This window comes from Haloferax sp. SDI50 (assembly GCF_059802635.1).
The window spans coordinates 2,094,346-2,534,016 of sequence record NZ_JBPULL010000001.1 but is presented as its reverse complement, the minus strand read 5'-3'; the positions used below and the strand labels follow the sequence as shown (position 1 = coordinate 2,534,016).

Below are 439,671 nucleotides of genomic sequence, written 5' to 3'. Positions count from 1 at the left end.
AACGTCAAGCTCACGTTCAAGATTACGGACGTGGGCAGCGACGCCGCCTACACCGAGTTCATCCAGCAGGAGCTCACCCGAGACTACCTCCGTAGTCTCGTCCGCCGCGGCGCGTCCAAAATCGAAGCCAACGTCACGGCCATCACCAAGGACGACTACCGCGTCCAGCTCCAGCCCGTCGCCTTCACGACGAAGAAGGCCGACCGGAGCCAGGAACACGAGATTCGTCGCATCATGACGAAGCTCACCCGCGAGGCCATCACGGGCCACACCTACGACGCGCTCACCGAGAGCGTCGTCGAGGGTCGCCTCTCGTCGGCCATCTACGGCGATGCGAAGGTCATCTACCCCCTGCGCCGCGTCGAGGTCAAGAAGTTCTCCCTCGAAGCCCGTCCCGAAGAGGTCGAGGCCGAAGAGGAAGCCGCCGTCAGCGTCGACGAAGGCGACGTCGCAGTCGACGTCGACGACGACGAGACCGAAGCGTAAGCCCGTCTCGCCGACGGCTCGACTTCGAATTTCGACTTTTTACGCGGCCCACCTGCGCGATGAGCGACGCCGCTGTCGGGTGTTGAATCCGGGGCAGACGGCGGGCGGTGAGTTCCGGGCTACTCCTCGACGACGATAGTGCCGACCATCCCCTGTTGCTCGTGGGGAACACAGAGATACTCGTACTCGCCGGGCACGTCGAAGGTGTACGAGTACGTCTCGCTACTGGCGATGAGGCCGCCGAGCGAGTTGGAGTAGGCGTCGCGGGCGGCCTGCTCGGTCTCGTAGCCGCCGCTGGCGAAGAACGCGGCTCCCTCGGGGAGGGTGCCCTCGTAGGCGGTGACGGTGTGGCCGCGGGAGCTCGTGTTGCGCCAGACGACCTCGTCGCCGGCCTCGACGGTCAGCGTCGGCGGGTCGAACGCGACCGCGGTCATCCCGATGTCGAAGTCGTCGCCCGACGCCGTCAGGGTCGCACAGCCCGCGAGGCCGGCGGTCGCCGCCGCACCGGCCGCCGCGAGGAACTGACGCCGCGTCCGACCGTCGTCCGAAGACCCGTGGTCTCGCATGGTCGCCTCTCGGGACGCGACCGATAAATGTCGCATGGTTCGCCCGCCGAACCGCCGAACGGGGCGGAACACGCCGTGACTGCCGGTTCGAGCGGCAGCGACGCGAAGCCGGCCGCCGACGGACGGAACGTAAGAGGGAAAGGGCAGGTACGCAATCGCATCGGTATGAGACCCCGATTCGTCGGTCGGTTGGGCCCCGCCGACGTGGTCACCGCCGGGAACGCGGCGCTGGGATTCGTCGCGGCGGTGTTAACCGCGGTCGACGTGCACCTCGCCGCCAAGGTTATCCTGCTCGCCGCGATGGCCGACGGCCTCGACGGCGTGGTCGCCCGGCGCTACGGGGGAACCGACGCAGGGCCGTACCTCGATTCCCTCGCGGACGTGGCCTCCTTCGGCGTCGCGCCCGCCCTGCTCGTCGTCGCCGTCGTCCGCGAGATGTGGGGCTTCGACCGGGTTCGGGTCGTCGCCGGCGTCGCCGTCGCCGCGCTGTTCGTCGCGGCCGCGGTCGTCAGACTGGCGCTCTACACCGCCTACGACAGCGGGTCCGACGAGACGGTCGGGGTGCCGACGACGCTCGCCGCGACGATTCTGTCTGCGGGCGTCCTCGTCGGCTTCGTCGAGCCGATGTTGCTCGTCGGCCTCTCGGCAGTTATGGCCGCGCTGATGCTCTCGGACGTGACCTACCCCGACCTCCACGCCCAGGACGCGCTCGTCATGGGTGTGGTTCAGGGCCTCGCAATCGTCTGCTCGGGGACGCTCGGTGAGGGCTTCTCGTTCGGCTTGCTGTTCTTGGCGCTCGGCTACCTGTTTCTCGGGCCGCGCTTCTACTGGGCGTGACCGGGGCGGCGGAACGGAACGCGCCCGCTTACATCCCCATGTCCGCCGCGTCGTCTGGGACCGGCAGGTCGTGCGGCGAGACGCCGAGGAGTTCCGCGACGTGGTCCAGCGCCATGTCGAAGCCGTAGTAGCGTTCGAGTTCGTCGCCGTCGGCGGTCGGTCGGACCTTCAACATCGCGTAGCCGTCGATGTTCTGGGCTACGGCGGCGGTCCGCCCGTCGCGGTCGAATTCGAGGACGCGCTCGGCGTCGGTGACGTAGTACCGCGCGGTGACGCCGTTCGCCTCTGCGGTTGCGTCGGTCATGCGAGGCGCTAGGGAGCACGGGCTGTCTAAACTATCGGTTCCGGCGGACTGGCGTGGGAGAGTGTGGCTGGACGTGACGGGCCGGCAGACCGGCGGGCCGGCGGAACGAAAGTGACGTGTGTCTCTCCCACGAGACGGGAGCTATGTGGTTTCAGAGCGGCCGCCGGCGCGACCTGTGTGCCGTCCTCTACGACGCGGGCGAACTCCGCGGGCAGAAGCTGAAGACCCGGTTGGAACGCTACTACGACCTCCGAATCGACCCCCAGTCGTTCTACGGGACGCTCGACGCGCTCGTGGAGGCGGGCCACCTCCAACGGCGGACCGAGGGCATCTACGACGTGTACGGCCTCACCGACACGGGCGCAGAGCGGGTCGAGTCGTACCACGCGTGGCTCGCGGAGCGAGTCGCAAACGGGGCGCGGGGCGCGGAGGACGCGGAGGGTACGAACGAATCGGTCGTCGACTGACGTTACTTCTGGAGCCAGTCACCGATGGTGTTGCGGAGAATCTCGCTCGTCCCCTCGTAAATCTCGTTGAGCTTCGCGTCGCGGTAGTAGCGCTCGGCGGCGAACTCCTTGGTGTAGCCGTAGCCGCCGTGAATCTGGATGCCCTCGTTGGCCACCTCGCGGCTGATTTCGCTGGCGTAGAGCTTCGCCTGTGCGGCCTCCTTGATGAACGTCTCGTCGCGCATCTTTAGGTCCGCGGCCTTGTGCATGAGGAGCGTCGCGGCCTGCACCTTCGTGTCCATGTCCGCGAGTTTGTGCTTGATGGCCTGGAAGTCCCCGATGGGCTGGTCGAACTGCTCGCGCTCGCCGGCGTACGTCACGGCGTCGTGGAGGGCGGCGCGGGCGATGCCGATAGAGCGCGCCGCGATGGTGATGCGGCCGCCGTTGAGCGTCTTCAGCGCCTGCACGAAGCCGTCGCCCTCGTCGCCGAGGAGTCGGTCTTCGGGGATTCGCATGTCGTCGAAGCGGAGTTCGGCGGTCGGACAGCCCTTGTCTCCGAGTTTGTGCTCCGTGCCCTCGACGACGAAGCCGTCGTCAACCTCGGGCCGGACGACGAACGACGAGATGCCCTTGTTACCCGCGTCGGGGTCGGTCTTGGCGAAGACGACGACGGTGTCCGCGACCGAGCCGTTCGAAATCCAGAGCTTGCCGCCGTCGACGACGTACTCGTCGCCGTCTTTGACCGCCGTGGTCTCCATGGCCGGCACGTCGCTGCCCGCGCCGGGTTCGGAGAGCGCGAACGCGCCGATGTCGGTGCCCTCGTTGAGCGGGGTCAGATACGTCTGCTTTTGCTCTTCGTTCCCGAATTCGTAGAGCATGTTGCCGGCGAGGCTCGTGTGGGCGGCGACGATGGTCCCGAGGCCGCCGGAGCCGCGGGAAATCTCTTCGAGGCCGATGGCGTAGGAGTGGTAGTCGAGGCCGGCACCGCCGTACTCCTCGGGGAAGGGCATGCCCATCAAGCCGAGTTGGCCCATCTCGGCCACGAGGTCGGCGGGGAACTCGTCGGTCTCGTCGATTTCCGCCGCGCGAGGTTTGACTTCCTCGTCGACGAACTCCGAGACCATCTCCTTGATTTGCTTCTGCTCCGCAGTGAGCGCGAAGTCCATATCTGAATCTTTCATCGACTATGCTTATGGTTTTCTCCTGCGTCGTCCCGGCCGTCCGCGGATGCGGCCCCCCACGAGACTTTTTATCCCCCCTTCCGTAATACGGGTACGCTTCGAATGTCTCGACACGCCGATGCCCGGCCACCGGCAACTGATGACGACCTCGATTGGTGTCACGATGCAGTTCAGGGGGTCTCTCGGACCTTCGCCCTCACGGTCGACGTCCTCGACGAACCGATGGCGTCGCACATCTGTATCGGATATCTCCTCTGTCGAATCGCCGACACCGTGGAGGATTCGTCTTCAATCGCGCCCGACGAGCAGGCACACCTCCTTCGACTCTACGACCGCGCGCTCGACCCCGACGACGACACCACCGTCGACGAGTTCGTGACCGCAGTACAGCCGCACCTCCCCGCGGAGGGCGAACAGTCCGACGACTGGATGGTCGTCGCCAACACCGCTCGGGTCTTCCGGACGTTCGAGGCGCTGCCGGAGGACGTGCGGGAGGCGGTCAGGCCGCCGGTCCGCGAACTCGTCTCGGGCATGGCGATGTTCGTCGAACGCTACTCGCAGACCGGCGGGCTCCGCATCCAGTCCCGCGAGGAGTTAGAGGAGTACTGCTACTACGCCGCCGGAACCGTCGGCAACCTCATCACGAACCTCGTGACCCGCGGCAACGTCGACAGCGAGCGCCGGTCGCGGCTCTACGACACCGCCGAGGAGTTCGGCCTGCTCCTCCAGCTCGTGAACATCGCGAAGGACGTGCACGACGACTACACCTCCGAGAACAACGTCTACCTCCCCGCCGACTGGCTCGACGACGCGGGCGTCCCGCAGGAGGAGGTCGTCGACCCCGAGCACAACGACCGCACGGCCTCGGTGGTCGCGCGGACCGCCGACCACGCGAAATCGTTCCTCGACGACGCGCAGACCTACTTAGAGACGGTGCCGCTCCGCGAGGGCAACACGCTCGCCGCGTGGGCGATTCCGTTCCTCCTCGCGGTCGGGACGCTCCGCGAACTCGTCGCCAACCCCGAACACGCGGTGACGGGCGAGGGGGTCAAAATCTCCCGACAGGAGGTGTTCGCCGTCGTCTCCGAGATGAACGGCGCGAGCTCCGAGTCGCTCGCCGAGATGCGCGAAATCATCTCGCGCCAGCCGTTCCACCGAGCAACGACGAACCTCGACTGAAGACGACGCCGCGCCGTCGGTCGGGCCTCGGTTCCGTTTTCGCGTCTCTTCTCCGTCCGTTCGCTTCGAGCGCCGCCGAACGCGGCGGTGAGTTCCTCTCCCGTGAACGCCACGCTTCGCACCCGCCGCGACCCCGTCGGAACCGAATTCGAGGGCCATGCGGTCCCGTGACGAACGCGGTTTGGGAGGATTTTTAGTAACCCAAGCATAACGGGCGTCTATGAGTACCGAAGAAGCACACGACGACCACGGCCATCACCTGCCGGCGGTTCAGGACTGGCCGCGCGGCTTCGGCGAGGCGAGCTGGTGGCCGTTCGTCACCGCCGTCGGAGGCGCGGGCATCTACGCCGGTGCCGGGCTGTACGTCATGGGACAGGACGGAATCGTCGGCCAGACGGCGGGCCCCGCCGTGTTCATCGGCAGCATCTTCCTCTTCCTGGCCGGACTCTACGGCTGGTTGTACCACGCGTTCGTGAGCCACTTCTGGTCGCGCGACGCGAGCCAGAAGAGCGCGTCGAAGCTCCGCTGGGGGATGATTGCCTTCCTCGGCTCCGAACTCGGGACGTTCGGCGCGCTGTTCGCGTACTACTTCTTCATCCGCGCGGGGACGTGGCCACCGCAGGAACTCCCGCATCTCACGGGGTCGTTAGTGCTAGCGAACACCGCCATCCTCATCGTGTCCAGTCTCACGCTCCACTGGGCGCACGTCGCCATCCGCGAGGAGAACCACCGTAACTTCGTCCTCGGGCTCGCGGTCACGCTCCTGCTCGGCGTGATATTCATCGGCGGGCAGGTGTACGAGTACTACGAGTTCATCGTCCACTCGAACTTCTCGATTACCGACGGCATCTTCGGGTCGGCGTTCTACGGCCTCACCGGCCTGCACGGCCTCCACGTCAGCCTCGGCGCGGTGCTTCTCGGTATCGTCTTCGTCCGCGCGCTCCGCGGGCAGTACTCCGCCGAGCGCCACGTCTCCGTCAGCACGGCCTCGATGTACTGGCACTTCGTGGACGTCGTCTGGATCTTCCTCGTCGTCGTCCTCTACGTCGGCGCGGAAGTCGGCGCGTAACGTCACCGTCCGTCGCCGCGACGCCGCGGCACCGATTCTTTCGAACCGCTCTTTTCCCGAGAGCCGCGCACGTCGACCGACGGCCGGACCGACCCGTCAGCGGCCGCTCACCCGAACTGCTCGTTGAAGCGGTAGATGTCTTCGTCCACGCCGGCGACGACGAGGTCGTCGTCGGCTTCGACCCGGAACTTCGGGCCGACCTCGGTGACGAGTGCACCGTTTCGCTCGACGGCGATGACGGTGCAGTTCGTTCGGGCGCGAACGTCGGCCCCGGCGAGGGTCCGCCCCACGAGGCCGGGGGCGTTCGTCCGGACGATTTCTATCTGCGACTGCGGCGCGATGACCTCCTCGTCGAGCACCGTCGAGGCGAGCATCCGGCCGGCGACCGTCGACAGCGCGAGCACGTAGTCCGCGCCGGCGCGGTAGAGTTTGGCGATGCTCTCGGTCTCGTTGGCGCGGGCGATGACCTCCGTCTCCTCGGAGACGCGCTCGGAGACGAGCGTGGCGAAGACGGCCGTGGTGTCGTTGTCGAGCGCGAGGAGGACGCCGCGGGCCTCGGAGACGTTCGCCTCGGAGAGCGTCTGCGGGTCGGTGATGTCGCCGACGAGGTCGACGCCGGGCTTGTCCTGCTTGTCGACGACGAGGTGCGGGACGCCGGCGCTCGCCAACTTCTCGGCCGCGGTGGAACCGACCTCGCCGTATCCGGCGACGATGACGGTTCCGCGGCGGAAGCGCCGCGCCGACGACAGCGTCAGCGCGCGGAGTTCTTCGAGTTGCTTCTCGCGGCCGACGACGAGCAGGATTGTGTGTTCGTCGATGACGGCGTGGGGGGCCGGCGGGGAGACGAACTCCCCGGTGAACCACGCGCCGATGACGTTGACGCCGGTGACGTCCCCGATGCCGCTCTCGGCGATGGTCCGACCCTCGGCGGGGCTGCCGCGCTGGACGAGCAGCTCCGCGACCTCGAAGTCCTCGCCGATTTCGATGGCGTCGCCGAGTTCCGAGGAGATGGACGTGGTCGCCTTGCCCGCGAGGCTCTCGCCGAGGAGCCGGCGCGGCGAAACGACCCGGTCGGCCCCGGCGTAGCGGTGGTAGTCAGCGACATCGGGGTCCTCGATGAGGCTAACGACGCGGGCGTCAGGCGCGGCCTGCTTCGCGGCGAGGATGATGCTCGCGTTCGTCTCGTCGTCGTCGTCGGCGACGATGGCGAGCGCCTCGGCCGCGTTCGCCGCGTCCAGCGACTCGACGTCCTCGGGGTCGCCGTGGACGACGTCGTAGCCCGCGCCGTGTAGCTCCTCGGCGCGGTCCCGGTCGGCTTCGAGAATCACGTAGGGCACGTCCATCGAATCGAGTTCGTCCACGAGGGCGTCGCCGCGAGGGGTGAACGTGCAGATAACGACGTGGTCCGAGCGCGTCGACGCCGTCGGCGGCGCGGTCCGCAGGGCGTCTTCGACGAGCGGGACGAGAAATAGCGGGAGCGTGAGGAAAACGGTCGTGACGCCCGTGAGTTGCATCAGAATCGACAGCGCGAGTAACGGCGGATGGTCGACCCAAAATCGGGTCTGTTCGCCGTAGCCCGTCGTCGTGAACGTCTCGACGACGACGTGGACCGCCTGCAAGAAGGTGATGTCCTCGCCGGCGAAAAAGCCCGCCGCCCACTGGTAGGCGATGGAGAACATGAGCATCAACAGCCCGGCACCCGCGAGATAGCGGCCGAGTCGCCGCTTCGCCTTCGACAACCCGGGGCCGTCGCCCGAAATAGACATACACCCGCTATGGCCGCCGGTGGCTAAAAGCGTCCTGACGCGGGAGGCGTTCCGTGAGCCGCCGTCGAGACGCCGCGCTCGCGGGGTCGGCTCTCCTCGCCGTCGCGGCCGGGCTCTCGACCTATCCGCTCCTCCTCGCGGCGGTCGAGTTTCGGAGTCGCGGCCGAGGGGAGAGCCGCCCGTGATTCTGCCCCGCAGACCTGTTACGCGAGGAATACTTAACAGCCGCCCGTCCCCCTGTACGGGTATGTGTAGCACACCGTCCGACCGCCGAGGCGACAGTCGGCGGCCGTGACGCTTTCGGGAGATAGCGCGGCGACGCCGCGGACGACACGTCGGACGAGACGGCGCGTGCTCGAAACCGGCGGCGCGGCGGCTGCAGCCACGCTGGTGGTCGGGGGACTGCTCGCGGTCGAGTGGCTCTGGCTCGTCTCGCGGGCCGCCCCCTCGCCCGAGACCGCCGCGGCGACGTGGGCCGCCGGGACCCTGCTCGTCGTCGTCGGGCTCTGCGCGTACGCCTACGCGAACGCGGACGAGAACGTCGCGCCCGGAAACGCCGGAACGGCCGAACCCGCGGCGGGGTCGGCCCGCGCCTACGACGACCTCGGGGTCCCGACCACCGTCACGCTCGTCCGCGGGTTTCTCGTCGCGGGCGTCGCGGGCATCGTCGGTGTGGCGCTCCACGGGTCGCTGAGTCCTCCGTGGGCGTGGGCCGCCGCCGCCGGCTACGGGGTCGCCGCCGCGCTCGACGCGCTCGACGGGGCGCTCGCCCGCCGACTCGACCGCGTCAGCCGCCTCGGCGCGCGACTCGACACCGCGGTCGACGCCTTCGGCCTCCTCGTCGCCCCGCTCGCGGGCGTCCTCCTCGGCGAACTCGCGTGGTGGTATCTCTCGGTCGGCGCGGCGCGGTACGTGTTTCTCGTCGGCCGCCGCCTCCGCGAGCGAGCGGGCCGGCCGACGTTCGACCTCCCGCCGCGGGCCTCGCGGCGCGTCCTCGCCGGCGTCCAGATGGCCGTCGTCCCGCTGGCGCTCGCGCCCGGCGTCTTCGACTCGTGGATGCCGCTCGTGACCGGCGTCGCGGCCGCGGCGCTCCTGTGCGGCTTCGCTCGGGACTGGGGCTACGTCTCGGGGCGACTCGGGAGCGAGAGCAACGGAGACGCGCCAGTCGCGGAGTAATCAGTCGAGTTCGGCCAACACGTCGAGGTTGTGAGCGACGTACGTGAGTTCGTCGCCCGCGAGGGCGTCGTGTCGGGCGTCGAGCCACCCGTCGAGCGTCGCGCGGTCGACCGCGGCCGACTCGCCGACGGATTCCTCGACGAAGCCGAGGATGCGGTCGAGGAAGATTCGCGCCTCGTCGTCGTGCGGCGGGTGGACGACCCAATCCGAGCCGCCGGCCGCGACGACCGGCGCGCCGAGTTCCCGCAGGGTCGACAGGAGGTCGGAGCCGGTGTTCGGTCCCGCGCGGTCGCCGCCGCGCATCGTCTCGTGGTACGCACCGAGCACCGCGTCGTCGTCGGGGTGGCTCGGGCGGAACGCGGTTCGACCGTCGAACGTGATGGGCGCGTAAAAGAGGCCGTCGTCGGTGAGCCGCGAGAGGAGCGCGTCAACCGCCCGTCGGAGCGGGAGCACGTCGAAGACCGCGTGGGCGACCACGAGGTCGATTGCCTTCGGGAGGACCGTCATCGCCTCGAAGAGGTCGCTCGTCACGTAGGTCAGCGAGACGCTGCGGCCGTGGCGTTCGATGCGGAAGCCGTCGGGCGTCGGCTCGGCGGTCCAGCCGGCGGCGCGCGCCCACTCAGCGAACGCCGCGGCCGCGTGGTCGGCCATCCCGCGCGTTCGGTCGACCATGACGTACTTTATCTCGTCGTGCGCGTCGAAGACGCCCCACGAGAGGAGCCGCCGACACATCGCGCCCGTCCCCGCCCCCACCGAGACGACGCGGAGCGGCTGTCCCGACCGCGACTCGGCGCGCGCCTCCAGCCGGTCGATGAGGCTCGCGAGCGTCGGTCGGTGGAGCGCGCGGTCGTCCACGGGCTCCTTCGCGCGGAGGTAGTGGACGAACCGGTCGTCGTGGCTGGTCACGACCGACCCGTCTCGGCGGACTCGTATAACCGTTCTCCCGGCTCGGTCCCGACCGCGGCGAGCGAATCGGTCACAGCAGACACGCTGAAGTGTGAACTGAGCTAAACATTCGCTCGATTCGCCCGGAAAGTATTTGATTCGGTTCCGGTGATGTAACCCCAAATGGATAGCGAGATTATTGACGCGGTGACCGGGTGGGACTCCGCGCCCGCCGAACGAGGCTACGGTGGCCTCCGGTCGCTCGCGGACGACGGCTTCACAGGAGCCGTCGTCGCTGGCATGACGTGGGGATTCATGCTCAACGGCCGTCTCCTCGGCGTTTTCGACGGGGCGGTTGCAGATTTCGAGGGTGAATCGTTCGAGGCGCACCGCGCACCGGACCCAGCGCTGCCGCTTCTGTACGCGATGCAGGAGACCGGCGGCGACGTCCGCGCGCAGTACTACACGGAGGAGACGCCGCTGCAAGACGCAAACGGAACGCTCTCGTCGGGCGGCTTCACCGGCTACGTCGAACTGTCCGAGAACGTGCTCTCGGGCGACTACTTCGTCGTCTACCACGGGGGGAAGTCGATGAGCGCCGCCTTCGTCGGCAACAGCAAGCGGCTCATCACCGGCGACGAGGCGTTCGAGCGCGCGAGCGACGAGGTTGGCATCTACAAGGTTTACGACGTGGATATCGACCTCGTCGACATTCCCGAGGCCGACTCCGACGAGGGAGCCGACGATGCGACGGGAGCCGCCGCGGGCGGCGTCGCTCCGGCGGACGACGAGACCGACGCGACAGACCCGTCCGAGGAGCCGGAGCCCGAACCGGTGGTTCCTGACGAGTCGGGGGCGGCAACCGCTGCCGACGAGACCGCACCCGAGCCCGCCGACGGTGACGGCGATGACGATGGAGACAGCGACGACGGCGAACCCGTCGACAGCGAGCCGGCGATGGCCGACGCTCCGGCCGACGAAGAACCGGACCCCGCGGCGGCCGCGGCTGACGCGACCGCGGACGACGCCGAGCCGGCAGCGTCGACGAGCCCCGACGACGAGTGGACCGAGACGGGGTCCGGACCGTCTGTGACTCCGGGCGGGTCGCGGTCTCCGGAGTCAACCGAGGCGGCCGCGTCGCCCACGAGCCGGCCCGTGCCGGAGGAGTCGCGGCCGCCGACAGGCGAGGGACCGGTCGTCACCGACGCCCCACAGAAGAACGGCGAGGCGGCGTCTCCGGACCCGGACCCGGACCCGGACCCGAATCCGGAGGGCGGCGCGACCGGCGACGACGTGTTCTCCGCCGAGGCGCAGTGGCGAAACGCCCGGTCGATTCCGTCGCTCGACCCCCGCGACGCCGAGGGAGAGTCCGTCGACGGCCGCCCCGGGACGCCTCGAAGCCACCAGCGGAACACGACGCAGGCGACGCATCGCCGGCAGTCACAGGGCGAATCGCGGGCGTCGCCGCAAGACCAGAGCCAGCGGCCGAACCAGCGGCAGGCCCAGCCGGCCGACGGGACGCCGGACGAGCCCGCCGCCGACCCGGCGGAAGCCGAGTCGCTGAAAGAGCAGGTCGAGGCGCTGGAGTCGGAGCGCGACCGGCTCGAATCCGAGCGCGACTCACTCCGCGAGGAGCGCGACGAACACCGCTCTCGCGCCGAGGAGCTGGCAGACCGCGTCGCGGAACTCGAATCCGAGGTCGAACGGCTTCGGGGACAGCTCGACGAGGCGGGGATTCGGTCGACCGACCGCTCGATGTCGGCCGACGAGGCGCTCCGCGGGACGAACCTGTTCGTTCGCTACGCCCGCAAGGGCGAGGCGACGCTGGAGAAAGCCCACGACGGGCAGGCCTCCCGCGAGGAGGTCGTCGAGAACCTCCGGCTCGAACACCACACCACGTTCGACACGGAGGGGCTCGGCATCGACGGCCAGCCCTACGAGGAGTTCCTCCACGAGACGCCCGAGTACGGCTTCGCCAAGTGGGTCGTCACCGACCTGCTCTACGAAATCGGCGAGACGGGCAACCGGTCGAGCCTCGCGGGCGTCTTCGACTCGATTCCGAAGGCCGACCGAATCGAACTGTACGGGAGCGTCTCGATACCGCTCGGCGACGGCGAAGCCGAGTCCCGGCAGTTCGACATCATCGTCCGCGATCAGATGGGTGAGCCGCTGTTCGTGGCGAACCTGAACGACTCGCGGGACCCGGCGACCCGGCCGATGGTCACCCAACTCATCAAGGACTCGAAGAGCGTCGCCAACGCGAAAGAGACGCTCGGCTCGGCGTTCGTGGTCACGAAGAGCTTCTTCGAGCCGGGGGCGCTGGAGGCCGCCACCGAGGAGACCGGCGGGGGTCTCCTGAGCCGGTCGAAACGCAAGAGCTTCGTGAAGCTCTCGCGGAAACAGGGCTACCACCTCTGTCTGGTCGAAGCGCGGGGTGGCGAGTTCCACCTGAACGTGCCCGACCTCTGAGTCGGCCCAGATTCGACCGTCGCCGCGGTCGCTGTCGCTGTGTTAGTTTGTGCCCGCGGTCGCTGTCGCTGTGTTAGTTTGTGCCCGCGGTCGCTGTCGCTGTGTTAGTTTGTGCCCGCGGTCGCCGCGGCTGTCGGCGGTACTAAGCGATAGTGAAACGACCGCGGGGCTCGGAGAGCGTCCGCGGCGAGTGTCCGTGGTGTCGGGTCGGTACCGTTCGGTTCCGACCGCGTCGAAGCGTCGCTAACGCGGTCGGTCCGATGTCGTGCCCGGAGAGACTCGTCGGACGAAACAGGATAGAACGACCGCGTGCGCCTGAAGTGTGGTTAGTTCTCGATTTCGGCCGCTTCCTCGATTTTCATCGATTCGAGCTTGCCGACGATTTCGTCGAGCTTGTCGTCGAGTTCGTCGACGAACTCCTGGGTGCGCTCGGTGGTGATTGCGCCCTGGCTGGAGGGCTCGATGAGGTTCTCTTCTTCGAGAACGCGGAGGGAGTAGCGAACCTTGTGGTGCGGGTAGCCCGTCTCGTTGGACATCTTCACGATGCCGATCGGCTCACTTTCGATGACCATCTTCAGGACCTGGAGATGGCGCTCCAACATATCGACTTCCTTCTCAAGTCGGTCTATCATGCCATTTGTTAACTCTTCTTGGGAGGCTTTAAGCCTTGCCCTCCGAGCCGGCGAAAAATGAGATAACGCGACCTTAACGAGGACACTAATTAACCGTTGTGTTATCCGTCGCCACGCCAATGCGTGTTCATGGCGTATTCCTCGGAAACGGTTCGGGAATTAGACACGAACGTGCATTGCTAGTCGGCCGCGACCGTAATCTGTTTAGTCCGGCGCGGGGAACGGCCGACGTATGACTGTTACCATCGTCGGTTCGCAACTCGGCGACGAGGGCAAAGGCGCGCTCGTCGACCTGTGGGGCGGCGACGCTGATATCGTCGTCCGCTATCAGGGCGGCGACAACGCCGGCCACACCGTCGTCGAAGACGGCGAGGAGTACAAGCTTTCGCTCGTCCCGAGCGGGGCCGTCCGCGACAAAATCGGCGTGCTCGGAAACGGCTGCGTCATCAACCCGCGGACGCTGTTCTCCGAAATCGACGACCTCCGCGAGCGCGGCCTCGACCCCGACGTGCGCCTCGCCAAGCGCGCGCACGTCATCATGCCGTACCACCGCCGCCTCGACAACATCGAAGAGGAGGCGAAGGCCGACTCGGACCTCACCGTCGGCACGACCGGCCGCGGCATCGGTCCCACCTACGAGGACAAGGCGGGCCGCCGCGGCATCCGCGTCGGCGACCTGCTCGACCCCGACGTGCTCCGCCAGCGACTGGAGTACGTCGTGCCCCAGAAGCAGGCGCTCATCGAGGACGTGTACGGCCTCGAAGCCGGCGAGGAGTGCGACGTGGAAGCGCTCGTCGAGGAGTACACCGAAATCGGCCGCCGCCTCCGCGAGGACGACATGGCCGTCAACTGCGGCGACTTCCTCGCCGAGCGCCGCGAGGCCGGCGACAACGTGATGTTCGAGGGCGCGCAGGGCACGCTCATCGACATCGACCACGGGAGCTACCCGTACGTGACCTCCTCGAACCCGACCGCGGGCGGCGCGGCCACCGGCACCGGCGTCGGTCCGACCGTCGTCGGACAGGGCGAGGTCGTCGGCATCGTCAAATCCTACCTCTCCCGCGTCGGCGAGGGCCCGATGCCGACCGAACTGAACGGCAACGACCGCGACGAGGAGCTCGCGGACTTCATCCGCGAGAAGGGCGGCGAGTTCGGCACCGTCACCGGCCGCCCGCGCCGTATCGGCTGGCTCGACATGCCGATGCTCCGCCACGCCGCCCGCGTCAGCGGCTTCACCGGCATCGCCGTCAACCACCTCGACGTGCTCGCCGGCCTCGACGAGGTCAAGGTCGGCCACGCCTACGAACTGGAGGGCGACGAACGCCTGACGATGCCCGCGACGACCGAGCGCTGGGGCGAGTGCGAACCCGTCCTCAAGGAGTTCGACACGTGGCCGGAAGTCGACTGGGCGGCCGTCGCCGAGGAGGGCTACGACGCCATCCCCGACGCCGCACAGGACTACCTCGAATACCTCTCGGACGAACTCGACGTGTCGATTTACGCCGTCGGCGTCGGCCCCGGTCGCGAGCAGACGGTCCACCTCGAAAACCCGTTCGACGACTGAGCGCCGCGCAGTCGTCCACCCGGTGACGGCGCGCTTCCGCCCGCCGACCACCGCCGTGACGGCGGCGAACCCGTACGCTTTTACTTCGCGCAATCCACCGTCACGACGATGAAAGAATCCCTGATGGACATCCTCTGTGACCCCCTCGACAAGAGCGAACTCGAGTTGGAAGTCGACGAGCGCGACGGCGACGAAATCATCGAGGGGCGGCTCATCGGTACGGTCACCGGCGAGGTGTACCCCATCGAGGACGGCATCCCGAACCTCCTGCCGCCGGACATGCGCGACGACTGAGGAGACACCTCATCGGACCTGAACGTTTTTCTATTCTCGTCTCGACGGTGAAGCCGTGTCGAACGCGCCGCTCACCGTCACGCTGAACGACGAGCGCCCGCACGATCTCTCGGTAGCGCCGTCGTTCTCGACGAACGGGCCGTTCTCGGTCGAACTCGCGAACGAGGGGCAGGCGGTGCACGTCCACCTGCACATCGACGACGAACTCTCGCGCGCGGCGAGCCTGTCCGAAGGAAACCACTTCGTCGACGGCGACCAGACCAAGACCGTCGAGGTGTTCGTCACCCAGCCGTCCGAGCCGGTGTCGGGGAAGCTCAAAATCGTCTCGGGCCACGGCTCGGAGACGAGATACGTCGACGTGACCGTCGAACCCGGCTCCGGCGGCAAACCGCCGGTCGACGTGGACGAGACGCTATCGAAGCCGAAACAGCCCGAACCCGAGCCGAGCGTGACCGAGAGCATCGCCGACGTGTTCCCGAGCGTCGACCCGCGGGCCGCCCCGCTTTTCGGCCTCGCGCTCGTCGCGCTCGTTCTTGCGGTGGCGCTCGCCTCGCTGTTCGAGAGCTTCGCCATCACCCTCGGGGCCGGCGTCGTCGTCGGCGGCGTTCTCGCGGCGCTGGTGCTGACGATGCGGTGACGGCATCGAAAAACGAAACGCGGAGCGCCCGCGGCGCGGCCTACTCGTCGTCGGGCGCGTCGGTCGGGACGCCGCCGAGGTTGCCCTCGTCGTCGAACAGCTTCGCGCGCAGGAACCGCGCCCGGTAGCGGTTCGCACCCTCGTACACGTCGGCCTCGCGGATGTCGTCGATGCGGCCGTCCGCGACGGCGTCGATGATGTCCTCGACCTGTTGTTTCTCCGAGGGCGTGAGTTCGAACTCGTAGGTCCGGGTCTCCTCGCCCTCCAGCCGCGTCCACTTTCGGGACGCCGCGATGACGACGGAACACGGCTCGCGGCACGGGAACGCGCCGTCGCCGCCGTCCACGTCGAGGTCGGTGTCGTCGTCGTACTGCCACTCGCGGCGCTTGACGCACTGGCTGTCGGCACAGCAGGCCTCCGCGACCCAGTCGACGTGTTCGTGACCGTCGCCGCGGTTCCACGTCTTCACGACGCTGTACATCCCGGTCTGACGGCCGATGGCGTCCTCCCAGTGGGTCACGTCGAGTTCGCCCCGGCGCTCGCGGTACCAGTTGGGAACCGACGCGGGGTAGAACGTCTCGACGGTCTCCACGAGGTCGCGGCCGTCGAGGGCGGGGAACAGCCAGCCGCCGGCGAGGTTGCTGCCGGACTTCAGCGGGCGGTACCGCCCCTTCTCGTCGTAGGTCGCCAACTGGCGGGCCGCGAGCGGTTCGTGGTAGGCGTCGAGGTCGTCGCGGTCGGCGGCGGCCTCGTCGGCGTGGCGGAGTTCGTAGGACCGCTCGCCGTGGTCGTCGACCGTGACCGTGACGAGCAGTTGGCCCCACTCGCGGCTGACGCCGTCCCGGAGATCGTCGTACCGTTCGGGGACCGAAGCGACGTCAGCGTCGGCGTCGCTGGCGCTGTCGCTTCCGTTTCCGTCGCCGTCGCCGCCCGTATCGACCGGCGCACCCTCGACCCAGCGGAGGAACGCCCGTCGTTGCGGGCTGGACGCGCCGACGACCTCGGACCAGAAGTACCAGTTCGTCGCGTAGTCGTCGCAGTCGTCGAGAGCCTCGCGGAGTCCGTCTTCGGTGAGCCCCGAGAGCGTCGCGTCGGGCGTTTCGAGGCGGAACCCGCCGTCGCCGTCGGGGGCGACGGTGAGGCCGTCGAGCGAGACGCCGCCGCCGGTCGTCGCGGCGTCGACGAGGGCGTCGCGGTGGTGCTCCATCAGTTCGCCTCCTGCGGCGTCTTCCGGGTGCGTTCGCGCACGACTTCGAGGCTGTTACCGATGTCGGCACCCGCGTCGGCCGCGCGTTCGAGTACCACGTCGGCCATGAGCCCCTCGGTGCCGACCGCGCCGGCGTACCAGATTCGGTGGCCCTCGACCTCGGCGGGCACGTCGTAGCCCGTTCGGTAGTCGTCGGTCAGGCCCATGTCCTCCGGGATGTCCTCTTGGGTGTGGAAGCCGTCGGCGATAAACAGCGGGACGACGACCACGTCCTCGGAGTCGAAGTAGTCGGTCACGTCGTCGACCTCGGGTTCCTCGTCCATGTAGAGCGCCTGGACCTCGTCGAAGCGGCCCATCTCGCGGATGCGGTCGGCGTGGTACTCGATTGCCTTCGCGGAGTTCTCGTTGCGCTCGGTCCCGTGGCCGACGACGGCGAGGCCGAAGCCCTCACCGACGTTCGGGTCGCCGGTGACCGTCTCGGCCCGGCGGACCAACACGTCGGTCATCGCCGCGTGCGTCCCGACCGGCCCGCAGTAGTGAATCGTCTTCTCGGGCACGTCGTTCGCGGTGAGGGTGACGTGCGACGCCGACAGGCCGTCGGAGTCCCAGTCGGCCACGTCCCACCCGTCGAGGCGGAGTTCCCGCGGGATGACCTGCTCCGTGAAGTAGCCCTCGCTGATGAAAAGCGGGACGACGTACACCTCGTCGGCCTCGACGGTCCGGAGCACCTCGCGGATAGACGGCTCTTCCTTCCAGAAGCCGGTCCGTACCTCGTCGAACGCGCCCACCTCGCGGACCGTGTCCGCGTGGTCGTAGGTGGGGGCGCTCGAATCCGGGTTCAGGTGCGACCCGTGCGCCACGATGACCAGAGCTTGCATGTCCGGGGGTTACGAGGGGAGTGTCTTATGAACTTCGCATCGGAGAAAGGAATCTTCGGGTTCGGCCAACTCGCGTTCACTACTCGTTCAGGCGGCGCGACGCGGTGGGGCGGGGAGTCGCCTCCGAGACGGCCGCGACAGCGCCCGGCGAGCGGCGCTTTTTTGCGCGCGCCCGACCACGGCTGAGGCATGTCCCTCGCCGCCGACGCGCGCGACGCAGTCCGCGAACGACCGTACCTCCTCACCGCGCTCCGCGCGGGCGTCGTCAACTACGCCGCCGCCGCGGCCGAACTCGACCTCGGCGACGACGAGGCGGTCGCGGCCGCGCTCCGCCGGTTCGCTGACGACCTCCCGTCGCTGGAAGCCGACCCCCGAGACGCGTCCGTGACGATGCGGAGCGGCGTCGGCCTCGTCGGCGAGGACGTCGAGGAGACCGACGACGACCCCGTGCTCTCGGTCGCCGGCGTCGACCTCGTAAGCGGCGGCCCGCTCACGGCTATCATCGCTGAGGGCGAGGTCGACTCGACCGTCCTCGCCGCCGTCCTCTCCCGACTCGACGCCGAGTCCGTCGTCGTCGACGCCGCGGGCGTCGCGGGCGACGCGCTCGCCGTGGTCGTACCGCGCCGACAGGGGGCCGCCGCCCTCCGCGTCGTCGAAGCGGCCGTCAGCGATTTATACGTCTGAGTCTCGGCTATCAACCGTGATAGCCGGCGGCCGGCGCTTATTACCTCGGAGTCGGTGAGTTCCTCAATGGTTTCGCCCAGCCCTCGCGACGACGCCGGCAACATCTCGCTTTCATCCACGGAACTCCTCGCCGAACTCGACCTCGACGGCGACGAGTTGGGCTGGCGGCAGTCGTTCGTCGGCTTCGACGACGAGGACGCCGCGCGTCTCGCAGACCTCCGAGATGTCGTCGAGGCCCGCGACGAGGCGCTCGTCGACGGCTTCGTCGAGCCGATTCTCGCGAACGAGCGGACGACGGACGTCATCGACCGTTCGAAGACCGACCTCGACGGCCTGCGGGCCGTCGTCTCGGGCTACTACCGCTCGTTCACCGACGGGAACTACGACCGGAACCACTACGCGGCGCGCACCCGAATCGGCCTGCTCCACGACAAACTCGACATGCCGCTGCACTACTTCGGCGGGATGTTCGCCAACGTCACCGGCATCTTCGCGGACGAACTCCGCGGGCGCGCCGTCGCCGACGCCACCGAGTCGCTGTCGGGCGACGACGCCGACCGCGTCGAACACACCATCGACGAGGCGTTCGCGGACATGATGGCCGTCGTCCGCGGGCTCAACCTCGACCGGCAGGTCGTCAACGCAACCTACCTCTACTCGTACTCGCTGGACGTTCGCGAGGAGGTCCGCCGGGCCAGAGAGAGCCGCGGGGACCTGGAGTCGGTCGCGTCCCAGCTTCACGAGGAGACCGCCGACACGAGCGAGAGCATCGCGGAAATCGAGGGACTGGCGGCCCGACAGGCCGACATGACCGAGGAAATCGCCGCCGAGCTATCGAACCTCAGCGCAACCGTCGAGGAGGTCGCGGCCACCGCCGACGACGTGTCTTCCCGAAGCGACGAGGCCACCACGCGGGCCGAGGAGGGCCGCGCCGAGGCCGGCGAGGCGATCGACGCGATGCGGCAGGTCGGTGACGACCGCGACGAGATAACCGTCAACGTCGAGGCGCTCGTGGCCGCCATCGACGAGATTCAGGACATCGTCGAGGTCATCGACGAGGTGGCCGACCGGACGAACCTGCTCGCGCTCAACGCCTCCATCGAGGCCGCTCGCGCCGGCGAGGCCGGCTCCGGCTTCGCCGTCGTCGCGGACGAGGTGAAATCGCTCGCCAACGAGTCGAAGTCGCAGGCCGAGCGCATCGGCCAGATGATAGAGGACGTGACCGACCACATCGAGGACACCGCCGAGGCGCTGTCGTCGGCCGACGAGAACATCGACCACGGCATCGAGCGGGTCGAATCGACCGTCGAGAGCCTCGACGAGATAACCGACTCGGTCGCCGACGTGACCGACGGCATCGACGAGGTGGCGCGGGCGACCGACGAGCAGGCGACGCTCACCTCCGACATCGCCACCTTCGTCGACGACGCGGCGACGCAGGTCGACGAGGTGACCGAGGAGATAGACCGCATCTCCGAGAGCGTCTCCGAGCAGGCCGAACAGGCCGCCGACCTCGACACGGCCGTCGAGGACCTGGACCGCGAGGCCGACCTCGAATCGTTCCGCCGGCGCGCGGAGACGACGACCGACGGCGGCGTCGCCACCAGAGGCGGTCACTACGCGCTCGCGTCGGCGGCGAACGCCGACCGCGCGGTCGGAGGAGAGACGGAACCTGCAAGTCCGACGGGCGACCGAGTCGGCGGCGCGGAGTCCACCCCGACCGGCGACGATGCAACCGCCGACCCAACCGACCGGATTCCGGCGTTCGTCAAGCGACTGCTCTCGGAGGAGACGCTGGCGAAGATTCGCCGCGGCGAGGCCGACCGCCCGGAGTGGACGAAGTAACTGCTGCGATGAGGTGACGACGGCGCGGCGGCCGGCCCGTGAGGACGGCGGCACACCGACCCCGAACCGGCCGCGCTTCCGACGGGTTGAAAGCGGTCCCGGAAGTAGCCGAGTGTGATGACCCTGTCCGTGACCAACACCCTGACGGGAGAGCGCGAGGAGTTCGAGTCGCACGGCGACGAAGTGTTGCTCTACGTCTGCGGACTGACGGTCTCGGACCACGCGCACCTCGGCCACGCCCGCCTGTGGATGCACGCCGACCTGATGCACCGCTGGCTGGACTACGAAGGTTACGACGTGCGCCACGTCGAGAACTTCACCGACGTGAACGAGAAGATAGCCGCCCGCATCGGCGAGGACGACCTCGGCGGCGACGAGGCGGGCGTCGCCGAGCACTTCGTCGGCGACGTAATTCGCGACATGCGCGGGCTGAACCTGAAGCGTGCCGAGGTCTACCCGCGCGTCTCCGAGCACATCCCCGAGATTATCGACCTCGTGCAGACGCTCGTCGACCGCGGCCACGCCTACGAGTCCAACGGTTCGGTGTACTTCGACGTGTCCACGTTCGACGACTACGGGAAGCTCTCGAACCAGAAGCTCGAGGAACTGGAGTCGCGGGCGACGAAAGACGAGCGCTCCGAGAAGCGCAACCCGACCGACTTCGCGCTCTGGAAGGCCGGCGCGGTCGACCCCAAGACGGCCGCCGAACACCGCGACCCCGACCTCGACCCGCTCCACGAGCCGTGCGGTCAGACGTGGGAGTCGCCGTGGGGCGAGGGCCGCCCCGGCTGGCACATCGAGTGCTCCGCGATGTCGATGACGCACCTCGGAGACACCCTCGACATCCACGTCGGCGGCCGCGACCTCGTGTTCCCGCACCACGAAAACGAAATCGCCCAGTCTGAGGCGGCGACCGGTCAGCAGTTCGCCCGCTACTGGCTCCACGTCGGCCTGCTCCAGACGGAGGGCGACAAGATGAGTTCGAGCCTCGGCAACTTCTTCACCGTCGGCGACGCCCTCGACGAGTTCGGCGCGGACGTGATTCGGACGTTCTACCTCTCGACGGCCTACGGCTCCGAACAGACGTACTCCGAGGAGACCATCGCCGAGGCCGAAGAACGCTGGGAGCGCCTCGAACGCGCCTACGAGGCCGCCGTCGACGCGGTCGACAGCCCCGACGCCCGGACGAAAGTCGAGGCGACCGACCTCCGCGACACCGTGACCGAAACCCGCGAGAACTTCCGCGAGGCGATGAACGACGACTTCAACGTCCGCGAGGCGATGGCTGAACTGCTCGGCCTCGCCGGCGCGGTCAACCGCCACGTCGCCGACGCCGACGAGTACGACTACCGCGCGCTCCGCCGGGCCGTCGAGGCGTTCGAGGACCTCGGCGGCGAGGTGTTCGGCCTCTCGTTCGGTGACGCGGGCGAGGGCGGCGACGTGTCGGTCGCGGAGGACCTCGTCCAGCTCGTCTTGGACGTCCGCGAGGCCGAGCGCGAGGCGGGCAACTACGAGCGCGCCGACGACCTGCGCGACGACCTGACGGCGCTCGGCGTCGAGGTCGAAGACGGCCCCGACGGCGCGACGTTCCGGTTCGAGTAATCCTCCCGGTTCCCCGGCTCACATCGTAAACAGGTGCGAGTCGTCGGGAACGTCGAACAGCCCCATTCTGACGCCCGCATCCAGCCAGCCGTAGCCGTACGAAAAGGACGCCAGCGCGTTCACCCAGTCGTCGTCGGCTTTGAAGTGCCGGCCGTCGTCGAGGTAGGACTCGGCCATCTCCAGACAGTCGGCGGCGGCGTCGCCGAGGTGCGTCTCGTCGGGGACGGCCTGCACCGCCTCGTCGAGCGCGTCGGCGAGCATTCCCTCGTAGCGGTTCGTCTTCTCCTGTAAGTCGGCGGCCATGCGGAGTCGTGCGTCCGCGACGGATACCGGTCTTTCGCTCCGCGCGCCGCGAGAACTGTGGCATGCGTTGTCGTGTCGGTGGTGTAGCGCGCCTCGCAATACAGCGAAACCTTAAGACGCCGGTGTAGCGAACTATCGGCTATGACAGAGGACGCCGATTCGTTCGTGGAACACAGGAAACTCATCATCGCCGGCTCGGGTATCTCCGGCCTCTCGTCGGCCATCTACGCGGCCCGCTCCAACAACGAGCCGCTGGTGCTGGAGGGTGACGAGCCGGGCGGACAGCTCACGCTCACGACCGAGGTCGACAACTACCCCGGCTTCCCCGAGGGCATCTCCGGCCCGGAGCTCATCAACAACATGAAAGAGCAGGCCGAGCGCTTCGGCACGGAGATTCGCCACGGCATCATCGAGGACGTGGACGCCTCCGAGCGACCCTTCACGGTCACGCTCAAGAACGGCGACGTCTACACCGCCGACGCCCTCATCGCGGCGTCGGGCGCGTCGGCCCGCACCCTCGGCATCCCCGGCGAGGAGAACCTGATGGGCTACGGCCTCTCGACGTGTGCGACCTGCGACGGCGCGTTCTTCCGCGACGAGAAAATCATGGTCATCGGCGGGGGCGACGCCGCCGTCGAGGAGGCCAACTTCCTCACCAAGTTCGCCTCGACGGTCTACCTCGTCCACCGCCGCGAGGAGTTCCGCGCCGAGGACTACTGGGTCGACCGCCTGATGGAGAAGGTCGACGAGGGCGAAATCGAACTCATGCTCAACACCGAGGCGACGGAGCTGCACGGCTCGCCCGAGGAGGGCGTCGACCACGTGACGCTCGTCCGCAACCCCGGGGGTCACCCGAGCGACAAGCTCGACGACCCCGAGACCGAGGAGTTCGACTTCGACGTGGGCGCGGTGTTCTACGCCATCGGCCACACGCCGAACGCCGACTACCTCGACGGCACGGGCGTCCAGCGCGACAACGACGGCTACATCGTCGCCAAGGGCGGCTCCGGCGGCGGCCAGACGGCGACCGACGTACCCGGCATCTTCGCCGCAGGCGACGTGGTCGACTACCACTACCAGCAGGCCGCGACGGCCGGCGGCATGGGCGTGAAGGCCGCCCTCGACGCCGACGACTACCTCGAAGAGCTCGAACGCGAGGAGAAGCGGGCGGCCGCGGGCGCGGCCGAATAGGCGGTCTCGCGCGCTCGCGCTCGGCGTTCGTTTTTCGGGTTTCTCTCGATTTTCGTTCGGTGCTCCCTACGTCAGCGACCGCAACAGCCACGCGAGAACGAAGCTAATCGCCACGAAAATCAGGTAGACGCCGGGCGAAAAGCGCGCGTCCACGACGCCGACCGCGTCCGCGACCGCGACGGCGAAGATGACGAGACCGACGCCGACGAGCCCGTTCCCGAGGATGTTCGGAACTCCCCGTTTGGTTTCCATAGCCGCGGTTGGAGTCGACGAAAAATAAGCGTACGGAGCGTTCCCAGCGGGTGAAACGGGACGCGGTTGTGGTCCGACGGACGCGGCCCGCCCGCAGTCGTCAGTCGGCCGCGCCCGGACTCGCGTCGGCACCCGCGCCGCGCTCGTCGGGCGTCAGGTAACACTGCGGGTCGGGCCCGAACAGTTCGCCGGTCGCAGCGAGCGACCGAAGCCGAGAGGAGCCGCGACACACGTCCTGATACTGGCAGGTCGCGCACTTGCCGGTGAGGTGTTCTTCCCGCTCGCGGAGTTTGGCGAGAAGCGGGTTCGACTCGTCGTCCCAGATGTCACCGAACGGGCGGTCCCGGACGTTGCCGAGGCTGTATCCCTGCCAGAACTGCGTGAGGTGCACGTCGCCGCGGTAGTCCACGTCGGCGACGCGCTCGCCGGTCGGGTCGCCGCCGTTGACGCGGAGATACCGGTGAATCCGCTCGGCGTGGTCGCGTCCGAGTTCGTCGCGGGCGTACTCGACCACGTAGGCGGAGTCGGCGTAGTTGCCGACCAGGAGCGTCTCTATCTCCTCGCCCTCGGCGTGGTACTCGCGGGTCATGTCGAACAGCCGGCGGACGGCGCGGCGCTGGGCCTCGTCGTCGAGGTCGGCGTCGGCGATGTCGCCGCCGCGGCCGCCGTAGTCGAGGTGGTAGAAACAGAAGCGGTCGACGCCCACGTCGTACAGCAGGTCCACCACGTCCTCCATGTCGGCGGCGTTGTGCTCGGTGATGGTGTACCGGAGGCCGGTCTTGAGCCCCACCGAGAGGCAGTTTTCGATGCCGCGGACGGCGGCGTCGAACGCGCCGTCTTTCCCGCGGAAGCGGTCGTTTCGCTCCTCTAACCCGTCGACGGAGACGCCGGCGTAGGAGAGGCCGGCGTCGCGGAGCGCCCGGGCTTTCTCCTCGGTGATGAGCGTCCCGTTGGTCGAAAGCACCGCCCGGATGCCGGCGTCGGTGGCGTAGTCCACGAGTTCGACGAGGTCCTCGCGGACGAGCGGTTCGCCGCCCGAGAACAGAAGCACGGGCACGTCGTAGGCCGCGAGGTCGTCGATGAGGCCCTTCGCCTCGGCGGTCGAGAGTTCGCCCTGCGCGGGGTCGAGGTCGGCCCCGGCGTAGCAGTGTTCGCAGTAGAGGTTACAGCGCCGCGTCGTGTTCCAGACCACGACCGGACGCTGCTGTTTCTCCTCGCGTATCTGCTCGATGTCGGCGTCGGGGTCGTCGTAGCGGAGACCGTCGCCCTCGGCTCCCTGCCCGCAGAGGAGCTTGCTGATGGAAATCACTCGGCGGACACCCCGTTTTCGGCACCGCGGGCGTCCCCCGCATCGTCGCCGGTTCCCGCCCCGCCGTTCGACTCCTCGCCTTTCGCAGCGAGGTCGTTCCCCCCGAGTCGGAGGAACTCGTCGGCCGGCGCGAGCCAGAGGTCCGCGTCGCCGCCGCCGAACAGCGTCCGCGCCTGCTCGGTCGCGAGGTCCTCGGAGGGCGCGCTCACGCCCCCGACGTGGCGCATCGGCTCGGTCGGCACGTCGCGGTAGAACACTTCCCACTGGCGGCTGCCGTCGATTCGCGGTCGTCGCCTCGGGTCGTCGTCGTCCATGCCGTCGCCTTCGGGCGGGACGGTCACGCTCGTTTCGCCCGTTTTCAGCGCGTGGGAATCGAAGCTTTCGACTTGTTCGGCCGCTCACTAGAGCCAGCTAATGACGCAACGGTTCTCCCGGCGGTCGTTTCTCCACGCAACGGCGGCTTCGACTGGTATCGCGCTGCTTGCGGGCTGTTCGAGTTCGTCCGGCGACGGCTCCGGCGGCGCGGGCAACGGGGACGGAGCCGGCGGCGACACGTCCGGCGGGGACGACGCGGCCGACCACGAGATGCGGGACTTCGGCGGCTGGTTCGACCGGACGCAAAACTACGACGGCGTCCACGACCTGACGGGACAGGACAGCGTGACGGTCGCGGTCGGCGCGGCAGGCAACGGCGGCGGCTACGCGTTCGCCCCCGCCGCGGTGCAGGTCTCGCCGGGAACGACGGTCGTCTGGGAGTGGACCGGAAACGGCGGGACGCACAACGTCGTCAACCGCGAAGACGGCCTGTTCGAGTCGGAACTCACCGTCTCCGAGGGCCACACCTTCGAGTACACGTTCGAGGAGTCCGGCGAGTACAAGTACGTCTGCGTCCCCCACGAGACGCTCGGCATGGTCGGCGTCGTCGTCGTCGAGTAAGCGTAAGCGGTCGCAGCGTCGGCACTATCCTCGGCTCGTTCCGGACGAGTGACCCCCTCAGTCCGCGGGCAGGTCGTCCGGTGGCGTCGTCACGCGGACTTCGCGGCGTCGTTCAGCGGCGCGGTACAGAGGACGCAGCCGGTCTCCCGGAGCGTCCGCATCATCGGCTCGTTGACCCGGTAGCGCTCGCCGCACTCGGGACAGGTCACGTCGAACTCGCGCATCGTTGCTCACCGGCTAGCGGTACGCCGCGGGGCCCCGAGGTGGCGCACCCTGCATTCGCGGGGGACTGATACCCCGGCGACACGTCTCATCTCGTCACTCCTGGAGAATGGCACCCATGAGCTTCTTCTGCGCCATGGCGAGGTGCTCGGAGAACGTCGAGGTCGTGATGCCGAGTTCGGCCGCGACCTCGCCTTTGTTCGCGCGCCGCGGGTGGTCGAAGTAGCCCATCTCGTGGGACATCTCCAGCACCTCGCGCTGGCGGTCGGTGAGCTGGCCCCGCTCGACCAACACGAGGTCCCGCGACTCGTCGGTCGACGACTGGAGCAGCCGGCGCACGTCCACCGCCCCCGACGACTCTCGGAGGGCGGCGACCACGTCGCGGAGCGTCTCCACGTCTGGCGCGTGGAACGTCAGAAACAGCGCGCCATCGCGCGTCTGTACGTCCACGACCGGGCAGTCGAACGCCTCGACGCGCTCGCAGGGACAGCCGATGCCCCCCTCGCGGTCGAACCGGTAGACGCTCCCGTCGCCGTACTCGAACAGCCGTTCCATCTCCTCGGGAACCTCGTCGTCGTCGTCGAAGACGAACTCCTCGACGACCGACCCGCGCTCGTTGGGAGCCATGCTCCGCGAGAGCGCGTAGCCCGAGGTGTCGCCCTCGGAGACTGTCGCGACGGGACAGCCGTCCGGCCCCGTCACCTTCAACTCCGCTCTGATGCCCGCTGCGCTCGTCATAAGAGTACGAAGTCGCCCCAGCCCCTGATATAAACACCCCCGATACACCGGGCCTTTATATCGTGGTTCGTGTCACCGCCGCCACCGTCGACAGGTGGGCTGCGGCCGGTCGGTGGGGAGGTATAAAGCGCCCCGCATATTCGGGGTGCTCTTCGACGGACGACGCGGCCGAACGTACGAGTGAGCATGCAGACCGGCCTCAGACGCACGCCGACCGGACCGAAGCCCGCCGAGTTGGAGGCGGAACAGGTGCTGGAAGCGCTCTCGGACCGCGCGTGCCGGCAGATTCTCACGACCCTGCAAGGCGCGACCGAGCCGATGACCGCACAGGACCTCTCGGAGGCGTGCGACGTGCCGCTGTCGACGACCTACCGGAAGGTCGAACAGCTCTCGGAGGCGGCGTTGCTCGACGAGACGCTCCAACTGCGGGCGAACGGGACGCACACCCACCAGTACCGGTCGAACGTCGAGTCGGTCACGGTCTCGCTGAACGACGACCGGGGACTCGAAGTCGCCCTCGGCGGGGACCGCTGATGGGCTCGGGGCCGGTACATCCGCCGGATTCGGGGAACGAAGACCACACTCGCCCGCGGCTCGCGTCTCGGCTGACCACCCATCCCGACGGGCGCGAGGAGTGCACGATTTACCCGTCCGATGCGACGCCCGAGGCCCAACTGACGCGGTGGATTTCGGCGTTCGAGGGGAGCTTCGTCGACCTCGATGCGATGGAGTAGGCGTCGGGGTGAGAGAGACCGGAGGGTTACAGTCGGTCGGGGTCGACGCCGTCGTCGCCCCTGGTCCACGGGCGCGGGCTGTCGAGCGCCATGAGATACTCTTCTAAGAGGGTCGGAAACGCCCGCCCGCGGAGGTTCCGCAGGCCGAAGTCGGCGGCCCAACTGATGATGCCGGTGTCTTCGGTGACGACGCCGGCGTTCAGTTCGCGCGCGAGGATGAGGAGGTCGAAGTCCTCCCGAGAGTCGAGCACGCCCTGTCTGAGCGCGCCGCGGTAGTCCTCGCGGAGGTCGGAGATGACCTTGTCAACGTCGGAGAGCTTCGACCCCCCGTTGGAGCGCTGTTTCGACTCCTCGGCCTTACGGACGGCCTTCTCGGAGACGCGGAGGCCGCGGTTGACCCGGTCGGACATCTCATCGATAAAGCGGTAGACCACCTCGGCGGGGATGTACACCTCGTATCGGTCGGGGTGTTTCTTGATGACCCACGTATCGAGTTTGCCGAGCACGTCCTCCGAGACGCCGCGCTCGCGGAGGATGTGTTCCAACTCCGCGGCGATAGACGGCGGCATGTAACACGAGATGTTCAGGTCCAGTCGCGCGGCGGCGATGGTGTCGAGGAGCCGTTCGATGCCCTCCTCGAACGTCTCGTCGTCGTCTCGAATCTCCTCGGAGAGAAACAGCGAGGTGTCGAGCACGAAGCGTTGTTTCAGCGGGTACTCGGCCATCGTTCGGTAGTTGGTACCGCGGCACTATGACCCTTCCCCGCGGTCGAGGGTGAGCGGTACCGGTGAGAGAAACCGGACGAAGACGGCTCAGAACAGCGGTTCGATGCGGTCGTCGCCGGTCGAGATGAGGTCGTCGAGCGACGCCGCGCTGGACTCGCGTTTGGCGAGCATATCGCGTTGGGTCTCGATGGCGACCGCCTGTAACTCCTTGACCCGTGGCACGTCGTAGACGCCCGACAGGAGCACGACCGCGGCGACGAAGTTCGAGTCGATGGGATAGTCGCCGCCGCGAATCTCCATCGTCCCGGTCTCGTCTTCGAGCCACGTCCGCGCGCGCTCGATGCCGCGGCGCGACAGCACGTCCGACGGGCCGGCGACGACGACGAGGCCGCGCTCCGCGCCGGAAATCTCGCAGGGCAGCGTGAGCCGCCCGAGCGCGGCGCGGCGCACGAGGCTGGTGATTCGGTTCGTCGAATCGCCGCCGTCGTCGGCCTCGGCCTTCCCGCCGGAGAGCCGAGACAGGAGGCCCCGCTTCGGGCGGTCGAGTTCGACGGCGGCGTAACCGATTGTCGAGACGCCGCCGCCGCCGAGCGTGTTGATTATCTCGGAGGCGTCCACGACGGACTCCGCCACCGCGCCGGAGCCGTCGCCCTCGCCGGCGCTGAACAGCACGCCGAGCCGACGGGCGAGTTCGGCGTTGAGACTGCCGTAGCCGGCTTCGAGCGACTCGCCGGTCTTCCGCCAGGCGTCGTTGTCGAACACGATGAGGTTGTCGACCTCGCGGACGAACGTCTGGAAGGAGCGCGCGGCGTTGAGCGTGTAGATGCCGCCTTCGTCCCGCGCGGGGAGGATGCCGAGCCCGTAGACGGGTTCGGTGTAGATGTGCTTCAGTTCCCGCGCGATGACGGGCGCGCCGCCCGAGCCGGTGCCGCCGCCGAGTCCGGCGACGACGAGAAAGGCGTCAATCTCGTGGACCGGGAGGTCGTCAATCATCGAGAGCACCTCTCCGACGTCTTCCGCGATGACCTCCGCGCCGAGTTCGTTGTCCGCGCCGACGCCGTGGCCCTTCACGCGCGTCAGGCCGACGAGCACCTGCCGCGACTCGGGGACGGTTCGGAGTCCCCGAAGGTCCGCGCGGGCCGAGTTGACCGCGATTGCGTCGACGACGAACCCCGTCTTCGCCCGTCGCTCGTAGTCGACGAGGGCGTCGACGACTTTGCCGCCTGCCTGTCCGATACCGATGAGTGCGAGTTTCATGTCCGTCTTCCTCTCAGAAATCCGACCGACTAGACGTGCGCTCAGATATTGAATATGCTGTGCGTAGGGCCGCGCAACGACAGTTTAACTGGAAAATAAGTCCGACACTCTGTCGTCGCTGACAGCGTCGGCGTCGGTCGATTCGGCGTCGGTCGCGCCGGACTCGTCGGCGGTCGCTCCCGTCTCGCGGTCGGCGTCGCCGGTCGCGCCGTCGTCGCGCGCTGCGAACGCGTCGCAGGCGAGGTCGCCGACGGCCGACAGGAGGTCGCCCGGTTCGACGACGCGGCCGCGCTCCCGCAGGCGCTCGTAGACCGCGAAGCCGTCGTCGCCGGCGTAGTTCCGCTCCGAGAACGGTCGCTGTTCGACGAGGACGAGCCGGTCGGCCTCGGCCGCCGCTTCGAGGTTGGCGAGATTGCCGTCTCCGACCTCCACGTCGGCGACGACGGTCACGTCGGCGGCGGCGACTCGGGATTCGACCGCGGCCCGCGCCGCGTCGTCGACCGGCGAGTACGGCGGCACGGTCACGAGGTCCGCGCCGACCCGGCGGGCCGCCTCGGCGTCGGTATCGCCCTCGTTGAGCGCGCCGGCGGAGAGGGCGTAGCCGGCCGCCGACAGCAGGTGGAGCGCCCGCGCGCCGGTGCCGCCCCCGCCGACGACGTGGACCCGGCCGTTGGCGTCGTCCGACGACGGCGGGAGGGCGGTCACGTAGACGGAACCGGTGACGGGGTGCCGCGAGACGACCGCCTCAGCGTCGAACGCCTCGCGTAAGTTCCCCTCGGTGAGCACCGTCTCGGGGTCGCCCGCCGCAAGGATGCGCCCGCCCGACAGGAGCACCAGCGCGTCGCAGTAGTGGGCCGCGAGGTTGAGGTCGTGGATGGCCGCGACCGCGGTCGTGCCGTCCGCGACGAGGTCGGAGACGAGTTCGAGCGTGCGGACCTGGTGGTTGATGTCGAGGCTGGCGGTCGGTTCGTCGAGGAGCAAGAGGGGCGTCTCCTGCGCCAGCGCGCGGGCGATGAGGACGCGCTGGCGCTCGCCGCCGCTGACTTCCGTGACGGGGCGGTCGGCGAGCGACTCGACGGCGGTCCGGCGCATGGCGGACTCGACGGCGGCGTCGTCGCGCTCGCGCCAGCCCTCGAAGCGCCCGCGGTGGGGCGTGCGGCCCATTCTGACGACCTCGCGGACGGGGAAGTCGAAGGTGACGCTCGTGGTCTGCGGGACCGTCGCCACGAGCCTGCTCGCCGCCTTCGACGACAGGGCGTGGACATCTTCCCCGACGACGCGAACCGACCCCTCGTCGGGCGCGAGCGCGCCGTTGAGCGTCCGGAGCAGGGTCGTCTTCCCCGCGCCGTTGGGGCCGATGAGTCCGACGAAGGTTCCTTCGCCCACGTCGACTGAGACGGAGTCGAGAATCCGGGTGTTTCCGAGGGAAAGCGACACGCCGTCGAGTCGAATCGCCGGCTCGGTGTCGCTGAAGGGGTCGGAGCCGTCGGAGTCGGGACCGGCGAAGTCGGAGTCAGCGGAGTCCGCGTCGCCGACGCGGTTGGGGTCGCTCACGGTGAGTGCACCTCCCGCGTGCGGAGCAGGTAGAGGAAGAAGGGCGCGCCCACGGCGGCGGTGACGACGCCGACCGGAATCTCCGCGCCGCCCGAGCGGGCGACGGTGTCGGTGGCGACGAGGAACGACGCGCCGGCCAGCGCCGACGCCGGGAGCAACACCCGGTGGTCGGGACCGACGAGGAGCCGGAGCATGTGGGGGACGACGAGGCCGACGAAGCCGATGACGCCGGAGACCGAGACGGCCGCGGCGGTGACGACGCTCGCGGTGGCGAGAAGCAGCTGTTTCGTCCGCTCGACTTCGATGCCGAGGGCGTGGGCGTCCTCCTCCCCGAGCAGCAGGACGTTCAGGTCGCGGGCGTGGACGACGAGGAGGAAAAACGGAAGCGGCAGGACGAGGGAGAGCATCCAGACCTCGCTCCACGTCGCGCCCGCGAGGTGGCCCATGAGCCAGAAGACGACCTGTCGGAGGCTCTCGCCGCTCTGGAGGAGGAGAAACGAGATGACCGCGCCGAGAAACGTCTGGATGGCGACGCCCGCGAGAAGCAGGGTCGCAACCGGGGTTCGGCCGTCCTCGCTGGCGAGCAGGTAGACGACGAAAGCGGTGACGACGGCGCTGACGAAGGCCGCGCCCTCCAGCCCGAACGGAATCGAAAGCGACAGCACGATAGTCGCCACCGCGCCGACGGCGGCCCCGGAGGAGACGCCGACGATTGAGGGGTCGGCCATCGGATTGCGGAAAAAGCCCTGCATCACGGTTCCCGCCGCCGCGAGCGCGAAGCCGACGAGCGCCGCGAGGAAGATACGAGGCAGGCGGACTGAGAGCACGATGATGCGAGCGGGGCGGGGAACGGCAAACTCGAACGGCGAGACGAACTCCAGCGTCGGCGTCGGAACCGACCCGACGACGGGGAAGGCCGTCGCGCCGCCGAGCGAGACGCCGACGGGGACGGAAACCGCGTCCGCGAGGATGGCGGCGACGGTCCGAGGCGGGATGGTCACGGCCCCGATGCCGGCGCTCACGACGACGACGAAAAACAGGAGCCCGGCGAGGCCGAGCGACCACGAGGTCGCCCGCGTTCGAACGCTCATTGGGCACAACCGCGCTTTCAGTAGGTAAATATTTATTGAACAGCCGCTGAGGCCACTACCGTGAACCGACAACTCGTCGTCGCCCTGCTCGCGTTCGCGACCGTTCTCGCCGGAATTCCGGCACCGGCCGCGGCCGCGGTAGGTCAGGCGGCACCGCAGCAGACCGCGGCCTGTACGTTCCCGGTGACCGTCACCGACGCGACGGGGACCGAAGTCACTATCACCGACGACCCGGAGCGGGTCGTCACCACCAACCCGAGCGCCGCCCAGACCATGTGGGAACTCGGCGCGCGCGACGAGGTCGTCGGCGTCTCGCAGTACGCCATGTACCTCGACGGCGCGGCCGACAAGGGGAACGTCTCCGGCTCCGGCGGCCTCAACGTCGAGGCCGTCATCGGTCTCGAACCGGACCTCGTGTTGGTCCCGAACTCCTCGTACAACGCCGAACCCGACCGCATCGAACAGCTTCGCTCGGCGGACATCTCGGTCGTCGTCTTCGAGTCCGGTGAGTCGCTCGCCGCCGTCGCCAACAAGACCGAACGTGTCGGCCGCATGACGGGCAACTGCGAGGCCGGCGTCGAGCGCGCCGCGGAGATGCGCGACTCGATAGCGAACATGGAGCAGGCCCTCGACGGCGCGGAGCGCCCGGTCGGCCTCAACTCCTTTTTCGGCTACTCCTCCGGGTCGGGCACGTTCATCTCCGACATCATGACGACCGCGGGGCTGCGCAACGGCGCGGCGGAGGCGAACCTCACCGGCTTCGCCCAGATTAACGAGGAGTTCGTCGTCGAGATGAACCCCGAGTACATCGTCGTCCCCGACCACGCGCCCGTCCCGAGCAGCCCGGCGTACAACAGCACGACGGCGGTACAGGAAGGTAACGTCATCGTCATCGAGGCGCACAAGCTCCAACAGCCCGCCCCGCGAGCCATCGAGGCGAGCGAGGCGATTCTCGAAGCGGTCCACCCCGACGCCTACGAGCGCTACCGGCAACTCGAAAACGAGTCGGTGACGGAGTCGACCGAGTCCGCGACCGAGACGACCACGACCGCGGACGCGACTGCGACCGACGCCACCGAGGCAACCACGACAACCGAGTCGTCGGAGTCCACGACAGAAAGCGACGCGCCCGGGTTCGGCGTCGTCGCCGGCCTCGCCGCCATCGGCGCGGCGGTCCTGCTCGCGCGCCGCCGATAACCATACAGACACCCACGCCGGCTCCGTTTCTCCGCCGCACGCGCTCGGCTCCGTGAGACCACAACCGTATTACCGTCGGGTGGCAGACACACGAGTATGGTCGAGAACGTCATCTACCCCGCCTACCTCGACGCCTCTCTCTCGCGCAGCGAGGGTCGGCGGGTCGCCCAGTCCGCGGCGGTCGAAGCGCCGACCGTCGACGAGATTGCGAAGGCCGTCCAGCAGGTCGGCTACGACGCCGTCATCGAACGGGACAAACGGTACTCCCGCGAGTTCGAAACCCGCGGGCGCGTCCTCGTGAACAACGCCGACGACGCCACGAAAAACGACATCGTGCAGGCGGTCGCCGCCTACGTCGGAATCCTCCGCGACTGATGCGACGAATCGGCACGGTCTCCCGGACGGCGCAGGGCCTCGCCATCGTCCGCCTCGACGACGACGACACGCCGGACATCGGCACGATGGTCCTCGACGAGTCGCTGTCGACGGTGGGTCGCATCGTGGACGTGTTCGGCCCGGTCGACCGCCCTTACGTCGCGGTCACGGCCGACAGCGGCTCACCCGCCCGCCTCGTCGGCAGCAAGCTCTACGCTCGCTGACGACGCCAGAGCGCAACCCCCATACTCCTCGGGTGGGAACGGCCCTCTATGTCACGCCGCGCCTATCGGGGGGTCGCCCTCGCCGCCCTCATCTTCCTCGTCGTGCAGGTGGGTGCGCTCGCCCTCGTGCCGACGTTCTTCGAACAGGGGTACCAGACGGTCGAAGACCCCTCGGACCCGACGAACAGCCTGCTCTACATCGGCGCGATTATCGCCATGACCGCGTTCATGCTCGCGGCGTTCAAGTACGACCTCGACCAGCTCATCCGACTCGTCATCGTCTTCACGAGCGGCCTGCTCGCGTGGTACGTCTTCGCCGCGCTCATTCCCAGCGCGCTCGTCGCGGTCGGCCTCTCGGCGGCCGTCGCGCTCGCGCTGCTCGTCTACCCCGAGTGGTACGTCATCGACGCCGCGGGGGTGCTCATGGGCGCGGGCGCGGCCGCCCTGTTCGGCATCAGCTTCGGCCTGTTGCCCGCCATCGTGCTCCTCTCGGTCCTCGCCGTCTACGACGCCATCAGCGTCTACAAGACCAAGCACATGCTCGACCTCGCGGAGGGCGTGATGGACCTCCGCATCCCGGTCGTGCTCGTCATCCCGACGACGCTGTCGTACTCGATTCTCGACGACGAGTTCGCCCGCGACGCCAACGAAGTCGGCGACGGCGAGAACGCGACCGACGGGGGCGAACCGGCGGAGACGGCCGATGCCAATACGGAAACTGAGACGGCCAATGACGACGCCGAGGACTCCGAGTCCGGCGAGCGAGACGCCTTCTTCATCGGCCTCGGCGACGCGGTCATGCCGACCGTGATGGTCGCCTCGGGCGCGTTCTTCTCCGAAGCGCCGTCCCTCGGATTTGGTACGCTCCCGGCGCTCAACCTCCCGGCGCTCCTCGCCATGGTCGGGACGTTCGCCGGGTTCGCCGGGCTGATGTGGGCCGTGATGAAGGGGCGGGCGCACGCCGGCCTGCCGCTTCTCAACGGCGGCGCGATAGGCGGCTACCTCGTCGGCTCGGTCGTCGCCGGCGTCCCGCTCGTCTCCGCGCTCGGACTCGCACCGTACCTCTGAAACGCGGGTCCGTCGAAGTTCTCGTCCGGTGATTGTTTGTTGCGGCTGTGCTGGATAGAGCGCGAATCGGTCACGGGAACTTACCGGGCTTCGGCCGTCCGAATCGGTAGATAGAGAGCTACCCGTCGATCGTGAGTGTATAGCTCCACTCAAACGCTTCCCATGTCGTGTCCGCTCTAACTTTCGGCACAAATGATTCGGTAAAGTGGTGTTCCCCTGCGGGAAGACAGCCCACATCTTCGGGTCGATTGCTCACCCACTTGTCCATCGTGGCCTCCAATATTTCTCGCTCCGGGTAATGCAGTACAGTGTATTCGGTCTGAATGCACTCCCCCGCATCGAGTGACTGCCATCTAAGCACGTCAGGAAGAACGAAGTGAACAAGATTCGTCTGCCAGCACCCCTCGACCGGGCGGTCCGGGATAATCTGTTCGTCTGTTCCGAAGGCGTGTTTCTGTACCCGACGGTCACTCGGAATGAGAACAAGCCATCCTTGGCCTTCACTCCAAATACTGGAGTACGGCTGGATTGCGCCGAAGCCAACCGTTTGCTCTTCGGAGGAACGATTCTCAAATGAACCCCGAATCTGAGCAGGTGCATCGGATGAGAAATCGCGTAGCTTCTCCATACTGAGCTGGAAGGGTTTCTTGCTGGGTTGAGGTCCTTCAGTAACCGTGATACGGGGGTAGCGCCCAGAAGCCATAGAAAACAACGACGCCCCAATCAAGTAACATTATTGAACCGATTTGGGCGAAATCAGTACGCTAAGACGGTGGTTGATACGGACCCCAACTGGAGAGGTTTAGAACGTTGTCTGTGGGTAGATGCCTCTTTGTCGTGCTGAACTCTCTCTACGTCTCGCACGCCATCTCTCCCACCCCTCAATCCCAACAGCGGCGTACCGGCCGAGTCTCCCCCGACTTCACCTCACTCTTCGTCCGCGCCCTCGCGGACGCGAACCGCCATCCCCGCCTGGAAGTCAAGCATCGCATCCGCGGAGAGTTCCGCGCGACCGACGCCCAGCAGGTCGCCGTCGGGGCCGACGACGCACACCTCGTCGCCCGAGCGAACCGCCGGGTCGGCGGCGGTGACGAACTTGGCGAAGGCGTTCTTGCCGTCGCTGACGAACGGAACCGACTCGTCGCCGACGCGGACGACGTAGGCGTCGCCGTCGAGAGCGTCGTAGAGGCGGCGTCCCCCGGCGACGCCGAGGGTGAACCGGCCGTCCGTGCCGTAGGAGGTGACGCGGTCGCCCTCGACGTACACCTGTCGCGGACGGCCGCTCCGCGAGCGGGAGAGTTCGATGTCCGCGTCGGCCGGGAACAGCGCGTCGCCCGCACCGGCCCCGAACTGGTAGTCGGCGACGACCCGGAGGTCGTCCAAATCGGTCGCGTGGCCTTCGGTCATACCCCGCCGTTCGCCCCGCCGGCTAAAGTGGGTCGCGGTCCCGGCCGGCCGCGTGCGCCGAGCTACCACGCCCGTTCGAGACAAAAAGCCCTAAGTACGGGACTGACCGCCCTCAGAGTATGTCTGTGGACGTTCGACTCGCCGCCGTGGGGACCGCGCTGCTGCTCGCGAGCAGTGTGCTTCTCACGCAGACGGCGCTCGACTGGCGGCTCCCGACGGTGCTCGCCGCCATCGCGGCGCTCGGCGCGGTCGCCACCGTGGCCCGATTGGCGACGCCGACGGCCTGAGTTCCCACCCGCGGGCCCGGATACGACCCCGACCACGCCGGCGTCTCGACCCTCCCGTTTTACGTATTGTCGCATCGACAGGTCGAACTATGGCTGCGATTAGCTCCCTCCAGACCGCCCTCCGAGGCATCCGGTCGAACCCGGTGTTGTTCCTCGGCAGTCTCGCCTTGGGCCTCATCACGCTCCCGCAACTCGCCACGCAGTTGGCGCAGATACCGTTCGTTCCGACCATCCTCATGGCGGCGACGTTCTTCGTCACGCCGTTCGTCGCCGCCGGTCTCTACGGCATGGCCGACGAGGCGGTCGGCCGCGGGGGCGGTGGCTCGACCTCGCTGTCGACGCTCACGGCCGTCGGCCGCGAGAAGTACGTCTCGGTGCTCCTGGCGAACTTCGTCCAACTCGGCATCGTCCTCGCCTTCGGCATCGTGTTCGTCATCATCGTGGTCGCCGTGGCCGTCTCGCTCGGTCTCGGCGGCCTCGCAGCCAGCGGTGGCGATGTCTCCAATCTCGCCCTCGGCGGCGGCTTCCTGGTCGGCATCGCCGTCCTGGGCCTCCTCGGACTGGTGTACCTCGTCGTCAGCTTCCTCATCCAGTTCTACCCGGTCGCGGTCGTCGTCGGCGACAAGGGCCCCATCGAATCGTTCGGCGAGAGCTATCGACTCGTCCGGCACAACGTCGTCCCCACGCTCGGCTACTCCGTCATCCGGTTCGTGGTCGGTCTCGTCGTCAGCATCCCCGCCACGGGCGTCATCCTCTTTGTGTCGTTCCAGAGCGTCCAGCAGGTCCAGGAGGCGGCGAACCCGGCGGCGGCGCAGGCCGGGGTCGGCTTCGCGCCGATGGAAATCGCCGCTATCGCCGTCCTCTCGATAGCGACGCAGACGATTCTCGCGGCGTTCCAGTACACCTACGCGGTCGCCTTCTTCGAGGCTCACGACGCGGGGACCGACGGACCGACCGGGACGGCCGGTCCCGACATCGACGGGGACGCGGCGATTCCGCAGTTCGAGTAGTCGGCGGAGATTACAGCAGGAACGTCTCTTTTCGCTCCGACAGGTCGATGAACGTGTCCGCCGCCGCGACGAGTTCCTCGGCGGTGGACTCCTTGAACGCCATCACCTCGACGCGGACGCCCTCGTGGCGGAGGTGCGTACAGAGTCGTTCGAAGTCGCCGTCGCCCGAACAGAGGACGACCGTGTCCACGTGGTCGGCGAGGCTGACCGCGTCGAGCGCGATGCCGAGGTCCCAGTCGGCCTTCTTCGAGCCGTCACCGAACGTCTTGATATCCTTGATTTTCGTCTCGAAACCGATGTCGACGAGTGCATCGAAAAAGCTCACCTCGTCGGGCGAATCCGCCCGGATGACGTAGGCGATGGCGCGGGTGAGCGCGCGGCCCGCCGTCCCCTTCTGGAGGAGCGACGAGTAGTCGATGTTCCGCGAGTAGAGGCTCTGTGCCGTGTGGTAGAGGTTCTGCGCGTCTGCGAGGATGGCGACGCGTTGGTCGGGGTGAATCTCAGTCATTCGTACGACGCTTGGGCGGCGCGGGCTAATAACCGTCCGGGGAGACGGGGGTGCGGCGGACGGGCGTCCACCGTCGCGGCCGGAAACCGGACGGAGAGCGCCGCGAATCGTGCCTCAGCCCGCCCGTCGGGTCCGGCAGGTCCTGCAGACGGCGCAAGTTATATTACGTTTCCAGCACCTGCATCCGGTGTGAACGACGCGACGCGGCCCTCGCAGGTCACCACACCTTCGACAGCGTCGCGTGCCGCTTTCTTTTCGAAAAAACGTGCGTACTGAATCGCTCGTTGCGGGAGTAGCGACCCCGTCTCGGGCGGCCTTCGGCTGACGCACGTTCCGGTCACACGACCGTATCAACGCTCTCGCGACCGTCACCACATCCACCAACGACACATGACATCATTCGACTTCCGCGGCGTCTATCCCGCGATGACCACGCCGTTCCACGAGGACGGCAGTATCGACTTCGAACAGTTCCAGGCCGACGTGCGACGCCTCGAAGAAGCCGGCGTCGACGGCGTCGTGCCCGTCGGCTCGACCGGCGAGTCCGCGACGCTCACTCACGACGAACACGTCGAGGTCGTCGAAGCCGCCGTCGAGGCCGTCGAGGAGGTGCCCGTCATCGCCGGCTCCGGGTCGAACTCGACCCGCGAGGCGCTGGAACTCTCCCGGCGCTCCGCCGACGCCGGGGCCGACGCGCTGCTTCTCATCTCGCCGTACTACAACAAGCCCGAGCAGGCCGGGCTCGTCGACCACTACCGGACCATCGCCGACGAAATCGACCTGCCGCAAATCGTCTACAACGTCCCCGGCCGCACCGGGAGCAACATCCTGCCCGAGACGGCCGCGACGCTCGCAGAGCACCCGAACATCACCGGCTACAAGGCTGCAAGCGGCGACCTCGGCCAGATTTCGGAGGTCGTCGAGCGGACCCGCGACGAGCAGTTCGCGGTGCTGTCGGGCGACGACGCGCTCACGCTCCCGACGCTCTCTGTTGGCGGCGTCGGGGCCATCTCGGTCACGGCGAACGTCGAACCGGCGCGCGTCGGCGCGATGGTCCACTCGGCGCTCCAAGGCGACTACGAGCGCGCCCGCGACATCCACCACGACCTCGCGCCGCTGAACCGCCACCTGTTCTCCGAGACGAACCCCATCCCGGTCAAGGAGGCCATGGAGATTCGGGGCTACGGCCCGGCGCGCCTGCGCCCGCCGCTCACCCGACTCACCGAGGAGAACGCGGAGGAACTGCGCCGCCTGCTGTCGGACCTCGAAGCGGAACAGGCGATTCCGGACGGGGGTGCGGGCGAGTGACGGTCTCCGTCGGCGTCACCGGTGCGACCGGGCGCATGGGCGGGGAAGTCCTCGCCGCGGCCGCCGACCGCGACGACCTCTCGGTCGCTTTCGCGGTCAGTCGCTCGCCCGGCGACGAGGTCGAAGGCGTCGCCGTCGAGGACGCGGCCGACTTCGCGGACCTGCTCGCCTCGCACGACCCCGACGCCGTGGTCGACTTCACCGGCCCGGCGTCCTGCATCGAGTACGCGTCGGCCTGCGCGGCGGCGGGCGTCGCCTTCGTCACGGGCACGACCGGCCTGAGCGAGGGCGGCTTCGACGCGCTCCGCGAGGCCGCATCGGAGACCCCGGTGCTGTACGCCTCGAACTTCTCGCGCGGCATCGCGGCGCTCCGCCGGGCCGTCCGCGAGGCGGTTCCGGCGCTCGACGGCTACGACATCGAACTCACGGAGACGCACCACAACGCCAAGCGCGACGCCCCGAGCGGGACGGCGCTGACCATCCTCGAAGATGTCGACGATGTACGCGGCGAGTCCGAGCGCGTCCACGGCCGCGAGGGCGAAGCACCCCGGTCCGAAGGCGAGGTGGGCGTCCACGCTCGTCGGGCGGGGGATATTGCCGGTGAGCACGAAGTATTACTGGCTGGAAATCACGAGTCTCTTTCACTCACGCACCGCGCGGGGTCGCGGGGAGTGTTCGCCGCTGGCGCACTCGACGCCGCGGCGTGGCTCTCCGGTCGCGACGCCGGGTGGTACGACTTCACCGAGGTACTCGAATGAATCTGGAATCCGACGTACGAGACTTGTGGCAGCGATATGATGACGGCGACGTAGACGCCGAATCGGCGACCGTCGACGAACTCGACACGCTCGACGCGTTCCTCGACGCCCTCGAAGCGGGTGAGGTGCGCGCCGCCGAGAAGACCGGCTCCGACGTGACCTCGTGGGAGGCCAACGAGTGGGTCAAGCGGGGTATCCTGCTCAACTTCGGCCTGCGCGAGACGCTCGCCCGCGAGTACGGCGACGTTCGCTACCACGACGTGCTCCCCCTGCGCGACACCGAAGACCTCAGCGAGCGCGGCACGCGCAACACCCCGGACGGCACTGCCATCCGGCGCGGCGCGTACCTCGGCTCCGACTGCATCATGATGAGCCCCTCGTTCGTGAACGTCGGCGCGCACGTCGGCGACGGCACGCTCGTGGACTCCTGTGACACCGTCGGCTCCTGCGCGCAGATCGGCGCGAACGTCAAGCTCGGCGCGAACACGCTCATCGGCGGCGTGCTCGAACCCGTCGAGGACGCCCCGGTCGTCGTCGAAGACGGCGCGGCGCTCGGCGCGGGCTGTCGCGTCACCTCCGGCTTCGTCGTCGGTGAGAACTCCATCGTCGGTGAGAACACGCTTCTGACGCCCCGCATCCCCGTCTACGACCTCGTCGACGAGGAGATTTACTACGGCCACCTGCCCGCGAACCGCCGCGCCTTCACGCGCTTCGTGGAGTCGTCGCTCGGCGACCACGACCTCTTTGCCGGCGGCGCGTACAAGCCCGCGGTCGTCGCCCTCGACATCGAGGACGACACCCTCGACGCGACCCGTCGGGAGGAGGCGCTGCGCGAATGAGCGGCGGCGGGCCGGCCGTCCGGCGGCTTTCGGACTGGGACCGCGAGCACCTGCTGTCGCTCGCCGACGAGTTCGGCTCGCCGCTGTACGTGACCGACCTCCGTCGCGTCCGCGAGAACTGTCACCGACTCCGCGAGGCGTTCCCCGAGGCGCACGTCAGCTACGCCGTCAAGGCCCACGCCGGCCGGGCAGTGCTCGAAACCGTCCGCGAGGCCGGCGTCGACGCCGAGTGCGCCTCCGCGGGCGAGGTCGAGCGCGCCCTCGACGCGGGCTTCCCCGGCGAGCGCGTCCGCTACACGGCGGTCAACCCGCCGGACGCCGACCTCGACCACGTCGTCTCGCGCTGGGAGTCGAACCCCGAGATGACCGTCACGGTCGGCGCGGCGGACACTATCGACCGCCTGCGCGAGCGCGGCTTCGACGGCCGCCTCTGCCTCCGGGCGAACCCCGGCGTCGGCGCGGGCCACCACGAGAAGGTCACGACCGGCGGCCACGCGAAGTTCGGCATCCCCATCGACCGCGTCCCCGACCTCGCCGCCGACGTGCGCGAGGAGTTCGACCTCGTCGGCGTCCACGCCCACGCGGGAAGTGGTATCTCCGGCGACGACCTCTCGGCGCACCGCGAGTTGGTCCGCCGGATGGGCGACCTCGCCCGCGAGGTCGGCGGCCTCGAATTCGTGGACGTGGGCGGCGGCTTCGGCGTCCCCTACCGCGAGGACGAACCGCCGCTCGACCTCGCCGCCGTCGCCGACGCGACCCGCGAGGCGCTCGGGGTGGTTGACGCGCAACTCGCAATCGAACCCGGGCGCTACGTCGTCGCCGACGCCGGCGTGCTCCTCTCGCGGGTCAACACCGTGAAGGACGCCCCCGAGGCGACCGTCGTCGGCATCGACGCCGGTATGACGACCCTGCTCCGACCGGCGATGTACGACGCGTACCACGCGATTTCGAATCTCTCTCGGCCCGACGCCGACCCGGTTTCGGCCATCGTCGCGGGCCCCGTCTGCGAGACGAGCGACGTGTTCGCGGACGGCCGCGACCTCCCCGACCCCGAGCGCGGCGACTGTCTCGCGCTCGGCAACGCGGGGGCGTACGGCTACGAGATGGCGAGCACCTACAACTCTCGACCGCGCCCCCCGGAAGTCGTCCTCGACGCCGACGGTCCCCGAGTGGCCCGCCGGCGCGAGACCCTCGACGACGTCACCGCCCTCGAACGAACCGCATCCGAGCACATCCCCAACTGACCAAGCACCCACACAGAACCATGAGCGTACTCAACACCGTTCCCTTCGAAAAGTTCCACGGCACTGGAAACGACTTTTTCGTCGTTGACGCAGACGACCCGGTCCCGGACCGCCCCGCCTTCGCGCGCACCCACTGCGACCGCGAGGCCGGAATCACCCTGAGCGAAAGCGAGCGACGCGGCGCTGACGGCGTCCTGTTTCTCGCGCTCGAATCGCGCTACGACCCGCCGCGGGTCGTCATGACGCTCGTCCAGCCCGACGGCTCCGTCGCCGCCATGTGCGGCAACGGCGCTCGCGTCGCGGCCGCGTGGGCCGCCGAGCGAACCGGCACGAACGAAGTTATGATTGACACGCCCGCCGGCACCCGCCGCGCGAGCCTCGACGGCACCGACGTGACCGTCGAGATGGGCACGCCCTCGTTTGCGCCCCGCGACGTGCCGCTCGCGGCCGACGACGAACTCGTCGAGGCCGAAGTCGAGGGCCTGACCGTCACGGCCGTCAACACGGGCGTCCCCCACGCGGTCGCCTTCGTCGACGACGTGGACGACGTGGACCTCGAATCCGTCGCGCCGCCGGTCCGCCACGCGTCGGTGTTCCCGGAGGGCGCGAACGTCACGCTCGCCTCTCCCGACGGCGAGGGCGGCTTCCGCCAGCGCACCTTCGAACGCGGCGTCGAGGGCGAAACGCGCTCCTGCGGCACCGGCGCGGTCGCGGTCGTCGCGGCCGCGAAGCGCCTCGGGCGCGTCTCTGGCGACGACCCCGTGACCGTCACCCCGCCGGGCGGCGCGCTCTCCGTGACCGTCCCCGACGAGGGCGCGGCGCTCCTCGGCGGCCCGGCCGTCTACGAGGGCGACGGCGAAGCCGACATCGTCTTCCGCGAGCGATGAGCGGCGACGCCGACGGGTTCGACCCCGTGGCGTTCCTCGAACGGGCCGTCCCCGTCGCGTCGAACGACGACGTAGGCGAGATGCGCGACCTGCTGGTCGCGACGCTCGAAGCCGAGGGCGTCTCCCCCACCGTGGACGACGCCGGCAACACCGTCGCCACGAAGGGAGCGGCGGAGCCGACGACGCACCTCGTCCTCAACACGCACATCGACACCGTCTCGCCGCACGTCCCGTACGAACGCGACGAGGGCGTCATCCGCGGCCGCGGCTCCTGCGACGCGAAGGGGCCGCTCGCGGGCCTGCTGGCGGCCTTTTTCGCCGTCGACCCCGGACCCGACAGCCGAGTCACGCTGGCCGTCACGCCCGACGAAGAACTCCTCTCGATGGGCGCGGCCGCCCTCGACCTCGACGGCGATATGTACATCGTCGGTGAGCCGACCGGCCTCGACGTGTGTACGGCCGCGAAAGGCCGGTTCGAGGGAACGGTGTCGCTGTCGGGCGTCGCCGCGCACGCCGCGGAACCCCAATCGGGCGTCAACGCCGTGGACGCGCTCGCGCCGGTGCTCGACGCCCTCCGGTCGTTCGACGACGACCGCGAGGTCCACCCCGAACTCGGCCCGGCGACGCTGACGCCGACGATGGTCGACGGCGGGGCGAACTCGAATCAGGTGCCCGCCGACTGCCGACTCGTGGTCGACCGCCGGAGCGTCCCCCCGGAGACGGCCGACGGCTTCCGCGAGGAACTCCGGTCGACGCTCCGGGCCGCGGTGTCGGACGGCGTGTCCGACGACGTGAGCATCGACTTCGCGCTCACGGAGCGCCCGACGCCGTTCCTCGAAGCGTTCGCGACCGACCCCGACCACGAACTCGTGACGACGCTCGCCGCGGCCTCCCGAGACGCCGGCGGCCGGGCGGACGTTCGGCCCTTTACGGCCGCGACCGAGGCCTCCTACTTCTCTCCCGCGCCCGTCGTCGTCTTCGGACCCGGCCACCTCGCCGACGACGAGGGCGCGGTCGCGCACGCCGACAGGGAGTACGTCCGGACCGACGACGTGCGGACCGCGGCCGCCGCACTCCGCGCCGCGGTCGCCGCGCTCGCCGCCTAAGTGTCGATTAATCACAACGTACTTGTTATCCGGACGATACGTTTCGAACGATGCGCCCTCCATATCTCATCGTCACCCTCGTCGTCGTGGTCGCGCTGTCGCTGTCGGGCGTCGTCGCCGCGGACAGCGGCACCGCTATCGACCACGCGGGCGACGAACTCACGCTCGATGCGGTCGACGGCGAGCATGTCCACGGGACGACCCCGTTCGCGCCCGGGACGCTCATCGGCGTCCGCGTGAAATCCGTCGGTGATACCCATCCGTTTCTCGTCTCGAAGGCCGTCCGCGTCGGAGAAAACGGCAGCTTCGATGTAACGTTCGACCTCTCGGAGATGGCCCAACTCCGCGGCGGGCCGGTGCAGGTCTCGGTTCGCCGGGACCAACAGCCGATCTACGAGGAGAACGCCACGCTCGTGACGTACGATATGCCCGAAGATTCGACGCTCACGCCCGATATCGACGACGCCGCAACGGCCGAAACGACGTCCGCGTCGACCGCGACGACGGCCGATTCGTCGTCCGGAATCGACGTCCCCGGCTTCGGTGCCGGAGTTGGCGTCGCCGCGCTCCTCGTCGCGTCGTTCGTCGCCGCCCGCGGCCTCTAAGCGCACGGTCCCGCGTTCGCCAGTTCACTCGTTCGCTCGCTCGCCCGCGCCGACCGCCCCACCGTCCTGCCGCCCCGTCGCTCCGGAACGCAACGCCCTTTTCCCACCCGCACCTGAGTCGGCGTATGTACGAGGCGGTCTACGCACACCCCGACGGCGAGAGCACGGTCAGTCGCGTCGCCGTCGCCGCCGGGCGGTACGACTACGACGGGGTCGTCGTCCGCGCGCTCGACGCCCGCCCCGACTACGACCGCCTCCGCGACGCGCTCGACGTGGACCTCGTCGACGCCGTCGAAATCGACGCGTCCAACCCGGAACAAGCCAGCGGCGCGGTCGGCAACTACCGCCCGCAGCGCGAACTGCTCATCGTCCGCGGGGGGACGAACGCGCTCAACCGATTCGCCGTCGAACAGCCCCGAGTCGACGTGCTCTCGCGGCCGATGGCGGGCGAGGGCAACTTCAACCACGTCCTCGCCAAGGCCGCCCGCGACAACGGCGTCCGCGTCGAGTTCGACTTCGGGCCGGTGCTCCGAAGCGACGGGGGAACCCGCGTGCAGGCCATCTCGGCGCTCCGAAAACTCCGCGAACTCGTCGAGTACTACGACGCCCCCTACGTCGTCTCCGCGACCCCGTCGTCGCATCTCCAACTGCGGAGCCCCCGCGAGTTGGCGGGACTGGGCGAGGTCATCGGCTTCGACCGCGAGCAGGTGCTCGACGGCCTCCGCGAGTGGGGTCGCCTCGCGGCGCGCAACCGCGAGCGCACGTCCGAGTCGTTCATAGCCCCCGGCGTCAAACGGGGACGGTATGAAGAAGACGATTGAGGAACACGCCGCCCGCTTTTCCCACATCGCCGCGGAGTACGACGACGCCCAAGACAGCGACGAGTACCGCGCGTGCGTCTCGCTCGTCGTCCACTACGCCGACCCCTCCCCCGAGGACGTGGTGCTCGACCTCGGCACCGGCACGGGCGCTATCGCCCTCGCGCTCGCCCCCGACGCGAAGCGCGTCGTCGGCCGCGACATCAGCGAGGGGATGCTCGAACAGGCCCGAACCAAGGCCGCCGAAGTCGGCATCGAGAACGTCGAGTTCGACGAGGGCCGGTTCCGAGACCCGAACGCGGGCGACGACGAGCGAATCGACATCGTGGTGACGAACTTCGCCATGCACCACCTCTCGGACGAGGAAAAGCGCGAGGCCATCGACGTTATCGCCGACCTCGAACCGCGGCGGTTCGTCCTCGGCGACGTGATGTTCTTCGGCACGCCCGACCCCGACGAGCCGTTCTACTCACCGGAGGTGGACGACCCCGCGACCGTCGGCTTCCTCGCCGACGCGCTCACGGACGCCGGATTCGTCCTCACGGCCGTCGAATCGGTCCACGAGCAGGTGGGCGTCCTCGTCGCCGAGCGAGCGCCGACCGCCGACGAGTGAACTGACCCGATGAAACACCTTCCCAAACACCTCCGGCCGCGGCGGCGGTATCTCGCCGTCGAAGTCGAGACGTGGCCCGACGCCGACCTCGCCCGCGGGCCGTTCCAGCGCGAACTCTGGTACGCCGCCCAGAACCTCTACGGCGACGCCGGGAGCGCCGACGCCGACCTGACCGTCCTCGGGTTCGACTACGCCGACGGCGTCGCCGAGACCATCGTCCGCGCCCGGCGCGGCCACGTCGAAGACGCCCGGGCCGCCCTCGCCTGCATCGACGCCGTCGGCGGCGACCCCGTCGGGGTGAGAGTGCGAGGCGTCTCGGGGACAGTGCGTGCCTGTTCGGAAAGGTATTTACACGGCCGGGCCGGAATTTCCGAGGAGAGAACCGTCGTGTTCGAGAACGACTCCCGAACCGCCGTCGTCCGCGACTCCCTCTTCGACGTTCGCGGTTCGGACGGGTTCACGGGCGCGACGCAACTCGATTTCGAGTGATATTCCATGCAGGGACAAGCGCAACAACAGGCGTACGACCGCGGGATTACGATCTTCTCGCCGGATGGTCGACTCTATCAGGTCGAATACGCTCGTGAGGCCGTCAAGCGCGGCACCGCGAGTATCGGCGTGCGAACGCCCGAGGGCGTCGTCCTCGCGGCGGACAAGCGCTCTCGCTCGCCGCTGATGGAACCGACGAGCGTCGAGAAGATTCACAAGGCGGACGACCACATCGGCATCGCGAGCGCCGGCCACGTCGCCGACGCCCGCCAGCTCATCGACTTCGCCCGCCGCCAGTCGCAGGTCAACCGCCTCCGCTACGGCGAACCCATCGGCATCGAGACGCTGACCAAGGAAGTCACCGACCACATCCAGCAGTACACGCAGGTCGGCGGCGCGCGCCCCTTCGGCGTCGCGCTCCTCATCGGCGGCGTCGAAAACGGCACGCCCCGCCTCTACGAGACCGACCCCTCGGGGACCCCCTACGAGTGGAAGGCCGTCTCCATCGGGGCCGACCGCGGCGACCACCAGGAGCACCTCGAAGAGAACTTCCGCGACGACCTGGCCCTCGACGAGGGTATCGAACTCGCGCTGGAGGCCATCGCCTCGACCAGCGACGAGGGCACCGCGCCCGACGGCGTCGACGTGGCGACCGTCTCCGCCGAGTCCGAGCGCTTCGTCGAGCTATCCAACGACGAAATCGAGAGCTACCTCGAAGCCAACGACCTGTTGGCGACCGAGGACGACGACGAACAGTCCGACGAGTAAGCCGCGTCCCGCGGTTCTCGTTTCTCGTTCCCGGTTCCCGCGCGGTCTTCTTCGACTCCCGCCCGGTGAGCGACCGCGCCGGCGTCTCGGACGCGACGGGGGGCGGTGGCGTCGCTCACGGCCGGAACACGAGGCGGGAACGGAAAACGAAAACCGAAACAGAACCGGAAACGCGGTCGTCTAGCGGGCCACGGAGAGCGACCCCGGGCGGCTCAGTACTCCTCGTAGGCGAGGTTCATGAGCCACTGCGAGAAGGCGTTGCTGTTGGCGTTGATTTCTTCCTCTCCGATGAGCGGCGAGAGCATGTCGCCCGCCATCAGCATCGAGAAGTCGAGGTCGCGCGCGGCGGGTTCGAGGTAGTAGGTGGTGTGGCCGTTGTAGACGGTCTCGGTCCGCTTGATGAGACCGAGCGACTCCAGCACCTCGGCGATGCGGCTCCCCTTCCGGGAGGAGATGTCGAGTTCTTTCCAGAAGTCGCTCTGGTGGATGCCGCCCGACTCGCGGATGAGGTCCAGTCCCGCGCGCTCGTCGGAAGAAAGGTCTTGCTCGGCTTCGCTCGCGCTCATACCATCTACACGTCGTGCGAGCGGTTTAATCCTGACGTTCGACCGGTTCGAAGGCGGTCTGACACGGCGGGCCGTCGGCGAATTCGTATGCGAACTCCGCCCCGCCGAGCGTGATGACCGACGACGAGCGCGTGCCGAACCGACCCTCCGGGTCGTGGACGCAGACGCCGAAGTCGTGGTCGCCCAGCGCCGCCTTCGCTCGCTCGCGCCACGCTTCCACCGACTCGCTCGGTTCGGGTTGGAGCGCCTCCTCCAGTCGCCGGGCGTTGTCGGCTTGCGCCTCGCCCACCTCGGGCCGTCGCTCGGGGACGAACCACGACTCGGGCGTGCCGACGTTGACGACGACGCGGACGCCGGGGTCGACGTTCCGAACCGACAGACTGCCGTCCCACTCGAAGAACAGCGCGGCGTTCTCGTCGGCGACGACGAGGTTGAAGCCGTCGTAGGTGTCGTCCTCGACCGCGTGCTCGACGAACCGGGCCGCGTCCTCGGCGGTCTCGTGACGGAGCGCGTCGCGGACGAGGTGGCCCCGGGAGCGCTCGCCGCCGCCGTCGACATCGACCCAGCGGTTGGTGATGCCGACGAAGACGCCCGCGTCGTTGTAGCCGACCCACGTCCCGCCGGCCTCGGCGTCCCGCGGGGCGACGATTGCGGGGCCGTCGCCGTTGTCCCACCGCCGGGGCGGTTCGGCGGGCCTGCCGAGGAGTTCGTCGCGGTTGGCGGCGACGACGACCGGCGCGTCCTCGAACACCTGCCACGCGAGGATGAGTGTGCACACGAGGTGGGGGTAGGCACTCGGCGCAGAAAAACGTCGGTTTCACCCCGACGCCCGGCGCGTCGGGTCTCAGTCTTCGCGCTCGGCGTCGGCTCCGAACCGACTCGGGTCCCGGGAGGCGAGCGCGACGTTCACGGCCGCGACGTTCTCCGGCACGTCGTGGACGCGGACGATGTCGGCCCCGCGGTCGGCGGCGATGGCCGTGCCCGCGACGGTCGCCGCGAGGTTGTCGCCGGGCTTCTCGCCGACGAGCGAGAACATCGACTTGTGGGAGTGGCCGACGAGAATCGGACAGCCGAGCGCGGCGAACTCGTCGGCGCGCCCGAGGAGTTCGAAGTTCTCGGCCTTCGACTTCCCGAAGCCGAGGCCGGGGTCGACGATGAGGTTCCGCCGGGGGATGCCCGCCTTCTCGGCGAGTAACACCAGTTCGGTCAGTTCGTCGATGACGTCCTCGACCACGTCGTCGTAGTCGACCTCGCGGGTCGGGTCGACCGGGGCGTCGATGCTGTGCATCACGATGACCGGCGCGTCCCGCTCGGCCGCGAGGAAGCGCATCTCGGGGTCTTCGAGGCCGGTCACGTCATTGAGGATGTCCGCGCCGGCGTCGAGGGCGGCCGCGCCGACCGCGGCCTTGCGGGTGTCCACGGACACGAGCACGTCGAGGTCGGCAATGGCCTCGATGACGGGCGCGACGCGGCGGATTTCCTCGTCGACGGGGACCTCGTCCGCGCCGGGGCGGGTGCTCTCGCCGCCTACGTCGATGATGTCCACGCCAGCGTCGACCATCGCCCGCGCCTGCTCGACGGCGTCGTCGATGTCGTAGAACTCCCCGCCGTCGTGGAAACTGTTCGGCGTCACGTTCAGGATGCCCATGACAGCCGTGCCGTCGTCCCACGGGTAGTCGTCGGCGTCGTGGCCGGCGTCGCTCGCGTCGCCCGCGCCGCCCTCGTCGTCTTCGCCGGCGTCAGCCGCCTCGATGTCGAGCGCCGCACGAATTTCCCCAGCGACACCTGCGAGCGCGTACGGCCGGTCTTCGAGGGCCGCCGTCAGGCGCTCGAACTGGTCGAGCGTCCCGGTCAGGACCACGTCGACGAGTTCGCCGCCGAACTCGTGGCCCGAGACGGCGCAGTCGCCGCCGACGGACAGCAGTTCCTCGCGGAGCACCCGCGCCTGCCGGCGCTGGACGCGCGTGTGGACCGTTCTGTTGACCGCCCGCTTCGCGCGTTCGCTCCGTTCGGCGGCGGTAGCGACGTTCGCGCGTTCGAGGGTCTGTCGAGCGTCGTCGAGTGTGCGGTGAGTCTTCGGGACGACCGACCGCGTCCACGTGGTCCGCGCCTCGGCGACGACGTACAGCGAGCCGACGACGAGCACGCAGTCGTCTGGGTCGGCTCGGGCGCGCGCCCGGTCGAGCGCCGCGGCGACCGCGCCGCCGGTCTCGACCGCAGGTCCGTCGAGTCGCTCGAAGACGGACGACAGTATCTCGGGGGCTTCGCCCCGCGAGATGTCCGCCTTGCAGGTGACGACCGACGCCACCTCCGGAAGCGCCCCGACCATCTCGCCGTGGTCCTTGTCGTGCATCGCGCCGTAGACGAGGTGGAGGTCCTCGTAGTCGAACTCGTCGAGGACGGTGGCGACCTGCGCGCAGGCGTCGGGGTTGTGCGCGCCGTCGAGGACGACCGTCGGCTCCGTGCCCATGACCTCGAACCGACCCGGCCAGTGGGCGTTTCGGAGGCCGCGGTGAATCGCCTCCGCGTCGATATCCGGGCGGACCTGCCGGGCGAGCGAGACGGCGATGCCGGCGTTTCGCGCCTGATACGCGCCCAAAAGCGGGATGCGAACGTCGAGCGCCTCGGCGTCGGTCTCGACGGTGACGGCGGCCTCCTGGTGGTTGACGCGGCCGCCGTAGGTGACGCGAACGTCGGCGTCCGAGTCGGCGTCGGCGTCGGCGTCCCCGACGGTCAACACGTCACCGACCTCGTCGCGGATGACCGACAGCGCCTCGCCGGTCGTCCCGGTCACGAGCGGCGCGTCGGCGGGCGCGACGGCGGCTTTCGTCTTCGCGATTTCCGCGACCGTGTCGCCGAGGACCGCGGTGTGTTCGAGCGAGACGTTGGTGACGGCGCTGGCGACCGGGTCGACCGCGCTCGTCGCGTCGAGTTCGCCGCCCATCCCGACTTCGAGCACCGCCACGTCCACGTCCGCGCGGTCGAAGTACCACAGCGCGAGCGCGGTCACGGTCTCGAAGAAGGTCAGCGGCTCGCCGTCGGCGGCCCGCTCGACGAGGTACGGCTTGGCTTCGGCCACGAACGCCGACAGCGCGGACTTCGGAATCTTCCGGCCGTCGACGCGGACGCGCTCCCGCACGTCGTCGAAGTGCGGCGAGGTGTAGAGGCCGACGTGCGCGCCCGACTCGCGCAGCATCGCGTCGACCATCCGGGCGGTGCTTCCTTTGCCGTTCGACCCCGCGACCTGCACGAACGACACGTCTTCGTGGGGGTCGCCGAGGTGAGAGAGCAACCGCCGAATCGACTCGGTCCCCGGCTTGACCTGAAACCGCCGGAGGTCGAAAAGGAAGTTCACCGCCTCGTGGTACTCCATACGCGTGAGAAACCGGACGGTGGGCTTAGGCCTAACGCTCCACGTCACTCCTGCGACACGACGCCGGACGGGGTCGCCCACGGTGGCCGCCGCCGACGAACCGACAACCGCTCGATAGCGCCGCGCTCAGTCGATGTGGACGACGAGCACCGGACGCTTCGCGTTCTCGATGACGCGCTCGGTGACGCTCCCGAGCGACGTGAGCTTGTCGCGACCGGTCCGCCCGTGGGTCCCCATCACGACCACGTCGGCGTCGTGTTCGTCGGCGTAGTCGAGGATGACTCGATGGGGAACGCCGTCTCGAATCGCCGTCGTCGTCGACGCCTTCCCCTCGCACTTCTCGGCGCACGCCTCGACCGCCTGTACCGCGTCGTCGCGGAGCGACTGGATGACGGCGTCCTGCTGGTCGCCGCCGGCGGCGAGGTACACCCGCTGGTCGACGACCGACAGCACATGAATCGTCGACTCCGCACCGGCGAGTTCGAGCGCGTGCTCGATTGCCTGCATCGTCCCCTCGCTCCCATCGGTCGGCACTAGGATGTGTTCGTACATACCTCTGTGTTCGCCTCGCCGACACTTGAAGGGACACCGTCGGTGTTAGGACGTGGGAACGGGTCGTGAGTCGTATCAGAGAGACGCGCGGCCGCGAATTTCAGGCACTAGTCGTGGCGGAAGCACCGGAGCGCTCCCACCGGTCGTGCTTCGAGCTTTAGGCTCTCTTTCGCTTCGCTCAGTCGTGTCTAAAATCGCGTGAGACTCACTTCGTTCGTCTCACTGACTTCCGTCACTCCTTCACGCTGTTCAGTCGTGACGGAAGCACCGCTGGCCGGTGAAGACCATCGCAATCCCGCGCTCGTCGCACGCCTCGATGACGTCCTCGTCGTTCACCGAGCCGCCGGGCTGGATGACCGCCTCGATGCCCGCGTCGGCCGCCTTCTCCACGCCGTCCGGGAACGGGAAGAACGCGTCGGAGGCCATGACGGCTCCCTGCGCGTCCTTGTCCTCGGCGTGTTCCTCGGCCTTCATCGCGGCGAGTTCGACCGCGTCCACGCGAGAGACCTGCCCCATGCCGACGCCGACCGTCTCGGTTCCCTTGGCGAAGAGAATCCCGTTGGACTTCACGTGCTTCAGGACCTTCCACGCGAACAGCATCGTCTCCAACTGCTCGTCGGTCGGCTCCGTCTCGGTGACGACTTCGAGGTCGTCGAGCGTCGGCGTCCAGAGGTCGCGCTCCTGGACGAGTCGCCCGCCGACGAGCGCTTTTTCCGTGTAGGTCTCGGTCCGGTCGCCGAGGTCGCCAACATCGAGGACGCGGAGGTTCTTCTTCTCGGTCAGCACAGAGAGCGCGTCGTCGGTGTAGCCGGGCGCGACGACGACTTCCTTGAACGAGTCGATGATGAGCTCGGCCGTCTCGGCGTCGCACTCGCGGTTGAGCGCGACGATGCCGCCGAAGGCGCTCATCGGGTCCGTGGCGAGGGCGTCGGCGTAGGCCTCCGCGAGGGTGTCGGCGGTGGCGCAGCCGGCGGGGTTCGTGTGCTTGATGACCGCCGCGGCGGGCTCGTCGAACTCCTTGATGAGGTTGAGCGCGCCGTCGGCGTCGTTGTAGTTGTTGTACGACAGCCCCTTCGCGCCCTCGTTGAGCTGGGGCGCGCCGACGACCGACGCCTCGTCGCACGTCTCGTCCACGTAGACCGCGGCGTCCTGATGGGGGTTCTCGCCGTAGCGGAGTTCGTCGTAGCGGTCCTCGGAGGTGACGCGGCGCTCGGGGAGGCCGGCGTCCACGTCGCCCTCGACGGTGACCGAATCGTCTTCGACCGTCACGCGGTCCTCGGCGAACCAGCGGACTGCGCGGGGGTAGGCCTTGAACTCGGCGTCGTAGAGGACGCGCGATTTGAGGTCGTCCGCGTCGTCGTCGGTGTAGACCGGAACGGCCTCCTGTGTCACGATGGGACCGGCGTCGACCTCCTCGTTGACGACGTGGACCGTACAGCCGGTCGTCTTGACGCCGGCGTCGAGGACCTGTTCGTGGGCGTCCATGCCGGGGAACGCGGGGAGCAGCGACGGGTGGACGTTGAGCGTCGTCGGCGCGGCGTCGAGGAACGTCGAGGTGAGCACGCGCATGTAGCCGTCGAGACAGACGAGGTCGAAGTCGTAGTCCGCGAGGGCATCGAGGATGCGCTCTTCGTGGGACTCGCGGGACTCGTCGTCGCCGCGTTCGACGACTTCGCTGGGGATACCGTGTTCGTCCGCCCAGTCGACGACGGGCGCGTCGGCGCGGTTCGAGACGACGACGCCGAGTTCCGCCCCGCCGGGGGCGCGGTCGGAGATGTTGCGCAGGTTTCGTCCACGGTTGCTCGCGAGACCGGCGATGGTGACCATGTGAGGATGGCGACTCGCGGCCCTCAAAGTGGTTGCGGTCCTCGACGCCGGAGTGTACTTGATTATGTATATGTCTTACCCACCGAGGCCGCAGATGGGGGCTGAGTGCGCACACTCATGCGTACTCGTCGCTTCCGCGGCGGCGGCGAACCCCCGGCGTTTAACCTCCCCCATCGTGACGACTCAGACATGACCGACGCCGACCGGCACGACCCGCTGTACGCGGTGTCCCCGCTCGACGGGCGATACGCCTCCCGAACCGCACCCCTCGCGCCGCACGTGAGCGAGGCCGCGCTCATGCGCGCCCGCGTGGAAGTCGAAGTGGAATACCTCCTCGCGCTCGCCGGCCTCGACGCGACGCCGCTTTCGTTCTCCGAGGCCGAGCGCGCCGACCTCCGCGCGCTCTACGAGGCGTTCGACGCCGACGACGCCGACCTCGTGAAGCGGCTCGAAGTCGAGGGCGCGGAAGGCTTCTCGGCGACGAACCACGACGTGAAGGCCGTCGAGTACTTCATCCGCACCGAGACCGACGAGACGGTCCACCCGTGGATTCACTTCGGGCTCACCTCCGAGGACGTGAACAACCTCGCCCAGCGCCTCATGGTGAAAGGCGCGGTCGAGGAGGTCATCGTGCCCGAACTCCGCGACACCCGCGACGAACTCGTCTCGCTCGCGCGGGAGTTCCGCGACGTGCCCATGCTCGCGCGGACCCACGGCCAACCCGCGACGCCGACGACGTTCGGCAAGGAGATGGCCGTCTACGCCGCCCGCCTCGGCCGGACGCTCGCCCGCGTCGAGGCCGCGACCGACGACCTCGCCGGCAAGCTCGCGGGCGCGTCGGGCGTCTACGCGGCCCACGTCGCCGCCTACCCCGACGTGGACTGGCGGGCGTTCTCCCGCGAGTTCGTCGGGTCGCTCGGCCTCGACCACACCGCGCTCGCCACGCAGGTCAACCCCTGCGACGACCTCGCGGCGCTGTTCGACGCCGTCCGCGGCGTCAACAACGTCCTCGTCGACCTCGACCGCGACGCGTGGCTGTACGTCTCCGACCGCTACCTCGGACAGGAGGCCGTCGCAGGCGAAACCGGCTCGTCGACGATGCCGCACAAGGTCAACCCCATCGACTTCGAGAACTCCGAGGGCAACCTCTCGAAGGCCAACGCCGACCTGACGTTCCTCGCGGACTACGTGACGACCTCGCGCCTCCAGCGCGACCTCTCGGACTCCACGGTCAAGCGCAACGTCGGCGCGGCGTTCGCCCACTGCCTCATCGGCTACAAGAAGACCCAGACCGGCCTCGGAAAGGTCGTCCCGAACGAGCAGGTCATGCGCGACGAACTCGACGACACGCCGGCCATCATCGGCGAGGCCGTCCAGACGATTCTCCGCCGCGAGGGCGACACGCAGGCCTACGAGCGGGTGAAGGAGCTCACCCGCGGCCGCGAGGTGACCCTCGACGACTTCCACGACCTGTTTGCGGACCTCGACGTGGACGAAGAAACCCGCGAGGAACTGCTCGCGCTCACGCCCGCGACGTACGTCGGGCTCGCGGACGAACTCGTCGACGATATCGACAACTGAACTGAGGGTCGAGTCGTCGGGTCGGCAGGCGGCGGCCCGACGAAGCGACGCGCTCTTTTTCCGCGGTCGGTCGAACGCGCCGCTGAGTCGAGCGAGCGTCAGGAGAAAACCGAAACCGCCTCAGAGGCCGACGGGCACGGGACATCGGCCTCGGCGCGGTTCGGGCACGGGTTCGGCGGCGAGCGCCGGCACGGGTGGGCTGGACAGGCTGGTCCGCGCAGTGCGGTTCGTCATGGGCTGGTACGACGACGCAGGGCGCTCACCGTGGCTGAATTATTTACTCACCATAGAATAAGTCTTTTGGTGGGGTGGTGCGTTGGTGGAGGTATGAAAGCAATCGCCGTCAAGCGCGGGGAAGATAAGCCGGTCGTCATCGAGAAGCCGCGACCGGAACCCGACGCCGGGGAGGCGCTGGTCCGAACGCTTCGGGTCGGCGTGGACGGGACGGACCACGAGGTCATCGCCGGCGGCCACGGCGGATTCCCCGAGGGCGAAGACCACCTCGTGCTCGGCCACGAGGCGGTCGGCGTCGTCGTCGACCCGAACGACACCGAACTGGAGGAAGGCGACATCGTCGTGCCGACGGTCCGCCGCCCGCCGGCGTCGGGGACGAACGAGTACTTCGAGAAGAACCAACCCGACATGGCCCCCGACGGGATGTACGCCGAGCGCGGCATCGTCGGCGCGCACGGCTTCATGTCCGAGTACTTCACGAGTCCGTCGGACTACCTCGTCCGCATCCCGCGCTCGCAGGCCGAACTCGGCTTCCTCATCGAGCCCATCTCGATCACCGAGAAGGCGCGGGAGCACGCCTACGCGAGCCGGTCGGCGTTCGACTGGAACCCCTCGTCGGCGCTCGTCCTCGGCAACGGGAGCCTCGGACTCCTGACGCTCGCCATGTTGAGAGCCGACGACAAGGGCTACGAGGACCTCTACTGCCTCGGTCGGCGCGACCGACCGGACCCGACTATCGACATCATCGAGAAGCTCGGCGCGACCTACGTCGACTCCCGCGAGACGCCGGTCGAGGAGATTCCGGACGCGCACGAAGACATGGACTTCATCTACGAGGCGACCGGCTTCCCCAAACACGCCATCCAGTCGGTGCAGGCGCTCGCGCCCAACGGCGTGGCCGCGCTCCTCGGCGTCCCGAGCGACTGGGAGTTCGAGGTCGACGCCGGCGCGTTCCACCGCGAGATGGTGCTCCACAACAAGGCGCTCGTCGGCAGCGTCAACTCCCACGTCAAGCACTTCGAGGCCGCGACCGTGACGTTCACCAAGCTTCCCCGGTGGTTCCTCCGCGAGTTGGTCACGGGCGTCCATCCGCTTTCGGAGTTCGAAGCAGCATTCGAAGACGACGACACCACTATAAAAACCGCCATCGAATTCAGTACTGTATGAAGAACGTCGACGACCTCATCGCCAGCGCGGCTGAGCTCGCGGACCGCGGCCTCTCGAAAGGCGAGATTGCCGACGAGCTGAACGTCTCCCGCGAGACCGCCAGCTGGCTGGTCGAACGAAGCGGCGCGGCGACCGAACCCGAACCCCGTGCGGAGCCCGAAGGCCCCGACGACATCCACGTCGACTGGAACGCCATCGGGAGCGGCGGCAAGCGCCTCACCTACGTCGGGCGCGCGCTCGCCGACCTCCTCATGGAGACGAACGGCGAGGCCGACGTGACCGTCGGCATCGAGAAAGCGGGCGTCCCGCTTGCGACCTCCGTCTCGCGCGAACTCGAAACGACGCTCGGCGCGTACTCGCCCGCGAAACACCAGTGGGACGAAGGCGACCTCGAAGACCTCGGCGGCGGCTTCTCCCGGAACTTCTCGCCCGTCGAGGGCCGCGACTGCTTCATCGTCGACGACACGGTGACGAGCGGTACGACGCTCCGCGAGACCATCGACGCCATCCGCTCGGAGGGCGGCGAACCCCTCGCGTGCGTGGTCATCGTCGACAAACAGGGCGTCGAGGAAATCGACGGCGTCCCCGTCCACTCGCTTATCAACGTCGTCCGCGTCGGCGAGCAGTAAGCGTCGGCTCGGTCGTCGCGGGCCGTCGGTGTCGTGTCGTGTCGTTGTCGACCCACCCGCGACGCAACTCCTTTGTCCGCCCGGCCGTTATCTGGGTGCATGACGTTCCAACCGGAGAGTTTGGACCCCGAAGAAGTGCAGACCCGCGTCGACGAGGCCGTCGCTGACAACCGCGTCGTCCTGTTCATGAAAGGCAACCGCCTGATGCCGCAGTGCGGCTACTCCGCGAAGGCGGTCGATCTCATCTCCCAGTACGTCGACGAGTTCGAAACCGTCGACGTGCTGCCCGCGCTCCCGCACTACCGCGAGGCGCTCAAGGAGAAAAGCGACTGGGAGACCATCCCCCAGACGTTCGTCGACGGCGAGTTCGTCGGCGGCAGCGACATCCTCGAAGAACTCGACGAGCGCGGCGACCTCGAAGCGACGCTGACCGGCGCGAACTGACCCCGGGAGCGCCCCCGACAGACCGCCGGACAGCGGCCCGACGCCGACTTTGTTGCTCTCGCCTACCGAGAAGGGGAGGCCATATAAGCCTCGAACTCGTACACGAACACAGGTATCGCCATCCGGGTGCGCTCGCACCGTGGCTCTCGTCGATACCGAAGCCAACAATGTCAGGCCGCGTATATCGACTCCATTCGACGTTGGAACTGCCACTCGAAGACGTGATGGACTACTTCGAAAACGACCCAGAACTGCCGCCTGAGGTCGAGAACGTAGACATCACCCGCCGAAACAACACTCTCATCATCAAAGCCGTCTCCGCCGACGACAACCTCAGCAAGTACACGCCGACGGCCCAGTTGAAGGCGAGCGTGACGGAAAATCGCGTCTACGAAGAAGAGCCGCCCCGAGCGGGCGCGCCCAACTGGGGAGACGAAGAAGAAGAGGAGATTCCCTCCGAACTCGTCGAGTTCGCCTGCTTCAAAGGCGACCTCGAAACCGTGCTCCAGAACACGGCGCTTCAGTACCCGATGTTCCTCGTCCTCCGCGAGATTGCGATGCTCTCGGAGAAGGGGACGCTAACCGCCATCACCGAGGAAAGCGACGAACTGCAAGCGACGCGCATCGTCGAAGGCGAGGTGCGTGCCGCCTCCGTCGAAGTCGTCGAGAACCCCCAGCAGAACGGTTCCTCGGACAGCGGAATCAACTGGCGCGACAACAAGTTCATCTCCTAAACGCGTCGTATCTCCTCATCCCGTCACCGCCGAACCGCGTGAGCTAGCGGCCCAAATCGTGCTCGGCGGTATCACGCGTCACACTACGCCTCGGGCAAAAAGCATTTACACCGCCTAATTAGATGTAATTACACATCATGTCGGAAGCCGAATCCTTCCCGGACTACCTCGACGTCGACTACACCGACGGCGAAGGTGAGACGCCGGAGGACTACCCGAGTATCGAGGACAAAATCGAGAAGGCCATCGAGGTCACGAAGCAGGGTCTCGAACAGTACGAGAACCCCGCGGTGATGTGGACCGGCGGGAAGGACTCGACGCTCACGCTCTACTTCATCAAGGAGGTCGCAGAGCGCTACGACCTCGAAGTGCCGCCGGCGGTGTTCATCGACCACTACCAGCACTTCGACGAAATCATGGACTTCGTCGAGCACTGGGCCGAGGAGTGGGACCTCGACGTCATCTGGGCGCGCAACGAGGACGTCGGCGCGTACGTCGACGAAAACGGCCTCGAACCCGGCGACGACATCCCGGTTTCCGAACTCTCGGAGCACAACCAGCACCACATCCGTAACATCCTCGAGTACGAGGAGGACACGTTCCCCTTCCTGCTCGACACCTACGTCGGCAACCACCTGCTGAAGACCGTCGCGCTCAACGACACCCTCGAAGAACACGACATCGACGGCGTTATCTCCGGCGTCCGCTGGGACGAACAGGAAGCCCGCGCCGACGAGACGTTCTTCAGCCCCCGTCACAACCCCGACATCTACCCCCCGCACGACCGCATTCAACCCATCCTCCAGTTCGAAGAGAGCGCCGTCTGGGACGCCTTCTGGTACTTCGCGGTCCCCGACACCGTCGAGAACTACCCCGAGGACGGCTACGTCCCGACGAGCGACACCGACCTCCCCGAGGGCGTCACGCAGGAGGACGTGCCCGTCTCGCCGAAGTACTTCGCCGGCTTCCGGAGTCTCGGCAGCGAGGTCTCGACCGACAAGTCCGCCGAGGAACCGGCGTGGCTGCAGGACATGGAGAACACGACCGAGCGCGCGGGCCGCGCCCAGGACAAAGAGGACCTGATGGAGCGCCTGCGCGACCTCGGCTACATGTGACGACGGCCGACACCTGACGCGAACGCCGCGTCGCGGCCACTTTTTCGCGGCCCCGCTTCGAGAGCGACTGCGACCGTCCCACAGCGGAAACAGCGATAGTCTCCGCGGCCGAGTCTTGTTGTATGGTTCACACGTTCTCCGACTACCTCGACCTCGACTACGACGACGGCCGCGAGGCGACCGCCGCCGACTACCCGACGCTCGAAGACAAACTCGAAAAGGCAGCGACAGTGACCGCGACCGCCCTCGAACAGTACGAGCGCCCGGCCGTCATGTGGACCGGCGGCAAGGACTCAACGCTCGTCCTCTACGTCGTCCGCGAGGTCGCCGCCGACATGGGCGTTCCCGTGCCGCCGGTCGTCTTCATCGACCACTTCGAACATTTCGACGAGACCGAGGTGTTCGTCCGCGAGAGGGCCGACCGCTGGGGCCTCGACTTGGTCGTCGCCCGCAACCGGGACTTCGCGCGCCTCGGCGCGTCGCCCGGCGACGAGATTCCCGTCTCGGACCTCGACGACGACACCCGCCGCGAACTCGCCCGCCTCGGCTACGAGGGCGAAACCGTCGTCCTCGACGCCGACTCCTTCGAGGGCAACCACCTGTTGAAGACCGTCGCGCTCAACGACACGCTCGAAGCCCGCGACTTCGACGGCGTCTTCTCGGGCGTCCGCTGGGACGAACAGGAGTCCCGCGCCGACGAGACGTTCTTCAGCCCCCGCCACGACTCCGAGAAGTACCCGCCGCACGACCGCGTTCACCCCATTCTCCAGTTCGAGGAGGCCGACGTGTGGGCGGCGTTCTGGGAGTACATCGTCCCCGACTCGGTCGAGGGTTATCCCGCGGGCCACGTCCCCGAAACGTCCGACGACCTCCCCGACGGCGTCGAACCCGGTGACCTCCCCGTCTCGCCGAAGTACTTCGAAGGCTACCGCTCGCTCGGCACCGAATCCGGCTCCGCGAAGTCCGACGACCGACCCGCGTGGGTTCAGGACCTCGGCGCGAGCGCGGAACGCGAGGGACGCGCACAGGACAAAGAGGACCTGATGGGTCGACTCCGGGATTTGGGGTATATGTGAACAGGGTCTGACGATAGCCGTCGCCAATATTGTAGAAAATCTAATATGATTGCGAGCGGGACGTGCACGCGTGTCCCGCTCACTTCCCGATTTCTGGCCCACCATCGTCGGTCTCGTCGGCGTCATACTGGTCGCCGCGGCTGTCTTCGCGCCGTGGGGGTCAATCCTCTGGACGTACGAGTACAGGGCCGAACAGGTCACGCCGAGCGACGAACATCTCGCCGAGGTCGTCGGTGTGGCCGACTCGACTGCCGCGTGTGTCGACACCTGTGACCTCGCCGAGACCGTTAGCGCTGACGGCCCACGGGTCGTCTCAGACGCGACGTACAGGGCCAGCTACGCGTTCGATTCGGAGCATCGTCTGGTAGTGTTGCGGGACCGAGACGGTCCGTTCTACCGGCCGAATGTCACGCGATACGAGAACGACACGCTCCGGGTCGACCTCGCGCCGGTCTCGAACGCCACCGCGCTCGAACTCGCGTCGACACCCGCGTGGCGCTTCCCGAGCGCGGTGGAGCGAGTCGCCGAATCGGGGTCGGTCCGGTCGGGCCACGACCTCGCGGGGATGGCGCGTTGGGAGGAGACGAACGCCATCGTCGCATACGACGGCGGGTACGCCCGATACGCTGGCCACACGGGTCGCGGAGGGATGGACGGCACAACAGTCTTTCCTCGCGTCTGGCTCGCCGCGGCCGGCGCGCTCTGTTGTTACTACGCCGGACGCTTGGTATCGTAGGCGCTCGCATCTCTCCGGTTGCGCCGCCGACGCTCCCGTCATCTTGATGCTCACACCGTAGCGCCTATCTTCCCCAACGCGCTATCGCTTCCAATGACAGCCGAGTGGGTCAGTCTCTTTTCGGGCGGAAAGGACTCCTCGTGGGCGCTCTACCGCGCGCTCGAGGAGGGTCTGAACGTCACCCGCCTCCTGACCGTCCACCCCAGCGACGACTCGTACATGTACCACGTCCCGGCGACTGACCTCGCCGCGCTCGCCGCCGAGAGCACCGGTATCGAACTCGTCGAGGTCCATCCCGGCGACCTCGAAGCGACCGCCGCCGCCGACTCCGGCGCGCAGGGCGACGCCGAGCTCGAACCCCTCGAAGCGGCGCTGTCGGACCTCCAAGCCGAGATGGACCTCGCGGGCGTCACCGCCGGAGCCATCGAAAGCGAGTTCCAGACCGACCGGATTCAGGCGATGTGCGACCGCCTCGACATCGACCTGTTCGCGCCGCTGTGGCAGGAAAACCCCCGCGAGTTGGGTAACGCGATGCTGGCGGCGGGCTTCGAAATCACCATCATCCAGGTCGCGGCTCACGGCCTCGACGAGTCGTGGCTCGGCCGGACGCTCGACGCCGACGCGCTCGACGAACTGGAGGCGCTCAACGAGCGGTACGGCGTCCACATCCTCGGCGAAGGCGGCGAGTTCGAGACGCTCGTCACCGACGGGCCGCACATGGACCGCCCCATCGAACTGGAGTACGAGACGGAGTGGGAGGGGAGCCACGGTCGCCTCCGCATCACCGACGCGTTCCTCGGGGAAGAATCAGGATAAGAACTCGCGGCCGGGTTGCGGGTTCGGCCCGCGGGACCGCGTTACTGCCCGTTCGTCAACCGCGAGTGCGCCCCGATGAGGGCGTTCGAGAGGTCGAGGCTCTCGATGTGCGTCTCCTCGTCGACGATGGAGTTCTTGAGCTCCGCGTTTCGGATGACCGCGCCGGGGAACACCACGGACTCTTCGAGGACGGAGTCTTCGACCACCGCGTCGGCCATGACGTGGACGTTGGTGCCGACCTCGGTGTTCGTGAGCGTCGCCGACTCGTGGATGAAGTTCTCCCCGTCGAGATACCACGCCACGGCGTCGAGGTAGCTCTGGGGCGTTCCGATGTCGAACCACGCCTCGTCGAACGTGTAGGCGAACAGGTCGCCCGTCTGTTGGAGCCACTGCATGAACCAGCCGGGCTCGTCGGGGTTGTTGTCGCCGGAGAGATACTCGTCGAACTTGGGCAGGTCGTCCGCCGGGATGGCGTAGCAAGCGATGGAGACGAGCGTGCTCTTGGGGTCCTCGGGCTTCTCCTGGAAGTTGATGACGCGGTCGCCGTCGAGTTCGACGAGGCCGTAGGCCTTCGCGCGCTCCTTGTCGCCCACGTCGTAGGCGGCGAGACACGGCGCGTTCTTCTCGTAGAAGAAGTCCACGAAGTCGCCCACGTCGAAGCTGATGAGGTTGTCGCCCGCGATGACGACGAGGTCCTCGTCGACCTCCTCGCGGTCGATGAGTTGGGCGAGCGCGCCGACGACGCCGAACTTCTCGTCTTCTTCGCTCGTGTCTTCGACCGACAGCGTCGGCTTGTCGAACGGCGACTCGTCGATGTACTCCTCGAACGCGCCGGCGAAGCGCTCGTTCGTGCTCACGAACACCTCCGAGACCCGGTCGTCGGCCTCCAGGTCTTCGAAGATGGTGTCGATGACCGTCTGGTCACCGACGGGTAAGAACATCTTGGGTCGGTGTTTGGTAATCGGCCACAGACGCGTCGCGTACCCACCGGCAAGGACGACTGCCTTCATACACGCCAAATCCCGCCACGTTGACAAGGCCTTTTTGCATCCTCTCTATATTGCTGACATTTCTCGCCCGGCGGCGGCGCAAGGGATTTTCCCTTCGGCTCCCAACCCGGCGATATGACAGCCCGGGAATCCGACACGACGGCCCGCCAGCGCATCGCCGACGCCCTCCGCGACGACCCCGCGACGGCCTCCGAACTCTCGGAGAGCGTCGGCGTCTCGGTGTCGTCGGTGTACGGCCACCTCCAGCACGTCGCCCGAACGGTCCACGGAGCGGACGGCGAGCAGTTCCTCGTCGCGCCGCCGGAGTGCAAACACTGCGGCTTCACCGCCTTCGACGACCCCGTGAACTACCCCTCGCGGTGTCCGGAGTGCCGAAGCGAGGGCATCGAAGAAGCCGTGTTCAAAATCGAGTAGCGAGCGCGGTTAAAACGACGCGATAGTTCGGTTGTGGTAGTCGAGAAACGCGGCATCGAGGTCGTGGTCCCCGCGGACAGAGAGCGAAGCCCCGTCTAACTCGCGCTCGTAGGCGTGAGAGATAGTGTGCGTCTCTGGGTCGACCGCAATCATGCCGTAGTCGAAGTCCGCGTGGTGGTCGGGGCAGAGAACGAGTAGGTTCGCCTCGGCGTCCGGGCCGTCGTGAGGCCGACCGAGCGGTCTGAGGTGATGCGCCTCGGCGTACCCGTCGTGAACCCCCCGGCGACGACGCTCCCCACAGACTTGGCACGTGTGGGAATACCGCGCTTTCAACTCGGTCGCGAGCGCCGTGTTTCGAATGATTCGGCTCCGCGTCGTCTCGGTGCGTTCCGCGGGCGCGAGGTCCGCGGCGGCTTCCTCGTCGTCGACTCGCTCTCGCGTTTCGTGACGGCGGCGGAGCACGAATCGATAGACGTCCCTGCCGTCGCCTTCGAACGGTCCGCACGCGTAATCGACGACTTCGACTTGGCCCTGATACTCCCAGTCGGCCTCTCCCGACTCGCGGTGGAAGAAGAATATCGGTAACGGGTGGCGTTTCGCCCGCGCCAGAAACTTGTTTCCGCCGGTGAGCGTCTGGTCACCGGTCCGTCCTTCTCCGATGTACGTGAACTCGCCGCCGGTCACGTCGTCACCGTACGGCCCGGTGTCGCTCGAAAAGAGACGGAGATACCGTTGGTCGTCGTCGTCGTAACAGATTTCGATGCCTCGTCCCGTCATGCCGCGGTCGAACCGGGAGCTGAGTTCTGACCCGCTCAACCGTTCGCCGGGGTCGAGCGAGAGCGCTGCGAGTTCCACAGCAGTTCCGACGACCGACCGACGAAAAAACGTTCTCCTGGATGGGTGGTGTCCTCGGGTGGGACCGACTCGTTCGCGGCTTACAGTTCGTCCAACAGCGTCTGGGCCGCCGCCGCCGAGGAACCGGGGCCGCGCGCGGTGATGAGGTCGCCGTCCACGGTGACGCTGGTGTCGCTGTCGAGTTCGGCGTCCCAGACGCCGCCGGCGGCCTTCACCTCGTCTTCGACCCAGTACGGAAGCTTCCGGCCGTCGGGCATCAGGTCGTCGTCGTCGACGATGCCCTCTTCCCACTCGTTGGGGAAGCCGGTGACCTCGCGCCCCTCGACGAGGAACGAGCCGTCGGCCTCGCGGGTGAACCCGAGGATGCCGACCGCGTGGCAGACGACGAGCGCCTTCGAGTCGTCGCCGGCGACCGCCTGCAAGAGCGCCTGTCGGGCGTGTCGGTCCTGATTGATGTCCCACGCGGTCCCGTGACCGCCGGGGAACACTACGGCGTCGTACGCGTCGGCGTCGACCTGTGCAATCGGCTTCGGGTTCTGGAGTCGCTCGTCGTTTTCGTGGACCTCGACGACGCGCTCTGCGAGTTCCTCGCCGACCTCCTCGGGGTCGACAGAGCGCTCGTCGACGACCGGGACGCCGCCCGTCGGCGTCGCAACGGTTACGTCCACGCCGGCGTCGGTCAGAGTCGTGAGCGGCTCGATGCATTCCTCTCCCCAGTAGCCGTCTTCGCTGACGATGAAAAGCGCCGATGTCATCGCTCCCGAGTACGGCCCGGGCACAAAAAGGCCCCGCGGAGGCGGAAATCCGCGGGCGAAGGTGGCGCGGCTCTGACTCTGACACCGCGGCCGCGTCGGTGTCGGGTCAGTCGTCGCCGTGCTCGTCGACGATGACGACCTCGCCGTCTTCGACGGTGACGTTGATGAGCGTCTTGACGTGGTGGTCCGAGTCGTCGAGTTCGTTCGGGCCGGCCTTCTTGATGATGGCGACGGTGTCGACGACGTCCGCGCCGATGTGGTCGAGCGCGTCGAGGACGGCCTTCATCGTACCGCCGGTCGACAGCACGTCGTCGAGGACGAGCACGCGGTCGCCCTCGTTGACATCGTTGATGAACATGTCGCCCTCGGAGTAGCCCGTCTGCTGGTGGAGCGAGACCTCGCCGTCGAGACCGTACTCGCGCTTGCGGATGACGACGAGCGGGATGTCCGTCATCAGCGAGACGGCCGTCGAGATGTGGATGCCCATCGCCGCCGGCGTGACGATTTTGTCGACGTTTTCGAGGTTCGCCTTGCGGATGATTTTGATGACGATTTCGCGGAGGAGCCCCGGTTCCAGCATCGGAACACCGTCGCTGATCGGGTGGACGAAATACTCGTAATCTCCTTTTTCGATGATCGGCGCGTCGAGAAGGGACTGCCGCAACTGGTCCATGGCGCTCGTTCCGCCGGTCGGGCATAAAATGTGGCGGTTCGAAGGCTCTCGGACACGCCGACCCACGCCGTGCGGTATCGCGTCTCGCGGTCGAACGCAGTCGAGCGCAACCGCTCACGGCCGTGTTCGCGACTCGGGGCGCGGAGCTCCGAGGGCGGTTACATCCCGCCGAGAAGCTGTGACGCGGTCTTCACCAGCGGCTCGACGCTCTCGTCGGGTTCGACGAAAAGCAACATTCCGCGGCCGCCGCAGTAGACCTGTAACACGCCGTAGCCGTCGCGTTCCTCGAAGCGGTACTCGACGCTGTTTTGCACCGGGCTCAGCCCGGAAAACAGCCCGCGTTCCATGAACTCGCGCCGAGTCTCCTCGGCGAGCGAACTCAGGTGCGCCACGAGCTCGTCGCGACTCCGAAAGTCCTCACGGACGGTCTCGCCGACGTGGAACAGGTCGAACGCCGTCGCACCGTAGACGGCGACCAGCGAGACTGCCCCCTTCGCAGTCCCCCGGAGCGCCTCCATCGCGACCTCGCTATCGGGTCCCGGTCCGTTGACGGATGCCATCCGTGACGGGTCGATTATCATTCGTTTCCCCCCTTGCCCTGACGCCGCGCGTCTCCCTGCCCGGAGCGCGCGCCTGGACGTATCATGAATCTCAGATAGTCAGTTGTTGCTATAAATGTGGAGGTGGAATTTCGCTCGTTGAAAAACAGCGCGCTACGTGGGGTATGAAGGCTGTTTTCGGCCACTTACGTCGAGCGTGTTTCGACTCGACACCGGATATCGTGAGGAACCATGATTGATTCGACTCCGCGTCGTCAGTTGTTCTCTGACTCGACTTGATCGCCCGATACCGGGGGTGTCGAGCGGGGTTCGGTCCGGAACCCCTCGTCCGAAAGGGAGACGACCGTCTCGTCGAAGTCGCACTCGTAGCGGCGGCAGTGGGTTCCGTCGTCGCGAACCTCGGTCGTCGAGGTGATGAGGCCGCACTCGCACAGCCGGTCGAGCCGTCGGTACACGGTCGGAAGCGAGAGGTCGAGCGTCTCACCGAGCTCCTTCGCGGTGCGAGAGTCGCGGCGGAGCGTCACGAGCAGCGCCCGGGACTCGGTGTCTCCAAGTATATCGAGAAGTTCGTCGCTCGACACACATCCGTCCATCCTGATGAAAGCCTCCGAATGAGCGTACAAAGTAGTTGCGCCCCTGCGACCGTGACCGCCTTCGGTGCGAACAGGCGGGGTGAGAGAGGGCCGAACCGGGGACTCCGCGACTATGACAAACGACACTGCTTACGTAACACCTCGCGTGCGGACGAAGACGGTTGACAACGGGACCGCTCCCTCGCGAACGACGCGGTGGGGTCGCGCGCGGTCGTCGGTGAGAGGACCGCCGCGACGCGTGAGTACAGCGCCGGCCGAGTCGCGCGCGGACGAATCCCGCCGGCGCGACAAATATTCTCGAACGGACGAATGTACTCTGAGACGTAGTATGGTCGGCTGAGGATATAAATTTCGCCCTCCAGAGAAAATCATGAAAATCAAAAAACGTAGAAGAAATCGACCGACCGTCAGATTTCGACGCCGAACAGCCAACGGGTTTGACAACACCTAAGTCGGCGGTCCCCGCAATTTGCCCCGTGCAACCCACACCGGAAGTCGTCCTCGCGGTCGTCTTCTTGCCGTTTCTCGCCGCGGCGTTCACCCCGGTAGTCTACCGGCTCCTGGGCGAGCGCACGGCGTACTTCGCGGCCGCCGTCGCGTTGGTCACGCTCGGCCTCGTGACGGACCTGTATCTCGCGGGGGCGCACGGAACCGTGTCGCTCGACTGGATTCCCTCGCTCGGAATCTCGCTGGCGTTTCACGTCGACGGGTTGGCGCTTCTCATCGCCTTCCTCGCCAGCGGCGTCGGCGTGCTCATCCTCACGTACTCCGGAGGATACATGCACGGCGAACCGGGCCAGGCGAAATACTACGCGACTCTGTTGGCGTTCATGGGCTCGATGCTCGGCGTCGCCCTCGCGGGCGACCTCGTCGCCCTGTTCGTCTTCTGGGAGCTGACGAGCCTCTCGTCGTTCATCCTCATCGGCCACTACACCGGCGAGAAGGCCTCCCAGTACGCCGCCCGGAAGTCGATGCTCATCACCGTCTCCGGCGGCCTGTTCATGCTGGTCGGCTTCCTGCTTCTCGTCTGGGCGTCCGGCCAGACGGGAGCCATCGAGGCAACGACGTACAGCATCCCGGTTTTGGTCGAACACGCGGGCGCGATTCGCGAGGTCCTGACGGCCTCCGGCCTGCTCGTCCCCGTGCTCGTCCTCGTCGGCCTCGGCGCGGCGACGAAGTCCGCACAGGTCCCGTTCCACGTCTGGCTTCCCAACGCGATGGAGGCACCGACGCCGGTCTCGGCGTTCCTCCACTCCGCGACGATGGTCAAAGCCGGCGTCTACCTCGTCGGCCGATTCCGCCCGCTTTTCCTCCCCGAGGACGCGGCGGTGCTCGGTGAATGGACGCTCATCTTCGCCGTGCTCGGCCTGTTGACGATGACCGTCGCGGCCATGCTCGCGGTGAGCGCGACCGACATCAAGGAACTGCTCGCGTACTCGACGGCCTCGCACCTCGGCCTCATCATCGCCGCCTTCGGCTTCGCCAACAGCTACGGCGCGGAGGCCGGCGCGTTCCACATCCTGAACCACGCGAGCTTCAAGGCCGCGCTGTTCATGGTCGCGGGCATCATCGCCCACGAGGCCGGAACCCGGAACATCGACCGCCTCGGCGGGCTCCGAAAACATCTGCCCGTGACGGCCGTCATCGCGGTCGTCGCGTCGCTGTCGATGGCCGGCTTCCCGCCGTTCAACGGCTTCTACTCGAAGGAACTGCTGTTCGAGTCGACGTACTACGCCGCCGAACACATGGGCGGCGTCGCGTGGATTTTCCCCGTCGTCGCGGTGTTCGGGAGCGTCTTCACGTTCCTCTACTCCATCAAGTTCGCCTCGCTGTTCTTCGGCGACGAACCCGACGGCCTGGGTCACGTCCACCGCCCGCCCGCGGCGATGCTCGTCCCGCCGGCGATTCTCGGCGCGCTCGTCCTCGCCATCTCGGCCCAGCCGAACCTCTTTATCGAGGGGCTCATCGGCGACGTGTACGGCAGCGTCGTGCCCGGCGAGGCCCACTCCTTTTCGGTCCACTTCCCGACCGAACTCACCCCGTACGTGATTATGAGTCTCATCACCATCGCCGTCGGTGCGGCCGCCTTCCCGTTCTACGACCGCATCCACGACGCCATCAACGCGGCCCTGCGCGGCCCCGTTCGAGCGAACTGGTGGTACGATAACTTCGTCGAGGGGCTGACGACGACGAGCGTCGCCGTCACGCCGAAGATTCAGACCGGCCTCCTGCGCACCTACGCGACGTGGGGCCTCTTCGGCTTCGTCGTGCTCGCGCTCGGCGGCTACGCGGCCGCCGGCGTCTCGATGCCCGGCTTCAGCGAGCTCAGCGTCTCGATTCCCATCGTGCTCGTGTTGCTCGTCGCGCTCGTCGCCGCCTTCGCGGTCGACGTCGCGCCGTCGCACGTCGCCGGCGTCCTGACGCTGTCTATCGTCGGCTTCATGGTCGCCATCTTCTACATCCTCGCGGACGCGCCCGACCTCGCGTTGACCCAACTGGTCGTCGAGACGCTCGTGTTGGTCATCTTCCTGCTCGTCTTGGACCGCCTGCCGGCGTTCTACGGCGACGCGCCGGACCGGCTCGTCTCCGTCCGCGACGGCCTGCTGTCGCTGGCCGTCGGCGGCACGGTGTTCCTCACCGTGCTGCTGTCGACGGACGCCTCGCCCGACCCGCTCCTCCGGGAGTTCATCGTGGCACGGGCGGGCGTTCCGGCGGAACACGGGCCCTTTTTCGCGGACTACGGCGGCGGGTCGAACATCGTCAACGTCATCCTCGTCGACTTCCGTGGAATCGACACCATGGGCGAGATTTCGGTCGTCGTGATGGCGTCGATCGCCATCCTGACGCTGATTCGCATGCGAACGCGGGGTGAGACCCAATGAACGGCTCGTCCGGTCGGACGACCGTCATCTCGCGGACCGTCGCGCGCATCGTCGTCCCCATCATTCTGGTGACGGCCATCGCGCTGCTGTTCCGCGGGCACAACCTCCCCGGCGGCGGCTTCATCGGGGCCGTCCTCGCGGCCGCCGCCTTCGCGCTCGTCTACATCATCTTCGGGCTGGAGTTCATCCAGCGCGAGGTGCTCGCCATCAAACCCGACGGCTCGGAGCAACACCGACTCGTCGAGACCTACCGCTGGATGGCCTCCCTCGGCCTCGCAATCGCCGTGGGGTCCAGCCTCGCCCCGCTCGCGTTCGGCGCGCCGTTCCTGACGCAGGGCGTGCTCTTCTTGGAGCACCTGCCCCTCTACGGCGAGCTCGAGGTCGCGAGCGCGTTCGCCTTCGACCTCGGCGTCTTCTTCGCCGTCGTCGGCGGCCTGCTCACCATCGTCGCGGAGGTCGGTAACGAATGACCCAGTTCTTCCTCGCCGCCACGCTCGGCGTCCTGTTCAGCATCGGCACGTACCTCGTGCTCCGACGCGACGTGGTTCGCGTCGTCTGGGGTATCAGCATCATCAGCCAATCGGCCAACGTCTACCTCGTCACCATGGGCGGATTCGACGGCCTCGCGCCCATCCTCTCGGGCCACGGCGCGAGCGGGCCCGCGCCCTCGGACCCCATCGTGCAGGCGCTCGTCCTCACCGCCATCGTCATCGGCTTCGGGACGACCGCGCTCGCGCTCGTGTTGACCTACCGGGTGTACGAGGAACACGGAACAATCGATATGTACGAACTCGGAGGGAGCAGATGAGCACGCTCGTCATCGCACCGCTCCTCGTGGCGCTCGTGACGGCGATTCTGACGCTGCTCACGCGCCCGAGCGACATACTCCAACGGACGGTCAGCCTGCTCGGCGGCGTCGCCTATCTCGTCGCCGTCGCCGCCCTGTTCGACGCCGTGGTCCTGCCGCTCGGCGGCGAGTCGACCACGCTCGTCTATCTGGTGTCGAACTGGGCCGCGCCGTTCGGTATCACGCTCGTCGCCGACGCCCTGTCGGCGTTCCTGTTGGCGCTCACCGGCTTCGTGTCGCTCCTGACGCTCGGCTACTCCGTCGCGTCGGTCGGCTCGTTCGGCCAGCGCCTCAGCTACCACACGCTGTTCCACTTCATGGTGGTCGGCGTCACCGGCTCGTTCCTCACCGGCGACATCTTCAACCTGTTCGTCTGGTTCGAGGTGATGCTCATGTCGAGCTACATCCTCGTGCTGTTTTACTCCGGTCGCGAGCACACCCGCGCGGCGCTCAACTACGTCGTGCTCAACCTCATCGGGAGCGCGGTGATGCTCGTCGCCATCGGCGGTCTATACAGCACGACCGGGACGCTCAACATGGCCGATATCGCCCGGCGACTGGCCGAACCCGCCGCCTACGACATCGAACTCCTGCCGACGCTCGGCCTGTCGGCGGTGCTGTTTTCGGTGTTCGCTCTGAAGGCCGGCCTCGCGCCCTTCCAGTTTTGGGTTCCCGCGGCCTACCGCGCCGCGCCGTCGCCGGTGACCGCGATGCTCGCCGGCGTCGTGAAGAAGGTCGGCGTCTACGCCATCGTTCGGCTCTACTTCACCATCTTCGCCGCGGCGTCTATCGACATCGGCTTCCTCGGCATCACCGGGGAGTCGTTCCTCGGCTTCTTCGGCCCGGTCATGTTCGTCATGGCCGCGGTCAGCATCGTCCTCGGCGGCATCGGCGCGGTCGGCCGCGACGACGTGGACGGCATCCTCGCGTACTCCTCCATCAGTCAGGTGGGCTTTATCGTCCTCCCGCTGGCGGTGGCCGCCACCGCGCCGTCCGAGGCGGTTCGCGTGCTCGGCGTGACCGCCGCGCTGGTCTACGCGTTCAACCACGGTCTCGCCAAGAGCCTGCTGTTCCTCGCGAGCGGCACGCTCAAAGACGTCGTCGGCAGCGACCGCCTGTCCGACCTCGGCGGCCTCGCCGACAGGGCGCCGGTGCTCGCGGCGGGCTTCCTGCTCGGCGCGCTGACGCTCATCGGCGTCCCGCCGCTGTCGGGCTTCTTCGGGAAGTATCTCGTCTTCCAGGCGGCCGCGGAGTCGTTCGCCGCGGGCGGGGCCGGCGCGGGACTCGCGCTCGCCGTCGCGCTCGCCGGCGCAATTCTGACTATCGCCTACTACACCCGCGCGTGGAACGCGGTGTTCTGGGGTCGCCCGAGCGACCTCGTCGACGCCGCGCTCCCCGAGCGCTGGTCGGTCGGCTCCGGCGACGTGGCGATGACCGACGGCGGTGACGACGGCCTCAAACGGCTCGAACTCACCACGCAGGTGACCGTCGTCGTCGCGCTCGCCGTCGCCGCCATCGGCTTCGGTATCGGCTTCGAGGCGCTGTTCGGCGCGGCCGACGCCGCGGCCCGCGCCGCCGTCGACACGAACGGCTACGTCGACGCCGTGCTGCACGGTCCGGGTGTCGGCTTCGAATCCGGCGGGGGTGGCCACTGATGAGCCGCCGCTGGCCGGTTTCGGGGCTCGTCATGGCCGTCCTCTGGCTGTTCGTCCGCGGCGTCGAACTGACGCCGCAGCGCCTGCTGGAGGAGTTCATCATCGGCCTCGGCGTCGGGATGGGCATCGCCTTCTTCTTCCGGCGGTTCTACGGGGACGAAGCACCCATCACGCGGAGCCTCCGCGTCGCGCCCTACGCGGCGCTGTACCTCGCGACGTTCCTCTGGGAACTCCTCACGGCCAATGTCGACGTGGCGGTGCGGACGCTGTCGCCGTCGATGCCCATCGACCCCGCCGTGGTCGAGGTGCCGCTCCGCGTGCGGACGCCACTCGCCATCACGACTATCGCGAACAGTATCACCCTCACTCCGGGGACGCTGACCATGGACTACGACGACGAAACCAACTCGCTGTACGTGCACAGCATCGACGGGAGCGACCCCGACGGCATCCTCGAACCCATCCGCCGCTGGGAGGACTACGCGCTCGTCATCTTCGACGAAGAACTGAAACCGGGCGACCCCGCGCCGCAAGTCGAGGGGGGCCCCGCGGACGGCGGCGACGCGCCCGCCGCCGCGACGGGAGGTGAGCAACATGGCTGAGCCCGCGTACCTCGCGTGGATGGACTCCGTGCTCTTCGCCGGCCTCGCGCTCGCCGCGGGGCTGACGCTCCTCGTGAGCTACCGCGTCATCCGCGGGCCGACGGTGCCCGACCGCGTCGTCGCGCTCGACACCATCGGAACGAACGTCGTCGCCATCGCGGCGCTGTACGCCATCTGGAGCCAACAGGGGTACTTCGTCGGCGTCAGTCTCGTGCTCGCCATCATCGGCTTCATCAGCACGATTACCGTGGCTCGGTACGTCACGGAGGGGGACATCATCGAATGACCGCCGCAGAGACCGCAGCTGCCGCGACGACGGTCGGTCCCGTCCGCGCGGCGCTCGTCATCCTCCTGACGCTCGTGGGGAGTTTCTTCCTCGTCGTCGGGACCATCGGTCTGCTCCGGTTCCCCAACGTCTACAACCGGATGCACGCCACCTCGAAGGCGACCACGCTGGGGGCGGCGTCCATCGCGCTCGCCGCGACGGTGTACTACCTGCCCCACGGCGACGGACTGATGGCGCTCGTCACGGTGTTGTTCCTGTTCCTCACCGCGCCGACGGGTGCGCACATGATTTCGCAGGCCGCCCAGCGCATGGGCGTCCCGTTCCTCGACGGGGTCACGTGGCCCAAGCAGGTCGCGTCGGCCGACGCCGACGGCGCGGACGGCACCGACGCCGACGCCGCAGGCGGCGACGACTGACGACCCACCGAGGGCCTATTTTTCCAACTCGGTCGCCAGTTCGGCAGCGACGCGAGCGCCCAGTCCGTCTTTCGACCCGACGTACTCGCTCGTCTCGTCGGCGCGGACGACGAGCGCGCGGGTCTCGGATTCGCCCATCACGGAGGCGTCGTTGGCGACGACGAACGCGAGGCCGACGCGGTCCATGATACGGCGGGCCTCGCCGACCATCGCCTCGTCGTCACCGGTCGTCTCGGCCTTGAAGCCGACGATGGGGAGGTCCGGGTGCGACTCGCGGACGGCGTCGATGAGCTTCGGCGCGGGTTTGAGGTCAAGCGTGCGCGCCTCGCCGGAGCGAATCTTCTGGTCGGCCGCCTCGACGGTGAAATCCGAGATGGCGGCCGCGGAGACGAGCGCGTCGGCATCGGCGTCGACCGCGGCCTCGACGGCGTCCAGCATCTCGGCAGCCGACTCGACGGCGAGCACGTCGGCGTAGTGCGCGTCGTAGCCGTCGTGGACGAGCGTCACGTCCGCGCCGCGAACCGCGAGCGCGCGGGCGACGGCGCGGCCCGTGCGACCGGAGGCGCGGTTCGAGAGAGTGCGGATGGGGTCGATAGACTCGGTCGTCGCGCCGGCGGTGACGACGACCGACTTCCCGGCGAGCGTCTGGTCGGTCGTCGCTTTGGCCACGCCGGTGACGATGGCCTCCTCGGTGGCGAGTTTCGCCTTCCCCTCCTCGATGCGCGGGTCGACGAACTCGACGCCCCACAACCGCACCCGCTCGATGGCGTCGAGGACGCCGGGGTGGTCGTACATGGGTTCGTGCATCGCGGGCGCGACGACGACCGGAACGCCCGCGCCGAGGGCGGTGGTCGCGGTGGTCGTCACCGGAGAGTCGTCGATGGCGGCCGCTATCTTACCGACCGTGTTGGCCGTCGCGGGCGCGACGAGGAACACGTCGGCCCAGCCGTCGCGGCCGCAGAGGTCGACGTGTTCGACGCGGCCGGTGATTTCGGTTACCACGTCGTTGTCGGTGGCGAACTCGACCGCCCACGGGTGGATGATTCCCGTCGCGGCGTCGGTCATCACCGCGCGGACCGACGCGCCCCGGCGGCGGAGTTCGTGCGCCAACTCGACGACTTTCACGGCCGCGATACTCCCCGTCACCCCGAGCGCGACGTTCACACCTTCGAGCATTCACTCGTCTCTGCGCCCGCTACCCGCTAAAAGGATTCGCGTCCGCGGGCGGCCGCGGGACCGACGGGCGGTCCGCCCGCGGCGCGGTCGGGTCGGTTACTCGTCGAGCCGCCCGAGTTCGTCGTCGACGAGGCTCGGGTGGGTGCGCTGGGGCTCGTCGTGCGGCTCGGCAAAGAACTCGCGCATGACCTCGCGGGACTCGCGCTCGCGACGGGCGCGCTCGTCGGCGTCTATCTCCTCGCAGGCCGGCGGCACCTCGCGGCCGCGGTCGGTGAAGTAGCCGGTCGGCGCGACCCAGTCGTTGTAGAACGCCGTCCCCGAGTCGTGGACGAGCGTGATGGCCGCCTCCGCGGCGTCGCCGGCGGCGACGACCGCCTGATGGTAAATCTCGGTCAGCCGACCCGCGGCGTAGATGCCGGGCACGTCGGTCCGGCCGAGGTCGTCCACGCCGACGTAGGTTTTCGACCCGGCGGCCCGGAGGTCGACGCCCGTGTCTTCGAGATACGAGGCGTCGGACCACGAGGCCGCGACGACTCGGGACGCCTCGATGGTCTCTTCGCCGTCGTCGGTCTCGACGGTCGCCCGGAACAGCGGGTCCTCGTCGTCACCGAGTACGTCGAGGTCGGTCACGCGGCCGGTTAGTCGGCCCGCGCCGTTACGGTCGGCCTGCTCGGAGAGGAGGTCGGTAAACAGCCGGCTGTTGACGCCCGCCGGGAAGCCGGGGACGTTTTCGAGGTGGGCGTTCCGGCGAACGATTGGCTCGCCGTCGTTGACGACGAGGGTGTCGAGGTCGGCGCGCGCGAGGAACGTCGCGGCGGTGAGGCCGGCGACGCCGCCGCCGACGACGAGTGCGTCTCGTGGAATCGTCTGGCTCATGTCGTGCGATAGCTCAGCGGCGAGTAAAACCGTACGGATGTCGCTGAACGCTGCCGAGTTCCGCCCGGAGGCGGTTCGGGCTACCGACCCAGCGACGCGCTTGAGTCGTTGAGCCAGCGGTTCTCGATTGCCTCGACGCTGACGAGGCCCGCCGAGCCGGGTGCGTGCCCCGCTCCGTTCTTCGGTGACATTCGAAGCCGGAGCCGCCAGCGCCCGTCAGACAGCGCCTCGCCGTCGAGAAAGCGCACGGTTCGCTCCGGCGTCCGCCGGACGAGAGCCACGGCGAGCGGCAGCGTCGGAATCCGGCCGGTCCGCTCCGCGAGCGCGTAGTCACCGAAGGTGAGCTCCCACGTCCGGGAGCTGTCGTCGCCGTCGGTCCGTGCGTCGGTTCGGGCGTCGGCACCGGCAGTTCCAGCCGCCTCGGCGTCGGGTATCGGCCGCACCGAGTAGCCCTCGACGAAGCCGACGGCTTCGAGATGTTGAAGCGCCGCGTCCACGGGGTTCGGCGTCGGGGTCGGACAGAACAGCCCGGCCGCCGTCTCGACGACCGCCCGCTGTTCGGCGGCCGAGAGGCGAACATCCAGTTCGCTCATCAGGCTCCAGACCAGCGTGAGACAGAAGTCGTCGCGGTCGTCGACGACCTCGGCCAGCGTGAGGTACGTCTCCATCGCGGCGGTTTCGGCCTCCCGATAGCCGAGTTCCGACAGCGCCTCGAACAGCGCGCCCGCGGTGTCGTGGCAGAACGCGCTGTATCGGGCGTACTCGTCCGCCGACGCCTCGGCGGCCCGCGGCGGTCCCTCGGCCACCTCGTACACGAGCGGGTCGTCGTACGGGCTGTTCGGGTCGTAGCGCCGGAGCGCCGCCCGGTAGTCCCGAGTCAGTTCCGCGGCGTCGCCGGCGGCGCGCCGGTCCGGAAACCGCTGTCCTGCGGCGGCTCCAGGCGGCGAACCCGTGCGGCCGCACACAACTGCGTAGTCGCCGTCGGAACACGCCAGAGACCGAATCTCGGCTCTGATGTCCCGAAGCGTCCCCCCCACCATCTCGGCTGTATGTCGAGACACCGACCGATTATAGGTTGCGATTGCGAGGGCGTCCGCGCCGCGCGAGCGAGCGACACGGCCCACAAGGCTTTGGTCCCGCCGACTCCATTCGACGCTCGTGGACGAGATAGCCGTCAGCACCGTCGTCTACCTGCCGCCCGAGGAGATATACGAGTTCCTCGTTGATTTCCCGCGGTACGCCGACTACTCGAAGCACCTGCGGGACGTTCGGCAGTCGGGCGACGGGTCGCCGGGCACGCGGTACGCCCTGTACTTTTCGTGGTGGAAGCTCACCTACACCGCCGAGTCGAAGGTGACCGATGTCACCCCACCGACACGAATTGACTGGACCATCACCAAAGACGTACACGCCGTCGGCCGCTGGCGAGTCGAGGAACTCGACGACCTGCCGGCCGAGGCCCCGTCGGACGCCGACGCCGCCTGCCGCGTCTTCTTCGAGGTCGAGTACGACCCCGACAGCGTCTCCGCCGGCGATATCGACCTGCCGCGGTTCGTCTCGCTGGGGTGGGTCATCGACAAGCTCCGGCCGGTGCTCCAGAAGGAGGCGGAGCGAATCGTCGAGCGTATCGTCGCTGACATCGAGGGGCGACCGCGGCGCGTGGAACTGACGGTACACTCGAAACCGGGGTCGTGAGCGGCGGTGTACGGGCGATTCGTGAAGGGAAATGCACATACGCGCCCGCGGACCAACACAGGGGTATGACAGGGGCTGGTCTCTGGTGCGCGTGATAATCATCGGTGCCGGACAGGTCGGGTCGTCCATCGCGGCCGACCTCGACGAGACCCACGAGGTCGTCGTCATCGACTGCGACCCCGAGCGCGTCGACGAACTGAACTACTCGCTGGACGTGCTGGCGCTCCACGGCGACGGAACCTCAGTGGACACGCTCGAAGAGGCCGACGTGGAGCGCGCCGACATGGTCATCGCCTCGACCGACGACGACGAGACGAACATCGTCGCCTGCGCGACCGCCAAGGCCATCTCGGACGCCTTCACCATCGCCCGCGTCAAGAACACGGAGTACCTCCGGACGTGGCAGCGCTCCGAGAAGGCGTTCGGCATCGACTTCATGGTCTGTACGAACCTGCTCGCCGCGGAGTCCATCGTTCGCGTCGTCGGCCTCCCCGCGGCGCGCGATGTCGACCCCTTCGCGGGCGGGCAGGTCCAGATGGCGGAGTTCGAAGTCAACGAGGAGAGCCCCGTCGCCAACCAGACCGTAAGCGAGGCCGACCGCTTCGACTCGCTGACGTTCGCGGCCATCCTCCGCGACGGCGAGGTGACGATTCCCCGCGGCGACTCCGTCATCGGCCCCGGCGACCGCGTCGTCGTCATCGGCAGCCCCAAGAGCGTCCAGGGGTTCGCAAGCTCCGTCTCGCCGGACGAACCGCCGGGCACCGCAGAGGAGGTCGTCATCGTCGGCGGCAGCGAAATCGGCTACCACGTCGCCCGCCTGCTCGAAGAGCGCGGCTTCAAGCCCAGACTCATCGAGCACGACGCGGAGCGCGCCCGCGAACTCGCGGAGATGCTCCCCGGAACCATCGTCATGGAGAGCGACGCGACCGACGTGGACTTCCTCGAACGCGAGTACATCGGCGACGCCGACCTGCTCGTCTCGGCGCTCGACTCCGACGAGAAAAATCTGCTCGTGTCGCTTCTCGCCGCCCGCCTCGGCGTCGAGCGCACCGTCGCCGTCATCGACACGACGCCGTACGTGGACCTGTTCGAGGCCGTCGGCGTCGACGTGGGCGTCAGCCCCCGCGAGGTCGTCGCAGAGGAGATAACCCGCTTTACCCGCGAGGGCGGCGCGGAGAACGTCGCGCTCATCGAGTCTGACAAGGCCGAAGTGCTCGAAATCGAGGTGGACGCCGAGAGCGTCCTCGCGGGCAAACCGATTCGGGAGTCGGTGGCGACGCTCCCCGAAGGCGTCGTCATCGGCGCGATAACCCGCCGCCGCGAGTTCATCACCCCCCGCGGCGACACCGTCATCGAACCCGGCGACCACGTCGTCGTCTTCGTCGATAGCTGCGTCATCGACGACGTGACACCCAATCTGTAACCCGGCCCGTCGCCGCCACCCCCGTCGCCGCCGACCCACGGGTGCGCCGAATCCCCACCGCGTCACGGTGTCGCGCCCCCGACTGCGAACCCGAACACGGAAGAACCCGGCGCTCGGTACGTTAGTCCACGGATGAAATTGCGGGTCGATTACAGAGCCAGCCTGCGTCTCGTGGGGACCGTCCTGAAGTATCTCGCGGTCCCTCTTTGTTTCCCGCTCGTGGTCGCGCTGTACTACGGCGAGTCGGTGCTCCCGTTCGTCGTCACGATGGCCGTGACGGTCCTCGTCGGCACGGGGCTCGAACGGCTCGCCGACGACCCCGACATCGGGGCCCGCGAAGGTTTCCTGATGGTCGCGGTGACGTGGTTAGCGGTGACGATAGTCGGCGCGATACCGTTTCTCATCGAGGCGCACGGCATCCCCTTCGTCGCGTCGCCCATCCACCCCGAATCGACCCTCGGTAACCCGGTGAACGCGCTGTTCGAGACGATGAGCGGCTTCACCACGACCGGGGCGACGGTGCTCGGCGACATCTCCTTTGACTCCCACACCCGCGGCATCATGATGTGGCGACAGCTCACCCAGTGGCTCGGCGGGATGGGTATCGTCGTCCTCGCGGTCGCCATCCTCCCCGAACTCTCCGTCGGTGGCGCACAGCTGATGGACGCGGAAGCGCCCGGCCCCGGCATCGAGAAGCTCACCCCGCGCATCGCCGAGACGGCCCGCGCGCTCTGGGGCGCGTACCTCGGCCTCACCGTCCTCGAAATCGTCCTCCTCTACGGACTCAACGTCACCGGCCACGCCCCGAACATGGACGTGTACAACGCCATCGCCCACGGGTTGACGACGATGCCGACCGGCGGGTTCTCGCCGGAGGCCCGCAGCATCGAGGCGTTTTCGGCGGCCGCACAGTGGGTCGTGATTCCCTTCATGGTCGCCGCCGGCACCAACTTCGCGCTCTTCTGGCACGTCCTCACGGGCGACCCGAAGCGACTGTTCCGCGACACCGAGTTCAAGTCCTACCTCGGCGTCATCGGCGTCGTCTCGGCCATCCTCGCGGGAATCCTGTTCCTCGGTGACGGGCTGATGTCCGTCGCGCCCGCGGGCGAGACCTACGACCAACTCTACCTCGAAGGCATCCGAACGGCCATCATCGGCAACGTCGAGCCCGCGGTCCGGCAGTCGGTGTTTCAGGTCGTCTCCATCGTCACGACGACGGGCTACGCCAGCATCGACTTCAACGCGTGGAGCGCGCCGGCGCAGTACGTCCTGCTGTTCGCGATGTTCATCGGCGGCTCCGGGGGGTCGACCGGCGGCGCGGTAAAAATCGTCCGCTGGTACGTCATCGTGAAGTCGCTCCGCCGGGAGCTGTTCACGACGGCTCACCCCGAGGCGGTTCGCCCCGTCAGGCTCGCCGGCCGCGCGGTCGACGAGCGGGCCATCCGCGGCATCTACGCCTTCACGCTCCTGTATCTCGTGCTGTTTTTCGTCTCGACCGGCCTGCTCCACCTCGACGCCGCGCGCATCGGCTTCGACGTGAGCATCCTCGAAACCATGAGCGCCGTCGCCGCGACCCTCGGGAACGTCGGGCCGGGCTTCGGCGTCGTCGGCCCGATGGGGAGCTATCTCGACTTCTCCAACGGCTCGAAGCTGTATATGGTGCTTCTCATGTGGGTCGGCAGGCTGGAGATTCTGCCCGTGTTGGTCATCTTCACGCCGGAGTACTGGCGTCGATAGCGTCGGAAAACAGAGGTCAGTACCCGTTTTTCATCAGGGGTTCAGCCCGTAGATGACCGAGCGAGCGAACACCAACACCGGGATGATTTCGAGGCGGCCGACCCACATGTTAAACAGGAACATCGTCTCCGCCCACGGGTTCATCGAGGGGCCGGTGATGCCCGTCGAGATGCCGACGTTGCCCTGTGCGGACGCGACTTCGAACAGCGCGTCGGCGTAGGTGAACTCCGGTCCGGCGAGGTTCACGAGGAGGACGCTCGACCCGACGAGGAGCAACAGCCAGAGCATCGAGACGATGGCCGCCTCGGAGAACTCACGGTCCATCTCGTTCCGCGAGAGGCGGCGGCCGTTCATCTCGATGTTGACGACCGCGCTCTCGGGGAGGAAGACGCGGGAGAACTGCCAGCGGATGCCGCGGGAGATGGTGTAGCCGCGGATGATTTTGATGCCGCCGACGGTCGACCCGGCAGCCCCGCCGAGGGTCATCGCCCCCGACAGGAGAATCTTCCCGCCGTCTGACCACGCGCCGAGCGGCGCGGCCTGAAAGCCGGTGCAGGTGAGCGCGCTCACCCAGTGGAACGCGGCGTCGCGGACGGCGTCCGCCTGCGCCCCGCCGACGACGCCCGAAAGCCCGAAGTAATCCGCAGTTTCGACGAACGCCGACCCCGCGGTCGCCGGGAGGCTGACGAGGTTCTGGACGGCGAGCGCGACCGCGCCGACGGCGAAGAGAACGAGAAGCCAGCGCGTCTGGAGGTCGCCCCAGAGGCGGTCGATATCGCGGTTCTTCAGGACGGCGTAGTGGACGGGGAAGGCGATTGCGCCAAGCGCCATGATGGGGAGCAACACCGTCTCGATGAGCGGCGAGTCGTACGTGCCGATGGAGCCGTCGGTGACGGCGAACCCGCCGGTCGAGAGCCCGGTCATCGCGTGGTTGAGCGCCTGCCACGCGACCTCCCACAGCGGGAGCGTCGCCCCGTAGTCGCTGGCGCGGATGGCGACGAAGAGGACGACCACCGACAGGAGCGTGTAGCCGACGAAAATCTTCCAGACCGTCCGAACGGTCGAGACGACGCTCGGGTGAATCTTCTCCTCTCTGGCCTCGCCGCGGTACAGCGCGTAGCTCCCGCTGCCGGGCCGCGAGAGGATGGAGACGGTGAGGACGATGACGCCCACGCCGCCGACCCACTGGATGAGCGAGCGCCACCACTGAATCGTCCGGGGAAGCGACGGCTCGTGGATGCCCATCGTCAGCCCGCTCCCGGTCCAGCCGCTCATGCTCTCGAACAGGGCGTGCAACGGGTCGCGGAAGTAGACGAGACTCGACTGGGCGTAGTCGACGCCGGCGGGCACGAGCGCCGTGAAGACGCTCTGCGGAGCGAACTGCGCCGTGAGGAAGAAGGGAAGCGACCCGAAGGCGGCCGTGGCGAACCAGCCCGCGGCGGCGATTATCATCCCGTGTTTCATCCGGGGCGCGGGGGCGTCCGCGAACGCCTTTCGCGCGCCCAGCCCGACGAACGCCGTCGCGCCCCCGGCGGCGAGGAACGCGAGCGCGGCGTACCACTCGCGGAAGCCGACCGCGACGAGGACCGAGGCGGTCATCAGGGCCGACTCCATGGCGAGGAGCGAGCCCACGTCGCGGCCGATGACCGCGAGGTCGGCGGGCCACCCCGAGACGGTTCGTCCGCGGCGGGGCATCAGTGGTCCTCGTAGTGGCCGAACACGTCAGTCACCTCGGGCGTCGCGCCCTTCGCGGAGTAGACCGTCAGGAGGTCACCGGACCCGATAGTGGTGTTCCCGCGGGGCGTCACGGGGTCGTCGTCGCCCTCGCGCTCGACGGCGACGATGAGGGTGTCGCCGTCGAGGAGGTTCTCCTGGGCCGCCTCCTGAATCGTCATCCCGGTTATCGGCGCGTCCTCGTCGACGCGGATTTCGAACACCTCGGCGTGCTCACCGATGCGCATGTAGTCGACGATAGAGGGGCGTTTGACCGCCCGATAGAGATACTCCGCGATGAGCCGCTGAGGGTTCTCCATCGTGTTGACGCCGATTTGGCGGTAGAGGCTCATGTGCTCGGGATTGTGGACGACCGAGACGATGTCGGGGATGTCGAGTTCCTTCGCCAACAGACAGACCATGATGTTGGTCGCGTCCTTGTCGGTCGTCGTGATGATGGCGTCGGCGCGGTCCGCGCCGGCCTCGTCGAGCGTCTGTTTGACCGTGGCGTCGTCGTTGAGGACGAGACAGTCGAACGTCGCGGCGGCCGCCTCGGCCTTCGCCTCGTCGCGCTCGACGACGACGACCTCGTTGCCGCCCTCGGTGGCGATTTCGATGAGCGGCGTGCCGATGTTGCCCGCGCCGACGACGATGATGTACATGACGTTCCGGCGTGGGCGTGGGGCGGTGGAAAAACTATCGGCATGGCGTTCCGTCGCTCGAATCCTCGAACGCGAGAGAACCGCGTGAGAACCGAACGAGAGCCGCGCGGCCGACTCGGCCGACTCAGTTCTCGACCGCGGACGCGGCGCGGACGATGGTCTCCTCGCCGAACTTGGGGCCGATGAGTTGGAGGCCGACCGGGAGGCCGTCGGTCTCGCCCGCCGGAACCGAGATGGCGGGGAGGTTCGCGAGGTTCACCGGCACGGTGTTCGCGTCTGCGAGGTACATCTGGAGCGGGTCGTCGAGGCTCTCGCCGAGTTCGAACGGCGGGACGGGCATCGTCGGCGAGGCGACCACGTCGACGTCCTCGAACGCCTCGTCGAAGTCCTGTTTGACCCACGCGCGGGCGTCCTGCGCCTTCGCGTAGTACTTGTCGTGGTAGCCCGCGGAGAGGGCGTACGTGCCGAGGAGGATGCGGCGTTTGACCTCGGAGCCGAAGCCCTCCTCGCGGGCGCGGGCGAACGCCTCGTTCCAGTTGCCGTCGTAGCCGCCGGACTTGCCGTAGCGGACGCCGTCGAAGCGAGCGAGGTTCGACGACGCCTCGGACATGGCGATGACGTAGTAGGCGGCGACGGCCTTCTCGACGGAGGGCATGCTGACCTCGCGGTACTCAGCGCCCTGGGCTTCGAGTTCGTCGAGCGCGGCCCAGAACGCCTCCTCGACGCCCTCGTCCGCGCCCTCGACGAACTCGGTCGGGACGCCGATGGTGAGGCCTTCGACGTCGCCGTCGGCGGCCGCGGCGTAGTTCGAGTCGGCACCGGCGTCGCGGGTCGTGCCGTCTCGGTCGTCGGGGCCGGCGATGACGTCGAGGAGCGCGGCGGCGTCCTCGACGGTCGGCGCGATGGGGCCGATCTGTTCGAGGGAGTTCGCGTAGGCGACGAGGCCGTAGCGCGAGACGAGGCCGTAGGTGGGCTTGATGCCGACGACGCCGCAGAACGCGGCGGGACAGCGGATGGAGCCGCCCGTGTCGGTGCCGAGCGCGAGGTCGGCCTCGCCGGCGGCGACGGCCGCCGCGGAGCCACCGGAGGAGCCGCCGGGGACGCGGGACTCGTCGACGGGGTTCTTGGTCGGGCCGAACGCCGAGGTCTCGGTCGTCGTGCCCATGCCGAACTCGTCCATGTTGGCCTTGCCGACGATGGTCGCGCCGGCGTCCTTCAGGAGTTCGACCACGGTCGCGTCGTACGGTGGGACGTAGTCTTCGAGCATCGCGGAGCCGCAGGTCGTCCGCAGCCCCTCCGTGGAGATGTTGTCCTTGACGGCGACGGTCTTGCCCGAAAGCGGGCCGTCGTCGGAGCCGTCGAGCGTCTCTTTCGTGATGAAGGCGTTCAGCGACATCTACGACACCCGCGGGCCCTTGAAGAAGCCGTCTTCGGTCTCTGCGGCGTTCGACAGCGCCTCCTCTTGGGTGAGGCCGTCGCGGACCTCGTCGGGGCGCATCACGTTCACCAGTTCGTCCTCGCGGTCGACTTCGGGGACCTCGTCGAGGGCGTCGAAGTAGCCGAGGATGTCCGCGAACTGCGCCGCGAACTCCTCGACCTCGTCCTCGTCGAGGTCGACCCGCGCCAACTCGGCGACGTGTCGAACCTCGTCGGCGTCGACGGGCGTATCGCTCATGTATCGGAGGAATGGGAGACCGGGAGTAAGAGTTTCGGTGTGGGTCGTTTCGTCCGGTCCCCGGGCGAGCCCGCCCGGCCGAGACCGCCGGCGAGACGGCCGGCTCCGACCGTGCGAACACGGCTCATTCCGTCCTCTCGTCGCCGTCAGATATAAGTAACGAGGGTCAATACGAATAGACGGAGAACGACCGTTCCCAGTTGCTTCTCTCGCACACAATGACAGAAAGTGTCCGACGTTTCACGACCGGTAACGCGCGCGTGCGCAATGAGAATACGAAAGATACCGAGCAGACCGACACCGAGCGGGAGCAGACGCCCACGTGTCCCGAATGCGGCTCGGAGAGTCTCGTCTCCGACACCGAACACGGTGAGACGGTCTGCGACGACTGTGGCCTCGTCGTAGAGGAAGACGAAATCGACCACGGCCCCGAGTGGCGCGCGTTCAACTCCTCGGAGAAAGACGAGAAATCCCGCGTCGGCGCGCCCACGACGAACATGATGCACGACAAGGGGCTGTCGACCAACATCGGTTGGCAGAACAAAGACGCCTACGGGCGCTCGCTGTCGTCCCGCCAGCGCGAGAAGATGCAACGGCTCCGCACGTGGAACGAGCGCTTCCGTACCCGCGACTCCAAGGAGCGCAACCTCAAGCAGGCGCTCGGTGAAATCGACCGCATGGCCTCGGCGCTCGGCCTTCCGGATAACGTCCGCGAGACCGCCTCGGTCATCTATCGCCGCGCGCTCGACGACGACCTGCTGCCCGGTCGTTCCATCGAGGGCGTCGCCACCTCGGCGCTGTACGCCGCCGCACGGATGGCCGGCACCCCGCGCTCGCTCGACGAGATTACGAGCGTCTCGCGCGTCGAGAAGGACGAAATCGCCCGCACCTACCGCTACGTCGTCCGCGAACTCTCGCTCGAAATCAAGCCCGCCGACCCCGAGCAGTACGTCCCGCGGTTCGCCAGCGACCTCGGCCTCTCCGACGAGTCCGAGCGGCGCGCCCGACAGCTCTTGAAGAACGCCAAAGAACAGGGTGTCCACTCGGGCAAGTCGCCGGTCGGCCTCGCCGCCGCCGCCGTCTACGCCGCCGCCCTCCTCACCAACGAGAAGGTGACGCAAAACGAGGTCTCCGAGGTCGCCAACATCTCCGAGGTCACCATCCGCAACCGCTACCACGAACTCCTCGAAGCCGAAGAGCAGGTCCAACTGCCCTAACTCGGCCGGTCTGTTCGTCCGTTTCGTCCCGCTCGGTTCCGCGGTTCCGTTCCGTCTTGCCTCGCTCCGTCCCGCCTCGTTTCGCAACAGCCATGCCGCTCGCTCCGGAGCCACAGCCATGGAGACGACGCGACATTTCACCTCGACCGTGTATATCGTCAACGACGGCGCGGTGGCGCTCCACCGCCACGAGCGCCTCGGCATCCGCATCCCGCCGGGCGGGCACGTCGACCGCGACGAACTCCCACACGAGGCCGGCCTGCGCGAGGTCCGCGAGGAGACGGGGCTCGATCCGGAACTCGTCGACGACACGGCATCCGTCCCCGCACCCGCCGGCCGGGCGCTCCCCCAGCCTCGCCAGCAGATGCTCTACGACATCAACGTCCACGGCGACGGCTCGGTCGGCCACCAGCACATCGACCACGTCTTCTACGCCCGCGTGGACTCCCGCGACATCGACCCCGCGCCGGGCGAGGCCGACCCCGAGGTCTGGGCGTGGTACGACGAGTCCGACCTCCGCGAGAGCGACCTCGACCCCGACACGGTGCAGTTCGCGCTGGAGGCCATCGAGGTCGTCGGCGGCGACGAACGGGAAAACTAGCGAAACCCAACCGGAACCGACCTACTCGATGAGCGATTCGACGTACTGCTGAACGTGGTTCTCCATCCGCCGCTTGAACCCCGCCTGTCGGGCGAGTCTGTCGAGTTCGCGCGAGGCGTAGGTGCCGTACTGGACCGCCTTCTTGTCCGCCTCGGCGACTGATTCGGGGAGCACGCCGCTTGCAGCCTCCCTGAGCGCGACCTTCCGCCGGTCGCCGTCCACGAGTAACGCACCGGGGAGCGGGAGCGCAGCCGAGACAACCCGGTCGTGGAGGAGCGGCGCGACGGGTTCGACCCCGGCGGCGCGGAGGACGAGCAGGTCGCGTTCGAGCTGGTCGGGGAGCGTGAGAATCATCTCGCGGGCGGCCCCGCGGACGGTTTCGGCCTCGACGCGCGGGTCGTCGGGGGCCTTCTGGACTTTGGCGTAGCCGCCGAACAGTTCGTCCGCGCCCTGCCCGACCGCGAGGCGGTCGTAACCGTCCGCGGCGACCCGCTCCGCGAGCAGGTACAGGGGCAGGACGATTTGCACGTCCATCGGGTTCGTTCGGCCGAGCGCGGCGACGATTTCCGGGACGGCGCGTTCGAGCGCCGCGTGAGTGAGTTCGACCACGGTGAGGTCGCGGTCCATCGCGGCGGCGGCCTCGCGGGCGGCGGCCACGTCGTGAGAGCCCTCGAAACCGGCGACGTAACAGGGGGCGTCGGGGACGCCGGCCGCGACGACCGACGAATCGACGCCGCCGGAGAAGGCCACGGCGAGGCCGTCGTCGTCCACCGACCGGACCGATTCGAAGACCGCGTCGCGGACGCGGTCGAGCGCGGCGTCGCGGTCGGTGGCGGCCGACGGGTCGGGAAGCGACCAGACGCGTTCGTCGTCGCCGGCGGCTTCGCCGGTCGTCCCGCGGGCGTGGCCCGCGGGGACGGCGACCGGGTCGTCGAGGTCGCGGTGGTCGAACGACCACCTCGCGGGGTCGGCGCGCTCGGAGAAGAGCGGTTGGCGACCGAGCACGTCGCGGACGAGTCGGCCGTCGAGTTCGCCCGCGAAGCCCGCAGTTCCGGGAAGCGGGTCGCGCTCGGTAAGGGCGCGCCGGACGAGGTCGGGGGACGCGCCGCGCATCAGAACAGGTCCGTCAGGGCGTGTTTCAGGCGCCGGGTCGCGCCGCCCGCGGCCTGCCGGAACGAGATGCGCCACGGGGTCTTGTTGCCGACGACGCTGGTTCGGCCCTCGGCGACGGCCGAGAGGATGGCGTCGGCGCTTCGGGTGTCGGTGCCGACCTCGGTGACGGCCTGTCCGACCATCTCCGCGATGTGGGCGTCGCTCCCGGCGGTCATCGGGAGGTTCCGCCGCTTGGCGAACCGCTCGGCGCGCTGGTTGGCGATGCCGGTGAGGAGCCGCGAGTTGTAGATTTCGATGGCGTCGGCGCTGGCGAGCTGCGCGCTGGAGATGTGCGGAGCGACGCCGTGACGCGACTTCTGGAAGGGGTGCGGGACAACGGCGATGCCGCCGGCGTCGCGGATGCGGTCGAGCGTCTCGTCGTACGACAGCCCCGCGGGAATCAGCTCCTCGACGCCCAAAGCGAGGACGTGGCCCGCGGCGCAGGTGACTTCCATCCCCGGGATGCCGACCAGCCCGTAGTCGGCCGCGAGCTCCGCGGCTTCGAGGCTGGCGTCTATCTCGTCGTGGTCGGTCACGGCGAGGGCGTCCAAGCCGACCGCGACCGCCTGTTCGAGGAGGTACTCGATTGGGTCCCGCCCGTCGTAGGACAGAGACGAATGCGAGTGCAACTCGACCGATAACACACCGTCTCCTAACGATGGAGGCTAAAAAAGCGCCCCGGTCCCGGTGTGATTGGCGTGTCGACCTCACGCACGGCTCTCGGTGGGGTATCGGAGCGCTTCGCCCGCAGATGACGCCGACGCGAGAGACCGTCCGCGTCCGCAGACACTCCGCGCGTGCCGACATACCGCCGAAACTGGACGAAATGTAAGAATATAGAGATAATATCGCGGGCGACGAACGTATCGACCGGTGGCGAACCCACAGCGCGTGGTTCCACCGGAGTGAGCAAGATGACCGTACGAGATATCGCACGACCGAGAGACGAGCTGGTGACAGCGAGGGAAGACACGCCGATTCGAGAGCTGGCGACGCTGATGGAGGACCGAAAGGTCGGTTCGGTCGTCGTCGCAGACGGCGACGACATCCGGGGTATCGTGACGGACCGCGACATCGCGCTCAAGTGCGTCGCCGCCGGCGGCGACACGAGCGGGATGACGGCGCGAGACGTGATGACCGAGCGACCGTTCACCGTCGACGCCGACGTGGGCGTCTTCGACCTGTTCCGGCAGATGCGGGAACACGGCGTCCGGCGCGCGCCGATAACCGACGGCGGCAGGCTGACGGGCATCGTCACGATGGACGACCTGCTCGTGTTGCTCCAAGACGAGATGCACGAGCTGACGGAGATAATCCGCGCCGAGTCGCCGCCGTACACGCCCGCGTAAGTCGGATGCGGGGGGCGACGGCGACTTCGACCATATTTTGCGCACGTTCGTGCACATAGAAAGGGTTTACAATGTGCGTTCTGACCATACCAGTGAATGACGCTTTCCGACGCGGACCGCGACCTCGTCGTCGCCGAACTCGGTCGAGACCCGACGCCGGCCGAGGAGATACTCTTCGAAAACCTCTGGAGCGAACACTGCGCCTACCGGTCGTCTCGCCCGCTGCTTTCGGCGTTCGACTCGGAGGGCGACCAGGTCGTCATCGGTCCCGGTGACGACGCGGCGGTCGTCGCTCTGGACGACGACACCTACATCACGCTCGGTATCGAGAGCCACAACCACCCCTCCTACGTCGACCCCTACGACGGCGCGGCCACGGGCGTCGGCGGCATCGTCCGCGACACCCTCTCGATGGGCGCGTACCCCATCGCGCTCGCCGACTGCCTCTACTTCGGCGACTTCGACCGCGAGCACTCGCGGTACCTCCTCGACGGCGTCGTCGAGGGCATCGCCGACTACGGCAACGCCATCGGCGTCCCGACCGTGACCGGCTCGACCTCGTTCCACGAGAACTACGAGGGCAACCCGCTCGTCAACGTCGCCTGCGTCGGCCTGCTGTCGGCCGACCGCCTCGTCACGGCCGAAGCCCAGGAGGCCGGCAACAAGCTCGTCCTCGTCGGCAGTTCGACCGGCCGAGACGGCCTCGGCGGCGCGTCCTTCGCCAGCGAGGACCTCGCGGAGGACGCAGAAACCGAAGACCGGCCCGCGGTGCAGGTCGGTGACCCCTACACGGAGAAACTGCTCATCGAGTGCAACGAGGCGCTCATCGACGAGGACCTCGTCGAGTCCGCCCGCGACCTCGGGGCCGCCGGTCTCGGCGGCGCGTCCTCCGAACTCGTCGCCAAGGGCGGCTTCGGCGCGGAAATCGACCTCGAGAAGGTCCACCAGCGCGAGCCGAACATGAACGCCTTCGAGATTCTCCTCTCGGAGTCCCAAGAGCGCATGTGCTACGAGGTGACCCCCGAGAACGTCGAGCGCGTGCAGGAACTCGCCGCGCGCTTCGACCTCGGCAGCGCCGTCATCGGCGAGGTCGCCGAGGGCAACTACGTCTGCACCTTCGACGGCGAACCGGTCGTCGACGTGCCGCCGGAGTTCCTCGCGGAGGGCGCGCCGATGAACGACCTCGACTCGGTCGAACCCGAAGCCGCGGCGCGCGACCTCCCCGCCTTCGACCTCGAAGACGCGTTCGAAGCGGTCGTCTCCGACCCCAACACGGCGTCGAAGCGCTGGGTCTACCGCCAGTACGACCACGAGGTCGGCCTGCGGACGGCCCGCTGCCCCGGCGACGACGCGGCGCTCCTCGACGTGCCCGAAGCCGACACGAAACTCGCGTTCACCGGCGGCGCGGACCCCAACTGGACGAGCGCCGCCCCCTACGACGGGGCGCGCGCCGTCGCCTTCGAGAACGCGACCAACCTCGCCGCGAAGGGCGCGTCGCCCCTCGCGACCGTCGACTGTCTCAACGGCGGCAACCCCGAGAAACCCGACGTGTACGGCGGCTTCAAGGGCATCGTCGACGGCCTCGCCGACATGTGCCGGGCGCTTTCGGTCCCGGTCGTCGGCGGCAACGTCTCCCTGTACAACGACTCCGTCTCCGGCCCGATTCCGCCGACGCCGACGCTGGCGATGGTCGGCAAGGCGGACGGCTCCTCGCCCGGCCTCTCGCTTTCGGGCGAGGGCGACCTGTTCCTCGTCGGCCACTCCGGCGGCGCGCTCGGCGGTTCGGCGGTGCTCGAACACGCCGGCGGCTCCGACGCCTTCCCGACGCTCCCCGAGGACGCCGACGCCGCGACGGCGGTCGAGACGATTCGGACCGTCGCCGCGGACGAGGCGACCGTCGCGGTCCACGACGTGAGCCACGGCGGCCTCGCGGTCGCGCTGGCCGAGATGGTCACCGACGAGGTCGGCGCTGACGTGTCCGTCTCCGACTACGTCTCGCTGTTCGAGGAGACCCCCGGTCGGGTCGTCGTCGAGACGACCGACGAGGCCGCGCTGCGCGACCTCGCGGGCGACGTGCCCGTCGTCGAACTCGGGACCACGACCGACGACGCGACGCTCTCGCTTACGGTCGACGGCGACGAGGTCGCCTACGGCGCGGGCGACATCGCAGCCCTGCGCGACGTGCTCGCCCGCGAACTCGACTGAGCCGAAACCCGGACTGAACGAAAAGCGCGGTCCCGCGTCGCGCGACGCTCGTTACGGTTCGAGGACGACTTTTCCGCTGCTCTTTCTGTCCTCGATGTACTCGTGGGCCGCCGCGGCGTCTTCGAGGTCGAACGTCTCGCCGACGACCACGTCGAGTTCGCCCGCGGCGAGCAGTTCGGATAGCTCCGGCACCGCGCCGAGAATCGATTCGGGGCGCTGCTCCATGGCGCTGCCGAGGTGGAAGCCGATGACGGACTTGTTCTCGAACAGCAGGCGCGTCGGGTCCGCCGCGGCAGAGTCGCCGGAGGCCGCGCCGTAGGTGACGAGTCGGCCGAAGTCGGAGAGGGCGTCCAGACTGCGCTCGAACGTCTCGCCGCCGACGCCGTCGAGGACGAGGTCGACGCCCGCGCCGTCGGTCTCGTCGGCGACGACCTCGCGGAAGTCCGCCTCGGTGTACTGGATGCCGTGGTCGAGTCCGAGGTCGGCCGCGAGGTCGAGTTTCTCTTCGGTGCTGGCCGTGCCGAACGTCTCGACGCCGGCGTGGGCGGCGAGTTGGACCGCCGCGGTACCGACGCCGCCGGCGGCCGCCTGAATCAGCACGCGCTCGTCGTCGTCGAGGCCGCCCCACTCGTGGAGGCAGTTGTAGGCGGTGAGGAACTGGACGGGGAAGCCGGCGGCCTCAGCGAACGACATCGACTCGGGCACGTCGAACAGCGTCGGGGCCGGCGTGGTGACGGACTCGGCGTATGCCCCGCCGCCGGTCATGGCGACGACGCGTTCACCGACCTCGCGGTCGACGCCCTCGCCCACCGCGTCGATGGTGCCGGCGGCCTCCATCCCCGGCGTGTACGGCGGTTCCGGGCCGTCTCGGTAGGTTCCGCGCCGCTGCATGATGTCTGCGAAGTTGATGCCGGCGGCTTCGACGTCGATGCGGACCTCGCCCGGAGCCGGTTCGGGCGTTTCGGTCTCGCGCAGTTCGAGGCTGTCGGTGCTCCCGTACTCGGTGACGACGATAGATTTCACACCGGCCGTAGCCGCGGGGGCTTGAAAAGGGGAGAGAACGCGGAAGTTCGTGCGGGTTGCCGGTTCCAAGCGGTCTCGAACGGTTCCGGGGACGCTTACGCGAGCGCCAGCGGGATGCCGAACGTAACGACGAGGCCGACGACGAAGACGAGGACGCCGGTCGTGACCTGACTCATCGAGAACTCCTGCATCGGGGAGGTGACGCGGCCTTCTTGTTCGCCTTCGTGGTGGTCGTCGTGTCCGTGGTCGTGGTCGTCGCTCATACGCGGGGCGACGGGTTCGCGGTACAAAAACGCACCTAACCGTCGTCCGCGAGCCCCGCCACTGCATCGCTTGCGACCGGTCTCGCGGACGGGCTGGCGGGCGGGCGTCGCGCCGGACGGGTCAGGACCGGTACAGGTACAGCACGACCAGAAACACGAGCGCGAGCGGGAGGAACGGAATCGCGGCGTCGAGTGGGACAAACAGCGCCACTATCGCGGCCATCACCACGAACTCGACGACCACGAGCAGGCTGAGGAGTTCGGCTGAATCCGGCATCGTTCGAATCGGAACCCGTGTCGGGCTTTTCGCGGACGGGTCATCAAGCTGACTCCACACCGGGACCAGACGAGGCCCGAGGGGGTCTCGCGGTCATCGGACGACTCGGAGACGTGGTCGGCGTTCGGCCACCACCTGCCGTAGTCGAAACGGTGAAACGGCTCTTTCGCAAACAATCCGGTAGCGAATGCTCACGAAGCGCATCATCCCCTGTATCGACGTCGACCTCGACGAGGACGGGAACCCCGCGGTCTACACCGGCGTCAACTTCGAGGACCTGAAGTACACCGGCGACCCGGTCGAGATGGCCAAACGGTACAACGAGGCGGGCGCGGACGAGTTCGTCTTCCTCGACATCACCGCCTCCGCCGAGGGGCGGGCGACGATGCTCGACACCGTCTCGAAGGTCGCGGACGAGGTGTTTATCCCGCTGACGGTCGGCGGCGGTATCCGCACCCGCGACGACATCAAAGAGACGCTCCGCGCCGGCGCGGACAAGGTCTCTATCAACACCGCGGCGCTCCAGAACCCTGACCTCATCGAGGAGGGCGCGCGCTCCTTCGGCAGCCAGTGTATCGTCATCTCGGTGGACGCCCGCCGGCGCTTCGACGAGGAGGGCGAGCACTACGCCGAGGTCGACGGCGAGTCCTGCTGGTTCGAGTGCACCGTCAAGGGCGGCCGCGAGGGAACCGGCGTCGACGTGGTCGAGTGGGCCAACGAGGCCGAGTCCCGCGGCGCGGGCGAACTGTTCATCAACTCCATCGACGCCGACGGCACGAAAGACGGCTACGACATCCCGCTGACGAAGGCCGTCTGCGACAGCGTCTCGACGCCCGTCATCGCCTCCTCCGGCTGCGGCGCCCCCGAGGATATGTACGAGGTGTTCACCGAGGCCGGCGCGGACGCGGGTCTCGCCGCCTCCATCTTCCACTTCGACGAGTACACGATTCGAGACGTCAAGGAGTACCTCGACGAGCGCGACGTGCCGGTTCGCCTGTAAGCCCCGCCTCCACAACCGTTCTGCGCCGCCTCTCTTCGTCTCTCTTTTCGCGCCCCGTTACCGACTCTACACACCGATTCCGTTCACCGGTCGTGCGCCGCTCGCGCAGTCGAAACCAATCTTAACCCGGCGGCGCGTCGTATCTCGGCCGAGATGACAGACGACGCGTGGCTCGACGCCCTCCGCACGCACCGCGAACAGAAGGACCGCTATCTCGCTGGGGACCGCAACTCACCGATTCCGCCGGACCAGCGGGAGTTTTTCGACGGTCTCGACTACTTCGACCCCGACCCCGACCTCCGGTTCGAACTCGAACTCCGGGAATACGACGACCCCGAGCGCATCACCATCGGCACCTCGACCGACGGCGAGCGCGAGTACCTCGCGTGGGGGCGCTTCGAGTTCGAGGTCGACGGTGAGTCGTACGCGCTCGACGCCTACCGCGCCGACGCCGACGAGGACCGCCTGTGGGTTCCGTTCCGCGACGAGACGAACGCCGAGGAGACGTACGGAGCGGGTCGCTACCTCGACCTCGAAGCCGCGGACCGGGCCGACGACGGTCGCTGGGTGGTCGACTTCAACTACGCGTACAACCCGTTTTGCGCCTACTCGCCGCGCTACGAGTGCCCGCTGGTTCCGATGGAAAACTGGCTCGAAGTCCGCATCGAGGCCGGCGAGAAGGACTACGAAGGGCCGGGTAGCGACGAGTAACCGAAGCCGAGAACTGAGAGACGCGCCGCTCGCGGCCGGAAGAAACGAGAGAGAACCCGCAGATTACGCGTCGATACCGGCGCGGTAGGCGTCGGTGAAGTCGTCGGCGGTGCGCTGGACGCCGCGGGCGGCCTCCGCGAGCGCGTCGAGGGGGTCGACGCCGGACTCCGTCTTGATAGAGAGGACGGGGTCCGTCTGTCCGCCGGACTGCTCGGGGTTCACGTCGTAGGTCGCGGCCGTGACGGTGTCGGTCTGGAGGAGTTCGCCCTTCAGGACGTTCATGAAGGTGTGGTCCTCGCCGCCGATTTCGATGCGGAGCTCCTCGTCGGTCTTGTCGATGACCCGCAGTTCCATGGCTCTCCGTTCCCTCCAGCGGCGTTTTAACGTTTCGTCTCGGGGACCGCGACCAGTTCGTCGAAGTCCGGGTCCGCGTCGAGGAGTTCGTATCTGTCCTCGCCGTCCGGGGACGCGACGACGCCCTCGGCGACGAGGTGGTCGAGGTGGGCGAACGCCTCGCCGGGGCCGTGGAGGATGTGGATGTCCGAGAGGTCGCCGAACAGGCGCGCGCTCACGGTCCACGCGTCGGCCGGGCCGTGGTCGTCGAGGACGGAGACGACGCGCTCGGTGCGCTCGCGGTGGTGCTCCGCGATGACGCGCGCCCGGCCGGCGGGGTCGGAGATGGGGTCGCGGTGGCCGGGCCACGCCCGCTCGAAGTCGAGGGCCGCGAGGCGCGCGAGGCTGTCGAGATAGGTTTCGAGGGGGCGGTTGACCCGCAGGTCAGCGCCGCCGACGTTCGGGGTGTACTTCGGGAGAATCGCGTCGCCGACGAACGCCTCGCGACCCGCGCCGGGCTCGCCGTCGAAGGCGAAGGCGCTCAGGCCGGCGGCGTGGCCGGGGAGGTGGACGACTTCGAGTTCGCCGTCGCCGGCGGCGATGCGGTCGCCGTCCTCGACGGGCGTCACGTCGACGCGGTCGCCCCGGAGGCCGTCGTGGCCGTCGAGGAACGCGGTCACCTCGGCGAGCGGTTCGTCGGGGATACGCCACTCGTCGAAGCGCCGCTCGCGAATCTCGCGCTCGGCCGCGACCGCGTCGGGGTCGCCCGCGACGATGCCCGCGTCGTCGGCGTGGACGTAGACCGGCGCGCCGCTCTCGGCCTGGAGTTCGCCCGCCAGTCCGGCGTGGTCGGCGTGCCAGTGGGTGAGGACGATGGCGTCGAGGTCCGCAACCCCGTACCCGGCCGCGTCGAGTCCCTCGCGGAGGTCGCGGCGGACCGAGTCGGTCGCCACGCCGGCGTCGACCAGCGTCGGTCGGTCGCCGGGGAGGAGATAGGCGTTGTTGAGGCCCTCGAAGACGGTGTTGCCGAGCCGTATCCGTTCCATGCGGCCACCTGACCGCCGAGGTGCATGATTATTCCGAATGGTCGCGGGGGCGCGGCGTCCCGCGGTTTGTCGCGCGCTCGCCGGCACACGGTCGGTTACCGGCTCGATTCGCCGGGCGAACGCCCGGTACATTCAAAGGCCGGCGTCGCATCGAATCGCACGTCGAATGCCGGTGGACTTCTACGAACTCCTCGGGGTCGAACGCGACGCCGAGACGGCGGAGATAAAGCAGGCCTTTCGTCAGCGCGCTCGGGAGTACCACCCCGACGTCAACGACGACGAGCGAGCCACGGCGCAGTTCACCGTCGTCCGGAAGGCCTACGAAGTCCTCACCGACGACGCCGAGCGCGCCGACTACGACCGGATGGGCCACGGGACGTACGTCGAAAAGCGCCTCGACGGTCTGACGAAGTTCAGATACCCCGGCAAGGCCGACGAGCAGGCCGGGTCCGGCGGCTCTGGAAGCGCTGACGCCGGCGGGCGGTCAGGTTCGTCGCGGTCCTCGACCGGCCGGTCGTCCTCGTCCTCCTCGTCTTCTTCCGGTCGGTCGTCCTCCTCGTCGTCCGGGCGCGCATCGTCTTCGACCGCGAGTTCGTCGCGGTCGGGTCGGTCGCGCCGCTCGGGGTCGGCTTCCTCGTCGCGCGCCTCCGGGTCGTCGTCGCGGACTACGGGCGCATCGCAGTCGTCGGCCGCGAGCGGGGCGTCGCGCGGCCGCACCCGAAACACGCAGTCCAGTCGAACGGGGACGACCGGCCGGTTCGAACGCGAACGCGACGGCTCCGAGTCGGCGTCCGCGTCAGCGTCCGAGGAGACGAACCCGCTTTGGTACGGCTGGGGCGTCTCGCTCGGCGCGCTGCTGGCGTATCTCGGCGGCTTGGCGTGGCACCTCTCGGGCGACGGCGCGGGGTTCGTGACCGCGCTCGCGTCGCTCGACACCGCCGCGCCCGCCGCGGCGCTTCTCGCTTCGTCGCCGCTGTCGGTGCCGACCCTCGCCGCTTTGCGGACCGCGGCGGCGACGCCGACGGTGGTCGTCCTCCCGGTCGCGGCGGCGCTCCTCGCGGTTTCGGTCGCCGGAGTCATCGCCCGGTTCGGCCACGCGTGGACGACGTGGGTCTACGCGCTCGCGGCGGCCGTCCCGCTGGCACTCGTGGTAGCCGGCGCGGTCGGCGTCGGCCGCCCCGTCGCGGTCGACCTCCTCGGCTTCGTCGTCTGCCCGCTTCTCGGGGCCGGCGGGTTCGTCGTCGACGCCGGGTGGTATCTCTTCGCCTCGCGATAGCTGGCGCGGTGCGGGGCGTCCCGGCAGGCGGTCCCCTCGGAAGTCGCGGCGTGCGGGCCGCCCTCGCCCACGATTTTTGTCGCCCGCGCCCGACGGGCCGGTATGGCCATCCCGACCGACTCGGTCCGGCGGTTCCGACTCCGCGGCGTGAACGCGTACCTCGTCTCCGACGGCTCGGAGACGGTGCTCGTCGACGCCGGGACGCCGTGGGACCGCGACCGACTCCTCCGCGGCCTCGCCCGCTCCGACCTCGACCCCGGCGCTATCGACCGGGTGCTCGTGACGCATTTCGACCTCGACCACGTCGGGACGCTCGCCTCGCTCAGCCTCCGCGACGACGTGCCGATTCACCTCGCCGAGCCGGACGCCTCGCACCTGACCGGCGCGTCGAAGCCGTCGCCTCGCTCGCTGAAAGGCGTCGCACAGCGCGCGCTCGCGGCGTTCGTCGAGCGACCGACGAACCCCGTGGAGGTCGTCCGCGACGGCGACGAACTCGGCGGCTTCGTCGCGTACCGGACGCCGGGACACACCCCCGGCCACACCGCGTTCGTCCACGAGGACCACGGCGTCGCGTTCGTCGGCGACATGGTCCGCGAGTCGAACGGGAGCCTCGGGCTGCTGCCGGGCATCCTCGCGACCGACGCCGCGGAGAACAGACGGAGCGTCCGCGAGTTCGCGGCGCGCTGCCCGCCGGTCGACGTGGTCGCCATGGGACACGGCGAGCCGGTCACTGAGTACGGATACGGCGCGCTCAAGCGACTCGCGGACAAACTCTAATCGGAGCGCGGTCGCTTTCGGAGCGCGATTCTCCGTGACGAGACGCCGAGCTATCGCTCGTGTCTGAGTTAAGAGCGGGGACCGCGGCCGAGCGCAGGTCCCCGGACTGACCAAGCCACTGTGAGGAGCACCAGTCTCACAGCTGCCTGACGCGCCCGGCGGAAGTGAATCGAACCACGCGCGTCAACACCACGTTGGACACTAGTTGTAAAAAGTCCTTTGTTATCGCCAATTAGAACCACGGCCTCCAGAACGACTGGATAAATATGCTCTTATGTGATTCATTTAGCCGCATTAACTGGACACCTAGTAACCTTCATGGTTGTTACTGGACGAACGGACGCCAGAATGGTGAAGAATCTATCGAATCCGCGGACGAGAGTCGAACGCGGCCGAAAATACGCTATCTGACCAGATACGGGTCCGCTCCGGGCATGAAGCGGCCGAGGTCGGATTCGCGGCGGAAGTCGGTCGACTGAAGCTCCAGCAGACCGGCGACGAGTTCGTCGTGGTCGCCGTCGTCCCACTCGGCGGGGTCCTTGATGGGCAACACGAGGAAGCCGCTCCCGCGGAGTTCCTCGCCGTGGAGTTCTTCCATGTCGATGTCCGTCTTCCAGCCGACCGACGTGTAGTTGTTCAGGACGTGCTTCGTCGCCACCGCGCCGACCGGCAGGAGGACGTGCGCGGCGATGGCGCGGAGCTCCGCGTCGAAAAAGCGCTCCATGTCGGTGTAGTCGGCCGCCGACGGCGTGCCGTCCGGCACGCACATATGCAGATACGAGAAGAACGTGCTGTTCACGGTCGGTTCGTCGCCGGCCTCGGCCAGCAACTCGCCGTCTTCGAGCGCCGGAAACAGCTTCTCGCCTGCGCCCCCCGCGAAGGGGACGCCGGTCTCGACGCCCCCGTGGACGCCGGGGTGGTCGCCGATGACGTGGAAGTCGGCGTTGGCGTCGCCGTAGCCGGGGACGTACCGGTCACACGACGGTCGCATGTCGAACGGGTTTCTCGTGCGGTCGGTTACGTTTCTCACGGTACTCTCTGTGGGAGCGGTCGGTAAAGAAGACGTGGTTCGGCCCGATATCGTACACGAACGAGCGTGAGAAACGCATCGAGAGAAAACGTCGTCCGCGCTGTCGACCGTCGACCGACGGGCTCCGGCTCAGAGTTCGACGCCCGAGGGGATGAGGCTCTGGCTCCGCAGGAGCGTCCCGTCGCCGTCGTAGACGAGGAACGTCGATTTCTCGAAGGTCTCGAAGTGGTCCCCCTCGATGGCCACGTCGACGCGGTAGCGCCCCTCGTCGTCGCCCGCGGCGCGGCCGTACTCGCGGGCCGCGCGGATGAAGTCGAGCACGTCGTCGGCGCGGGCGTTGAGTTCGAGGACGTAGTCGCCGGTCAGTCGGTCCGTCACGCTCACGACGCCGCGGGCGTCGTCGGCGTCGACGGAGTCTTGCAGCCGAAAGGAGACGTCCAGTTCCTCCGCGGCGAGCACGTCGCCGCTGGTCGAGAGGAACCGCGACCGAAGCTCCTCGGCCGGGCCGTAGAAGTCGATAGATACCGTCGGTTGGCGGGGGTCGCCGTCGTCCTCGTACCAATCGACATCGCGGACATCGAGTTCGAAGTAGTCACGCCGCATTCCGTACCGTTGGTTGTACTGCGCCGCCTATTAACGTGACGCCGCCCGAAGCGTGGTTCCGGCGTCGAAACCGGCCGATTACGCCGGTTCGACGCGCGCTCGGCACAACGGTTATCGGCCGCCGCCGCGACCGAACCGCATGGAACCCGTCAACCTCGACGAGAGCTTCGCGTCGTTCGACGAGACGTGGGCCCCGCGAATCGCCGCGGAGCTGAACGACCACGCGGTGAAAGTCGCGAAGCTCGACGGCGAGTTCGTCTGGCACGCCCACGACGAGACCGACGAACTGTTTCTCGTCCGCGACGGACGGCTCCGAATCGAGTTCCGCGACCGCGACGACGCGGACCTCGGCCCGGGCGACCTCCTCGTGGTCCCCCGCGGCGTCGAACACCGCCCCGTGGCGCTCGAACCGACCGAAGTGCTGCTCGTCGAGCCGACCGAGACGCTCAACACCGGCGACGCCGCGGAGAGCGACCTGACGCACGGCGACCCCGAGCGGCTCTCCTGAGAACTCGACCGGGCGGGTCCGCTCCCGTCCTGCCACCCCACTGGCGCGCCCCGGACTGTCGGTAGTTTTTACCTGTCAGACCGTGCGATTGTCCTATGGTCTGGGTCCGCTCCGAACACGCGGGTGCGCTGGCCGTCGTCTCGACGTGGCTCTGTGCGCTCCTCCCGTGGAACGTCACGTACACGCCGAACCTCTCGGGCGTGAGCCTGCTTTTCGTCCGGTTCCCCTTCGCGGAGGTGCAGTTCTCGTGGGGCCTGTCCAACCGTGTCGCGATGAGAAGCCCGCTGTCCGCGCTCTCGCTCCAATCGGGGCAGACCGTCGCCGTCGCGTATCAGGCGTGGGTCGTCGGCGCGGCCGTCCTCGCGCTCGCGGTCCTGTTTTCCCTCGTTTACTATCTGCGCGACGAGCGGGTCGAAGCCGGCCCGGTCGACCCCGTTCGGGTGCTCGGCGGCCTCCTCGGCGTCGTCGGCGTCGTCCTCGCCGCCGCGACGTACCTCCTCGTGACGCGCGGGCTTCCGGGGATTCCGCTCCCGCTCGGCGTCGTCATCTCGCTCGTCCTCGCCGGCGTCCTCCTGACCGTCGACCGGACCTGACGGCGCGTCGCGACCGGTCGTGGTCGTCGAATAACAGTCTCCCGCGCGGACCTTTTAAGTCTCGACCCACCATATCCTCGACCAACTGACCGGGTGACGATGCCACGAGATACGACGAGCGAGACGAGGGGGATGCGCGACCCGTCGGTGGAACGAGGGGTGTGGAGACTCCTCGCCAGCGGGGAGTTCGACGCCGCGGCCGCCGAAGCAGAGCGGCTCTTGCGCCGAACCGCCGAGATGCTTCGGGGGTCGGACCTCGACGTGCACCCGCTTTCGCCCGACGACACGCCGCTCGGAACGTACGAGGTCCCCGAGGGCCACGAGGAGGTCGAGCGCTACTGGGTGAACGCCCCCTTCGCCTACGTCGTCGTCACCTACGACACGGACGCGACCGCCCACCAGTACCACACCGTCGAACCCGACCTCGACGAGTTCGAGGCCTCGCTGCTCGAACGCGTCCGCACCGACATCCGCGACCCGCTTTTGTACCGCCGCGAGGCGGACCCGCGGACGGAGTCGGCGCTCGTCGAAGAGCTTCAGTCGATTCTCGAACAGTACGGGCTGGAACTCGATATGAACACCTTCTACACGCTGTTGTACTACCTCCGGCGGGACTTCCACGGCTACGGTCCCCTCGACCCGCTGATGAAGGACCCGCACATCGAGGACATCTCGTGTGACGGCTACGACCTGCCGCTTTTCGTCTACCACGACGAGTACACCGACATCGCCACGAACGTCTCGTTCGCCGCCGAGGAACTCGACAACTTCGTCATCCGCCTCGCCCAGCGCTCCGGCCAGCACATCAGCGTCGGTGACCCCGTCCTCGGGACGACGCTCCCGAACGGCGCGCGCGCCGAGTTAGCCCTCGGGGAGGAAGTCACGCCGCGCGGGTCGGCGTTTACCATCCGCCTCTACGCCGAAGAGCCGTTCACCCCAATCGACCTCGTGCGCTACGGCACGTTCTCCATCGAGCAGATGGCCTACCTGTGGCTCTGTATCGAACACAACAAGAGCCTCATCTTCGCGGGCGGGACGGCCTCGGGGAAGACCACCTCGATGAACGCGGTGTCGATGTTCGTCCCGCCGCGGTCGAAGGTGCTGTCCATCGAGGACACCCGCGAACTCGCGCTCTACCACGACAACTGGCTGTCGTCCGTCACCCGCGAACGACTCCACGAGGGGACCGACATCTCGATGTACGACCTGCTTCGCTCGGCGCTCCGGCACCGCCCCGAGTACATCATCGTCGGCGAGGTTCGCGGCGACGAGGCCGTGACGCTGTTCCAGGCGATGAACACGGGGCACACGACGTTCTCGACGATGCACGCAGACAGCATCGAGACCGTCATCAACCGCCTCGAAAACGAGCCAATCAACGTCCCGCGCGCGATGGTGCAGTCGCTCGACCTGCTGTGCGTCCAGACGCTCACCCGTCACGGCGGCGAGCGCGTCCGCCGCTCGCAGACCATCGGTGAAATCGGCGACATCGACCAGCGGACCGGCGAGCTCGACTACTCGTCGGCGTTCGCGTGGGAGCCCGAGACGGACACGTTCAGTCAAAACGACAGCTCGCTGCTCACCGAAATCCAGCGCGAAAACGGCTGGTCGCGGACCGAACTCCGGCGCGAACTCCGGCGGCGCGAGGGGTTCCTTCGGTACCTCCTCGACAAGGGCGTCACCGACTACCGGCGCTTTACCGCGCTCATCAACGAGTACTACGCGGATTCCGCAGACGTGATGCGGCGCGTCGAGGCCGACGAGGACATCGTCGACGCCGGCTCGGAGGCCTGAGATGGTCGCACAGTACCTGTATCTGCTCCCGCTCGTGCTCGCCATCCTCCTCGTCTTGCCCGTCGTCCTGTCGCCGGTAAGTCGCTCCGCGAACCTCCTCGTCTCGCGGGTCGCGCTCTCCGTCTTCGGCTTCTACGTCGCCAACGAGAACCCCCGGCGCAGAGAACAGCGAACGCAGCTGCGGGCGGCGCACGTGAGCGTCACCCACCGCGTGTACGCCTCGCGGACGCTCCTCATGGCGACCGTCTTCGGCGTCGCCGGGAGCGTCTTCGGGGTCTACCTCGCCGCCGTGACGCTCGACACCCTCGCCGTCCAGTCCGAGACGATTCGGGAGGTTCTCCCCGGCGCGCTCGGCTTCCTCGGCGGGCTCACGAGCATTCAGGCGCTCCCGCTCCGCGACCTGTTTCTCGCACTGCTGCTTTCGAGCGCGACGCTCGGGGCACTCCTCGCGCTCGGCGTCTACTGGGGTCGGTGGTACGTCCTCACCGAACGGGCGCGGACCCGCTCGTCGGAAATCGAGGCGACGCTCCCGCGGACGGTCGCGTTCGTCTTCGCGCTGTCGCGGTCGGGGATGCCGTTCCCACAGGTGTTGGAGACGCTAGCGCGAAACGAGGCCATCTACGGCGAGGCGGCGCGCGAGGTCTCCATCGTCGTCCGCGACATGGACGCCTTCGGCACCGACGTGCTCTCGTCGCTCCAGACGATGGCCACGCGGACGCCGAGTCCGAGCCTCGAGGAGTTCGCCGAGAACCTCGCCAGCGTCCTCGGGAGCGGTCGCAACCTCTCGTCGTTCCTCCAAGAGCAGTACGAGCGGTTTCAGGAGGAAGCCGAAGCCCAACAACAGCAGTACCTCGACTTGCTTTCGACGTTCGCGGAGGTGTACGTCACCGTCCTCGTCGCCGGCCCGCTGTTTTTCATCACCGTTCTCGTCGTCATCGGTCTCGTCCTCGCGGACACGCTGACGCTCATCCGGGTCGTCGGCTACGTCGGCATCCCGCTGGCGAGCTTCGGCTTCGTCGTCTACATCGACAGTATCACCGAGTCGCTTCGGGGCGCGGCGGTTGCCGACGACGGCGCTGACACCGCGGCCGAGTCGGCCCGGCGCATCGACGCGACCGGCGGCGTCGGCTCAGCCCCCGCGACCGACGGCGGCGAGACCGACGCCCGAGGCGACCCGTGGCGCGCGAACCGCGAGCGGCTCGCCGCCTACGACCGGCTCCGCGCGCTCCGCAACTGGTTCGAACGCCCCCTCGACACCCTCGGGCGCAAGCCGCTCGTCGCGTTCGCGCTCACCGTCCCGCTGGGGCTCGTCTGGGTCGCGCTGCGGGCCACGATTCCCGCGGACCCCACGATACTCGGCGTCGTCGACGCGGTGGACGAACACGTCGTCGAGGCCGCAATCGGTTCGCTCGTCGTCGTCTCGATGTTCCACGAGCTTCGAAAGCGCCGAATCCGCGCCATCGAGCGCAGCATGCCCGACTTCCTCGACCGCCTCGCGAGCGTCAACGAAGCCGGGCTGACGGTCGTCCAGAGCCTCCGCCGGGTGTCGGCGTCCGACCTCGGGCCGCTCGGCGACGAGGTCGAGCGCGCCGTCCGCGACATCGACTGGGGGGCCGACGCACAGACCGCGCTCCGGCGGATGGACCGCCGGACGGCCAGCCCGATGGTGTCGCGGTCGGTGACGCTCATCACCAACGCGATGAGCGCGAGCGGCGACCTCGCGCCCGTGCTCCGCATCGCGGCCAACGAGGCCCAAGACAGCCGCCGTCTCGCCCGCGAGCGGAACCAGGAGATGCTCACGTACCTCCTCGTCATCTACATCTCGTTTCTCGTCTTCCTCGGTATCATCGCCGCGCTGACGGTGTCGTTCATCCCGGCGGTCGAGCAGGCCAGCGCCGGAGGCGTCGGCTCCGGCGAGGTCGCCGGCGTCTCCTCGGGCGCGTTCTCCGGCCTGCGCGACGTGGACACCGAGTCGTACACGCTGTTGTTCTTCCACGTCACGGCCATCCAGGGGCTCTGCTCGGGGGTCATCGCCGGACAGCTCGGCGAGGGACAGATTGCCGACGGCGTCAAACACGCCGCCGTCCTGCTCGTCATCACCTACGTGACGTTCCTGTTCATCTGAGCGCGCGCGGCTCGGCCGACGACGCCGGCCCCCGCCCGCCGACCGCGACCCGTGCGGTCTTTGTCCCGCGGCCTCGACCGACCGGCATGGACGGAGACGAACCCCGAGACGGGGTCCGAGAGACGTACGACCGCATCGCGTCGCACTTCGCGTCCACCCGCGAGTATCCGTGGCCCGAAGTCGAGTCGTTCGTCGCCGACGCGACCGAGTCGGGACCGGCCGCCCGCGCGCTCGACCTCGGCTGCGGTAACGGCCGGCACGTCGAACTGCTCTCCGAGCACGCCGACGGGGTCGTCGGCCTCGACGTGAGCCGCGGCCTGCTCGACGAGGCGGTCGCGCGAGCGGCCGACCGCGGCTTCGACGCCGGACTCGTGCAGGGCGACGCCTCGCGGCTCCCCTTCGCCGCCGACGCCTTCGACCTCGCGGTGTACGTGGCGACGATTCACCACCTCGCGCCGCGGGCGGCGCGCGTGGCGAGCCTGAACGAACTCGCGCGCGTGCTCGACGCCGACGGCCGCGCGGTCGTCAGCGCGTGGAGCACCGCCCACGACACGTTCGACCGCGAGGACGGCTTCGACACGACGGTCGACTGGACGCTCCCCGGCGGCGAGACTGTCCCCCGATTTTACCACATCTACGCGCCCGACGAGTTCGACGCCGACCTCGACGCGAGCGACCTCACGGTGGTCGAGTCGACGGTCTCCAGCGGGAACTGCTACGCCGTCGTCGCCGGCTGCTGAGCGTTGGTTGGGACTGCGGGCGTCACGGACGAAATCGTGTTGGTTGCTACCGTGTTTCGGGTGGATACTGGCCGCGCACAGGTGATGTGGGCTTAAGAGCGCCGCGACGAATTCCCGTGTATGACCGAGACCGACGAACCACGGGAGTACGAGGTTGTCGTCGTGGGCGGCGGCCCCGCGGGCCTCCAGACCGCGCTCTACACGACGCGGCTGGGCCACGACACCGCGCTCGTCGACCGCGGCGGCGGCCGCGCGGCCATGATGCTCGACACGCACAACGTCATCGGCATCACCGAGGACACCTCGGGCAACGAGTTCCTCGAAACCGCGCGCGGGCAACTCGAAGACTACGGGACTGACATCCACCGCGACTTCGTGACCGACGCGGAACGGTTGGACGACGGCCGGTTCCGCCTCGTCGGCAACGACGGCGAGTTCGTCGCCGACCGCGTCGTGCTCGGCGTCGGCTTCAACGACGAGCGCCCCGAGCCGCCGCTGCCCCGCACCGGCAAGGGTCTGCATTACTGCCTCCACTGCGACGCCTACATGTTCGTCGACGAGTCGGTGTACGTGATGGGCCACTCGGACTCCGCGGCCTACGTCGCCATGATTATGCTCAACTTCACCGACGAGGTGGACCTGCTGCTCCGCGGCGACGAGCCGACGTGGTCCGACGAGACGGACGAACTCGTCCGCGCGCACCCCGTCGACATCGTCGAGGAGGAGCTTTCGGGCATGACGAAGCGCGACGACGGCTGGCTGGAGAGCTTCGAGTTCGAAGACGGCACCGTTCGCGAGTACAAGGGCGGCTTCGCCATGTACGGCTCGAACTACAACACGACGCTGTTCGAGGCGCTCGACGTGGACCTCGACGACGACGGAACGGTCCCCGTGGACGACCACGGTCGGACCAGCGTCGACGGCGTGTTCGCGGTCGGTGACATCACCCCCGGCCACAACCAGATTCCGGTGGCGATGGGCAAGGGCGCGAAGGCAGGCATCGCCATCCACATGGAACTCCGCGAGTTCCCCAAGAGCCTCGACGAGATTCGCGCCGAGGGCGCGGTGAGCGTCGACGACGTGCCCGGTATCTCGCCCGGCCTGCTCGACAAGGCCAAGCAGTTCAACGAGTCGCACGCGGACGACTGAGGCCGTAATTCAGCGAAATTCGGTGAAAACCGAAGTCTACGAACACCCTTCTAAAGTTCTCGCGGCCAGTACGGTCTCCCACGATGAAACGTACTGGACTTGCGACTGTCCTGCTCGCGCTCATGGTCGTACTGGCCGGCTGTGCGGGCGGGGCCGGCACGATGACCGAAACGCAGACCGACGGAAGCGCCGACGCGACGACGACCACGTCGTCCGACGGCGGCGACGACGCGGCCCGGACGGGAACCGTGAACTTCTACGTGAGCGACGAGCAGAACGCCATCGCGGACTTCGAACACCTCAACGTCACCATCGAGCGCGTGACGCTCATCCGCGCGAGCGGTGACGCCGACTCGGAGACCGAAGCCGACACCGACGACGCGGAGGCCGACAATGAGACCGGGGCCGAAACTGAAACCGAGACCGACACCGCGAACGACACCGACGCGGAGGCGAACGCGAGCGTCGAGGTGGAAATCGAAGCTAACGCGACGGCGAACACGACGAACGGGTCGGCCTCAACCAACGGGTCGGTTGACGCCGACGCCGACTCCGAGGCCGACATCGAAACCGAAGAAGCGGACGACGCGAACGACACCGACGCGGCCGAAGGCGAGTCGAGCGTCACCTACGAGGTCGATAACGTGACCGTCGACCTGACCGAACTGCAGGGCGAGAACGCGAGTCTCGTGGGCGAATACGACGTGCCGGAAGGCAACTACACGAAGGTCTTCGTGCACGTGAGCGACGTGAACGGGACGCTGAAGACCGGCGAACAGGTCAACGTGAAGCTCCCCAGTAACAAGCTCCAGCTCAACACGGACTTCGAAGTCGGCAACGGCGAGTCCGTGGACTTCGTTTTCGACATCACGGCGTTCAACGCGGGCAACAGCGGGAAGTACATCCTCAAGCCCGTCGTGAGCGAGTCGGGGACGGACGTGCCGATTACGAAGGTCGGCGCGGGAGCGGAAGCCGACACCGAAGCTGAGGCTGCGGTCGACGCGGGCGAAAACGAAACCGACGAGGCCGGTGAGAACGCCGAATCCGACACCGAAGGCGACCTCTCCGTGAGCTTCGACGGGAACGTCTCCGCCGGCGAGAACGCGACGGTCGTCGTCACGCGGAACGGGACGCCCGTGGAGAACGCGACGGTGACGATAAACGGCGAGGCCGCCGGCGAAACCGACGCTGACGGCGAGCTAGGCGTCGCCATCCCCGACGAGCGAGACGTGACGGTGGTCGCCGTCGACGGCGAGTCCGAGGCCGAGGCGGAGTTCGAGTTCGAAGTAGTCGGGAGCGCCCCCGACGACCCCGACGAGGGCGGCGAATCGACCACCCTCGCCGCCTGACCGAAAAGGTAACATCCTTATTGGGGCGTCGAGAATGAAGGGATAGATACCGCACACGAGCACCGGTGTCTTGGACGAGTGAAACGAGTCCAAGGCTCGGTGCGCGAGTGAGGGACGAACGAGTGCACCGGTGTTGAGACGGACGGAGTCCGTCGATGCACGGTGCGAATGCAATGAGCACCGGTGGTCTAATGGTAAGACATTGGCCTTCCAAGCCAATTATCTGGGTTCGATTCCCAGCCGGTGCATCTTCTCCGAATCGCTACTCGCCGCGGAGAGCACTCAGCGGCTCTCACACCGTCGGAATCGGCATCTACCATTAACTATCATTCCGCCGATATCCGTGTGAGGTGTATTACAGATGAGCCTACTCGACGGCCGCGTCGCGGTCGTTACCGGCGGTAGTTCGGGTATCGGACGGGGAATCGCGCTGGCCTACGCCGAGGCGGGCGCGGACGTGGTGGTCTGCGACATCCGCGAAGAGCCGAAAGAAGGCGGCGCGCCCACCCACGAACAAATCGAGTCGGACACCGACTCGTCGGCGACGTACGTCGAACTCGACGTGACCGACCCGGCCGCGTTCGAGGCGGCGATGGACGCCGCCGAGGCGTTCGGCGGGGTGGACGTGATGGTGAACAACGCCGGCATCTGGCGGCCAGAGGAGTTCCTCGAAGTCACGGAAGACGAGTTCCAAGGGATGCTGGACATCAACCTGAAGGGCGTGTACTTCGGGGCGCAGGCGGCCGCGAAACGGATGGTCGAATCCGGCGGCGGGAGCATCATCAACGTCTCCAGCGTCAACGGCATCTTCGGCAACGGCAACTACCCGTCGTACAGCGCGTCGAAGGGGGGCGTCCGGACGCTCTCGTACTCGCTCGCCCACGGTCTCGGCGGCGACGGCGTCCGAGTGAACGCGATTCACCCCGGCGCTATCAGGACGAAAATCGGCCCCGAGGGGGCCGAAGAGACGGGCGAGGAGCAGACCGCACAGTTGACCGCCATGATTCCGCTCGGCCGGCAGGGCGAACCGGACGACGTGGCCGGCGTGGCGGTGTTCCTCGCCAGCGACCTCTCGAAGTACGTCACCGGCGAGTCCATCGTCGTCGACGGCGGCTGGACCAGTTGGCGGTGACGCGGGAGTGACGCGGTGTCGGTTCGGTTGCCGACGCGGTCGGCTCCGCCCGCCCGCGCCGTGTCGTCTGAACGCCCACGAGTGCCGAAATACGGAGACTACGGCGACTTCGAGACGCCGAGACGGACCGTCTCTCTTATCTTCCCTCCGAACGTAACCGAACGTAATGCTGGATTCCATTCCGCTGTTCCCCGGACTGCCGGGCGGCCCAGAACTGCTCATCGTCCTGCTCATCGTCGTCCTCCTGTTCGGTGCGAACAAACTCCCCCAACTGGCCCGGTCGTCTGGGCAGGCGATGGGCGAGTTCCGTCGCGGCCGCGAAGAAATCGAAGAGGAACTGAAGAAGGGCGCGGAGGAGGGCGACGACGAGGACGAGAAAGAAGACGAGGCCGAGACGGACGAAGCCGACGCGACCGAGACGGAAGCCGAGAACAGATAGTACGCGTCTCCCCGGGGAACCGGACCCCTTGTGCGGTCTTTTACGGTCGCGAGTGTCTACTGTTTGCAGTCGCTCACGAGGTCGGTAACGACGCCAGACCGCGGCTTCGAGGGCCGACGGCGAGCCTGCGACCGAGAGACCGGCCGGTCGGCAAGTAACTACATGAGGTATGAATGGGTGGACAGCGAGGTTGCCCGGCGTTCCGACGTGGGGAATCCCGGTTGCCTCCTCCACCCCGCGATCCCTCGAGCGACGCACGTCCGATGGTCCGCTGCTCGCTTCCGCGCCTGGCGGGGTACCACCGATGAACCGCGCGAACCCTTCCCTGCGGAAGGGGTACGCGGAACCGCTGTCCCCGAAGGACGAGGTTTCTACGTTGGCTTCCGGGGCCCGCGCCGGTCTGACCGGACGCGCCCGTGTTCGGTCCCCGCTAAAGACCTATTTCGCGGGTGAAGAGCAGGGCCTAACTGCCCGACCTAGTCCACTCCCTCATTATCCACCGACTGTTAAGGGCCTTTCGACTCGGGTGCGGGAAAATCGGGGGACACCGTCGGGGTGGTTCGACGCGGCGGCCCCGCGAGTCGCCGGTCCCGGTCGGTCGCTCCCGACTCACAACACGTCGCTGGCGTACCACGCGCCGCCGACGAACGTGACGAACGCGGCGGCCACGACCGACCAGCGGTGGTACGAGAGCCACGAGTACTGCTGGTCGAAGCTGAACAGGAGCGTCTGGTCGATGGAAAACGACCACAGCGCGGCGATGCCGAGCATCGAAAGCGAGAGGACGAAGGCGAGGCCGGCGGCGGTCGCCGGGTCGGTCCGCTCCTGTCCGCCCGAGAGGAAGACGACGGTTTCGAGGAGCGCGAGCAGTCCGACGAACGAGATGCCGACCGGGCCCGCGGCGTAGTAGGCGGCCACCTGTCCGTCCCCGCCCTCGACGGTGACGGCGGGAATCGCGACGGCGATTGCGAGGAGCAGCGCGCCGACGATTCCGACGGTCGGCGCGAGGCGTTCGGCGTCCATGGCCGGTCGTTCGGGCGACCGACTGATAAACGGTTTGAGACGTGCCGGCGAGGGATTGCCCGGTTTTAAATCGCGCTGCGACGACGTGCGCGTATGGACCGCGTAGCGATTATCGGTGCATCGATGACCCAGTTCGGGCAGCGAGACGCGTGGATTCGCGAACTGCTCGCGGAGGCGGGGCAGGCCGCGCTCGCGGACGCCGACGTCTCGCCCGACGAAATCGAGCACCTCTACGTCTCGAACATGGCGAGCGGCGAGTTCGAGGGCCAGACGGGCGTCCCGAACGCCCTCGCCCACGACCTCGCGGCGATGCCCGCCTACACCGCCCGAATCGACCAGACCTCCTCGTCCGGCGGCGCGGGCGTCTACGCCGCGTGGCAGTCGGTCGCCTCCGGCGCGTCCGACATGACGATGCTCGTCGGCGGCGAGAAGATGACCCACCGCTCGACCGCCGAATCGACGGACGTCATCGCCTCGCTGACGCACCCGGTGGAGTACAAACACGGCGTCACGCTCCCCTCCTTCGCGGGGCTGACCGCCCGGCTCTACCTCGACACCTACGACGCCCCGCGGGAGTCCCTCGGAAAGGTCGCCGTCAAGAACCACAAAAACGGCCTCGATAACCCGCACGCGCAGTTCCGTAAGGAAGTCGACCTCGACACCGTCCTCGACTCGCCGGTCGTCGCCGACCCGCTTCGCCTCTACGACTTCTGTCCCATCACCGACGGCTCGGCGGCGCTCGTCTTCTGCCCCGAGTCGGTCGCCCGCGAGTACACCGACGACTACGCCGTCATCTCCGGTATCGGCGGCGCGACGGACACCCACGTCGTCCACGAGCGCGCCGACCCGACCACGATGGGCGGCGTCGTCAACTCCTCGGAAATCGCCTACGAGATGGCCGACCTCGAACCCGACGACATCGAGGTGGCGGAACTCCACGACATGTTCACCATCCTCGAATTCCTCCAGTCGGAGGACCTCGGCTTCTTCGAGAAGGGCGAGGGCTGGAAGGCCGTCGAGGAGGGCGTCACCGACCGCGACGGCGACCTCCCGATCAACACGTCCGGCGGCCTGAAGTCGAAGGGCCACCCCCTCGGGGCCTCGGGCGTCGCGCAGGTGTACGAGATTTACAAACAGCTCATCGGTGACGCAGGCGAGCGGCAGGTCGACGCCGACGTGGGCCTCGCGTGCAACGTCGGCGGCTTCGGCAACTGCGTGACCACGACCATCATGGAGTCCCGATAATGTCCGACGACGAACCCGCGATGGAGGCGTACCGCTACCCCGACGGGAGCATCACCTACCCCGGCCACCCGGTCGGTCCGGGCGGCGAAGAGCCGGTCGGCACGGTCGACCTCAGCGACTACACGGCGACGGTGCTGACGTGGACCACCTCCACCGCGACGCCGCCGGGCGTCCGCCAGCCAAACACGCTCGCCATCGTCGAGTTCGACGTGGACGGCGAGCCCGTCCGCGCCATCGGGCAAGTCACCGGCGAGGACGACGTCGACATCGGCGACGAGGTCCGCCCGGTCTACTGCGAGGAACTCCGCGAACCCGGCGCGGGCATCCGCGAGCCAGCGAGTCAGGAGTGGGACGGCTACCGCTTCGAGCCGGTCTGAGCGGGCGCGTCGAGAGTCTTTTTCACTCGCGTCTGGACCGCTGGTGCCTGGAGTCGCCGCTTAGCGGTCGCTCGACTCGTCGCCCGCGCCGGCGTCGGTTCCGTCGGTTTCGTCGCCCCCGTCGTCGCCGTTCACTTCGCGCTTAATCGACTCCAGTTCGGCGTCGACATCGACAGTCGGCTCGTCGCTCCCGCTCCCGTCGTCACCGCCGTCCGGGCCGGCTTCCTCGGTCACGTCGATGCGGACCGGCCCCGTACCGACCGGTTCGGCGTCGCGTGAGGCTCGGGTCCCGTCACCGGAGCGCCGGGCGTCGTCGCGCCGTTGCCACTCGGATTCGAACGTGCGTTCGTCCTCGCGCCAGCGACGCTCGCGGGCGGTTCGCTCGCGTTCGGCCTCGCTGAGTCGCGCGTCGAGTTCGTCGGCCAGCGAGCGGGCGCGGTCCATCACGTCGCGCGCCTCGGGGTTCGACGGAAGGTCGGCCTCCGAGAGCGCGTTTCTGAGTTCGTCGAGGGCGCGGTCGACGCCGGAGACGGCGCTCTTCGGGACGTTTCGCATCCGTGCCTCCGTCTCGTCTCTGGCGTCGTCCATCGCGCGGCCGGGGTCGGAAAGCCGCATGAGGCGGCGGAGCAGTTCGAGGGAGGCGATGGTCGCTTCGAGGACGGCGATGACCGTCGGGATGGTGTACGACTCGGTGAACCGCAGTACCTCACCGAACGTCGGCGGGCGCGGGGGGCGAAATCGGTCGTCGCCGGTGACGCGTCGGTCGCGGCCACGGCCGCGGTTGCGGTCGCGCTCCTCGCGGAGTTCCGCGCCGAGTTCGTCGAGCGTGTCCCCGAGTTCGTCGAGTACGTCGAGGATGTCGTCGTCGCGTCGTCGGTCGCTCATGGCCCACGGTTGGGTCGCCGCGGGGATAAGCGTTCGAGGGGGCGAACGCGGGGTGCGTTTCGAGGGTACCGCCGTCGCTACCGCCGCGGGACGGCGCGCTGGTACTGCGGCGGCCACTCCGCGTCGGCGTCGAGGTCGTCCGCGGCGTGGAGCGCGAAGTACGGGTCGTAGAGATGCTCGCGGCCGACGATGGCGAGGTCGGCCCGCCCGTTTCTGACGACCTCGTCGGCGTGGCGCGCGGTTCGGATGCCGCCGACCGCGCCGACCATCGCGTCGGTCTCCTCGCGGATGACCTCCGCGAAGGGAATCTGATAGCCGGGGCCCGTGTTCGGAATCCGCTGGTCGGGGTGGATGCCGCCGGCGCTCACGTCGACGAGGTCGACCCCGAGGTCGTCGAGGTCGGCCGCGAGGCGAATCGACTGCTCGATGTCCCACGACTCGCGGTCGTCCAGCCAGTCGGTCGCGGAGATGCGGACGAACACGGGCTTGTCGTTGGGCCAGACCCCGCGGATCGCGTCCGTGACCTCGCGGAGGAGTCGCGTCCGGTTTTCGAAGGAACCGCCGTACTCGTCGTCGCGGTGGTTCGTCACCGGCGAGAGGAACTCGTGGAGGAGGTAGCCGTGGGCCGCGTGGACCTCGGCGATTTCGAAGCCGGCGTCGAGGGCGCGCTCGGCCGCCGCGCGGAAGTCGTCGACGACGCCTTCGATACCGTCGGCCGAGAGCTTTCGGGTCGGCGGTGCCTCGCCCTCGTAGGGCCACGGCGCGTCGCTCGGGGCGACGGTCGTCCACCCGCCGTCGTCGGGTGCGACCGGCTCGCTCCCCTCCCACGGCCGGGTCTTACTCGCCTTCCGGCCCGCGTGGGCGAGTTGGATGGCCGGCGTGCTCCCCATCGACGAGACGAACGAGGTTATCCGGCTGAGCTTCTCGACGTGGTCGTCCGACCAGATGCCGAGGTCGTTCGGCGTGATGCGCCCCTCGGGGGAGACGGCCGTCGCCTCGGACATCACGATGCCCGCGCCGCCGACGGCGCGACTGCCGAGGTGGACGAGATGCCAGTCGTCGGCGAACCCGTCGGTCGAGGAGTACTGACACATCGGCGAGACCATGATTCGGTTTCGAACCTCCGTCTCGCGGAGCGAAAGCGGCGTAAAGAGCGAGTCCGTCATCGCCCCCGATTGGGCGCGGTCGGAAAAACCCCCCTCGGTTCCGGTGATGCAGTCCGGTTTCGGCTACTCGACCGAGCCGACGAACGCGCGCTGTTCGGCCAAGAGGTCGCGGTCGAGCGTCCACACGAGATCGCGCTCGCCGCGGTTCAGCGCGGCTGCGACCACGCCGTCGGGCCTGACGACGAGCGAGCGACCCGCGTACTCCGAACCCGCGGTTCCCGAAATCGACCCGCTCCCCGTCCGGTTCGCGCCGACGAGCCAGCGAACCCCGTCGAGGGCCCGGGCGCGACAGAGCAGTCGCCAGTTCGTCGAGTGGGCGGCGGGCCACGCGCCGACGACGAACAAGGCGTCGACTCGCTCGTCGGTCAGCGCGGCGCTGTCACCGACGAAGTTCAGGTCGTAGCAGGTGAGGATGCCGGCCCGTCCGGCGGGCGTGTCCGCGACGACGAGTTCGTCGCCCGGCGTGAGGATATCGGTCTCGCCGCCCCAGAGGTGTCGCTTGCGGTAGACGGTCGCCGAGCCGTCGGGTCGGACGTAGGCGGCCGCGTTGTGGAGCGTCTCGCCGTCGCGTTCGAGGTAGCCCGCCAGTACGTCGAAGCCGTTTTCCGCGGCGACGGAGGCGAGGAAGTCGGTCGCGCGCTCCCGAGGTATCGCGCCGCTGAAGGCGCGGCTGTCCGCGACGAAGCCCGTGAGCGCGTACTCGGAGAACAGCGCGATATCGACCGACTCGGGGAGGTCGGCGGCGCGGGCGCGCACGTCTGCCTCGTTTCGCGCCGGGTCGAGGTCGAACGCGGCGCGCTGCGGGACGGCGATAGTGGGACCGGTCACGCTCGGAGGAACGGACGGGTCGGGAAAAAGTGACCCGGATGGAATCGGCGGTCGGTCCCGGTCCGAGACGCGGAGCGAAGGGAAACGCTCTTTTTACAGTCGAACGGACTTCCGGCATATGAGTGACGGGGACGACGACACGACAGAACTCTCGCCCGAGAGCTTCGACGAGCGCCTGACCGAGGCCGAGGAGGCTCTCGACGCGGCCGAGACCGAAGCCGACCTCGACGAGGTCGAGGCCACGCTCGACGACATCGAGGCCGACGTGGAGGCCGCGGACCTGCCCGAACCGGACGACGAAGACGACGAAGACCCCGCCGAGGAGCTCGAATCGCGCCTGTCCGACCTGCGCGACGACCTCGAATCCCAGCGCGGTCCCTACGCCGACGACGCCGTCGAGACGCTCGAAGAAGCGAAGTCCACGATTACGGACACCCGGTGGACCGAGCAGGGCGAAGGCGAAATCGTCGCCGCGGTCGAGACGTTCGCCGACGAGTTCAACGGCGTGCTCGACGCGGGCGTCTCGGTCGACGGCGACGACGAGGACGCGCTGACCGCCGCCGTCGATGACGCCGTCTCGGCCGTCGAGGCGGCCGCCCTCGACGCCGACGAGGACGCGGAAACCATCGCGGACCTCATCGAAGTCGCGGACGGCCTCGCGGACGGCCTCGACGATGCCCAAGAGTGGGACGACCTCGAAACCCGCGAGAAGCTCCAAGTGCAGGGCTTCTACGACGTGCTCGGCCACTACAAGGACTACCCGCCGGAGCTGTCGGCGCTGAAGGAACACGAAAAGCGCGGCAACGTCGAGATGATTGCGCTCGCGTTCGAGAGCTTCCAGTCCGACTTCATGCAGGAGTACTGCATCGAGGCGTTCACGCGGATGAACGACGACCGCGCCTACGAGACCATCGAGGGGCAGGCCAAGCGCCGCGACAAGGGCGTCATCAAGGCCATCGGGAAGATGGCCGCCGAGGAGGGCGTCGAGATGCTCGTCGACTACGTCGACACCGACAGCGACCCCGCGCTCCAGAAGGTCGTGTTCAAGGCGCTCGGCGAAATCGGCTCCGAGGAGGCGACCCAGCCCATCGCGAACAAGCTCGTCACCGAAAACGACAACGTCCGCTCGGCCGCCGCGCGCGCGCTCGGTCTCATCGGCGACACCCGCGCCGTCGAGCCGCTGTCGGACGTCGTCGCCGACGACGACGAGGACGCCGTCCGCGCCAGCGCCGCGTGGGCGCTCCGACAGATTGGCACGAACGACGCGCTCGAAGTGGCCGCCGGCTACGCCGACGACCGCTCGTTCCTCGTCCAGCGCGAAGCCGAACTCGCCGCCGAGTTCCTCGGCGACGACGTCGAAGCCGAAGCGACCGTCTGAGACCGCACGACCGACGCGGCAGCCCGGTGGCTCTGCGGTCCCCTTTCGTTTTCTTTCTCTCGCAGTCGCTCGCGCTGAGTCCCCGGTCGCGAACGTTTTTGTAGGGAAACGCGACCACCGCGGGGTGTGTCCCGTCGCGCCCTCGTCGCCGCGCTCACCGCCTCGCTCGCCGTCCTGCTCGCGGTCGCGGCCGTCGTCCCCGCGCCGATAGCGGCCGCGCCGGGCGCGCCGGGCGCGACGAACGCGACCGACTCGGCCACCGCCGCCGACCCGTCGGCGTCCGGCGGCCCTCGCATCGTCTCCGCGCTGCCCGACCCGACGACGCCCGACGATCGCGGCGAGTTCGTCGCCGTCGCCGCGCCCGCGGGAACCGAACTCTCGCTGTCCGACGGCGAAGACACCGTCTCGTTCGCCGCGCCCGGCGGCACGGTCGCCGTCGCCGCCGACCCGGCCGCGGCGGCGAACCTGACCGACCACCCCGTCGTCGCGCCCGGCCTCGGCCTCGCCAACGGCGGCGAGACGGTCACGCTCCGGGTCGTCGGTGGCGACGGCGACGCGGCCGGCAACGGCGTCGTCGCGGACCGCCTCAGCTACGACCGGAGCCGCGAGGGCGCGCTCCTCGAACGGCGGGACGGCGCGTGGTCGTGGTGGCCGCGGACGCTCCCCCGGCGGAACGTCACGACCCACGGCCCCGCGAACGCGACGCTGTTCGTGCTCCCCGACTCGCCGGGGCGTCCGATAGCGACGCTCCGGGCGGCCGACGAGCGGATTCTGCTCGCCGGCTACGTCGTCGCCTCCGCCCGCGTCGCCGACGAACTCGTCGCCGCTCGCGAGCGCGGCGTGCAGGTCGAGGTACTGGTCGAGGACAGCCCGGTCGGCGGCTTCCCGCGGCGGTCGGCGCGGGTCCTCGACCGCCTCGTCGACGCCGGCGTGTCGGTTCGCGTCGTCGGCGACCCGCACTCGTTTCACCACCCGAAGTACGCCGTCGTCGACGACGCGGCGCTCGTGATGACCGAAAACTGGAAACCCGCCGGAACGGGCGGGAAAAAGAGCCGCGGCTGGGGCGTCGTCGCGCGCTCGCCGGCCGTCGCGGCCGACCTCGCGGCCACGTTCGAAACCGATGCGACGCTCCCGGAGACGGCCCCGTGGGAGACGTACCGCGTCGGCCGGTCGTTCGTCCGCACCGAATCGGCGAACGGCTCGTATCCGTCGCGCATCGCGCCCGAGACGCTTCGAGTCGACCGCGTCGCCGTCCTCCGCGCGCCCGACAACGCCGAGTCGGCGGTCGTCTCCCGACTCGATGCCGCCGAGAGCCGAATCGACGTGCTACAACCGACCGTCGAGGCCGACGGCCCGTTCGTCCGCGCGCTCAAGCGCGCCGCCGACCGCGGCGTCAGCGTCCGACTCCTCCTCGGGAGCGCGTGGTACGACGAGGAAGAGAACCGCGCGCTCGCCGAGCGCCTGAACGAGTGGGCCGACCGAACCGGCAGCCCGCTCTCGGTCCGCCTCGCGCGCCCCGGCGGGCGGTACGGCGCGATTCACGCGAAGGGCGTCGTCGCCGACGACACCGCGCTCGTCGGCAGTCTCAACTGGAACCGACACTCGGCCCGCGAGAACCGCGAAGTCGTCCTCGCGCTGTCGGACCCGGCCGCCGCGGCGTACTTCCGCGAGGCGTTCGCGGCCGACTGGCGAGCCAGCGGGCGCGGAGCGGAGCCGAAGCCTGGACTCGTCGCCGCGGCGGCCCTCGCGGTCGTCGTCGGACTCGCGGCGCTCAGGCGACTGGAGTTCGAAAACTGAGCGGTCGCAGTCTGAGAGTCGAACGCCGGCTTACGCCGTCGTCGACAGCTCTTCGTCGATGTCGGCTTCGGCCATCTTCTCGACGAGGCTGTCGATGACCTCCTCGCGCATGCCGCTGACGAACTTGATGGAGCCGACGACGAGGTGGCCGCCGCCGGAGACGCCGCCGCCGACGACCTCTTCGTTCAGTTCAGCGACCATCCGCGGGATGTCGAGGCGGACGCCGTCGGAGCGGAGGACGGCGAAGTCGGGACCGTAGCCGATGGTGATGACCGGCTCGCCCGTCTCCTGGACCTTGCGGTCGTGGAGCTTGCCCGTGGTCTTACCCGGCGCGGGGTAGGTAAAGCGGTGGGCCCACTTGTCGAGGTCGATGCGGTAGAGGTTGGCCCCGCTGTCGAGACGCTCGTGTTCGAGGTGCGGCTCCGCGGCTTCGAGCTGGCGGTCCACGTCGCGCTCGGCGCGCGTCGAGAGGAACTCGACGAGCTCGCGGTGGCGAGCTTCGTCGTCGCAGCCGACGTTGAGCACGTCGTTGACGATGGACGCGCCGTCGTTGTAGCGAAGCCAGTGGGCGGCGTAGTCGAGCGCTTCGCCCACGTCGAGGAGCTGTTCGCGGTCGTAGCCCTCGTCCTCGGCGAGTGCGATGTACTCGTCCATAACCTCCGCCTTCGAGCGGTCGGACAGCCCGGCGACGGCGGGGACGTGGCGCAGTTCGTCGGTCACGTCGGGGTGAATCATCCGCGCGAGTTCGACGCACATCATGCCGGTCGTGATGCGGTAGTCCTCGTCGTGGAGATACGGATTGACGTGCGCGTCGAGAAGCGGGTCGACCGCCTCGGGGTCGGGGTGGTGGTGGTCGACGACCGCGATGGGCACGTCGTAGTGCGCGAGGTTCTCGTAGGCGGGCACGTCCTCCTCGGTCGACCCGTTGTCGAGCATGAGCAGGAAGGGGAGCCGCTGGCCGTGGCGGGCGCGGCCTTCGAGCGCGAAGTTCAGGTCGCGGGTCACGTCCTCCATCTCGTAGAACGGGGCCTTGCTCGGCAGGCGCTTGAACAGGTGACGGGGCGCGTCGGGGTCGTCGTGGACCTCCGTGATGAGCCGTTCGAGGGCCAGTTGGACCGGGACGGACGCGCACATGCCGTCGCCGTCGGCGTGGTGGCGGACGCGAATCGGGCGGCCTTCGAGGACCGTCCGACGGAGCAGGCGCGCCACGTCTTCGAGGTCGTCGCGGAGCTTCTCGAACGCCGACCACTCCACGAGCGGTTCGACCGGTTCGGGCTCGGCGCGCTCGTCGAGCGCGGCGTCGATGCGCTGGCGGGCGTCGGCCGCCGCCTCGTCGTCGAGGACGGTGAGGCCGTCGACTTCGAGCTGACGGGTTCCCTCGTGGTCCTCGACGGTGCCGGCCATGCGGACCACGTCGTCGAGGTCGACTTCGGGGAACGCGCGGACGCCCGCCTCTTCGAAGGCGGCGGCGGCGACGATGCCGGAGTCGTCGGCGATGCGGAAGACGGTCGGGCCGCCGGTCTGTTTAATCTGCGTGACGACGCCCTCGACCGTGACCGACTCACCGACCGAGAGACTGGAGATAGGCGTGATGGTCGGCTCGTGGTCGACGGTCAGGGTGCGGTAGTCGTCGGGCGTGTCCTCGGCGAACGCGATGTCGCCGTTGTCGCGGACGGATTCGAGGCGGACGACCAGTCGGTCGCCGACCTCGTAGTCGGCCGAGAGGTTGGACTCGTGGATGAGTCCGGAGACGGAGTCGGAGACGTCGACGAAGATGCCGTACTCCACGACGCCGTTGACGACGGCGTGGTAGTACGCGTCGGTCTCGACGTCGTCAGCGGTACAGTTCGGTGCGAGATCATAGACGATAGGTCGCGCGTCCGAATTCGGACCCGAGTCGTCGCCGGAATCCCCGGCGTGCTCGTCGCTCATAGTCCCGCTAGGTTAGGGGGTAGTGTTAAGCTTTACAAAAGCATCTCGCGTGCGCGGCCGGTTCGCACGGCTCGGTTCGGCCCGACACTCGCATTCGCGGGCGGTCAGTAACCGAGTTCGTCCAGCGCATCTTCGACCGACGGGACGTAGTCGGCCCCGAAGACGCGGACGTGTTCGAGGAGGGGAAACAGCGCGTAGACGGGCGACCGCGACTCGAAGAAGCCGTCGGCGATGGGTCGGCGCTCGTCGTAGGCGTCGAAGAAGGCGTCGCCCGCGGCGTCGAACCAGTCGATGTAGGCCAGTTCGACCTCGGGGTGGCCGTAGTAACACGCCGGGTCGAGGAAGGCGACGACGCGGTCGTCGCGGACGCGGAGGTTCGCGCCCCACACGTCGCCGTGGACGAGTCGCGGGGCCGCCGGTTCGACGAGGAGGGCGTCGAGGTCGGCGGCGACCGACTCGATTCGCTCGGCCGTCGCGGCCGGCAAGCCGGCGTCGAGCGCCGCCTCGGTCCACGGCAGGAGGCGCTGGTTGCGGAAGAACGCGACCCACGAGTCGGTCCACGGGTTCGGCTGTCGGTACGGTCCGGAGAGGGTGTCGTAGGGGAAGCCGAACGCCGGCGCGGTCGTCTCGTGGAGCGCGGCGAGGTGGGTGGCGAGGTCGCGCTCGGCGGCGGCGGTCAACTCGGACGTGCCTTCGACGTAGTCGAGGACGAGCAGGTCGGGGTCGGCGTGGTGGACCGCGGGGACCGGAAGGCCGGCCGCGGCGAGCGAGTCGAGCATCGCGGCCTCCACGTCGAGCGGCGTGTCGCCCACCTTCGCGACGACGGGGTCGCGCCCGTCGAAATCGAGTCGGTAGACGCGGCCGACGTGTCCGCTGTCGAGTTCGGTTATCGCGGTCGGCGGCGCGTCCGCCGAGAGCGCGTCCGTCACGCGGGCGACGAGGTCGGAATCGAGCGTCACACCCGAGTTCGGGCGAGCGCCGACCTCAGTATGACGGTTCCGTTTCGTCGCGGTCCGTCGCGGTCCGTCGCGTTTCGTTGCGGCGACCGACTCGGCGTTCCGGAACCCTTAGATGGAGCGCCCGCGGACGGTTCGGTATGCGACTCTTCCGGTCGCGGGAGGTCGTCGGCATCGCCGCCGACGCCCTCGACTTCGCGCTCGAAGCCTCTGCGGAGACGCATCCGAACGAGTACATGGGACTCCTCCGCGGCGAGGAGGCCCGCCGCGTCGGCGTCGACCGCGACGGCTACGTCGTGACGGACGTGCTCATCATCCCGGGGACGGTCTCGGACCCGTACAGCGCGACCGTCAGGAACGACCTCGTGCCGAACGACTTCCGCGCCGTCGGGTCGATTCACTCGCACCCGAACGGCGTCCTCCGCCCGAGCGACGCTGACCTCGACACGTTCGGGAACGGCCGGGTCCACATCATCATCGGCTCGCCGTACGGCCCCGACGACTGGGAGGCGTTCGACCAGTCCGGCGAGGTCCGCGACCTCGACGTGCTCGACGCGGACCTCCCCGACCCCGAATCGTTCTTCGACTTCACGCAGGACGACATCGACGCGGAGTTGGACCGATGAGACGGGTCATCGCGCAGGGCACCTTCGACATCCTCCACCCCGGCCACGTCCACTACCTCTCGGACGCCGCGTCGCTCGGCGACGAACTCCACGTCATCATCGCCCGCGGCGAGAACGTGACGCACAAGCCGAAACCGATACTCGACGGCCGCCAGCGCCGCGACATGGTCGCCGCGCTCGACGTGGTCGACGAGGCGCATCTCGGCCACGCCGAAGACATATTCGTCCCCATCGAGGAGATCGACCCCGACGTCATCGTCCTCGGCTACGACCAACACCACGACGAGGACGGAATCAAAGCCGCCCTCAACGCCCGCGGCATCGACTGCGAGGTCACGCGCGCGACGCCCCGGGAGTCCCGCCACGACGACGAACTGCTCTCGACGGGTCGCATCATCGACCGCATCGTCGAACGGCGCTGTTGAGTCACCGTTCGTCCGGCCGATAGCCGACTGCACTGCGGCCCGCGACGAGTTTTCCGACGACCGACCGCGACGAACGCGAGCGTCGTCACTCGGGAGCAGCGTCGAAACAGAAGGGAGGAAGCGTTACTGCGTGGAGTTCGTCGCGGTAGAGTTCGAGGTGCCGGACGACTCGCTGTTGGCCGACTGCTGTTCGTCGAGCCAGTTCTGGTACTCGTCCTGCGAGACGACATCGACGGTGAAGTACATCTGGGAGTGCGCGACGCCGCAGTACTCAGTACAGTAGCCCTGGTAGGTGCCTTCCTCGTAGGCGACGGTCTTGATGGTATTCGTCGAACCCGGCATCGCGTCCTGCTTGAGGCCGAGTTCGGGGACGTGGAATCCATGTATCACGTCCGTTGAGGTGACCTGGAAGTAGACCGGGCGGTCCTTGGGGATGACAATCTCGTTTCCGGACGAGAAGTTACCCTCCTCGGGGTAGTACATGTTCCAGCCCCACTGGTAGGCCTCCGCCGTGACGACGACCGGGTCGTCGTCCATGGCGATGTCGTTGCCCTGGTGCGTGACGTTCTCGTTGGCCAGCACGCCGTAGGAGGCGACGCCGACGAAAAGCAGGATAATCGCTGTCGCGATGGTCCACGTGATTTCGAGCCGGCGGTTCTCCTTGGTCGGCAGTGCGCGCTCGCTGTTGCGGAACTTGATGACGGTGTAGAGGAGGATGACCTCCACCAGCACGGTGATCGGGATAGCGACGTACAGCAGCTCCCCGTTCAGCTGGTTGATGAGTTCCGACGTGGCAGACGCCTGCGCGGCGGCGGGGGTGGCAACGAGCGCCATCGCGGCCGTCGCGAGCAGGGACGCGAGCGCGAAACGCGTCTTTCTCATGCTGAGCGAGACTTAGGAACAACCGCATAAATGCGTACCGACTCTCGGCCCGCCGTTTATCAACCCCTCCCCCTCATATCACGGGGAGCGGCGCCCGAACGCGAAGCGGGAAAGCGCGGGTCCTAAATACGGGACGGCCCAACACGTCCGTAGGTGAATTTCGTGGCCACGAATCGCGATTCGAACACGTTCCACGGCCTGCTCGCGGCGACCGCGATGGGCGTCTATCTCCTGCTCATCGTCGGCGCGACGACCGCGCTCACGGACGCGACCGCCGCGTGCAGCGCGTGGCCCGCGTGCGGCGACGGCTTTTCGCTCCCCGCGACGCTCGACGGCTGGGTCGCCCTCGGCCACCGCGTCGCGGCCGTCCTCGTCGGCCTCCTCACGGTCGCCACGCTCGTCTCGGCGTGGCGGACCGACACGTCTCGCCGGGTGCGAGCGACCGTCACTGCGTCGGCCGTGCTCTATCCCGCGCAGGCCGGCCTCGGCGCGGTCGTCGCCACCGTCGGCGTCGGCCCCGCGCTCTCGACGCTCCACTTGGTCCTCGGGATGGTCATCTTCGGCGGCCTCGTCGCCGCCCTCGCGTGGACGCTCGAAGCGGCCACCGGCGACCCCGACGACGCGCCGGTCGGCACCCCGTCGATGAGCCCTCCGGCCGACGACGGCGAGCGACCGTCCGTCCCGACCGACCCGGTCGCCCGCGCGAAGGCGACGGTCAACGCGTACTTCCGGCTCATGAAGCCGCGGCTGATGTGGCTCCTCTGTCTCGTCGCGTCGGCGGCGATGGCGCTCGCCGGCACCGTCTCGTCCGGCCTCACGCCCGAAGTCATCGCAGCGACCCTCGGCGGCGGCGTCCTCTCTATCGGCGCGTCCGGCACGTTCAACCACGTCCTCGAACGCGACGTGGACCGCCGGATGCAGCGGACCAGCGACCGACCGCTCGCGGTCGACCTCGTGCCCGTCCGCAACGCGGTCGCGTTCGGCCTGCTCCTGACGGTCGCGTCGGTGGCGCTGTTCGCGTCCGTCAACTGGCTCGCGGCCGTCCTCGGCGTCGTCGCCATCGCCTTTTATAGCGTCGTCTACACGCTCATCCTGAAGCCCAACACGGTCCAGAACACCGTCATCGGCGGCGCGGCCGGCGCGCTCCCGGCGCTCATCGGCTGGGTCGCCGTCACCGGCGACGTCGGCCTCGGCGGCGTCGTCCTCGCCGTGGTCATCTTCCTGTGGACGCCCGCGCACTTCTACAACCTCGCGCTGGCCTACAAGGACGACTACGCCCGCGGCGGCTTCCCGATGATGCCCGTCGTCCGCGGCGAGACCGAGACGCGAAAGCACATCCTCTGGTGGCTCGGCGCGACGCTCGTCGCCGCCGCCGGCCTCGCGGTCATGGACGCCCTCGGGGTCGTCTACCTCGTGACGAGCATCCTCTTCGGCGGCGCGTTCCTCTACTTCGTCGTTCGCCTGCACTACGAGCGCGACGACACCGCCGCCTTCCGGGCGTTCCACGCCTCGAACGCCTACCTCGGGATGTTGCTGCTCGCTATCGTCGTCGACACGCTCGCCGTCTGAGAACCGCCTTCGACACCATCCAAACACATGGCAACCGCATCCGCACTTCCCCGCCCCTCGCGTGCCAGTCTGCTCCGCGCCGCCTTCGCCGTCAACACGACGCTGATTCTGGCGTTCGTCTACCTGCTTTTCACCGAGGCGAGCGTCGGCGCGCCGCGTTACGCCGTCTACGGCGTCGCGTGGGTCATCGTCGGCCTCTGGGTCCTGTTCGACACCGACGTGGCACCCGCCTCGACCGCGACGAAGCGCAAGGCGGCCGCCGTCGCTGTCGGCTACTTCGCGCTCCTCGCGGTCGCCGGCGGCCTCGTCACCTCGCCCGTGCCCGGCGGCACGAGCGGCGTCCGCGTCGCCTTCCTCCCGCCGGGATGGGGCCCGGCGCTCGTCTACGGTGGCGACCTGTTCAACCTCGTGCTCATGCCGGCGCGCGTGGTCGGCTACGCGGCGCTCGCGTTCCTCGTCTACGACACGGTCGTCGAGGCGGCGGGCGCGGCCGTCTCCGGCGTCGTCGGCCTGTTCTCCTGCGTCTCGTGTTCGTGGCCCGTCCTCGCGTCGGTCGCCACGAGCGTCTTCGGCGGCGGGACGGCCGTCGCGGCGACCGTGACGACGCTCTCGTACGACCTCTCGACGCTGGTCTTCCTCGTCACCGTGGTCCTGCTCCGGTGGCGACCCGGATTCGGGAAGTAATCGCGGTTTGCGCCCGCGGGCGCGCTCGCTGCCCGCCCAACTCGCTTTTACCCGCGCGCCGTGAACGTCCGCGTATGACCCAGGTCGAAATCGAATACTGCGTCCCCTGCGGCTTCCTCGACCGCGCCGAACAGCTCCAGCACGCGCTGCTCGAACAGTTCGGTGACCGACTCGACCGCGTGGCGCTCGTCACGGGCGACCACGGCGTTCTCACCGTCACCGTCGACGGCGAGCGCGTCTGGGACAAATCGGAAGACGAGTTCGACCCGGACCTCGTGCTCCGGCGGGTCCGCCCGCACGTCGGCTGACCGGGCCGAGCCGTGAAATCACTCGAACACGCCGCCGTCGGCGCGGTCGCCGGGGCGGCCGCCGCAGTCGCGTTGGACCCGCCGGGGAGCCTGCCGCTTCTCGTCGCCGGCGCGGTGTCCGCGAGCGTCTTCGTCGACCTCGACCACTTCGTCATCGCTCGCGTCCAGCGCGGCGACTGGGCGAACCTGCGGCTCGCGGTGACGAACCCGCGGGTCGGCCTCCTCGACCAAGAGCGAGTGTTCGAGGAGTTCGACACCGAGTTCGACCGCAAACGCCTCCTGAGCCACCACCTCGTCGGCGGCGTCGCGGTCGGCTCGCTCGCGCTCTCGGGACTCGGGTCGCTCGCGGCGTTCCTCGCGGTCGTGCTCTACGTCCACGTCGTCTGCGACTTCCTGCGAGACCTCGAAATCGCGTGAAAAAAGCCGGAATCGTCCGGGTCGGCGGTTGCGCGCGTTTCTGACGGCCGCTTAGTGGCCCCAGCGTCGGCCGTCCTCGTCGTAGCGGGCGTTCATGATGCGCTCCCACTGGTCGGTCGAGATGTCCACGTCGGCCGCGCCGACGTTCTCGTCGAGCTGGTCGGTCGTCCGCGCGCCGACGATGGGGACGACCGTCGCCTCGGGGTAGTCCATCAGCCAGCGGAGCGCGACCTGCGCGGGGCTGGCGTCGACCTCGTCGGCGACGGCGCGAATCTCGTCGAGCACCTTCCAGCCGCGCTCGGAGACGTAGAACCGGTCGAAGCGCTCGTCGAACGAGCCGCGCGCGCCGTCGGGCGCGACGTACTCGGTCGGGTCGTCGGGGTCGGCGCGCTCGTATTTGCCCGTGAGGAAGCCGCCCGCGAGCGGCGAGTACGGACAGACCGCGATGTCCTGGTCGCCGCACACGTCGAGGTAGTCTTTCACGTCCTCGTAGTAGCCGGCGTGAAACAGCGGCTGCGTCACGTCGAAGCGGGCGTAGTCGTGCACGTCGGACATCCACAGCGCCTTCGTGAGCTGCCACGACGCCATCGTGGACGCGCCGAGGTAGTTGACCTTCCCCTCCTCGACGAGTCCGTTGAGCGCCCGAAGCGTCTCCTCGATGGGCGTCTCCTCGTCCCAGCGGTGGATGTAGTAGAGGTCGAGATAGTCGGTGTCGAGGCGGTCGAGCGTGCCCTCGATTTGGTTGCGGATGTGGGTCCGCGAGAGGCCGCGGCCGTTGGGGTTGTCCTCGTCGAACGGGAAGTACACCTTCGAGGCGAGCACGTAGTCCTCGCGGTCGCGCTCGGCCAGCCAGTTGCCGATGTACTCCTCGGAGGTTCCGTTCGGATTCCCGTAGACGTTGGCAGTGTCGATGAAGTTCCCGCCGCGCTCCTCGAACGCGTCGAGGAGTTCGTGGGCCTCCTCCTCGTCGGTCTCGAGGACGCCGCTACTCTTCCGACCGAATCGCCATGTACCGAAGCACAGTTCCGAGACGCGGGTGCCGGTCGACCCGAGTCGTCGATAGTCGAGGCTCATGGGAGACCCCACAACGGCCGGCGACTAAAGCGTGTGAGTAGCGGCGAGGCATTCACCGTTTTCCGTCGGCGTCGGGCGATTCGGCGGGGGCCACGTCCGCCGCGAGCAGGTCGCGCGCGACCGGCCCGCCGCTGAGCGCGAGCGCGAGGAGGAGAACTCCGACCCCGACGGTGACGTATCTCTGCGACGGATTCGCGGCGAGGGCCGTAACGTGGAGGGCCACACCGACCAACGCGAGTACGACGGCGAATCGCCGGAGGACTGCGTCGTCCATGGCCGACCCACGCCCGTCCCCCGGGAATCCCTTGCGACTCGCCCGCACGCTTTTGCGGCTTCCGCGCGACTGATACGCCATGTTCAGAGTCGCAGGTATCGGCCTCGGAAGCCTCGGGCTGCTGGAGTGCCGCCTCCTCAACGAACTGGAGGGGGTGCGCGTCGTCGCCGGCGTCGACCCCGCCGACGAGGTGCGCGCGCGGTTCGCAGACGAGTTCGACGTGCCGACCTACGAGACGACCGCGGAACTGCTGGACGCCGAGTTCCTCGACGCGGTGACCATCGCCTCGCCGCACGCCGAGCACTTCGACCAGGCGCTCGCGGCGCTCGACGCCGACCTCCACGTCCACCTCGAAAAGCCGATGGTGACCGACCTCGGCGGCGCGCGGGCGCTCATCGACCGCGCCGAGGACCGCGGCCTCACCCTCGCGGTCGGCTACCAGCGCCACTTCGACCCGCGGTTCCACGAACTCCGGCGCGTCGTCGACAGCGGCCGCATCGGCGACCCGCACATGGTGGTCTGCCACCTCGAACAGGAGTGGATTCGCTGGACGAAAGACGAGTGGCGCGGCGACCCGTCGCTGTCGGGCGGCGGCCAACTGTACGACTCGGGGTCGCACCTTCTCGACGCGATGCTCTGGGTGACGCGGTCGAAACCGATGACCGTCGCCGCGGCGGTCGACCACCGCGGCCACGATGTGGACGTGAACTCGGCGCTCGCGGTCGTCCTCGACCGCGACGGCGACCGCCTCACCGCGAGCGTGGGCGTCTCCGGCGACGGACAGAGCGTCCCCGAGCCGGGCGAGTCGCTCCGCGTCATCGGAACCGAAGGGATGGTCGCCTTCGACGGCGAGACCATCGAGGTGACGGAGAGCGGAACGACCTACACCGCGACGCCGCCGACGCCCGACTTCGAGGAGTTGACCCGGAAGAAGCTCCGGAACTTCGTGGACGCCGCGCGCGACGAAGCCGACCTCGCCATCCCGGCCGAGGACGCCCTGCGGGTGACCGCGCTGACCGAGGCGGCCTACGAGTCAGCGACGACGGGCAGGCGGGTCAACGTCGACGGCGACGCCTGAGCAGAGTGTGATTTGCGTTCTCAACTCGGGGCGTCACACGCCGGTCAGCCGGTTCAGCGCGCCCGACGACCCGGTCACGACCCCTCGGTCGCTGGTGCAGACGTACAGTTCGCCGTCGGGGTCGCGGCCGAACGCGAGGACGTTCGTCCCGCCGTCGTCGCGGTCCGCCACGGGTAGCTCCGCGATGTCCCACGGGCGCGACTCGCTCGGGCGGGCGGCGAACAGTCTGCCCTCGGACTGCCAGTCAGCGAAGACGTACGCGCCCGAGAGGTCCGGAATCGCCTCGCCGCGGTAGACGTGGCCGCCGATGACGGCCACCCCGGACGGCCCGTCGCCGCTGTGGGGGTACTCCAGCACCGGGTCGATGAGCGGCGCGCCGTCGGGCGTCTCGGTCGGGCAGTCGCCCGCGCGGAAGCAGTGTGTGCCCTCGCGGACGTTCCAGCCGTAGTTGCCGCCCGCTTCGAGCAGGTTCACCTCCTCCCACGCGCCCTGTCCCACGTCGGCGACGTAGCAGTCCTCGCCGTCGAACGAGAGCCGCCACGGGTTTCTGAAGCCCCACGCGTACTGCTCGTCGCGGCCGTCGGAGCCGACGAGCGGGTTGTCCTCGGGGATGCCGTAGGGCCGGTCGTCGTCGCCGGAGACGCCGCCGGTCGAGTCCACGTCGATGCGGAGGACGCTCCCGAGGAGGTTCTCGGTCACATCCTGTCCGTTGCCGCCCGACACGGCGTCGTACCAGTCGTCGACGTGGCCGCGGCCCTCGTCGTTCGCGCCGCCGCCGTCCCCCGTGGCGACGTAGAGGTAGCCGTCCGGGCCGAACGCGACGGCCCCGGCGTTGTGGTTCGACTGGGGTTGCGGAAGTTCGAGGAGCGTCCGCTCGGAATCTGCCGAGACGGTCGTCGCCTCGGGGTCGACCGTCAGTTCGCTCAGGACGAACGTGTGGCTGTAATTCGAGGGGATTCCCGGCCGCCGCGGGGCGCTGTACCGGAGGTAGAGCCGCCCGTTGTCGGCGAACTCGGGGTGGAAGGCGACGCCGAGGAAGCCGCGCTCGTCGTAGCCGTTGAGGTCGACGACACGGTCGGTAATGTCGAGATAGGGGTCGTTTCGCAGTCCCGAGTCGTCGTGCAACCAGATTCGACCGGGCTGGTCCACGACGAACCGTCGGCTCCCGCCGAACGCCTCGGGGATGGCTACATCGACCGGCGAGGCGAACCCGGTCGCCACCGTCTCGTAGGCGACTTCGAGGCCCTCGAGCGAGCCGTCGCCCTCGGCGTCCGCGGTCGCGGTCGAGCCGTCGCCCTTGCCGGTCGTCGCGTCGCTGTCCGTCGTCGCTCCGGTGTCGTCGGTCGGGGCGCTCGCACAGCCCGCGAAGCCGCCCAAGAGAGCCGCGCCGGTCGCGGCGAGGAACTCGCGTCGGGACCCGTTCATGTCAACGTAGAGCGGCGCGACCGGAGTAAGGTTTGCTCCGGTCGGGTCGGCTGGGCCTCCCCGCTCCCCCGCCGCCCCCACAACTCGAATCAAGCGGCGATTCCGAATCCCTTACCACCCGATAGTGACGACGGGTACGACATGGACGCGGTACTCGCCGCCGACGGCCTCAGGAAGTCCTACGGCGACGTGGAGGCGCTTTCGGGCGTCTCCCTGTCGGTTGCCGAGGGGGAGGTCTTCGGCCTCATCGGTCCGAACGGCGCGGGGAAGACGACGCTGGTTCGCGCCCTCACGGGCACGACCGCGGTTGACTCGGGGTCGGCGGCCATCCTCGGGCGCGACCCGACCGAGGTGGACCGCCAGCGCCTCGGCGTCCTCCCGCAGGAGTTCCGGCCCGCGGGTCGGCTCTCCGCCCGCGAACTCGTGGCCTACTACGCGGGACTCTACGACGACGCCCGCGACCCCGACGCGGTGCTCGACGAGGTCGGCCTCGCCGACGCCGCCGACACCTGGTACGAGAACCTCTCGGGCGGCCAACAGCGCCGCGCCTGCATCGCCCTGACGCTCGTCAACGACCCCGACGTGCTGTTTTTGGACGAGCCGACCACCGGCATCGACCCCGCCGGCCGCCGGTCGCTGTGGGGGCTCGTCGAGGACCTCGCGGCCGGCGGGACGACGGTGTTTCTCACCAGCCACTCCATGGAGGAGATAGAGCGCCTCGCCGACCGCGTGGGGCTGCTCAACGCGGGCGAACTCGTCACGGTCGGCCGGCCGGACGACCTCGTGTCCGAGTACGGCGGCGAAAGTCGCCTCGTCGTCCGAACCGACGGCGACGCCGATGCCGACGCGGCCCTCGGGTCGGTGTCGCTCCCGGCCGCGCTCGACGCGACAGTGTCGGGAGACGGCATCACCGTCCACGGCGTCGGCCCGCGCGACATCGGCGACGTGGTCGCCGCCTTCGACGACGCGGGCGTCGTCTACGAGTCGCTCGTCTGGAAACAGCCCGGTCTCGAAGAGGTCTACCTCTCTCTGACCGGCGAGCAGTTCGAGGCGGCCCGACCCGCCGCGGCCGCCGCGGTCGGAGGTGACAGATGAGCCTCGCCACCCGCGTCCGCTCGGAGTTCGTCGCCTCGTGGCACTCGTTCCTCCGGCGGCGGACGGCGGTCTTCTTCACGTTCTTCTTCCCCGCCATCATCGTCGTCATCTTTGGGGCGCTCGTGCAGACTCAGCCGACCGGCGGCGGCCTGTTCGCCGAGCCGAAGGAGTACTACATCGCCGGCTACCTCGCGGTCGTCGTGCTGTTCACCCCGCTGTCACGGGTCGGGAGCACCATCGCCCGTCACCGCGAGGGAAGTCGCTTCGAGAAACTGGCGACGACGCCGCTGTCGCGCGCCGAGTGGCTCCTCGCGCACTCGCTCGTCAACGTCGTCGTCATCGGCCTCGCGGCGCTGTTGCTCCTCGCGCTGTCGGCGCTCGTGACGGGCGCGTCGATTCCGCTGACGCCCGCGACGCTCGCAATCGTCCCCTTCGTCGCGCTCGGCGTGACGCTGTTTTGCGGCCTCGGGGCCGTCATCGGGAGCGTCGCGGACTCGCAGGACGGCGTCATCGCCGCGAGCAACGCCATCGCGCTGCCCCTGCTGTTCCTCTCGGAGACGTTCGTGACGCCCGACCTGCTGCCGGCGTGGTTCGTGCCGGCGCTGAACCTCTCGCCGCTCACGTACTTCGCCCGCGGCGTCCGGGCGCTCACTTACAGCGGCGGCGACTGGCTCGCCAACCTCGCGGTGCTCGCGGCCCTCGCGGTCGCCTTCTTCGCGGCGGGGACGCTGGCGATTCCGCGGACCGACTGAGGCGACTCGCGCCGCCTGCTTGCGGTGCGGGGGGATTCGGCAGCCCCCGACGCGCCCGCAAACTCAAGCCTTAACCCGCGGCCGGCCCCACGTGGTGGCATGGTCGAAACTGAGACGTACACCATCGAGGGACCGGACGGAGACACCGAGGCGCTCGAACTCCCCGCGGGCCTCGTCGACATCTTCTCGGAGCAGGGCGAAGACCCGACCGACGTCGTCGCCGACGTGGTCGTGCAGGCGTTCGCACAGCAGGCCCACGTCGTCGCGCACCACAGCGAGGACGGCGCGCCGGCCGACATCGCTGAAATCAACGAAAAGATGGAAGAGCTGTTCGAAGAGCGCTTCGGCGTCCCGCTGTCGGACGCGCTCGGCCACTCGCACTAAGTCGAAGTCGCGGGTCGCGGCTACGCGGTTTTCTCTGTCGTTCCGAGTCGAAGGAGAGAGCTGCGCGTCTGAGCCGTCGTGGCGGGTCCGCCGGGGTCAGATGAACGCCAGCGGGACCATGACGGCGAAGCCGGCGACGAGCCCGGCGAGCAGTTCGACCCGGCCGCCGCGCGGGAGGCGCTTTCCGAGTTCGAGCGCCTCGGGGATGAACTCCGTGAGGACGAGAAAGACCATCGCGCCGGCCGCGAAGCCGAAGCCGAACGGGAGGAACTCCCGGGCGATGCGGACGAAGTAGAACGCGATGACCGCGCCGATGGGCTGGGGTAGACTGGAGAAGATAGCCCACCAGACGAGCTTCCAGTTCGAGACGTTCATCGACCGCAGCGGGATGGAGATGGCCAGCCCCTCGGGAACGTTGTGAATCGAGATGGCGATCGTCATGAACACCGCGAGCAGCGGGACGACGAAGCCGAACAGCTGGAAGCCGCCGTCGAGGCCGAGGTCGGCAAACGAGACGCCGACGGCGACGCCCTCGGGAAAGCTGTGGACGGTGAGGATGCCGAGAATCAACAGCAGTTTGCGGAAGTCGGCCTCCTCGTACTGCTTGGGGTTGACCTCCGCGCCCTCGATGACGCGGTGGGCGACGAGGACGAGCGCGACGCCCGCGAGCATCCCGATACCGAGTTGCAGCGGCGTCCCGTTAGCGAGCCCCTCGAAGACGAGTCCGAACAGCGACGCCGACACCATGATGCCCGAGGCGATGCCCCACAGCGCCACGTTCCAGCGGTCGCTCACGTCCGAGACGAAGAAGAACGGAATCGCGCCGACCCCGGTCGCGATGGCCGTGACGAGCCCCGCGAGAAAGACGAACGTGAGAGCGGCAAACTGGTCCATACCGAACGTAGCCACTCGGCGCCGATAAGTATTATCATATCTTAGATATTTTTGGCTTGCCTAAACAATTGAATATCGAGTAGAAGGCCTCAAGTAGTTTAGACGGGCCAAAAAGTCCGGTTCGGGGTTAGAATAGATTTTCTGATATATGTCGGTGCAGGCGGCGGTTCGACGGCGGTAGTCCGCGAAGAAAGGTGTCGCGTCCGCGGTGTGCGCCTACCGGACCAAGCGCGCTCAGTCGTCGGCCGCCGACGCGCCTTCGGGCGAGTCGCCGTCGCCACCCATCGGGGAGACGGGCGTGGCCGCGACGGAGCGGGCCGACCCCATCCAGCGCTCGACGTTGGCCGAGACGTAGTCGCGCGCGCCGAAGGCGACCGCGCCGCCGACGCCGATGGCGAGGGCCGCGGCGATGCCCCAGGCGAACGCTTGGGCGATGGTGAACAGGATGGCTACGTCGATGCCCATCGTGCTCAGGCCGATGACGACGGCGGTGAAGTAGAGGAACATCCGGGTACCGACCGCGAAGACGCTCGTGTACGGCGTCTCGGTCGCCGCGCGGGTCCGCGTGATGGCGTCACCGATGAAGTCGGCGACGACGAACCCGAGGACGATGACGAGCAGGCCGGCCACGAACGACGGCGCGTACGACGCCGCGGTCGAGACCCATTCGGAAAACAGGTCCACCGCGAGCACGTCGGCGGCTGCGAGGACGGCGATGGCGTAGACGAACCACTTGCCGAGCGTCCCGAACGCGCCCGAGACGGCCGTTTGGGTTCCGCCGAGAATCTTCCCGACGGGCGTCGCCAACACGGCCTTGTCGACTTCGACGCGGTCGGCGACCCGAGTGATGAGTCGGGCCGCGATGCTGCCGATGAACCAGCCGACGATGAGAATCAACAGCGCGCCCACGAGCCGCGGGACGAACGCGAGCACGGCGTTGGTCAACTCTGCGACGGACTCGGTCAGCGTGACTTGTAACGGGTACATTGTTGCGGGTGGAACGTCGCGCTCCCCGAAGTTAGTTAAGAATACAAGAACCGTGAATGAAATTATCTCGTAATCGGAACCCTCCGATTTCTCCGATACTCGGCAAAGACGGACGAAGCGCCGAGTCACAGGGTCGGTGCGTCACGGTTCGGTTCGTTCGGTTCGACCGTCCCGCTCGCGGGACGGTCTCTGGTTCGAGCGCGTCGGCCGTGATTTAATCTCGGCTTGATTCGTCGCCGCGGCCGCGAGAATCGGTGCGTTCGTCGGCGAGATGGCCGAGCTGTGTTGCGATCTCTTCCATGGCGACGACGAGTCTGGCGGCGTACCAGATGACGACGACGATGACGACGAGAAACACCCACGCGAGGACTTGCTGGGCGATGAGAAGCGCGTAGGCGAGCGTCAGCGCGAGGAACACCGCGACGGCGACTTTCGCACCCGCGGTCCGGTGGAGTGGCGTGTCGTCCGGTGGTGGGGACATGGCCCGTTGTTTTCAGGTGACGGAGTTATGTGTTTGGCCGCCACGGGTCGGCGGCGACATCCCCGACTGACGAGCGTAATCGGCCCAATTCTGTGGTATAAACCACGAACCATCCCGATTAATTGCGCTACTGTAGCGTGCCACCAAAGGCCGAGAGACCGCCCACACCGCCGAGTTTATCAGTAAATGACGGGAACCATTAACCAATGGGAGAGCTATCCGAATTGTTCGCGCCGAACCGAATCGCGGTGGTCGGTGCGACCGAGCGCGAAGGAGCAATCGGGCGGGCAATCATGGACAACCTCATCGACGAGTTCGACGGTGAGGTCGTTCCGGTCAACCCCAAGTACGACGAACTGTTCGGCCTCCAGTGCTACGGCGACGTCGGCGAGACGGACGCCGACCTCGCGGTCATCGTCGTCCCTCCGAAGGTCGTCCTGCCGGCGATGAAGTCCGCCGGGGAGGCGGGCATCCAGAACGTGGTCGTCATCACCGCCGGATTCGGCGAGACTGGCAGCGAGGGTGCCGCCCGCGAGCAGGAACTCCGCGACATCGCGGAGGAGTACGACCTCAACGTCGTCGGCCCGAACAGTCTGGGCATCATGAACACGGACGTGGGCATGAACGCGACGTTCGGCCCCGACATGGCCCTCGACGGTAACATGTCCTTTATGAGCCAGTCGGGCGCGTTCATCACGGCCGTCATCGACTGGGCCAACGACGAGGACATCGGCTTCAAGGACATCGTTTCGCTGGGCAACAAGGCCGTCCTCGACGAGGCCGACTTCATCGAGGCGTGGAACGACGACCCCGACACCGAGGTCATCATCGGCTACCTCGAAGGCATCTCGGCGGGCCGCGAGTTCATCGACTCCGCCCGCGACGTGACGAAAGACACGCCCATCGTCCTCGTCAAGTCCGGCAAGACCGACGCCGGCGCGCAGGCCGCCTCCTCGCACACCGGCACCATCGCCGGCTCGGACGCCGCCTACGAGGCCGGCCTCGAACAGGCGGGCGTCATCCGCGCGGACTCCGTCCAGCACCTGTTCGACACCGCCCGCGTGCTGGGCGACCAGCCGCTCCCCGAGAACAAGGACGTGGCCGTCATCACGAACGCCGGCGGCCCCGGCGTCATGACGACCGACGCCATCGGTGAGTCGGAGCTGCAGATGGCCGACTTCACCGACGAGACGCTCGAAGCCTTTTCCGAGTCGCTGCCCGCCGAGGGGAACATCTACAATCCGGTCGACATCGTCGGCGACGCCGACAACGCCCGGTTCAAGGAGGCCCTCGACGTGGCGCTCGCCGACGACAACGTCGGCATGGCGCTCGTCTTGACCTGTCCGACGGCCGTCCTCGACTACAACCAGCTCGCCGCCGACACCGTCGAACTCCAACAGGAGTACGACAAACCCATCGCCGCCTGCTTCATGGGCGGCGAGCGCGTCGACGCCGCCTCCGACGTGATGAAAGACGCCGGCATCCCGAACTACTTCGACCCCTCGCGCGCCGTCGACGGCCTCGAAGCCCTCTCGGAGTACGCCGACATCCGCCAGCGCGAGTACGACGCGCCCACCGAGTTCGACGTGGACCGCGAGCGCGCCCGGGAAATCCTCGAAACCGTCGAGGACCGCGACGAGACCCGTCTCGGCGTCGAAGCGATGGAGCTGCTCGACGCCTACGGCATCGAGACGCCGGCCGGCGACATCGTCGACGACCCCGCCGACGCGCTCGAAGTCGCGGAGGACATCGACGGCAACGTCGTGATGAAAATCGTCAGCCCGGACATCCTCCACAAGTCCGACATCGGCGGCGTCAAGGTCGGCGTCGAAAACGAGGACGTCTACGACGCCTACGAGGACCTCATCACCCGCGCGAAGAACTACCAGCCCGACGCCAACATCCTCGGCGTGCAGGTCCAAGAGATGGTGAACCTCGACGACGGCGTCGAGACCATCGTCGGCATGAACCGCGACCCGCAGTTCGGCCCGCTCATGATGTTCGGACTCGGCGGCATCTTCGTGGAAATCCTCGAAGACACGACGTTCCGCGTCGCGCCCGTCTCCGAGACGGAAGCGGAAGACATGACGAAGGAAATCGACGCCGCGCCGATGCTCCGCGGTGCCCGCGGGAACGACCCGGTCGACATCGGCGGCATCACGGAGACCATCCAGCGGCTCTCCCAACTGGTCACCGACTTCCCGGCCATCCTCGAACTCGACATCAACCCGCTCGTCGCGCTGCCGGACGGCGTGAAGGCCGTCGACGTTCGACTCACCGTCGACCCGGACGAACTTTAAACACTTCACCACCCTATCACTCAACAATGAACACGGTACTCGTCACCTCGACCGGAGAAAGCACCGGGAAGACCGCAATCACGCTCGCACTCGGCGTCCTCGCCAAGGAGCGCGGACTGGACGTGGGCTACATGAAGCCCAAGGGCACCCGCCTCCAGTCCAGCACCGGCAAGACCCTCGACGAGGACCCGATGCTCGCCCGCGAACTGCTCGACATCGACGCGGAGATGCACCAGCTCGAACCCGTCGTCTACTCCCCGACGTTCATCCAGGGCGCGGTCCGCGGCAAGGAAAATGCCGAGGAGCTTTCGGAGGTCATCTCCCACCACTTCGAGGACATCTCGGCCGGCAAGGACCTGATGCTCGTCGAGGGCGGCGGCTCCTACCGCACCGGCGGCATCGTGGACCTCACCGACGGCGACGTGGCGAACCTCCTCGACGCCGAAGTCGTCCTCGTCGCCGACTACCAGCACCCGAGCGACCTCGACGACGTGGTCGCGGCGGTCGAAGACATCGGCCCCGACCGCCTCGCGGGCGTCGTCTTCAACCGCGTGAGCGATTCCGCCTACGACGAACTCGAAACCGAGGTCGCGCCGTTCCTCGAAGCCCGCGGTGTCCCCGTCCTCGGCGTCGTCCCGACCGAAAAGGACCTCGCGGGCGTCACCGTCGAGGAACTCGCCAACGAACTCGGCGCGGACCTCGCGACCGACGCGCCGACCGACGCCTTCGTCGAGCGCTTCCTCGTCGGCGCGATGGGCGGCGACGCAGCGCTCCGCTACTTCCGCCGCACGAAGAACGCCGCGGTCATCACCGGCGGCGACCGCGCGAACATCCAGCGCGCCGCGCTCGAAGCCCCCGGCGTCAAATGTATCATCCTCACCGGCGGTCACCGACCCGTCGGAGCCGTCATCGGCAAGGCCGAAGAGAAAGGCGTCCCGGTGCTGCTCGTCAACGGCGACACGCTCTCCGTGACCGACCGCGCCGAGGACATCGTCAGCACGGGCCGCACCCGCGACGAGCGAACGGTCAACCGGATGCGCGACCTGCTGTACGAACACGCCGACATCGACGCCATCATCGGGAACATTGCACCATCCGGTGACGGCGCGGCCGACGGCGACGACGAGTAACGACCGACGACACGGCCGACGATTCCGCGGTGGCGTCACCGGCCGCGTCCCGGCGTCACCGAATCCGCTTTTTTAGCCCTGTTGGAATCCTTACCTACTGATCGTTTACTGAGGCCGTGCGGAATACAGCGCGCAAGTCGGCCATCAGTGAGGCTATCAAATCGCCAATCTCAGCACGCAACTGGAGTGAACGGTAGTCTCACGAGAGGTAGAGTCTGAAAAAGATTCTAACAGATTCTTGCGATCATTCGTCCCCGTCCGGACTGTTATCTATCTTGAGCTGTTCAACTGTTGATTCCGTTTTCGCAACTCGCTCCTCTAGCGCTGCCATTCGAGATTGGTAGTTTTCATAGGCAGATTTGAGTGGGAATCCGACGAATATCGTGCCGACGAGTCCGATAAAGAATCCGACCGGACCAAGCAGGAGGAAGCCGACAGCACCTACGAGAAATGAACCACCAACCGTCAGTAGAGCGGCCCAGTCTATTTGACTCATATTTAATATAGCCTCATTGATAGAAAATGAACGTCACGAAATCCCTCTCTGGGGTCGGGAAACGAACACATCTTTCCAACAATTTTCACAAGTAGTATCTCGGAATTAATTTCGATTACGTGCTGAACTCACTCTCCGAGTGTTGCACGCCGATTCTGCCAAGTTCCGAGTATGTCAACGGAGCCGTTTTTTGAATTCAGACCCCGTTCTGTCCACCCTCGCGGCTATCGAGGTAGTCGTTGACGAGCGACGGCGCGCCGACGCCGACGCCGAGGAGCGCGAAAAATGAGAGCGCGAACTGTCCGGTAGCCGCTTCGACGAGGTAGGCAACCGGGAGGGCGGCGAGGACGAACCCGGTGACGACGAGCGTCTGTCGGGAGACCATACGCCCGCTACGGTGGTCAGGAAGTTAATAGTTCCAGGTCACGTTACCAGTGCCCGGTCAGCAGCGCCAGCCGCGGTCGGTGTCGTTCAGGAGTTCCGCGCCGTCGTCGGTGACGACGACGAGGTCCTCGATTCGGACGCCGAACTCGTCGGGGAGGTAGACCCCCGGTTCGACGCTGAAGACGTGGCCGACTTCGAGTTTGCGGTCGCTTCCGGCGACGATGTAGGGTTCCTCGTGCACGTCGAGGCCGACGCCGTGGCCGGTCCGGTGGATGAAGCGGTCGCCGTAGCCCGCCTCCTCGATGACCTCGCGGGCCGCGCGGTCGACGTCGCCGGCGGCGACTCCCGGTTCGACGGTCTCGACGGCGGCCGTCCGGGCGGCCTGCACGACGCCGTGGACCTCCGCGAACGCCGCGGGCGGCTCACCGGCGAAGACGACGGTTCGCGTCTGGTCGCTCGGATAGTGGTCGACGACGGTCCCGAAGTCGAGGACAACCGGGTCGCCCGACTCGATGACGCGCTCGCCGTGGCTGTGGTGGGGCATCGCCCCGTTCGGGCCGGAGCCGACGAGCGGGCCGAAGGGAATCCCCTCGCCGCCCTCGTCCGCGAGGAGGCGCTCGATTTCCGCGGCGAGTTCGGTTTCGGTCATGCCGACGGCGTCCTCGCCCATGTCGCGGACGCGCTCGACCGCGCGGTCGACGGTCGCCCCGGCGCGGCGGAGCGCGTCGAGTTCGGCGTCGTCCTTCCGCGCGCGCAGCGGCGCGACGACCTCACTGGCGAGGCCGAAGTCGGCGTCGGGGAGCGCCGCCCGGAGGTCCTGCGAGAAGCGCGCCCACATCGTGTCGTCGACGAGGACGCGGCCGCCGGCGAGGCCGAGGTCCGAGACGATGTCCGCGAGGGCGTCCCGCGGGTCGTCGTCGTCGCTCCACGTTCGCACGTCAGCGACCCACGACTCGGCGCGGACCTGCGTCTCGTAGAGGTCGGGGACGAGAAACGCCGGCGCGCCCTCGCGGGGGACGAACAGAAGCAGGTGGCGCTCTGCGGGTTCCTCGTCGAAGCCCGAGAGGTACAGCAGGTTTCGGCTGGGGAACAGCACGGTCGCGTCGGCGTCCACGTCGGCCAGTCGCTCCTGACAGGCGCGGGTCCGTCGTTCGAAGGGCGTCATGCGAGTCGATACGAGCGCCGGGGGAAAAGCGTGGGCGGTCCGCGAGCGCGGCGGGAAGCCAGCCGCGGGCGTCCTACGCCCCGAGGTCGAGCGGGTCGTAGAGCTGGCCGGTGATGGATTCGAAGGCGTCGGAGGCGGTCACGAGGCCGACCACGGAGTCGCTTTCGGGGTCGCGGACCATGGCGAGCTCCTGATTTTCCTCCTGAAAGCGGTCGATGAGGTCGCTGACCGAGAGGTCCGAGGGGACCGAAAGCGGGGGCGCGGCGATGTCGTCGAGGCGGCGGTCGCCCGACTGGAGGCGGTCGATGTTCGAGAGCACCGTCGGCGCGTAGACGACGCCCCGTACGTCGTCCAGCGAGTCCCCGACGAGCGGGAACCGCGAGTGCTGGGGGTTCGACCGGACGCGTTCGAGGCTCTCGTCGGTGGTCGCGTCGGCCGAGAGCGCGACGACGTGGTCGGCGGGGACCATCACGTCGCGGACGGGCAACTCACCGATTCGGAGCGCGTTGAGCACTTCCTCGCGGCGGTCTTCGGGGAGCGAACCCTGTGAGAGCACGTCCCCCATCTGGCTGCGGACCTCGCCGCGCGTGAGCCGGGTGCCCTCACCCGCGGAGCCGTCGCCGTCCTCGTCGTCAAGTTCGGCTTCCTGCCACGAGCGGGTTATCTCGACGCCGACGAGCGACAGCAGGCGTTTCGCCAGCCAGTCGGCGACGACGATGACCGGGTACATCAGCTTCGTCCAGCCGTACAGGACGGGCGCGGTGTACTTCGCCACCGTGCGGGAGCGCTCGACGCCGAGGTACGTCGGCACCTGCTCGCCGAGGACGACGTGCGAGAGGTTGATGACGACGAGCGACAGCCCGACCGAAAGCGACGTGTGGGAGCCCGCCGCCCCGCCGCCGCCGAGGACCGCGTCGAACGTGGCCGCAACCGCGGGTTCAGCGACGACGCCGAGGCCGACGCTGGCGATGGTAATCCCGACCTGACAGCCCGAGAGATACACTTCGAGTCGCTCCGTCATCTCCCACGCGAGTTCGAGCCCGCGGGAGCCCTCGAAAGCGGACTCGTCGAACTGCGGGACGCGCGTCATCGCGAACTCGGAGACGACGAAGAAGGCGTTCGCGAGCAACAACACCAGACCGCCGCCGAGGCGAAGCGCGGTTTCGACACCTACCATGTGACGCGAGCGTTCGAACCGGACTCCCCTGAGGGTGTCGGCTCGGCCCCGCGGTGTGAACGCCTCGCGGACGACGCCGATGGGTGGCGCTTCCGGGCGGTAGACGCGACCGGCGTGCGAGAGATACCTTAGCGCTCGAACAGCTTTATCTCGCGGGGCGTCGCATTGTCGGCCATGAGTTGGAAAGCAATCGACGCCCTCGACGACGCTCGTGACGCCACGACGTCGCTCCTCCTCCCGTTCGACGCGGGTCGATGGGCGCGTCTCGCATTCATCGCCCTCTTCATCGGTGGTCTCGGCGGGAGCGGTGGTGCCGGAAGCAACACCGGCACGACCACCCCCACCGGAGGCGGCTCGACCGACATCCCGACCGATTCGCTGCCCGGGTTCGTGACGCCCGAAAACGTCTTGGCCGCGGTCATCGCGCTCGCGGCGGTCGGTATCGCCCTCTGGCTCGTGTGGATGTTCGTCGGCTCCGTGATGCAGTTCGTCCTCGTGGACGCCGTCGTCACGAAAGACGTGCGCATCCGCAAGCCGTTCCGCGAGCGCTTCTGGCTCGGCGTCAGGCTGTTCGGCTTCCAGGCCGGGCTGTTCGTCGCCGTCCTCGCGGTCATCCTGCTCCCGGTCGCGGCGGTGCTTCTCGGTTCCGTCGCGGTCACGCCCGCGGTGGGCCTCCTCGCCATTCCGCTCGTCTTCCTCGCCATCGCGCTACTGTTCGTCGCCGCCATCGTCGTGCAGTTGACGACCGACTTCGTCGTGCCGACGATGATAGCCGAAGACCGGGCGCTCCTGTCGTCGTGGGGACGGGTCGTGCCGGTGTTCCGCGCCGAACTCTCCGAGTTCGGCCTGTACGTCATCGTCCGGTTCATCCTCGGCATCCTCGCGAGCATCGCTGTCGGTATCGCGGCGCTCCTCGCCGTGCTCGTCGTCGCCATCCCCTTCGCCATCGTCGGCGGCGCGGCGTTCCTCGCGCTCAACGCCGCGAACGTCGCGCTGTTCTCGACGGTCGGCCTGGTCGTCTTCGGCGCGCTCGGCGTGCTGTTCGTCCTCGCGGCCATCGCGGTCGGTGCGGTCGTCCAGATGCCCGTCGTGACGTACTTCCGGTACTACTCGCTGTTCTTGCTCGGCAGCGCCGACGACTCGCTCGACCTCGTCTCGCAGTTCCGGTCCGACGACGACTCGTCGGCCCCGGAAGGCCCGACGCCCGCCTGAACACCGGCGACTCGCTCGCCACGACTCGCGCTCCAATCTCGGGGGGCGCGCCGTCGTCACACCCCGAAATCCCCGTCGCACTTCGTTTTTCGCGCCGTCGCCGACGCGACCGACTCGGGTGGTAAGCGGTGATTAATTAATACGTTGACAATCCTACGCTTCGGTATGTCCTTCGAATGGGTCTCGTACTTCACGTGCGAGGAGTGCGGGCTGGAGCGCCCGTCGCCGGAGGTTCCCTACGACCGACTCGGGTACGCGGTCTGTCCGGGGTGCGGTGCGGAGACGCGCCCGGCGGCCGCGGCGATGGCCGACGCCTCGACGCCGGTGGATGGGTAGACACTTCGGGCTTCGCCGCCACTCACCGGTATGAGCTGGACGGAAGTCCGTCGGGACGACCGCATCGTGGAGTGGGAGCGGAGCGACGGTCACGCGACCATTCGGCTCCGACGCGGGCCGAATACGTGGCACGTCAGAGTCGACCGGCTCTACCAGTCCGCCGAGGGCCGCGGCTACGAAGGCAAGCGGTTCGAGTCGGAAGCCGAGGCGCGCGAGACCGTCGACGCGTGGAAAACCGAGTACGACGTGGACGACTGACGCCGGACTACTGGAGTCGGCGGGTCGTCTCGACAAGCGGGTGTCGGGCGTAGTCGACGATGTCGATGTCCGAGATGGAACTGAGGCCCTCCTTTTCCGCGGTCCGCTGCATCCCGAGTTCGACGGGGTCGTCGACGACGATGACGTAGGCGTCCATCTCCTCGATGCCGATGCGGTCGGCCGCGAGGACGCGGTGGTGGCCGTCCGCGAGGAGCAGTGTTCCGTTGTTGTCGATGACGACGAGCGGTTCGGCGAGGCCGCGTTCGAGTTCGTACCGGCGACCGTCGAGTTCGTCGGCGTAGACGCGGGCCTGCGTGGGGATGAGGGCCGAAAGCGAGACCGTACGGCGCTCTTGGTGGACCGTGATGCCGTGAATCTGTTCGAGCGTTCGCATGAGTTTGCCCACCTTCTCGGGCGTCGCGCGCTCGATTTGGCTCCGGATGACATCGGTGTTCGAGATGATGCCGACGAGGTTACCCGCGTCGTCGACGACCGGGAGTTTCTGGATGCCCGACCGGAGGATGACGCGGGCGGCGTCGTTCACGTCCATCTCGGGATGAGCGACGACGAGGTCCGTCGCCATCACCGTCTCGATGGGCGCGTCGTCCGCCGACAGGAGGATATCGCGGGCCGTGACGAAGCCCTCGGCCTTGCGTCCGTCGCAGACGGGGAACCCGTTGTGCCCGTCGCTCTCCGCGATGCGCTGGGCGACGTCCGCGACCGTGTCGGTCGGAGAGACGGTCTGGACCTCGCGCGTCATGTACTCCTTGACGGTCGCCTTAGTAGTCATCTCCCACCTGATAGGGCCACCGTCGGCAAAAACGTGTGGGCGCTCACTCATCTAACGGGTACTCGAAGGCAACGTCGGTGTCCAGACTCGGCGTCGGCGTCGCGTGTTCGAGCGTCTCGAACACCCGTCCGGCGACGATGTCGGTGACGATCGTCGCGAGCGACTCCCGAGAGTCGTCGCCCACGTCGTCGAGGATGCCGAGCGGAATCTGTGCGCCCGCCATGTCGGCGTGGCCGCCGGCGCTCCCGATGGAGCCGAGCGCCTCTCGGAACGCCTCACCGAGGTCGACCCGCGCTCCGCGGGCGCGACCGGAGACGTAGACCGTCCCGTCCATCAGGCCGTAGACGACCGTCACCTCGACGCCTTCCATCCCGAGGAGGTGGTCGGCGGCCTGCGCGAGCGCGTCCCGCTCGCGGATGTCGCCGACGTTCGTCGTGAGGACGTTCCCCCGAACGTCGCGGTTCGAGACGGCGCGCGCGAGCGTCTCCATCGTCTCGGAGGTCAGACTCGGCGTCTCGACCCGTTCGAGCAGGTCCACGTCGACGTGCGGGATGAGGAAGGCGGCGGCCTCGAAGTCGGCGGTCGACACCTCCCGCGTGAAGTCGTTGGTGTCGACCTGAATCCCGAACAACAGCGCGGTCGCCACCGTCGTATCGGGGACGATACCGAGCCGTTCGAGATACTCCGCCAGCAGCGTGCTCGTCGCGCCGACGCCGCGTCTGAGGTCGACGTACGCCGCCTCGACCGGCGCGCGCGGCGGGTGGTGGTCGATGACGACGTCGATGGTCGTCTCCGGCGGCAGGCGGTCGTTGACGCCCGGCCGGGAGTGGTCGACGAGCGCGAAGCCGGCGTACTCGTCGTCCGCGGGCACCTCGTCGAGGACGCGGAGGTCCAGTTCGAGGAGGTTCACGAGCGCGCGGTTCTCCTGGTGAGAAATATCGCCGAAGTAACACACGTCGGCGTCGACGCCCGCCCGCTCGGCGATGGCTTGGAGCGCCAGCGCCGCGGCGATGGCGTCGGGGTCGGGGTTGTCGTGCATCACGACCGCGAGCCTGCCGTCGACGTTCCGGAGGACCCGCATCAGCCGGTTCAGCCGCTCCGTGTGCGAGGTGCCGACGGCGTCGAGGATGCGCTCTGTGACCACTCGGCGCGGGTCGATGACCTCGTCGGCGAGGGCGTAGATGTCGGCGCGAACCGACGGGGCGGCGTCGTCGCCGAGGTAGACGACGAGCGGCGCGTCCGGATAGTGGTCGCGGGCCGCGCGCGCCGCATCAAGATTCCCCTGCGGCGACTGTCCACCGACGACGACGAGGTCCACCTCGTCGGGGTAGGTCGACGGGTCCGCGGGGTCGCCCTCTCGCGCGGCGATGCCGTCCGAGCGGAGGTCCTCGGCGCGGCTCTGTCGGTTGGTGACGACCGTCACCGTCCCGCCGCGGCCGGCGAGTTGCCCGACGAGGCCCCCACCGAGCGACCCGCAGCCGAGAACCAGGCGACGTACCATACACGGACGGTCGAACTCCGGCCGCAAAACCCTACCGTCCTCCCATCCGGCGATGATATTATGTCATGGTGTGTCATGGCATATGTACGATGGAACTCGAGACGCAACTGCTCCCCGAATCGCGAGCCGAGTCGTTCGTCCGAACCTGTCGAACCGTCGTCGGCGACGACCTCAGGAGCGTGACGTACTTCACGCACGACCGCTGCGAGCAGATATACCTCCGGAACGACCTCGAAGCCGACGCCGACCTCACCGGATTCGTCGAACACGAGACCGACGGGTTTCAGGCCCGAACCGCCTATCGCGGCTCCGAACTCGGTAACTACCGCTACACCGTTCGCGCGTTCGACCACGGCTACCTGACGCGGGTGACCGCGGACGACAAGGGCGTGTTCGTCACGACCGACGGCCTGACGCTCAGGCGCTCCGAGGAGTTGGCGTCGGCGCTCGGCGAGTTACTGCGGGAATAAAAGAGACCGAACGGAGTTGAACCGAATCGCCGGAACGCTCAGAAGAGCGCGGCGGCGACGGTCTGAGCCGTCTCGATGACGGGCTGGAATCCGGGCAGGAGCAGGACCGTCCCCACCGCGGCGAAGATGATCGCCACGTAGAGACCGACCGGCTGACTGCCGATTTCGAGGGGCTTCGACGGCTCCTCGATCCACATCGCCTTCACGACGCGGCTGTAGTAGAACAACGACAGTGCGCTGTTGACCGCGCCGACCGCGGCGAGCCACCAGAAGCCGGAGCCGATGGCCGACTCGAACAGGGCGTACTTCGAGAAGAAGCCGCCGAACGGCGGAAGCCCCGCGAGCGAGAACATGAAGACGGTCATCGCCGAGGCGGCGATGGGCGCCTTCGACGCGATGCCGTTGTAGTCCTCGAACGTGCGGCCGAGGCCCCACTTTTCGACCATGGCGATGAACAGGAACGCGCCCGTGTTCATGAAGCCGTAGACGAACAGGTGGGCCATGCTTGCGCCGAGGACGTCACCGTTCGCGGCACCGCCGCCGGTGGTGATGGCCGCGAGACCGATGAGCGCGTACCCCGCGTGACCGATAGAGGAGTATGCGAGCATCCGCTTGACGTTGTTCTGCGTCGCCGCCGCGAAGTTACCGAGCGTCATGGTGACGACGGCGAGCACCGCGAAGAGCAGCGACCAGTCGACGCTCCCGCCGCCGATTGCGGTGACGGTCTCAAGGGGGAACGCGACGGTGAACACGCGGAAGGCGACGGCGAAGCCGGCCGCCTTCGACGCCGACGAGAGGAACGCGCTCACGGGCGCTGGCGCGCCCTCGTAGGCCTCCGGCGCCCAGAAGTGGAACGGGACGGAGGCGGTCTTGAACGCGAAGCCGCCGGCAATCATCAGCACGCCGAGGCCGAGGACGCCGACCAGTTCGGTGCCCTCAGCGAGCGTCGCGGCGATTTCTGGGAGCACCAGCGAGCCGGTGACGGCGAACACGAGGCTGATACCGAACGCGAACACCGCCGACGACAGCGCGCCGATGAGGAAGTACTTCAGTCCGGCCTCGATGCTGCCGCGGTCCTTCTTGAGGAACGCGACGAGCGCGTACGAGGGCAGGGACGCCAGTTCGAGGCTGACGAAGACCGTCGCCAGCGAGTTCGACATCCCCATGAGGGTCATGCCGGTCGCGGCGAACAGCACGAGGGCGTAGAACTCGCCTTGGTACTGCTGGTCCGCGAGGTAGTCGTACGAGGCGACCGAGACCATCGCGGCGACGCTGGTGAAGATGAGCGTGAAGAACAGGCTCATCCCGTCGACGACGAGCGCGTCGCCGTACAGCGAAATCGCGCCGCCGGTTGACTCCATGCCGGTTCCGCCGATGAGGAACCAGCCGGCGATGCCGCCGGCGGCGAGCGCGCCGAGCGTCGCCGTGCCGGCCAGGAGGCCGTTGTTCGTGGAGTCGGGGTCGATGGTGTCGATGAGCAGCAGCGCGAGCCCCGTCAACGCGAGCACGATGGCGGGAGCCGTTGCGAACCACTGGGGAGCGGACTGGAGGGGCGTCATCTAGAACGCACCTCCCAGTTCGAGAATCGGAGTAACTGCGTCCTGAATCATCGTGAAGAAGATGTCCGGCGAGACGCCGAGCACGATGGTGAGAAGCAGCAGCACCGCGAGCGGTGCGACGTCGTGGAACGGTGCCTCCGTGACGTCGTAGTCGCCGTCGAACCGGAAGGGTCCGAACAGCGTCCGCTGCATCGCGAACAGCAGGTAGCCGGCGACGATGACGATGCCGAACATCGCAGCGCCGGTGAACAGCGGCATCGCCTCCATCACCGTGGACTCGAACGCGCCCTTGAAGATGAAGAACTCGGCCGCGAAGCCGGCCATGAGCGGCAGGCCCATGTACCCGAACGCGCCGGCGACGAAGATACCCGCCGTGACCGGCATCCGGTCCGCGATGCCGGACATGTCCGACACCATGCGCGTGTGGGTCGTGTTGTAGATGACACCGACGGCCATGAACATCAGTCCGGAGATGAGGCCGTGGGCGACCATCTGGAAGGTCGCACCGCCGACGCCGTAGGTGGTGTAGGCGATGAGACCGAGGATGACGTACCCCATCGACGAGACGGAGGAGTACGCGACGATGCGCTTGAGGTCCTGCTGGGCCAGCGCGAGCAGTGCGCCGTAGATGACGCTCGCGACGGCGAGCAGGGCGATGGGCAGCGCGAAGGCGCGCGCCGTCTCCGGCAGCATCGTGAAGTTGAACCGGAGCAGGGCGTACGTACCCATCTTCAGGAGGACCCCCGCCAGCATGACCGACACCGGCGTGGGGGCCTCGACGTGTGCGTCCGGCAGCCACGTGTGAAGCGGGGCGACCGGGACCTTCACCGCGAACCCGAAGAACATCGCGACGAACGCGACAGACGCGAGTGCGCCGGCCGACAGTCCCGCGAAGCTCCCGAGCTGTCCGGCCTGCAACGCCTGCGCGATTTCTGGCAGGCGGAACGACGATATCGAGTCGCCGAGACCGAACACCAGCGAGATGAAGCCGATGAACATCACGAGCGACGCGATGTTCGTGTAGACGAAGAACTTGATAGCCGCGTACTTCCGGCGTGGGCCGCCCCAGACGCCGATGAGGAAGTACATCGGCAGGAGCACGGCCTCCCAGAAGATGAACCAGACGAAGAAGTCGAGCGCCGTGAAGACGCCGAGCAGGTTTGCCTCCATCAGGAGCATCAGGCCGAAGAACTGGGATTGACGCTCCGAGATGGGCGTCCACGCGCTGACGATAGCGAGCGTGGTGAGGATGGTTGTGAGGACGACAAGCGGCATGCTGATGCCGTCGACGCCGACCATCCAGTGAATGTCGTACTGGCCGAGTTGCAGCCAGGCGATGTCTGTCTCGAACGCGATGTTCCCGCCCAGGAGGGCGTTCCCGCTCGCGTCGTACTGTTGCCACATGTAGAGGCTCCCGACGACGGGAGCCAGACTCAGCGCGAAGGCCGCCTTGCCGGCGTACCGGTCCGGCAGGACGAAGGTGACCAGCGCGGCGAGGAACGTGACTGCGATGAGCGCTTCGATTATCATGCGAACCAACCTCCGAGCAGACCGAGACCGAGAAGCAGCGCGGTCAGACCGAGCGTGAGGAGCGCCGCGTAGTTGCTCACCACACCGGTCTGGACGCGCTTAACGCGACCGCCAGCGAACAGGCTCACGCTGGAGATACCGTTGACGACGCCGTCGACGATGCCCTGGTCGAACTTATCGAGGGCGCGCGAGATGGGCTGGACGACGCCGGTCGCAATCCAGACCTGGTACTCGTCCTGGTAGTAGTTGTTGTACAGTACGGTCTTGATGCTCCCGAGCTTGTCCGTGTGTTCGACGGGCTCGGGGACGTTGTACAGGCGGTAGGCGAGCCCGGCACCCGCGAGGGCGAGGGCCAGCGAGACCAGCCCCGGCGCGATAGAGCCGATGCCGGCCGGGTGGAGCCCCGCACCGACGCCGCTTTCGAGCACTTCGAGGTAGTGGTGCGCGGTCAGCGACGAAATGCCGCCGTCGAGCCAGTCGTGGAGGAACGTGAGGTGAATCCCCGTGAGGTCCTCCACCGGAGCCATGTTGACGAGGCCGGTGACGGCCGCGAGCACGCCGAGGACGGCGAGCGGGAACTTGACGTTCCAGCCGAAGCCGTGCGGGTCGCGCGCGGTGTCGCTACGCGGTTCGCCGTGGAAGGTGAGGAACACCATCCGGAAGGTGTAGAACCCGGTGAAGAACACGGCGATGAGCCCCATCGCGTACGCGATGAGGAAGACGGTTCCGAGACCGCCGTCGGTCCCGAGACCGTGGTTGAGCGCCTCGTACAGAATCTCGTCTTTCGACCAGAAGCCGGCGAACGGAACGATGCCGGCGAGCGCGAGCGAGCCCGAGAGGAACGCGTAGTACGTCACGGGCATCTTGTCTTTGAGACCGCCCATGTCCCACATGTTCTCGTTGTGGTGCATCGCGATGATGACCGCACCGGCACCGAGGAACAGAAGCGCCTTGAAGAAGGCGTGGGTGAGCAGGTGGAACGTCGAGGCGACGTAGCCGCCGACGCCGAGCCCGAGCATCATGTAGCCGTACTGGCTGATGGTCGAGTACGCGAGCACCTGCTTGATTTCTTTCTTGACGACGCCCATCGTCGCGGCGAAGAGGGCCGTGAAGCCGCCCACGAGCGCGATGATACCGAGCGTCGTCGGGGTCAGCGCGTAGAAGCCGTACATCCGGGCGACGAGGTAGACACCCGCGGCGACCATCGTCGCCGCGTGAATGAGCGCGGAGACGGGAGTCGGGCCTTCCATCGCGTCCGGAAGCCACGTGTGCAGGGGGAACTGCGCGGACTTGCCGACGACGCCCCCGAGAACGAGGAGGCCGACGACGGTGAACCACGCCTGTTCGCCCATGCCGAGGAACGTGTTGACCGCGTGCTCGCCGTGGAGCGCCTCCTCGGCGAGGACGGGGAACGCCTCGGGACCGGCGAACGCCGCCGAGCCGAACGTCGCGAACACCGCGACGACGCCGATGAGGAAGAAGTAGTCACCGAATCGGGTGACGAGGAACGCCTTCTTCGCGGCGCTCGGCGGGCCCTCCTGGCGGAACCAGAAGCCGATGAGCAGGTAGGAACACAGCCCCACCAGCTCGAAGAACATGAACGCCATGAGGAGGTTGCTGGACACGACGAACGCCAGCATCGACGCGGTGAACAGGCCGAGCCCGGCGTAGTAGCGCGGGAGGCCCGTCTCGCCCTCGTCGTTCATGTAGCCGAGGCTGAAGATGTGGACGAGGACGGCGACGAGCGTCACGATGACGAGCATCATCGACGAAAGCGGGTCGATGAGTAGGCCGAAGTCGAGCGTCACCGCGTCGCCGGCGCCGGTCGCCCACGTGTAGATGTGTTGGTTGTAGGTCTGTCCGCCGCTGACGGCGAAGAACGTCGCGATGGACAGGACGAACGAGCCCGCCGTCGCGCCGATACCCGCCAGCGCGCCTCCCTTCGGCATGTACCGTCCCGCCCCGAGCGCGATCAGGAACGAGAGGAACGGGAGGAGGACGATGGCCGGAGCGAAGTCTAAGATACCTGCCATAGATTACCACCTCATCGTGGTCGCGTTGGTCACGTCCACGCCGTCGAAGTTGCGGTACAGTACGAGGATGATGCCGATACCGACCGCCACCTCGGCGGCGGCGAGCGCCATCGTGAACAGCCCGAACGTCTGGCCCGTCACGTTACCCCAGTAGTAGGAGAACGCGACGAGGTTGATGTTCGCGGCGTTCAGCATCAGTTCGACCGACATCAGGAACAACAGCGCGTTCCGACGGGTCAAGAGGCCGAAGATACCGATGCAGAACACGGCGGCCGACAGAACGAGGTAGTACTGCGCGGGCACCATCAGTTGTCACCCTCCTCGTCGTCGAACAGCGTCTGCTTGAGCTCCCGACCGCCGTCGGTCAGGATGGTCCGCATCTGCCCCGTGGTGTCCTCGCGGCGAGCGAGGAGCACCGCGCCGGCGAGCGCGGCGACGAGCACGAGGTCGATGATTTCGAACGCGACCAGCATGCTCTCGCCGTCGACGCTTCCGAACCCGAGGTTGAACATCGAATAGCCGATGCTCGCAGTGATGTTTGCTCCCTCCGGGAACCCCTGTGGGTTCGGGAACGACGCGCCGAGGAACACGACCGCCATCACGACGAACAGCGCGACGGCAGCGAGTCCGGGCACGAGGTGCGAACCGAGTTTCAGCTGCGGTTTGGTTGTCATGTACTACTCACCTCCGGATTGATACGCGTCAGCATCACGGCGAACGTGATGAGAATCAGGACCCCGCCGACGTAGACGAGGACCTGCATGGCGGCGAGGAACTCCGCCTGCAACATCACGTAATGCACCGCGACGCTCAAGAGCGCGCCCCCGAGCAGGAGTGCGGAATGCCAGATGTCCCGCACGAGGACGACGCCCAGGCTGCAACCCACGGTGACGAGGGCGAACAGCGCGAACGCGATGGTTTCATAAACCATTGTGTGTGTCTCCTTGAGATATCCCTTTGAACATTTCGAGAACGTCCTCAGCGTCCGGTAGCGGACGCGGGCTGACGGGACTCGAACGATTCACTCGCGGTCATGTTACTGGTAGTCGACCTCTCCTTCGCCCTCGCCGACCCACGCGTTGCGGTCGGGGTTGCGGGAGTTGAGCGGGTCGATATCCTTGTACCACGGGACGTTCTTGAGCTGTTCTTTGTTGTAGACGAAGTCGTTTTTCGTGTCCGCCGTGAACTCGAAGTTCTGCGTGAGCAGGATGGCGTCGACGGGACAGACCTCCTCGCACAGCCGGCAGTAGATACACTGGCCGATGTGGAGGTTGTACTGCTCGCCGTTGCGCTGGTCGTCCTGAACGATCTGAATCGTGTCGTTCGGACAGACGTTCTCACACTGGCGACACCAGATACACCGCTCTTGGCTGAACTTGTGGACGCCGCGGAAACGCGGGCTCACTTCGGGCGCGGTCTCGGGGTACTCGACCGTGAACGTCTGCCCGTCGAGCGCGTGCTTCAGCGTCACTGCCATGCCTTTCAGGATTCCGATCATGCAATCACCCCCACGATGATGGCCGTGAGAACCAGGTTGGCGAAGGAGAGCACGAGCATCCCCTTCCAACCGATTTCGAGGAACTGATCGACGCGAAGGCGCGGCACTGCGGAGCGCGCCCACTGGGTGAACAGGAAGAACGCCCAGATTTTGATTGTGAACCAGACGAACCCGGGTAGGACCGGGCCCGCCGGACCGCCGAGGAACAGGGTCGCCGCGATAGCGCCGCCGAGGAAGATGTGGATGAACTCACCGAGGTAGATGAGCACGAAGTAGACCGAGGAGTACTCGGTCTGGTATCCGGCGACAATCTCGGTCGGCGCTTCGGGGATGTCGAACGGGTTGCGGCCGACCTCCGCGAGGTTCGCGATGACGAACAGCGCGAACGCGAAGGGGTTCACGAACGCGAACCAGGTCGGAATCGTCACGCCGGCGACCGAAAGCAGCGGTTCGGCCTGCACGGCGACGATTTCGCTCATGCGGAGCGACCCGGCGAAGATAACGACCGAGGCCGCCGTGACGACCAGCGGAATCTCGTAGGCGATGTTCGCCGCCACGGCGCGGAGCGCGCCGATGAGCGAGAACTTGTTGTTCGATGCGTAGCCGGTCATGACGATGCCGAGCGAGGCGATAGACGCCGCGGCGAAGGCAAAGGCGAGACCGGTTTCGGGGTCCGCGAGCTGGATGCCGTTGCCCATCGGGATGACGGCGAATCCGAGCAGCGCGGAGAAGGGAATGACCATCGGCGCGAGGTCCCAGGCGGGACGGTCGACGCCCTCGGGGACGACGAGTTCCTTCGACAGCAGACGGACCGCGTCCGTGACGATGGTCAGGAGACCGAACGGACCGATTCGGTTGACCGCGATGCGGTCGGCGAAGGCGGCCGTGATTTTCCGCTTCGCCCACGGCCCGGCGAACGCCGTCATGATGAGCATGATGTTGGCCACGAGGAACGCGCCGACGAGGCCGCCGACGACATCCCCGAGGATGCCTTCGAGACCGAGGAGGCCGCTGACCGTGTCCGGAAGGACCGCTTGCAGATGCATCACCTGTCCACCTCTCCGAGCACGATGTCGAGGCTGCCGAGCGAGGCAATCATGTCCGGAATGTACTCACCCTCGGACATCTCGGGGAGCGTCTGGAGGTTCGAGAAACACGGGCTCCGAATCTTGAAGCGAGCCGGCTTGTCCGTGCCGTCCGCGCGGATGTAGATGCCGAGTTCGCCCTTCGCGCCCTCGACGGCGCGGTAGATTTCCGTGTCCTCGTCGGGCTTGAGGGTGCGCGGAACGTTCGCCTGGATGTTCCGCTCGTCTTCGGGCCAGTCTTCGAGCAGGTCGACGCACTGCTGGATAATCTTGGCCGACTCCTCGACTTCGCGCATACGCACGAGCAGGCGCGAGAAGTTGTCGCAGCCGTCCTCGACGACGACGTCCCAGTCGAGTTCGTCGTAGTAGCCGTAGGAGTCGTCGCGGCGGAGGTCGTAGTCGATACCGGAGCCGCGGGCGACCGGCCCGGTCGCGCCGTAGCTCTTTGCGACTTCCGGCGGCAGGACGCCCGTGCCGACCGTCCGGGCCTGCAGGATTTCGTTCGAGGTAATCATGTCGTGGTACTCCTCGAGCGCCTGCGGGAGACCGTCCATGAAGTCGCGAATCTTCTCGAAGAACTCCTCGCGGGGTTCGGGGAGGTCCCAGACGACCCCGCCGAGCCGGAAGTAGTTGAACATCATGCGCTGGCCCGTGAGGTCCTCCAGAATGTTCTGGACGATCTCGCGGTCCCGCATGGCGTACATGAAGATGGCCGTGAAGTCGCCGTAGACGTCCAGCGCGAACGTGCCGAGCGCGATCATGTGCGACGCGATGCGGCACAGTTCCGCACCCATCGTGCGGATAATCTGGGCGTACTCGGGCACCTCGATGTCCGCGAGGTCCTCGGCTGCGCGGGCGTAAGCCCACTCGTTCAGGAGACCCGACGAGATGTAGTCCCAGCGGTCGGGGTACGGCATAATCTGGTGCCGGTAGGTCCCCTGTTGACACATCTGCTCCTCGCAGCGGTGGAGGTAGCCGATGTCGGATTCGAGGTCAACCACCTGCTCGCCGTCGACGACCGTCTCGACGTGCAGCACGCCGTGGGTCGCCGGGTGGTGGGGACCGATGTTGATGTACATCGTGTTGCTGTCCCCGGCGCGGTGGTCCTCTTCGAGCGGGTTCGCGTGCTCGCGGAGCGTCGCAATCTGCGGGCGGTCCTGGTCGTAGTCAAGCCCGAGCGGGTGACCCTGCCACGTCTCCGGCAGGAGGATGCGACGCAGGTCCGGATGGTCCTCGTACTGGATGCCGACGAGGTCGTACGCCTCTCGTTCGTGCCAGTCGGCCGTCCGGAACACCGGCTCGGCGGACTGACTGACCGGGTTGTCCTTCGACGTGGGCACGACGACCGAGACCTCGTCGGTCCGGTCGTCGAACTTCGTCAGGTGGTAGATGGACTCGTAGCGGTCCTCGTACTCCTGTGCGGTCACACACGAGAGGTGGTCGAAGCCCGCCTCGTCGCGGAGCTTGAACAGCGCGTCTTGGACCTCGTCGGGACGGATGACGAGGCCGGGCGCGTTCAGGTGCTCTTCGCGGCCGACGACGAGGTCGCCGAGCAGCTCTGCGAGTTCGTCGCCGCGGCTGACGCCCGATTCGAGTTCCGCGGGGTCGTCGGACTGCTGTTCTTCGAGGCTCATGGCGAATCAGCCCAGTTGTACCGCATAACGAGGTCCTCTTCGTCGATTTCAGCGGCGAGCTTGTCGACGATTTCGTCGCGTTCGAGGTCGCCGAACTGCTCCAGCTCGTACGGCTTGACCGTCACCGGGCTGGACTCGCCGTTGGCGATGCGCTCTTGGAGCTTCGCGATACCGTAGATGAGCGCCTCCGGGCGCGGCGGGCAGCCGGGGATGTGGATGTCCACCGGGATGACCTCTTCTGCGCCCTTGATGACGTTGTAGCCCTCCTGGAACGGGCCGCCGGAAATCGTACACGACCCCATGCCGACGACGAACTTCGGTTCGGGCATCTGGTCGTAGACGCGCTTCATGCGCGGGGCGAACTTCGAGACGATGGTCCCCGGCACGATAATCACGTCGGCCTGCCGCGGCGACGCACGCGGGACCCCGGCCGCAAAGCGGTCGAGGTCGTGTTTCACCGAGTAGGTGTGCATCATCTCGATGCTGCAGCACGCGATACCGAACTGCAGCATGAACATCGAGGACCCGCGGACCCAGTTCATGAACTTGTCGAACTTCGTGAGGATGAACGGTGACGAGCCGAACGCCTCCCGAAGCTTCGAGTTGAACCGGTCGTCCGCCCCCGCCATGCGGGCGTCGCGAGTCTCGGTCTGTACCTGTGTGTCGTCCGTGACGAATGGCTTCTGTTCGCTACTCATGCATCTTGCCTCTCTGTCTTACGACGACTGGCCTGCGGGCTTTTGACCCACTTGACAGCGCCGTTGCGCCACGCCCAAACGAGGCCGACGACGAGGACACCGATGAAAACGAGCATCGGCGTCAGAATCGTCGCCAGCGACGCGCCCTGTTCGAGGGCCGAGCGGTAGATGACCGTCCAGGGGAAAATTAGGACGGTCTCGATGTCGAATACGAGGAACAGCAGCGCGACCATGTAGTACTGAATGTTAAACTGGACGCGCGCCGTGCCTGTCGGCACCTCACCACTCTCGTACGTGGCACTCTTTCCTTGTTCCGGTACGCTTGGGCGAAGCAGCGCCGACACCGCCATCATCGCGAGCGGTATGCCGACACCAACCAGCCCCATCGCACCGATTGCAATCCAATCACTCATGCCGTGTCTCCCTGACGTGCGGCGGTTAGAAGCGCTCCCCTATAAACATTGATTTGTGTGTTTCGGGCGCGAGAGAGCTTCTATTTGGAAAATACGCGAGAGACGCCCGGAACCCCGCACGGGCGGGGTTTCGCCGCCGGAATCGACCCCCACAGACGCGGAAACGACCGGGCGGCGACCGACCGCGAAACGCGCCCCGCTACCGCGACTCGCGGAAGCCGGCGACGCCGAGGTCGTGGAGCGCGGCCGAGGTCTCGGCCACGTCGGACACGAGGTCCTCGTGGTAGTCGACGAGTCTGTCTTCGAGCTCGGGGTAGCCGCGGGAGAGCGCCTGTACGGCCGACAGCGCCGCGTTGAACGACTTGCCGGCGTCGACCGCGACGATGGGCGCGCCCGTCGGCATCCCGATGACCGAGTCGACCGACTTCTCCTGGACGGGGACGCCGACGACCGGAATCGGGTACGCGATGGAGGCGGTCATGTTCGGGAGGTCCGCGGACTTGCCGCCCGCGCCGGCGATGATGACCTCGACGCCGCGGTCGCGCGCGGTGTCGCCGTAGGCGTACATCAGGTCCGGCGTCCGGTGCGCGGAGACGACGTACGTCTCGTAGGTGAACCGCTCTGCGGGCGGCGCGTCGAAGTCCGTCTGTTCACCGAACCCGAGCGTGTCCAACGCCTCGTGCGCGCCGGACATCACGTCGAGGTCGGAGTCCGACCCCATGATGATGCCCACGTCGGGCGTCGTCTCGGGGTCGCGGTCGGCGTCGGCCTGTGCGTGTAGGTCGTCGATGAGGTCCCGTTCTGTCGTCATGGTGAATCAGTCGAACTGCAGTCCGTCGCGAAGCTCGCGTGCGCGTTCGAGAAGCGTTTCGAGGTCGGCGTCGTCGTCGCCGGCGGCGGTGAGGTGGCCCATCTTGCGGAGGGGCCGAACCTCGTCTTTGCCGTACCAGTGCAGCGAGACGCCCGGTTCAGCGAGGGCGTCGTCGAGGCCGCCGAGTCGCGCCGGCTGGCTCTCGTCGACCGTGCCGAGGACGTTCGCCATCACGGTGGGCGACCGGCGGGTCGTCGCGCCGAGGGGCCACCCGAGGACCGCGCGGACGTGCTGTTCGAACTGCGAGGTGAGCGCGCCCTCGATGGTCCAGTGGCCGGAGTTGTGCGGGCGCGGCGCGACCTCGTTGACGAGCACGTTGCCCGCGGCGGTCTCGAACAGTTCGATGCCGAAGACGCCGCGGCCGGGTAGGTGCGACAGCACCTCGCGGGCGACGCGGTCGGCCTCCTCGCGCACCTCGCCCGTCGTCCGCGCCGGGACGACGGTCTCGCGGAGAATCTCCTCCTCGTGGACGTTTTCGCCCACGGGGAACGTTCGAATCTCGTCTTCGCCGCGGACGCCGATGACCGACAGTTCGCGCTCGAAGTCGACGAACGCCTCGGCCATCGCCGGGCCGCCGACCTCCTCGATGGCTGCCTCGGCCTCGTCGGGGTCGGTGACGGGGACGTTCCCGCGGCCGTCGTAGCCGCCGGTCCGGGCTTTCAGCATGACCGAGCCGAACTCGTCGAGCGCGTCGCGGAGGTCGGCCGCGTCGTCGACGCGGTGGAACGGCGGAATCGGGATGCCCGCCTCGTCGAAGGTGTCCTTCTGGACCAGTTTGTCCTCGATGGTCCGAAGCGCGTCGGGCGACGGGTGGACCGCGATTCCCTCCTCGGCGGCCAGTTCGTCGAGCAGGTCGGGGTCAGCGAGTTCGATTTCGAACGTCAGCGCGTCGGCCCGCGCGGCGAGTTCCGCCATCGCCTCGGGGTCGTCGAAGCCGCCGACGATTTGGTCGGCGACGGCCGACGCCGGGCAGTCGGGTGTCGGGTCGAGCACGACGATGTCGACGCCGAGCGGTGCGGCGGCCTCCCCGAGCATACGCCCGAGCTGGCCCCCACCGACGACGCCGAGCGTGGGTCCGGGTACGGTGACGGTCACAGTCGCGGATTCAGTACGTCGGTGCATAAACGTTGCCACATTCTGCGCCTAGATATGCACATGCGTGGATATAATAGGGCAAAAGCCGACGCCGAACGCGCCGGGCGCTCGCGGCGCTCACCCTGTCGAACGCGAGGAAAAATCGAGGTGGTCGAACGTCCCGACCGAGCGTCAGCCCCGCGTCTCGTTCGCGGCGTCGAGGGCGTCCTCGTCGATGAACACGACCACGTCCTCGCTCCAGAGCTTGAAGGCGTGTTGGCGCGCGACGTAGCCGTCGAGTTCGGATTCGAGTTCGGCGCGGTCCCACTCGTAGGCGATGACGACCGGCGGCGCGTCGGCGGTCACCTCGGAGACGTTCGCGTCGGGCGCGCTACTGGTGCGCTCGACGCCCGCGCTCTCGAAGTACCACGGGAGCGGGAGGCGACTGTGCCACGACGGCCCGTCGAGGGGGGCAGACTCGTTTTCGACGTAGAAGTGCGTCTCGTCGCTGTCCGGCGGATGCGTGCCGTACAGGAGCACGTCCGTCCCGGAGTTGGCGGCCGACACGCGCTCCACGTCGTCGAGGGTGGCCCGTAAGTCGTTCGCGGGTTGCGCCCACTGGAGCACCTCGCTGTCCTCGTCGGTCGAGGCGTTCCAGTAGTCGACGTTCGCGGCCGCGACGCCGCCGACGGAGGCGACCAGCACGAGCGCCGCGAGGCCGACGCCGACCGTGTCTTTGGCGTCGAGGGCCTGCACGCCGGAGCGGAAGACGAACGCCGCGCCGACCGCGGCGGGAATCGCCAGCGGGACGACCGCGTGGACGACGACCCAGGGCGCTTGGATGTCGGTCGCCAGCGGGTAGCCGAAGATACACACGACGCCCCAGTAGGTAGCGAAGGCGACGAGCCACCGGATTCGACCCGCGACGACGCCGTAGCGGTCGACGACGATGCCGACGAGCGAGAAGACGATGAGCACCGGCGCGCCGTAGACGAACGTTTCGAGGAAGTCCTTCAGATACGGGAGGTACTCGTGGGACTGGTGGCCACCGCCGAGCCAACTGCCGACCATCTCGGAGACCGCGCCGACGCTTCCGGCTTCGAGAACCGGGAGCATCGAGGCGGAGCCGCCGAGCGCGTTCCAGAGGTCGGGCCGCGGCGCGTAGAAGAAGACGAAGACGGCGAGGAACGCGAGCAGGCCGCCGAGGACGCCCGCGACGTAGCGAACCGCGCCGTAACCGAGACTTCCCGCCCCGCGTGCGCGAAGTCGCTCGCGGATACTCGCGGGCAGTTCGGAAAAGAGGATGTCGCGGGCGGACTCGCCGGCCGACGTGCGGGCGAGCAGCCGGTGGTCGAAGACGAGGAACGCCGCCCCGAGGAAACACGCGAGGTAGACGACGTAGTTCTCTTTCGTCGCCGCCCCCGTTGCGAAGGAGGCCCCGGCGGGGATGAGGTAGGCGAGGCGGCCGGTGTCGTACGCGCGGACGACGAAGCCGAGCGCGGCGAGCGAGAAGGCGGCCACGAGCACGTCGTTGCGCATGAACCGCGAGTAGTAGACCAAAAGCGGGTTCGCCGCGAGGAAGAGCGCGAGCGCGACCATCTCGTCGCGGCGGAGGTGCTCGCGGAACAGCCAGACCGAAAGCGGGAGCAGGCCGCCGACGAGCGCCACGGGGAGCCGCGCCGTGAAGTCGGTTGCCGGGAGGACCGCAAAGAGGTAGTCGTTGACGACGGGGAGGAACGGACCGTGGATGATGGGCCGGTAGGAGAACTCGCCGGTCTCGTGATACCGCAGAATCCAGTAGCCGACGCGGCCTTCGTCCCAGTGGAAGATGCGGCCGCCGAGGTCGGCGAGGCGGGCGAGGAGGGCGAGGGCCGTCACGCCGAGAATCGCCAGGAGGGCACGGGACCGAGCGACCGCCTCGGTCCCACTGTCAGTACTCATGCCCACCCATCGCGACGCCGACAATACAACTTTTGTGCTTGCCCGTCGCCGGGGCCAAATCCGGTCGGTGTCGGTAGTTCTTTTATCCGAGACGGGAAGGGTCGGCCATGGTCTCTCTCGGACTCGTCGTGGCCCGATTCAACTCGTCGGTCACGGAGCAGATGGAGGAAGCGGCCCGCGACGCGGCCGCCGAGCGCGACGCGGAGGTCGTCGAAACGATTCAGGTCCCCGGCGCGTACGACTCGCCGCTCGCGGCCGACCGACTCGCCCGCCGCGACGATATCGACGCCGTCGTCGTCATCGGCGCAATCGTCACCGGCGACACCGACCACGACCGCGTCATCGCCGACGCGACCGCGAAGTCGCTGACGGAGGTCTCGTTGGACCGCGACAAACCCGTCTCGTTCGGCGTCTCCGGTCCCGGTATGAGCGGCGCTGAAGCGCGCGAGCGCGTCAGCAAAGGTGCGGAAGCGGTTTACGCCGCGACCGATATGGTGGAGGCGTTGGCATGAACTTCGATTTCAGCGACCGAGTCGGCCGCGTCGAACCGAGCGCGACGCTCGCCATCTCGAACCTCGCGAGCGAACTGGAAGCGCAGGGCGAAGACGTGGTCGACCTCTCGGTCGGCGCGCCGGACTTCCCGACCCCGGACAACATCACGCAGGCGGCGAAAGACGCGCTTGACGCGGGACACACGAGTTACACCTCGTCGAACGGGATTCCGGAACTCAAGGACGCAATCGCGGCGAAGCTCCGCGGGAACGGCGTCGACGCCGAGGCCGACGAGGTCATCGTCACGCCCGGCGGCAAGCAGGCGCTGTTCGAGACGTTCCAGACGCTCGTCGACGACGGCGACGAGGTCGTTCTCCTCGACCCCGCGTGGGTCTCCTACGAGGCGATGGTCAAGCTCGCCGGCGGCACGCTCAGCCGCGTCGACCTCGCCCAGCACGACTTCAAGCTCGAACCCGCGCTCGACGAACTCGGCGAGACCGTCTCCGACGAGACGAAGCTCCTCGTCGTCAACTCCCCGTCGAACCCGACCGGCGGCGTGTTCTCCGACGCGGCGCTCGAAGGCGTCCGCGACCTCGCGGTCGAACACGACTTCGCCGTCATCTCCGACGAGATTTACGAGCGCATCGTCTACGACGGCTTCGAGCACACCTCGCTCGGCTCCCTCGACGGGATGGAAGACCGCACCATCACCATCAACGGCTTCTCGAAGGCGTTCTCGATGACCGGCTGGCGGCTCGGCTACCTCCACGCCCCGTCGGACCTCATCGCGCAGGCCGGCAAGCTCCACTCGCATTCGGTCTCCTGCGCCGTGAACTTCGTCCAGCACGCCGGCGTCGAGGCGCTCTCGGAGCGCACCGACGACGACGTCGAGGAGATGCGCCAGGCGTTCGAGAACCGCCGCGACATGCTCGTGGACCTCCTCGCCGAACACGACGTCGACGTGGCCGTCCCGAAGGGCGCGTTCTACATGATGCTCCCCGTCGACGACGACGACCAGGCGTGGTGCGAGGGCGCGATTCAGGACGCGAAGGTCGCGACCGTCCCCGGAAGCGCTTTCAACGCCCCCGGCTACGCCCGTATCTCCTACGCCGCGAGCGAAGAGCGACTCCGCGAGGCCGTCGAGCGCCTCGCCGAGCACGACTACATCTGAGCCGGCCGCGGCGACCGTCTCTTTTCGGAGCGGCGGACGGAGTTCCCCGCCGAGCTGTGACTGTTATCTGAACTGTGTGCTAGCGATGAACGTAATTTTTGTTGTCTGATACTCGATTAGATTTATGTTCGAGAGCGCCCATGTAGCAACCATACATACCGTATTCCGGGTGGGATTTCCGCGGATAAACCGCGTATGTATATGAGAGACAACACATGAAACTCAAACAACTATTCGCAGACGACGACGCGGTGTCGCCGGTCATCGGTGTGATCCTGATGGTCGCGATTACCGTCATCCTCGCGGCCGTCATCGGGACGTTCGTGTTGGGACTGGGCGAACAGACCGCGACCGCTCCGCAGGCGAGCTTTAGTTTCGACTACAACCAGAGTAGCGCAGATTACCTCAACATCACCCACGAGAGCGGTGGAGCAATCGACTCGGACCAGTTGAACATCACGACGGGTGTCAGCATCTACGGGACGGCCGAAGCGGATGCCACTAATGCAGCGGAGAGTCGAACTTGGACCGCACTAAACGGTGATACGCAGACCGACGTGACGGCGGGGACCTCGGTCACCATCATACCCGACGGTGACTCGCTCTCCGACCAGACCGTCCGCATCGTCTGGACCGACGAAGCGGGGTCGAGTTCCGCGACCCTCCAGCGGTGGTCCGGCCCTAACGCGTAACTGACCACGAAACGCCTCCACGATAATCGGTCACCACGCGGCCGACGACCTCGATTTTTTATCGGCGCGCTCGCCTGAGAGTCCCGACTGTCGGACCGCCGCCACCGGCAGCACTAGCCACCTGCCACATCGGTTTCTCGTCGCCCGACCGCCCGCCGGGCCGACCGCTGGTCGAGGGCGTCCCGCCGGCGAAGATACTTATGTGAGTCCGCCGCCACCTCTGTGACAGATGCGCGTGCGCGACCTCCCGCTGTCGGCGGCCCTCGTCTCCCACTACGAGTCGAACGGTATCGAGGAGCTGTATCCGCCGCAGGCCGCCGCCGTCGAGGCCGGCGTCGCGGCGGGCGGCCGCGTCGTCGCCGCCATTCCGACCGCCAGCGGAAAGACGTTTATCGCGGAACTCGCCATGCTCACCGCCGACGGGCCGGCGCTGTACATCGTCCCGCTTCGCGCGCTCGCCCGCGAGAAGTACGAGACGTTCGACCAACTCCCCGGCGTGAGCGTCGGTATCTCCACCGGCGATTTCGACGCGGCCGAGGAGGAACTCGGCGACCACGACATCGTCGTCGCCACGAGCGAGAAAGTCGACTCCGCGATTCGAAACGGCGCGCCGTGGGTCGACCGCCTCGCGTGCGTCGTCGTCGACGAGGTCCACCTGCTCGACGCGCCGGGGCGCGGGCCGACGCTCGAAGTGACGCTTTCGACACTCCAACGTCGCGTCCCGGACCTCCAACTCGTCGCCCTCTCAGCGACCGTGGACAACCCCGAAGCCATCGCCGACTGGCTCGACGCGGAACTCGTCGAGAGCACGTGGCGGCCCGTCTCGCTCCGCACCGGCGTCTACGCCGACGAGACCGTCGAATTCGACGACGGCACCGACCTCGACGTGGTCGTCCCCCCGACCGGCCCGAACGACGACGAGGCGACCGAGGCGACCGTCGCGCTCGTCGAAGACGCGGTCGAGACCGGCGGACAGTGTCTCGCGTTCGTCCGGTCGCGCCGCGAGGCCGAAGCGCTGGCCGACCGCCTCGCCGACGAGGAGCTGTCGCCCGCGCCCGCCCTCGGCGACGAGCTCGACGAACTCGGGGGCACCGCGACCGGCCGCCAGCTTTCGGCGTGCGCCCGCACCGGCGTCGGTTTCCACCACGCCGGGCTGCGGAGCGCCCACCGCGTCGCCGTCGAGAACGCGTTTCGGGACCGCCGGCTCGCAGTCATCTGCGCGACGCCGACGCTCGCCGCCGGGGTGAACGTCCCCGCTCGCCGGGTCGTCATCCGCGACCAGAAGCGCTACACCGGCGACGCGATGGAGTGGATACCCGTCCTCGACGTGCACCAGATGTGCGGCCGCGCCGGTCGTCCGCACCTCGACCCGTTCGGCGAGGCGGTTCTCGTCGGCGACGCGGACACGAAAGCCGAACTGGTCGACCGCTACGTCACCGCCGACGCCGAGGCCGTGGACTCGCAGTTCGCTGACCCCGAGGCGCTCCGGACCCACGTCCTCTCGGTCGTCGCCTCCGGCTTCGCCGACAGTCTCGACGGCGTCGCTGACGTGTTTTCGGCGACGTACTACGCCCACCAGAACCCGAACGTGGACCTCGCGGACCTCGTCGCCGAGGTGGTCTCGGACCTCGAAGCGATGGAACTCCTCGACGCGACGGGTGAGACGCTGTCGGCGACGGCGCTGGGCGCACAGACCTCAAAACAGTACGTATCACCGACGACCGGGGCGCGCATCGTCTCTGGCATCCGAACCATCGAGACGATGGCCGACGACCGCGTCACCGCCCGGACCGCCCTCGAAGTCGTCTGCGACACGCCCGACATGCACGACACCTACCTCGGCAACCAAGAGCGGGCGCTCATGTACCAGTACGCCCGGAGCCACGCCGCGGAGTTCACCACCGCGATGCACGACGCCGACCCCTTCGAGGAGTGGCTGACGGCGGTGAAGACCGCCCGCATCCTCCACGAGTGGACCGAGGGGTCCGACATCGAGGAACTCGTCGAGCGCTACCGAATCGGACCGGGCGACGTGGAGTCCCGCGTCGAGCGCGCCGAGTGGTTGCTGGGCGCGGCCGACGCCCTCTGTACCGCCCTCGACGCGGACGTACCCGAGTTCCGCGAGGTCCGGGCGCTGCTGTCGCCCTGAATCGGAGGCCAGGACGCGTGACGCTCCCGTGATGACATCGCTTCGCGCCGAGCCGTTTTCTTTCGCGTCGCGGGGGGAAAGGCGCTTCGGGATGCCGTTTTAAGCTTCGCGGGGGCGTAGGCGAGGCTATGGGTATCACGTACGAAGACTTCCTCGATCTCGACTACGAACCGACCGACGAGGACCTCGTCTGCACCTTCCGTATCGACCCCGCGACGGGAATGTCGACGGAGGCGGCGGCGAGCCGCGTTGCCTCGGAGTCCTCCAACGGGACGTGGGCGGCCCTCCAGACCGGCGCGGACTTCACCGACATGGGCGCGACGACGTTCGACATCGACGGCGACCTGATTCGGGTCGCCTACCCCGCCGGGCTGTTCGAACCCGGCAATATGCCGCAGGTGCTGTCGTGCATCGCCGGCAACATCATGGGGATGAAGGCGGTCGACACGATTCGCCTCCTCGACTGCGAATGGCCCGAGTCCGTCGTCTCGGCGTACCCCGGCCCGCTGTACGGGTCGTCGGTCCGCGAGGAGATATTCGGCGTCACCGACCGCCCCATCACGGCGACGGTCCCCAAGCCGAAAGTCGGCCTCTCGACGGCGGCGCACGCGCAGGTCGGCTACGACGCGTGGGTCGGCGGCGTCGACCTCCTGAAGGACGACGAGAACCTGACCGACCAGGCGTTCAACCCCTTTTCGGACCGCCTGACCGAGTCGCTGTCGCTCCGCGACGACGCCGAAGACGAGACGGGCGAGAAGAAATCCTACCTCATCAACGTCACCGCCGACACTCGGACGATGCTCGACCGGGTGGACGAGGTGGCCGCGCAGGGCGGCGAGTACGTCATGGTAGACATCATCACCGCGGGCTGGGCGGGCCTCCAGACCGTCCGCGAGCGCACCGAGAAACACGGTCTCGCCATCCACGCCCACCGCGCCATGCACGCCGCCTTCGACCGGCTTCCGGCCCACGGCGTCTCGATGCGGGTGCTCGCGCAGATAAGTCGTCTCTGCGGCGTCGACCAGCTCCACACCGGCACCGCCGGCCTCGGAAAGCTCGCCAACGAGGACACCGTCGGCATCAACGAGTGGCTCGCGGGCGACCTCCACGGCGCGACCGACGTGCTGCCGGTCGCCTCGGGCGGCCTCCACCCCGGTCTGCTCCCCGACCTGCTCGATGCCACGGGGACGAACGTCTGTGTCCAGCTCGGCGGCGGAATCCACGGTCACCCCGACGGAACCCGCGCGGGCGCGGTCGCGCTCCGGTCGGCCATCGACGCCTACGTCGAGGGGCGCGCTATCACCGAGGCCGCCGAAGAGACGCCCGAACTCGCCGTCGCCCTCGATAAGTGGGGGACGGAGACGCCGCGGTAGGCGGAGAGGAACGGCGCGGTCTCCTCGCGTTCGCAATTGTTGCTGTTTTGTGACAATGATTCGAAACGTGTTGAGTGATTACTGCAATACCGAGTGAGTGGCTCGACCCGCTATTTGGTGGGAATCACGAGGAAATCCGGGGTCCGAGTATCGGTAATAATAACCGGCGAGTGAGATTTATACCGTTGTTTTTGCAGAGCTATATTCAGAGTAAACCGGGCGATTTCTCGGTCAAACGGCGCATACTGAGGAACTCCGGGGGCCGGCGATATCAATCAAACCATGAAGATACGAACGAAACTTATCGCGCTCTGTCTCGCCATCTCGCTGATACCCGTGTCAGTCGTCGGCGTCGCAGGCGTCCAGGGGATGAGTAGCATTGGAAATTACGCACAAGACCAAAGCGAGGCGACGCTCGAATCGCAGATTACCGGCGACCTGAATCAGACCGTCGCCGCCCGGCAAGAGGAGATACAGAACCTCCTCGACGCCCGCCGAATCGACGCCCTCGCGCTGGCGGACTCGGCACCCGTGCAGAACTACGAGGCCGCCCGCGACGGGGAGATGGAGCTCGTCCAAGAACAGAGCCAAGCGCAGTTGGGCTACATGGCGCTCCAGATGCGCGCCACCGTCGAGACCACGAAACAGAGCGTCCTTGCGAACCAGTACGGCGGGCAGGACTGGGCGGACCTCTCGCCGGCGCAACAACAGCAGGTGAAAGACCGTGTCGAGGCTCGAATCGCCGGAACCGCCGGAGACGGCGTCCAACAGAGTGGGACGCTCTCCGACGCGTTCCGACCGGGTTACGTCGGGTCGACCGGCTACGCGTTCATCCTCGACAGGAACCTCGACTTCGTCGTCCACCACGGCCTCGAAGACGGGGTCAACACGGTCGACGACGCCGGGATAGCGGCGTTCAATCAGGTGCCCGCCGAAATCGAGTCGAACGCCGATATCCGCAACGGCGAGGACTGGGGCATCGTCGAGTACGAGTGGGAAGACACCACCCAAGAGGGCAACCCCGTCGAAGAGAAGTTCGTCGCGTACACCTACCACGAGGACTTCGAATGGGTGCTCGCGCCGAGCGTCTACTACTACGAACTCCAGACGGCCGCCGTCACCGACGCGCGCGACCAGATTAACGACTCGTTCCGAAGCTACCTCGAAACCCGCGCCGTGACCATCGACGGCGAGGAACACCCCGCCTACGACGAGATTCTGTTCACCGACGAGAACGGGCAGGGCATCGTCCAAGCGACGCGCACGGACGACGGCATCGCCACCGAGTCGGTGTCCGGCACCTCGTTCGCGGACGAGGCGTGGTTCGAGACCGCGACAGAGCTTCAGAAGGGCGAAATCCAGGTGAGCGAGGTGACGACCGTCGACGGCGACGCCGCGGTGTACGTCACCGCGCCGGTGTACCGCGGGGGAGAATTCGCCGGAACCATCACGCTCCTGTTCAACTTCGAACTCCTCAACACGCTCATCGACGACATTCAGGTCGGTGAGACCGGCCACCTGACTATCGTGAGCGAGCGCGGGACGCTGTTGACCGACTCCCAGGAATCGCTCGGCTCCGCCGAGTCCGAAATCGCGGGGAACGTGACCGCGATTGTCGGCCAGACCGGTCTGACCACCCACGAGACGACCGGCGACGGCGGCGAGTCGGCTCGCTACTTCGTCGGCTACGCGCCGCTCCACTTCGGTAACGGGCAGTACGAACTCGTCGCCACCGTCCCCGAGTCCGACGTGACGGGCCCGGTCGAACAGCTCGGGCAGGCGATGAACGACCGGGCGGACACCGCTCGAAACATCATGCTCCTGTTAATCGTCGGCATCATCGTGGTCGTCGTCGGCGTCGGCTACGTCGCCGCGCGGTACTTCTCGGAGCCGATAGAGGCGCTCCGGGACCGCGCCAAGTCGCTCGCCCGCGGGCGGTTCGACGACGACGAGGACATCGACGCCAACGACGACGAACTCGGCGAACTCGTCGAGGCGTTCGACGACATGCAGGAGAACCTCCAACGGCAGGTCTCCGAGCTTCGGGCCGCCGGGACGGAACTCGGAGACGGCAATCTCGACCAGGACCTCCGAACCGACCTCCCCGGCGAGTTCGGAGCCATCATGTCCGACCTCGACACCGGGATTCAGAAGCTCCAAGACGGCTTCGTCGAGGTGCAGTCGGTCGCCGACGAGTTCGCTGCGGTGAGCAACGAGACGGTGTCGAGCGCGAAGGAAATCGAGTCCGCGAGCCAGGAGACCGCGCGGTCGGTCGAGGAAATCGCCCACGGCGCGGAACAGCAGACCGAGCGGCTCCAGACGGTCGCCGACGAGATGAACGACCTCTCAGCGACCATCGAGGAGGTCGCCGCCTCCGCCGACGGCGTCGTCCAGTCCGCCAACGAGGCCGTGTCGCTCGCCGACGAGGGGCGCGACCACGCCGCGGAGGCGACAGCCGAGATATCGACCATCGAGACCGAGGCCGACGAGGCGGTCGAGCGGGTCGAAGCCCTCGGCGAGCAGGTGGGCGAAATCAACGAAATCGTCCAGCTCATCAACGACATCGCGGAGCAGACGGACCTGCTCGCGCTCAACGCCTCTATCGAGGCCGCCCGCGCCGGCGAGGCCGGCGAGGGCTTCGCCGTCGTCGCCAACGAAATCAAGGCGCTCGCCAAGGAGGCGAGCGAGGCCACGGACGAGGTGGAGTCCCGAATCGGCGAGGTGCGCGAGAGCGCCGACGACACGGTCGACGACATGCAGTCCATGCAGGACAGCGTCGAGAGCGGGTCCGAGACCATCGGCGACGCCATCGAGATGTTCGACCACATCTCCGGGGCGATTCGCGAGGCCGAACACGGCGTCGAGGAGATATCGCAGGCGACCGAGAACCAGGCCGTCTCGACCGAGGAGGTCGTCTCGATGGTCGACGACGTGTCGAGCGTGAGCGAGGAGACCACCTCGGAGACGGCGACGGTCTCGGCGGCGACCGAAGAACAGACGGCCGCGATAAACGAGGTCACGCGGAACATCCAACAGGTGTCGGAGTCCGCCCAGTCGCTCAAGGACCTCGTCGGCCGGTTCGACGTCGGCGACGCCGGCGGAAGCGACCGCGGCGGCGACGCCGCATCGGGCGAGACGAGTCCCGCCGCGTCGTCGCAGTCGATGAGTCAGGCGGTCACCGACGGCTCGGGAACCGGTCCCGCCTCGCCCTCGGACGACTGAGCCGGCGGCGACGCGCGACACCGCGCGACGCCGGCCGTTCCGCCGCCGACTACCGGTCTACTTCTCCCATTATCGTGTCGAGACTTCCGAGCGCCGCGATCAGGTCCGGGATGTACTCGCCTTCGGCCATCTCGGGGAGCGACTGGAGATTCGAAAACGAGGGGCCGCGAATCTTGAACCGCGCCGGGGTGTCGGTGCCGTCGGCGCGGATGTAGATACCCAACTCACCTTTCGCGGCCTCGACCGCGCGGTAGACCTCGGTGTCGTCGTCCGGTTTGAGGGTGCGCGGGACGTTCGACTGGATGGTCCGCTCGTCGTCGGGCCAGTCTTCGAGCAGGTCGACACATTGGGCGACGATGTTGGCCGACTCCTCGACCTCGCGGAGGCGGACGAGCAGGCGCGCGAAGTTGTCGCAGTCGTCCTCGACGGCGACCGACCAGTCGAGTTCGTCGTAGTAGCCGTAGGGGTCGTCGCGGCGGAGGTCGTAGTCGATGCCGGAGCCGCGGGCGACCGGCCCCGTCACGCCGTAGTCCTTGGCCACCTCCGGCGGGAGGATTCCGGTCTCGACCGTGCGGGCCTGCAAAATCTCGTTCGCCGTCAGGAGGTCGTGGTACTCCCGCAGTTTCTCGGGGAGGCCGTCGACGAACGTCCGAATCTTCTCGAAGAACTCCTCGCGGGGTTCGGGGAGGTCCCAGCCGACCCCGCCGAGCCGGAAGTAGTTGAACATCAGCCGCTGGCCCGTGAGATCTTCGAGGATGTTCTGGACGAGTTCGCGGTCCCGCATGGCGTACATGAACGTCGCGGTGAAGTCACCGATGACGTCGAGGGCGTACGCGCCGACCGCGAGCATGTGCGAGAGGATGCGGCTCAGTTCGGCCGCCAGCGTCCGGAGCACCTGCGCGTACTCGGGCACGTCGATGTCGGCCAGCGCCTCGGCGGTTCGGGCGTAGGCCCACTCGTTCAGGAGGCCGCCGCCGCCCCAGTCCCAGCGGTCGGGGTACGGCATAATCTGGTGCCGGTAGGTCCCCTGTTGACACATCTGCTCCTCGCAGCGGTGGATGTAGCCGATATCCGGCTCCACGTCCGCGACCTGCTCGCCGTCGAGCGCGACCTGGAGGTGCATCACGCCGTGGGTCGCCGGGTGGTGCGGCCCGATGTTGAGGAGCATCGTGTTCGTGTCGGCGCGGCCGTCTTCCGCCAACGGGTTCGCGTTCTCGTCGTACCGGACGACCTGCGGGCGCGTCCGGTCGTAGTCACGCCCGAGCGGGTGACCCTGCCACGTCTCCGGCAGGAGGATGCGGCGCAGGTCCGGGTGGTCGTCGTACTCGATGCCGACGAGGTCGTACGCCTCCCGCTCGTGCCACTCGGCCGTCCGAAACACCGGCGCGGCGGACTCGCTCACCGGGTCCGAGCGCGGCGTCGGGACGACGACGCTCGCCTCTCGGGTCGGGTCGTCGTACGATTTCAGGTGATAGACGGACTCGTAGCGGTCCTCGTACTCCTGTGCGGTCACACACGAGAGGTGGTCGAGGCCGAGGTCCTCGCGGAGGGTCGAAAGCGACGACTGCACCGCGTCGGGGCGAATCTGGACCGCGGGCGCGTGGACGTGCTCCTCGGTGGCGAGGACGGCGTCGCCCAACGCCCGCCGGAGCGCGTCGGCGTCGAGGGGACCGGCGTCGTCATCGGCGAGCGCGGCAGGGTCGTCGTCGGAGTCGGGGGTCTGTCGCGGGCGTTCGAGTGACATGGCGGCTGACACCCGTTCGTTCGTCCGAACACCGGTTCGGCGTTCTGCCTCACGAGTGCGGCCAGTTTTTATGTCGCGGTCGAATCAACCCGCGGGCATGAAATCGGTCAGGCTTCGCTTCACGCCCGACGACGGGCAGATGCATCCGATGCACGAGTTCGTCGTCGACCACGAGGCGTTCGAGCGGACCGAACTCCACCACTGGAACCCGACGGTGACCGACAGAAACACCATCGTCTTCGAGGTCGTCGGCTCCGACATCGAGGCCTACGAGGCGGCGCTCGCGGAGACAGAGCGCATCCGGTCGTACGAGGTCTCACAGCTCCCCGGCGACTCGTTTTTCATCGTGGTGAACGAGCGGCTCGACGCCGCGGGCGCGAGACAGACGGCGGCCGTCACGCGGGGGGACCTCATCGTCGTTCCGCCGGTCGTCTTCGACGGCGACGGCACGGTGTCGGTGACGCTCGTCGGCACCGACGACGCTCTCCAGTCGGCGGTCGAGGAGCTGCCGGAGGGCCGCGGCCTCGAAGTCGTGCGAGTGCGGGAGTACACGGGACCGGGGAGCGTCTCCGCCGGGTCGCTGTCGCCCCGCCAGCGCGAGGCCGTCGAGACCGCCGTCGACTGCGGCTACTACCGCGAGCCGCGGACCGGGGCGGTCGCCGACGTGGCCGCGCGGCTCGACTGCTCGACGAGCACCGCGGCGGAACACCTGCGAAAGGCGGAGATGAAAGTCATGGGCGACCTCGTCGGCGGGCCGTGACCGCCTCCGATTGGCGGCGTCGAATCGACCTGACTACGGTTCGACCCACGGCTCCGAGGTACCTTCCCCGAACAGTTCCCGCATCAGGATGACGACGCTCTCGGGCGGGAACTGCCCGCGCTCGGTGACGATGGCGTCCACGTAGCGCGGCGGCGTCACGTCGAACGCGGGGTTCTGTACGGTCGGGTTGCCGAGGTCCGCGAGCGTCTCGTCGTCGATGACCTCCGCGGTGTCGCGCATCTCGATATCGACGGTGTGGCCGGTCATCGTCCCGGGATGGAGCTTGAGCGTCTGCGCGGCGACCATGATGGGCGTCCCCCGGTCGCGGGCGTTGACCGCGAGGCCGCTCGTCCCGATTTTGTTGATGACGCTCCCGTCGGCCGCGACGGCGTCCGCGCCGACGAGCACGTGGTCCACGTCGTTGAGATAGCGCCGCGCCGCCGAGTCGACGATGAGCGTGACGGGCACGCCCAGTTCGTCGAGTCGCTTCGCGGTGATGTACCCCTGATTTCGGGGTCGAGTCTCCTTGACGACGGCCTCGATGTGTTTTCCCTGCTCGACCGCGGCCTCGACGCACGCCAGCGCGTCCGTCGAGTGGCAGTGGGTCATGACGGTGTCGCCGTCGCGGAGGCGGTTCGCGCCGACCTCCCCGAGGTCGGCCTGCGCGCGTTCGAGGCGGGCGCAGAACTCGTCTGCCGACTCGACGACGTTCTGGCGGAGTCCCTCGACGGTCGTACTCGACATGCCGCGGAGGACGTACCGGAGGGCGTTGGGGAGGCTCACGGCGGTCGGCCGCGTCTCGTAGAGCGCTCTCGCGGCCGCGCGGAGTTCGCTTCTGAACGCCTCGGCGTCGGCGGCGTCGCTCTCCGTGGCCTGCGTCCGGAGCGCTCGCGCGGCCGCGTCGGCGATGGTCGCCGCGCCGCGAATCTCCATCGTGTCGATTTCCGTCGCGGTGCGCCGGACCTCGGGGTGTACGCGGTCGTCCATGCGAGAACTACGGGCGTCGAATGGAAAAAGGTCGCCGCGGCGAGGGGTTTCACACCCGCTCGACCAGCGCCTCGTCGGGGTGTCGCACCCGGACGGTCTCGACGCGCTCGGTGAGCGCCTTCGCGTCGGCGAGTTTGTCCTCGGACTCGGCGTGGACCGTAAACAGCGTCTCGCCGCTGGCGGCCATCTCGCCGACGCGGCGGTGGAGTTCGAGGCCCGCCCCGGGGTCTCGCGGCGCGCCGGCCCGGCGGGCGACCTCGTTGACGAGGCGGTTGTTGACGTGCGTGACCACGCCGTCGCGGTCGGCGCGAACCGACACGGTGTGCCGGCCGGGTGAGAGGTCCGCCGCCTCAACGTCGGGGTCGCCGTTCTGCGCGGCGAGTATCTCGCGGAAGGTTTCTTCGGCCTGACCCGAGTCCAGAATCTCGGCGGCGTCGGCGTCGACGCCGGTGGATTCGAACAGCAGGTCGGCGAGGCGAATCGCCTTTATCCGCAGGTCGTTCGGGCCGCCGCCGGCGAGCGTGGCGAGGACCTCGCGGGCTTCGAGCACGGGGCCGACGCCGCGGCCGACCGGCGAGCCCCCGTTCGTGATGGCGCACTCGACGGCCATCCCGAGGTGGTCGCCGACGCGGTTGAAGTCCTCAGCGAGTTCGCGCGCCTCCGCGAGGCTCTCGACTTTCGCGCCCTCGCCGTAAGGGATATCGACGACGACGTTGGTCGAGCCGGCGCTCTTCTTTTTCGAGAGAACGGAGGCGATGAGCTGTCCTTTGGGGTCGATAGAAAGCGGCGTCTCGGCGCGGATGATGCGGTCGTCGACCGGCGAGAGATTCACCGCGCCGCCCCAGACGAGACAGCCGCCGGTCTTCCCGACGATATCGCGTATCTCCGCGACGGAGAACGCCACGTCGCAGAGGACTTCCATCGTGTCGGCGGTGCCCGCCGCGGAGGTGACGGCCCGCGAGGAGGTCTTCGGAATCTTCAGCCCCGCCGCGGCGACGATGGGGACGAGAATCGGCGTGACGCGGTTGCCCGCGACGCCCCCGATGGAGTGCTTGTCGACGATGACCGGCTCCTCCCACGCGATGGTCTCGCCCACGTCCGCCATCGACTCCGTGAGGTGCATCGTCTCCTCCATGGACAGCCCGTTGGTGTAGGTCGCGGAGACGTACGCCCCGAGTTCCACGTCGGCGAGGCGCTCCTCGTAGATGTCGCGGACGAGTTGGGACAGTTCGTCGGCTTCGAGTTCGATGTCGTCGAGCTTCTTGCGGATGTAGTACACCGAGTCGGGCTGCGGCGCGACCGACACCTCCACGTCGCCCTCGATGTGGCCGAGGCGGCGCGTCACGCCGAGGGTCCCCTCGGAGACGAGTTCGTCCGTCAGCTCAACGATGCCGATGGTCGTCCGCCCGTCCCGGCGCAGTTGGACGCGTTCGAGCGCGTGGACCCCGAGTTCGGCCGCGTCGCTCTCGTTCAGGAGGACCGTCGGCGACCGAGTTCCGATGTCGATGTGCTCGGCGACGAGTTGCATACCCGACGGTCGGGCGAGAGAGTCAATAAATCGACCCCGAGTCTCGGGGACCGAGAACGCTTACGCGAGGTGGGCTTCGACGAGGTTCTTCAGGTCGTCGTAACCGCGGACGCCGACGAGCTGTTCGACCGCTTCGCCGTCGGCAAACAACACCATCGTCGGGACGCCCCGAACCTGGTACTGGGCGGCGAGCTCCTGGTTCGCGTCCACGTCGACCTTGGCGACCGCGGCGTCGGTGTTCTCCGCGAGCTTCTTCACGGTGGGTTCGAGCATCTTGCACGGACCACACCAATCCGCGTAGAAGTCCACGAGCACCACGTCGTACGAGGCGACGGCGTCGTCCAGCCCGTCCGCGCCATCGACGTGGATGGGCTCTGCCGGGCCATCCGAGGCTTCCTTCGCCGCACTTCCACCGTCACCGCGGGTCTGGGATTCGAGCTGTTCGCGTTTCTGCTTCCGAATATCGGTCAGTTCGTCGTCGGACATACCTACCGATACCGGCCGCGACGTAATAACAGTTTTGCACGATTTAGACAATAATATCCGCAGAGAGTGGTTCGAGGTGACAGACAGCACACCCCGGAGACGCCGCTGTGGCTTGCGACCGAGAGACGAGACAGAAACGGCGGCGACGCGACCGCGAGTTACGGGTTGGTTCGGAGGCGGCTCGGGAAGTTCGAAGGCTGTCTTTCGGTCCGGCTCAGTCGACGTACAGCGAGTAGGTGATGACCGCGAAGCCGATGAGCGTCAGCACCGAGTCGATGAGCAGTCCGGTGGCGAGGTCGACGTTGAGAATCACGTCGAGCGCGCCGCCGAGCATCGCGCCGAGCGTGACGACGCCGAAGCCGAGCGCGAGCGCGCGGAGCGACGCCGCTCCGGTGTTCCGGTACGCCTTGTAGCTGAAGTAGGTGATGAGCCCGCCGAGGACGAGGATGCCGGTCTTGACGACGATAATCATCGTCGCAATCGTCGGCGATGTGGTGAGATGCCCCATCAGGTCTCCCTCCGTACCCGCGACCAGATATCGGCGAGGCGTTCGTCGGGCGTCTGCTCGGGGCGGCCGACCGCGACGTCGAAGTCGCGCTCGTCGTTGAGGGCGATTCGCACCTCGTCGAAGGCGACCTCGTAGGTCGTCGCGTGGTGACCGTCCGCGCGAATCTGGGTCCCCTCGGAGAGGAGCGCCGCGTCCGTGAGCAGGTCCAGCTTCCTGTACGTCGTCGAAAGCGGGATGTCACACGTATCTGAGATTTCGCTTGCCGTCATGGGTTCTTCGAGTCCTCTGATGATGGCTCGGGCGTCCGCGTCGTCGAGCGCGTCGAGCACCGCCGTCAGTTCGGCCGACTCCATCGCGGACCGGTCGCGCGCCATTATCCAGAACTCCGGCGAGAGCCTTATTAACCCTCCGGGTCGGCCTCGTCGCCGTCCGCGGTCTCGGCGTCTGTATCGTACGCGCCCTCCATTCTGAGGGTCCCCGCGCGAGCCAACACCGCGGGGGTTCGACAGACCCCCGGCGCGCCCGTCGCCTGCGGCACCGCGCAGTTGTTGCAGTTCTCGCAGACGACCCGCGTGTCGGCCGACACGTCGCGGCCGAGCAGTCGCGCCGGGAGTTCCGGTTCGGCGTAGAACGGCCGGGCCATCCCGACGGCGTCGCAGGCGTCACCGAGCAGTCGGTCGATATCGCCGCGCTCGCGGATGCCGCCCTCGCAGAGCACGGGCACCGAGACGGCGTCGCGGACGCGGCGGCACAGGTCGGCGTTCCACGCCGGGTCGAAGTCGTACCACGCGGCCTCGATTCGGTTGCCGAGTTCGACGAGTCGCGCCCGGAGCGGGCCGCCGAAGGCCGCGGCGTAGCCGTCGCGGTAGCGGTCGTCGCGCCACGCGCGGGCCGGGAACGACCCCCGGACGATGCTCGCGTCCCAGAACACCGACCCCGAGACGGGGACGAGCGCGTCGTAGCCCGCGTCGTCGAGGCGGCGACAGATTCCGACCGCGTCGTCCTCGGTCAGGCGTCTGCGGATGCCGGGCGGCGCGGCCGTCTCGGCCGGCACTTTCGTCATGAGCGGCACGTCGCCCGCCCGCGAGCGCACCTCGTCGGAGACGACCTCCAGAAACCGGACGCCGTCCCCGAACTCGTCGTCCCGGCGGTTGTAGAACGGCGAGAGGAACTGGTGGACGATGCCCATGTTCGCGCCGGCGACGTGGACCACGTCGTAGCCGGCGTCGACGGCCATCGCCGCGGAGCGACCGAAGTCGGCCGCGAGGTCGTACACCTCGTCGGTCGTCATGACGTGCGCGTCGTAGTCGAGGAAGCCAAGGGCGTCGAGCAGTCTGAGGGGTCGCGGCGGTCGGGAGACGGCGAGCTGCCGTAAATCCGGGTGGTCGCGTCGGTACGCGGCGTGCCACGTTTCCATGCTCCGCAGGCCGCCGTACTCCAACTGGACCGCGACGGCCGACCCGTGGTCGTGGATTCGCTCCGTCACCGCCGACAGCGACGCCGTGAACTCGGGGTCCGCGATTCGCGTCATCCCCGGCGCGGCACAGCCGCCCGTCTCGCGGACGATGGTCGCCCCCTGACAGACGAGGCCCGCGCCGGCCCGCGCCGCGGGTTCGAGTTCGGCCGCGAGGCGTTCGGGCGCGTCGGGACCGGTGCCCGCGCACTCGAGCACCGGCGCGCGGTAGAGCCGGTTTCGGAGCGTGACCCCGCCGATGTCGAGCGGGTCGTCGAGCCGAGGAGTCGCCATGAGTGGAAGTGGCGCGCGAGCGACGTAAATCGAATCGACGCGGCGGTCGGCCGCCGGTCAACCTTCTTCCCTGTCGCCGCCGATGACCGTCTCATGGACCCCGAACCGTTCAGGTACGACTCGGAGGTGCCGCCGGGCGAGGTGCGACACCTCAGATACGAAATCAGCGAGACGTACCTCGGCGACCCCGTCGAGATACCCGTCACCGTCATCAACGGCGAGCAGGGCGGCCCCTCGGTCTTCATGACCGCGGCGCTCCACGGCGACGAACTCAACGGCGTGAAGGTGATGCAGGAGGTCGCGAGCCGGTACAACCCCGCCGACATCCACGGCACCATCGTCTGCATCCACGTGGCGAACGTCCCGGGCTACCTCGCCCAACAGCGCTACATCCCCATCTACGACCTCGACCTGAATCGGTCGTTCCCCGGCCGCGACGGCGCGAACACGGCCGAGCGCATGGCGAACCAAATCTACCGCCGGTTCGTCGAGCCCTGCGACCTCGGCATCGACTTCCACACCTCGACGCGCAACCGGACGACCATGTACCACGTCCGCGCCGACATGAGCCGCCCCGAGGTCGCCCGCCTCGCGCGGTCGTTCGGCGCGAACCTCATCCTCTCGGGCGAGGCCGAGGCGAGTTCGCTCCGCACCGTCGCCACCAACGACGGGATTCCGACCATCACCGTCGAGATGGGCCGCGCCCACCGCTTCCAGCCGGCGATGGTCGACCGCGCGCTCGACGGCGTCGAGAGCGTCCTCGCAGAGTACGGCGTCCTCCCGGACGAGGCGGTTAGCTGGCCGGGCTGGACGCGCGTCATCGACTCCGCGACGGACAAGACGTGGCTCCGCGCCGACGTTGGCGGCCTCGTCGAGATGCAGTACGGCGACGTGCCGCTGGTCCACGAGGGCGACACCATCTGCACCATCTCGGACCACTTCAAGACGAGAGAAAAGCGCGTCTCGGCCCCCTTCACCGGCCTCGTCGCCGGCGTCCTCCAGAACCCGGTCGCCGCGCCCGGCCACCCGCTCTGTCACCTCGTCAGCGTCGACGACGCGACGCTCCGCGAGATAGAGCGCGAAATCGAGGCCGGCGAGTTTACCGAACGCCCGTGGAGTTAGGCGGGGCGAGACGAATCAGACGCGCTCGTGTCGCCTCATCCCCGCCCGGTCAGTCGTCCGCGCCGACCTGCTCGTGCGTGTGGTGGAAAAATCGGACGTGCGGCCGGCCGTCGCGTTCGACCGGCTCGAAGCAGACGCGTCGGTAGCGCTCGTTGTCGAGGAGGTTGACGAGCAGGCCGCGGTCGTGGAGCGAGACCGAGTCGTAGGGCGTCGCACAGACCGGACACAGTTCCGGGTCGGTCGCGTCGCTCATGCTCACTCGCCCGTGCCCGAACCGACCGCGTCAGCGACCCGCGAAATCGTCTCGAACTCGTCGTCCGCGTAGGCGACGAACCGAACGTCGCGGAGCGAAGTCGGCTCGAACGCCCGAATCTCCTCGCAGATGAGTCGCGCGCCGTCGACGAGGTCGAACCCGGCGACGCCGCAGCCGAGCGCCGGAATCACGAGCGACTCGCAGCCGCGGTCGTCCGCGGCCCGAAGGGCGTTTTTGTGGCATCGCGGATGCTCGCGGCGGTCGCTTGCGCGTCGCCGTAGTGGGGCATCGCCGCGGCGTGAATCACGACCTCGGCGTCGAGGTCGAAGGCGTCGGTGACGGCGACCGAGCCGAGGTCTATCGGCCCCTTCGCCATCGCGGCCTCGTTCAGTTCGGGACCGCCGCCGCGACGGAGCGCGCCCGCGACACCCGACCCCATTCGGAGACTCGTTCCCGCGGCGTTCACCAGCGCGTCGGCCGACTGGGCGGCGATATCGCCTTGGACGACGGTGAACTCCATGGTCAGGCGAGTCGGTCCATGTCCTCGTCGTCGAGGGCGATGTGCGAGGCCGCCACGTTGTCGCGGAGGTGCGAGACGCTGGACGTGCCGGGGATGGGGAGCATCACGTCCGACCGGTGCAGGAGCCACGCGAGGGCGATTTGCTGGGGCGTCGCGTCGTGTTTCTCCGCGACCGCGGCGACGGCGTCTGCTCGGTCACCGAGGTCGCCCGCGCCCAGCGGGTACCACGGGATGAAGCCGACGCCGTACTGCTCGCAGGCGTCGAGGCTGGCCTCGAACTCGCGGTCACCGACGTTGAACCGGTTCTGGACCGTGGCGATGTCGACGATGTCGCGCGCCTCGTCGAGCTGTTCGACCGAGACGTTCGAGAGGCCGACGTGTCGAATCAGCCCCTCGTCTTTCATCTCCGCGAGCGCGTGGACCGAGTCCTCGAAGGGGACGTGCGGGTCCGGGCGGTGGAGCTGATAGAGGTCGATGGTGTCCACGCGGAGGCGGTCGAGGCTCCCGAGGACGGCGTTCCGGAGGTAGTCGGGGTCGCCGTTGGGCTTCCAGTCGCCGTCGGTGTTGCGGAGCAGGCCGCCCTTCGTGGCGACCACGAGGTCGTCCGGGTAGGGCGCGAGCGCCTCGCCGATGAGGCGCTCGGAGACGGCGGGACCGTAGGAGTCCGCCGTGTCGATGAGGTCGACGCCGTGAGTGAGCGACTCGTGGAGGACCTTCTTCGCGTTCTCCACGTCGTCGGGCTCGCCGATGATGTCGTCGCCGGTGATACGCATCGCGCCGAAGCCGAGTCGGTGCACCGTGAGGTCGCCGCCGATATCGAACGTGCCGCTGGCGTTGTCGAGTCCCATGGGTACTGATTGGTCGCCAGACAGGTGGTCGTTTCGGCGGAGCGGCCGGGAACCCGCCGCGGAGCAGGGGGTGTTGAGCCGCCGAAACCCACACCCGTCGGCGGGCCGAACGGTCGCTATGGACCTCCTGTCGATGCGCTGGCGGCACACGCTGTTCGCCCACTGGCCGGTCGACCCCGAACTCGTGGAGCCGCGGCTCCCCGACCGGCTCTCGGTGGCCACTCACGACGGGCGGGCGTGGCTCGGTGTCGTCTCGTTCGACATGACGGACATCCGCCCGCGCGGGTCGCCCATCGGACTGGGGTTCCCCGAGGTGAACCTCCGGACCTACGTCGAACCCGCCGACGGCGGCCCCCGCGGCGTCTACTTCTTCACGCTCGACGCCGCGGACCGCCTCGGCGTGACGATGGCCCGACTGGGCTACCGGCTCCCGTACCACTACGCGAACATCTCGGTCGAAGAACGAGACGGCGCGGTCGACTACGAGAGCTACCGGCCGGCGACCGCCGAGACGCCGGCGGCGCGGTTCGAGGCGACCTACCGACCGACCGGCGAGGTCCGAACCCTCGACCCCGGCTCGCTCGACGCGTTCCTCGTCGAGAACTACCGCTTTTACACGGACGACTGGCCCGTCGTCATCGGCGATATCGACCACGACCCGTGGCCGATACAGGACGTGGAGGCGGAGATTCGCGCGAACACGATGTTCGAGGCCTGCGGCTTCGACCACCCCGGCGGCGACCCGATACTCCACTACGCGGCCGACCTCGACGTGACGGCGAAATCGCCCGCGGTACTCCGGTGACGCCGGTGGCTTCGGTGACGCCGCCTACTGGCCGTCGTCGGTCTCCACTGTCTCGACCGCCGGGTCGTGTCGCTCGTACCAGTCGAGAATCTGTTCCAGTCGGTGAGTCGCCCGCTCGGGCGTCGAAATCGAATGCTGTTCCTCCGGGTAGACGACGAGTTTGGCGTCGACGCCCTGCGCCTTCGCGGAGACGTAGAGCTGTTCGGACTGGCTCGGCGGACAGCGCCAGTCCTGCCCGCCCGCCATCACCAAAAGCGGCGTGTCGATGTTGCCGGCGTCGGTGATGGCCGACGAGGCGTCGAACGCCTCCGGGTTCTCCCACGGCAGGCCGAACTCGTATCTCGTCCACAGGTGGCTGTCGTCGGTACCGTACGACGACCGCAGGTCGTAGATGCCGTGTTCGGGAGCGGCCGCCGTCAGGAGGTCGGTCTGGGTCACGAGGTACCCCTGCGCGACGCCGCCGTAGGAGATGCCGTAGCCGAAGACGCGCTCCGGGTCGGTCCAGCCGCGGTCGACGAGGTCCTCGATGCCCGCGACGATGTCGTCCACCTCGACCGACCCCCACTTCCCTCGGAGCTGTTCCGCGAAGTCGCGGCCGTAAGAGGTGCTCCCGCGGTAGTTCACGCGCACGACGAGATAGCCGCGGGAGGTGAACACCGGGTGGTCGAACCGGAACGCCGGTTCGTCGTAGGCGATGGGGCCGCCGTGGATGGCGACGACCGTCGGATGCGGGTCGGGGTCGTCGAAGTCGAAGTCGGCGGGCGCGTAGACAACGCCCTCGACCTCCCAGCCGTCGCTCTCGAAGACGACGCGTCGGACCTGCGGCATCTCGTACTCGTCGGTGACGGTCTCGTTGAGCGCCGACAGCCGGGTGAACGACTCGGCGTGGGCCGCGTCGACCGCGTCGATGTCGGCCAGCGAGACGGCGTAGGCGTCCCAGCCGTCGGCCGGGTCGGAGACGAGCAGGCCGGCCGTATCGCCGGCGATGTGCAGTCCCTGTATCGCTCTGTACTCGCCCTGTGCGTCGAACACGCGTTCCGGGTCGTCGGCGTCGGGGTCGAGCCGAACGATGCGCGACTTCCCCTCGTCGGCGACGAGCGCGTAGAGTTCGTCGTCGCTCGCCCACGACAGCGAGGCCCCCAACGCGAGCGTCCGGTCGAGCGACGCGGAGACGGACCGGACCTCGCCGGAATCGAGGTCGGCGACGCGGATTTCGCGCGGGACGTACCAGTTCTCGTAGTCGCCCGCCTGAAACGCGATTCGGGAGCCATCGGGGCTCCAGCGCGGCGTCCCGGTCGTGTGGCCGCCACTCGTCAGCTTCCGGTCGTTCGCGCCGTCGGCGTCGATGACGAACAGGTCCTGTTCGAGCGTGTCGTCCGGGCGGTCGGCGTCGCAGGAGACGTAGGCGATTCGGTCGTCCGGCCCCCACGCGGGCTGGAGACCGCCGGCGTCGGCGAATGCGCCCGCGGCCGTCGCGTCGTCGAGGCGCTCCGTCTCGCCCGTGTCGAGGTCCACGACGAACAGGTAGGTCGTCACCGTGTCGGTCCAGCCGACGCCGTTGATTTTGTGTTGGAGCCGCTCGGTCACGACCGGCCCGCCGTCCTTCCGCTCGTCGAGATACGCGCGCTCGTCGTCGGTCGGGTCGCGCGCGGAGACGACGAGGCGGTCGCCGTCCGGCGACCAGTCGAACTCCGAGACGCCCTCGTCGAGGTCGGTGAGTTGGGTCGCATCACCGCCGAGTTCGAGGTCGAAACACCACACCTGCGGCTTGGGGCCGTCCTCGCCGCCTGCTGACAGTTCGTCGTCGGTATCGTCGGTGTCGTCGGTATCGTCGGTGTCGGTGTCGTCGGTCTCCTCGGCATCGGCGTCGGCATCATCAGCATCGTCGGCCTCTTCTTCGGTTTCGTCGTCCGCGCGGCCGACTCGCCGCGACAGGTCCTCATCGCGGGCGGCGACGAACGCGAGTCGGCTTCCGTCGGGCGACCACGTCGGAGACGACGCGCCGGGGAGACGAGTGAGCCGGTGCGGCTCTCGGGAGCCGTCGGCGGGGACCACGAACAGGGAGGCGACGCGTTCGTCCTCGTCGGGGTCGCACTCGGTCGCGGTGAAGGCGACCGTCGACCCGTCCGGCGAGACGGCGACCTCGCCGGTGACCGAGAGGTCGCTGAACGCTTCGGGAGGGAGTTCACCTGACATGGCTCGAAACGTTCGACCGAGTGACAAATAGATTTGTATCGGCGAACCCGCCGACCGCGTGCGGTCGACCCACCGCCCCCGTCCGAGCGAAGGTGAAACCTTCAAGCATCGCTGAACTAACCCGACGGACATGGCACTCATCGACACCGTGATGGCAACGCTCCACCTCGTCGTGGGCGGTCTCTGGACGGGGAGCGTCCTCTTTTTCGCGCTCGCCGTGTTGCCGACCGCCCGCGCCGGGAACATCCGCGCCGCCGCGTTCGAATCGGTCGTCTCGCGGCTGACGATGTGGTCCCGCGGGGCCTCGCTCGTGATGTTCGCCACCGGCGGCCACCTCGCCGGCACGCGCTACACCGCCGAGAGCCTGCTGGGCACCGGCCGCGGCCACCTCGTCCTCGGGATGCTCGCGCTCTGGTTCGTCCTGACCGGCCTCGTCGAAGTCGGCCGCGCCCGTGCGAAAGACGGCCTCGCGGAGAAGAAGGTCCGCACGCCCGCCGAGAAGGCCGCACCGTTCTATCTCGGTGCCGCGCTCGTCGCCGTCTTGCTCCTCGTCGACGCCGGCCTGCTCCTCAACTGACGCCGGCCCCGACTCCCGAGGACTCCGTAGAGTATCTATATCTACGTTCGAAAATATATATTCTGTACGACATGTTTATCATCTCGCTCCGGATGCATCCACGTGTATGCACGGGGACGAGACGCGCGCCACCGAGTCGCCGCTTCGAATCGAGTTGTGTCCCGACACCGGGCGGATTCGCGTCCACCGGGAGACCGCGCTGGGGACGTTCACGCGGACCATCGACCGATGAGTCCGGACGCCCCGCCGATAATCGGGGAGACGCCGGTTGGGTGCCCCGACGAGCGCGGTCCCGGTCCCGTGCTCGCACGCCTCGGCCGGCCGGTCTCGGAGACGCCGACCCGGCTCGCGGTCGTTGCCGACCCGCACGTCACGCCGACGGGCTCCGGTACGTGGAAGGCCTACCACCGGAGCGAGACGCGGCTTCGGACCGCCGTCTCGACCATCTCCGACCTCGACGTCGATGCGACGGTCCTCCTCGGCGACCTGACCCGCGACGGCCGCCCCGAGGAGTACGACGTGGTCGACGAACTCCTCCGCGACCTGCCGGGGCCGCGGGTCGCGGTGCCCGGCAACCACGACGTGCCGAAGCGCTGGGACGACTACGACGCCCCGACGCCGGCCGAGTTCGCGGCGCGCTACGCCGACGGCTCCCTCCCGTTCGTCCGCCGGGTCGGCGGCGTCGACATCGTCGGCCTCGACTCCGCCAGCGGCGGCCCGGACCTCGCTCTCACCGACACCCACGAGGGGGCCGTTCCCGACGCCCAACTCCGCTGGCTCGACACCGTCCTCGCTGACGCGGCGACCCCGGTCGTCGTCCTCCACCACAACGTCTTCCACCCTCGCCGCCACACCGGCCAGTTCCCCGACGCCGACTTCTACCAACTCCGCAACGCCGACGAACTCGCCGCGGTGCTCGCGAATCACGACGTGCCGCTCGTGCTCTCCGGACACATCCACTGGCCCGCGACGGCCGTGCGAGCCGGCGTCCGCGAACTCATCGCCCCGGCGACCTGCTCGTTCCCGCAGTCGTTCGTCGTGGTCGACATCGACCGCCGCGGGACGACCGTCCGACACGTCCCGCTCGCGGGGCCGAAAGGCATGGCCGAGGCGTACACCCTCGCCGCCAGCGGGGCCGCCCACGGGCAGGGCATCGCCGCGCACGCCGACCGCGGGCAGCTGTCGGCGCTCCCCCTCGTCGACGAGCGGAGGCCGCCGCGACGGATTGTCGGCTCGGACGTTCCGGGGGCGGTTCGATGGCGGTGAGCCTCGACCGCCTCGACGACGCCCGCGAGGCACTTCGCGCCGAGCGCCGCCGCTGCGTGGACGAACGCGAGGCGTTCCGGGCGTTCCGCCGCGAGGTCGCCGCGTCGCAGGCGACGGCGTCGGCTCCGAATCAGACCCCCGCGGCCGCGACGCTCGTCGGCCAGCGGGGCGGGCGGGGCGGAACCGACGCCGCGCTCTCCGGCCTGCGTCGGAGCTACGAGCGGACCGTGATGTCCGTCCCGCACTACGACGAGGAGTACGGCGACGACTTCGGGGAGAGCTTCGCCGCCGAGTTCGGCCCGGACGTTGCGACCGCGTTCCGGTCCGCGAGCGTTCTCTCGGCCCCGCTCCGGCGCACGATTGCAGCGGCCGCCGCCTCGTCGCTGGACGAGCGCGGGAAGTTCATCGACGTCGTCGACGAGGAGGCCGAGTCCGTGGCGTCGATGCGCGACGATATCGCATCCCTCCTCGGGCGGCTCGACGACCTCGACCGGACGCCGCTGTCCGACCGCGGCTTCGACGCGCTGTTGGCGCTTTACGAGGAGCTATCGGCGCTCCGCGAGCGACTCGAAGCACTCGTCGCGGCGCGACAGGAGACGATTTCACACCACCGACGGGCGCTCTCCGGGCTGGTGCCGGACGTGACGGAGTTCTTCTACGCCGACCTGTCGGTCCGGTACCCGGTGCTCGCGACGCTCGCGGCGGTCGGCTCGACGCTCGCCACCGCGACCCGACGGGTCGAACGCCACCTCGCCGCCACCCCGTAAGCCGATTCGGGCGCGGCCACAGTTATTTATCCGTTCAAGGAGACGCCGGAGTGTACGATGTTCACGCGCTCGGAGGGATTCCCGTGAATCGCCTCCACCCCCGTATCCGTCTTCTCTGGGTCGCTCGAGCGGTCGTGTTCGCGCTCGTCGCCGGCGGCGTAGCGACCGCGGCGACGCTGTTCGCGCCCGTCCCGATACCGACGTTCGTCCCCGTCGCGGTCGGCGGCGTCTTCCTCGTCGTCGGCGTCGCCGTCGCCCTGCTCCGGTATCGGGCGTGGGGCTACGAGGTCCGCGACGACTCGCTGTACCTCCAGCGCGGCGTCCTCACCAAGGTCAACACCGTGGTCCCGTTCGTCCGGGTCCAGCACGTCGACTCGGCCCGCGGCCCGCTCGAACGGCTCGTCGGCCTCGCATCGACCGTCGTCTACACCGCCGGCTCCCGCGGGGCCGACGTGGCGATTCCGGGGCTCACTCCGGAGGGCGCAGAGGACCTTCAGGACCGACTGAAGCGCCTCGCAATCGCGTCCGAGGGCGACGACGCGGTATGACCCGGCTGTCGCCGCTCTCGGTGCCCTATCGGGCGGTCCAGCGCAGCGCCAGCATCGCCTTTGCGCTCGCGTTCCTCGCGTTCACCGGCGGGACCACGTTCGGCGGGTTCCTCGGCGGTCTCGGCGCGGTCGCGCTCGTCGGCGTCGTCGTGGTCGCCATCGCCGGCTACGAACTCGCCTACTTCCGCCGGTTCGAGTACGAACTCACGCCGGACACGCTGGACATCCGGTCGGGCGTGTTCTCCCGGCGCAACCGCGAGATTCCCTACCGGCGCATCCAGAACGTCGACATCTCCCGCAACGTCGCCCAGCGGCTGGTCGGTATCGCCGCCGTGGACCTCGAAACCGCGGGCGGCGGCGAGACCGAAGGCAGTCTCCGATTCGTCAGCTACGAGGAGGCCCGCCGCATCCAGTCGGAGGTCGCCCGCCTGAAACGCGGCGGTAAAGACGGCGACGCGTCCGAACCCGAACAGGAACTGCTGTTCGAACTGACGCCCCGCGAGTTGGCCATCGTCGGCGCGCTGTCGTTCGACCTCCGACTGCCCGGTCTCGTCTTCGTGTTCGGGTCGACCGTCTTCCCCATCGTCGCGTCGTACGTGGACGTGCCGGTCCCCGCCGGGAGCGCCGCGGCCGCGAGCGTCGGCATCCTCGCGGTGGGCCTCCTCGTCGCGCTCGTCTCGTGGGCCGCCGGCTTCGCCTCCGCGGTGGTGAACTACTACGGCTTCCGACTGACCCGCGTCGGCGACGAACTCCAGTACGAACGCGGCCTCCTCCAGCGCTACAACGGGTCGATTCCGCTCGACAAACTCCAGACGCTCACCGTCGAGGACAACCCCCTGAAGCGCCGGTTCGGCTACGCGACGCTCCTCGTCGAGACCGCGGGCTACGCCCCCAGCTCCGACGGGACAAACGGGTCCGGCGGCGGCGGTCGCGGCTCCGAAGCGGCCATCCCGCTTGCGACCCGCGACCGCGTGCTTGGCCTCGTCGCCGACCTCGAAGGCGTCGAGCTGCCGACGTTCGAGGGGCCGCCGACGCGCATCCGCCGGCGCTACGCCGTCCGCTACTCGCTCGTCCTCGGGGGTGCGACGCTCGCGCTCTACGGCGCGGACCGGCTCCTCCCGCAGGAGATCCCGTGGTTCGTCCCGCTGGCGCTCGTCCCGGTGGCCGTCGTCGCCGGCGCGCTCCAGTGGCGGCACCGCGGCTACGCGCTCACCGAGGACCACATCGTCACCCGAAACGGATTCTGGAAGCGCGAGACGCGCTTCGTCCCCTACTACCGGGTGCAGACGGTCATCGAGCGCCGGACGATTTTCCAGCGTCGCTGGCGGGTCTCGACGGTCACGGCCGACACCGCGGGGAGCATCTCTCTCGTCGGTGGCGACGCGACCGCCGTCGACATCGAAGTCATCGACGCGGCGGAGCTTCGAGAGACGCTGAACGACCGCCTCCGCGAGGCGCTTTCGGCGCGCCGCGAGGCCCGACAGCAGTCCCGACACGCCGCACTCGGCATCCGCGCCGCGGAGCCGGACCGCGACGCCGACGCATCGGATTCGGTGGCAGTCACCGACGCCGAGGCCGACGTGAGCCAGACCCCCGAGTTCGTCGAGGAAGCCGAACCCGCGGCCGCCGGGGGCGACGCCGACGCTGAAGATGCTGCGGACACTGGAGACACCGACGACGCTGACACCGACGACAACGCAGACACCGAGGACGACGCCGACGAGCCGGCGAGAGCGGACGACCCCTTCATCTGGGGCGAGTCGGTCGAGTCTGAGGGCGAGGACGACGAAGACGCGGACGACCCCGATGAATCGAGCGACGAGCGGGATGCTATATAGAGTCGGGACGAAACGTAATCCAATGACGCGAACAGTGCTGGAGTCGCTCTTGACCGGGAACGCGCGACACGTCGAGAGCCTCGGCGTCGACCACTTCGAGGGCGTCCGCGAGGCGCAGTCGCCGGCGGTCGTCTCGGTGAGCTGTTCGGACTCCCGCGTCCCCGCCGACGCGGTCTGGAGCGCCGACGAGGCCGGCGAGCTGTTCACGTCGGTCAACGTCGGCAACCAAGTGTGGACCGAAGTCGACGGGCGACTCGTCGTCAACGACGCCGTCGGCTACGCGGTGTCGGCGCTCAAGTCGACCGACGTGGTCGTCCTCGGCCACACGGGCTGTGGCGCGGTGACGGCCGCCTACGCGACGGCCACCGGCGAGAGTGTCGGAGACCTGCCCGCGTCGGTCGAAGCCGCCGTCTCGCGGCTCGTCCCGCTCGTCGAGGAGGCCCGCGAACTCGGCGTGTTCGACGCGGACACGCCGGGCGGCGAGGCGGTCAACCGACTCGTCGAGTACGCGGTCGTCCGACAGGTGGAGTATCTCACCGAGAGCGCCGAGGTTCCCGAATCGACCGACTGCTGGGGCTTCGTCTACGACTTCCAGCGCGTCTACGGCGACGACGACGGCGCGGCCTACCTCGTCGCGGCCAACGGCGAGTCGGACCCCGAGGCGCTCGCGGACGTGGTTCCCGATGGATTCGAAGAGCGTGTACGGTCGATTCGGTGAAAGGTGATTGGCGGGCAGTTCGAGGAGATTTGATCCGTTGGAACCCGTGATTTCTGGTATCTCCGGCCTACGAACAAGAAGACCTCAGAAACGGGAAACAATATGCCCCAAACTGAAATTAAGAAACCAGCTCTAAGTAGATCGATGGGTGCTCAGGAGCCGAAATCGTATCCGGCATGGTTATTTTCTCACAGGAGGGTGATTAACGCAAATGGAAGGAAGCGGACTCAGCCCAAGCGGAGATAGTCAGCCGTATAACCTGAAGGGGTATGATAAGATTAGTTTATTTATTGCTGCATTTTTATATTTTGGTTCAGAACTAAACATAATATCATTCCAAACGGCCGTTATTTCGTTCCTTTTTGTTATTATATTATATCTCGTCCTGGATAGCTAAATACATGTTATATATTCTACCATTTAAGTTAGGACGACCCTCCGCTCTCCCTCAGTCGTCCCGAGCGTCGTCGATGACGTTCGAGAACTCGCGGGCCGTCTCGGTGATGACCTCGAAGTCGCCGTTTTCGATTGCCTCGTCGTCCATGAGCGCGCCGCCCGCGCCGACGACGACCGCGCCGGCGTCGATGTAGTCCGCGGCGTTGTCGAGGCCGACGCCGCCGGTCGGCATCATCGGAATCTGCGGGAGCGGCCCCTTCATGCTCTTGAGGTGACCGGGGCCGAGCGAAGACGCGGGGAACACCTTCACGAGGTCCGCGCCCGCGGAGTACGCGTCGGTCGCCTCGGTCGGTGTCATGATGCCCGGCGCGACGAGCGTCCCGTAGCGGTTGCAGGTCTCGACGACGCCCTCGTCGAAGTTCGGCCCGACGACGAACTCCGCGCCGGCCTGGATGGCCGCGTTGGCGGTCGGCGCGTCGAGAACGGTCCCTGCCCCGACGATCGCCTCGCGGTCCGAGAAGGACGCCGACACCTCGCGGATGAGGTCCATCGCGTCGGGGTTGTCGGCCGTGATTTCGTAGGCGGTGACGCCGCCCTCGTGGAGCGCGTCGGCCACGTCGATGATGGTGTCCGCGTCCGCGCCGCGCATCACCGCGACGACGCCGCTGTCGGCGAGTCGTTGCATGTCCTCGTGTACGTCGAGTGCGACCATCGTTGTCTCGACGTTTACTACATATCGTATTAAATTGGGGGCCTCGCGGCATCGCTTCGGTCGCACGACGGGGGCTGCGGCGGCAGTCGCATCCTCGTGAGTGAGCCCGAAAGAGCATAATTTTTTGACAGTTCTGTACGAACTACGACCGTGTCACCGACATCGACGACGCCCACGGACGGCGGCTCGAACGTCGTTCCGCCGGATAAATCGCTGTTCGCCGAAATCGCACCGTTCCGTCTGGCGGTCGGCGTCGTCTTTTGTGCCTTCGCCGTCGGCGCGGTCGCCTTCGGCTGGCTCCCGCCGATGAGCGCCGACGTGGTCGGCATCGCGCTCCTCTGTGTGGTCTTCCTCGCCGGCGGCTTCGTCCCGTTCAACGGAACCCTCGCGTTCTACGTCGCGCAGGCCGCGGCGTTCCTCGTCTGGGGCGCGCTCCGGTTGGCGGTCGACGGCTTCGACGTGATTCCGCTCCTGTTGGGCGCGGCCGGGGCCGTCGGCCTCGCGGTCTACGGCCGGCGGGCGCTCCGCGACGGGCTCAGGGCGCTGGTCTGAGTCGGCCTCGCTTCGCTCTCGTCTCACTCCCTGACGGTCAACACGGGCACGACCGAGAGCCTGACGACCCGTTCGGTCGTGCTCCCGAGAATCGCGTGTTCGAGCCCGGTTCGTCCGTGGGTCGCCATCACCACGAGGTCCGCGTCGGTCTCGGCGGTTGCGTCCAGAATCTCCCGGTACGGCACGCCGATTCGGATTTCGGTCGCACAGTCGACGCCCGCGTCTCCGGCGAGCGATGCGATTTCCTCGACGGCCATCTCGGCCGCGTCGCGGAGGCTCGCGCGCACTCGTTCGACCGGCACGTCGGCGGCGGTCCACAGCCCGAGGTCGTCGACCTCGATGACCGAGAGGGCGCGAATCGATCCGCCGGACGTACCCGCGAGGTCGATGGCACGGCGGGCCGCCGCGCGGGAGCGGGCGCTGCCGTCGGTGGGGACGAGAACGGTATCGTACATATCAGTTCATTGGCGTCCCGACGATATCGTCTTTTGTGCCGGCGTCGGAACGGGCGGGCGACGCCGTCGCTCGGCGGGGAGAAAACGGAGCACGGAGGTCAGCGGAGCCGCGGTGCGGTCGGCGTCGAGCCCCTCAGACGCGGGTGCGGGGTTTGGGGGCGACCCGGCGGACGCTCGCGGCGGCCGCGACGAGCAGGCCGCCGAAGAGGACGGACACGAGGAGTTCCGGAGCGACGGTCAGGCCGTCGATGCCGCCGAACGTCGTAAACAGCGCGTAGCCGGCGACCGCCGTGAGGGCGATGCCGATGACGACCGCGAGGCCGATGCCAGCTTTCATCAAGTCGAGGTTGCTCATGGTCGCTTGAGCCTACGCGAGACGACCGAATATAAACGGAGACTGCTTCCCAGCGTCCGGGAAACTGACCGGGAGTCTCCCACGCTATCGCGGGGGATTTATGTTGGCACGCGGGTCGTCGCGCGACGGGACCGCGGCGACGAACCGGAAAATCAGAGGGTCGAAACCGTGCGTCGAAAACGTGTGCCCGAGTCGTCGGCTACGCCGCCGACTCAGACCCCTCGCCGTAGAGCCCGTACAGCACGAACAGCAGGGCGAGGAACAGGAACTCGATGACCGCCACGGCGATGAGCGGGAGTTCGACGTTGAAGAACCCCGCGACCGTGCGCAGCTCGATAGCGATGGGGACGCTAATCGCGATGAGGACGAGCGCCCGCGCCTTCGTGAGCTTCACGCGACCACCCCCCAGAGGGTGTTAAAGGCGCTCGTGACCGTCGTCAACACGAGGTCGACGCCGGCCGAGACGGTCGCCGGGACGGGGAGGCCGCCGCCGAACAGCCCGCCGCCGTTCTGGATGATGCCGGCCAGCGGGAGCGTGTATGCGAGCACGACGAGCACCGCCGCGATACCGGTCCACATCGTCAGGTTGTCGAGGATGCGCGGGCTTCCCTCGGGCCCCGAAAGCGGCTCGGGTAGGTAGGAGTCGACCGGGCGGTCGGACTCCTCGCCGAGCGAGGTCAGGAGGATGTTGAACAGGAACAGCACCACCGACAGGAACAGGAGCGTCCCGCCGAGGGCAATCTGCACCCGAAGCTCGAAGATACTCCCGATGGGCGTCAGGAACTCGAAGTTCTGGTACTGCGGTTCGGCGGTGCGCCGCGGGATGCCGGCGAGGCCGGCGCGGTGCATCGCGTTCGACATGAACACCATGCCAACGAACCACATGATGACCTGCAAGAGGCCGATGGGGCGGCTGTAAAGCTTCCTCCCCGTGACCTGCGGAACGAGCCAGTACGACCCGGCCATCATCGTCAGCGCGACGGCCGTGCCGACGGTGAGGTGGAAGTGCCCCGGCACCCACAGCGTGTTGTGGATGAGGTAGTTGATGTTCATCCCGGCGTTAATCATGCCGGAGAAGCCGCCGGCGGCGAACATCGCGCCCGCGAGGGCCATGCCGGTGAAGGCGGGGTCGCGCCACGGGAGCGCGCCGAGCCAGCGGAGGTAGCCCTCACCGCCGCGTTGGCGCGCGCCGTGTTCGACGCTGGCGACGACGGTGAACGCAGTCAGCAGCGACGGGAGGAGCAGGAACATCGTGTTCGTCATGGCGATGAATTTGAAGCCCTCCGCGATACCGGGGTCGAGGTACTGGTGGTGAATCCCGACCGGCGTCGAAAGCAGGAGGAACAACACGAACACCACGCGTGCGAGCGGGTCGCTGAACAGTCGCCCGCCCGCGAGCTTGGGGAGCACGGTGTACCAAAGCAGGTACGCCGGCATCAGCCAGAAGTAGACGATGGGGTGGCCGAAGTACCAAAAGAGCGTCCGCGTCAGAAGCGGGTTGACGCTCTCGATGAGGCCGAGCGACCACGGGATGAGGAAGAACACCACCGAGACGGCGACGCCGAGGGTGGAGATGTACCACATAATCATGGTCGTGAGGACCATGAACGTCTGCAACGGGATGCGCTCGTCGGAGTGCTCCTGCCGCCACGCCCGGTAGGAGAGGAACCAGTCCGCGCCGGCGAGCCACGTCCCGACGATGAACATCGCGAGTCCGATGTAGAATATCGGATGGGCTTGGAGCGGCGCGTAGAACGTGAACAGCACGTCCGCGCTCATGCCGAGGTTCGGGACGAGGCCGCCGAGGATGGCGACGGTGGCCAGAACCGTGCCCGTCGTCATCAGGCCGACCCACGCCCACGAGAACAGCGCGCTCTCGGCGGGCCGGTCGAGGCTTCTGGCGACCGCCCAGTGGAACACCCCACAGAGGAAGAAGATGGTGAAGACGATGGCGAGCAGCACGCCGTGGCCCGTCAACACCGTGTAGTAGTCCGCCGAGTCGATGACGCGGAGGACGTTCGTGCGGTGAAGCGCCTGAATGAGACCGAAGAAGGCCCCGATGCCGAGCGAGACGAACGCGATGAGGAAACTCGCCTTGATGATTGCCGCCTCGTCGGGGAACTTATCGACGAACTCGCTGCCGCCGCCGGACGCGGTCGCCATCAGTTCTCAGCCTCCCCTTGCGTCTGCTGCTGTTCGTACCAACTGTCGAATTCTCCTTGTTCCATAACCACAATCTTCCCTTCCATCACGTGGTGGCCGGAGCCACAGTACTCGTTGCACAACATCCCGTACTCGCCGGCCTCTTCGAACTGGACGGTGAACTCCGAGACCTGCCCGGGAATCGCCATCGTGTTCGCGTTCGTGCCGACGACCTCGAAGCCGTGGATGACGTCGGCGGCGGTCACGTGGAAGGTGACCGTGCTGCCGGCGGGAACGCGAAGCGGCTCGGTCGTCCCGGGTTCGAAGACGAACTGGCGGGCGACCACGTACACGTCGTAGCTGTTCTCACCGGTCCGCTCGATGCCGGGGTCACCGAACTTCGGGTGCTGGTCGAGCGTCGCCGGGTCGACCGTGCCGCCTTTGTCGTCTATCATCTCGATACCCGCGCCGGCGGCCCCGTAGGTAATCGTCCCGATGAACCCGACGATGAGGACGAGCGCCAGCGCCAACCAGAGCTTCTCGTAGGCGTGAATCTCCATCTACCCCACCACCGTGAGACCACGTCCGAGGAACTCGACGAAGTACATGAACACCCACATGCCGATGAGAATCGCCATGTAGATGAGCACGAGCACGAGCGTCCCGACCGGGTCGAAATCGTCGTGTTCGAGTTCGCGAACGATACCGTCGTCGGCCGTCCCGACGATAGAATCCACCGGGGGGTCAGTCTGCCCGGAATCACCTTGGGAATCCGCGTTTGCTGGCACGCCGCCATCGGTGGACGCGCGCGCGGCAGAGGACGCGGCTCCCTCTGCTGTCGAATCAACGGCCATACCCGGTCATGAGGAATAACGGGACTTTAACGCAACACCCCATTCCAACGCGGTGGGAATAGGCGAAATCAGAAACACCGTGGTCGCGAATGGACCGATATGGAACTCACGCCACGGCGCGCCGGAACCGTCGCACTGCTCGCGCTCCTGCCAGCGGTCATCTTCGGCGTGACGCAAAACCCCCTCGCAGGGGTCGTCACGGCCGTCAACGTGCTTCTCATCTCGACAACCATCTACCTCCTCATGAGTCCGACCGAGGGCGGACACGGCCACGACGGCGACGCCGACCCCGAGACCGACGCCGAACACGCCGCCTGAGATGGACGGCGGCATCTCGCTCGGACTGCCGGCCGCGACCCCCGAGGCGGCGGCGTTTCTCCTCGTCGGCCTCTTCGGCGGGGCGCACTGCCTCGGGATGTGCGGCCCGCTCGTCAGCGTTTACGCCGACCGCCTCGCTGACCGCGAGGGTGTCGATAGTCGGTCGCTCACGCTCCGGCAGGTCCGCCAACACGCCCTGTTCAACGTCGGCCGGGCGCTGAGCTACGCCGCCATCGGAGCCGTCTTCGCCCTCGTCGGCGGCCTGTTTTTCGACGCGTTCGACTCGGTGGTCGCCGTCGGCAGCGGCGTCCGCGGGGCGACCGGGCTACTCGTCGGGGCCGCTATCATCCTCACCGGCGTCGGCTACCTCGTCGGCCAGTCGGCCGCCATCGACCGGTTCACTCCGACCGCGGTGACGCGCCTGTTCGGCCGCGTCAGCGGGTGGGCGACCGCCCGCGTCGATAGGCTCGTCGGCGGGCCGCGAATCCTCGGGCTCGGGGCGATTCACGGCCTGCTCCCGTGTCCCATCATCTACCCGGCGTACCTGTACGCCTTCTCGACGGGCGACCCGCTCCGGGCCGCCGCCTTACTCGGCCTGCTCGGCCTCGGGACGATTCCGACGCTGTTCCTCTACGGGACGCTCCTCGGTCGCGTCTCGGCGCGCCGGCGGGCGACGCTCCACCGGGCGCTCGGGGCGGCGTTCCTCGTCCTCGGATACATTCCGCTGTCACACGGCCTGATGCTTCTGGGCGTGTCGGTCCCGCACCTTCACGTACCCTTCTACCAACCGTTGTGACGATGTCGACTTCGACGCGGTCCCGCGGGTCGGCCGGCGGCAAGAGCGACGCCGGCGGCGACAGCGAAGGCTGTGACCTCTGCGGCCTGCCGACGCCGACGCCGCCCGTCACCGGCGACGAGGTGGACGGCGAGTTCTGCTGTCGCGGCTGTCTCGAAATCACCCGCGCGCTCGGTGACGCCGCGAGCGCCGACCCCGAGACGGTCGAACGCGAACTCGCGGGCGAGACAGACGAAGTGCCCGACGACGCCGAGCGGACATACATGGCCGTCGAGGGGATGCACTGCGCCACCTGCGAAGCGTTCGTCTCCGGGACTGCGCGGACCTGCGAGGGCGTCTACGCCGCCGAGGCGAGCTACGCCAACGACATGGTTCGCGTCACCTACGACCCGGAGGCCGCCGATTTAGATGGGTTGTCCGGGACGCTCGCGCGCTACGGCTACGGCACGCGCGACCCCGAGGAGCGCGAGGCGGCCGAGCGTTCGGACAATCAGGTCGCCCGGTTCGTCATCGGCGGCGGCGTCTTCGGCATGATGGTGATGCTGTGGTACGTCCTGTTTCTGTACCCGACCTACGTCGGCTTTCAGCCGGTGGTCGAACTCGGCGTCTTCGACGGTATCTACATCCTCGGCAACATCTGGGTGATGACCTCCATCGTCCTGTTCTACACCGGCTTTCCCATCCTCCGGGGGGCGCTCGTCAGCCTCCGCGCCGGCCAGCCGAACATGGACCTGCTCGTCTCGCTGGCGGCGACGAGCGCCTACGTCTACTCGACGGCCGCCGTCCTCGTCGGCGAGACCCACGTCTACTTCGACGTGACCGTCGCCATCATCCTCGTCGTCACGCTCGGCAACTACTACGAGGACCGCATCAAGCGGAAGGCCGCCGGGATGCTCTCGGACCTCGCGGCCTCCCGCGTCTCGGAGGCCCGCCGGAGGGTCGAAGGCGACGCCGACGGCTCCGGCGACACCGCCGTCGAGACGGTCGCGCTCGACGCGCTCGAATCGGGCGACCTCGTGGAGGTCCGACCGGGCGAGCGCGTCCCGGTCGATGGGACGGTCCGCGAGGGGACCGCCGCGGTCGACGAGGCGCTCGTCACCGGCGAGTCGATGCCGCGGACGAAGCGCCCCGGCGACGACGTGCTCGGCGGCACCGTCGTCACCGACCGCCCGCTCGTCGTCGCGGTCGGCGAGGACGCGACGAGCACGCTCGACCGGCTGGTCGAACTGCTCTGGGACATCCAGAGCGCCCGCTCGGGCGTCCAGCGCCTCGCCGACAAACTGGCGACCATCTTCGTGCCGACGGTACTCGTCCTCGCCGTCGTCGCCTTCGGCTGGACCCTCTTCGGCGGCGGCACGCCGACCGACGCGCTCCTCGTCGGCCTCACGGTCCTCATCGTCTCGTGCCCGTGCGCCCTCGGCCTCGCCACGCCGTTGGCGGTCGCCTCGGGCATCAAGGAGGCCTCGGGCCGGGGCATCGTCGTCGCCTCCGAGGCCGTCTTCGAGGCCGTCCCCGACGTGGACGTGGTCGTCTTCGACAAGACCGGGACGCTCACCGACGGCGACATGGCGGTCCTCCGGGTCGTCGGTGACGACGAGAACGCCGCGGTCGCCGCGGCCGCCGCACTCGAACGGTTCTCGGCGCACCCGATAGCGACTGCGGTCGTGGAGGCGGCCGAAGACCGAATCGAGGCGGCGGGGGCGGATGCGTCGATTCCCGACGTTGCGGCCGACGACGTGACCGTCCACGACCGCGGCGTCTCGGGGGCAGTCGACGGCGAGCGCGGGCGCGTCGTCGTCGGTCATCCCTCGCTCCTCCGCGACGAGGGCGTGACGCTCGCGCCGGCCCACGAGGACGCCGTCGAGGCCGCCCGCGACGAGGGCGCGGTGCCGGTTGTCGTCGGCTGGGGCGGGCGTTCTCGGGCGGTGCTCGTCGTCGGCGACGAACCGCGCGAGGCGTGGGACGACGTGGTTGCGGCTGTCGCTGACAACGGCCGCCGCGAGGTCGTGGTCCTCACGGGCGACTCCGAGCGCGCCGCGCGCCGGTTCCGCGACCACCCGGACGTGACAGACGTGTTCGCGGGCGTGCCGCCGGAGGCGAAAGCCGAGACGGTCGAACGCCTCCGCGCCCGGGGGACCGTGGCGATGGTCGGTGACGGGAGCAACGACGCGCCCGCGCTCGCCGCCGCCGACATCGGCATCGCGCTCGGCACGGGGACGGACATCGCGGGCGACGCCGCCGACGCGGTGCTCGTCGGCCGCGACATCGACGCGATACCCGAAGTGTTCTCGCTTTCGACCGGGGTGAACCGCCGCATCCGCGGCAACCTCGCGTGGGCGTTCGGCTACAACGCGGTCGCCATCCCGCTTGCCGCCCTCGGCGTGCTCAACCCGCTTTTCGCCGCCGTCGCCATGGGCACGTCGAGCCTGCTCGTCGTCGCCAACTCGGCGCGGTCGCTCGACTGAGTCACCTTCCCGAGACGATCACCGAAAGCGGACCAGTCAAGTCGCTCCGTCTCGTCGGGAACGATAATGACAGACGACCCCTTCTCGCTCGCCGTTCCGGAGGGGTGGACCGTCGAGACCGACGTGGACACCGACGAGGCGAGCGCTAAGACCGTCTACGAGTCGCCCGACTCGGACCGGCGCGTCACCATCACCGAGTTCGCGCGCGGGCTGACGCTCTACTGGTGGGTCGACATCTTCGCCTTCGCTGACGGCGAGTGGCACCGCCGCGAGGTCGGCCTCGGTGACTCCTACCGCGACGTGGACGCCGTGAGCGACGCCGCACAGGACGCCCTCGACCGGCTCGCGTCGTCGGGCGAGCGAATCGAATCGGTAGCCGACGACTGATTTATCACGGTCGCTACGCGACCGGCATACATGTACCTCGTCGCCTACGACGGCTCTCGGCTGGCGAACGCCGCGCTCGACAGGGCCGCGCAGTTCGCGTCGGCCACCGGCCACGACGTGCTCGCGGTTGCCGTCGTCCCCGACGATTCGGCGTACGCCGTCGAGGCGGGGTGGGTCCCGTCGCGGGAGGTGTTCGACCGGCAGACGGTCGTCGGAGAACTCCACGAGACCGCGGTCGACATCGCACCGTCGGCGTCGTTTCAGGCGGTCACGGTCGGTCGGGACCCCGCGCCCGGGAACATCGTCGCGGAGCTCAGGACGGTCGCGTCCGAGACGGACGCGAGCGTCATCTTCGTCGGGAGCGAGAACGCGGGTCGCGTCGTCGTCCCGCTCGTCAGCGTCGGCGGGAACGTCGCGAGCGACGACGACCACGACGTGCACATCGTCCGCCACGCACCCCCGGAGATTCACCGGCGGTTCCCCAAATCGCATTTCTACCTCCCCTGAGCGTCGACCCGACGCCCGCGGCTCGACGCCCGTGGCCCGACACTCGGGCCTCGACGCCTGTGGCCCGACGCCCGGGACCCCGACGCCGTCGCACCACCGTTTCATGTGTCGCGGCCGCGAACGTCACGTATGCGAGATATCAGATTCGTCTACACCGTCGGCACCGACCCCGAAACGGTCGCTGAACGCCTGTCGAACGCCTCGTCGGGCGTGCTGTCGCTGGCCGACTGCGGCCGCTCGTATGCGATTCCCGCGCACGTCTCCTACGACGCCGACGGCGGTCGACTCCTGTTCCGACTGACCGACGACGGCGAAAGCGAGAAGTTCGCGTTCATCGAGGAGACGGAGGAGGCGACGTTCGTCTGCTACGAGGACGCCGGCAAAGACTCGTGGAGCATCATGGCCCGCGGGTCGATTCGCGTCCTCCCGGACGACGAGCGCCCCGACGCGGCGACGATAAACGACCTGTTCGGCGGCGTCCGCGTGTTCGACGAGGAAGTCGACGACCTCGAATTCCACCTCGTCGAACTCGAACTCGACGAGTTGACGGGCCGCGAAACGGCCAGGTGAGCCGTGCGGGCGTCGGGATTCCGGGCTCGGAGGCGGTCGGCCGTCGGGTCAGTAGAACCCGACGACCGGCTCATCGGCCGCGAGCGAGGTCGCAACCACGCGGTCGACGCGGGGATGCTCACCGAGCCAACCGGCGATTTCCGCGGCCGTCTCGGCCAGTCGCTCGTCGTCAACCATGTTGAGTACCGGGACGACCCGCGCCGTCTCGGGCACGCCTTTCATCCCGCCGCGGTCGTTCGACAGCACGGCGGCCACGTCCCACTCGGATATCGCGTCGCTGACCGCCGTCCCCGACACGTCGGAGACGAGTTCCGGCCGGTGGACGCGCTCGTCGGAGAGCGGCTCCCCGACGACCCGGACGCTGGCGACCGGGCAGACGAGGTCCGCGGTGTCCGGGAGTTGCGGTTCGTTCTCGCCGGGCGCTTTCAGCCAGCGCGAGCGCGCGCCGTCGGCCTTGACCAGCACCACGTCGTCGGTGGCGCGCGCGATTCGGTCGACCGTCGCCGGGTCGTAGCCGCGGTAGCGGTCGGAGCGCTCGCGCTCCGGCACGACGCCGAGCGGGCGGGGCTGCGTCTCCGCGACGGCGGTCTCCGGGTCGTCGGTGACGACCACCTCGGCCACCTCGTCGTCGAAGATTGGGATGCGAACGGTGCTCGTGACCACGCCGTCGAGGTCGCGGGCGAGTCGGTAGAGAAGCGACTTCTTGCCGCCCGCGCCGACGGCGCAGACGAGGTCGTCCGGGCCGATACCGAGGGCGTCGGCGAGCGTCGGAGGCGAGGCACTCGGCGCGGGCGACGCCGACGGATCAGTCATCGGCCGCCACCTCCGGTTCGACCGTCACGCGGACGGCGCTGTGTTTGTACTCCGGTATCTTCGCGGTCGGGTCGAGCGCGTCGCCGGTCAGCCGGTTCACGAGCGGGTCGGCGTAGTGGAACGTGGCGAAGACGGTCCCGCGGCGGACGGCGGGCGTCACCTCGGCCGCGACCGTGACCGCCCCGCGGTCGTTTTCGACGCGGACGGTCGCACCGTCGTCGATGCCGCGGGCGGCGGCGTCGTCGGGATGAATCTGCAAGCTATCCTCGCCGCGCATCCGCATCAGCACGCCCGACCGCCGGGTGAGCGCGCCGCTGTTGAACTGTTGGAGGACGCGCCCCGTCACGAGGACGAGTTCGCCGTCGGCGACGGGGTCCGCCGGGTCGACGTGGTCGACCACCCGGAACGGGGCGGTCTTCGACCCCGACTCGAACGCGTCGGCGTGGAGGATTGCGGTCCCCTCGGTCGCGCCCTCGGGGAACGGCCAGCGCTGGCTCCCAGTTCCGATGCCGTCGTACGACATCCCGGCGTAGATGGGCGCGACCCGCCGGAGTTCGTCGAAGACGCCCTCGGGGGTCGCCGGCGCGTCGAGGCCGGCCACGCGGGCGGCGAACTCCCGGAGGATATCGAGGTCGGCGCGGGCGTCCCCCGGCGGCGCGACGTTCCGGTGCATCCGGATGACCTGCCGGTCGGTGTTCGTCACCGTCCCCGACTTCTCGGCCCAGACGCTCCCGGGGAGCACCACGTCCGCGAATTCGACCGTCTCGGTCGGGAACACGTCGTGGACGACGCAGAAGTCGAGCGCCTCGAACGCCTCGCGGACGCGGTTCGCGTTCGGCTCTGTCACGGCGGGGTTCTCGCCGAAGACGTAGGCCGCCCGCACCTCGTCGCCGAAGCGGTGGGTCGCTTCGACCTCCGTGAGCCCCGGCAGGCCGGGGGGTTCGAACCCCCACACGTCGGCAACGGCGGCACGGGCGTCGTCGTCGGTGACGGGTCGATACCCCGGCAGGACGTTCGGGAGCGCACCCACGTCGCCCGCGCCCTGCACGTTGTTCTGCCCGCGGAGGGGGTTGACGCCGGTGCCCGCCTTCCCGACGTTGCCGGTCAAAAGCGGGAGGTTGATGAGCGCCTGCACGTTGTCGGTTCCGCAGTGGTGTTGGCTCATCCCCATCCCGGTGAAGACGGCCGCGCGGCCGGCCTCGCCGTAGGCGCTCGCGGCGGCTCTGAGGTCGTCGGGGGCGACGCCGGCGCGCTCGGCCTCCGCGTCGATGTCGAGGCCCGAGAGGGACTCGCGGAGCGCCTCGAACCCCGTGGTGCGCTCGGCGACGAACGCCTCGTCGACCAGTCCCTCCTCGACGATGACGGCGGCCATCGCGTTGAGAAGCGGGATGTCGAACCCCGGCTTCACCGGGAGGTGGATGTCCGCCGCCTTCGTCGTCTGGTTCGCCCGGGGGTCGACGTGAATCATCGTCGTCCCCGACTTGAGCGCCGGCAACAGGTACGACCGGAAGATGACCGGGTGCTGTTCGGCGGGGTTCGCGCCGGTCACGAGGAACACGTCGGCCTCACCGAGGTCCGAAAGCGAGTTCGTCATCGCCCCCGCACCGAAGCGGTCGCCCATCGCCGCCACCGTCGAGGCGTGACAGAGCCGCGCGCAGTTGTCGACGTTGTTCGTCCCGAGCGCCCGCGCCGTCTTCTGGAGCAGGTAGTTCTCTTCGTTCGTGCAGTTCGACGACGAGAAGAAGAAAAGCGAGTCCGGGCCGTGGTCCGCGACGACGCGGGAGAACTCGCGTTCGACGCGGTCGAACGCCTCGTCCCACGTCGCCTCGACGAGCCGGCCGTTCACTCGCACCAGCGGGGTGGTCAGGCGCTCGTCGTGGTCGACCACGTCCCACGCCGCGGCCCCCTTGGGACAGAGTTCGCCCCGCGTGTTGACCGGGCCGTTCCACCCGACGGCGCTCCCGCGGTCGGCGTCGTAACGGATGCCGCAGCCGACGCCGCAGTACGGACAGACGCTCTCGCTCGATGCCGCCACCCGATCAGGCACGCTGACACACCACACACATGGTCGAACGTGCGGTCCGGACGGTATTCATCGTACCGCCGACTGCGGCGGGGTGAAAATCGCCGGTGGACATACGTCCGCTCGTGTCGTTCGGTCGAACTGTGCACGAGCAGGCAACCGCGCATCGGGAAGCCGAGGAAGCGAGCGGACGCGAGGACGTGCCGTGGCACGCACTCGAAGGCGAGGCGGCGCTGGAGCGACTCGGGGCGAGCCGAGACGGCCTCAACGACGACGACGCGGCCCGCCGACTCGACGAGGAGGGGCCGAACGAACTTGCGGACGAGGAGGGCGTCTCGCCGCTTTCGCTCCTCGTCTCGCAGTTCACCGGGCCGCTCATCCTCCTGCTTTTCGTCGCCGCCGGTCTCTCGCTGGCCGTCGGCCTCCTGCCCGGCCGCGACCCGGGCTACACCGACGCGGCGCTCATTCTGCTCATCCTGCTCGGAAACGGCCTGTTCGGCTTCGTGCAGGACTACCGCGCCGAACAGGCGCTCGCGGCGCTCCGGGAGATGGCGACGCCGGACGCGACGGTCCGTCGTGGGGGGTCGATTCGGGCGGTCCCCGCGACCGAGGTCGTGCCGGGCGACGTGGTCGTCCTCGAAGCGGGCGACGCCGTCCCCGCGGACGCCCGCATCCTCACCGCCGTCGACTGCCGCGCCGACGAGTCGACGCTGACCGGCGAGAGCGTCCCGGTGGACAAGGCGGCCGACCCGGTCGAATCCGACGCGGCGCTGGCCGACCGGAGCAGCGTCCTCCACGCCGGAACCACCGTGGTCAGGGGTCGCGCCGAGGCCGTCGTCGTCGCCACCGCGATGGACACCGAACTCGGGGGCATCGCAGACCAACTCGGGCAGGCCCGCCAGCGCGAGACGCCGTTCGAAATCGAGGTCGACCGCCTCGGCCGCCGCATCGGCGTCGGCATCGTCGCGCTCATCCTGCTCATCGCGGCGGTCCAGCTGTTCCTCACCGCGACCGACCCGGTGGTCGTCCTCCTCGTCGCCGTCACGCTCGCCGTCGCGGCCGTCCCCGAGGGGCTTCCGGCGGTCGTCACCCTCACCCTCGCGCTCGGGTCGCGGACGCTCATGGAGCGCAACGCGCTCGTCCGCAACCTCGCGGTCGTCGAGAGCCTCGGCGCGGTCGACTACATCGTCACCGACAAGACGGGGACGCTGACCGAAAACCGCATGACCGTCACCCGCGCGTGGCTCCCCGACGACCGGACGGTCGAACTGGACGGCGGGGCGGCGTCGGCCGTCACTCCGCCCGCGTCCGAAAACGGCGGCGTGTCGGCCGCGGCCGAGCACGGCGACGCGTCGGTCTCGGAGCCCAACCCCGACCCGGACCCGGCGCTCGCGGCGCTGCTGTCCTGCGGTGCCCGCTGCAACGACACCAAGGAACTCGACGGCGGCGACCACCGCGGCGACCCCACCGAAGTCGCGCTCGTGACCGCCGCCACCGACGCGGGCCTCGACGGCTCGCGCGACCCCGACGACCGACTTCGCGAGGTTCCCTTCACTTCCGAGCGAAAGCGCATGTCGGTCGTCGTAGACGACTTCGACGCCCCCGGCGACGGCCCCGTCGCGCTCGTGAAGGGCGCGCCCGAGGAAATCGTCGCGCGGTGCGACCGCGTCCTCGTCGACGGGGAAATCGAGCCGTTCACCGACGAGCGCCGCGGACGCGTCGAGACGACCGTGGCCACCTTCGCTGACGACGCGCTCCGCGTGCTCGGGTTCGCCTACGCGCCCGCGGTCGACCCCGATGCCGACGACGAGACGCTCGAATCGGGGCTCGTCTTTCTCGGACTCCAGGGCATGACCGACCCGGCGCGCGAGGGCGTCGCCGAGGCGGTCACCGACTGCCGCGACGCCGGCGTGCAGGTGACGATGGCGACCGGCGACACCCCGCGGACCGCCCGCGCCATCGCCCGCGAGGTCGGCATCGACGCCGACTCGGTCGTCACGGGCACCGAGGTGGCCGCCATGGACGACGCGGAACTCGGTCGGGTCGTCGAGGAGACGAACGTGTTCGCCCGCGTCGCGCCCGAGCACAAGGTCCGCATCCTCCGGGCGCTTCAGGACGCGGGCTACACGGTCGCGATGACCGGCGACGGCGTCAACGACGCGCCGGCGCTCGGCAACGCCGACGTGGGCATCGCCATGGGCGACCGCGGGACGCAGGTCGCACAGGGCGCGTCGGACGTGGTGCTCCGCGACGACAACTTCGTCACAATCCGCGACGCCATCGCGGAGGGGCGCGGCATCTTCGACAACATCCGCAAGTTCGTCAACTACCTGCTGTCGGCCAACGCCGGCGAGGTGTTCGTCGTCTTCCTCGGGACGCTCCTCGGCGCGGCGCTGTTCCCCGAGGTGTTCGCGTCCGAGTCGGCGCTCGTCATCACGCCCGTCGCGCTCCTGTGGCTCAACCTCGTCACCGACGGCTTCCCCGCGCTCGCGCTCGGCGCGGACCCCAAGTCGGACGACGTGATGCACAGGCCGCCGCGCCCCCGCGACGAGGGCGTCCTCGACCGCCGGACCGTCGCCTCGATTCTCGGCATCGGCGTCGCGCTCACCGCGACCGGACTGGGCGTGTTCTTCTACGCGCTCTTTCGGTCCGGCGACCTCGTCGTCGCCCAGACGGTGCTGTTTACGTTCCTCGTCACCGCCGAGCTGGTTCGCACGCAGTCGGTTCGGCTCCGCTACCGGCTGTCGCCGCTGTCGAACCCGTGGCTCCTCGGCGCGGTCGGGCTGTCGCTCGCGCTCCACCTCGTCCTCCTCTACACGCCGGTCGCGGACCTGTTCGGCGTCGTCCCGCTCGGCCTCACGGAGTGGGGTTGGGTCGCGAGCGCGTTCGTCCCGTTCCTCGTCGCGAACGTCTGTCTGGTGTGGCTCAACGACCGGCTGTTCGCTCCGTGAACGACCCGAGCGCGCCCATGAGCCGGTCGCGGTAGAGGTAGCCGAGGACCGACGCCGCGAGCAACGCGCCGACGAAAATCGCGGTGAGTTCGGCGTTGCCGTCGGCGGCGGCCGCGCCCGCGAGATTCACGAGCAGGAAGCCGGGGAGCCGGCCCACCGCCGCGACGACGACGACCCTGCGAACCGGGATGTCAGTAAGGCCGGCGGCGAAGCAGAGAGCGTCGTCGGGGAGGCCGGGGACGAGAAACACGAGAAAGAGGACGGCGAGGCCGTGGGTCTCCATCGCGTCGTCGAACGTCGAAAGCGCGTCGGCGGTGACGACGCGCTCGACGTACGGCCGGCCGAGCGCCCGCGCGAGCGAGACGGCGAGCGCCGTGCCGAGGACGATGCCGACCATGCTGTAAACCGTCCCCCAGAGCGCGCCGAACAGGTAGCCGCTGGCGAAGCCGAGCGCCTGTCCGGGGATGGGCGCGACGAGCACCTGCGCGATTTGCACGCCGACGAACGCGAGCGGGGCGAGCGTCCCGAATCCGAGGAGCCACGCCCGCAGCGCCGTCGGATTGGCGAGAAACGGAAAGCGGTCGACGAGCGCCGTGCCGACGAGGGCGAGGAGGGCGACGACGACGACGGCGAGCGCGAGCGTCCGCCATCGGTCGCGCCGCGATTCGAAGAGGTCGGGGACGGATACCACGGATACCCACTCGCACGCCGCGGTGAAAAGCCCGGCGCGACCCCTCCCGGCGACTCCGCGAGCGCCCCAACGACCGCGGGAGTGCTTTTGTCCCGAGGCGTTGTAGTAATAATCGTGATGGATACGATTCTCGTCGCCGTCGACGGCTCCCCGCTGTCGAAGCGCGCGTTCGAACAGGCACTCTCGCACGCCGACTCGACGGTCGTCGCGCTGCACGTCATCGACCCGACGGACCCGGGTTACAGCGCGCCGTCGAACGCGGACATCAGCACGGAACCGCTCCACGGCTCCGAGGAGTGGTACGAGCGGGCGCAGGAACTCGCGGACGGAATCTTCGAGGAACTCGCGGCGGTTGCCGACGGGAGCGAGGTGGAACTCAGGACCGAGACGCTCCGCGGCGACCCCGCGCGGACCATCGTCGACTTCGCTCGTCGGGAAGGCGTCGACGCCGTCTACCTCGGCGGCCACGGCCGCACCGGCGAGACGGACCTGCTTTTCGGCAGCGTCGCCGAGTTGGTCGCCGGCCGCGCCCCGATGAGCGTGATGGTCGTCCGCTGACGGGCGCACTCGCGCTTGGCTTCGCGGTCGTCTCGCAGCCGTCCGTCGGCCCGAGCGACGCGTCTCACGTCACGTCACTCGTCGTCGTCAGCCGGCGGCACGCACAGGACGGGCACGTCCGAGAGCCTGACGACTCGCTCCGCGACGCTCCCGAGCAGGTAGCGCTCCAGTCCACTCGTCCCGTGGGTTCCCATCACCACGAGGTCGATGTCGCGCTCGTCGCCGTAGTCGATGATGGTCTCGTGGGGCAGGCCGACCCGAATCTCCGTCTCGACGGGCACGTCGCGGTCGGCCGCGCGGTCGGCAACGACACCGACCGCCGTCTCCCCGCGCGTCTGGTCATCGTCGTCGTCGACGGGCGCGTCCGCGTGGCCGGTCCGAACGTCGACGACGTAGAGAACGTGCAGGGCGGCCCCGTAGGTCGCCGCGAGGTCGACCGCGTACTCGGCCGCGCGGACCGCGTGGTCGCTGCCGTCGGTGGGGACGAGAATGTGGTCGAACATACCCGCACAGACGCGCGCCGAGCGAATAAAACCGAACCCGTCCGGACCCGGGGTGGCCGAGCCTTCCGCGTCGCACCCCGGACCGACCACACCCGTCGGTCGCGCTCGCTCGCGTTCCCGATTCCCGGCCACCGGGAAGGATGAGTCCGCCTTATCCCCGAATCGCGCGTACCCTTCACCGGGTGGTGAGGAGCATGCAGACTGACGGTGAACGGAGGGTGGAACTGTGGATTCGTCCGATTCGGGACGGACTCGGGGAGGAACACCAAGCGCTCGTCGTCCGACTCGAACGGCTCGCGGACGAGGGGGTCGTCGACGACGTGTGCGTCCGAACGTGGGGACGAGAGGTCGATGTGGAGTCCGACGCCGCGCCGACGAAGCGCGACGCGGTCGTCCGCGAGCGACTCGCCGAGTGTCGCCACTGGGCGCGAAGGGAAGGGGTCGCGCTCCCGACGCTCGACGAGCGGGCGACGGTCGGGTCGGGACGGATGGGTCCCGAACACGACGCGGTCGTCCTCCCGCCGACGCTGGGAATCGTCTTCCGGAGCGACGAAATCGAGGTCGTCTACCCGCACGAGCGAGACGAGGGGCTCCGAACGCTCTCCGACTGGGTCGAGACCGCGGGGTCGTCCCTCGGGGTCGACCGCGACGAGGTGTAACCGGGGACCGGCCGTCGGTTCCCCGTCGGACTCGCCGGACGATAGCCCCCGAGCGAGTCGAGCGAGAGCAGCGAAGCGTCACGCTTACTCGGGACCGTGTAGTGGTCGAGGTATGAACGTCCCCTGCGTCCGCGTGCCCCGCGAGTCGGGCGAGGCGGCGCGCCGACGCCTCGCCGACGCCGGGTTGCTCGACCACGACCACGAGATTACCGTCGACGAGGGGACGCTCTACATCCCCGTCGTCGACGCCGACGCCGTCCCCGACGACTTGGCGGTCGTCGACTTCGAACCCCCGACCCGCGAAACGCAGACCACGCCCGCCGACCTGCTCGGCTTCGAACCCTCCTACGAGCGTCTCGGCGACATCGTCATCCTCGACGAGGACGACCCCGACCGCGCCCGCGAGATTGCCGACGCCATCGTCGCCTCGGACCTCAAAGCCGAGACGGTCGTCAACCGCGCCTCGAAGGTCAAAGGCGAACTCCGCGTCCGCGACTGGGACGTGCTCGTCGGCGACTCGACCGAGACGGTCCACCGCGAGTACGGCCACGAGTTCCGCCTCGACATCGACACCGTCTACTTCTCGCCCCGACTGGCCACCGAGCGCCACCGCGTCGTCGAGGCGATTCAGGAGGGCGAACACGTCTTCGATATGTTCGCCGGCGTCGGCCCGTTCGCCGTCCCGGCCGCCGCCGCGGGCGCGGAGGTCGTCGCCTGCGACCTCAACGAGGCGGCTGTCGCGTTCCTCCGGGAGAACGCCGCGCGGAACGACGTGGCCGACCGACTCACCGCGATTCACGGCGACGTGCGCGAGGTCGCCGCCGACTACGAGGGTTGGGCCGACCGGCTCATCATGAACCTCCCGCACAGCGCCGACGAGTTCCTCGACACCGCCGTCCGCCTCGCGGGCGACGACTGCGTGATTCACCTCTACGACATCCAACACGAGGACGACCCGTTCGGGCCGGGACTCGCCGCCGTGCGCACCGCCGCCGAACCGGCCTACGAAGTCGAAGTCGTGAACGAGCACGTCGTCCGGTCGTACGCCCCCCACGAGTACAACGTCTGTCTCGACGTTCGCCTGACGAAGCGGGCGTGAGAGGGCTGGTGCCGACCGACAGACGCCGGGGTGATTCGCAAGTCTTAATTACGTAACCGGGGTACGAAAGAATGCGTTCGAAAGCCCACCGCGCCGGTGTAGCTCAGCTGGCAGAGCGATTCCTTCGTAAGGAATAGGCCGAGGGTTCAAATCCCTCCACCGGCTTTTTCTGTCGAACGAAGTGAGACGAGGAGCCCTGCGTGGAGGGATTTGAAGCAGGGAGCAAATCGAAGATTTGCGACCGAGGTTCACAATCCCTCCGCCGGCTTACTTTTTCAGCAAACTAACTCGTCGAGCATCCCGTGTGCGCGACCGCTCGCGAGCGAACGAATGTGAGCAACTGAGGGAGTTGGACGAGCCGAAGACGAGGTTACGCAAACCGGAGCGACGCCTGCTAGAACGTCAGCCGTTCGAGCAGCCGCTGTGCGAACGTCGGCTGTCGGGAGTCGTGCGGGTAGACGGTGATTGTCGTACACCGCGGGGGCGTGCCGGCCGGTCGGTCGGTGAACAGGGCGCTCCGAACGCCCCGTTCGGGACCGCGGCGAACCACTACGTCCGGGTCCTGCGACCAGCCGCCGTCGGCCCGCAGCGGCTCCGAGTGAACCGACACGGAGAGCAGTTCCGAGAGCTCGGCCTGGTACTCCCCGACCGTCCGTTTGTGCTGGTCGGTCATCTTCGGAGTGGCGGGCTGTCGGAGCAGCACGCCGCCCCCGTTGGCGGCGGCGACGGCTTCTGCGACCCCGACCGCTCGCGGCGGGTACGGCCCGCCGTCGCCGGCGAGGACGACCCGTTCCGGACTGTCGTAACCGAGGTTATCGACCAAGAGCACGTCGCAGGGCGCGTGGCGAACGACCCAGTCGATGGGGTCGCCGAACAGCCGCGAGCGGAGTCGGAGCGGCTCGTGTTCGGCCACGACGGCGTCGACCCCGCGGCCGCCCGCGAAGTTGACGACCGCGTGTTTCGTGTCGTGGCTCACGATTTCGTCGGCTTCGATGTCGACGCCCAGCTCCGCCGAGAGCGCCTCGATTCGCGCCTCGTACGAGATGTCGGTCGACGACTGCGCCGCGGCGTTTTCGGTGAGCGGGACTTGGTCGGGGACCTCCTCGAAGCGGACGACGACGACGCGGCCGTCGTCGGGGCGAACGAGGTCCGCGGCGACGGCGACGAGCGACCGTTCGCGTTCGTCGTCGAGGTCCTTCGTGAGCGCGACGAGGACCTCACGGGGGGTATCGTGCATCGCCGACGCCGTTCGGGTGAGCGCGCTCTGTCCGACTTGCCGGCGAACGGCGTCCGTGGCGACGCCTTCGCGGCTCACCCGCGACCGGGCGTACAGCACGTACCAGACGACGCTGCCGAGCGTGATGGCGACGGCCCCGAGCAGGGCGGTCGAGCCCATCTGCGTCAACAGGAGCGCCGCGGTGACGACGCCGAACACCTGCACCCACGGGTACAGCGGCGAGGTGAACTCGGGCTCGTACTCCGCGTTCCCCTCGCGGAAGGCGACGACGGCCACGTTGATGAGGCCGAACACCAGAATCTGGAAGGCGCTCGCGAGCTTTGCGATATCGAGAATCGGGACGAACGCGATGAGCACCAACAGCACCGCGCCGGTGAGGGTAATCGAGGCGACGGGCGTTCCGAACCGCTCGCTCACGGCCGAGAACGACGGCGGCGCGAGCTTGTCCCGGCTCATGGCGAAGGGATACCGCGACGAGGAGAGCACGCCCGCGTTGGCCGTCGAGACGAGCGCGAGGATGGCCGCGAGGATGACCACGACCACGCCGAACTGGCCGAGCGTCGACTCGGCGGCGACCGCCATCGGCGTGAGCGACCCGGCGACGCTTCCGGGGTCCGTCACGCCGACGAGCACCGCCACGATAGCGACGTACAGCACCGTGGTGAACGCGAGCGACCCGAGGATACCGAGCGGGATGTTCCGGCCGGGGTTCTCGACTTCCTCGGCGATGCTCGCGACCTTCGTCACACCGGCGTAGGAGACGAACACGAGGCCGGTCGCGGCGAGGAGCCCGCCGATACCGGCGTCGAAGAAGCCGGCGTAGTTGGCCTGCTCGACGCTGGGAGCGCTCCCGGCGGCGAACCAGCCGAGCGCGGCCAGCATGACGACGACGATGGCGACCTGCAAACGGCCCGTCTGCTTCGCGCCGACGACGTTGACGAGTATCAACACGGCTGCGAGTCCCAACGCGACGGGCTGGAGCGGGAGGTCGAACAGGAGAAGCAGATACGGGACGCCGCCGACGAGCGCGAGCGCACCCTTGAACGACAGGGAGAACCACGTACCGACGCCGGCGATGGTTCCGAGCAACGGGCCCATCCCCCGCTCGATGTAGATGTACGTCCCGCCGGCTTTGGGCATGGCGGTCGCCATCTCGGACTTCGACAGGGCGGCGGGCACGACGAGCAGGCCCGCGAGGGCGTACGCGACGATTACCGCCGGTCCCGCGACTTCGAGCGCCAGCGCGGGCAGGATGAAGATACCGCTGCCGATCATCGCACCGATGCTGATGGCGAAGACGGACGGCAGTCCGAGGTCGCGCTCTAACTCCTTCATACGGCTCCCGCGAGCGTGCCCGACAGGACGGAGGTCGCACAGACCGGCTGGTGGCCGGCCTCGGCGAACAGCTCGAAGCGGTCCGGCGTGTTGACCAACACGACGACGTGCTCGACATCGAAGCGGGCGCGAACGAGCTGTGCGATGAGCAGGTTCCGGCTGTCCGACGCCGTGGCCACGACGACCGTCGACGCGGACGCGACATCGGCTTCCGACAGCGTTCGGACGTCCGCCGGGTCGCCGCGAACCCCGTCGGTGTCCGAACGGTCGTGAAACTCGTCGACCACGCGGACGGCGCGGCCGTCCGCTCGCAAGTGCCGGGCGACGGCGGAGCCGAGGTGCGCGCCACCCAAGACGTAGTACGTACGCTGTTCACAGTCCGTGAGTCGCTCGTCTGCGACGGAGTGATTCGGCGTCATGTGTGCTGAATGTGGTGGGCCGGAGTTGGCTCCGACCGTGCGTACATCCTCGTTGGTGACGGAAGTGCTTAAACTAGCGCATTATTTTGACGAGTCGTCAAAAGAAGTCCCTAAAATACATAATCCGTCATTATATTCTGGAGTCGTCGGTCAACTCGTCGGGGGTCGGCTGTCGAACACGGACACGACGTATGGAACAGACTCATAGTCGCACCGCGTCCAGAGTAGCCCACGCATGAAAGACGGCGAGTTAGACTCGATAGACAGGCGCATCCTCTACTATCTCCAGCAGGACGCCCGAGGAACGTCGTCCAGCGACATCGCGGAACAACTCGGTCTCTCGTCGAGCACCGTCAGAACGCGACTCAACAGACTCGAAGACACCGGCATCGTTCGCGGCTACCACGTCGACATCGACTACGACCTCGCGGGCTACCCGCTCTACACGAAGATAATCTGTACCGCGCCCGTCCCGGAGCGCTCCGCGTTGGCGAACCGGGCGCGCGATGTCCACGGCGTGACCGCGGTTCGAGAGATAATGACCGGCGAGCGGAACGTGTACGTCAACGCCATCGGGACGGACCACGACGACCTCAATCGCATCAGCGAGGAACTGGACGGGCTCGGCCTCGACATCGTCGACGAACAACTCATCCGCGACGAGTTCGTCTGCCCGTATCACGGGTTCCTCGACGAGGACGGCGCTGACCAGTAGGCGACCAGTATCTCGCCGTTGGCGACGACGCGGCGGCGACCGGCCCCGGAGGACTCAGAACCCGATGTGCGACGTCGAACTCGGGATGTCGTCGTCCTCGTCGTCTTCGTCCTCGCGCGCCGCGCCCGCGGAGAGATAGGTGTACTCGTCGTCGGTCAGGAAGACGTCGCCGTCGGTGACCGCGATGTCCACGTCCGGCAGGCTGGTGCCCGCCGCCTCGCCGTTTTCGCACGCGCCGGAACAGGTGTCGAACATCGACCCGTGTTTCGGGCAGATAATCTCGCCGTCGCGCACCGCCGCGCCGGTCCCCCGGTCGAACCGCTGATTCTCGTGGGTGCAGGTGTTCGGCCACGCTTCGATACCCGGCTCGTCGTCGCACCGAACGAGAATGAGTTCCGTCGGCCGCGAATACGCGTCCTCCGCGGTGAACAGATACGACCCGTTTTCGGGGACCTCGTCTACGGCCGCGACTCGGGTTCCATCGACCATCGGCCACAGCTATCGACCGAGCGGAAAAGTAGCTATCGACGACGCCGCGACTGGCCCCACATCGGGGGACGAACGCCGCATCGATGCCGCCGGTTACGCCGAGACAAAGCGGTCCCACACCGCCCGACAGTCGTGACAGAGGAATCCCGTGAACTCGTCTACCGCGTGTTTCCGGACCGTCGTGTCTCGTCCGCACCGTTCACACCACATACTCACTCGTTCGGGAGACTGTCGTATTGTTATGAAGCTCATAGTCGCTAACTCGACGCTCGCGCGATTCGGAGCGAGAGCCCGAACCGGCGAGCGACCGGCTCAGTCGTTCTCGTCGAGGTTCACGCCGCAGACGCCCGCCTCCTCGCCCATCTTCTCCACGCCGGGGGCGAACCGGCCCAACTCCCACGCGGGGTCGTGGCCGGTCTCGGCGCGGTGTTCTTCGATTCGGAGGCGCGCGTCAGCGAGCTTCGAAAAGCGCTCTTCGAGCCCGCACGTCGGGCAAGCGACCGTCGCACGAGGGGTCGACATCACTCGAAGGGAACACGGCAGTCGAGATAGTTCCGTCGGGTCAGTCCGCGGAGGACGGCGAAAAAAGCGGTCGCTTGCGCACGGCGGTCAGCCCATGACGAGGCTCATCCACCGGTTACGACGCACGAACTCCATGTTTTCGAGGTAGGCGTCGACACCGAGGATGCGGCCCGCGCCGAACGCGCCGAGACCGAACAACAGCACCGCGTAGACGATGTGGTCGTCGACGACCCAGCCGTGAGCCAGCGGCAGGCCGGCGAGGATGCCGCCTTCGAGCGCCGCCGCCCAGTAGAAAAGCATCATGACCGCGCCCCAGAAGGCGCTGAAGCGAACGAACGCGCCGAGGATGAGCGCCAGTCCGGCCAGCGTCAACCCCCACATGTTCAGCATGTCGATGAGCGGGCTCCCCGCCATCGAACTCCACAGTCCCATGAGGGGGTTCCCCTCGGGAATCGCGTTGGCGAGGTAGCCCGCCGCGGTCCAGTTGTTCGAGGGGTCCGAATCCAAGTAGGTTACGAGCTTCGTGATGCCGCCTTGGAACAGCGTCCACCCCATCACCACTCTGAGCAGAAACAGCGAGTAGCCGACCCAGCGCTCCGAGTAGTCGAACCGCACCGCTCGTCCGAACAGTTCCGTCTCTAGTGTACGACTATCGGTTGACATACGGAGGAAATATTTTCCGGCGAACTACAATAGTGTGTTGGGTAATCTCACACAATGGGTATCCGTCGTTCCGCCGAGGGTCACGCCGCTTATCACCGACGGCGACAGAACACGGACATGCTCACCTTCATCGGCCTCGGTCTGTACGACGAGCGCTCGGTCACCGTCGAAGGGCGGGAGGCGCTCGCTGACGCCGACCGCGCGTTCGCGGAGTTCTACACGAGCCACCTCGTCGGCGCGACCGTCGAGGAACTCGAAGCCTCCCACGATATCGATATCGAGGTCCGCGACCGCGCCGGCGTCGAACAGGACCCCGGACCGATACTCGACGCCGCGGAAGACGAACACGTCGCGTTCCTCACCGCCGGCGATACGATGATTTCGACCACGCACGTCGACCTGCGGCTCCGCGCCGAAGACCGCGGTATCGAGACGCGCCTCATCCACGGCGTGACTGCCCAGTCCGCGGCCAGCGGCCTGACGGGACTCCAGAACTACCGCTTCGGGAAGGCCGTCACGCTCCCGTTCCCGTACGTCCACGGCGGCGACCCCGTGCCGAAGAGCGTCGTCGACTCGCTCGAAGCGAACCGTGACCTCGGCTTGCACACGCTCGTCTACCTCGACATCAAGGTCGACTGGGAGGGCCGCCGCGGCGTCGAAGTCGACGGCGACCAGTACATGACCGCCGACTACGCGGCGGAACTGTTCGCTGAACACTGGGACGCCGACGCCCTCGGTGTGGCCGTCTGCCGGGCCGGAAGTCCGGACCCCGTCGTCGCCGCGGACCGCCTCTCGGCGCTCGCGGAACGCGACTTCGGCGCCCCGCTCCACATGCTCGTCATCCCCGGCGAGGTCCACCACGTCGAAGCCGACGCGCTGTCGGCGCTCGGCGGTGCGCCCGAAGAACTGTTCGACGACGAAAACTGAACGTCACTCCGACGGCGTAATCAGTCGAGTCCTAACTCGTTTCTGAGGTCGTACTCGTCGCCGGTCACCATGTAGAGCACGTCCTCGATGACCGTGAGGAGTTCCGGAACCTCGTGGACGACGAGGTAGGTGACTCCCACGAGCGCGACGACCGCGAGCCCCTGGCTGATGATGCGGTCGGAGATAAAAAACGACACCATGTACGGGTCCGACGAGCCGAAGAGGAACAGAATCTCGTCGACGAACAGGTGGAAGTACTGCTTGCCGACCGAGATGGCGATGAACGTCGTCCGAAGCAGGTTCAGCGCGTAGATGATGGGGACGGCGATGGCGAGCCCGCGGAGTTTCCGGCCCATCGGCGCGTCGACGGCGGCGATGAGGCCGGCGAAGATGGCGATGCTCCCGAGGCCGGTGCAGGCGAGGACGACCGAGATTTCGAGTCGGTGCGAGCCCTGCATCCACAGGAACGTGTTCAGGTACCCCTGATCACCGACAATCATCTGCGGCGTGTAGCCGAGCGATTCGATGAGGAAGCGCGTCTGCGCCGCGACGGTCTCCATGAGGACGCCGCGGGGCGCGGGGACGGTCACCCCGAAGAGCGTAAACGCGGGAATCGTCTCGAACGGGAGGTAGACGACGCCCATGGCGGCGACGGCGCGCGAGAGGACGAACAGCGTGTCGCGGCCGTTGTAGAGGAGCCAGCCGGCGTAGAGCGACGCCGGGACGGCCGCGATGGTCAACAGCCCCTCGATGTAGCTCTTGTGGACGAGCGTGAAATGCGGAATGAGCTGAAGCCAGAAGAGCGCGAACAACACCCACGCTGCGGACATCACCCGCCGCCCGAGTTCGCGGTCTCGCCCGTTTGCGACCGCGCCGGCGACGAAGGTTCCGATGGCCACCCACGCGAGGATGTCGGAGAGGAGACCGGGCATACGTATTGGATGCGGTGGACCGATTAAATCCCTTGTCGTTCCGGACGCCGACTGCCGGTGCGAGCCGGCGGTCCGAATCCGCAGTGCCGCCGCTGTCTCGACAGTCGAGAGCGATGCGAAAACGAGACGCCGGCCTCAGCACCGAATCGGGTTACTCCGGCGACTCGAAGTCGGCCGGGATGACCTCGATTTCGTGGCCGTCGGGGTCCTTCGTGAACGCGAACATGTCGTCGCAGGACTCGGGGTCGCGGTAGTCTTCGGCCTCGCGCTCCATGAGCGTCTCCCAGTAGTCGTGGAGGTCGTCGGCGCTGACGGCGAGGTGGCCCCACGCGTCGCCCATCTCGTAGCTCCGGCCGTCGTAGTTGTAGGTGAGCTCGACGGCCATCGCCTCCTCGGCCGCGCCCTCGGGCTTCATGAAGTAGTTCGCGAAGGTGTCGGACTCCCAGCGACCGGTGTGTTCGTAGCCGAACTTGCGGGTCCAGAAGCCGAGCGCCTCGTCGGCGTCCTCGACGCGAATCATCGTGTGGTCGAGGCTCCACTTCGCGCCGTGGTCGCGCTTGACGATTTCGACCTCGTGGCCGTCGGGGTCCTTGACGAACGCGTAGCGACCGCCGCAGGACTCGGGGTCGCGGTAGTCCTCGACGCCCTCGTCCATCAGCTGCTGGTAGGAGGATTCGAGTTCGTCCTCGGGGACGCGGACTGCGATGTGACCCCAGGCGTCGCCCATCTCGTAGGTGTTGTCGCCGTGGTTGTAGGTGAGTTCGAGAACCGCGCCCTCCTCGTGGAGGTCCTCGGGGCCGAGGTAGACGTTGGTGAACGTGTCGGCCTCCCAGCGACCCTTCTCCTCGTAGCCGAGATGGGTCGTGTACCAGTCGAGCGACTCCTCGAGGTCTTCGACGCGAATCATCACGTGGTCGAGGGTTCCGGACATACCCGAGTGATGTGTCGCGCCGGCGAAAAACGTACCGAACGCGGAAGCCACCGTCGATGGTTGCCACACGCCGTCTACGGGAGTTTTCGGCCCGTTACGAGATACATAAGTACCACCCGAAGTTACGATTCGGCAGTGTTCCCGGTCCCCAACCCCGTTCGCCTCCTCATCCTCGGCATCGGGCTCGCGCTCGCCCGTCTCGGTCTCCTCGACCGCGAGCGCGCCGTCCGCATCGCCGAGCTCTCGTGGCCCCGCGTCGTCACCGGCCTCGCCCGGATGTCGAAGAACGCCGTCGACGTGGCGATGGTGGGTATCGCCTCGGGGACCGTCGCCATCACCGGCGTCGGGTTCGCCGGGCCGTACTGGGGGCTCGCCTTCGCACTCGGCGGCGGTATCGCCGGCGGAACCATCGCGCTCGTCTCCCAGCGGTTCGGCGCGGACGCGATGGACGAACTGGGGCTCGCAGTGCGGTCGAGCGCGCTCTTGACCGTCGTCGCCACGCTCCCGGTCACGGCCGTCTTCTGGCTGTTCCCTACCGAACTCATCTCCGTGCTGAGCAGCGACCAAGGGGCCATCGAACTCGGCGCGGCGTACCTCCGAATCGTCGGCCTCGGCGTCCCCTTCGCCGGCCTGAACCTCATCGGGAGCCGCGTTCTCGTCGGCAGCGACGACGCCTACACCGCGATGACGCTCCGTGCGAGCGGTGCGGTCATCAACATCGTCCTCAACGCGGTGCTCATCTTCGGCCTCGACCTCGGCGTGGAGGGGGCGGCGCTCGGAACCGTCCTCTCGAACGTCGTCGTCACCGGCGCGTTCGCGGTCGGTCTGTCGCGGGGGTCGCTCCCCGGCGTCGGCGCGTTCCCCGTCGTCATCGACCCGTTCGGCCCCTTCCTCGACACCGAGACGATACGCGACCTCGTCAAAATCGGCGTCCCCGTCATGGGTCGGAGCCTCGTCTGGACGGTCGCGGAGTTCCCGATGCTCGCCATCCTCGACAGCTTCGGACCCGACGTGGTCGCGGCGTTCGTCATCGCCCGCCGCATCTGGGGGCTCATGAACACCCCCGGCTGGGGCTTCGGGCTGGCGTCGTCGAGCCTCGTCGGGCAGGCGCTCGGCAAGGACGACGAAGGGACCGCCGAGGCCTACGGCAACGAGGTCATCCGGTTCGCCGTCGCCACGTACCTCGTCTCGGCGGCGCTCGTGGCGATATTCGCCCGCCCCATCGTCCTCGGGTTCGTCGATAACCCGGCGGACCCGGCGGTCCCCATCGCCATCGACCTCGTCTACGTCGCCTGTATCGCCGTCATCTTACAGGGCGTCTCCGGCGGCTCCGCGGGCCCGCTCGACGCCAGCGGCGACACCCGCTGGACGTTCGGCAGCCAGTTCGTCGGGATGTTCCTCGGGTCGATTCCGCTCACCTACATCGGCTCTATCACTTCGCTCGGGCTCACCGGGCTCTACTTGGCGTTCCTCGCCGAGACGACGATTCCGGCGGTGCTGAACTACTACCGGTTCAAAACCGGGACGTGGAAGGTAGTGAGTCGGGGCTACCGGCCGAAGACGGCCGCAGACGACTAAGCGAGGGGGCAGCGGACGCGTCGTTCGACTTTGTGTGTTGCGCTCAGCGCGAGGAGCCGTCGGCGTCGCGCTCGCACGCACGCGACCAGTACAAGAACCCCGCCACGGCCCACAAGAGAACGGTCCCGACCGGCCACGCGGTTCGACCGGGTTGGACCGAAAAGCCGCGGGCGACCTCCAACTGGGTCACGCCGGCGAGGGCGAGCCCGGCCGCGGTGAGCCGAACGTCCTCGCGGCCGAACAGGGCGCCCGAGAGCGCGCTTCCGAGCGCGACGAGGTAACAGGCGACGCCGACCGGCCAGACGAGGATGTAGTCCGGAAGCCCCATCGTAAAGCGCAGAAAGAAGTCGGTGATGGTCGTCACGCTCCCCGTCGCGGGGCCGACGAGGCCCCACGGGAACAGGAGCGTGTCGCTCCCGGCGGTGAACGTCTGGACGGACCACGGGACGAGACCGAGGACGAAGACGAGGAGTAGCCGGAGGCGGCGGCGCGCGGGCGACCGCGACGCCGACCGGGCCGCCGAGTCGGTCGTCACCGCTGGGCGATGATGCGGAGCACGTCCTCGTCGGCGAGGACGTGGTCGCGGCCGACCTGCTGGTCGTCGTGTTTCGCGCTCGGGCCGGAGACGCGGGCGAACCGGAACCGCTCGTCGAGTTTGGCACCGAGTTCGTGGATGGCGTCGTCGATGGTGTCGCCCTCGCGGAGGACGAGCGGTTCGTCGTAGTCGATGCCGCGGCCGGGTTTGTCCATGTAGATGCGGATGAGCCCGAGGGCGTCCCAGATTTCCTCTTTGAGCGCGTCGAGGCCCTTTTCGGCCTCGGCGCTGATGAACGTCACCTCGTCGGGGTCGAGCCCGACTTCGCGGAGGTTCTCCTCGACCGTCGGAAGGTAGTCCTTGTCGATGAGGTCGGCCTTGTTGACGGCGACGATAGACGGTAGGTACACCCGGTTTTTCATGATGCCGTCGACGAGTTCGTCGATGGTCGTCTCGCCGCGGAGCGTCACCTCGGCGTTGACGAAGCCGTGCTCGCGGAGGATGCCCTTGATGGTCTCCTCTTCGAGGTCGACGCTGTCGCTTTTGGTGACGTTGATGCCGCCTTTCCCCTTCTTGTTGATAGAGAGGTTCGGCGGTGACGTGTCGAGCCGAATCTTGTTGTTGTAAAGCTCCTGTTGCAGTCGCTCGTAGCGCTCGATTTCGAACACCGAGAGCATGAACACGACGAGGTCGGCGGTGCGGACGACAGAGAGGACCTCCTTGCCGCCGCCGCGACCGCCCGCGGCCCCTTCGATGAGGCCCGGCACGTCGAGTATCTGGATGTTCGCGCCCTTGTACTTCAGCATCCCCGGATTCACGTTGAGCGTCGTGAACTCGTACTCGCCGGTCTCGCTGTCGGCGTTGGTGAGCGCGTTGATGAGCGTCGATTTGCCGACGCTGGGGAAGCCGACGAGCGCGACCGTCGCATCGCCGGTCTTCTCGACGGCGTACCCTTGGCCGCCGCCGGCCGAACTCTGGTTTTCGAGTTTCTCTTTCAGTTCCGCGAGTTTCGCCTTCAGCCGACCGATGTGCGCCTCGGTCGACTTGTTGTACGGCGTGTTAGATATCTCCTCGCGGATATCTTCGATCTCCTCCTCCAGTCCCATCGTCAACAGTTCCGCCGCGTCCGTCGAAAAACCCTTTCCTTCCGCGCGGCGGATTCCGCCGGGGCGACGCGTCGGATATCGTGGTGGTCGCGCGTACGCGGGAAAACAAGTATCGGCACGGTTATACACGACCCCTTCGACCGCCCGATGAACACCGATGCCCGACCCCCGGACGCTTCGCGACAGCACGCAAATCGTGCTCCCCTGCGACCTCTTGGAGAGCGTGCGCGACGACCTCGAAGCGGAGTTCGTCGTCTCCGTCCACCGAGCGGACGGAGAGACGTGCCGGATTATCGGAAGCCCGGTCGAGATTCGCGCAGTCAGCGACTTCCTCGCCCGGCAGGGTATCTCTCTCCGCTAGTCTCGGTTCCGAAGGGCTTGTTACCACACAGTCCAACGGACGCGTATGGACGAAGCGCCGGGACTCTCCGACCAGTACCGCACGGCCAGTCCGTGGCCCGTGTTCATCGCGCTCGGGATACCCATCTCCGAGTTGGGTCTGTTGTTTGGCCTGTTTCCACTCGCCGTCGGCGGGCTGCTCCTGTTCGGCGGGAGCGTCGTCGGCATCCTCAAGGAGTCCGGCTACGTCACCTCGACGATTCGCGCAGTCACCGCGCTTGCGGTCATCTTCCTCGCGTTCGGCGCGGGGCTCGCGTTCACCGACATCGCCCTCGTGACCCGGGGCTACGCGGTCATCGCGGCCGCGATTCTGCTGGCGGTCGGCGGCGTCGTCTTCGAACTGTTCGTCCGCGAACAGCGACAGACGTTCTGACCACCGCGGGCGACCCACGGGGGACCCCGCGGCCGTCCCCACCCTCCTCAATCGGACGAGAAACCAACAATCTATTTGAACGGCGTCCCCGACTGTCTCGATATGGCAACCAAGACGTTCGACAAGGACACCATCCTCGACCTCACGGTCAACATGGTTCCGCTGGCCATCATCCTGTTTTTCGTGGTGGCGTTCACCTTCGTCAATCCGTTTGGGTTCGAATCGCTCACCTCGGGGCTCCAGTACACGCTCCTCATCGCGCCGTTCGTGCTCCTCGCGGCGCTCACCTACCTCTCGGGGAAGGCCATCGCCGGCTCCGAGAAGGAAGGCACCGTCTACGCGCCGGGTCGGGCGACGGTCCCCGGTGCGAAGCCGCTTCACGAAGAAGAGAGCGAGGGAGCGGCCGAACTCGAAGAATCGCCGGCTGACGACGCCGTCGAAGCCGCGGACGAGACGGCTTAAAGCACCTCGAATCGCAGGGCGGTCCCGAATCTTTCATTACCCTGCACTACTCAGGCACTTCCATGGAGGTTAACGGACAGTTAGCACTGACGGTGCTCATGGGGGTCTTCCTCATCGCCGTCGCCGCGTGGCTCGCGCGGGTCGAAGACTGGCGGTCGTACACCCCGCTCGCGGGCGGAGGCACGGTCGGTGGTACCGCAGAGCAGTACGTCTCGGAGGAGAAACCATCCGGGGTCATCCGTTGGTTGACGACGGTCGACCACAAGGACATCGGGATGCTCTACGGCGCGTACGCGCTCGTCGCGTTCGCCGTGGGGGGTCTCATGGTCGTCCTGATGCGGATTGAACTGGCGGACCCGTCGATGACGCTCATCTCGAACACGTTCTACAACTCGTTGCTCACAAGCCACGGGATTACGATGCTGTTCCTGTTCGGGACGCCCATCATCGCCGCGTTCTCGAACTACTTTATCCCGCTTCTCATCGGCGCGGACGACATGGCGTTCCCGCGTATCAACGCCATCGCCTTCTGGCTCCTGCCGCCGGCGGCGCTGCTCATCTGGGCCGGGTTCTTCCCCATCCCGGACGTCATCCCGGCGCAGACCGCCTGGACGATGTACACGCCGCTTTCGGCCGGTGTCGGCTCCGGCAACCAGATGAACGCCGGCGTCGATCTGATGCTTCTCGGCCTGCACCTCTCGGGTGTCTCGGCCACGATGGGTGCGATTAACTTCATCGCGACCATCTTCACGGAGCGCGACGAGAAGGTCTCGTGGGCGAATCTCGACATCTTCTCGTGGACGATTCTGACCCAGTCGGGTCTCATCCTCTTCGCGTTCCCGCTTCTCGGCAGCGCCATCGCGATGCTGCTTCTCGACCGGAACTTCGACACGATGTTCTTCTCGGTCGACGGCGGCGCGATTCTCTGGCAGCACCTGTTTTGGTTCTTCGGCCACCCCGAAGTGTACATCCTCGTGTTGCCCCCGATGGGCATCGTGAGCCTCGTCCTCCCGCGCTTCGCGGGGCGTCGCCTCTTCGGGTTCAAGTTCGTCGTCTACTCCACGCTCGCCATCGGCGTCCTCTCGTTCGGCGTCTGGGCGCACCACATGTTCGCGACGGGTATCGACCCCCGGCTTCGCGCCTCGTTCATGGCCGTCTCGCTGGCCATCGCGATACCGAGCGCCGTGAAGACGTTCAACTGGATTACGACGATGTGGAACGGGAAGATTCGCCTCACGACGCCGATGCTGTTCTGTATCGGCTTCGTCTCGAACTTCATCATCGGCGGCGTGACGGGCGTCTTCCTCGCGTCGATTCCGGTTGACCTCGTGCTCCACGACACCTACTACGTCGTCGGGCACTTCCACTACATCGTCATGGGAGCCATCGCCTTCGCCGGCTTCGCCGGGCTCTACTACTGGTTCCCCATCTACACCGGCCGGATGTACCAGGTCACGCTCGGTAAGTGGCACTTCTGGCTCTCGATGGTCGGGACGAACCTGACGTTCTTCGCGATGATTCTGCTCGGCTACGGCGGTATGCCGCGTCGCTACGCGACCTACCTGCCGCAGTTCGCGACGCTCCATCAGGTCGCGACGGTCGGCGCGCTCATCCTGCTCGTCGGCCAGATGATATTCGTCTGGAACTTCGTCCAGTCGTGGCTCGAAGGACGCAAGGTCGAAGACGGCGACCCGTGGGACCTCGCCGACGACGACCTCACCACCGCCGAGTGGACCTGGTTCGAGCGCAAACTGGAGACTGCCGTCACCGACGGCGGCGAAGACGAGACCGAACTCGCCACCGACGGCGGGCAGACGGTCGACGACGCGGACGCGGACGCGAACTCCGCTGACGACGCGTAATCGACGCCGCTCACCGGCGGCTCGGGTTATTTTTCGGACGCTGTTTTCGAGAGCGAGAGCGAACGCGCGCGACGACGACTGTCCGTGCTCGAAGACGGATTGTCGCTCGATGCAGTCCGTATTCGAGCGCTCGCCAGCGCCGCCGCTCGCGGGCGACGGGAGTCACGACTGGAGAGAAGCGGCCGCTCTCGGCGGCGGCGACGCGGAAAAGCGGCGGGGGCTCAGACGACGAGGAGGATGCCCGTCGCGAACATCAGTATCGCGATGGCCCCGAGCACGAGTCCGAGGATATCGGTATCCGACATACTCCGACCTTAGCGCGTGCGGCAAAAGGTGCATCGGTACGCCGGGGCCGCCGACCCGACGAGCCGAACGGAAACCCTAACAGCGTCCGCTCCCGAACGTCGGCCGTGAGTTCGAACGTCGGCGGTCACCGCTTCGTCCTCGGACTGTACGCCGCGCTCGTCGCCGTCGCCGGAGTCGCGGGCTACCTCACCGGAACGTTCGTCTCGGGCCTCAGCGCGCCTCGGTTTCTCTTCTTGGTGCCGTTTCCACCGACGCCAGCCGGCTTCGCGGCCTACGGCGCGCTGACCATCGCGCTCGTCCTCGGCGTCCCGCTCGCGCTCGTCGTCTACGTCTCGGCCGGCCTCGACGACGCGGCCTAATTCACCATTATCGTTTAGCACAAATACTAAGCCCGACGACCGGGACGTGATAGTATGTACCACGTGGTAATCGGTGTCGATGACGACGCGGAACACGCGCTCGCGTGCGTCGAAGAGGTCGCGAAACTCCCCGGCGAACCCGACGAGAAGGAGGTGACGCTCGTCCACAGCTTCACCGACAACCCGAGCGGGGCGTCGGCGACGCAGATTCACTCGGTCCGCGAGGCCGGCGAGTTCCTCGAAGACCGCGGTATCGAGTACGACGTCAACGAGTCGTCGGGCGACCCCGCGGAGGTCATCATCGAGTTCGCCGACGAGGAGGACGCGGACCTCATCGTCACCGCCGGGCGGAAGCGCTCGCCCGCGGGCAAGGCGCTGTTCGGGAGCGTCACGCAGACGGTGATTCTGAACTCCGACCGACCCGTCATGGTGACGGGGTCGACGAAGCGGAAAAGCTAGTACACCCGGTCGAGGACGGCCGCGACCTCGTCCGGGGTCTGGCGGCCGGACGCTCGTTCTCGCAGTTCGCCGTCACGAACGCACAGGAGCGTCGGCGCAGAGTCGACGTCGAACCGCCGACAGAACTCGTCGGCCGCCTCGCCGTCGATCCCCGCGGCCGCGACCCCGTCTGGGACGCGGTCGAGGATGGCGTCGAGGTCCGCTTTCATCGCGTCGCAGGGCTCACAGAAGCGTCGCCACACGAGGACGACGGCGTCCGGGTGCGCCGCGAGGTACGATTCGAAGGAGTCGTCGTCGAGTTCGTCGAGGGCGTCCGGCACCGGCGACGACGGGGTTATCTCGACGAGCAGGCCCGCCATGACCAGAAGGAGGTCCTGGTCGACCGGCACGTCGAGGAACGACTTGGCCGCGAGATAGGCCACCACGTCGGCTCTGGTGACGCCGAACTCGTCGAGTCGCGCCTCGACGTTCTCGGGGGCGACGCCGAAGAGCTCAGAGACGGTCTGGTGGAACTCCTCGGTCGAGACCGCCCCGTAGATGTCGTGATAGACGGCGAGCGTCTTCTCGAACTCCGCCGTGGTCGAGAGCGTTCCGTCGGGCGCTTCGTCGACCGCGCCGGCGGCGATGAGCGTTTCGAGCGCGGTCTCGGGGTCGGCGTCGATATCGGTCGCAGCCATCGTCAGACCCCCAGATACCGCTCGCGAGTCTCGTCGTCCTCGCGGAGTTCCTCGGCGGTCCCGTCGAAGACGATTCCCCCTTGGTCGATGACGTACGCGCGGTCCGCGAGCTTGATGGCCGCCGCGGCGTTCTGCTCGACGAGCAGGATGGTCGTGCCCGCGTCGCTGATGCGCTCGACCGCGTCCTCAACGTCCTCGATAATCTTCGGCGCGAGCCCCTCGTAGGGCTCGTCGAGGAGCAGCAGGTCCGTGTTCTGCTTCAGGGCGCGCGCGATGGCGAGCATCTGCTGTTCGCCGCCCGAAAGCGTCCCGGCGCGCTGGTCTCGCCGCTCGTCGAGTCGGGGGAACTGCTCGTAGACCTCCTCGGTCGACATCCCCTTGTGGCCGAACGACAGCGACCGGCCGAAGGTGTTCGACTTGTTGTTGACGACCTCCGCGAGGTGGAGGTTCTCGGCGACGGAGAGGTTCGGGAAGATGCGCCGCTCCTCGGGCACCAGCGAGATGCCCCGGACCGACACGTCTTCGGCGGGGACGCCCGTGATGTCGTCGTCTTTGAACCGGATACTGCCCTTCCGTACGTCGGGCGGCGTCGCGCCGGCGATACACCGGAGCGTGGTGGTCTTGCCCGCGCCGTTGCGGCCGAGGAGCGCGCATATCTCGCCCTCCTCGACGCTCATCGAGAGGTCGCGGATGATGTGGCTCTCGCCGTAGTAGGCGTCGATGGCGTCGATTTTGAGGAGGCTCATAGCTCGACACCTCCGAGGTAGGCCTCTTGGACGGCTTCGTTGCCCCGAATCTCGTCGGGGGTCCCCTCGGCGATGATGCCGCCGCGGCTGAGGACGACGATGCGGTCTGAGATGCTGAAGACGATTTCCATGTCGTGTTCGACGAGGACGAACGTGAGGCCGTGGTCGCGTTTGACCTGCTCGATGAGTTCGACCGTCGACTTCGTCTCCTCGGGAGACATGCCGGCGGTCGGTTCGTCCATGAGGAGCAGGTCGGGCTCGCTCGCGAGTGCGATACCGATTTCGAGGCGACGCTTGTCGCCGTAGGGAAGGTCGGTCGCGATAGTGTCCGCGCGGTCCAACAGCCCGACCGAGTCGAGCGTGTCGCGGGCGACGCCGTGTACGTCCGTGAGGCTGTCGCGATGTTTCAGGAACTCGAAGCCGAACGCGCCGCGCTCGGCCGCCAGCGCCGCGATTTCGGCGTTCTCCCTGACGGTGAGGTCGGGGAAGATGGAAGCGGTCTGGAACGACTTCGAGACGCCGCGTTGGACCACCTGGTGCGGTTCGAGGCCGACGATTGACTCGCCTTTGAAGCGGATGTCGCCGCTGGTGGGGTCGAGCCGTCGCGTGATGAGGTTGATGAGCGTCGACTTCCCCGCACCGTTGGGTCCGATGATGGAGACGCGCTCGTCCTCCTCGACGGTGAGGTTCACGTCGTCGGTCGCGACGAGGCCGCCGAACTCCTTGACGAGGTTCTGGGTTTCGAGGAGCGTCATCGGCCGTCACCCCCGTTTCCGGAGCGCGAGCGGACGCGGTTCGCCGCCTTCGAACCGAGGTCGACCGCGAGCTCGCGGAGGCGGGTCAGGATGCCCCACAGGCCGTCGGGGACGACCCAGACGACCACGACGAAGACGAGGCCCAAGAGGAGGTGCCAGTAGAACCCGAAGTCCCTAATGAGCACGATATCCGTGAAGGGAATCGTCAGCGCCTGGATGGTGCTGACGATGTTCTCGATGTAGAGGTAGAGGCCCACACCGAGGACCGGCCCGAACATCGAGCCCGCGCCGCCGAGGACGGTCATGACGACGATGTCGCCCGACTCCGTCCAGAACAGCGACTGGAGGGGGACGTACGCCCCGTGGATGGTAAAGAGGCTCCCGGCGATGCCGGCGAACGCGCCCGAGATGATGAACGCCATGAGCTTGTAGCGCCAGACGTTGAGGCCGACGAACTCGGCGCGCTGTTCGTTCTCTCGGATGGCGCGGAACACCATCCCGTACGGGGAGTTGAGGATGCGGTAGGCGACCGCGACCGCGCCGACGAAGAACGCGCCGACGAAGGCGTAGAGCCACGTCCCGAGGAGCATCCCGCCGACGGACGGGATGTCGGCTTCGAGGTGGATGACGCCGAGGAAACTGCCGACCTCGACGCCGGTCAGGCCGTTTTCGCCGTTGGTCAGAAACGCCAGCGGCGACGCGGCCATGTAGTAGAACATCTGGGCGAACGCCAGCGTCAGGATGGAGAAGTAGATGCCGCCGCGGCGAAGCGACAGGAAGCCGAGCACCCACGCGAGCAACACGGCGAACAGCGTCCCCGAGACGACCATCACGATGGGGTCGCCGCTGACGTTCTTAGCGACGATTCCGGCGGCGTACGCCGCGCCGCCCCAGAAGGCCGCGTGGCCGAACGAGAGCAGCCCGGTGTAGCCGAGAAGCAGGTCGAAGCCGATGGCGAAGATGCCCCAGATGAGGATGAGCGTCGCGAGGCTCTGGTAGCCCTGCAGGAACCCCGAGACGACGGGGGCGCGGGCGAAGAGGTACGGGAACACCGCGACGAGGACAGCCGTGATGCCGACGACCGTCCCCTCGCGGCCGCGGAGCTTCTCCCAACGACCGAACAGACTGCCGCCGACGAGCGCGTCTTTGGCGCTCGGGTTAGCGTCCTTCTCGCTCATGGGGCCACCTCCTCGTCGCCGAGTAGACCCTGCGGTCGCGTCAGGAGGACGAGGGCCGCGATGGCGTACAGGCCGACCTGCGACCACGCGGGCGCGAAGGAGACGAGGGCGGCGGTCGTGAGACCGAAGACGATGCCGCCGACGACCGCGCCGGCGATGCTGCCGACCCCGCCGATGACGACCGTCAGGAACGCCGGGACGAGAATGTTCGTCCCGATAGTTGGATTGACGACGTTCAGCGGGCCGCCGACGACGCCCGCCACCCCGGCGAGCGCCGCGCCGATGCCGAAGACGACGATGTACGGGCGGGTGATTTTGATGCCGAGGAGCCGGACCATCTCGGCGTCGCGGGTCCCGGCGCGGACGACGAGACCGAAGTCGGTGTACTCGACGAGCAGGTACACGAGCGCCACGAGGACGGCCGTGATGCCGATGACCCAGAGCCGCCACTGCGGGAAGTTGCCGACGATGGGCAGGGCAACCGGACCGGAGACGGGAAGCCCGGCGAACGAGCCGAACGAGAGGATTCGCTCGGGCTGTTCGAACGGCAGGCTGTTGCTACCGAACAGAACGCGGAACAGCTCCTGAACGACGATTGCGAGCCCGAACGTGACGAGAATCTGGTCGGTGTCGGGACGGTCGTAGAACGCCCGTGCGAGGTACCGCTCCATCAACAGGCCGACACCGAAGACGAAAAGCGGGACGAAGATCAGGGCGGCGAAGAAGCCGATATCGAGCCCGAAGCTCGAAAAGCCCCACTCCGCTAGCTTCCCGTTCGAAAGCGGCACGTTCAGCGCGACGAACAGCCCCGCGTAGGTGCCGACGAGGTACAGCGCGCCGTGCGCGAAGTTGACGAACTTGAGCGTCCCGAGGATGATGGAGAGACCGACCGCCAAGAGGACGTAGATGGCCCCCTGCTGAAGTCCGTTAAGCAGGATGACGAGCACGTCCGACAGAAGACTCATCGACCACCACCCCTCCGGATATTCGAGGCGTGAACTACCATGGGTATGCTAATCTTACTCATTTACGTGTGCGTGGTTGTCTGATATTAATTTTCATTAAGATAACGGTGGGGAGAGTGGCTACTCGTAGGACCCGAGTTCACACTCGGCCGCCGGCCCGGCGTCGCACGCGTAGCCGAGGTCGTCGCGGCTGGTGATGTTGACGATGTTGAAGTACGTCCCCTCGCTCTGTTCGGAGCCGGGAAGCCCTTGGACGACCGGCACGTCGCGCTGTGCCTGGTGGTCGCAGCCGCGCATCGTCTCCGCGCCCATGCCGATGTTGTCGTACTCGTAGTCTTCGAGCTGCCTGATGACCTCCGGCGGGTAGAAGGTGCCCGCGCGCTCGACGGCGGCGGCGTACTGGAGCGTCTGTGCGTACGCCAACTGCGCGGGGCCCGAGGGCGTCCGGTCGTACTCGTCTCGGAACGCTTGCGTGAACTCCTGCGACGGCGTGTTATCTATCTGCGAGTCCCACGCAACGGTGCCGTAGATGCCCTCTATCGCGCCGCCGGCCGCCTCCGCCATCGGGCGGTTGTACAGCGGAACGATGATTTCCATGTCCTCGTCGATGCCGGCGTCGATGGCCTGCTGCATGGAGTTCGCGCCGTCGAGTCCGTAGTGGTTCAAGATGAGCACGTCCGCGCCCGAGCTCTGGGCCTCCGAGAGGTACGTCGAGTAGTCGGAGGTGCCGAGCGGGGTCGCGACCGACTCCACCTGCTCCCAGCCGGCGACGTCGGTCATGAACTGCTCCATCGACGCCTGCTGGGTCTGGCCCCAGCTGTAATCGGCGTAGAGCTGATAGAACTGCAAACCCTCGCCGTAGGCGTCGCGAACGACCGGCGCGAGCGCCTGTCCCGTCATGTAGGCGTTGAACATCTCCCGGAAGGAGTAGCGGACGCAGTCCTTTCCGGTGGTGTCGTTCGAGTGCGTCAGACAGCACATGAACATGACTTTCTCGTTTTGACACAGTCCTTGGACCGCGATGGCGACCGCCGAGGACGAGCCGCCCGAAATCATAATCGCGTCGTCGCGCTGAATCATCCCCGAGGCGGACTGTCGCGCCTGGTCCGCGTCCGTGGCCGTGTCCCCGTCCACGTGGTCGATGGTGTAGCCGAGCACGCCGTCGCCGGAGAGGTCGTCGAACTGCGAGTCGACCCAACCGCCGCCCTCGTTGAGGTGCTTCACCGCGAGCTGATAGGCTCGAAGCTCGTCTTCACCCTCCGAGGCGTACGGTCCCGACTGCGGGACGTTGAATCCGAACGTGGCCGTGTCGCCCTCGATGGGGAAGTTGCCCAGCGCCGGGTAGTCGTCGCCACCATCGCCGCCGCCGTCACCGCCGTCACCGCCGTCGCCACCGCCGCCACCATCACCACCGCCGCCGTCGCCACCGCCGGTACACCCCGCCAGCCCTGCCAAGCCAGCGGTTCCGACAGCACCAGTCGCCTTTAACACGTCTCGCCTATTGAGCGGCTTGCTATCCCGTGCCATAGACACATCGGCGGATACATCGTTAATAATAGTTATGTATTGATTCCCTAATATTTGTATAATCAATCATTATAGATTGGCGGGCTCCGCAACATGATATAAGGTGTCCGTCGTCCCGACCGGCGGTCGGCTCCCGCAGTGACCACTCCGCGTCGCGGGACGTGTCACTGGCGCAAAATACGGGCCGGTGTCGGACTCGCCCCGCACAGTCGTTCGCCCCGTCAGGCGTCGAGAGCGACGAGTCCGCCGTGCAGTCCGTCTCGTCTCGAGGCACGCCGCACCAATCTCACCGCGGCGGCCCCGGCGTGAGCGGCGCGAACGGCCGGCCGACAACTATCAGAATACTAGATATATATCCCCGGATAGCACCGTTTCAATGCCATTTCCGCGCGTTCGTTGACCAGTTAATCTCGCACCGTCGTGAATGTTCGATTTATAACTAACCCCGGAACGCGCGAACACCGATGCAGCCACGCCCGTGGCACCACTATGACAGACGACACGAACGACGGATTCAGACCGACTCGGCGCTCCGTGCTCCGACTCGGCGCGATGTCGGCGCTCGGCATCGGTATCGGCATCCCCGCGGCTTCCGGTTCGGTGGCGGCGACCATGTGTCCCAAGACACCCGGCTACTGGGCGAACAACCCGGATTACAGCAGCCCCACCGACAACTGGGCGGTCCTCGGCCCGAACGGTGACACGAACTACGCCCTCCGCGGCGTCACGATGACCCACGACGAGTGGCGCGAGTTCCTCGTCGCGCCCACGAAGGGCGACAAGGCGAACATCATGGCGAAACACTACCTCGCAATCGTCCTCAACCTCCGGAACAGACCGGGCGACGACCCGGGCTGCACGAGCGACGGCGCGACCATCCAGTACGGCGACTACGCGGGCTACACCATCGAAGAGGTCAAAAACAGGGCCGGGAACTGGCTCGGTAACTCCGCGTGGTCGAACGGCGGCAAGCAAAAGAGCTGGTACGTCTCCGTCGGCGGTGACATGGTCGACGGCGAACCGCTCAAAGACACTCTCGACGCGTTCAACAACAACCCCGGGTCGCTCGGCCTCGACTGCCCCTGCAACGACCGCTGAACCGTCCCCTCCTCGAAACGAGACGCCGCGGCCGCGGTTAGGAGCTTGCTACCAGCCGAAACGCGAGCTTAACGCGGTCGTTCCTATCCTTCTCCCACCATCCGCCCTTCGTCTTCCCACTCGCGTTCGCGCAGTTCGTACTTCTGAATCTTCCCGGTCGCGGTCTTCGGCAGTTCGGCGACGAACTCGACTTCCTTCGGCACTTTGTACGTCGCGATGCGTTCCCGACAGAACGCGATGAGCGCCTCGGCGGTGACGCCCGGCGCATCGGGGTCGCCGCTCGTCGGCACGACGAACGCCTTCGGTGACTCGCCCCACTCGTCGGACGGGACGGGGATGACCGCCACGTCCGCGACCGCGTCGTGGTCGAACAGCGTGTCCTCCAGTTCGATGCTGGAGATGTTCTCGCCGCCGGAGATGATGATGTCCTTCTTGCGGTCCTGAATGCTGATGAAGCCGTTCTCGTCGACGACCGCGAGGTCGCCCATGTGGTAGTAGCCCTCCAGCCGCGCCGAGAAGGCCTCCTCGGTCTCCTCGGGTTTGTTCCAGTACTTCTCCATCACCTGGTTGCCCGCGACGACGATTTCGCCGACGGACTGGTCGTCTCTCGGCACGTCGTTTCCGTCCTCGTCGACGACGCGAACGTCGGTGCCGAGGTAGCCGATGCCCTGTTTCTTTTTCACGCCGAAGCGGTCGTCGCCGTCCGTCAGGTAGCGACCGGCCTCCGAGGTCGTGATGAGCGGGCCGGTCTCGGTGGCTCCGTAGACGTGCATGAGCCGCCAGCCGAACTCGTCTTCGACGGTCCGAATCGTCGCCTCCGGCGGGGCCGCGCCCGCGGTCGCCGCCCGGACGGGGCTCGCGCCGGTCGTCTCGACGCCCCCCTCCTCGCGGTAGTGTTTCATCAGGATGTTCAGCACCGTCGGCGCGGCGCAGAGATACGACACGTCCTCGTCGCGGATGGCGTCCAACACGGCCTCAGCCTCCACCCCGCGGGTGCAGACGTGCTTCGCGCCGTGGCCGGTAATCGCGTAGATGTGACCCCAGCCGTTGACGTGGAACATCGGGAGCGTCCAGAGATACACGTCGTCGTCCGCGATGTCCTGATGCATCGAGATGAGGTAGGCGTGAATCGTCTCGGCGCGATGAGTGCGGCAGACGCCTTTCGGGTCGCCGGTCGTCCCCGACGTGTAGTTGATGGTGATGATGTCGTCTTCGTCCATCTCTGGGCGCTCGTAGTCGGTCGACTCCGCGACCAGTTCGTCGAAGTCGAGCCACTCCCCGTCGGTCGATTCGGCGGCCTTCTCGGGGTCGTTCGTGACGAAAATCTCAGCGGGAATCTCGTCGCGGACCTCGTCTATCTTCTCGGCGAAGGCGTAGTCGGCGTAGACGGCCGTCACGTCCGCGTCGTTCAGCATGTACTCGAAGTCCGCGGGGACGAGCCGGTAGTTCAGCGGCATGTGGACCGCACCCAACTGCATCGACCCGTAGGCGGCTTCGAGGTGGTAGTGCGTGTTGGGGTCGAGCACCGCGACACGGTCGCCCTTCCCGACGCCGCGGGACTGGAGCGCCGCCGAGAAGCCGTCGGCGCGCTCCCCGAGTTCGTCGTAGGTAAAGCGCTCGCCGGTCGTCGCCACGACCGCCTCCTCGTCCCCGTAGTACCGCCGCGCGCGGTCGAGGAACTCCGTCACCAGGAGTGGTTTCTTCATACGCGGTATCCTTCACTAACGTTCAAAATAAATGTGCGGGCTGCTACCGCGGTACGCATCATTGAGAACAATTCACACACCGAGGGACAATAGCCCACGACTCGGGCCGCGAGAGACTATATTACTACACAAACTATGCAGGAAAATACCTTATTCGTGGAGTTCGTAGCGCGCGTATGGCGCTTTCAGACTACACCGGACGCTCGCCGACGGGCCGGGACGAGACCATCGTCCGCGTCGTCCCCCATCGGCTGTGGCGGCCGGGCGACGAGCGAATCGAACCGTGTACGTACAGCGGCGAGCAGATTCGGCTCTCCGAGAAGCATCTCCTCGCCGTGGTCGAACGCGACGGCGTCCGCGAGCGACGCTACTTCCGCGACGAGCCGTCGCTGTCGGCGTGGATGGAAGAAAGTCCGCGATAGGGTAGGGCCGACGGCGGCGGAACCGGCGGTTACTCGCTTTCGACCTGCCGCTGAATCGACTCGACGACTTCGGGGTTCCGAAGCGTCGTCGTGTCACCGAGTTCCTCGCCGTTCGCAATCTCTTCGAGGAGCCGACGCATAATCTTGCCAGACCGCGTCTTCGGCAGTTCCGGCGTGAACACGACCATCTCGGGGCGAGCGATGGGGCCGATGGCGTCCTCGACGCCCTCGATGATGCGCCCCCGCATCTCGTCGTCCTCGTCCTGACCCTCCTCGGTGATGACGTAGGCGTAGACGGCCTCACCTTTCACCTCGTGGTTGCCGCCGACGACCGCGGCCTCCGCGACGCCCTCGACGCCGACGATGGCCGACTCGATTTCCATCGTCCCGAGGCGGTGGCCCGAGACGTTGATGACGTCGTCCACCCGTCCGAGGATGGTGATGTAGTCGTCGCCGTCGATTTTCGCGCCGTCCTCGGGGAAGTAGACCCAGTCGTCGGGGTCGTCGCTGTCGGTGTCGGAGTACTCCTGCCAGTACTCCTGAACGAAGCGCTCGTCGTTGTTGTAGAGCGTCCGGAGCATCCCCGGCCACGGCTTGTTCACCGTGAGATAGCCCGCGCGCCCGGCGTCGACCTGCTTCCCGCTCGTGTCGACGATTTGGGCGTCGATGCCCGGCAGCGGGGGCCCGGCGGACCCGGGTTTCATCTTCTTGATTCCCGGCAGGGTCGTTATCATCATCCCGCCGGTCTCTGTCTGCCACCACGTGTCCACGACCGGACACTCCTCGTTGCCGATGTGCTTGTAGTACCACTTCCACGCGCGCGGATTGATGGGCTCGCCCACGGTGCCGAGCAGACGGAGGCTCGACAGGTCGTGCTGTTCGGGGAACCGGCTTCCCCACTTCATGAACGCGCGAATCGCCGTCGGGGCCGTGTAGAAGATGTCGACCGCGTACTTCTCGATGATGTCCCACAGGCGGTCGCGGTTGGGGAAGTCGGGCGTCCCCTCGTACATCACCGTGGTCGTCCCGAGCGCGAGCGGCCCGTAGACGATGTAGGAGTGACCCGTAATCCAGCCGATGTCGGCCGAACACCAGTAGGTGTCTTCCTTCTCGATGTCGAGCACGGCGTGCGAGGTCCACGCGGCGTACGCGAGGTAGCCGCCGGTGGTGTGTTTGACCCCCTTCGGCTGTCCCGTCGTGCCCGAGGTGTACATGAGGAACAGCATGTCCTCGGCGTCGCGCTCGACGGGGTCGACGCGCTCGCCGGCGTGCTCGTCGAGGAGGTCGTCCCAGTCGTGCTGGTTGCCCTTCAGGTCGTGGCCGAAGCCGTCGTCACCCAGTCGGTCGACGACGACCGTGGCATCGACGCCGTGGTCGACGCCGTCGAGACCCTCGTTGGCCTTGTCGAGGTGGTCGAGCGGGTCGCCGCGGCGGTAGTAGCCGTCGCAGGTGACGAGGAAGCGGGAGTCCGCGGAGTTCATCCGGGTCGCCAGCGCGTCGGCGGAGAAGCCGCCGAAGACGACCGAGTGCGGCGCGCCGATGCGGGCGCAGGCCAGCATGGCGATTGGCAGTTCCGGTATCATCGGCATGTAGAGCGTGACCACGTCGTCCTCCTCGACGCCGAGGTCGCGCAGCGCCGCCGCGAACTCGTTCACCTCGCGATACAGGTCCTGATAGGTGTACGTTCGCGTCTCGCCGTGTTCGCCCTCCCACTTGATGGCGACGCGGTTCTTGTCCCCGTTTTCGACGTGGCGGTCCACGCAGTTGTACGAGACGTTGAGTTTGCCGCCGGTGAACCACTCGTAGAACGGCGGGTTCGAGTCGTCCAGCACCTCGTCGTACTCCTCGTCCCAGTCGAGCATCTCGGCGGCCCCCTCCCAACACTCGGGCCAGTTCTCCTCGAACTCGTCGTAGACGGCCGGGTCGGAGACGTTCGCTTGCGCGACGAACTCCTCGGAGGGTTCGAACTCCTCTTGCTCGACCAGCCGTGCCTCCAGTTCGGTGTCACCGTCTGCCATAGTACGTGCTAACTACACCAATCCTCCATGATAAATCTATGTAGTCCAGTCGTCCGCGTGGGGAACTTCGGCACGGGCGGTCGCCGGGCTGTCGGTCGGTTACGCGCGTCGCCGGCGCACGTTCCGGTCAGCGAACGTTCATGTCATCCCCGACGTTTCGGGGATCGGTGGCCGCGTCGACGACCCTCACATCACGCCGATGGACTCGCGGTACGTTCCGTACTCCTCGGCGAACACGTCCATGATTTCGCCCATCGTGACGTACTCCTTGACGGCGTCGACGAGCACCGGCATGACGTTGCCGCCGTCGCGGACCGTCTCGCGGAGCTCTGAGAGCGCGGCATCGACCGCCGCGTCGTCGCGGTCGTCCTTGACGGATTCGAGGCGCGCGAGCTGTCGGTCCTGTACCTCGTCTTCGACGTGGAGCAGGTCGGGACGGGTGTCCCCCTCGGTGTCGTACTTGTTGACGCCGACGACGATTTCCTCGCCGTCTTCGACCCGCGACTGGTACTCGTAGGACGCCTCGCTAATCTCGCGGTGGTAGTAGCCCTCGTCGATGCCGGCGAGGACGCCGTCACGGACGGAGCCGTCGCCCATCTCTCGAATCTCCTCGATGTAGGCCATCGCCTCGGCCTCGATTTCGTCGGTCAGCGACTCCACGAAGAAGCTCCCGCCGAGGGGGTCGATGACGTCGGCCGCGCCGGACTCCTCGGCGATTATCTGCTGGGTGCGGAGCGCGACGGTGACGGCCTCCTCCGAGGGGAGCGCCAGCGCCTCGTCGAAGCTGTTCGTGTGGAGCGACTGCGTGCCGCCGAGGACGCCCGCGAGCGCCTGTATCGTCACGCGCACGACGTTGTTGAGCGGCTGTTGGGCCGTCAGCGACTGCCCCGCGGTCTGGGTGTGGAACTTCAACTGCGTCGAGCGTTCGTCCTCGGCGTCGTACCACTCCGACATCACGTCGTGGTAGATGCGGCGGGCGGCGCGGAACTTCGCCACCTCCTCGAAGATGGAGTTGTGGGAGTTGAAGAAAAACGACAGTTGGGGGGCGAACTCGTCCACGTCGAGGCCGCGGTCGACCGCGTCTTCGACGTAGGCGAAGCCGTCGGCGAGAGTGAAGGCGAGTTCCTGTACCGCCGTCGACCCGGCCTCGCGGATGTGGTAACCCGACACCGAGATGGGCCGGATGCGCGGGGTCTCCTCGGCGGCGAACTCGACGGTGTCGGTGACGAGTTTGAGCGACGGTTCCGGCGGAATCACCCACTCTTTCTGCGCGATGAACTCCTTGAGCATGTCGTTCTGGAAGGTCCCGCCGATTTGGTCGCGGGGGACGCCGCGGTTGTCCGCGAGCGCGACGTACATGGCGAAGACGACCGGCGCGGAGGGGTTGATGGTGAAGGAGGTCGTCACCTCGCCGATGTCGATGCCGTCGAACAGCACCTCCATGTCGCGGAGGGTGTCGACCGCGACGCCCTCCTTGCCGACCTCGCCGTCCGAAAGCGGGTCGTCGGAGTCCTTGCCCATGAGCGAGGGCATGTCGAACGCCGTCGAGAGCCCGGTCTGGCCGTTCTCGATGAGGTAGTGGAAGCGCTCGTTGGTCTCCGTGGCCGTGCCGAAGCCGGCGAACTGCCGCATCGTCCACGTCCGCCCCCGGTACATCGTGGGGTACACCCCGCGCGTGTACGGGGACTCGCCGGGGAAGCCGAGGTCCGACTCGTAGTCGAGGTCGGCCACGTCGGCGGGCGTGTAAAGGTCGTCTACCTCGTGGTTCGAGACGGTGGCGAATCGGTCTTTGCGCTCGCCGCCCTTCTCAACGAAGGGGTCGCGGGTCTCCGATTCCCACTCGTCGCGCGCCTCGCGGATAGACGCTAAATCGTCCTCGTCGTACATGTCCACCAATCCGTATGGATGATGATTAAGGATTCGGGTCGAAGTCGGCCCCGAAGGCGGTTCGCTCTCGGCCCCGGGGCTTCGACGCACAGACCATCGCACATATCACCCCCGGACCGCTTAGCACCGGCTATGCACGGCTGCGCGACAGATGCGGGATTCCCCGACGCGGCGGCTCAGCCCGCCGCAGTCCCCGAGCCCGTCGGAGTCGGGCGCTGACCGATGGCGCTTCTCACGCCCGAGACGACCCGCTGGGTCGCCGCCGCGACGGCGCTCGTCTTCGTCCTCGCGAGCGTCTCCTTCGTCGTCCCCGCCACCGGGTCCGTCTCGCCGGTCGCCTTCGACGACACGGTCAAGACCGGCGGCACGTCGGTCGACGTTCGCACGGCCGAGGTCGAGGGGTTCGAAGTCCCGCTCGCGCAGGTCCACTTCTCGCGGTACCGCTACGTCATCGGCTACTACGACGTGCGAACCGCCGCCGCCGACGTGTCCACGCCCGAGAGCGCCCGCCAGTTCGGTGACCCGCTCGCGGTGTTCGTCACCGACTACGCGACCGTCTCGCCCGACCTCGACGCCGACGGCTCCCTCCGAACCGAACACAACCGCAACCCCGGCTGGACGAAGGCGTCCGAGGCGTCGTTCGTCGTGGACTCCGGCGCGCGAGTCCCCTCCGGCCCGATTGCGGTCCCGTTTTCCGACGCCGACGCGGCGCGCTCGTTCGCGGACGCCCATGGCGGCGAGGTGGTCGGGTGGGCGACGCTCCGCGACCGCGCCGGCGACCCGCTTTCGTCCCGCCTCGACGCCTTCGAGTCGTCGGTCGCGGCCCACCACGAGTGGGCGAACCAGACCACCGCTGCGAGTGATGCGCTGTTCGACAGACCCGTTTCGACCGTCGTCGGCGAGGACGCGCCGACCGTCGAGGCGGCGGTCGAATCGGCCCCCGCGAACACGACCGTCTACGTCCCCGCGGGCACTTACTCGGTCGACGCGGTCGACCTGAACCGCTCGGTGACGCTCCGCGGTGCCGGACGCGACACGCGACTCGTCGGCGACGGCAACGGCAGCGTCGTCCACCTCCGCGCCGACCGGAGCGCGGTCGGAAACCTCTCACTCGCCGGCGTCGGCGGGGTGGGGACGCGACGAGTCCGCGCCAGCAACGAGTCCGTGGACTGGGACACCCGCGTCGAACTCGCCTACGGCCGCGGCGACGCCGGCGTCGTCCTCGACGGCGCGAACGAGTCGGCGGTCCGCGGCGTCGAAATCGACACGCCCGCGAGCGGTATCATCGCCCGCGAGAGCGCCGACAGCGTCGTCGACGGCGTGACCGTCCGCGGGGCCGACGAGCCGTCCGACGGTTTCATGGGCGTCGTCCTCATCGGCGAGCGGGCGGTCGTGCAGGACTCGACGTTCCTCGACGGCCGCGACGGCGTCTACACCCACCGCGCCGACGGCAGCGTCGTCCGCGACAACCGCATGGAAGACGGCCGCTACGGCGTCCACCAGATGTACACCTCCGAGGCGCTCGTCGCCGACAACGTCGTCCGCGGGGACCGCATCGGCGTCGTCCTCATGACCCGGCCCGTCGGCAACCTCGTCGTCGGAAACGACGTGCGCGAGTCGGACTTCGGGTTCATGCCCGCCGGGAGCGACACCTACGTCGCGGACAACGTCTTCGCCGGCAACGACTACGGCATGGACGTGAGCGGCGACCGGCAGGTGTACGTCCGAAACGTCGTCGCCGGAAACGGGGTCGGTATCCGCGGGAGTTCGACGTTCCCGACGAACGTCGTCGTCCGAAACGACATCGTCGACAACGACGTGCGCGTCGAGTCGTCGCTCGGCCCGATGCGGACGTGGACCGCCGGCGGCGAGGGCAACTACTGGGGCGACCTCCCGCTCGAAGACGCCGACGCCGACGGGGTCTACGACCGGCCGTACCAGCCCTCCGGGGCGGTCGACGCCGAACTCGGCCGCGAACCCGGCGCGCTCGCGCTCTCGGAGTCCCCCGCGATGCGCGCGCTCCGCCGCGCCCGCGACGCGGTGTCCGGCCTCCGCGGGTCCGGCGTGGTCGACGCCGCGCCCCGGACAGAGCCAGTTCGACCGGAGACGCTCGCCGCCCTGAACGCGACGGAGGAGACCGATGACTGACCGCGACCAGACACCCCCGACGACTGACGACCCAACCACGATGCCGAGTCCCGACCCCGCGACGACCGCCGAGACTGCCGAGACAGGCTCCGACGAATCGACGGGCGAAGCCGCCGTCTCGGCCTCGAACGGGCCGGCTATCGCCGCGACCGACCTCAGTCACGCCTTCGGAGACGTGGGCGTCCTCGACGGCGTCTCGCTGTCGGTCGCGCCCGGCGAAATCGTCGCGCTCGTCGGCCCCAATGGTTCGGGGAAGTCCACGCTCCTGCGGTTTCTCGCGCGAGTCCGCGCGCCCGACGAGGGGACCGTCACGGTGGACCCGACAGAGAGCGGCGGCGGCCGCGCCCGCGTGGGCTACCTCCCGCAACAGCCCGGCTTCCGCGCCGGCTTCTCCGCGGCCGACACGCTCGACTTCTACGCGCAGTTCGTGGACGAGGACGTGGACGTGGCCGGCGTGCTGGAGCGCGTCGGCCTCGTGGACGCCGCGGACCGCCGGGTGGGCGCGCTCTCCGGCGGCATGACGCGCCTCCTCGGTCTCGGGCGGGCGCTCGTCGGGGACCCGGCCGTGGTCGTCCTCGACGAGCCGGCCAGCGGCCTCGACCCCGGCATGGTCGAGCGACTGTTCGACATCGTCTCCGACCTCGCCGACGCGGGCGTCGCGGTCGTCCTCTCGTCGCACAACCTCGGCCCCGTCGAGCGGACCGCCGACCGGGTGGTCGTCCTCGACGGCGGCCGGTTCGTCGCCGACGGCGACCCGCGGGCGGTGGTCGAATCCGTCGGCGCGGCCGACCTCCAGACCGCCTTCGGCGACCTCGTGGCGACCGAGGAGGTGACGGGGAGATGAGCGACGCCGGCTCCGACGCCCTCACCGACCTGTTCGCCATCGCGGCCCGGGAGCTTCGAACGGTCGTCAGGACTCCGGCGGTCGTCGCGCTCTCGGTCGTCTTCGGGCTGACGGTCGTCGCGGTCGCGGCCGCCGGCTCCGGCGCGCGCGGCGGCTACGTCCCGCTGGTGCTGGATTTGGTCCCGTTCGTGGAGGCGCTCGTCCCGCTGCTCGCCGTCGCGCTCTGTTACCGGGCGGTGCTCTCGGACCGCGAGTCGGGCGAACTCGACGTGCTCCGCACGTTCGACGTGTCTCGCCCGGCCTACGTCGGCGGCGTCTACCTCGGCCGCGGGCTCGCGCTCGTGTTCGTCGTCTTCGGGTCGTTGCTCGCCGCGGGCGCGACCGTCCCGGTGCTCTCGCCGCCGGACCCGACGTTTCTCGCGCTGAACGAGGCCGCCGACTCGCCGGTCGCGTTCCTCCGGTTTGCCGTCCTCGCGGTGCTGTTCGCGCTCGCGGTCGCGGCCGTCGCGCTCGCCGTCTCGGCCGCCGCGCGGACCGCTCGACAGGCGATTGCGCTCGCCGTCGGTCTGGTCGTCGCCTTCGTCGTCGGTGTCGACGCCGCCGCCGTCGCCGGGCTTGCCTCGGGGACCCTCGGCATCGACGCGGTGCCACTCGCGCTCGCGGTGAGCCCGAACGGCGCGTTTCGGTCGCTCGTCCTCGGTGTCGCCGTCGAGACCGGCGGCGGCGGGTCGCCGGCCGCGGCGCTCGCGGGGCTCGTCGGCTGGGTCGTCGTCGCGCTCGCGGTCGCGGTGCTGACGGCGTGGCGACCGGTAGAATAGTGTTGTCGGCGCGAGCGCCGCGGCCGGCGCAGGCAGCGCGCGCGAAGCGGTTATCCGAAGTTCTCGACCTTCGCGCCGTCGGCGTCGCCGCCGGCGGCCTCGACGGCGTCGGTCGCGCGCGAGACGAAGTCTGCGAAGCCGTAGACGAACAGCTGTTCGCCCTCGTCGCCGGTGAGCGCGTCGGCGACGGCGTCTGCGAGGTCGGACTCGTCGCCGGTGACGACGACGCTCGCACCGTCGTCGCGGAGCGCGGAGAGCCGTTCCTCGTGGGCGGGCGCGTCGTCGAGATAGACCACGGCGGCCTCGTTACCGTCGGCGACCGCGGCCTCGGCGATGCCGACCGCGGGGCCGACGCCGGGGCCGCCCGCGAGGACGACCACGCGCGACTCGCCGTCGTAGTAGCTCTGCCCGAACGGCCCGGAAATCTCGACGTCGTCGCCGGCGGCGAGCGAGTCGAGGTGCTGGCTGAACGGCCCTGCCTCCTCGGGGTCGATGCCGACGGTCACCTCGAAGGTGTCGCCGACGCCGGGCGACGAGAGCGTGTAGAACCGCGCGTACGACTCGCCGTCGACCTCGGCGGAGAGCTTGACGAACTGACCCGGCGCGGCCTCGAAGCCGTCGGGCGTCTCGAACTCGATGGCGACCGTTCCGGGACCGACATCGCGGGCTACGGCGACGGTGACGATTGCGTCCATGCGACCGAGTTGGTCGCAGGCTCACAAGGGCCTTGTCTTCCCGGACGTGCGCGCCGGAGTCAGCCCCGAACCGTGCTGACCGTGCACATAGTGTGAACCGGAGATAATTGCCACGAGATGGTGAAACACACCTCAATTAGACATTTGGTCGATTCTATCCCCACAATTCGTATATTAGTCCGTAGGTCAGCCTATTTTAGGCACCCACAGAACTTACACGTCAAATTTTCATTTATTATCAGTACCGTCGTTTAACACCAATTTTCAGAAGGCTTTTGACCCGGCTATGGGTAGATTTCACCCAGCATGCCTGCGGACTTCAACTGGGCCATCGGCGGCGAGGCTGGCGATGGCATCGACTCCACGGGGAAGATTTTCGCTCAGGCACTCTCCCGGGCCGGACGCCACGTGTTCACGTCTAAGGATTTCGCTTCGCGAATCCGGGGCGGATACACCGCGTACAAGGTTCGGACTGCCATCGACCCCGTGCAGAGCGTCGTCGACCGACTCGACGTGCTCATCGCGCTCACACAACGAACAATCGACGAGAACCTCGACGAACTGCACGAGGGCTCCGTCATCATCTACGACGGCGACCGCTCCACCATGGCGGACGTCGAAATCCCCGAGGGAATGGTCGGGCTGGACATCCCCCTCAAGGCGCTCGCCGAGGAGGCGGGCGGCGCAATCATGCGCAACGTCGTCGCGCTCGGCGCGGCGTGCGCCGTCGCGGACTTCCCCATCGAGAACCTCGACAGCGCGCTCCAGAAGCGCTTCGGCGGGAAGGGCGAGGCCATCGTCGAGAACAACAAGAAGGCGGCCCGCGCGGGCCTCGAATACGTCCACGACGAGTACGACCACGAGTTCGACTACGACCTCGAGACGACCGACGAGGACTACGTGCTCATCAACGGCGACCAGGCCATCGGCATGGGCGCCATCGCCGCCGGCTGTCGCTTCTACGCCGGCTACCCCATCACGCCCGCGACCGACGTGATGGAGTACCTCACCGGCCGCATCGAACGCTACGGCGGCCACGTCGTGCAGGCGGAAGACGAACTCGCGGCCATCAACCTCGCGCTCGGTGCGGCGCGCGCCGGCGCGCGGTCGATGACCGCCACGTCCGGTCCGGGCATCGACCTGATGACCGAGACGTTCGGGCTCGTCGCCACCTCCGAGACGCCGCTCGTCATCGTCGACGTGATGCGCTCGGGCCCCTCGACGGGGATGCCGACCAAGCAGGAACAGGGCGACCTCAACATGATGCTGTACGGCGGCCACGGCGAGATTCCGCGCTTCGTCGTCGCGCCGACGAGCATCGACGAGTGCTTCTGGAAGACCGTCGAGGCGTTCAACTTCGCCGAGAAGTACCAGGTTCCGGTGTACGTCGCGGCCGACCTCGCGATGGCGGTCACGGAACAGACGTTCTCCCCCGAGACGTTCGACATGGACGAAGTCGAAATCGACCGCGGCAAGGTCGTCGACGACGACTCCATCGACGAGTGGCTCGACGAGGAAGGTCGCTTCCAGCCGCACGCGCTCACCGACGACGGCGTCAGCCCGCGCGCGTTCCCCGGTACGGAACAGGGCGCGCACATGTCGACGGGCCTCGAACACGACGAACTCGGTCGGCGGACCGAAGACCGGTCGATGCGCGTCGAGCAGGTCGACAAGCGCGACCGGAAGGTCGAGACCGCAAAGGAGACCGAGGACTTCTCGCCGCGCGAGTTCGGTGACGCCGACTCCGACACGCTCATCCTCTCGTGGGGCTCCAACGAGGGCGCGCTCGTCGAGGCGCTCGACTTCCTCGAAGAAGACGGCATCGACGTGCGCTTCCTGTCGGTCCCGTACATGTTCCCGCGGCCGGACCTTACCGAGGAAATCGAGGCGGCCGACGAGGTCATCGTCGTCGAGTGTAACGCGACGGGGCAGTTCGCCAACGTCGTCGAGCACGACACATTGACCCGTGTCAAGCGCATTAACAAATACGACGGCGTCCGCTTCAAGGCGGACGAACTCGCAGACGAAATCAAAGCCACCCTCGACGCAGAGGAGGTCTCAGCATGAGCTCAAACGTCCGCTTCACCGACTTCAAGTCAGACAAACAACCGACCTGGTGTCCCGGCTGTGGGGACTTCGGGACGATGAACGGCATCATGAAAGCGCTGGCCAACTCCGGCACCGACCCCGACAACACGTTCATGGTCGCCGGTATCGGCTGTTCCGGAAAAATCGGGACGTACATGCACTCGTACGCCATCCACGGCGTCCACGGGCGCTCGCTCCCGGTCGCCGCCGGCGTCAAGCTGGCGAACCCCGACCTGACCGTCGTCGCAGCCGGCGGCGACGGTGACGGCTACTCCATCGGCGCGGGCCACTTCATCCACGCCGTCCGCCGCAACGTGGACATGGCCTACACCGTCATGGACAACCGCATCTACGGCCTCACCAAGGGACAGGCCTCGCCGACCTCGCGCGAGGACTTCGAGACTTCGACGACCCCCGAAGGGCCCCAGCAGCCCCCGGTCAACCCGCTCGCGCTGTCGCTGGCCGCCGGCGGCACGTTCATCGCGCAGTCGTTCGCGACGGACCACAAGCGCCACGCGGAAATCGTCCAGGAGGCCATCGAACACGACGGCTTCGGCTTCGTGAACGTGTTCAGTCCCTGTGTCACGTTCAACGACGTGGACACCTACGACTACTTCCGCGACAACCTCGTTGACCTCGCGGACACCGACCACGACCCGACCGACTACGACGCGGCCAAGGAGAAGATTCTCGACTCGTCGAAGGAGTACGAGGGCATCATCTACAAGGACGAAAGCTCCGTCTCCTACGAGGAGAAGTTCGGCGTCGACCAGAACATGTCGGACATTCCGTCGGGCGCGCCCGACGACGCGATGGACCTCGTCCGCGAGTTCTACTAACGACGACCGCCGAACTCGCGGTTGACGCCGCGCCGACCGCTCACCGAACTTCGACCGTTCTTTCGATCGTCCCCGACTGCTCGATAGGCCCGCGAGCGCCGCGAACGCTTCACGCCAAAAAGAATCGACTGACCGAGTCGGTCCGAGCGGGACCAAGGAGGTCCGGGCGACCGAGCCGACCGACCCGCCACCGAGTCTCCCGACGACCCGCTCTTACGCCACCGTCTCGATGTTGAGCCGGTAGCGCGTCCCGCAGTCGAGACACCGCGCGTCGTCGGACTCGATGAGCTCCGTCACCAGCACCTCACCGAACTCGCAGTTCGGACACTCGTAGACGAGCGAGTCACCCGCGATACGGTGTGCGAACGCGTTCGTGTTCTCTTCTGTCAACGGCTCTGATGCGGACGACATTCCTGACCACCAGTCAGATATGCTACCACATGACATATAAACTATCCGCCGCCAAGCGTCGGGCGGCGTCGAGCGGCATCGAGTGGCGAGCGTCTGAGACCCCGTGTGACACACCCTCAGGCCGTGAAAGCCGGAAATTCGCCCGCCCTTCCGGAACGTCTTTTCAACTCGCGGCCCTTGAATCGGTCATGACGGGGAACCTCGCTTCAGCAGACGACGCACCGCGAGCGAACGGGATGCCGATGCTCGGGCTCGGAACGTGGCAGAACACGAACGCCGACGAGTGTCGCAACGCGGTGCAGACGGCGCTGGAGATGGGCTACCGCCACATCGACACCGCCCAAGCGTACGGAAACGAGGCGGAGGTCGGCGCGGGCATCGCCGCCGCCGACGTCGACCGCGACGACGTGTTCCTCGCGACGAAGGTGTGGGCCGACGAACTGTCCCACGACGACGTCATCGAGAGCACCGAAGCGAGCCTCGAAAAGCTCGGCGTCGACTACGTCGACCTCCTGTACGTCCACTGGCCGTCCCGTGAGTACGACGCCGAGGAGACGCTTGCGGCCTTCGACGAACTCGTCGAGCGAGGGCTGACCGAGCGCGTCGGCATCTCCAACTTCGAGCCCGAACAGGTCCGCGAGGCCGTCGAACTGTCCGAGTCCGGCGTCTTCGCCAACCAAATCGAGATGCATCCGCTCTTCCAGCAGGAGGAACTCCGCGAGGTCTGCGCCGAGGAGGACATCGAAATCGTCGCGTACTCGCCGCTCGCCCGCGGGGAGGTCTTCGACGTCGACGTGCTGTCCGACATCGCGGAGAAACACGACGCGAGCGAGGCGCAGGTGTCTCTGGCGTGGCTCCGCGAGAAGGGCGTCACCGCGATTCCGAAAGCGACGGGCGAGGCCCACATCCGCGACAACTGGGAGTCGCTCGCGCTCGAACTCGACGACGAGGACGTGGCCGCCATCGACGCCATCGACATCGAAGACCGCCGCGTCGACCCCGACTTCGCGCCCTGGTAAGCGACTGAACCCGCCTTATCCCGGTTCGACTCTCGATTCGTCGCCCGGAGCCGCAACGGATTTGTCGAACGAGTCCCGACAGAATCCCATGGAGTTCGACCTCCCCAAGACAGTCGCGTTGCTCGTCGCGCTCGTCGTCGTCGGAACCGCGGCCCTCGTCGGAATGGACGCGATGGCAACGAGTACGGTCCTGATGATGGTGACGCCGTCGATGCTCGTCTTCGGGGCTCTCTGTCTCGCCATCGGCGTCAAACACGGCGAATACCGGGCGTCGAACTAACGACGGGGACGAAACGAAAACACGGGACAGAAATCCTCAGCTCTCGTTTTCTCTGGGCGTGTCGACGACGTCCTCCAGCGTCTCGTCCGAGACGCTCGCGGAGACGCGGACGCCCACGACGCTCACGACGACGCCGGCGACGATGAACATCGCCAGCCGCTGGACCGGCGTGAGCGCGAGTCGCCCGAGCAGTTCGAGGTTCGCTAGCTCGCCCTGTCGTTCGAGGAGGAAGCCGGCGAACCCGCGGACGACGAGCCCGATGGCGACGACGCCGAACGGGAGGTTCATGTACGACGTGGAGACGCGCTCGCTCCCGATGAGTTCGTCCAAGAGGCGGCCCGCACTCGCGGTCAGCGCGGCGAGCGCCAGCCACGGCGCGCTGTGGTAGACGAACAGGAGCGACGGGACGAGCACCTCCTCGCCCCCGCCGACGCCGGGGGACCGAACGGCGAGCGCGCCGAGGAACAGCCCGACGATGGCCAGCCCGGCCGCGACCGCGTAGGTGACGACCGACACCTGCCCGGAGTAGAGGGCGTCGCGGATTTGGTCCGGGGCGTCCGAGAGGAACTCGTCGATGGCCAGTCCCTTGTAGAGCAGCACCGCGCCCATCAGGGCGGCGAGCCCGGCCATGGCGACCTCGGGGCTGAACTGGACGAGCAGCAACGGGACGAGAAGCAGGCCGACGCCGAGCGGGACGAGTACCGTCGAGCGAAGCTCCTCGTCGCCAAGGAACTGCTTGAGCAGGTAGTACGTCGACTCGATGTCGTGGGCCTGCCGGACGACCACGCGGTCGACCGCGTCGACCCGGAACCTGCTTTCGACGACCGGGACGAGCCGCTCGTCTTCCGCGCTGTCGATGACGACGACGGCGGACTCGACGTCGAACTGCTCGGCGAGGTCGTCGAGCTGTCGCGCGACGGCGCGGTCGGCTCCGACGGCGCTGTCGCTCGTCCCCGAGATGACCGCGATTTCGGCGTCCTCGCGCTCGTCTCTGAGTTCGCGCGTCGTCCGAAGCGCCGCGAGAAGGCAGTTGACGCTCGAATCCTCCGGGTCCGCGAGGCCCACGTCGGTGACGAGCGACCGGACCGCTTCCCAGCCGACGACGGGCGTCGAGAGCCCGGTCTTGCGGCCGATGTCGTTCGCCCGGTCGACACAGAGGACGAGCGTTGTCACGTGGAAGACGAACGGGGGCGCGGGCTAAAAAGCCTCCCAGTCGTCAGAACCGAAACGAGAAGCCGTCGTCGGGGTCGACCGACGAGGCGAGTCCCGCGCCGAAGGCGTACGCCGCCCCTTCGACGCCACCGCGGAGCCGGTCGGTGAGGCCGACCTCGGGGGTGAACTCCCGCACCGACACCTCGTCGCGGCCGAGGCGTTCAGCGAGTCGGTCTTCCACGTCGTCGCGGGTCCCCAGCGAGTCGACCAGTCCGAGTTCGTGGGCCTCCTCACCGAGGTAGACGCGGGCTTCGGTGTCGCGGACGACCTGCGGGTCCATGTCGCGGCCCTCGGCCACGCGCTCGACGAAGTCGTCGTAGTAGTCGTCGATGAGCCCCTGGAGGTACTCGCGTTCGTCCTCGGTCGGCTCCTTGAGCGCCATTCCGGCGTCCTTGTACTTCCCCGCGGCGAACCGCTCGTAGGAGAGGCCGATTTTGTCGGCCAACTCCGAGGCGTTGACCGACGAGCCGATGACGCCGATTGAGCCGACGACGCTCACGTCGTGGGACCACAGTTCGTCGCAGCCGCTGGCGATCCAGTAGCCGCCCGAGGCACAAGTGTCCGTGGCGTAGGCGACCGTCGGCCCGTCGAAGTCCGCGACGGCCCGGCGGATGTCGTCGCTCGGCAGCACCTCGCCGCCGGGCGTGTTCAGTTTGACCAGCAGCGCGTCGACGCTGTCGTCGTCGGCCGCGGCGTCGACCTGCTCGACGATGTCGTCGGCGGGCGTCCCGCCGCCGCGACCCGGAACCGGACCGCCGCCGCCGTCGCGGGAGATGGGACCTTCGACGGCGACTTCGGCCACGTCGTAGTCGGGGAACGCCGAGGCGGCGAGCCTGCCGCCGACGCGGAGCGCGACGACGACCGTCCCGATGAACAGGAGGACGCCCGCGAGGTCCGCGAGCGTGTCGGGGACGCGGTAGAACAGAATCCAGCCGACTGCCACCCCGACGACGGCGAGAACGACCACGATAGCCAGCCGGTAGACGCGCGTGAAGCTGTCGGTCACGGTGAATCACTCATGGCTGTCGCTGGGGCTTCGAACGGCATAAAAATGATACGTCGCAAGCGCGACGAAGAGAGAGAAAGTGACCGGGGTTTAGAGCAGACCGGACTTCTGGAGCTTCATCAGGTCCTCGGTCTCGAGGGTCTCGCCTTCCTTGAACTTCTGGTAGATCTCCTCGGCCTCGGCCTTGGCGGCCTCGCGCTCCTCGGCGCGGGAGTCCTTGCGCTGGCGCTCTTCTTTCTTGTCCAGCTCGCGGAGGCGCTTCTGGACGCGGACGAAGTCCTCGTGGTGACGGTCGGCCGCTTCCTGGGCTTCGACGAAGAGCTCGTGCATCTCGTCGGCCTTGTCGCGGATGTCGTCGGCCTCGCGGTAGGCCTCGATCATCTGGTTGTGGTGTTCCTGGGCGTCGTCGGCCAGCTCGGTCACCTTCTGGTGGTGCTGGGACGCCTCGGAGCGGACCTCTTCTGCCTCTTCGATGAGTGCTTCGAGGTCACCGCTCTCTTCGACCTTGTCCTTTTTTTGGCGAAGCTCTTCGCGCTTGTTCTCGATTTTCTCGATGAGCTCGCGCTCGTCTTCGGTCGAGAGGACTTCGGTCTGCTGGCGGAACTCGAGTTGCTCGATCTCCTCTTTGAGCTCGTCGATGTCCTTGCCGTCGTCGAGCTCGAGGTCGCTTTTCATCTCGTCGACCTCGTCGAAGAGCTCGTTGGCCTTCGCGTTGAGCTCGTTGCGGCTCTGCTTGTGTTCCTGCACCTGCGAGTTCATCTCGTCGCGCTTCTCGCGGTGCTTCTGGGCTTCGTCGACCTTCTCGCGAGTCTTCGCGTTGAGGTCGTCGCGCTTGGATGCGCGCTCGGAAGCCATCTGGTTTAGTTCATTGCGGCGGTCACGGAGTTGACCGGCGAGTTTGATGAGTTCGCCTTTCGAGCCGCTCTCGAGCTTTTCGTCTGGGAGATCGATGTTTCGTGCCTCGTCGAGTTCCTGCACGTCGAACTCGCTAAGTACTTCCTGCTTCGTTACCATGCGTAATCAATCCTCGATACCATCACCACTCCGTGCGTGGCGGCTGCTCGTGGGAGTGCGACCGACCGTGGATAAGAATTCCCGATCATTCTGCGTGCGATGCCGCCGGAACGCCGGAGGCGCTCAGGTACATACACATACAAGCGACCAGTTAATAAATACTTCGGTGGGTATTCGGGTGAAAACAGTTACCACACCGCTCGTATCGACCGTATTCTCCATGTTAGTCATTGCCACAGTCGTATATAAATGGGATGTGAATCGTGGGGGCTAAACCGAGTCGGGTCGGATGCCACGTCATGAGAGAGGTCATTCGCGCACGCGGCCACGAACACGTACGCGCCGAACACGCGAGCACCTTCGAGGTGACGACGGACGACTGGCTCACCCCCTCGGGCGACTGCATCATCGGCGTCGAGGCCGACCGCACGCCCGCCGACTTCGACCCGGCGTTCGTCGAGGCCTGCCAGTCCCGCGACGCGGCTATCGACGTGCACGTCCGCGTGGACGCGGGCGACGAAACCCACGAGCAGGCCGTCCGCGCTCGCGGACACCCGGACCTCACGTTCGAGGGCGACCGCAGCATCGTCTTCCGCACGAGCGACTACGTGGACGACCGAACCGGCGCGGTCGACGCGGCCCACGCCGCGGCGGGCTTCGACCGCGACCTCGTCTCGGCGCTCGCCGACGGCGCGGAACTGACCGTCACCATCGAAGTCGAGTAACTCGGCGCAGTCGGCCGAGGAGTCGACCGACGGGATGCGTTTTTCACCGCGCGGTCGTAACCACCGAATATGCCCGACGAACCCGCAGAGAACATCAGCGGCGGCGCGAGCGGCGGCGGCCGAGAGACGGCGTTCGACCCCGCCGACCCCGAGACCGCGACGCGCGCCGAGGTCGTCGTCGACCGGCTCGGCGAGCGCTACTGGCGGAAAGCCTACGGCGGGCAGGGCGGCTTCGAGTGTCTCGTCCGAACCATCCTGAGCCAGAACACGAGCGACAAGGCGAGCCAGCCCGCCCACGACGAACTCATGGCGCAGTACGGCGGCGGCGACCTCGCCGAGTCGCTGGCGGCGGCCGACCGCGAGGGCATCGTCGAGGCCATCCGCTCCGGCGGCCTCTACAACCAGAAGTCGAAGCTCATCCAGGGCGTCGCGGAGGAGGTGCTGGCCGACTTCGGGAGCGAGGCCGACTTCGACCGCTACGTCCGCGAGGAAGCGCCCGCGACGGTCCGCGACCGCCTCTTGGAGATGAAAGGCGTCGGCCCGAAGACCGCCGACTGCGTCCTCCTCTTTGCGGGCGGGCGCGGCGGCGTCTTCCCGGTTGACACCCACGTCCACCGCATCGCCCGTAGGATGGGGCTCGCGCCCGCCGACGCCGACCACGAAGGCGTTCGGGCGGCGCTCGAACGCGACATTCCCGACGAGAAGTGCGGCTTCGGCCACACCGCGATGATTCAGTTCGGTCGCGAGTTCTGCACGGCCCGAAAACCCGCGTGTCTCGACGGCCCCGACGCGTGCCCGATGGCCGACGTGTGCGACATGGTCGGCGTCGACGCGGCGGCGCAGTCCGTCACCGACCCCGCGGCCGCGGACGACTGACTAACAGGATTTCGCGTCGAGTCCACCCACCGGCGAGCCGTCGTCCTCGTAGCTCGATTCGATGCCCGAGTCAGCGAACATCGGGAGGTTCATCGAGTAGTCGTAGACGACGCTGAACCGCGAGAAGGGGTCAGAGAGGAACGCCGCGGCGGGACCGACGCCGTCGAAGGCAACCCCCGCCCGGAGTTGGACGATGGAGTCGTTGCCGACGGAGCCGCCGGCTTCCATCCCGAAGCCGCCCTCGCCGCCGAGGTTCTCGAACATCGAGAGGAAGACCACGAGGTCGATGCCCGCACCCTCGCCGCCGATGTCGAACTGGTGGCCCTCGCCGGGAAAACACGGCGAGGTCGGGCCGGTCGCAGCAGTCGCGGCGGTGACCGGGGCGGTCGCCACAGTGAGAATCACGGCGAGCGTCAGGGATGCGCGAGTCGCGGCGTGCATACCGTCGCCTCCGGCGCGCTGCTAATTAAGGATACGCCGCGATTCTCAGGCGTGATACCGTCTCTCGAAGCGAAACGAGGCGATGGACGCGCGGGTCGCGGCGCGGCGCGGCTCGGTCCCGACGCGGTTCGGTCCCGGTGACTACTCCTCGCCGTCGAGCTGTCGGATGAGTTCGTCGAGGACGGCGTCCGCGCTGGCGAGGTTGGTCGCAAGCGGCGTCTGGTGAACGTCGCAGATGCGGAGCAGGGCGGTGATGTCCGGCTCGTGGGGCTGGGCGGTCAGCGGGTCGCGGAGGAAGATGACGCCGTCGCAGGTCTCGCTGGCAATCTCCGCGCCGATTTGCATGTCGCCGCCGAGCGGCCCGGACTGCTTGCGCTCGATGTCGAGCCCCGTGGCGTCGATGAGTCGCTGACCGGTCGTCCCCGTCGCCATGAGGTCGAAGCGTTCGAGGTCGTCCTGCCGCTCCTCAGCGAACGAGATGAGGTCCGGCTTCTTCTCGTCGTGCGCAATAAGTGCGAGACGCATGGCAACCACTCGTTCGAGAGTCCTGATTAATGTTCGCCAATCGAAGTTCGTTCGCGGGGGTGACTACGCGCTCAACCGACCGACGAGTTCGCGTCCGTCGCCACCCACGTAGACGAGTTCGACAGTCTCGCCGCTCGCAACGTCGAACGAAATCGAATCGCCCGTTCGACGGGTCCGTCTTCGCCCGACGGCGACGCCCACGACTGTTCGGTGTCGCCGGCGACCACAAGCATCTCGCCCGCCGAAAACGAGTCACCGCCAGCGTGTGCTATCGTCGCCGCGCCGTCGCTGACGCCGAATTGAAACGACACGGACGGAGTGGGACCCACCTGTTCGGCCGTGTTGAGTACGAGATACCCAACACCGCCGTGAGTACCACTGCGCCGACGATGACGAGGACAATTCCGACGAGAACGACAGCGATGATACCCGGGACGCGATTCCCGTCCGGTTTTCGATTGAGAATACTCGTCGAGTACCTATCTGTCCGCTGGTAATTATACTAGCTGGACAGGATAACCGCCGAACGGGAAGCGCAGGCCGTTACTTGAAGCGGAACGTTTCGAGGTTCTTCGGCGCGAACGTCCGCATGTTGTAGTCGTGGTAGAGCGCCGACGAGAGGTCCTGGACGGAGCGCTCGTCGCCGTGGACGCACAGCACCTTCTCCGGGCGCGGGTTCATCGTCTTGACGAAGTTTTCGAGGCCCTGCCGGTCGGCGTGACCGGAGAAACCGTCGACCGTCTCCACGTCCATCTTGAGCTTCAGCGTGTCCGACCGGCCCATGCCGTCGCGGCCGTTGACCGGAATCTCGTCCCAACCGTTCTGGATGCGGCGGCCGAGCGTCCCCTGCGCCTGGTAGCCGACGAAGACCAGTCGGGACTTCGGGTCGGGGCCGACGTGGCGGAGCCACGACATGATGGGGCCGCCGGTGACCATCCCGGAGGTCGAGAGGATGATGGCCTGGTCGCCGTCGGCGACGTCCTGTCGCTCCTCTTCGCCGCCGTCGATGTGGTTGAACTCCTCGGCGAGGAACGGGTTTTCGTCCTCGTGGAAGATGCGGTCGCGGAGGTCGTCGCGGAGGTACTCGGGGTAGGTCGTGTGGATGGCCGTCGCCTCCCAAATCATCCCGTCGAGGTGGACGGGCATCTCCGGAATCTTGCCCGAGCGCATCGCCTCTTCGAGGACGAGCATAATCTCCTGTGAGCGACCGACGGCGAACGCCGGGATGACGACCTTGCCGCCGCGGTCGTACGTCTCGTTGATGACCTCGATGAGGCGCTCTTCGGAGTCCTGCTGGTCGGTCTGGTAGTCGTTGCGGCCGCCGTAGGTCGATTCGAGGACGAGCGTCTCCACGCGCGGGAAGTCGTTGACCGCGCCGTTGAACAGGCGAGTGTCCTCGTAGTGGATGTCGCCGGAGAACGCGACGTTGTAGAGGCCGTCACCGATGTGGAAGTGCGAGACGGCGGAGCCGAGGATGTGGCCCGCGTTGTGGAACGTGAGCTTCACGTCGGGCGCGATATCGGTCACGTCGCCGTACTCCAGCGGGATGGTGTGCTTGATGGCCTCGCGGACCATCTCGGACTCGTACGGCGGGGTGCGTCCCTCCTTCGAGGCGACGTCGAGGTAGTCGAGCGTGAGCAGGCCCATGAGGTCGCGGGTCGGCTCGGTCGTGTAGATGGGGCCGTCGTAGCCGTACTTGAACAGAAGCGGGATGAGCGCCGAGTGGTCGAGGTGAGCGTGGGTGAGGACGACCGCGTCGAGCGAGTTCGCGCCCGACCCGAGCGCCTCGGGGACCTGCAGATACGGCACGTCGTCGGAGCCGGGTTTGTCGCCGCAGTCGACGAGGATTCGGGTCTCGGGCGTCGAGACGATGAAGGACGCGCGGCCGACTTCGCGGCAGCAGCCGAGGGTCGTGATGCGGACCCACTCGTCGTCCGAGAGCTGCTCGCGGTGAATCTGCCGGCCGGTCCGTTCGAGGATGCGGCGGCGGTCCTCGCGTTCCTGCTTCAGGAAGTTGCGGACGTTCGAAACCGTCGAGGACTCGATGGGCGGGGTGCGGACGACTTCGGGCGTCCAGCCGACTTTCTGCGTGATTTCGCGGAGCGTCGAGCCGTGGCGACCAATGACCATGCCCGGTTTCTCGGCCTCGATGACGACTTCGCCGGTGTCGATGTGGAAGTCAAGGTCGGTGACGCCCGCTTCCTCGGGGATGACGCTCAGAATTTTGGGTTCGGCCTCGCGGGGGTCGGACAGCACGTCCGGGTCCGGGCGAACCGTGATTCGCTTTCGGAGCTTACTCGCGAGTTTCCGGATGAGGTCGCCGTTCTGAGCGAACTTCTTCGGGTCGCGCGTGTAGACGACGAGTTCGGGACCCTCGTACTTGACGTCGGAAACCGAGATGTCGCGGGGGAGTTCGTTCGTAATCTCTGCCTTCAGATTCTCGAGTTGTTTATCTACGGAGCTCATAGTTACGAGCGACCCGTCCGGTCCTGCGCCGGCAGGTCTCGGGAACCCCTACCTCAGGAGCGTCGACGCGAGCCGGTCCACGTGTACGAGTGCCAGTCTCGGCCGACTGCGGAGAGAGCATAGTGAACTGAATACGGTTGTATCTCGACTGCGGGAAGAGGCAGGGAAAACCCGCTTACCCGACAGTACCATGTCGCCAGTATAAAACCCTTCGCAAAGCCGAAGCGTCTCGGGGCCGACCGACGACCATGGAACTCACACCGGCGGCCGTCTCGGCGGAACACGACTGGGTTCGAGCGCGCGCGGACGTGGTCGTCCCGCTCATCAACGAGACGCGACGGCGACTCGGCGAGCAGTTCGACACGCGCGTCGGCGCGGTCGACGAGGCGGCCTACCGCGAGGCGGTCGATACGGTGTTCGCCGACGGCGAGGTCGGCGTCAACGTCGCGGCCTACGTCCGCATCCTCAAGCGGCTGGACGTACAGGACGACTATCCGGGGTTCGTCGTGGACGAGGTGCTCGGCCGCGAACTCGCGGCGACCATCGCCGGCGGTGAGCCGCTCCGACTCCTCGCGCAGGCGACGTTCCACTTCGCGGACGTGGCCGTCCACACCGACGGTCCCGCCGGCCGCGACGACCTCGACGCCGCGCTCGCCGCGGGCTTTCAGACGCGCCTGCCGGGGTGGTCGTGGCGCGAGGGTGACTCACCGTTCGACAGTCGGCGCTGACGGTCGAAGATATCACGGAAAAACGAGGGACGGGGCGCTTACCACTCGATTCTGACGGGCTCCGACGAGGTCTCGGACTCGCGTTCGCCCGCAGTGTCGAGTTCGCGGAGGCGCTCGCGGAACGCGCCCACGCACTCCTCGCACGCGGTCACGTAGGTGAGCACGCCGTCTTCGTACTCCGCCATGACCGCCCGCGGGGTCCGCCGGGTCAGCCGCTCCGGGCCCATCCGTCCGACGCCGCGCACTCCGGGGTCGCCCAACCCCGTCAGTCGGTCGCCGCGCGTCGCCGCCCACCGCGCGTACGACGCGAGTCGGTCGCGGACGCGTCGCTCGCGCGGATTCAGGCTCCCTGAAAGGTCCACGAACCGGTCCCACGTCTCGACGGTGTACTCCTCGATAAGGCCGCGGTCGACGGCGTCGTCCAGTCGCTCGATGACCGGTGTGAACTCCGCGCGCCGCCCGCTCGGAACCCACAGTTCGATTCGGACCGTCCCCTCCCGAGGAGTCGGCCGTTCGCCGCGTACAATTGTGTCCATTGTTAGCACGCCAACCACCACGTACTGGTAGGGTAGCCGGCGATATGTATCTATGCGTCCGCCGGAACCGCCGAACGTCGTCCGCGAGAGATGGTCCGCGCGGCGGGGCGGCGCGCCGGCACCTTCGGGGCGTTTAAGGGTTCGCTGCGGCTACCGATGGGCAATGAGCGACGAGCAGGAACTCGGAATCACCGAGTCGAAGCAGTACAACACCGGCGAGTGGTACGCCGAGGTCGTCCAGAAGGCGGGCCTCGCGAACTACGGCCCGGAGGGCATGAGCGGCTTCATCGTGACTCGCCCGCGCGGCTACGCGCTGTGGGAGTCCATCCAGAACTACCTCGACGGCGAGTTCAAGAAGACGGGCGTCCAGAACGCGTACTTCCCGCTGTTTATCCCCGAGAGCTACCTCGAACGCGAGAAGGACATCGTCGAGGGATTCGACCCCGAGGTGGCGTGGGTCACCCACGGCGGCCACGAAGAACTCGAAGAGCGCCTCGCCGTCCGCCCGACCTCCGAGTCCATCATCGCACCCTACATGGCCCAGTGGGTCCGTAGCCACCGCGACCTCCCGCTCCGCGTGAACCAGTGGGCCTCCGTCGTGCGCTGGGAAGCGACCGAGACGAAGCCGTTCTTCCGCACCAAGGAGTTCCTCTGGCAGGAAGGTCACACGGCCCACGAGACCCGCGACGGCGCGTGGGACGAGACGATGACCCGCCTCTCGCAGTACCAGTCGCTCTACGAGGACGTACTCGCCATCCCCGTGCTCCGCGGCGCGAAGCCGGAACACGACAAGTTCCCCGGCGCGGACACGACGACGACCGTCGAGGCGCTCATGCCCGACGGCAAGTCCGTGCAGGCCGGCACCTCCCACTACCTCGGCACCTCCTTCGCAGAGGCGTTCGACCTCACCTACACGACCGAAGACGAGGACGAAGAGCCCGCCCACACGACCTCGTGGGGGCTGTCGTGGCGCTCGCTCGGCGCGCTCATCATGACGCACTCGGACGACCAGGGGCTCGTCCTGCCCCCGACTATCGCGCCCGAACAGGTCGTCATCGTCCCCATCTGGCAGGCCGACACGCAGGAGAAGGTCCTCGAGTACGCCGAGGACATCGCCGACGAGCTCGAAGCCGCCGGCGTCCGCGTCGAACTCGACGCCCGCGACGAGCGCAACCCCGGCTTCAAGTTCAACGAGTGGGAGCTCAAGGGCGTCCCCGTCCGCTTCGAAATCGGCCCGAACGAGGTCGACGACGACGTCGTCACGGCCGTCCACCGCCCCGACGGCGAGTCGGTCGAACTCGACCGCGAGAACATCGCCGAGGCCGTCCAAGCGCAGTTCGACGAGGTGTACGCGAAGCTCTACGCCGCCGCGGAGGAGAACCTCGAAGAAAACGTCCGCGAGGCGTCCGAGCGCAACGAGATTCTCGGCACCATCGGCCAGCACGGCGGCTACGTGAAAGCGCCGTGGTGCGGCGACGAGGCCTGCGAGGACGAGATTAAGGAGCAAATCGCCGCCGAAATCGTCATGGTGCCCCTGAACGACGAGGACGCGGAGATTCACGACGGCGAGGACTGCGCGGTCTGCGGCGACGACGCCGAGGAGACGGCGTACTTCGCGAAGTCCTACTGAACCGGCCGCCCAGTTTTACACGATTGTTCATATTTTTCGTCGTCCGTCGAATCATCATTAGTCTCCATACTATGTATGGATACATCCTTATATGACATTGTAACACCCTTATGGTTTCAGGAAAAGTTGCTTATGCGGGTAGCCGTACTATTGGCGTATGACCAAGCCACACATAGACGCACCCTTCGCTCAGGACGGGTTAGCCGACCCGACCGACGAGCGGTCGAACTGCGGCGTTGGGGCCGTCGTAGACCTCGAAAACGGCGCCTCGCACCGAGTCGTCGCAGACAGCCTCGAACTCCTGGAGAACCTCGAGCACCGCGGCACCACGGGCGCTGAGGAAAACACCGGGGACGGGGCGGGTATCCTGCTGCAACGACCCGACGAGTTCTTCGAAGCCGTCCTCGAATCCGAGCTTCCGGACCTCTACGCGGCCGGTTCGGTGTTCATGCCGACCGACGACGAGGTTCGCGAGCGCGTTTCGGCGGTTGTCGAGGACTCGCTGGCCGACCACGGGCTCTCCGTGTTCGACTGGCGCGACGTGCCGACCGACAACGCAGAACTCGGCGCGACCGCGCTCGAATCGGAGCCCGACGTCTGGCAACTGTTCGTCGAGCCGGCAGACGGGATGACCGCGGACGAGTTCGACCGGGCGCTGTACCTCGCCCGTCGAGCCGCAGAGAAGGCGGTCGACGACCTCGCTATCGAGGGCGCGGGACGGTTCTACGTCTGCTCGCTCGACCGCAAGACCATCGTCTACAAGGGACTGCTCACGGCCGAACAGCTCCCGAACTACTATCCCGACCTCAGCGACGAGCGGATGGTGACCGAACTCGCGCTCGTGCACGCGCGATTCTCCACCAACACGCTCGGCGCGTGGCATCTCGCCCACCCGTACCGCCAGGTCATCCACAACGGCGAGATAAACACCATCCGCGGCAACGTCAACTGGATGCGCGCCCGCGAGACGGACCTCCAGCACGAGGCCTTCGGCGACGACATCGAGACGCTCATGCCCATCACGAAGGCCGACCAGTCCGACACCGCGAGCGTGGACAACGTGGTCGAACTGCTCCTCAAGAGCGGCCGCGAACTCCCGCACGTCCTGCGGATGCTCATCCCCGAGGCGTACCGCAACGACGACGCGATGGGCCAGGCGCGCCGCGACTGGTACGACTTCCACGCCTCACTGGTCGAGCCGTGGGACGGCCCCGCGCTCGTCGCGGCGACCGACGGCGACCGCATCGCCGCCGTCCTCGACCGCAACGGCCTCCGTCCGTGTCGCTACGAGGTGACGACCGACGGCCGCCTCATCGTCGCCAGCGAGGTCGGCGCGCTCGACACCGACCCCGCGGAACTCGAATCCCGCGGTCGCCTCCAGCCCGGCGAGATTTTCATGGCCGACCCCGACGAGGGGCGCGTCATCCCCGACGCCGAAGTGTTCGACTCCCTCACCGACGAGAAGTACGGCGAGTGGGTCGACCAACAGCAGCGCCATCTCGACGACATCGCCGGCGACACCGACTCAACCTCGCGCGGACAGGTCGAGTCGCTCCGCGCGACGCAGGCGGCGTTCGGCTACACGCACGACCAGCTCAACCACATGATAGAGCCGATGGCCCGCGACGGCAAAGACCCCGTCGGCTCGATGGGCGACGACACGCCGCTTTCGGTGCTGTCGGACCTCAACCGCCCGCTGTTTACCTACTTCAAGCAGCTGTTCGCGCAGGTGTCGAACCCGCCTATCGACTACATCCGCGAGAAGCTCGTGACGAGCCTGGAGTCGCGGCTCGGCTGCCAGCGTAACCTCCTCGACGAGTCACCCGAGCACGCGCGTCAGCTCGTCCTCGACTCGCCGGTCCTCACGGACGCCGAGACGGCGGCCATCAAGGACCTCGACGACGACATGCGGAGCGAAGTCGTCGACATCACCTACGAGAAAGGCGGCGACATCCGCGAGGCCATCGAGGCCGTCCGCGACGAGGCCAAGGCGGTCATCGAAGACGGCGCGGACATCGTCGTCCTCTCCGACCGCGCGGTCGGCCCCGACCGCGTCGCCATCCCGAGCCTGCTCGCGACGGGCGCGGTCCACCACAGCCTCGTCCGCAACGGCCTCCGGAACCACGCCGGCCTCGTCGTCGAGTCCGGCGACCCCCGCGAGGTCCACCACCTCGCCACGCTCGTCGGCTACGGCGCGGGCGCGGTGAACCCCTACCTCGCCTACCAGACCATCGAGGATGTCGTCGCCGGCCCCGACGGGGCCGACGAGGGCGAGGCCATCGACGCGTACGTCCACGCGCTCGAAGACGGCCTGCTCAAGACGATGGCAAAGATGGGCATCTCGACGGTCGAGAGCTACCGCGGCGCGCAGATTTTCGAAGCCGTCGGCCTCGAATCCGACTTCGTCGCCGAGTACTTCGAGGGCACCGAAATCCGCACCGAGGGTATCGGCCTCGACGTTATCGAAGAGGACCTGCTGACCCGTCACGCCGCCGCGTTCGGCGCGGACCCGAAGCTCGAACGACAGGGCGAGTACGAGAACCGCTCGGCCGGCATCCACCACGGCTGGAACCCCCAGACCGTCGGCACGCTCCAGCAGTCCGTCCGCGCCGGCGACTACGAGAAGTACAAGGAGTTCGCGGAGCTGGTCAACGACCAGTCGAAGCAGCTGAAGGCGCTCCGCGGCCTCCTCGAATTCGACTCCGACCGCGAGCCGGTGGACATCGACGAGGTCGAACCCGTCGAGGACATCGTCAAGCGCTTTTCGACGGCCGCGATGTCGCTCGGCAGCCTCTCGCCGGAGGCCCACGAGAACAACTCCATCGCGATGAACCGCATCGGCGGCAAGTCCAACTCCGGCGAGGGCGGCGAACCGCCGGAGCGCTTCGGCACCGAAAAGGAGTGCAACGTCAAGCAGGTCGCCTCCGGCCGCTTCGGCGTCACCTCGCATTACCTCTCGTCGGCCGACGAGATTCAGATCAAGATGGCGCAGGGCTCGAAGCCCGGCGAGGGCGGCCACCTCCCCGGCAAGAAGGTAAACGAGATGATTGCGCACGTCCGCTACGCGACGCCGGGCGTCGGCCTCATCTCGCCGCCGCCGCTGCACGACATCTACTCCATCGAGGACCTCAAGCAGCTCATCTTCGACCTGAAGTCGGCCAACCCCGACGCCGACATCAACGTCAAGCTCGTCTCCGAGGCCGGCATCGGCACCATCGCCGCCGGCGTCTCGAAGGCGAAAGCCGACGTGGTCCACATCTCCGGCTACGACGGCGGCACCGGCGCGTCGCCCAAGACTTCCATCAAGAACGCGGGACTCCCGTGGGAGCTCGGCCTCGCCGAGGCCAACCAGATGCTCCGCGCGACGGGGCTTCGCTCCCGCATCCGCGTCTCCGTCGACGGCGGCATGAAGACCGGCCGCGACGTGGCCATCGCCGCCCTCCTCGGCGGCGAGGAGTACGTCTTCGGGACCGCATCGCTCGTCACCTCGGGCTGCGTGATGGCCCGCCAGTGCCACGAGAACACCTGCCCGGTCGGCGTCGCCACGCAGGACGAGAACCTGCGCCGCCGCTTCCCCGGCGAGCCCGACCACGTCATCAACTACATGACGTTCATCGCACAGGAGCTCCGCGAAATCATGGCCGACCTCGGCTTCACCTCGCTCGACGAGATGATCGGTCGTCCCTCGCTGCTCCGGCAGGTCGAGACGGACCACGAGAAGGCGAAGCACCTCGACCTCTCGTCGGTGCTGGCTGAGCCCGAGACGGGCGCGCGCCGCAAGACCGAAGACCAGGTCCACGCGGACATCGAGACCCACATCGACCACAAACTCATCGACGAGGCCGCAGACGCCATCGAGAACCGCGAGCCGGTCGTCATCCGCCGCGACCTCTCGAACGTCGACCGCGCGGTCGGCGCGATGCTCTCGAACCGCATCTCGAACGCCCACGGCGGCGAGGGACTCCCGGACGACACCATCCGCTGTGAGTTCGACGGCATCGCCGGTCAGACGTTCGGCGGCTTCCTCGCCCGCGGCGTCACGATGCGGCTCACCGGGGCCGCCAACGACTACGTCGGCAAGGGCCTCTCCGGCGGCCGCGTCATCGTCGACACGCCCGCCGAAGCCAACTACGAGGCCGCCGAAAACATCCTCATCGGCAACGTCGCCCTCTACGGCGCGACGCAGGGCGAGTGCTACGTCAACGGCCTCGCGGGCGAGCGCTTCGGCGTCCGCAACTCCGGCGTGAAGGCGGTCGTCGAGGGCGTCGGCGACCACGGCTGTGAGTACATGACCGGCGGCGTCGTCGCCGTCCTCGGGGAGACGGGGCGCAACTTCGCCGCGGGGATGTCCGGCGGCGTAGCCTACGTCTACGACCCCGACGACGAGTTCGCCGCGAAGGCGAACACCGAGATGGTGACGCTCGAAGACCACCTCGACGACAAGGACGAGGCGATGCTCACCCGACTCGTCGAGAACCACCGCACGTACACCGACTCCGACCGCGCGGCCGAGCTGCTCGACGACTGGCAGTCGGTCCTCGGCGACTTCGTGAAGGTGATGCCCGACGCCTACGCCGAGGTCATCGCCGAAGACGGCCGCGAGGACGTCCGCAACGAACTCCCCGCCAAGGCTGGCGCAATCGTCGACGCCGGAGCCGACAGAGTCGGCGCGGCGACGACGAGCGACGACTGAGACGGAGACGGAGACGGACCCGCCCGTCTCGAACCGCCGCTAACGGCGAGCGGTTCCCGGCACCCGCAACCGATTCTCTCACGTTTTTCACCACGCGCGCCTTCGACCGGGACATGGACAACGCACTCGTCATCGGCGGTACGCGATTCATCGGCCGCCACCTCGTCTCGGAACTCCTCGACAGCGGCTACGCCGTGACCATCTTCAACCGCGGGAACCACGACAACCCCTTCGAGGACGACCCGCGCGTCCAGCACGTCCAAGGCGACCGAACCGACGACGAGGCGCTCCGGACCGCGAAACTGACCGTCGAACCCGACGCGGTGTTCGACTGCGTGGCGTACAAGCCCGCGGAGGTCGCCTCGGCGGTCGACATCTTCGCCGACGTGGACGCCTACGTCTACATCTCCAGCGGCGCGGCCTACGGAAGCGAGGTCATTCCGAAGCGCGAGGGCGAGACGCCGCTGTGCGACTGTACCGACGAGCAGGCGACAGACGACTCGGGTGCGAGCTACGGCCCGCGGAAAGCCGAGGGCGACCGGGTCGTCTTCGAGGCGGCCTCGCGGGGCATCAACGCGATGTCCGTCCGGCCCTGCATCGTCTACGGCCCCGAAGACTACACCGAGCGCCTCGACTACTGGATCGACCGCGTGCTGAACTACGACCGCGTCGTCGTCCCCGGCGACGGGACGAACGTCTGGCACCGCGCCTACGTCGAGGACGTGGCGAGCGCGATGCGCGTCGTCGCCGAGGAGGGCGAAGCGGGCGAGGCCTACAACGTCGGTGACAGACGGCTCGTGACGCTCGAAGAGATGGTCGAAGTCATCGCTGACGCCGCCGGCACCGGCGTCGAGGTCGTCCACGCGGGCGAGCGTGAACTCGCCGCGGCCGGCCTCTCGATGGACGACTTCATCCTCTACCGCGACTACCCGCACGTCCTCTCGACGGACAAACTCGCCCGTCTCGGCTGGGAGTCCACCCCCGTCGAGGAGGCGATGCGCCGGTCGGTCGCCGACCACCGCGACAGCGACCGCGACGGCGCGGAACACGACCCCGGCCGCGACGCCGAAGCGCGCGTGCTCTCGATTCTCGACACGCTCTGAGGCGGGGTAGTTCGCTCGAAAAAACGCGGCGGCGGTTCCGACGAGCTCAGCCGCTGAACTGGCCGTCGTGGTCCATCTCGGGGACCTCCTCTTCGAGCCACTCCCGGAACCACTTGACGCGCTTGAGCCGCTGGTGAGCGAAGCTCTGGGCGGTGTCGGTTTCGAGCCGGTCGGAGGCGTCGCGGCCGCGCTCGAAGACGCGTTCGACCATCTCGGCGGCGTCCATGTGGGTCCGAGCCTCGTAGCCCATCCGCAGGAGCATCAGCGCGGTGCCGTTCGCGCCGATTTTGTCGAGGATGTCGGCCTCGATGAGACAGCGCGTTTCGAGCGACACGTCGGTCAGCGGCCCCTGATACGAGTGGTCGGAGACGACCTGACACACCTGGTCGACGAAGGAGTCGGGGTAGTCGCCGTGGCTGCTGAGGAACTCGCGGGCGACGCGAGCGCCCTCCTCGGCGTGGACCTCCTGGTCGGCTTCGAGCTTCGAGATGTCGTGAAACAGGGCGGCCACGCGAACGACGTTCACGTCCGCGCCCTCGCGGTCGGCGATGCGCGTCGCGAGGTCGACGACGTTGAGGATGTGGTTGAACCGGTACTCCGCGGAGTGCCACGGGTACCAGCGCATCCGCCCGCCGTCGTCTTCGTTTTCGACGCTCGCAGAGAGATAGTCCGAGACGAAACGCTTCATATCCTCGAACTCGGCGTCGGAGACCGCCGACTCTTTGATTTCAACGCCCACGGCAGAACCTCCGTCGGTGTTGGCACGTGCGTATTCTCATTACACGGAATGAGGGTCGTTCCACTCTTAGGCGTTACGACCACCCTGAGTCGCGGGAACCGGGCTCTCGGGCGAACAGACCGGGTCTCGTGGCCGCCAATGTGAATCGCTGGCACATCGATGAGAGTTAACTCGCCCGCCCGCGTCGACCCCGACGTGACCGAAGCACGATACCTCGACGACGCGACGACACACGAGTTCGAGGCGACCGTCGAGACGGTCCGCGGAACCGACCGCGTCGTCCTCGACCGGACGTACTTCTACCCGACCGGCGGCGGCCAACCGCACGACACGGGGACGCTCTCGGCCGGCGGGGAGACGTGGGACGTGACGGACGTCCGGAAACGCGACCGAATCGAACACGTCGTCGCGAGCGACGCGCCCGAAGCGGGGACGACCCTCACGGGGGCCGTCGACGCGGCGCGGCGGCGCGCCCACAGCCGCTACCACACGGCCCAGCATCTCCTCTCTGCGGTCCTCCTCGACGAGTTCGACGCCGAGACGACCGGCAACCAACTGTACGCCGACCACGCACATCTCGACTGCGCATACGACCGCTTCGACGGCGACGACCTCCGGACCATCGAGACGCGCCTGAACGACCTCGTCGCGTCCGACCTCCCCGTCCGGTGGTACAGCCTCGACCGCGAGGAGGCCGAAGCGACGCTCGACCCCGACCGCACCAGACTACACCTGCTTCCGGACTCGATTCGCGAGGTCCGAATCGTCGAAATCGGCGACGCGGACGACCCCTTCGACCGGACCGCCTGCGCGGGGACGCACGTCTCGAAGACGGGCGATATCGGCACGGTCTCCGTCGCCGGCCGGACGACCCAAGGCTCGGCTCACGAGCGCGTGAACTTCGTCCTCGAATAGCCGATTCGACCCCGCTCAACCCGACTGACCGCTCGCGACTACGCCGACTGGGTCGCCTCGGTCCGCGCCCGCGGCTCGCACACCCAACCTTCCTTGACCGGAACCAGCTCGTAGCCCGACTCCCGGAGCAGGGCCTTCGCTGCCGCCTCGTCGTGGCTCCCGCGGGCGTCGTGCAGTTCGAAATACACCGTCGGCCGGTGCTCCCGAAGGACCGTTTCCGCCCCCCGGAGCACGTTCAGGCCGAACCCTTCGACGTCAACTTTCAGGTGGTCCGGCGGCGGGACCGTCCCGGAATCGACGAGCGAGTCGAGCCGCCGCATCGATACCGACGCCGTGTCGACGACCTGCGCCCCCCACGCGCTCGCGTGGTCTCGCGAGAACGACCCCAACTCGTCGTAACTCGACAGGTGGAACGCTCGGGATTCGTCGGTTTCGCCGAGGCCGCAGTCGAGGAGGTCCACCCGGTCGTCGAAGTCGTTGACCTCGACGTTCGCCCGCAACTGGTCGATGACCTCGGGGTGCGGCTCGACGGCGACGACCTGCGCGGAGGGTTCGCTGGCCGCGACCGCGAGCGTGTAGGTCCCCGTGTTCGCGCCCACGTCGACGACCACGTCGCCGCCGTCGAGGTCGAGCAACAGCGCTTGCAGGAGCACGTCGTTACCGTGACGGTTGTACAGTTCGTAGCTCCGGAAACTCGTCCGCCCGACGTGTTTCTTCGTGGCGACGAGCCGTCGTTCGTAGTTCGTCCGGACGAGCGCGTAGTGGAGGGTGTACGCGAGGTGCCGAGCGACCGACACCGGATGTAGCAGAGACACGTTAGTGTATTGTCATTGTGCGGCGATAAAAATCGCTCGGCGGCGAAGCGCCACGCTCTTCGCGGTAGTCGTCGGAGAAGTGTCGAGTAGTCCCGGGCGGATTCGAACCGCCGTCAGCGGCTGTCTTCTCGGCACGCATTGAACCGTACCAATCCAAAGGCCGCTATGATTGGCCACTACACCACGGGACTTCGGTGATGTCGTCCACTCGTCGGTTGTCCGCTGGTAAATGAAAACGCTTCGGTTCCGGTCGGTGGTCGGCGGCGACTAATCGGCGACTTCCGTCTCCGTCTCGGGTTCCGCGCCGCACACGTCGAGATACTCGCAGGCGTCCGTCTCTGGGTCGAAACAGTCGGGACACTCGGAGTTGCGGTCGATGATGGTGTCGAGTCGCTCCGCAATCATCCCGTCGATGACGGGTTCGAGTTCGCGCGCCTCCGCGCGGAACTCCTCGACGTCGAGGACGTTCGACAGGAAGCGCTCGATGATGCAGTAGGTCTGGAGCGCGTCGCGGGCGCGGACGATGCCCTCGTCGGTGAGGGTGACGCCCTTGTACTTCTCGTGTTCGGCGAGGCCGCGGGATTCGAGCTTGCCGATCATCTCGTTCGCACTCGCGGGACTCACCTCCATCATGTCCGCGAGCGCGCCGGTGGCCGCCGGGCCGTTCTCCATCTCCTGCAGCAGGTAAATCGCCTTGACGTATTGGTCTGCCGTGTTCATCGTTTCACTCGCGGTCTTCCATGATTCGCGTCACTTCTTCTACCCCCTCGGCCTCCTCGTCGCGAATCGCCGACAGGGTGGCGACGAGTTCCTCGCGGTCGATAGAGAACTGTGCCTCGCTCGCCTCGATGGCCTCGATGACGTCGTCGTAGAACTTGTATGCGGTCTCCTCGTTGCAGAGTTGGTCGTAGAGGACGCCGTCGAAGTCTTCGGGCTTCGTCTGGCCGTACTGGGCCTCGACCAGCGCCTCTATCTCCTCGAAGGGGACGCTGTCGACTTCCAGCCGGTCGATGACGGCTTCGAGGCGCTCGCGGTGGTCCGCGGACTCCTCGGCGGCGTGCGAAAGCAGGGCTCGAATCTCCTCGTCGAGCGCGTCTTCGTCGAGTTCCTCGTGGTGGTGGTAGGCGCGCGCCTCCACGACCTCTTCGAGGACGATACCGATCTGGAGGAGTCGGGCGAGCTGGTGGTCCGAGCTGACCTGATAGCCGACGCTCATGGACTCGTCCCCCTCAACGTTCGAAGACACGGTCCCGCGACGTACATACACACCTCTCCGGGAGTAACCGACTTAAGCGGTTCCCTCGCGGGTCGACGGGACCGGAGAAAAAACGCTCGGCGAAGTCGCGCCGCGGAGGCCGGACTACCGCAGGCGCGCCGCGATGAGCTCTTCGAGGTCGTCGCGGAACTCGTCGACTTCGATCTCTTCGAGGACGGGCACGAAGAAGCCCTCCACGAGCATGTTACGGGCCTGTTCTTCGGGGACGGACCGAGAGACCATGTAGAAGAGATCCTCGGCGTCGACCTGCCCGACGGAGGCGGCGTGGGACGCCTCGGTGTCGTGGTTGTTGATGATGAGCTTCGGCGACGCGTCGGCCTCGGACTGGTCCGAGAGCATCAGCGTGTTCTCGCGCTGGTAGGAGTTCGTACTCCACGCGTCGCGGCCGACGTCCTGGACGCCCTCGTACACCGAGCGCGCCTCGTCGTCGAGGACGCCGCGGGTCACGAGGTCGGCCGTCGTGTTTTCGGCTTTGTGCCAGACGCGGGCGTTGACGTCGAGGTGCTGGTCGTCGTGACCGAAAAAGGCGCCGACGATTTTCGTCTCCGACGCCTCGCCGTTGAGTTCGGTCTCGACGTCGCTGCGGGTGAGCCGCGAGCCGAGGTTCCCCTCGATCCAGTTGACCGTGGAGTAGGTGTCGGCGTCGGCGCGCTTGAGCGAGTACGTGTACGTCTCCTCGTCGAGGTTCTGCAGGGAGCCGTACTGGACGTACGAGTTCTCGCCCGCGTCGATTTCGACGAGGTTCGAGAAGTACCGCGCGTCGTCGACGCTGTCGCCGGACTCGATGGCCTCCAAGATGGTGACCGACGAGGACTTCTCGGTGACGACGAGTGTGTGGCTGAACAGCGACCGAGAGTTCATCTCGGCGCGAATCTTCACGTCCTCGGCGTCGACGCCCTCGGGGACGTAGATGAACGTGCCCGTCGTGAACAGCGCCGCCGAGAGGGCGGTGAGGTAGTTCGTGTCGGGAGCGACGACCGAGCCGAAGCGCTCCTCGATGAGGTCGCCGTACTCGTCGAGCGCCTCCGTGAAGGGGAGGACGACGACGCCCTCGGGCGACTCGCGGGTCGTCTCGTCGGCCTGGTTCAGCGGGTCGACGAGCGACTCGAAGTCGAGCGCTTCGAGGTTGGTCCAGCGGCGACCGGGCGTCTGGATGACGTCCGGCAGTTCGAGCGCGTCGAGGGCTTCGAGGGCGTCGAGGCGGGCCTCGAGGAGCCACTCCGGCTCGTCCCGTGCGTCCGAAATCTCTCGTACCGTCTCTGCGGACAGGTTCGCGGGAAGTTGCGCACTCATTGGTTATCCGAGGCTACCCTCCATCTCGAGTTCGACGAGTCGGTTGAGTTCGACCGCGTACTCGATGGGCAGTTCCTCCGTGATGGGTTCGATGAACCCGGAGACGATCATCTGCTTCGCGTCGTCGTCGTCGAGACCGCGCGACTGGAGGTAGAAGATGTCCTCGTCGCCGATCTTGCCGACGGTCGCCTCGTGAGCGACGTCCACCGTGGACTCGTTAATCTCCATGTACGGCATCGTGTCCGAGGTGGACTCGTTGTCGAACATGAGCGCGTCACACTCGACCGCAGTCGAGGAGTTCTTCGCGCCGTTGGCGATGTGGACGAGACCGCGGTAGTTCGTGCGGCCGCCGTCCTTCGAGATGGACTTCGACTCGATGGTCGACTTCGTCTCGGGGGCGTTGTGGTACACCTTCGCGCCGGTGTCGATGTTCTGGCCCTCGCCCGCGAAGGCGATGGTGATGTGGTTGTCGGAGGCGCCGCGGCCCTTCAGAATCGAGGCCGGGTAGAGCATGGTGGCCTTCGAGCCCATCGAGCCCGAAATCCACTCCATGCGGCCGCCCTTCTCGACGATGGCGCGCTTGGTGTTGAGGTTGTAGGTGTTCTTCGACCAGTTCTGGACGGTCGAGTACTGGACGTGGGCGTCCTCGCCGACGAACACTTCGACGCCGCCGGAGTGGAGGTTGAACGCGGAGTACTTCGGGGCCGAACAGCCCTCGATGTAGTGGACTTCGGAGCCCTTCTCCGCGACGATGAGCGTGTGCTCGAACTGGCCCATGCCCTCGGAGTTCATGCGGAAGTACGCCTGCACCGGCATCTCGACCGTCACGTCCTCGGGGACGTAGACGAACGAGCCGCCGGACCAGATTGCGCCGTGGAGCGCGGCGAACTTGTTGTCGCTCGGGGGGACGCACTTCGTCATGAAGTACTCCTTGACGATGTCTTCGTGCTCCTGGACCGCCTGGTCCATGTTCATGAAGACGACGCCTTTCTCCTCCCAGCGCTCCTGCATGTTCTGGTAGACGACTTCGGACTCGTACTGGGCGCCGACGCCCGAGAGGGCGTTCTTCTCGGCTTCCGGGATGCCCAGTTTGTCGAAGGTGTCCTTGATGTCGTCCGGCAGGTCGCGCCAGTCGTCGACGCCGCCGCGGACTTCCACGTCGGGTCGGATGTACGGGACGATTTCGTCCACGTTGACCTCGGAGAGGTCCGGCTGGCCGGGCCAGTCGGTCGGCATCGGCATCTTTTGGAACTGCTTGAGCGCGCGAAGGCGGCGCTCGAGCATCCATTCGGGCTCGTCTTTGTCCTCCGAGATGACGCGGATGGTCTCTTCGGTGAGACCCTTCTCGGCCACGAACGCGGCCTTCTGCTCCTTCTTGAACTCGAAGCGAGCTTCCGTGTCTGTCTCTTTGAGGTGGTCTTGGTCGGAACTCATGATGTTGGGGAATTACGCGGCTTCGTACACTTCCTCACGGACCCAGTCGTAGCCTTTGTCTTCGAGTTCGGACGCGAGCGACGCGTCGCCGCTCTTGACGACCTTACCGTCCAGCATGATGTGGACGTGGTCCGGCTCGACATATTCGAGGATACGCTGGTAGTGAGTGATCTGGAGGACACCAGTGCCCTGCTCGTCGCGCAGCGCGTTGATACCCTTCGAGACGTCCTGCAGGCGGTCGATGTCGAGACCGGAGTCGATCTCGTCGAGCACCGCAATCGACGGTTCGAGAATCGCGGCCTGAAGGACCTCGTTTTGTTTCTTCTCGCCGCCGGAGAAGCCGGCGTTGAGATAGCGTTGCATGAACTTCTCGTCCATGTCGAGAAGCTCCATCTTCTCTTTGAGGAGCTGCTGGAACTCTGCGACACCGACTTCGCCGTCGTCGACGTTCCCCTCCATCGGGGAGGTGTCGTAGCCGGCTTCCTCTTCTGCTTCCTCGTCGTCCTCGCCGAAGAGGAGTTCCTCGCGCTCGTCGATCTTCGCGTTGAGCGCGGTGCGGAGGAAGTTCGTCATGGTGACGCCCTCGATTTCCGCGGGGTACTGGAAGCCGAGGAAGATACCGAGCGCGGCGCGCTCGTTCGGCTCCAGTTCCAGAAGGTTCCACGTGCGGGCGTCGTCCGGAATTTCGAGGTCGCCGAAGTCGTCGTCCTCCAGGTGGAGGAGGATTTCGCCGTCGGTTACCTCGTAGGCGGGGTGGCCGGCGATGATTTTAGAAGTCGTAGACTTGCCGGACCCGTTGGGACCCATCAGCGCGTGGATCTCGCCGGATTTGACTTCCAGGTCGACACCTCGCAGAATCTGCTCACCGTCTTCCTCCGCGACTCGTGCGTGGAGGTTCTTGATCTCGAGAGTTGCCATCGTTGGTTCGTTGCCTCGTACTCGAATGGTGGGGAGTGTCGCCCATAATGCTTGCGCATTCACCCCCACCACCTTTTGGAGAAAGAAAATTTGTTTTCAAATCCGCAAAAAATCACGCCGATTCGCGACGCACGTCCGGGTTTCGAACAGCCGAACGACGTTACGACCCCGTCGTCTGTGTAACCGAATATAGTTTCGTTAGTCGGAGAGACGACCGCTCACATGAAACTCCCGAGGCCGGTCTGTTCCTGGCCGCTTTTCACCTCGTCCCACGACATCCCGAGCGCCTCGATGACGCGGGAGATGGGCCCCTCGAGCGTCTTGGTGAGCATCGTGTCCCAGTCGACTTCGAACGCCTCCGGAATCTGGTCGGCGTACTCGAAGCAGATGACGTCGGGGTCGCGCTTGAACTCGCGGTAGCGGTCGTCGACCTGCGGGTCGAACTCGCCGGTCTCCATCTCGCGGAACCACGACGGGTGGACCTTCTTGAGATAGACCCGCTTCGGCTTCGACCCGCGGCCGAAGTTCGTCCCGAGGAAGGCGTTGGCGTACTGCGCCCCGCGGACGTGCGCGGTCGGCGTCTCGTACGCCGAGAGGCGCTTGCCGATGCCGCCGGGGATGCCGACCTGTTCGAGCGGGAGGTTCCCCGCCTCGAAGTCCGTGATGATGCCGTGGAGGTAGTCCTTGATGACCTCGGTGTCCTCACCGTGGACGATCATGTCGATGACGTTCTTCTGGACTTCTTTGGTTATCTGTGCGATATCCGACCGTTTGTACTCGAAGCCCGTGATGTCGATGTCGTCGACGTCTTTGCCCTCCTTCCAGACGATGTGGCCCGCGTAGCGCTTCTTTTTCCCCGCCTGGAAGAACCGCCGGTAGAGCTTCTCGAACTCGATTTGGAAGCGGTGTTCGTCGGCGCCCAACTCGTCGCGCGCGAAGTCGTCGTAGGCGGCGTTGATGTGCTCTTCGATGTCGAACGACTGCTCGATGGCTTCTTCTTTCGACACGTCGGGGCCGAGTTCGAGCATGACGCTGTCGGTGTTGTGAAGGACGATACCTCCAACACCGTCGACGAAGTTTTCGTTTTCTTCGACGCTCAGGTCGTACACGTAGCCGTCGTGGTCGACTTCGGTCAGCACGGGGTCTCGGCCTTCCCGGTAGGAGCGACACGTCCGAATAGTGTACGAGTCTTTGCTGTCCCGATACTTGAGCGAGTGTTTTTCCCCCCGTTGCGTGAGCAACATCGAGAGACCGGCAGCAAGTTCTCGGCTCGTCGTCTCGAAGTCGAAGTTCCGCTGTGCGTACGCTTCGGTGTATCGTGGGAATTCGCGAGACCCGTCGCCTTCGACGAGCAACGTCAGGAACAAGTCTTGCTTCTCCTCAGGAAGGTGGAAGACGAATGAGGGGATCCGTTTACCACGCGACGTCTGCCCTGCGAACTCGCGGAAGAACACAGCAGCGAGTTCGTTCATCATCTGCAGTTTCAGCGTCTCGTCATTGTACGTGACCGACGCACCGCCGGTGTCCGTTTGATACTCGGCGGTTCGCTCCGCTCGTCGGTCGCTCGTAGTGATACCGGCGGTCGTGTTCTCGAACAGTCGAGAGTAATCTCGTTGGAGTTGGGCTAGCCACTCACGGTCGGATTCAGCGATACTCGCCCCGAATTTCGACGCCGCCGTCTCGCCAGTGGATGCGCTTCCTTCAGGGACGTACGCACCGAGGAGCCGAACGAGTGCTGCACCATCTTCGCTGTCGATATCGACGAATCGTTTGACTTTGACGGTCGAGTCGACGTCTCGGTGGTGCTCGTGGCCGAACCAGACATACTCGTCGTCCGCGTGGATTTGTTTCCGCTTCGTTATCGAATTATCGCTCCCGACGCTCCGTCCGTCCTCGTACTCGCGTTCGTACCCACGAAGGACCTCGTAGACGTCGACCCGCTCGACGGGCTCGACGTCGGGCACCCCGGAGACGCGATACGGCTCCGCCACGTCGTCCGGAGAGACAGTTGTGAGGCCGTCGTCACCGGGGACGACGTACGAGTGGTCTCTCGTCGTCGTCGACTCACCGAACTTGTGTTGGAGGTTCACCACCGGTTTGTCCGTTTTATGGCGAATCGCCTGCGCAATCGGTTGCCACTCCGCCTCTCCATCTTCGTTCACAGAGAGGGCGTCCCACCCGTCGAGCGCTCGGCGGGTCTTCCCGGGAGTGGCACTTGCGACGACGTCCCCGTCGGCAGCGATGAGTACCTCAGATTCAGTCGTTCCGCGGGCAAACAAGTCCTCGATAGGAAGGATTCGAACAGTCCCACCGGGGTCTCTGACGACGACCGGGCGATCTCCCGTCACGCTGTCGCCGTAGGCCACGTCGTAGCCGATTTGGTTCGCCGCCTGCTCCGTGAACTCGATGACTTTCCGACCGGTCGCCGTCACCGCCGCGCCCATCTCCTTGTCGTAGAGACGGAAGCGGTCCCAGCCCAGGACGCCGTACAGCGAGTTCATGATGACCTTCACCGCGGCCTGCTGGCGGTCGAACTGCTCGTACTGCGACGACCCGGGGTCGTGGGAGTTCCGCAGCGACTTCTTTTCCTCCCGCTCGGTGAGGAGTTCGTCGACCATCTCCCGAATCATGCCGTCGGGTTCCTGCTGGAAGTGCGTCCCGTTGGGTGCGCGGAACATCTCGCCGTCGTAGCTCTCGGGGTCGACCTTCGTCTCCGGCGACGCGTTGATGGTCACCATGCACATCGGATACAGCGACTTCAGGTCGAGCACCGTGACGTTCTCCTTGACGCCCGTGATGGGGTCGAAGACGGCTCCGCCCTCGTAGTCCTCCGACTCCTGTTTCCCCTTCGAGGGGAGCGCGAACTCGCCGTGGACCTTGTGGAGCACGTAGATGTCGACGGTGTCGCCGGGCGTCGGCGCGTCTTCGAGCTTACAGCCGACGAACGTCCGCACCTCGTCCCAGAAGGCGATGATGTCCTGCTTTCGGTCGATTTCGACGCACAGCTCCACGTCGCGGAGGTTGTATTCGAGCAGGCGTTCGGGGTCTTCCTCCCAGAGGTCACCGATGTCGCCCGAGTAGCGCTCCTTGCCCGCGTCGAGTTCGAGTTCGCCCACCGCGTCGAGGCGGTAGGATTCGAGTTCGGTGAACTGGGTTCGCTTGTAGGCGTACAGCAGGTCGAAGACGACGCGACCCTTGATGTCCGGGCCGCCCCAGCCGCCGCGCCACACCTCGCCGAGCCGCGAGATGCGGTTATAGTCGAGGTTCAGGTCGGTCCGCTTGTCGACTTCCTCCAAGCGGTCGAGGAAGTACGGCGCGTCGAAGTCCTCGAAGTTCCACCCGGTGAGGATGTCGGGGTCGGTCTCCTCGATGTACGAAAGGAAGGCGTCGAGCATCGCGGCCTCCTCGTCGAACGTCCTGACCTCCACGTCTCCGTCCTCCCCGAGGAAGTCGTAGTTCGGCAACGCGTCGGGGCGCTTGCCAAGGCCCTCGTCGGCCACGGCGTGCCAGACGACGTACTCGTCGCGGTAGGAGTCGTGGCTGGTCAGACAGATAATCGGCTCTTCGCCCTCCTCGGGGAAGCCGTTCCGGTCGTTGACCTCGATGTCGAAGGTGTTCACCCGGAGGTTCGCGTCGACCTCCGCGGGCGCGACTTCCTGGTGGGGAATCTGAATCGTCCCGTCGTCGAGGCGACGCTCGGGGACGCTGACGCCGCCTTTGATGTCCTTGTCGATGAGCAGGCGGTTCGGAAAGAGGATGTCCGCCTCGTAGTGGTCGAACTCGTCGCGAATCTGACCGACGTCGCGGGGGGTGCGGCCGAAAATCTTCGTCAGCTCCTCGCCGCGGATACTCTCGTAGCCGTCCTCGCTGCCGGTGATTACGTCCTTGTCGAGGGCGTCGTCGTCGAGGCTGTCGGTGGGGGCGTAGAAGTACGGCCGAAATCCGAGTACGCGGACGTGTTCGGTCTCGTCGTTTTCCGTCCGACCGAAGATGTGAATCACCGGGTACTCGTCGCGGCCCGCGCCTTCGATGGTGTAATCGACCTGCGTGACGGCCAGTTCGACCGTCCCGTCCGGGTCGGGAAACCGCACCTCGTCCGTGTCGACGACGTCGGAGACGTGCTGGCCGGCGTCGCCGGCGACGATGGCGGCCTCCTCGTCAGGCCGCGCGTCGCCCGCGCCGTCGGCGTCGTTTCCCCCGAAGTCGGTCAGACCCGTCTGCGTCATGGCAATCGCTTCGGCGGCGCGGCTAAAAACCCCGGCGTTTCCGCGAACCGCACCCGGAACCACGGAAAGACATTTATCTATGTATGACATTCCTTGGCACACGATATGACCGACCACGCAACTCCGGAGCGGTGGGATGGCACGATCGACGGCGACGGACCGACTGGTCCGACGGGAGCCGAGACGGTCGAATCCTACGATATCGACGGTGGCGTGGTGTTCTACGACGCGGAGAACCCACTCGCGTGGGTCGAGGCCTCGAGTTCGATGCGCCTCGACGACTGCGCCTGACTCGGCCGAAACGGACACTTTTTCTCGGCACGGCGTCTCGACGCGAGCGTGACGGACGACGAGCGACGCGAGGGGCCGGCCGCCGACGCGACAGCCGAGGACGACGACGCGACGCCTCCGTCGGAGGACGTGGCCTCGAAAATCGACCCCGAAAAACGGTGGGGCGACCCCGAGGCCCGCTGGGACCCGGAAACCCGCTGGGGGAACCCCGAGACGGACCTCCCGACGATTCCCCGCGTCCGCATCCCCGGCGAAGACGCCGACGACGGCGAGGACCCGGATGGCGACGGCGACGACGCGCCGGAGTTCTCCCCCGACGTGAACCCCGAGGTCGCCCGGTTGTTCTGGGCGAGCGTCGTGCTCGCCAACGTCGGCCTCGCGGGGCTCACGGTCGGCCCGATGCTCGTCTACTTCCGCGGCGACACGCTCCTCGGTGGCGGCCTGTTTCTGTTCGGCGCGGTCGTGCTCGTCCGCGTCTACTCTATCTACCGGAAGTTCAAGCGAGGGGAGTGGCGGGACGACGAGGACGGTGCGGACGACGGTGATTCGAGCGACCCCGAGGGAGACGCCCCCGAGCGCAACCGCTAACAGTCGCCGCGCCCTTCGCCGGGACATATGCGAACCGTCCGCGGACCCGACGGCCGGACGTATCTCCTCATCAAGCAGTCGAGCGACGCCAGTCGCGTCCGCGACCCGGAGACCGGCGAGGAGCGGCACCTGCCGAACGACGACCTCGAAGCCGTGAGCGGCGAGTCCCCGCTCGAAACCGCCGCGCGCGCCGTCCCCGAACCGGTCCGGAAAATCCTCGTCGCGGTCCCGACCGAGCGCGGCCTCGGCCTGCTCGTCGACCTCGTCGACCGCGGGCCGCTCCCCGTGGTCGACCTCCTCGGAGCCTACGACCTCTGCGAGAGCGACCTCCACGGTCTCCTGACCGAGTTCCGGGCCGCCGGCCTCGTCGCCGAAACCACGGTCTACGGGGAGCGCGGCTACGAGGCGACCGAGACCGCGAAAGAAGGGGTCGAACTGCTGCGGGCGAGCGAATAAGCGCCGAAGAGAGGACGACCGCCCTCAGTCGTCCGCGAGCGCGCCTTCGACTATCGGCGCGTCGGTCCGCTCGACCGTCGAGCGGTTCGTCGTCGGGTTCTTCTCCACGCGGACGAGGTCGTCGGCCGCGCCGACCAGGTCTTCGTCGTGGCTGACGATGAGAATCTGCTTGACGCCGCGGTTCTGCATGTCCTCGACGAGGTCGACCAGCCGCGAGACGTGGCCGTCGTCGAGGAACACCGTCGGCTCGTCGAGGATGAGCGGCGGGAGCGGGGCCGCGCCGTCGATTCCCTCGGCGAGGAGCCGGTAGATGGCACACCGGAGGCTGAGGTTGAACAGCGCGCGCTCGCCGCCCGAGAGCTGTTCGGGTTCGAGCGCGGTGCCGTCCTTCTGGAACACCGTCAGCCCGTACTCGCCGTCGAGTCGGATGCGCGAGTAGGCGTCGTTGGCGTAGACGAGGTCGAACGTCTCGTTGAGCATCCGTTCGAGCACCTCGACGTTGCGCTGGCGAAGCTCCGCCCGGAGGTCGCCGTAGGTCGATTCGAGCGTCGAGACCTCCTCGTGGACCGATTTGAGGGCGTCCACGCGCTCGGTGAGGTGGTCGCGCCGCTCCCGGAGGTCGTCCAACTGTTCGAGTTCGGCCTCGACGCCGCCGACGCGGCTCTGGAGTTCGTCGCGCTTGTCGCGTAGCTCGGGCAACACCTCGTCTTCGACCCGTTCGAGGTACGCCGCGGCGTTTTTCTTGCGCTGTTTCGCCCCCTCGACGGCCTCCTCGTCGACCGTCTCGCGGAGTTCGTCGCGGCGCTCGCGGCGCTCGCGGAGGTGTTCGCGGCGTTCGCGGTTCACCTCGGCGAGCGTCTCTCGCTTCTCGCGGAGTCGGTCCCGCGCGTCGATTTTCTCGGCTCGCGCGTCGACCAGCGATTCGACGCGGTCGAGTCGGTCGCGCCGGTCACCGAGGGTGTCGAGGTCCGATTCGAGCGATGCGACCGTCTCTGCGACCTCCTCGGCCCGCTCGGCCTGCGTCGTCGCGGCCTCGCGTTTCTCCTCGGCCTCCGATTCGAGTTCCGCGGCGGCCTCGCGCTTTTCTTCGGCGGCCTCGCGGCGGCTCGCGACCGTCTCCTCGCGGTCGGCGATGCGTTCTTCCACGAGGTCGAGTCTGTCGAGCCGGGAACTCGCGCGAGTCTCGACCTCGACGAGTGCCTCGGCCGCTTCGACGGCCGCCGAGCGCGACTCGACCGCCGATTCGAGCGATTCGAGGTCGGCTTCCAGCGACTCGACCGCGGCCTCGCGCTCGCTGATAGCGTCGACGTGGGGCGACCCCGCGACCGGCTGGCCGCACTCGGGACACTTGCCCGCGTCGCGGAGGCGCTCGGCCTCGGCCAGGCGCTCGCGCGCGTTCTTCAGGTCGGTCTCCGTCTCCGCGAGCGACTCGCGGGCCTCGGAGCGCGCCTCCCGTCGTTCTTCGAGCAGGTCGGCGGCCTCGCCGAGTTCGACGGGCGCGTCTTCGAACCGCGCTTCGGCGTCGTCGAGCGCCGACCGAAGCTCCGCGCGCGTCTCGCGGAAGGATTCGAGTTCCCGCTCGGCCTCGGCGGCGGTTTCCGCGTCGGCGGCGGCGGCCTCGCGTTTCTCCCCGGCGCGCGATTCGAGGTCGTCTGCGCGCTCGCGGAGGCGCTCGGCCTGCGTCTCGAACGCCTGTGCCCGCGTCCGCGCCTCGGAGAGGTCGTCCCGCAGCTCGGATTCGCGCTCCGACAGCGCCTCCCGCGCGTCGGCTATCGCCTCGTCGTTCGCGTCGTCGAGGTCGGTCCGACCGAGGGCGTCGTCGATGTCCGATTCGAGTTCGTCGGCGGCGGCGTCGAGTTCCCGGACGCGCTCCGAGAGGTCGTCGCGCTTCGTCTCGTCGGCGGAGATTTTCGCGGTCAGGTCCTCGATGGCCGACTCGATTTCGTCGAGTCGCTCCCGCTTTTCGGCGTGTTCGTCGAGCGTCGCCTCGGCGGCGTCGAGCGCCGACTTCGCCTTGTCGCGCTGGCTCTCGTAGTTCGAAATCTCCTCGTCGAGGGAGTCGAGTTCGGATTCGAGCGCGTTGAGCGTCGCGTGGAGGTCCGCGTCCTCCTTGGCCTCGATTTGCGACTCGACGTCTTCGAGGACGCTCCGCTTTTTCGTCAGCACGTCTTCGACCCCGAGCCGGGCGTTGCCGGCGCGCTCGCGGTACGTCTCGAGCTTTCCGAGTTGCAGGAGGTCGTCTATCATGTCCTGGCGCTGGCTCGGCGTCGCGTTGATGAGCTTGTTGACCTCGCCCTGCTGGACGTACGCGCAGTTCACGAACGCCTCGGCGTCCATCCGCAGGAGCGACGCGACGTGCCGGCGAACGTCGCGCGCGCCTTCGACGGTTCCCTCGGGGCCGTCGAGGACGCACTTGGCGGTGGTCGCGCGGTCGCCGGAGACGCGAATCCGGCGGTCGATACGGTACTCGCCGCCGTCGTGGACGAATTCGAGCGCGATTTCGGCGTCGTCCGCGCCCGTCGTCACCACGTCTTCGAGCGTCCCCGCAAGCGCCTTCGAGCCGTAGAGCGCGAAGAAACACGCTTCGAGGAGCGACGACTTGCCGCTGCCGTTGACGCCGTGGATGACCGTGACGCCGTCCCGAAGGTCGAGTTCGGCGTCCTCGTAGGGTTTGAAGTTCCGGATGGCGATTCGGGTGAATCTCACGCGAAATCACCCAGCGAACTGTCGCGGCTCGCCGCGGGGTCCGCGGCGGTCTCCGAGTCGGTGTCGGTCGCCGTCTCGGTGTCGGTGTCGGTCGCCGCTTCGGCGGCCGTCTCGGCTGTGTCTTCGACGGCCGCCACCGCTTCGGCGTCCGCCGCGTCCTCGACGCTCTCCGATTCCTCGGCTTCGGCGTCGCTCTCGCGCCCGGCGGCGACGAAGGCGTCCGGGTCGTCTGAGAGCAGCGATTCGACGCGCTCGCGGACCTCGTCGCGGACGTTCGAGTCGGCGACCTTGCTCGCGCGGACCGTCTCGTCCACGTCGAGAGCGGCGCTCGACAGGCCCATCTCGCGGACCCGCTCGCGCACCGCGTCGTCGGGGTCGGAGAAGGTCACGTCGGTCGCCAGTTCGCCGTCGTCGTCGATGTCGCGCTTGTCGTTGACTCGGGCGACGAGTGCGCCCTCCTCGACGGCGAACGACTCGACCGCCGCGGGCGTGACGGTTTCGCCCTCGCCCCGCAGTTCGACGATGACGACCGCGTCTTCGAGGTCGAACTCGCGGACGCGCTGGCGGACGCGTTCGATACCCTCGTCGCCGGCGAGGTCGACCTCGACGAACGCGAACGGGCGCGTTTCGAGGGTTCGCCGGCGGATGTCGACTGCCTCGGGCGTGAACTCGACGAGGTTGTACCCGCGGGGGTCTCGCTCGCTCGCGCTCGCGCGTTCGGTCGAGCCGCAGTAGGTCACCCACGTCCCGCCGAGTTCGGCGGTGTCGGGGACGTGGTTGTCGCCGAGGAGGACCGCGTCGAAGTCGACGTTCGACTCGGCGAGGACGGTTTCGGTCTCCCAGTCGGCGTGCGCGAAGGGCGTGAACAGCCCGTGGGCGACGAGCACCGCACGCTCGGCATCGGCGGGGTCGAACTGGTAGTCGAGTTCGTCGCGGCGGGAGCGCGGCACGTGGTCGAGGCCGTAGAACGCCACGTCGCCGACGACGTGGGGGTCGCGCCCGAGTCTCGTCGCCAGTCCGAGGCGCTCGAAGAGGTCGAGCCACTGCCCGCCGCGGGTCGACTCGTGGTTGCCGACGATGGCGAGGAAGGGAATCCCGGCGTCGTCGAGGCGGCGGAGCGCGGCGAGCGTCCCGAGGAGGTCGGGGAGTTCGGGACGGCGGTCGTGGTAGAGGTCGCCCGCGTGGACGACGGCGTCCACATCTCCGTCGAGCGCGTCCGCGACGACCCGCTCGAAGGCGTCGAGGAAGTCCTGTCGGCGCTCCGGCGAGTGGTACTGCTGATACCCGATGTGGGTGTCGCCGGTGTGTATCACCCGTGTCATCTATCACTCGGTTCGCCACCGCCGCTGAAAACGGTTGTGCGACCGGAGCGGAAGTGGTCGGCGTCCCGCGGTCGCCGCTCGGCGGCGCGAGAAGCCCGGTCCGACTCGTCGGCGGCGTCCGCGAGCGCGACGTGGAGTCGGTTGAGGTCCGCGAGAAGCGACCGCCCGCGGCGCGCGCAGTCGTGGTGTCCCCGTCGGGCGGCCTCACCGACCGCTCGGCGGAGCGTCAGTTCACCGCCGTCGGAGAGAAAGCGGGCGGCAGCAGAAAGCGATTGGAAGGCGTCACGCGCCTCGGCGACGACTGCGGCGGGCGGGCGCGACTCGGGTCGGTCGCCGGTATCGGCGTCAGCGTCGGCGAGCGCGGAGAGAGCGCGGCCGACATCGTCGGGAGCGGGCGAAGACATACGACGACGTGGCCGCGCGTTCGGGTTTAAATGTTGAGCGTGTAGAGGCGCTTGCGCGCGTCGGAGAACGAAAACCGGGAGTCGACCGCGCCCTCGTCTTCCAGTCGGGAGAGCGCGTAGCGGACGGTTCGTGGGGGCAGAAGCGACTCCTCGGCGATTTGGCTCTGGGTGAGCGTGTCCTCGTAGTCGAGAATCTTCGCGACCAACTTGGCGCTCGGGGGCATGTCCCGAACCGACGCCCAGCGGTCGTCTGCGTCGGGTTCGGACTCGCGTTCGACTGCTTCCGTAGTGCTCATCGTACGATACACCAAGCAATGCTATTAGATAATATTTGCTATCCAGATTTATTACTGGTAAGAATTTGTGTGACACGCGTCAGACTCGTCATCCGGGCGGCAGACGCCCCCTAGGCGGCGAATCCCTCACACACCCGAAGCCTCTTATGAACCTGCACCCTATGCCGGATGATGACCGATACTGTGGACGACGTCGATCTCCCCTACGATAAGGACTCGGCGTCGCAGCAGGAGAAGATCACCGCCCTTCAAGAGCGGCTCGAAGTTCTCGAAACGCAGAACGAGGAGATGCGCGACAAGCTCCTCGACACGAACGCCGAGAACAACAAGTATCAACAGAAGCTCGAGCGCCTTACCCACGAGAACAAGAAGCTCAAGCAGTCGCCGCTCTTCGTTGCGACGGTTCAGGAAATCACCGACGAGGGGGTCATCATCAAGCAGCACGGTAACAACCAAGAGGCCCTCACCGAAGTGACCGACGAGATGCGCGAAGAGCTCGAACCCGACGCGCGCGTCGCCGTGAACAACTCCCTCTCCATCGTCAAGCGACTCGACAAGGAGACGGACGTCCGGGCGCGCGTGATGCAGGTCGAACACAGCCCCGACGTGACCTACGAGGACATCGGCGGCCTCGAAGAGCAGATGCAGGAGGTCCGCGAGACGGTCGAGATGCCGCTCGACCGCCCCGAGATGTTCGCTGAGGTCGGCATCGACCCGCCGTCGGGCGTGCTCCTCTACGGCCCGCCAGGCACCGGGAAGACGATGCTCGCGAAGGCCGTCGCCAACCAGACGAACGCCTCGTTCATCAAGATGGCCGGCTCCGAGCTGGTGCACAAGTTCATCGGCGAGGGCGCGAAGCTCGTCCGCGACCTGTTCGAAGTCGCCCGCGAGAACGAGCCCGCCGTCATCTTCATCGACGAGATAGACGCCATCGCCTCGAAGCGCACGGACTCGAAGACCTCCGGCGACGCCGAGGTCCAGCGCACGATGATGCAGCTCCTCGCCGAGATGGACGGCTTCGACGAGCGCGGCAACATCCGCATCATCGCGGCGACCAACCGCTTCGACATGCTCGACCCCGCGATTCTCCGCCCCGGTCGGTTCGACCGCCTCATCGAGGTGCCCAAGCCGAACGAGGACGGCCGCGAGATAATCTTCCAGATTCACACCCGGAAGATGAACGTCTCCGACGACGTGGACTTCGTCGAACTCGCCGAGATGGCCGACAACGCCTCCGGTGCCGACATCAAGGCCGTCTGTACGGAAGCCGGGATGTTCGCCATCCGCGACGACCGCACGGAGATATTCATGCAGGACTTCGTCGACGCCTGGGAGAAGATACAGCAGGAAGCCTCGGACGAGACCGAAGTCTCCCGCGCGTTCGCGTAACCGACGCGCGAGCCACGTTTCGTTCCGCCCGAGTTCGGATTTCGACTCCGTTCGGATTCACTTTTCGCGCGACGCCGACCGGCGAGTGACTACGCCGCGAACGCGACGTACGGCAGGACGAACAGCGCGAGGAACATCGCCGTGAGGATGAGCCCGTAGCCGCCGAGCGTCGCGGCCGCGGTCAGCCACGATTCGCGCCGGCCGGGGAGTTCGAACGCGGACATGGTCGCCCAGTCGCGGTCGTAGATGATAAATCGTCGGTGTTTCGGCTCCGACGACCGCCGCGGCGACCACCGGAACCCGAACGACTGAAACCGACCGGGTCGCACCCACAGGTATGGGCACGCCACTCGAAAGCCGCGAGGCGCAGGCCGAGGAGGTCCTCGACCGACTGTACGAGGAGTACCCCGACACCACCATCTCGCTTTCTTACTCGAATCGCCTCGAACTGCTCATCGCCGTCATGCTTTCGGCGCAGTGTACCGACGAGCGCGTCAACAAGGTCACCGCGGAACTGTTCGAGAAGTACGACGACGCCGCGGACTACGCCGCCGCCGACCAAGAGGAGCTGGCCGACGACATCAGCTCCATCACCTACTACAACAACAAGGCGAAGTACATCCGCTCCGCCTGCGCGGACATCATCGAGAAACACGACGGCGAAGTCCCCGACACCATGTCCGCGCTGACCGACCTCGCCGGCGTCGGCCGGAAGACCGCGAACGTCGTCCTCCAGCACGGCCACGACATCGTGGAGGGCATCGTCGTCGACACCCACGTCCAGCGGCTCTCGCGCCGCCTCGGGCTGACCGAAGAGGAGTACCCCGAGCGAATCGAGGAGGACCTGATGCCGGTCGTCCCCGAGCGAGACTGGCAGCAGTTCACGCATCTGTTCATCAGCCACGGGCGGGCCGTCTGCGACGCGCGCAACCCCGACTGCGAGGCGTGCGTGCTCGAAGACGTCTGTCCGTCGTCGAAGCTCGACCACGACGTCGACCTCGCCAGCGGCGAGGCGTGGTAATCAGCCGAACACGTAGCCGCTCAGGTAGCGATAGATGCCGAGCAGCCACGCGAGGATCCAGAAGACGACGTAGCCGAAGACGCCGACGCGGAGACGGCCGCGCCACGCGCCCATGTTCTCGTGGAGGTCGTCGAGCGACACGTCTTGGTCCGGGTCGCGGTAGAGGTCGGCCCCCCACTTGGCCTGGAAGATGCGGACGATGCCCGTGAGCGCGAAGACGAGCATCGCGTAGGCTTGCAGGCCGAGAATCGCGTGCAGGGCGCTGAGGCCGTTGAGTTGCTGAAAGAGCCGCGGGAGCATCCACGTGACGACCGGGACCGTGTTCAACACGAGGCCGGGGAAGATGATTTTGAGGTGGTAGACGAGCACGTCCCACGACACCGTCTCGGCGTCTATCATTATCCACGCGCCGTAAATGTAGAAGGGAAAGCTGGCCGTGACGGTAATCGCGGCGAGCGTGGCGAAAGTCGTCTCGTCTGCCATCGCACGGCGTTAGGACCCGGTCGGCCTAAAGGGACCGATGCGCGGCGTCCCGTTCGAGCGCTAGACCACGCGGCGGCCCCCGAACGCCGGCCGCGACGCCCCAGATTCGAGTCTCGAACCACGCTTTCGAGCGCCGGACCAACCGGACGCCGTGCTTCGGCGCGTCGCGCGGTGAGTCGCTCGCGGGGGACTCGGGGTCGGAACACGTTTACCGGCGTGGACCTTACTCCGGGCCGATGTCAGACTCGTCTTCCGCCCCGGCCGACGACGGCTCGTCACCGGACGCGGACGCCGACGCCGCGATGTCCGACGCGGAGCTCGCGGCCCTCCGCGAGGAGGTCGAAGCCAAGTACGACTTCGAGAACTTCGGCCCGGCCGACATGGCGAAGATGACCCCCGAGGAGTGGGACGCCGCGTTCGACCCCGACTCGTGGATCGTCGGCGAGGAGCTGCTCGACCGCGTCGAACAGGAACTCCGCTACCGCGTCGCGATTCGCGAGGTGTTCGCCGTCCTCGAACGCGTGACCGAAGACGGCGAGCCGCGGATTCTCGCGTACTCCGACGAGGGCTACGCCGTCGTCTACCCCGACGGGAGCGTCGAGGGCGAAGGCACCGTCCTCCGCGACGTGAAACCGACCGTCGCGCTCTGTTCGATGGAGGACTTCGAGGTGAACGACGCGCCCGAGACCGTCAGGCTCCCCGAACCCGACGAGGTCGCACAGGGGACCGGCGACTTCGGCAACCGGATGCTCCAAATCGTCGCGTTCGGCCAGTTGCTCGGCGGATTCGCGCTCATCGGGGCGTGGGTCGTCCTCCCCGACCTCGATTCGATTATCGCGCCGCTGGCCGGCCTGGGCTTTCTCGTCATCGGCTTTTTCCTCTTCGTCGTCGTGGCCAACGCCCGGCTCTCGGACCGCTTCCGCGCCGAGGAGTACCGGGATAGGCTCCGCGTCATGGGTCTCGAAGGCGGGTCACGTCCCGAGTTCGTGCCCGCGTTCGACGGGGACGAAACCGCCGCGCCGTTGATCGAGCCTCCCGAGCGAGACGCCCACAGTTCTGAGGGTTGACCCCGACCCGAACCCACCTCGTAAACCACCTCCGTGACGGCATAGTCGGTGGGTTTAAGCGCGTCCCATCCTGACGAACGACCGTATGAAAAGGCGGGAGTTTCTCCGAACGGCTGGCGGTGCGACAGCCGCCGCGACCGCTGCCGCCGGGACCGCTGCTGCGCAGGAAGGCGGCGGTGGAGCGCAGGTTCAGCCCGACTTCGGTGGCTACCTCGACGGCATCGACGGAGGGTACGAAGACCTCCGCGGCCAAAGCGAGGTCACTATCGAGGTCGGCGCGTCCGGAAACGGCGGGAACCTGGCGTTCGCACCGGCTGGCATCTGGATCGACCCCGGCACGACCGTGACGTGGGAGTGGACCGGCGAAGGCGGCGGACACAACGTCGTCGCGAGCGAGGGTGCGTCGCTCGACTCCGGCGCGTCCGTCTCCGAGGCCGGGAGCACCTACGAGTTCACGTTCGAGAACGGTGGCATCACGAAGTACCACTGTGTGCCGCACAAGGCGCTCGGCATGCTCGGGGCAGTCGCCGTCGGCGACGACGTGGCGACTATCAGCACCGGCGGTGGCGGCGAGAAGGAACTGCACGAACTCGGCGTCCCGATTCAGGCCCACTGGGTCGGGTCGGCGACGATTCTCGGCATCCTCGTCACCATCATCTACACGTTCTTCATCTTGAAGTACGGCGAGTCCCCAAATACGGGTAACACCGGAGGTGGCGAATAATGTCTTCGACCGGCAGCACATACGGTGACATTCACCGATACGAACCGGCGCGAGAGAGCACCGCCGCGGCCATCGCAATCGTCCTTCTGACGGTCATCGAGGTCGTGTTCGTGTTCCTCTTCACGTACGGCTTCGTCTCGGGCTGGGGACTGACCGACACGGGGAACATGTTCCTCGGCGGCATCCTCGCCGTCATCTTCGTGGACCTCGCGTTCATCCTCGCGCTGTACCGCAAGGAGTTCCTCCCCGACGTGATGATCGTCAAAAAGCGGCGTCGTAAGTGGGAAGACCTCTACGTCCGCGAAGAGGACGTCGACGGTGTTACCGTCAGCAGCGATGACGCGTGGGAACAGGTCAAGCGCGCGGTGTACCCCTACTACAAGCGATAAACAATGAGTCTCGAACGCAAAGACGACTACGACCACAAGGCCTGGATGAAAAAGAAGGACCTCACTCCGGTCGAGGCCACCTTCCTCACCACGCTCATCTGGCTGGATAAGCGACTCCGCATCGTCGATTATCTAGAGCTTCTGGAGACGCTCTACTACCGAGTCAACCTCCAGATGCCGAAGAGCCACACCGAGCAGTACAACCTCGACAACAAGTTCTGGTACTGGTACCCCCTGTACACACTGGGCTTGTTCTCGACGCTCGCGTACGTCGTCGCGGCGATAAGCGGGGCCCTTCTCGGGTTCTACTACTCCCCCGCGACGACCGGCGACCCGACCACGGCCTACAACAGTATCGAGTTCATCATGCGCGACCTGCAGTTCGGCTTCATGCTCCGCTCCGTCCATCGCTGGGCGGCGCAGGTCATGGTCGCCGCCGTGTTCCTGCACATGCTCCGTGTCTACTTCACGGGGTCGTACAAGGAACCCCGCGAGCTGAACTGGCTCCTCGGCATCGTCCTCATCAGTCTGACGATGGTGTTCGGGTACACCGGATACCTCCTGCCGTGGGACCAGCTCGCGTTCTGGGCCGGGCAGATCGGCGTCGAGATGGCGCTGTCGGTCCCGCTCGCCGGCGAGTGGGTCGCACAGCTCCTGTTCGGTGGCTTCTCGCTGGGCCAGTCGACGCTACAGCGTATGTACATCATTCACGTGTTCCTGCTCCCGTTCGTCGTGACGACGCTCATCGCGATCCACATCGGTATCGTGTGGGTGCAGGGCATCGCGGAGCCGCACTGAGGTGACAACTATGAGCGACAACGAACCCGAAAACGAGGAGATTCGATCCGACGGCGCGGGCATTGTGGCCCCGGACGACGAGACGCCGACATGGAGTGAGCGCAAGGCTCGCAAGACCGGCCTCTCTCGGCTCACCTACGAGTACTTCGAACGCGCACGTCGCGAAGACCAGGACCTCCGCACGGAGTCCGACTACGTCGAACGCGACGTGCTCGCGTTCCCCACGTGGCCTCACGAGACCGTCCGCAACCTCTCTATCGCGTCGTTCTTCGTCGGGATGATTCTGTTCCTCTCGGCGACGATGCCGCCGCACATCGGTGGCCCCGCGAACCCGTCGAGCACGCCGGCGGTCATCCTGCCCGACTGGTATCTCTACTGGTCGTTCGGACTGCTCAAACTCGGTCCGCTCAACCCCGAAATCGCCATTCTGGGCGATCAGATGCTGATGGCCGACCGCACGTACGGCGTGCTGGCCAACGGCGTCGTCGTCGGCTTCATCGCCATCGTGCCCTTCCTCAACAAGGGCTCGGCCCGGCGACCCGTCGAACAGCCGTTCTGGTCCGCAGTCGGCGTCTTCGGCGTGGTGTTCGCATTCACCATCTCGCTACTGGCCATCAAGAACCTCATGCCCATGAACGTCGACCTGCTGTTCGACCTGACGTTCCTGCTGCCGTTCGTCTTCGGGACCATCACCTACGCGGTGTTGAAGACGATGCGTGAGGGGTATATGTACAACCTCAACCGCCGCTACTACCGGCTTCGCCCGCCGAAATAGAGCGGAACCACTACCAACCGTCCCTTCTTAGCGTCACTGATGACAGATAGCGACGCAACCGGTCGAACCGGCGACAGCGACGGGACGCAGCGCGGACGCCGCGGCCGGCGCGACATCGTCGTTCCCATGCGGCTCTACAAGACGATTACCGTCTTTTCGACGCTCATCGCCGTCGTGGGCGTGGTCCTCGGCTTCGTCTTCCTCGACGCTGCGACGCTACAAGTGAGCGCCCTCCGCGCGGTCGTCGCCGGCGCGCTCGGCGCGCTCGGCATCGGCGTCGCAGACGGGCTACTCAGCACGGCGCTCGCGGTCGTCGGGCTGAGCATCATCGCGTTCGGCGCGGTCGTCTACACGCTCGGCACTCGCTTTCGCGCCCAAGGAATGGGAAAGTCTCAAGAGGACTCCGGCGAAGACTCGAACAATGGCTGACGAATTCATCAAGGGTCTGGGTATCCTGACCGGCTCCGGACTCGCGTGGCTGGTGCTGGCGTCGTGGTACCGGACGACCAGCTTCGAGAGCACCCAACAGCTCATCGCACCGCTGGAGTCCGGTGCGACCGAGGGACTGTTCAACATCATCGGCGTCACCCTGATGGACGTGTTCCTCTGGTTCGCACTCCTCGGCGCGCTCACCTTCTGGGTCCTCATCCCGGCGGGTCACCAGATCATGGACGCGCTCCAAGAGCGCCGCAACGCGCAGTAAGCCGACACGACGCCGTCTCTGCTCCTCTCATTTCGATTCGCGTCGCTGAAAAGTCCCTCAGAATAGCGGTCGCGTTCGGCGCGGTCTCCCGCGTCGGATTGGAAAAACTCTAATGAGTCTCGCCCCGACGGTCCTGTATGCACCCATTACAGTTCCTCGTCCCGCTCGACCAGTTGGCGGCGGTCGAACCGGTCGTCCCGCACGTGGCGCTCGTGCTCGTGCTTGCGAACTTCGCGACGCGTTTCCTCGGCCATCGGTCGCACGTCCGGCAGGCCGAGGAGGGTGGTGAGGAGGCCATCTCCCGGTATCTCCCGCACACGATCACTTCGGGCGCGCTCGTGGTGACCTCGTTCCTCTTCTTGGTCGTCGAGCCGCACGGCGGCATGGTGCTGTCCGTGCTGGTCGTCGGGATGTTCGTCACCGACTTCTTCGAGTTCGAAGCGCGCAAGGTCGAAGCCCGCACCGACAAACCGCTCGAACGCCCGAACGGCTCGCTCGTCGCCGCGGGGCTCGTGCTCCTGTACGCCGGGTTCCAGAGTCTCTTCTTCCTCGTCTCGGACTACTGGAGCCTCATCGTCTAAGCTCGCGACGCTCGCTTTTCCGCGTCGCGCTTCGCACCGCGCACGAGGAACACGTATTTTCGCCACGTCGAGCGCCGCGGCTCGACGGCTCAGTCGCGTCGAACGCGGCGCTCACTCGACCAGCATCGGGACGCTTCCGTCGCGGTCGACGACCACAGACTCCGACGGAGGGACTTCCCGGATGACCTCGTCGTCGGCGACGAGCGAGACGGGCGCGTCGTCGCGTTCGACCGACAGTCTGACCGGGGGTTGGAGAACCCACGAGTTCGTCTGGGTCGCGTACGGCGAGACGGGAACGACCGCGAGCCCGGCGGCCGGGCCGACGACCGCGCCGCCAGCGGCGCGCGCGTAGCCGGAGCTTCCGAGCGGTGTGGCGACGACGACGCCGTCGGCGCGGAACTCGTCGACCGAGGTCCAGCGCGTCGCCGCGCGCGACTCGTCGGGCGGGTCGGACGAAAACGGGACCGCCGCCTCCGCGTGGGCGACGCCGTACTCGGAGATGTGCGCCGGCTCGCTCGTGACGAGCATCGCGTCGAGGAGCGCGCGGCCCACCGCGTCGCCGCCGATGCGGAGCGAGAGCGTCGGATGATCGACGACCCGGCCGTCGCCCGCGGCGAACGCGGACAGCCGCGCTCCGAGGTCGCGCCGCGGCGTGGCCCACGGCGCACCGCAGTCGACGGGGACGACCGGACACGCCCACTCGGAGCCGAGCGCGACCGTCGAGAGCGCCGACTCGCCGACCGCGACGACGGCGTCCGCGTCGGCCGGCTCCGATTCGACCGACGCACCGGCTGCTCTGACGGCGGTGGCGACCGAGTCGTCACCGACGATACCGAATTTCATCGTCGTCCACCCGCGGCGAGCCCCCGTAGCATCGTCCCGTGCTACGCCGCGGCGAATAAAAGCCCTCGTGGTTCGGTCCGGTGGTGGACGGCGCGGGCCGGGCGCGGACCGGGCGGTCGGGCGGGCCGGACGGGTGCTGTGCGTCGCCGACGCCTCAGAACGGCCAGTCGCCGGTGACTTTCATGCCTTCCGCTTGGTCTTCGGCTTCGAGCGCGGCCGCGATGTCGGCGGGGTCTGCGTGGGGTATTTCGCGGTCGGCGTCGGCGAGTTCGACGGTCAGTTCGGTCAGGAGAATCGCCTGCTCGCGGAGCGTCCGCGACTCCAGTTTCTCGATGGTGTCGGCGTGGGTGTGGCCCCAGCCGCGGCCGCGGCCCTCCTTTTCGCTGCCGACCATGTACGCCGGGACGCCGTGGGCGACGAACGGCCAGTGGTCGCTGTGGGGGAGCTGTTCGGGCAGCGTCGAAACGTCGTGGTCGAACCGCTCGGCGACGGTCTCGGCGGCGGCTTCGAGTTCGTCGAAGCCGTGGGTGGTGAGCTTGAGCGTCCGCCCGGCGACGACGCCGTCGTTGTTGACGATTGCTTTCACGTCGCTTCGGGCGTCGCCGAGGCGTTCGGCCTCGTACGCGGAGCCGACGAGGCCGACTTCCTCCGCGCCGAAGCAGACGAATCGGACGCGCGTGTCGAGTTCGTCCTCGCGGGCGGCGAGCGCGCGGGCGACTTCGACCACCATCGCGGTGCCCGCGCCGTTGTCCATCGCGCCCTCGGCGATGTCGTGGGCGTCGAGGTGGCTCGTAACGAGCACCTCCTCGTCGGTGTCGGGGCCGAGTTCGGCGTGGACGTTCCCGCTTTCGGCCGCGGGCGCTTCGCAGGTCACGTCGACGGTCACTTCGTCGCCGTCGAACCGGCGGCGGAGGCGCGCGCCGACCTCTTTGCTCACGCCGACCGCGGGGATGTCACCGATGGGCGCGTCGGCGGTGCCGACGCTCCCCGTGGGCGGGAGTTGACCGGGAACGTGGTTAGCGAAGACGAACGCGGCCGCGCCGGCCTCGACGGCGTAGTAGTACTTCTCGCGGCGGTGGATGAAGCGGTCGTAGTGGTCGGGGACCGTCGTGGAGACGACGACGACCTTCCCCGAGAGGTCGCGGTCGAAGTCCTCGGGCAGGCCGTAGCCGAGGTCGACCAGTTCGCCGCTCGCGGTGCCGGCTGGACTGCGCGGGAGCGCGATACAGTCTTGGGTGGTGTCGGCGGCGTAGACGGCGCTGTTGCCGCGCTCCCAGCCCTGAATCTCGAAGGGGTCGATTCGGGCGTTCCGCGCGCCGACGCGTTCGAGGGCGTCTCGCGTCGCCTCCATCGCCTCGCGCTCGCCGGGCGAGCCGGTCATCCGGTTGCCGATGTCGACGAGTCGCTCTAAGTGGTTCCAGCCGACCTCGCTGGTGAACGTGTCGCCTATCCAGTCACTCATAGTGGACCGTCTCGCGGGACCGTGGTAACCGTTGCGATGGGTCGAAAACGCGGCGGTGATGAGACGGAGAAATCGGCCGACACCGGCGGGACGCTCGCTTCGTCGTGTCGCGGCCGCGAGCGCGGGTGAGCGAGCGCCGAACCGCGACTCCGCCCGCGGACGAGCGGCAGGTTCAAGGACCATCTATCACGTACGTTCATCCATGACCGACGTGCGAATCGCCGGGGTCGGGCTGACGAAGTTCGGCAGTCACCCCGAGCGAACCGGCCGCGACCTGTTCGCGGAGGCCGCCCTCGCCGCCCGCGAGGACGCCGGCGTCTCCCGCGACGACTACGAGGAACTCTTCTACGGCAACTTCATGGGCGAACTCGCCGAGAAACAGGGCCATCAGGGGCCGATCATGGCCGAGGCCGCCGGCCTCGACTGCCCCGCGACCCGCTACGAACAGGCTTGTGCCTCCGCGGGCGTCGCCTTCCGACAGGCCGTCGCGACGATTCGGAGCGGCGCGGCCGACGTGGTCCTCGCCGGCGGCATGGAGCGCATGAACAACCTCGGCACCGCCGAGGTGACCCAGTCGCTCGCCATCGCCGCGGACGAACTGTTCGAGGTCCGCGCGGGCGTCACGTTCCCCGGCGCGTACGCGCTCATGGCCCGCGCGTACTTCGACGCCTTCGGCGGCGACAGCGAGGACCTCGCGCACATCGCGGTGAAGAACCACGCCAACGCGATGCAGAACGACTACGCGCAGTTCCACCGCGAAATCACGGTCGACGACGCGCTCGAAAGCCCCGTCGTCGCAGACCCGCTTTCCCTCTACGACGCCTGTCCCATCACCGACGGCGCGAGCGCGGTCGTCCTCGTCAGCGACGACTACGCCGAGCGCCACGGCCTCGACGCGCCCGTCTCCGTCACCGGGTCGGGACAGGGCGGCGATAAGGCGGCGCTCCAAGACAGACCCCACCTCGCGCGGACGCCCGCCGCGACGAAGGCCGCCGACGCCGCCTACGCGGACGCCGGCATCGGCCCCGACGACGTGGACGTGGCCGAGGTCCACGACTGCTTTACCATCGCCGAGGTGCTCGCGCTCGAATCCCTCGGCCTCTACGACCACGGCGAGGGTGTCGGCGCGGCCGCCCGCGGCGAGACGACTCGCGACGGCGACCTCCCGGTGAACCTCTCGGGCGGCCTCAAGGCGAAGGGCCACCCCGTCGGCGCGACGGGGACCGCCCAAGTCGTCGAGATGACGAAGCTCCTCCGCGGCGACCACGGCAACAGCGACGCGGTTCCCGACGCCCGCGTCGGCGTCACCCACAACGCGGGCGGGACCGTTGCCAGCGCGGTCGTCCACGTCTTGGAGGTGGACCGATGACCGACACCGGCTACGACGAGTGGCTGGCCGCAATCGCGGACGGCGAGGGCTACTACCTCGCGTGCCCCGACGGCCACGGCTCGCTCCCGCCGCGGCGCTCCTGTCCGCACTGCGGCGCGGCCGAGTTGACCGAGGAACCGCTCCCGGCGACGGGCGAGATACGCACCTTCACCGAGGTGCACGTCCCCGCGCCGAACTTCGCAGACGAAGCGCCCTACGTGACGGCCGTCGCGTCGTTCGGCCCCGTCAAGCTCACGGGCGTCGTCCGCGACCTCCCCGCCGACGAGGTGGACCTCGGCACGACCGTCTCGGTCGGCGTGGGCGAGAACGCGACGACCGACGAGCGGTTGGTCGTGTTCCGGCCCGCGAGCGAGTAGGCGCATCGCTGCGCGGCCACTTACTCGTCGCGCGCCTCCGCGGCCTCCAGCGGCGAGCGCCAGCCGAAGACGTACGACCCGAGGATCCACGCCCAGAATCCGGCCGCGAGGAGCGCGATGGCACCGTACAGGAACAGCGAGAACAACGAGAGGGGGTCGAGCATCGGTTCGGTGATTGAATTGCCGTGGCGACGCTCAGTCGAGGGCGTCGCGGACGGTGTCGACGAAGGCGTTCGGGAACTCGACGTGCGGGAGCAACATCGCGTCGTCGAAGACGACGAGCGTGCAGTCCGCGGCGTCCGCGAGGTCGCGGCCCCGCTTCAGCGGCGTGATGTCGCTCTCGCGGCCCCAGACGAGCGTCGTCGGCACGTCGAGCGCCGCCAGCGCCTCGCCGAGGTCGATGTCGGTGTTGAGGTAGCCGGAGATGAACGACGCCGGCGCGAAGCGCGCGCCCTCCTGATGAGCCGTGCGCCACTCGTACTCCTGCCACTCCTCGCCGGCCTTCTCGGGGTCGTAGTAGCCGTGGTCGGCGTTGAAGTAGCGAATCGACGGCCGGGAGGCGACGACGTTGAACAGCGCCTCGCCGACGACCGGCGCGCGGACGAGTTCGCGGAGCCACTCCTTCGGGTCGGGGCCGCCGCGCGACGTGGGACAGACGAGGACGAACCGCGAGACCGACACGTCGTCTCGCTCCGCGGCGGCGACGGTGTACGCGGCCGTGAGCGACGAGGCGAGGACCGCGGGGTCGTCGTACTCGGCGAGGAAGTCGCCGACGAAGTCCTCGTAGAGCGCGGGCGAGTAGTACAGCGCCGGGCGGTCCGACAGGCCGAACCCGGGGAGGTCGGGCGCGACGACGTGGTAGTCCTCGGCGAGCGTCGAAAACACCTCGCGGAACTCGCCGGACGACCCCGCGGCGTTGATACCGTGGAGGAGGACGAGCGTCGGGTCGTCTTCGTTTCCAGCTTCGACATACGATACGTCCATGCCGCGCCAGCGGTACGTTTCGTGAGTCCCGGACAGCGGCGGTTCGAGGGGCCCAACGCGTTTCGAGAGGGCCGCGTTGGCCGCGGCGGTGAGGCCGACGCCGGCGGCGGCCAGTCCGATGGCTCGTCGGAGTTTCATGTCACGTAGATGGCGCGCGGTGACCTTAATTCGCCCGCCCGTGGCGGGATGGTGGGCGGGGCAAACGTCGTCTTGGCCTCGGCCGGCGTCAGTCGGCTCGGTCGTCCAGACACTCCCGGAGCGGTTCGAGCACGTCTTCAGCGACCGCGTAGGGGTCGGTCTCCTTTTCGACGACGGCCTGAGCGAACTCCTCGACTCCGCCGCGTCGGTCGAGTTCGGCTTCGAGGAGCCGGTTCACGTCGCTCCGGAGGAGCTGTCGAATCTCCTCGCCCGCGCGTTTGCGGGCCTTCTCGTCCAGTTCGCCGGAGGCGTCGAGGTAGTCGCGGTGGTCGTCCAGCGTCTCGACCAACTCGTCGATACCCTCGCCGGTCGTGGCGACCGTTTCGAGGACTTGCGGCGTCCAGACGAGGGGTTCGTCGGCGTTGGAAGGGTCATCCTCGGCGTCGCTTTCGGCGTCGCTCGCGTCCGCGTGCCCGCCGTGACCGCCGCCGTGGCCGTCGTCGAACGCCGCGGCCCCGTGGTGGCCCGTATCGAGGTTCGCCCGCGGGTCGTCGCGGAGGTGAATCATCTCCTGTAACTCGGCGACGGTACGCGACGCACCCTCCATGTCGGCCTTGTTGACGACGAACACGTCGCCGATTTCGAGGATGCCCGCCTTGAGCATCTGCACGTCGTCGCCGCTGCCGGGTTGGACGAGGACGACGACCGTGTCGGCGGTCTTCACCACGTCCACCTCGTTTTGTCCCGCGCCGACCGTCTCGATGATGATTCGGTCTTTCCCGAAGGCGTCGAGCGCCTTCACGGCGTCCGCGGTGGCGGTCGAGAGGCCGCCGAGTTGGCCGCGGGCGCTCATCGACCGGAAGAATACGTCCATGTCACCGACGTTCGAGGCCATGCGGATGCGGTCGCCGAGGACGGCCCCGCCGGTGTACGGCGAGGAGGGGTCGACGGCGATGACGCCGACCGTCTCGCCCTGGTCGCGGTAGTACTTCGCCAGTTTGTCCACGAGCGTCGATTTGCCGGCACCCGGACTGCCCGTGATACCGACGACGGACGCGTCGCCCGTGTGCGCGTGGAGTTCCGAGACGATGTCGCGGTAGCCCGGCGACTGCGACTCGATTTTCGTGATGGCGCGCGCGAGCGCCCGGTGCTCGCCGTCGAGGAGTCGCTCGACGAGGTCGGATTCGACCGCCCGACTCATCGTCACGGTCGCTCGGGCGCGTGTTCCTTCACGAAGTCGATGGTCTCCTGCATCGGCGTGCCGGGGCCGAAGATGGCGTCGACGCCCTCTTCGAGGAGGCCGGGTCGGTCTTCTTCGGGGATGATGCCGCCGACGATGACGAGCGTGTCGTCGAGCGCGCCGTACTCTTCGAGGCCCGCCATCACCTTCGGGACGAGCGTGTTGTGCGCGCCGGAGAGGATGGAGATACCCAGCACGTCGACGTCCTCTTGGACCGTCGCCTGGATGATTTCGTCCGGGGCGCGATGCAACCCCGAGTAGATGACTTCGAATCCCGCGTCGCGGAAGGCGCGAGAGATGACGTGTGCGCCGCGGTCGTGGCCGTCCAGTCCCACCTTGGCGATGAGACACCGGATCGTTCGCTGTTCGGAGTCCGCGCTCATAGACGGGGATTCGATGTCCCGCGCTTTGACTCTAACGGAAAATAAGGATATACTGTTCGCCGGCGTTTCGTCAGTTCTGCTCGCGGACGACGACCGTTCCCGCGAGTCGGTCGCCGACGCGTTGTCGCTTGTCACTAATCGCCATCACGATGAACCCGACGACGTAGTAGAAGAACCCATCAATGATTCGAAGGATATTCCGCATGAACGACGACCCGATGTCACAGGTCGACCCGTCTTCTTTCACGACTTTGATACCGAGCAGTCGCTTCCCGACGGTCTGACCGTCCCACAGTCCTTCGAGCAGGAAAAAGTACCCGACAAAGGTAAGCAGACTCCCAAATATACCGATTCCCAGTCCGGCGGCTGCTCCGCCTGCGTCGCCAGTCGCACCTCCGAGAACACCAAACACCGTGAATACGATGTACGCGAGGAAGATGCCGACAAAAGTGTCTATGAGCTGTGCGCCGATTCGGGCACCGAGAATGTCGGTGTCATCACGAGTCGGCTCGTGGTTGTAACCTTCCATCTTCGAACGAAAAGTGATTGTTTGGCGTCATAAGCGTTCGTCTCTAACTATTGGTTTTGATATTCCATCGGAGAATACGTCAGAAGTGAGAAGATAAACGGAGAAAAGAGGTCGTTAGACGTACTCGTCGAGGAAGTCTGCTATCTGAGAGTACGCCTCGATGTCGTACGTTCGCATACCTCGAATTGCCCCGGCGACGAGAAATCGGTTTGGGTGTCAGAAGTCCGAAAGTCGCGTGTCCTCGCGGTCGGTCCAGCCGCGCATCTTCGCGTACGCCTCGGGGTTCGTCGGCACGCCCTCGGTGTTGAGCAGGCGCTCGGGGTACAGTTCGAAGGCGATGCCGATGAGCTGGTACTCCAGTTCTTCGAGGTACGGTCGCGTGTCGGGGTACGGCCCCTCGGTGCCGACCGCCCACGGCTCGACCCAGAAGTACACCGGTTCGCGGAGCCGCGGCGGGTCGGTCGAATCGAACAGCGCCTCTACCCAGCGGTCGTACTTCCCCGGCCCGTCGTCGCGGAAGGCGGCCGACGAGAGGTCTCCGAAGTGGTAGTAGTTCCCGTAGCCCCAGCGCGCGAGTTTGCCGTCGTTGGTGTCGACGTTCCGCAGATTGCTGTTGAGGTCGGTGCCGGACGCGCCGAACTTCCCGCACTTACCGAGATATCGGGGGACGACCTCGTCGCCGTCGAGGGTGTGCATCATGTAGACGAGCCCTTCGTAGCGGCCCTCGCGGCGGTCGTAGTCGGTGACGACGCGGCCGCCGGCCTCGCGGAGCCGCCGCTCCATGCGTTCGCCGCGGCGGAGCGTCCGCCGGCCGGAGCGACCGTACGCGATGGTGTCGACGGTCCCGTCGGCGGTCGTCTCGAACAGTGAAATCGGGTCCGCGGCGTCGACGAAGCGGTCGACGAAGCGGTCCCAGAGCGCGCGTTTCGTCTCGGTCACGCGACGACCGAACTCAGATCATGCCTTCGGCCTTGAGACCGGCGATGATGTCGTCGACGAGGCTTTCGGCGTCCTCGTACGGGAAGTCCTGATGCTTGCCGAGCTTGGCGGCCAGCTCCATCGCCGTGACGGTCACGTCGTCCGTCTTGAACTTCGTGCCCGGACCGTTCGGGAGCGCGGGGACGAGCGACATCTGATTTTCCACGGGGAAATCCGCGTTTTCGAACGCGTCCATGAACTGCTCGCGGAGCTGAGATTCGGTATCGGACATACGGTGTACCTTCGGAGAGAACTGGAAAAGCGTTCCGGAAAAACAATGACTATATTTAGAGTTCTTCCGAGACGGCGCGGCGGACCATCGAGTGCCGGCACGGTCGCCCGGGACTGATGGACTTATCTACACCGGCAATTCATGCACTCGCATGGAGTTCGACTTCGACCGCCTGAAGCAGCTTACCGAGACCAGCGGCGTCCCCGGCTACGAAGACCGCATCCGCGCGCTCGTCCGCGAGGACCTCGAAGCGACGACCGATTCCGTCCGCATCGACGGGATGGGCAACGTCGTCGGCACCATCGAGGGCGAGAGCGACTACGAGGTCGCCGTTGCCGCCCACATGGACGAAATCGGCTTCATGGTCCGCCACGTCAACGACGAGGGCTTCCTGCAACTCGACGCCCTCGGCGGCTGGGACCCTCGCGTCCTGAAGGCCCAGCGCGTGACCGTCCACGCGGAAGACGAAGACCTCACGGGCGTCATCGGCTCGGTTCCCCCGCACACGCTGACTGAAGAACAGAAGCAGAAGGAGCCGAAGGTCGAGGACGTGTACGTCGACCTCGGCCTGCCCGCCGAGACCGTCGAGGAGACCGTTTCCGTCGGCGACCTCGTGACGATGGAACAGACGACCGTCCGCATGGGGAACCACGTGACGGGGAAGGCCATCGACGACCGCGTCTGCCTGTTCGCCATGCTGGAGGCCGCCAAACGCATCGAGAACCCCGAGGTGACGATTCACTTCGCCGCGACGGTCCAAGAGGAAGTCGGCCTCCGCGGCGCGCAGGCGCTCGGCGTCGACCTCGACCCCGACCTCGCGCTCGGCCTCGACACCACCGTCGCCAACGACGTGCCCGGCTTCGACCCCGCCGACCACGTCACGAAACTCGGTGCGGGCGCGGGCATCAAGCTCAAGGATTCGAGCGCCATCGCCAACCCGAAGGTCCACCGCCGCCTCCGGCGCGTGGCCGAGGACAACGACATCGCCTACCAGATGGAACTGCTCCCCGCGGGCGGCACCGACACCGGCGGTTTCCAGAACAGCTACGGCGCGAAGCCGGTCGGCGCGATTTCGATGCCGACGCGCTACCTCCACACCGTCACCGAGAGCGTCCACGAGGACGACGTGGTCGCCTACATCGACCTCCTGACGGCCTTCCTGGAGAGCGAGACGGGCGAGTTCGACTACACGCTGTAAGCGACCCTCGGAAGACGAGCCCGAAAGCGACCCTCGTCGGCGCGGCCGACATCGCGGGGTCACCCCCTATATCGAGGCGCGACACCCCCCGACCGGCGGACGAGAACCAAAGTATTCACTACAAGCCCACACCAAGCGGCGGACATGACCGACGGCAACGTGGATATGTCTCGGCGGGCGTTCCTCGGGGCGGCCGCTGGCGGCGCGGCGGTCGCCGCCACTTCCGGCACGGCCGCGGCGCAGACGGAAGAACCGGACTTCGGCGGCCACCTCGACGGCATCGACGGAGGGTACGAAGACCTCCGCGGCCAAAGCGAGGTCACCATCGAAGTGGGCGCAGAAGGTAACGGCGGCGCACTCGCGTTCTCCCCCGCGGGCGTCTGGATAGACACCGGCACGACCGTGACGTGGGAGTGGACCGGCGAGGGCGGCGGCCACAACGTCGTCGCGAGCGAGGGCGCGTCGCTCGACTCCGGCGCGGCCGTCTCCGAGGCCGGAAGCACCTACGAGTACACCTTCGAAGAGGGCGACGCGGGCATCACGAAGTACCACTGCGTGCCCCACAAGGCGCTCGGGATGCTCGGCGCGGTCGCCGTCGGCGGCGACGTGCCGACCGTCAGCACCGGCGGTGGCGGCGGCCCGAGCCGCCCGCAGGTCCCCGACAGCGCGAAGTCCCTCGGCGTTGCGACGACGTTCGCGATGATTGCGACGCTCGGCCTCGCGTACTTCTTCATGAAGTACGGCGGCGACTACGACGTCCAGGACTGACGCGGTCGTCACTCCTCTCGACTTTTGCCAGTCGCGAGCGGCCGCGCTCGCCCGAATTCGGTCGGCGTCACGACAGCCGCCACCGCGACAGCCGCCACCGCGACAGCCGCCACCGCGACAGCCGCCGCGGCGGTCGACTCAGAAGAAGCCGTAGTCGTCGCGCTCGGTCTCGTAGACCGATTCGTACTGCTCGATGACCCGTCGGAAGTCGTAGCGCGCGAAGTCGTCGTCGACCGTCTCGTGGTCGTACCGGCGGGCGGCGACGATTTCGTCCGCCAGCTCTTGGGGACTCGTGACGAGCGACCCGCGCTCGCGCCCCTCGACGAGTTCGTGGGCCGACGACCGCGCCTGATACTCGACGATAGACACACAGCCGCAGGCGAGCGCCCACAGCAGGTTCGTCGCGAAGGGCTCGACCGTCGCGGTCTGCGCGAAGACGTGCGCGCCCTTCATGATTGGCACCGCCTCGTTCGCGGAGAGTTCGCCGAGGAACTCCACGCGGTCGTCGATGCGGAGGTCGCGGGCGGTCTGTTCGGCCGTCGAGCGCTCGGGGCCGTCGCCGATGACGACCGCGGACCAGTCCTTGTCGCGGAGTTCCGCGAGCGCGAGGAGGAAGCTCTCGACGTTCGCGTGCTCGTCGAGGTCGCGGGCGTACACCACGTCCGCGCGCTCATCGGCGTCGGCGCTCCGGACGAGGTCCATGTTGATGGGCTCGGGGACGAGATGGGTCGAATCGACCGCCGCGCCGAGTTCGCGAACCTGCGTGCGGACCATCTCCGAGGGGACCAAGACGGCGTTCGGGGACTTCGCCGCCCGCCGGTAGGCCCGCGAGCCGCCGCGGTCGTCGCGGGTCCACCAGTCGGCGACGACCGGCGTCCGGAGGAACCGCGCCGCGGTCCTGACCGCCGTGACGTGCGACGGCGGGTAGCTCGCGACCTGAATCACGTCGGGTGAGACCTCGCGGAGGGCGAAGGGGACGCGAGAGGCGAAGCCGCCGACGGCGGGCGTGTCAGTCACGCGGTGATAGGTCACCCCGTCCTGTTTGAACTCGACAACCTCGCCGTCCCACCACTTCGCACAGAGCACCGTCACCTCGTGGTCGCGCTCGGCGAGGAGTTCGGCCGTTCGTCGGAGCCGTCTGGTCGCTCCCGTCTCCTCGTGGTGCGTCGTGTACATCGAGACGAGCGCGACTCGCATATTCGCCGCCACTACGCCGCGCAATAAAAATCCACAGTTTTCGAGGACGCGACGCGACCGGGAACCGGAGCGCCGCGGGGGAACGGTTCGCCGGGGCGACGCGCCTCAGACCCCGACGACGGGCGCGAGGAGCGCGCCCGCGGACTCGACGGCGGTGACCGTGTACTCCCAACTGTACACGTGGTTGAGAAGCAGGTACGTCACGACGCCGAGCGCGAGGGACACGAGCCACGCGCTCGCCGCGATTCGGCCGACCTTCCGGTGGGGCGTCTCGGTCCGCAGTTCGCGCTCGGAGTGGGTTATCCCGAGAATGAGCGCGTAGAGGACGACCGGCACCGAGACGATAGAGAGGATGATGTGAATCGCCAGCATCGCAAGATACGGATAGTACGCGAACGCGGGGCCGACGAACTCCTTGGTGCCGCCGCCGCCGATTTTCGCGAGATACATCACGAGGAAGACGAGGATGAGGCCGAACGACGTGACCATCGCGGCCGCGTGCTTCCGGACCTCGTCGCGGCGAATCCAGCGCCAGCCCGCCGCGATGACGAGGACGTTCACCGTGTTCACGACGGCGATGGCGTCCGAGAGGAGATTCACCTGTGGGAGCGACAGGTCGGGAAAGACCCTCCCGGGGACGACGCCGAGGAACGTCCCGATGACGAGGGCGTACCCGACGACCGAGAGGACGGCCGTCGCGGCCGCGGGGTGTTCTTTCAGGGGGTTGTCTGCGCTCGCAGTTGCCATGGACGGGGCTTGGGAAGACGGCGTATTCCGTCTTCGGGTTCCGGACGGCGTTTGAGAGTGGTACTACCGATACTCGACGCAATCCAGCGACTGTGCGAAGTCGACTTGCTTCGGTCGGAACCCCGTGTCACGGTAGAATCGGCGTGCATCCGCGTTTTGCCATTCACAGAGTCCCGAGCGCACCACGTCGTGTGATGCGAACGTGCGGTCCCACGAGCGAGGCCGGAAGCCGCGTCTCGTGGCTTTGTCCCTCCCGGTTTTTGCGGCGAGTGGTCGCCCCGCGACCCGAGGCGTAAAAAGATGGGTTTAGATGACGCCCGTGATGGTCGCGGCCTCGATGGCCGCCTCCTCGCTCACGCCGTTGCCGAGAATCGTGTAGCGGTCGCGAATCTCGTGGGCGGTCGTGAGCGCCTCGATAATCGTCTCGTCGTCGATGCCGAGTTCGTCCGCGGTCGTCGGCGCGCCCATCGTCGACAGGGCGTCGCGGATGTCGGTCCACTCGCCGCGCGCGCCGCTGTGGAAGTACTCGGTCATGATGGAGCCGACGCCGACCTGGTGGCCGTGGAGGGCGCTCCCGGGCGCGATGCGGTCGAGTTGGTGCGAAAAGAGGTGTTCCGCGCCCGACGCGGGCCGCGAGGAGCCGGCGATGGACATGGCGACGCCCGAGGAGACGAGCGCCTTCGTCACTATCCAGGCGGACTCTTCGAGCCCCGGTTTGATGGAGTCGGCGCTGCCGACGAGCATCTCGGCGGTCATCTGCGAGAGCGCGCCCGCGTACTCGGAGTACTCGACGTTCTTCAGGCGGTGAGCCAGCTCCCAATCTTTGACCGCGGTGTAGTTCGAGATGATGTCGGCGCAGCCGGCGGTCGTGAGCTCCCACGGGGCCTCCGCGAGCAGTTCCGTGTCGGCGACGACCGCGAGCGGCGGGTCGGCGGCGACCGAGTGGCGGGTGTCGCCCTCGGGAATCGACGACCGACCCGAGACGATGCCGTCGTGGCTCGCCGCCGTCGGGACCGAGATGAAGCCGCAGTCGAGGCGGTCGGAGGCCATCTTCGCCACGTCGATTGGCTTGCCGCCGCCGAGGGCGATGAGGTAGCCCGCGTCGGCCTCGCGGGCCGCGTCGACGACGCGCTCGACCGACTCGAAGCTCGCGCGGTCGAGAGAGATAGACGTGATGCCGTCGAACTGGTCGCGGACCCGGTCGCCGGCGATGCGGTCGGGCGACGGACTGGTGACGAGAAACGGGTCGCCAGAGAGGTACAGCTCGTCGACCGCGGCCGAGAGGTCGTCGAGCACGCCGTGGCCCTGAAGCACGTTCCGGGGCAGCTTAATCCACGTCGATTTATCGAACATACGCGGGAATCGACCACCACGGTTCATAGTGTTTCTCGTCTCGCCGGCCGGAACGCCGTCGGTTCCGTCACCTCGACCGCGGGGCAGTCGTCCGGTTTCGGGTGACCGTTGGGACAATATCTCAACGTAGCAGACCGTAGTTTGATTTATCACGTTCCGGCTCGCAGAAAAGGTGCCCACAGACGGGTGGGTAGATAACTCATGGCACGTAGACGGCAGTTTCTCGCGACGACAGCAGCAGCGCTCTCCGGACTCACGGCCCTCGAAAGCGGCTCCGCGGCCGGCGCGTCGGTCCCCTACGTCTCGACGCGCGACCACTTCGTCGACGACGGCTCGCTCGCGTCCGGTCACACCGCCCGCGGCTACGACACCTCCGGCGACGTGCCCGGCGTCGACGCCGAGTGCGCCGCAGACCTGACCGTGTTCGTCCACGGCTGGGACAAAGACGGCGACGACCCCGAAGCGGCCGCCCTCGACAAGATAGCGACGGCCGACGCCGAACTCGACGCCGCCGGCTACGGCGGCACGGTCGTCGGCTACACGTGGGACAACGACAAGGGCGGTGGCCTGGACTACGGCTGGGGCGAATCGCAGGACATCGCCCAAGCGAACGGCCGCAAGCTCGCACAGTTCGCCGTCGACCTCAAGGCGACCTGTCCGGACGCGACCCTCCGGTTCGCCAGCCATTCGCTCGGCGCACAGGTGGTCTTCAGCGCCCTCCGCACCCTCGACGGCCGAAGCGACTGGACCGACCCGAGCCACGAAGTGGCGACCGTCCACCCGTTCGGGGCCGCGACCGACAACGAGGTCCCCGGCGAGGAAGAGGGACGGGCCACCTACGAGGCCATCCGCGACCGGACCGGTCACGTTCACAACTACTACAACCAGGCCGACGACGTGCTCCAGTGGGTGTACAACACCATCGAGTTCGACCAGGCCCTCGGCGAGACGGGCCTCGAAGACGGCGACACGCCCCCCGCGAACTACACCGACCACGACGTGGAGGGACAGGTCGGCGACGACCACAGCAACTACCTGAACACGATTGCCGACGACATCGTCGACGATATGTAGCGACTCAGAAACTCATTTTTTCGTGCATCAGAGCACGAGCGACCGCACCGCGTCCCAGATGAAGTCGAGCGACTGCACCGCGTCCCAGATGAAGACGACGCCGAAGCCGCCGAGGACGACGGCGCTGACGGCGGCGACGGCCGGCGCGAAGGAGTCGACGCGCTGTTCGGCCGCGACGAGCGCCGCGGGGAAGCCGGTCACCCAGACCGCGATGCCGCCGAAGAAGCCGAGGATGAGCGCCGGGCTTCCCGTCTCCACGATGAGGAGGTTCGCCAGCGACGCCCCGAGATACGGCGTGTGGGCGAGCACGTCGACGGTGCCGGTCTCCAAGAGGCCGACGCCGATGGTGAGCCAGAACAGAATCTGGTAGGGGTTCGTCAGCGCGAGCACGAACGCCTTCGTGAAGCCCGCGCTGTCCTCGTCGGGGTCGGCGGCCTCGCGGAACGTGGTGTCCATCTCCTGTACCGCGCCGTAGGCGAAGTAGAGCATGAGGACGCCGCCGGCACCGACCATGACGGCCTGCACCGTCGGGAACTGCTTGACGAACGCGACGAGGCCGAGCGCCGCGAGGAGGAAAAACAGCGCGTCGGCGCTCATCGCGCCGAGGCCGGCGCGGGCGCCCGCGGTCCAGCCGCGGACGACGCTCTCCTCGGCGATGACGGCGTTCATCGGGCCGGGCGGCGCGGCGAGCGCCAGCCCGAACACCAGCCCGGCTCCGAGGGACGGAAGGAGGGTAGACATGGCTCTCTCTTGGGCGCGATACCGTGAAAAATGGCGCGGAAGCGACGGTGCGGAGGTCGTGACCGGCGAGCGGAGCGCGAGCGCGCGCCCGGTCAGAACAGCGCGAGGACGGCGTCGCTGACGGTGCCGACGAGCGTCTCCCAGACGGAGAAGTCGGTGGCCATAGCGAGTAGGGTGTCGACGGCGAAGAAGCCGAACAGGGCGGCCGCGCCGAGGTACGCCTTGCGCGTGTCGACCCGGCCCGAGAAGCGGTGGAAGAAGTACGCGTTGGCGATGCTCACGGGGATGATAGCGAGCATCTCGCCCGCCCAGATGGCCGAGGTCGCGCCGTACTGCACGGCCAGTCCGATGGTCACGATTTGGGTCTTGTCACCGAACTCGCCGGCGGCCATCATGGCGAAGATGGGGAGGAAACCGCCGAATCCCTGCGTCGACAGCTCGCGGCCGAACACCGTCGGCGCGTCGTCGAAGCCGGACACCCCGCCGTCGGTGGTCGCGACCTCGCTCCCCGCGGACGCGTCGGGCGCGGAGCGGTAGAGCAACACCGCGAACGTGGCGAACAGGACGGCGGTGATGGCGTCGAGCGCGGCCGGCGGGAGCGCGGTCTTGAGCGCCTGTCCGAGCATGATTTCGAGCGCCGTCCAGATGGCGAACGCCGAGCCCGCGGCCGCGACGACGACCTTCGGGTCGAAGCGGGTCGACAGCCCCGCGATGATGAACTGGACCTTCTCGCCCGGCAGCACCGCAAGCTGGGTGACGAGCGCGACGACGAGAATCTCCCACCAGCCGGTCACGCGGGCGACACCTCCTCGTTACTCGGCTCGTCGGGCGGTCGGACGCGAATCGTTCGGGCCACCGACTCCGGGAGGCTCTGCTCGCGGCCGCCGTCGCCGACGAGGACCGTCACCATCCCGAAGGGGGCGATATCGGTCACTTCGATGGTCGTGCCGGGCGTGACGCCCGCCTCGGAGAGATACTCCAACTCCGCGGGGTCGCGGTCGCTGACGCGGGCGACGACGAGGTGGTCGCCCACCTCGCAGTCGGAGAGCGCCGACAGCCCCGAGGAGTCCGGGGGCGTGAGGTCGGCGCTCGGGATGGGGTCGCCGTGGGGGTCGACCTCGGGCTCACCGAGGGCGGCCGCGACCCGCTTTTCGAACTCCTCGCTGATGTGGTGTTCGAGCGCGTCGGCCTCGTCGTGGACCTCGCTCCACGAGTAGTCGAGGTGTTCGGTGAGGTACGCCTCCAAGAGGCGGTGGTGTCGGAGCACTTCGAGCGCGACCGTCTCGCCCTCCGTGGTCAGCTCGACGCCCTTGTACTTCTCGCGGTCGACCAGCCCGCGCTCTTCGAGCTTGCCGACCATGCTCGTCACGGTCGGCGGCGTCTTCCCGAGATACTCCGCGATGTCGGAGGTCGAAACCGGCGGTCCCTGCTCCATCTGGAGCGTGTAGATAGCCTTCAGATAGTCCTCCATCACGTCGCTCAACATACCACGGATTAGATGCGTCTAAAGTAAAAGTCTGATGGAGGTAACGAGGGAGTTCGAGCGGGGAACCAGTCGGCCGACGCGTGGCTCAGACGCCCTGTTCTATCAGGTCCGCAGAACCGGGGCTCAGACGCCCTGTCCCATCAGGTGGCTGCGGAGGATGTCGGCGTTCTTCGTCCCGGATTCGGTGTTGACGACGACGACCGTGTCGTCCTCGTCGAACTCGTCCGCGAGTTCCCACGCGCCGGCGAGCGCGACGCCGCCCGCGGGACCGACCTCGATGCCGGCGGTCTGGGCCGCGGTGACGGCGGATTCGAGCGCGTCGTCGTCGCTGACGGCGACGGCCGCACCGCCGGACTCGCGGACGGCGCGGAGCGCGAGCGACCCGCCCGCGGGGTCGGGAATCTCCAGTTCACCGACGATGGTGTCCGGCTGGTTCCACGCCTCGTGGGCGTCGCTGTCGGCCTCCCACGCGGTGGCGACCGGCGAGCAGCCGACGGACTGCGCGGCGACGAGTTTGGGGACCGACTCGACCAGTCCGAGTTCGACGAGGTCGGAAAAGCCCTTGTAGACGCCGTAGGCGAGTTCGCCGGTCGAGACGGGGACGACGACCCAGTCGGGGACCGACCAGTCGAGGCGCTCTGCGACCTCGTAGGCGATGGTTTTCGCGCCGTCGTGGCGGTAGGGGTTGTCGAACTCCTGGAGCGTGTGCCAGTCGCTTTTGAGCTGTTCGTGGAGCGCCGAGAGCGCGTCGGGGTAGCGCCCGCCGACGACCTTCATCTGGCCGCCGTGGACGTTCACCATGGCCTTGTTCGGGAACGGCGTCCGCGAGGGGACGAAGCCGTAGGAGCGGGCGTCGATGAGGCCCGCGTAGGAGGCCGCCGACTGCGCGCCGTTGCCGGGCGAGGCGTGCGCGACGACCTCGGCGTCGGCCTCGCGCGCGGCGGTGACGGCGAGCGAGAAGCCGCGGTCGAGGAACGTCCCGGTGGGGTTGCGACCCTCGTCTTTGATGAAGAGCGAACCGACCTCGGCCTCCTCGGCGAGTGCGTCGGCCGCGACGAGGGGCGTCGCGCCCTCGTTGGCCGTCACCGGCTCCGCGAACGGGAGCAGTTCGCGGTAGCGCCACATCGTGTCGAAGGGGCGCTCGGCGAGCGTCTCGGCGTCCCACTCGACCGCGTCGAGGTCGTAGGTGGGGTCGAGCGGCGCGTCGGCGTCGCTCGCGCCGGTCGCGTCCGCGTCGTACTCGTCGCCGGTCTCGGTGCACACCAGCCCGGAGAAGCTGTCGGACGTCTGCATGGCCGGGGCTTACGGGGGGAGGGACTAAGCCCTTCCCGTCGGTCGATGGCCGCCACCCGTAGCGGCTTTGTGTCACCCGTCCGAGAGTCAAGGTATGGACGATAGCCACATCGCGGTCGTCGGCGCGGGCCTCGCGGGCCTCGTCGCCGCGCGACACCTCGCCGCCGACGGGGCCGACGTGACCGTCGTGGAGCGGCGCGACGGCGTCGGCGGGCGGGTCCGCACCCGGACGAAAGACGGCTTCACGCTCGACCGCGGGTTTCAGGTCCTCTTCACCGACTACCCCGCGGTCCGGCGGGAACTCGACCTCGACGCGCTGGACCTCCGGCGGTTCACGCCCGGCGCGACCATCTGCCGACCGAGCAGGCGCGCGGTGCTCTCCGACCCCCTCCGCGACATCGGGAGCCTGTTCGAGTCCGTCCGCAACCCCGAGGTGACGACGAGCGACAAACTCCGGACGCTGGCGCTCAGACAGGACGTGAGCACCCGCGGCGAGGCGGACATCTTCGCCTCGGCGGACCGGAGCATCCGGTCGTACCTCCGCGACTGGGGCTTCTCCGAGGACTACATCGAGCACTTCGTCGCGCCGTTCTACGGCGGCATCACGCTCGACCGCTCGCTCTCGTCGTCGAAGCGGGTGTTCGAGTACACCTTCAAGATGCTCTCGACGGGGAGCACGGCGGTCCCCGCGGCGGGGATGGGGGCGGTTCCCGAACAGCTTGCGGACGCCGCCCGCGACGAGGGCGCGACGTTCCGCCTCGGCGAGCGCGTGGAATCGGTCCAGTCCGACGGCGACGGCGCGGTCGTCACCACCGGCGACGAGTCGCTCGAAGTCGACGCGGTCGTCGTCGCCACCGACCCCAAGGAGGCGCGCCGACTGACCGGCGTCGGGTCGATTCCGACCGAGGCCCACGGCTGTGTCACCCAGTACTACACGCTCCCGAGCGGGAGCGGCCTCGACGCGGGCAAGCGCATCATGCTCAACGCGCCGAGTCCCGACCCCAACACGGTCGTCCCGCTTTCGACCGTCGCGCCGGAGTACGCCCCGCCGGGCAGAGAACTCCTGAACGCGACGTTCCTCGGCGCGGCCGCGCAGGACGAATCTGAGGAAGCGCTGTTCGAAAAGACCCGCCGGACGCTCGAAGCGTGGTACCCCGAGCGCTACTTCGACGACCTCGAACTGCTCCACACCGACTACATCTCCTTCGCGCAGTTCGCCCAGCCGCCGGGCGTCCACGAGTCCCTGCCCGACGCCCGCGACGCCCCCGGCCGGGCGTACCTCGCCGGCGACTACACCGCGTGGTCGTCGATTCAGGGCGCGATGTGGAGCGGGAAAGAGGCCGCCGACGCCGTCCGCGACGACCTGTCGTAATCGCGCGCCTCACGTCGTTTTTCGACCCGTCCGCCTCGGACTCTCAGAGCAACCGTCGAAGCTTCCCCAGCGGCGGGAACGTGAGCGTCTCGCCCGCCTCCGCGTCGCGGACGAGCGGCCGGAAGACGCTCGCGTCGGTGACGAGCGGCGAGTCGAAGTCGGCCCCTCGCATCCCGTTTACTTCGACGCCCGCGGCGAGACGGGTGAAGGCCGGCAACATCAGCACGTCGCCGCCGCGGTAGGCGTCGGGGCCGTAGAGGACGCAGGGCCGCCGCCGGCCCTCGACGGCGAGCGTCGGGTGGTCGTGGCCGACGACGTAGCGCTCGGCGTCGCCGTCGGGGGCGCGGTGGCCGTGGCAGACGAGCGTCCCGTCGGCGAGGCGGTACTCGTCGTGTACGTCGCCCGACCAGACTTCCGCGAGCATCGTGTCGTGGTTACCGGCGACGAACACCGGGTCGGCACCGGCGTCGTCGCAGGTCTCAGCGAGGGTTTCGAGGGCCGCGACGTGGCGCTCCGAGACGCGGTCGAACCGGTGGAGCACGTCGCCGGCGAAGACGACTTCGCGGGGGTCGAACTCGGCGCAGTAGGCTCGCAGGCGCGCCGCGAGGTCGGTCCCCTCGCCGAGCGGGAAATCGACCGCCGAGGCGTCGGCTCGGCCGACGTGGAGGTCCGCGAGGACGAGCGCGTCGGCGTCGGGGAGGAAGACGGCGCGCTCGCGGACGGAGACGCTGGTCACGGCCGAGTGGAGGGTCGGCGGAGACAAATTATCACCGGATGGAACGGGGCGCGCCGAAGTCCCGAGCGGGCGTCGGAACCGGGGGCGGTGCCGCCGTCGGAGCAGGGGCCTTTTTAGTCGGTGCGTCCCACCTTCGGCACATGAGCGGCGCACTGGAGGACAAGCGCACCGCGACCCGGTTTCGCATCCTCGCCGAGATAGCCGACCGACAGCCGGCGGTGAGCCAGGGCGAAATCGCCGAGGCGGTCGGGGTGACGAGTCAGGCGGTCTCCGAGTACATCCGCGACCTCGTCGAAGACGGGCTCGTCGAAAAGCAGGGCCGGTCGCGCTACCGCGTGACGAAAGAGGGGGTCGACTGGCTGTTTCAGGAGGCTCGCGCCCTCCAGCGATTCGCCGAACACGTCACCGACGACGTGCTGGAGAGCGTCAACGAGGACGCCGCAATCGTCACCGACGACGTGGCGGCCGGCGATACGGTGACGCTGTCGCTCCGCGAGGGGCTGCTCCACGCCACGCCCGGCGACGACGGCCCGGCTATCGGCGTCGCCACCACCGACGCCGAGGCGGGCGGCGCGGCCAGCGTCACCGGCTTCGAGGGCGTCATCGAGATGGAACCCGGTTCGGTCCGCGTGCTGCAAGTGCCGCCGGCGCGACTGGCCGAGTCCGACACGGTCGATTCAGACGCGCTCGCGGCGGCGTGCGACGACGCCGATATCGTCGTCGCCGCGGGCGTCGAGGCCGTCGTCGCCTGCCGCCACGCGTCGGTCGACGTGCGGACGTGGTTCGCGCCGGGCGAGGTCGCCGCCGACGCCGCGGCCCGCGGCCTCGACGCCGCGGTCGTCGCCAGCACCGACACCGCCGGGCGCGTGACCGACGCGCTCCGCGACGCGGGCGTGCTGTTCGAAGTGACGGAGCCGTAGCTCCGCGCCGGTCTCAGTTTTTAAGTCGAACTCGCCGCTCAGCCCTCGGCGTGTTCTCGCGCCATCGTGTACGCCTCCCGTAGCTCGCGGAACCGCTCTCGGTCGCCGCCGTGGTCGGGATGCACGTCTTTCACCCGTGCGCGGTAGGCGTCCTGAACGGCCTCAGAGGAGGCGGTCGCGGGGAGGTCGAGGCGGTCGAACGCGGCCGACACCGGGTCGTCGAGGTCGGCCAGTTCGGGCTCGGCGTCCGGCACGTCGAAGGGGAGCCGTCGCCCGAGCTGGCCGCCGGGCATCTCGTGTTCGCAGAGGACGGCGTAGACGCCGGCGCGTTCGAGGCGGAAGAACGCCTGCGCGTCGAAGGTGATGGCGACGCCGCGGTCGGGGAGGAAAAACGCCACCGTCTCGCCGCGGACCGGGCGGTCCTCGACGAACCGCTCGTCGATGGAGCTGAGGTAGTCGCGGATTTCGACGCGGCGGCGACCCGTTCCGTCGACGCGGGGGCCGCGAGAGACCTGCTGCTCCGGGAACACACGGCCGCCGACGACGAACACGCCGGCGACGACGACGGAGGCGACCGCGCCCGCCGCGAGGCCGACGACGAGCCACGGCGGGAGCAGAAAGACCCACTCCGGAAGCACGCTAGCACCCAAGTGACGAGCGGTTATGAACCCCTCGCTGCCCGTAGGGATTTGCCGCCGGGGGCACAAGCGACGGTATGCGACCGATTCGATTCGAGGAGGCCGACAGCGCCGAGCGCACCCAAATCGGCGAGGGACTGACCCGGCCGGCCGTCGCCGCCGGACGACTGGAAACGGGCCGCGACGAGGGGAAGTACTTCCTCCGCCACGACGACGGCTGTGGCGTCTGCGGGACGCCGGTCGAAGCCGGGTCGCCGTTCTACCTCGACCCCGATGCCGGCGAGGTGCTCTGCGAGGAACACGGGCGGGAGCGCAGAGAGTCCTAAAACCGGGCGTCTCCGCGCCGTCGCCGCAATTTCATACTCGGCTTCGAGTGAGTTTTCATTCATACTTGTTTCGTTCGCAAACTTCTTTATCGGGGTGCGGGACCATACGAACATCACATGGCTGTAGTCTGGCTGGACGACGTACGGGCCGACGACCTCGACCTGGTCGGCGGGAAAGGCGCGTCGCTGGGTGAACTCACGGGTGCGGGGCTTCCCGTGCCGCCGGGATTCGTCGTGACGGCGAGCACGTACCGCGCGTTCATCGAGGACGCGGGCATCGACGACGAGCTGTTCGCCGCGGTCGAGGTCGACCACGAGGACTCGGCGGCGCTCCAGGCGGCCCACGAGGCGGCGCACGACCTTATCATGGAGACGCCGATGCCGGACGACGTGCGGGAAGAGATTCTCGACGCCTACCGGAGCGTCGGCGAGGGCGACTCCTTCGTCGCCGTTCGGTCGTCCGCGACGGCCGAGGACCTGCCGGACGCCTCCTTCGCGGGCCAACAGGAGACGTTCCTGAACGTCACCGAAGAGGACCTCCTCGACCGCGTCAAGGAGTGTTGGGCCTCGCTGTTCTCCGAGCGCGCCATCTACTACCGCAACCGGAAGGGATTCCCCCACGACAAGGTCGATATCGCGGTAGTCGTCCAGCAGATGGTCGACGCCGAGAAGTCCGGCGTGATGTTCACCCGCCACCCCTCGACCGGCAAGAAAGAGATTATCATCGAGGCCGCGTGGGGTCTGGGCGAAGCCGTCGTCTCCGGCACCGTCTCGCCCGACAACTACGTCGTCAGCCGCGAGACCGGCGAGGTCGAAACGGCGACCATCGCGGACAAGAAGACGATGTGCGTCCGCGACGAGGAAAGCGGCGAGACCGTCATGCGCGACGTGCCGAACGGCCGCCGCCACGAGCGCGTCCTGACCGACGACGAGGTGTCCCGCCTGCTCGAACTCGGCGAGCTGGTCGAAGACCACTACGAGAAGCCGCAGGACGTGGAGTGGGCCGTCTACGACGGCGAGGTGTACATGCTCCAGTCGCGCCCGATTACGACCATCGCGGAGGGCGACGACGGCGAGGAAACCGAAAGCGAAAGCGACAGCGGCGGGAGTTCGCGGGCGACCGCGACCGGCGACGACGTGCTCATCCGCGGCCTCGGCGCGAGCCCCGGCATCGCCTCCGGCCGCGCCCGCATCGTCACCAAACTCGACCACCTCGACCAAGTGGCCGAAGGCGACATCATCGTCACCGAGATGACCATGCCGGACATGGTGCCCGCGATGAAGCGTGCCGCCGGCATCGTCACCGACGAGGGCGGGATGACCTCCCACGCGGCTATCGTCTCCCGCGAACTCGGCGTGCCCGCGGTGGTCGGCACCGGCGACGGGACGAAGACCCTCGAAGACGGCGAGGTCGTCACCATCGACGGCGACAAGGGAACCGTCCGCGAGGGCGAAGAGCCGGAGGAGAAACAGCGCCAGCCCGTCGAGGAAGCCCGCCCCAAGACGCCCGTCAAGCCGATGACCGCGACCGAAGTCAAGGTCAACGTCTCCATCCCCGAAGCGGCCGAGCGCGCCGCCGCGACGGGCGCTGACGGCGTCGGCCTGCTCCGCATCGAGCACATGGTGCTCACGCTCGGCAAGACCCCCGAGCGGTTCATCGAGCAGAACGGCGAGCGCGCCTACGTGGACGAAATCGTCTCGGGCGTCCGCGAGGCCGCGGAGGAGTTCTACCCGCGGCCGGTGCGCGTCCGCACCCTCGACGCGCCGACAGACGAGTTCCGACAGCTGGAGGGCGGCGAGAACGAGCCGCGCGAGCACAACCCGATGCTCGGCTACCGCGGTATCCGCCGCGGCCTCGACAACCCGATCGTCTTCCGCCTCGAACTGCAGGCGTTCCGCCGCCTGTTCGATATGGGCTACGACAACCTCGAAGTCATGTTCCCGCTCGTCAACGACGCGGAGGACGTGCTGCGGGCGAAAGAGCACATGCGCGAGGCCGGCATCGACCCCGAAAAGCGCGAGTGGGGCGTCATGATAGAGACGCCCGCGGCGGCGCTCTGCATCGAAGAACTCGCTGACGCCGGCATCGACTTCGCCTCCTTCGGCACGAACGACCTGACGCAGTACACCCTCGCGGTGGACCGCAACAACGAGCACGTCGCCGACATCTACGACGAACTGCACCCGGCGGTGCTCAAACTCATCGGCGACACCATCGAGACGTGCCGCGAGGTCGGCGTGAAGACGAGCATCTGCGGGCAGGCCGGCTCGAAGCCCAAGATGGTCCAGTTCCTCGTCGACAAGGGCGTCAGCTCCATCTCGGCCAACATCGACGCCGTCCGCGACGTGCAACACGAGGTCAAGCGCGTCGAACAGCGACTCCTCCTCGACTCGGTCCGCTGACCCCGGCGAGCGTCGAGGGCCGACCACCCGCGTTCCGCTTTTTCTCGACCCCGTAGCGGTGGCCGTCGGGTGGACGACGCGGCGCACCGGAGCGGAACCGATATACTGGGCGTGGGTATAGTGGGATGCATGCAGCGCGCGGCACCGCAGGAGTTCGACCGCGTCCTCTCTTCGATGTGCACCCGACCGCACCCGGCCGCCCGGAAGGCCGCAGAGCGGTTCTTTGCCACCAACCCCGGCGACCCGGCGACCTATCAGGCCGTCGCCGCCCTCGAAGAAGACGCACTCTCGTACCTCGGCGAGATTACCGGCCTCTCGGCCCCCCACGGCTACGTGACGAGCGGCGGGACCGAGGCCAACATCCAGGCCATCCGGGCCGCGCGAAACCACGCCCGCGACGACGACCCGAACGTCGTCGCCCCCGAGAGCATCCACTTCAGCTTCCAGAAGGCCGCCGACGTGCTCGACGTGGAGCTCCGCATCGTCCCCGTGGACGACGACTACCGCGCGAACGTCGCGGCCGTCCGCGAGGCCGTCGACGACCACACCGTCCTCGTCGCCGGCGTCGCAGGCACGACCGAGTTCGGCCGCGTCGACCCGATTCCCGAGTTGACGGCCGTCGCCCACGACGCCGGCGCGCTGATGCACGTCGACGCCGCGTGGGGCGGCTTCATCCTCCCCTTTACCGACCACGAGTGGTCGTTCGCCCACGCGCCGGTCGACTCGATGACCATCGACCCCCACAAGTACGGGCAGGCGGTCGTCCCCGCCGGCGGCCTCCTGTTCCGCGAGAAGTCGGTCGTGGACTCGCTGGCGGTCGACACGCCGTACCTCGAATCCGCGTCGCAGGCGAGCCTCACCGGGACCCGAAGCGGCGCGGGCGTCGCCTCCGCGGCCGCCGCGATGCGCGAACTCTGGCCCGACGGCTACCGCGACGTTTACGAGCGCCAGCAAGCGAACGCCGACTGGCTCTACGACGAACTCCGCGCCCGCGGCTACGACGCCGTCGAACCCGAACTCCCGCTGGTCGCCGCGAGCGTCCCCGACGAGCGGTTCGAGTCGCTCCGCGACCTCGGCTGGCGCATCTCGCGGACCGCGAGCGGCGAACTCCGCATCGTCTGTATGCCGCACGTCTCCCGCGAGTCGCTCCGGTCGTTCCTCTCGGACCTCGACGACCTCCGGTCGGGACGGGCGCGTAACTGACTCGGCGGGCGGCCGACCCGGTTCGCGAACGGAGCGCGGTCCGAACCTGAAAACTTACAACCGACTGGCTTCGACCCTCTCGTGTGTCCCTCACCGCGTTCGCATCGCTCGCAGACCTGACGCTCAGTCTGTACCCCGACTTCTCGTGGCTCTCGTCGCTCGTCGAGACGGCCACCGGCTGGGTCGGGCTAGTCATCATCTTCGCCTACTCGTTTCTCATCGCCTTCGCCCTCCCGGGCGTGAGCGAAATCGTCCTCGCCGCGCCGCTCGACCTCGGCCTCTCCCACGGCGCGAAGCTGGCGGTCATCATCCTCGTCAGCGGCGCGGGCAAGGCCGCCGGGAGCGTCTTCGCGTTCCACATCGGCCGCCAGACGAAGGAGTCGGGCTACGTCGAGCGGGCGCTCGAACGGTTGCCCGTCGACGTGATGGGCTGGACCGAGCGCAAGGCCGTCCAAATCGCACAGAACTGGGGCTTCGCCGGGCTCGCGGCCGCGCTCTGCGTGCCGGGCTTTCCCGACACGCTCTCGATTTACGCGTTTTCGGTCCTCGAAGACGACTACCTCAAGTTCGCGGCCGCGACGTTCGTCGGCTCCTGCGGCCGACTCGTCGTGACCGTCATCGGCATCGAAGCCGCGCTGGCGTTCCTCTGATTGGGGCGAGGGGCGAGCCCCCAAGTGTCCCGAGCACACCGAGCGTTGCCGGAGCGTCCCAACAATTTATACGCCCGCTCGGCTTCAGTACCGGTGTGACCGCGACGGGTCTCCCCGACAACATGCGTATGCGCGCTCCCTTTTAGCCGCGGGTGGACCCGCTTTCGGCCGTCGCCTCGGTAACGTGAGCCGACGGTCGGACCCGGCGAACCTCGGGGCAGAATCGTACCGCCAGACGGACGCATCCGAAGCGGCGGGCTTTAGGCCCGCTTCCGAGATACACGAGATATATGAGTCACGAGGACTTCCCCACGGAGAACCCAGCGGTGGTGACGTGTGGACTGCCGTACGCGAACGGCGACCTCCACATCGGCCACCTCAGAACGTACGTCGGCGGCGACATATACAGTCGCTCGCTGCGAACACTCGGCCAACAGACGGCCTTCGTCAGCGGGTCGGACATGCACGGCACCCCCGTCGCCGTCAACGCCGAGAAGGAGGGCGTCACGCCCGAGGAGTTCGCGCTCCGCCACCACGAGAAGTACGAGGCGACGTTCCCCCGCTTCAACATCGAGTTCGACAACTACGGCCACACCCACGACGAGACGAACACCGAACTGACCCAGGAAATCGTCCGCACCCTCGAAGCCGAGGGCTACGTCTACGAAAAGGAGATTCCGGTCGCCTACGACCCCGACGCGGACCAGTGGCTCCCCGACCGCTTCGTCGAGGGCGCGTGCCCGTACTGCGGCGCGCACGCCCGCGGCGACGAGTGCGACGAGGGCTGCGGCCGCCACCTCGAACCCGGCGAAATCGAAGACCCGACCTCGACGCTCACCGGCAACCCCGCGGAGTACCGCGAGCGCGAGCACAAGTTCTTCGCCGTCTCCGACCTCCAAGACTACCTTCAGGAGTTCATCGACCGCCTCGAAGGCACCTCGAACGCCCGGAACCAGCCCCGCGAGTGGATAGAGGGCGAACTGCAGGACTGGTGTATCACCCGGGACATGGACTGGGGCATCGACTACCCCGGTGTCTCCGAATCCGCCGAGGATTCGGAGGCAGACCAGACTGAGTCTGGGCGTGACGAGGGCGACGACCTCGTGCTGTACGTCTGGGTCGACGCCCCCGTCGAGTACGTCTCCTCGACGAAGCAGTACACCGAACGCGTCGGTGCCGACACGTTCGACTGGGAGGCCGCGTGGAAGGACGCGGGAGACATCGTCCACATCATCGGCCGCGACATCATCCAGCACCACACCGTGTTCTGGCCGGCGATGCTCCGCGGCGCGGGCTACGTCGAACCGCGCGCGGTCATGGCCTCCGGCTTCATCACGCTCAACGGCAAGGGCTTTTCCACCTCGCGCAACCGCGCCGTCTGGGCCGACGAGTACCTCGACGAGGGCTTCCACCCCGACCTGCTGCGGTACTACCTCGCCACCAACGGCGGCTTCCAGCAGGACGTGGACTTCTCGTGGTCGAAGTTCAAAGACCGCGTGAACAGCGAACTCGTCGGCACGGTCGGCAACTTCCTCTACCGGTCGATGCTGTTCGCGTACCGCAACTTCGAGGGGACGCCGGACGCGGCGGTGTCCGAAGAAGTCGAGAGCCGAATCGAGGAGGCCATCGAGGAGTTCGAAGCCGGCATCAACGACTACTCGGTCCGGAAGTCCGGCAACGCCGCCGTCCGCCTCGCGCAGTTCGGCAACGAGTACATCCAGCGCAACGAGCCGTGGAAGCTCACCGACGAGGACCCCGAGGCCGCGGCGCAGGTCATCCGCGACTGCGTCCAAATAGCGAAGGCCATCGCCGTGCTGTTCTTCCCCGTCGCGCCGGGCAAGATGCAGGCGCTCTGGGAGCAGCTCGGCGAGGACGGTTCCGTGGCCGACACCGGCGTCGACGACGCCTTCGAGGCCCCGCCGGCGTCCTTCGGCGAGCCCGAGGCGCTGTTCGAGAAAATCGAAGACGAGCGCGTCGAGGAGCTCAACGAGAAGCTCGACGCGCGCGTGGCCGAGACGGAATCCGAAAGCGACGAGTCCGACGGGGACGCCGAGGAGGGTATGGACGCAGACACCGACGCCGACGCCGACATCGACTTCGAACCCATCGCGGACGACCGCATCAGCTTCGAGGAGTTCCAAGAACTCGACATCCGCGTGGGCGAAATCGTCGCCGCCGAGGGCATCGACGGCGCGGACAAACTCGCCAAGCTCACCGTCGACATCGGCGTCGAAGAGCGCCAAATCGTCGCCGGCATCAAACAGCTCCACGACCTCGACTCGCTTTCCGGATCGAAAGTCATCATCGTCGCTAACCTCGAAAAGGCCGAACTGTTCGGCGTCGAGTCCAACGGGATGCTGTTGGCCGCGGGCGACGAGGCCGACATCCTGACGACCCACGGCGACGCCGTCCCCGGCACGAAAGTGCAGTAGACGGCCGCTCAGCTCCGATACGCGACCGACCGCGACCCGGTTTTTCGACGCACCGTGTCGCTGCCGATACCGTCCTCGTGTCAGACGCGGACCACAGCGCCTAACTGCGCCGACCCCCGAGCGTCGGCCATGCGAATCGGAAGACGGGAAGCGGTCGGAATCGTCGTCGCGCTCGCGGTGTTCGCGGGCGTCGTCGCCGCGGTCACGGGCGGCGGCGCGGGCACCCTGACCGTCGAGCGCGTGGACGAACTCCCGCAGGGACAGGGCGCGGTCGCCTTCGGCAACCTCGACCCCGACCAGCGCGAGACGTTCGCGGAGGCCGTCTCGACCGGCGAGCCGGTGGCGCTACCGAACGAATCGGCGCGAAACGAGTTCGTCGAGCCCGGCTACGTCCGGTACGACGGCGACATCTACCGGACGACCGTCTCCGACTGAGCCGGCGTTCGGCGCTCGAATCCCGCCCCGAGACCGGAGCCGATTTGAGCGGCGACGCTGGAGCGCCGTCCATGCGAGTCAGCGTGTTGCTCGCCGTGGCGCTCGTCCTCTCGACGGGCTGTCTCGGCGGCGGAAGCGGGACGGCGAGGCTGAGCGTCACCCGAGTCGACGACCTCCCACAGGGCGAGGGGGCCGTCTCGTACCAGAACCTCGCCCCGGACCAACAGTCTGCGTTCCGACAGGCGCTCGGGGGCGAGTCCGTGACGCTCCGGAAAGGAACGGACAGAAACGAGTTCCGCGACCCGGGATACGTCAGATACGACGGGGGAATTTATCAAACGACCATTATAGTTCCGTGAGGCCGCCCGAGCGGTCAGTTCGACGGGCGAACTATAGCGAGTACGTATGCGAACCCGTTACTCGGCACCGAGTTCATCATCGGGCTTTTTTACCAGTCACTCGTAGGCGACGCCATGAGAAACGCAAAAATCGTCTGCACCCTCGGTCCCGCGTCGTTCGACCGAGAGACGATTCGCGGGCTCGCCGACGCCGGCATGAGCGTCGCCCGGATGAACGCGAGCCACGGCAACGTCGAACACCGGTCCGACGTCATCGACAGCATCCGCGCCGTCGACGACGCGACCGACGAACCGCTCGCGGCCATGCTCGACCTGCAAGGCCCCGAAGTCCGAACCGCCGACATCGACGAGGACATCTACCTCGAAACCGGAAGCGAGGTCCGCTTCTACGAGGGCGACGAGGCCACGCCCGAGGCCGTCGGCCTGTCGTACTCCATCACCGCCGCTGAGTCCGGCGACACCATCCTCCTCGACGACGGCCGCATCGAGGCCACCGTCGAGTACGTCGAGGACGACGCGGTCCACGCGACCATCGTCTCCGGCGGGGAACTCAGCTCGCGCAAGGGCGTGAACGTCCCCGGCGTCGACCTCGACATCGACCTCATCACCGACTCCGACTACGAGAACCTGAAGCTCGCCGCCGAGAAGGAAGTCGACTACGTCGCCGCCTCGTTCATCCGCGACGCGGAGGACGTCTACACCATCAGCGACACCCTCGAAACCCTCGGCGCGGAGATTCCCATCATCGCCAAAATCGAGCGCGCCGGCGCGGTCGACAACCTCGACGAAATCATCCAGGCGGCCCACGGCGTGATGGTCGCTCGCGGCGACCTCGGCGTCGAGTGCCCGCTCGAAGAGGTGCCCATCATCCAGAAGCGCACCATCCGCAAAGCGCAGGCTGCGGGCGTGCCGGTCATCACTGCGACCGAGATGCTCGACTCGATGGTCCGCTCGCGACGCCCGACCCGTGCGGAGGCGTCCGACGTGGCCAACGCCGTCCTCGACGGCACCGACGCCGTGATGCTCTCCGGCGAGACCGCAGTCGGTGACCACCCCGTCCGCGTCGTCGAGACGATGTCCCGCATCGTCGAGGAAGTCGAGGAAAGCCCCGAGTACGACGAGAGCCAAGAACAGCGCGTCCCGACCGCCGACGAGGGCTCCCGCACGGAGGCGCTGGCCCGCTCGGCGCGCTATCTCGCCCGCGACGTGAACGCCGCGGCCGTCGTCGCCGTCTCCGAGTCCGGCTACACCGCCCGGAAGACCGCGAAGTTCCGCCCCGGCGTGCCCGTCGTCGCCGTCACGCCGAACGACCGGACGCGCCGCCAACTCGCCGTCTCGTGGGGCGTCTCGGCGCAGTACGCCGATTACAGCCCGAGCGTCGAGGGCGTCATGGACGACGCCGTCACCGCCGCGCTCGACGCCGGCGTCGCGGAGTCCGGCGACACCATCGTCGTCCTCTCCGGCATGATGACGGAGCTCGAAGGGACGAACACGACGAACATGCTCAAGGTCCACGTCGCCGCCGAGCCCGTCGCCACGGGCCGGAAAATCGTCAGCGGTCGCGTCGCCGGTCCGCTCTACCGAACCGAGGACGGCGACCTCACCGAGGTCCCCGAGGGCGCGATTCTCGCGCTGTCGGCCGAGTTCGACGGCGAGTTCGACGGCGACGCCGACAAGCTCGCCGGCATCGTCGACGCCCGCGCGGGCATGACCGGCTACCCGGCGCTCGTCGCGCGCGAACTCGACATCCCGATGGTCTCGGGCGCGCCGCTCCCGAAGACCATCGCGCAGGGCGCGACCGTCACGCTCCACGCCGAGCGCGGCATCGTCTACGAGGGCGACGTCATCAACCACGACCGCGACAGCCGGTAGGAGTGCGGTAGCCCTTTCCCGCCGCGACGCCTACGCACGAATCGATGTCCCGCGCACCCTCTCCCGAGGCCGACGACGACCGCGACGGTGACGGCGATGGCGACGGCGAGTGGCGCTTCGGCGTCGACGACGTCGGCCCCGACGGCATCATCGACGACGAGCCCGAGTTCGAACAGCTCCCCATCGAACCCGGGTCGCCGCGGGCGGAGAACATCGTGTTCGTCCTGCTCGGCGTCCTTCTCGCGGTCGGACTCATCGTCGTCACCGCGTTCCCGGGCGCGTTCTGAGCGACCCGCCGGACGCCGACCGCGACCCACTGTGAGAGCCGGCTTCGACCGTCCGACTTTCCGTTTTGATAATCGGGACTGTTGATTTATGTGACCCCGAGGGGAACCACCTCCAACTCCCCGGCCCAGCCGAGTTGAGTCGCGCAGTCCGCACACCTCCGTGTTGGTCGCCGCGTCGGTGCTCTCTGCGGCACGCCGGGTTCCGACGCCGGTGGTCGCGCCGCCCGCACCCGCGACGGAATCACCCGCGGTGGCGACGATATCCCTCCCGGCCGTCGCGTGCTCCGCACCGAACTGGCCGCACGGCGGCTGCGACGCCGACGAACACCCAGACGACAAGATGACACACGACCGACGACGCGGACACGACCGACAACCCGCCCCTGACGGCCCGGAGGGACGCGAACAGTGACGAGACTCGTCGAACTCGAACCGACGAAGTTCGTCCGCTTCCTCTCGGACCTCTGGACGCAGCGGAACTGGCAGACGAACGCCCAGCCCCGCGGCGAGGGGAGATACCTCGTGCAGGGCCAGCGCGGCGACGGCACGAAAGGACTCATGCTCGTGCTCCCGACCGTCGAGACGACCGTCGAAACCGAGCACATCAAGGGCTTCGTCGCGCACGCGAAAAAGCGCGGCGTCGACACCGTCGTCGTCGCCACGCAAGGCGAGTTCGCTGACGCGGTCCGCGGGTTCGCCACGAACCACGACGTGACGCTGTTCGACCGCGACGAACTCGGCGAGACCGTCGCCGACGAGGGCCTCGAACAGACCGTCAAGCAGTACACCGACGGCGACGTGTTCGAGACCGCCGAGGTCGAGTTCGGCCTGCCGTTCGACCTGCCCGAACCCGTGGAAGACGCGTTAGCGTCGCTCCCGATAGCCGCCGTCCGCGAGCGACTCGCCGGACTCATCGACGGCCGTGGCGACGCCGGTGGTGGTGACGGCGATAACGGTAGCAACGGCGGCAACAACGGCAACAACGGCAACAGCGGTGACGGCGACTCCTCGGCGGGCTCGCTCCGCGACAGGCTCCCGTCGTCGGTCGACGACCTGAAATCCGGGTCGCCGCCGAGCGTTCGCGTCGTCGTCGTCGCGGTCCTCTTGCTCGTCCTCGCGCTCGGCTCCGTCGCCGTGCTCGGGCCGATGCTGGACGGGCTCGGCGGGTCGAGCGGCGGCGGTTCCGGGGGCGACCACGGCGTCTCCGTCTCCGCCCTGTCGAGTGCGAGCGCCGACTCGGCCGACGTGGTCGCCCGGTGGAACGCCCGAACGACCGACACGCTTCAGGTCGGCAATCAGACGTACGCCCCGCCGGAGGGAGAGCGGTTCGTCGTCGTCGGCTTCAACGCGACGGCCACCGGCGACTCGCCCGGAACCCTGTCGCAGTCGGCGCTCGTGTTCGAATCGGACGGCGTCAGATACGGGCACCAACCGCTGTCGAACGCGACCGGCTTCGACAACGGCGGGCTGTTCGCCCCCGGCGAGGACGTGCACGTCTGGACCGTCTTCACCGTGCCGACGAACGCAACCACGGGGACCGTCCTCGTCCAGCCGACCAACGAGGACACTGTGGCGTTCGTCCACGACGACGCCGTCTCGACCGACCCGAACCGCGACGACTGAGCGCGGCCGAATCCGGCGCGTCGAACGCGCGCCGCGTTCGACCCTCAATCCTTAATCGGGCGACGGCCCTAGACCCGGTATGGCATACCCGCCGCTCCCGTTACAGACCGGTCTCGTCAGTCCCGAGACGCTCCCGCTGTTGCTCGTGCTCGCGGGGCTCGGCCTGTCGCTCGCGGAGGCCATCGCCCCCGGTGCGCACTTCGTCGTCCTCGGCGTGGCCCTCCTCGCGGCGGGGCTGGCCGGTCTCCTCATCGCACCGCTCGCGAGCCCGCTCATTCTCGGGCTGCTCGTCTTCGTCTTCGGCGCGCTCGCGCTCTACGGCTACCGAGAGCTCGATATCTACGGCGGGAAGGGAGAAGGGAAGACGAGCGACTCGGACGCCTTGACGGGCAAGATGGGGCGCGTCACGGAGCGCGTCACGCCGACCAGCGGCGAGGTCAAACTCGACGAGGGCGGCTTCAACCCCTACTACGCCGCCCGGTCGGTCCACGGCGAACTGGAGGAGGGAACCGAAGTCATCGTCGTCGACCCCGGCGGCGGCAACGTCGTGACCGTCGAGGGAGTCGGTCCCGGCGAGGACGAAATCGACCGCGAACTCGCCCGCGAACGGGCGCGGCGACACGAGGAGTCCGCGGAGCGAGACGAAGAAGAACTCGAACGCGAGGGCACGGAAGGCGTCTGACCGCCGGCCACGACGCCGCGGACGGCCCGAACCGCCACCGACCCGAACCGCCATCTGACGCCCCGTCATCCCCGAAACCGTCCGACGTGACGCCCGTATCACACGAATACTTATCATTCTGCCAACCCAAGGCGGGCGTATGGACCTACTTGCCCTCCAAGCGGGGCTGGGTATCGGAGGCGTCGTCGTCGGCCTCCTCGTGCTCGTCCTCGCCATCGTGACGGTGTACCAGATGGTCGAAATCGTGGACGCCTACGAGAAGAAGGCGCTCACGGTGTTCGGGGAGTTCCGACGGCTCCTCGAACCGGGTATCAACTTCATCCCGCCGTTCGTCTCTCGGACCTACGCGTTCGACATGCGGACCCAGACGCTCGACGTGCCCCGGCAGGAAGCCATCACGCGCGACAACTCGCCGGTCACGGCCGACGCGGTCGTCTACATCAAGGTGATGGACGCGAAGAAGGCGTTCCTCGAAGTCGACGACTACAAGCGCGCCGTCTCCAACCTCGCCCAGACGACGCTCCGGGCGGTCCTCGGCGACATGGAACTCGACGACACGCTCAACAAGCGCCAGGAAATCAACGCCCGCATCCGCAAGGAGCTCGACGAGCCGACCGACGAGTGGGGCGTCCGCGTGGAGTCCGTCGAGGTCCGCGAGGTCAACCCCAGCGCCGACGTGCAGCAGGCGATGGAGCAACAGACCTCCGCCGAGCGCCGCCGCCGTGCCATGATTCTCGAAGCGCAGGGTGAGCGTCGCTCCGCCGTCGAGCAGGCCGAGGGTGAAAAGCAGTCGAACATCATCCGCGCGCAGGGTGAAAAGCAGTCGCAGATTCTCGAAGCGCAGGGTGACGCCATCTCGACGGTGCTCCGCGCGAAGTCCGCCGAGTCGATGGGCGAGCGTGCCATCATCGACAAAGGCATGGAGACGCTCGAACGCATCGGACAGGGCGAGTCGACGACGTTCGTCCTCCCGCAGGAGCTCACCTCGCTCGTCGGCCGCTACGGCAAACAGCTCACCGGCTCCGACGTACAGGACATGGAGGGCCTCTCCAGCAAGCAGTTCGACGAGGAGACCCGCGAGCTCATCGGCCTCGACGACATCGAGGAGATTCTCGGCCAGATAGACCAAGCCGCGGAGATGAACGTCGAACAGCTCGAACAGGAGGCCGAGGCAATCAAGGCCGGCGCGGAGGTCAACGACATCAAGTCGCCCGACGAGGTCATCGCCGAGGCCGACGAGGACGAACAGCCAATCAAGTCGTCCGACGAGGTCGTCGGGGAAAGCGAGGGCGCAGGGGACGCGGCCGCGACCGACGGCTCGGCGGACGCGAACTCCGCGGGCAACGGCCAACCGGCCGCCGACGCCGCCGACGAGGGCGACGACGACGAAAACGACATGAGCTTCGAGAAGGACCTCGAATAGTCGCGTCGCCGGACCGTCCCGGATTCGGACGGGTGTAAACGCCGAAGCCCTTTTCTTCGCGCCGTCTCGTATGTGGTGGTAGATGTCGAACCGCCGGGTAGACGAAGACAAGCGCGCGACCCTCCGTCGATTCGCCGCGCTCGGGGCCGCCACTCCGCTCGTGGGCCTCGGGGGCGGCGACGACGGCGACGACGACTCGTCGGGGTCGAGCGACGCGCGGGACGCCATCGTCGGCTACGTCGCGTCGACGCCCGGCGCGCACTTCTCGAAGGTCCGCGACGACCTCCAGTTAGGAACCGGTGAGACGCAGTACCACCTCCGGAACCTCGTCGACGACGACACCCTCGAAGTCAGCCGCGACGGCGACTACAAGCGGTTTTTCCCCGCGGGCCGGTTCTCGGAGTTCGAGCAGGTCGCCCTCGGCTACCTGCGCCGCGACACGCCGCGCGGGATGCTCGTCCACCTGCTTCGCGACCCCGCGGCGACGGGGAGCGAACTCGCCGCCCGACTGGGCGTCTCGCGGGCGACGGTGAGCACCTACGCGAAGGAACTCGACGCCGTGGGCCTCCTCTCCCGGGAGGACGGCTACGCGGTCCGCAACCCTGAGACGGTTATCACGCTGCTGATTCGCTACGCCGACTCCTTCGGCTCCGACGCCGCGGCGTTCGCTGACGACGCGGCCGAACTCATCCGCTTCGACCCCTGACCGGGCCGGGAGTCGGTGCCGGCGCTGCTCCGTCGATTCGGAACCAGAACATTCAGCGGCGGCGCTGGGACGCGAGGAAACCCGAAAAAGCGGGGATGGAACGACGTGGGGTGGGAGACGACGGCGTTCCGGGTGGGGTGGCGCGAGAGAGGTCGCGCCGGGGTGCACGCCGGAGACGGCGTGCGGCGGGGTCAGAGTGAAGCGTCAGCGGGGGCTCAGACGGTCACCTTCCATGTCGTGCCGGAGGAGTAGCCCCACTTCTCGACGGTCACGTCGAAGTCGCCGTCGAGGATGGGACGCATGTTCGCGCCGACCTCCTTCGCGGAGAGGTCGAGGTCGTCGGCGATGAGGCGGGACTTGAAGTACGTCTTCGCGCCGGCGTTCGAGCGGAGGTAGTCGAGGATGCGGCGCTGTTTCTCCGAGAGGCTGGGTTTGGTGTCGGGGGCTTCGCCCTCGACCGCGGCGGCGGAGGCGGTCGTGCTCATACCTACACAGAGAGACGAGACGCCTATCAGGGGTTTGGTACGGGAGCTTAACACGTCGCCGTCCTGCGATTTTCCACAAAAACGAGCCCTCGGGGAGGCCCCACCGCGCCGTCGCAGGTACAGTCGCCTAACAGCCACGCGACGCGGACACATCAACGGGGAGACATTCGGGGAGACCGGCACGCCGTCGAACGCCCGAGCGCTCCGAACTATCCGTCTAAGCGGAGCGTACCGACTCCAAGACAGAAAATTCATACGCGGATAGCGGCCATACGACGACAATGGGTCGCCCGACAGAACGACGCCCGGCCGCCGCAACCGCGGCCGGCGTCGAAGTGAGCGTTGTCCTCCCCGCCTACAACGAGGCGCGGACCATCGAGAACACAGTCCGCGTCACCGTCGAGACGCTCGAATCGTTCCTCCCCGCCGACGCCTTCGAGGTCATCGTGGCCGAAGACGGCTGCGACGACGAGACGCCGGCGATAGCCGACCGGCTGGCCGCCGAGGACGACCGGATTCGCCACTACCACAGCGACGCTCGGCTCGGCCGCGGCGGCGCGCTCGAACGCGCCTTCGAGGCCGCCCACGGCGGCACGCTCGTCTACTTCGACACGGACCTCGCTACGGACATGCGCCACCTCGAAGAGCTGGTCGAGCGCGTCCGCTCCGGCGAGTACGACGCCGCGACCGGGTCGCGCTGGATGCCCGACCGCGTCGCCGACCGCCCGCCGAAACGCGGCGTGCCGAGCCGCGTCTACAACGGTCTCGTCCGCCTGTTCCTCCGCTCCGACCTCCGGGACCACCAGTGCGGCTTCAAGGCCTTCAGCCGCGAGACGTTCGAGGCGCTCCGCGACGATGTGGAAGACGACCACTGGTTTTGGGACACGGAGATGCTCGTCCGCGCGCAGCTCGCGGGCTTCCGAGTCGCTGAGTTCCCCGTCGATTGGGAGCCGAAAGGCGACACGAAAGTCGACCTCGTCCGCGACGTCCTTGGGATGGGAAGCCAGATTCTCCGGACGTGGTGGCAGCTCACGGTCCGGCCGCGCATCACCCGCCGGGTGACCATCGTCGCCGGCCTGCTTTTGACCGTCTTCGCGCTCGCGCTGATGACGCTCTACATCGACCCCTCGGAGGTCATCTCGGTGCTCGGCGACGCCGACCCCGCGCTCGTCGCGGCCGCCGCGATTATCTACGTCGTCTCGTGGCCGCTCCGGGGGATTCGCTACCGCGACATCCTCGGCGAACTCGGCTACCGCGAGAAGGCGGGCTTCCTCACGGGGGCGATATTCATCAGTCAGACCGGGAACCTCGTGTTCCCCGCCCGCGCTGGCGACGCCGTCCGCGCCTACGTCGTGAAGGCGCGGCGGAACATCCCGTATCCCTCGGGCTTCGCGTCGCTGGCGGTCGAGCGCGTCTTCGACCTGCTCACCATCGCGGGGCTCGCGGGCGTCGTCCTCGTCGGCCTCGCGGCGACCGGCGGCCTCGACGACATCGCCACGGTGCTCGCGACCGGCGTGAGCGGCGGCTCGGTCGACGTGTCGGCCGACGACGTGCGCACCGTCGCCTACGTCGCCACCGGCGTCGGCGTCGTCGCCGTCCTCGGCGTCATCGGCATCGCGCTGTCGGCCCGCGCGGACCGGAACGTCGTCCGGGCGTTCGTCGGCCGGTTCTCGTCTGACTCCTACGTCGAACTCGTCGCGGGCGTCATCGAGCAGTTCGTCTCCGACTTGCAGGCGGTCGCCGGCAACCGCGCCGCCTTCACCCGCGTCGGCCTGACGAGCCTCGCCATCTGGACCATCGACGTGGTGACGGCCGTCGTCGTCCTGCTCGCGCTCGGCGTCGACATCGACCCCGTCGTGCTCGTCGGCGTCTCGTTTTTCGCCGTGAGCGTCGGCAACCTCGCGAAGGTGCTTCCGCTCTCGCCCGGCGGCGTCGGCCTCTACGAAATCGCCTTCACGGTGTTCATGGCCGCGCTCGCGCCGGTCACGCCCGCCGCCGCGCTCGCCGCCGCGGTCCTCGACCACGCGGTGAAAAACGCCGTCACCATCGTCGGCGGCGTCGGCTCGATGCTGTCGCTTAACGTCTCGCTGACGACCGCGGTCGAAGAGAGCGCCGAGGTGCGCGACCGCGAACACGAACTCGCCGACTCGAAGTGACGTGCGCAGTCGGCTCAGTCCGACTCAGTACAGTTCACACCGGAACGGCGCGAACGCGCCCGTGACGGCCGATTCGAGCGCGTCGGTGCGAGTGAGGCGGCCGCCGGTGAACACGCCCGCCGCGCCCTCGTTTTTCGCGATATCGTCGGTGCCGAGCACGTCGTCCATCACCGGCCCGAGTTCTTCGCCCGCGTCGATGCGGTCCGCGATGCTGGCGGGGAGCGCGAGGCTCGGCCCCGCCGCGCGACCGACGCGCTCGCCGTCGGTCACGGCCGCCCACATCACGAGGTACAGGTCGGTCTCGTCTGTGCCGTCGCCGGCCGAGAAGGCCGCCACGCCGCCCTCGATGCCGACGCCGAAGTCGTAGTCGCCCGCGTCGAGGGCTCGTTCCGCGCGGGTGACCGCGCCCGCGATGGTCTCGTCGTGGCCCGTCGGCTGTTCGGAGACGCCCGAATCGACGGCGACCGCCGCCACGGAGGCGTCGGGGCAGGTTCGTTCGACCGCGCGCCGCTTCACCGGGTTGCCGCTTCCGACCGCGATGTCCATGTCGGAAGCGCGTCGCCCGGTTATTTCCCTTCGTCGGATTCGGTCGGGGTCGCGGTCGTGGTCGCAGTCTCGGACGCAGCCGCCCACGGCTCGGGGAGGTCGGCGTCGGGATGCAACAGCCGCGCGAGGCGGTCGACGCCCGAGACGACGGCGGGGCTCGGCTGATTGAGAAGCGCGTCGTCGACGGCGTGGACCGCGGCGTCGAGATTCCACCCGCGAGCGTCGAACGCCTCGGGGTCGCCGCGCTCACCCTTCCCGCAGGGGTGGAGAATCACGTGGTCGGGGTCTGCGGTCGCGACGGTCTCGGGGTCGACTTCGGCGGACCGCTCGCCGGGCGCGACGAACGGAGCGGTACCGCCGGCGACGCGGACGAGGTCGGGAACCCAGTTGCCCGCGGCCATCGGCGGGTCGGCCCACTCCTCGCAGTAGACGGTCGGGCGGTCGCGGCCGGCGACCGCGTCGGCAACGCGGGCGAGGTGGTCGCGGCAGTCGTCGGCGAGCGCCGCCCCCGCGCCGGCGTCGCCCGCGGCGTCGCAGACGACGGGAAACGAGTCCAGCACCTCGTCGAGCGTCGCGGGCGCGACGTGAATCACGTCGTAGCCGCGCTCGCGGGCGGCCGCCGCGACGTCCGACTGGAGGTCGTCGCAGGTGCAGACGGCGTCGGCGTCGAGGTCGTCGACCCGGTCGAAATCGGGGTTCAGCCAGCCGCCGACGACCGGCTTGTCGGTCGACGAGTGAACGGTCGCCCCGACGACGTGGGCGTCGAGACCGGCGGCGGTGAGGATGGCCGTCGCGCTCGGCGCGAGCGAGACGACGCGGGGGGTCGCAGCCATGTGTAGTCGTAGCAACGCCCCTTCGTGAAAAGTATGTGTCGCGTCGTCGGCCGCCGGGACGCCGGCGGGGCGTCACCGATGAGTCGCCGGCGAGGTCCCGAATCCCTCACGAACCTCAATCACTCGTGTGATGGCCTCGCACGGGTGAACGCCGCCGCTCGCCGAAAGCGATACCAAACCATTTATGCGGTCGTCTGCGGTTGCTGGTGTTACGGACAGCATCCGGGTTCTAGCCGCCTCTAACCACCCATTCCCGGAGCACCCGCCGTCGTATCCATGAGTGAACGAATCTGGACCCGAAACCCCGGCGCACAGGAGCAGGAACGAAACACGCAGAACGGCCGACAGGAGGCCGAGACCGAACAGGAAGAGACGAAGGGCGACACGCTTCAGTGCCCCGAGTGCGGCGGTCACGTCGTCACCGACGACGAACACGGCGAGACCGTCTGTAACGACTGCGGCCTCGTCGTGACCGCGGACTCCGTCGACCGCGGCCCCGAGTGGCGCGCGTTCGACGCCCGCGAGAAAGACGAGAAATCCCGCGTCGGTGCGCCGACGACCAACACGATGCACGACAAGGGGCTTTCGACCAACATCGACTGGCGCGACCGCGACGCGTACGGCAACTCCCTCGGCGCGCGCCAGCGCCAGAAGATGCAGCGGCTCCGCAAGTGGAACGAGCGGTTCCGCACCCGCGACTCCAAGGAGCGCAACCTCAAGCAGGCGCTCGGCGAAATCGACCGCATGGCCTCGGCGCTCGGCCTCCCCGAGAACGTCCGCGAGACCGCCTCGGTCATCTACCGCCGCGCGCTCGACGACGATCTCCTGCCGGGTCGTTCCATCGAGGGCGTCGCCACGTCGTGTACCTACGCCGCCGCCCGCATGGCCGGCGTCCCGCGCTCGCTCGACGAAATCGCGGAGGTCTCGCGCGTCGAGAAGAGCGAGGTCGCCCGCACCTACCGCTACATCGCCCGCGAACTCTCGCTCGAAGTCAAGCCCGCCGACCCCGAGCAGTACGTCCCGCGGTTCGCCAGCGAGCTCGGCCTCTCCGACGAGTCGAAGATGCGCGCGCGCCAACTCTTGAAGAACGCCAAGGAGAAGGGCGTCCACTCGGGTAAGTCGCCGGTCGGCCTCGCCGCCGCCGCCGTCTACGCCGCCGCCCTCCTCACCAACGAGAAGACGACGCAGGCCGCCGTCAGCGACGTGGCCGACATCTCCGAGGTCACCATCCGCAACCGCTACCACGAACTCCTCGAAGCCGAGGAGAACCTCGGCCTCGTCTGAGGACCGAGACGGTCCCGCGCCGAACCGCGGTTCGACCCGGACGAAACGCCTCGATTTTCGCTTATTCGCCCGCCAGCGACGGCGCTCGAGCGACAGGTCACGGCAGAATCGAACCGCACGAGCCGACGGCACCGCGGCGACCGCCCCCGCACCGAGGCGAAGGGTTTTGTTTCGGGGGAAATACGTCCGTACGATGCGCACGACGCACGCCCTCACGGTGGGCGACGCCGCCGACACCGGACTCGCCGACGAGAGCGTGAACCTCGTCGTCACGTCGCCACCCTACCCCATGATAGAGATGTGGGACGACCTCTTTTCGGCGCGCGACGACGCCGTAGACGCGGCGCTCGACGCGGGCGACGGCGACGCCGCCTTCGAGGCGATGCACGAGCAACTCGACGCCGTCTGGGACGAGGTGGCCCGCGTGCTCGCGCCCGGCGGGGTCGCCTGCGTGAACGTCGGTGACGCGACCCGGAGCCTCGACGGGTCGTTTCGCCAGTACCCCAACCACGCCCGCGTGCTCACGGCGCTCAGCGAGCGCGGACTGACGCCGCTTCCGGACGCCGTTTGGCGGAAGCCGACGAACCGCCTGACGAAGTTCATGGGGTCGGGGACGCTCCCGACGAACGCCTACGTCACCCTCGAACACGAGTACGTGCTGGTGGTTCGGAAGGGCGACCCGCGGTCGTTCCCGCCGGGCGACGACCGACGCTACGAGAGCGCCTTCTTCTGGGAAGAGCGCAACCGCTGGTTCTCCGACCTCTGGGAGTTCGGCGGGACCGACCAGCGCCTCGATTCGGGGGACAGAGAGCGCTCGGCGGCGTTTCCCGTCGAACTGCCGCTGCGCCTGATTCGGATGTACTCGGTCTACGGCGACACCGTCTTCGACCCCTTCGTCGGCACCGGGACCACGACGCTCGCGGCCATGCTCGCCGGCCGGGACTCCGTCGGCTACGACCTCGACGCCGACCTCGTCTCGGGATTCGAACGCCGACTCGACGACCTCCCGGAGCGCTCGCGCGCGGAGGTCGAACGCCGACTCGACGCCCACCGCGAGTTCGTCGCCGGCCGCGACGAGCGCCCCGGTCACGACGCCGAACACTACGACTTCCCGGTCGTGACGAAACAGGAGCGCCGCATCCGTCTGTACCGAGTGTCGTCGGTCGAGGCGTCGGCCGACGGCGCGAACCGCGAGTTCGCCGTCGAACACGAGCCGTTCGACGGGACCGAGGCGGCCGCGGCGTCGGAGCGCCCCGAACTCTCGGAAGACGCGACGACGACCGACTGAGGTCAGACAACTCGAATTCGAGGGTTTCAGACGCCACCGGGGGAATTCGGTAGTGTGTTGCTGACTGTCCGACAATCCAGACGTTTAAGAGCGCGGACGACGACGCCAACGAACGATGCCCGATGCTCGTCGTCGCGCGTTCGTCGCCGCCCTCGTCGGCGTGGTTGGTGCCTCGCTCGGAATCGCCGGGGCGGGCCACGTCTACCTCCGCGAGTGGCGACGCGCAATCGCGTGGTTCACCTTCGTCGTCGGCGCGGGACTCGTGTTGCTCTCGACGTTCACCGACCCTGCGACCGTGACGGTGGACTCGCTTCCCAGAGAGGTGCTGTTCCCCGTCCTCGGACTGCTGTTTCTGAGCGCGCTCGACGCCTACCGCGTCGGAAGCCGCCCGCGCGGCCGCAACGCGAACGGCGAGCCGACCTGCCCGGTCTGCGGCGGCGAACTCGACCGGAACCTCGACTTCTGTCCGTGGTGTGCGACGGAACTCGAATGGTACACGGTCGAAGGATAGAGAGCGTCGACGAACGCCCGACGCTGCGTTCGAGTTCGAAAAAACGGTTTCCGCCCGTTACTTCTCGATGATGCTCTCTTCGACAGCCTCACCGAAGTGGCGCGCCGTGTCTTCGTAGTAGATGAGCATCTCGTCGCCGGGTTCGAGGTCGGTGACCGCGGTCCGGCCCTCGCGGGTGTGGACCTTGATTGTCTCGGCGTTCTGGAGGAGCGTCGTGACGCGGTCGCCCTCGTAGTCCGCGGAGATGCGGAACATCGGCCGCTTTTCGATTTTCACGCGCCCGACGATGGCCTCGCGGGTGTTGCCGTTCGTGTCGATGAGCTGTACCTCGTCGCCGCTTTCGAGTTCGGAGAGGTAGACCGTGCCGCCGTCGGGAGTCCGCGCGTAGGCGTGGACCGCGCCCGCGTTGACTCTGAACGGCCGAGACGCGACGTACGGGGACTTCGCCGTCTCGGCGTGGACGAAGAACAGGCCGCGGGCCATCGAACCGACGAGCATCCCCTCGTCGTGGTCCATAATCGTGCCCGTGTCGACGCAGACGCGGTCGGCCATGCCCGTGCGTTCGACCTCCGTGACCTCGGCCCAGACGAGGTCGAGCGACTCGCGTTCGGCCTCCTCGCGGACCTCGACGGTCTTTCGAATCTCGTCGGGGTCGTCGCTGTCGAGGAGGACGCCGTCGGAGCCGAGTTCGAGCGTCTCGAAGGCGGTCTTGGCCTCCTCGGCGGTCGTGACGCCCGCGATGAGGTCGGTCTCCTCGCCGATGCGGGCGATGAGGTTCTCCAGCGGGATGATGGTCCAGTCCTCGCCGATGACGATAGTGTAATCGCCGTCGCGGGCGGCCTCCTCAGCGAACGCCTCGTAGTCCTTGCTCAGGATGCGGACGTACGAGCCGTTTGCGAGGTCGTCGCCGCGGCGGAGCGTCGTCAGGTCGGCAGACCCGGAGAAGTCCGAGGGGAGTTCGACGGTCGCGTCGCCCTCGCCGTCCTTGCCGACGATGTAGGCGTCGGCGAGCGCCGAGGGCTCGGCGTCGTCTTCCTCTGCTTCCATCACGTGGACGTCCGCGTCGGTCCGGAACGCGGCGACGTTGACGTCGCCGAGTTCGCGCACCCGCTCGACATCGGCCTCGTCGACGAGGACCCAGTCGACGCCGGCTTCCAGTCCGGCCGTGATGCGTCGCTTCCGCGTCTCCCAGTCGCCGACCGCGTCGTCGGCTTTGAGCCAGACGCTTCGTGTCATTATCGACTTCACTCGGTGGGCGGGCTTGAACGTGGCGAATGAACCAACGGACGGCGAGCGGATAGCGAACGGACGACGACGGAACGCTTGAGCGCCCCGCCCAAATTCCATATCGCACGATACGATTTATTGGGGGTTCGGGAGAGCATGGGCGGTTGGACGACGCTTCCAACCACCGACGCGAGTCGAACGAGAGACTCACCTCGCTCAGTCACCCAAAACTCTCATCGAGTCGCCGTCGGTTGGGCCGTGACTCGGAGTGGTGCGCCTGCGACCGACGGGGTAGTCGTCTCGAACGTGACCCGTGAGTGCGTCGTCATCGGTGTTTCTGTCATCGAGTTCGTCAATCCACGAAAATAGAACACAGCGGCCACACCGAATCAACCGCCGACACACGAGAGCGACGACGGAGGCGATTCGTCAGCACCGACACACCCGTACCGAGGAGGTCGCTGAAATCGACCGCGTGGAATTCCGTCTCGGGTGTGGAACTCCGGGGTTCGAGGCTGGAAGACGGGGGTCGCGGTCGGTCGAACGTCGTTCTCTCACTCTACCGCGGAATCCGACAACGACCGGCCAGACAACTGAACCGCGTCACGAACGCGGTTCCGCGAACGGCGCGTCAGAACCTGGAGAAACTGATTCTTGGGTGCGCGCCGGCGCTCGCGCCCCACCGACCACGACAGCGCCCGGCCGGTTCGACAGTCGATAAACCGATTACGGCGATATGAAATCAGTCAAATCGGCCCAGTCCCGTCTGGACCGCGCCGCGCTCGCGGTCGAGAAGCGCGCGCTTCAGGTCGACGCCGCCGGCCGCGGAGAAGCCGCCGAGGGAGTCCGCGCCGACGACGCGGTGGCACGGGACGACGAGCGGGACCGGATTCCGTCCGCAGGCCTGTCCGACGGCGACCGCGTGGCTGTCGAGTTCGGCCGCAACCTCGCCGTACGTTCGGGTCTCGCCGTACGGAATCGACGCCATAACGCGCATCACGTCGCCGGTAAAAGAGTCGGGAAATCGCACGTCCACGTCGAACTCGCGGCGCTCCCCGCGTTCGTACTCGACGAGTTGGTTTCGGAGCGAGTCGGCAGCACAGTCGATACGTCGGTCGTCTACCTCGACCGCGAACCCCCACATGGTGACGCGCATGGGTAGCGTTCGCGCTCGGCGGGTATCTAGTTGTAGGCCAGCGATGTCGGGAAAACAGAACCCCGTCGGAACGCCGGAATCGCGAGCCGCGTTACGCCTCGATGCCGAGCCCGGCGCGTTCGAGCGCGGTGTCCACGTCTGCGTCGTCGTGTATGACGGCGCTGACGGCGCGGGTGATGGCCTCGGGGTTCTCGTGCTGGAAGATGGAGCGACCCATGGAGACGCCGGCCGCGCCGGCGTCCATCGTGCCGCGGACCATCTCCACCGTCTCGCGGTCGGTGCCGCGACTGCCGCCGGCGATGACGACCGGCAGGCGCGTGGCCTCGACGACGCGACCGAAGGAGTCGGCGTCGCCGCTGTATGCCGTCTTCACCACGTCAGCACCGACCTCCTCGGCGAGGCGGACGGCGTGGGCGAGCGCCTCGGGGTCCTGTTCGTCGATGCCGGGGCCGCGGGCGTAGGACATCGCGAGAACGGGCACGCCGAAGTCGGCGGCGCGAGAACAGAGGTCAGCGAGTTGCGTCATCTGGTCGGGTTCGTAGTCCGAGCCGACGTTGATATGGAAGGAGACGGCGTCGGCACCGACGCGGAGCGCGTCTTCGACGGTGCCGGTGAGTCGCTTGTCGTTTTCGTCCGGGCCGATATCCGTCGAGCCGTTTACGTGGACGATGTAGCCTTTGCCGTTTTTGTTCGGGTGGACGCGCGGCGCGGTGCCCTTGTGCGTGAGGACGGCGTCCGCGCCGCCGCGCGTGATGCCGTCGATGGTGGATTCGATGTCGACGAGGCCCGTGACCGGGCCGAGCGTGATGCCGTGGTCCATCGGGACGATGAGGTATCGCCCGTCTGTGGAGATGCGGTCGAGTCGTGCGGAGAGTCCGATATCTGTGTTCATGTATGAGAAAGGGTGGCAGAGCAGTTATGTGCGTTCCGGATGCGGTGGGCGTTGCGACGCGCCAGCCACCGCGCCGTCTTTCAGCTCTCGGGCGAGCGTTTCGAGGCGATTAGCGACCGTTTCGGCGTCGTCGCCGTTGTCGTGGCCCTCGGCCACGATGTCCACAAGCGCGCTGCCGACGATGATGCCGTCCGCGCCGCTTGCGACGATGCGCTCGGCGTGGTCGCCGCTGCTGATGCCGAAGCCGACCGCCTTGGGCACGTCGTAGTCGGTGAGTCGTTCGAGCGACGAGCCGGTCTGGTCGGAGACGCTCGACTGCGCGCCCGTCGTGCCGAGGCGCGCCTGCACGTAGACGTAGCCCGAGACCCGTTCCATGATGCGGTCGAGGCGCTCGCCGCGGGTCGTCGGCGCGACGATAAACACGAGGTCGAGGCCGAACTCGTCGCAGGCTTCGCGGAGCGGGTCGGCCTCCTCGGCCGGCAGGTCGGGCACGACGAAGCCCTCGATGCCGACCTCGGCCGCCTTCTCGACGAACGGCCGCGGGCCGGGTTCATCGCCGTAGCGGTAGATGAGGTTGTAGTAGGTCATGCAGACCAGCGGCACCGACACGTCGAGGTCCTCGACGAACTCGAAAAAGCGCGTCGGCGTCATGCCGCCTTCGAGCGACCGAACCACCGCGTTCTGGATGGTCGGCCCCTCGGCGATGGGCTCCGAGAACGGAAGCCCGAGTTCGATGACGTCCGCGCCGCCGCGTTCGAGCGCCTCGACGTATTCGAGCGAGGACTCGTAGTCGGGGTCGCCGGCGGCGAGGTAGGGGACGAACGCCGGGCCGTCGGAAAAGGCGTCTTCGAGCGACATCACAGCCCCCCCGTGAACTCGTCCATGTTCGGCGCGATATCGATGTCGCGCTCGTAGGTCTCCTCGATGGCCGATTCGAGGTCTTTGTCGCCGCGACCGGAGACGTTGACCACGACGTACTCGCCGAGGTCGTCGGCCGCCTCGGAGTCGGGCGCGTCGGGACCGACGACCGATTCGAGGTAGCCGAACGCGTGGGCCGACTCCAGCGCGGGGATGATGCCCTCCATCTGCGAGAGCCGGTGGAACGCGGTCAGCGCCTCGTCGTCGTCGACGTTGACGGCGGTGACGCGGCCGGTGTCGACGAGGTACGCGAGTTCGGGGCCGACGCCGGCGTAGTCGAGGCCCGACGACACCGAGTGCGACTCCATAATCTGGCCGTCGCGGTCCTGTAAGAGCCGGGTGCGCGCGCCGTGGAGAATGCCCTCCGACCCGGTCGTGAGCGACGCCGAGTTGGGCGCGACGCCGGCTTCCTCGTCCACTTCGAGCGTCGAGCCGCCGGCCTCGACGGCGTAGAGCGCGGTCTCCTCGTCGTCCACAAACTCCGCGAACGCACCCATCGTGTTCGAGCCGCCGCCCGCGCAGGCGACGACGGCGTCGGGGAGCCGTCCGAGTTTCTCTCTGGCCTGCGTGCGTGCCTCCTCGGAGATGACCGACTGGAAGTCCCGAACCATGCTCGGGAACGGGTGCGGGCCGACGACGGAGCCGATGACGTAGTGGGTGTCCTCGACGTTGGTCGCCCAGTCGCGCATCGTCTCGGAGATGGCCTCCTTGAGCGTGCCGCGGCCGACGGTAACGGGGTTCACCTCGGAGCCGTTGAGCTTCATCCGGAAGACGTTGGGGCGCTGGCGGTTGATGTCGCGCTCGCCCATGTAAATCTCGCAGGGCATATCGAGGTGCGCGCAGGCCATCGCCGTGGCGGTGCCGTGCTGGCCCGCGCCGGTCTCGGCGATGATGCGCTCTTTGCCCATGTACTTCGCCAGTAAGACCTGCCCGAGCGCGTTGTTGAGCTTGTGCGCGCCGCCGTGCAGCAGGTCCTCGCGCTTGAGGTAGACCTCGCGGTCGTAGCGCTCGGAGAGCCGGTCCGCGCGCTGGAGGGGCGTCGGTCGCCCGCCGAAGTCCCGCAGTCGCGCGCGGAAGTCGTCCATGAAGCCGTCTTCGTTGTCGAGGACGTACCGCTCGTACGCGTCGGTCAGTTCCTCGATGGCCGGCATGAGTGCCTCGGGAACGTACTGTCCGCCGTAGTCGCCGAATTTGCCGTCTGCGCTCATTGTGTGAGTGTCTCCGTGTTCTGTCGCACGTCGCCGTCCATGATGGCGGTCCCGACGAGGAGGGCGTCGGCACCGGCCTCGCGCATCCGCTGCGCGTCGTCGACCGTCTTCACGCCGCTTTCAGCCACGAGAAGCACGTCCTCGGGCGCTTCGGGCGCGAGTTCCTCGAACGTACCGAGGTCGACTTCCAGTTTCCCGAGGTCGCGGTTGTTGATACCGACGATGTCGGCACCGGCCGCGAGCGCCGCCGTGAACTCCTCGCGCGTGTGGACCTCCACGAGCGGCTGGAAGCCGCGGTCGCGGGCCGCCTCGACGAGGTCCGGCAGGTCGTCACCGACGAACCGCGCGATGAGGAGCACGAGGTCGGACTCGACGACGTCCAGTTGGGCCTCGTTCATGACGAAGTCCTTGCGGAGGACGGGCACGTCGACGGCCTCGCGGATGCGCCGCAGCGACTCGGCCGAGCCGCCGAAGTGCTCGGGTTCGGTGAGGACCGACAGCGCCGTCGCGCCGCCGGCGACCATCTCGCGGGCCAGTTCGACCGGGTCGTCCTCGCGGACGCCCTCGGTCGTCGGACTCGTGGGCTTCACCTCGGCGATGACGGGGACCCGACCCGCGGCCTCCGTCTCGGCCACGGCCTCGGGGAACGACCGCGCGTCGACCGACACGCGCGTCTCCCCGCCGGGTCGCTCCCGCGCGGCCTCCAAGATGGCGCGCACGTCGGGAGCTAATTCGTCTCCACTAGCGTTCATTGATGTACACTAACGCACGTATCTGTACATAAGACTTGCGTCGGCGGGGACACTCACCGTCTCTCGCGTGCGCGCGGTCGAAAGCGCACGGCGAGGTATCGGCCACACGAACCGAGCGCAGTCACCCCAACCGCACGCCGTCGCCGGAAGGGTCAAGCGTCCGGCGACGGGAGCCGAACGTATGCCCGTCTCGGGAATCTACGCGCGCGAATCGTCCACGCTCGGCCGCCCCGTGCAGGTCGGCGTGGTCAGCGGAAAGGTCATCGACGTCTCGTTTCCGGAGTCGCTGCCGGCGGACGCCGAGTCGGACCACGACCACCTCGACGCCGTGTTAGCCGCCATCGACCGGGGCCAGACGGACCTCTCGTCGGTCCCCATCGGGCTGACCGTCCCGACCGACCAGCGGAGCGTGCTGGAGTCGCTTCGGAACGTCCCGCGGGGCGACACGGTCGACGTGGCGCTTCTCGTCCGCATGGCCGGCCTCGACCCCGAGGACGACGACTCGGAGCGCGTCGTCCGCGAGGCGCTCGCGGCGAACCCGGTGCCGGTCGTCGTCCCCGACCACCGCGTGAAAGACGGCCCGAGCGCCGCGCCCGATGACGTGGTCGAGGCGCTCCGGCAGTCGGAAGGACTCTGATTCTGCGGACCGCCCCTCAGAACGGCATCGCGTCGGTCTCGCGGCGGAGCGCGAGGTAACCGAGCAGGCCGGCGAGGAGGAACAGCGTGCTCGCGAGTCCGACCGACTGGACGCCGGTCGCGAGCTCGGCGAACTGCGAGACGCCGGCGAGGAGGAAGCCGCCGCCGGCGACGTATTTGAGCCGGCTCTCGATGGGGATTCGGAGCGTGACGACGCCGAGGAGCACCGCCGTCAGCCCGAAGGCGGCGTCGGCGGCGAGTCGGAGCGTCGGGTTGCCGGTGGCGAACGCCGCGACGACGAGCGCCAGATAGCCGATGAGCCCCGCCTGCGTCAACTGCCGCGTGTCGATGTCCATACCGGCTACGCGTGGTGCGGACACTTGAACGCATCCCCGCGCCGCGGCCGCGACGGCGGGTGGTTCGGCGGTCGTCACCGACGCCGACGCAGGGAGACCCCGCTACCAGCCGAACAGTTCGTGGCCCGCGAACTCCAGCGCGTTCACGAGGTAGTGGGCGACGACCACGACCAGCAGGCTCTCGGTGAGGACGAACGCCGCCGCGAGGACGAACCCGAGGAGGCCGGTGACGATGATGCCGAGTCGACCCTGCGCGCCGTGCCCCGCGCCGAAGGCGGCCGACGACACGGCCGCCATGAGCCACGGCGACACGTCGAAGCCGGCGGCGACCGCGCCGACGAGCGCCCCCCGGAACAGCAGTTCCTCGAAGCCGGCGATGAGGGGGAGCGCGACCGCGAACAGGAACACCCAGCCCGCGGTCGTCCGCGGCGTCAGCGACTCGCGGACCGCCTCGTCGGGCGCGATGCCGAACCGCTCGCTGACCGACGAGCCGACCCGGTTCGCCCCGTAGAGCGCGAGCCCGAGTCCGACGCCGATAGCGAGCTTCGTCGGGAGGTCGGTGGCGGAGAGGCCGAACGCCGCGGCCGGCACGCCGGCGTACCACGCGCCGAGGCCGAGAAAGCCGCCGAGGAACGCCTGCGAGAGCGCGACGTTGGCGAGCAGGAGGTGCGGCGGGAGGTCGTCGGCGGACGCGGAGCGCTCCGAGACGGCCGAGGCGGGGCGTGCGGTGACGCCGGGTATCGTCCGGTCGGTCTCGGTCTCACAACCGGCCGCAGCGTCGGGGTCCGCGTCGCGGTCGGCGTCGTCCGCAGCGTCGCCCGCCGCGAGCGTCGGCGGCTCGGGTCGCGGCGACGCGTCGGTCGAATCGACCGAAAAAGAGGCCAGCGAGACGGTGTCGGGGGCAGCCGATTCGTCGGAATCGGTCGGTTCGGTGGGGCGCGAAGCGGCGTCGTCCGGCCTATCGACTCGGGCGTTTTGGGAGGGGGCGGAGTCAGCGTCGTCGGGCGCGGCGGGCGCGGCGGAGCCGGTCCCCTCAGCGTGCGGGACGCCGCGAGAAAAGTACGCGAGAGAGAGTAAGACGGCGAGGACGAGGCCGGTGAAGCCCGCGAACGCCGCCCAGTCGGTCATCCGGCGTTACTGCGGGCTGGGGCTCGACGGCCCTTTGACGCCCTGCCCCTTGTTGAGGGCGGAGCCGGTGATGCTCTTGAGGCGGTCCACGAGCGAGTCCTTCTCGGGTTCGCCTTCGAGGGCGACGTCGAGGACTTCGCTGATGTGCGAGACGGGGATGATGTCGACCATCTCCTTGTACTCGTCTTCGATCATCACGTCCTGCTCGTTGGCGGCGGGGATGATGACGGTCGAACAGCCGGCCTTCGCGGCGGCCTCGATCTTGTGGGTGACGCCGCCGACCGGGAGCACGTCGCCGCGCACCGACAGCGAGCCGGTCATTGCGACCGACTGGTCGATGGGGATGTCCTCCAGCGCGGAGATGACGGCGGTCGCGACCGTGATGGACGCGGAGTCGCCGTCGACGCCCTGCTGGCCGGTCTGGACGAACTGCACGTGCACGTCCATCTCCGAGAGGTCCTGGTTGGAGAACTTCTTGATGATAGCCGAGACGTTCTGGACGGACTCCTCTGCCATCTCCTTGAGCTGGCCGGTCGCGATGACCTGACCGGGGCCCTGCGAGGGCGTGACTTCGGCCATCACGGGGAGCATGATACCGGAGTCTTCGCCCATGACGGCGAGACCGTTGACGCGGCCGGTGACGAAGCCGTCGTTGACCGACAGCTCGTAGTCCTTGCGCCGCTCGATGTACTGGTCCGCAATCTGCTGCTCGATGGAGCGCGCGCGGCGCTTGGCCTGGAGCACGTGGTCGCGGGTGGTCAGCTCGGCGTTCTCGCCGCGGGCGATGTCGCCAGCGACGCGGACGAGGCCGCCGAGGTTACGGAATTCGAGGGTGAGGTGGCCCTTGCGGCCGGCGCGGCGGCGGGCTTCGAGGATGAGCTCCTCGACCGCCTCCTCGGTGAAGTGCGGGAGCCGGCCGTCGTTGGTGACCTCCTGGGCCACGAAGCGCGCGTACTTGCGGCGCATCTCGGGGGTGTCCTCGATGGTGTCGTCCATGTACACCTCGTAGCCGTACCCCTTGATACGGGAGCGGAGCGCGGGGTGCATGTTCTCCATCGCGTCGAGGTTCCCGGCAGCAATCATGATGAAATCCGTCGGGACGGGCTCGGTCTGGACCATCGCGCCCGAGGAGCGCTCGGACTGGCCCGTGATGGAGAACTCGCCCTCCTGGATGGCCGTCATCAGGTGCTGCTGGCTGCGCACGTCGAGGGTGTTTATCTCGTCGACGAACAGGACGCCCTTGTTCGACTTGTGAATCGCGCCGGGTTCGACGCGGTCGTGGCTGGGCGTCTCCATGCCGCCGGACTGGAACGGGTCGTGGCGGACGTCGCCGAGGAGGGCACCCGCGTGAGCGCCCGTCGCGTCCTGGAACGGCGCGGACTTCTGGTCGGCGTTGTTCACGATGAGGTTCGGAATCATCGCGTCGCTGCCGCGCGAGCCGTAGCGGAACGCGAGATAGATGATACCCGCGGCGAGGATGCCGAGCAGGACCTGCTGGGCGATGATGAGCGAGTAGCCCAGCACGACCGCGATAATAATCCACATGAGGAACGAGCGCATCTGATTGCGCTTGCGTGCCTCCTCTTTGTGCGCCTCGACGATCTGGTCACCTTTGCCCGCGGGGACCGTGCGGACCTTGGGGCGATTGCCGTCGTCGGGGTTGTGGTAGACGAGCACGTCCTGGAGCTCCTCGCGGGGGAGAAGCTCGGACATCGCCTTGGCGAGCATCGACTTCCCCGTCCCCGGGGAGCCGATCATCATGACGTGGCGGCGCTGCTTGGCCGCCTTCATGATGACGTCGCGGGCGTGTTCCTGCCCGATAACCTGGTCGACGAGGCGGTCCGGGACGGGAATCTCGTCGGTCGTCTCTATCTGGAGACCACCGAGGAGGTCGTTCTCGTCCACGTTCTCGGCCACGTCGGCGTCGATTTCGACATCGCTCCCGAGGTCGTCGATCGTCTTCTTGTCGACCTCTTCGGCCTCGTCGTGCTGGAGCGACCCCCCGTCGTCGATACCCTCTTCCGAGGGCGCGTCGTCGGGTGAATCCTCCCGCTCGTGGAGGCTGTCGTCGGTGTTCGTATCGTTACTCATAGAACTGTCGTCGCTACTCCTAACGTAGGCCCTGCGACTGATATACTTTCTCCCCGTCACCATCCGGTGGCTCTTGCCGTAATCTCGCGTTTCGACCTTCCTACCACCAGAATACCGGAGTTCTCCGAACTCGGCGTATTTATAAGTAATCCGGACTAACGCCCGACGCATGCGGGGGTTCTACATCGGCCGGTTTCAGCCGTACCACAACGGCCACCACCGAATGGTCGAAGAGATTGCCGCCGAGGTCGACGAGCTCGTCCTCGGTATCGGGTCCGCGGGCGACTCCCACTCGCCGCGGAACCCGTTCACCGCGGGCGAACGAATCATGATGGTCAACAAGGCCGTCTCGGATTTCGACATCACGACCTACGCGGTCCCCATCGAGGACCTCGACCGCAACTCGGTGTGGGTCAGCCACGTCCAGTCGATGTCCCCCGCGTTCGAGGTGGCGTACTCCAACAACCCGCTCGTCATTCAACTGTTCACGGAGGCGGGCGTCGAAGTCCACCAATCGCCCATGTTCAACCGCGAGGTGCTGGAGGGCACGGAGGTCCGCCAGCGCATGATAGAAGACCGCGACTGGGAGTCGCTCGTCCCCGACGAGGTGGCCGACGTGGTCCGCGAAATCGACGGTATCGAGCGCCTCCAGCGCGTCACGGCCACCGACGGGGCCGAGCGCGTCGACGACGACGAGGACCCCAACCCCTGTTGAGATGATTACGCTCGCGTCCGACTTCGGGCTGGCGTACCCCGCCGCGATGAAGGGCGTCGTCCTCTCGCGGACCGACGCGCGACTCGTGGACGTGGCCCACGACCTCCCGCGACAGGACGTTCGCGCGGCCGCCTTCTGGCTCCGCGAGACGCTTCCGTACTTCCCGTCCGGGGTCCACCTCGTCGTTGTCGACCCCGGCGTCGGCACCGACCGCCGTGCGGTGGTCCTCCGGGTCGGTGGCCACGTCTTCGTCGGCCCCGACAACGGCGTCCTTCGTCCGCCGGCGAGGCGCGTGGCCGCCGAACTCGACGACGACGCGCCCGTCGAAGCCTACGAAATCGACGTTCCGAACCCCGAGTCGACGACCTTCCACGGGCGGGACGTGTTCGCGCCCGCGGCCGCCGACGCCCACGTCGCCGGCGCGTCGGCGCTCGGGTCGGTCGACCGCTTCGAACCGATTCCCGTCGACTCGCTCTCCGAGTGCCGCCTCCCCGAAGCGACCGTCTCCGACGACGGCCGCGAGGCGACCGGCGAGGTGCTGGTCGTCGACGGCTTCGGCAACTGCATCACGAACGTGCCGGGCGCGTTCGTCCGCGACGCGGCGGGCGAGACCGTCTCGGTGAACGGCGAGTCGGTTCCCGTCGGTCGCACGTTCGAAGCCGTCGCGCGCGGCGAGAAACTGGTCACGGTCGGCAGCCACGGCAACGTCGAGTGCGACGTGAACCACGGTCGCGGCGACGAGGCGTTCGGCCTCGCGCCCGGCGACCGCGTCGAACTCCGGGTCGACTGATGGCGGCGCTGCTTTTCGTTTCGGCCCCCGCCGCCGTCGCCGTCCCCGAAATCGACCCGTTCGCGGTGATGAACGTCGTCGGCCTGCTCGCGTTCGCGGTCGCCGGCGCGCTCAAGGCCGCCGAGGCCGGCCTCGACGTGTTCGGCGTCTCCGTGCTCGGCATCGTGACCGCCCTCGGCGGCGGGACGACCCGCGACGTGCTCGTCGACCGGCTGCCGGCCTCGCTCGCGGGGACGTGGGACATGAGCGTCGCGCTCGTCGGCGTCGCCCTCGCAATCGTCCTCATCCACTCGATGGAGGGGCGCGTCCGCGACCACCCGGCGTTTCTGACCACCGACGCGGTCGGGCTGTCGGCGTTCGCGGCGACCGGCGCGCTCGTCGGCATCGACGCCGGCGTCACGTCGTTCGGCGTCGTTATCCTCGCGACCATCACGGCCGTCGGCGGCGGCTCAATCGCCGACATCCTCATCGGGCGCGTGCCGGTCGTCCTCCGCGACGACTTCTACGCGACGCCCGCCGTCGTCGGCGGCCTCGCCTTCCTCGCGGCCCGCGCGGTCGGCGCTCCGACGGGCGTCCCCTCGGGGCTGTGCGCCGCGGTCGTCTTCTCGGTTCGGCTGCTCGCGCTCCGCTACGACTGGCGGTTACCGCGGGTCTGAGGCGGGGCTGGGAGACCACCGGGAACGGAATCCCTACAACTCGTTTTCGACGCGCCGTTCCGCCGACCGAACCTCGCTTACGATGCTCTCGCGCTCGAAGTAGAGCATCTCGACGCCGACGACGACCACGGCGAGCGCGAGGACGGTCCAGAACGTCCCGCGCTCGGCGTCGAACAGATGCCACAGGAGCGCGGTCGCGGAGCCGATTGCGCCGACGGTTCCGACGGCCGGAATCGCGGTCGTCGCGAGGTCCTCGCGCTCCCGGAACGCGAGAAACGAGAGGCCGCCGAAGATGCTGATGAACGCGAGCGACGCGAACGAACTGATGGCGTCCAGACTCCCGAGAAAGGCGAACCCGGCGGCGAGCACGCCGAGGGTCGCGAGCGGGCGAACCGGCTCGTCGGCGGACTCGTCGCGGAGGCGACTCGGGAGCAGGTCGTCGGCGACGAGGCGCTTCGAGAGCCGCGCGGAGCTGAACAGCGTGGCGTTGATTGCGCTCCCCGTCGAAAACAGCGCCGCGACGGAGATGAGAACGAACCCGGCCTGCCCGAGGAACGGCCGGGCCGCGACGGCGAGCGCGGTCTCGGCGTGCTGTTGGATGGCGTCAACCCCGGCGAGGTTGGTCGTGACGAGCGCGACCAGGATGTACAGCCCCGTCGCGCCCGCGATAGAGATGTAAATCGCCTTTCTGACTGTCTCCCGGGGGTCAGCGATGTTCTCTTGGTCGAACAGCAGGAGCTCCCAGCCCTCGAAGGCGACGAAGGAGACGGCGGCGGCGACGAGCGGGCCGATGCCGAGGTTCGACAGCCCAAAGGAGAGGCCGCCGTGGGTCGCGCCGTAGGCGACGCCGCCGACGCCGAACACGAGCAGGATGGCGACTTTGAGGCCGACCAGAACGTCTTCGGCCCGCCCCGAGGCGTGCGCCCCGAAGACGTTGAGGCTCACGAACGCGGCGACGGTGAGCGCGGAGACGAACGGCTGTATCGAGACCGACGCGACCGTCGAGACGCCGGTGAGTTCGACGAAGTAACCGCCGAAGGCGTAGGCGTACATCGCCATCGTCCCGACGTAGCCGAAGACGAACGTCCAGCCCACGACGCCCGCGAGCGTGGTGTTGTCGTCGGTGAAGCGCTCGACGTAGCCGACGGGCGACCGCGGCGACTCGCACAGCCCGTTCAGTCGGAGCAGTGAGTAGCCCGCGCAGACCGCGAGGACGCCCGCGACGACGAACGCCGCCCACGCGAGGGTTCCGGCCGCGCCGGCGACGACGCCGAGCACGGCGAAGATGCCGCCGCCGACCATGCCTCCAATCGCCATCGACACGGCTTCCGGAAGCCCGACTTCGTCGGACATGGCGTGCAGTTCGACGCTCGCGACGGAAGAACGTAGCGGCCAGTTGAGAGGTATTATTCGGCGGCGCGGCTCCGGAGAGAGTAGCTGTGGGCGGCACGACCGCGAAAAGCGACACGAAGTGGCCCGGCGGCGGAAACGCCGCCGGAGGTGGGTTTGGTGGGGGGGAGCGTGTTCTGCGGGCGGTTCCGGTTACTTGGCGGCGATGACGTCGTCGATACGGACGATCATCGTCGCGGCCTCGGTCGCGGACTCGATGGCTTCGCGCTTGACCGCGACGGGGTCGATGACGCCGAGTTCGACGGGGTCACCGATTTCGCCGGAGCGACCCGAGGAGATGATGCCGGCGATGCCCTCGTTCTCGTAGCGGGCGCGGAGGTCGACGAGCGCGTCGATGGGGTCCATGCCGGTGTTCTCCGCGAGGGTGCGCGGGAGCGCCTCGACGGCGTCGGCGTAGGCCTCGACGGCCAGTTGCTTGCGACCCTCGATGCCGGCGGCCTCCGAGCGGATGCGGTCGGCGATGGCGATTTCGGTCGCGCCCGCGCCGGGGACGACGCCGCCCTTGTCGATGGCGGCGACGACCACGTCGACGGCGTCTTCGATGGCGCGTTCGAGTTCGTCGACGACGTGTTCGGTGCCGCCGCGGAGGAACAGCGTGACGGCCTTGGCCGCCGCGCCGCCCTCGACGAACGCGAGGTCGTCGTCACCGAAGCTGCGGATGCTGACGGCGTCGACGCGGCCGAGGTCGGACTCGTCGAGGTCGGACAGCGAGCCGAGGCGCTTCGCGCCGGTCGCGCGGGCGAGGGCTCGGGCGTCGGACTTCTTCACGCTCTTGAACGCGAGGATGCCCGCGTCAGCGAGGAAGCCCGCGACGCGGTCGTCGATGGACTTGGTGCAGAACACCACGTCGACGCCGGCGTCCGCGAGCGCCTTCGCGTAGCCGCGGAGTTCGCTGTCCTCGGCGTCGATAGCGGCGGTAAGCTGGTCGACGGAGGTGATGTTGTACTCGGTGTCGACCTCGCTCTTGCGCACGTCGAGTTTCATGTCGAGGACCGCGACGGTCGCGTCGGAGACGGACCGCGGCATGTTCTCGTTGACGGGCTCCTTGTCGAGGACGACGCCTTCGACGAGTTCGGTCGCCGAGGAGGACGCGCCCGTGCGGGTGAGCACGCGAACGTCGTCGCGGTGGAACACACCGTTGTCGTCTTCGTGGACCATCTGGACCGCCTTGACGACGTGTTTGGCGAGCACGTCGGCGGTCACGTCGCCGGTGCCCTTGCCGGTCATGGAGGACTCAGCGACCTTCCGGAGCAGGTCGTCGTCGAGCGTCACGTCGAGAACCATGTCGTCGATAGCGTCCTGGGCGATGCGGGCGGCCTCGGTGTAGCCCTCGACGATAACCGTCGGGTGGAGGTCGTCGTCGAGGAGGTCCTCGGCGTGCGCGAGGAGTTCGCCGGTGAGGACGGCCGCGGTGGTCGTGCCGTCGCCGACTTCCTCCTCTTGGGTCTGGGAGACTTCGACGAGCATCTGCGCGGCGGGGTGCTCGATGTCCATCTTCTCCAGAATGGTCGCACCGTCGTTCGTGATGACGACCTCGCCCGAGGAGTCGACGAGCATCTTGTCCATGCCGCGTGGCCCGAGTGTGGTCCGTACGGCTTCGGCGACCGCCTTTCCAGCGCGGATGTTGGAGTCCTGCGCTGAGCGGCCGTGCGTTCGGTTCGTCCCCTCTGCGAGAATGTATAACGGTTGCTGCATTCGTGAAGCCATGTTGAAACCTCAACCGCTATCAACGATTGCAGTTCTATAAATACGTTTCGTCGGAAGTGAGCTACGAAATCGCACGACAGGGCGACGGTTTTCGAATCTCGTCCGAGGTGTCAACGGCCCGAGTCAGCGACCGGGTGAGGTTCCGTCGAGACGGGTGCAGGACTACTCGTCGAGCGGGTGGACGGTGAGCGTCCCGTCGCCGAACAGCGAGACGAGGTGTCCCGCGTACTGGAACGAGAACCGCCGAGACGGGTCGTGAGAAGGGTGAAAGAGAACGTCGAGGGCTTCGGGGTCGACGCCGATGTCCGAGAGCGGCGGGAGTTCGAGTGGGCTGAGTTCCGTGGCCGTCGCGACCGCCGAAGCGATGGCGACCGCCACCTCGTCGTACCGGTCGACGGAGGTGGTTACCACGGACCCAACTCCATCTTCGAACGGGTCGTCCATACAGTCCGAATGGGTAGTCGGCTACCTATTGATGTGGGTTGATTATGTAACCCGCTATTGTTGGGGTCGCTCGTCTCGAATTCGCTCTGCGAGCGTCCGGTACGCGCGTTTGAGGCGGGCGGCGACCGCCTGCCGCGAGATGCCAAGCTCCGCGCCGAGTTCGGCCAGCGACGTGGCCCGGTGTTCGTCGAAGTAGCCGCGTTCGAGCGCGAGCAGCAGGGCTTCGAGTTGCGTGTCGGTCAGCCTCTCGCTCGCAGGCGCTTCCTCGGCCGCGACCGTGGTGATGCGGTCGAACTCGGTGTCGATGCCGCGGGCCGTCCACTCGCGTCTGAGGTCGGTGAGCGCGCGGTGCGACGACACCCGAAGCTTGAGCCACCACGAGTCGACGGTCGAGCGGCACTCCAAGAGGACCGCGTCGCGTTCGACCAGCGCGTCGAAAATCGGGACCCGAGAGACGTTCCAGCTGACGCCGTAGAGCGCCCGACTCGGGACGGATTCGACGAGCGTGAGGTCGTCGACGCTCGGAAGCGACTGCACCGCGTCCCCGAACGACGCCGCGTCGGGGCCGCGAACCCAGACGAACGACACCGACTGCGAGCCGGTCGGAACGGAGCGTTCCAGTTCGAGTTCCACGTCGTGTTCCGCGAGCGCGGAACCGAACGGGAGCGCGGACAGCGGCGCGACGACCTCGGCGATGAGGCACACGCGTGAACGATAGGGGTACCAAGCCAAAAAGTTGCGTTTCAGGCTCTCTCAGTACCGTCGTGGAGGAATGAACGTCACGCGCCGGTGAACGAACGTCGCGGGCGAGCGGCCGATACTGTGAGCGCGGTGAAACGACTACGGCGGATTCTACAACCTATTTGGCGGCCACCGGAGAGTGACACCACAATGCTGGAGTTGGAACACGGGTTCAGGGTCGTGGACGTGAACGCCCGCCTCGACCCCGACGAGCGGTCGGTCGCGGTGCGCGGGCGGGAGATAAGCCCCGAGCGCCTGGAGCGCGAACTGCATCAGGCGGGCGTCGTTCGCGCCGTCGTCTCGCCGGGCGCACAGCGGGTCGCGGGGAGCTACCTCCGCCCGAACAACGCTGTCGCGCGGATGAGCGTCGACCGCCCGTTTCTGGCGTTCGCCCGCATCAACGGCCCGCGCGACCCGAGCGGCCGGGCCTCGGCGCGACTCCGGAACCTCAGGTCGTCGCGGGCGGACCACCACGCCGACCCCGACGACATCGAACAGTACGCCTACGACGACCGCTTCCACGGCTTTTCGCTCGCGCCGGCGGTCGACGGGCTCCCGGACGACGAGACGCTGGCGATGCTGGAGGACGTGGGGCTGCCGGTCTTCGTCGAAGGCGGGCAGGCCTTCGAGCCGAGCGCCGTCGCCGAGTCGCTGCTCGGGCGGTTCCCGGTCATCCTGTCGGGGTTCGGCGGCTTCCCGCTCGACCGCGGGCTGATGGACGAGGCTATCGACCTCCTCGACGACCACGAAGACCTCTATCTCGACACGAGTTTCGTCCGCTACCGGAGCGTGCTCGAACGCGCGCTGCTCGAACACCCGGACCGGGTGCTGTTCGGCAGCGGCGCGCCCGAGACCCACCCGAACGTGGGCGTCATGGAGATACTGACGCTCGACGTGTCGGAAGACGCGCTGGCGAAGGCGTTCTCGAAGAACGCGGCGCGGGTCATCGCGGCGCTCGGCCCCGGAGAACGGTAAGGCGGCGAATCAGCGCCGGTCGTATCGGGCGACGGCGCGGTCGGCGCGCTTCGACCGGCCGTGGGGGTTCCGCGTGCGAGTTCGGTCGCGGGCGCGGGCGACCAACCCGTCGGAGACGCCCGTGGCGATGCCGCCGACCACGTCGCGGCCGGTTCCGACCCAGCCCGACGGCGTCACGTCGCCTCGCAGGACGCCGAGGGCGGCGTCGACGCCGTCCGAAACCGCGTGTTTCACCGTCCGCTTGACGGTCCCCGGTCTGATGCCGTAGTTCTTCACGAGTCGATAGGTCAGAGAGCGGTACTTCCAGCCCCAGTCGCGCTCCGAGACGCCGCCGTCGGCCTCGAACTCGCGGCGGACGCACATCTCGGGAGCCCACGCGACGGAGCGGTCGAAACCGGCGAGGCGGTGGGCCGCGTCGCGCGCGCCGCCCGTCTGGAGGTACTCGTCGAAGCCGTCGAGGGCGTCGATGGCCCCGCGGCGGAACGCGACGTTGCCGCCGTTGAAGTACGTCACCGAGCGGCCGCCGATGGCGTTCCGTTCGAGCGACTCGGTCGTCATGCCGTTGCGGAGCGTCTGGTGCATCGGCCCGGTGACCACGTCGGCGTCTGCGATGCCGGCTTCGAGCGCCGACAGCCACGACGACTCGACGGAGAGGTCGTATCGAAGGAGTGCGACCACGTCGCCGCCGACGACTTCGAGGCCGGCGTTACGGGCGACGTTGAGATTGCGGTCGGAGATTTCGACCAGCACGTCCACGTCGTCGCGCTCTCTCACCATCCCGGTCGTGCCGTCGGCGGAGGGACCGTTGACGACGACGACTTCCGCGTCGGGGGCGTGCTCGGCCAGCGCGTCGAGGCTGGTGGCGAGCCGGTCCCGACCGTTGAGCGTCGGGAGCACAACCGAGAGGTCCATACCCGACAGTTGCGGTGGACGTACTTAAATGTGAATCGAGAATCGTGCTAAAATCTGCCGTGAGAACGCCTCACTCGGCGTCGCTCGCCCGAGTCGCCGCGCGGGACGACTCGTCGGCGGATTCGACCCGCGCGTTCCAGTACGACACGGACGCGAGGTCATCGCCGAGCGGCGAGTCGCCGACGGCGAGGTCGAGCGAGCGGAAGGGCTGTGCGATGCCGTTGGGGACCTTCCGGTAGAAGCCGAACGGGATGACGAAGTCGTGCTTCGCGTCTGCGAGGTCGAGTCCGGCGTCGCCGAGCAGCCGCCGCACGTCGCGTTCCGAGTAGAGCCGCGACCCCATCGGGAGCAGCCAGTTGTAGGCCACCCGGAGGCTCCCGTCGTTGAAGGTGTCGAAGAACACCTGTTCTTTCGAGACGCGGGCCATCTCGGCTAAGAACTTCGCCGGGGTGTCCGCGAGGTGGAAAAACCGCATCGCGAACACCGCGTCGAAGTGGTCGTCCGGGAACGGCAGCCGCGCCGCGTCGCCGCGGAGGAACTCGATGCGGTCGGCGACGCCCGCTCTGCGGGCCTTCTCCCGCCCCTGTACCATCATCGCCCGCGAGATGTCCAGTCCGACGACGTTCGCCCCCTCCTGGGCGAGCATCACGGTGAACCGGCCGGTCCCGCAGGCGATTTCGAGGATGTTCTTGTCCTCGACGGGGCCGAGCGCCGCGAGGACCGCCTCCTTCTCTCGCCGGTCGATGAGGCGACCGCCCTTGGAGAACCGCTTCGAGTCGTACTCCTGGGCGACCTCGTCGGCCTGGTACCACTCCTTTCCTTTCACGCTACGCATACTCGCGGGGGGGACCGTAAAACGGTACTGGATACGCGGTGCGGAAGCGGGGTTCGACGGACGAAGGGGAGGTGTTTTCGTCCGCCGAGCGCGTACCATGGTATATGCCAACGTGTAGAAGCTGCGGCGCGACCTGCGAGGCGGACGCGTTAACACGACACGTCAGCGAAGGGTGGCTCGTCGTCCACTGCCCGGACTGTCACGCGCCGCTCGGGAGCTATCGACTCGGCACTCCAGCGGTCGATACGATGCGAAACGAGGAGTGAGACGCCTACTCGCGGTCGATTTTCCAACAAACGCACGATATTAATATGTGTATTATGTGTCTGGATTCTTTTCACACACTTGTAGCTAACCCTTAACACGGAGCAACCGACTGTGACGGGTATGAGCACCACCACCGCAGAGCCAGATACTGAAGACCTGCTCTCGGAAGCCGAGTTCCGAGAGCGCCTCCGCGAGCTTCCCCCGAGCGCGAAGCTCGTCGCAAAAGTCCTCGAAAGCGACGCGCCCCTCTCGCAGGGCCAGCTCGCGGAGGAGTCGCTGCTGCCGGACCGCACCGTCCGCTACGCGCTCAACCGTCTCGAAGAGTCCGACCTCGTCGGCTCGCGCTACTCCTTCAAGGACGCGCGAAAGCAGGTCTACTTCCTCAACACGTAAGCGCGCGGTCCCACCGATAGCGCGACAGACCACCGCCCGCGGGGGCGCACTCCCGCAGACCAAGCCACCACTTCTCTCGAACGACCTAACCCGCCGGCGAGCGTAGCCGCCGGCATGCACGTCACGCGCGTCTCCGTCCCCGTCGCAACCCGCGCGCCGACCGGCGCGACGAACGCCTACCTCGTCGCCGGCGGCGGCGACACGCTGCTCGTCGACCCCGCGGCCCGCACCGACGAACTGGACTCCCTCGTCGCGCGCGAGGGCGTCGACCACATCGCGGTCACCCACACCCACGCGGACCACGTCGGCGCGGTCGCCGCCTACGCCCGCGAGACCGGCGCGACGGTCTGGTGTCGTCGCGGTCGCGAGCGCGCCTTCTCGGCCGCGACCGGAATCGCCCCCGACCGGACGTTCATCGAGGGGACGACCGTCCCCGTCGGCGCGGGCGTCGAGGTGCTCGACACGCCGGGGCACGCCCGCGACCACGTGAGCTTCGTCGCCGGCGACGACGTGCTCTGCGGCGACCTCGCGGTGGCCGAGGGGAGCGTCGTCGTGGGCGCGCCCGAGGGCGACGTGCGGGCCTACCTCGTCGCGCTCCGGCGACTCCACGCGCGCGACCCCGAACGACTGCGTCCGGGTCACGGTCCCGAAATCACGGACCCGCGGGCGGCGCTCGCGCGACTCGTCGCGCACCGAAACGACCGCGAGCGCGCCGTCCTCGACGCGGTGCGCGCCGGGAACGCGACGCCGGACGCCGTGACCGACGCCGCCTACGACAAGGACGTGTCCGCCGTACGCGACCTCGCCCGCGCGACGGTCGTCGCCCACATCGAGAAACTCGCCGCCGAGCGGCGGGTCCGCTGGGACCCCGAGGCCGGACGGGTCGAACCGCGATAGGGCGCGCGTCGTCGGTGTCCGTGTCCGTGGGTGGCCGGGGGCCGCGCTCCCGCGAAAAACCGCGCCCCTCTTTGGGCTCGCGCCCGCATCGCGGGTATGGACCTCGACGCCGAACTGGCCCGCGCCCGCGACCTCGACGTGTCGGAACTCGCCGACGCCATCGAGTCCATCGGCTTCGAGTGCACGCGCTGCGGGGCCTGCTGTAAGGGCTACGAGGGCGACGACGGCCCCGAACCGCACACCGCGACCGTCTTCCCCGACGAGGTGCGCGCCTTGCAGGAGGCCGGCGGAGACGACTCGGACGGCGAGTCGGGAACCCCGACGGAGTGGCGCGACGTGGCCCGACCGATGCCCTACGGCCTCGTCGAGGGCGACGACGGCCCCGAGGGCGAGACGTTCGAGTGGGCGCTCCAGACGACAGCCTGCGGCGACTGCCGATTCTACGAGGAAGACGACTCCGGGCGGGGCGCTTGTCAGGTCCACGAGGACCGCCCGCTCATCTGCGAGACCTACCCGTTCTCAATCAAATCGCTATCAGATGATAGCAAAGGTGGGGTGGGGACCACCCAACCGATGGGTGGGGTCGTGGACCACGAGGGCATGGTTCGAGCGCATGAGTGTGAGGGCCTGGGGCGTGACATCTCGCGGGAGGACGCGGAGGAACTGGCCGCCGCCCTCAAAGAACGAGCGATACGGGAACTTGAGGAAGCCATCGGCGTCCGCGACAACTACGAACCTACGGACGTTGACGGCGTCGTCGTCCACGACTCTGAGGGGCAGAAGCGGCCCGACGGAACCCCGCTCGAAGGCGGGGAATAGTCGTAGACACCCCCCCACGTCCCTGGCCCCGTCAAGATTAGGTTCGAGATGGGCCCCCTCATTTGCGGGTGAGGGGTGGATACACCAGGTCAAGGCGAGTGGTATGTATCCATATACTAAAACTGGTCAATCAGATTTATTTGGTAAACATACATTGCCCCCAGTATGGTCGTGACTGAGGCTGTTTGGTTAGGCGGTTCGTCTCTATCCCTCTTGGCGCTCGGGTTCCTCGGGTGTTGTTGTGGCGGCTCACAGCAACAACAGCAACAAATACTGAATGTTGGTGACGACGACGAGCCAAAGCGAGTTTGCCCTGAGTGTGGAATGGAAAACCCCCGAGAAGCAAACCACTGTGGCGACTGTGGATTCTCCTTTGGGACGGGAGGGAACAATAGCGATGAGTAACGATTCAGAACCCTCCTTTCGTGAGCGGGTTGAGGAGATAAGAGAAGAACGTGCGAGTGGGGAACAGAGTAGTTCCACCGAAGATGAGCCAGCACAGGATGATACTGACCAGTCTTTTCGAGAACAAGTTGAGGAAATTAGAAGGGAGAGAGAAAGTGGAGAGCGTGGGGATTTTCAGGAAGAAACGCCCTCACAAGTTCAATGGGGTATCGTAGCGGGAGCCTTTCTCGGAGGGGGGATTCTCGGCGCGATTGCCAATCCCGCACAGCCTGTTTCTGGATTCTTTGTTATTGGCTTCATCGTTGGTGGAGTAGCATGGGCGTTCGCTACTGAATCAGGTAAGACGTTTCGTAAGGAGTTCATGGAAAACATGGACGATATGCAACAACAGCAACAACAGACTTCCTCAAGTTCGGAACCGAAGGTGGTTTGCTCCAATTGTGGGTGGAGGAACCCAAAAAGCAACAACTATTGCCACGACTGTGGTGAGCAATTGGAAACATAGATGTCTAAATTTATTGAGGGAATATTTAGGGCTTCACAAGTCCTACGTTCGTATCCATTCTGTCATTCCCGACCTGACCGTTCTTTTTGCTATCATGGACGTTACTTCGGTCTATGTGCGAGATGCACGACGATGTACCTTGGCGGCCTACTCACCATCTTGGCCTTCCCGCTGTGGAACGGTCCTTTGTCATCTTTCCAAACCTTGGCGATAGGGGCCGTGTTTCTACTACCAGGGGGTATTGATGGTACGACCCAGATGTTCGGAGACCGCGAGAGCAACAACAGACTTCGAGCAGTCACAGGGTTTGTCCTCGGCGTCGGGGTTGTTCTGTTCCTTCATGGTGTTGTATTTCTAATAACTGGGCATCTTTCCTGAGGTATCCTGAGCGATTTACGCCCACGGCCATGCCTCGCGCGTACGCGCGACAATGGATGGATTATTACTATAATGGATACTTTCACGCTCCTGTCGCAAACCACGCTCCTGGGCCGGTTTGCGCGTGTGTGCGGGGGCAGGCGCGTGGGGGAAGCGAGAGAAAGAGAGGGAGAAATCGCACGACGAGACAGCCCACTCGCTCAGAACGCCACTCAGGACCTTAGAATAGAAAATCGGCATTTCGGCGTCGGTACGATGTTTCCCTCTCGACTCGAAAACAAACGCCGTGTGCGCCCGCTCAGGCGCTTAGATAATGTCCCAGAGTAATTGTTGAGAGTGGTATATGCAATTCAGGAATAAGATACTACTCAGATAGATGGTCCACGGCTCTTGAGTACATCTGCGGCGTCGTTACCCGATACCTCAAGGTAGATTTGCGTCACGTCGAGTTTCGTGTGCCCGAGAATCTTCTTTAGGTGTGGTGCTGGCACGTCGTTTTCTGCGGCATGGACGGCGAAGGTATGGCGAATGGCATGAGGCGTGATAAGCGCCCGCTCACGGCCCTGTGCGTCGGTGTTGTACCACTTCTGAATCCCCGCGTTCTCAGCCGCAGTCTTGACCACCTTGCGGATAGTCTCTCCACTGATATGCCTCCTCTCTCCCCTGCCAGTGGGCGACGGAAACAGGTAGGGATTGTCCTCCGCATATCCAGGCACGTCTTTCCGTGGTCCCTCTATCCAGAGATTGAGCGGGCCGCGTAGACCTTCGCGGAACGTGACCGTCCGCCAGTCCTCGTCTTTCTCGTCCCACACATCAATCTCGCGTTCCTCACGGTCCATTTTGTCTATCCGCATTGACGCGAGTTCCGACCGCCGACAGCCCGTGTGGTACAGGAGTTTGATGATGAGTTCGTTTCTGAGGGTCGGCGTCGGGACGTTATCGATTAGGTCCCGCATCTGGCCCACAGACAAGTAGTATCGCTCTTGCCCCGTTGCCTTCTTTTTGTCCGACTCGGTGGTCCACGAGGCTTCGACGCCGTCCACGGGGTTGGCCCCCTCAATTTCCATCTTCTGGTGGTATTGTGATATGGCCGACCTTGCCCCCTTTTGAGAGTCGTCCGAAAACCCCTTCGAGTAGAGATAATCCAGATACCGCTCTACGTCTTTCGAGGTAGCGTCCTCGTGTGACTTGTCGTGTTCCTCACGCAACCACTCAAACCACCCCAGGCGGTTGTCTGTTCCACGGAGGGCACGAGCGTACCGCATGGCGGTCCGACGTGTGCTTTCCTCCCCCCGCTTCCGTCGGTGGGTTCTCACGTATTCCTCTACGAATTGGTCAACGTGGCCCCTCGTTTCGGCGTCGGACATCGGTTAGGCCCCTTCCGTCTTGTACCACCGTGGCTCTTGAACCACGCCGTCCTCGTAGCCAGCCTCTTGAGGGTCAAGGTCAACCGTTCCGTGTTCCGTTTCCACGGTGCTACCCCCACCCTGTTCCTCGTGAGGGTCCAAAGGAATGACCTTGCTCACCGTTCCCGTGTTCCGCCGAAGGTTCTCAAGCGCGAACCGTACTGCGGCATCACGGTGTCCCGTAGTTCTGGCCAGTTCCTCCGCTGTGACGGCATCCTCACGGCCAACAGGAAGGGCTTGGAAGACATCTGGTTGCACGTCAGGGTCAACGCCCTGTTGGGCGTGTACGGCGTCCACGGCGTTGCTCACCTCCCCCTCAAGGTCGTCAAAGCGGTTGTGAAGGTCTTGAATCCGCTCAAGAGCTTCACCGCCGACACTCACCTCGGGTATCTCGAAGCCACTTCCTTGGTCGCCAGCGTTCCCGTTGTCCCGCTCAATCTGGTTGCGGACGGCTTCTTTGATTAGGTCGCTCACCTTGTCATAGTGGGGTGACTGTTCGACGTGTTGGTCCCACTGTTCCCGACGGTCCTCACCGACGCGAAAGTTCACCTGGGTTCGGGCCATACAGATATGTCTATCATCGGGGACCTTAGTGCTATCGATTGATAGCATATTGTGCTTGAACTACCCGTTCAGCGTCGCCCTCGGCGGCACGAGCCAGCCGATGGGCGAGGCCGTCGACGAGGAGGGCGTCGTCCGCGCCCACGAGTGCGAGGGCCTCGGCCGGGACATCTCCCGGGCGGACGCGGAGGAACTGGCGCGGGCGCTGAAAGAGCGGGCGGTCCGAGAGCTCCGCGAGGCGCGGGGCGTCACCGAGGCGTACGAGCCGGTCGAGACCGGGGCGGGCGAAGTCATCGTCCACGACTCGGAGGGCGCGAAACGGCCCGACGGGACGCGAATTCAGTAGTCGAATCCGCTGACTGCGGTACATCTTTAACACTCCGGCCTGACCACATATTGGAGGTCTTACGGTGGAAATCTCAGATAAACTCCTGTGTCTGTTCAATGCTGACGTTCGCACCGAGGACGACCGCTACGTCGTCGAAATTCCGCGCCGCGAAGTCGAGACCGGGACCGTCGAACCCGGCGAGACCTACCGCGTCGCGCTCATCTCCCGCGAGTCGAACGAACCCGCCGAGTCCGAACCGAACGCCGGACCGACGCCCACGAACGAACCGCAACCGCCCGTCGAGGCCGGCGAACTCCGCTACGTCGAAATCGAGGACATCGGCAAGCAGGGCGACGGCATCGCCCGCGTCGAGCGCGGCTACGTCATCATCGTACCCGGCACCGAAGTCGGCGAGCGCGTGAAAGTCGAAATCACCGAAGTCAAGTCTAACTTCGCCGTCGGCGAAGTCGTCGAAGACGACTTCTGACGGCGCTCTTTTCGCGGTTCGACGCCGTCCGCCGCACCGACAGTGCTCACCGCACCGACAGACCACGGCTGCAAGTGAACGACGCACCACGCTTGCGAGTGAACGCGACGGTCACGCCGGGGTCGCAGAGAGAGCGCGGTTGCAGGTGAAGAACGGCGTTTCGAGGACTGAAAGCGCTACTGAACGTACTTCGTCACGTCGGCATCGACACCCACGTCGGCCGCGTCGGCGTAGGGGCGATTCACCACGATGTCGCCGGCGGTCGACCGCCCGATGCCGGGGATGGCGGTGAGTTCGTCCATCGACGCCTCGTTGAAGTCGAGCGGGTAGGGGACGCCGGTGACGGAGCGGTAGCCGTGGTCGACGACGGCCACGTCGATGGTTTTCCCGAGTTCGCGCTCGCCCGGAATCCCGACCAAAAGCGGGTAGGTCCCGAGTTGGCGGCCGAACGTCCGGCCGTCCTGATGGTATTCGAGGTGGACGTTCGGGAGGACCGTGCCCGCGGGCGCGACCCGGCGGAGCATCGGGCGGTCGATTTCCTCGCGGACCTCCGTTTTGTACGTCTTGAACAGCTGTTTGTGGTCGCGGGCGATGTCGGCACCCGTGTCGGACATGTCGGTGCCGTCGAACGCCATCACCTGCCGGATGTTGATGCGACGGACCATCAGCCCCTCGTCGTAGACGCGCTGGAGGAACCGCTTGTTGTGCTCGAACGTCTCCTCGCGCTCGCCTTTCAGCCCGTGGAGGAGGTTGATGCCGGGGAGGAGCTTCGGCAGGCGGTTCGCGGCGTCCGAGCCGTGGGTCGGCGCGTCCGCGGGGTCGTCGCCGGGTCGCCAGCCGGCGACCTCGTTGACGATTTTGACCGCCTCGAAACACTCGTCGGCGGTGACGTTGAGGTTGTTCTTCTCCTGCACCACGGGGTCTGCGGATTCGAGGCCGAACGCCGCGGTGTCGCCGGCCGTGTTGTGTTCGGCGATGATGCGGAGCGCCTCGCGGGACTTCTCGGGCCAGCCGACGATGGTGATGGGGTTGACGTTGTCGAGGTGGAGCGTGCCGAGGTTCGGCGCGACCTCGCGGATACCGCCGTAGAGCCGGCGGAGCGCATCTGGATTCGGGGCCTCGCCGTCGCCGCCGAACGCGAGGATGTCGGCCTGCCGGCCGAGCCGGAAGTGTCGCGCGCCGCGGTCGTAGAGGTTCTCGACCTCCTTGACGACGGAGTCGGCGGTGCGGAACGCGGGGTTGCCGTACAGCGGTTCGGTACAGAACGAACAGCGGTAGGCACAGCCCCGCGAGGTCTCCATCTCGCAGATGAGGTGGTCGGGGTGGTTCGGATGCTGTTCGACCACGAACGCGCCCATGGCGGCCCAGCGGTCGAGCTCCTCGTTGTCGCGCATGCGGTTGCCGAAGCCCTCGAGCTCGGAGTCGACGAGGTCGTAGGCGGCCGCCTCGATGTCGCCCTTGGCGACGAAGTCGTAGTCGAGGTTCTTGCGCTCCATGTCCTGGCCGCCGGCGTTCTCGTCGCCGACGCCGAAGCGAATCGGCCCGCCCATCAGGGCCGTGCCTTCAGCGACCCACGCGAGTTCGCGCACCTCGTCGGGCTCGGCGGGCGTCCCGCCGACGTACTTGCCGGGGACGGTCATGCCGCCGATGTAAATCATGAGGTCGGCGTCGGCCACGTCGCGCCACTTCTGTCTGTCCTCGCGGAGTTCGTCGATGGTGTGGTAGACGACGTTGGACTCGGGGACGCCCGCGTCGACCACCGCACCCGCGGTGAACCTCGGATACGTCGAGATGTACGGCGGCACGCCGAAATGTGCCGGCTCGTCGACGTATCCGTCGACGATAGTCACGGTGAGGTCGGCGGGGTCGGTCATCGGTCGCGGTTCGGGTTCGACGCGGAAAACGCAACCGGTCGGCGGTCGCTCGGTTGGCGCTCGCGCCCTGCCGGTCGCTTCCGCCTCCCGCGCGTTTATGAGCGTGGGAGCGTAACTGACGGCCATGCCCGCGACCCTCGAAGTCAAGTGCGCCAACGAGGACTGCGAACTCGACATGTTCGAGCTGCACTACACCTACGATATGCCCGACGACGTGACGGTGGCGGACTTCTCCTGTCCGTACTGCGGCGAGTCCCGCGCCCTGGAGGAGATTCAGCTATGAGCGACCTGCGGAAGTACGGCGAGTCGGCGGCGAACGCCGTCCTCGAACGGGTCGGCCGCGGCGTCAGCCAGATGCAGGAGCGCAAGCCGCTCGCCCACGACCTGCTCGAATCCGAGGACGCCTACCTCGTCGTCTTCGACGCGCCCGGCGCGCGCGCCGAGGACGTGCAGGTCCGCTTCCTCGACGGCGAAGTCGAGATTCGCATCGACCGCTTCCGCGACTTCCACGAGGGCTACGAGATGCGCTTCCCCGGCCGCGGCCTCACGCTCTCGGGGACGGCGACCATCCCCTCCGACGCCTCGGTCGAAGCCGCCGAGGGAACCGCCACGGTCGGCAAGCACGGCACGCTCCAGATTCGGATTCCCAAGGACGAACGCGCGAGCGACATCGCCGTAACCGAGGAAGAAGACGAAGACGACGGCGAGGCCGAATCCGAGGCCGACGACGAGGTTGACTTCGAAGACGTGGACGACCAAGACGCCTGAGCTCCGGGTTCGAGCGCGACGACCCCTCCGAACCTCTTTTTCGCGCTAGTCGCCGTCGAGCGTCATCCCTTCGACCACCGCGAACTCCTCGTCGCCGTCGAAGCGGCGAGGGTCGAACGCGGCCGGAATCCGTTCTTGACCGTCTCCGAGCACCGCCTCCGCGAGTCGTTCCCCGATTGCCGGAGCCCACATGAAGCCGTGGCCGTGCCAGCCGGCGGCGACGTAGACGCCCTCGGTGACCGCGCCGACGAGCGGGTTCCGGTCCGGGGTCGCCCCGCAGAGGCCGGCCCACGCGCTGTCCGGCTGGTCGGCCTCGGCCGCCGCCTCGCCGGCCTCGTCGAAGCCGTCGATGCCGGTCCGGTGTCGAACCCCGTCGAGGGCGTCGGCGACGAACCAGTCGTCCGCGGACGGGTCCCAGTCGTCGGGGTCGGGTTCGACCGGTTCGACGCCGTCGCCCGCGAGGACGCCGGCGGGATGCGGCCGCAGATACGACTCGTCGGTCGCGTCGTAGACGGTCGGCCCGCGGTAGTCGCAGCCGGCGACGAGCGCCTGCGCCCGGTAGGGTTTGAGCGCGATTGGATGGCCCGCGTCAGCAAGCAGGCGGCGCGAGTGGACGCCGGCCGCGACGACGACGGCGTCGAAGCGGGCGGTCACCACGTCGTCGACGGCGACGCCCGGCGGGTCGGTTCGAAGCGTCACCGCGTCGCCGACGCGGAACGCGACGCCGGCCGACTCGCACTGCTCGACGAACAGGTCCACGTAGGCCGCGGGGTCGGCCCAGCCGGCGTTCTCCGCGACGCCCGCGAGGAGTACGTCGTCGGTCCGAATCGGGAACCGGTCGCCCAGTTCGTCGGCTCCGACGAGCGACACCGCGCGGTCGTGGACGCGCATTCGCTCGACCGACTCTTCGAGGGCCGCGGCCGCCGCGTCGTCGCCCTCGCGCGCGAGAAAGACGTAGGGCGTCTCGTGGAAGGCGAACCCGCCCTCGCCCGAGAGGCTCCGAAAGCGGTCCATCGCGCTCTCGGCGACGGCCACGTCGATGTCCTCCGCGTAGGCGTCGTAACAGATGCCGGCGGCGCGGCCCGTCGACCCGCCGCCGGGGGCGTCGCGCTCGAACAGCGTGACTCGCGCCCCGCGCTCAGCGAGGTCGAAGGCGGTCGTCAGGCCGACCGCGCCCGCGCCGACGACCGCGACGCGCGCTGACTCGTTCATACCCCGTCTGCGTCGGCGACCGACTTGAATGGCAGTTGCTCGCCGGTCGTGGGGTGAGAGTGGTCGAGAACTGCGCGGCGCGGTCGCTCAGGATTGTAGAGAGACGGGGTAGGTCGGCCGGCCGTGGCCCGCGTGGAAATCACGTGGGTCCGAAAGGAGCCACCCGACCGTGCCGTCACCTGTCCTCACCGGCGACCGCGTAAAAGGTCTCCGGTGCTCGGCGCGGCACAGGGCGGGGCGAACCGCAGGAGGCGGAGAGCGGGCGACCGGCCGGCGCGCCGGACTACTCGGCGAACTCGTCGACGCCGCGGGCGGGGTAGCCGACCACGAGGTCGATACCGGCGTCGCGGAGGTCGTCGATTCGCCGGCGGATGTCGTCGACCGAGCCGATGAGCGCGTAGTCGCGGGCGGCTTTCAGGAGCACCTCGCGGGCGCGGCCCTCGGCCGAGGCGTCGGTCGCGGCGTCGTCGGGGAGCGCGCGAGCGACGGGGCGGCGACGGGAGACGTACGCGCCGACCGCGTCGAGAATCTCGTCGTCGTCGTCGGTGAGGGCGGTCGGGGCGTAGAGCGCGACTTCGCCGTCGAAGCCGGCCGCCCGGAGCGCCCGAACGTCTCTGCGGGTCGACCGCGAGAGGAGTTCGTACTGGGTGCCGCCGGCGGCGAGGGCGATTCGCTCGATGCCCTCGGTGCCGACCCACGCGTCGGACGCGCGCTCTCTCGCGGCGCGGAGCCGGGGGGCGACCGCGCGGCGCGCCTCGTCGTCCGTCAGATACGCGCCGTGGCCGGCCACGAGCACCTGCCGAACCCCGTCGGGGAGCCACTCGTACAGCGAGTCGTCGCCGAGCGGGTCGAAGCCGTCGGTGCGGACCGGCGTGGTCAGTCGGACCTCCTTTTCGGCCGCGAGGGCGCGCAGTACGTCCTCGTCGGGGAGCCGCTCGCGGCCCTCGTAGTCGATGGCAACGACATCCAGCGGGACCGAAAGCGCCTCGCGCACGTCGCACTCGGCGGGTTTGAGCGCGACTGCGTCCAGACCGGCTTTCGAGACCGCACGCTCGGCGGTCAGCATGCTATCACCACAGAAGTTTCAGTACCGTCGCGGAACGCGATCCATCGTCTGTGCGACCATGTGAGAACGAGTAGCGCGGAGGAGGGCAAAACCCTGTCGATGACGGCGACGATGGCTCGTCGCGGGGGTGTTTATATACCCTGCATCGCCCCGGCAGCGACCGGTTCCGCAGCGCGTGTCAGCCGGTCGCACTGCGAGAGACCGCCGTGTTCACCCGCGTCTCGACACAATTGTATTTGGGACACAATTGTATGTCTCGATTAGTAGTCGAAAACGAATCGTGACAGTCTCAGACGCCCGTTTTCGGTCATTCCCAGTTCTATGGATTCGGAAATCGCGTCGCCGTTATATGGGGTTCGCGGCCGACGATTCAGATGTAAGGTGAACCGAGATGCCCGCTAACGCACAAATCGAGATGCTGGGGAACAGAATGGACTTCGACTACTCGCGGGGCGTCACGGGCTACGTGCTCGTGTTGACCCGCCTCATCACCGGCTACTGGTTCCTCCACGCGGGACTGGGAAAGATAACCGGTGAGCCGTTCAGCGCCGCGGGCTACCTCGCGAACGCCCCCGCAGCCTCGCCGCTCCAGGGCTTCTTCGCGTGGGCCGCCGCGACCCCGTGGCTCCTCGACCTCACGAACATCATGGTTCCGTGGGGCGAGTTCCTCATCGGTCTCGGGCTCATCGTGGGTGCACTCGTCCGGCTCGCCGCCTTCTTCGGCGGCGTCCTGATGGTGTTCTTCTACCTCGGGAACGCCGAGTGGGGCCACGGTGTGGTCAACGGCGACCTGTTCGGGCTGATGATGTTCGTCATCGTCGGGACGCTCGCGGCGGGCCGCATCCTCGGCCTCGACGCCATCATCGAGAAGATGGAGTTCGTCCGCCAGCGCCCCGCGCTCAAGTACCTCCTCGGCTGAGGGGGTACAAGCGGGCCGGGCACGGGACTGAGAGGGGCAGAGAGTGACGGAATCGACGTCCGTGACGCTGTTTTGTTTTTCGGCACTGATTCGGACGCCGCGAGCGACCGCGCCGGGTCGGCACGCGCCGAGGGGCACTACACCGGGTAGTCGGCGTCGGGGTCGACGACGCGGTCGACCTCCTCGGGGACGCGCCAGTCGGTCGTGAGTTCGAGCAGTTGCACGAGCATCCGCCCGGTCGCGCCCCAGACGGTGTAGCCGTCGACGTGGAAGAAGTGGAGCCGAATCTCGCCGTACTGCGGGTGGTCGCGGCGTTCCGACTCGTAGTTCGCGCGGTCGATGAGGTCGCCAACCGCGAGCACCGCGATTTCGGCCACCTCGCGCTGGTCGGGTTCGTACGCGCGGTCGGGAACCGTGGCGACGAACGGCGAGACGGCGTAGTCGGTCACGGTGCGGATGTCGTCGAGGCGGCCGTGAAACGCCGCCTCCTCGGGTCGAAGTCCGATTTCCTCGTTGGACTCGCGGAGCGCGGTCGCCCGCAGGTCGGCGTCGCTCGGTTCGCGGCCGCCGCCGGGAAAACTCATCTGGCCCGGATGCTCGCCGAGATGGTCGGCGCGCTTGGTAAACAGGATGTGCGGCCGCTCGTCGCGGAACACGACGGGGGCGATGACGGCCGCCCGCCGGCCCGCGTCGACGGTCACCGGTTCGTGTCGAGTGACGCCCGCGAGGTCCATCGTCACGGTTCGTAAAGCGATGCCGCGACTTAGGCCTGCCCCTCCGCGTCCAGCGCGGCGTCGAGGCGCTCGCGAATCGACCCCACGTCGGTGTCGGCCCACGCCTCGAGGTCGTACGTCACGTCCAGCAGTCGCTCGATTTCGTCGGCGTCGCCCGTCTGCACCGCGCTCGCGGCCGCCGCTCGGAGGCGGGATTCGACCTGCGTCGCGAGTTCGTCCCGCGGCACCTCGCGGGTCGGGTAGTCGAGGATGTGCGGCAAGTCCTCCGCCCGGTCGGGGAGCGTCGGAAACGCCATCGGGCCGACCGTCAGGAGTTCCGCCTCCGTCTCGTCGTCCTCGTAGGGGACGAGGTAGTAGGCGTCGACCGCGTCGGAAATCGCGCCCGACAGCGCGTCGCCGTCGGTCTCGCGGCCCTGCTTGAACGCGAGTTCGTCCAGCGCGGTCTCCAGTTCCTCGCGGGTGAGCGCGCCGAAGAGGTCGACGACGCCCGCGAGGTCGTCGTAGGTCGCCTCGGTCATCGGCCCGCGCCCTCCCGAACGTCGTCGAGGTCGTCGCTCGCGGCGGCAAGCACCTCGTCGGGCGACAGCGACGTGTCGTTCCACGCCGGGAGCCGCGTGTCCTCGCCGGGTTTCGAGATGGCATCGGCGTAGGTGGCGACCTGCTCGCGCTCGTCGCCGCGGTCGTAGTCGAAGCCGTTGAACGCCGCGTCGGCCGCGTACTGCTCGACCAGCCGGTGTCCGGCCTCACGGTAGCGCTCCGCGAGCGTGTCGAACTCGACGCTCCCGCCGTGTTCGACGACCGCTCTGAGGAGCGTCCGTCCGACCGACTCGCTCATGTCCGAGAGGCCGGTCGGCCCGCTCACCGAGCGGTGGTCGTGTTCGTACTCGCCGAGGTCGACCTGCGCGCTCCGGTCGAAGCCGGCGTGGGCGAAGGCGTCGCCGAGGGTTCCGACTTCGAGGCCCCACTTCCGCGGCGACCGCATCCGCACCGCGAGGTCGGACGTGGCGGCGAACTCCCCGGCCAGCGCGTACCGGAACGAGTCGAGATACCGGACGATTGGGGCGTCGGTCTCGGCTTCGAGCGCGCGGACGAGCGGGGCGTAAAACAGCCTGAACAGCCGGCCGTAGAGCCGCTCTTCCTCGACGCGGGCGTAGTAGCCTTTCGAGAAGTCGTGGCCGTGGGCGAGCGGGAACAGAAGCCGCGGGACGTAGCGCTCGTCGTAGGTCTTCGTGTCCGCGTCGTGGACGACGACGTACTCCTCGCGGGCGGCGCAGCCGAGCGCGAGCCACACGTCGCGGCCCTTGCCGCGCTCGCCGTCGAGACCGTGGGAGTCCAGCACGTCGGCAACGCGGGGGCCGTCGCACCACAGCACGTCGAGCGGCAGGTCGTACTCGTCGAGCCAGTCGGTAAAGGGGGCGACCCGGTCGGCGGGCGCGCGGAGGGGGACGACGACCCGCGCCGGCGAGAGCGACTCCAGCGTCGACAGCACCCGCTCGGCGGCGAGGCCGGCGTACTCCCGCTCCGTCATCGGCACGACCACGGCCGCGCGGTCGGTCGGGGCGTCGGGAACCGAGCCGGAGAGGTCGTGGAGCGTCGTGACCCGCTCTTGTACGTACTCCATCGTGTCGGCCGTGGGACCGGGCGAGCAAAAGTGCGGCGAGAGCCGAGTCGGCTGCCGACTTCGCGCGACCGCAGCCGACCCGTTCAGTTCGGGATGCGCCCGGCGTGTTGGAGCGCGATGAGGCCCGCGACGACGACCGCCAGCCCGACCGAGAACCAGAAGAACACCTCGTCGAACGCGTAGCCGAAGTCGGTCAGGGTGCCGACCGCGCCCGACCCGCTGGCCTGGAATATCATCATGCCGAACGAGTACACCGAGTAGGCGCTCCCGCGGCTCTCGTCGGGGAGCGTGTCGAGCAGGTAGGCGTCGAGCGCCGGAAAGAGGCTGTGGATGACGTAGCCGACGACCGCGGTGACGACGATGAGACCGACGAGACTCGTCGTCATCGTGAGGACGAACACCGAGACGACGAAGGAGACGAGCACGCCGAGGATGTAGGGGATGCGCGGAAGCTTGTCCGCGAGTCGTCCCGAGAGGAAAAACGCCGGCACGCCCGCGCCGAAGACGACCGTCAGCATGTTTCGCGCCGTCGTCGCCGGCAGGCCCTTCGACACCATGTACAGCTCGTAGAAGTTGAACAGCCCCTGCCAGACGAAGCCGGTGAAGCCGAGGATGACGATGCCGGTGAGGATGACCCGCCACTCCGTGCGGGCCGCAACGAGGAGGTCGCGGTCGGCCGCGCCCGCGTCCGGGAGGTCCGTCGAGCGGGCCGTGACGAACAGCGCGAGCGTCACGACGGCGGCCGCGAGGCCGACGCAGACGAAGACGAGCTGCCACGCCGCGGAGACGAACGGGAGCCGCGGGACGAGGTCGGGACCGACCGCGAGGACGAGCGTGACGAAGGGGGCGACGCCGACGGCCGCGAGCTGGCTGGCGGTGCCGTGGATGCCCATCGCGCGGCCGACGCGGTCGGGAAACAGCTCGCTCACGAGCGGGTTGGCGGCGACGAAGTATGCGCCCGAGGCCAGCCCCATCGAGACCGCGCCGACCATCAGCGCCTCGATGGTGGTCGCGCTGGCGGTCACGCCCGAGGCGACGACGAGGACGACGCCGGTCCCGAGCACCACGCGATGTCTCGGCACGCGGGTGAGCAGCCAGCCGGTCGGGACACGGAGGGCGGCGCTCCCGAGCCAGACGAGGGTGGCGACGATGCCGACGGTGGCCCGGTCGACCTCGAAAAAGAGAATGAACTCCCCGAGGAGCGGTGCGAAGACGACCCGAGCGAGATTGACGAGTAACACCATCCCGCAGAGCGTTCCGAAGAGGCGACCACGTGACACGGACGGAACCGCGCGCCGCGAGGTGACAACAGTTTCGACTGAACGAGACCGCGGGGCGTCGTGCGGGTCGAAAACGGGGGTGTTGTGCGGGTCGAAAACGGGGATTGTCGTCGGGTTTTTATGTTCGTTGCACAAACGGGAGCGTATGAAGACAACGCGGAAGGGGCTTCGAGACGGGGAGTTGGAAAAAGACACCTACGGACGGCTGACCTGCTCCGAGTGCGGCGAGTCGCTGAAGAAGAAAAACGACCCCGACGAGGTGTTCTCGGTCCGTATCTGCGCCGACTGCGGGCGCGAGTGGAAAGAGCTCAGATAACCGCGAGTCGACCGAAAGCGGCCGTCCGAGAACTGGGGCGACTGCTCACTCGAAGACCGAATCGAACGTCCGCGCCCCGAGGGGGTCGAACGTGCCGGCCGCGACGTTCTCCGCGACGTGTTCTACCGACGATGCGCCGACGAGCGCCGCGGTCACGCCGGGCGCGCTCCGCGAGAAGTTGAGCGCCCGCTGAGCCGCCGTGTCGCCCGCGAGCACCGAGTTCACCGACGCCGGAATCTCGGCGGCGAGGTCGCCCTGCGCGAGGCTGGCGCTCGTGAAGGCGTGCAAGCCGTGTTCGTGGGCGTACCGGAGCGCGCTCATCGCCTCGCCCGCGTCGGTGTCGTGGGCCTCGACGGTGAACGCGTCGGCCATCACGACGTTGAACGGGAGCTGAATCGCTTCGAGCGAGTGGTCGTCGTTGCCGACGGTCTCGGCCGCGCGCTCCGCCCGACGGACGAGTTCGGGCAGCGACAGGTAGGCGTCGTGGTCGGGCGCGACCCGGAGCGCCTCCCACGTTGCGACGCCGTACCGACCGATGTCGTCGGCGGCGACCCGGCGTTCGAGCACCTCGAAGGCGGCCTCGACGCGGTCGTACACCGTCTCGCGGTCGGTGACGGCCAACTGCGTCTCGGGGTTGTGGAGGTAGTAGCAGTCGACGTGGTCCAGTCCCGTCAGGTCGAGCGAGCGGTCGACTATCTCGTCGACGAAGGCGGGCGCGATGGTGTGACTGCCGTGTGCGAGTTCGTCGGGGTCAGCGAGGCCGGCGTCGAGGACCGTCTCGCGGACGTACGCGCCGGGGTCGTCCGGGCGCTCGCGGTCGAAGGGGACGAACCCGGCCTTCGAGGCGACGACGACGGCGTCGCGGTCGACGTCGGCCCCGCGGACCGCGTCGCCGACGGCCCGCTCTGCGCGCCCGTGGCGGTAGTTCGACGCGGTATCGACGAGGTTGACGCCGTGTTCGAGCGCGGAGACGAGCGACTCGCGGTAGCGGTCGTCGACCGCGTCCGTCGGCTCGCCGAGGTAGGTTCCGATGCCGATACTGGAGACGACGCCGGGACCGAACCGGCGGTAGAAGGTGCGGCCGAAACTGTCGCCGAACCGGTCGCGGTAGGCCCACGTCGCCCGTCCTGTTGCCATGGGCGGGGCTACGGCGGCCGGCCGTTAAGGGCCACCGGTCCGGGTCCGCGATAGTGGTCCCGGTTCGGTTCGGTCCGAGAGTCAGATATCGCCCGACAGCGCCTCGAAGATATGTTCGACGAGTTCGTCGCGGGGGACGGACTCGCCGTTGCCGCCGTCGGTGACGGCGTCGGGCCGGATTATCTGGCCGCCGCCCATCCGGGCGTGACCGCCGGCGCTCGCCCCGCGGTAGTGGTCGAGGGCGGATTCCAGCGTCCGGCCCATGTGGACCCGGTCGTCGCGGGAGCGCCCCGAGAGGTAGACGTTGCTCTCGCGTTCGCCGCAGACGACCGCGGCGGTGACGCCCTCCAGTTGGATGAGTTCGTCGGCCGCCTGCGGGATGGCGTCGACGTTCGAGATGGTGCCGATGTCGGCGACGGCGAAAGGACCGCGCACGTCGCGGCCGGCGATGGCGCGGGCTTTCGCCTCCAGCACCTCGCGGGAGACCTCGGGGTTGGCGATGCGGTCGAGGTGGTCCTCGTTGACGCCGGGAAACAGGAAGCCCGCGGCGTCGAAATCCGCGGCCGAACAGCCCGCAGTGAGGTGTTTGGTGTCCGTGAGAATCCCGTAAACGAGGCCCGTCGCGACCTGCGAGGGGACGGTGTACGAGGCGTTCACCTCGCTTGCGTGCATGTCCGGCGGGACGGGTTTCGCGCCCACGTCGCGGAAGTACTCGGCGACGATGCTCGAACACGCGCCGTAGTCGGTCCGCACGTCGGTGAAGGCCTCGCCGGTGCCGTCGCCGGGGTGGTGGTCGACGACGGCGTAGGGGAGGACGCCCTCCGCGCCCGCGAAGCCGCGGGGTTCGTTGTGGTCGACGAGGACGACCGCTTCGGCGGCGAGGTCGCTCACGTGGTCGATTGGGTCTAAGTCGAGGTCGAGAACGGTTCGGAACGCGCGATTTTCTTGGTGTCGAATCTGGCCGGCGAACTGGATGGTCGGTGTGGTGCCGACCTGTTCTGCGAGACAGGCCACGCCGATTGCCGCGGCCATGGCGTCGGGGTCCGGGTTCGGGTGCATGAGGACGGCGATTTCGTCGACGCCCTCCAGCGCCTCAGCGAAGCGCGTGCCCATCGACCGCTTGAACCGAATCGCGGCGTAGACGACGAGCGCGAGGGCACCGAGCGCGACGACGAGCGCCGCCGCGATTTCGGGGTGGGTCCGCACGAACGAGTCGAGAGACTCGAAGATAGCACCCGTGTCAAACTGCCCCACCGGACCGAACATACACAACACGACCGGGGCCTACCGTATGAATATTCCCCCTAATCGAGTTGTCCTGAGTGACAGAATTTCGGCGGTTCGAACCTGTCGTCCCCCGAATACGGTCAGTCGCCGTCGGCTCGGTAGGCGTCGATTGCCGCCCGGTACCCCTCCCGATACGTCGGATACGCGAACGAATAGCCGAGTTCGCGGAGGTAGTCGTTCGAGCAGCGCTTGCTCGTCAGAATGCGGCGGCGAGCGGCCGCCGAGAGGTCGCCCGCATCGAGGCGCTCTTCCTTCGTGCGCTTTTCGGGGCGCGGGACGCCGCACTCGTCGGCCAGCCAATCCGCGAACTCGTGTTTCGAGACGGGTTCGTCGTCCACGACGAGGACGGTGTCGTCGCGGGCGCGGTCGGTTTCGAGAAGGTGCGCGACGACGCCCGCGGCGTCGTCCCGGTGGACCATGTTGAGATAACCCGCCGTGACCGGGCCGGTCAGATAGCGGTCGAGTCGGTAGCGGCCGGGGCCGTAGAGGCCGGCGAACCGGGTGACGGTCCCCTCGATTCCCCGCTCGGCGGCGTGCTCGCGGGCGACGCGCTCGGCCTCCGCGAGGACGCGCGTCTTGTCGGTCGTCGGGTCCAGCGGCGTCGATTCGTCGACGAAGTCGCCGCCGTGGTCGCCGTAGACCCCCGTGCTCGACGTGTAGACGAGGCGCTCGGGCGGCGAGTCGCGGGCGGCGAACTGGTCGATTGCCGTCCGGAGGCCGTCGACGAAGACGGTCCGGGCGGCGTCGGCCCCGCGGCCGCCGGAGCTCGCGGCGAAGACGACGTGGTCCACGTCGGGGACCGCTCCGAGGGAGTCGGCGTCGGTCACGTCGGCGCGAACCGCGTCCGCGCCGGTGGCTTCGACGGCGTCGAGACCGTCGTCGGAGCGGCGGACGCCCCACACGTCGTGGTCGTCGGCGACGAGCGTGCGGGCGAGTTCGAGGCCGACGTAGCCGCAGCCGAGGACGGCGACCCTCATCGTTCGTTTCGGACGGCGATGACGTGGTGGATGGCGGCCAGTTCGTTCAGCGTGGCGGCGGTTCGACCCTCGATGGCCTGCTGAATCTCCTGTCCGGAGAGGTCGAGGTCGACCTCGGACGCGAGCGTGTCCACGTCGAGGATGCCGCTGGTCATGCCCATGAGGAGGTGGTCGCGGAACTCCCAGACGATGGCGTCGGCGTCGGGGTTGCCGTCGGCGAGTTCGAGGACGGCGGCGGCCTGTTCGAGCGTGAGGTCCAACACGCCGTTCGAGAGCGCGGCTTCCGAGACGCCCGCGGCCTCGGCGGCCGTCTCCGGTCCGGCGGCGTCGACTGCGCGGCGAATCTCGTCCTCGTAGGCGGCCCGCAACTCGTCGGCCGAGAGGGTTCCGGGCTCCGCGGCGGCGTCGTGCAACATACACCGCGGGTTCGGCGTTCCGGCGGCAAAACGGTTGCCACTCGGGTCGTATTGGCGGCTACTCGTCGAGAGGGCAGTCGGCCGCGACGGTACAGCCGGGGCCGCCCTGCCACCCCTCGGAGCGCTCGTCCGCGTTGCCGTCGATGTCACCGACGCCGACGCCCGACGGCGGCACCGCGACGACGATCGTCGTCTCCACGTCGAACGAGACGCGGTCGCCGCGGCCGACCGTCTCGGCGGTGCCGTCGTCGTCCCAGTCGAGGGTGACCGTCGAGCCGTCGCGGGCGTACGTCAGCGACTCGGCGTCGCCGCGGGCGTGGACGCGGAACTGCGCGAACTCGCCGGCGACCGCCACGTCCCAAACGTTGACCGTGGCGTACCAGGAGCCGGGGACGGGCGCGACCGGCATTCCGGCGGGGATGCGCTTGAACGACGTGTCGAACCGCGAGTCGAGCGTGTCGTTCAGGCGGTCTGCGACCGCGTCCTCGGTCGCGCTCATCGCCGCATCGGTCGCGGTGTCGGAGACGGCCTGCTGGCGGGCGGTCCGCGTCGTCTCGACGGTCCGGTTCGTCAGCCGCTGTGGGACCGTCGTCGAGCGGTCGCTACGAACGGCTCGGAACGCATCGTCGAGGCGGAGTTCGAGGAGGTCGGCCTCGACGGTTCCCGGAGCCGCGGCCTCGACGGCGATTGCGCGCGCCGCGGAGCCGTTCGTAATCGCCAGTGCCCGATGAGCCGGGTCGTCCCACGCGCCGAGCGAGCGCTCCAAGATTCGCTGGCGCTCCGTCACGGAGTGGTTGGTGTGGTCGCGAAGCGTGTGGCGGGCGGCCTCCTCCGCGGGAACGACCGACCGGTCGACCGCGGTTTCGAGCCTGTCGCGGCGGTCGGCAAGCGTCTCGTTCGTTGCGTTCGTGTTTTCGAGCGTCGAGTCGGCCGCGAGGAGCGTGCGGGCCGCGACGCGGAGGGGAACGCGGCGGTTCGCGCCGAACAGCGGTTCGAGAACCGTGTCGGCGGCGTCGCCGTAGGGGAGCGTAAACAGGTTCGTGTTGCGGGCGACGAGGGGGTGATACGTGCCGCCCCGGGCGACCGTCGGGACCGTAGCGCCATCGAGGCCGCCGAGCGAGAGGTACATCGGCTCCGCGTCGGGGACGAATCTGACGCCGCTTTCGTTGGCAGTTCCGTTCGCGCCGTCGGCTCGCGAGTCACCGAGCGCCGCGCGGGCGACCTCCTCGGCGCGGACCGCCTCCGAGAGCGAGCCGAACTCCGCGTCCTTGCTCTCGTTGTTGGTCGCGTCGCTCGCCGCCGCGGTCTGGTTCGCCCGGTGGTCGAGCGTCGCCAGCACGCGGTCGAGGTAGGTCGCGCGAACCGCGACGCGCGCCCGGTCCGCGACGCCGTCGTAGGCGGCCGGCGCGTCCACGAGGTCGCTGCGGTCGGCGCGGAGGTCGGACGCGAGCTCTGCGGCGGGGTTCACCTCGCCCGCGGCGACTCGCCGCGCAGACACCGTCACGCGCCGGTCTCTGACCCGGTCAGCGAGCTCGATGAGGTCCGAGCGAACCCAGCGGTCGAGGCCGCCTGCCATCGGTGCGGTCGTCTGTCGCGGTTCCGGCGGGGTGCCGGTCACAACATCGCAGGCGATGTCGTCGAAGCCGCCGCGCGTCACAACCACGTCGGCGGCCGCGTCGGCGGCCGCGGCGAAGTTTTCGCCGTCGAGCGCGCCGCCGGGGGTGACCGCGGGGTCGATGGGTCGAACGGGGGCTGAGACGGCGGCCGGGTCGACGACGGCCGCGAGGTCGACGCGCGTCCTCGTCTCCGTTCGCGCTTCGGTCTGGAGCGTTTCGTTGCCCCGGCGGAACGTTCGAGTGGTCGTCTCGACCGTCGTCACGATGCGGGAGCCGGCGTCGACGACGACGGTGTCGGCGGCGACCGCCGGAGTTCGCGTCGGCACCGTTTCGGCCGACGACGACGTGTCGGTCGAGATGCTGACGAGTGTCCATCCGCGTCCGGAGTTCTCCGGCGGGTCTTCGGTCCGAGAGAGGACGTCCGTTTCGGCGTCGATTTCGACCCCGGCGCGGTGGGCGTCCGCGACCACGTCGTCGTAGGCCGGCGCGTCGCCGCGGCCGTCGAGGAGGCCGACAAGCGCGTGGTCGGCGGCGGAGCCGACGGAGGCGTTGATGGTCCGGTTCGTCGGGACCTCGCTCGCGGGCGACTCCGCGTCCGGGTTCGGTGCGGGGAGCGCGTTCGCCAGTTCGGGCGCGGCCGAGACGCCGGTCTGCGACAGCAGGCTCTTGGCACCGGTTTTGACCGCGGCGCGGCCGGTCGCACCGCGGGCGTCGGCGTCCGTCGCCCCGAACGCCTGCTGTTCGGCGAGGAGGACGCCGGCGTTCGTCGCCAGCGCGGCGTGGTCGTTCGAGACGACGTTGTCAACGGGCGCGCCGGCGTACTGGCTCCAGCCGCGGGTCCACGCCGAGGCCCACATCGCGGTCGTCACCGTCGCGTCGAGCGTCCCGCCGTCCAGCGCGTTCGCGTCGAGGCGGCGCTCGAAGGATTCGGTCCGGTCGTGGAGCGCGAGAACCGGCGTCCGGACGCCGACCGTCGTGGTGACGGACTCGGCGGCGACGGTGCGGCCGCCGCGGGCGACTTCGACCGAGACGTTCTCGACGGTCGCGACGAGGACGGTTCCGTTCTCGCGACTCGATATGGAGACGCGGTCCATCGCGTCTCGCAGGCTCGACTCGTTCGTCGGTCGCGGCAGGGTCGCGGTCGCGTTCACGTCGCCGCGGCCGATGGAGACGGCGCGGAGCCGCTCCGTCGCGGCCAGCGCGATGCGGAGCCGAAGATAGTCGCGAAAGGTGTGCTCGTCGGAGAGCAGTCGCCCGGCGGTCGTGTTCGCGGGCGAGGTGACGGGGTTCGCCGCGGCCTCGCGCGCCGCGTCGCCCACAGCCGCGCGGACGGCGGCGTCGGCCTGCGCGGTCGCGCGGTCCATCGCGTCGTCGACGCGGCGGTCGGCCACGGGGTCGTGGGCCGAGAGCGCGCCGGAGAACGTCGCACTCCCGACGAGCAGTAACACGCCGAGCAGGGCGAACGGAACCCGCCCCCGGTCGTCGGCGGCGAGTCTCACGGCGACCACGTCCTGACGACGACGGTGACGCGTCCCACGGAGACAGCCTCGGCGGCGGCGCGCGGGGTGTCGTACCGGGCGCGCATCGTCTTTGCGAACCGCGGATTCAGCGCCGCGGCGAGGTCGGCGTTGGCGGCGCGAGTCTCCTCGCGGGCGACCTCGGGCGCGACGGAAGCCTCCGCCAGCGCGCCGGCCCGCTCGTAGCGGTGAGCCATCAGCGACGATACCGGCTCGTCGCCGCGGAGCGCGAGCCGAGCGAGCGTCGGCGGGAACAGCCCGGCGACGGTCCGGTCCGCGACGAGCCGAGCGACGGCGTCGAAGCCGTCGTCGCTGGCGGCGATGGCGTCTTCGCGCGCTGCGGGGAACCCGCTCGGCACGTCGAGCGTCGCGGAGTGAACCGTCGCCGAGGACGGCGGCTCGGGACCGAGCGTGTCGTTCGCGCGGACGGACGAACCGGGGAACGGCGTCCACGAGACGGCGACGGAGACGCCGCGCGTCGGGAGTTCGGAGGCGACGCGGGCGGCGGTCCGCTTCCGGAAGTCGTCGCGGGCGCGGGTCAGGCGAACGCCGTCGACGGTGACTGCGCCGAGCGTCGAGCGGGCGAGGAGTCCGGCGAGGCTGCCGTGGGCGGTCCGTTCGAGTTCGCGGGCGTCGATGTCGTCGGCATCGAGCAACGACGGGTCGGCCGCGTCGACGCCGGGGGCGAGCGAGTAGTTGACCGTCGCGGTGCTCGTCGCCAGCGACGAGGCGACCCCGTCGGCGTCGACGGCGGCATCGCCGCCGAGGCCGGAGCCCGCATCGGCGTCGGCGGTGACGACGAGACCGATGCTCGCGCTCACGAGGAGTAGACACACCGTCACGTCGAAGACGAGGTCGGTCATCGCCACACCTCGACGCGGAGCGTGCCGAAGCCGACGCGTCCGGGCTCGGCGCGGACGGTGACCCGAGTCGAATCGGTGTCGGCGTCGGCGGGCGCGTCGGGGCCGACGGCGCGGCGGTCGTCGTCGACGGCGACGACGACGCGGCAGGAAAAGCCGTCCGGGCAGGCGTCACGGGCGTCCGAGAGCCGCGAGGCGACGACGACGCCCGAGTCGTCTTCGAGCGCGGACTCGACGTTCGACAGGGTCGCGGACGCGAGGTCGCGGTCGGCGGTCGGCATCGACTCGTCGAGCACCGTCGCGTAGCCCGAAATCGCCGCGCAGACGACGAGCAACGCGGTGAGCGCGGCGACGGGCGAGGCCTGTGCTCTACGCCGAGACGACGGTGACATCCGTTCCCTCCCAACTGACGTGGCGGACGACGAGCAGTTCGCTGGCGGGCCGCCACGAGGCGTCCCGGTCGCGTGCGGTCTCGGCCGCGTCGTCGAACTCGGCGGCCGTGTCGAAGACGGCGCTCGGTGACGCGCCGGCGGCGACCGACCCGAGGCGGGAGTCGGGCGTCGCCGGCGTGACCGGGCCGAATCCGAACGTGGCGTGCGCCGCGCCGCCGTCGTTTCGGAGCCCGATGCGGTGCGGGCCGACGCGGACGGCGTCGGCGTCGAGGTCGTGTTCGGCGGTCGCGTCGTAGTCGGCGACGGCCACGGTATCGACGGCGTCCGCGACCCCCGAGGCGTCGGGTGCGGGCGTCACCGGGAGGCCGGCGACCGTCCCGATGAGGACGGTCGCGGCCACCGAGAGCGCGGTCCACGTGTAAAGCGTATCGAGCGGTGCGTCGAGCATAGACCGGGGTGGTCCCGTCCGGGTATATAAACCTCAGCACGGACTCGCGGCGGCTCAGACGAGCGTCCCCGCGGCGGCGAACGCGACGGCGAACGTCGCCGTCGCCGACACGAGCGCGCGACCGACGCGGGAGGCCACGAGGTGGCGGTCGAGGCCGTGTTCGACGCCGACCGAGAGCGTCGTCAGGATGACCGCCGAGAGGAGGACGTACGCGCCGACGGCGAGTCCGAGGTCGGCGGTCGAAAGCGGCGTCGCGACGGCGGTCTGGTCGAGCGTCTTCGCGGGGGCCATCCCGTCGGCGAGCGCGACGGTCGCGCCGGCGACGAGCGGCCCGAAGACGGCGGCCGTGTTCGACAGCGTCTCCGTGACCGAGGCGAGTTCGCGGCGGGCCTCGGCGTCGAGTCGGGCGAGCGCCGAGAGCTGGTCGGCCATCGAGACGATGGCGCGGCCGGCGGGGCGACCCTCGCTGGCGGCGAGGCCGAGGAGCGTCGCCACGCCCGCGACCCGGGGGCTCGGCGTCGATTCGAGGACGCCGTACTCGCCGCAGAACGACTCGACGACGCCCACGCGGAGGCGACGCTGGACGCCGACGGCTTCGTCGAGCAGGTCGCCGGTTTCGCCCGGGACCGAGGTCGCCGCGCGGGCGAGCGCGGATTCGACGGCTTCGCCCTCGCTGACGGCGCGGCCGACGAGGTAGAGCGCGTCCGAGAGGCCGTCTTCGACCGCGCGGACGCGGGCTCTGAGCGCTACGACCGGGCGGGCCGCGACGAACAGCGCGGTGCCGGTCCCGAGGCCGGCGGCGGCGAGCGGCGCGAGCCACGGTGCGACGAGCGTGTCGGCGGCGACGAACCCGACGAGGCCAGCGACCGCGCCACCGGCGACGCCGAGGAGTCGGTGGTCATCGACCGCGGGGTGGGACGCGTCGACCGAGAGCGGCGCGAACGCGACCGGCCGGCGGACGAGCACCCACCCGACGGCGGCGAGGAGGCACGCGGGAAGCGCCACGTCGTAGACGAAGGCGACGTGCGCCGCGGTGACGCCGACGCCGGCGACGCGGGCGGCGGGGAGCGCGCCGACCAGCGCGAGCGGGAGCAGGACGCCGAAGGCGTAGACCGCCGTCACCGGCCCGCGGACGGAGCCGACGAAGTCGGCGAGGCGGTCGCGGGTCCCCTCGCGGACGACCTCGTGGGCGCGGTCGAGCGCGCGGTCGCGCTCGCCGGCGGGAACGTCCGCGGCGGTCTGCAAGAGCGCGGTCGAGCGGTCGAGCGCCGGGAACCACGCGCGCCACGCGTCGGCGAACGCGGAGAGCCCCGCGGTCGGCGTTCCGCGGGCGCGGTCGGTGTGCGCTGCGAGCGAGGTCGAAAGCGGGTCGTCGCCGCCGCGCGCGGCGAACGCGCTGGCCCGCTCGACGGAGGGCTCGATGCGCATCCGAAGCGCGATGCGGCCGACGAGTTCCGGCGCGTTCCCGAGCGCCCGCGTCCGGCGGAGCGTCGCCAGCCAGACCGGAACCGTGTGAACCGCGTGGGTCGCGCCGAGCGCGGCCGCGAGCGCGACGAAGACGACCGTGACGGTCGGGAGTCGAGCGACGAGGGCGACGAGTCCGCCGAGCAGTCCGGCTGGGAGCGCCGCGCCGTAGCCCGCTGCGACGACCGTCTCGGGGTCGAAACCGGCGTCGAGAAACGCCAGCGACCGGCGAAGCTCGTCGCTCGGCTCGGCGTCGATGGAGTCGGGCGAGAGCCGTGCGAGTGTCGTCACGGCCGTGTGGACCGCCGGATTCGAGTCGGGGTCCGCGGGCGCATCCGTGTCCGGGTTCAGCATCCCGAACCACGCTCCGCGCGGGCCGCGGCGAGGTCGTCTGGAGCCGTCCGCTCCGTTTCGGCGAGCGAGGCGAGACGGGTGGCGCGGGCATCGAGCGCGTCGAGCGCGTCGGCGTACGACTCGCCGGGGCGGGCCAGGGATTCGACCGCGAGGCTGTCGCCGCGCGCGACCGCCCCCGTGGGTTCGAGGGTGCGACCGTCGTGTTCGAACAGCGTCTCGAACGCCGCGTCGTCGCCGACGGGACGGACCTCCTCGACCCGGGCGACGCGGTGTGCGTCAGCGTGTTCGCAGGTGATCACGAGGTCGGTGGCGGCGAACGACGACGCCGGGACGCCGAGGTCGGAGACGACGCGCTCGCGCACGTCGGCGGCTCCGTCGCCGTGGATGGTTCCGAGGACCGCGTTGGCGTTCGCGCCCACGCGCATCGCCTCGTAGAGGACGGCGGCCTCCTCGCCCCGGACTTCGCCGAGCGCGAGCGCGCCGTCGCCGAGTCGGAGCGCCACGTGGAGCGCCTCCTGCGGCGTCGGCTCCGGGCCGCCGGTCGTGTCGGTTCGGAGCGTCTGTACGTCGCGGTCGGCGTCCAACAGGCTCGACGCCGGCAGCTCCGGCGTGTCCTCGATGAGCACCGTGCGAACGTCGCGGGGGAGTTCCCACAGGAGCGAGCCGAGGAACGTCGTCTTGCCGGCCCCGCGGGAGCCGGCGACGAGGAGCGAGGCCCCGCGTTCGACCGCGAGCGAGCAGAGCGCCGCGGCGTCGGCCGACAGCGTCCCGTTGGCGACGAGCGCGGGGAGCGTCAGCGGCGTCTCATCGTGGCGGCGGAACGCGAATCCCAGTCCGTCGCTGGCGGGCGCGGTCACGCCCGCGACCCGGACGTTCGCGCCGCCGGCCTCGACGACGGTGTCGAGCGTTGGGTCGGCGCGAGAGAACGACGCGCCGCTCACGCGTCGCAGGCGGGAGGCGAGCGACTCCGCGCCGCCGGGCGCGAGGCGGACGTTCGTCGGCATCGAGACGCCGTCGGCGACGACGCGAATCGGGTTCTCGTCGGCGGGCGTCGAGACGTACACGTCCGAGACCGCGGGGTCCGAAAACAGGTCGTCGAGAACGCCGTTACCCGTGGTGTGCTTCGCCAAAATCGCCGCGAGCGTCTCGACCGGGGCGTCCGCGTCCGCGGCGAGTCGGACGGCGCGACCCGGCGCGCGGGGGCCGGCGTCGACGATGCCGCGGGCGAGTCGGTCGTGGGCGGCTTCGAGCGTCCGCGCGGCGCGCTGGTCGAGCGTCGATTCGGGCGGTGTGAGATGGTAGACGGGGCCGCGCGGGCACTCGTAGCGGCGGGCGACTGCGCCGGTGTCGAGGTCGGTGGCCTCGACGAGTCGCCCGTCGGCCGGTGGGCGAGGGTCGACGCGGGAGCGTGCGAGCGTCGGCCCGACCACCGCCCTGAGTGCGTCGCCGTAGTCGGCGCTTCGGGACGCGCCCTCCGCGAGCCCGGTTTCGACGGCGGCGCGGCGGACCGGCCCGGCGCGACCCGTCGCCTCGTGGGCGGCTCCGAGCGGGTCCTCGCGGGCGCGGTCTGCGAGGCGGTCGTCGCGGAAGCGGACGCGCTCTGCGAACCGGCCGGCGGCGACGAGCAAGCCGGTCGCGTCGGCGTCGTACCGGCGTTCGAGCCCGTCGGCGCGGACGACGAGTCGGTCGGCGTCGCGGGTTTCGAGCGCCTCGACGACCGCCGCGCGGCAGGGGGCCGAAGTCGAGAGCGACCCGCGGTGCGGGCAGTCGCCGGCGTCGACCGCGAGCGTCACGGTGTCGTCGTCGGGGCGGTCGGTGGGCGTCGAGAAGGAGGGTTCACAGCCGCAGTCGCCGGCGGAGTCACGGGAGTCGCGCTGGCTGCCAGTCGCGTCGGCGAGCCGGTCGCCGAGCGCGTCCGGGAGCGCCGCGGCGACGGTTTCGGAGAGGGAGTCGATGGAAGGTGAGCCGAGGGGCATACGGGGTCGTGGTCCCGTCCGGGTATTTGAACCTACGCCGCCGACTGGTTGGCCGTCGCGGGGGCGACGACGACGACAGAACCGCCCGTATCGGCTTCGAGCGTCAGTCTGAGTCGATGCTCGCCCGGTCCGAGGACGAGTCGGTCGCCGACGACGCGAGTTCGCGGACCGCCGACGCGACGGACGACGGTCGAGCCGGTGGTGACACTCGCCGACAGTTCGACGCCGTCGCCGCCGCGAACCGTGAGGTTGGAGACACCGGCGGCCCGCCACGACCCGGACGGAACGTCGAGGACGACGTGCCGCTGCGCGCCCGCGACGCCGGCCGGCGTCGGGTCTTCCGCGGCCGAAAGCGTCGTGGCGGCGTGCGCGATATCGTCGGCCAGCGAGCCGATTTTGACCGTGGTCGCGTCCGCTCTCGCCGCGTCGGCCGCCGGGAAAACGACGCCCGCGATGGCGACCGCGAGCAGACACGTCAGAACGACGCGAATCACAGCGCATCGCGGAGGCGGGCGGCCAGTCCACGGTCGGCGGAGTCGCCGCGGGAATCGGTGGGTGCGCCGGAATCGGGAGCGGCGCGAGACTCGGGTGAGGGGGCGGCGGTTCCGGTGCCGATACCGGTCTCCGCGGCGCGCTGGGAGCCACTACCGTCACCACCGTCGGTAGTCCGTCCGGCGTGCGACGCCGCTTCCGAGGCGAGCGCGTCGGTCGACCGCGAGGGCGCGGGCGACGCCGTCTCGTCGACGAGTTCCGATTCGAGCGACTCGGCCTTGGCGAGCGCGGCGTTCGCCCGGCGTTCGATGTCCTCGTTGACCGCGCGGACGCCGCCGAGGTAGCCGCGCATCGCCTGCGTCGCGGCGTCCATCTCGTCGAGGCGGTCGGTGAGCGACTCGACCGCCGATTCGAGTTCGGTGACCCGGCGTTCGATGGCCGCGAGGTCTTCGAGCGACGAGAAGTCGGCGTCGCCGTCGGTGATGGTGCGCTCGACCGCGTCGAGTCGCGCGGCGAGGTCGGCGGTACGGTCGGCCGTACGGTCCGCCGCGGGTGGGGCGCTGGTAGCGGGCGAACCGAGTTCGGCGTCGACAGCGGCGTCGCGGCGAGTTGGGTCGGTCGTCATAGACCGGCGTGGTCCCGCCATCCGACATAAAGCTCCGGGTCAGCGCCCGAGTCGAACAGCCAGATGAGATAACAGTCCCCATGTGAGGAATGTTCAAGGCGGTCGCCGGAGTGAATCATGTATGAAAACCGTCCTGATTGGTGTGGGGCAGGCGGGTGGGAAGCTCGCGTCGGCGCTCCAGTCGTTCGACCGGCAGATGGGCTTCGGCGCGGTGCTCGACGCGGTCGCGGTGAACACCGCGAAAGCGGACCTCCAGTCGCTTGCCGTCGAAACCGTGCTCATCGGCCAAGACCGCGTCAACGGCCACGGTGTCGGCGGCGACAACGAACTCGGAGCCGCGGTCATGGAGTCGGACCAGACCGAGGTCATGTCCGCCCTCGACGGCCGCGTGACGGCCGAGGCGGAGTCGATTTTCGTCGTCGCCGGCCTCGGCGGCGGCTCCGGGTCCGGCGGCGCGCCCGTCCTCGCGAAGGCGCTCGCCGGCGTCTACGACGTGCCGGTGTACGTCCTCGGCATCCTGCCCGGGGCGGACGAAGGGGCACTGTATCAGGTGAACGCCGGCCGGTCGCTCAAGACCGTCGCCCGCGAGGCCGACGCCGTCCTCCTCGTTGACAACGACGCGTTCCGCTCGGCCGGCGAATCGATGAGCGAGGGCTACGACGCCATCAACGAGGCCATCGCTCGCCGCGTCGGACTGCTCCTCGCGGCCGGCGAAGCCACCGAGGGCGTCGGCGAGAGCGTCGTCGACACCTCCGAGGTCATCAACACCCTCCGTTCGGGTGGTATCGCCGCGCTCGGCTACGCGAGCGCTGAGGCCTCCCCGAACGCCGAGGACAACATCAACGCGGTCATGAGCACGACCCGCCGGGCCGTCCTGACGGGGACGAGCCTGCCCGACGCGAGCGACGCGGACGCCGCGCTGGTCGTCATCGCCGGCGAGCCCGACACTATCCCGCGGAAGGGCGTCGAGCGAGCGCGTCGCTGGGTCGAAGACGAGACCGGCAGTATGCAGGTCCGCGGCGGCGACTTCCCGCTGGAAAGCGGCCGACTCGCGTCGCTCGTCCTCCTCGGCGGCGTCGAGCGCTCCGAGCGGGTCGAGTCGTTCATGGAGCGCGCCCGCGAGGCCATCGACAAGGCGGAGACCGAACCCCGAGAAGACCCCAAAGAGATGTGGCACAGCGACGACCTCGACGACCTGCTGTGACAACCGACACCTGTCGTTGGCAGCACGAACGACCAACAAACGAGTCGTTTTAAAGACGATTGTCCATCGATTCCGCGACGACTGCCCAGTCTGCGAATGCTTTTTCCGTCTCCCTTCCCATCCATGGTGTGTGTTAACAATATATTCTCTCGGGGGACGCGAAACGATGCATGTGAGAACTAACTCGGCACAACGCCGGAGTCGCCATGTCTGAGTCGGCCTCGGACCCACTCCGGCGAAGTATCGAAGTCGAGTACTGGGTCGTCGAGGAGGACGGGTCGTTCACCGACCCGGGTGGGCTCGTCGACGCCTCACCGGGGGCCGAACGGGAGTTCGTCGAGCCGGTGTTGGAGGTGAAGACGACGCCGTGCGATTCGGCGGCCGAGCTGCGCCAAGAGCTGTACGAACGGCTCGGTGACGTTCTCTCGCGGGCCGAGGAAGTCGGCAAGCGACTCGTCCCGCTCGCCACGCCGGTCAGCGACGAGACGGTGACGGAACTGGAGAGCGACCGGACGCGCATCCAGAACCGCGTCGTCGGGTCGGACTTCCAGTACGCGCGACACTGCGTGGGGACGCACGTCCACGTCGAACAGCGGCCCGGCCGCGAAATCGACCAGTACAACGCGCTCGTGGCGCTGGACCCCGCGCTGGCGCTGGTGAACTCCTCGCCGTACTACGACGGGCGGCGGTTGGCGGCGGGCGCGCGGTCGGAATTGTACCGCCGGATGACCTACGACGACGTGCCGCATCAGGGTCGGCTGTGGCGCTACGCCGACGACACGCGGGAGTGGTCGCGTCGCCTCGAACGCCGGTTCGAGGAGTTCCTCGTGCGCGCCGAGGAGGAGGGCGTCGACCGGACGACCATCGAGGCGAACTTCGACCCCGAGAGCGCGATTTGGACGCCGGTGCAACTCAGGGCCGAGTTCGGCACGGTCGAGTGGCGCTCGCCGGACTGTTCGCTCCCGAGCGACGTGCTCAGGCTGGCGAACAGCGTGGCCGACGCGGTACACCGTCTCGACGACGCGACGCTCAGAATCGAGGGCGAGACGGGGCGCGTGACGGACGACCGGGTCGTGCTCCCCGAGTTCGACGCGGTGCTCCGGTACGTCAACGCCGCCATCGAGGACGGCCTCGGCTCGGAGGCGGTGCGGTCGTATCTCGACCGGATGGGGTTCGACGTGGATGCGTACAACCCGGTGTCGCACGAAATCGACGGCCGCGAGACGGTCACGGCCGCGGAGGCGCGGGAGCTGCGACTGACCCACGCGGACCGGCTCGAACGGGACGTTCGGAACGCGGTCCGGCAACGAAAGTGAGAAACCGCCGACCGCTTACTGCTGGATGAGGCTCGCGCCGTCGAGTTCGGTGCGGCTGTACTCGACGTCCATGAGGTCGAGGATGGTCGGCGCGATGTCGTAGAGGTCGGCGTCCTCGATGACTGCGCCGGGGTCGTCGACGTACAGCGTCGCGTTGTCGAACGAGTGCATCCCGTTACGGGGGCCGACGCCGAACACGTCGTCGTGGCCCTTGAAGCCGGACTTCAGGTCGAAGCCGTGGTTCGGGATGACGACGAGGTCGGGCGCGATGTCGTCGTGGTCGCCGCGGAAGGCGTCTTCCTTGACGACGACGCGGTCTGCGACCTTGTTGCCGTCGGGACCTTCGAGCGCTTCGAGTTCCGCCTTGAGTTCGTCGCGGACCGCCTCGTACTCGGACTGCGGGACCGACCCGCGTGGCTCGCGGCCTTCGAGATTGACGAAAAAGCGGCCGGGGATGAGCGAGTACGCCTTCGAGTCCTCGTCGATGTCCGACAGCGCGTCGTGGTCGTCGTCCTCGTAGGAGAGCCAGCCGTTCTCTTCGAGCCACGTGTTGCAGTGGACCTCGTAGTCGAGCGAGGTGAAGCCGTGGTCGGACGCGACGACGAGCGTCACGTCCTCGGGGAGGGCGTCGCGGATGCGGCCGAGGTAGTCGTCGACGGTGCGGTAGAACTCCATGAAGGCGTCTTTGTTCTTCCCGTCGCGCTCGTAGTCCTTGAACAGGAAGTGGTTGACGCGGTCGGTCGTCATGAAGACGCCGAAAAAGAGGTCCCAGTCGTCCTGGTCGATGTAGCGCTCGAACGCCTCGTAGCGCCGGTCGAGCGTCTTGCGGGCGTCCTCCATGAACGCGGTCTTGTCCTCGTCGTGACCGAGCTTCGCGTTCACGTCGATTTTGTAGTTCATCTCGGAGAGCGTATCGCGGAAGTCGTCGGGGTAGGCGGCCTTGTCGACGCCGGGCGAGAGGAAGCCCGAGACCATGCGCTGGACGTTGCGCTGGGGGGGGAACGTCACGGGGACGTTCATCACGGTGGCCTTGCGGCCGGCGTCGGTGACGCGGTCCCAGACGCGGGTGGCCTGCACGTCGCGACCCATCGGGACGTACGTGTCGTAGGAGCCGACCTCGCGGTCCTGGAAGCCGTAGACGCCGGTCTCGCCGGGATTGACGCCGGTCGTGAGCGCCGGCCAACACGCCGAGGACTCCGGCGGGACGATGCTGTCGATGTCGCCCGCAGAGCCCTCGTCGGCCAGCGCCGCGAAGTTGGGGAACTCGTCGGGATGCTCAGAGAGGAGAGTGAACGGGACCCCGTCGATGCCGATGAAGGCGACGCGGGGGTGGTCTTTGCCGCGGAGACGGTCGAACAAACCCATACCTCACGGTATCCGAGACGAACCATAAGAAGGTTCGTCTCTCCGCCGGGGCTTGCGACGAGAGGCGACGGATACGGGGTCGCTGTCGGAGAAAGCGGCGAATCTCTCCGGGCGACCTCGGGGCACTGGCCCGTCGGGGACCTGTCAACGTCGAATCAGGCCCGCAGGAACGACGACATCGGACGCGTGGCCCATTCGAGGCACACACCGAACCGGGCGAAGGAGCGAAGTGCCGCGCGGGACAACGACAGGACGTGAAGGAGTTCGAGCGTAAACAGCTCTTGGAGCGCGTCAATCGGGAGGGTGCGACCGTCGGCACGCAGATTCCCGACCGCATCGAGGTCCAAGGCGAGGAGATAGACCTCAGGCAGTTCGTCTTCGAAATCAAGCGTCGCGACACCATCCCGTCGGGGGAGAAAGAGCGCGTCGACCGGGCGAAGCGGAACCTCCGCCGCGAGCGCCTCGAACGGCTCCAGCGAATCGAGGACAACGAGGTGAGCTACGACGAGGGGCGGCGACTGGCCGAGGATATCGTCGGCATCGACCGGGCGCTGAACGCCCTCGAACAGCTTCGGCCGGTCGACCTCGAACAGGAGGAACACCGCCAGAACGCCGCGGACCAGAAGCGCTGGATGAGCTTCCTGAAGAAGGCGCTGGGCCGCGACGGCGGCAAGGGCAAGCGGGGCGGCCGATGAGCCGAAACGACGAGATAGCGACCCTGCTGGAGGAGTTCGCCGACCTGTTGGAGGCGAAGGACGTGGCTTACAAGCCGTCGAGCTACCGCCGCGCCGCCGAGAACGTCCGCGAGCACCCGACGCCCGTCGAGGAACTCGCCGCGGAGGGCGAAGGCGCGGTGCAGGAAATCGACCGCGTCGGCGACGCCATCGCCGCGAAAATCGTCGAGTACGTCGAAACGGGACGCATCGAGGAGTTGGAGGACCTCCGCGAGGACCTCCCGGTCGATATGGCCGGCCTGACGAGCGTCGAGGGCGTCGGCCCGAAGACGGTCGGAAAACTGTACGAGGCGCTCGGCGTGTCCGACCTCGACGACCTCGAAGCGGCCGCTCGCGACGGGGAGATACAGGCGGTCAAGGGGTTCGGCGCGAAGACGGAGGCGAACATCCTCGACGGCATCGAGTTCGCCCGCGAGGCGACCGGCCGCGAACTGCTCGGGAGGGCGCGGCCCGTCGCCGACGACCTGCTGGCGTACCTCGGTGACTACGACGCCGTCGGGCGGGTCGAACCCGCGGGGTCGATGCGGCGGTGGCGCGAGACGGTGGGCGACATCGACGTGCTCGCCGAGAGCGCCGACGCCGAAGCCGTCATCGACCGCTTCCTCGCGTGGGACCTCGTCGGCGACACCATCGAGGCGGGCGAGCAGAAGGCGAGCGTCCGGGTGAACGGGATGCGGGTCGACCTCCGCGTCGTCGAGCCCTCGGAGTACGGCGCGGCGCTCCAGTATTTCACCGGGAGCAAGGACCACAACGTCCACCTCCGCAACATCGCCATCGACCGCGGCCTCAAGATGAACGAGTACGGGATGTTCGACATCTCGGACGTGGACGACCCCGACGACGGCCCGCGGGCCGGCACGCGCGTCGCCGGCGACACCGAGGCGTCGATGTACGCCGCGCTCGACCTCCCGCTCGTCCCGCCGGAGCTACGCGAGGACACCGGCGAAATCGAGCGCGCCGCCGACGGCGACCTGCCGGACCTCCTCGCGGAGGGCGACCTCCGCGGCGACCTCCACACCCACACCGACTGGTCCGACGGCGACAACAGCATCGCTGAGATGGTCGCGGCCGCGGCGGAACGCGGCTACGACTACCACGCCGTCACCGACCACGCCACCGGCCCCGGCATGGTCGGCGGCGTCGGCGTCGCGGACGACGACCTGCTCGACCAGATTGCCGAGGTCCGCGCCGTCGCCGACGACGCCGACATCGCGGTGTTCACCGGCGTCGAGGCCAACATCGACGCCGAGGGCGGCATCTCCGTCGCCGACGACGTGCTCGACCAACTCGACGTGGTCGTCGCCTCGCCCCACAGCGCGCTCGACCAGGACCGCGAGACGGCCACCGAGCGACTCGTCACCGCGATGGAACACCCCGCGGTGAACGTCCTCGGCCACCCGACCGGCCGACTCATCAACCAACGCCCCGGCCTGCCCCTCGACTACGAGCGACTCGCGGAGGCCGCCGTCGAACACGGCGTCGCGCTCGAACTCAACGCCAGCCCCTATCGCCTCGACCTGAACGGCGAGGCGCTCAAAATCGCCGTCGAGGCGGGCGCGACCGTCGCCATCGACACCGACGCCCACCGACCGGGTGAACTCGACCACGCCCGCTACGGGGTCCACACGGCCCGTCGCGGCTGGGTCGAGACCGCTGACGTGCTGAACGCGCGGTCGGTCGAGGAACTGTCCGACTTCCTCGCGTGACCGACGACGTTGGAGCCGGCCACCCCGGCACGGTCGCCTCGGGCGTCGAGCGAGCCGCGCCCGGCGACACGGCGCTCCTTCTGGACGTGATGCTCGGCAAACTCGCCACGTACCTGCGGATGTGCGGCTACGACGCCGAATACGCGCTCGACGGCGGGGACGAAACAGAAGACGGAGCGGACGGAGCGCGCGACGGCCGAACCGACCCCGGCGACGACGAACTACTCGCGCGGGCGGACGCCGAGGGGCGCGTCCTCCTCACCCGCGACGTGCGACTGGCCGAGCGAGCCCCGCGGAGCGTCCTCCTCGCCGGACGGGAGCCAGTCGCGCAACTCCGCGAACTCGAAGCGGTCGGCTTCGCGGTCTCGCTGGACGAGGAGCCGTCGCGGTGTGGCGTCTGTAACGGCCCCGTCGAGGCGGTCGGCCGCGACGAGCGAGTTCCCGACTACGCGCCCGACCCGGCGGAGACGGCGCTGTGGCGGTGTCGCGACTGCGGGCAGGTGTTCTGGCGCGGGAGCCACTGGCGCGACGTGGAAACGAGGCTAGACGGCGGAGAACAGTAGGCGGAAACGGTCGGCCGGGTCGGTCGGGTCAGACGGGTCGTCGACAGACTACTCGCGGCGGCGCGGGAACCACTCGTCGCAGGCTTCCATGTCCTGCATCATCTCGTCGTGGGCCGCGCAGTAGGGCTTGAGCCCGTCGGAGGTGCGGACGTACTCGAAGTACGTGCAGTTGCCGCAGTAGCGGTCGCCGACGGTGGCGTTCGCCGGGCGGTCGGCGTCGGGGTGGTCGGCCGCGCCGGCCGGCGAGCGCGCGGACTCGTTGGACTGGACGGTGTCGACGCCGGAGCGGTTCGTCGCCGCGCCCGCCGAACCCGCCGACTGAGTCGCGTCCGCCCCGTCGGACGAGGGCGACGCCGAGGGCTCGACGTCGAGCGGGGTGATGTCCTGCGTCGACGCGCCGCCGTCGGTCGCGCCGGCGCTCGCGGTCGAGGTCGACTGGTTCGTCTGCGTCTGGACGTCGCCGTCGGGCGTGCCGCCGAGGAAGCCGATGCCGCCGAGTCCACCATCGCCGGAGTTCTCGACTTCGACGACGCGGGTCTCGCCCTTCTTCGTCACTTGCACCGTGGCCGTGCCGCCCGGGTCGTTCCGCGTCTTGAAGTTGGCGACGCCGACGAACAGACACCAGAACGTCGTGACCGTGCCGAAGAAGTAGACGGCGACGGTTTCGAGCGTGAGGTCGGGAAGGCCGGCCCCGCAGGTCGCGCCGGTCCACTGGCAGGGGTACGCGTGCGAGAAGAGCGCGACGCCGAGGACGGCGATACTCGCGCCGATGAGCGACGCGGCGCGGGTTCGACGGCTCGCGGGGAGGACCGCGAGGACGCCGAGGAAGACGGCGGGAACGCCGATGCCTCCGAGGATGCCCCCGAGTTCGCGCGCTTCGCCGAGGGTCGCCCCGCCGGACGTGTACACGTCGGTGGTCGCGACGACGATGCCCGCGACGACGAGCAGCACGCCGAGGAGGAACCCCCCGAATCCCAGGGACAGCCGTCGGAGACTCGGCCCGCCCCGGCCACCGTGGTACGCCTCCGAAAGACTGGTCATGGCCCCGACTACGAAACCAGCCCCTAAAACGATGCGTCAGACGATTGTCTGCTTCTCGACACGTCGCGGGCTATCGATATCGGCGCGTCGTCCCGTCGGCGCGCCGGCGGTGCGTCGCGGTCGCATGCGAATCTCGAAGGGATTATCATGCGCGGTGGCTAACCCTCGCGCATGGCTGACGAGGAAGCAGACGAGGAACCCGCCGTCGAACTCGGTACGGGCGCGTCCGTCGAAGGTGCGCCGCTCGCGCGCGTCGCCTCCCGACTGACGTGGCCCCAAGAAAAGAGCAGCATCCTGAACAAAGAAGGCGACGCGGTCATCCGCACGCCCGACGGCCCCCAGAGCCTCGAAGACGTGCTCGCCGAGGCCGACGAGACCTACTTCGAAACCCGGCAGGCCTTCCTCGACGACGTGTTCGACATCGTCGGCCGCGACCCGGTCCAGACGGAATAGCGGTGTTACGCCGCCGGCTCGCCCGCCTCCCGTGGCTCTCCCGCGCCCTCCTCGTCGGGGGCGTCGTCGGGGCCGCGTGGAGCCTCTGGCCGCTTCCCGCCGGCGACCTCACCTACCGCGCGGTCCACGACGCCCTCCTGTTCATCCTCGTACCCGGAGCGCTCGCGCTCGCCCACGGCCGCAACCTCGGCTGGAACGTCGACCGCGCGGCGCTCCGAAACACGCTTTTGCTCGCGCTGTTCGTCCTCCCCTTCTACCTCGTCGGGTCGAGCCTCCCGTCGATTCGGGCGTACTACCCGATGTGGCACACCTCGACCGCGCTCGCTGACTTCCTCCCGCACGCCGCCCAGCAACTGCTCGTCGTCGTCGCCGCCGAGACGTACTACCGCGGCCTGCTCTGCGTCGGCGTCCGAGAAATCGGTCGGAAGAGCGCCCTCATCAGTCCGATTCTCTACGCGTTTCACCACGTCGGCAAGCCCCCGATAGAGATTCTCCTGTCGGCTCCGACGGACGTGCTGTTCGGCCTCGTCGACTACGAGAGCGACTCGATTCTCCCTTCCATCGTCGCCCACGGCGGCGGCCTCATCCTCTTGGACTGGCTCGTGCTTCACCCGCCGCTGTTCCCGCCCGAGCGAGTCGCCACGGCGCTCCAGTGGCTCCCGATTCCGCTATGAGCGACGATAGCGACGCGGTCGAGGGGGAGAGAGACGGCGAGTCGTATCCGTCGCTCGGTCTCGCCCGCAGCACCGTCGAGGTCGTCGCGCACGACCCGCGCTGGCGCGAAGCGTACGAGCGCGAGGTCGAGCGCCTGCGGCCGCGACTCGACAGCAACGACGCCGGAAATGGTGGTAGCGACGCCGACGGCGTCCGGTTCGAACACGTCGGAAGCACCGCTGTTCCGGGACTGGCCGCCAAAACCATCGTCGACCTGCTCGTCCTCGTCTCCGACCGCGACGACGCAGCGGGCGTCGCGCGGGCGCTCGAAGCCGCAGGCTACGAGGAGCGCCCCGACGACGACGTGTCCGACCGACGGTTTTTCGTCCGCGGCCCGCCCGAGCGCCGGACGCACTACCTCTCTCTGACCGAAGTCGGGAGCGACTGCCACCGCGAGCAGGTCGCTTTCCGCGACGCCCTCCGCGCGGACGACGACCTCGCGGCCGAGTACGAGCGACACAAATGCAGGCTCGCCGAGGCGCACCCGGACGAGCGAAGCCGATACACGAACACGAAGGCGTCGTTCGTCGAATCCGTGCTCGACGACGCCGCGTCGTTGGAAGACGACGACCCGCTCGTGTAGGCTAAGCACACTACCATAGCTTTTCCCCGCCGGGGCGTCAACGGGGAGTCATGGCACTCCCAATCGACCCCAGCGCCATCAAACCGGAAGACATCGGCGAGGAACGCGTCGTCCTCGAGATGGAACACGAGGCGGCAATCGAGCGCGTCCGCGAGGCGTTCACCGACGCCGGGTTCGGTGTCGCCACCGAATTTTCGCCCTCCGAGATGCTCAACGAGAAGGTCAACGCCGGCCGCGACCCCTACTACGTCCTCGGCGCGTGTAACCCGAACATGGCGGACCGCGCGCTCGACGCCACTGACAAGAAGATGGGTGGGCTGTTCCCGTGCAACGTGGTCATCTGGGAGGAAAAGCCGGGCAAGCAGGTCGTCTACCACCTGAGCATCATGCGCGTCGCCCGACTCATCGGCATCGCACCCGACGACGACGAGATGGCCGATATCATCGCGGACACGGGCGAACTCGTCGAACAGGCGCTCGCCAACCTCGACGCGGCCGACGCGTAGGCGAGACACCGAGCGCCCTCGGGTGGCTCGACTTACAATCCGTCTCGCGCGTCGAGCGCGTCCGCGATGCGCTTCACGTCGCCGCGAATCTTGTACAGCAGATAGAGCGCGACGAGCGCCGCGACCACGGGGAGGAGCGCGAAAATGCCGTAGATGAGGAAGATGATGAGCAGTTCGGGACCGCCGGGTACCTGGAGGGGGACCATGGACGAAAAAAGTGGATTTTGTGACAAAAATGTTCGGCAGTCGTCGGACCGAGGTGGGCGAACTACGTCCGCCGAAGCACGACTAAGGCCGTCGCGAGAATCGCGACCACCGCACCGACCGCACCGAAACCGGGGACGTTCGAGAAGGTCGGTATCTCACTGCGGGCGTAGATGCGGTTGTCGTTGAACGCTTCGGACCCGCTCTCGTGCCATTCGGCGGTGTTACCGTCGACCACGTCGGCGTTCGAGTCCGTGATTTCGCCGGGCATCGTCAGGTAATAGTCGACGGACATCCCGCCGGTGAACGACCCCGAAAACTCGGTTCCGTCTCTCGCGGCCGCCTCCTCGTCAACGAAGTTCACGTCCTCGTACACGAGTTCTCCGTCCTCCGTGGTGACGCTAATCCCGTCGTCGGCGGTCGGAACAAAGTCCGTCCGCGAGAGTGTCATCGTCACCGTGTCGCCGTTGTACTCTTCGGAGTAGGATATCTGCTCCCGCTCGGATTCGTTGAACTCGCTCAGGACGGAGTCTTCGACGCTGTCGTAACCGTCCTCCTCGGCCGCCTCTTCAAGGTAGCCGTAGGCCGTGCGAGACATGTTGACTTGGTACGTCTGTTCGGCGATGCTGCCGTCGGCGTTGACCGTCGAGTGAACCGTCACATGAGCGCACCCGGCGAGAACCAAAAGGAGCGCGAGACCCGCAACTGCCGCCGCTTTTCGTTGGACCATCCAGTAAACAAACTAACCCACAGTTCTAATAGTTATCTTTCCCGAAATCCTCGAAAGATACACTTATCCGAAATCGAAGATGTCCGTCTGGAGGCCGGCGGCCATCGTGGATTTCCGCCGGAGGGCCGCGAGCGAGACGGGGAGGTACTCCGTCACGTCGCGGACGGCATCACCGAACGTCTCGGCTTGGGCCATCTCGCCCTCGAAGGCGTGGCGGATGGACTCGCGAATCTGCCAGACGCCGACCGGGCCCCAGTAGTCGTCGGAGACGTGTCTGATGACGAGCGCCTTCGCCTGTCGGCCGCGCTCTTTGAGGTGTTCGAGGACGCCGAGGCGGGAGGCGTGGTACGCGCCGGCCGTCTCGTTCACGTAGCCGGTCCGGCCCTCGTAGCCCTCGCGGTCGGCCGCGAGGTACATCCCCGCCTCGGGGTCGGGGTTCCAGACGCTCCCCGGCGCTTTCAGCTCGATGAGTTCGAACTCCCAGCGCCCCGGCGCGAGGATGACCCAGAAGGCGTTGCCGATGAACTCGTTGCGGTAGATTTCGACGCCGTCGACGCTCTCTGCGTGTTTGACCTGTCCGCGGAGGTACTGGCCGAGCGTGTCGTCGACGGCGGTGATAGACCACCGTGTCGGGACGAGCCGGCGCTGTTCGGTCTGGCCGAGCGCGCCCGCAGAAAGGATGGTGTTGATGTCGTACACGTCGAAGCCGCGGCGGTAGAGGTACGTCATCGCACCCTCGGCGTTCCAGTCGTCGTCTTCGAGCGTCTTCTGTACCAGTTTGGGGACGTGCGGGTTCTCCGCGAGGTCGGCCGAGCGGGCGCGGGCGCGCGGGCCGACGGGGGTCGCCACGTCGTCGGCGCTGGCGTCGAGGTCGAGCGACGGCTTCCCGTCGAGGCCGATTTCGACCGTCACGGGGCGGTCAGCGATGGCGACCTCGCGTTGCGTTCCGAGGAAGCCGTCCCACGAGTCGGCGACGTTCGTCACCTTCGTCCCGCGATTTGAGTTCAGAAGCGAGGTGCGCCGCTGGAACACGTCGTCGATGCTCACGCCCTCGTCGTACCACGCGGCGCTCGTCTCGAACGAGGCGGCGTCCTCGTCGTGGCCGACCGGCGAGAGGATACCCGTCGAGACGTTCGGATAGTTCGACCGTCCGACGAAAATCGACGGGGAGACGCCGCCGTACAGCGAGTCTCCCTGCACCGTCTCCTCGAACCGGTCTTGGAACGTTTCGAGGTGGTCGAGGATGCCGTAGGACTTCTCCTCGGCGAGTCGCCGCCGCTCGGCGCGCTCGTCCCGCTCGATGTCCATGTACTCGTCGAGCCGCATTCACCGGACGTGGGTCGCCCGCGGATATGAACCTTCGGCGACGGGTCCGGGGTCAGAAAAGGATGCGACTCGCGCGGGCGACCGTCAGGTGTGGATGCCCATCGCTTCGATCTGTTCTTGGTAGCGGTTCCGGATGGTGACCTCCGTCACCTGCGCGACCTCCGCGACCTCGCGCTGGGTCTTCTTCTCGTTGCAGAGAAGCGACGCGGCGTAGATTGCGGCGGCGGCGAAGCCGGTCGGCGACTTCCCGGAGAGAAGCCCCTGTTCCGCGGTCGTCTCGATAATCTCGTTGGCCTTCGACTGGACTTCCTTCGAGAGGTCGAGTTCGGAGGAGAATCGCGGCACGTACTTCTTGGGGTCAACTGGCCGCATCTCCAAGCCGAGTTCCTGGGAGATGTAGCGGTACGTCCGCCCGATTTCCTTGCGCTCGACGCGCGACACCTCGGAAATCTCTTCGAGCGAGCGCGGAATACCCTCCTTCCGACAGGCGGCGTACAGCGCCGAGGTGGCGACGCCCTCGATGGAGCGGCCGCGAATCAGGTCCTCGCTGAGCGCCCGGCGGTAGATGACCGAGGCGACTTCCCGAACCGACCGCGGGACGCCGAGCGCCGACGCCATGCGGTCGATTTCGCTGAGGGCGAACTGGAGGTTGCGCTCGCCGGCGTCCTTCGTCCGGATGCGCTCTTGCCACTTGCGCAGGCGGTGCATCTGCGACCGCTTCTTCGAGGAGATAGAGCGGCCGTAGGCGTCTTTGTCCTTCCAGTCGATGGTCGTCGTCAGCCCCTTGTCGTGCATCGTCTGCGTGGTCGGCGCGCCCACGCGCGACTTCGACTGCCGCTCGGAGTGGTTGAACGCCCGCCACTCCGGGCCGGGGTCGATGCGCTCTTCTTCGATGATGATGCCGGTCTCCTCGTGAATCAACTCGCCGTCGCCGGTCCGAACGACTTCCTCGGGGTCGAGGTTGTCGAGGTCCAACTCTTCTTCGGATGTCTCGTCGTCCTGTGACTCGTCTCCCCATCGAGTCCGGTCGTGCTCACGCTCCCGCTGGCGGGTAGGCCGTTTCATCGCATTTATATATTGTCTATTTCCTTGCACTTCAACCTTTGCCGGGGTTCGTCGGAGTGTCGCTGCGCTCTCAGCGACGAACGGAGCGCCTTTACCGAGTCCCCGGTGAGGTGACGGTATGCCGACCGTCGAGTGCGACCCCGACGAAGCCCGACGACGACTCGAAGCCGCGGGCGTGTCCGTCTCGCCCGGGAACACCGACCACGAGCGCTGGCGCGCCGAGCGCGGCGACGCCAGCGCGGTCGCCTACGACGGGAAAGTCGTCGTACAGGGGTCGCGGCCCACCGACCTGCTCGCGCTCATCCGGCCGAAAGGCGGTCGCGCGCACGTCTACTTCGACGGCGCGAGCCGGGGGAACCCCGGACCCGCCGCCATCGGCTGGGCCATCGTAACGAGCGACGGCATCGTCGCCGAGGGCTCGAAGCGAATCGGCGAGACCACCAACAACCGCGCGGAGTACGAGGCGCTCGTGGAGGCGCTGTCGGTCGCAGAAGAGTACGGCTACGACGAGGTGGACGTGCGCGGCGACTCGCAGTTAATCGTCAAGCAGGTACGCGGCGAGTGGAACACGAACGACCCCGGGCTCAAAGAGCGCCGCGTGAAGGCCCGAGAGCTGCTGTCGGCGTTCGACCGCTGGTCGCTGGAGCACGTACCGCGAGAGATAAACGACCGCGCGGACTCCCTAGCCAACGAGGCCCTCGACGATGCCTGAGTCAGAACTCCCCGAAGACGTGCTTTCCGAAGCCGAGCGGCTGACGCGACTGGCCCGCGACGCCGTCGACCCCGACGAGACCGCGGCGTATCGGTCCGCCCGCGACGACATCGTAAGCGAGTACGAGTTCCGCGCGCGACACCGCGAGGAAGACGACGTGTTGGTGCTCCACCCGGACGAATGGGTCGACGACGACGGAATCGTCGACCCGGCGGAGATAGACGACGTGGACCGCGGAATCGAGCGACCGCTGTCGGGGACGGGAGAGGACCACGAGTGGAGCGCGGTCGAAGAACACAACGCGGCGTGCGTCGCGGCCGTCGCCGAGGAACACGGTGCGGCCCACGCGGCGAACGCCCGAGCGTTCGCGGACTTCCTCGGCAACCACTACGTCCGGCGAATCGAGACGGCCGGCGCTCCCGAACTGCGCGAGTTCGTCGAAGAATATTATCCACGCAACGCGTGGCCGACCGCTGAACAGCGGTCGTTGTTACCGGAGTCGCTCGAGTTGCTCTTCGACGCCGCAGACGCCGAAGTGCCCGAATACAACTGAGCGAACCCCGCGGTTCGTGCGGTGGACGCAGCCGATTACAGCTTGTTTTCGACGAGTTCCGAGACCATCTCGGCGCGCTCGTCGTCGGTGACGAACTTCGCGAGCATCCAGTCGAAGCGGTCGAGGACCGCCTGGAGGCCGTCGTCGGTCAGTTCGTACTGGTTCGTCCGCTTGTCGAGTTCGCTTTTCTCGACGAGACCCATCTCGACGAGGTCGTCGAGGTTGGGGTACAGACGCCCGTGGTTGACCTCGGTGTCGTAGTACGATTCGAGGTGACGCTTGATAGCCAGACCGTACATCGGCTCCTCGGCGAGAATGACGAGGATGTTCTGTTGGAACGCGGTGAGGTCCCGAGCCGCACCGGATTCGTTGCCAATTGTTTGTGCCTCTGACATGCATATGGAAATGTCATCGACCTATTTAAACTTTGTCAACGCGCAGTCTGTTTCACTACCAATCGAGGTACCATTATACGAAGAAATCGGGGCGGAGCGGACACGAGTGGCGAGTATTGCACACAGACGAGCCACGGAGAGAACCGAGAGACAGCGCGCGGGAGTCGAGCGGTCATACCCGGGGAATATCTCACACGCACAGCGGTAACGTCGCGGGGTTCTGTCGATAATACCTCTACATATAGAGGGGTTCAAAGCCGCCGACGAGACCGGGACGACGGCGATACGAGACTAATCCCGAAAGGACTTTTGCCCGTATCGAGGATGGATTCGGTATGGTGAACCTCTGGGAAGACATGGAGACCGGCCCGAACGCGCCGGACGAAATCTACGCAGTCGTCGAGTGCCTCAAAGGCGAGCGCAACAAGTACGAGTACGACAAGGACATCCCCGGCGTCGTCCTCGACCGCGTGCTCCACTCCAACGTCCACTACCCGTCGGACTACGGCTTCATCCCGCAGACGTACTACGACGACGAGGACCCCTTCGACGTGCTCGTCCTCGTCGAAGACCAGACGTTCCCCGGCTGCGTCATCGAGGCGCGCCCGGTCGCGCTCATGAAGATGGACGACGACGGCGAGCAGGACGACAAGGTCATCGCCGTCCCCGTCGAGGACCCCCGCTACGACCACATCGAGGACCTCGACGACATCCCGCAGCAGACGCTCGACGAGATTGACGAGTTCTTCGCGACCTACAAGAACCTCGAAGCCGGTAAGGAAGTCGAGACGCTGGGCTGGGAAGACAAACAGGCCGCCAAGGACGCCATCGAACACGCGATGGACCTCTACGAAGAGAACTTCGCGTAAGCGACTTCAACCGCGCGCTTTTTTCGACGCCGCCTTCGACCGAGAGCCGCCGCGCCCGTCCGCGGCTCCCCGAGGACCGCCCGAGCAGGAGACCGACCGCCGTCGTCGCCACAGATACCCGACAGTTATGGCCGGCGCACCGACCGATAAATTATGCGCATGGGTAATCTTTAGTCCCTGTGTCGGCTACGTCGAGACGAGTATGGCAGCCAAGCAACCCCGCCTCGGGCTTCAGCACCCGACCGTCGTTCCCACGAACTTCACGCCCGCCGACGAGGCGGCCGAAGACGCCGACGAAGCGTCCGACGAAGACGCGTAATCTCGCATTTCTCGCGCGCCGACTGCCGAGAGCGACAGCGTCGCCCGCGCCGACGATAGACAACAGTCGACCTGGAAATCGGCTATTCCGGCCGCGTGAGGCGTTTTCGGTTCGAATTCGTCTCCTAATCAAGAGGCGAGCCAACACGCCTCATCTATGAGGGAACCCCTTTTTATCTCGCCGCCGCAAGGCGTTGGTAATGCCTATCTGCGACGTGTGCGGCAAAGACGAGAGTCTGCCGTACCGCTGTTCGCGGTGTGGCGGGACGTTCTGTTCCGAACACCGCCTCCCCGAGAACCACGACTGCGCGGGGCTCTCCGACTGGGACGACCCGGCCGGCGTCTTCGATAGCTCTTTCGACGATTCCGTGAACAATGAGGGCGGCCGCGGCGGCGGCCTCTTGAGTTCGCTCACGGGCGCTGGCGGCGTGTTCGGCTACTTCCGCGGGAACGTCACCTACCTGTTTCTCGCGCTGATGTGGCTCACGTTCTTCTCACAGCTCGTCTTAGAGCAGTTCCTCGGACTGTCCAACCTCTCGATTAGCGCGTTCTACCTCACGAGCATCCACCCCGAGTACGTCTGGACGTGGGTCACCTCGATATTCGCCCACGGCGGCTTCTACCACATCGTCGGCAACTCCATCGTGCTGTTCTTCTTCGGCCCGCTGGTGGAGCGCTACGTCGGCTCGCGGAAGTTCGCGGCGCTGTTCCTCGTCAGCGGGATGCTCGCCGGACTCGCGCAGGTCGGCTCGTCGATGCTCCTGTCGCCGGGAAGCCTGAGCGCCGTCGTCGGCGCGAGCGGAGCCATCATGGCCGTCCTCGGCGTCCTGACGGTCCTCAATCCGGGGCTCCGTATCTACCTGTACTTCATCATCCCCGTGCCGCTGTGGCTGTTCACGCTCGGGTTCGCGGGCATCTCGGTGTTCTTCTTCGTCAGCCAGAGCGCCGACGGCATCGCCCACTTCGCGCACCTTATCGGGCTCGTCATCGGCCTCGCCTACGGCCAGCGCGTGAAGGGCCAACGGAAGGTCCCCTCGCAGCTCTCGCTCGGCGGGCGCGGCCCCGGTGGTCCCGGCGGCCCCGGCCGCGGTCGGTTCTGAGATGCGGCCCGCCCGCCCCGACCTCGCGCCCCGCCCCGGGCTCTCGCGCGACGAGATGGAGTCGCTTCAGCGCCGCGTCGCCGAGGCCGCCGTCTTCGAGGACGACCTCCCGTTCGACCCGACGCGCGTCTCGCTCGACTCGCTGAAACGAGAAAACCAGACGCTCACGGAAGCGACGGCGCTTGACGGCGACGCCGACGCCGCGGCCGACTCGCCGCCGCTCGTCGCCGGTATCGACCAGTCGTTTCTGGACGACCGCGCGCTGAGCGCCGTCGTCGTCCTCCGCGGCGGCGAGGTCGTCGAGCGCGTCCACGCCGTCTCCGACCTCGATTTGCCGTACATCCCCGGCCTGCTCTCGTTCCGCGAGGGCGGTCCCATCCTCAACGCGCTCGCCGAACTCGACTGCGACCCCGACCTGCTCGTCTTTGACGGCTCCGGGCGCATCCACTTCCGGCAGGCCGGGCTCGCCACCCACCTGGGCGTCGTCTGCGACGCGCCGAGCATCGGCGTCGCCAAGTCCCTCCTCTGTGGGACGCCGGACGAGGACGTGGACGGTCGGCCGGAGGGCTGGCGAACGCCGATTCGCGCCGACGACTCGGTCGACCCGGTCGGCGGCCACCCCGCCGACTCGGAGACGACCATCGGCTACGCCTTCCAGTCGCGGCAGTACGACTCGCGGCCCGTCGTGAACCCGCTGTACGTCAGCCCCGGCCACCGCCTCTCCGCGGCGACAACGGTCGACCTCGTCTCCCGGCTGTCGGGGTCGTACAAGCTCCCCGAGCCGACCCGGTTGGCCGACGCGTACGCCGACGAGGCGAAGGCCCAGTACGAAGACTGAGACGCGACCGCAGCCCAATCGTGGCGAACCGCGTACACTTAACAGCGCGCGGTTCGACCTACCGACGTGCATCAAAAGACGGTCCTCATCACCGGATGCTCCTCGGGTATCGGGCGCGCGACGGCGCTCGACTTCCTCGACGAGGAGTGGGAGGTCTACGCTACCGCCCGGAACCCGGCCGACATCGAGACGCTGGGGGAACGCGGCGCGAACATCGCGACGCTCGACGTGACCGACCAGGAGGACGTCGACCGCGTGGTCGACCGCATCGTCGACGAGCAGGGCCGCATCGACTGCCTCGTCAACAACGCCGGCTACGGCCAGATGGGCCCCGTCGAGGACGTGCCGACCGGGAAGGTCCACGACCAGTTCGACGTGAACGTCTACGGCCCCCACCGGCTCATCCGCGCCGTGTTGCCCCACATGCGCTCGCAGGGCGACGGCACCATCGTCAACGTCTCCAGCGTCGTCGGCCGCGTCGCCTTCCCCGGCACCGGCGTCTACGCCGGCTCGAAGTTCGCCCTCGAAGCGATGACCGACGCGCTCCGCACGGAAGTCGAGGAGTACGGCATCGACGCCGTCCTCATCGAGCCCGGCCCGGTCGAGACGCAGTTCTCGAATCGCGTCGAAGCCGAGGTCAACGGCGACGGCGACGAGGCCGACGGCCTCGACCGCTCGGGCGCGTACGAGAAACTCTACAAACTGTTCGACGACTCGCAGGCGCTCGGCGGGGGCGGCCCCGGCGCGATTCCGCCCGAACGGGTCGCGGAGGATATCGTCAACGCCGCGAGTTCGACCAAGCCGCGGGCGCGCTACCAGCCCGGAACCGTCGCCCGCATCGGCGTCCTCGCGCGCTTCCTTCCCGACGCGTGGCGCGACGCGCTCTACGGCTTCGCCCGCAAACTACCCTGACACGCGCCGTCTATCCGCGTCGCAGCCCCGGTCGCCGCTAGTCGAGACAGGTCGCGACGACCCGAAGGGCATCTTCGCCCTGTACCTGTTCCGCGAGCAGCGGCACCCGTTTCACGTCGCGGCCGCGGAAGAGGTTCGTCGCCGACCGGAGCGCGTCCTGCTGGACCTGCCAGCGGCGCTGACAGAAGCCGCAGTTCTCCAGGTCGGGCGACTCTATCCACTTGGGGTCCACGTTCGCCACGTCCTCGACGGACTCCATCACGCGGTTGACGACGAGGGTCTGGACGGGGATGTCGAACTCGTCGAGCCGCGAGACGAGGCGCTTGGACTCCACGACGCTCATCTCCTCGGGAATCATGACGACGCGGAAATCGGTCCGCGTCGGGTCCCGGAGGACCGCGCGCAGGCGCTCGATTCGCTCGCGGAGGTCGTCGAGGTCCGCCATCCCCGCCTGCGGGTCGTCGGGGCCGCCGCCGAACATCCCCTTGAGGTTGTCCATCATGCCGGAGAACCGCTGGCGCATGCGAGCGATGCGGCCGAGCATGGAGTCCATCAGTTCGGGGAGTTCGAGCAGGCGGAGCGTGTGACCCGTGGGCGCGGTGTCGATGACGACGCGGTCGAACCGCGGGTCGTCCATGTATTCGAGGAGCTGCTGCATCGCCGCGGCCTCGTCCGCGCCGGGCATCGGCCCGCCCATCCCCATCGGCCCGTCGCCGCCGAGGAGGTCTTCGAGACCGCCCATGCCGCCGAACGGGGAGTCAGCGTCACCCGAGCCGCCGCCGGCGAAGGGGTTGTCGTCGTCGTACTCGCCGGTGTCGTAGTCGGCCTCGTCGTCGAAGCCCTCGTCCGCGCCGTCGCCGCCGGCGAACGGTCCTTCCATGACCGCGTCGGGGTCGATTTCGGCCGCGTAGAGGGGAATTTCCTCGCGGATGCGACTCGGCTTGTTCGGGACCGGCACGCCGAGCGTGTCGGAAAGGGAGTGCGCGGGGTCCGTGGAGACGACGAGCGTCGCGGTGCCGTCGGCCGCGCTGGCGAGCGCCGTCGCCGCGGCCATCGTGGTCTTTCCGACGCCGCCCTTGCCGCCGTAGAGGACGTAGTCGGGCGCGTCGATACCATCTGGAAGGCCCTCGGTGTCGGTCGAGGTGACCTCGTCGGGGTCAGTGACTTCCACCTCGATTTCGGCCGGCCCGTCGTCGCCGTCGTCGCCGTCGTCGCCGGCGTCGTCTTCGTCGGCGTCGGGTCGCTCCGTCGGCTCAACGTCGATGTCCATGTCGGACCCGACACCGCGGGGCTTTGTGTACTTCTCGGTCTCGGAACCGCCGGAGGACTTTTGCCCGGTCGCGTCGGTGCCGGCCGCGACCCGACCCGACCGCAACCATCGTTTCCCGCTCCCGACCGCTTTTGTCCCGACCGCCCGTCGTCGGTCGTATGCGCGAGTTCGCATCCGACCCGCCCGAGGAGGTCCGCGCCGGCGACGCCCTCCGCGAGGCGGGCCACACCGTCGCCGTCGCGGAGTCCTGCACCGGCGGCCTCATCGGGTCGCTCCTGACCGACGTGCCCGGCTCCAGCGACTACTTCGACCGCTCGCTCGTCACCTACTCCTACGACGCCAAGCGCCACGAACTGGCGGTCTCGCGGGAGTCGCTGGACGAACACGGGGCCGTCTCCGAGGCCGTCGCCCGCGAGATGGCCGCCGGCGTCCGCGACGTGGCCGACGCGACGTGGGGGCTGGCGACGACGGGCATCGCCGGGCCGGAGGGCGGCCTGCCCGGCAAACCGGTCGGCACCGTCTTCGTCGGCGTCGCCTTCGCCGCGCCGTGGGGGTCCGGCGACTCCTACGCCCGCGTCGAGCGCTTCGAGTACGACGGGTCGCGGACGCAGGTGAAAGAACGGATTGCGCGCGGGGCGCTGGCGCTCCTCCGCGAGGAAATCGAGTCCGAGTCCGTCACGACCGGCTGAGCGGGCCGCACGGCCGCCGTCGGTCGGTTCCGTGGGAAAGCTTTGTATCCCGCCGGACCAGTCTGCATCCATGAACAAGAAGGGACACGTGCTCAACGCCATCCTGTTGGCGCTCGGGCTCGGCGTCATCCTCACCGTGGACCCGCGGTCGTTCGAACCGACGATGGATTCGGCGTTCCTCCTCGCTCAGAAAATCGGCCAACTGTCGCTTCCGGTCGTCCTCGGCGCGCTGTTTCCCGACGTGGACACCGCCTTCGGCAAACACCGCAAGACGCTCCACAACCTCCCGGTGCTGGTGATATTCCTCGCGTTCCCGATCGTCTTCGACAACCTCCAGTTCGTCTGGATTGGCGTCGCCACCCACTACGTCCTCGACATGGTCGGCTCGAAGCGCGGCATCGCGCTGTTCTACCCGCTGTCACCGCAGGAGTACGACCTGCCGACCGGCGTGGCGACCAGTTCGAAACACGCCGATGCGGTGACCGTCGTCGTCACGGTCGCCGAACTCGGCGTTCTCGCGGGCGTCCACTACTTCGTCTTTTCGCTCGACGTGTCCCTCGCGGACGCCGCGGCGTCGTTCACCGCGGTGGTCTGAGGGCGGGGCGGCCGCGACGCTGGCGCGGTCGGGCGCGCTCGAAGAGATGTTGCGAATCAGTAGACGCTCACGTCGTCGAACCGGCCGTCGTAGGCGATGTGATTCGGATGTGTCGGCTCCATCCCCGAAAGCAGGAGTCGGTCGATTTTCCCCCACGAGTTCTCGTAGCCGAGGTGGGCGAACTCGGCCGCGCCGCGGAACCCGTGGGAGACGCCGGTGCGGCGGACGACCCGACGTTCGGCCCCTTCGCGGAGCGCGGCGACGAGGTCGGCCTCGGAGTCGATGTCGCGGTCGAACTCGGTCCACGCCTCACCGACGGTGCCACGGAGGTGCGCGTACGACGACGCGAAGCCGGGCAGCCCCGTCTCGCGGGCGATGTCGCGCCCGCGACGGTTGTCCCGCGGCAGGGCCTTCGTGTTGTACGTCTCGACGGCGTCGATGTCGTCGCGGCGGGCGGCCACGTCCTCGGCGGTGAGACTCACCGTCAGGAACGTCGGGTGGGGGACGAGCGTCGCCGCGCCCTGCCGGTCGAACTCCGCGAAGGCTCCGTCGAGAGTGATGAAGTCGGGAACGGGGTCCGAGAGCCCGACCGCGAGGACGTGTTTGCGGTCGCGCCACGACCCCGTGAACACCTCGCGGGCGGGGACCACGAGCAGGTCGTCGTCGGAGAATCGCGCCGCGCGGGCGCGAGCGTCGGGCAGGCGGACGAAGTGCGGCGCGTAGACGAGCACGTCGATGCCGCGGGCTTTCGCGCGAGAGACCACCCGCTCGTCGAGAATCTTCACGTGCATATCGACCCGCGTCGTCGTGGTCGCGCTCACACGATACGGTCGGGTCAGCCACCAGTTAGTGGTTGCTATTTGTCGAACGGCGGCCGGTCGAAGAAACGGTTTTGTGGCTCACGGCCGTCGGGGGGAACATGTCCCGGTGGAAGTGCGGCATCGAAGGGTGTGACGGTCGGTTCGAAGACGTGGAAAGCGCGGTCATCCACCAGACGGTGGACCACGAGCGCCACGAGTGCAAGGTGTGTGGGACGGTCGTTCCCGAGGGCTACTTCGCGATTCGCCACGCCTTCGACGAGCACACCCGCGCCGAGTTCGTCCGCGCGTACGACGCCGATTCCTCGGCCGTCCGCATCCGCGAGGACGTGAAAGACGCCGTCGAGGCGGACGCGGACCTCAACAGCGTCGTCGAGACGCTCCGCGAGCGGGGCGCGCTGTAAGACCACGCGAGACCGGCGGGTCGCGGTCGCGGTGGGACGCGACGCTGCTCGCCCGAGACGGCGCTCGTCGGGGACTGTCGGGGGACATGGGAGTCGCCGGGGACGCGCGGCTACACCGCTCGTCACGCGCTGCGTCGAGCCGAAAACTGAGAGAGAAGAACCCTTCGTCGGGGCGGACGCTTACCGCTCTTCGGAGTCGAGGACGCGAATCTGGTCGCCGCGGACGGTGACCGGAATCGGAACCGTCGCCTCGTACAGTTCGACGGTGACCTGGTCTTTCGTCTCGTCGATGCGCTGGACGCGCGCCTTCTCGCCTTTGAACGGGCCGGCGATGAGCTCGACGATGTCGCCCTCCGCGATACCCTCCACGTCCGGCGTCGGCGAGAGGAAGTGCTCGACTTCGGCCATGCTGGAGGTGCCGACCGCGCCGCCGCTCTCGACGAGGCCGCGAGCGTGGGGAATCTCTTCGAGGACACGCGTGACGATGCCGTCGTCGTCGGCCTCGACCATCACGTAGCTCGTGAGCGAGTCGGGCGCGAGGACGGCGTGAATCTGTTCGAACTCCTTCGTCGCGATCATATCCGCAACCGTCTGCTCCTGGCGAGCAGTGGTCTTCACGGCGAAGATGGGCATCTCAGACCCCTCCGGGGAGGAAGCTCATGACCGCGAAGATGATGAAGCCGAGCAGTCCGACGAGGAAGATACCCGCGCCGGCGATTTTGGAGATTTGGGAGAACTCCTGCCAGGACGGGGTGCTCGCGAGTTTCAACACGCGAACGTAGCTGTTCAGATCGTACTTGACGTCCATGTTGCTGGGGCCTACGGCGTCGGGCTTTTTCTATCTATTGATGCACCGGCGGGTGGGATTCGGAGCCGAACGCGGGCGAAAACGCCGGATTCGACGGCGTGACGCCGCTGTGCGGAACCTGAGCGGAGCGAAAAGGAAGCGCGTCGAGACCGCGAGCGCGGTGAGTGCGGGACGACTCGACTACTCGACGTAGTCGATGTCTTCGAGACGCTCTTCGGCCTGCGCCTGTGCCTCGCCGTTGCGGCCGTAGATTTGGGGTGACTCGACGCCGGTAACGACGATCATCGTCCGCATCATGCCTTCGAGTTCGTCGTCGACGGAGGTCCCCCAGATGATGCGCGCGTCGGGGTCGATGCGGTCGTAAATCTCCTCGACGACGCCCTCGGCCTCCTCGATGCTCATGTCCGAACCGCCGGTGACGTTGACGAGCGCGGAGTTCGCACCGGAGATGTCCACGTCGAGAAGCGGCGAGCGGAGGGCGGACTTGACGGACTCCTGAGCCTTGGACTCGGAGTCGGACTCGCCGAGACCGATCATGGCGACGCCGCCGCGTTCCATGACGGTCTTCACGTCGGCGAAGTCGAGGTTGACGAGACCGGGCTTGGTGATGAGTTCGGTGATGCCCTTGACCGAGCGCATCAGCACCTCGTCGGAGACCTTGAACGCCTGCCGGACGGGGAGTTTGCCCACGGCGTCGAGCAGGCGGTCGTTCGGGACGACGATGACCGTGTCCGACACGTCGCGGAGCCGTTCGAGACCGGCCTCGGCGTTCGTCCGTCGCACCTCGCCTTCGGCCGTAAAGGGCGTCGTGACGATGGCGATGGTGAGCGCGCCCGACTCGCGGGCCGCCTTGGCGACGACGGGGGCCGAACCGGTGCCGGTGCCGCCGCCGAGTCCGGCGGTGACGAACACCATGTCGGAGCCCTCGATGGCGTCGTAGATCTCCTCTTGGGATTCGAGGGCGGCCTCCTCACCGACCTGCGGGAGCGAGCCCGCGCCGCGGCCCTGGGTCTTCTGCTCGCCCATGAGAATCTTCGTGTCGGCCCCGATTTCCACGAGGTGCTGCACGTCGGTGTTGGCGGCGACGAGCTTCGCCCCCTTGATTCCCTCCTCGTGCATCCGGTTGACGGTGTTACCGCCGGCACCCCCGCACCCGACCACCGTGATGTTGGTCTGGAGGTCTTTGAGAACCGCTTTCAGTTCGTCGTCAGTCATCGTCCCGGACCGGTTGATGTTGGCCGCGCCGTCGACCTGAGCCGACTCATCCCCCATGTCCTCGGCCTCGGCCTCGTCAATTGCGTCGCCGACGATAGAGTCCATATTTATGGAGACGGTTTACGGAGGACGACTAATTATCTTTCCCCCTCGCGTCAGACATCCGTCCGACGCGCCGCCGATTCGTGCCGAAACGTGACATGTGAGCCCGCGGCACGGACCGTCTCTCCGCCGAATCGGTCGGCTGCGTCCCGATGGCGACTACACCGAGAACTCGACGAGTCGCTCTTTCGACACGTCCTCGGGCGCGACGGTCTCGCCGTCGACCTCGACGGACTGCCCGGCCGAGAGCTTGCCGAACGCCGGCCCCTCGGGGACGCCGAACTCGCGTGCGGCGGCGGGGTCGAAGGCGCGCGTGGTCGCCGTGACCGCCCCGTCGTCGCGGACGACGCTGTCGTATTTCTCGCGCAGCACGTCGCAGAGCCGCGACACGAGTTCGTCGTAGCCGTCGCCCGCGACCGCGGCGCGACCCACCGCGCGCGTCCCGCCTTCGGTCGTGTGGAAGGCGACGGTGGTCTCGTAGACGGCATCGCGCGCGGCGTCGAGGTCGATGCCCTGCGCCTCGCCGAGCAGGCCGTCGGGCAGCGAGACGACCTCGTAGTCGTCGGCGTCGACGCGCGCGCCGAAGCGGAGTCCCTCCTCGACGGTCGTCACGTCGGCTTCGAGGGCGGCGACGCGGTCGAGGGGGACGCCCGCGGTCTCGCGGACCCACGTCTCGGAGACGACCCGGAACCCCTCGGCTTCGAGGGCGGCCGCGAGGTCGTCGCGGTCGCCGTCGACCAGCGCGAGGTCGGCCGCCGACGCCTCGAACGCCCGGCGGAGCACGTCGCGGTTGTCCTCGGGCGCGCCCATCGCCTTGAGTTGCCAGTCGGCGGCGATGTGGCCGACGCGCCAGTCGGTCTCGCGGAGGACGCGCTCGAACCGCGGGGCGTAGTGGCCGCCGCCGAAGCCGACGAGCTGGCGGTCCGCGTCGGGCGCGACGCCCTCGATGTCGAGGACGGCCGCCGCGACCGCGCGGGCCCCCTCAGGGTCTCCCCACTGTTCCTCGTCGCTGCCGAGTTCGACGAACATCGAGGGGACCGTCGGCTCGGTCGGCCCGTGGTGAGTCGCCTCGATGCCGACCTCGTAGTCGTCCGGCGCGCGCTCGCGAAGCGCCTCGACGACGGCGCGCTGGGCGTTGGGACACGCGCGGGCGAATCGACCCGGCTCGCCGCCGTAGTCGGCGGGGCCGAAGTTCCCGGTGAAGTGCGCGGTCAGAAGCGGGCCGGTCTCGCCGGCATGCCGGGAGACGACGACGAGGAGGTCGAGGTCGGCGTCGAACGCCGCGGCGGGGTCGTCGAGGTCGATGTGCAGGTCGTCGAACTCGCGGAGTTCGAAGCCGTCCCGTGCGAAGACGGTGCCGCCGCCGTCGGCGTCGGGTCGGTCCCCGTCGGTTCGTTCGTCCCAGTCAGCGAGTTCGAGTAGGTGCTCGCCGATGTGAACCGATGCGCTGTCGGCGCGGCTGACGACGATTCCAATCACGGTACGAGGGTCGCCGAGGGCGGCGAAAAGGGCGTCGGAAGCGGCGAGGGCGACCGGTCGGTCCTCGACCGCGGCCGGGACCTCGGTCGCGCCGTCGTCGCCGCGGACGCGCCGGTCATTGGCGACCGCGGAGGTCGTGGCCCCGAAATTTCCCGAGACGGGCGCGAGTGACGAATGTCACCGCGACAGACACCGATTACGGGAGGATGAGCCAGAAGAAGACGAGATAGCCGCCGACGAGGATACCGCCGTCGAATCGGGACACGTTGTGGTTGCGGAGCATCAGCGCGATGACCCCGAAGGTGAACGCGAGGAGCGCCGGGAAGTCCAGCGAGATGGTGCTCGCGGGGACGTTCACGGGGACCATGATGGCGAGGATGCCGAGGACGGCGACGACGTTGTAGATGTTCGAGCCGACGACGTTGCCGATGCTGAACTCCGACTCGCCGCGGACCGCGCTGATGACCGACGCCGCGAGTTCGGGCAGCGACGTACCGAACGCGAGGACGGTCAGCCCGATGAATCGCGGACCGAACCCGAAGGCTTCGAGCAGTCCCTGCCCGCCCTGGATGAGCCAGTTCGAGCCGACGAACAGGAGGAGCAACCCGAGACCGAGATAGAGCACGTCCTTGAACTGCGCGGACACCTCGTCTTCGTCCTCGATGTCGATTTCGTCCGTGCCGAGGGCGTCGGCCTTCGCGGACCGCGCGCGGTAGAGCAGATACCCCGTGAACGCGACGAGGATGAGCAGGAGGACGACCCCGTCGGCGGCGCTGAGATTTCCGTCCATGCCGAGCGCGACGAGCGCGACCGCCGCGGCGATCATAAACGGGACGTGTCGGCGGAGCGTCGTCGTCGAGACGCCCATCGGCTGGATGAGCGCCGAGATGCCGAGCACGAGACCGATGTTGGCGATGTTGGAGCCGACGATGGCACCGAGTCCGAGGTCGGCGCTGTATCCCAACCCGCTCAGGACCGCGACGAACAGTTCTGGCGTCGTCGTCGCGAACGCGACGATAGTCACACCGACGATAGCCGCCCGGAGGCCGAGACCGATTGCGAGTCGGGAAGCGCCCTCGACGAGCGCTTCGGCCCCGAGATAAAGCCCGACGATACCCGCCACGAGGAGCGCGGTATCGAAGGAAAGCAAGGTTGCGAGTGCCGACATACGCGGGAGTAGACCGACGGGAGACCAAAAGCGCGCCGGTACACGGTACGTCCGCGACGAACTCTCACGGGAGCGCGAAGCCGGCCGCCCTCCGGTCTCGCGAGCGGGGTTCGAGTCCCGGCGGAATCCGACGCGGGCGGGCGAGTTATATCGTCGGCAGATCACCTCCCGCCCATGCAAGTCTACGGTCTCGTCGGCAACCCGGTCGGCCACTCGCTGTCGCCGCCGATGCACGAGGCGGCCTACGAGGAAACCGGCCTCGACGCGCGGTACGTCACGTTCGAACCCGCCCGCGACGACATCGCGGCCGCCGTCGACGGCGCGGACGCCCTCGGCGTCGCGGGGCTGAACGCCACCATCCCGTTCAAACAGGACGTGCTCGAACTGGTCGACCCCGACCCGCTGGCCGAGCGCATCGGCGCGGTCAACACGGTCGATTTCGGCGGGGAGACGCCGACGGGCTACAACACCGACGCGGCGGGCGTCACCCGGTCGTTCGAGCGCCACGGCGTCGACCTCGACGGGACGGACGCCGTGGTCGTCGGTGCCGGCGGGGCGGGTCGCGCCGCCGCGTTCGCCCTCGCCGACGCCGGCGCGTCGGTCCACGTCGCCAACCGGACCGCCGAAACCGCGGTCGAACTCGCCGCGGCCGTCCCCGGTGCGACCGGCGGCGGACTGGACACGCTCGACCGGATTCGGGAGGCGGACGCCCTCGTCAACGCGACCAGCGTCGGGATGGAGTCGCCCGACGAGACGCCCGTCTCCGCGGAGTACCTCCACGGCGACCTCGCCGTGCTCGACGCGGTCTACACGCCGCTTGAAACGCGACTCCTCCGCGAGGCGGCCGCGGCCGGCGCGGTCACCATCGACGGCGCGTGGATGCTCCTCTTGCAGGGCGTCGAAGCGTTCGAACTGTGGACCGGCCGCGACGCCCCCGTCGAGTCGATGAACGCCGCGCTCCGGAACCACCTCGAAAGCGACTGAGGCCGCCGGTTTTTAAATAACGGGATTGCATAGGAGAAGGTAACATGGGCTTGCTTGACACTATTTCGTCGTTCTTGAAATCCCTCGTTGGTGGCGACTCGTCGTCCTCCTCGTCGGACGGACGTGACGACACGGCGACCGTTACGGTCGAACGCGACACCAGAACCGAGCGCGAGGAGCCGGACACCGAAACCGAGGCCGCGGTGAAAGAGTCGGTCGAGGAGACAGAATCGGCGGACGAGACGGCGGACGAAGAGGCCGACGACGCGGTCGAACCCGAGGCCGACGCGGAGCCCCACGCGGACGACGAGGACACCCGCGACGACGCCGAGGTGGCGGCCGACGCCATCGAGGAAGCCGAACCGGAGGGCGAAGCAGTCGAACCGGAGCCTGAGTCCGAGTCCGAGTCCGAGTCCGAGGTCGAAGTCGAAGTCGACGGCGAACCTGAGGTCGAGGGCGAACCGGAACTCGAAGACGAGGACGAGTCTGAATCCGCCGACGCCGACGAGGACGAGGACGAGGACGAAGACGAACCCGAGGAATCGGACGAAGAAGGGACCGAAGCGGAAGACGCGACCGAGGACGAGGAATCCGACGGCGCGGAGGTCGAAGACGAAGAGTCCGACGACGAGACGGCCGACGACGCCGACGCGCCCACCGTCGACACGATTCGCGGCATCGGCCCGGCGTACGCCGAACGCCTCTCGGAAATCGGCATCGAGACCATCGCGGACCTCGCGGCGGCCGACGCCGACGAGGTCGGCGACGAAATCGACGTGTCACCGAAGCGGGTCCAGCGCTGGATCGACCGCGCCGGCGAGGCGTAACCGACGCGGCTGTTCTCCCGACTGACGACCGCTTTCGACAGCTCGTCGATACGTCGCGAAACCGTTTACCCGGCGGACGGACTGGTGTGGGTAATGACCGCACCGACCGTCGTCACCGACCGCGACGACTTTCGCGCGACCGCCGCGGTCGCGTCACCCGGCGCGCGCGTCCCCGTCGAGGTCCGCGTCGCCGTCTCGGACCCCTTCGACGCCTATCGACGCGCCCGCCGGGATGCCGGCGGCTTCTTCTACGAGACGACCGGCGGGCAACCCGGCTGGGGGGCCTTCGGCGTCGACCCCGCGGAGCGCCTGACCGCTGACGCCCCGACCGACGACGACTGGGGAGACCCCGGCGTCGACACCGCACCGAGCCTCGCCGCGCTCGAATCGTTCGTCGATTCGGAGACGCTCGTCCGCGGCGACTGCGACGCGCCGTACCCCTGCGGCCTGTTCGGCTGGCTCTCGTACGACGCGGCCCGCGAACTCGAATCGCTCCCCGAGCAGACGACCGACGACCGGGGACTCCCGCACCTGCAACTCGGCCTGTACGACCTCGTGGCGTCGTGGGCGGAACCCCGGCCCGACGACGGCGAGACGACGCTTCGCGTCACCTGCTGTCCGGCCGTCGAGGCCGACGAGAACCTCGATGCCGTCTACGACGAGGCGCGGGGACGGGCGACCGACCTCGCCGTCGAGGCCGTCGAGGGCGACCCCGCCCCGGTCGCCGCGCCCGTCGAGGCCGACGAGGCGACGTTCGAGAGCGCCTGCGGCCGCGAGGCGTTCGCTGACCGCGTCCGCGCCGCGAAGCGGTACATCCGCGACGGCGACACGTTTCAGGCGAACCTCTCGCAGCGACTCGTCGCGCCCGCCGCGGTGCATCCGGTAGACGCCTACGCGGCGCTCCGAGAGGTCAATCCCGCGCCGTACTCGGGCCTGCTCGAACTCCCCGGCGTCGACCTCGTGAGCGCCAGCCCCGAACTCCTCTTGCGCGTCGAGGGCGACCGCCTCGTCACCGAACCCATCGCCGGCACTCGCCCGCGAGGGGCGACGCCCGAGGAAGACGAGGCGCTTGAGGCCGACCTGACGACCGACGAGAAGGAGCGCGCCGAACACGCGATGCTCGTCGACCTCGAACGCAACGACCTCGGGAAAGTCTCGGAGTACGGGTCGGTCGAGGTGACGGAATACCGCCGGGTCGACCGCTACTCGGAGGTGATGCACCTCGTCTCGCTGGTCGAGGGGACCCGCCGCGAGGGGACCAGTCTGGCCGACGCCATCGCCGCGGTGTTCCCGGGCGGAACCATCACGGGCGCGCCGAAGCCCCGGACGATGGAGATAATCGACGAGCTCGAAGCCACCCGGCGCGGCCCCTACACGGGGAGCATGTTCGCCGTCGGCTTCGACGACCGCGCGGTGCTGAACATCGTCATCCGGACGCTCGTCCGCTTCGAGGACGAGTACCACCTCCGCGTCGGCGCGGGCATCGTCCACGATTCGGACCCCCAACGCGAGTACGACGAGACGCTGGCGAAGGCGCGGGCGCTCATCACCGCCATCGACGAGGCGCTCGGCGAGCGCGCGAACATGACCGTGGGGGCGGAGCGATGACGCGCATCCTCGTGGTCGACAACTACGACTCCTTTGCCTACAACCTCGTGCAGTACGTCGGCGAGGCGGTCTCCGAGGCGCGGGGTGGTGACGAGAGCGCGGATGGGAGCAGTTCGGACGGGTCAGACGACGTGCTCGTCTATCGCAACGACGCGCTCTCGACCGACGACGTGCGCGACATCGACCCGGACGGCATCGTCGTCTCGCCCGGCCCCGGAACCCCCGCGGAGGCCGGCGTCTCGGTGTCGGTCTTCCGCGACCTCGACTACCCGACGCTCGGCGTCTGTCTCGGCCACCAGTCGCTCTGTGCCGCCCTCGGGAGTCGCGTCGGCCACGCGCCCCACGTCGTCCACGGGAAGCCCTCGCTCGTCGAACACGACGGCGCGGGCGTCTTTTCGGGGCTGCCCGACCGAATCGAGGTCGGCCGCTATCACTCGCTCGCGGTCGAACACGGGGACGTGCCCCCCGAGTTGGCGGTGACGGCCCACACGGTCGCAGAAGGCTCCGAACGCGGCGGTTCCGATACTGACGAGAGCGACGAACCGGCGGTGGTGATGGGCGTCCGCCACCGCGAGAAGCCCCACGTCGGCGTGCAGTTCCACCCGGAAAGTATCCTCACCGATTCGGGGAAGGACATCGTCCGCAACTTCGTCGCGCTCGCCGCGGGCGACGGCCCGGCGGCAGCGGCGTGGGAGGGAGAACGATGAGCGACGAAGCGGACGCGGACGGCTCCGCGTTGCGCTACCACGTCGACGGCGACCTCGTCCCCGCCGAGTCGGCGTCGATTCCGGTCACGGACCGCGGCTTCCTCTACGGCGACGCCGCCTTCGAGACGCTCCGCGCCTACGGCGGCGAGGTGTTCCACTGGGACGCCCACGCCGACCGACTCGCCGAGACGTGCGACGCGCTCGGGATGGACCACGGGCTGTCCGACGACGACCTCCGCGCGCGAATCGACGAGACGCTCGCGGCGAACGACCTCGACGAGGCGTACGTCAGGCTCTCGGTCACCCGCGGCAGTCAGGGCGGCCGCCTCACGCCGGCCGAGGCGGTCGACCCCCGCGTGGTCGTCATCGTGGAACCGCTGGCTCGCGGCGGCCGCGGCTCCGACCCGGTGTGGGACGGCCCCGCGACGGTCCAAACCGTCAAGACCCGGCGCATCCCAGACCGGTCGCTCCCCGCGCGAGCGAAGACGCACAACTACCTCAACGGCATCCTCGCCCGCGTCGAACTCCGCGTCACCGGCGCGGACGAGGCGCTCATGCTCGACGCCGACGGCTACGTCACCGAGGGCGCGACGAGCAACCTCTTTTTCGTCGACGATAACGCGCTCTGCACGCCGAGCCTCGACGGACCGGTCCTCCCCGGCATCACCCGCCGCGTCGTCCTCGACCTCGCTCGACAGGAAGACATCCCGATTCGAGAGCGCCGCTTCACGCCGGACGACGTGCGCGACGCGAACGAGGCGTTCCTCACGAACTCGACGTGGGAACTCCGACCCGTGGAGACGGTCGACGGCATCCAAGTGGGCGACGGGCCGGTGACGAAACTGCTCTCTCGGCTCTACGACGACTACGTGGAGCGACGCCACTACGGCGGCGACGGGGGCAGCGACGACGCCGACAACGGTGGCGACGCCGACAGCGTCGGCGGCGACGAGAACTGAGAACTGCTGTCGCGCCCGCCGCGCTCGCCCTCAGAACTCGACGTTCGAACTCGAACTCCGGTCGGCCGGGTCGGTCTCGATTTCGCCCTGCCCGACGTAGTCGAACTCGTCGTCAGAGAGGAAGACGTGGTCGCCGTCGACCGTGATGTCGAGGTCGTCGAGCACCGCACCCTCGCAGGGGCCGTAGTTGCAGTAGCCCGTGTCGGCCTCGAAGTACGCGCCGTGGTTCTGGCAGATGACCTCGCCGTTGCGCATCGGTGCGCCCGACCCCTTGTCGAGTTTGATGTGCGTCAGGTGCATGCAGTAGTTCAGCCACCCTTGGATGCCGTCGTCGGTGCGCACGAGGATGGCCTCGCGCTCCTCGGCGTCGTCGTCGTCGGCCGCGCGGACGCGAAAGAGAAAGGTCGTGTCGTCGGGCACGTCGCCGACCGCGCAGATTCGTTCGAGGTCGCTCATTGTGCTCTCGTTGGAGCGGGGTCGAAAATCTCCTTCGAAAGCGGTCAGTACGGTCCCGTGTCCGAACCGCGCGACGAGCCAGTACTGAGCCACAGCAACCACACGGCATGCAGGAGGACGACCACGCCAGCGACACACAGCGGCGCAGCGATAAACAGGGCGATCGCCACGGCTGCACCCGGTGGCAACGGCGCATCCGACGAACGGTCTACGACGACGAACGGAACGACCGGTGCCGCGAGTGCCGAGAGCGTTTCGACCGTCCGAAAGACGCCGTGGACGAGATGCTCTCGGCCGTCAAGCACGCCGGTTTTGCGACGCCGAAGCAGTCGCCACGCGTCGCCGAGGGCGTGCGCGACGAGAAGAACCCAGAGCGCCATGAGCGAGAACAGGGCAGGTCCCCACAACCACCCGACTCCAGCCGGTGCGGAAAGCCCCGTCTCCGAGAACAGGACGAAGGGACCCACGCCCAACGCGAGAAACAGGCTGGCGAGGACGACTTCGACGGCGAAAACGCGAGGAAACGAGACGAGACGTGTTACAGAGGGCATGGGTGGCGCAAAGCGGCAGGGTCGATACAGGAGGTTACGAAGGTAGCTGAATAAGTTTTGTCGGCGAAGTAGAACATGCCCGAGACGCCCCGCTTGGGGCGTCGTTTTCAGGAGAATAGCGGGAGGTAGATTTGAACGACGCGAATCTCGCTTCGCTCGATTCTCTGGTTCAAATCTACCTGTTGCGATTACCACAGAAGACGGGCCGCCGCAGCGCGATAAAACGTGCTGCTTGGGGTGTAGTTTTCAGGAGAATAGCGGGAGGTAGATTTGAACTACCGATCTCCGGGTTATGAGCCCGGCGGAATCTCCTGGCTATCCCATCCCGCTGAATCAACAAACGAGTCTGCTATTGTTAAGACTTCTGTTTCGGGAGCCGTGTGTCAATTTTCACCGTGAGTCGCGCTGACTCGAACGGGTCGCGATGCGCCACGTGAACAGGCTTTCTGCGACGTAGTTCAGGAGCATCGACGCGCCGATAGCGAGGGGCAGCGGGATGAGTTCCCAGAGGTCGATACCGGCGACCGGAATCGACAGCGGCACCTCCCCGAGCGCCCGGACGACGAGCACCTGCACGAGCAGGCCGCCGCTCCTGACGAGGTTCGACTTCACGAAGCGCCGCACCTTCGCGGCGAGCAGGTCCGAGCCCGCACCCGCGAACGTCCAGCGGTCGTTGATGACGAACATGACGACGATTGCGAGCTCCGCGCCCGCGAGCTTCGCGAGTTCGTTGGCGACGCCGAAAAAGACGATGAGGAGACTGCTCAGAGAGAGGTCGAACACCGCACCGACCGCGCCCACGGAGGCGAACTTGCCGAACCGAGTGCCGGAGACGAGCGCCGAGAGCCTGTCAGTCATCCGCGACCTCCGTCGAGAACTGCTCGACGAGGGTCCGTTCGTCGCTCCGCGCGTCGATGAGTTCGTGAAGGCGGTCCTCGCGAATCGTCCGGGCGCGGTGGCGCGACCGGAGCAACCCGCGGGCCATCTTGAGCGTCGTGTCGACCGGAGAGACCGTCGAGTTCGGCTGGTCCTCCCAGACGACCGGCACCTCGGCCACGCGGTGGCCGAACGCCCCCGAGACGGCGATGAGTTCGATGTCCCACGCGAACCCCGGCTCGTACAGGTGGGTCCGAACGTCGTTCCACGCCGCGGCGGTGACGGCCTTGGCGCCGCACTGGTAGTCGTACAACGGGACCTCGGTCAAGTGGCGGGCCAGCCACGCGAAGCCGTCGCCGAGGTAGCGCCGTGCGACCGTCTGATGGGAGGCGACGGTCGCGTTCGGGTGGCGGCGCGACCCTACCGCGAGGTCGGCACCGTCGCGGACGGCGGCGACGACATCGGCCATCGACGCGGCCGGCGTGCTCCCGTCGGCGTCAGCGAACGCGAGGATATCCGTGCGAAGCGATTCGAACCCGGCGGTGATGGCCGCGCCCTTGCCGCGGCGGGCGTCGACGTCGTTCACGCGGGCGACGGCGGGGAGGGCGTCGAGGGCGTCGAGCGTCTCGGGCCGCGGCGCGTCGAGTTCGACGCGGACCGCATCGGGGTCCAGCGACTCGACGAGGGCGTGGACGTAGGGGACCAGACGCTCGGGGTCTGGTCGATAGGCGGGGACCACCACCCCGACAGACTGCGACATGCACGACCATTCACTCAATGGGGTAAAAAGCGAACCGCTCTGGCCGCACCGGCCATCACAAAACGTATTGCATCCGCGGCGCAGTCAACGGATAGATGGAGTACGCCCTCGTCGTCCGGTGGTTACTGCTGTTCGCAGCCCTCTGGGCGGTCGGCCTTCCCCTCTCGGCCCGCCTGTTTCGCCGCCTCCCCGGCCGCGGCGCCGGACTCGCCCTCCCCGTCTCGCTCGTCGCGGTGACCCTCCCGGCCTACTACGTCGGCCACCTCTCGTTCGGTCCCGCCGCCCTCGTCGCCGGCGTCGGGACGCTCCTCGTCGCGTCGGCGGTCGCCGGTCTCGACCTCGGCGCGCTCCGCCGCGGCGAGCTCCGACTCGCGCCGGACCTCGACATCGACCGGCGCGCGGTCGCCGACGCGGCCGCGGTGTTCCTCGTCGCCTTCCTGTTCGCCGTGGCGCTCCGCGCGCTCGACCCCGCGGTCCACGCCGGCGGCGGCGAGAAGTTCCTCGATTTCGGCCTCCTCCAGTCGCTCGCCCGCGCGTCGGTCCTCCCGCCGGAGGATATGTGGTTCGCCGGCGAGCCGGTTCGCTACTACTACGGCGGTCACCTCGCGTCGATTCTCCTCGCTCGGCTCACCGTCACCGACCCGTCGTTCGCCTACAACCTCGCGCTCGCCGGCTTCTTCGGCATCCTCGTCACCGCGGCGTTCGAACTCGGGCGCGGCGTCGCAACTGCCGCGGGCGCGAACGGTCGGCTCGGCGGCCTGCTGTCGGCGTTCTTCGTCGGCTTCGCCAGCAACCTCGTCACCGCGGGGCGGTTTCTCCTCGCCGCGCTCCCCGAGGGGTTGCGCCGGCCCGTCGCGCGGGCCGTCGCCGAACGCTCGCGATACACCGTTTCACAGGTGCTCGCGGGGACCGCGGACTTCTCGTACTGGAGCGCGAGCCGCGTGATTCCGGGGACTATCAACGAGTTCCCGCTTTTCGCGTGGCTCAACGGCGACCTCCACGCCCACATGATGGGCACGTCGTTTCTGCTCCTCGCGGCCGGCCTCGCCTTCGCGTACTTCCGGACGCCTGAAGAGGCGGTCGGCGAGCGCCGGCTCCTCGTCGCCGCGACGACGCTCGTCGGCGCGTTCCAAGTCGTCGTCGACACGTGGAGCTTCCCGTCGGTGTTCGGCGTGCTGTTCCTCGGAATAATCTTCGCGCCCGCACGCCCGTGGTCGTTGTTCCCGGGACGAGAGTGCGTTCGCTCGGCCATCGGCGGCTCGGCGGTCGCGGGCGAACTCGCCCGCCTCGGCGGCACGGTCGCGGCGGTCGGACTCGCGGGCGTCGCCGCCACCGTCCTCGCCAGTCCGTTCCTCCTCGGCGCGGTCGCGGGCGGGGGAAGCGCCCGGACGGTCGAGCTTCTGTCGCCCGACCAGCGAAGCGGGTTCGGCGCGCTGGTGCTCGTCCACGGGGCGTTCCTCGCGGCGTTCGCGGGCTACTACGTCCGCCGCCTCGGCGCGCAGGACGGACTCAGCGGGCGCGAGTGGGCCGTCCTCGTCGGGAGCTTCGCGGCGCTGACCGTCGTCGCGGCCGCTCAGTCGTTCGCCGCGCTCGCGCTCGTCGCGCCCCTCGTCGCCGTCGGCTGGGTGCTCCTCCGGTTCGCCGACGACCCGCGGTTCGAGACGGTGCTCGTCGTCGCCGGCGCGGGCCTCGTGATGCTCGTCGAACTCGTCTACGTGAACGAGCAGGCCGGGCCCGGTCGGATGAACACGGTGTTCAAGACGTACATGCAGGTGTGGGTGCTCTGGGGAAGCGTAATGGGGGCCGTGTTGGCCGGCTTCGTCGGCGACGCGGTCGCCGCGAGCGACGTGTCGCTTCCGAGGGGCAACCGCAGCGTCCGCGGGGGTGCGGTCCGCGCCGTCGGCGTCGGCTTCGTCGTTCTCCTCGTGGCCTCCACGTCGGTGTACGGCGGGCTGGCCGTCGCCGAGCACGCCGGCTCGGCCAGAGAAGAGGCGACGCTGGACGCAACGGCCTTCGCAGACTGGCGGCACGAAAACGAGTCGACGGCCATCGCGTGGCTCGACGAGACCGTCGAGGGGAACCCGACGATGCTCACCGCGCCGGGGACGAAGTGGTCCGAGGCGGTGACAGACAAACGCGAGGACGTCATGTACGACTGGCGCGGGAATCCCGAATCGAGCCTGACGGGCGTACCGACGGTCGCCGGCTGGGCGCACGAAGTCGGCTACCGCGGCCCCGACGCGTACTACGACCGCGTGCGCGACGTGGACGCGATGTACGTCGGCAACGAGTCGACGCGGGCGCGGCTCGTCGAGAGTTACGACGTACAGTACGTGTGGGTCGGGCCGGGCGAGCGCGCCCGCTACGGGGAAATAGAGACGGACGTGGCGTGGCTGACGCCGGTCCACCGGTCGGGGTCGGTCGTGGTCTACGAGGTAGAAGAAGCGAGACTACCTTAGGCCGCGCCGCGCTCGCGGACGACCTCGACGGCCTCGGCGTCGACGCCCTCGGTTTCGAGCCAGTGCGGGACGAACTCGCGCTTTTCGAACGTCTCGCGCTCGTCTTCCGTGCCGGCGGTACACCACAGCTGGACGCGGTCGGGACCGTGCCAGTCGCCCTGTCGGTCGACCGAAAACAGGACGTACTCCTCGCCGTCGTACTCGATGACGCCGTCGCGCCGGACGCCGGGGTCGCCGTGGATGATGAGCTTCTTCATGTGCCGGGATTGGCACAGTCACCGCTTAATCGCTTCGGCTTCCGGCGTGCGCTGTGCGACGGGGAGACCGCGGACGGTGCAGTCACCGTGGGCTGCCCACACGTAACACGGCGAACGCCCGGTCACGGCGGGTTCAGGGGCCGCGTCGAACCAAACGGGTTTTAACGGGCCACACCAAAACCCACCACAAGGTCGATATCTATGCAGATGCCACGCCGTTTCAACACGTACTGCCCGAACTGCAAGGGTCACCACGAACACGAAGTGGAGAAGGTCCGGAAGGGACGCCCGACCGGAATGAAGTGGAACGCCCGTCAGACGCGACGGGGCAAGGCCACTATCGGTAACGCCGGTAAGTTCTCCAAGGTTCCCGGTGGCGACAAGCCGACGAAGAAGACCCACCTGAAGTACATCTGTTCCGACTGCGGCAAGGCCCACATGCGCGAGGGCTGGCGCGCCGGTCGCCTGGAGTTCCAGGAGTAAACAATGGCAGGAAACTTCTACAAGGTCGCGTGCAGCGACTGCGAGAACGAACAGGTCGTCTTCGGAAAAGCCTCCTCGGTCGTCAACTGCGCCGTCTGCGGGACGACCCTCGCCACGCCGACCGGCGGCAACGCCGAGTTCCACGGCGAGGTTGTCGAGACGGTCGAGCGTCGCGACAGCGACGAACTTGAGGCGTAACCCCCTGGAGGACCTCGTATGAAGTACAGCGGATGGCCTGACCCCGGCGAACTCGTCGTCGGAAAGGTAGACGACATCGCGGACTTCGGCGTCTTCGTCGACCTCGAAGAGTACGAAGACAAACGCGGCCTCTGCCACATCAGCGAGGTCGCCAGCGGATGGATTAAGAACGTTCGCGACCACGTCCGCGAGGGACAGACAGTCGTCGCTAAAGTGCTCGAAGTCGACGAGAGTTCCCAGCAGATAGACCTCTCGATTAAGGACGTCAACGAGCACCAGCGTAAAGAGAAGATTCAGGAGTGGAAAAACGAGCAGAAGGCCGACAAGTGGATGGCGCTGGCGTTCGGCGAGGACATCGCCGACGACCGCTACCAGTCCATCGCCAACGCCCTGCTCGCAGAGTTCGAGTCGCTGTACGACGGCTTCGAGCAGGCCGCGATTCACGGTATCGAGGCGCTCGACGGCGTCGAACTCGACGACGACGAACTCGAAACCATCGTCGAGACCGCGCGTCAGAACGTGTCGGTCCCCTACGTCAACGTCACCGGCTACGTCGACCTGCGCTCGCCCGCTGGCGACGGCGTCGACGACGTGAAGGAGGCCCTCAAGGCCGCCGAGGGCGACGGCGAAATCGGCGACGAAATCGAACTGTCGGTCACGTACGTCGGCGCGCCCGAGTACCGCGTCAAGGTCAAAGCGCCCGACTACAAGACCGCCGAGACGGAGCTCGAATCGAGCGTCGCGCGGGCCCGCGAAGCCATCGAGGCCGCGGGCGGCACCGCGGAGTACCACCGCGAACGCAGCGGCGACGAAGAGTAATCGAATGAAATCAGACATCCGGGTGTGCAGCGCGTGGCGCGACCGCCACGACCGCCCGGTGTACTCGCTTTCTGAGACCTGTCCGGAGTGCGGCGCCGCCACCGAGAACAGCGCGCCCGCCCCCTACAACCCAGAAGACCCCCACGGCGAGTACCGCCGCGCTCGGAAGCGCCGCCTCGCCGAGGAGTCAGGGTAGCCGGCTCCGGCTACCGACGCTCTCTTAACCGGCGCGGCCGCCACTACGTGCATGGACGACATCGAAATCGAGGCTGTCGAGGAGGTCGACCTCACCGACCCGGTCCTCATCGAGGGGCTGCCGGGCGTCGGCAACGTCGGCAAACTCGCCGTCGAGCACCTGCTGGAGGAGTTCGAGGAGGCCACGCTGGTCCGTCGCGTCTACGCTGACGTGTTCCCGCCGCAGGTGAGCATCGACGAGGGCGTCGCCGAGCTGACCCACGTCGCGATTCACGCCGTCGAGACGCCCGGCGAGGGACCGGACCTGCTGCTTCTCACGGGCGACCACCAGGCGCAGTCGAACGAGGGCCACTACCACCTCACCGACACCTTCCTCGACATTGCCGAGGAGTTCGGCGTCGAGCGCCTGTTCGCGCTGGGCGGCGTCCCGACCGGTGAACTCGTCGACGAGCCGTCGGTCCTCGGGGCCGTCACCGACGAGTCCCGCCTCGACGAACTCGACGAGGCGGGCATCGAGTTCCGCGAGGGCGAACCCGCCGGCGGCGTCGTCGGCGTCTCCGGGCTCCTTCTCGGCCTCGGCGGCCGACGCGGCCTCGACGCGACCTGCCTGATGGGCGAGACGAGCGGCTACCTCGTCGACCCCCAGAGCGCGCAAGTCGTCATCGAAGTCTTACAGGACCTCCTCCAGTTCAGCGTCGACTTCGAGTCGCTCGAAGAGCGCGCAGAGGAGATGAAGGAAGTCGCCGCGAAGATTCAGGAGATGCAACAGCAACAGCAGGGGAGCATCGCCAGCGACGACGACCTCCGGTACATCGGCTGAGGCTGCTTCGACCCTCGCGGCCCGTCTCGTTTTCAGCCCGGAGAGTCAGGCTTCGATGATGTCGTCGTCCGCGAACTCCGGGACGACGATTTCGCCGTCGAGCGACTGCACCGCGCGGCCGCCGACGCGTATCTCAGCGCCTACCTGCACGCGGACGGTTCCCGGTCGGTCCACGAAGTGGCCCTGTTCGAAGCGGAGTTCGTCGGGCATCGAGTCGAACGCGCCGACCTGCCGGAGGTACGCGCCGCACGCGCCGGCGGCGGTTCCGGTCGCGGGGTCCTCGGAGATGCCGATGCCGGGCGCGAAACACCGCGCGTGGAGCGTGGAGTCGCCGTCGATGGCGTCGAAGGTGTAGGCGTAGACGCCCGCCGCGTCGTGTTCGGCGGCGAGGGTTGCGATGGCGGCGTCGTCCGGGTCCGCAGCCGAGAGGTGTTCGAGGAAGTTGACCGGGACGACGAGGAAAGGAAGCCCGGTGGAGGCGACCGCGACGGGGAGGTCCGCGCCCACGTCTCGGAGCGCGGCGTCGTCGACGCCGAGCGCCGCCGCGAGGCGGTCGTAGTCGACCTCCAAGGGCCGGACCGTCGGGGCGTCCTGCGTCATCCACACCTCGCCGAGGTCACCGAGTTCGATGTCGAGGGTGCCGACGTTCGTCTCCAAGGTGTGCGTGCCCGGCTCGAGGTCGCGTTCGGCCGCGAGGTGGGCGTGGGCCGCGATAGTCGCGTGGCCGCAGAGGTCGACTTCCTGTTGGGGCGTGAAATAGCGGATGCGGCGGTCCGCGGCGGCCGACGAGCAGACGAACGCCGTCTCGCTCGCGCCGAGTTCGGCGGCGATGGCGCGCATCTGTTCCGCGTCGAGTCCGTCGGCGTCGGGGACGACCCCGGCCGCGTTACCGGACAGCGGTTCGGTCGTGAAGGCGTCGACGAGGAGGGCGCGTCGGCTATCCATGGAAAGGCGCACTACACGGCGATGTATCAAACCAGCGGGTCGGCAGTCGGATTACGCGAGAAGTCGGAGAAAAAGAGAGGAGCGCGGGCCGGTCGATATCGGCCGATTCACGCGCGGGTCCACCGGACGCGGCCGCTCGTTTGAGCTGCGCCGTCGCCCTGCATCACTTCGCGCATGTTCATACAAGCTGGACACCCGACGACCTCGTCCATGTCGTTGCCGAAAACGCGGACGAAATCGCGGGAGACGAACTCACCACAGTTACCACACGTGTGCATTCTATTTCACCTACAAATCCGCATACTCCGGCACTCGATATAACTATGTCCCTTGTTAACATGCGTTAGTGTCCGCCTGAACGTCTGGTTCTCCGGTTAGTCACCGAATAACGTCGGTTCGGGCGGTTTTGGCACGCCGACACACGGGCGGGGCGAGTCGTACAGATTAAAGGGCGTCAGGCGCGGCAGTACGCACGGTGAACGGAAGATATGGGCGACCTCCCCGACGAGTTTAACTGTACTATCACGAACTGGGAGTACATCTACGGCCTCTGCCGCGACGTTTCCGACGAGGTCAAAACATCCGAGTTCGAACCCGACGTCATCGTCGCGTTGGCCCGCGGCGGTTGGTTCGCGGGCCGGTGTATCTGCGATTTCCTCGGGCTGGACGACCTGACGAGCCTGAAGATGGAACACTACGTCGGGACGGCCCAGAAGTCGAACGAGCCGGAGGTCCGCTACCCCATGCCGGAAGGCAGCGTCGAGGGTAAGGACGTGCTCATCATCGACGACATCGCCGACACCGGCGGCTCCATCAAGCGCGCACACGAGTACGTCAACGAGCGCAACGCGGGCGAGGTCCGGACCGCGACGCTCCAACTCCTCCAGACCAGCGAGTTCGAACCCGACTACGTCGGCGAGCGCCTCGAAGCGTGGGCGTGGGTCGTCTACCCGTGGAACTTCATCGAGGACATGATAGACCTCACCTCGGGCGTCATGGCGAAAGCCGACGACGACACGTTCGAACTCGAAGACATCCGTCACTACCTCGCGGAGTTCCACGACGTGGACCGCATCGAGATGGAAATCGCCCAACCCGACCGAATGCCGGAAGTCATGTCCGAGATGGAGCGCCGCGGCTACGTCGAATCCACCGGCGACGGCGCGTGGCGACTCCTCGAAAACGACGGCGTCGGGGCCTGAGCGCGACGGGGTTAGTTCGCCCGGCTTCGTTCGACTGCTTCGACCTGTTCGAACCTTCGGTTCCGTTGGACTGCTTCGAACCTCGGTTTCATCTCTCTGGCTCCGTTGAAATCCGCAGCCGCTGATGGGTTGCTGAGGACGTGCTGAATACAACGCGCGTGTGCTGCAAACGGCCAGAACAGCTCTGTCCGCTCACCCTTCGAATTCTTCGTCCCGAGCTTCGTACCGCAGAATCAATCTACCGGGCATTGGCTTTCGCGTGGCGTTCCGAATCGTCTCGAACTGTTCTAACATCTCTGTCGAGTCACTCGACCCCTTGCGAAGCGTCCGTGACTCCTCCCGGAGTGAGTTGTACAGACGCTCCATCAGTAGTTCAACGGCGTGCGCGTCCGTCTTCGAATTGATCTCGAACACGGCCTCGTACTTGTCCATGATGTAATTAGTTCCGGGCAAAGCATAACAATTGTTCCTTAAGAAATATGGCGTCGTCCGTGATAGCTGTCGAGTCCGTTGATACCTGCCCTGTATTGTGCCATCACTCTGATTCAGACACCCTCTACATCGACCACCGCCGACTCTCGACTGAAGCGAAACGTTCGTTTGCATGACGGTCGTCGGCACGCGCATGTCGTTGTTTTCTATCTTCGCCGGCGCGCTCCTGCCGATTCTCGCCATCGGTGCGGTGGGCTTTCTCCTCGGTCGCGTCCGCGACGTGGACCCAGAACCGCTCAACACGGTGACGGTGTACGTCCTCGCGCCGGTCCTCGTGTTTTACAGCCTCGCGACGACCGAACTCGCCGGCGAGACGCTGGCTGCCCTCACCGCCGGCGTCGTCGCCTACCACGTCGCCATGCTCCTCGTCGCGGGCGGCGTCGCCCGACTCGCGGGGATTTCCGACCCCCTCCTCGGCGCGCTCGTCCTCGTCGCCGCCTTCCCGAACTCGGGGAACTACGGCATCCCCGTCAGCTCCTTTGCCTTCGGCGATACCGGCCGCTCGACGGCCGTCGTCTACCTCGCCGTCCAGAGCGTCCTCATCTACACGCTGGGCGTGTATATCGCCGGACGCGGAGCCGACCGCGACGACGCCCCGCCGAGTTGGCGCGTCGGCCTCGAACGCATCGTCCGCATCCCGCTCGTCTACGCCGTCGCCGCCGCGCTCGCGGCACGCTGGCTCGGCGTCGTCCCGCCGACGGGCGTCCCCGCGATGGAGACGCTCAGGCTCGTCGGCGACTCGTCGATTCCGATGATGCTCCTCATCCTCGGCATCCAACTCGCGGGGGCCGATCTCGGCTCGACGCTCTCGGAGGTCGGCGTCGTCGCCGCGCTCAAGATGGTCGTCGCGCCCGCGGTCGCGGTCGGCGTCGCGCTCGTCGCCGGCTTCGGTGACCCGGCGGTCGCGCGGACGTTCGTCCTCGAATCCGCGATGCCCGCCGCGGTCACGCCGCTCATCCTCGTCGCGGAGTTCGGTGACGCCTCGGGGGCCGGTTCGGCCACTTCGCTCGCCGAGTTCGTCTCCGCGGCCGTCTTCGCGACGACGCTCCTCAGCGTGCCCGCGCTCTCGGTGCTCATCTACCTCTTGGACCACGGCGTCGTGGTGTAGCGCCCGTTTCGCCACGACTTTGTGCGCCCTCCCCGACCTTCGAGTATGAAAATCGGATTCATCGGTGGCAGCGGTATCTACGAGGCGCTCCCGCTGGAGAACACCCGCGAGGAACCCGTCGAGACGCCGTTCGGCGAGCCCTCGACGACACCCGTCGTCGGCGAGTTCGGTGACACCGGCCGCGAGGTCGTCTTCCTCCCGCGACACGGCCCGGACCACCAGCACTCGCCGACGACGCTTCCCTACCGCGCGAACATCTTCGCGCTCAAGAAACTGGGCGTCACCCACGTCCTCGCCAGCAACGCCGTCGGGAGCCTCAAAGAGGACCTGCCGCCGCAGACGCTCGTCGTCCCCGACCAGATTTACGACCGCACGAAACACCGTCCCCTGACGTTCTTCGACGAGGGCATCGTCGTCCACCAACCCTTCGCGATGCCGTACGACGAGGAACTCGTCTCCATCCTCGCAGAGGCCGCCGACGAAGCGACCGACGCGACGGTCCAAGAAGGCGGCACGTACGTCTGCATCGAGGGGCCATCGTACTCCACGAAAGCCGAAAGCGAACACTACCGCGCACAGGGCTGGGACGTCATCGGCATGACGACCATCCCCGAGGCCAAACTCGCCCGCGAAGCCGAGATGGCGTACGCGACCATCACCGGCGTCACCGACTACGACGTCTGGAAGGACGACAGCGAAGTCACCCTCGACGAGGTGCTGAAAAACGCCGCCGCCAACGAGGAGGCCATCAAGGAGACCGTCGAGGCCGCCATCCGCAAGATTCCCGACGGCCACGAGACCGACAGCCACGCCGCGCTCGAAGGGACCATCAACACGCCCGACGAGGCCATCCCCACCGAGACGAAAGCAAAGCTCGCGCCGCTCATCGACGAGTACGTCGACTGAACCGGCCTCAGTCGTTCAGTTCTGCGGATTTTCCCGAGTCGCCTTCCGACTCCCCGACCTCGCGTTCGTCACGCGCCGCTTCATCAGTCGGTGAGAACTCGACCGCGTGACAGCGCGCGCAGTACTCGTTTTCCCCGCGGTCGGTCGTCGAAATCGGGATACCCGCGACGACGAACTGCGTGCTGAACGCCCGGACGACGCCGCTGTCGTCGGCCTCGCCGCAGACGACGCACTCGCGGACCGACCGCGGCGACGTGACCACCTCGCGGACGCGGCCGAACGAGGTCGGACTGTACGAGACGTAACCGGGGAAATAGCAGTGCAGCCAGAAGATGGGCAAGAAAAACAGGAGCGCCCACGTCCAGATAGCAGACTGGGGGAATAGAATCGCCGCCGCGAGCGCCGCGAACAGCGTCGACGTGACGAGCGAAACCGCGACCGTCAACCGCCGGAGCGTGCTGGAGAGCAGGGTTGGATGGGGCACGTCCGAGAGTGACGACGCGTCCGATAAAATAGCTAGTCGTCCGCGATAGCCTCGGCTTCGAGTTCGGAGTCGTCGCTGTCGGCGTCGTCGGCGTCGTCACCGCCGTCAGCCGCCTCGGCGTCCGCATTGTCGGCATCCTCAGCGTCTGCATCCACGTCCGACCCCGCGCCGGGGTCGGCGTCGAACACTTCGGGGTTCCGAATCCAGAGGTCGCCGAACAGGTCGTCCTGTTTGAGGTAGACCGTGCTCCGGTGGGACAGAAACAGGAGCGCGAGGTAGGTCGTCATCACGGTGTCGGCCACGTCACGAACCTCGGCGAACAGTACCTCGTCGCGGCCCTTCTCGTAGTGGGTGGCGAGCACGTCGCCGACGGCTTCGACGACCGCCTCGATGTCCTCGTTGTGGGCGGTCCCGGTCACGTCGTCTTCGGTGGGTTCGCCCGCGCCGCGCATCTCGCCGGGCGTGTGGTAGTCGAGCGTCTGCGTCCCGCGGGAGAAGCCGCGGGGCGACTCGGAGGTGTCGTACTCGCGGCGGCGCTTCCACCACGACCCGCGTTCGACCTCCCGGAGTTCACGGACGAGTTCGTCCAGCGTCTCCGGGGACCCGCGGGCGTGCTTGCGTTCGAGCCGACGGTCCATCTCGTCTTCCAGCGCGTCGATTGGGTCGAACCCGGGTGGCCCCCCGCCGTCGTCGCCGGGGTGGCCCTCGTCGCCGCCGCTCTCCAAGGCGAGTTCCCACGGTTCGAGTTCCTCCTCGTCGGGTTCGTCCGGGGCGAGGAGTTCGTCGGATTTCATGCGCAGGAGGACGCTCGCGTAGAACAGCGCCCGGCCGGTCGTCCGGAGGTCCATCGCGTCGAGGCGGTTCAGGAACGCGTCCGTGACCTCCACGATGTCGATGTCCCACGGGTCGATGGTTCCCTCCTTGGCGAGTTGGACGAGGAGTTCGACCGGTTCGACCTCGTCGTCGTCGGTCTCGGAGACGTCCTCCGGGAGGACCTCGTCCATCGCGTCGGGTTCGGCAGGGTCGGGAGAGTCGTCGGAGACGGCGTCCGAAGCGGCGTCGTCGCCGGCGAACGAGAAGACCCCGTCGTCAGCGTCGTCGCCGTCGCTTCCGTCTCGCTCGCCGCGCCCGCGAGAGAGGTTCAGTTCGGGGAGGTCGTCAGTCATCCGCCGGAACCTCCGCGTCCGCGTCCGCGTCGGCCTCGCCGCCGTCACCACCGTCCGCGTCGTCGCCGTCGTCGTCGCTGCCGTCGCCGCCGAACTGGATACCCGTGACCGCGCTGACGTTGTCGCCCTGCATCGTCACGCCGATAGCGCGCTCGGCGCGTTCGAGGAGCGCAGAGCGGTGCGAGACGACGACGAACTGGGCGTCGCCCGCGAGGTCGTCGACCATCTGGCCGACGCGCTCGGCGTTCGCGGCGTCGAGGAAGGCGTCCACCTCGTCGAGCGCGTAGAACGGCGCGGGGTTGTGCCGCTGGATGGCGAAGATAAACGCGAGCGCCGTCAGCGACTTCTCGCCGCCCGACATGGCGTCGAGGCGTTGGATGGGTTTGTCTCCCGGCTGGGCCTTCATCGTCAGGCCCTCCTCGAAGGGGTCGTCGGGGTTCTCTAACTGGAGGTGCCCCGTCCCGTTCGACAGGCGCTCGAAGATGTCCGTGAAGTTCTCGGCGATGGCGTCGAACGACTCCATGAACGTCGCCTTCTTCTGCGACTCGTACTGGTCGATGCGGTCAGCGATGGCGTCGCGCTCTTCGACCAGCACGTCGCGGCGCTCCTGGAGGGCCTCAAGATCGGCTTTCACGTCGTCGTACTCGTCGATAGCGAGCATGTTGACCGGTTCGAGTTCCTCCATCTCCTCGGTGAGCCGCTCGATTTCCGACTCGACCGTGTCGTGGTCGGGAATCTCGTCGGGGTCGTAGTCACCGACCTGCGACTGGAGTTCGTCGATTTCCCATTCGAGCCGTTCGGCGGCCGAGCGCATGCTTTCGAGCTTGGATTCGACCGCGTTCACCCGGTCTTTCTTCTCGTCGCGGGCGCTTCGAGCTTCGCGGAGGTCGTCTTGGAGCTCCGTGCGGTCCTCCTTCAGGTCGACCAGTTCCGCTTCGAGTTCGGCGACCGCCTCGCGCTTGGCTTCGAGGTCGTCCTCGCGCTCCTCGATTTTCGATTCCGCCTCGGAGATGGACTCCCGAGCCTCGGCCTTGCGGTTCTGGGCGGCCTCGACCGTGTCGTGGAGGTCGTCGACCGCGTCCTCGGCGTACTGCTTTTCGAGTTGAATCTCGTTGAGCCGGCCGTCGAGCGTCGACATCCGCTCTTCGAGGTCGTCGATGTCCGCGCGAATCTCGTCGGCGCGGGCGGTGAGTTCCGGAATCTCGGAGTCCGCGAGTTCGGCTTCGATGTCCTCGATTTCGGCCTCGACCGTCTCGATTTCGTCGTCGAGGTCGGCGATTTCGTCGTCGAGGTCGGACATCTGTTCGTCCACCGACTCGCGTTCGGACTGGAGTTCGTCGAGGCGGTCTTCGAGCCGGTCGATTTCGGCTTCGGCCTCCTCGATATCCTCCTCGGCGTCCTCGATTTCGCGCTCGATGGTCCGAACGCGGTCGGCGGCGTCGGAAGCTCGCCCGCGGGCGTCGTCGAGGTCGTCGTCGATGTCTCGAATCTCCTCGTTGAGTGAGCGGCGGCGGTCTTCGAGCTTCGTAATCTCCTTCGCAAGGCGGTCGAGTTTGCCCTCGCCGGACTTCGAAAACGAGTAGCGAGAGCCGCCGCCGGAGCCGCCGGTCATCGCGCCGGAGCGCTCCACGAGGTCGCCGTCGAGGGTGACCATGCGGTAGTCGCCCATCAGGTCGCGGGCGGTCTCCATGTCCTCGACGACGAGCGTCGACCCGAGGACGTACGAGAAAATCGACTCGTACTGCGAATCGTAGTCGACGAGGTTGCGCGCGAAGTCCACGACGCCGGGGTTGTTGGGCTCGCGCGGCAGGCTCCGGTTGTCCATCTTCGTGATGGGCAGGAACGTCGCACGGCCCGCGTTGCGGGACTTCAGGTGGTCGATACAGGACGACCCCACGCCGTCGTCGTCGACGACGACGTTGGCGAGGCGACCGCCGGCGGCCGTCTCACAGGCTTTCGCGTACTCGCCGTCGACGGAGCCGAGTTGGCCGACCGCGCCGTGGACGCCGGAGATGCCGGCGTTGAGGATGGTCGTAACGGCGCGAGGCCAGGAGTTGTCGCCGTCCTTGCCGGCGCGGGCTTCGAGGCGGGCGTACTCGGACTGCTTGGTCTGGAGTTCGTCCGTGACCTCGGAAAGTTCGTCGTTCAGGTCGGCCTTCTCGGCCTGCAAGTCCTCGATGACGCCGTCTATCTTCGCCTCGTTCTTTTCTGCGGTGTCGAGTTCGCTGTGCAGGTCGGAGATTGTCGCCTTCAGTTCGGGGATGCGCTCGCGGGCGCGTTCGAGTTCGTCCCGGGTCTCCGAAATCTGGTTCGAGCGGCGGCGCGCGTCGTCGAGCAGGCGGTCCTTGGCGCGCTGGCGGTCGTTCTTCTCGTCTTTGAGCTCGTCGAGGGTCTCTTTTTTCTCCGCGAGTTCGGACTTCAGTTCGTCGAACTCGGTGTCGACCGAGTCGATTTCGGCCTGCACCTCGGAGAGTTCGACTCGCTTGGACTGGATGTCGCTTTTGACCGACGCCTTCTCGACTTTGACCTCGCGGATGTCGTCTTCGAGGTCGTCTATCTGCTCTTGCTTGCGGTCGATGTCGACGAACGCCTTCCGGCGCTCGGCCTCGGCGTCGTCGCGCTTTTCCTCGGCGGCCTCGATGGCGTTTTCGAGCCGGGAGATGTCGCCTTTTATCTCCTCCATCTCCGACTTGATGCGGAGCTGTTCGTCCTCGCCCTTGCGCTCGATTTCGCGGGTGAGGTCTTCGAGGTCTTCTTCGAGACGGGTGACCTTGCCCTGTCGCTCGTCGAGTTCGGCCTGTAGGTCTTCGAGGTCGGCCTCGGTGGACTCGATGCGCGATTCGGTCCGCGAGAGGTCGTCGCGCTTGTCTTCGAGTTCGGCGGCCTTCAGGTAGCCCTCGTACTCTTCTTTCTCCTCGCGGAGTCCCTTGTAGGTGAGCGCGGTCTCGCGCTCGTCGGCGAGCTGGTCGAGGCGCGTCTCCTTTTCTTCGATGCGGAGGTCCGCCTCGTCGACGCGCTCTTCGACCGCCTCCAACTCCTCGAAGGCGGCGTCTTTCTTCTCGTCGAACTCGGCGACGCCCGCGATTTCGTCGATGATGCCCCGCCGCTGGTAGGGCGTCATGTTGATGATTTCGGTCACGTCGCCCTGCATGACGACGTTGTAGCCCTCGGGGGTGATACCCGCCTGCGCGAGCAGGTCCTTGATGTCCGAGAGGTTGACCGAGCGCTCGTTGAGGTAGTAGTACGAGTAGTAGTTGTCCGGCGTCTCCTTGACGCGGCGCTTGATAGTTATCTCCTCGACGCCGCCGACTTTGTCGGTGCCGGCGGCGTTGACGACCTGCGAGCGGTCGAGCGTCCCCTCGGAGTTGTCGAGGACGACCGTGACGCTGGCCTCCTTGGGCTTGTCGGGGGCCTCGTCGCTGCCGTCGGCGTGGCCGGGGTTGTAGATGAGGTCCGTCAGCTTCTCGGCGCGAATCCCGCGGGTGCGGGCGAGGCCGAGCGCGAAGAGGACGCCGTCGATGATGTTCGATTTGCCGGAACCGTTCGGGCCCGTAACGACCGTGAAATCCTCGTAGAACGGGATGCGAGTCGGCCGCCCGAAGCTCTTGAAACCGTCAAGGACGAGCTCTTTGATGTGCATGGGTTGGTGTTCACGCGGGCCACGCCCGCAGGTGGAACGCGCCGCATGAACACGGGGCGCGCTCGCTCGGACGGCGCGCCCGATTACGCGACGATGATATCGTCGTCGGGCGTCTCGCCGTCGCCTTCGTCAGTCTCGTCGGCCTCGTCCGGTTTAGTCTCATCGCCGTCGGCCGGCGAGGTCTCGTCGGCGTCGGCGGGCTCCGCAGCGGCGGCCTCCGCGGCGGCCTCGTCTTCGGTCTCCCAGTCGCCGCGACGGGTCGCGGCCCGCGAGGGGACCTGCACGTCGTTGGCGTCTTCGAGCTGGCGGAGCCGTTCTTTGGTCTCGACGAGCTCCTCGGTGAGCCCGTTGACGGCGGCCTGCAGTTCTGCGACTTTGGATTCGAGTTCCTCCACCCGGTTACTCATGGGTAACATAGCCCCGCGCGTGAGACATAAATGTGCGTCAGACAATCACCGAAAATGTGATACGTGTGAAGGGAGTCCCGGGGCGGAACCCCCATCGCTGACACCTCAGTCCCGGTACGACTCGGTCGTCGTCGTCCGGAGCGACCGGACCGCGTCGAGGTACTCTTCGCGACTGCGCTTTTCGGCTTTCGCTTCGCGGACCGCCGCCATCGCCTCGGGGCTGGTGAGCAGGTCGACCAGCGTGCAGGCGGTGAGCTTCGCGGGGATGACGTAGGCCATCTCCTCGTCGACGACGCGGAAGTCGCGGGCGTGAACCGCGCCCTCGAAGCCGCCGGTCCACGGGTGGATGCCGGGGACGAGCTGCGTGATGTCGCCCATATCGGTCGACCCCGAGAGGTGCGGCGTCCCCGCCGTGACCGCGTCGGGACCGACGATGTCGCGGGCGTTCTCGTCGTAGAACGCGACTATCGTCTCGTCGGTTCGAAGCGGCATGTAGCCGGGGTAGTCCTCGATTTCCACGTCGCCGCCGACGCCCATTGCGCCGGCGGCGAGCGCCCGGTTGACCGACTCGTTGGCGTCCGCGACCGCTTCGACCGAGGCTGCGCGGACGTACGACTCCATCGTCACCTCGGCGGGGACGACGTTGACGCCGTCGCCGCCGCGGGTGATAATGGGGTGGACGCGGACGTGGTCCTCGTCGCGGAAGCGCTCGCGCTGGGCGTGGACCGCGTTCATCCCGAGCATCGCGGCGTTGAGCGCGTTGACGCCCTCTTCGGGGGCCGCGCCGGCGTGCGCCTCGGTCCCGCGGTAGGTGACGAACTTGCCGACGAAGCCGTTGGTCGAGAAGTCGCTCGTAATCGTCCGCTCGGGCGTGTCGCTGCCGGCGTGCATCATCGCGGCGGCGTCCCAGTCGTCGACGTAGCCGCGGCGGATGAGTTCCTGCTTGCCGCCGAAGAACTCGATGTCGCCGGCGTCGAGCAGGTCGCGCCGGTAGTCGAGGTCGAGGTACTCTTCGGCCGGGACAGCGACGAACTCGACCGCGCCGTCGAGGTCGTCCACGACGCCGCTTCCGACGAGACCGAAGGCGGTCCCCACGAGGTGCGCGAGCTGGGCGTTGTGGCCGCAGGCGTGGACCGCGCCGGTCTCGGGGTCCGCCATCGGGTGGTCCGGGTTGACGAGCGCGTCGAGTTCGCCGAGGACGGCCGCGACGAAGTCGCCCGACCCCGCGCGGGCGCGAGCGCCGGTAATCGCCAGCTCCGTCTCCACGTCGAGGTCGAGGTCCTCGAAGAGTGAGACGACCTTCGCCGTGGTTTTGACCTCCTTGTAGCCGAGTTCCGGTTCGGCCTGTACGTCCTTCGCGAAGTCGATAATCTCGTCCGCGCGGTCGTCGATAGCGTCGCAGACGCGGGTTTTGAGGGCCGCGGTGCGGTCGTCGGTCACCGCATCTCACCCCGGCGCGGTCGGCGGGCGGCCGTGAGGCGCGGCATCAGATAATCCCCTGTGCGGACAGCACGGCCTGCGAGATGAGCGCCGAGCCGAAGAACGTCCCGAAGAAGACGAACACCGCCACGAGGACGAGCTTCCAGCTGACCTCCTTCATCTTCCCGGTCTGGAGGCCGATAGAGAGGCCCGCGTAGGCGAGAATCGGCGTCGTCGTCGCGAGGAAGTCGATTTCTCCGACCGCGGCGAGAAACGGCGCTTGCACCGGCGAAAACGGCAGTGCGAGCGCGAACGCGAGCACCATCGCGTAGGCGAACGCCGGCAGGTCCAGCGGAATCAGCCGCCCCATGAGCAGGGCGACGAGGCCGAGGACGACGATGAGCGCCATGCCGGGGAGCGCGGCGACGAAACCCGTACCGGTGGCGATGAAGTTGGCCGTCAGCGTCAGGAACGCCACCACGAGCAGCATCTTCAGCGACTCGACGGAGAACTCCGGGGTCGACATCGACATCTCACTCACCTCCGTCGGCCGCGGCGGTGTCGCGGCCGAACACGGGCGCGAGGACCGCGTACAGACGCGTGATGACCGGGAGGCCGACGAGGATGACCATGTAGAGACCCGTGATGCCGGTCAGGAGGTTGCTCGTCGCGGCGAAGCTCAGAATCTGGTCCTCGGCGACGCCCGCGCCGCCGACGGCCGCCGCCAGCGACGTAGAACAGGCGGTCATCATGCTTGCCGACCCCATGCCACAGGCCATCGAGAGCGCGAGCGGGTGCAGCCCCGTCGCGGGCGCGAAGCCGCCGAGCAGGCCGAAGAAGACGGTTCCGAGGACCGTGCCGGTCATGTAGGTGCCGAGGACGCCGCGGCCCTCGGGCGACTCGATGCCGTACTTGTCGGTGATGACGCCGAGGGTCGGTTCGCGGGCGATGCTGACCGCCGCGCCGATGGACTCGCGTTTGAGGCCCAACAGCAGGGCGAGCGGGAGCGCGATGAGAATCGTGCCGAGGTTCCCGAACTCCTGGAGGACGAACGCCGGCCCGGCCGCCACGAGGTCGTAGAACGAGGGCGCGACGAGCGTCCCGTATTTGACGCCGAGCGGCATCAGCGCGATGACGAGAAGCGGCGAGGCGATGCGACTCACGTCCTCGTCGACGACCGACCGGAGGGGTTCGATGACCGACCCGAGGACGCTGTAACTGAGGACGAGGCCGAGAACGACCGCGTACAGAAGCGGTAGGAGCACGACCTGTCCCGGTCCGAGCGGGAACGTTATCGTGCCGATGAGTTCCGCGACGACGACGATGAGAAGGACCGTCAGATGCGTCCGGAGATGCGCCGAAAGCCGGCCGGCGGTCCGAATCGGTGCCCATCTATCCGAGGTGGTATCGTTTGTCATATGTGAACAAATTCCGTAAATCGTGGTGATGAAACGCCAGCATATAAAACCTCGTTAGTGATTGTCTGTCGGGTATGACAGGGCTCGGTGTCGGGCCGCCGACCCGCGAACGGGCTCCGCCGCGACCAGTCCCGTTAGTCTTTAGCCCACCGCCGTCGAAGCGCGGCCAATGACTGCGCAAGCGCTCGAACAGCGCGAACTCGCGGTCGTCATCGGGCTGGAAGTCCACGTTCAACTCGAGACGGCCACGAAGATTTTCTGTAGCTGTTCGACCGAGCCTGCCGAGGACGAGGAGCCGAACACCCGCGTGTGCCCCGTCTGTCTCGGGCTGCCGGGCGCGCTCCCGGTGCTCAACGAGGCGGCGGTGGAGTCGGCGGTCAAAATCGGCAAGGCGCTGAACGCCGATATCGCCGAGGACACCCGCTTCCACCGGAAGAACTACTACTACCCCGACCTGCCCAAGAACTTCCAGATAACCCAGTACGACGCGCCCATCTGCGCCGACGGGACGCTGGAGGTGTCCGTCGAGGGCACCCGCCGCGACATCGGCATCACGCGCGCCCACCTCGAAGAGGACCCGGGGAGCCTCCAGCACAAAGGCGGCAGCATCGACACGGCGGACTACACGCTCGTCAACTACAACCGCGCCGGCACGCCGCTGGTCGAAATCGTCACCGAGCCCGACTTCCGGAGCCCCCAAGAGACCCGCGCGTTCCTCGCCAAGCTCGAAGGGGTGCTCGAATACCTGGGCGTGTTCGACGCCACCCGCGACGGCTCGCTCCGCATCGACGCCAACATCTCGCTCGTCCCCGCCGACGAGGTCGACGACGACGGCGCGGTTTCCGACGACGCGCTCGAAGCGGCCAACCGCACCGAGGTCAAGAACATCTCCAGCCACAAGGGCGCGGAGAAGGCGCTGGCCTACGAGGTCACCCGCCAGAAGAACGCCATCCAGCGCGGCCGCGCCGTCGAACAGGAGACGCGCCACTGGGACGAGTCCCGCGGCATCACCGTCTCGATGCGCTCGAAGGAAGAAGAAAAGGACTACCGCTATTTCCGCGAGGCCGACCTCCCGCCGCTCCAGGTCGCCCACTGGAAGGAGGAGATTCCGATTCCGGAACTTCCCGACGCCCGCCGCGAGCGCTTCCACACCGAGTACGGCATCGACGAGGAGTCCGCCTCGAAGCTCACCTCGACCAAGGAGGTCGCGGACTTCTTCGAGGACGTGGCCGCCGAGTTCGACGCCGACCTCGCCGCGACGTGGGTTGCCGACAACCTGCTGGGCGAACTCAACTACCGCGACATGCACATCACGGACGTGTCGGACCGCCTCGACGAGTTCACGCGGCTCGTCGAACTCGTCGCCGCCGACGAGGTGACGACGAAGAACGCCGAGGAAATCGTCCTCCGCGAGATGCTCGACGAGGGCAAGGACCCCGACACCATCGTCGACGAAGCGGGGCTGGGCAAGGCCGACGACGACGAAATCGGCGGCTTCGTCCAGGAAGCCATCGACGAGAACCCCGACGCCGTCGAGGACTACCACAACGGCGAAAGCGGCGCGCTGAACTTCCTCGTCGGACAGGTCATGCAGAAGTCCCAGGGGAGCGCCGACCCCGGCACCGTAAACCAGTTGCTCCGCGAGCGACTGGACGAATAACCGACCGACTTCGGGTTCGCTTCTCCGCGACGGACGGCCGCGTCCCGTCTGTCTCGCCGCGCGCGGCTACGTCCTGTCGTCATCGTCGCGGCCGAACAGCATCGCCGACCCGAGCACGACCGCGAACCACGTCAGCGCCTCCTCTGCCGCCGGCGACGATGGGAGCGGGCGGTCCACGCCGGTCCGGTAGACGAGGTAGTAGTCACCGTCGACTTCGAACACTCTCGCCCCCGCGTCCGTCGGCCAGAGTTCGTGGTCCGCGGTCCCCGACCCGTCCTCGATAGCCGTCCACGCGGTCGGGTATCGGTTCGGGGCCCGAGCGATATGGTCCAGCGCCACCACGGCCGAGACGGAGGTGTTCGGTGGAGGGCTGTCGCATAGCGCTCCCTTCCGAGCCGTCGAAGAAAGTCGTTCTGCTGTCAGGTTCGACGGGCGGCTGTTATCGGTTCCCGTGTCGCAGTCGTCTCGGGTATCGTCGTCGCTCCCAGCGTCGGGTCGGCGGAGCGAGTCGGTGAAATCCGACGGGAGACGCGGCGTGTCGCGGACGCGTCGGCAGACACACACCTTCGCGCGCGAGGGCGCTCACCCGCCCGCCCGTATCCGCGCGCGTCGAGGCTGCTACTGCACGAATTCGGCACGAAAGGTTTAGGACACCCCACGTCATATCGCCGCTCAATGAGCAGGGGTCCGGAACTCATCATCACGGAGAAGGACAACGCCGCGAGGCGCATCGCCGACATCCTGAGCGGCGAGACCGCCTCCGCGGAGCGAATGAACGGCGTGAACGTCTACAAGTGGGGCGGCAAGCGCTGTATCGGGCTGTCGGGCCACGTCGTCGGCGTGGACTTCCCGCCGGAGTACAACGACTGGCGCGACGTGGAGCCGGTCGAACTCATCGGCGCGCCCGTCGAGAAACACCCCACGCAGGAGAACATCGTCGCCGCGCTCCGCCGCCTCGCCCGCCGCGCGGGGAAGGTCACCATCGCGACCGACTACGACCGCGAGGGCGAACTCATCGGCAAGGAGGCGTACGAACTCGTCCGCGACGTCAACGAGGACGTACCCGTCGACCGCGTTCGGTTCTCCTCGATTACGAACCGCGAGGTGACGGAGGCGTTCGAGAACCCCGACGACCTCGACTTCGACCTCGCCGCCGCGGGCGAGGCCCGACAGATTATCGACCTCGTGTGGGGCGCGGCGCTCACGCGGTTCCTCTCGCTTTCGGCCCGCCAGCTCGGCAACGACTTCATCTCGGTCGGCCGCGTTCAGGGGCCGACGCTGAAGCTCATCGTCGACCGCGAGCGCGAGATCGATGCGTTCGACCCCGAGGACTACTGGGAGCTGTTCTCGAAGCTGACGAAGGACGCCGACGGCGACGCCGAATCCTTCGAGGCGCAGTACTTCTATCTCGACGACGACGGCACGGAAGCCGAGCGCATCTGGGACGAGGAGTCCGCCGAGGAGGCCTATCAGACGCTCCTCGGCGTCGAGGCCGCCGAGGTCTCGTCGGTCAACCGCCGCACGCGGACCGACACGCCGCCCGCGCCGTTCAACACCACGCAGTTCATCCGGGCCGCCGGCTCTATCGGCTACTCCGCCCAGCGGGCGATGAGCATCGCCGAGGACCTCTACACGGCCGGTTACATCACCTACCCGCGGACCGACAACACGGTGTACCCCGACGACCTCGACCCGCGCGAACTGCTCGGCGCGTTCGAGGGCGACCGCCGGTTCAAGGAAGACGCCGAGTCCCTCCTCGAACAGGAGGAAATCGAGCCGACCGAGGGCGACAACGAGACGACCGACCACCCGCCGATTCACCCGACCGGCGAACTCCCCTCGGCGTCCGACCTCTCGGACGACGAGTGGGACGTGTACGAACTCGTCGTCCGGCGCTTCTTCGCCACCGTCGCTGAGGACGCCGTCTGGGAGCACCTCCGCGTCGTCGCCGAGGTCGAGGGCCTGTCGCTGAAGGCAAACGGCAAGCGCCTGCTCGAAGCGGGCTACCACGACGTGTACCCGTACTTCAACTCCAGCGAGTCGTTCGTGCCGGACGTCGAGGAAGGCGAGTCGCTCGTGCTGTCCGACACGCACCTCGACGCCAAGCAGACCCAGCCCCCGCGGCGCTACGGCCAGTCGCGGCTCATCGAGACGATGGAACAGATGGGCATCGGGACGAAGGCGACCCGCCACGACGTGATTCAGAAGCTCTACGACCGCGGCTACATCGAGAGCGACCCGCCGCGACCGACCCGCCTCGCGCGGGCCGTCGTGGAGGCCTCCGAGGACTTCGCGAAGCTTATCGTCAGCGAGGAGATGACCTCGCAACTCGAATCCGATATGCTGGCTATCGCCCGCGGCGAAGCCACCCTCGAAGACGTGACCGAGGAGTCCAAAGAGATGCTCGGAGAAGTGTTCGAGGGGCTGATGGAGTCCCGCGAGGAACTCGGCAAGCAGCTCCAAGACTCGCTAAAGGCCGACAAGACGGTCGGCACCTGCCCGGACTGCGGCGGCGACCTCGTCGTCAGAAAGAGCCGTCGCGGCTCGTACTTCATCGGCTGTGACTCCTACCCCGACTGCACCTACACGCTCCCGCTTCCCTCCACGGGCAAGCCGCTCATCATGGAGGAGTCCTGCGAGGACCACGATCTCCACCACATCAAGATGCTCGCCGGGCGCAAGACGTTCGTCCACGGCTGTCCGCTCTGTAA

At 67.8% G+C, this 439,671-nt stretch carries 461 protein-coding genes, 4 tRNA genes, 1 other RNA gene and 3 pseudogenes (2 of these 469 cut by a window edge); 235 read left to right on the top strand and 234 right to left on the bottom strand.

The genetic code is table 11. The features are described 5' to 3' along the window. Window positions 1-486, top strand: the 3' portion of a protein-coding gene (locus ACSR87_RS13365; protein WP_498530805.1) for a 30S ribosomal protein S3ae. Its footprint begins 177 nt before the window's first position; only the last 486 of its 663 coding nucleotides appear in the window; the start codon falls outside the window, past its left edge; its stop codon occupies window positions 484-486. Window positions 487-605: 119 nt separating this feature from the next. Here the strand turns inward: ACSR87_RS13365 and ACSR87_RS13360 are convergent, their stop codons facing one another. Beyond that, window positions 606-1,052, bottom strand: coding sequence for a cupredoxin domain-containing protein (locus tag ACSR87_RS13360; RefSeq protein WP_008578301.1), 447 nt, complete (start codon window positions 1,050-1,052; stop codon window positions 606-608). Window positions 1,053-1,217: 165 nt separating this feature from the next. Here ACSR87_RS13360 and ACSR87_RS13355 point away from each other — a divergent pair, with 165 nt between their 5' ends. Next, window positions 1,218-1,889, top strand: coding sequence for a protein sorting system archaetidylserine synthase (locus tag ACSR87_RS13355; RefSeq protein ID WP_498530804.1), 672 nt, complete (start codon window positions 1,218-1,220; stop codon window positions 1,887-1,889). Between the two features lie 28 nt (window positions 1,890-1,917). Here the strand turns inward: ACSR87_RS13355 and ACSR87_RS13350 are convergent, their stop codons facing one another. Then, a complete protein-coding gene (locus tag ACSR87_RS13350; protein ID WP_498530803.1) occupies window positions 1,918-2,193 on the bottom strand; it encodes a DUF7111 family protein in 276 nt (91 codons plus the stop codon). Between the two features lie 143 nt (window positions 2,194-2,336). Between ACSR87_RS13350 and ACSR87_RS13345 the strand changes: the two genes are divergently transcribed. Beyond that, window positions 2,337-2,660 carry a DNA-binding protein gene (locus ACSR87_RS13345; RefSeq protein ID WP_498530802.1) on the top strand — a complete coding sequence of 108 codons (324 nt, stop codon included), beginning with the start codon at window positions 2,337-2,339 and terminating at the stop codon, window positions 2,658-2,660. 2 nt (window positions 2,661-2,662) lie between these two features. Here ACSR87_RS13345 and ACSR87_RS13340 read toward each other — a convergent pair whose 3' ends face one another. Then, window positions 2,663-3,805 carry an acyl-CoA dehydrogenase gene (locus tag ACSR87_RS13340; RefSeq protein ID WP_498530801.1) on the bottom strand — a complete coding sequence of 381 codons (1,143 nt, stop codon included), beginning with the start codon at window positions 3,803-3,805 and terminating at the stop codon, window positions 2,663-2,665. A gap of 117 nt (window positions 3,806-3,922) precedes the next feature. Here ACSR87_RS13340 and ACSR87_RS13335 point away from each other — a divergent pair, with 117 nt between their 5' ends. Together ACSR87_RS13335 and ACSR87_RS13330 are read left to right on the top strand one after the other, a co-directional pair. Continuing rightward, window positions 3,923-4,999, top strand: coding sequence for a phytoene/squalene synthase family protein (locus ACSR87_RS13335; protein ID WP_049897022.1), 1,077 nt, complete (start codon window positions 3,923-3,925; stop codon window positions 4,997-4,999). A 220-nt stretch (window positions 5,000-5,219) separates the two neighbouring features. Next, window positions 5,220-6,068, top strand: coding sequence for a cytochrome c oxidase subunit 3 (locus tag ACSR87_RS13330; RefSeq protein ID WP_004063857.1), 849 nt, complete (start codon window positions 5,220-5,222; stop codon window positions 6,066-6,068). Between the two features lie 107 nt (window positions 6,069-6,175). Here the strand turns inward: ACSR87_RS13330 and ACSR87_RS13325 are convergent, their stop codons facing one another. Then, window positions 6,176-7,834, bottom strand: coding sequence for a potassium channel family protein (locus ACSR87_RS13325; protein ID WP_498530800.1), 1,659 nt, complete (start codon window positions 7,832-7,834; stop codon window positions 6,176-6,178). 53 nt (window positions 7,835-7,887) lie between these two features. Here ACSR87_RS13325 and ACSR87_RS13320 point away from each other — a divergent pair, with 53 nt between their 5' ends. Together ACSR87_RS13320 and ACSR87_RS13315 are read left to right on the top strand one after the other, a co-directional pair. After that, on the top strand, window positions 7,888-8,019 hold the full coding sequence (locus tag ACSR87_RS13320; RefSeq protein WP_498530799.1) for a hypothetical protein: 132 nt from the start codon (window positions 7,888-7,890) through the stop codon (window positions 8,017-8,019). 166 nt (window positions 8,020-8,185) lie between these two features. Beyond that, window positions 8,186-9,010, top strand: coding sequence for a CDP-alcohol phosphatidyltransferase family protein (locus ACSR87_RS13315; protein WP_498530798.1), 825 nt, complete (start codon window positions 8,186-8,188; stop codon window positions 9,008-9,010). Here the strand turns inward: ACSR87_RS13315 and ACSR87_RS13310 are convergent, their stop codons facing one another. Next, window positions 9,011-9,916, bottom strand: coding sequence for an SAM-dependent methyltransferase (locus ACSR87_RS13310; protein WP_498530797.1), 906 nt, complete (start codon window positions 9,914-9,916; stop codon window positions 9,011-9,013). Window positions 9,917-10,078: 162 nt separating this feature from the next. Here ACSR87_RS13310 and ACSR87_RS13305 point away from each other — a divergent pair, with 162 nt between their 5' ends. Continuing rightward, a complete protein-coding gene (locus tag ACSR87_RS13305) occupies window positions 10,079-12,364 on the top strand; it encodes a DUF7527 domain-containing protein (RefSeq protein WP_498530796.1) in 2,286 nt (761 codons plus the stop codon). Between the two features lie 326 nt (window positions 12,365-12,690). On the opposite strand, the gene ACSR87_RS13300 is transcribed toward ACSR87_RS13305, so the two are convergent. Continuing rightward, window positions 12,691-12,996, bottom strand: a complete 306-nt coding sequence (locus tag ACSR87_RS13300) for a hypothetical protein (protein WP_004043804.1) — start codon at window positions 12,994-12,996, stop codon at window positions 12,691-12,693. A gap of 232 nt (window positions 12,997-13,228) precedes the next feature. On the opposite strand from ACSR87_RS13300, the gene ACSR87_RS13295 reads away from it, so the two are divergent. The 3 genes from ACSR87_RS13295 to ACSR87_RS13285 all read left to right on the top strand — a co-directional run bounded on the left by ACSR87_RS13295 (window position 13,229) and on the right by ACSR87_RS13285 (window position 15,491). Beyond that, window positions 13,229-14,560, top strand: a complete 1,332-nt coding sequence (locus tag ACSR87_RS13295; RefSeq protein ID WP_498530795.1) for an adenylosuccinate synthase — start codon at window positions 13,229-13,231, stop codon at window positions 14,558-14,560. A 108-nt stretch (window positions 14,561-14,668) separates the two neighbouring features. After that, entirely contained in the window at window positions 14,669-14,854 is a 186-nt protein-coding gene (locus ACSR87_RS13290; protein ID WP_013035425.1) for a methytransferase partner Trm112, read from the top strand. Window positions 14,855-14,909: 55 nt separating this feature from the next. Continuing rightward, the gene (locus tag ACSR87_RS13285) at window positions 14,910-15,491 is read left to right on the top strand and encodes a DUF7524 family protein (protein ID WP_004063868.1); all 582 of its coding nucleotides are present in this window, start codon (window positions 14,910-14,912) and stop codon (window positions 15,489-15,491) included. Between the two features lie 40 nt (window positions 15,492-15,531). Here the strand turns inward: ACSR87_RS13285 and ACSR87_RS13280 are convergent, their stop codons facing one another. Then, a complete protein-coding gene (locus ACSR87_RS13280; protein ID WP_498530794.1) occupies window positions 15,532-16,698 on the bottom strand; it encodes a DR2241 family protein in 1,167 nt (388 codons plus the stop codon). Then, window positions 16,698-17,576: a CbiX/SirB N-terminal domain-containing protein gene (locus ACSR87_RS13275; protein WP_004063886.1), complete on the bottom strand. Its 879-nt coding sequence runs from the start codon at window positions 17,574-17,576 to the stop codon at window positions 16,698-16,700. Before ACSR87_RS13275 ends, ACSR87_RS13280 begins: the two co-directional genes overlap by 1 nt. A gap of 189 nt (window positions 17,577-17,765) precedes the next feature. Between ACSR87_RS13275 and ACSR87_RS13270 the strand changes: the two genes are divergently transcribed. The 3 genes from ACSR87_RS13270 (at window position 17,766) to cysS (ending at window position 21,707) form a co-directional block, all read left to right on the top strand. Then, the gene (locus tag ACSR87_RS13270; RefSeq protein ID WP_498530793.1) at window positions 17,766-18,260 is read left to right on the top strand and encodes a DUF7523 family protein; all 495 of its coding nucleotides are present in this window, start codon (window positions 17,766-17,768) and stop codon (window positions 18,258-18,260) included. A gap of 66 nt (window positions 18,261-18,326) precedes the next feature. Further along, on the top strand, window positions 18,327-20,105 hold the full coding sequence (locus tag ACSR87_RS13265) for a globin-coupled sensor protein (RefSeq protein WP_498530792.1): 1,779 nt from the start codon (window positions 18,327-18,329) through the stop codon (window positions 20,103-20,105). Window positions 20,106-20,222: 117 nt separating this feature from the next. Further along, entirely contained in the window at window positions 20,223-21,707 is a 1,485-nt protein-coding gene (gene cysS, locus ACSR87_RS13260; RefSeq protein WP_498530791.1) for a cysteine--tRNA ligase, read from the top strand. Between the two features lie 18 nt (window positions 21,708-21,725). On the opposite strand, the gene ACSR87_RS13255 is transcribed toward cysS, so the two are convergent. Beyond that, window positions 21,726-22,010 (bottom strand): DUF357 domain-containing protein, encoded by a 285-nt coding sequence (locus ACSR87_RS13255; protein ID WP_008573715.1) that lies wholly within the window; start codon window positions 22,008-22,010, stop codon window positions 21,726-21,728. A 141-nt stretch (window positions 22,011-22,151) separates the two neighbouring features. Here ACSR87_RS13255 and ACSR87_RS13250 point away from each other — a divergent pair, with 141 nt between their 5' ends. After that, window positions 22,152-23,201 carry an NAD(P)/FAD-dependent oxidoreductase gene (locus ACSR87_RS13250; RefSeq protein ID WP_498530790.1) on the top strand — a complete coding sequence of 350 codons (1,050 nt, stop codon included), beginning with the start codon at window positions 22,152-22,154 and terminating at the stop codon, window positions 23,199-23,201. A 66-nt stretch (window positions 23,202-23,267) separates the two neighbouring features. On the opposite strand, the gene ACSR87_RS13245 is transcribed toward ACSR87_RS13250, so the two are convergent. The 3 genes from ACSR87_RS13245 to ACSR87_RS13235 all read right to left on the bottom strand — a co-directional run bounded on the left by ACSR87_RS13245 (window position 23,268) and on the right by ACSR87_RS13235 (window position 25,103). Next, on the bottom strand, window positions 23,268-23,453 hold the full coding sequence (locus ACSR87_RS13245; RefSeq protein ID WP_004043815.1) for a hypothetical protein: 186 nt from the start codon (window positions 23,451-23,453) through the stop codon (window positions 23,268-23,270). A 100-nt stretch (window positions 23,454-23,553) separates the two neighbouring features. Beyond that, entirely contained in the window at window positions 23,554-24,762 is a 1,209-nt protein-coding gene (locus tag ACSR87_RS13240) for a TIGR04347 family pseudo-SAM/SPASM protein (protein WP_498530789.1), read from the bottom strand. Further along, the gene (locus tag ACSR87_RS13235; protein ID WP_498530788.1) at window positions 24,759-25,103 is read right to left on the bottom strand and encodes an Htur_1727 family rSAM-partnered candidate RiPP; all 345 of its coding nucleotides are present in this window, start codon (window positions 25,101-25,103) and stop codon (window positions 24,759-24,761) included. The genes ACSR87_RS13240 and ACSR87_RS13235 overlap by 4 nt, the downstream gene beginning before the upstream one ends. Before the next feature lie 73 nt (window positions 25,104-25,176). Here ACSR87_RS13235 and ACSR87_RS13230 point away from each other — a divergent pair, with 73 nt between their 5' ends. After that, complete coding sequence (locus tag ACSR87_RS13230; protein ID WP_498530787.1) at window positions 25,177-25,698, top strand: halocyanin domain-containing protein; 522 nt, start codon at window positions 25,177-25,179, stop codon at window positions 25,696-25,698. A gap of 89 nt (window positions 25,699-25,787) precedes the next feature. Here ACSR87_RS13230 and ACSR87_RS13225 read toward each other — a convergent pair whose 3' ends face one another. Together ACSR87_RS13225 and ACSR87_RS13220 are read right to left on the bottom strand one after the other, a co-directional pair. After that, a complete protein-coding gene (locus ACSR87_RS13225) occupies window positions 25,788-25,922 on the bottom strand; it encodes a DUF7560 family zinc ribbon protein (RefSeq protein ID WP_004043819.1) in 135 nt (44 codons plus the stop codon). 94 nt (window positions 25,923-26,016) lie between these two features. Further along, on the bottom strand, window positions 26,017-26,658 hold the full coding sequence (locus ACSR87_RS13220) for a helix-turn-helix domain-containing protein (RefSeq protein WP_498530786.1): 642 nt from the start codon (window positions 26,656-26,658) through the stop codon (window positions 26,017-26,019). A gap of 186 nt (window positions 26,659-26,844) precedes the next feature. Between ACSR87_RS13220 and ACSR87_RS13215 the strand changes: the two genes are divergently transcribed. Together ACSR87_RS13215 and ACSR87_RS13210 are read left to right on the top strand one after the other, a co-directional pair. Beyond that, window positions 26,845-27,192 (top strand): winged helix-turn-helix domain-containing protein, encoded by a 348-nt coding sequence (locus tag ACSR87_RS13215; protein ID WP_004063905.1) that lies wholly within the window; start codon window positions 26,845-26,847, stop codon window positions 27,190-27,192. Continuing rightward, window positions 27,192-27,392 carry a DUF7511 domain-containing protein gene (locus tag ACSR87_RS13210; protein ID WP_498530785.1) on the top strand — a complete coding sequence of 67 codons (201 nt, stop codon included), beginning with the start codon at window positions 27,192-27,194 and terminating at the stop codon, window positions 27,390-27,392. The genes ACSR87_RS13215 and ACSR87_RS13210 overlap by 1 nt, the downstream gene beginning before the upstream one ends. Window positions 27,393-27,418: 26 nt before the next feature. On the opposite strand, the gene ACSR87_RS13205 is transcribed toward ACSR87_RS13210, so the two are convergent. The 5 genes and pseudogenes from ACSR87_RS13205 to btuC form a co-directional block, all read right to left on the bottom strand. Beyond that, window positions 27,419-28,117, bottom strand: coding sequence for an RNA ligase partner protein (locus ACSR87_RS13205; protein ID WP_498530784.1), 699 nt, complete (start codon window positions 28,115-28,117; stop codon window positions 27,419-27,421). A gap of 87 nt (window positions 28,118-28,204) precedes the next feature. Beyond that, entirely contained in the window at window positions 28,205-29,374 is a 1,170-nt protein-coding gene (cetZ3, locus tag ACSR87_RS13200) for a tubulin-like protein CetZ3 (RefSeq protein ID WP_498530783.1), read from the bottom strand. 84 nt (window positions 29,375-29,458) lie between these two features. Next, a complete protein-coding gene (locus tag ACSR87_RS13195; RefSeq protein WP_498531068.1) occupies window positions 29,459-30,079 on the bottom strand; it encodes a hypothetical protein in 621 nt (206 codons plus the stop codon). 6 nt (window positions 30,080-30,085) lie between these two features. Continuing rightward, a pseudogene (locus ACSR87_RS13190) lies at window positions 30,086-30,928 on the bottom strand (heme ABC transporter ATP-binding protein); the annotation flags it as partial. Beyond that, window positions 30,925-32,019 (bottom strand): vitamin B12 ABC transporter permease BtuC, encoded by a 1,095-nt coding sequence (gene btuC / locus ACSR87_RS13185; protein ID WP_498530782.1) that lies wholly within the window; start codon window positions 32,017-32,019, stop codon window positions 30,925-30,927. The gene btuC and the pseudogene ACSR87_RS13190, both read right to left, overlap by 4 nt. A gap of 60 nt (window positions 32,020-32,079) precedes the next feature. On the opposite strand from btuC, the gene ACSR87_RS13180 reads away from it, so the two are divergent. The 4 genes from ACSR87_RS13180 (at window position 32,080) to ACSR87_RS13165 (ending at window position 34,883) form a co-directional block, all read left to right on the top strand. Then, complete coding sequence (locus ACSR87_RS13180; protein ID WP_498530781.1) at window positions 32,080-33,216, top strand: PGF-CTERM-anchored ABC transporter substrate-binding protein; 1,137 nt, start codon at window positions 32,080-32,082, stop codon at window positions 33,214-33,216. A 96-nt stretch (window positions 33,217-33,312) separates the two neighbouring features. Continuing rightward, on the top strand, window positions 33,313-33,591 hold the full coding sequence (gene srp19 / locus ACSR87_RS13175) for a signal recognition particle subunit SRP19 (protein ID WP_004043828.1): 279 nt from the start codon (window positions 33,313-33,315) through the stop codon (window positions 33,589-33,591). Further along, complete coding sequence (locus ACSR87_RS13170; protein ID WP_004043829.1) at window positions 33,591-33,815, top strand: H/ACA ribonucleoprotein complex subunit GAR1; 225 nt, start codon at window positions 33,591-33,593, stop codon at window positions 33,813-33,815. The genes srp19 and ACSR87_RS13170 overlap by 1 nt, the downstream gene beginning before the upstream one ends. A 48-nt stretch (window positions 33,816-33,863) precedes the next feature. Then, window positions 33,864-34,883, top strand: coding sequence for a presenilin family intramembrane aspartyl protease PSH (locus ACSR87_RS13165; protein WP_498530780.1), 1,020 nt, complete (start codon window positions 33,864-33,866; stop codon window positions 34,881-34,883). A 118-nt stretch (window positions 34,884-35,001) separates the two neighbouring features. Here the strand turns inward: ACSR87_RS13165 and ACSR87_RS13160 are convergent, their stop codons facing one another. Further along, window positions 35,002-35,586 (bottom strand): hypothetical protein, encoded by a 585-nt coding sequence (locus tag ACSR87_RS13160; RefSeq protein ID WP_498530779.1) that lies wholly within the window; start codon window positions 35,584-35,586, stop codon window positions 35,002-35,004. A 224-nt stretch (window positions 35,587-35,810) separates the two neighbouring features. Further along, window positions 35,811-36,290, bottom strand: coding sequence for a PUA domain-containing protein (locus ACSR87_RS13155; RefSeq protein ID WP_498530778.1), 480 nt, complete (start codon window positions 36,288-36,290; stop codon window positions 35,811-35,813). Window positions 36,291-36,409: 119 nt separating this feature from the next. On the opposite strand from ACSR87_RS13155, the gene ACSR87_RS13150 reads away from it, so the two are divergent. Next, window positions 36,410-36,577 carry a hypothetical protein gene (locus tag ACSR87_RS13150; RefSeq protein WP_008579182.1) on the top strand — a complete coding sequence of 56 codons (168 nt, stop codon included), beginning with the start codon at window positions 36,410-36,412 and terminating at the stop codon, window positions 36,575-36,577. 89 nt (window positions 36,578-36,666) lie between these two features. Beyond that, window positions 36,667-37,587 carry a DUF7847 domain-containing protein gene (locus ACSR87_RS13145; RefSeq protein ID WP_498530777.1) on the top strand — a complete coding sequence of 307 codons (921 nt, stop codon included), beginning with the start codon at window positions 36,667-36,669 and terminating at the stop codon, window positions 37,585-37,587. A 10-nt stretch (window positions 37,588-37,597) separates the two neighbouring features. Here the strand turns inward: ACSR87_RS13145 and ACSR87_RS13140 are convergent, their stop codons facing one another. Then, a complete protein-coding gene (locus tag ACSR87_RS13140; RefSeq protein WP_004043836.1) occupies window positions 37,598-38,095 on the bottom strand; it encodes a LabA-like NYN domain-containing protein in 498 nt (165 codons plus the stop codon). A gap of 390 nt (window positions 38,096-38,485) precedes the next feature. Between ACSR87_RS13140 and dapA the strand changes: the two genes are divergently transcribed. From dapA to psmA, 11 genes are all read left to right on the top strand, one after another. After that, on the top strand, window positions 38,486-39,403 hold the full coding sequence (gene dapA / locus ACSR87_RS13135; protein ID WP_008573674.1) for a 4-hydroxy-tetrahydrodipicolinate synthase: 918 nt from the start codon (window positions 38,486-38,488) through the stop codon (window positions 39,401-39,403). After that, window positions 39,400-40,161 carry a 4-hydroxy-tetrahydrodipicolinate reductase gene (dapB, locus tag ACSR87_RS13130; RefSeq protein WP_498530776.1) on the top strand — a complete coding sequence of 254 codons (762 nt, stop codon included), beginning with the start codon at window positions 39,400-39,402 and terminating at the stop codon, window positions 40,159-40,161. The genes dapA and dapB overlap by 4 nt, the downstream gene beginning before the upstream one ends. Further along, window positions 40,158-41,000 carry a 2,3,4,5-tetrahydropyridine-2,6-dicarboxylate N-succinyltransferase gene (locus ACSR87_RS13125; protein ID WP_498530775.1) on the top strand — a complete coding sequence of 281 codons (843 nt, stop codon included), beginning with the start codon at window positions 40,158-40,160 and terminating at the stop codon, window positions 40,998-41,000. Before dapB ends, ACSR87_RS13125 begins: the two co-directional genes overlap by 4 nt. Then, window positions 40,997-42,244 (top strand): diaminopimelate decarboxylase, encoded by a 1,248-nt coding sequence (gene lysA / locus ACSR87_RS13120; RefSeq protein ID WP_498530774.1) that lies wholly within the window; start codon window positions 40,997-40,999, stop codon window positions 42,242-42,244. Before ACSR87_RS13125 ends, lysA begins: the two co-directional genes overlap by 4 nt. A gap of 20 nt (window positions 42,245-42,264) precedes the next feature. Continuing rightward, window positions 42,265-43,131 carry a diaminopimelate epimerase gene (dapF, locus tag ACSR87_RS13115; protein ID WP_498530773.1) on the top strand — a complete coding sequence of 289 codons (867 nt, stop codon included), beginning with the start codon at window positions 42,265-42,267 and terminating at the stop codon, window positions 43,129-43,131. After that, the gene (locus ACSR87_RS13110; protein ID WP_498530772.1) at window positions 43,128-44,237 is read left to right on the top strand and encodes a M20 family metallopeptidase; all 1,110 of its coding nucleotides are present in this window, start codon (window positions 43,128-43,130) and stop codon (window positions 44,235-44,237) included. Before dapF ends, ACSR87_RS13110 begins: the two co-directional genes overlap by 4 nt. A 50-nt stretch (window positions 44,238-44,287) precedes the next feature. Continuing rightward, the gene (locus ACSR87_RS13105; RefSeq protein WP_498530771.1) at window positions 44,288-44,842 is read left to right on the top strand and encodes a BGTF surface domain-containing protein; all 555 of its coding nucleotides are present in this window, start codon (window positions 44,288-44,290) and stop codon (window positions 44,840-44,842) included. A 125-nt stretch (window positions 44,843-44,967) separates the two neighbouring features. After that, window positions 44,968-45,663, top strand: coding sequence for an RNase P subunit p30 family protein (locus ACSR87_RS13100; RefSeq protein ID WP_498530770.1), 696 nt, complete (start codon window positions 44,968-44,970; stop codon window positions 45,661-45,663). Beyond that, on the top strand, window positions 45,647-46,273 hold the full coding sequence (locus ACSR87_RS13095) for a class I SAM-dependent methyltransferase (RefSeq protein ID WP_498530769.1): 627 nt from the start codon (window positions 45,647-45,649) through the stop codon (window positions 46,271-46,273). The genes ACSR87_RS13100 and ACSR87_RS13095 overlap by 17 nt, the downstream gene beginning before the upstream one ends. A 9-nt stretch (window positions 46,274-46,282) precedes the next feature. After that, entirely contained in the window at window positions 46,283-46,762 is a 480-nt protein-coding gene (locus ACSR87_RS13090) for an Rpp14/Pop5 family protein (RefSeq protein ID WP_430639311.1), read from the top strand. A gap of 6 nt (window positions 46,763-46,768) precedes the next feature. Beyond that, window positions 46,769-47,530: an archaeal proteasome endopeptidase complex subunit alpha gene (gene psmA, locus ACSR87_RS13085; protein ID WP_498530768.1), complete on the top strand. Its 762-nt coding sequence runs from the start codon at window positions 46,769-46,771 to the stop codon at window positions 47,528-47,530. Window positions 47,531-47,742: 212 nt separating this feature from the next. Here psmA and ACSR87_RS13080 read toward each other — a convergent pair whose 3' ends face one another. The 5 genes from ACSR87_RS13080 to purH all read right to left on the bottom strand — a co-directional run bounded on the left by ACSR87_RS13080 (window position 47,743) and on the right by purH (window position 53,848). Further along, window positions 47,743-48,096 carry a helix-turn-helix transcriptional regulator gene (locus ACSR87_RS13080; protein ID WP_008573652.1) on the bottom strand — a complete coding sequence of 118 codons (354 nt, stop codon included), beginning with the start codon at window positions 48,094-48,096 and terminating at the stop codon, window positions 47,743-47,745. Between the two features lie 25 nt (window positions 48,097-48,121). Beyond that, window positions 48,122-48,874 carry an NRDE family protein gene (locus ACSR87_RS13075; protein ID WP_498530767.1) on the bottom strand — a complete coding sequence of 251 codons (753 nt, stop codon included), beginning with the start codon at window positions 48,872-48,874 and terminating at the stop codon, window positions 48,122-48,124. 66 nt (window positions 48,875-48,940) lie between these two features. Then, window positions 48,941-51,469 (bottom strand): dihydropteroate synthase, encoded by a 2,529-nt coding sequence (gene folP, locus ACSR87_RS13070; RefSeq protein ID WP_498530766.1) that lies wholly within the window; start codon window positions 51,467-51,469, stop codon window positions 48,941-48,943. A gap of 126 nt (window positions 51,470-51,595) precedes the next feature. Beyond that, complete coding sequence (locus tag ACSR87_RS13065) at window positions 51,596-52,021, bottom strand: universal stress protein (RefSeq protein ID WP_498530765.1); 426 nt, start codon at window positions 52,019-52,021, stop codon at window positions 51,596-51,598. A 249-nt stretch (window positions 52,022-52,270) separates the two neighbouring features. Then, entirely contained in the window at window positions 52,271-53,848 is a 1,578-nt protein-coding gene (gene purH, locus ACSR87_RS13060; RefSeq protein ID WP_498530764.1) for a bifunctional phosphoribosylaminoimidazolecarboxamide formyltransferase/IMP cyclohydrolase, read from the bottom strand. A gap of 189 nt (window positions 53,849-54,037) precedes the next feature. Between purH and purB the strand changes: the two genes are divergently transcribed. The 9 genes from purB to ACSR87_RS13015 all read left to right on the top strand — a co-directional run bounded on the left by purB (window position 54,038) and on the right by ACSR87_RS13015 (window position 62,380). After that, entirely contained in the window at window positions 54,038-55,429 is a 1,392-nt protein-coding gene (purB, locus tag ACSR87_RS13055; protein WP_498530763.1) for an adenylosuccinate lyase, read from the top strand. A 327-nt stretch (window positions 55,430-55,756) separates the two neighbouring features. Beyond that, window positions 55,757-56,830: a glucose 1-dehydrogenase gene (locus tag ACSR87_RS13050; protein ID WP_498530762.1), complete on the top strand. Its 1,074-nt coding sequence runs from the start codon at window positions 55,757-55,759 to the stop codon at window positions 56,828-56,830. Next, window positions 56,827-57,459: a transcriptional regulator GfcR gene (gene gfcR, locus ACSR87_RS13045; protein WP_004043856.1), complete on the top strand. Its 633-nt coding sequence runs from the start codon at window positions 56,827-56,829 to the stop codon at window positions 57,457-57,459. Before ACSR87_RS13050 ends, gfcR begins: the two co-directional genes overlap by 4 nt. Window positions 57,460-57,558: 99 nt before the next feature. After that, window positions 57,559-57,903 (top strand): glutaredoxin family protein, encoded by a 345-nt coding sequence (locus tag ACSR87_RS13040; protein WP_004043857.1) that lies wholly within the window; start codon window positions 57,559-57,561, stop codon window positions 57,901-57,903. 167 nt (window positions 57,904-58,070) lie between these two features. Next, complete coding sequence (locus ACSR87_RS13035) at window positions 58,071-58,637, top strand: DUF7110 family protein (RefSeq protein WP_004043858.1); 567 nt, start codon at window positions 58,071-58,073, stop codon at window positions 58,635-58,637. A 137-nt stretch (window positions 58,638-58,774) separates the two neighbouring features. Continuing rightward, entirely contained in the window at window positions 58,775-59,752 is a 978-nt protein-coding gene (locus ACSR87_RS13030) for a phosphoadenosine phosphosulfate reductase family protein (protein ID WP_498530761.1), read from the top strand. 122 nt (window positions 59,753-59,874) lie between these two features. Continuing rightward, window positions 59,875-60,828 carry a phosphoadenosine phosphosulfate reductase family protein gene (locus ACSR87_RS13025; RefSeq protein WP_498530760.1) on the top strand — a complete coding sequence of 318 codons (954 nt, stop codon included), beginning with the start codon at window positions 59,875-59,877 and terminating at the stop codon, window positions 60,826-60,828. Window positions 60,829-60,898: 70 nt separating this feature from the next. Further along, window positions 60,899-61,564 carry a DUF8127 domain-containing protein gene (locus ACSR87_RS13020; RefSeq protein WP_498530759.1) on the top strand — a complete coding sequence of 222 codons (666 nt, stop codon included), beginning with the start codon at window positions 60,899-60,901 and terminating at the stop codon, window positions 61,562-61,564. A 93-nt stretch (window positions 61,565-61,657) separates the two neighbouring features. Then, window positions 61,658-62,380: a diphthine--ammonia ligase gene (locus ACSR87_RS13015; protein ID WP_498530758.1), complete on the top strand. Its 723-nt coding sequence runs from the start codon at window positions 61,658-61,660 to the stop codon at window positions 62,378-62,380. Window positions 62,381-62,421: 41 nt separating this feature from the next. Here ACSR87_RS13015 and ACSR87_RS13010 read toward each other — a convergent pair whose 3' ends face one another. Next, window positions 62,422-63,390: a nucleotidyltransferase family protein gene (locus tag ACSR87_RS13010; protein WP_498530757.1), complete on the bottom strand. Its 969-nt coding sequence runs from the start codon at window positions 63,388-63,390 to the stop codon at window positions 62,422-62,424. Window positions 63,391-63,504: 114 nt separating this feature from the next. Between ACSR87_RS13010 and ACSR87_RS13005 the strand changes: the two genes are divergently transcribed. After that, a complete protein-coding gene (locus ACSR87_RS13005) occupies window positions 63,505-63,804 on the top strand; it encodes a transcriptional regulator (RefSeq protein WP_498530756.1) in 300 nt (99 codons plus the stop codon). A 9-nt stretch (window positions 63,805-63,813) separates the two neighbouring features. Here the strand turns inward: ACSR87_RS13005 and ACSR87_RS13000 are convergent, their stop codons facing one another. The 5 genes from ACSR87_RS13000 to ACSR87_RS12980 form a co-directional block, all read right to left on the bottom strand. Continuing rightward, the gene (locus tag ACSR87_RS13000; RefSeq protein WP_498530755.1) at window positions 63,814-64,659 is read right to left on the bottom strand and encodes an HNH endonuclease; all 846 of its coding nucleotides are present in this window, start codon (window positions 64,657-64,659) and stop codon (window positions 63,814-63,816) included. A gap of 80 nt (window positions 64,660-64,739) precedes the next feature. After that, entirely contained in the window at window positions 64,740-65,414 is a 675-nt protein-coding gene (locus ACSR87_RS12995) for a type 1 glutamine amidotransferase domain-containing protein (protein WP_008573622.1), read from the bottom strand. 106 nt (window positions 65,415-65,520) lie between these two features. After that, on the bottom strand, window positions 65,521-66,087 hold the full coding sequence (gene hpt / locus ACSR87_RS12990; protein WP_004043866.1) for a hypoxanthine/guanine phosphoribosyltransferase: 567 nt from the start codon (window positions 66,085-66,087) through the stop codon (window positions 65,521-65,523). 158 nt (window positions 66,088-66,245) lie between these two features. Further along, complete coding sequence (locus ACSR87_RS12985) at window positions 66,246-66,647, bottom strand: hypothetical protein (RefSeq protein WP_004063975.1); 402 nt, start codon at window positions 66,645-66,647, stop codon at window positions 66,246-66,248. Between the two features lie 254 nt (window positions 66,648-66,901). Continuing rightward, entirely contained in the window at window positions 66,902-67,240 is a 339-nt protein-coding gene (locus ACSR87_RS12980) for a MarR family transcriptional regulator (RefSeq protein ID WP_498530754.1), read from the bottom strand. A gap of 476 nt (window positions 67,241-67,716) precedes the next feature. Here ACSR87_RS12980 and mbhE point away from each other — a divergent pair, with 476 nt between their 5' ends. From mbhE to mnhG, 7 genes are read left to right on the top strand one after another with little or no spacing between them, the layout of a single operon-like run. Then, the gene (gene mbhE, locus ACSR87_RS12975; RefSeq protein WP_498530753.1) at window positions 67,717-70,122 is read left to right on the top strand and encodes a hydrogen gas-evolving membrane-bound hydrogenase subunit E; all 2,406 of its coding nucleotides are present in this window, start codon (window positions 67,717-67,719) and stop codon (window positions 70,120-70,122) included. Then, window positions 70,119-70,592, top strand: a complete 474-nt coding sequence (locus ACSR87_RS12970; protein WP_004043870.1) for an MnhB domain-containing protein — start codon at window positions 70,119-70,121, stop codon at window positions 70,590-70,592. Before mbhE ends, ACSR87_RS12970 begins: the two co-directional genes overlap by 4 nt. Further along, window positions 70,589-70,930, top strand: a complete 342-nt coding sequence (locus ACSR87_RS12965) for a sodium:proton antiporter (protein WP_004043872.1) — start codon at window positions 70,589-70,591, stop codon at window positions 70,928-70,930. Before ACSR87_RS12970 ends, ACSR87_RS12965 begins: the two co-directional genes overlap by 4 nt. Continuing rightward, window positions 70,927-72,624, top strand: a complete 1,698-nt coding sequence (locus ACSR87_RS12960) for a complex I subunit 5 family protein (RefSeq protein WP_498530752.1) — start codon at window positions 70,927-70,929, stop codon at window positions 72,622-72,624. Before ACSR87_RS12965 ends, ACSR87_RS12960 begins: the two co-directional genes overlap by 4 nt. Continuing rightward, the gene (locus ACSR87_RS12955) at window positions 72,624-73,226 is read left to right on the top strand and encodes a Na+/H+ antiporter subunit E (RefSeq protein WP_004063985.1); all 603 of its coding nucleotides are present in this window, start codon (window positions 72,624-72,626) and stop codon (window positions 73,224-73,226) included. The genes ACSR87_RS12960 and ACSR87_RS12955 overlap by 1 nt, the downstream gene beginning before the upstream one ends. Beyond that, window positions 73,219-73,512 (top strand): MrpF/PhaF family protein, encoded by a 294-nt coding sequence (locus ACSR87_RS12950; RefSeq protein WP_004063987.1) that lies wholly within the window; start codon window positions 73,219-73,221, stop codon window positions 73,510-73,512. The genes ACSR87_RS12955 and ACSR87_RS12950 overlap by 8 nt, the downstream gene beginning before the upstream one ends. Beyond that, window positions 73,509-73,928 carry a monovalent cation/H(+) antiporter subunit G gene (mnhG, locus tag ACSR87_RS12945; protein ID WP_004063989.1) on the top strand — a complete coding sequence of 140 codons (420 nt, stop codon included), beginning with the start codon at window positions 73,509-73,511 and terminating at the stop codon, window positions 73,926-73,928. The genes ACSR87_RS12950 and mnhG overlap by 4 nt, the downstream gene beginning before the upstream one ends. 15 nt (window positions 73,929-73,943) lie before the next feature. Here the strand turns inward: mnhG and coaBC are convergent, their stop codons facing one another. From coaBC to ACSR87_RS12930, 3 genes are all read right to left on the bottom strand, one after another. Further along, window positions 73,944-75,104: a bifunctional phosphopantothenoylcysteine decarboxylase/phosphopantothenate--cysteine ligase CoaBC gene (gene coaBC, locus ACSR87_RS12940; protein WP_498530751.1), complete on the bottom strand. Its 1,161-nt coding sequence runs from the start codon at window positions 75,102-75,104 to the stop codon at window positions 73,944-73,946. A 96-nt stretch (window positions 75,105-75,200) separates the two neighbouring features. Beyond that, complete coding sequence (locus ACSR87_RS12935; protein WP_498530750.1) at window positions 75,201-75,980, bottom strand: FAD-dependent oxidoreductase; 780 nt, start codon at window positions 75,978-75,980, stop codon at window positions 75,201-75,203. An 80-nt stretch (window positions 75,981-76,060) separates the two neighbouring features. After that, on the bottom strand, window positions 76,061-77,020 hold the full coding sequence (locus ACSR87_RS12930; RefSeq protein ID WP_498530749.1) for a DUF7551 domain-containing protein: 960 nt from the start codon (window positions 77,018-77,020) through the stop codon (window positions 76,061-76,063). A gap of 118 nt (window positions 77,021-77,138) precedes the next feature. On the opposite strand from ACSR87_RS12930, the gene ACSR87_RS12925 reads away from it, so the two are divergent. The 3 genes from ACSR87_RS12925 (at window position 77,139) to ACSR87_RS12915 (ending at window position 80,835) form a co-directional block, all read left to right on the top strand. After that, complete coding sequence (locus ACSR87_RS12925) at window positions 77,139-77,675, top strand: type II toxin-antitoxin system RatA family toxin (protein ID WP_498530748.1); 537 nt, start codon at window positions 77,139-77,141, stop codon at window positions 77,673-77,675. An 85-nt stretch (window positions 77,676-77,760) separates the two neighbouring features. Further along, window positions 77,761-79,098 (top strand): Trk system potassium transporter TrkA, encoded by a 1,338-nt coding sequence (gene trkA / locus ACSR87_RS12920; RefSeq protein WP_498530747.1) that lies wholly within the window; start codon window positions 77,761-77,763, stop codon window positions 79,096-79,098. Between the two features lie 132 nt (window positions 79,099-79,230). Further along, entirely contained in the window at window positions 79,231-80,835 is a 1,605-nt protein-coding gene (locus ACSR87_RS12915) for a TrkH family potassium uptake protein (RefSeq protein WP_498530746.1), read from the top strand. Window positions 80,836-80,868: 33 nt separating this feature from the next. On the opposite strand, the gene ACSR87_RS12910 is transcribed toward ACSR87_RS12915, so the two are convergent. The 4 genes from ACSR87_RS12910 to gatC form a co-directional block, all read right to left on the bottom strand. Beyond that, entirely contained in the window at window positions 80,869-82,530 is a 1,662-nt protein-coding gene (locus tag ACSR87_RS12910; protein ID WP_498530745.1) for a TrkH family potassium uptake protein, read from the bottom strand. Continuing rightward, entirely contained in the window at window positions 82,530-83,210 is a 681-nt protein-coding gene (locus tag ACSR87_RS12905; protein ID WP_498530744.1) for a potassium channel family protein, read from the bottom strand. Before ACSR87_RS12905 ends, ACSR87_RS12910 begins: the two co-directional genes overlap by 1 nt. A gap of 124 nt (window positions 83,211-83,334) precedes the next feature. Then, window positions 83,335-84,606, bottom strand: coding sequence for an Asp-tRNA(Asn)/Glu-tRNA(Gln) amidotransferase subunit GatA (gene gatA, locus ACSR87_RS12900; RefSeq protein WP_058567136.1), 1,272 nt, complete (start codon window positions 84,604-84,606; stop codon window positions 83,335-83,337). Then, window positions 84,607-84,885, bottom strand: a complete 279-nt coding sequence (gene gatC / locus ACSR87_RS12895; RefSeq protein WP_004064004.1) for an Asp-tRNA(Asn)/Glu-tRNA(Gln) amidotransferase subunit GatC — start codon at window positions 84,883-84,885, stop codon at window positions 84,607-84,609. A 260-nt stretch (window positions 84,886-85,145) separates the two neighbouring features. Here gatC and ACSR87_RS12890 point away from each other — a divergent pair, with 260 nt between their 5' ends. Together ACSR87_RS12890 and ACSR87_RS12885 are read left to right on the top strand one after the other, a co-directional pair. Next, a complete protein-coding gene (locus ACSR87_RS12890; protein WP_498530743.1) occupies window positions 85,146-86,102 on the top strand; it encodes a transcription initiation factor IIB in 957 nt (318 codons plus the stop codon). Window positions 86,103-86,220: 118 nt separating this feature from the next. Next, the gene (locus tag ACSR87_RS12885) at window positions 86,221-86,703 is read left to right on the top strand and encodes an NUDIX hydrolase (protein WP_498530742.1); all 483 of its coding nucleotides are present in this window, start codon (window positions 86,221-86,223) and stop codon (window positions 86,701-86,703) included. Window positions 86,704-86,724: 21 nt separating this feature from the next. Here the strand turns inward: ACSR87_RS12885 and ACSR87_RS12880 are convergent, their stop codons facing one another. Then, a complete protein-coding gene (locus ACSR87_RS12880; RefSeq protein ID WP_498530741.1) occupies window positions 86,725-87,816 on the bottom strand; it encodes an asparagine synthase C-terminal domain-containing protein in 1,092 nt (363 codons plus the stop codon). Beyond that, window positions 87,816-88,499, bottom strand: coding sequence for a PHP domain-containing protein (locus ACSR87_RS12875; RefSeq protein ID WP_498530740.1), 684 nt, complete (start codon window positions 88,497-88,499; stop codon window positions 87,816-87,818). Before ACSR87_RS12875 ends, ACSR87_RS12880 begins: the two co-directional genes overlap by 1 nt. A gap of 270 nt (window positions 88,500-88,769) precedes the next feature. Here ACSR87_RS12875 and ACSR87_RS12870 point away from each other — a divergent pair, with 270 nt between their 5' ends. Beyond that, window positions 88,770-89,204: a CBS domain-containing protein gene (locus ACSR87_RS12870; protein ID WP_498530739.1), complete on the top strand. Its 435-nt coding sequence runs from the start codon at window positions 88,770-88,772 to the stop codon at window positions 89,202-89,204. A gap of 96 nt (window positions 89,205-89,300) precedes the next feature. Further along, complete coding sequence (purL, locus tag ACSR87_RS12865) at window positions 89,301-91,409, top strand: phosphoribosylformylglycinamidine synthase subunit PurL (protein ID WP_498530738.1); 2,109 nt, start codon at window positions 89,301-89,303, stop codon at window positions 91,407-91,409. 51 nt (window positions 91,410-91,460) lie between these two features. On the opposite strand, the gene ACSR87_RS12860 is transcribed toward purL, so the two are convergent. The 3 genes from ACSR87_RS12860 to ACSR87_RS12850 all read right to left on the bottom strand — a co-directional run bounded on the left by ACSR87_RS12860 (window position 91,461) and on the right by ACSR87_RS12850 (window position 92,972). After that, window positions 91,461-92,432 (bottom strand): quinone oxidoreductase family protein, encoded by a 972-nt coding sequence (locus tag ACSR87_RS12860; protein ID WP_498530737.1) that lies wholly within the window; start codon window positions 92,430-92,432, stop codon window positions 91,461-91,463. Window positions 92,433-92,527: 95 nt separating this feature from the next. Then, the gene (locus ACSR87_RS12855; RefSeq protein ID WP_008573594.1) at window positions 92,528-92,695 is read right to left on the bottom strand and encodes a DUF7550 family protein; all 168 of its coding nucleotides are present in this window, start codon (window positions 92,693-92,695) and stop codon (window positions 92,528-92,530) included. Between the two features lie 121 nt (window positions 92,696-92,816). Further along, the gene (locus ACSR87_RS12850) at window positions 92,817-92,972 is read right to left on the bottom strand and encodes a hypothetical protein (RefSeq protein ID WP_008573592.1); all 156 of its coding nucleotides are present in this window, start codon (window positions 92,970-92,972) and stop codon (window positions 92,817-92,819) included. A 187-nt stretch (window positions 92,973-93,159) separates the two neighbouring features. On the opposite strand from ACSR87_RS12850, the gene hisF reads away from it, so the two are divergent. Further along, window positions 93,160-93,972 (top strand): imidazole glycerol phosphate synthase subunit HisF, encoded by an 813-nt coding sequence (gene hisF, locus ACSR87_RS12845; protein ID WP_498530736.1) that lies wholly within the window; start codon window positions 93,160-93,162, stop codon window positions 93,970-93,972. 153 nt (window positions 93,973-94,125) lie between these two features. After that, the gene (locus ACSR87_RS12840; protein ID WP_498530735.1) at window positions 94,126-94,683 is read left to right on the top strand and encodes a DUF1684 domain-containing protein; all 558 of its coding nucleotides are present in this window, start codon (window positions 94,126-94,128) and stop codon (window positions 94,681-94,683) included. Window positions 94,684-94,746: 63 nt separating this feature from the next. On the opposite strand, the gene ACSR87_RS12835 is transcribed toward ACSR87_RS12840, so the two are convergent. Next, window positions 94,747-95,037: a DNA-directed RNA polymerase subunit L gene (locus ACSR87_RS12835; protein ID WP_004043899.1), complete on the bottom strand. Its 291-nt coding sequence runs from the start codon at window positions 95,035-95,037 to the stop codon at window positions 94,747-94,749. 26 nt (window positions 95,038-95,063) lie between these two features. Beyond that, a complete protein-coding gene (locus tag ACSR87_RS12830; RefSeq protein WP_498530734.1) occupies window positions 95,064-96,062 on the bottom strand; it encodes an MBL fold metallo-hydrolase in 999 nt (332 codons plus the stop codon). Between the two features lie 166 nt (window positions 96,063-96,228). Here ACSR87_RS12830 and ACSR87_RS12825 point away from each other — a divergent pair, with 166 nt between their 5' ends. Then, entirely contained in the window at window positions 96,229-97,338 is a 1,110-nt protein-coding gene (locus ACSR87_RS12825) for a J domain-containing protein (protein WP_498530733.1), read from the top strand. A gap of 102 nt (window positions 97,339-97,440) precedes the next feature. Beyond that, window positions 97,441-98,115, top strand: coding sequence for an MBL fold metallo-hydrolase (locus tag ACSR87_RS12820; protein ID WP_498530732.1), 675 nt, complete (start codon window positions 97,441-97,443; stop codon window positions 98,113-98,115). 403 nt (window positions 98,116-98,518) lie between these two features. Here the strand turns inward: ACSR87_RS12820 and ACSR87_RS12815 are convergent, their stop codons facing one another. Together ACSR87_RS12815 and ACSR87_RS12810 are read right to left on the bottom strand one after the other, a co-directional pair. After that, window positions 98,519-99,145, bottom strand: coding sequence for a uracil-DNA glycosylase family protein (locus ACSR87_RS12815; RefSeq protein WP_498530731.1), 627 nt, complete (start codon window positions 99,143-99,145; stop codon window positions 98,519-98,521). Between the two features lie 129 nt (window positions 99,146-99,274). Next, window positions 99,275-99,748, bottom strand: coding sequence for a DUF5793 family protein (locus ACSR87_RS12810; protein WP_004043906.1), 474 nt, complete (start codon window positions 99,746-99,748; stop codon window positions 99,275-99,277). A 139-nt stretch (window positions 99,749-99,887) separates the two neighbouring features. Here ACSR87_RS12810 and ACSR87_RS12805 point away from each other — a divergent pair, with 139 nt between their 5' ends. The 10 genes from ACSR87_RS12805 to tatA all read left to right on the top strand — a co-directional run bounded on the left by ACSR87_RS12805 (window position 99,888) and on the right by tatA (window position 109,577). After that, window positions 99,888-100,256, top strand: coding sequence for a cupin domain-containing protein (locus ACSR87_RS12805; RefSeq protein ID WP_498530730.1), 369 nt, complete (start codon window positions 99,888-99,890; stop codon window positions 100,254-100,256). A gap of 95 nt (window positions 100,257-100,351) precedes the next feature. Next, complete coding sequence (locus ACSR87_RS12800; RefSeq protein WP_498530729.1) at window positions 100,352-100,849, top strand: DUF7549 family protein; 498 nt, start codon at window positions 100,352-100,354, stop codon at window positions 100,847-100,849. 132 nt (window positions 100,850-100,981) lie between these two features. Next, window positions 100,982-102,643 carry a type II/IV secretion system ATPase subunit gene (locus ACSR87_RS12795; RefSeq protein ID WP_498531067.1) on the top strand — a complete coding sequence of 554 codons (1,662 nt, stop codon included), beginning with the start codon at window positions 100,982-100,984 and terminating at the stop codon, window positions 102,641-102,643. 1 nt (window position 102,644) lies between these two features. Then, on the top strand, window positions 102,645-104,768 hold the full coding sequence (locus ACSR87_RS12790) for a type II secretion system F family protein (RefSeq protein ID WP_498530728.1): 2,124 nt from the start codon (window positions 102,645-102,647) through the stop codon (window positions 104,766-104,768). An 86-nt stretch (window positions 104,769-104,854) separates the two neighbouring features. Then, on the top strand, window positions 104,855-105,508 hold the full coding sequence (locus ACSR87_RS12785; RefSeq protein ID WP_498530727.1) for a class I SAM-dependent methyltransferase: 654 nt from the start codon (window positions 104,855-104,857) through the stop codon (window positions 105,506-105,508). A 120-nt stretch (window positions 105,509-105,628) separates the two neighbouring features. Beyond that, complete coding sequence (locus ACSR87_RS12780) at window positions 105,629-106,657, top strand: NAD(P)/FAD-dependent oxidoreductase (RefSeq protein ID WP_498530726.1); 1,029 nt, start codon at window positions 105,629-105,631, stop codon at window positions 106,655-106,657. Window positions 106,658-106,779: 122 nt separating this feature from the next. Then, the gene (locus ACSR87_RS12775) at window positions 106,780-108,006 is read left to right on the top strand and encodes a DUF4382 domain-containing protein (RefSeq protein WP_498531066.1); all 1,227 of its coding nucleotides are present in this window, start codon (window positions 106,780-106,782) and stop codon (window positions 108,004-108,006) included. 177 nt (window positions 108,007-108,183) lie between these two features. After that, window positions 108,184-108,254 (top strand) — tRNA-Gly (locus tag ACSR87_RS12770). Between the two features lie 113 nt (window positions 108,255-108,367). Beyond that, the gene (locus ACSR87_RS12765) at window positions 108,368-109,138 is read left to right on the top strand and encodes an SDR family oxidoreductase (RefSeq protein ID WP_498530725.1); all 771 of its coding nucleotides are present in this window, start codon (window positions 108,368-108,370) and stop codon (window positions 109,136-109,138) included. Window positions 109,139-109,304: 166 nt separating this feature from the next. Next, window positions 109,305-109,577, top strand: a complete 273-nt coding sequence (tatA, locus tag ACSR87_RS12760) for a twin-arginine translocase TatA/TatE family subunit (protein ID WP_498530724.1) — start codon at window positions 109,305-109,307, stop codon at window positions 109,575-109,577. A gap of 175 nt (window positions 109,578-109,752) precedes the next feature. On the opposite strand, the gene ffs is transcribed toward tatA, so the two are convergent. Both ffs and ACSR87_RS12750 read right to left on the bottom strand, forming a co-directional pair. Then, window positions 109,753-110,064: signal recognition particle sRNA (gene ffs, locus ACSR87_RS12755), an RNA gene on the bottom strand. A gap of 122 nt (window positions 110,065-110,186) precedes the next feature. Beyond that, window positions 110,187-110,600: a DUF7548 family protein gene (locus ACSR87_RS12750; RefSeq protein WP_498530723.1), complete on the bottom strand. Its 414-nt coding sequence runs from the start codon at window positions 110,598-110,600 to the stop codon at window positions 110,187-110,189. A gap of 93 nt (window positions 110,601-110,693) precedes the next feature. Here ACSR87_RS12750 and ACSR87_RS12745 point away from each other — a divergent pair, with 93 nt between their 5' ends. Further along, window positions 110,694-111,845 (top strand): thiolase family protein, encoded by a 1,152-nt coding sequence (locus tag ACSR87_RS12745; protein ID WP_498530722.1) that lies wholly within the window; start codon window positions 110,694-110,696, stop codon window positions 111,843-111,845. Next, the gene (locus tag ACSR87_RS12740; protein WP_115802384.1) at window positions 111,845-112,222 is read left to right on the top strand and encodes an OB-fold domain-containing protein; all 378 of its coding nucleotides are present in this window, start codon (window positions 111,845-111,847) and stop codon (window positions 112,220-112,222) included. Before ACSR87_RS12745 ends, ACSR87_RS12740 begins: the two co-directional genes overlap by 1 nt. Before the next feature lie 60 nt (window positions 112,223-112,282). Here ACSR87_RS12740 and ACSR87_RS12735 read toward each other — a convergent pair whose 3' ends face one another. From ACSR87_RS12735 to ACSR87_RS12725, 3 genes are all read right to left on the bottom strand, one after another. Beyond that, window positions 112,283-113,107, bottom strand: coding sequence for a DUF7547 family protein (locus ACSR87_RS12735; RefSeq protein WP_498530721.1), 825 nt, complete (start codon window positions 113,105-113,107; stop codon window positions 112,283-112,285). A 77-nt stretch (window positions 113,108-113,184) separates the two neighbouring features. Beyond that, window positions 113,185-114,273: an NADH:flavin oxidoreductase/NADH oxidase gene (locus ACSR87_RS12730; protein WP_498530720.1), complete on the bottom strand. Its 1,089-nt coding sequence runs from the start codon at window positions 114,271-114,273 to the stop codon at window positions 113,185-113,187. A gap of 63 nt (window positions 114,274-114,336) precedes the next feature. Beyond that, window positions 114,337-115,101 carry a carbon-nitrogen hydrolase family protein gene (locus ACSR87_RS12725; protein ID WP_498530719.1) on the bottom strand — a complete coding sequence of 255 codons (765 nt, stop codon included), beginning with the start codon at window positions 115,099-115,101 and terminating at the stop codon, window positions 114,337-114,339. 118 nt (window positions 115,102-115,219) lie between these two features. Here ACSR87_RS12725 and ACSR87_RS12720 point away from each other — a divergent pair, with 118 nt between their 5' ends. Then, window positions 115,220-116,479: a HEAT repeat domain-containing protein gene (locus tag ACSR87_RS12720; RefSeq protein WP_498530718.1), complete on the top strand. Its 1,260-nt coding sequence runs from the start codon at window positions 115,220-115,222 to the stop codon at window positions 116,477-116,479. 126 nt (window positions 116,480-116,605) lie between these two features. Then, window positions 116,606-118,276, top strand: a complete 1,671-nt coding sequence (locus ACSR87_RS12715; RefSeq protein ID WP_498530717.1) for a phospholipase D-like domain-containing protein — start codon at window positions 116,606-116,608, stop codon at window positions 118,274-118,276. 30 nt (window positions 118,277-118,306) lie between these two features. Here the strand turns inward: ACSR87_RS12715 and recJ3 are convergent, their stop codons facing one another. Together recJ3 and ACSR87_RS12705 are read right to left on the bottom strand one after the other, a co-directional pair. Continuing rightward, entirely contained in the window at window positions 118,307-120,208 is a 1,902-nt protein-coding gene (gene recJ3, locus ACSR87_RS12710) for an exonuclease RecJ3 (protein ID WP_498530716.1), read from the bottom strand. Between the two features lie 104 nt (window positions 120,209-120,312). After that, window positions 120,313-121,167: a fructosamine kinase family protein gene (locus tag ACSR87_RS12705; RefSeq protein ID WP_498530715.1), complete on the bottom strand. Its 855-nt coding sequence runs from the start codon at window positions 121,165-121,167 to the stop codon at window positions 120,313-120,315. A 137-nt stretch (window positions 121,168-121,304) separates the two neighbouring features. Between ACSR87_RS12705 and ACSR87_RS12700 the strand changes: the two genes are divergently transcribed. Beyond that, entirely contained in the window at window positions 121,305-121,790 is a 486-nt protein-coding gene (locus ACSR87_RS12700) for a Mov34/MPN/PAD-1 family protein (RefSeq protein ID WP_498530714.1), read from the top strand. Beyond that, entirely contained in the window at window positions 121,787-122,215 is a 429-nt protein-coding gene (locus ACSR87_RS12695; RefSeq protein WP_498530713.1) for an FAD synthase family protein, read from the top strand. The genes ACSR87_RS12700 and ACSR87_RS12695 overlap by 4 nt, the downstream gene beginning before the upstream one ends. A 123-nt stretch (window positions 122,216-122,338) precedes the next feature. Here the strand turns inward: ACSR87_RS12695 and coxB are convergent, their stop codons facing one another. Further along, entirely contained in the window at window positions 122,339-123,097 is a 759-nt protein-coding gene (coxB, locus tag ACSR87_RS12690; RefSeq protein ID WP_008578311.1) for a cytochrome c oxidase subunit II, read from the bottom strand. Window positions 123,098-123,259: 162 nt separating this feature from the next. Here coxB and ACSR87_RS12685 point away from each other — a divergent pair, with 162 nt between their 5' ends. The 4 genes from ACSR87_RS12685 (at window position 123,260) to ACSR87_RS12670 (ending at window position 126,075) form a co-directional block, all read left to right on the top strand. Next, a complete protein-coding gene (locus ACSR87_RS12685; RefSeq protein ID WP_498530712.1) occupies window positions 123,260-124,666 on the top strand; it encodes a heme o synthase in 1,407 nt (468 codons plus the stop codon). A 27-nt stretch (window positions 124,667-124,693) separates the two neighbouring features. Further along, window positions 124,694-125,350 (top strand): DUF7546 family protein, encoded by a 657-nt coding sequence (locus ACSR87_RS12680; protein WP_498530711.1) that lies wholly within the window; start codon window positions 124,694-124,696, stop codon window positions 125,348-125,350. 74 nt (window positions 125,351-125,424) lie between these two features. Continuing rightward, a complete protein-coding gene (locus ACSR87_RS12675; RefSeq protein ID WP_498530710.1) occupies window positions 125,425-125,658 on the top strand; it encodes an Rdx family protein in 234 nt (77 codons plus the stop codon). Window positions 125,659-125,670: 12 nt separating this feature from the next. After that, on the top strand, window positions 125,671-126,075 hold the full coding sequence (locus tag ACSR87_RS12670; RefSeq protein WP_498530709.1) for a metal-dependent hydrolase: 405 nt from the start codon (window positions 125,671-125,673) through the stop codon (window positions 126,073-126,075). 51 nt (window positions 126,076-126,126) lie between these two features. On the opposite strand, the gene ACSR87_RS12665 is transcribed toward ACSR87_RS12670, so the two are convergent. Next, on the bottom strand, window positions 126,127-127,149 hold the full coding sequence (locus ACSR87_RS12665; RefSeq protein ID WP_498530708.1) for an aldo/keto reductase: 1,023 nt from the start codon (window positions 127,147-127,149) through the stop codon (window positions 126,127-126,129). Between the two features lie 52 nt (window positions 127,150-127,201). Continuing rightward, complete coding sequence (locus tag ACSR87_RS12660) at window positions 127,202-127,423, bottom strand: hypothetical protein (protein WP_498530707.1); 222 nt, start codon at window positions 127,421-127,423, stop codon at window positions 127,202-127,204. A gap of 79 nt (window positions 127,424-127,502) precedes the next feature. On the opposite strand from ACSR87_RS12660, the gene ACSR87_RS12655 reads away from it, so the two are divergent. Then, window positions 127,503-128,501 (top strand): Gfo/Idh/MocA family protein, encoded by a 999-nt coding sequence (locus ACSR87_RS12655; protein ID WP_498530706.1) that lies wholly within the window; start codon window positions 127,503-127,505, stop codon window positions 128,499-128,501. Window positions 128,502-128,534: 33 nt separating this feature from the next. Here ACSR87_RS12655 and ACSR87_RS12650 read toward each other — a convergent pair whose 3' ends face one another. Further along, window positions 128,535-129,926, bottom strand: a complete 1,392-nt coding sequence (locus ACSR87_RS12650; RefSeq protein WP_498530705.1) for a PQQ-dependent sugar dehydrogenase — start codon at window positions 129,924-129,926, stop codon at window positions 128,535-128,537. Between the two features lie 141 nt (window positions 129,927-130,067). Between ACSR87_RS12650 and ACSR87_RS12645 the strand changes: the two genes are divergently transcribed. The 3 genes from ACSR87_RS12645 (at window position 130,068) to ACSR87_RS12635 (ending at window position 132,157) form a co-directional block, all read left to right on the top strand. After that, window positions 130,068-131,021, top strand: coding sequence for an ABC transporter ATP-binding protein (locus tag ACSR87_RS12645; RefSeq protein WP_498530704.1), 954 nt, complete (start codon window positions 130,068-130,070; stop codon window positions 131,019-131,021). Next, window positions 131,018-131,773 carry an ABC transporter permease gene (locus ACSR87_RS12640; protein ID WP_498530703.1) on the top strand — a complete coding sequence of 252 codons (756 nt, stop codon included), beginning with the start codon at window positions 131,018-131,020 and terminating at the stop codon, window positions 131,771-131,773. Before ACSR87_RS12645 ends, ACSR87_RS12640 begins: the two co-directional genes overlap by 4 nt. 99 nt (window positions 131,774-131,872) lie before the next feature. Continuing rightward, on the top strand, window positions 131,873-132,157 hold the full coding sequence (locus ACSR87_RS12635) for a DUF7545 family protein (protein WP_498530702.1): 285 nt from the start codon (window positions 131,873-131,875) through the stop codon (window positions 132,155-132,157). A 96-nt stretch (window positions 132,158-132,253) separates the two neighbouring features. Here ACSR87_RS12635 and ACSR87_RS12630 read toward each other — a convergent pair whose 3' ends face one another. The 3 genes from ACSR87_RS12630 to ACSR87_RS12620 form a co-directional block, all read right to left on the bottom strand. Beyond that, window positions 132,254-133,051 carry a ZIP family metal transporter gene (locus ACSR87_RS12630; protein ID WP_498530701.1) on the bottom strand — a complete coding sequence of 266 codons (798 nt, stop codon included), beginning with the start codon at window positions 133,049-133,051 and terminating at the stop codon, window positions 132,254-132,256. Window positions 133,052-133,285: 234 nt separating this feature from the next. Then, a complete protein-coding gene (locus ACSR87_RS12625; RefSeq protein WP_498530700.1) occupies window positions 133,286-134,038 on the bottom strand; it encodes a mechanosensitive ion channel family protein in 753 nt (250 codons plus the stop codon). Window positions 134,039-134,252: 214 nt separating this feature from the next. After that, on the bottom strand, window positions 134,253-134,519 hold the full coding sequence (locus ACSR87_RS12620; protein ID WP_498530699.1) for a DUF8066 domain-containing protein: 267 nt from the start codon (window positions 134,517-134,519) through the stop codon (window positions 134,253-134,255). Window positions 134,520-134,725: 206 nt separating this feature from the next. Between ACSR87_RS12620 and ACSR87_RS12615 the strand changes: the two genes are divergently transcribed. Together ACSR87_RS12615 and ACSR87_RS12610 are read left to right on the top strand one after the other, a co-directional pair. After that, entirely contained in the window at window positions 134,726-136,819 is a 2,094-nt protein-coding gene (locus ACSR87_RS12615; protein WP_188148211.1) for an acetate--CoA ligase family protein, read from the top strand. A gap of 26 nt (window positions 136,820-136,845) precedes the next feature. Then, the gene (locus ACSR87_RS12610) at window positions 136,846-137,949 is read left to right on the top strand and encodes a phosphotransacetylase family protein (protein ID WP_498530698.1); all 1,104 of its coding nucleotides are present in this window, start codon (window positions 136,846-136,848) and stop codon (window positions 137,947-137,949) included. 244 nt (window positions 137,950-138,193) lie between these two features. Here the strand turns inward: ACSR87_RS12610 and ACSR87_RS12605 are convergent, their stop codons facing one another. From ACSR87_RS12605 to ACSR87_RS12590, 4 genes are all read right to left on the bottom strand, one after another. After that, complete coding sequence (locus tag ACSR87_RS12605; RefSeq protein ID WP_498530697.1) at window positions 138,194-138,445, bottom strand: hypothetical protein; 252 nt, start codon at window positions 138,443-138,445, stop codon at window positions 138,194-138,196. A 196-nt stretch (window positions 138,446-138,641) separates the two neighbouring features. Next, window positions 138,642-138,830, bottom strand: a complete 189-nt coding sequence (locus ACSR87_RS12600) for a DUF7987 family protein (RefSeq protein WP_498530696.1) — start codon at window positions 138,828-138,830, stop codon at window positions 138,642-138,644. 57 nt (window positions 138,831-138,887) lie between these two features. Beyond that, entirely contained in the window at window positions 138,888-139,994 is a 1,107-nt protein-coding gene (locus ACSR87_RS12595; RefSeq protein ID WP_498530695.1) for a M24 family metallopeptidase, read from the bottom strand. 73 nt (window positions 139,995-140,067) lie between these two features. Continuing rightward, window positions 140,068-141,171 (bottom strand): CNNM domain-containing protein, encoded by a 1,104-nt coding sequence (locus ACSR87_RS12590; protein WP_498530694.1) that lies wholly within the window; start codon window positions 141,169-141,171, stop codon window positions 140,068-140,070. A 174-nt stretch (window positions 141,172-141,345) separates the two neighbouring features. Here ACSR87_RS12590 and ACSR87_RS12585 point away from each other — a divergent pair, with 174 nt between their 5' ends. The 3 genes from ACSR87_RS12585 (at window position 141,346) to ACSR87_RS12575 (ending at window position 142,977) form a co-directional block, all read left to right on the top strand. Further along, window positions 141,346-142,383, top strand: a complete 1,038-nt coding sequence (locus tag ACSR87_RS12585) for a DUF7544 domain-containing protein (RefSeq protein ID WP_498530693.1) — start codon at window positions 141,346-141,348, stop codon at window positions 142,381-142,383. A 165-nt stretch (window positions 142,384-142,548) separates the two neighbouring features. After that, window positions 142,549-142,719, top strand: coding sequence for a hypothetical protein (locus ACSR87_RS12580; protein WP_004043950.1), 171 nt, complete (start codon window positions 142,549-142,551; stop codon window positions 142,717-142,719). A 30-nt stretch (window positions 142,720-142,749) separates the two neighbouring features. Further along, window positions 142,750-142,977, top strand: a complete 228-nt coding sequence (locus tag ACSR87_RS12575; RefSeq protein ID WP_008573506.1) for a DUF7543 family protein — start codon at window positions 142,750-142,752, stop codon at window positions 142,975-142,977. A 7-nt stretch (window positions 142,978-142,984) separates the two neighbouring features. Here ACSR87_RS12575 and ACSR87_RS12570 read toward each other — a convergent pair whose 3' ends face one another. Together ACSR87_RS12570 and ACSR87_RS12565 are read right to left on the bottom strand one after the other, a co-directional pair. Further along, window positions 142,985-143,767 (bottom strand): CBS domain-containing protein, encoded by a 783-nt coding sequence (locus tag ACSR87_RS12570; RefSeq protein WP_004064102.1) that lies wholly within the window; start codon window positions 143,765-143,767, stop codon window positions 142,985-142,987. A 43-nt stretch (window positions 143,768-143,810) separates the two neighbouring features. Further along, on the bottom strand, window positions 143,811-145,268 hold the full coding sequence (locus tag ACSR87_RS12565) for a DHHA1 domain-containing protein (RefSeq protein ID WP_498530692.1): 1,458 nt from the start codon (window positions 145,266-145,268) through the stop codon (window positions 143,811-143,813). An 89-nt stretch (window positions 145,269-145,357) separates the two neighbouring features. Between ACSR87_RS12565 and ACSR87_RS12560 the strand changes: the two genes are divergently transcribed. Further along, window positions 145,358-145,738, top strand: coding sequence for a DUF7522 family protein (locus ACSR87_RS12560; protein ID WP_008573504.1), 381 nt, complete (start codon window positions 145,358-145,360; stop codon window positions 145,736-145,738). Between the two features lie 38 nt (window positions 145,739-145,776). Here ACSR87_RS12560 and ACSR87_RS12555 read toward each other — a convergent pair whose 3' ends face one another. The 14 genes from ACSR87_RS12555 to ACSR87_RS12490 form a co-directional block, all read right to left on the bottom strand. After that, the gene (locus ACSR87_RS12555; RefSeq protein ID WP_498530691.1) at window positions 145,777-147,297 is read right to left on the bottom strand and encodes an NADH-quinone oxidoreductase subunit N; all 1,521 of its coding nucleotides are present in this window, start codon (window positions 147,295-147,297) and stop codon (window positions 145,777-145,779) included. Next, entirely contained in the window at window positions 147,298-148,827 is a 1,530-nt protein-coding gene (locus tag ACSR87_RS12550; protein ID WP_008573500.1) for a complex I subunit 4 family protein, read from the bottom strand. Then, window positions 148,824-150,860, bottom strand: a complete 2,037-nt coding sequence (nuoL, locus tag ACSR87_RS12545; RefSeq protein WP_115802362.1) for an NADH-quinone oxidoreductase subunit L — start codon at window positions 150,858-150,860, stop codon at window positions 148,824-148,826. The genes ACSR87_RS12550 and nuoL overlap by 4 nt, the downstream gene beginning before the upstream one ends. Before the next feature lie 3 nt (window positions 150,861-150,863). Beyond that, the gene (nuoK, locus tag ACSR87_RS12540; RefSeq protein WP_004043958.1) at window positions 150,864-151,166 is read right to left on the bottom strand and encodes an NADH-quinone oxidoreductase subunit NuoK; all 303 of its coding nucleotides are present in this window, start codon (window positions 151,164-151,166) and stop codon (window positions 150,864-150,866) included. Continuing rightward, window positions 151,166-151,534, bottom strand: coding sequence for a hypothetical protein (locus ACSR87_RS12535; protein ID WP_004043959.1), 369 nt, complete (start codon window positions 151,532-151,534; stop codon window positions 151,166-151,168). Before ACSR87_RS12535 ends, nuoK begins: the two co-directional genes overlap by 1 nt. Then, window positions 151,531-151,791 carry an NADH-quinone oxidoreductase subunit J gene (locus tag ACSR87_RS12530; protein ID WP_004043960.1) on the bottom strand — a complete coding sequence of 87 codons (261 nt, stop codon included), beginning with the start codon at window positions 151,789-151,791 and terminating at the stop codon, window positions 151,531-151,533. The genes ACSR87_RS12535 and ACSR87_RS12530 overlap by 4 nt, the downstream gene beginning before the upstream one ends. 105 nt (window positions 151,792-151,896) lie before the next feature. After that, on the bottom strand, window positions 151,897-152,358 hold the full coding sequence (locus tag ACSR87_RS12525; protein ID WP_004043961.1) for a NuoI/complex I 23 kDa subunit family protein: 462 nt from the start codon (window positions 152,356-152,358) through the stop codon (window positions 151,897-151,899). Further along, window positions 152,355-153,404, bottom strand: coding sequence for a complex I subunit 1/NuoH family protein (locus tag ACSR87_RS12520; RefSeq protein WP_004043962.1), 1,050 nt, complete (start codon window positions 153,402-153,404; stop codon window positions 152,355-152,357). Before ACSR87_RS12520 ends, ACSR87_RS12525 begins: the two co-directional genes overlap by 4 nt. Next, window positions 153,404-155,077: an NADH-quinone oxidoreductase subunit D gene (locus tag ACSR87_RS12515; RefSeq protein ID WP_004064108.1), complete on the bottom strand. Its 1,674-nt coding sequence runs from the start codon at window positions 155,075-155,077 to the stop codon at window positions 153,404-153,406. Before ACSR87_RS12515 ends, ACSR87_RS12520 begins: the two co-directional genes overlap by 1 nt. Beyond that, window positions 155,074-155,775, bottom strand: coding sequence for an NADH-quinone oxidoreductase subunit B (locus ACSR87_RS12510; protein WP_008573492.1), 702 nt, complete (start codon window positions 155,773-155,775; stop codon window positions 155,074-155,076). Before ACSR87_RS12510 ends, ACSR87_RS12515 begins: the two co-directional genes overlap by 4 nt. After that, a complete protein-coding gene (locus tag ACSR87_RS12505; RefSeq protein ID WP_007274756.1) occupies window positions 155,772-156,188 on the bottom strand; it encodes an NADH-quinone oxidoreductase subunit A in 417 nt (138 codons plus the stop codon). The genes ACSR87_RS12510 and ACSR87_RS12505 overlap by 4 nt, the downstream gene beginning before the upstream one ends. Before the next feature lie 199 nt (window positions 156,189-156,387). After that, entirely contained in the window at window positions 156,388-156,999 is a 612-nt protein-coding gene (gene purE / locus ACSR87_RS12500) for a 5-(carboxyamino)imidazole ribonucleotide mutase (RefSeq protein ID WP_498530690.1), read from the bottom strand. Window positions 157,000-157,005: 6 nt separating this feature from the next. Then, window positions 157,006-158,154, bottom strand: coding sequence for a 5-(carboxyamino)imidazole ribonucleotide synthase (locus ACSR87_RS12495; protein WP_498530689.1), 1,149 nt, complete (start codon window positions 158,152-158,154; stop codon window positions 157,006-157,008). A 171-nt stretch (window positions 158,155-158,325) separates the two neighbouring features. Next, window positions 158,326-160,074, bottom strand: coding sequence for a flippase activity-associated protein Agl23 (locus ACSR87_RS12490; RefSeq protein WP_498530688.1), 1,749 nt, complete (start codon window positions 160,072-160,074; stop codon window positions 158,326-158,328). 107 nt (window positions 160,075-160,181) lie between these two features. Between ACSR87_RS12490 and ribH the strand changes: the two genes are divergently transcribed. From ribH to ACSR87_RS12460, 6 genes are all read left to right on the top strand, one after another. Then, window positions 160,182-160,586: a 6,7-dimethyl-8-ribityllumazine synthase gene (gene ribH, locus ACSR87_RS12485; RefSeq protein ID WP_424332686.1), complete on the top strand. Its 405-nt coding sequence runs from the start codon at window positions 160,182-160,184 to the stop codon at window positions 160,584-160,586. Continuing rightward, window positions 160,583-161,737 (top strand): pyridoxal phosphate-dependent aminotransferase, encoded by a 1,155-nt coding sequence (locus ACSR87_RS12480; RefSeq protein WP_498530687.1) that lies wholly within the window; start codon window positions 160,583-160,585, stop codon window positions 161,735-161,737. Before ribH ends, ACSR87_RS12480 begins: the two co-directional genes overlap by 4 nt. A gap of 215 nt (window positions 161,738-161,952) precedes the next feature. Then, window positions 161,953-162,429, top strand: coding sequence for a type IV pilin domain-containing protein (locus tag ACSR87_RS12475; protein WP_498530686.1), 477 nt, complete (start codon window positions 161,953-161,955; stop codon window positions 162,427-162,429). A 229-nt stretch (window positions 162,430-162,658) separates the two neighbouring features. Continuing rightward, window positions 162,659-164,578, top strand: coding sequence for a DEAD/DEAH box helicase (locus ACSR87_RS12470; protein WP_498530685.1), 1,920 nt, complete (start codon window positions 162,659-162,661; stop codon window positions 164,576-164,578). 128 nt (window positions 164,579-164,706) lie between these two features. Next, the gene (rbcL, locus tag ACSR87_RS12465; RefSeq protein ID WP_008573480.1) at window positions 164,707-165,951 is read left to right on the top strand and encodes a type III ribulose-bisphosphate carboxylase; all 1,245 of its coding nucleotides are present in this window, start codon (window positions 164,707-164,709) and stop codon (window positions 165,949-165,951) included. A gap of 282 nt (window positions 165,952-166,233) precedes the next feature. After that, complete coding sequence (locus ACSR87_RS12460; protein WP_498530684.1) at window positions 166,234-169,173, top strand: methyl-accepting chemotaxis protein; 2,940 nt, start codon at window positions 166,234-166,236, stop codon at window positions 169,171-169,173. Between the two features lie 49 nt (window positions 169,174-169,222). On the opposite strand, the gene ACSR87_RS12455 is transcribed toward ACSR87_RS12460, so the two are convergent. Continuing rightward, a complete protein-coding gene (locus tag ACSR87_RS12455; RefSeq protein ID WP_498530683.1) occupies window positions 169,223-170,917 on the bottom strand; it encodes an NADH-quinone oxidoreductase subunit D in 1,695 nt (564 codons plus the stop codon). A 97-nt stretch (window positions 170,918-171,014) separates the two neighbouring features. Here ACSR87_RS12455 and ACSR87_RS12450 point away from each other — a divergent pair, with 97 nt between their 5' ends. Then, on the top strand, window positions 171,015-171,677 hold the full coding sequence (locus ACSR87_RS12450) for a helix-turn-helix domain-containing protein (RefSeq protein ID WP_498530682.1): 663 nt from the start codon (window positions 171,015-171,017) through the stop codon (window positions 171,675-171,677). 33 nt (window positions 171,678-171,710) lie between these two features. Here ACSR87_RS12450 and ACSR87_RS12445 read toward each other — a convergent pair whose 3' ends face one another. The 6 genes from ACSR87_RS12445 to ACSR87_RS12420 all read right to left on the bottom strand — a co-directional run bounded on the left by ACSR87_RS12445 (window position 171,711) and on the right by ACSR87_RS12420 (window position 176,933). Beyond that, complete coding sequence (locus tag ACSR87_RS12445; RefSeq protein ID WP_498530681.1) at window positions 171,711-172,664, bottom strand: ribose 1,5-bisphosphate isomerase; 954 nt, start codon at window positions 172,662-172,664, stop codon at window positions 171,711-171,713. A gap of 49 nt (window positions 172,665-172,713) precedes the next feature. Continuing rightward, a complete protein-coding gene (locus tag ACSR87_RS12440; RefSeq protein ID WP_498530680.1) occupies window positions 172,714-174,192 on the bottom strand; it encodes an AMP phosphorylase in 1,479 nt (492 codons plus the stop codon). A gap of 60 nt (window positions 174,193-174,252) precedes the next feature. After that, complete coding sequence (trxA, locus tag ACSR87_RS12435; protein WP_498530679.1) at window positions 174,253-174,678, bottom strand: thioredoxin; 426 nt, start codon at window positions 174,676-174,678, stop codon at window positions 174,253-174,255. A gap of 214 nt (window positions 174,679-174,892) precedes the next feature. Beyond that, entirely contained in the window at window positions 174,893-175,186 is a 294-nt protein-coding gene (locus ACSR87_RS12430; RefSeq protein WP_049897040.1) for a DUF7521 family protein, read from the bottom strand. Next, complete coding sequence (locus ACSR87_RS12425) at window positions 175,186-175,560, bottom strand: helix-turn-helix domain-containing protein (protein ID WP_004043983.1); 375 nt, start codon at window positions 175,558-175,560, stop codon at window positions 175,186-175,188. The genes ACSR87_RS12430 and ACSR87_RS12425 overlap by 1 nt, the downstream gene beginning before the upstream one ends. Before the next feature lie 26 nt (window positions 175,561-175,586). Beyond that, a complete protein-coding gene (locus tag ACSR87_RS12420) occupies window positions 175,587-176,933 on the bottom strand; it encodes an oxidoreductase (protein WP_498530678.1) in 1,347 nt (448 codons plus the stop codon). Between the two features lie 93 nt (window positions 176,934-177,026). Between ACSR87_RS12420 and ACSR87_RS12415 the strand changes: the two genes are divergently transcribed. Further along, window positions 177,027-178,055 (top strand): succinylglutamate desuccinylase/aspartoacylase family protein, encoded by a 1,029-nt coding sequence (locus ACSR87_RS12415; RefSeq protein ID WP_008573471.1) that lies wholly within the window; start codon window positions 177,027-177,029, stop codon window positions 178,053-178,055. A gap of 49 nt (window positions 178,056-178,104) precedes the next feature. Here ACSR87_RS12415 and ACSR87_RS12410 read toward each other — a convergent pair whose 3' ends face one another. The 3 genes and pseudogenes from ACSR87_RS12410 to ACSR87_RS12400 all read right to left on the bottom strand — a co-directional run bounded on the left by ACSR87_RS12410 (window position 178,105) and on the right by ACSR87_RS12400 (window position 179,676). Continuing rightward, a complete protein-coding gene (locus ACSR87_RS12410) occupies window positions 178,105-178,308 on the bottom strand; it encodes a DUF8145 family protein (RefSeq protein ID WP_004064159.1) in 204 nt (67 codons plus the stop codon). A 2-nt stretch (window positions 178,309-178,310) separates the two neighbouring features. Then, window positions 178,311-178,828: pseudogene (locus tag ACSR87_RS12405) on the bottom strand (macro domain-containing protein). Between the two features lie 2 nt (window positions 178,829-178,830). Beyond that, window positions 178,831-179,676, bottom strand: a complete 846-nt coding sequence (locus ACSR87_RS12400; protein WP_498530677.1) for an aldo/keto reductase — start codon at window positions 179,674-179,676, stop codon at window positions 178,831-178,833. A 118-nt stretch (window positions 179,677-179,794) separates the two neighbouring features. Between ACSR87_RS12400 and ACSR87_RS12395 the strand changes: the two genes are divergently transcribed. Then, window positions 179,795-180,481: a YqjF family protein gene (locus tag ACSR87_RS12395; protein WP_498530676.1), complete on the top strand. Its 687-nt coding sequence runs from the start codon at window positions 179,795-179,797 to the stop codon at window positions 180,479-180,481. A 24-nt stretch (window positions 180,482-180,505) separates the two neighbouring features. Here the strand turns inward: ACSR87_RS12395 and ACSR87_RS12390 are convergent, their stop codons facing one another. After that, window positions 180,506-182,677, bottom strand: a complete 2,172-nt coding sequence (locus ACSR87_RS12390) for a S9 family peptidase (protein WP_498530675.1) — start codon at window positions 182,675-182,677, stop codon at window positions 180,506-180,508. Window positions 182,678-182,807: 130 nt separating this feature from the next. Between ACSR87_RS12390 and ACSR87_RS12385 the strand changes: the two genes are divergently transcribed. The 7 genes from ACSR87_RS12385 (at window position 182,808) to ACSR87_RS12355 (ending at window position 188,391) form a co-directional block, all read left to right on the top strand. After that, window positions 182,808-183,254 carry a transporter gene (locus tag ACSR87_RS12385; RefSeq protein ID WP_115891321.1) on the top strand — a complete coding sequence of 149 codons (447 nt, stop codon included), beginning with the start codon at window positions 182,808-182,810 and terminating at the stop codon, window positions 183,252-183,254. Between the two features lie 106 nt (window positions 183,255-183,360). Next, window positions 183,361-183,486, top strand: coding sequence for a hypothetical protein (locus ACSR87_RS12380; protein ID WP_004043988.1), 126 nt, complete (start codon window positions 183,361-183,363; stop codon window positions 183,484-183,486). Continuing rightward, window positions 183,483-184,520, top strand: a complete 1,038-nt coding sequence (locus tag ACSR87_RS12375) for a metallophosphoesterase family protein (protein ID WP_498530674.1) — start codon at window positions 183,483-183,485, stop codon at window positions 184,518-184,520. Before ACSR87_RS12380 ends, ACSR87_RS12375 begins: the two co-directional genes overlap by 4 nt. Then, window positions 184,511-185,287 (top strand): DUF7260 family protein, encoded by a 777-nt coding sequence (locus ACSR87_RS12370; RefSeq protein WP_498530673.1) that lies wholly within the window; start codon window positions 184,511-184,513, stop codon window positions 185,285-185,287. Before ACSR87_RS12375 ends, ACSR87_RS12370 begins: the two co-directional genes overlap by 10 nt. A 134-nt stretch (window positions 185,288-185,421) precedes the next feature. Beyond that, window positions 185,422-185,835, top strand: coding sequence for a PH domain-containing protein (locus ACSR87_RS12365; protein ID WP_008573459.1), 414 nt, complete (start codon window positions 185,422-185,424; stop codon window positions 185,833-185,835). Continuing rightward, entirely contained in the window at window positions 185,832-187,673 is a 1,842-nt protein-coding gene (locus ACSR87_RS12360) for a PH domain-containing protein (RefSeq protein WP_498530672.1), read from the top strand. The genes ACSR87_RS12365 and ACSR87_RS12360 overlap by 4 nt, the downstream gene beginning before the upstream one ends. A gap of 22 nt (window positions 187,674-187,695) precedes the next feature. Further along, complete coding sequence (locus ACSR87_RS12355; protein ID WP_498530671.1) at window positions 187,696-188,391, top strand: carbonic anhydrase; 696 nt, start codon at window positions 187,696-187,698, stop codon at window positions 188,389-188,391. 448 nt (window positions 188,392-188,839) lie between these two features. Here the strand turns inward: ACSR87_RS12355 and ACSR87_RS12350 are convergent, their stop codons facing one another. Next, the gene (locus tag ACSR87_RS12350) at window positions 188,840-189,499 is read right to left on the bottom strand and encodes a bifunctional 4-hydroxy-2-oxoglutarate aldolase/2-dehydro-3-deoxy-phosphogluconate aldolase (protein WP_498530670.1); all 660 of its coding nucleotides are present in this window, start codon (window positions 189,497-189,499) and stop codon (window positions 188,840-188,842) included. A gap of 150 nt (window positions 189,500-189,649) precedes the next feature. On the opposite strand from ACSR87_RS12350, the gene ACSR87_RS12345 reads away from it, so the two are divergent. Beyond that, window positions 189,650-190,051 carry a hypothetical protein gene (locus tag ACSR87_RS12345; protein WP_498530669.1) on the top strand — a complete coding sequence of 134 codons (402 nt, stop codon included), beginning with the start codon at window positions 189,650-189,652 and terminating at the stop codon, window positions 190,049-190,051. 23 nt (window positions 190,052-190,074) lie between these two features. Here ACSR87_RS12345 and ACSR87_RS12340 read toward each other — a convergent pair whose 3' ends face one another. The 6 genes from ACSR87_RS12340 to ACSR87_RS12315 form a co-directional block, all read right to left on the bottom strand. After that, window positions 190,075-190,506 (bottom strand): universal stress protein, encoded by a 432-nt coding sequence (locus ACSR87_RS12340; RefSeq protein WP_498530668.1) that lies wholly within the window; start codon window positions 190,504-190,506, stop codon window positions 190,075-190,077. Between the two features lie 133 nt (window positions 190,507-190,639). Beyond that, window positions 190,640-190,861 carry a hypothetical protein gene (locus tag ACSR87_RS12335; RefSeq protein ID WP_004064191.1) on the bottom strand — a complete coding sequence of 74 codons (222 nt, stop codon included), beginning with the start codon at window positions 190,859-190,861 and terminating at the stop codon, window positions 190,640-190,642. A 199-nt stretch (window positions 190,862-191,060) separates the two neighbouring features. Then, window positions 191,061-191,255 (bottom strand): CbaC protein, encoded by a 195-nt coding sequence (locus ACSR87_RS12330; RefSeq protein ID WP_498530667.1) that lies wholly within the window; start codon window positions 191,253-191,255, stop codon window positions 191,061-191,063. After that, window positions 191,252-193,024: a b(o/a)3-type cytochrome-c oxidase subunit 1 gene (locus ACSR87_RS12325; protein ID WP_008573452.1), complete on the bottom strand. Its 1,773-nt coding sequence runs from the start codon at window positions 193,022-193,024 to the stop codon at window positions 191,252-191,254. The genes ACSR87_RS12330 and ACSR87_RS12325 overlap by 4 nt, the downstream gene beginning before the upstream one ends. After that, window positions 193,024-193,563: a cytochrome c oxidase subunit II gene (locus ACSR87_RS12320; protein ID WP_498530666.1), complete on the bottom strand. Its 540-nt coding sequence runs from the start codon at window positions 193,561-193,563 to the stop codon at window positions 193,024-193,026. Before ACSR87_RS12320 ends, ACSR87_RS12325 begins: the two co-directional genes overlap by 1 nt. Further along, a complete protein-coding gene (locus ACSR87_RS12315) occupies window positions 193,564-193,791 on the bottom strand; it encodes a hypothetical protein (protein ID WP_498531065.1) in 228 nt (75 codons plus the stop codon). A gap of 165 nt (window positions 193,792-193,956) precedes the next feature. On the opposite strand from ACSR87_RS12315, the gene ACSR87_RS12310 reads away from it, so the two are divergent. From ACSR87_RS12310 to ACSR87_RS12285, 6 genes are all read left to right on the top strand, one after another. Further along, window positions 193,957-194,175, top strand: coding sequence for a DUF8131 family protein (locus ACSR87_RS12310; protein ID WP_004064201.1), 219 nt, complete (start codon window positions 193,957-193,959; stop codon window positions 194,173-194,175). 1 nt (window position 194,176) lies between these two features. Then, on the top strand, window positions 194,177-194,971 hold the full coding sequence (locus tag ACSR87_RS12305; RefSeq protein WP_008573450.1) for a sulfite exporter TauE/SafE family protein: 795 nt from the start codon (window positions 194,177-194,179) through the stop codon (window positions 194,969-194,971). 2 nt (window positions 194,972-194,973) lie between these two features. After that, window positions 194,974-197,436: a heavy metal translocating P-type ATPase gene (locus tag ACSR87_RS12300; protein WP_498530665.1), complete on the top strand. Its 2,463-nt coding sequence runs from the start codon at window positions 194,974-194,976 to the stop codon at window positions 197,434-197,436. A 66-nt stretch (window positions 197,437-197,502) separates the two neighbouring features. After that, entirely contained in the window at window positions 197,503-197,823 is a 321-nt protein-coding gene (locus ACSR87_RS12295; protein WP_004044006.1) for a hypothetical protein, read from the top strand. 30 nt (window positions 197,824-197,853) lie between these two features. After that, window positions 197,854-198,330 carry a universal stress protein gene (locus ACSR87_RS12290; RefSeq protein WP_498530664.1) on the top strand — a complete coding sequence of 159 codons (477 nt, stop codon included), beginning with the start codon at window positions 197,854-197,856 and terminating at the stop codon, window positions 198,328-198,330. A 129-nt stretch (window positions 198,331-198,459) separates the two neighbouring features. Beyond that, a complete protein-coding gene (locus ACSR87_RS12285; protein ID WP_498530663.1) occupies window positions 198,460-198,900 on the top strand; it encodes a pyridoxamine 5'-phosphate oxidase family protein in 441 nt (146 codons plus the stop codon). 48 nt (window positions 198,901-198,948) lie between these two features. Here ACSR87_RS12285 and yqeC read toward each other — a convergent pair whose 3' ends face one another. Both yqeC and fdhF read right to left on the bottom strand, forming a co-directional pair. Further along, window positions 198,949-199,713, bottom strand: coding sequence for a selenium cofactor biosynthesis protein YqeC (yqeC, locus tag ACSR87_RS12280; protein WP_498530662.1), 765 nt, complete (start codon window positions 199,711-199,713; stop codon window positions 198,949-198,951). Further along, the gene (fdhF, locus tag ACSR87_RS12275; protein ID WP_498531064.1) at window positions 199,706-201,748 is read right to left on the bottom strand and encodes a formate dehydrogenase subunit alpha; all 2,043 of its coding nucleotides are present in this window, start codon (window positions 201,746-201,748) and stop codon (window positions 199,706-199,708) included. The genes yqeC and fdhF overlap by 8 nt, the downstream gene beginning before the upstream one ends. A gap of 95 nt (window positions 201,749-201,843) precedes the next feature. On the opposite strand from fdhF, the gene ACSR87_RS12270 reads away from it, so the two are divergent. Further along, a complete protein-coding gene (locus tag ACSR87_RS12270; RefSeq protein ID WP_498530661.1) occupies window positions 201,844-204,687 on the top strand; it encodes a cation-translocating P-type ATPase in 2,844 nt (947 codons plus the stop codon). Here the strand turns inward: ACSR87_RS12270 and ACSR87_RS12265 are convergent. Next, window positions 204,662-205,378: a TVP38/TMEM64 family protein gene (locus tag ACSR87_RS12265; protein WP_498530660.1), complete on the bottom strand. Its 717-nt coding sequence runs from the start codon at window positions 205,376-205,378 to the stop codon at window positions 204,662-204,664. The two genes, ACSR87_RS12270 and ACSR87_RS12265, sit on opposite strands and share 26 nt — an antisense overlap. 117 nt (window positions 205,379-205,495) lie before the next feature. Here ACSR87_RS12265 and ACSR87_RS12260 point away from each other — a divergent pair, with 117 nt between their 5' ends. Next, window positions 205,496-205,936 (top strand): universal stress protein, encoded by a 441-nt coding sequence (locus ACSR87_RS12260; RefSeq protein WP_498530659.1) that lies wholly within the window; start codon window positions 205,496-205,498, stop codon window positions 205,934-205,936. Window positions 205,937-206,010: 74 nt separating this feature from the next. Here the strand turns inward: ACSR87_RS12260 and ACSR87_RS12255 are convergent, their stop codons facing one another. Then, window positions 206,011-206,439 (bottom strand): universal stress protein, encoded by a 429-nt coding sequence (locus ACSR87_RS12255; RefSeq protein WP_498530658.1) that lies wholly within the window; start codon window positions 206,437-206,439, stop codon window positions 206,011-206,013. 194 nt (window positions 206,440-206,633) lie between these two features. Between ACSR87_RS12255 and ACSR87_RS12250 the strand changes: the two genes are divergently transcribed. The 3 genes from ACSR87_RS12250 to ACSR87_RS12240 all read left to right on the top strand — a co-directional run bounded on the left by ACSR87_RS12250 (window position 206,634) and on the right by ACSR87_RS12240 (window position 208,362). Then, window positions 206,634-207,098 carry an HTH domain-containing protein gene (locus ACSR87_RS12250; protein WP_498530657.1) on the top strand — a complete coding sequence of 155 codons (465 nt, stop codon included), beginning with the start codon at window positions 206,634-206,636 and terminating at the stop codon, window positions 207,096-207,098. Between the two features lie 112 nt (window positions 207,099-207,210). Next, complete coding sequence (locus ACSR87_RS12245; protein ID WP_498530656.1) at window positions 207,211-208,197, top strand: class I SAM-dependent methyltransferase; 987 nt, start codon at window positions 207,211-207,213, stop codon at window positions 208,195-208,197. 92 nt (window positions 208,198-208,289) lie between these two features. After that, window positions 208,290-208,362 (top strand) — tRNA-Thr (locus ACSR87_RS12240). A 229-nt stretch (window positions 208,363-208,591) separates the two neighbouring features. Here ACSR87_RS12240 and ACSR87_RS12235 read toward each other — a convergent pair. Together ACSR87_RS12235 and ACSR87_RS12230 are read right to left on the bottom strand one after the other, a co-directional pair. Continuing rightward, the gene (locus tag ACSR87_RS12235; protein WP_498530655.1) at window positions 208,592-210,769 is read right to left on the bottom strand and encodes an amino acid permease; all 2,178 of its coding nucleotides are present in this window, start codon (window positions 210,767-210,769) and stop codon (window positions 208,592-208,594) included. After that, entirely contained in the window at window positions 210,766-211,188 is a 423-nt protein-coding gene (locus ACSR87_RS12230) for an NAD-binding protein (protein ID WP_498530654.1), read from the bottom strand. Before ACSR87_RS12230 ends, ACSR87_RS12235 begins: the two co-directional genes overlap by 4 nt. Before the next feature lie 235 nt (window positions 211,189-211,423). Here ACSR87_RS12230 and ACSR87_RS12225 point away from each other — a divergent pair, with 235 nt between their 5' ends. Continuing rightward, window positions 211,424-211,903: an Lrp/AsnC family transcriptional regulator gene (locus ACSR87_RS12225; RefSeq protein WP_008573424.1), complete on the top strand. Its 480-nt coding sequence runs from the start codon at window positions 211,424-211,426 to the stop codon at window positions 211,901-211,903. A 54-nt stretch (window positions 211,904-211,957) separates the two neighbouring features. On the opposite strand, the gene ACSR87_RS12220 is transcribed toward ACSR87_RS12225, so the two are convergent. The 3 genes from ACSR87_RS12220 to ACSR87_RS12210 all read right to left on the bottom strand — a co-directional run bounded on the left by ACSR87_RS12220 (window position 211,958) and on the right by ACSR87_RS12210 (window position 213,577). Next, window positions 211,958-212,392 carry a Rieske (2Fe-2S) protein gene (locus tag ACSR87_RS12220; RefSeq protein ID WP_498530653.1) on the bottom strand — a complete coding sequence of 145 codons (435 nt, stop codon included), beginning with the start codon at window positions 212,390-212,392 and terminating at the stop codon, window positions 211,958-211,960. Window positions 212,393-212,704: 312 nt separating this feature from the next. Next, window positions 212,705-212,914 (bottom strand): DUF7542 family protein, encoded by a 210-nt coding sequence (locus ACSR87_RS12215; RefSeq protein ID WP_498530652.1) that lies wholly within the window; start codon window positions 212,912-212,914, stop codon window positions 212,705-212,707. A gap of 87 nt (window positions 212,915-213,001) precedes the next feature. Beyond that, window positions 213,002-213,577 carry a DoxX family protein gene (locus ACSR87_RS12210; RefSeq protein WP_049896120.1) on the bottom strand — a complete coding sequence of 192 codons (576 nt, stop codon included), beginning with the start codon at window positions 213,575-213,577 and terminating at the stop codon, window positions 213,002-213,004. Between the two features lie 117 nt (window positions 213,578-213,694). Here ACSR87_RS12210 and dph5 point away from each other — a divergent pair, with 117 nt between their 5' ends. Further along, the gene (gene dph5, locus ACSR87_RS12205; protein WP_405309741.1) at window positions 213,695-214,504 is read left to right on the top strand and encodes a diphthine synthase; all 810 of its coding nucleotides are present in this window, start codon (window positions 213,695-213,697) and stop codon (window positions 214,502-214,504) included. Between the two features lie 20 nt (window positions 214,505-214,524). On the opposite strand, the gene artA is transcribed toward dph5, so the two are convergent. Both artA and ACSR87_RS12195 read right to left on the bottom strand, forming a co-directional pair. Next, entirely contained in the window at window positions 214,525-215,436 is a 912-nt protein-coding gene (gene artA, locus ACSR87_RS12200) for an archaeosortase A (protein ID WP_498530651.1), read from the bottom strand. Between the two features lie 151 nt (window positions 215,437-215,587). Further along, complete coding sequence (locus ACSR87_RS12195; protein WP_004064251.1) at window positions 215,588-216,367, bottom strand: VOC family protein; 780 nt, start codon at window positions 216,365-216,367, stop codon at window positions 215,588-215,590. Window positions 216,368-216,502: 135 nt separating this feature from the next. Here ACSR87_RS12195 and ACSR87_RS12190 point away from each other — a divergent pair, with 135 nt between their 5' ends. Further along, entirely contained in the window at window positions 216,503-217,945 is a 1,443-nt protein-coding gene (locus ACSR87_RS12190) for an MATE family efflux transporter (RefSeq protein ID WP_498530650.1), read from the top strand. A gap of 43 nt (window positions 217,946-217,988) precedes the next feature. Here ACSR87_RS12190 and ACSR87_RS12185 read toward each other — a convergent pair whose 3' ends face one another. Continuing rightward, a complete protein-coding gene (locus ACSR87_RS12185) occupies window positions 217,989-218,480 on the bottom strand; it encodes a TIGR04206 family protein (protein ID WP_498530649.1) in 492 nt (163 codons plus the stop codon). Continuing rightward, window positions 218,477-219,586, bottom strand: a complete 1,110-nt coding sequence (locus tag ACSR87_RS12180; protein WP_498530648.1) for an OBG GTPase family GTP-binding protein — start codon at window positions 219,584-219,586, stop codon at window positions 218,477-218,479. Before ACSR87_RS12180 ends, ACSR87_RS12185 begins: the two co-directional genes overlap by 4 nt. 157 nt (window positions 219,587-219,743) lie before the next feature. Between ACSR87_RS12180 and ACSR87_RS12175 the strand changes: the two genes are divergently transcribed. The 6 genes from ACSR87_RS12175 (at window position 219,744) to ACSR87_RS12150 (ending at window position 223,806) form a co-directional block, all read left to right on the top strand. Continuing rightward, window positions 219,744-219,947, top strand: a complete 204-nt coding sequence (locus ACSR87_RS12175) for a VNG_1110C family protein (RefSeq protein WP_004044029.1) — start codon at window positions 219,744-219,746, stop codon at window positions 219,945-219,947. Between the two features lie 45 nt (window positions 219,948-219,992). Continuing rightward, window positions 219,993-220,358 carry a DUF7541 family protein gene (locus ACSR87_RS12170; protein WP_498530647.1) on the top strand — a complete coding sequence of 122 codons (366 nt, stop codon included), beginning with the start codon at window positions 219,993-219,995 and terminating at the stop codon, window positions 220,356-220,358. A gap of 102 nt (window positions 220,359-220,460) precedes the next feature. Further along, entirely contained in the window at window positions 220,461-220,820 is a 360-nt protein-coding gene (locus ACSR87_RS12165; RefSeq protein ID WP_004064260.1) for a DUF6684 family protein, read from the top strand. 98 nt (window positions 220,821-220,918) lie between these two features. Then, window positions 220,919-222,682: a cbb3-type cytochrome c oxidase subunit I gene (locus ACSR87_RS12160; protein WP_008573400.1), complete on the top strand. Its 1,764-nt coding sequence runs from the start codon at window positions 220,919-220,921 to the stop codon at window positions 222,680-222,682. 410 nt (window positions 222,683-223,092) lie between these two features. Continuing rightward, window positions 223,093-223,347: a DUF7520 family protein gene (locus tag ACSR87_RS12155; RefSeq protein ID WP_004044033.1), complete on the top strand. Its 255-nt coding sequence runs from the start codon at window positions 223,093-223,095 to the stop codon at window positions 223,345-223,347. A 54-nt stretch (window positions 223,348-223,401) separates the two neighbouring features. Beyond that, window positions 223,402-223,806: a universal stress protein gene (locus ACSR87_RS12150; protein ID WP_008573395.1), complete on the top strand. Its 405-nt coding sequence runs from the start codon at window positions 223,402-223,404 to the stop codon at window positions 223,804-223,806. Here the strand turns inward: ACSR87_RS12150 and ACSR87_RS12145 are convergent. The 6 genes from ACSR87_RS12145 to ACSR87_RS12120 form a co-directional block, all read right to left on the bottom strand. Beyond that, the gene (locus tag ACSR87_RS12145; protein WP_498530646.1) at window positions 223,803-224,483 is read right to left on the bottom strand and encodes a thioredoxin family protein; all 681 of its coding nucleotides are present in this window, start codon (window positions 224,481-224,483) and stop codon (window positions 223,803-223,805) included. The two genes, ACSR87_RS12150 and ACSR87_RS12145, sit on opposite strands and share 4 nt — an antisense overlap. Window positions 224,484-224,485: 2 nt before the next feature. Next, window positions 224,486-225,229, bottom strand: a complete 744-nt coding sequence (locus tag ACSR87_RS12140; protein WP_498530645.1) for an ABC transporter ATP-binding protein — start codon at window positions 225,227-225,229, stop codon at window positions 224,486-224,488. Continuing rightward, complete coding sequence (locus ACSR87_RS12135) at window positions 225,226-225,984, bottom strand: ABC transporter ATP-binding protein (protein WP_498530644.1); 759 nt, start codon at window positions 225,982-225,984, stop codon at window positions 225,226-225,228. The genes ACSR87_RS12140 and ACSR87_RS12135 overlap by 4 nt, the downstream gene beginning before the upstream one ends. Further along, the gene (locus ACSR87_RS12130; RefSeq protein WP_008573387.1) at window positions 225,981-227,162 is read right to left on the bottom strand and encodes a branched-chain amino acid ABC transporter permease; all 1,182 of its coding nucleotides are present in this window, start codon (window positions 227,160-227,162) and stop codon (window positions 225,981-225,983) included. Before ACSR87_RS12130 ends, ACSR87_RS12135 begins: the two co-directional genes overlap by 4 nt. Further along, window positions 227,159-228,127, bottom strand: a complete 969-nt coding sequence (locus ACSR87_RS12125) for a branched-chain amino acid ABC transporter permease (protein WP_008573385.1) — start codon at window positions 228,125-228,127, stop codon at window positions 227,159-227,161. The genes ACSR87_RS12130 and ACSR87_RS12125 overlap by 4 nt, the downstream gene beginning before the upstream one ends. 120 nt (window positions 228,128-228,247) lie before the next feature. Then, window positions 228,248-229,582: a substrate-binding protein gene (locus ACSR87_RS12120; RefSeq protein WP_498531063.1), complete on the bottom strand. Its 1,335-nt coding sequence runs from the start codon at window positions 229,580-229,582 to the stop codon at window positions 228,248-228,250. Between the two features lie 561 nt (window positions 229,583-230,143). Here ACSR87_RS12120 and ACSR87_RS12115 point away from each other — a divergent pair. Further along, a complete protein-coding gene (locus ACSR87_RS12115; protein ID WP_498530643.1) occupies window positions 230,144-230,752 on the top strand; it encodes a Tat pathway signal protein in 609 nt (202 codons plus the stop codon). A gap of 83 nt (window positions 230,753-230,835) precedes the next feature. On the opposite strand, the gene ACSR87_RS12110 is transcribed toward ACSR87_RS12115, so the two are convergent. Further along, on the bottom strand, window positions 230,836-232,458 hold the full coding sequence (locus ACSR87_RS12110; protein ID WP_498530642.1) for a long-chain-fatty-acid--CoA ligase: 1,623 nt from the start codon (window positions 232,456-232,458) through the stop codon (window positions 230,836-230,838). Between the two features lie 176 nt (window positions 232,459-232,634). On the opposite strand from ACSR87_RS12110, the gene ACSR87_RS12105 reads away from it, so the two are divergent. After that, entirely contained in the window at window positions 232,635-232,880 is a 246-nt protein-coding gene (locus ACSR87_RS12105) for a hypothetical protein (protein ID WP_498530641.1), read from the top strand. Window positions 232,881-232,909: 29 nt separating this feature from the next. Here the strand turns inward: ACSR87_RS12105 and acs are convergent, their stop codons facing one another. Together acs and ACSR87_RS12095 are read right to left on the bottom strand one after the other, a co-directional pair. Further along, complete coding sequence (gene acs, locus ACSR87_RS12100) at window positions 232,910-234,898, bottom strand: acetate--CoA ligase (protein ID WP_498530640.1); 1,989 nt, start codon at window positions 234,896-234,898, stop codon at window positions 232,910-232,912. Window positions 234,899-235,084: 186 nt separating this feature from the next. Then, window positions 235,085-236,785: an acyl-CoA mutase large subunit family protein gene (locus tag ACSR87_RS12095; RefSeq protein WP_498530639.1), complete on the bottom strand. Its 1,701-nt coding sequence runs from the start codon at window positions 236,783-236,785 to the stop codon at window positions 235,085-235,087. A 222-nt stretch (window positions 236,786-237,007) separates the two neighbouring features. Between ACSR87_RS12095 and ACSR87_RS12090 the strand changes: the two genes are divergently transcribed. Genes ACSR87_RS12090 through ACSR87_RS12080 form a run of 3 tightly spaced genes read left to right on the top strand, consistent with a single transcriptional unit; the run spans window position 237,008 to window position 240,595 of the window. Continuing rightward, the gene (locus tag ACSR87_RS12090; protein ID WP_498530638.1) at window positions 237,008-238,933 is read left to right on the top strand and encodes a NosD domain-containing protein; all 1,926 of its coding nucleotides are present in this window, start codon (window positions 237,008-237,010) and stop codon (window positions 238,931-238,933) included. Continuing rightward, window positions 238,926-239,777, top strand: coding sequence for an ABC transporter ATP-binding protein (locus ACSR87_RS12085; RefSeq protein ID WP_498530637.1), 852 nt, complete (start codon window positions 238,926-238,928; stop codon window positions 239,775-239,777). The genes ACSR87_RS12090 and ACSR87_RS12085 overlap by 8 nt, the downstream gene beginning before the upstream one ends. Then, window positions 239,774-240,595: an ABC transporter permease gene (locus ACSR87_RS12080; RefSeq protein ID WP_498530636.1), complete on the top strand. Its 822-nt coding sequence runs from the start codon at window positions 239,774-239,776 to the stop codon at window positions 240,593-240,595. Before ACSR87_RS12085 ends, ACSR87_RS12080 begins: the two co-directional genes overlap by 4 nt. Window positions 240,596-240,645: 50 nt before the next feature. Here the strand turns inward: ACSR87_RS12080 and ACSR87_RS12075 are convergent, their stop codons facing one another. Continuing rightward, window positions 240,646-241,290: an FAD-dependent oxidoreductase gene (locus tag ACSR87_RS12075; RefSeq protein WP_498530635.1), complete on the bottom strand. Its 645-nt coding sequence runs from the start codon at window positions 241,288-241,290 to the stop codon at window positions 240,646-240,648. A gap of 306 nt (window positions 241,291-241,596) precedes the next feature. Between ACSR87_RS12075 and ACSR87_RS12070 the strand changes: the two genes are divergently transcribed. Then, entirely contained in the window at window positions 241,597-243,357 is a 1,761-nt protein-coding gene (locus ACSR87_RS12070; protein ID WP_008573371.1) for a 2-oxoacid:acceptor oxidoreductase subunit alpha, read from the top strand. Then, window positions 243,354-244,217, top strand: a complete 864-nt coding sequence (locus tag ACSR87_RS12065) for a 2-oxoacid:ferredoxin oxidoreductase subunit beta (RefSeq protein WP_008573370.1) — start codon at window positions 243,354-243,356, stop codon at window positions 244,215-244,217. Before ACSR87_RS12070 ends, ACSR87_RS12065 begins: the two co-directional genes overlap by 4 nt. Window positions 244,218-244,430: 213 nt before the next feature. Here ACSR87_RS12065 and ACSR87_RS12060 read toward each other — a convergent pair whose 3' ends face one another. Next, window positions 244,431-244,628: a hypothetical protein gene (locus ACSR87_RS12060; RefSeq protein WP_013035477.1), complete on the bottom strand. Its 198-nt coding sequence runs from the start codon at window positions 244,626-244,628 to the stop codon at window positions 244,431-244,433. A gap of 236 nt (window positions 244,629-244,864) precedes the next feature. On the opposite strand from ACSR87_RS12060, the gene ACSR87_RS12055 reads away from it, so the two are divergent. After that, complete coding sequence (locus ACSR87_RS12055) at window positions 244,865-245,647, top strand: aldo/keto reductase (RefSeq protein ID WP_498531062.1); 783 nt, start codon at window positions 244,865-244,867, stop codon at window positions 245,645-245,647. An 88-nt stretch (window positions 245,648-245,735) separates the two neighbouring features. Beyond that, complete coding sequence (locus tag ACSR87_RS12050; RefSeq protein WP_498530634.1) at window positions 245,736-245,927, top strand: DUF7333 family protein; 192 nt, start codon at window positions 245,736-245,738, stop codon at window positions 245,925-245,927. 36 nt (window positions 245,928-245,963) lie between these two features. Here ACSR87_RS12050 and ACSR87_RS12045 read toward each other — a convergent pair whose 3' ends face one another. From ACSR87_RS12045 to ACSR87_RS12035, 3 genes are all read right to left on the bottom strand, one after another. After that, window positions 245,964-247,100 (bottom strand): DUF373 family protein, encoded by a 1,137-nt coding sequence (locus tag ACSR87_RS12045; protein ID WP_498530633.1) that lies wholly within the window; start codon window positions 247,098-247,100, stop codon window positions 245,964-245,966. A 43-nt stretch (window positions 247,101-247,143) separates the two neighbouring features. After that, window positions 247,144-248,145: a signal peptide peptidase SppA gene (sppA, locus tag ACSR87_RS12040; protein WP_498530632.1), complete on the bottom strand. Its 1,002-nt coding sequence runs from the start codon at window positions 248,143-248,145 to the stop codon at window positions 247,144-247,146. A 90-nt stretch (window positions 248,146-248,235) separates the two neighbouring features. Beyond that, the gene (locus ACSR87_RS12035; RefSeq protein WP_008092382.1) at window positions 248,236-249,159 is read right to left on the bottom strand and encodes a coiled-coil protein; all 924 of its coding nucleotides are present in this window, start codon (window positions 249,157-249,159) and stop codon (window positions 248,236-248,238) included. Between the two features lie 299 nt (window positions 249,160-249,458). On the opposite strand from ACSR87_RS12035, the gene ACSR87_RS12030 reads away from it, so the two are divergent. Both ACSR87_RS12030 and ACSR87_RS12025 read left to right on the top strand, forming a co-directional pair. Then, window positions 249,459-249,884 carry a DUF371 domain-containing protein gene (locus ACSR87_RS12030; RefSeq protein WP_498530631.1) on the top strand — a complete coding sequence of 142 codons (426 nt, stop codon included), beginning with the start codon at window positions 249,459-249,461 and terminating at the stop codon, window positions 249,882-249,884. Between the two features lie 69 nt (window positions 249,885-249,953). Next, on the top strand, window positions 249,954-250,760 hold the full coding sequence (locus ACSR87_RS12025) for an endonuclease III domain-containing protein (RefSeq protein ID WP_498530630.1): 807 nt from the start codon (window positions 249,954-249,956) through the stop codon (window positions 250,758-250,760). Here the strand turns inward: ACSR87_RS12025 and ACSR87_RS12020 are convergent, their stop codons facing one another. From ACSR87_RS12020 to ACSR87_RS12010, 3 genes are all read right to left on the bottom strand, one after another. Then, window positions 250,761-251,201 (bottom strand): DUF7332 family protein, encoded by a 441-nt coding sequence (locus ACSR87_RS12020; RefSeq protein ID WP_498530629.1) that lies wholly within the window; start codon window positions 251,199-251,201, stop codon window positions 250,761-250,763. Between the two features lie 141 nt (window positions 251,202-251,342). Beyond that, the gene (locus ACSR87_RS12015) at window positions 251,343-251,726 is read right to left on the bottom strand and encodes a methylglyoxal synthase (protein ID WP_498530628.1); all 384 of its coding nucleotides are present in this window, start codon (window positions 251,724-251,726) and stop codon (window positions 251,343-251,345) included. 543 nt (window positions 251,727-252,269) lie between these two features. Then, on the bottom strand, window positions 252,270-254,192 hold the full coding sequence (locus tag ACSR87_RS12010; RefSeq protein ID WP_498530627.1) for a beta-CASP ribonuclease aCPSF1: 1,923 nt from the start codon (window positions 254,190-254,192) through the stop codon (window positions 252,270-252,272). A gap of 248 nt (window positions 254,193-254,440) precedes the next feature. Between ACSR87_RS12010 and ACSR87_RS12005 the strand changes: the two genes are divergently transcribed. After that, a complete protein-coding gene (locus ACSR87_RS12005; protein ID WP_008577771.1) occupies window positions 254,441-254,920 on the top strand; it encodes a DUF7984 family protein in 480 nt (159 codons plus the stop codon). Window positions 254,921-254,958: 38 nt separating this feature from the next. Here ACSR87_RS12005 and ACSR87_RS12000 read toward each other — a convergent pair whose 3' ends face one another. Beyond that, window positions 254,959-255,456 carry an HTH domain-containing protein gene (locus ACSR87_RS12000; RefSeq protein WP_498530626.1) on the bottom strand — a complete coding sequence of 166 codons (498 nt, stop codon included), beginning with the start codon at window positions 255,454-255,456 and terminating at the stop codon, window positions 254,959-254,961. A 163-nt stretch (window positions 255,457-255,619) separates the two neighbouring features. Here ACSR87_RS12000 and proS point away from each other — a divergent pair, with 163 nt between their 5' ends. The 3 genes from proS (at window position 255,620) to ACSR87_RS11985 (ending at window position 262,882) form a co-directional block, all read left to right on the top strand. Beyond that, the gene (gene proS, locus ACSR87_RS11995; RefSeq protein ID WP_498530625.1) at window positions 255,620-257,086 is read left to right on the top strand and encodes a proline--tRNA ligase; all 1,467 of its coding nucleotides are present in this window, start codon (window positions 255,620-255,622) and stop codon (window positions 257,084-257,086) included. Window positions 257,087-257,243: 157 nt separating this feature from the next. Further along, window positions 257,244-261,779, top strand: a complete 4,536-nt coding sequence (gltB, locus tag ACSR87_RS11990) for a glutamate synthase large subunit (protein WP_498530624.1) — start codon at window positions 257,244-257,246, stop codon at window positions 261,777-261,779. A 113-nt stretch (window positions 261,780-261,892) separates the two neighbouring features. After that, on the top strand, window positions 261,893-262,882 hold the full coding sequence (locus ACSR87_RS11985) for an NAD-dependent epimerase/dehydratase family protein (protein WP_498530623.1): 990 nt from the start codon (window positions 261,893-261,895) through the stop codon (window positions 262,880-262,882). A gap of 46 nt (window positions 262,883-262,928) precedes the next feature. Here ACSR87_RS11985 and ACSR87_RS11980 read toward each other — a convergent pair whose 3' ends face one another. Next, window positions 262,929-263,621: an HD domain-containing protein gene (locus ACSR87_RS11980; RefSeq protein WP_004044070.1), complete on the bottom strand. Its 693-nt coding sequence runs from the start codon at window positions 263,619-263,621 to the stop codon at window positions 262,929-262,931. A 195-nt stretch (window positions 263,622-263,816) separates the two neighbouring features. Here ACSR87_RS11980 and ACSR87_RS11975 point away from each other — a divergent pair, with 195 nt between their 5' ends. Beyond that, on the top strand, window positions 263,817-264,536 hold the full coding sequence (locus ACSR87_RS11975) for an alanyl-tRNA editing protein (protein WP_498530622.1): 720 nt from the start codon (window positions 263,817-263,819) through the stop codon (window positions 264,534-264,536). A gap of 38 nt (window positions 264,537-264,574) precedes the next feature. On the opposite strand, the gene ACSR87_RS11970 is transcribed toward ACSR87_RS11975, so the two are convergent. From ACSR87_RS11970 to ACSR87_RS11935, 8 genes are all read right to left on the bottom strand, one after another. Continuing rightward, complete coding sequence (locus ACSR87_RS11970; RefSeq protein ID WP_498531061.1) at window positions 264,575-265,333, bottom strand: FkbM family methyltransferase; 759 nt, start codon at window positions 265,331-265,333, stop codon at window positions 264,575-264,577. A 105-nt stretch (window positions 265,334-265,438) separates the two neighbouring features. Beyond that, window positions 265,439-265,542: transfer RNA gene (locus tag ACSR87_RS11965), tRNA-Gln, on the bottom strand. 76 nt (window positions 265,543-265,618) lie between these two features. Then, window positions 265,619-266,071: a metal-dependent transcriptional regulator gene (locus tag ACSR87_RS11960; RefSeq protein WP_498530621.1), complete on the bottom strand. Its 453-nt coding sequence runs from the start codon at window positions 266,069-266,071 to the stop codon at window positions 265,619-265,621. A gap of 4 nt (window positions 266,072-266,075) precedes the next feature. Beyond that, window positions 266,076-266,567: a hypothetical protein gene (locus ACSR87_RS11955; protein ID WP_004064301.1), complete on the bottom strand. Its 492-nt coding sequence runs from the start codon at window positions 266,565-266,567 to the stop codon at window positions 266,076-266,078. Window positions 266,568-266,711: 144 nt separating this feature from the next. Next, window positions 266,712-267,920, bottom strand: a complete 1,209-nt coding sequence (sufD, locus tag ACSR87_RS11950) for a Fe-S cluster assembly protein SufD (protein ID WP_498530620.1) — start codon at window positions 267,918-267,920, stop codon at window positions 266,712-266,714. Window positions 267,921-267,923: 3 nt separating this feature from the next. Further along, window positions 267,924-269,354, bottom strand: a complete 1,431-nt coding sequence (gene sufB, locus ACSR87_RS11945; RefSeq protein ID WP_498530619.1) for a Fe-S cluster assembly protein SufB — start codon at window positions 269,352-269,354, stop codon at window positions 267,924-267,926. A 12-nt stretch (window positions 269,355-269,366) separates the two neighbouring features. Further along, window positions 269,367-270,272, bottom strand: coding sequence for an ABC transporter ATP-binding protein (locus tag ACSR87_RS11940; RefSeq protein WP_498530618.1), 906 nt, complete (start codon window positions 270,270-270,272; stop codon window positions 269,367-269,369). Window positions 270,273-270,490: 218 nt separating this feature from the next. Beyond that, window positions 270,491-274,498, bottom strand: a complete 4,008-nt coding sequence (locus ACSR87_RS11935) for a DNA polymerase domain-containing protein (RefSeq protein WP_498530617.1) — start codon at window positions 274,496-274,498, stop codon at window positions 270,491-270,493. 105 nt (window positions 274,499-274,603) lie between these two features. On the opposite strand from ACSR87_RS11935, the gene ACSR87_RS11930 reads away from it, so the two are divergent. The 3 genes from ACSR87_RS11930 to ACSR87_RS11920 are packed head-to-tail and all read left to right on the top strand — an operon-like array spanning window position 274,604 to window position 275,833. After that, window positions 274,604-274,789 (top strand): DUF7331 family protein, encoded by a 186-nt coding sequence (locus tag ACSR87_RS11930; protein ID WP_004044080.1) that lies wholly within the window; start codon window positions 274,604-274,606, stop codon window positions 274,787-274,789. Between the two features lie 48 nt (window positions 274,790-274,837). Beyond that, entirely contained in the window at window positions 274,838-275,377 is a 540-nt protein-coding gene (locus ACSR87_RS11925) for a DUF7322 domain-containing protein (protein ID WP_498530616.1), read from the top strand. Window positions 275,378-275,404: 27 nt separating this feature from the next. Then, window positions 275,405-275,833: a DUF7346 family protein gene (locus ACSR87_RS11920; RefSeq protein WP_498530615.1), complete on the top strand. Its 429-nt coding sequence runs from the start codon at window positions 275,405-275,407 to the stop codon at window positions 275,831-275,833. Between the two features lie 24 nt (window positions 275,834-275,857). Here ACSR87_RS11920 and rad50 read toward each other — a convergent pair whose 3' ends face one another. From rad50 to ACSR87_RS11900, 4 genes are read right to left on the bottom strand one after another with little or no spacing between them, the layout of a single operon-like run. Beyond that, on the bottom strand, window positions 275,858-278,539 hold the full coding sequence (gene rad50 / locus ACSR87_RS11915; RefSeq protein WP_498530614.1) for a DNA double-strand break repair ATPase Rad50: 2,682 nt from the start codon (window positions 278,537-278,539) through the stop codon (window positions 275,858-275,860). After that, a complete protein-coding gene (gene mre11 / locus ACSR87_RS11910; protein ID WP_498530613.1) occupies window positions 278,536-279,861 on the bottom strand; it encodes a DNA double-strand break repair protein Mre11 in 1,326 nt (441 codons plus the stop codon). Before mre11 ends, rad50 begins: the two co-directional genes overlap by 4 nt. Further along, the gene (locus ACSR87_RS11905) at window positions 279,858-280,265 is read right to left on the bottom strand and encodes a DUF7966 family protein (RefSeq protein ID WP_498530612.1); all 408 of its coding nucleotides are present in this window, start codon (window positions 280,263-280,265) and stop codon (window positions 279,858-279,860) included. Before ACSR87_RS11905 ends, mre11 begins: the two co-directional genes overlap by 4 nt. 26 nt (window positions 280,266-280,291) lie before the next feature. Next, on the bottom strand, window positions 280,292-280,561 hold the full coding sequence (locus ACSR87_RS11900; protein ID WP_004044086.1) for a helix-turn-helix domain-containing protein: 270 nt from the start codon (window positions 280,559-280,561) through the stop codon (window positions 280,292-280,294). 171 nt (window positions 280,562-280,732) lie between these two features. Here ACSR87_RS11900 and pan1 point away from each other — a divergent pair, with 171 nt between their 5' ends. Further along, window positions 280,733-281,950, top strand: a complete 1,218-nt coding sequence (pan1, locus tag ACSR87_RS11895) for a proteasome-activating nucleotidase Pan1 (protein WP_004064311.1) — start codon at window positions 280,733-280,735, stop codon at window positions 281,948-281,950. A gap of 89 nt (window positions 281,951-282,039) precedes the next feature. Here the strand turns inward: pan1 and ACSR87_RS11890 are convergent, their stop codons facing one another. Then, window positions 282,040-282,174, bottom strand: coding sequence for a hypothetical protein (locus ACSR87_RS11890; RefSeq protein ID WP_498530611.1), 135 nt, complete (start codon window positions 282,172-282,174; stop codon window positions 282,040-282,042). 113 nt (window positions 282,175-282,287) lie between these two features. Here ACSR87_RS11890 and nth point away from each other — a divergent pair, with 113 nt between their 5' ends. Then, window positions 282,288-282,971, top strand: a complete 684-nt coding sequence (gene nth / locus ACSR87_RS11885; protein WP_498530610.1) for an endonuclease III — start codon at window positions 282,288-282,290, stop codon at window positions 282,969-282,971. Here the strand turns inward: nth and ACSR87_RS11880 are convergent, their stop codons facing one another. Next, complete coding sequence (locus ACSR87_RS11880) at window positions 282,972-283,454, bottom strand: DUF7321 family protein (protein ID WP_498530609.1); 483 nt, start codon at window positions 283,452-283,454, stop codon at window positions 282,972-282,974. Window positions 283,455-283,690: 236 nt separating this feature from the next. Here ACSR87_RS11880 and ACSR87_RS11875 point away from each other — a divergent pair, with 236 nt between their 5' ends. The 8 genes from ACSR87_RS11875 to ACSR87_RS11840 all read left to right on the top strand — a co-directional run bounded on the left by ACSR87_RS11875 (window position 283,691) and on the right by ACSR87_RS11840 (window position 288,491). Next, complete coding sequence (locus tag ACSR87_RS11875) at window positions 283,691-284,521, top strand: DUF7319 domain-containing protein (RefSeq protein ID WP_498530608.1); 831 nt, start codon at window positions 283,691-283,693, stop codon at window positions 284,519-284,521. 85 nt (window positions 284,522-284,606) lie between these two features. After that, a complete protein-coding gene (locus ACSR87_RS11870) occupies window positions 284,607-285,245 on the top strand; it encodes a halocyanin domain-containing protein (RefSeq protein ID WP_498530607.1) in 639 nt (212 codons plus the stop codon). Next, window positions 285,245-285,634 (top strand): DUF7318 family protein, encoded by a 390-nt coding sequence (locus ACSR87_RS11865; protein ID WP_004064315.1) that lies wholly within the window; start codon window positions 285,245-285,247, stop codon window positions 285,632-285,634. Before ACSR87_RS11870 ends, ACSR87_RS11865 begins: the two co-directional genes overlap by 1 nt. 3 nt (window positions 285,635-285,637) lie before the next feature. Continuing rightward, on the top strand, window positions 285,638-286,432 hold the full coding sequence (locus ACSR87_RS11860; protein WP_004044094.1) for a cytochrome b: 795 nt from the start codon (window positions 285,638-285,640) through the stop codon (window positions 286,430-286,432). Between the two features lie 10 nt (window positions 286,433-286,442). Next, window positions 286,443-287,207: a cytochrome b family protein gene (locus tag ACSR87_RS11855; RefSeq protein ID WP_004044095.1), complete on the top strand. Its 765-nt coding sequence runs from the start codon at window positions 286,443-286,445 to the stop codon at window positions 287,205-287,207. Window positions 287,208-287,246: 39 nt separating this feature from the next. Then, window positions 287,247-287,636 carry a DUF7315 family membrane protein gene (locus tag ACSR87_RS11850; protein ID WP_008577738.1) on the top strand — a complete coding sequence of 130 codons (390 nt, stop codon included), beginning with the start codon at window positions 287,247-287,249 and terminating at the stop codon, window positions 287,634-287,636. Next, a complete protein-coding gene (locus ACSR87_RS11845) occupies window positions 287,629-287,910 on the top strand; it encodes a DUF7314 family protein (protein WP_004044097.1) in 282 nt (93 codons plus the stop codon). Before ACSR87_RS11850 ends, ACSR87_RS11845 begins: the two co-directional genes overlap by 8 nt. Before the next feature lie 137 nt (window positions 287,911-288,047). Next, the gene (locus ACSR87_RS11840) at window positions 288,048-288,491 is read left to right on the top strand and encodes a DUF7313 family protein (RefSeq protein WP_004044098.1); all 444 of its coding nucleotides are present in this window, start codon (window positions 288,048-288,050) and stop codon (window positions 288,489-288,491) included. Between the two features lie 111 nt (window positions 288,492-288,602). On the opposite strand, the gene ACSR87_RS11835 is transcribed toward ACSR87_RS11840, so the two are convergent. Together ACSR87_RS11835 and ACSR87_RS11830 are read right to left on the bottom strand one after the other, a co-directional pair. Further along, window positions 288,603-289,334: an NAD(+)/NADH kinase gene (locus ACSR87_RS11835; RefSeq protein WP_498530606.1), complete on the bottom strand. Its 732-nt coding sequence runs from the start codon at window positions 289,332-289,334 to the stop codon at window positions 288,603-288,605. A 154-nt stretch (window positions 289,335-289,488) separates the two neighbouring features. Then, the gene (locus tag ACSR87_RS11830) at window positions 289,489-290,796 is read right to left on the bottom strand and encodes a M28 family peptidase (RefSeq protein ID WP_498530605.1); all 1,308 of its coding nucleotides are present in this window, start codon (window positions 290,794-290,796) and stop codon (window positions 289,489-289,491) included. A gap of 202 nt (window positions 290,797-290,998) precedes the next feature. Between ACSR87_RS11830 and ACSR87_RS11825 the strand changes: the two genes are divergently transcribed. After that, window positions 290,999-292,165, top strand: coding sequence for a thiolase domain-containing protein (locus ACSR87_RS11825; protein WP_498530604.1), 1,167 nt, complete (start codon window positions 290,999-291,001; stop codon window positions 292,163-292,165). Then, window positions 292,162-292,542: a Zn-ribbon domain-containing OB-fold protein gene (locus ACSR87_RS11820; RefSeq protein WP_498530603.1), complete on the top strand. Its 381-nt coding sequence runs from the start codon at window positions 292,162-292,164 to the stop codon at window positions 292,540-292,542. Before ACSR87_RS11825 ends, ACSR87_RS11820 begins: the two co-directional genes overlap by 4 nt. 20 nt (window positions 292,543-292,562) lie before the next feature. Here ACSR87_RS11820 and ACSR87_RS11815 read toward each other — a convergent pair whose 3' ends face one another. The 7 genes from ACSR87_RS11815 to ACSR87_RS11785 all read right to left on the bottom strand — a co-directional run bounded on the left by ACSR87_RS11815 (window position 292,563) and on the right by ACSR87_RS11785 (window position 297,026). Further along, entirely contained in the window at window positions 292,563-292,706 is a 144-nt protein-coding gene (locus ACSR87_RS11815) for a hypothetical protein (RefSeq protein ID WP_498530602.1), read from the bottom strand. A gap of 31 nt (window positions 292,707-292,737) precedes the next feature. After that, window positions 292,738-293,664 carry an alpha/beta fold hydrolase gene (locus ACSR87_RS11810; protein WP_498530601.1) on the bottom strand — a complete coding sequence of 309 codons (927 nt, stop codon included), beginning with the start codon at window positions 293,662-293,664 and terminating at the stop codon, window positions 292,738-292,740. An 88-nt stretch (window positions 293,665-293,752) separates the two neighbouring features. Further along, window positions 293,753-294,865: a methylmalonyl Co-A mutase-associated GTPase MeaB gene (gene meaB, locus ACSR87_RS11805; RefSeq protein ID WP_498530600.1), complete on the bottom strand. Its 1,113-nt coding sequence runs from the start codon at window positions 294,863-294,865 to the stop codon at window positions 293,753-293,755. Window positions 294,866-294,867: 2 nt separating this feature from the next. Next, a complete protein-coding gene (locus tag ACSR87_RS11800; protein WP_004044106.1) occupies window positions 294,868-295,287 on the bottom strand; it encodes a cobalamin B12-binding domain-containing protein in 420 nt (139 codons plus the stop codon). A gap of 70 nt (window positions 295,288-295,357) precedes the next feature. After that, on the bottom strand, window positions 295,358-295,816 hold the full coding sequence (locus ACSR87_RS11795; protein ID WP_008577718.1) for an RDD family protein: 459 nt from the start codon (window positions 295,814-295,816) through the stop codon (window positions 295,358-295,360). Window positions 295,817-296,032: 216 nt separating this feature from the next. Continuing rightward, entirely contained in the window at window positions 296,033-296,755 is a 723-nt protein-coding gene (locus ACSR87_RS11790) for a hypothetical protein (protein ID WP_498530599.1), read from the bottom strand. A 13-nt stretch (window positions 296,756-296,768) separates the two neighbouring features. Then, window positions 296,769-297,026, bottom strand: a complete 258-nt coding sequence (locus ACSR87_RS11785) for an MTH865 family protein (protein WP_004044109.1) — start codon at window positions 297,024-297,026, stop codon at window positions 296,769-296,771. A 151-nt stretch (window positions 297,027-297,177) separates the two neighbouring features. On the opposite strand from ACSR87_RS11785, the gene ACSR87_RS11780 reads away from it, so the two are divergent. Further along, window positions 297,178-298,224, top strand: a complete 1,047-nt coding sequence (locus ACSR87_RS11780; protein ID WP_498530598.1) for a M42 family metallopeptidase — start codon at window positions 297,178-297,180, stop codon at window positions 298,222-298,224. A 144-nt stretch (window positions 298,225-298,368) separates the two neighbouring features. Then, entirely contained in the window at window positions 298,369-298,992 is a 624-nt protein-coding gene (locus tag ACSR87_RS11775; protein ID WP_163488589.1) for a halocyanin domain-containing protein, read from the top strand. 138 nt (window positions 298,993-299,130) lie between these two features. Here the strand turns inward: ACSR87_RS11775 and ACSR87_RS11770 are convergent, their stop codons facing one another. From ACSR87_RS11770 to ACSR87_RS11760, 3 genes are all read right to left on the bottom strand, one after another. Then, on the bottom strand, window positions 299,131-300,189 hold the full coding sequence (locus tag ACSR87_RS11770) for a glycosyltransferase family 4 protein (RefSeq protein ID WP_498530597.1): 1,059 nt from the start codon (window positions 300,187-300,189) through the stop codon (window positions 299,131-299,133). A 105-nt stretch (window positions 300,190-300,294) separates the two neighbouring features. Beyond that, window positions 300,295-300,936 carry a DUF420 domain-containing protein gene (locus ACSR87_RS11765; protein ID WP_498530596.1) on the bottom strand — a complete coding sequence of 214 codons (642 nt, stop codon included), beginning with the start codon at window positions 300,934-300,936 and terminating at the stop codon, window positions 300,295-300,297. A 306-nt stretch (window positions 300,937-301,242) separates the two neighbouring features. After that, a complete protein-coding gene (locus ACSR87_RS11760) occupies window positions 301,243-302,289 on the bottom strand; it encodes an NAD(P)-dependent glycerol-1-phosphate dehydrogenase (protein WP_004044114.1) in 1,047 nt (348 codons plus the stop codon). Window positions 302,290-302,490: 201 nt separating this feature from the next. Here ACSR87_RS11760 and ACSR87_RS11755 point away from each other — a divergent pair, with 201 nt between their 5' ends. Beyond that, window positions 302,491-303,363, top strand: coding sequence for a hypothetical protein (locus tag ACSR87_RS11755; RefSeq protein WP_498530595.1), 873 nt, complete (start codon window positions 302,491-302,493; stop codon window positions 303,361-303,363). 27 nt (window positions 303,364-303,390) lie between these two features. On the opposite strand, the gene ACSR87_RS11750 is transcribed toward ACSR87_RS11755, so the two are convergent. The 4 genes from ACSR87_RS11750 to ACSR87_RS11735 all read right to left on the bottom strand — a co-directional run bounded on the left by ACSR87_RS11750 (window position 303,391) and on the right by ACSR87_RS11735 (window position 306,883). Next, the gene (locus tag ACSR87_RS11750; protein WP_498531060.1) at window positions 303,391-304,068 is read right to left on the bottom strand and encodes a LysE family translocator; all 678 of its coding nucleotides are present in this window, start codon (window positions 304,066-304,068) and stop codon (window positions 303,391-303,393) included. A 128-nt stretch (window positions 304,069-304,196) separates the two neighbouring features. Continuing rightward, window positions 304,197-304,898, bottom strand: a complete 702-nt coding sequence (locus ACSR87_RS11745; RefSeq protein WP_498530594.1) for a TMEM165/GDT1 family protein — start codon at window positions 304,896-304,898, stop codon at window positions 304,197-304,199. Beyond that, window positions 304,895-305,590 carry a metal-dependent transcriptional regulator gene (locus ACSR87_RS11740; protein WP_498530593.1) on the bottom strand — a complete coding sequence of 232 codons (696 nt, stop codon included), beginning with the start codon at window positions 305,588-305,590 and terminating at the stop codon, window positions 304,895-304,897. The genes ACSR87_RS11745 and ACSR87_RS11740 overlap by 4 nt, the downstream gene beginning before the upstream one ends. A gap of 123 nt (window positions 305,591-305,713) precedes the next feature. Continuing rightward, window positions 305,714-306,883, bottom strand: a complete 1,170-nt coding sequence (locus tag ACSR87_RS11735) for a threonine synthase (protein WP_498530592.1) — start codon at window positions 306,881-306,883, stop codon at window positions 305,714-305,716. A 94-nt stretch (window positions 306,884-306,977) separates the two neighbouring features. Between ACSR87_RS11735 and ACSR87_RS11730 the strand changes: the two genes are divergently transcribed. Continuing rightward, window positions 306,978-308,255, top strand: a complete 1,278-nt coding sequence (locus ACSR87_RS11730) for an NAD(P)/FAD-dependent oxidoreductase (RefSeq protein ID WP_498530591.1) — start codon at window positions 306,978-306,980, stop codon at window positions 308,253-308,255. 43 nt (window positions 308,256-308,298) lie between these two features. On the opposite strand, the gene ACSR87_RS11725 is transcribed toward ACSR87_RS11730, so the two are convergent. Further along, the gene (locus ACSR87_RS11725) at window positions 308,299-308,991 is read right to left on the bottom strand and encodes a metallophosphoesterase (protein WP_498530590.1); all 693 of its coding nucleotides are present in this window, start codon (window positions 308,989-308,991) and stop codon (window positions 308,299-308,301) included. Between the two features lie 140 nt (window positions 308,992-309,131). On the opposite strand from ACSR87_RS11725, the gene ACSR87_RS11720 reads away from it, so the two are divergent. Then, the gene (locus ACSR87_RS11720; protein WP_498530589.1) at window positions 309,132-309,911 is read left to right on the top strand and encodes a DUF7839 domain-containing protein; all 780 of its coding nucleotides are present in this window, start codon (window positions 309,132-309,134) and stop codon (window positions 309,909-309,911) included. A 38-nt stretch (window positions 309,912-309,949) separates the two neighbouring features. Here the strand turns inward: ACSR87_RS11720 and ACSR87_RS11715 are convergent, their stop codons facing one another. Next, window positions 309,950-310,549: a J domain-containing protein gene (locus ACSR87_RS11715; protein WP_498530588.1), complete on the bottom strand. Its 600-nt coding sequence runs from the start codon at window positions 310,547-310,549 to the stop codon at window positions 309,950-309,952. 77 nt (window positions 310,550-310,626) lie between these two features. On the opposite strand from ACSR87_RS11715, the gene ACSR87_RS11710 reads away from it, so the two are divergent. The 13 genes from ACSR87_RS11710 to ACSR87_RS11650 all read left to right on the top strand — a co-directional run bounded on the left by ACSR87_RS11710 (window position 310,627) and on the right by ACSR87_RS11650 (window position 324,950). Continuing rightward, a complete protein-coding gene (locus ACSR87_RS11710; protein WP_498530587.1) occupies window positions 310,627-310,875 on the top strand; it encodes a DUF8075 family protein in 249 nt (82 codons plus the stop codon). 117 nt (window positions 310,876-310,992) lie between these two features. After that, complete coding sequence (ppsA, locus tag ACSR87_RS11705; RefSeq protein WP_498530586.1) at window positions 310,993-313,278, top strand: phosphoenolpyruvate synthase; 2,286 nt, start codon at window positions 310,993-310,995, stop codon at window positions 313,276-313,278. A gap of 129 nt (window positions 313,279-313,407) precedes the next feature. Next, a complete protein-coding gene (gene mfnA, locus ACSR87_RS11700) occupies window positions 313,408-314,481 on the top strand; it encodes a tyrosine decarboxylase MfnA (protein WP_498530585.1) in 1,074 nt (357 codons plus the stop codon). Between the two features lie 83 nt (window positions 314,482-314,564). Next, entirely contained in the window at window positions 314,565-315,131 is a 567-nt protein-coding gene (locus tag ACSR87_RS11695; protein WP_004044126.1) for a YqaA family protein, read from the top strand. 290 nt (window positions 315,132-315,421) lie between these two features. Next, window positions 315,422-317,563, top strand: coding sequence for a methionine--tRNA ligase (metG, locus tag ACSR87_RS11690; RefSeq protein ID WP_498530584.1), 2,142 nt, complete (start codon window positions 315,422-315,424; stop codon window positions 317,561-317,563). A 129-nt stretch (window positions 317,564-317,692) separates the two neighbouring features. Beyond that, complete coding sequence (locus ACSR87_RS11685; RefSeq protein ID WP_405309644.1) at window positions 317,693-317,998, top strand: DUF7979 domain-containing protein; 306 nt, start codon at window positions 317,693-317,695, stop codon at window positions 317,996-317,998. Window positions 317,999-318,069: 71 nt separating this feature from the next. Then, window positions 318,070-318,357, top strand: coding sequence for a DUF7979 domain-containing protein (locus ACSR87_RS11680; protein ID WP_498530583.1), 288 nt, complete (start codon window positions 318,070-318,072; stop codon window positions 318,355-318,357). A 114-nt stretch (window positions 318,358-318,471) separates the two neighbouring features. Then, complete coding sequence (gene pyk, locus ACSR87_RS11675) at window positions 318,472-320,229, top strand: pyruvate kinase (protein ID WP_498530582.1); 1,758 nt, start codon at window positions 318,472-318,474, stop codon at window positions 320,227-320,229. 44 nt (window positions 320,230-320,273) lie between these two features. Continuing rightward, the gene (locus ACSR87_RS11670) at window positions 320,274-320,516 is read left to right on the top strand and encodes a DUF7312 domain-containing protein (protein ID WP_405309641.1); all 243 of its coding nucleotides are present in this window, start codon (window positions 320,274-320,276) and stop codon (window positions 320,514-320,516) included. A gap of 408 nt (window positions 320,517-320,924) precedes the next feature. Then, window positions 320,925-322,139 carry a restriction endonuclease gene (locus ACSR87_RS11665; protein WP_498530581.1) on the top strand — a complete coding sequence of 405 codons (1,215 nt, stop codon included), beginning with the start codon at window positions 320,925-320,927 and terminating at the stop codon, window positions 322,137-322,139. A 79-nt stretch (window positions 322,140-322,218) separates the two neighbouring features. Next, a complete protein-coding gene (locus ACSR87_RS11660; RefSeq protein WP_498530580.1) occupies window positions 322,219-322,821 on the top strand; it encodes an NfeD family protein in 603 nt (200 codons plus the stop codon). A gap of 139 nt (window positions 322,822-322,960) precedes the next feature. Continuing rightward, window positions 322,961-324,244, top strand: coding sequence for an SPFH domain-containing protein (locus ACSR87_RS11655; protein WP_498530579.1), 1,284 nt, complete (start codon window positions 322,961-322,963; stop codon window positions 324,242-324,244). Between the two features lie 82 nt (window positions 324,245-324,326). Then, window positions 324,327-324,950, top strand: a complete 624-nt coding sequence (locus tag ACSR87_RS11650) for a winged helix-turn-helix transcriptional regulator (RefSeq protein WP_498530578.1) — start codon at window positions 324,327-324,329, stop codon at window positions 324,948-324,950. A gap of 215 nt (window positions 324,951-325,165) precedes the next feature. On the opposite strand, the gene ACSR87_RS11645 is transcribed toward ACSR87_RS11650, so the two are convergent. After that, window positions 325,166-325,435: a DUF7123 family protein gene (locus tag ACSR87_RS11645; protein WP_004044137.1), complete on the bottom strand. Its 270-nt coding sequence runs from the start codon at window positions 325,433-325,435 to the stop codon at window positions 325,166-325,168. Between the two features lie 281 nt (window positions 325,436-325,716). Between ACSR87_RS11645 and aglD the strand changes: the two genes are divergently transcribed. Beyond that, window positions 325,717-327,591, top strand: coding sequence for a flippase domain-containing glycosyltransferase AglD (gene aglD, locus ACSR87_RS11640; RefSeq protein WP_498530577.1), 1,875 nt, complete (start codon window positions 325,717-325,719; stop codon window positions 327,589-327,591). A gap of 24 nt (window positions 327,592-327,615) precedes the next feature. Here the strand turns inward: aglD and yjjX are convergent, their stop codons facing one another. Together yjjX and ACSR87_RS11630 are read right to left on the bottom strand one after the other, a co-directional pair. After that, window positions 327,616-328,137 carry an inosine/xanthosine triphosphatase gene (gene yjjX / locus ACSR87_RS11635; protein ID WP_498530576.1) on the bottom strand — a complete coding sequence of 174 codons (522 nt, stop codon included), beginning with the start codon at window positions 328,135-328,137 and terminating at the stop codon, window positions 327,616-327,618. A 20-nt stretch (window positions 328,138-328,157) separates the two neighbouring features. Beyond that, window positions 328,158-328,970 carry a helical backbone metal receptor gene (locus ACSR87_RS11630; protein ID WP_498530575.1) on the bottom strand — a complete coding sequence of 271 codons (813 nt, stop codon included), beginning with the start codon at window positions 328,968-328,970 and terminating at the stop codon, window positions 328,158-328,160. Between the two features lie 276 nt (window positions 328,971-329,246). Between ACSR87_RS11630 and ACSR87_RS11625 the strand changes: the two genes are divergently transcribed. The 3 genes from ACSR87_RS11625 (at window position 329,247) to ACSR87_RS11615 (ending at window position 332,053) form a co-directional block, all read left to right on the top strand. Beyond that, window positions 329,247-330,254 carry a transcription initiation factor IIB gene (locus tag ACSR87_RS11625; protein ID WP_004044141.1) on the top strand — a complete coding sequence of 336 codons (1,008 nt, stop codon included), beginning with the start codon at window positions 329,247-329,249 and terminating at the stop codon, window positions 330,252-330,254. A 193-nt stretch (window positions 330,255-330,447) separates the two neighbouring features. Further along, window positions 330,448-331,542, top strand: coding sequence for a DNA-methyltransferase (locus ACSR87_RS11620; RefSeq protein ID WP_498530574.1), 1,095 nt, complete (start codon window positions 330,448-330,450; stop codon window positions 331,540-331,542). A 115-nt stretch (window positions 331,543-331,657) separates the two neighbouring features. After that, window positions 331,658-332,053 carry a DUF7575 domain-containing protein gene (locus ACSR87_RS11615; protein ID WP_004064351.1) on the top strand — a complete coding sequence of 132 codons (396 nt, stop codon included), beginning with the start codon at window positions 331,658-331,660 and terminating at the stop codon, window positions 332,051-332,053. 57 nt (window positions 332,054-332,110) lie between these two features. Here ACSR87_RS11615 and ACSR87_RS11610 read toward each other — a convergent pair whose 3' ends face one another. The 6 genes from ACSR87_RS11610 to trpC form a co-directional block, all read right to left on the bottom strand. Next, window positions 332,111-333,289 carry a 3-dehydroquinate synthase II gene (locus tag ACSR87_RS11610; protein ID WP_498530573.1) on the bottom strand — a complete coding sequence of 393 codons (1,179 nt, stop codon included), beginning with the start codon at window positions 333,287-333,289 and terminating at the stop codon, window positions 332,111-332,113. A 733-nt stretch (window positions 333,290-334,022) separates the two neighbouring features. Then, window positions 334,023-334,436, bottom strand: a complete 414-nt coding sequence (locus ACSR87_RS11605; protein ID WP_498530572.1) for a methylated-DNA--[protein]-cysteine S-methyltransferase — start codon at window positions 334,434-334,436, stop codon at window positions 334,023-334,025. A 91-nt stretch (window positions 334,437-334,527) separates the two neighbouring features. Next, window positions 334,528-335,328 carry a 2-amino-3,7-dideoxy-D-threo-hept-6-ulosonate synthase gene (locus tag ACSR87_RS11600; RefSeq protein WP_498530571.1) on the bottom strand — a complete coding sequence of 267 codons (801 nt, stop codon included), beginning with the start codon at window positions 335,326-335,328 and terminating at the stop codon, window positions 334,528-334,530. Window positions 335,329-335,352: 24 nt separating this feature from the next. Next, window positions 335,353-336,186, bottom strand: a complete 834-nt coding sequence (gene trpA, locus ACSR87_RS11595) for a tryptophan synthase subunit alpha (protein WP_498530570.1) — start codon at window positions 336,184-336,186, stop codon at window positions 335,353-335,355. Further along, the gene (gene trpB / locus ACSR87_RS11590; protein WP_498530569.1) at window positions 336,186-337,454 is read right to left on the bottom strand and encodes a tryptophan synthase subunit beta; all 1,269 of its coding nucleotides are present in this window, start codon (window positions 337,452-337,454) and stop codon (window positions 336,186-336,188) included. The genes trpA and trpB overlap by 1 nt, the downstream gene beginning before the upstream one ends. Next, a complete protein-coding gene (gene trpC, locus ACSR87_RS11585) occupies window positions 337,451-338,206 on the bottom strand; it encodes an indole-3-glycerol phosphate synthase (RefSeq protein ID WP_498530568.1) in 756 nt (251 codons plus the stop codon). The genes trpB and trpC overlap by 4 nt, the downstream gene beginning before the upstream one ends. A gap of 181 nt (window positions 338,207-338,387) precedes the next feature. On the opposite strand from trpC, the gene ACSR87_RS11580 reads away from it, so the two are divergent. Next, on the top strand, window positions 338,388-338,843 hold the full coding sequence (locus ACSR87_RS11580; RefSeq protein WP_498530567.1) for an MGMT family protein: 456 nt from the start codon (window positions 338,388-338,390) through the stop codon (window positions 338,841-338,843). 16 nt (window positions 338,844-338,859) lie between these two features. Here ACSR87_RS11580 and ACSR87_RS11575 read toward each other — a convergent pair whose 3' ends face one another. The 3 genes from ACSR87_RS11575 to lonB form a co-directional block, all read right to left on the bottom strand. Continuing rightward, a complete protein-coding gene (locus ACSR87_RS11575; RefSeq protein WP_498530566.1) occupies window positions 338,860-339,198 on the bottom strand; it encodes a hypothetical protein in 339 nt (112 codons plus the stop codon). Window positions 339,199-339,300: 102 nt separating this feature from the next. Continuing rightward, window positions 339,301-340,326 (bottom strand): CPBP family intramembrane glutamic endopeptidase, encoded by a 1,026-nt coding sequence (locus tag ACSR87_RS11570; RefSeq protein WP_498530565.1) that lies wholly within the window; start codon window positions 340,324-340,326, stop codon window positions 339,301-339,303. 6 nt (window positions 340,327-340,332) lie between these two features. After that, window positions 340,333-342,417, bottom strand: coding sequence for an ATP-dependent protease LonB (lonB, locus tag ACSR87_RS11565; RefSeq protein WP_004064360.1), 2,085 nt, complete (start codon window positions 342,415-342,417; stop codon window positions 340,333-340,335). Between the two features lie 169 nt (window positions 342,418-342,586). Here lonB and ACSR87_RS11560 point away from each other — a divergent pair, with 169 nt between their 5' ends. From ACSR87_RS11560 to ACSR87_RS11550, 3 genes are read left to right on the top strand one after another with little or no spacing between them, the layout of a single operon-like run. Then, on the top strand, window positions 342,587-343,132 hold the full coding sequence (locus ACSR87_RS11560; RefSeq protein WP_006600584.1) for a nicotinamide-nucleotide adenylyltransferase: 546 nt from the start codon (window positions 342,587-342,589) through the stop codon (window positions 343,130-343,132). Between the two features lies 1 nt (window position 343,133). Continuing rightward, window positions 343,134-343,922, top strand: a complete 789-nt coding sequence (locus tag ACSR87_RS11555; RefSeq protein ID WP_498530564.1) for an SAM hydrolase/SAM-dependent halogenase family protein — start codon at window positions 343,134-343,136, stop codon at window positions 343,920-343,922. Further along, window positions 343,922-344,578 carry a trimeric intracellular cation channel family protein gene (locus ACSR87_RS11550; protein WP_498530563.1) on the top strand — a complete coding sequence of 219 codons (657 nt, stop codon included), beginning with the start codon at window positions 343,922-343,924 and terminating at the stop codon, window positions 344,576-344,578. The genes ACSR87_RS11555 and ACSR87_RS11550 overlap by 1 nt, the downstream gene beginning before the upstream one ends. 33 nt (window positions 344,579-344,611) lie before the next feature. Here ACSR87_RS11550 and ACSR87_RS11545 read toward each other — a convergent pair whose 3' ends face one another. From ACSR87_RS11545 to ACSR87_RS11530, 4 genes are all read right to left on the bottom strand, one after another. Next, a complete protein-coding gene (locus ACSR87_RS11545) occupies window positions 344,612-345,931 on the bottom strand; it encodes an APC family permease (RefSeq protein WP_498530562.1) in 1,320 nt (439 codons plus the stop codon). A gap of 189 nt (window positions 345,932-346,120) precedes the next feature. Continuing rightward, on the bottom strand, window positions 346,121-347,683 hold the full coding sequence (gene thsA / locus ACSR87_RS11540) for a thermosome subunit alpha (protein WP_498530561.1): 1,563 nt from the start codon (window positions 347,681-347,683) through the stop codon (window positions 346,121-346,123). A gap of 174 nt (window positions 347,684-347,857) precedes the next feature. After that, window positions 347,858-348,139 (bottom strand): HalOD1 output domain-containing protein, encoded by a 282-nt coding sequence (locus ACSR87_RS11535; protein ID WP_004064366.1) that lies wholly within the window; start codon window positions 348,137-348,139, stop codon window positions 347,858-347,860. Window positions 348,140-348,193: 54 nt separating this feature from the next. Continuing rightward, a complete protein-coding gene (locus ACSR87_RS11530; RefSeq protein ID WP_498530560.1) occupies window positions 348,194-348,844 on the bottom strand; it encodes a helix-turn-helix domain-containing protein in 651 nt (216 codons plus the stop codon). A gap of 186 nt (window positions 348,845-349,030) precedes the next feature. Between ACSR87_RS11530 and ACSR87_RS11525 the strand changes: the two genes are divergently transcribed. Then, complete coding sequence (locus ACSR87_RS11525) at window positions 349,031-349,855, top strand: amidohydrolase family protein (RefSeq protein ID WP_498530559.1); 825 nt, start codon at window positions 349,031-349,033, stop codon at window positions 349,853-349,855. Between the two features lie 9 nt (window positions 349,856-349,864). Here ACSR87_RS11525 and ACSR87_RS11520 read toward each other — a convergent pair whose 3' ends face one another. Then, a complete protein-coding gene (locus ACSR87_RS11520; RefSeq protein WP_498530558.1) occupies window positions 349,865-350,767 on the bottom strand; it encodes a glycosyltransferase family 2 protein in 903 nt (300 codons plus the stop codon). A 70-nt stretch (window positions 350,768-350,837) separates the two neighbouring features. Continuing rightward, window positions 350,838-351,593 (bottom strand): class I SAM-dependent methyltransferase, encoded by a 756-nt coding sequence (locus ACSR87_RS11515; protein WP_498530557.1) that lies wholly within the window; start codon window positions 351,591-351,593, stop codon window positions 350,838-350,840. 113 nt (window positions 351,594-351,706) lie between these two features. Here ACSR87_RS11515 and ACSR87_RS11510 point away from each other — a divergent pair, with 113 nt between their 5' ends. The 6 genes from ACSR87_RS11510 (at window position 351,707) to ACSR87_RS11485 (ending at window position 355,266) form a co-directional block, all read left to right on the top strand. Continuing rightward, complete coding sequence (locus tag ACSR87_RS11510; RefSeq protein ID WP_498530556.1) at window positions 351,707-351,868, top strand: hypothetical protein; 162 nt, start codon at window positions 351,707-351,709, stop codon at window positions 351,866-351,868. Window positions 351,869-351,989: 121 nt separating this feature from the next. Further along, on the top strand, window positions 351,990-352,262 hold the full coding sequence (locus ACSR87_RS11505; RefSeq protein WP_004044165.1) for a winged helix-turn-helix domain-containing protein: 273 nt from the start codon (window positions 351,990-351,992) through the stop codon (window positions 352,260-352,262). A gap of 114 nt (window positions 352,263-352,376) precedes the next feature. After that, entirely contained in the window at window positions 352,377-353,159 is a 783-nt protein-coding gene (locus ACSR87_RS11500; RefSeq protein ID WP_498530555.1) for an MBL fold metallo-hydrolase, read from the top strand. Between the two features lie 96 nt (window positions 353,160-353,255). Next, window positions 353,256-353,978 carry a YkgJ family cysteine cluster protein gene (locus ACSR87_RS11495; protein ID WP_498530554.1) on the top strand — a complete coding sequence of 241 codons (723 nt, stop codon included), beginning with the start codon at window positions 353,256-353,258 and terminating at the stop codon, window positions 353,976-353,978. A gap of 397 nt (window positions 353,979-354,375) precedes the next feature. Then, window positions 354,376-354,888 (top strand): hypothetical protein, encoded by a 513-nt coding sequence (locus ACSR87_RS11490; RefSeq protein ID WP_498530553.1) that lies wholly within the window; start codon window positions 354,376-354,378, stop codon window positions 354,886-354,888. Continuing rightward, window positions 354,889-355,266, top strand: coding sequence for a DUF2085 domain-containing protein (locus tag ACSR87_RS11485; RefSeq protein ID WP_498530552.1), 378 nt, complete (start codon window positions 354,889-354,891; stop codon window positions 355,264-355,266). 368 nt (window positions 355,267-355,634) lie between these two features. Here the strand turns inward: ACSR87_RS11485 and ACSR87_RS11480 are convergent, their stop codons facing one another. Together ACSR87_RS11480 and ACSR87_RS11475 are read right to left on the bottom strand one after the other, a co-directional pair. Next, entirely contained in the window at window positions 355,635-356,633 is a 999-nt protein-coding gene (locus tag ACSR87_RS11480) for a tyrosine-type recombinase/integrase (RefSeq protein WP_498530551.1), read from the bottom strand. Between the two features lie 3 nt (window positions 356,634-356,636). After that, a complete protein-coding gene (locus tag ACSR87_RS11475; RefSeq protein WP_498530550.1) occupies window positions 356,637-357,236 on the bottom strand; it encodes a hypothetical protein in 600 nt (199 codons plus the stop codon). Window positions 357,237-357,282: 46 nt separating this feature from the next. Here ACSR87_RS11475 and ACSR87_RS11470 point away from each other — a divergent pair. Together ACSR87_RS11470 and ACSR87_RS11465 are read left to right on the top strand one after the other, a co-directional pair. Next, window positions 357,283-357,579 (top strand): annotated as a pseudogene (locus ACSR87_RS11470) (YkgJ family cysteine cluster protein); the annotation flags it as partial. Between the two features lie 64 nt (window positions 357,580-357,643). Then, the gene (locus ACSR87_RS11465; protein ID WP_004044168.1) at window positions 357,644-358,048 is read left to right on the top strand and encodes a TRAM domain-containing protein; all 405 of its coding nucleotides are present in this window, start codon (window positions 357,644-357,646) and stop codon (window positions 358,046-358,048) included. 176 nt (window positions 358,049-358,224) lie between these two features. On the opposite strand, the gene ACSR87_RS11460 is transcribed toward ACSR87_RS11465, so the two are convergent. After that, on the bottom strand, window positions 358,225-359,922 hold the full coding sequence (locus ACSR87_RS11460; RefSeq protein ID WP_498530549.1) for a radical SAM protein: 1,698 nt from the start codon (window positions 359,920-359,922) through the stop codon (window positions 358,225-358,227). Between the two features lie 124 nt (window positions 359,923-360,046). Here ACSR87_RS11460 and ACSR87_RS11455 point away from each other — a divergent pair, with 124 nt between their 5' ends. Together ACSR87_RS11455 and ACSR87_RS11450 are read left to right on the top strand one after the other, a co-directional pair. After that, window positions 360,047-360,205: a DUF7559 family protein gene (locus tag ACSR87_RS11455; protein WP_004044170.1), complete on the top strand. Its 159-nt coding sequence runs from the start codon at window positions 360,047-360,049 to the stop codon at window positions 360,203-360,205. Beyond that, on the top strand, window positions 360,202-360,690 hold the full coding sequence (locus ACSR87_RS11450; RefSeq protein WP_405309602.1) for an Hsp20/alpha crystallin family protein: 489 nt from the start codon (window positions 360,202-360,204) through the stop codon (window positions 360,688-360,690). Before ACSR87_RS11455 ends, ACSR87_RS11450 begins: the two co-directional genes overlap by 4 nt. 45 nt (window positions 360,691-360,735) lie before the next feature. On the opposite strand, the gene ACSR87_RS11445 is transcribed toward ACSR87_RS11450, so the two are convergent. Beyond that, complete coding sequence (locus ACSR87_RS11445) at window positions 360,736-361,902, bottom strand: NAD(P)/FAD-dependent oxidoreductase (protein WP_498530548.1); 1,167 nt, start codon at window positions 361,900-361,902, stop codon at window positions 360,736-360,738. A 283-nt stretch (window positions 361,903-362,185) separates the two neighbouring features. Further along, window positions 362,186-362,968 carry a DUF7388 family protein gene (locus ACSR87_RS11440; protein ID WP_498530547.1) on the bottom strand — a complete coding sequence of 261 codons (783 nt, stop codon included), beginning with the start codon at window positions 362,966-362,968 and terminating at the stop codon, window positions 362,186-362,188. 430 nt (window positions 362,969-363,398) lie between these two features. On the opposite strand from ACSR87_RS11440, the gene ACSR87_RS11435 reads away from it, so the two are divergent. Continuing rightward, the gene (locus ACSR87_RS11435) at window positions 363,399-363,887 is read left to right on the top strand and encodes a DoxX family membrane protein (protein WP_498531059.1); all 489 of its coding nucleotides are present in this window, start codon (window positions 363,399-363,401) and stop codon (window positions 363,885-363,887) included. Between the two features lie 137 nt (window positions 363,888-364,024). Here ACSR87_RS11435 and ACSR87_RS11430 read toward each other — a convergent pair whose 3' ends face one another. The 4 genes from ACSR87_RS11430 to ACSR87_RS11415 all read right to left on the bottom strand — a co-directional run bounded on the left by ACSR87_RS11430 (window position 364,025) and on the right by ACSR87_RS11415 (window position 367,486). After that, a complete protein-coding gene (locus ACSR87_RS11430; RefSeq protein WP_004044175.1) occupies window positions 364,025-364,621 on the bottom strand; it encodes an NUDIX hydrolase in 597 nt (198 codons plus the stop codon). Between the two features lie 29 nt (window positions 364,622-364,650). After that, window positions 364,651-365,139: a DUF7109 family protein gene (locus ACSR87_RS11425; protein WP_498530546.1), complete on the bottom strand. Its 489-nt coding sequence runs from the start codon at window positions 365,137-365,139 to the stop codon at window positions 364,651-364,653. Further along, window positions 365,136-366,242 (bottom strand): glycosyltransferase family protein, encoded by a 1,107-nt coding sequence (locus ACSR87_RS11420; RefSeq protein WP_498530545.1) that lies wholly within the window; start codon window positions 366,240-366,242, stop codon window positions 365,136-365,138. Before ACSR87_RS11420 ends, ACSR87_RS11425 begins: the two co-directional genes overlap by 4 nt. Before the next feature lie 83 nt (window positions 366,243-366,325). Next, window positions 366,326-367,486 (bottom strand): MFS transporter, encoded by a 1,161-nt coding sequence (locus ACSR87_RS11415; protein WP_498531058.1) that lies wholly within the window; start codon window positions 367,484-367,486, stop codon window positions 366,326-366,328. Window positions 367,487-367,667: 181 nt separating this feature from the next. On the opposite strand from ACSR87_RS11415, the gene ACSR87_RS11410 reads away from it, so the two are divergent. Then, the gene (locus tag ACSR87_RS11410) at window positions 367,668-367,838 is read left to right on the top strand and encodes an HVO_0758 family zinc finger protein (protein WP_004044179.1); all 171 of its coding nucleotides are present in this window, start codon (window positions 367,668-367,670) and stop codon (window positions 367,836-367,838) included. Window positions 367,839-367,883: 45 nt separating this feature from the next. On the opposite strand, the gene ACSR87_RS11405 is transcribed toward ACSR87_RS11410, so the two are convergent. The 12 genes from ACSR87_RS11405 to ACSR87_RS11350 all read right to left on the bottom strand — a co-directional run bounded on the left by ACSR87_RS11405 (window position 367,884) and on the right by ACSR87_RS11350 (window position 381,399). Then, window positions 367,884-368,975 (bottom strand): aldo/keto reductase, encoded by a 1,092-nt coding sequence (locus ACSR87_RS11405; RefSeq protein ID WP_498530544.1) that lies wholly within the window; start codon window positions 368,973-368,975, stop codon window positions 367,884-367,886. 81 nt (window positions 368,976-369,056) lie between these two features. Continuing rightward, window positions 369,057-370,241 (bottom strand): DHH family phosphoesterase, encoded by a 1,185-nt coding sequence (locus tag ACSR87_RS11400; RefSeq protein ID WP_008577596.1) that lies wholly within the window; start codon window positions 370,239-370,241, stop codon window positions 369,057-369,059. A gap of 101 nt (window positions 370,242-370,342) precedes the next feature. Continuing rightward, window positions 370,343-371,239: an SDR family oxidoreductase gene (locus ACSR87_RS11395; protein WP_405309591.1), complete on the bottom strand. Its 897-nt coding sequence runs from the start codon at window positions 371,237-371,239 to the stop codon at window positions 370,343-370,345. Then, on the bottom strand, window positions 371,236-371,655 hold the full coding sequence (locus ACSR87_RS11390) for a DUF5791 family protein (protein ID WP_008607014.1): 420 nt from the start codon (window positions 371,653-371,655) through the stop codon (window positions 371,236-371,238). Before ACSR87_RS11390 ends, ACSR87_RS11395 begins: the two co-directional genes overlap by 4 nt. A gap of 58 nt (window positions 371,656-371,713) precedes the next feature. Then, entirely contained in the window at window positions 371,714-374,779 is a 3,066-nt protein-coding gene (locus ACSR87_RS11385; protein ID WP_498530543.1) for a DUF7286 family protein, read from the bottom strand. Continuing rightward, on the bottom strand, window positions 374,767-375,651 hold the full coding sequence (locus ACSR87_RS11380; protein WP_008577589.1) for a DUF7284 family protein: 885 nt from the start codon (window positions 375,649-375,651) through the stop codon (window positions 374,767-374,769). The genes ACSR87_RS11385 and ACSR87_RS11380 overlap by 13 nt, the downstream gene beginning before the upstream one ends. Beyond that, window positions 375,648-376,040: a DUF7285 family protein gene (locus tag ACSR87_RS11375; RefSeq protein WP_049897047.1), complete on the bottom strand. Its 393-nt coding sequence runs from the start codon at window positions 376,038-376,040 to the stop codon at window positions 375,648-375,650. The genes ACSR87_RS11380 and ACSR87_RS11375 overlap by 4 nt, the downstream gene beginning before the upstream one ends. After that, window positions 376,018-376,488, bottom strand: a complete 471-nt coding sequence (locus ACSR87_RS11370; protein WP_008577585.1) for a DUF7283 family protein — start codon at window positions 376,486-376,488, stop codon at window positions 376,018-376,020. The genes ACSR87_RS11375 and ACSR87_RS11370 overlap by 23 nt, the downstream gene beginning before the upstream one ends. A 54-nt stretch (window positions 376,489-376,542) precedes the next feature. Continuing rightward, window positions 376,543-378,306: a pilus assembly protein gene (locus ACSR87_RS11365; protein WP_498530542.1), complete on the bottom strand. Its 1,764-nt coding sequence runs from the start codon at window positions 378,304-378,306 to the stop codon at window positions 376,543-376,545. Continuing rightward, complete coding sequence (locus ACSR87_RS11360) at window positions 378,300-380,282, bottom strand: ATPase, T2SS/T4P/T4SS family (protein ID WP_498530541.1); 1,983 nt, start codon at window positions 380,280-380,282, stop codon at window positions 378,300-378,302. Before ACSR87_RS11360 ends, ACSR87_RS11365 begins: the two co-directional genes overlap by 7 nt. Window positions 380,283-380,314: 32 nt before the next feature. Then, window positions 380,315-380,776, bottom strand: coding sequence for a DUF7311 family protein (locus ACSR87_RS11355; RefSeq protein WP_498530540.1), 462 nt, complete (start codon window positions 380,774-380,776; stop codon window positions 380,315-380,317). Next, entirely contained in the window at window positions 380,773-381,399 is a 627-nt protein-coding gene (locus tag ACSR87_RS11350; RefSeq protein ID WP_498530539.1) for a DUF7310 family coiled-coil domain-containing protein, read from the bottom strand. The genes ACSR87_RS11355 and ACSR87_RS11350 overlap by 4 nt, the downstream gene beginning before the upstream one ends. Before the next feature lie 121 nt (window positions 381,400-381,520). On the opposite strand from ACSR87_RS11350, the gene cetZ2 reads away from it, so the two are divergent. Next, window positions 381,521-382,603: a tubulin-like protein CetZ2 gene (cetZ2, locus tag ACSR87_RS11345; protein WP_498530538.1), complete on the top strand. Its 1,083-nt coding sequence runs from the start codon at window positions 381,521-381,523 to the stop codon at window positions 382,601-382,603. Window positions 382,604-382,809: 206 nt separating this feature from the next. Beyond that, entirely contained in the window at window positions 382,810-383,919 is a 1,110-nt protein-coding gene (locus ACSR87_RS11340; protein ID WP_498530537.1) for a glutamate-cysteine ligase family protein, read from the top strand. Window positions 383,920-383,934: 15 nt separating this feature from the next. Here ACSR87_RS11340 and ACSR87_RS11335 read toward each other — a convergent pair whose 3' ends face one another. Further along, the gene (locus tag ACSR87_RS11335) at window positions 383,935-385,284 is read right to left on the bottom strand and encodes an alkaline phosphatase family protein (RefSeq protein ID WP_008577572.1); all 1,350 of its coding nucleotides are present in this window, start codon (window positions 385,282-385,284) and stop codon (window positions 383,935-383,937) included. Between the two features lie 254 nt (window positions 385,285-385,538). Between ACSR87_RS11335 and ACSR87_RS11330 the strand changes: the two genes are divergently transcribed. The 3 genes from ACSR87_RS11330 to ACSR87_RS11320 are packed head-to-tail and all read left to right on the top strand — an operon-like array spanning window position 385,539 to window position 388,287. Beyond that, the gene (locus tag ACSR87_RS11330) at window positions 385,539-385,979 is read left to right on the top strand and encodes a DUF5788 family protein (protein ID WP_498530536.1); all 441 of its coding nucleotides are present in this window, start codon (window positions 385,539-385,541) and stop codon (window positions 385,977-385,979) included. Then, window positions 385,976-387,724, top strand: a complete 1,749-nt coding sequence (gene polX / locus ACSR87_RS11325; RefSeq protein WP_498530535.1) for a DNA polymerase/3'-5' exonuclease PolX — start codon at window positions 385,976-385,978, stop codon at window positions 387,722-387,724. The genes ACSR87_RS11330 and polX overlap by 4 nt, the downstream gene beginning before the upstream one ends. Continuing rightward, a complete protein-coding gene (locus ACSR87_RS11320; protein WP_498530534.1) occupies window positions 387,721-388,287 on the top strand; it encodes a Mut7-C RNAse domain-containing protein in 567 nt (188 codons plus the stop codon). The genes polX and ACSR87_RS11320 overlap by 4 nt, the downstream gene beginning before the upstream one ends. 48 nt (window positions 388,288-388,335) lie before the next feature. Here ACSR87_RS11320 and ACSR87_RS11315 read toward each other — a convergent pair whose 3' ends face one another. Continuing rightward, a complete protein-coding gene (locus tag ACSR87_RS11315; protein ID WP_498530533.1) occupies window positions 388,336-389,328 on the bottom strand; it encodes a cell division protein CdpA domain-containing protein in 993 nt (330 codons plus the stop codon). A 171-nt stretch (window positions 389,329-389,499) separates the two neighbouring features. Here ACSR87_RS11315 and ACSR87_RS11310 point away from each other — a divergent pair, with 171 nt between their 5' ends. From ACSR87_RS11310 to ACSR87_RS11295, 4 genes are read left to right on the top strand one after another with little or no spacing between them, the layout of a single operon-like run. Beyond that, complete coding sequence (locus tag ACSR87_RS11310; protein ID WP_498530532.1) at window positions 389,500-389,781, top strand: DUF5789 family protein; 282 nt, start codon at window positions 389,500-389,502, stop codon at window positions 389,779-389,781. Window positions 389,782-389,783: 2 nt separating this feature from the next. Continuing rightward, window positions 389,784-390,455, top strand: coding sequence for a CPBP family glutamic-type intramembrane protease (locus ACSR87_RS11305; protein WP_498530531.1), 672 nt, complete (start codon window positions 389,784-389,786; stop codon window positions 390,453-390,455). Next, window positions 390,452-391,078: a GrpB family protein gene (locus tag ACSR87_RS11300; protein WP_498530530.1), complete on the top strand. Its 627-nt coding sequence runs from the start codon at window positions 390,452-390,454 to the stop codon at window positions 391,076-391,078. The genes ACSR87_RS11305 and ACSR87_RS11300 overlap by 4 nt, the downstream gene beginning before the upstream one ends. A 50-nt stretch (window positions 391,079-391,128) precedes the next feature. Further along, window positions 391,129-391,584 (top strand): DUF302 domain-containing protein, encoded by a 456-nt coding sequence (locus tag ACSR87_RS11295; RefSeq protein WP_498530529.1) that lies wholly within the window; start codon window positions 391,129-391,131, stop codon window positions 391,582-391,584. Between the two features lie 32 nt (window positions 391,585-391,616). On the opposite strand, the gene ACSR87_RS11290 is transcribed toward ACSR87_RS11295, so the two are convergent. The 4 genes from ACSR87_RS11290 to ACSR87_RS11275 form a co-directional block, all read right to left on the bottom strand. Further along, window positions 391,617-391,790 carry a hypothetical protein gene (locus ACSR87_RS11290; protein ID WP_498530528.1) on the bottom strand — a complete coding sequence of 58 codons (174 nt, stop codon included), beginning with the start codon at window positions 391,788-391,790 and terminating at the stop codon, window positions 391,617-391,619. A 62-nt stretch (window positions 391,791-391,852) separates the two neighbouring features. After that, window positions 391,853-392,518 (bottom strand): PGF-CTERM sorting domain-containing protein, encoded by a 666-nt coding sequence (locus ACSR87_RS11285; protein ID WP_498530527.1) that lies wholly within the window; start codon window positions 392,516-392,518, stop codon window positions 391,853-391,855. A gap of 63 nt (window positions 392,519-392,581) precedes the next feature. Continuing rightward, window positions 392,582-393,844: a DNA repair protein NreA gene (gene nreA, locus ACSR87_RS11280; RefSeq protein ID WP_405309561.1), complete on the bottom strand. Its 1,263-nt coding sequence runs from the start codon at window positions 393,842-393,844 to the stop codon at window positions 392,582-392,584. An 84-nt stretch (window positions 393,845-393,928) separates the two neighbouring features. Continuing rightward, window positions 393,929-394,909, bottom strand: coding sequence for a transcription initiation factor IIB (locus ACSR87_RS11275; RefSeq protein ID WP_013035638.1), 981 nt, complete (start codon window positions 394,907-394,909; stop codon window positions 393,929-393,931). A 118-nt stretch (window positions 394,910-395,027) separates the two neighbouring features. Here ACSR87_RS11275 and rnhA point away from each other — a divergent pair, with 118 nt between their 5' ends. Further along, entirely contained in the window at window positions 395,028-395,621 is a 594-nt protein-coding gene (gene rnhA / locus ACSR87_RS11270; protein ID WP_004064903.1) for a ribonuclease HI, read from the top strand. Then, on the top strand, window positions 395,614-396,174 hold the full coding sequence (locus tag ACSR87_RS11265) for a DUF7108 family protein (RefSeq protein ID WP_498530526.1): 561 nt from the start codon (window positions 395,614-395,616) through the stop codon (window positions 396,172-396,174). The genes rnhA and ACSR87_RS11265 overlap by 8 nt, the downstream gene beginning before the upstream one ends. Before the next feature lie 35 nt (window positions 396,175-396,209). On the opposite strand, the gene ACSR87_RS11260 is transcribed toward ACSR87_RS11265, so the two are convergent. Then, window positions 396,210-396,569: a PadR family transcriptional regulator gene (locus tag ACSR87_RS11260; protein ID WP_004044207.1), complete on the bottom strand. Its 360-nt coding sequence runs from the start codon at window positions 396,567-396,569 to the stop codon at window positions 396,210-396,212. A 335-nt stretch (window positions 396,570-396,904) separates the two neighbouring features. Here ACSR87_RS11260 and ACSR87_RS11255 point away from each other — a divergent pair, with 335 nt between their 5' ends. The 4 genes from ACSR87_RS11255 to ACSR87_RS11240 all read left to right on the top strand — a co-directional run bounded on the left by ACSR87_RS11255 (window position 396,905) and on the right by ACSR87_RS11240 (window position 400,606). After that, window positions 396,905-397,438 carry an inorganic diphosphatase gene (locus tag ACSR87_RS11255; protein WP_004044208.1) on the top strand — a complete coding sequence of 178 codons (534 nt, stop codon included), beginning with the start codon at window positions 396,905-396,907 and terminating at the stop codon, window positions 397,436-397,438. A 518-nt stretch (window positions 397,439-397,956) separates the two neighbouring features. Further along, a complete protein-coding gene (locus ACSR87_RS11250) occupies window positions 397,957-398,856 on the top strand; it encodes a rhomboid family intramembrane serine protease (RefSeq protein WP_498530525.1) in 900 nt (299 codons plus the stop codon). Window position 398,857: 1 nt separating this feature from the next. Further along, the gene (locus ACSR87_RS11245; protein ID WP_498530524.1) at window positions 398,858-399,694 is read left to right on the top strand and encodes an endonuclease V; all 837 of its coding nucleotides are present in this window, start codon (window positions 398,858-398,860) and stop codon (window positions 399,692-399,694) included. Window positions 399,695-399,760: 66 nt separating this feature from the next. After that, window positions 399,761-400,606, top strand: coding sequence for an SDR family oxidoreductase (locus tag ACSR87_RS11240; RefSeq protein ID WP_498530523.1), 846 nt, complete (start codon window positions 399,761-399,763; stop codon window positions 400,604-400,606). A 37-nt stretch (window positions 400,607-400,643) separates the two neighbouring features. Here ACSR87_RS11240 and ACSR87_RS11235 read toward each other — a convergent pair whose 3' ends face one another. Beyond that, entirely contained in the window at window positions 400,644-401,876 is a 1,233-nt protein-coding gene (locus ACSR87_RS11235) for an ArsA family ATPase (RefSeq protein ID WP_498530522.1), read from the bottom strand. 158 nt (window positions 401,877-402,034) lie between these two features. Between ACSR87_RS11235 and ACSR87_RS11230 the strand changes: the two genes are divergently transcribed. After that, complete coding sequence (locus ACSR87_RS11230; RefSeq protein WP_004044214.1) at window positions 402,035-402,565, top strand: CinA family protein; 531 nt, start codon at window positions 402,035-402,037, stop codon at window positions 402,563-402,565. Between the two features lie 70 nt (window positions 402,566-402,635). Further along, complete coding sequence (locus tag ACSR87_RS11225; protein ID WP_498530521.1) at window positions 402,636-403,160, top strand: metal-dependent hydrolase; 525 nt, start codon at window positions 402,636-402,638, stop codon at window positions 403,158-403,160. A 56-nt stretch (window positions 403,161-403,216) separates the two neighbouring features. Here ACSR87_RS11225 and ACSR87_RS11220 read toward each other — a convergent pair whose 3' ends face one another. After that, entirely contained in the window at window positions 403,217-403,981 is a 765-nt protein-coding gene (locus ACSR87_RS11220) for a PHP-associated domain-containing protein (protein ID WP_188148151.1), read from the bottom strand. Between the two features lie 98 nt (window positions 403,982-404,079). On the opposite strand from ACSR87_RS11220, the gene ACSR87_RS11215 reads away from it, so the two are divergent. Then, entirely contained in the window at window positions 404,080-404,382 is a 303-nt protein-coding gene (locus ACSR87_RS11215) for a DUF7565 family protein (protein WP_004044217.1), read from the top strand. 180 nt (window positions 404,383-404,562) lie between these two features. Here ACSR87_RS11215 and ACSR87_RS11210 read toward each other — a convergent pair whose 3' ends face one another. The 5 genes from ACSR87_RS11210 to ACSR87_RS11190 form a co-directional block, all read right to left on the bottom strand. Further along, entirely contained in the window at window positions 404,563-405,015 is a 453-nt protein-coding gene (locus ACSR87_RS11210) for a transcription elongation factor Spt5 (RefSeq protein ID WP_004044218.1), read from the bottom strand. A 1-nt stretch (window position 405,016) separates the two neighbouring features. Continuing rightward, on the bottom strand, window positions 405,017-405,190 hold the full coding sequence (locus ACSR87_RS11205; protein WP_004044219.1) for a protein translocase SEC61 complex subunit gamma: 174 nt from the start codon (window positions 405,188-405,190) through the stop codon (window positions 405,017-405,019). A 180-nt stretch (window positions 405,191-405,370) separates the two neighbouring features. Beyond that, window positions 405,371-406,510 (bottom strand): cell division protein FtsZ, encoded by a 1,140-nt coding sequence (gene ftsZ, locus ACSR87_RS11200; RefSeq protein ID WP_004064924.1) that lies wholly within the window; start codon window positions 406,508-406,510, stop codon window positions 405,371-405,373. A gap of 156 nt (window positions 406,511-406,666) precedes the next feature. Next, window positions 406,667-407,986 carry a D-aminoacyl-tRNA deacylase gene (locus ACSR87_RS11195; RefSeq protein ID WP_498530520.1) on the bottom strand — a complete coding sequence of 440 codons (1,320 nt, stop codon included), beginning with the start codon at window positions 407,984-407,986 and terminating at the stop codon, window positions 406,667-406,669. A gap of 196 nt (window positions 407,987-408,182) precedes the next feature. Then, window positions 408,183-409,154 (bottom strand): calcium/sodium antiporter, encoded by a 972-nt coding sequence (locus ACSR87_RS11190; protein ID WP_004064932.1) that lies wholly within the window; start codon window positions 409,152-409,154, stop codon window positions 408,183-408,185. Window positions 409,155-409,328: 174 nt separating this feature from the next. Here ACSR87_RS11190 and ACSR87_RS11185 point away from each other — a divergent pair, with 174 nt between their 5' ends. The 5 genes from ACSR87_RS11185 to ACSR87_RS11165 all read left to right on the top strand — a co-directional run bounded on the left by ACSR87_RS11185 (window position 409,329) and on the right by ACSR87_RS11165 (window position 414,239). Next, window positions 409,329-410,138 (top strand): shikimate dehydrogenase, encoded by an 810-nt coding sequence (locus tag ACSR87_RS11185; RefSeq protein ID WP_498530519.1) that lies wholly within the window; start codon window positions 409,329-409,331, stop codon window positions 410,136-410,138. 44 nt (window positions 410,139-410,182) lie between these two features. Further along, window positions 410,183-410,965 carry a helix-hairpin-helix domain-containing protein gene (locus ACSR87_RS11180; RefSeq protein WP_498530518.1) on the top strand — a complete coding sequence of 261 codons (783 nt, stop codon included), beginning with the start codon at window positions 410,183-410,185 and terminating at the stop codon, window positions 410,963-410,965. A gap of 93 nt (window positions 410,966-411,058) precedes the next feature. Further along, window positions 411,059-412,573, top strand: a complete 1,515-nt coding sequence (gene pabB / locus ACSR87_RS11175) for an aminodeoxychorismate synthase, component I (protein WP_498530517.1) — start codon at window positions 411,059-411,061, stop codon at window positions 412,571-412,573. Further along, window positions 412,570-413,280, top strand: coding sequence for an anthranilate synthase component II (locus ACSR87_RS11170; RefSeq protein ID WP_498530516.1), 711 nt, complete (start codon window positions 412,570-412,572; stop codon window positions 413,278-413,280). The genes pabB and ACSR87_RS11170 overlap by 4 nt, the downstream gene beginning before the upstream one ends. After that, window positions 413,277-414,239, top strand: a complete 963-nt coding sequence (locus ACSR87_RS11165; RefSeq protein ID WP_498530515.1) for an aminotransferase class IV — start codon at window positions 413,277-413,279, stop codon at window positions 414,237-414,239. The genes ACSR87_RS11170 and ACSR87_RS11165 overlap by 4 nt, the downstream gene beginning before the upstream one ends. Window positions 414,240-414,269: 30 nt before the next feature. On the opposite strand, the gene ACSR87_RS11160 is transcribed toward ACSR87_RS11165, so the two are convergent. Further along, entirely contained in the window at window positions 414,270-414,695 is a 426-nt protein-coding gene (locus ACSR87_RS11160) for a Rieske (2Fe-2S) protein (RefSeq protein WP_498530514.1), read from the bottom strand. A gap of 107 nt (window positions 414,696-414,802) precedes the next feature. Between ACSR87_RS11160 and ACSR87_RS11155 the strand changes: the two genes are divergently transcribed. After that, on the top strand, window positions 414,803-415,300 hold the full coding sequence (locus ACSR87_RS11155) for a hypothetical protein (RefSeq protein WP_498530513.1): 498 nt from the start codon (window positions 414,803-414,805) through the stop codon (window positions 415,298-415,300). 201 nt (window positions 415,301-415,501) lie between these two features. Here ACSR87_RS11155 and ACSR87_RS11150 read toward each other — a convergent pair. The 3 genes from ACSR87_RS11150 to ACSR87_RS11140 form a co-directional block, all read right to left on the bottom strand. Beyond that, window positions 415,502-415,576, bottom strand: a tRNA-Met gene (locus ACSR87_RS11150). A 60-nt stretch (window positions 415,577-415,636) separates the two neighbouring features. After that, complete coding sequence (locus tag ACSR87_RS11145) at window positions 415,637-416,104, bottom strand: GtrA family protein (protein ID WP_008577515.1); 468 nt, start codon at window positions 416,102-416,104, stop codon at window positions 415,637-415,639. Further along, a complete protein-coding gene (locus ACSR87_RS11140) occupies window positions 416,097-416,882 on the bottom strand; it encodes a glycosyltransferase (RefSeq protein WP_405309534.1) in 786 nt (261 codons plus the stop codon). The genes ACSR87_RS11145 and ACSR87_RS11140 overlap by 8 nt, the downstream gene beginning before the upstream one ends. A gap of 95 nt (window positions 416,883-416,977) precedes the next feature. Between ACSR87_RS11140 and ACSR87_RS11135 the strand changes: the two genes are divergently transcribed. After that, entirely contained in the window at window positions 416,978-419,341 is a 2,364-nt protein-coding gene (locus tag ACSR87_RS11135; RefSeq protein WP_498530512.1) for a DUF2298 domain-containing protein, read from the top strand. On the opposite strand, the gene ACSR87_RS11130 is transcribed toward ACSR87_RS11135, so the two are convergent. Then, window positions 419,338-419,598, bottom strand: coding sequence for an HAH_0734 family protein (locus ACSR87_RS11130; protein ID WP_004044233.1), 261 nt, complete (start codon window positions 419,596-419,598; stop codon window positions 419,338-419,340). The genes ACSR87_RS11135 and ACSR87_RS11130 overlap by 4 nt on opposite strands. A gap of 201 nt (window positions 419,599-419,799) precedes the next feature. Here ACSR87_RS11130 and ACSR87_RS11125 point away from each other — a divergent pair, with 201 nt between their 5' ends. Genes ACSR87_RS11125 through ACSR87_RS11105 form a run of 5 tightly spaced genes read left to right on the top strand, consistent with a single transcriptional unit; the run spans window position 419,800 to window position 422,113 of the window. Next, the gene (locus ACSR87_RS11125; protein WP_004972860.1) at window positions 419,800-420,081 is read left to right on the top strand and encodes a 50S ribosomal protein L44e; all 282 of its coding nucleotides are present in this window, start codon (window positions 419,800-419,802) and stop codon (window positions 420,079-420,081) included. A gap of 3 nt (window positions 420,082-420,084) precedes the next feature. After that, window positions 420,085-420,279, top strand: coding sequence for a 30S ribosomal protein S27e (locus ACSR87_RS11120; RefSeq protein WP_004044235.1), 195 nt, complete (start codon window positions 420,085-420,087; stop codon window positions 420,277-420,279). Window positions 420,280-420,297: 18 nt separating this feature from the next. After that, complete coding sequence (locus ACSR87_RS11115) at window positions 420,298-421,098, top strand: translation initiation factor IF-2 subunit alpha (RefSeq protein WP_498530511.1); 801 nt, start codon at window positions 420,298-420,300, stop codon at window positions 421,096-421,098. Between the two features lie 4 nt (window positions 421,099-421,102). Beyond that, window positions 421,103-421,294 (top strand): RNA-protein complex protein Nop10, encoded by a 192-nt coding sequence (locus tag ACSR87_RS11110; RefSeq protein ID WP_498530510.1) that lies wholly within the window; start codon window positions 421,103-421,105, stop codon window positions 421,292-421,294. A gap of 51 nt (window positions 421,295-421,345) precedes the next feature. Further along, window positions 421,346-422,113, top strand: coding sequence for a proteasome assembly chaperone family protein (locus ACSR87_RS11105; RefSeq protein ID WP_498530509.1), 768 nt, complete (start codon window positions 421,346-421,348; stop codon window positions 422,111-422,113). 45 nt (window positions 422,114-422,158) lie between these two features. Here the strand turns inward: ACSR87_RS11105 and ACSR87_RS11100 are convergent, their stop codons facing one another. Further along, window positions 422,159-423,058, bottom strand: a complete 900-nt coding sequence (locus tag ACSR87_RS11100; protein ID WP_498530508.1) for a PhzF family phenazine biosynthesis protein — start codon at window positions 423,056-423,058, stop codon at window positions 422,159-422,161. 107 nt (window positions 423,059-423,165) lie between these two features. Continuing rightward, window positions 423,166-423,336 (bottom strand): DUF7563 family protein, encoded by a 171-nt coding sequence (locus ACSR87_RS11095; RefSeq protein WP_004044240.1) that lies wholly within the window; start codon window positions 423,334-423,336, stop codon window positions 423,166-423,168. Window positions 423,337-423,546: 210 nt separating this feature from the next. On the opposite strand from ACSR87_RS11095, the gene ACSR87_RS11090 reads away from it, so the two are divergent. After that, entirely contained in the window at window positions 423,547-424,260 is a 714-nt protein-coding gene (locus ACSR87_RS11090; protein WP_498530507.1) for a phosphoribosyltransferase, read from the top strand. A 192-nt stretch (window positions 424,261-424,452) separates the two neighbouring features. Here the strand turns inward: ACSR87_RS11090 and ACSR87_RS11085 are convergent, their stop codons facing one another. After that, window positions 424,453-424,692, bottom strand: coding sequence for a hypothetical protein (locus tag ACSR87_RS11085; RefSeq protein WP_498530506.1), 240 nt, complete (start codon window positions 424,690-424,692; stop codon window positions 424,453-424,455). Window positions 424,693-424,864: 172 nt separating this feature from the next. Here ACSR87_RS11085 and ACSR87_RS11080 point away from each other — a divergent pair, with 172 nt between their 5' ends. Together ACSR87_RS11080 and mtnP are read left to right on the top strand one after the other, a co-directional pair. Further along, entirely contained in the window at window positions 424,865-425,860 is a 996-nt protein-coding gene (locus tag ACSR87_RS11080; protein WP_498530505.1) for an AEC family transporter, read from the top strand. Window positions 425,861-425,905: 45 nt separating this feature from the next. Continuing rightward, on the top strand, window positions 425,906-426,766 hold the full coding sequence (mtnP, locus tag ACSR87_RS11075; protein WP_498530504.1) for an S-methyl-5'-thioadenosine phosphorylase: 861 nt from the start codon (window positions 425,906-425,908) through the stop codon (window positions 426,764-426,766). Between the two features lie 7 nt (window positions 426,767-426,773). Here the strand turns inward: mtnP and ACSR87_RS11070 are convergent, their stop codons facing one another. The 7 genes from ACSR87_RS11070 to ACSR87_RS11040 all read right to left on the bottom strand — a co-directional run bounded on the left by ACSR87_RS11070 (window position 426,774) and on the right by ACSR87_RS11040 (window position 435,300). After that, entirely contained in the window at window positions 426,774-427,250 is a 477-nt protein-coding gene (locus ACSR87_RS11070) for a DUF8108 domain-containing protein (protein ID WP_498530503.1), read from the bottom strand. A 32-nt stretch (window positions 427,251-427,282) separates the two neighbouring features. Continuing rightward, the gene (locus ACSR87_RS11065; RefSeq protein WP_498530502.1) at window positions 427,283-428,416 is read right to left on the bottom strand and encodes a segregation/condensation protein A; all 1,134 of its coding nucleotides are present in this window, start codon (window positions 428,414-428,416) and stop codon (window positions 427,283-427,285) included. Continuing rightward, a complete protein-coding gene (gene smc / locus ACSR87_RS11060; protein WP_498530501.1) occupies window positions 428,409-432,056 on the bottom strand; it encodes a chromosome segregation protein SMC in 3,648 nt (1,215 codons plus the stop codon). Before smc ends, ACSR87_RS11065 begins: the two co-directional genes overlap by 8 nt. An 83-nt stretch (window positions 432,057-432,139) precedes the next feature. Beyond that, window positions 432,140-432,463: a DUF7518 family protein gene (locus tag ACSR87_RS11055; RefSeq protein ID WP_498530500.1), complete on the bottom strand. Its 324-nt coding sequence runs from the start codon at window positions 432,461-432,463 to the stop codon at window positions 432,140-432,142. A 105-nt stretch (window positions 432,464-432,568) separates the two neighbouring features. After that, entirely contained in the window at window positions 432,569-433,903 is a 1,335-nt protein-coding gene (locus tag ACSR87_RS11050) for an amidohydrolase (protein ID WP_498530499.1), read from the bottom strand. Window positions 433,904-433,949: 46 nt separating this feature from the next. Then, complete coding sequence (locus ACSR87_RS11045; protein WP_006600620.1) at window positions 433,950-434,414, bottom strand: hypothetical protein; 465 nt, start codon at window positions 434,412-434,414, stop codon at window positions 433,950-433,952. A 1-nt stretch (window position 434,415) separates the two neighbouring features. Next, complete coding sequence (locus ACSR87_RS11040) at window positions 434,416-435,300, bottom strand: DUF3100 domain-containing protein (protein WP_498530498.1); 885 nt, start codon at window positions 435,298-435,300, stop codon at window positions 434,416-434,418. Window positions 435,301-435,469: 169 nt separating this feature from the next. Here ACSR87_RS11040 and gatB point away from each other — a divergent pair, with 169 nt between their 5' ends. Next, window positions 435,470-436,960, top strand: coding sequence for an Asp-tRNA(Asn)/Glu-tRNA(Gln) amidotransferase subunit GatB (gene gatB / locus ACSR87_RS11035; protein WP_498530497.1), 1,491 nt, complete (start codon window positions 435,470-435,472; stop codon window positions 436,958-436,960). Between the two features lie 66 nt (window positions 436,961-437,026). Here the strand turns inward: gatB and ACSR87_RS11030 are convergent, their stop codons facing one another. Further along, entirely contained in the window at window positions 437,027-437,299 is a 273-nt protein-coding gene (locus ACSR87_RS11030; protein ID WP_498530496.1) for a hypothetical protein, read from the bottom strand. Window positions 437,300-437,635: 336 nt separating this feature from the next. Here ACSR87_RS11030 and ACSR87_RS11025 point away from each other — a divergent pair, with 336 nt between their 5' ends. Next, on the top strand, window positions 437,636-439,671 hold the 5' portion of the coding sequence (locus tag ACSR87_RS11025; RefSeq protein WP_498530495.1) for a DNA topoisomerase I. 487 nt of this gene lie beyond the right edge of the window; 2,036 of the gene's 2,523 nt are visible here — the first part of the coding sequence; the start codon lies at window positions 437,636-437,638; the stop codon falls past the right edge of the window.

Coding starts and splice junctions, on each gene's coding strand:
- ACSR87_RS13360 (WP_008578301.1), bottom strand. CDS start 1,052: ATGCGAGACCACGGGTCTTCGGACGACGGTCGGACGCGGCGTCAGTTC.
- ACSR87_RS13355 (WP_498530804.1), top strand. CDS start 1,218: ATGAGACCCCGATTCGTCGGTCGGTTGGGCCCCGCCGACGTGGTCACC.
- ACSR87_RS13350 (WP_498530803.1), bottom strand. CDS start 2,193: ATGACCGACGCAACCGCAGAGGCGAACGGCGTCACCGCGCGGTACTAC.
- ACSR87_RS13345 (WP_498530802.1), top strand. CDS start 2,337: ATGTGGTTTCAGAGCGGCCGCCGGCGCGACCTGTGTGCCGTCCTCTAC.
- ACSR87_RS13340 (WP_498530801.1), bottom strand. CDS start 3,805: ATGGACTTCGCGCTCACTGCGGAGCAGAAGCAAATCAAGGAGATGGTC.
- ACSR87_RS13335 (WP_049897022.1), top strand. CDS start 3,923: ATGTCTCGACACGCCGATGCCCGGCCACCGGCAACTGATGACGACCTC.
- ACSR87_RS13330 (WP_004063857.1), top strand. CDS start 5,220: ATGAGTACCGAAGAAGCACACGACGACCACGGCCATCACCTGCCGGCG.
- ACSR87_RS13325 (WP_498530800.1), bottom strand. CDS start 7,834: ATGTCTATTTCGGGCGACGGCCCCGGGTTGTCGAAGGCGAAGCGGCGA.
- ACSR87_RS13305 (WP_498530796.1), top strand. CDS start 10,079: ATGGATAGCGAGATTATTGACGCGGTGACCGGGTGGGACTCCGCGCCC.
- ACSR87_RS13300 (WP_004043804.1), bottom strand. CDS start 12,996: ATGATAGACCGACTTGAGAAGGAAGTCGATATGTTGGAGCGCCATCTC.
- ACSR87_RS13295 (WP_498530795.1), top strand. CDS start 13,229: ATGACTGTTACCATCGTCGGTTCGCAACTCGGCGACGAGGGCAAAGGC.
- ACSR87_RS13290 (WP_013035425.1), top strand. CDS start 14,669: ATGAAAGAATCCCTGATGGACATCCTCTGTGACCCCCTCGACAAGAGC.
- ACSR87_RS13280 (WP_498530794.1), bottom strand. CDS start 16,698: ATGGAGCACCACCGCGACGCCCTCGTCGACGCCGCGACGACCGGCGGC.
- ACSR87_RS13275 (WP_004063886.1), bottom strand. CDS start 17,576: ATGCAAGCTCTGGTCATCGTGGCGCACGGGTCGCACCTGAACCCGGAT.
- ACSR87_RS13270 (WP_498530793.1), top strand. CDS start 17,766: ATGTCCCTCGCCGCCGACGCGCGCGACGCAGTCCGCGAACGACCGTAC.
- ACSR87_RS13265 (WP_498530792.1), top strand. CDS start 18,327: ATGGTTTCGCCCAGCCCTCGCGACGACGCCGGCAACATCTCGCTTTCA.
- cysS (WP_498530791.1), top strand. CDS start 20,223: ATGACCCTGTCCGTGACCAACACCCTGACGGGAGAGCGCGAGGAGTTC.
- ACSR87_RS13255 (WP_008573715.1), bottom strand. CDS start 22,010: ATGGCCGCCGACTTACAGGAGAAGACGAACCGCTACGAGGGAATGCTC.
- ACSR87_RS13250 (WP_498530790.1), top strand. CDS start 22,152: ATGACAGAGGACGCCGATTCGTTCGTGGAACACAGGAAACTCATCATC.
- ACSR87_RS13245 (WP_004043815.1), bottom strand. CDS start 23,453: ATGGAAACCAAACGGGGAGTTCCGAACATCCTCGGGAACGGGCTCGTC.
- ACSR87_RS13230 (WP_498530787.1), top strand. CDS start 25,177: ATGACGCAACGGTTCTCCCGGCGGTCGTTTCTCCACGCAACGGCGGCT.
- ACSR87_RS13225 (WP_004043819.1), bottom strand. CDS start 25,922: ATGCGCGAGTTCGACGTGACCTGTCCCGAGTGCGGCGAGCGCTACCGG.
- ACSR87_RS13220 (WP_498530786.1), bottom strand. CDS start 26,658: ATGACGAGCGCAGCGGGCATCAGAGCGGAGTTGAAGGTGACGGGGCCG.
- ACSR87_RS13215 (WP_004063905.1), top strand. CDS start 26,845: ATGCAGACCGGCCTCAGACGCACGCCGACCGGACCGAAGCCCGCCGAG.
- ACSR87_RS13210 (WP_498530785.1), top strand. CDS start 27,192: ATGGGCTCGGGGCCGGTACATCCGCCGGATTCGGGGAACGAAGACCAC.
- ACSR87_RS13205 (WP_498530784.1), bottom strand. CDS start 28,117: ATGGCCGAGTACCCGCTGAAACAACGCTTCGTGCTCGACACCTCGCTG.
- cetZ3 (WP_498530783.1), bottom strand. CDS start 29,374: ATGAAACTCGCACTCATCGGTATCGGACAGGCAGGCGGCAAAGTCGTC.
- btuC (WP_498530782.1), bottom strand. CDS start 32,019: ATGAGCGTTCGAACGCGGGCGACCTCGTGGTCGCTCGGCCTCGCCGGG.
- srp19 (WP_004043828.1), top strand. CDS start 33,313: ATGGTCGAGAACGTCATCTACCCCGCCTACCTCGACGCCTCTCTCTCG.
- ACSR87_RS13170 (WP_004043829.1), top strand. CDS start 33,591: ATGCGACGAATCGGCACGGTCTCCCGGACGGCGCAGGGCCTCGCCATC.
- ACSR87_RS13165 (WP_498530780.1), top strand. CDS start 33,864: ATGTCACGCCGCGCCTATCGGGGGGTCGCCCTCGCCGCCCTCATCTTC.
- ACSR87_RS13160 (WP_498530779.1), bottom strand. CDS start 35,586: ATGGCTTCTGGGCGCTACCCCCGTATCACGGTTACTGAAGGACCTCAA.
- ACSR87_RS13155 (WP_498530778.1), bottom strand. CDS start 36,290: ATGACCGAAGGCCACGCGACCGATTTGGACGACCTCCGGGTCGTCGCC.
- ACSR87_RS13150 (WP_008579182.1), top strand. CDS start 36,410: ATGTCTGTGGACGTTCGACTCGCCGCCGTGGGGACCGCGCTGCTGCTC.
- ACSR87_RS13145 (WP_498530777.1), top strand. CDS start 36,667: ATGGCTGCGATTAGCTCCCTCCAGACCGCCCTCCGAGGCATCCGGTCG.
- ACSR87_RS13140 (WP_004043836.1), bottom strand. CDS start 38,095: ATGACTGAGATTCACCCCGACCAACGCGTCGCCATCCTCGCAGACGCG.
- dapA (WP_008573674.1), top strand. CDS start 38,486: ATGACATCATTCGACTTCCGCGGCGTCTATCCCGCGATGACCACGCCG.
- ACSR87_RS13125 (WP_498530775.1), top strand. CDS start 40,158: ATGAATCTGGAATCCGACGTACGAGACTTGTGGCAGCGATATGATGAC.
- lysA (WP_498530774.1), top strand. CDS start 40,997: ATGAGCGGCGGCGGGCCGGCCGTCCGGCGGCTTTCGGACTGGGACCGC.
- dapF (WP_498530773.1), top strand. CDS start 42,265: ATGAGCGTACTCAACACCGTTCCCTTCGAAAAGTTCCACGGCACTGGA.
- ACSR87_RS13110 (WP_498530772.1), top strand. CDS start 43,128: ATGAGCGGCGACGCCGACGGGTTCGACCCCGTGGCGTTCCTCGAACGG.
- ACSR87_RS13105 (WP_498530771.1), top strand. CDS start 44,288: ATGCGCCCTCCATATCTCATCGTCACCCTCGTCGTCGTGGTCGCGCTG.
- ACSR87_RS13100 (WP_498530770.1), top strand. CDS start 44,968: ATGTACGAGGCGGTCTACGCACACCCCGACGGCGAGAGCACGGTCAGT.
- ACSR87_RS13095 (WP_498530769.1), top strand. CDS start 45,647: ATGAAGAAGACGATTGAGGAACACGCCGCCCGCTTTTCCCACATCGCC.
- ACSR87_RS13090 (WP_430639311.1), top strand. CDS start 46,283: ATGAAACACCTTCCCAAACACCTCCGGCCGCGGCGGCGGTATCTCGCC.
- psmA (WP_498530768.1), top strand. CDS start 46,769: ATGCAGGGACAAGCGCAACAACAGGCGTACGACCGCGGGATTACGATC.
- ACSR87_RS13080 (WP_008573652.1), bottom strand. CDS start 48,096: ATGAGCGCGAGCGAAGCCGAGCAAGACCTTTCTTCCGACGAGCGCGCG.
- folP (WP_498530766.1), bottom strand. CDS start 51,469: ATGGAGTACCACGAGGCGGTGAACTTCCTTTTCGACCTCCGGCGGTTT.
- ACSR87_RS13065 (WP_498530765.1), bottom strand. CDS start 52,021: ATGTACGAACACATCCTAGTGCCGACCGATGGGAGCGAGGGGACGATG.
- purH (WP_498530764.1), bottom strand. CDS start 53,848: ATGGTCACCATCGCCGGTCTCGCGAGCAACCGTGGACGAAACCTGCGC.
- purB (WP_498530763.1), top strand. CDS start 54,038: ATGACCGACGCCGACCGGCACGACCCGCTGTACGCGGTGTCCCCGCTC.
- ACSR87_RS13050 (WP_498530762.1), top strand. CDS start 55,757: ATGAAAGCAATCGCCGTCAAGCGCGGGGAAGATAAGCCGGTCGTCATC.
- gfcR (WP_004043856.1), top strand. CDS start 56,827: ATGAAGAACGTCGACGACCTCATCGCCAGCGCGGCTGAGCTCGCGGAC.
- ACSR87_RS13040 (WP_004043857.1), top strand. CDS start 57,559: ATGACGTTCCAACCGGAGAGTTTGGACCCCGAAGAAGTGCAGACCCGC.
- ACSR87_RS13035 (WP_004043858.1), top strand. CDS start 58,071: ATGTCAGGCCGCGTATATCGACTCCATTCGACGTTGGAACTGCCACTC.
- ACSR87_RS13030 (WP_498530761.1), top strand. CDS start 58,775: ATGTCGGAAGCCGAATCCTTCCCGGACTACCTCGACGTCGACTACACC.
- ACSR87_RS13025 (WP_498530760.1), top strand. CDS start 59,875: ATGGTTCACACGTTCTCCGACTACCTCGACCTCGACTACGACGACGGC.
- ACSR87_RS13015 (WP_498530758.1), top strand. CDS start 61,658: ATGACAGCCGAGTGGGTCAGTCTCTTTTCGGGCGGAAAGGACTCCTCG.
- ACSR87_RS13010 (WP_498530757.1), bottom strand. CDS start 63,390: ATGAAGGCAGTCGTCCTTGCCGGTGGGTACGCGACGCGTCTGTGGCCG.
- ACSR87_RS13005 (WP_498530756.1), top strand. CDS start 63,505: ATGACAGCCCGGGAATCCGACACGACGGCCCGCCAGCGCATCGCCGAC.
- ACSR87_RS12995 (WP_008573622.1), bottom strand. CDS start 65,414: ATGACATCGGCGCTTTTCATCGTCAGCGAAGACGGCTACTGGGGAGAG.
- hpt (WP_004043866.1), bottom strand. CDS start 66,087: ATGGACCAGTTGCGGCAGTCCCTTCTCGACGCGCCGATCATCGAAAAA.
- ACSR87_RS12985 (WP_004063975.1), bottom strand. CDS start 66,647: ATGGCATCCGTCAACGGACCGGGACCCGATAGCGAGGTCGCGATGGAG.
- ACSR87_RS12980 (WP_498530754.1), bottom strand. CDS start 67,240: ATGGACGGATGTGTGTCGAGCGACGAACTTCTCGATATACTTGGAGAC.
- ACSR87_RS12970 (WP_004043870.1), top strand. CDS start 70,119: ATGAACGGCTCGTCCGGTCGGACGACCGTCATCTCGCGGACCGTCGCG.
- ACSR87_RS12965 (WP_004043872.1), top strand. CDS start 70,589: ATGACCCAGTTCTTCCTCGCCGCCACGCTCGGCGTCCTGTTCAGCATC.
- ACSR87_RS12960 (WP_498530752.1), top strand. CDS start 70,927: ATGAGCACGCTCGTCATCGCACCGCTCCTCGTGGCGCTCGTGACGGCG.
- ACSR87_RS12955 (WP_004063985.1), top strand. CDS start 72,624: ATGAGCCGCCGCTGGCCGGTTTCGGGGCTCGTCATGGCCGTCCTCTGG.
- ACSR87_RS12950 (WP_004063987.1), top strand. CDS start 73,219: ATGGCTGAGCCCGCGTACCTCGCGTGGATGGACTCCGTGCTCTTCGCC.
- mnhG (WP_004063989.1), top strand. CDS start 73,509: ATGACCGCCGCAGAGACCGCAGCTGCCGCGACGACGGTCGGTCCCGTC.
- coaBC (WP_498530751.1), bottom strand. CDS start 75,104: ATGCTCGAAGGTGTGAACGTCGCGCTCGGGGTGACGGGGAGTATCGCG.
- ACSR87_RS12935 (WP_498530750.1), bottom strand. CDS start 75,980: ATGAGCCAGACGATTCCACGAGACGCACTCGTCGTCGGCGGCGGCGTC.
- ACSR87_RS12930 (WP_498530749.1), bottom strand. CDS start 77,020: ATGGTGGGGGGGACGCTTCGGGACATCAGAGCCGAGATTCGGTCTCTG.
- ACSR87_RS12915 (WP_498530746.1), top strand. CDS start 79,231: ATGAAATTGCGGGTCGATTACAGAGCCAGCCTGCGTCTCGTGGGGACC.
- ACSR87_RS12910 (WP_498530745.1), bottom strand. CDS start 82,530: ATGCCCCGCCGCGGACGAACCGTCTCGGGGTGGCCCGCCGACCTCGCG.
- ACSR87_RS12905 (WP_498530744.1), bottom strand. CDS start 83,210: ATGTACATCATCGTCGTCGGCGCGGGCAACATCGGCACGCCGCTCATC.
- gatA (WP_058567136.1), bottom strand. CDS start 84,606: ATGTCGCTGAACGCCTTCATCACGAAAGAGACGCTCGACGGCTCCGAC.
- gatC (WP_004064004.1), bottom strand. CDS start 84,885: ATGAGCGATACGCCCGTCGACGCCGACGAGGTTCGACACGTCGCCGAG.
- ACSR87_RS12885 (WP_498530742.1), top strand. CDS start 86,221: ATGGAGACGACGCGACATTTCACCTCGACCGTGTATATCGTCAACGAC.
- ACSR87_RS12880 (WP_498530741.1), bottom strand. CDS start 87,816: ATGCGCGGCGCGTCCCCCGACCTCGTCCGGCGCGCCCTTACCGAGCGC.
- ACSR87_RS12870 (WP_498530739.1), top strand. CDS start 88,770: ATGACCGTACGAGATATCGCACGACCGAGAGACGAGCTGGTGACAGCG.
- purL (WP_498530738.1), top strand. CDS start 89,301: ATGACGCTTTCCGACGCGGACCGCGACCTCGTCGTCGCCGAACTCGGT.
- ACSR87_RS12855 (WP_008573594.1), bottom strand. CDS start 92,695: ATGAGCGACGACCACGACCACGGACACGACGACCACCACGAAGGCGAA.
- ACSR87_RS12850 (WP_008573592.1), bottom strand. CDS start 92,972: ATGCCGGATTCAGCCGAACTCCTCAGCCTGCTCGTGGTCGTCGAGTTC.
- hisF (WP_498530736.1), top strand. CDS start 93,160: ATGCTCACGAAGCGCATCATCCCCTGTATCGACGTCGACCTCGACGAG.
- ACSR87_RS12840 (WP_498530735.1), top strand. CDS start 94,126: ATGACAGACGACGCGTGGCTCGACGCCCTCCGCACGCACCGCGAACAG.
- ACSR87_RS12835 (WP_004043899.1), bottom strand. CDS start 95,037: ATGGAACTGCGGGTCATCGACAAGACCGACGAGGAGCTCCGCATCGAA.
- ACSR87_RS12830 (WP_498530734.1), bottom strand. CDS start 96,062: ATGGAACGGATACGGCTCGGCAACACCGTCTTCGAGGGCCTCAACAAC.
- ACSR87_RS12825 (WP_498530733.1), top strand. CDS start 96,229: ATGCCGGTGGACTTCTACGAACTCCTCGGGGTCGAACGCGACGCCGAG.
- ACSR87_RS12820 (WP_498530732.1), top strand. CDS start 97,441: ATGGCCATCCCGACCGACTCGGTCCGGCGGTTCCGACTCCGCGGCGTG.
- ACSR87_RS12810 (WP_004043906.1), bottom strand. CDS start 99,748: ATGCGGCGTGACTACTTCGAACTCGATGTCCGCGATGTCGATTGGTAC.
- ACSR87_RS12805 (WP_498530730.1), top strand. CDS start 99,888: ATGGAACCCGTCAACCTCGACGAGAGCTTCGCGTCGTTCGACGAGACG.
- ACSR87_RS12800 (WP_498530729.1), top strand. CDS start 100,352: ATGGTCTGGGTCCGCTCCGAACACGCGGGTGCGCTGGCCGTCGTCTCG.
- ACSR87_RS12795 (WP_498531067.1), top strand. CDS start 100,982: ATGCGCGACCCGTCGGTGGAACGAGGGGTGTGGAGACTCCTCGCCAGC.
- ACSR87_RS12790 (WP_498530728.1), top strand. CDS start 102,645: ATGGTCGCACAGTACCTGTATCTGCTCCCGCTCGTGCTCGCCATCCTC.
- ACSR87_RS12785 (WP_498530727.1), top strand. CDS start 104,855: ATGGACGGAGACGAACCCCGAGACGGGGTCCGAGAGACGTACGACCGC.
- ACSR87_RS12780 (WP_498530726.1), top strand. CDS start 105,629: ATGACCGAGACCGACGAACCACGGGAGTACGAGGTTGTCGTCGTGGGC.
- ACSR87_RS12775 (WP_498531066.1), top strand. CDS start 106,780: ATGGTCGTACTGGCCGGCTGTGCGGGCGGGGCCGGCACGATGACCGAA.
- ACSR87_RS12765 (WP_498530725.1), top strand. CDS start 108,368: ATGAGCCTACTCGACGGCCGCGTCGCGGTCGTTACCGGCGGTAGTTCG.
- tatA (WP_498530724.1), top strand. CDS start 109,305: ATGCTGGATTCCATTCCGCTGTTCCCCGGACTGCCGGGCGGCCCAGAA.
- ACSR87_RS12750 (WP_498530723.1), bottom strand. CDS start 110,600: ATGGACGCCGAACGCCTCGCGCCGACCGTCGGAATCGTCGGCGCGCTG.
- ACSR87_RS12745 (WP_498530722.1), top strand. CDS start 110,694: ATGGACCGCGTAGCGATTATCGGTGCATCGATGACCCAGTTCGGGCAG.
- ACSR87_RS12740 (WP_115802384.1), top strand. CDS start 111,845: ATGTCCGACGACGAACCCGCGATGGAGGCGTACCGCTACCCCGACGGG.
- ACSR87_RS12735 (WP_498530721.1), bottom strand. CDS start 113,107: ATGAGCGACCGACGACGCGACGACGACATCCTCGACGTACTCGACGAA.
- ACSR87_RS12730 (WP_498530720.1), bottom strand. CDS start 114,273: ATGACGGACTCGCTCTTTACGCCGCTTTCGCTCCGCGAGACGGAGGTT.
- ACSR87_RS12720 (WP_498530718.1), top strand. CDS start 115,220: ATGAGTGACGGGGACGACGACACGACAGAACTCTCGCCCGAGAGCTTC.
- recJ3 (WP_498530716.1), bottom strand. CDS start 120,208: ATGAGCGACGAGCACGCCGGGGATTCCGGCGACGACTCGGGTCCGAAT.
- ACSR87_RS12700 (WP_498530714.1), top strand. CDS start 121,305: ATGCGACTCTTCCGGTCGCGGGAGGTCGTCGGCATCGCCGCCGACGCC.
- ACSR87_RS12695 (WP_498530713.1), top strand. CDS start 121,787: ATGAGACGGGTCATCGCGCAGGGCACCTTCGACATCCTCCACCCCGGC.
- coxB (WP_008578311.1), bottom strand. CDS start 123,097: ATGAGAAAGACGCGTTTCGCGCTCGCGTCCCTGCTCGCGACGGCCGCG.
- ACSR87_RS12680 (WP_498530711.1), top strand. CDS start 124,694: ATGGCAACCGCATCCGCACTTCCCCGCCCCTCGCGTGCCAGTCTGCTC.
- ACSR87_RS12675 (WP_498530710.1), top strand. CDS start 125,425: ATGACCCAGGTCGAAATCGAATACTGCGTCCCCTGCGGCTTCCTCGAC.
- ACSR87_RS12665 (WP_498530708.1), bottom strand. CDS start 127,149: ATGAGCCTCGACTATCGACGACTCGGGTCGACCGGCACCCGCGTCTCG.
- ACSR87_RS12660 (WP_498530707.1), bottom strand. CDS start 127,423: ATGGACGACGCAGTCCTCCGGCGATTCGCCGTCGTACTCGCGTTGGTC.
- ACSR87_RS12655 (WP_498530706.1), top strand. CDS start 127,503: ATGTTCAGAGTCGCAGGTATCGGCCTCGGAAGCCTCGGGCTGCTGGAG.
- ACSR87_RS12650 (WP_498530705.1), bottom strand. CDS start 129,926: ATGAACGGGTCCCGACGCGAGTTCCTCGCCGCGACCGGCGCGGCTCTC.
- ACSR87_RS12645 (WP_498530704.1), top strand. CDS start 130,068: ATGGACGCGGTACTCGCCGCCGACGGCCTCAGGAAGTCCTACGGCGAC.
- ACSR87_RS12640 (WP_498530703.1), top strand. CDS start 131,018: ATGAGCCTCGCCACCCGCGTCCGCTCGGAGTTCGTCGCCTCGTGGCAC.
- ACSR87_RS12635 (WP_498530702.1), top strand. CDS start 131,873: ATGGTCGAAACTGAGACGTACACCATCGAGGGACCGGACGGAGACACC.
- ACSR87_RS12630 (WP_498530701.1), bottom strand. CDS start 133,051: ATGGACCAGTTTGCCGCTCTCACGTTCGTCTTTCTCGCGGGGCTCGTC.
- ACSR87_RS12625 (WP_498530700.1), bottom strand. CDS start 134,038: ATGTACCCGTTACAAGTCACGCTGACCGAGTCCGTCGCAGAGTTGACC.
- ACSR87_RS12620 (WP_498530699.1), bottom strand. CDS start 134,519: ATGTCCCCACCACCGGACGACACGCCACTCCACCGGACCGCGGGTGCG.
- ACSR87_RS12615 (WP_188148211.1), top strand. CDS start 134,726: ATGGGAGAGCTATCCGAATTGTTCGCGCCGAACCGAATCGCGGTGGTC.
- ACSR87_RS12610 (WP_498530698.1), top strand. CDS start 136,846: ATGAACACGGTACTCGTCACCTCGACCGGAGAAAGCACCGGGAAGACC.
- ACSR87_RS12605 (WP_498530697.1), bottom strand. CDS start 138,445: ATGAGTCAAATAGACTGGGCCGCTCTACTGACGGTTGGTGGTTCATTT.
- ACSR87_RS12600 (WP_498530696.1), bottom strand. CDS start 138,830: ATGGTCTCCCGACAGACGCTCGTCGTCACCGGGTTCGTCCTCGCCGCC.
- ACSR87_RS12595 (WP_498530695.1), bottom strand. CDS start 139,994: ATGACGCCCTTCGAACGACGGACCCGCGCCTGTCAGGAGCGACTGGCC.
- ACSR87_RS12590 (WP_498530694.1), bottom strand. CDS start 141,171: ATGGTAGGTGTCGAAACCGCGCTTCGCCTCGGCGGCGGTCTGGTGTTG.
- ACSR87_RS12585 (WP_498530693.1), top strand. CDS start 141,346: ATGAGTTGGAAAGCAATCGACGCCCTCGACGACGCTCGTGACGCCACG.
- ACSR87_RS12580 (WP_004043950.1), top strand. CDS start 142,549: ATGTCCTTCGAATGGGTCTCGTACTTCACGTGCGAGGAGTGCGGGCTG.
- ACSR87_RS12575 (WP_008573506.1), top strand. CDS start 142,750: ATGAGCTGGACGGAAGTCCGTCGGGACGACCGCATCGTGGAGTGGGAG.
- ACSR87_RS12570 (WP_004064102.1), bottom strand. CDS start 143,767: ATGACTACTAAGGCGACCGTCAAGGAGTACATGACGCGCGAGGTCCAG.
- ACSR87_RS12565 (WP_498530692.1), bottom strand. CDS start 145,268: ATGGTACGTCGCCTGGTTCTCGGCTGCGGGTCGCTCGGTGGGGGCCTC.
- ACSR87_RS12560 (WP_008573504.1), top strand. CDS start 145,358: ATGGAACTCGAGACGCAACTGCTCCCCGAATCGCGAGCCGAGTCGTTC.
- ACSR87_RS12555 (WP_498530691.1), bottom strand. CDS start 147,297: ATGACGCCCCTCCAGTCCGCTCCCCAGTGGTTCGCAACGGCTCCCGCC.
- ACSR87_RS12550 (WP_008573500.1), bottom strand. CDS start 148,827: ATGATAATCGAAGCGCTCATCGCAGTCACGTTCCTCGCCGCGCTGGTC.
- nuoL (WP_115802362.1), bottom strand. CDS start 150,860: ATGGCAGGTATCTTAGACTTCGCTCCGGCCATCGTCCTCCTCCCGTTC.
- nuoK (WP_004043958.1), bottom strand. CDS start 151,166: ATGGTGCCCGCGCAGTACTACCTCGTTCTGTCGGCCGCCGTGTTCTGC.
- ACSR87_RS12535 (WP_004043959.1), bottom strand. CDS start 151,534: ATGACAACCAAACCGCAGCTGAAACTCGGTTCGCACCTCGTGCCCGGA.
- ACSR87_RS12530 (WP_004043960.1), bottom strand. CDS start 151,791: ATGGTTTATGAAACCATCGCGTTCGCGCTGTTCGCCCTCGTCACCGTG.
- ACSR87_RS12525 (WP_004043961.1), bottom strand. CDS start 152,358: ATGATCGGAATCCTGAAAGGCATGGCAGTGACGCTGAAGCACGCGCTC.
- ACSR87_RS12520 (WP_004043962.1), bottom strand. CDS start 153,404: ATGCATCTGCAAGCGGTCCTTCCGGACACGGTCAGCGGCCTCCTCGGT.
- ACSR87_RS12515 (WP_004064108.1), bottom strand. CDS start 155,077: ATGAGCCTCGAAGAACAGCAGTCCGACGACCCCGCGGAACTCGAATCG.
- ACSR87_RS12510 (WP_008573492.1), bottom strand. CDS start 155,775: ATGAGTAGCGAACAGAAGCCATTCGTCACGGACGACACACAGGTACAG.
- ACSR87_RS12505 (WP_007274756.1), bottom strand. CDS start 156,188: ATGAGTGATTGGATTGCAATCGGTGCGATGGGGCTGGTTGGTGTCGGC.
- purE (WP_498530690.1), bottom strand. CDS start 156,999: ATGACGACAGAACGGGACCTCATCGACGACCTACACGCACAGGCCGAC.
- ACSR87_RS12490 (WP_498530688.1), bottom strand. CDS start 160,074: ATGAGTACTGACAGTGGGACCGAGGCGGTCGCTCGGTCCCGTGCCCTC.
- ribH (WP_424332686.1), top strand. CDS start 160,182: ATGGTCTCTCTCGGACTCGTCGTGGCCCGATTCAACTCGTCGGTCACG.
- ACSR87_RS12480 (WP_498530687.1), top strand. CDS start 160,583: ATGAACTTCGATTTCAGCGACCGAGTCGGCCGCGTCGAACCGAGCGCG.
- ACSR87_RS12475 (WP_498530686.1), top strand. CDS start 161,953: ATGAAACTCAAACAACTATTCGCAGACGACGACGCGGTGTCGCCGGTC.
- ACSR87_RS12470 (WP_498530685.1), top strand. CDS start 162,659: ATGCGCGTGCGCGACCTCCCGCTGTCGGCGGCCCTCGTCTCCCACTAC.
- rbcL (WP_008573480.1), top strand. CDS start 164,707: ATGGGTATCACGTACGAAGACTTCCTCGATCTCGACTACGAACCGACC.
- ACSR87_RS12460 (WP_498530684.1), top strand. CDS start 166,234: ATGAAGATACGAACGAAACTTATCGCGCTCTGTCTCGCCATCTCGCTG.
- ACSR87_RS12455 (WP_498530683.1), bottom strand. CDS start 170,917: ATGTCACTCGAACGCCCGCGACAGACCCCCGACTCCGACGACGACCCT.
- ACSR87_RS12450 (WP_498530682.1), top strand. CDS start 171,015: ATGAAATCGGTCAGGCTTCGCTTCACGCCCGACGACGGGCAGATGCAT.
- ACSR87_RS12445 (WP_498530681.1), bottom strand. CDS start 172,664: ATGGACGACCGCGTACACCCCGAGGTCCGGCGCACCGCGACGGAAATC.
- ACSR87_RS12440 (WP_498530680.1), bottom strand. CDS start 174,192: ATGCAACTCGTCGCCGAGCACATCGACATCGGAACTCGGTCGCCGACG.
- trxA (WP_498530679.1), bottom strand. CDS start 174,678: ATGTCCGACGACGAACTGACCGATATTCGGAAGCAGAAACGCGAACAG.
- ACSR87_RS12430 (WP_049897040.1), bottom strand. CDS start 175,186: ATGGGGCATCTCACCACATCGCCGACGATTGCGACGATGATTATCGTC.
- ACSR87_RS12425 (WP_004043983.1), bottom strand. CDS start 175,560: ATGGCGCGCGACCGGTCCGCGATGGAGTCGGCCGAACTGACGGCGGTG.
- ACSR87_RS12420 (WP_498530678.1), bottom strand. CDS start 176,933: ATGGCGACTCCTCGGCTCGACGACCCGCTCGACATCGGCGGGGTCACG.
- ACSR87_RS12415 (WP_008573471.1), top strand. CDS start 177,027: ATGGACCCCGAACCGTTCAGGTACGACTCGGAGGTGCCGCCGGGCGAG.
- ACSR87_RS12410 (WP_004064159.1), bottom strand. CDS start 178,308: ATGAGCGACGCGACCGACCCGGAACTGTGTCCGGTCTGTGCGACGCCC.
- ACSR87_RS12400 (WP_498530677.1), bottom strand. CDS start 179,676: ATGGGACTCGACAACGCCAGCGGCACGTTCGATATCGGCGGCGACCTC.
- ACSR87_RS12395 (WP_498530676.1), top strand. CDS start 179,795: ATGGACCTCCTGTCGATGCGCTGGCGGCACACGCTGTTCGCCCACTGG.
- ACSR87_RS12390 (WP_498530675.1), bottom strand. CDS start 182,677: ATGTCAGGTGAACTCCCTCCCGAAGCGTTCAGCGACCTCTCGGTCACC.
- ACSR87_RS12385 (WP_115891321.1), top strand. CDS start 182,808: ATGGCACTCATCGACACCGTGATGGCAACGCTCCACCTCGTCGTGGGC.
- ACSR87_RS12380 (WP_004043988.1), top strand. CDS start 183,361: ATGCACGGGGACGAGACGCGCGCCACCGAGTCGCCGCTTCGAATCGAG.
- ACSR87_RS12375 (WP_498530674.1), top strand. CDS start 183,483: ATGAGTCCGGACGCCCCGCCGATAATCGGGGAGACGCCGGTTGGGTGC.
- ACSR87_RS12370 (WP_498530673.1), top strand. CDS start 184,511: ATGGCGGTGAGCCTCGACCGCCTCGACGACGCCCGCGAGGCACTTCGC.
- ACSR87_RS12360 (WP_498530672.1), top strand. CDS start 185,832: ATGACCCGGCTGTCGCCGCTCTCGGTGCCCTATCGGGCGGTCCAGCGC.
- ACSR87_RS12355 (WP_498530671.1), top strand. CDS start 187,696: ATGACGCGAACAGTGCTGGAGTCGCTCTTGACCGGGAACGCGCGACAC.
- ACSR87_RS12350 (WP_498530670.1), bottom strand. CDS start 189,499: ATGGTCGCACTCGACGTACACGAGGACATGCAACGACTCGCCGACAGC.
- ACSR87_RS12340 (WP_498530668.1), bottom strand. CDS start 190,506: ATGTACGATACCGTTCTCGTCCCCACCGACGGCAGCGCCCGCTCCCGC.
- ACSR87_RS12335 (WP_004064191.1), bottom strand. CDS start 190,861: ATGAGCAACCTCGACTTGATGAAAGCTGGCATCGGCCTCGCGGTCGTC.
- ACSR87_RS12325 (WP_008573452.1), bottom strand. CDS start 193,024: ATGGCGACCGCGTCCGGCGGCGGCAGCGAGTTCGTCGATAAGTTCCCC.
- ACSR87_RS12320 (WP_498530666.1), bottom strand. CDS start 193,563: ATGGAGATTCACGCCTACGAGAAGCTCTGGTTGGCGCTGGCGCTCGTC.
- ACSR87_RS12310 (WP_004064201.1), top strand. CDS start 193,957: ATGGAACTCACGCCACGGCGCGCCGGAACCGTCGCACTGCTCGCGCTC.
- ACSR87_RS12305 (WP_008573450.1), top strand. CDS start 194,177: ATGGACGGCGGCATCTCGCTCGGACTGCCGGCCGCGACCCCCGAGGCG.
- ACSR87_RS12300 (WP_498530665.1), top strand. CDS start 194,974: ATGTCGACTTCGACGCGGTCCCGCGGGTCGGCCGGCGGCAAGAGCGAC.
- ACSR87_RS12295 (WP_004044006.1), top strand. CDS start 197,503: ATGACAGACGACCCCTTCTCGCTCGCCGTTCCGGAGGGGTGGACCGTC.
- ACSR87_RS12290 (WP_498530664.1), top strand. CDS start 197,854: ATGTACCTCGTCGCCTACGACGGCTCTCGGCTGGCGAACGCCGCGCTC.
- ACSR87_RS12285 (WP_498530663.1), top strand. CDS start 198,460: ATGCGAGATATCAGATTCGTCTACACCGTCGGCACCGACCCCGAAACG.
- yqeC (WP_498530662.1), bottom strand. CDS start 199,713: ATGACTGATCCGTCGGCGTCGCCCGCGCCGAGTGCCTCGCCTCCGACG.
- ACSR87_RS12260 (WP_498530659.1), top strand. CDS start 205,496: ATGGATACGATTCTCGTCGCCGTCGACGGCTCCCCGCTGTCGAAGCGC.
- ACSR87_RS12255 (WP_498530658.1), bottom strand. CDS start 206,439: ATGTTCGACCACATTCTCGTCCCCACCGACGGCAGCGACCACGCGGTC.
- ACSR87_RS12250 (WP_498530657.1), top strand. CDS start 206,634: ATGCAGACTGACGGTGAACGGAGGGTGGAACTGTGGATTCGTCCGATT.
- ACSR87_RS12245 (WP_498530656.1), top strand. CDS start 207,211: ATGAACGTCCCCTGCGTCCGCGTGCCCCGCGAGTCGGGCGAGGCGGCG.
- ACSR87_RS12235 (WP_498530655.1), bottom strand. CDS start 210,769: ATGAAGGAGTTAGAGCGCGACCTCGGACTGCCGTCCGTCTTCGCCATC.
- ACSR87_RS12230 (WP_498530654.1), bottom strand. CDS start 211,188: ATGACGCCGAATCACTCCGTCGCAGACGAGCGACTCACGGACTGTGAA.
- ACSR87_RS12225 (WP_008573424.1), top strand. CDS start 211,424: ATGAAAGACGGCGAGTTAGACTCGATAGACAGGCGCATCCTCTACTAT.
- ACSR87_RS12220 (WP_498530653.1), bottom strand. CDS start 212,392: ATGGTCGATGGAACCCGAGTCGCGGCCGTAGACGAGGTCCCCGAAAAC.
- ACSR87_RS12215 (WP_498530652.1), bottom strand. CDS start 212,914: ATGTCGACCCCTCGTGCGACGGTCGCTTGCCCGACGTGCGGGCTCGAA.
- ACSR87_RS12210 (WP_049896120.1), bottom strand. CDS start 213,577: ATGTCAACCGATAGTCGTACACTAGAGACGGAACTGTTCGGACGAGCG.
- dph5 (WP_405309741.1), top strand. CDS start 213,695: ATGCTCACCTTCATCGGCCTCGGTCTGTACGACGAGCGCTCGGTCACC.
- artA (WP_498530651.1), bottom strand. CDS start 215,436: ATGCCCGGTCTCCTCTCCGACATCCTCGCGTGGGTGGCCATCGGAACC.
- ACSR87_RS12195 (WP_004064251.1), bottom strand. CDS start 216,367: ATGTCCGGAACCCTCGACCACGTGATGATTCGCGTCGAAGACCTCGAG.
- ACSR87_RS12180 (WP_498530648.1), bottom strand. CDS start 219,586: ATGGGACTGGAGGAGGAGATCGAAGATATCCGCGAGGAGATATCTAAC.
- ACSR87_RS12175 (WP_004044029.1), top strand. CDS start 219,744: ATGCCCGACCCCCGGACGCTTCGCGACAGCACGCAAATCGTGCTCCCC.
- ACSR87_RS12170 (WP_498530647.1), top strand. CDS start 219,993: ATGGACGAAGCGCCGGGACTCTCCGACCAGTACCGCACGGCCAGTCCG.
- ACSR87_RS12165 (WP_004064260.1), top strand. CDS start 220,461: ATGGCAACCAAGACGTTCGACAAGGACACCATCCTCGACCTCACGGTC.
- ACSR87_RS12160 (WP_008573400.1), top strand. CDS start 220,919: ATGGGGGTCTTCCTCATCGCCGTCGCCGCGTGGCTCGCGCGGGTCGAA.
- ACSR87_RS12150 (WP_008573395.1), top strand. CDS start 223,402: ATGTACCACGTGGTAATCGGTGTCGATGACGACGCGGAACACGCGCTC.
- ACSR87_RS12145 (WP_498530646.1), bottom strand. CDS start 224,483: ATGGCTGCGACCGATATCGACGCCGACCCCGAGACCGCGCTCGAAACG.
- ACSR87_RS12140 (WP_498530645.1), bottom strand. CDS start 225,229: ATGAGCCTCCTCAAAATCGACGCCATCGACGCCTACTACGGCGAGAGC.
- ACSR87_RS12135 (WP_498530644.1), bottom strand. CDS start 225,984: ATGACGCTCCTCGAAACCCAGAACCTCGTCAAGGAGTTCGGCGGCCTC.
- ACSR87_RS12130 (WP_008573387.1), bottom strand. CDS start 227,162: ATGAGCGAGAAGGACGCTAACCCGAGCGCCAAAGACGCGCTCGTCGGC.
- ACSR87_RS12125 (WP_008573385.1), bottom strand. CDS start 228,127: ATGAGTCTTCTGTCGGACGTGCTCGTCATCCTGCTTAACGGACTTCAG.
- ACSR87_RS12115 (WP_498530643.1), top strand. CDS start 230,144: ATGACAGACGACACGAACGACGGATTCAGACCGACTCGGCGCTCCGTG.
- ACSR87_RS12110 (WP_498530642.1), bottom strand. CDS start 232,458: ATGAAGAAACCACTCCTGGTGACGGAGTTCCTCGACCGCGCGCGGCGG.
- ACSR87_RS12105 (WP_498530641.1), top strand. CDS start 232,635: ATGGCGCTTTCAGACTACACCGGACGCTCGCCGACGGGCCGGGACGAG.
- acs (WP_498530640.1), bottom strand. CDS start 234,898: ATGGCAGACGGTGACACCGAACTGGAGGCACGGCTGGTCGAGCAAGAG.
- ACSR87_RS12095 (WP_498530639.1), bottom strand. CDS start 236,785: ATGTACGACGAGGACGATTTAGCGTCTATCCGCGAGGCGCGCGACGAG.
- ACSR87_RS12090 (WP_498530638.1), top strand. CDS start 237,008: ATGGCGCTTCTCACGCCCGAGACGACCCGCTGGGTCGCCGCCGCGACG.
- ACSR87_RS12085 (WP_498530637.1), top strand. CDS start 238,926: ATGACTGACCGCGACCAGACACCCCCGACGACTGACGACCCAACCACG.
- ACSR87_RS12080 (WP_498530636.1), top strand. CDS start 239,774: ATGAGCGACGCCGGCTCCGACGCCCTCACCGACCTGTTCGCCATCGCG.
- ACSR87_RS12075 (WP_498530635.1), bottom strand. CDS start 241,290: ATGGACGCAATCGTCACCGTCGCCGTAGCCCGCGATGTCGGTCCCGGA.
- ACSR87_RS12070 (WP_008573371.1), top strand. CDS start 241,597: ATGCCTGCGGACTTCAACTGGGCCATCGGCGGCGAGGCTGGCGATGGC.
- ACSR87_RS12065 (WP_008573370.1), top strand. CDS start 243,354: ATGAGCTCAAACGTCCGCTTCACCGACTTCAAGTCAGACAAACAACCG.
- ACSR87_RS12060 (WP_013035477.1), bottom strand. CDS start 244,628: ATGTCGTCCGCATCAGAGCCGTTGACAGAAGAGAACACGAACGCGTTC.
- ACSR87_RS12055 (WP_498531062.1), top strand. CDS start 244,865: ATGCCGATGCTCGGGCTCGGAACGTGGCAGAACACGAACGCCGACGAG.
- ACSR87_RS12050 (WP_498530634.1), top strand. CDS start 245,736: ATGGAGTTCGACCTCCCCAAGACAGTCGCGTTGCTCGTCGCGCTCGTC.
- ACSR87_RS12035 (WP_008092382.1), bottom strand. CDS start 249,159: ATGGTAACGAAGCAGGAAGTACTTAGCGAGTTCGACGTGCAGGAACTC.
- ACSR87_RS12030 (WP_498530631.1), top strand. CDS start 249,459: ATGAGAGAGGTCATTCGCGCACGCGGCCACGAACACGTACGCGCCGAA.
- ACSR87_RS12025 (WP_498530630.1), top strand. CDS start 249,954: ATGCCCGACGAACCCGCAGAGAACATCAGCGGCGGCGCGAGCGGCGGC.
- ACSR87_RS12020 (WP_498530629.1), bottom strand. CDS start 251,201: ATGCACGCCGCGACTCGCGCATCCCTGACGCTCGCCGTGATTCTCACT.
- ACSR87_RS12015 (WP_498530628.1), bottom strand. CDS start 251,726: ATGCGTCTCGCACTTATTGCGCACGACGAGAAGAAGCCGGACCTCATC.
- ACSR87_RS12010 (WP_498530627.1), bottom strand. CDS start 254,192: ATGAGCTCCGTAGATAAACAACTCGAGAATCTGAAGGCAGAGATTACG.
- ACSR87_RS12005 (WP_008577771.1), top strand. CDS start 254,441: ATGGAACTCACACCGGCGGCCGTCTCGGCGGAACACGACTGGGTTCGA.
- ACSR87_RS12000 (WP_498530626.1), bottom strand. CDS start 255,456: ATGGACACAATTGTACGCGGCGAACGGCCGACTCCTCGGGAGGGGACG.
- proS (WP_498530625.1), top strand. CDS start 255,620: ATGAGCGACGAGCAGGAACTCGGAATCACCGAGTCGAAGCAGTACAAC.
- gltB (WP_498530624.1), top strand. CDS start 257,244: ATGACCAAGCCACACATAGACGCACCCTTCGCTCAGGACGGGTTAGCC.
- ACSR87_RS11985 (WP_498530623.1), top strand. CDS start 261,893: ATGGACAACGCACTCGTCATCGGCGGTACGCGATTCATCGGCCGCCAC.
- ACSR87_RS11960 (WP_498530621.1), bottom strand. CDS start 266,071: ATGAACACGGCAGACCAATACGTCAAGGCGATTTACCTGCTGCAGGAG.
- ACSR87_RS11955 (WP_004064301.1), bottom strand. CDS start 266,567: ATGAGCGTCGGCTATCAGGTCAGCTCGGACCACCAGCTCGCCCGACTC.
- sufD (WP_498530620.1), bottom strand. CDS start 267,920: ATGAGTGCGCAACTTCCCGCGAACCTGTCCGCAGAGACGGTACGAGAG.
- sufB (WP_498530619.1), bottom strand. CDS start 269,354: ATGAGTTCCGACCAAGACCACCTCAAAGAGACAGACACGGAAGCTCGC.
- ACSR87_RS11940 (WP_498530618.1), bottom strand. CDS start 270,272: ATGGCAACTCTCGAGATCAAGAACCTCCACGCACGAGTCGCGGAGGAA.
- ACSR87_RS11935 (WP_498530617.1), bottom strand. CDS start 274,498: ATGACGCAGACGGGTCTGACCGACTTCGGGGGAAACGACGCCGACGGC.
- ACSR87_RS11930 (WP_004044080.1), top strand. CDS start 274,604: ATGACCGACCACGCAACTCCGGAGCGGTGGGATGGCACGATCGACGGC.
- ACSR87_RS11920 (WP_498530615.1), top strand. CDS start 275,405: ATGCGAACCGTCCGCGGACCCGACGGCCGGACGTATCTCCTCATCAAG.
- mre11 (WP_498530613.1), bottom strand. CDS start 279,861: ATGACACGGGTGATACACACCGGCGACACCCACATCGGGTATCAGCAG.
- ACSR87_RS11905 (WP_498530612.1), bottom strand. CDS start 280,265: ATGTCTTCGCCCGCTCCCGACGATGTCGGCCGCGCTCTCTCCGCGCTC.
- ACSR87_RS11900 (WP_004044086.1), bottom strand. CDS start 280,561: ATGAGCACTACGGAAGCAGTCGAACGCGAGTCCGAACCCGACGCAGAC.
- pan1 (WP_004064311.1), top strand. CDS start 280,733: ATGACCGATACTGTGGACGACGTCGATCTCCCCTACGATAAGGACTCG.
- ACSR87_RS11890 (WP_498530611.1), bottom strand. CDS start 282,174: ATGTCCGCGTTCGAACTCCCCGGCCGGCGCGAATCGTGGCTGACCGCG.
- nth (WP_498530610.1), top strand. CDS start 282,288: ATGGGCACGCCACTCGAAAGCCGCGAGGCGCAGGCCGAGGAGGTCCTC.
- ACSR87_RS11880 (WP_498530609.1), bottom strand. CDS start 283,454: ATGGCAGACGAGACGACTTTCGCCACGCTCGCCGCGATTACCGTCACG.
- ACSR87_RS11875 (WP_498530608.1), top strand. CDS start 283,691: ATGTCAGACTCGTCTTCCGCCCCGGCCGACGACGGCTCGTCACCGGAC.
- ACSR87_RS11870 (WP_498530607.1), top strand. CDS start 284,607: ATGAAAAGGCGGGAGTTTCTCCGAACGGCTGGCGGTGCGACAGCCGCC.
- ACSR87_RS11865 (WP_004064315.1), top strand. CDS start 285,245: ATGTCTTCGACCGGCAGCACATACGGTGACATTCACCGATACGAACCG.
- ACSR87_RS11860 (WP_004044094.1), top strand. CDS start 285,638: ATGAGTCTCGAACGCAAAGACGACTACGACCACAAGGCCTGGATGAAA.
- ACSR87_RS11855 (WP_004044095.1), top strand. CDS start 286,443: ATGAGCGACAACGAACCCGAAAACGAGGAGATTCGATCCGACGGCGCG.
- ACSR87_RS11850 (WP_008577738.1), top strand. CDS start 287,247: ATGACAGATAGCGACGCAACCGGTCGAACCGGCGACAGCGACGGGACG.
- ACSR87_RS11845 (WP_004044097.1), top strand. CDS start 287,629: ATGGCTGACGAATTCATCAAGGGTCTGGGTATCCTGACCGGCTCCGGA.
- ACSR87_RS11840 (WP_004044098.1), top strand. CDS start 288,048: ATGCACCCATTACAGTTCCTCGTCCCGCTCGACCAGTTGGCGGCGGTC.
- ACSR87_RS11835 (WP_498530606.1), bottom strand. CDS start 289,334: ATGAAATTCGGTATCGTCGGTGACGACTCGGTCGCCACCGCCGTCAGA.
- ACSR87_RS11830 (WP_498530605.1), bottom strand. CDS start 290,796: ATGAGTGACTGGATAGGCGACACGTTCACCAGCGAGGTCGGCTGGAAC.
- ACSR87_RS11825 (WP_498530604.1), top strand. CDS start 290,999: ATGACCGACGTGCGAATCGCCGGGGTCGGGCTGACGAAGTTCGGCAGT.
- ACSR87_RS11820 (WP_498530603.1), top strand. CDS start 292,162: ATGACCGACACCGGCTACGACGAGTGGCTGGCCGCAATCGCGGACGGC.
- ACSR87_RS11815 (WP_498530602.1), bottom strand. CDS start 292,706: ATGCTCGACCCCCTCTCGTTGTTCTCGCTGTTCCTGTACGGTGCCATC.
- ACSR87_RS11810 (WP_498530601.1), bottom strand. CDS start 293,664: ATGAAACTCCGACGAGCCATCGGACTGGCCGCCGCCGGCGTCGGCCTC.
- meaB (WP_498530600.1), bottom strand. CDS start 294,865: ATGAGTCGGGCGGTCGAATCCGACCTCGTCGAGCGACTCCTCGACGGC.
- ACSR87_RS11800 (WP_004044106.1), bottom strand. CDS start 295,287: ATGAGCGCGGACTCCGAACAGCGAACGATCCGGTGTCTCATCGCCAAG.
- ACSR87_RS11795 (WP_008577718.1), bottom strand. CDS start 295,816: ATGGAAGGTTACAACCACGAGCCGACTCGTGATGACACCGACATTCTC.
- ACSR87_RS11785 (WP_004044109.1), bottom strand. CDS start 297,026: ATGTCCGATACCGAATCTCAGCTCCGCGAGCAGTTCATGGACGCGTTC.
- ACSR87_RS11780 (WP_498530598.1), top strand. CDS start 297,178: ATGGAGTTCGACTTCGACCGCCTGAAGCAGCTTACCGAGACCAGCGGC.
- ACSR87_RS11775 (WP_163488589.1), top strand. CDS start 298,369: ATGACCGACGGCAACGTGGATATGTCTCGGCGGGCGTTCCTCGGGGCG.
- ACSR87_RS11770 (WP_498530597.1), bottom strand. CDS start 300,189: ATGCGAGTCGCGCTCGTCTCGATGTACACGACGCACCACGAGGAGACG.
- ACSR87_RS11765 (WP_498530596.1), bottom strand. CDS start 300,936: ATGGCAACTGCGAGCGCAGACAACCCCCTGAAAGAACACCCCGCGGCC.
- ACSR87_RS11760 (WP_004044114.1), bottom strand. CDS start 302,289: ATGTTCGATAAATCGACGTGGATTAAGCTGCCCCGGAACGTGCTTCAG.
- ACSR87_RS11755 (WP_498530595.1), top strand. CDS start 302,491: ATGGCACGTAGACGGCAGTTTCTCGCGACGACAGCAGCAGCGCTCTCC.
- ACSR87_RS11740 (WP_498530593.1), bottom strand. CDS start 305,590: ATGTTGAGCGACGTGATGGAGGACTATCTGAAGGCTATCTACACGCTC.
- ACSR87_RS11735 (WP_498530592.1), bottom strand. CDS start 306,883: ATGCAGACGTCCGACAGCTTCTCCGGGCTGGTGTGCACCGAGACCGGC.
- ACSR87_RS11730 (WP_498530591.1), top strand. CDS start 306,978: ATGGACGATAGCCACATCGCGGTCGTCGGCGCGGGCCTCGCGGGCCTC.
- ACSR87_RS11720 (WP_498530589.1), top strand. CDS start 309,132: ATGAGCGGCGCACTGGAGGACAAGCGCACCGCGACCCGGTTTCGCATC.
- ACSR87_RS11710 (WP_498530587.1), top strand. CDS start 310,627: ATGCGACCGATTCGATTCGAGGAGGCCGACAGCGCCGAGCGCACCCAA.
- ppsA (WP_498530586.1), top strand. CDS start 310,993: ATGGCTGTAGTCTGGCTGGACGACGTACGGGCCGACGACCTCGACCTG.
- mfnA (WP_498530585.1), top strand. CDS start 313,408: ATGCAGCGCGCGGCACCGCAGGAGTTCGACCGCGTCCTCTCTTCGATG.
- metG (WP_498530584.1), top strand. CDS start 315,422: ATGAGTCACGAGGACTTCCCCACGGAGAACCCAGCGGTGGTGACGTGT.
- ACSR87_RS11685 (WP_405309644.1), top strand. CDS start 317,693: ATGCGAATCGGAAGACGGGAAGCGGTCGGAATCGTCGTCGCGCTCGCG.
- ACSR87_RS11680 (WP_498530583.1), top strand. CDS start 318,070: ATGCGAGTCAGCGTGTTGCTCGCCGTGGCGCTCGTCCTCTCGACGGGC.
- pyk (WP_498530582.1), top strand. CDS start 318,472: ATGAGAAACGCAAAAATCGTCTGCACCCTCGGTCCCGCGTCGTTCGAC.
- ACSR87_RS11670 (WP_405309641.1), top strand. CDS start 320,274: ATGTCCCGCGCACCCTCTCCCGAGGCCGACGACGACCGCGACGGTGAC.
- ACSR87_RS11660 (WP_498530580.1), top strand. CDS start 322,219: ATGGCATACCCGCCGCTCCCGTTACAGACCGGTCTCGTCAGTCCCGAG.
- ACSR87_RS11655 (WP_498530579.1), top strand. CDS start 322,961: ATGGACCTACTTGCCCTCCAAGCGGGGCTGGGTATCGGAGGCGTCGTC.
- ACSR87_RS11650 (WP_498530578.1), top strand. CDS start 324,327: ATGTCGAACCGCCGGGTAGACGAAGACAAGCGCGCGACCCTCCGTCGA.
- ACSR87_RS11645 (WP_004044137.1), bottom strand. CDS start 325,435: ATGAGCACGACCGCCTCCGCCGCCGCGGTCGAGGGCGAAGCCCCCGAC.
- aglD (WP_498530577.1), top strand. CDS start 325,717: ATGGGTCGCCCGACAGAACGACGCCCGGCCGCCGCAACCGCGGCCGGC.
- yjjX (WP_498530576.1), bottom strand. CDS start 328,137: ATGGACATCGCGGTCGGAAGCGGCAACCCGGTGAAGCGGCGCGCGGTC.
- ACSR87_RS11630 (WP_498530575.1), bottom strand. CDS start 328,970: ATGGCTGCGACCCCCCGCGTCGTCTCGCTCGCGCCGAGCGCGACGGCC.
- ACSR87_RS11625 (WP_004044141.1), top strand. CDS start 329,247: ATGAGTGAACGAATCTGGACCCGAAACCCCGGCGCACAGGAGCAGGAA.
- ACSR87_RS11620 (WP_498530574.1), top strand. CDS start 330,448: ATGCGCACGACGCACGCCCTCACGGTGGGCGACGCCGCCGACACCGGA.
- ACSR87_RS11615 (WP_004064351.1), top strand. CDS start 331,658: ATGCCCGATGCTCGTCGTCGCGCGTTCGTCGCCGCCCTCGTCGGCGTG.
- ACSR87_RS11610 (WP_498530573.1), bottom strand. CDS start 333,289: ATGACACGAAGCGTCTGGCTCAAAGCCGACGACGCGGTCGGCGACTGG.
- ACSR87_RS11605 (WP_498530572.1), bottom strand. CDS start 334,436: ATGCGCGTCACCATGTGGGGGTTCGCGGTCGAGGTAGACGACCGACGT.
- ACSR87_RS11600 (WP_498530571.1), bottom strand. CDS start 335,328: ATGAACACAGATATCGGACTCTCCGCACGACTCGACCGCATCTCCACA.
- trpA (WP_498530570.1), bottom strand. CDS start 336,186: ATGTCGCTCGAAGACGCCTTTTCCGACGGCCCGGCGTTCGTCCCCTAC.
- trpB (WP_498530569.1), bottom strand. CDS start 337,454: ATGAGCGCAGACGGCAAATTCGGCGACTACGGCGGACAGTACGTTCCC.
- trpC (WP_498530568.1), bottom strand. CDS start 338,206: ATGAACGCTAGTGGAGACGAATTAGCTCCCGACGTGCGCGCCATCTTG.
- ACSR87_RS11580 (WP_498530567.1), top strand. CDS start 338,388: ATGCCCGTCTCGGGAATCTACGCGCGCGAATCGTCCACGCTCGGCCGC.
- ACSR87_RS11575 (WP_498530566.1), bottom strand. CDS start 339,198: ATGGACATCGACACGCGGCAGTTGACGCAGGCGGGGCTCATCGGCTAT.
- ACSR87_RS11570 (WP_498530565.1), bottom strand. CDS start 340,326: ATGACCGACTGGGCGGCGTTCGCGGGCTTCACCGGCCTCGTCCTCGCC.
- lonB (WP_004064360.1), bottom strand. CDS start 342,417: ATGAGTAACGATACGAACACCGACGACAGCCTCCACGAGCGGGAGGAT.
- ACSR87_RS11560 (WP_006600584.1), top strand. CDS start 342,587: ATGCGGGGGTTCTACATCGGCCGGTTTCAGCCGTACCACAACGGCCAC.
- ACSR87_RS11555 (WP_498530564.1), top strand. CDS start 343,134: ATGATTACGCTCGCGTCCGACTTCGGGCTGGCGTACCCCGCCGCGATG.
- ACSR87_RS11550 (WP_498530563.1), top strand. CDS start 343,922: ATGGCGGCGCTGCTTTTCGTTTCGGCCCCCGCCGCCGTCGCCGTCCCC.
- ACSR87_RS11545 (WP_498530562.1), bottom strand. CDS start 345,931: ATGTCCGACGAAGTCGGGCTTCCGGAAGCCGTGTCGATGGCGATTGGA.
- thsA (WP_498530561.1), bottom strand. CDS start 347,683: ATGCAGCAACCGTTATACATTCTCGCAGAGGGGACGAACCGAACGCAC.
- ACSR87_RS11535 (WP_004064366.1), bottom strand. CDS start 348,139: ATGGACGACCCGTTCGAAGATGGAGTTGGGTCCGTGGTAACCACCTCC.
- ACSR87_RS11525 (WP_498530559.1), top strand. CDS start 349,031: ATGCTGGAGTTGGAACACGGGTTCAGGGTCGTGGACGTGAACGCCCGC.
- ACSR87_RS11520 (WP_498530558.1), bottom strand. CDS start 350,767: ATGGACCTCTCGGTTGTGCTCCCGACGCTCAACGGTCGGGACCGGCTC.
- ACSR87_RS11510 (WP_498530556.1), top strand. CDS start 351,707: ATGCCAACGTGTAGAAGCTGCGGCGCGACCTGCGAGGCGGACGCGTTA.
- ACSR87_RS11505 (WP_004044165.1), top strand. CDS start 351,990: ATGAGCACCACCACCGCAGAGCCAGATACTGAAGACCTGCTCTCGGAA.
- ACSR87_RS11500 (WP_498530555.1), top strand. CDS start 352,377: ATGCACGTCACGCGCGTCTCCGTCCCCGTCGCAACCCGCGCGCCGACC.
- ACSR87_RS11495 (WP_498530554.1), top strand. CDS start 353,256: ATGGACCTCGACGCCGAACTGGCCCGCGCCCGCGACCTCGACGTGTCG.
- ACSR87_RS11490 (WP_498530553.1), top strand. CDS start 354,376: ATGAGTAACGATTCAGAACCCTCCTTTCGTGAGCGGGTTGAGGAGATA.
- ACSR87_RS11485 (WP_498530552.1), top strand. CDS start 354,889: ATGTCTAAATTTATTGAGGGAATATTTAGGGCTTCACAAGTCCTACGT.
- ACSR87_RS11480 (WP_498530551.1), bottom strand. CDS start 356,633: ATGTCCGACGCCGAAACGAGGGGCCACGTTGACCAATTCGTAGAGGAA.
- ACSR87_RS11475 (WP_498530550.1), bottom strand. CDS start 357,236: ATGGCCCGAACCCAGGTGAACTTTCGCGTCGGTGAGGACCGTCGGGAA.
- ACSR87_RS11460 (WP_498530549.1), bottom strand. CDS start 359,922: ATGACCGACCCCGCCGACCTCACCGTGACTATCGTCGACGGATACGTC.
- ACSR87_RS11455 (WP_004044170.1), top strand. CDS start 360,047: ATGCCCGCGACCCTCGAAGTCAAGTGCGCCAACGAGGACTGCGAACTC.
- ACSR87_RS11450 (WP_405309602.1), top strand. CDS start 360,202: ATGAGCGACCTGCGGAAGTACGGCGAGTCGGCGGCGAACGCCGTCCTC.
- ACSR87_RS11445 (WP_498530548.1), bottom strand. CDS start 361,902: ATGAACGAGTCAGCGCGCGTCGCGGTCGTCGGCGCGGGCGCGGTCGGC.
- ACSR87_RS11440 (WP_498530547.1), bottom strand. CDS start 362,968: ATGCTGACCGCCGAGCGTGCGGTCTCGAAAGCCGGTCTGGACGCAGTC.
- ACSR87_RS11435 (WP_498531059.1), top strand. CDS start 363,399: ATGGACTTCGACTACTCGCGGGGCGTCACGGGCTACGTGCTCGTGTTG.
- ACSR87_RS11430 (WP_004044175.1), bottom strand. CDS start 364,621: ATGGACCTCGCGGGCGTCACTCGACACGAACCGGTGACCGTCGACGCG.
- ACSR87_RS11425 (WP_498530546.1), bottom strand. CDS start 365,139: ATGACCGAGGCGACCTACGACGACCTCGCGGGCGTCGTCGACCTCTTC.
- ACSR87_RS11420 (WP_498530545.1), bottom strand. CDS start 366,242: ATGGAGTACGTACAAGAGCGGGTCACGACGCTCCACGACCTCTCCGGC.
- ACSR87_RS11415 (WP_498531058.1), bottom strand. CDS start 367,486: ATGGTGTTACTCGTCAATCTCGCTCGGGTCGTCTTCGCACCGCTCCTC.
- ACSR87_RS11410 (WP_004044179.1), top strand. CDS start 367,668: ATGAAGACAACGCGGAAGGGGCTTCGAGACGGGGAGTTGGAAAAAGAC.
- ACSR87_RS11405 (WP_498530544.1), bottom strand. CDS start 368,975: ATGGCAACAGGACGGGCGACGTGGGCCTACCGCGACCGGTTCGGCGAC.
- ACSR87_RS11400 (WP_008577596.1), bottom strand. CDS start 370,241: ATGTTCGGTCCGGTGGGGCAGTTTGACACGGGTGCTATCTTCGAGTCT.
- ACSR87_RS11395 (WP_405309591.1), bottom strand. CDS start 371,239: ATGAGGGTCGCCGTCCTCGGCTGCGGCTACGTCGGCCTCGAACTCGCC.
- ACSR87_RS11390 (WP_008607014.1), bottom strand. CDS start 371,655: ATGTTGCACGACGCCGCCGCGGAGCCCGGAACCCTCTCGGCCGACGAG.
- ACSR87_RS11380 (WP_008577589.1), bottom strand. CDS start 375,651: ATGACCGACCTCGTCTTCGACGTGACGGTGTGTCTACTCCTCGTGAGC.
- ACSR87_RS11375 (WP_049897047.1), bottom strand. CDS start 376,040: ATGTCACCGTCGTCTCGGCGTAGAGCACAGGCCTCGCCCGTCGCCGCG.
- ACSR87_RS11370 (WP_008577585.1), bottom strand. CDS start 376,488: ATGCTCGACGCACCGCTCGATACGCTTTACACGTGGACCGCGCTCTCG.
- ACSR87_RS11365 (WP_498530542.1), bottom strand. CDS start 378,306: ATGCTGAACCCGGACACGGATGCGCCCGCGGACCCCGACTCGAATCCG.
- ACSR87_RS11360 (WP_498530541.1), bottom strand. CDS start 380,282: ATGCCCCTCGGCTCACCTTCCATCGACTCCCTCTCCGAAACCGTCGCC.
- ACSR87_RS11350 (WP_498530539.1), bottom strand. CDS start 381,399: ATGACGACCGACCCAACTCGCCGCGACGCCGCTGTCGACGCCGAACTC.
- cetZ2 (WP_498530538.1), top strand. CDS start 381,521: ATGAAAACCGTCCTGATTGGTGTGGGGCAGGCGGGTGGGAAGCTCGCG.
- ACSR87_RS11340 (WP_498530537.1), top strand. CDS start 382,810: ATGTCTGAGTCGGCCTCGGACCCACTCCGGCGAAGTATCGAAGTCGAG.
- ACSR87_RS11335 (WP_008577572.1), bottom strand. CDS start 385,284: ATGGGTTTGTTCGACCGTCTCCGCGGCAAAGACCACCCCCGCGTCGCC.
- polX (WP_498530535.1), top strand. CDS start 385,976: ATGAGCCGAAACGACGAGATAGCGACCCTGCTGGAGGAGTTCGCCGAC.
- ACSR87_RS11315 (WP_498530533.1), bottom strand. CDS start 389,328: ATGACCAGTCTTTCGGAGGCGTACCACGGTGGCCGGGGCGGGCCGAGT.
- ACSR87_RS11310 (WP_498530532.1), top strand. CDS start 389,500: ATGGCTGACGAGGAAGCAGACGAGGAACCCGCCGTCGAACTCGGTACG.
- ACSR87_RS11300 (WP_498530530.1), top strand. CDS start 390,452: ATGAGCGACGATAGCGACGCGGTCGAGGGGGAGAGAGACGGCGAGTCG.
- ACSR87_RS11295 (WP_498530529.1), top strand. CDS start 391,129: ATGGCACTCCCAATCGACCCCAGCGCCATCAAACCGGAAGACATCGGC.
- ACSR87_RS11290 (WP_498530528.1), bottom strand. CDS start 391,790: ATGGTCCCCCTCCAGGTACCCGGCGGTCCCGAACTGCTCATCATCTTC.
- ACSR87_RS11285 (WP_498530527.1), bottom strand. CDS start 392,518: ATGGTCCAACGAAAAGCGGCGGCAGTTGCGGGTCTCGCGCTCCTTTTG.
- nreA (WP_405309561.1), bottom strand. CDS start 393,844: ATGCGGCTCGACGAGTACATGGACATCGAGCGGGACGAGCGCGCCGAG.
- ACSR87_RS11275 (WP_013035638.1), bottom strand. CDS start 394,909: ATGAAACGGCCTACCCGCCAGCGGGAGCGTGAGCACGACCGGACTCGA.
- rnhA (WP_004064903.1), top strand. CDS start 395,028: ATGCCGACCGTCGAGTGCGACCCCGACGAAGCCCGACGACGACTCGAA.
- ACSR87_RS11265 (WP_498530526.1), top strand. CDS start 395,614: ATGCCTGAGTCAGAACTCCCCGAAGACGTGCTTTCCGAAGCCGAGCGG.
- ACSR87_RS11260 (WP_004044207.1), bottom strand. CDS start 396,569: ATGTCAGAGGCACAAACAATTGGCAACGAATCCGGTGCGGCTCGGGAC.
- ACSR87_RS11255 (WP_004044208.1), top strand. CDS start 396,905: ATGGTGAACCTCTGGGAAGACATGGAGACCGGCCCGAACGCGCCGGAC.
- ACSR87_RS11250 (WP_498530525.1), top strand. CDS start 397,957: ATGCCTATCTGCGACGTGTGCGGCAAAGACGAGAGTCTGCCGTACCGC.
- ACSR87_RS11245 (WP_498530524.1), top strand. CDS start 398,858: ATGCGGCCCGCCCGCCCCGACCTCGCGCCCCGCCCCGGGCTCTCGCGC.
- ACSR87_RS11235 (WP_498530522.1), bottom strand. CDS start 401,876: ATGGACATCGACGTTGAGCCGACGGAGCGACCCGACGCCGACGAAGAC.
- ACSR87_RS11230 (WP_004044214.1), top strand. CDS start 402,035: ATGCGCGAGTTCGCATCCGACCCGCCCGAGGAGGTCCGCGCCGGCGAC.
- ACSR87_RS11225 (WP_498530521.1), top strand. CDS start 402,636: ATGAACAAGAAGGGACACGTGCTCAACGCCATCCTGTTGGCGCTCGGG.
- ACSR87_RS11215 (WP_004044217.1), top strand. CDS start 404,080: ATGTCCCGGTGGAAGTGCGGCATCGAAGGGTGTGACGGTCGGTTCGAA.
- ACSR87_RS11210 (WP_004044218.1), bottom strand. CDS start 405,015: ATGCCCATCTTCGCCGTGAAGACCACTGCTCGCCAGGAGCAGACGGTT.
- ACSR87_RS11205 (WP_004044219.1), bottom strand. CDS start 405,190: ATGGACGTCAAGTACGATCTGAACAGCTACGTTCGCGTGTTGAAACTC.
- ftsZ (WP_004064924.1), bottom strand. CDS start 406,510: ATGGACTCTATCGTCGGCGACGCAATTGACGAGGCCGAGGCCGAGGAC.
- ACSR87_RS11190 (WP_004064932.1), bottom strand. CDS start 409,154: ATGTCGGCACTCGCAACCTTGCTTTCCTTCGATACCGCGCTCCTCGTG.
- ACSR87_RS11185 (WP_498530519.1), top strand. CDS start 409,329: ATGCAAGTCTACGGTCTCGTCGGCAACCCGGTCGGCCACTCGCTGTCG.
- ACSR87_RS11180 (WP_498530518.1), top strand. CDS start 410,183: ATGGGCTTGCTTGACACTATTTCGTCGTTCTTGAAATCCCTCGTTGGT.
- pabB (WP_498530517.1), top strand. CDS start 411,059: ATGACCGCACCGACCGTCGTCACCGACCGCGACGACTTTCGCGCGACC.
- ACSR87_RS11170 (WP_498530516.1), top strand. CDS start 412,570: ATGACGCGCATCCTCGTGGTCGACAACTACGACTCCTTTGCCTACAAC.
- ACSR87_RS11165 (WP_498530515.1), top strand. CDS start 413,277: ATGAGCGACGAAGCGGACGCGGACGGCTCCGCGTTGCGCTACCACGTC.
- ACSR87_RS11160 (WP_498530514.1), bottom strand. CDS start 414,695: ATGAGCGACCTCGAACGAATCTGCGCGGTCGGCGACGTGCCCGACGAC.
- ACSR87_RS11155 (WP_498530513.1), top strand. CDS start 414,803: ATGCAGGAGGACGACCACGCCAGCGACACACAGCGGCGCAGCGATAAA.
- ACSR87_RS11145 (WP_008577515.1), bottom strand. CDS start 416,104: ATGACTGACAGGCTCTCGGCGCTCGTCTCCGGCACTCGGTTCGGCAAG.
- ACSR87_RS11140 (WP_405309534.1), bottom strand. CDS start 416,882: ATGTCGCAGTCTGTCGGGGTGGTGGTCCCCGCCTATCGACCAGACCCC.
- ACSR87_RS11135 (WP_498530512.1), top strand. CDS start 416,978: ATGGAGTACGCCCTCGTCGTCCGGTGGTTACTGCTGTTCGCAGCCCTC.
- ACSR87_RS11130 (WP_004044233.1), bottom strand. CDS start 419,598: ATGAAGAAGCTCATCATCCACGGCGACCCCGGCGTCCGGCGCGACGGC.
- ACSR87_RS11125 (WP_004972860.1), top strand. CDS start 419,800: ATGCAGATGCCACGCCGTTTCAACACGTACTGCCCGAACTGCAAGGGT.
- ACSR87_RS11120 (WP_004044235.1), top strand. CDS start 420,085: ATGGCAGGAAACTTCTACAAGGTCGCGTGCAGCGACTGCGAGAACGAA.
- ACSR87_RS11115 (WP_498530511.1), top strand. CDS start 420,298: ATGAAGTACAGCGGATGGCCTGACCCCGGCGAACTCGTCGTCGGAAAG.
- ACSR87_RS11110 (WP_498530510.1), top strand. CDS start 421,103: ATGAAATCAGACATCCGGGTGTGCAGCGCGTGGCGCGACCGCCACGAC.
- ACSR87_RS11105 (WP_498530509.1), top strand. CDS start 421,346: ATGGACGACATCGAAATCGAGGCTGTCGAGGAGGTCGACCTCACCGAC.
- ACSR87_RS11100 (WP_498530508.1), bottom strand. CDS start 423,058: ATGGATAGCCGACGCGCCCTCCTCGTCGACGCCTTCACGACCGAACCG.
- ACSR87_RS11095 (WP_004044240.1), bottom strand. CDS start 423,336: ATGCACACGTGTGGTAACTGTGGTGAGTTCGTCTCCCGCGATTTCGTC.
- ACSR87_RS11090 (WP_498530507.1), top strand. CDS start 423,547: ATGGGCGACCTCCCCGACGAGTTTAACTGTACTATCACGAACTGGGAG.
- ACSR87_RS11085 (WP_498530506.1), bottom strand. CDS start 424,692: ATGGACAAGTACGAGGCCGTGTTCGAGATCAATTCGAAGACGGACGCG.
- ACSR87_RS11080 (WP_498530505.1), top strand. CDS start 424,865: ATGACGGTCGTCGGCACGCGCATGTCGTTGTTTTCTATCTTCGCCGGC.
- mtnP (WP_498530504.1), top strand. CDS start 425,906: ATGAAAATCGGATTCATCGGTGGCAGCGGTATCTACGAGGCGCTCCCG.
- ACSR87_RS11065 (WP_498530502.1), bottom strand. CDS start 428,416: ATGACTGACGACCTCCCCGAACTGAACCTCTCTCGCGGGCGCGGCGAG.
- smc (WP_498530501.1), bottom strand. CDS start 432,056: ATGCACATCAAAGAGCTCGTCCTTGACGGTTTCAAGAGCTTCGGGCGG.
- ACSR87_RS11055 (WP_498530500.1), bottom strand. CDS start 432,463: ATGAGTAACCGGGTGGAGGAACTCGAATCCAAAGTCGCAGAACTGCAG.
- ACSR87_RS11045 (WP_006600620.1), bottom strand. CDS start 434,414: ATGTCGATGTCGACCCCGGAGTTCTCCGTCGAGTCGCTGAAGATGCTG.
- ACSR87_RS11040 (WP_498530498.1), bottom strand. CDS start 435,300: ATGACAAACGATACCACCTCGGATAGATGGGCACCGATTCGGACCGCC.
- gatB (WP_498530497.1), top strand. CDS start 435,470: ATGACTGCGCAAGCGCTCGAACAGCGCGAACTCGCGGTCGTCATCGGG.